This window comes from Herbaspirillum camelliae, assembly GCF_001929405.1.
Taxonomy (GTDB): Bacteria; Pseudomonadota; Gammaproteobacteria; order Burkholderiales; family Burkholderiaceae_D; genus Herbaspirillum; species Herbaspirillum seropedicae.
In genome coordinates this window covers 1,024,163-1,485,535 of sequence record NZ_KV880769.1, presented here as the reverse complement: position 1 = coordinate 1,485,535, position 461,373 = coordinate 1,024,163, and the positions used below count along the sequence as shown (strand labels likewise).

General features: G+C 61.8%; 389 protein-coding genes, 6 tRNA genes, 3 rRNA genes and 7 pseudogenes (2 of these 405 only partly in view). 218 read left to right on the top strand and 187 right to left on the bottom strand.

Going from position 1 to position 461,373, the window contains the following annotated elements; translation table 11 throughout:
• Both pncB and BGK68_RS06685 read right to left on the bottom strand, forming a co-directional pair.
• Nucleotides 1–307 carry the 5' portion of a nicotinate phosphoribosyltransferase gene (pncB, locus tag BGK68_RS06690; RefSeq protein WP_075256437.1) on the bottom strand. It extends 896 nt beyond the left edge of the window, so only the first 307 of its 1,203 coding nucleotides appear in the window; its start codon is at nt 305–307; the stop codon falls past the left edge of the window.
• A 30-nt stretch (nt 308–337) separates the two neighbouring features.
• On the bottom strand, nt 338–1,201 hold the full coding sequence (locus tag BGK68_RS06685) for a cysteine hydrolase family protein (protein WP_075256436.1): 864 nt from the start codon (nt 1,199–1,201) through the stop codon (nt 338–340).
• 200 nt (nt 1,202–1,401) lie between these two features.
• Here BGK68_RS06685 and BGK68_RS06680 point away from each other — a divergent pair, with 200 nt between their 5' ends.
• On the top strand, nt 1,402–2,067 hold the full coding sequence (locus BGK68_RS06680) for an NUDIX hydrolase (RefSeq protein WP_075256435.1): 666 nt from the start codon (nt 1,402–1,404) through the stop codon (nt 2,065–2,067).
• A gap of 139 nt (nt 2,068–2,206) precedes the next feature.
• Here the strand turns inward: BGK68_RS06680 and BGK68_RS06675 are convergent, their stop codons facing one another.
• From BGK68_RS06675 to BGK68_RS27340, 6 genes are all read right to left on the bottom strand, one after another.
• Nucleotides 2,207–2,431: a hypothetical protein gene (locus BGK68_RS06675; RefSeq protein WP_041311347.1), complete on the bottom strand. Its 225-nt coding sequence runs from the start codon at nt 2,429–2,431 to the stop codon at nt 2,207–2,209.
• A 274-nt stretch (nt 2,432–2,705) separates the two neighbouring features.
• A complete protein-coding gene (locus BGK68_RS06670) occupies nt 2,706–3,341 on the bottom strand; it encodes a low affinity iron permease family protein (protein WP_075256434.1) in 636 nt (211 codons plus the stop codon).
• A 143-nt stretch (nt 3,342–3,484) separates the two neighbouring features.
• Nucleotides 3,485–4,441: a SphA family protein gene (locus BGK68_RS06665; RefSeq protein WP_075256433.1), complete on the bottom strand. Its 957-nt coding sequence runs from the start codon at nt 4,439–4,441 to the stop codon at nt 3,485–3,487.
• Between the two features lie 65 nt (nt 4,442–4,506).
• Complete coding sequence (locus tag BGK68_RS06660) at nt 4,507–5,274, bottom strand: coniferyl-alcohol dehydrogenase (protein ID WP_075256432.1); 768 nt, start codon at nt 5,272–5,274, stop codon at nt 4,507–4,509.
• Between the two features lie 64 nt (nt 5,275–5,338).
• Nucleotides 5,339–6,802, bottom strand: a complete 1,464-nt coding sequence (locus tag BGK68_RS06655) for a benzaldehyde dehydrogenase (RefSeq protein ID WP_075256431.1) — start codon at nt 6,800–6,802, stop codon at nt 5,339–5,341.
• 64 nt (nt 6,803–6,866) lie between these two features.
• Nucleotides 6,867–7,046, bottom strand: a complete 180-nt coding sequence (locus tag BGK68_RS27340; protein WP_143432962.1) for a hypothetical protein — start codon at nt 7,044–7,046, stop codon at nt 6,867–6,869.
• Nucleotides 7,047–7,103: 57 nt separating this feature from the next.
• Here BGK68_RS27340 and BGK68_RS06650 point away from each other — a divergent pair, with 57 nt between their 5' ends.
• On the top strand, nt 7,104–8,939 hold the full coding sequence (locus BGK68_RS06650) for a sigma-54-dependent Fis family transcriptional regulator (protein WP_075259702.1): 1,836 nt from the start codon (nt 7,104–7,106) through the stop codon (nt 8,937–8,939).
• 23 nt (nt 8,940–8,962) lie between these two features.
• Here BGK68_RS06650 and BGK68_RS06645 read toward each other — a convergent pair whose 3' ends face one another.
• A complete protein-coding gene (locus tag BGK68_RS06645) occupies nt 8,963–9,250 on the bottom strand; it encodes a hypothetical protein (RefSeq protein WP_075256430.1) in 288 nt (95 codons plus the stop codon).
• A gap of 185 nt (nt 9,251–9,435) precedes the next feature.
• On the opposite strand from BGK68_RS06645, the gene BGK68_RS06640 reads away from it, so the two are divergent.
• On the top strand, nt 9,436–10,872 hold the full coding sequence (locus BGK68_RS06640) for an MFS transporter (protein ID WP_075256429.1): 1,437 nt from the start codon (nt 9,436–9,438) through the stop codon (nt 10,870–10,872).
• A 17-nt stretch (nt 10,873–10,889) separates the two neighbouring features.
• Here BGK68_RS06640 and BGK68_RS06635 read toward each other — a convergent pair whose 3' ends face one another.
• Together BGK68_RS06635 and BGK68_RS06630 are read right to left on the bottom strand one after the other, a co-directional pair.
• Entirely contained in the window at nt 10,890–13,379 is a 2,490-nt protein-coding gene (locus BGK68_RS06635; RefSeq protein WP_075256428.1) for a DEAD/DEAH box helicase, read from the bottom strand.
• Between the two features lie 33 nt (nt 13,380–13,412).
• Complete coding sequence (locus BGK68_RS06630; protein ID WP_041311349.1) at nt 13,413–13,592, bottom strand: hypothetical protein; 180 nt, start codon at nt 13,590–13,592, stop codon at nt 13,413–13,415.
• 244 nt (nt 13,593–13,836) lie between these two features.
• Between BGK68_RS06630 and BGK68_RS06625 the strand changes: the two genes are divergently transcribed.
• The 3 genes from BGK68_RS06625 (at nt 13,837) to BGK68_RS06615 (ending at nt 16,715) form a co-directional block, all read left to right on the top strand.
• Entirely contained in the window at nt 13,837–14,808 is a 972-nt protein-coding gene (locus BGK68_RS06625; RefSeq protein ID WP_075256427.1) for a sulfonate ABC transporter substrate-binding protein, read from the top strand.
• Nucleotides 14,809–14,821: 13 nt separating this feature from the next.
• Nucleotides 14,822–16,123: an LLM class flavin-dependent oxidoreductase gene (locus BGK68_RS06620; protein WP_075256426.1), complete on the top strand. Its 1,302-nt coding sequence runs from the start codon at nt 14,822–14,824 to the stop codon at nt 16,121–16,123.
• 61 nt (nt 16,124–16,184) lie between these two features.
• Nucleotides 16,185–16,715 carry a cysteine hydrolase family protein gene (locus BGK68_RS06615; protein WP_075256425.1) on the top strand — a complete coding sequence of 177 codons (531 nt, stop codon included), beginning with the start codon at nt 16,185–16,187 and terminating at the stop codon, nt 16,713–16,715.
• A gap of 6 nt (nt 16,716–16,721) precedes the next feature.
• Here the strand turns inward: BGK68_RS06615 and BGK68_RS06610 are convergent, their stop codons facing one another.
• Nucleotides 16,722–18,008, bottom strand: a complete 1,287-nt coding sequence (locus BGK68_RS06610) for an NAD(P)/FAD-dependent oxidoreductase (protein ID WP_075259701.1) — start codon at nt 18,006–18,008, stop codon at nt 16,722–16,724.
• Nucleotides 18,009–18,139: 131 nt separating this feature from the next.
• Here BGK68_RS06610 and BGK68_RS06605 point away from each other — a divergent pair, with 131 nt between their 5' ends.
• A complete protein-coding gene (locus BGK68_RS06605) occupies nt 18,140–18,526 on the top strand; it encodes a VOC family protein (protein WP_075256424.1) in 387 nt (128 codons plus the stop codon).
• Between the two features lie 136 nt (nt 18,527–18,662).
• On the top strand, nt 18,663–19,118 hold the full coding sequence (locus BGK68_RS06600) for an SRPBCC family protein (protein WP_013236512.1): 456 nt from the start codon (nt 18,663–18,665) through the stop codon (nt 19,116–19,118).
• 15 nt (nt 19,119–19,133) lie between these two features.
• Here the strand turns inward: BGK68_RS06600 and BGK68_RS06595 are convergent, their stop codons facing one another.
• From BGK68_RS06595 to BGK68_RS06580, 4 genes are all read right to left on the bottom strand, one after another.
• Nucleotides 19,134–20,804, bottom strand: coding sequence for a phosphoethanolamine transferase (locus BGK68_RS06595; RefSeq protein ID WP_075256423.1), 1,671 nt, complete (start codon nt 20,802–20,804; stop codon nt 19,134–19,136).
• Nucleotides 20,805–20,976: 172 nt separating this feature from the next.
• On the bottom strand, nt 20,977–22,539 hold the full coding sequence (locus tag BGK68_RS06590) for a methyl-accepting chemotaxis protein (protein WP_075256422.1): 1,563 nt from the start codon (nt 22,537–22,539) through the stop codon (nt 20,977–20,979).
• A gap of 155 nt (nt 22,540–22,694) precedes the next feature.
• Nucleotides 22,695–23,531: an amidohydrolase family protein gene (locus BGK68_RS06585; RefSeq protein ID WP_075256421.1), complete on the bottom strand. Its 837-nt coding sequence runs from the start codon at nt 23,529–23,531 to the stop codon at nt 22,695–22,697.
• Nucleotides 23,528–24,769, bottom strand: coding sequence for an MFS transporter (locus tag BGK68_RS06580; RefSeq protein WP_075256420.1), 1,242 nt, complete (start codon nt 24,767–24,769; stop codon nt 23,528–23,530). Before BGK68_RS06580 ends, BGK68_RS06585 begins: the two co-directional genes overlap by 4 nt.
• A 299-nt stretch (nt 24,770–25,068) precedes the next feature.
• On the opposite strand from BGK68_RS06580, the gene BGK68_RS06575 reads away from it, so the two are divergent.
• Complete coding sequence (locus tag BGK68_RS06575) at nt 25,069–25,803, top strand: GntR family transcriptional regulator (RefSeq protein ID WP_075256419.1); 735 nt, start codon at nt 25,069–25,071, stop codon at nt 25,801–25,803.
• Nucleotides 25,804–25,905: 102 nt separating this feature from the next.
• Here the strand turns inward: BGK68_RS06575 and BGK68_RS06570 are convergent.
• Nucleotides 25,906–26,304 (bottom strand): annotated as a pseudogene (locus tag BGK68_RS06570) (type II toxin-antitoxin system MqsA family antitoxin); the annotation flags it as partial.
• A 1-nt stretch (nt 26,305) separates the two neighbouring features.
• Entirely contained in the window at nt 26,306–26,602 is a 297-nt protein-coding gene (locus tag BGK68_RS06565; protein WP_075256417.1) for a type II toxin-antitoxin system MqsR family toxin, read from the bottom strand.
• 434 nt (nt 26,603–27,036) lie between these two features.
• Between BGK68_RS06565 and yfcF the strand changes: the two genes are divergently transcribed.
• Nucleotides 27,037–27,714 carry a glutathione transferase gene (gene yfcF / locus BGK68_RS06560; RefSeq protein ID WP_075256416.1) on the top strand — a complete coding sequence of 226 codons (678 nt, stop codon included), beginning with the start codon at nt 27,037–27,039 and terminating at the stop codon, nt 27,712–27,714.
• A gap of 104 nt (nt 27,715–27,818) precedes the next feature.
• Here the strand turns inward: yfcF and BGK68_RS06555 are convergent, their stop codons facing one another.
• Nucleotides 27,819–29,075 carry an MFS transporter gene (locus BGK68_RS06555; RefSeq protein ID WP_075256415.1) on the bottom strand — a complete coding sequence of 419 codons (1,257 nt, stop codon included), beginning with the start codon at nt 29,073–29,075 and terminating at the stop codon, nt 27,819–27,821.
• Between the two features lie 461 nt (nt 29,076–29,536).
• Here BGK68_RS06555 and BGK68_RS06550 point away from each other — a divergent pair, with 461 nt between their 5' ends.
• Nucleotides 29,537–30,259 carry a FadR/GntR family transcriptional regulator gene (locus tag BGK68_RS06550; RefSeq protein ID WP_075256414.1) on the top strand — a complete coding sequence of 241 codons (723 nt, stop codon included), beginning with the start codon at nt 29,537–29,539 and terminating at the stop codon, nt 30,257–30,259.
• A gap of 79 nt (nt 30,260–30,338) precedes the next feature.
• On the opposite strand, the gene BGK68_RS06545 is transcribed toward BGK68_RS06550, so the two are convergent.
• The 5 genes from BGK68_RS06545 to BGK68_RS06525 all read right to left on the bottom strand — a co-directional run bounded on the left by BGK68_RS06545 (nt 30,339) and on the right by BGK68_RS06525 (nt 34,528).
• Nucleotides 30,339–31,142 (bottom strand): transporter substrate-binding domain-containing protein, encoded by an 804-nt coding sequence (locus BGK68_RS06545; RefSeq protein ID WP_075256413.1) that lies wholly within the window; start codon nt 31,140–31,142, stop codon nt 30,339–30,341.
• A 51-nt stretch (nt 31,143–31,193) separates the two neighbouring features.
• Nucleotides 31,194–31,988, bottom strand: coding sequence for an amino acid ABC transporter ATP-binding protein (locus tag BGK68_RS06540; protein ID WP_075256412.1), 795 nt, complete (start codon nt 31,986–31,988; stop codon nt 31,194–31,196).
• A complete protein-coding gene (locus BGK68_RS06535; RefSeq protein WP_075256411.1) occupies nt 31,972–32,625 on the bottom strand; it encodes an amino acid ABC transporter permease in 654 nt (217 codons plus the stop codon). The genes BGK68_RS06540 and BGK68_RS06535 overlap by 17 nt, the downstream gene beginning before the upstream one ends.
• Entirely contained in the window at nt 32,622–33,455 is an 834-nt protein-coding gene (locus BGK68_RS06530) for an amino acid ABC transporter permease (protein WP_075256410.1), read from the bottom strand. The genes BGK68_RS06535 and BGK68_RS06530 overlap by 4 nt, the downstream gene beginning before the upstream one ends.
• A gap of 218 nt (nt 33,456–33,673) precedes the next feature.
• Nucleotides 33,674–34,528: an NAD-dependent epimerase/dehydratase family protein gene (locus BGK68_RS06525; protein ID WP_075256409.1), complete on the bottom strand. Its 855-nt coding sequence runs from the start codon at nt 34,526–34,528 to the stop codon at nt 33,674–33,676.
• Nucleotides 34,529–34,959: 431 nt separating this feature from the next.
• Between BGK68_RS06525 and BGK68_RS06520 the strand changes: the two genes are divergently transcribed.
• Complete coding sequence (locus tag BGK68_RS06520; RefSeq protein ID WP_075256408.1) at nt 34,960–36,591, top strand: methyl-accepting chemotaxis protein; 1,632 nt, start codon at nt 34,960–34,962, stop codon at nt 36,589–36,591.
• Nucleotides 36,592–36,674: 83 nt separating this feature from the next.
• Here BGK68_RS06520 and BGK68_RS06515 read toward each other — a convergent pair whose 3' ends face one another.
• Genes BGK68_RS06515 through BGK68_RS06505 form a run of 3 tightly spaced genes read right to left on the bottom strand, consistent with a single transcriptional unit; the run spans nt 36,675 to nt 42,597 of the window.
• A complete protein-coding gene (locus BGK68_RS06515) occupies nt 36,675–38,144 on the bottom strand; it encodes an efflux transporter outer membrane subunit (RefSeq protein ID WP_075256407.1) in 1,470 nt (489 codons plus the stop codon).
• A complete protein-coding gene (locus BGK68_RS06510; protein ID WP_075256406.1) occupies nt 38,144–41,299 on the bottom strand; it encodes an efflux RND transporter permease subunit in 3,156 nt (1,051 codons plus the stop codon). The genes BGK68_RS06515 and BGK68_RS06510 overlap by 1 nt, the downstream gene beginning before the upstream one ends.
• 11 nt (nt 41,300–41,310) lie before the next feature.
• Complete coding sequence (locus BGK68_RS06505; RefSeq protein WP_075256405.1) at nt 41,311–42,597, bottom strand: efflux RND transporter periplasmic adaptor subunit; 1,287 nt, start codon at nt 42,595–42,597, stop codon at nt 41,311–41,313.
• 228 nt (nt 42,598–42,825) lie between these two features.
• On the opposite strand from BGK68_RS06505, the gene BGK68_RS06500 reads away from it, so the two are divergent.
• Both BGK68_RS06500 and BGK68_RS06495 read left to right on the top strand, forming a co-directional pair.
• Complete coding sequence (locus BGK68_RS06500; RefSeq protein WP_075256404.1) at nt 42,826–44,280, top strand: ATP-binding protein; 1,455 nt, start codon at nt 42,826–42,828, stop codon at nt 44,278–44,280.
• A complete protein-coding gene (locus BGK68_RS06495; protein ID WP_075256403.1) occupies nt 44,277–45,011 on the top strand; it encodes a response regulator in 735 nt (244 codons plus the stop codon). Before BGK68_RS06500 ends, BGK68_RS06495 begins: the two co-directional genes overlap by 4 nt.
• Before the next feature lie 342 nt (nt 45,012–45,353).
• Here the strand turns inward: BGK68_RS06495 and BGK68_RS06490 are convergent, their stop codons facing one another.
• From BGK68_RS06490 to BGK68_RS06465, 6 genes are all read right to left on the bottom strand, one after another.
• Entirely contained in the window at nt 45,354–46,904 is a 1,551-nt protein-coding gene (locus BGK68_RS06490; protein ID WP_075256402.1) for a methyl-accepting chemotaxis protein, read from the bottom strand.
• A gap of 184 nt (nt 46,905–47,088) precedes the next feature.
• Nucleotides 47,089–48,549: an efflux transporter outer membrane subunit gene (locus BGK68_RS06485; protein WP_075256401.1), complete on the bottom strand. Its 1,461-nt coding sequence runs from the start codon at nt 48,547–48,549 to the stop codon at nt 47,089–47,091.
• The gene (locus BGK68_RS06480; RefSeq protein ID WP_075256400.1) at nt 48,546–49,766 is read right to left on the bottom strand and encodes an efflux RND transporter periplasmic adaptor subunit; all 1,221 of its coding nucleotides are present in this window, start codon (nt 49,764–49,766) and stop codon (nt 48,546–48,548) included. The genes BGK68_RS06485 and BGK68_RS06480 overlap by 4 nt, the downstream gene beginning before the upstream one ends.
• Before the next feature lie 3 nt (nt 49,767–49,769).
• A complete protein-coding gene (locus tag BGK68_RS06475; protein WP_075256399.1) occupies nt 49,770–52,961 on the bottom strand; it encodes an efflux RND transporter permease subunit in 3,192 nt (1,063 codons plus the stop codon).
• Between the two features lie 381 nt (nt 52,962–53,342).
• Nucleotides 53,343–54,326, bottom strand: a complete 984-nt coding sequence (locus BGK68_RS06470; RefSeq protein WP_075256398.1) for a zeta toxin family protein — start codon at nt 54,324–54,326, stop codon at nt 53,343–53,345.
• A gap of 57 nt (nt 54,327–54,383) precedes the next feature.
• A complete protein-coding gene (locus BGK68_RS06465; protein ID WP_075256397.1) occupies nt 54,384–54,869 on the bottom strand; it encodes a hypothetical protein in 486 nt (161 codons plus the stop codon).
• A gap of 164 nt (nt 54,870–55,033) precedes the next feature.
• Between BGK68_RS06465 and BGK68_RS06460 the strand changes: the two genes are divergently transcribed.
• Nucleotides 55,034–55,912, top strand: a complete 879-nt coding sequence (locus BGK68_RS06460; protein WP_075259700.1) for an oxygenase MpaB family protein — start codon at nt 55,034–55,036, stop codon at nt 55,910–55,912.
• A 6-nt stretch (nt 55,913–55,918) separates the two neighbouring features.
• Here the strand turns inward: BGK68_RS06460 and BGK68_RS06455 are convergent, their stop codons facing one another.
• The 5 genes from BGK68_RS06455 to BGK68_RS06435 form a co-directional block, all read right to left on the bottom strand.
• The gene (locus BGK68_RS06455) at nt 55,919–56,815 is read right to left on the bottom strand and encodes a hypothetical protein (protein ID WP_075256396.1); all 897 of its coding nucleotides are present in this window, start codon (nt 56,813–56,815) and stop codon (nt 55,919–55,921) included.
• Nucleotides 56,812–57,741: a glycosyltransferase family protein gene (locus BGK68_RS06450; RefSeq protein ID WP_075256395.1), complete on the bottom strand. Its 930-nt coding sequence runs from the start codon at nt 57,739–57,741 to the stop codon at nt 56,812–56,814. Before BGK68_RS06450 ends, BGK68_RS06455 begins: the two co-directional genes overlap by 4 nt.
• 67 nt (nt 57,742–57,808) lie before the next feature.
• Nucleotides 57,809–58,186 (bottom strand): c-type cytochrome, encoded by a 378-nt coding sequence (locus BGK68_RS06445; RefSeq protein ID WP_075256394.1) that lies wholly within the window; start codon nt 58,184–58,186, stop codon nt 57,809–57,811.
• Nucleotides 58,187–58,218: 32 nt separating this feature from the next.
• The gene (locus BGK68_RS06440; protein ID WP_075256393.1) at nt 58,219–59,010 is read right to left on the bottom strand and encodes a DUF2145 domain-containing protein; all 792 of its coding nucleotides are present in this window, start codon (nt 59,008–59,010) and stop codon (nt 58,219–58,221) included.
• Nucleotides 59,011–59,031: 21 nt separating this feature from the next.
• A complete protein-coding gene (locus BGK68_RS06435; RefSeq protein ID WP_083657920.1) occupies nt 59,032–59,442 on the bottom strand; it encodes a hypothetical protein in 411 nt (136 codons plus the stop codon).
• 189 nt (nt 59,443–59,631) lie between these two features.
• Here BGK68_RS06435 and BGK68_RS06430 point away from each other — a divergent pair, with 189 nt between their 5' ends.
• Nucleotides 59,632–60,375, top strand: a complete 744-nt coding sequence (locus tag BGK68_RS06430; RefSeq protein WP_075256391.1) for a helix-turn-helix domain-containing protein — start codon at nt 59,632–59,634, stop codon at nt 60,373–60,375.
• Between the two features lie 5 nt (nt 60,376–60,380).
• Here BGK68_RS06430 and BGK68_RS06425 read toward each other — a convergent pair whose 3' ends face one another.
• From BGK68_RS06425 to BGK68_RS06415, 3 genes are all read right to left on the bottom strand, one after another.
• Nucleotides 60,381–61,613: an MFS transporter gene (locus tag BGK68_RS06425; protein ID WP_075256390.1), complete on the bottom strand. Its 1,233-nt coding sequence runs from the start codon at nt 61,611–61,613 to the stop codon at nt 60,381–60,383.
• Nucleotides 61,610–61,957 carry a DMT family protein gene (locus tag BGK68_RS06420; protein ID WP_006461163.1) on the bottom strand — a complete coding sequence of 116 codons (348 nt, stop codon included), beginning with the start codon at nt 61,955–61,957 and terminating at the stop codon, nt 61,610–61,612. Before BGK68_RS06420 ends, BGK68_RS06425 begins: the two co-directional genes overlap by 4 nt.
• A 96-nt stretch (nt 61,958–62,053) precedes the next feature.
• Entirely contained in the window at nt 62,054–62,770 is a 717-nt protein-coding gene (locus BGK68_RS06415) for a hypothetical protein (RefSeq protein ID WP_075256389.1), read from the bottom strand.
• 228 nt (nt 62,771–62,998) lie between these two features.
• Between BGK68_RS06415 and BGK68_RS06410 the strand changes: the two genes are divergently transcribed.
• Nucleotides 62,999–63,331: a DMT family transporter gene (locus tag BGK68_RS06410; RefSeq protein ID WP_075256388.1), complete on the top strand. Its 333-nt coding sequence runs from the start codon at nt 62,999–63,001 to the stop codon at nt 63,329–63,331.
• Nucleotides 63,332–63,345: 14 nt separating this feature from the next.
• Here the strand turns inward: BGK68_RS06410 and BGK68_RS06405 are convergent, their stop codons facing one another.
• Nucleotides 63,346–64,287 (bottom strand): GlxA family transcriptional regulator, encoded by a 942-nt coding sequence (locus BGK68_RS06405; protein WP_075256387.1) that lies wholly within the window; start codon nt 64,285–64,287, stop codon nt 63,346–63,348.
• A 117-nt stretch (nt 64,288–64,404) separates the two neighbouring features.
• On the opposite strand from BGK68_RS06405, the gene BGK68_RS06400 reads away from it, so the two are divergent.
• From BGK68_RS06400 to BGK68_RS06390, 3 genes are all read left to right on the top strand, one after another.
• Nucleotides 64,405–65,217 (top strand): SDR family NAD(P)-dependent oxidoreductase, encoded by an 813-nt coding sequence (locus tag BGK68_RS06400; RefSeq protein WP_075256386.1) that lies wholly within the window; start codon nt 64,405–64,407, stop codon nt 65,215–65,217.
• A 59-nt stretch (nt 65,218–65,276) separates the two neighbouring features.
• The gene (locus BGK68_RS06395) at nt 65,277–66,035 is read left to right on the top strand and encodes an SDR family oxidoreductase (protein WP_075256385.1); all 759 of its coding nucleotides are present in this window, start codon (nt 65,277–65,279) and stop codon (nt 66,033–66,035) included.
• Nucleotides 66,036–66,098: 63 nt separating this feature from the next.
• Entirely contained in the window at nt 66,099–67,310 is a 1,212-nt protein-coding gene (locus BGK68_RS06390; protein ID WP_075256384.1) for an MFS transporter, read from the top strand.
• Here BGK68_RS06390 and BGK68_RS06385 read toward each other — a convergent pair.
• Both BGK68_RS06385 and BGK68_RS06380 read right to left on the bottom strand, forming a co-directional pair.
• Nucleotides 67,307–68,644: a sigma-54-dependent transcriptional regulator gene (locus BGK68_RS06385; RefSeq protein WP_075256383.1), complete on the bottom strand. Its 1,338-nt coding sequence runs from the start codon at nt 68,642–68,644 to the stop codon at nt 67,307–67,309. The genes BGK68_RS06390 and BGK68_RS06385 overlap by 4 nt on opposite strands.
• On the bottom strand, nt 68,629–70,047 hold the full coding sequence (locus tag BGK68_RS06380) for a sensor histidine kinase (protein ID WP_083657739.1): 1,419 nt from the start codon (nt 70,045–70,047) through the stop codon (nt 68,629–68,631). Before BGK68_RS06380 ends, BGK68_RS06385 begins: the two co-directional genes overlap by 16 nt.
• A 203-nt stretch (nt 70,048–70,250) precedes the next feature.
• Here BGK68_RS06380 and BGK68_RS06375 point away from each other — a divergent pair, with 203 nt between their 5' ends.
• Nucleotides 70,251–71,726 (top strand): sensor domain-containing diguanylate cyclase, encoded by a 1,476-nt coding sequence (locus BGK68_RS06375; protein ID WP_324617586.1) that lies wholly within the window; start codon nt 70,251–70,253, stop codon nt 71,724–71,726.
• A gap of 125 nt (nt 71,727–71,851) precedes the next feature.
• Nucleotides 71,852–73,030 (top strand): XRE family transcriptional regulator, encoded by a 1,179-nt coding sequence (locus tag BGK68_RS06370; protein ID WP_075256381.1) that lies wholly within the window; start codon nt 71,852–71,854, stop codon nt 73,028–73,030.
• Here BGK68_RS06370 and BGK68_RS06365 read toward each other — a convergent pair.
• The 3 genes from BGK68_RS06365 to BGK68_RS06355 form a co-directional block, all read right to left on the bottom strand.
• Complete coding sequence (locus BGK68_RS06365; protein WP_075256380.1) at nt 72,991–73,623, bottom strand: hypothetical protein; 633 nt, start codon at nt 73,621–73,623, stop codon at nt 72,991–72,993. The genes BGK68_RS06370 and BGK68_RS06365 overlap by 40 nt on opposite strands.
• Nucleotides 73,624–73,873: 250 nt before the next feature.
• On the bottom strand, nt 73,874–74,524 hold the full coding sequence (locus tag BGK68_RS06360) for a 3-oxoacid CoA-transferase subunit B (RefSeq protein WP_075256379.1): 651 nt from the start codon (nt 74,522–74,524) through the stop codon (nt 73,874–73,876).
• A gap of 13 nt (nt 74,525–74,537) precedes the next feature.
• A complete protein-coding gene (locus BGK68_RS06355; protein WP_013236556.1) occupies nt 74,538–75,233 on the bottom strand; it encodes a CoA transferase subunit A in 696 nt (231 codons plus the stop codon).
• A gap of 271 nt (nt 75,234–75,504) precedes the next feature.
• Here BGK68_RS06355 and BGK68_RS06350 point away from each other — a divergent pair, with 271 nt between their 5' ends.
• Nucleotides 75,505–76,065: a PAS and helix-turn-helix domain-containing protein gene (locus BGK68_RS06350; RefSeq protein ID WP_075256378.1), complete on the top strand. Its 561-nt coding sequence runs from the start codon at nt 75,505–75,507 to the stop codon at nt 76,063–76,065.
• A gap of 4 nt (nt 76,066–76,069) precedes the next feature.
• On the opposite strand, the gene BGK68_RS06345 is transcribed toward BGK68_RS06350, so the two are convergent.
• Nucleotides 76,070–76,996 (bottom strand): LysR family transcriptional regulator, encoded by a 927-nt coding sequence (locus BGK68_RS06345; RefSeq protein ID WP_075256377.1) that lies wholly within the window; start codon nt 76,994–76,996, stop codon nt 76,070–76,072.
• Between the two features lie 123 nt (nt 76,997–77,119).
• Here BGK68_RS06345 and BGK68_RS06340 point away from each other — a divergent pair, with 123 nt between their 5' ends.
• From BGK68_RS06340 to BGK68_RS06325, 4 genes are all read left to right on the top strand, one after another.
• A complete protein-coding gene (locus BGK68_RS06340) occupies nt 77,120–77,731 on the top strand; it encodes an NAD(P)-dependent oxidoreductase (protein ID WP_075256376.1) in 612 nt (203 codons plus the stop codon).
• A 79-nt stretch (nt 77,732–77,810) separates the two neighbouring features.
• Nucleotides 77,811–78,536 (top strand): DsbA family protein, encoded by a 726-nt coding sequence (locus tag BGK68_RS06335; RefSeq protein WP_075256375.1) that lies wholly within the window; start codon nt 77,811–77,813, stop codon nt 78,534–78,536.
• Between the two features lie 570 nt (nt 78,537–79,106).
• Nucleotides 79,107–79,304 (top strand): hypothetical protein, encoded by a 198-nt coding sequence (locus BGK68_RS06330; protein ID WP_075256374.1) that lies wholly within the window; start codon nt 79,107–79,109, stop codon nt 79,302–79,304.
• Between the two features lie 122 nt (nt 79,305–79,426).
• Nucleotides 79,427–81,172 carry a methyl-accepting chemotaxis protein gene (locus tag BGK68_RS06325; protein WP_075256373.1) on the top strand — a complete coding sequence of 582 codons (1,746 nt, stop codon included), beginning with the start codon at nt 79,427–79,429 and terminating at the stop codon, nt 81,170–81,172.
• A 25-nt stretch (nt 81,173–81,197) separates the two neighbouring features.
• Here BGK68_RS06325 and BGK68_RS06320 read toward each other — a convergent pair whose 3' ends face one another.
• Together BGK68_RS06320 and BGK68_RS06315 are read right to left on the bottom strand one after the other, a co-directional pair.
• Nucleotides 81,198–81,839 (bottom strand): HAD family hydrolase, encoded by a 642-nt coding sequence (locus tag BGK68_RS06320; protein WP_075256372.1) that lies wholly within the window; start codon nt 81,837–81,839, stop codon nt 81,198–81,200.
• Between the two features lie 90 nt (nt 81,840–81,929).
• On the bottom strand, nt 81,930–83,348 hold the full coding sequence (locus BGK68_RS06315; protein ID WP_075256371.1) for an aminotransferase-like domain-containing protein: 1,419 nt from the start codon (nt 83,346–83,348) through the stop codon (nt 81,930–81,932).
• A gap of 338 nt (nt 83,349–83,686) precedes the next feature.
• On the opposite strand from BGK68_RS06315, the gene BGK68_RS06310 reads away from it, so the two are divergent.
• The 11 genes from BGK68_RS06310 to BGK68_RS06260 all read left to right on the top strand — a co-directional run bounded on the left by BGK68_RS06310 (nt 83,687) and on the right by BGK68_RS06260 (nt 96,608).
• Nucleotides 83,687–85,015: an aspartate aminotransferase family protein gene (locus tag BGK68_RS06310; protein ID WP_075256370.1), complete on the top strand. Its 1,329-nt coding sequence runs from the start codon at nt 83,687–83,689 to the stop codon at nt 85,013–85,015.
• 34 nt (nt 85,016–85,049) lie between these two features.
• Complete coding sequence (locus BGK68_RS06305) at nt 85,050–86,543, top strand: CoA-acylating methylmalonate-semialdehyde dehydrogenase (RefSeq protein ID WP_075256369.1); 1,494 nt, start codon at nt 85,050–85,052, stop codon at nt 86,541–86,543.
• A gap of 288 nt (nt 86,544–86,831) precedes the next feature.
• The gene (locus BGK68_RS06300; protein ID WP_233149245.1) at nt 86,832–87,008 is read left to right on the top strand and encodes a hypothetical protein; all 177 of its coding nucleotides are present in this window, start codon (nt 86,832–86,834) and stop codon (nt 87,006–87,008) included.
• A 109-nt stretch (nt 87,009–87,117) separates the two neighbouring features.
• The gene (locus BGK68_RS06295) at nt 87,118–88,311 is read left to right on the top strand and encodes an ABC transporter substrate-binding protein (RefSeq protein WP_083657738.1); all 1,194 of its coding nucleotides are present in this window, start codon (nt 87,118–87,120) and stop codon (nt 88,309–88,311) included.
• 171 nt (nt 88,312–88,482) lie between these two features.
• On the top strand, nt 88,483–89,349 hold the full coding sequence (locus tag BGK68_RS06290) for a branched-chain amino acid ABC transporter permease (protein ID WP_075256368.1): 867 nt from the start codon (nt 88,483–88,485) through the stop codon (nt 89,347–89,349).
• Between the two features lie 32 nt (nt 89,350–89,381).
• Nucleotides 89,382–90,380 carry a branched-chain amino acid ABC transporter permease gene (locus BGK68_RS06285; RefSeq protein ID WP_075256367.1) on the top strand — a complete coding sequence of 333 codons (999 nt, stop codon included), beginning with the start codon at nt 89,382–89,384 and terminating at the stop codon, nt 90,378–90,380.
• A complete protein-coding gene (locus tag BGK68_RS06280; protein WP_075256366.1) occupies nt 90,377–91,144 on the top strand; it encodes an ABC transporter ATP-binding protein in 768 nt (255 codons plus the stop codon). Before BGK68_RS06285 ends, BGK68_RS06280 begins: the two co-directional genes overlap by 4 nt.
• The gene (locus BGK68_RS06275; RefSeq protein WP_075256365.1) at nt 91,141–91,845 is read left to right on the top strand and encodes an ABC transporter ATP-binding protein; all 705 of its coding nucleotides are present in this window, start codon (nt 91,141–91,143) and stop codon (nt 91,843–91,845) included. Before BGK68_RS06280 ends, BGK68_RS06275 begins: the two co-directional genes overlap by 4 nt.
• A gap of 168 nt (nt 91,846–92,013) precedes the next feature.
• On the top strand, nt 92,014–93,273 hold the full coding sequence (locus BGK68_RS06270; protein WP_075256364.1) for a Zn-dependent hydrolase: 1,260 nt from the start codon (nt 92,014–92,016) through the stop codon (nt 93,271–93,273).
• Between the two features lie 26 nt (nt 93,274–93,299).
• Nucleotides 93,300–94,811 carry a M81 family metallopeptidase gene (locus BGK68_RS06265; protein WP_075256363.1) on the top strand — a complete coding sequence of 504 codons (1,512 nt, stop codon included), beginning with the start codon at nt 93,300–93,302 and terminating at the stop codon, nt 94,809–94,811.
• A gap of 195 nt (nt 94,812–95,006) precedes the next feature.
• On the top strand, nt 95,007–96,608 hold the full coding sequence (locus BGK68_RS06260; protein ID WP_075256362.1) for a methyl-accepting chemotaxis protein: 1,602 nt from the start codon (nt 95,007–95,009) through the stop codon (nt 96,606–96,608).
• Here BGK68_RS06260 and BGK68_RS06255 read toward each other — a convergent pair.
• On the bottom strand, nt 96,572–97,462 hold the full coding sequence (locus BGK68_RS06255) for a TauD/TfdA dioxygenase family protein (RefSeq protein WP_075256361.1): 891 nt from the start codon (nt 97,460–97,462) through the stop codon (nt 96,572–96,574). The genes BGK68_RS06260 and BGK68_RS06255 overlap by 37 nt on opposite strands.
• A 129-nt stretch (nt 97,463–97,591) precedes the next feature.
• On the opposite strand from BGK68_RS06255, the gene BGK68_RS06250 reads away from it, so the two are divergent.
• Nucleotides 97,592–98,482 (top strand): cupin-like domain-containing protein, encoded by an 891-nt coding sequence (locus BGK68_RS06250; RefSeq protein ID WP_143432961.1) that lies wholly within the window; start codon nt 97,592–97,594, stop codon nt 98,480–98,482.
• 72 nt (nt 98,483–98,554) lie between these two features.
• Here the strand turns inward: BGK68_RS06250 and gatB are convergent, their stop codons facing one another.
• From gatB to gatC, 3 genes are all read right to left on the bottom strand, one after another.
• Entirely contained in the window at nt 98,555–100,015 is a 1,461-nt protein-coding gene (gene gatB / locus BGK68_RS06245) for an Asp-tRNA(Asn)/Glu-tRNA(Gln) amidotransferase subunit GatB (protein WP_075256359.1), read from the bottom strand.
• A 51-nt stretch (nt 100,016–100,066) separates the two neighbouring features.
• Nucleotides 100,067–101,533 carry an Asp-tRNA(Asn)/Glu-tRNA(Gln) amidotransferase subunit GatA gene (gene gatA / locus BGK68_RS06240; protein ID WP_075256358.1) on the bottom strand — a complete coding sequence of 489 codons (1,467 nt, stop codon included), beginning with the start codon at nt 101,531–101,533 and terminating at the stop codon, nt 100,067–100,069.
• 76 nt (nt 101,534–101,609) lie between these two features.
• On the bottom strand, nt 101,610–101,912 hold the full coding sequence (gene gatC / locus BGK68_RS06235) for an Asp-tRNA(Asn)/Glu-tRNA(Gln) amidotransferase subunit GatC (protein ID WP_075259697.1): 303 nt from the start codon (nt 101,910–101,912) through the stop codon (nt 101,610–101,612).
• 358 nt (nt 101,913–102,270) lie between these two features.
• Between gatC and BGK68_RS06230 the strand changes: the two genes are divergently transcribed.
• From BGK68_RS06230 to BGK68_RS06205, 6 genes are all read left to right on the top strand, one after another.
• Nucleotides 102,271–103,314: a rod shape-determining protein gene (locus BGK68_RS06230; RefSeq protein WP_006465688.1), complete on the top strand. Its 1,044-nt coding sequence runs from the start codon at nt 102,271–102,273 to the stop codon at nt 103,312–103,314.
• A 323-nt stretch (nt 103,315–103,637) separates the two neighbouring features.
• The gene (gene mreC, locus BGK68_RS06225) at nt 103,638–104,699 is read left to right on the top strand and encodes a rod shape-determining protein MreC (RefSeq protein ID WP_198937166.1); all 1,062 of its coding nucleotides are present in this window, start codon (nt 103,638–103,640) and stop codon (nt 104,697–104,699) included.
• Nucleotides 104,696–105,205: a rod shape-determining protein MreD gene (gene mreD, locus BGK68_RS06220; RefSeq protein ID WP_075256356.1), complete on the top strand. Its 510-nt coding sequence runs from the start codon at nt 104,696–104,698 to the stop codon at nt 105,203–105,205. Before mreC ends, mreD begins: the two co-directional genes overlap by 4 nt.
• A gap of 19 nt (nt 105,206–105,224) precedes the next feature.
• Complete coding sequence (mrdA, locus tag BGK68_RS06215; RefSeq protein ID WP_075256355.1) at nt 105,225–107,195, top strand: penicillin-binding protein 2; 1,971 nt, start codon at nt 105,225–105,227, stop codon at nt 107,193–107,195.
• A gap of 90 nt (nt 107,196–107,285) precedes the next feature.
• On the top strand, nt 107,286–108,395 hold the full coding sequence (gene rodA, locus BGK68_RS06210; RefSeq protein WP_075256354.1) for a rod shape-determining protein RodA: 1,110 nt from the start codon (nt 107,286–107,288) through the stop codon (nt 108,393–108,395).
• A 155-nt stretch (nt 108,396–108,550) separates the two neighbouring features.
• Entirely contained in the window at nt 108,551–109,747 is a 1,197-nt protein-coding gene (locus tag BGK68_RS06205) for a septal ring lytic transglycosylase RlpA family protein (RefSeq protein ID WP_075256353.1), read from the top strand.
• A 24-nt stretch (nt 109,748–109,771) separates the two neighbouring features.
• Here the strand turns inward: BGK68_RS06205 and rsmI are convergent, their stop codons facing one another.
• Nucleotides 109,772–110,707, bottom strand: coding sequence for a 16S rRNA (cytidine(1402)-2'-O)-methyltransferase (gene rsmI / locus BGK68_RS06200; protein ID WP_075256352.1), 936 nt, complete (start codon nt 110,705–110,707; stop codon nt 109,772–109,774).
• A 13-nt stretch (nt 110,708–110,720) separates the two neighbouring features.
• Between rsmI and BGK68_RS06195 the strand changes: the two genes are divergently transcribed.
• The 6 genes from BGK68_RS06195 (at nt 110,721) to BGK68_RS06170 (ending at nt 115,154) form a co-directional block, all read left to right on the top strand.
• Nucleotides 110,721–112,019, top strand: coding sequence for a penicillin-binding protein activator (locus BGK68_RS06195; protein WP_075256351.1), 1,299 nt, complete (start codon nt 110,721–110,723; stop codon nt 112,017–112,019).
• 15 nt (nt 112,020–112,034) lie between these two features.
• Complete coding sequence (locus tag BGK68_RS06190) at nt 112,035–112,403, top strand: YraN family protein (RefSeq protein ID WP_075256350.1); 369 nt, start codon at nt 112,035–112,037, stop codon at nt 112,401–112,403.
• Between the two features lie 121 nt (nt 112,404–112,524).
• Nucleotides 112,525–113,121 carry a phosphoheptose isomerase gene (locus BGK68_RS06185; RefSeq protein ID WP_075256349.1) on the top strand — a complete coding sequence of 199 codons (597 nt, stop codon included), beginning with the start codon at nt 112,525–112,527 and terminating at the stop codon, nt 113,119–113,121.
• Nucleotides 113,114–113,773, top strand: coding sequence for a BON domain-containing protein (locus BGK68_RS06180; RefSeq protein ID WP_075256348.1), 660 nt, complete (start codon nt 113,114–113,116; stop codon nt 113,771–113,773). The genes BGK68_RS06185 and BGK68_RS06180 overlap by 8 nt, the downstream gene beginning before the upstream one ends.
• Before the next feature lie 151 nt (nt 113,774–113,924).
• On the top strand, nt 113,925–114,452 hold the full coding sequence (locus BGK68_RS06175; RefSeq protein WP_013236590.1) for a peroxiredoxin family protein: 528 nt from the start codon (nt 113,925–113,927) through the stop codon (nt 114,450–114,452).
• A gap of 204 nt (nt 114,453–114,656) precedes the next feature.
• On the top strand, nt 114,657–115,154 hold the full coding sequence (locus BGK68_RS06170; RefSeq protein WP_075256347.1) for a Signal transduction histidine kinase: 498 nt from the start codon (nt 114,657–114,659) through the stop codon (nt 115,152–115,154).
• A 113-nt stretch (nt 115,155–115,267) separates the two neighbouring features.
• Here the strand turns inward: BGK68_RS06170 and pyrE are convergent, their stop codons facing one another.
• Nucleotides 115,268–115,927: an orotate phosphoribosyltransferase gene (pyrE, locus tag BGK68_RS06165; protein ID WP_075256346.1), complete on the bottom strand. Its 660-nt coding sequence runs from the start codon at nt 115,925–115,927 to the stop codon at nt 115,268–115,270.
• Between the two features lie 174 nt (nt 115,928–116,101).
• Between pyrE and BGK68_RS06160 the strand changes: the two genes are divergently transcribed.
• On the top strand, nt 116,102–116,878 hold the full coding sequence (locus tag BGK68_RS06160) for an exodeoxyribonuclease III (protein ID WP_039790188.1): 777 nt from the start codon (nt 116,102–116,104) through the stop codon (nt 116,876–116,878).
• Nucleotides 116,879–116,965: 87 nt separating this feature from the next.
• On the opposite strand, the gene BGK68_RS06155 is transcribed toward BGK68_RS06160, so the two are convergent.
• From BGK68_RS06155 to dprA, 3 genes are all read right to left on the bottom strand, one after another.
• Entirely contained in the window at nt 116,966–119,644 is a 2,679-nt protein-coding gene (locus BGK68_RS06155) for a DNA topoisomerase III (RefSeq protein WP_075256345.1), read from the bottom strand.
• A 309-nt stretch (nt 119,645–119,953) separates the two neighbouring features.
• Nucleotides 119,954–120,430: a DUF494 family protein gene (locus BGK68_RS06150; protein ID WP_075256344.1), complete on the bottom strand. Its 477-nt coding sequence runs from the start codon at nt 120,428–120,430 to the stop codon at nt 119,954–119,956.
• A gap of 87 nt (nt 120,431–120,517) precedes the next feature.
• Complete coding sequence (gene dprA / locus BGK68_RS06145) at nt 120,518–121,654, bottom strand: DNA-processing protein DprA (RefSeq protein WP_075259696.1); 1,137 nt, start codon at nt 121,652–121,654, stop codon at nt 120,518–120,520.
• Nucleotides 121,655–121,912: 258 nt separating this feature from the next.
• On the opposite strand from dprA, the gene def reads away from it, so the two are divergent.
• On the top strand, nt 121,913–122,431 hold the full coding sequence (gene def, locus BGK68_RS06140) for a peptide deformylase (protein ID WP_075256343.1): 519 nt from the start codon (nt 121,913–121,915) through the stop codon (nt 122,429–122,431).
• A 107-nt stretch (nt 122,432–122,538) separates the two neighbouring features.
• Here the strand turns inward: def and BGK68_RS06135 are convergent, their stop codons facing one another.
• Nucleotides 122,539–123,312 carry an aspartate dehydrogenase gene (locus tag BGK68_RS06135; protein ID WP_075256342.1) on the bottom strand — a complete coding sequence of 258 codons (774 nt, stop codon included), beginning with the start codon at nt 123,310–123,312 and terminating at the stop codon, nt 122,539–122,541.
• Between the two features lie 135 nt (nt 123,313–123,447).
• Between BGK68_RS06135 and BGK68_RS06130 the strand changes: the two genes are divergently transcribed.
• From BGK68_RS06130 to BGK68_RS06115, 4 genes are all read left to right on the top strand, one after another.
• On the top strand, nt 123,448–124,383 hold the full coding sequence (locus tag BGK68_RS06130; RefSeq protein WP_075256341.1) for a LysR substrate-binding domain-containing protein: 936 nt from the start codon (nt 123,448–123,450) through the stop codon (nt 124,381–124,383).
• A 321-nt stretch (nt 124,384–124,704) separates the two neighbouring features.
• On the top strand, nt 124,705–126,381 hold the full coding sequence (locus BGK68_RS06125) for a ShlB/FhaC/HecB family hemolysin secretion/activation protein (RefSeq protein ID WP_075256340.1): 1,677 nt from the start codon (nt 124,705–124,707) through the stop codon (nt 126,379–126,381).
• A 37-nt stretch (nt 126,382–126,418) separates the two neighbouring features.
• Nucleotides 126,419–135,427: a hemagglutinin repeat-containing protein gene (locus BGK68_RS06120; RefSeq protein WP_075256339.1), complete on the top strand. Its 9,009-nt coding sequence runs from the start codon at nt 126,419–126,421 to the stop codon at nt 135,425–135,427.
• A complete protein-coding gene (locus tag BGK68_RS06115; protein ID WP_083657736.1) occupies nt 135,427–135,924 on the top strand; it encodes a contact-dependent growth inhibition system immunity protein in 498 nt (165 codons plus the stop codon). The genes BGK68_RS06120 and BGK68_RS06115 overlap by 1 nt, the downstream gene beginning before the upstream one ends.
• 5 nt (nt 135,925–135,929) lie before the next feature.
• Here BGK68_RS06115 and BGK68_RS06110 read toward each other — a convergent pair whose 3' ends face one another.
• A complete protein-coding gene (locus BGK68_RS06110) occupies nt 135,930–136,994 on the bottom strand; it encodes an MBL fold metallo-hydrolase (RefSeq protein WP_075256337.1) in 1,065 nt (354 codons plus the stop codon).
• Between the two features lie 167 nt (nt 136,995–137,161).
• Here BGK68_RS06110 and BGK68_RS06105 point away from each other — a divergent pair, with 167 nt between their 5' ends.
• The 9 genes from BGK68_RS06105 to BGK68_RS06065 all read left to right on the top strand — a co-directional run bounded on the left by BGK68_RS06105 (nt 137,162) and on the right by BGK68_RS06065 (nt 146,188).
• Nucleotides 137,162–137,590 (top strand): MerR family transcriptional regulator, encoded by a 429-nt coding sequence (locus BGK68_RS06105; protein WP_075256336.1) that lies wholly within the window; start codon nt 137,162–137,164, stop codon nt 137,588–137,590.
• Between the two features lie 98 nt (nt 137,591–137,688).
• A complete protein-coding gene (locus tag BGK68_RS06100; protein ID WP_013236604.1) occupies nt 137,689–138,873 on the top strand; it encodes an isovaleryl-CoA dehydrogenase in 1,185 nt (394 codons plus the stop codon).
• 51 nt (nt 138,874–138,924) lie between these two features.
• On the top strand, nt 138,925–139,527 hold the full coding sequence (locus BGK68_RS06095; RefSeq protein ID WP_075256335.1) for a 2-hydroxychromene-2-carboxylate isomerase: 603 nt from the start codon (nt 138,925–138,927) through the stop codon (nt 139,525–139,527).
• Nucleotides 139,527–139,937 carry a YchJ family protein gene (locus BGK68_RS06090; RefSeq protein ID WP_075256334.1) on the top strand — a complete coding sequence of 137 codons (411 nt, stop codon included), beginning with the start codon at nt 139,527–139,529 and terminating at the stop codon, nt 139,935–139,937. Before BGK68_RS06095 ends, BGK68_RS06090 begins: the two co-directional genes overlap by 1 nt.
• Nucleotides 139,938–140,015: 78 nt before the next feature.
• Complete coding sequence (locus BGK68_RS06085; protein ID WP_075256333.1) at nt 140,016–141,650, top strand: carboxyl transferase domain-containing protein; 1,635 nt, start codon at nt 140,016–140,018, stop codon at nt 141,648–141,650.
• Between the two features lie 22 nt (nt 141,651–141,672).
• Nucleotides 141,673–143,688 carry an acetyl/propionyl/methylcrotonyl-CoA carboxylase subunit alpha gene (locus BGK68_RS06080; protein ID WP_075256332.1) on the top strand — a complete coding sequence of 672 codons (2,016 nt, stop codon included), beginning with the start codon at nt 141,673–141,675 and terminating at the stop codon, nt 143,686–143,688.
• A 10-nt stretch (nt 143,689–143,698) separates the two neighbouring features.
• Nucleotides 143,699–144,628: an MBL fold metallo-hydrolase gene (locus tag BGK68_RS06075; RefSeq protein ID WP_075256331.1), complete on the top strand. Its 930-nt coding sequence runs from the start codon at nt 143,699–143,701 to the stop codon at nt 144,626–144,628.
• A gap of 85 nt (nt 144,629–144,713) precedes the next feature.
• Complete coding sequence (locus BGK68_RS06070) at nt 144,714–145,223, top strand: YbaK/EbsC family protein (protein ID WP_075256330.1); 510 nt, start codon at nt 144,714–144,716, stop codon at nt 145,221–145,223.
• 56 nt (nt 145,224–145,279) lie between these two features.
• A complete protein-coding gene (locus tag BGK68_RS06065) occupies nt 145,280–146,188 on the top strand; it encodes a hydroxymethylglutaryl-CoA lyase (RefSeq protein WP_075256329.1) in 909 nt (302 codons plus the stop codon).
• 131 nt (nt 146,189–146,319) lie between these two features.
• Here BGK68_RS06065 and BGK68_RS27980 read toward each other — a convergent pair whose 3' ends face one another.
• A complete protein-coding gene (locus BGK68_RS27980) occupies nt 146,320–146,493 on the bottom strand; it encodes a hypothetical protein (protein ID WP_198937165.1) in 174 nt (57 codons plus the stop codon).
• Between the two features lie 298 nt (nt 146,494–146,791).
• Here BGK68_RS27980 and BGK68_RS06055 point away from each other — a divergent pair, with 298 nt between their 5' ends.
• Both BGK68_RS06055 and BGK68_RS06050 read left to right on the top strand, forming a co-directional pair.
• The gene (locus tag BGK68_RS06055) at nt 146,792–147,766 is read left to right on the top strand and encodes an NAD(P)H-dependent flavin oxidoreductase (RefSeq protein WP_075256327.1); all 975 of its coding nucleotides are present in this window, start codon (nt 146,792–146,794) and stop codon (nt 147,764–147,766) included.
• Nucleotides 147,767–148,143: 377 nt separating this feature from the next.
• The gene (locus tag BGK68_RS06050; protein ID WP_075256326.1) at nt 148,144–148,413 is read left to right on the top strand and encodes a hypothetical protein; all 270 of its coding nucleotides are present in this window, start codon (nt 148,144–148,146) and stop codon (nt 148,411–148,413) included.
• A gap of 36 nt (nt 148,414–148,449) precedes the next feature.
• On the opposite strand, the gene BGK68_RS06045 is transcribed toward BGK68_RS06050, so the two are convergent.
• Both BGK68_RS06045 and BGK68_RS06040 read right to left on the bottom strand, forming a co-directional pair.
• On the bottom strand, nt 148,450–149,145 hold the full coding sequence (locus tag BGK68_RS06045) for an alpha/beta fold hydrolase (protein WP_075256325.1): 696 nt from the start codon (nt 149,143–149,145) through the stop codon (nt 148,450–148,452).
• Nucleotides 149,146–149,200: 55 nt separating this feature from the next.
• A complete protein-coding gene (locus BGK68_RS06040) occupies nt 149,201–150,358 on the bottom strand; it encodes an MFS transporter (protein WP_075256324.1) in 1,158 nt (385 codons plus the stop codon).
• 269 nt (nt 150,359–150,627) lie between these two features.
• Here BGK68_RS06040 and BGK68_RS06035 point away from each other — a divergent pair, with 269 nt between their 5' ends.
• Both BGK68_RS06035 and BGK68_RS06030 read left to right on the top strand, forming a co-directional pair.
• Nucleotides 150,628–151,227 (top strand): HD-GYP domain-containing protein, encoded by a 600-nt coding sequence (locus tag BGK68_RS06035; protein WP_075256323.1) that lies wholly within the window; start codon nt 150,628–150,630, stop codon nt 151,225–151,227.
• A gap of 62 nt (nt 151,228–151,289) precedes the next feature.
• Nucleotides 151,290–152,498 carry a YbfB/YjiJ family MFS transporter gene (locus BGK68_RS06030; protein ID WP_075256322.1) on the top strand — a complete coding sequence of 403 codons (1,209 nt, stop codon included), beginning with the start codon at nt 151,290–151,292 and terminating at the stop codon, nt 152,496–152,498.
• A 322-nt stretch (nt 152,499–152,820) separates the two neighbouring features.
• On the opposite strand, the gene hisC is transcribed toward BGK68_RS06030, so the two are convergent.
• From hisC to BGK68_RS06015, 3 genes are all read right to left on the bottom strand, one after another.
• Nucleotides 152,821–153,903, bottom strand: coding sequence for a histidinol-phosphate transaminase (gene hisC, locus BGK68_RS06025; RefSeq protein ID WP_075256321.1), 1,083 nt, complete (start codon nt 153,901–153,903; stop codon nt 152,821–152,823).
• 94 nt (nt 153,904–153,997) lie between these two features.
• Nucleotides 153,998–154,690: a hypothetical protein gene (locus tag BGK68_RS06020; protein ID WP_075256320.1), complete on the bottom strand. Its 693-nt coding sequence runs from the start codon at nt 154,688–154,690 to the stop codon at nt 153,998–154,000.
• Between the two features lie 90 nt (nt 154,691–154,780).
• Nucleotides 154,781–155,455 (bottom strand): Crp/Fnr family transcriptional regulator, encoded by a 675-nt coding sequence (locus tag BGK68_RS06015; RefSeq protein WP_075256319.1) that lies wholly within the window; start codon nt 155,453–155,455, stop codon nt 154,781–154,783.
• 183 nt (nt 155,456–155,638) lie between these two features.
• Here BGK68_RS06015 and BGK68_RS06010 point away from each other — a divergent pair, with 183 nt between their 5' ends.
• On the top strand, nt 155,639–157,279 hold the full coding sequence (locus tag BGK68_RS06010; protein ID WP_075256318.1) for an acyl-CoA synthetase: 1,641 nt from the start codon (nt 155,639–155,641) through the stop codon (nt 157,277–157,279).
• Between the two features lie 22 nt (nt 157,280–157,301).
• Here BGK68_RS06010 and BGK68_RS06005 read toward each other — a convergent pair whose 3' ends face one another.
• From BGK68_RS06005 to BGK68_RS05990, 4 genes are all read right to left on the bottom strand, one after another.
• Nucleotides 157,302–157,895, bottom strand: coding sequence for a molybdopterin-dependent oxidoreductase (locus BGK68_RS06005; protein ID WP_075256317.1), 594 nt, complete (start codon nt 157,893–157,895; stop codon nt 157,302–157,304).
• Between the two features lie 217 nt (nt 157,896–158,112).
• Nucleotides 158,113–159,780, bottom strand: a complete 1,668-nt coding sequence (gene ettA, locus BGK68_RS06000; RefSeq protein ID WP_075256316.1) for an energy-dependent translational throttle protein EttA — start codon at nt 159,778–159,780, stop codon at nt 158,113–158,115.
• Between the two features lie 40 nt (nt 159,781–159,820).
• Nucleotides 159,821–160,717 (bottom strand): EamA family transporter RarD, encoded by an 897-nt coding sequence (gene rarD, locus BGK68_RS05995; protein WP_075256315.1) that lies wholly within the window; start codon nt 160,715–160,717, stop codon nt 159,821–159,823.
• Nucleotides 160,718–160,740: 23 nt separating this feature from the next.
• On the bottom strand, nt 160,741–161,961 hold the full coding sequence (locus BGK68_RS05990; RefSeq protein ID WP_069375350.1) for a Bcr/CflA family multidrug efflux MFS transporter: 1,221 nt from the start codon (nt 161,959–161,961) through the stop codon (nt 160,741–160,743).
• A gap of 524 nt (nt 161,962–162,485) precedes the next feature.
• On the opposite strand from BGK68_RS05990, the gene BGK68_RS05985 reads away from it, so the two are divergent.
• From BGK68_RS05985 to BGK68_RS05910, 16 genes are all read left to right on the top strand, one after another.
• The gene (locus BGK68_RS05985) at nt 162,486–163,679 is read left to right on the top strand and encodes an ABC transporter substrate-binding protein (RefSeq protein WP_233149244.1); all 1,194 of its coding nucleotides are present in this window, start codon (nt 162,486–162,488) and stop codon (nt 163,677–163,679) included.
• Between the two features lie 15 nt (nt 163,680–163,694).
• Nucleotides 163,695–165,416 carry a sensor domain-containing diguanylate cyclase gene (locus tag BGK68_RS05980; protein WP_075256314.1) on the top strand — a complete coding sequence of 574 codons (1,722 nt, stop codon included), beginning with the start codon at nt 163,695–163,697 and terminating at the stop codon, nt 165,414–165,416.
• Between the two features lie 101 nt (nt 165,417–165,517).
• Nucleotides 165,518–166,345: a ferritin-like domain-containing protein gene (locus BGK68_RS05975; protein ID WP_075256313.1), complete on the top strand. Its 828-nt coding sequence runs from the start codon at nt 165,518–165,520 to the stop codon at nt 166,343–166,345.
• Between the two features lie 380 nt (nt 166,346–166,725).
• Nucleotides 166,726–167,979, top strand: coding sequence for an urea ABC transporter substrate-binding protein (gene urtA / locus BGK68_RS05970; RefSeq protein ID WP_075256312.1), 1,254 nt, complete (start codon nt 166,726–166,728; stop codon nt 167,977–167,979).
• A gap of 247 nt (nt 167,980–168,226) precedes the next feature.
• On the top strand, nt 168,227–169,843 hold the full coding sequence (gene urtB / locus BGK68_RS05965) for an urea ABC transporter permease subunit UrtB (protein WP_075256311.1): 1,617 nt from the start codon (nt 168,227–168,229) through the stop codon (nt 169,841–169,843).
• Nucleotides 169,840–170,970 carry an urea ABC transporter permease subunit UrtC gene (gene urtC / locus BGK68_RS05960; RefSeq protein WP_075256310.1) on the top strand — a complete coding sequence of 377 codons (1,131 nt, stop codon included), beginning with the start codon at nt 169,840–169,842 and terminating at the stop codon, nt 170,968–170,970. The genes urtB and urtC overlap by 4 nt, the downstream gene beginning before the upstream one ends.
• The gene (gene urtD, locus BGK68_RS05955) at nt 170,967–171,836 is read left to right on the top strand and encodes an urea ABC transporter ATP-binding protein UrtD (protein WP_075256309.1); all 870 of its coding nucleotides are present in this window, start codon (nt 170,967–170,969) and stop codon (nt 171,834–171,836) included. The genes urtC and urtD overlap by 4 nt, the downstream gene beginning before the upstream one ends.
• An 18-nt stretch (nt 171,837–171,854) precedes the next feature.
• Nucleotides 171,855–172,553 carry an urea ABC transporter ATP-binding subunit UrtE gene (gene urtE / locus BGK68_RS05950; RefSeq protein ID WP_075256308.1) on the top strand — a complete coding sequence of 233 codons (699 nt, stop codon included), beginning with the start codon at nt 171,855–171,857 and terminating at the stop codon, nt 172,551–172,553.
• A 112-nt stretch (nt 172,554–172,665) separates the two neighbouring features.
• Complete coding sequence (locus tag BGK68_RS05945) at nt 172,666–173,565, top strand: urease accessory protein UreD (protein ID WP_407645630.1); 900 nt, start codon at nt 172,666–172,668, stop codon at nt 173,563–173,565.
• A 91-nt stretch (nt 173,566–173,656) separates the two neighbouring features.
• Nucleotides 173,657–173,959: an urease subunit gamma gene (locus BGK68_RS05940; RefSeq protein ID WP_008333723.1), complete on the top strand. Its 303-nt coding sequence runs from the start codon at nt 173,657–173,659 to the stop codon at nt 173,957–173,959.
• Between the two features lie 10 nt (nt 173,960–173,969).
• Nucleotides 173,970–174,314, top strand: a complete 345-nt coding sequence (locus tag BGK68_RS05935; protein WP_075256306.1) for an urease subunit beta — start codon at nt 173,970–173,972, stop codon at nt 174,312–174,314.
• Nucleotides 174,311–176,011: an urease subunit alpha gene (ureC, locus tag BGK68_RS05930; protein WP_075256305.1), complete on the top strand. Its 1,701-nt coding sequence runs from the start codon at nt 174,311–174,313 to the stop codon at nt 176,009–176,011. Before BGK68_RS05935 ends, ureC begins: the two co-directional genes overlap by 4 nt.
• Nucleotides 176,012–176,029: 18 nt before the next feature.
• Complete coding sequence (gene ureE, locus BGK68_RS05925) at nt 176,030–176,563, top strand: urease accessory protein UreE (RefSeq protein WP_075256304.1); 534 nt, start codon at nt 176,030–176,032, stop codon at nt 176,561–176,563.
• Between the two features lie 4 nt (nt 176,564–176,567).
• Nucleotides 176,568–177,248, top strand: a complete 681-nt coding sequence (locus tag BGK68_RS05920) for an urease accessory protein UreF (RefSeq protein ID WP_075256303.1) — start codon at nt 176,568–176,570, stop codon at nt 177,246–177,248.
• Nucleotides 177,249–177,316: 68 nt separating this feature from the next.
• On the top strand, nt 177,317–177,949 hold the full coding sequence (gene ureG / locus BGK68_RS05915) for an urease accessory protein UreG (RefSeq protein ID WP_013236640.1): 633 nt from the start codon (nt 177,317–177,319) through the stop codon (nt 177,947–177,949).
• 58 nt (nt 177,950–178,007) lie between these two features.
• Nucleotides 178,008–178,619: a HupE/UreJ family protein gene (locus tag BGK68_RS05910; protein ID WP_075256302.1), complete on the top strand. Its 612-nt coding sequence runs from the start codon at nt 178,008–178,010 to the stop codon at nt 178,617–178,619.
• Here BGK68_RS05910 and BGK68_RS27335 read toward each other — a convergent pair.
• From BGK68_RS27335 to BGK68_RS05860, 12 genes are all read right to left on the bottom strand, one after another.
• Complete coding sequence (locus BGK68_RS27335; protein ID WP_143432959.1) at nt 178,601–178,789, bottom strand: hypothetical protein; 189 nt, start codon at nt 178,787–178,789, stop codon at nt 178,601–178,603. The two genes, BGK68_RS05910 and BGK68_RS27335, sit on opposite strands and share 19 nt — an antisense overlap.
• Before the next feature lie 770 nt (nt 178,790–179,559).
• Nucleotides 179,560–179,672, bottom strand: a 5S ribosomal RNA gene (gene rrf, locus BGK68_RS05905).
• 140 nt (nt 179,673–179,812) lie between these two features.
• A 23S ribosomal RNA gene (locus tag BGK68_RS05900) occupies nt 179,813–182,684 on the bottom strand.
• Nucleotides 182,685–182,971: 287 nt separating this feature from the next.
• A tRNA-Ala gene (locus BGK68_RS05895) sits at nt 182,972–183,047 on the bottom strand.
• Between the two features lie 7 nt (nt 183,048–183,054).
• A tRNA-Ile gene (locus BGK68_RS05890) sits at nt 183,055–183,131 on the bottom strand.
• Nucleotides 183,132–183,250: 119 nt separating this feature from the next.
• Nucleotides 183,251–184,783: ribosomal RNA gene (locus BGK68_RS05885) — 16S ribosomal RNA — on the bottom strand.
• The 16S, 23S and 5S rRNA genes sit together here with 2 tRNA genes alongside, the layout of an rRNA operon.
• Nucleotides 184,784–184,959: 176 nt before the next feature.
• Nucleotides 184,960–185,139, bottom strand: a complete 180-nt coding sequence (locus BGK68_RS27330; RefSeq protein WP_143432923.1) for a hypothetical protein — start codon at nt 185,137–185,139, stop codon at nt 184,960–184,962.
• Nucleotides 185,140–185,451: 312 nt separating this feature from the next.
• A complete protein-coding gene (locus BGK68_RS05880; protein WP_075256301.1) occupies nt 185,452–185,790 on the bottom strand; it encodes a BON domain-containing protein in 339 nt (112 codons plus the stop codon).
• Nucleotides 185,791–186,055: 265 nt separating this feature from the next.
• The gene (locus BGK68_RS05875; RefSeq protein WP_075256300.1) at nt 186,056–187,417 is read right to left on the bottom strand and encodes a sigma 54-interacting transcriptional regulator; all 1,362 of its coding nucleotides are present in this window, start codon (nt 187,415–187,417) and stop codon (nt 186,056–186,058) included.
• Nucleotides 187,418–187,469: 52 nt separating this feature from the next.
• Entirely contained in the window at nt 187,470–187,970 is a 501-nt protein-coding gene (locus tag BGK68_RS05870) for a hypothetical protein (protein ID WP_075256299.1), read from the bottom strand.
• Nucleotides 187,960–189,438 carry a HAMP domain-containing sensor histidine kinase gene (locus BGK68_RS05865; RefSeq protein WP_075256298.1) on the bottom strand — a complete coding sequence of 493 codons (1,479 nt, stop codon included), beginning with the start codon at nt 189,436–189,438 and terminating at the stop codon, nt 187,960–187,962. The genes BGK68_RS05870 and BGK68_RS05865 overlap by 11 nt, the downstream gene beginning before the upstream one ends.
• Nucleotides 189,439–189,598: 160 nt before the next feature.
• Nucleotides 189,599–190,843, bottom strand: coding sequence for a M20/M25/M40 family metallo-hydrolase (locus BGK68_RS05860; protein ID WP_075256297.1), 1,245 nt, complete (start codon nt 190,841–190,843; stop codon nt 189,599–189,601).
• A gap of 209 nt (nt 190,844–191,052) precedes the next feature.
• Between BGK68_RS05860 and BGK68_RS05855 the strand changes: the two genes are divergently transcribed.
• Together BGK68_RS05855 and BGK68_RS05850 are read left to right on the top strand one after the other, a co-directional pair.
• Nucleotides 191,053–192,480, top strand: coding sequence for an MFS transporter (locus BGK68_RS05855; RefSeq protein WP_075256296.1), 1,428 nt, complete (start codon nt 191,053–191,055; stop codon nt 192,478–192,480).
• A 327-nt stretch (nt 192,481–192,807) separates the two neighbouring features.
• Entirely contained in the window at nt 192,808–194,019 is a 1,212-nt protein-coding gene (locus BGK68_RS05850; protein ID WP_075256295.1) for an HD-GYP domain-containing protein, read from the top strand.
• A 146-nt stretch (nt 194,020–194,165) separates the two neighbouring features.
• On the opposite strand, the gene BGK68_RS05845 is transcribed toward BGK68_RS05850, so the two are convergent.
• Together BGK68_RS05845 and folE are read right to left on the bottom strand one after the other, a co-directional pair.
• Nucleotides 194,166–194,591, bottom strand: coding sequence for a BLUF domain-containing protein (locus BGK68_RS05845; RefSeq protein WP_075256294.1), 426 nt, complete (start codon nt 194,589–194,591; stop codon nt 194,166–194,168).
• Between the two features lie 2 nt (nt 194,592–194,593).
• On the bottom strand, nt 194,594–195,337 hold the full coding sequence (folE, locus tag BGK68_RS05840; RefSeq protein WP_075259694.1) for a GTP cyclohydrolase I: 744 nt from the start codon (nt 195,335–195,337) through the stop codon (nt 194,594–194,596).
• Nucleotides 195,338–195,642: 305 nt separating this feature from the next.
• Here folE and BGK68_RS05835 point away from each other — a divergent pair, with 305 nt between their 5' ends.
• Nucleotides 195,643–196,308, top strand: a complete 666-nt coding sequence (locus BGK68_RS05835) for a flagellar basal body L-ring protein FlgH (RefSeq protein WP_075256293.1) — start codon at nt 195,643–195,645, stop codon at nt 196,306–196,308.
• 121 nt (nt 196,309–196,429) lie between these two features.
• On the opposite strand, the gene BGK68_RS05830 is transcribed toward BGK68_RS05835, so the two are convergent.
• Nucleotides 196,430–197,005 (bottom strand): cell division protein FtsI, encoded by a 576-nt coding sequence (locus BGK68_RS05830; protein ID WP_075256292.1) that lies wholly within the window; start codon nt 197,003–197,005, stop codon nt 196,430–196,432.
• Between the two features lie 214 nt (nt 197,006–197,219).
• On the opposite strand from BGK68_RS05830, the gene BGK68_RS05825 reads away from it, so the two are divergent.
• Complete coding sequence (locus BGK68_RS05825; RefSeq protein ID WP_075256291.1) at nt 197,220–197,684, top strand: hypothetical protein; 465 nt, start codon at nt 197,220–197,222, stop codon at nt 197,682–197,684.
• A gap of 167 nt (nt 197,685–197,851) precedes the next feature.
• Nucleotides 197,852–198,178, top strand: coding sequence for a hypothetical protein (locus BGK68_RS05820; protein ID WP_075256290.1), 327 nt, complete (start codon nt 197,852–197,854; stop codon nt 198,176–198,178).
• Between the two features lie 22 nt (nt 198,179–198,200).
• Here BGK68_RS05820 and BGK68_RS05815 read toward each other — a convergent pair whose 3' ends face one another.
• From BGK68_RS05815 to BGK68_RS05795, 5 genes are all read right to left on the bottom strand, one after another.
• Nucleotides 198,201–199,547, bottom strand: a complete 1,347-nt coding sequence (locus tag BGK68_RS05815; protein ID WP_075256289.1) for a DUF2863 family protein — start codon at nt 199,545–199,547, stop codon at nt 198,201–198,203.
• A gap of 32 nt (nt 199,548–199,579) precedes the next feature.
• A complete protein-coding gene (locus BGK68_RS05810; protein WP_075256288.1) occupies nt 199,580–200,512 on the bottom strand; it encodes a DMT family transporter in 933 nt (310 codons plus the stop codon).
• Nucleotides 200,513–200,653: 141 nt separating this feature from the next.
• Entirely contained in the window at nt 200,654–202,033 is a 1,380-nt protein-coding gene (locus BGK68_RS05805) for an LLM class flavin-dependent oxidoreductase (RefSeq protein WP_075256287.1), read from the bottom strand.
• 15 nt (nt 202,034–202,048) lie between these two features.
• Nucleotides 202,049–203,314, bottom strand: coding sequence for an SfnB family sulfur acquisition oxidoreductase (locus BGK68_RS05800; RefSeq protein WP_075256286.1), 1,266 nt, complete (start codon nt 203,312–203,314; stop codon nt 202,049–202,051).
• A gap of 42 nt (nt 203,315–203,356) precedes the next feature.
• Nucleotides 203,357–204,592 carry an SfnB family sulfur acquisition oxidoreductase gene (locus BGK68_RS05795; protein WP_075256285.1) on the bottom strand — a complete coding sequence of 412 codons (1,236 nt, stop codon included), beginning with the start codon at nt 204,590–204,592 and terminating at the stop codon, nt 203,357–203,359.
• Between the two features lie 264 nt (nt 204,593–204,856).
• Between BGK68_RS05795 and BGK68_RS05790 the strand changes: the two genes are divergently transcribed.
• From BGK68_RS05790 to phaP, 3 genes are all read left to right on the top strand, one after another.
• Nucleotides 204,857–205,063 carry a DUF3717 domain-containing protein gene (locus BGK68_RS05790; RefSeq protein ID WP_008333821.1) on the top strand — a complete coding sequence of 69 codons (207 nt, stop codon included), beginning with the start codon at nt 204,857–204,859 and terminating at the stop codon, nt 205,061–205,063.
• A 117-nt stretch (nt 205,064–205,180) separates the two neighbouring features.
• Entirely contained in the window at nt 205,181–206,368 is a 1,188-nt protein-coding gene (locus BGK68_RS05785; RefSeq protein WP_075256284.1) for a patatin-like phospholipase family protein, read from the top strand.
• A 240-nt stretch (nt 206,369–206,608) separates the two neighbouring features.
• On the top strand, nt 206,609–207,178 hold the full coding sequence (gene phaP / locus BGK68_RS05780; protein ID WP_013236669.1) for a TIGR01841 family phasin: 570 nt from the start codon (nt 206,609–206,611) through the stop codon (nt 207,176–207,178).
• Nucleotides 207,179–207,268: 90 nt separating this feature from the next.
• On the opposite strand, the gene BGK68_RS05775 is transcribed toward phaP, so the two are convergent.
• Nucleotides 207,269–208,876 (bottom strand): NAD(P)/FAD-dependent oxidoreductase, encoded by a 1,608-nt coding sequence (locus BGK68_RS05775; RefSeq protein WP_075256283.1) that lies wholly within the window; start codon nt 208,874–208,876, stop codon nt 207,269–207,271.
• 257 nt (nt 208,877–209,133) lie between these two features.
• Here BGK68_RS05775 and BGK68_RS05770 point away from each other — a divergent pair, with 257 nt between their 5' ends.
• Nucleotides 209,134–210,114: a helix-turn-helix domain-containing GNAT family N-acetyltransferase gene (locus tag BGK68_RS05770; protein WP_075256282.1), complete on the top strand. Its 981-nt coding sequence runs from the start codon at nt 209,134–209,136 to the stop codon at nt 210,112–210,114.
• A gap of 25 nt (nt 210,115–210,139) precedes the next feature.
• On the opposite strand, the gene mnmC is transcribed toward BGK68_RS05770, so the two are convergent.
• Nucleotides 210,140–212,017, bottom strand: a complete 1,878-nt coding sequence (mnmC, locus tag BGK68_RS05765) for an FAD-dependent 5-carboxymethylaminomethyl-2-thiouridine(34) oxidoreductase MnmC (protein ID WP_075256281.1) — start codon at nt 212,015–212,017, stop codon at nt 210,140–210,142.
• Between the two features lie 128 nt (nt 212,018–212,145).
• On the opposite strand from mnmC, the gene BGK68_RS05760 reads away from it, so the two are divergent.
• Together BGK68_RS05760 and BGK68_RS05755 are read left to right on the top strand one after the other, a co-directional pair.
• The gene (locus tag BGK68_RS05760; protein WP_075256280.1) at nt 212,146–212,850 is read left to right on the top strand and encodes a GntR family transcriptional regulator; all 705 of its coding nucleotides are present in this window, start codon (nt 212,146–212,148) and stop codon (nt 212,848–212,850) included.
• A gap of 62 nt (nt 212,851–212,912) precedes the next feature.
• On the top strand, nt 212,913–213,848 hold the full coding sequence (locus BGK68_RS05755) for an AEC family transporter (protein ID WP_075256279.1): 936 nt from the start codon (nt 212,913–212,915) through the stop codon (nt 213,846–213,848).
• A 75-nt stretch (nt 213,849–213,923) separates the two neighbouring features.
• Here the strand turns inward: BGK68_RS05755 and BGK68_RS05750 are convergent, their stop codons facing one another.
• The 3 genes from BGK68_RS05750 to ribA all read right to left on the bottom strand — a co-directional run bounded on the left by BGK68_RS05750 (nt 213,924) and on the right by ribA (nt 218,896).
• Nucleotides 213,924–216,770 carry a bifunctional diguanylate cyclase/phosphodiesterase gene (locus BGK68_RS05750; RefSeq protein WP_075256278.1) on the bottom strand — a complete coding sequence of 949 codons (2,847 nt, stop codon included), beginning with the start codon at nt 216,768–216,770 and terminating at the stop codon, nt 213,924–213,926.
• Between the two features lie 151 nt (nt 216,771–216,921).
• Entirely contained in the window at nt 216,922–218,082 is a 1,161-nt protein-coding gene (locus BGK68_RS05745; RefSeq protein WP_075256277.1) for a CobW family GTP-binding protein, read from the bottom strand.
• 127 nt (nt 218,083–218,209) lie between these two features.
• Nucleotides 218,210–218,896 carry a GTP cyclohydrolase II gene (gene ribA, locus BGK68_RS05740; protein ID WP_075256276.1) on the bottom strand — a complete coding sequence of 229 codons (687 nt, stop codon included), beginning with the start codon at nt 218,894–218,896 and terminating at the stop codon, nt 218,210–218,212.
• Nucleotides 218,897–219,131: 235 nt separating this feature from the next.
• On the opposite strand from ribA, the gene BGK68_RS05735 reads away from it, so the two are divergent.
• Nucleotides 219,132–220,763 (top strand): GMC family oxidoreductase, encoded by a 1,632-nt coding sequence (locus BGK68_RS05735; protein ID WP_075256275.1) that lies wholly within the window; start codon nt 219,132–219,134, stop codon nt 220,761–220,763.
• Nucleotides 220,764–220,772: 9 nt separating this feature from the next.
• Nucleotides 220,773–222,215, top strand: a complete 1,443-nt coding sequence (locus BGK68_RS05730) for a coniferyl aldehyde dehydrogenase (RefSeq protein WP_075256274.1) — start codon at nt 220,773–220,775, stop codon at nt 222,213–222,215.
• 6 nt (nt 222,216–222,221) lie between these two features.
• Here the strand turns inward: BGK68_RS05730 and BGK68_RS05725 are convergent, their stop codons facing one another.
• The 4 genes from BGK68_RS05725 to BGK68_RS05710 are packed head-to-tail and all read right to left on the bottom strand — an operon-like array spanning nt 222,222 to nt 225,161.
• Nucleotides 222,222–222,971 carry a Fic family protein gene (locus tag BGK68_RS05725; RefSeq protein ID WP_075256273.1) on the bottom strand — a complete coding sequence of 250 codons (750 nt, stop codon included), beginning with the start codon at nt 222,969–222,971 and terminating at the stop codon, nt 222,222–222,224.
• Between the two features lie 39 nt (nt 222,972–223,010).
• Nucleotides 223,011–224,003, bottom strand: a complete 993-nt coding sequence (lipA, locus tag BGK68_RS05720) for a lipoyl synthase (protein ID WP_008333855.1) — start codon at nt 224,001–224,003, stop codon at nt 223,011–223,013.
• A 40-nt stretch (nt 224,004–224,043) separates the two neighbouring features.
• Nucleotides 224,044–224,736 carry a lipoyl(octanoyl) transferase LipB gene (gene lipB, locus BGK68_RS05715; RefSeq protein ID WP_075256272.1) on the bottom strand — a complete coding sequence of 231 codons (693 nt, stop codon included), beginning with the start codon at nt 224,734–224,736 and terminating at the stop codon, nt 224,044–224,046.
• A 35-nt stretch (nt 224,737–224,771) separates the two neighbouring features.
• A complete protein-coding gene (locus BGK68_RS05710) occupies nt 224,772–225,161 on the bottom strand; it encodes a DUF2917 domain-containing protein (protein WP_075256271.1) in 390 nt (129 codons plus the stop codon).
• Nucleotides 225,162–225,345: 184 nt separating this feature from the next.
• Between BGK68_RS05710 and gcvA the strand changes: the two genes are divergently transcribed.
• Nucleotides 225,346–226,266: a transcriptional regulator GcvA gene (gene gcvA / locus BGK68_RS05705; protein ID WP_075256270.1), complete on the top strand. Its 921-nt coding sequence runs from the start codon at nt 225,346–225,348 to the stop codon at nt 226,264–226,266.
• 95 nt (nt 226,267–226,361) lie between these two features.
• Here gcvA and BGK68_RS05700 read toward each other — a convergent pair whose 3' ends face one another.
• Nucleotides 226,362–226,643 carry an HP0495 family protein gene (locus BGK68_RS05700; RefSeq protein WP_075256269.1) on the bottom strand — a complete coding sequence of 94 codons (282 nt, stop codon included), beginning with the start codon at nt 226,641–226,643 and terminating at the stop codon, nt 226,362–226,364.
• A 251-nt stretch (nt 226,644–226,894) separates the two neighbouring features.
• Between BGK68_RS05700 and BGK68_RS05695 the strand changes: the two genes are divergently transcribed.
• Nucleotides 226,895–227,497 carry a ComF family protein gene (locus BGK68_RS05695; RefSeq protein WP_233149242.1) on the top strand — a complete coding sequence of 201 codons (603 nt, stop codon included), beginning with the start codon at nt 226,895–226,897 and terminating at the stop codon, nt 227,495–227,497.
• 4 nt (nt 227,498–227,501) lie between these two features.
• Nucleotides 227,502–228,104, top strand: a complete 603-nt coding sequence (locus BGK68_RS05690) for a hypothetical protein (RefSeq protein WP_075256268.1) — start codon at nt 227,502–227,504, stop codon at nt 228,102–228,104.
• A 16-nt stretch (nt 228,105–228,120) separates the two neighbouring features.
• On the opposite strand, the gene BGK68_RS05685 is transcribed toward BGK68_RS05690, so the two are convergent.
• Nucleotides 228,121–228,969, bottom strand: coding sequence for a D-amino acid aminotransferase (locus BGK68_RS05685; RefSeq protein WP_075256267.1), 849 nt, complete (start codon nt 228,967–228,969; stop codon nt 228,121–228,123).
• 127 nt (nt 228,970–229,096) lie between these two features.
• Nucleotides 229,097–230,887 (bottom strand): ABC transporter ATP-binding protein/permease, encoded by a 1,791-nt coding sequence (locus BGK68_RS05680; RefSeq protein ID WP_075256266.1) that lies wholly within the window; start codon nt 230,885–230,887, stop codon nt 229,097–229,099.
• Between the two features lie 255 nt (nt 230,888–231,142).
• Between BGK68_RS05680 and BGK68_RS05675 the strand changes: the two genes are divergently transcribed.
• Nucleotides 231,143–232,807 carry a methyl-accepting chemotaxis protein gene (locus tag BGK68_RS05675; RefSeq protein ID WP_075256265.1) on the top strand — a complete coding sequence of 555 codons (1,665 nt, stop codon included), beginning with the start codon at nt 231,143–231,145 and terminating at the stop codon, nt 232,805–232,807.
• A gap of 9 nt (nt 232,808–232,816) precedes the next feature.
• Here BGK68_RS05675 and BGK68_RS05670 read toward each other — a convergent pair whose 3' ends face one another.
• Nucleotides 232,817–233,473, bottom strand: a complete 657-nt coding sequence (locus tag BGK68_RS05670; RefSeq protein WP_075259692.1) for an HD domain-containing protein — start codon at nt 233,471–233,473, stop codon at nt 232,817–232,819.
• Between the two features lie 365 nt (nt 233,474–233,838).
• Here BGK68_RS05670 and BGK68_RS05665 point away from each other — a divergent pair, with 365 nt between their 5' ends.
• Complete coding sequence (locus tag BGK68_RS05665; RefSeq protein WP_075256264.1) at nt 233,839–235,695, top strand: ABC transporter ATP-binding protein; 1,857 nt, start codon at nt 233,839–233,841, stop codon at nt 235,693–235,695.
• Nucleotides 235,696–235,954: 259 nt separating this feature from the next.
• On the opposite strand, the gene bglX is transcribed toward BGK68_RS05665, so the two are convergent.
• Entirely contained in the window at nt 235,955–238,309 is a 2,355-nt protein-coding gene (bglX, locus tag BGK68_RS05660) for a beta-glucosidase BglX (RefSeq protein WP_075256263.1), read from the bottom strand.
• A gap of 271 nt (nt 238,310–238,580) precedes the next feature.
• Between bglX and BGK68_RS05655 the strand changes: the two genes are divergently transcribed.
• On the top strand, nt 238,581–240,134 hold the full coding sequence (locus BGK68_RS05655; protein WP_075256262.1) for a glucan biosynthesis protein G: 1,554 nt from the start codon (nt 238,581–238,583) through the stop codon (nt 240,132–240,134).
• Nucleotides 240,135–240,319: 185 nt separating this feature from the next.
• Here the strand turns inward: BGK68_RS05655 and BGK68_RS05650 are convergent, their stop codons facing one another.
• The 7 genes from BGK68_RS05650 to BGK68_RS05620 all read right to left on the bottom strand — a co-directional run bounded on the left by BGK68_RS05650 (nt 240,320) and on the right by BGK68_RS05620 (nt 246,968).
• Nucleotides 240,320–241,234 carry a ParB/RepB/Spo0J family partition protein gene (locus BGK68_RS05650; protein ID WP_075256261.1) on the bottom strand — a complete coding sequence of 305 codons (915 nt, stop codon included), beginning with the start codon at nt 241,232–241,234 and terminating at the stop codon, nt 240,320–240,322.
• 40 nt (nt 241,235–241,274) lie between these two features.
• Nucleotides 241,275–242,045: a ParA family protein gene (locus BGK68_RS05645; protein WP_075256260.1), complete on the bottom strand. Its 771-nt coding sequence runs from the start codon at nt 242,043–242,045 to the stop codon at nt 241,275–241,277.
• An 18-nt stretch (nt 242,046–242,063) separates the two neighbouring features.
• The gene (gene leuE, locus BGK68_RS05640) at nt 242,064–242,696 is read right to left on the bottom strand and encodes a leucine efflux protein LeuE (RefSeq protein ID WP_075256259.1); all 633 of its coding nucleotides are present in this window, start codon (nt 242,694–242,696) and stop codon (nt 242,064–242,066) included.
• 51 nt (nt 242,697–242,747) lie between these two features.
• Nucleotides 242,748–243,284, bottom strand: coding sequence for a lipocalin family protein (locus BGK68_RS05635; RefSeq protein ID WP_075256258.1), 537 nt, complete (start codon nt 243,282–243,284; stop codon nt 242,748–242,750).
• Nucleotides 243,284–243,946, bottom strand: a complete 663-nt coding sequence (gene rsmG / locus BGK68_RS05630) for a 16S rRNA (guanine(527)-N(7))-methyltransferase RsmG (RefSeq protein WP_075256257.1) — start codon at nt 243,944–243,946, stop codon at nt 243,284–243,286. The genes BGK68_RS05635 and rsmG overlap by 1 nt, the downstream gene beginning before the upstream one ends.
• Nucleotides 243,947–243,998: 52 nt before the next feature.
• On the bottom strand, nt 243,999–245,927 hold the full coding sequence (mnmG, locus tag BGK68_RS05625) for a tRNA uridine-5-carboxymethylaminomethyl(34) synthesis enzyme MnmG (protein WP_075256256.1): 1,929 nt from the start codon (nt 245,925–245,927) through the stop codon (nt 243,999–244,001).
• A 279-nt stretch (nt 245,928–246,206) separates the two neighbouring features.
• Entirely contained in the window at nt 246,207–246,968 is a 762-nt protein-coding gene (locus BGK68_RS05620) for a sulfite exporter TauE/SafE family protein (protein WP_075256255.1), read from the bottom strand.
• Nucleotides 246,969–247,070: 102 nt separating this feature from the next.
• Here BGK68_RS05620 and BGK68_RS27325 point away from each other — a divergent pair, with 102 nt between their 5' ends.
• Nucleotides 247,071–247,286: a hypothetical protein gene (locus BGK68_RS27325; RefSeq protein ID WP_143432958.1), complete on the top strand. Its 216-nt coding sequence runs from the start codon at nt 247,071–247,073 to the stop codon at nt 247,284–247,286.
• Nucleotides 247,287–247,345: 59 nt separating this feature from the next.
• Here BGK68_RS27325 and BGK68_RS05615 read toward each other — a convergent pair whose 3' ends face one another.
• From BGK68_RS05615 to BGK68_RS05585, 7 genes are all read right to left on the bottom strand, one after another.
• Nucleotides 247,346–248,326: a branched-chain amino acid ABC transporter permease gene (locus BGK68_RS05615; protein ID WP_075256254.1), complete on the bottom strand. Its 981-nt coding sequence runs from the start codon at nt 248,324–248,326 to the stop codon at nt 247,346–247,348.
• Nucleotides 248,327–248,338: 12 nt separating this feature from the next.
• Nucleotides 248,339–249,223, bottom strand: coding sequence for a branched-chain amino acid ABC transporter permease (locus BGK68_RS05610; protein ID WP_013236703.1), 885 nt, complete (start codon nt 249,221–249,223; stop codon nt 248,339–248,341).
• Between the two features lie 134 nt (nt 249,224–249,357).
• Nucleotides 249,358–250,566: an ABC transporter substrate-binding protein gene (locus tag BGK68_RS05605; RefSeq protein ID WP_075256253.1), complete on the bottom strand. Its 1,209-nt coding sequence runs from the start codon at nt 250,564–250,566 to the stop codon at nt 249,358–249,360.
• Nucleotides 250,567–250,750: 184 nt separating this feature from the next.
• Nucleotides 250,751–251,479, bottom strand: coding sequence for an ABC transporter ATP-binding protein (locus BGK68_RS05600; protein ID WP_013236705.1), 729 nt, complete (start codon nt 251,477–251,479; stop codon nt 250,751–250,753).
• Between the two features lie 29 nt (nt 251,480–251,508).
• On the bottom strand, nt 251,509–252,279 hold the full coding sequence (locus BGK68_RS05595) for an ABC transporter ATP-binding protein (protein ID WP_013236706.1): 771 nt from the start codon (nt 252,277–252,279) through the stop codon (nt 251,509–251,511).
• Nucleotides 252,280–252,492: 213 nt separating this feature from the next.
• A complete protein-coding gene (locus BGK68_RS05590; protein WP_075256252.1) occupies nt 252,493–254,112 on the bottom strand; it encodes a GMC family oxidoreductase in 1,620 nt (539 codons plus the stop codon).
• A 169-nt stretch (nt 254,113–254,281) separates the two neighbouring features.
• Nucleotides 254,282–255,793 (bottom strand): CoA-acylating methylmalonate-semialdehyde dehydrogenase, encoded by a 1,512-nt coding sequence (locus BGK68_RS05585; protein ID WP_075256251.1) that lies wholly within the window; start codon nt 255,791–255,793, stop codon nt 254,282–254,284.
• Nucleotides 255,794–256,077: 284 nt separating this feature from the next.
• Between BGK68_RS05585 and BGK68_RS05580 the strand changes: the two genes are divergently transcribed.
• Nucleotides 256,078–256,962: a LysR family transcriptional regulator gene (locus tag BGK68_RS05580; protein WP_075256250.1), complete on the top strand. Its 885-nt coding sequence runs from the start codon at nt 256,078–256,080 to the stop codon at nt 256,960–256,962.
• Between the two features lie 435 nt (nt 256,963–257,397).
• Complete coding sequence (locus BGK68_RS05575; protein ID WP_075256249.1) at nt 257,398–257,700, top strand: 2Fe-2S iron-sulfur cluster-binding protein; 303 nt, start codon at nt 257,398–257,400, stop codon at nt 257,698–257,700.
• 759 nt (nt 257,701–258,459) lie between these two features.
• On the opposite strand, the gene BGK68_RS05565 is transcribed toward BGK68_RS05575, so the two are convergent.
• Both BGK68_RS05565 and BGK68_RS05560 read right to left on the bottom strand, forming a co-directional pair.
• Nucleotides 258,460–260,508, bottom strand: a complete 2,049-nt coding sequence (locus BGK68_RS05565) for an AsmA family protein (protein WP_075256247.1) — start codon at nt 260,506–260,508, stop codon at nt 258,460–258,462.
• A 59-nt stretch (nt 260,509–260,567) separates the two neighbouring features.
• Entirely contained in the window at nt 260,568–261,527 is a 960-nt protein-coding gene (locus tag BGK68_RS05560) for a LysR family transcriptional regulator (protein WP_075256246.1), read from the bottom strand.
• Nucleotides 261,528–261,695: 168 nt separating this feature from the next.
• Between BGK68_RS05560 and BGK68_RS05555 the strand changes: the two genes are divergently transcribed.
• The 12 genes and pseudogenes from BGK68_RS05555 to BGK68_RS28205 all read left to right on the top strand — a co-directional run bounded on the left by BGK68_RS05555 (nt 261,696) and on the right by BGK68_RS28205 (nt 276,525).
• Nucleotides 261,696–261,929, top strand: coding sequence for a hypothetical protein (locus BGK68_RS05555; protein ID WP_041311378.1), 234 nt, complete (start codon nt 261,696–261,698; stop codon nt 261,927–261,929).
• A gap of 595 nt (nt 261,930–262,524) precedes the next feature.
• On the top strand, nt 262,525–262,842 hold the full coding sequence (locus BGK68_RS05550) for a hypothetical protein (RefSeq protein WP_013236713.1): 318 nt from the start codon (nt 262,525–262,527) through the stop codon (nt 262,840–262,842).
• A 241-nt stretch (nt 262,843–263,083) separates the two neighbouring features.
• A complete protein-coding gene (locus BGK68_RS05545) occupies nt 263,084–263,851 on the top strand; it encodes a class II glutamine amidotransferase (RefSeq protein WP_075256245.1) in 768 nt (255 codons plus the stop codon).
• A gap of 407 nt (nt 263,852–264,258) precedes the next feature.
• Nucleotides 264,259–265,656, top strand: coding sequence for a chromosomal replication initiator protein DnaA (gene dnaA, locus BGK68_RS05540; RefSeq protein WP_075256244.1), 1,398 nt, complete (start codon nt 264,259–264,261; stop codon nt 265,654–265,656).
• A 622-nt stretch (nt 265,657–266,278) separates the two neighbouring features.
• Nucleotides 266,279–267,385, top strand: coding sequence for a DNA polymerase III subunit beta (gene dnaN, locus BGK68_RS05535; RefSeq protein ID WP_013232087.1), 1,107 nt, complete (start codon nt 266,279–266,281; stop codon nt 267,383–267,385).
• A 136-nt stretch (nt 267,386–267,521) separates the two neighbouring features.
• Entirely contained in the window at nt 267,522–270,020 is a 2,499-nt protein-coding gene (gene gyrB / locus BGK68_RS05530; RefSeq protein ID WP_075256243.1) for a DNA topoisomerase (ATP-hydrolyzing) subunit B, read from the top strand.
• A 377-nt stretch (nt 270,021–270,397) separates the two neighbouring features.
• The gene (locus BGK68_RS28640) at nt 270,398–270,745 is read left to right on the top strand and encodes a helix-turn-helix domain-containing protein (protein WP_143432957.1); all 348 of its coding nucleotides are present in this window, start codon (nt 270,398–270,400) and stop codon (nt 270,743–270,745) included.
• Between the two features lie 252 nt (nt 270,746–270,997).
• On the top strand, nt 270,998–271,726 hold the full coding sequence (locus BGK68_RS05520; protein WP_143432956.1) for a TnsA endonuclease N-terminal domain-containing protein: 729 nt from the start codon (nt 270,998–271,000) through the stop codon (nt 271,724–271,726).
• Nucleotides 271,707–273,686, top strand: coding sequence for a Mu transposase C-terminal domain-containing protein (locus tag BGK68_RS05515; RefSeq protein ID WP_083657734.1), 1,980 nt, complete (start codon nt 271,707–271,709; stop codon nt 273,684–273,686). The genes BGK68_RS05520 and BGK68_RS05515 overlap by 20 nt, the downstream gene beginning before the upstream one ends.
• A 2-nt stretch (nt 273,687–273,688) precedes the next feature.
• Nucleotides 273,689–274,672, top strand: coding sequence for a TniB family NTP-binding protein (locus BGK68_RS05510; RefSeq protein WP_075256241.1), 984 nt, complete (start codon nt 273,689–273,691; stop codon nt 274,670–274,672).
• A gap of 11 nt (nt 274,673–274,683) precedes the next feature.
• Nucleotides 274,684–275,001 (top strand): annotated as a pseudogene (locus tag BGK68_RS28635) (TniQ family protein); the annotation flags it as partial.
• A 444-nt stretch (nt 275,002–275,445) separates the two neighbouring features.
• Nucleotides 275,446–276,525 carry a helix-turn-helix domain-containing protein gene (locus BGK68_RS28205; RefSeq protein ID WP_233149241.1) on the top strand — a complete coding sequence of 360 codons (1,080 nt, stop codon included), beginning with the start codon at nt 275,446–275,448 and terminating at the stop codon, nt 276,523–276,525.
• A gap of 279 nt (nt 276,526–276,804) precedes the next feature.
• Here BGK68_RS28205 and BGK68_RS05500 read toward each other — a convergent pair whose 3' ends face one another.
• The 3 genes from BGK68_RS05500 to BGK68_RS05490 all read right to left on the bottom strand — a co-directional run bounded on the left by BGK68_RS05500 (nt 276,805) and on the right by BGK68_RS05490 (nt 281,230).
• Nucleotides 276,805–277,023: an antitoxin MazE family protein gene (locus BGK68_RS05500; protein ID WP_075256239.1), complete on the bottom strand. Its 219-nt coding sequence runs from the start codon at nt 277,021–277,023 to the stop codon at nt 276,805–276,807.
• Between the two features lie 263 nt (nt 277,024–277,286).
• Nucleotides 277,287–280,424, bottom strand: coding sequence for a DEAD/DEAH box helicase (locus tag BGK68_RS05495; RefSeq protein WP_075256238.1), 3,138 nt, complete (start codon nt 280,422–280,424; stop codon nt 277,287–277,289).
• Nucleotides 280,421–281,230: a DUF1837 domain-containing protein gene (locus tag BGK68_RS05490; protein ID WP_075259691.1), complete on the bottom strand. Its 810-nt coding sequence runs from the start codon at nt 281,228–281,230 to the stop codon at nt 280,421–280,423. Before BGK68_RS05490 ends, BGK68_RS05495 begins: the two co-directional genes overlap by 4 nt.
• 136 nt (nt 281,231–281,366) lie before the next feature.
• Between BGK68_RS05490 and BGK68_RS05485 the strand changes: the two genes are divergently transcribed.
• The 3 genes from BGK68_RS05485 to BGK68_RS05475 all read left to right on the top strand — a co-directional run bounded on the left by BGK68_RS05485 (nt 281,367) and on the right by BGK68_RS05475 (nt 287,785).
• The gene (locus BGK68_RS05485) at nt 281,367–283,229 is read left to right on the top strand and encodes an SIR2 family protein (RefSeq protein WP_233149240.1); all 1,863 of its coding nucleotides are present in this window, start codon (nt 281,367–281,369) and stop codon (nt 283,227–283,229) included.
• Nucleotides 283,229–284,671, top strand: a complete 1,443-nt coding sequence (locus tag BGK68_RS05480) for an argonaute/piwi family protein (protein WP_075256236.1) — start codon at nt 283,229–283,231, stop codon at nt 284,669–284,671. Before BGK68_RS05485 ends, BGK68_RS05480 begins: the two co-directional genes overlap by 1 nt.
• A gap of 252 nt (nt 284,672–284,923) precedes the next feature.
• A complete protein-coding gene (locus BGK68_RS05475) occupies nt 284,924–287,785 on the top strand; it encodes an NACHT domain-containing protein (RefSeq protein WP_075256235.1) in 2,862 nt (953 codons plus the stop codon).
• A 716-nt stretch (nt 287,786–288,501) separates the two neighbouring features.
• Here BGK68_RS05475 and drt3b read toward each other — a convergent pair.
• Nucleotides 288,502–290,466, bottom strand: a complete 1,965-nt coding sequence (gene drt3b / locus BGK68_RS05470; RefSeq protein WP_075256234.1) for an antiviral reverse transcriptase Drt3b — start codon at nt 290,464–290,466, stop codon at nt 288,502–288,504.
• A 9-nt stretch (nt 290,467–290,475) separates the two neighbouring features.
• Entirely contained in the window at nt 290,476–291,744 is a 1,269-nt protein-coding gene (gene drt3a, locus BGK68_RS05465) for an antiviral reverse transcriptase Drt3a (RefSeq protein WP_143432953.1), read from the bottom strand.
• 356 nt (nt 291,745–292,100) lie between these two features.
• On the opposite strand from drt3a, the gene BGK68_RS05460 reads away from it, so the two are divergent.
• Together BGK68_RS05460 and BGK68_RS05455 are read left to right on the top strand one after the other, a co-directional pair.
• Entirely contained in the window at nt 292,101–293,036 is a 936-nt protein-coding gene (locus BGK68_RS05460; protein ID WP_075256232.1) for a type 2 periplasmic-binding domain-containing protein, read from the top strand.
• A 37-nt stretch (nt 293,037–293,073) separates the two neighbouring features.
• Nucleotides 293,074–295,410: a putative bifunctional diguanylate cyclase/phosphodiesterase gene (locus tag BGK68_RS05455; RefSeq protein WP_075256231.1), complete on the top strand. Its 2,337-nt coding sequence runs from the start codon at nt 293,074–293,076 to the stop codon at nt 295,408–295,410.
• Nucleotides 295,411–295,471: 61 nt separating this feature from the next.
• On the opposite strand, the gene BGK68_RS05450 is transcribed toward BGK68_RS05455, so the two are convergent.
• A complete protein-coding gene (locus BGK68_RS05450) occupies nt 295,472–295,762 on the bottom strand; it encodes a DUF4148 domain-containing protein (protein ID WP_075256230.1) in 291 nt (96 codons plus the stop codon).
• A gap of 202 nt (nt 295,763–295,964) precedes the next feature.
• Here BGK68_RS05450 and BGK68_RS05445 point away from each other — a divergent pair, with 202 nt between their 5' ends.
• Together BGK68_RS05445 and BGK68_RS05440 are read left to right on the top strand one after the other, a co-directional pair.
• On the top strand, nt 295,965–296,663 hold the full coding sequence (locus BGK68_RS05445; RefSeq protein ID WP_075256229.1) for a heavy metal response regulator transcription factor: 699 nt from the start codon (nt 295,965–295,967) through the stop codon (nt 296,661–296,663).
• Nucleotides 296,660–298,063: a heavy metal sensor histidine kinase gene (locus BGK68_RS05440; RefSeq protein WP_075256228.1), complete on the top strand. Its 1,404-nt coding sequence runs from the start codon at nt 296,660–296,662 to the stop codon at nt 298,061–298,063. The genes BGK68_RS05445 and BGK68_RS05440 overlap by 4 nt, the downstream gene beginning before the upstream one ends.
• Before the next feature lie 46 nt (nt 298,064–298,109).
• Here BGK68_RS05440 and BGK68_RS05435 read toward each other — a convergent pair whose 3' ends face one another.
• Entirely contained in the window at nt 298,110–298,379 is a 270-nt protein-coding gene (locus BGK68_RS05435) for a helix-turn-helix domain-containing protein (protein ID WP_013232102.1), read from the bottom strand.
• A gap of 263 nt (nt 298,380–298,642) precedes the next feature.
• Between BGK68_RS05435 and BGK68_RS05430 the strand changes: the two genes are divergently transcribed.
• Nucleotides 298,643–299,920, top strand: a complete 1,278-nt coding sequence (locus BGK68_RS05430) for a DUF445 domain-containing protein (RefSeq protein WP_075256227.1) — start codon at nt 298,643–298,645, stop codon at nt 299,918–299,920.
• A 19-nt stretch (nt 299,921–299,939) separates the two neighbouring features.
• Here BGK68_RS05430 and BGK68_RS05425 read toward each other — a convergent pair whose 3' ends face one another.
• Nucleotides 299,940–301,583: an acyl-CoA synthetase gene (locus BGK68_RS05425; protein WP_075259690.1), complete on the bottom strand. Its 1,644-nt coding sequence runs from the start codon at nt 301,581–301,583 to the stop codon at nt 299,940–299,942.
• Nucleotides 301,584–301,870: 287 nt separating this feature from the next.
• Here BGK68_RS05425 and trbB point away from each other — a divergent pair, with 287 nt between their 5' ends.
• From trbB to BGK68_RS05360, 14 genes are all read left to right on the top strand, one after another.
• On the top strand, nt 301,871–302,833 hold the full coding sequence (trbB, locus tag BGK68_RS05420; protein WP_075256226.1) for a P-type conjugative transfer ATPase TrbB: 963 nt from the start codon (nt 301,871–301,873) through the stop codon (nt 302,831–302,833).
• A gap of 14 nt (nt 302,834–302,847) precedes the next feature.
• Complete coding sequence (gene trbC / locus BGK68_RS05415) at nt 302,848–303,258, top strand: conjugal transfer system pilin TrbC (protein ID WP_075256225.1); 411 nt, start codon at nt 302,848–302,850, stop codon at nt 303,256–303,258.
• 3 nt (nt 303,259–303,261) lie between these two features.
• Entirely contained in the window at nt 303,262–303,573 is a 312-nt protein-coding gene (locus tag BGK68_RS05410; RefSeq protein WP_075256224.1) for a conjugal transfer protein TrbD, read from the top strand.
• Nucleotides 303,570–306,128 (top strand): VirB4 family type IV secretion/conjugal transfer ATPase, encoded by a 2,559-nt coding sequence (locus tag BGK68_RS05405; RefSeq protein WP_075256223.1) that lies wholly within the window; start codon nt 303,570–303,572, stop codon nt 306,126–306,128. The genes BGK68_RS05410 and BGK68_RS05405 overlap by 4 nt, the downstream gene beginning before the upstream one ends.
• On the top strand, nt 306,125–306,856 hold the full coding sequence (locus BGK68_RS05400; protein WP_075256222.1) for a conjugal transfer protein TrbF: 732 nt from the start codon (nt 306,125–306,127) through the stop codon (nt 306,854–306,856). The genes BGK68_RS05405 and BGK68_RS05400 overlap by 4 nt, the downstream gene beginning before the upstream one ends.
• A gap of 17 nt (nt 306,857–306,873) precedes the next feature.
• On the top strand, nt 306,874–307,770 hold the full coding sequence (gene trbG / locus BGK68_RS05395; RefSeq protein ID WP_075259689.1) for a P-type conjugative transfer protein TrbG: 897 nt from the start codon (nt 306,874–306,876) through the stop codon (nt 307,768–307,770).
• A gap of 2 nt (nt 307,771–307,772) precedes the next feature.
• Entirely contained in the window at nt 307,773–308,228 is a 456-nt protein-coding gene (locus tag BGK68_RS05390; RefSeq protein ID WP_075256221.1) for a conjugal transfer protein TrbH, read from the top strand.
• A 4-nt stretch (nt 308,229–308,232) separates the two neighbouring features.
• On the top strand, nt 308,233–309,672 hold the full coding sequence (locus BGK68_RS05385; RefSeq protein ID WP_075256220.1) for a TrbI/VirB10 family protein: 1,440 nt from the start codon (nt 308,233–308,235) through the stop codon (nt 309,670–309,672).
• Nucleotides 309,673–309,689: 17 nt separating this feature from the next.
• Entirely contained in the window at nt 309,690–310,487 is a 798-nt protein-coding gene (trbJ, locus tag BGK68_RS05380) for a P-type conjugative transfer protein TrbJ (protein ID WP_075256219.1), read from the top strand.
• A gap of 5 nt (nt 310,488–310,492) precedes the next feature.
• Complete coding sequence (locus BGK68_RS27320) at nt 310,493–310,720, top strand: hypothetical protein (protein WP_143432952.1); 228 nt, start codon at nt 310,493–310,495, stop codon at nt 310,718–310,720.
• Nucleotides 310,717–312,690 (top strand): P-type conjugative transfer protein TrbL, encoded by a 1,974-nt coding sequence (gene trbL, locus BGK68_RS05375; protein WP_083657730.1) that lies wholly within the window; start codon nt 310,717–310,719, stop codon nt 312,688–312,690. Before BGK68_RS27320 ends, trbL begins: the two co-directional genes overlap by 4 nt.
• Entirely contained in the window at nt 312,687–313,274 is a 588-nt protein-coding gene (locus BGK68_RS05370) for a TrbM/KikA/MpfK family conjugal transfer protein (RefSeq protein WP_075256217.1), read from the top strand. The genes trbL and BGK68_RS05370 overlap by 4 nt, the downstream gene beginning before the upstream one ends.
• A 14-nt stretch (nt 313,275–313,288) precedes the next feature.
• A complete protein-coding gene (locus tag BGK68_RS05365) occupies nt 313,289–313,882 on the top strand; it encodes a transglycosylase SLT domain-containing protein (protein ID WP_075256216.1) in 594 nt (197 codons plus the stop codon).
• 408 nt (nt 313,883–314,290) lie between these two features.
• Nucleotides 314,291–314,740 (top strand): OB-fold protein, encoded by a 450-nt coding sequence (locus BGK68_RS05360; RefSeq protein WP_075256215.1) that lies wholly within the window; start codon nt 314,291–314,293, stop codon nt 314,738–314,740.
• 221 nt (nt 314,741–314,961) lie between these two features.
• Here BGK68_RS05360 and traF read toward each other — a convergent pair whose 3' ends face one another.
• The 3 genes and pseudogenes from traF to BGK68_RS05345 form a co-directional block, all read right to left on the bottom strand.
• Entirely contained in the window at nt 314,962–315,498 is a 537-nt protein-coding gene (gene traF / locus BGK68_RS05355) for a conjugative transfer signal peptidase TraF (RefSeq protein WP_143432951.1), read from the bottom strand.
• Between the two features lie 8 nt (nt 315,499–315,506).
• Nucleotides 315,507–317,420: a type IV secretory system conjugative DNA transfer family protein gene (locus tag BGK68_RS05350; protein WP_075256213.1), complete on the bottom strand. Its 1,914-nt coding sequence runs from the start codon at nt 317,418–317,420 to the stop codon at nt 315,507–315,509.
• Between the two features lie 383 nt (nt 317,421–317,803).
• A pseudogene (locus tag BGK68_RS05345) lies at nt 317,804–318,529 on the bottom strand (RtcB family protein); the annotation flags it as partial.
• A gap of 198 nt (nt 318,530–318,727) precedes the next feature.
• On the opposite strand from BGK68_RS05345, the gene BGK68_RS05340 reads away from it, so the two are divergent.
• The 4 genes from BGK68_RS05340 to BGK68_RS05325 are packed head-to-tail and all read left to right on the top strand — an operon-like array spanning nt 318,728 to nt 324,938.
• Entirely contained in the window at nt 318,728–320,986 is a 2,259-nt protein-coding gene (locus BGK68_RS05340) for a hypothetical protein (protein ID WP_143432950.1), read from the top strand.
• Nucleotides 320,979–323,024, top strand: a complete 2,046-nt coding sequence (locus BGK68_RS05335; protein WP_075256211.1) for a site-specific integrase — start codon at nt 320,979–320,981, stop codon at nt 323,022–323,024. Before BGK68_RS05340 ends, BGK68_RS05335 begins: the two co-directional genes overlap by 8 nt.
• A gap of 1 nt (nt 323,025) precedes the next feature.
• Nucleotides 323,026–323,544, top strand: a complete 519-nt coding sequence (locus BGK68_RS05330; protein WP_075256210.1) for a hypothetical protein — start codon at nt 323,026–323,028, stop codon at nt 323,542–323,544.
• On the top strand, nt 323,541–324,938 hold the full coding sequence (locus tag BGK68_RS05325) for a site-specific integrase (protein WP_075256209.1): 1,398 nt from the start codon (nt 323,541–323,543) through the stop codon (nt 324,936–324,938). The genes BGK68_RS05330 and BGK68_RS05325 overlap by 4 nt, the downstream gene beginning before the upstream one ends.
• Before the next feature lie 31 nt (nt 324,939–324,969).
• Here the strand turns inward: BGK68_RS05325 and BGK68_RS05320 are convergent, their stop codons facing one another.
• The 4 genes and pseudogenes from BGK68_RS05320 to BGK68_RS28200 all read right to left on the bottom strand — a co-directional run bounded on the left by BGK68_RS05320 (nt 324,970) and on the right by BGK68_RS28200 (nt 328,476).
• Nucleotides 324,970–325,896 (bottom strand): HNH endonuclease, encoded by a 927-nt coding sequence (locus tag BGK68_RS05320; RefSeq protein ID WP_075256208.1) that lies wholly within the window; start codon nt 325,894–325,896, stop codon nt 324,970–324,972.
• Nucleotides 325,897–326,058: 162 nt separating this feature from the next.
• Nucleotides 326,059–326,577: pseudogene (locus BGK68_RS05315) on the bottom strand (RtcB family protein); the annotation flags it as partial.
• A 345-nt stretch (nt 326,578–326,922) separates the two neighbouring features.
• On the bottom strand, nt 326,923–328,011 hold the full coding sequence (locus BGK68_RS05310; protein ID WP_233149238.1) for a vWA domain-containing protein: 1,089 nt from the start codon (nt 328,009–328,011) through the stop codon (nt 326,923–326,925).
• A gap of 6 nt (nt 328,012–328,017) precedes the next feature.
• Nucleotides 328,018–328,476, bottom strand: coding sequence for a hypothetical protein (locus tag BGK68_RS28200; protein ID WP_233149237.1), 459 nt, complete (start codon nt 328,474–328,476; stop codon nt 328,018–328,020).
• A gap of 198 nt (nt 328,477–328,674) precedes the next feature.
• Between BGK68_RS28200 and rtcR the strand changes: the two genes are divergently transcribed.
• Nucleotides 328,675–330,279, top strand: a complete 1,605-nt coding sequence (rtcR, locus tag BGK68_RS05305; protein WP_075256207.1) for an RNA repair transcriptional activator RtcR — start codon at nt 328,675–328,677, stop codon at nt 330,277–330,279.
• 110 nt (nt 330,280–330,389) lie between these two features.
• Here rtcR and BGK68_RS05300 read toward each other — a convergent pair whose 3' ends face one another.
• From BGK68_RS05300 to BGK68_RS05250, 11 genes are all read right to left on the bottom strand, one after another.
• Nucleotides 330,390–331,994 (bottom strand): methyl-accepting chemotaxis protein, encoded by a 1,605-nt coding sequence (locus BGK68_RS05300; protein WP_075256206.1) that lies wholly within the window; start codon nt 331,992–331,994, stop codon nt 330,390–330,392.
• Between the two features lie 249 nt (nt 331,995–332,243).
• A complete protein-coding gene (locus tag BGK68_RS05295; RefSeq protein WP_075256205.1) occupies nt 332,244–332,882 on the bottom strand; it encodes an ABC transporter ATP-binding protein in 639 nt (212 codons plus the stop codon).
• A gap of 65 nt (nt 332,883–332,947) precedes the next feature.
• Nucleotides 332,948–333,199 carry a hypothetical protein gene (locus BGK68_RS05290; protein ID WP_075259688.1) on the bottom strand — a complete coding sequence of 84 codons (252 nt, stop codon included), beginning with the start codon at nt 333,197–333,199 and terminating at the stop codon, nt 332,948–332,950.
• A 169-nt stretch (nt 333,200–333,368) separates the two neighbouring features.
• A complete protein-coding gene (locus tag BGK68_RS05285; RefSeq protein ID WP_075256204.1) occupies nt 333,369–333,833 on the bottom strand; it encodes a DUF2269 family protein in 465 nt (154 codons plus the stop codon).
• Nucleotides 333,834–333,844: 11 nt separating this feature from the next.
• A complete protein-coding gene (locus tag BGK68_RS05280) occupies nt 333,845–335,119 on the bottom strand; it encodes an SDR family oxidoreductase (RefSeq protein ID WP_075256203.1) in 1,275 nt (424 codons plus the stop codon).
• Nucleotides 335,120–335,222: 103 nt separating this feature from the next.
• Nucleotides 335,223–335,759, bottom strand: a complete 537-nt coding sequence (locus tag BGK68_RS05275) for a GbsR/MarR family transcriptional regulator (RefSeq protein WP_075256202.1) — start codon at nt 335,757–335,759, stop codon at nt 335,223–335,225.
• A 94-nt stretch (nt 335,760–335,853) separates the two neighbouring features.
• Nucleotides 335,854–338,226, bottom strand: coding sequence for a TonB-dependent receptor (locus BGK68_RS05270; RefSeq protein ID WP_083657728.1), 2,373 nt, complete (start codon nt 338,224–338,226; stop codon nt 335,854–335,856).
• A gap of 25 nt (nt 338,227–338,251) precedes the next feature.
• Complete coding sequence (locus BGK68_RS05265; protein WP_075256201.1) at nt 338,252–339,271, bottom strand: FecR domain-containing protein; 1,020 nt, start codon at nt 339,269–339,271, stop codon at nt 338,252–338,254.
• A 16-nt stretch (nt 339,272–339,287) separates the two neighbouring features.
• Entirely contained in the window at nt 339,288–339,782 is a 495-nt protein-coding gene (locus BGK68_RS05260; RefSeq protein ID WP_269147543.1) for a sigma-70 family RNA polymerase sigma factor, read from the bottom strand.
• A 114-nt stretch (nt 339,783–339,896) separates the two neighbouring features.
• Nucleotides 339,897–340,472: a DUF2325 domain-containing protein gene (locus BGK68_RS05255; RefSeq protein WP_075256200.1), complete on the bottom strand. Its 576-nt coding sequence runs from the start codon at nt 340,470–340,472 to the stop codon at nt 339,897–339,899.
• 205 nt (nt 340,473–340,677) lie between these two features.
• A complete protein-coding gene (locus BGK68_RS05250) occupies nt 340,678–341,916 on the bottom strand; it encodes an MFS transporter (protein ID WP_075256199.1) in 1,239 nt (412 codons plus the stop codon).
• Nucleotides 341,917–342,050: 134 nt separating this feature from the next.
• On the opposite strand from BGK68_RS05250, the gene BGK68_RS05245 reads away from it, so the two are divergent.
• Nucleotides 342,051–343,028 (top strand): LysR family transcriptional regulator, encoded by a 978-nt coding sequence (locus BGK68_RS05245; RefSeq protein WP_075256198.1) that lies wholly within the window; start codon nt 342,051–342,053, stop codon nt 343,026–343,028.
• 16 nt (nt 343,029–343,044) lie between these two features.
• Here the strand turns inward: BGK68_RS05245 and BGK68_RS05240 are convergent, their stop codons facing one another.
• The gene (locus BGK68_RS05240) at nt 343,045–344,547 is read right to left on the bottom strand and encodes an acetyl-CoA hydrolase/transferase family protein (RefSeq protein WP_075256197.1); all 1,503 of its coding nucleotides are present in this window, start codon (nt 344,545–344,547) and stop codon (nt 343,045–343,047) included.
• Between the two features lie 173 nt (nt 344,548–344,720).
• Between BGK68_RS05240 and BGK68_RS05235 the strand changes: the two genes are divergently transcribed.
• The 3 genes from BGK68_RS05235 to BGK68_RS05225 all read left to right on the top strand — a co-directional run bounded on the left by BGK68_RS05235 (nt 344,721) and on the right by BGK68_RS05225 (nt 349,166).
• Nucleotides 344,721–345,626: a LysR substrate-binding domain-containing protein gene (locus BGK68_RS05235; RefSeq protein ID WP_075256196.1), complete on the top strand. Its 906-nt coding sequence runs from the start codon at nt 344,721–344,723 to the stop codon at nt 345,624–345,626.
• 194 nt (nt 345,627–345,820) lie between these two features.
• Nucleotides 345,821–347,956, top strand: a complete 2,136-nt coding sequence (locus BGK68_RS05230; RefSeq protein ID WP_075256195.1) for an FUSC family protein — start codon at nt 345,821–345,823, stop codon at nt 347,954–347,956.
• Nucleotides 347,957–348,041: 85 nt separating this feature from the next.
• A complete protein-coding gene (locus tag BGK68_RS05225; protein WP_075256194.1) occupies nt 348,042–349,166 on the top strand; it encodes a mechanosensitive ion channel family protein in 1,125 nt (374 codons plus the stop codon).
• A gap of 114 nt (nt 349,167–349,280) precedes the next feature.
• Here the strand turns inward: BGK68_RS05225 and BGK68_RS05220 are convergent, their stop codons facing one another.
• Nucleotides 349,281–349,577 carry a DUF4148 domain-containing protein gene (locus BGK68_RS05220; protein WP_075256193.1) on the bottom strand — a complete coding sequence of 99 codons (297 nt, stop codon included), beginning with the start codon at nt 349,575–349,577 and terminating at the stop codon, nt 349,281–349,283.
• A gap of 91 nt (nt 349,578–349,668) precedes the next feature.
• Nucleotides 349,669–350,073 (bottom strand): DUF4148 domain-containing protein, encoded by a 405-nt coding sequence (locus BGK68_RS05215; protein WP_075256192.1) that lies wholly within the window; start codon nt 350,071–350,073, stop codon nt 349,669–349,671.
• A gap of 471 nt (nt 350,074–350,544) precedes the next feature.
• Here BGK68_RS05215 and BGK68_RS05210 point away from each other — a divergent pair, with 471 nt between their 5' ends.
• Nucleotides 350,545–351,294, top strand: coding sequence for a glutamine amidotransferase (locus BGK68_RS05210; protein ID WP_075256191.1), 750 nt, complete (start codon nt 350,545–350,547; stop codon nt 351,292–351,294).
• A 332-nt stretch (nt 351,295–351,626) separates the two neighbouring features.
• On the top strand, nt 351,627–351,947 hold the full coding sequence (locus BGK68_RS05205; RefSeq protein WP_013232130.1) for a hypothetical protein: 321 nt from the start codon (nt 351,627–351,629) through the stop codon (nt 351,945–351,947).
• 283 nt (nt 351,948–352,230) lie between these two features.
• Here BGK68_RS05205 and BGK68_RS05200 read toward each other — a convergent pair whose 3' ends face one another.
• On the bottom strand, nt 352,231–353,502 hold the full coding sequence (locus tag BGK68_RS05200) for an MFS transporter (protein WP_075256190.1): 1,272 nt from the start codon (nt 353,500–353,502) through the stop codon (nt 352,231–352,233).
• A gap of 182 nt (nt 353,503–353,684) precedes the next feature.
• Between BGK68_RS05200 and BGK68_RS05195 the strand changes: the two genes are divergently transcribed.
• Nucleotides 353,685–354,575: a LysR family transcriptional regulator gene (locus BGK68_RS05195; protein ID WP_075256189.1), complete on the top strand. Its 891-nt coding sequence runs from the start codon at nt 353,685–353,687 to the stop codon at nt 354,573–354,575.
• Between the two features lie 30 nt (nt 354,576–354,605).
• On the opposite strand, the gene BGK68_RS05190 is transcribed toward BGK68_RS05195, so the two are convergent.
• The gene (locus tag BGK68_RS05190) at nt 354,606–355,061 is read right to left on the bottom strand and encodes a hypothetical protein (RefSeq protein ID WP_075256188.1); all 456 of its coding nucleotides are present in this window, start codon (nt 355,059–355,061) and stop codon (nt 354,606–354,608) included.
• 495 nt (nt 355,062–355,556) lie between these two features.
• Here BGK68_RS05190 and BGK68_RS05185 point away from each other — a divergent pair, with 495 nt between their 5' ends.
• The 3 genes from BGK68_RS05185 to BGK68_RS05175 are packed head-to-tail and all read left to right on the top strand — an operon-like array spanning nt 355,557 to nt 357,915.
• Nucleotides 355,557–355,808 (top strand): FeoA family protein, encoded by a 252-nt coding sequence (locus BGK68_RS05185; protein WP_075256187.1) that lies wholly within the window; start codon nt 355,557–355,559, stop codon nt 355,806–355,808.
• The gene (gene feoB, locus BGK68_RS05180; RefSeq protein ID WP_075256186.1) at nt 355,805–357,631 is read left to right on the top strand and encodes a ferrous iron transporter B; all 1,827 of its coding nucleotides are present in this window, start codon (nt 355,805–355,807) and stop codon (nt 357,629–357,631) included. The genes BGK68_RS05185 and feoB overlap by 4 nt, the downstream gene beginning before the upstream one ends.
• Nucleotides 357,628–357,915, top strand: a complete 288-nt coding sequence (locus BGK68_RS05175) for a DUF6587 family protein (RefSeq protein ID WP_075256185.1) — start codon at nt 357,628–357,630, stop codon at nt 357,913–357,915. Before feoB ends, BGK68_RS05175 begins: the two co-directional genes overlap by 4 nt.
• Nucleotides 357,916–357,934: 19 nt before the next feature.
• On the opposite strand, the gene BGK68_RS05170 is transcribed toward BGK68_RS05175, so the two are convergent.
• On the bottom strand, nt 357,935–359,140 hold the full coding sequence (locus tag BGK68_RS05170) for a threonine ammonia-lyase (protein WP_075259686.1): 1,206 nt from the start codon (nt 359,138–359,140) through the stop codon (nt 357,935–357,937).
• 345 nt (nt 359,141–359,485) lie between these two features.
• On the opposite strand from BGK68_RS05170, the gene BGK68_RS05165 reads away from it, so the two are divergent.
• Both BGK68_RS05165 and BGK68_RS05160 read left to right on the top strand, forming a co-directional pair.
• Nucleotides 359,486–359,842, top strand: a complete 357-nt coding sequence (locus tag BGK68_RS05165) for a hypothetical protein (RefSeq protein ID WP_075256184.1) — start codon at nt 359,486–359,488, stop codon at nt 359,840–359,842.
• A gap of 344 nt (nt 359,843–360,186) precedes the next feature.
• Nucleotides 360,187–360,759 (top strand): methylated-DNA--[protein]-cysteine S-methyltransferase, encoded by a 573-nt coding sequence (locus tag BGK68_RS05160; protein WP_075256183.1) that lies wholly within the window; start codon nt 360,187–360,189, stop codon nt 360,757–360,759.
• 18 nt (nt 360,760–360,777) lie between these two features.
• Here the strand turns inward: BGK68_RS05160 and BGK68_RS27315 are convergent.
• Nucleotides 360,778–360,885 (bottom strand): annotated as a pseudogene (locus BGK68_RS27315) (ABC transporter permease); the annotation flags it as partial.
• A 437-nt stretch (nt 360,886–361,322) separates the two neighbouring features.
• Between BGK68_RS27315 and BGK68_RS05155 the strand changes: the two are divergent.
• The 6 genes from BGK68_RS05155 (at nt 361,323) to BGK68_RS05130 (ending at nt 367,957) form a co-directional block, all read left to right on the top strand.
• Nucleotides 361,323–363,224, top strand: coding sequence for a potassium transporter Kup (locus BGK68_RS05155; RefSeq protein ID WP_075256182.1), 1,902 nt, complete (start codon nt 361,323–361,325; stop codon nt 363,222–363,224).
• A gap of 176 nt (nt 363,225–363,400) precedes the next feature.
• Nucleotides 363,401–364,444 (top strand): ornithine cyclodeaminase, encoded by a 1,044-nt coding sequence (locus tag BGK68_RS05150; RefSeq protein WP_075256181.1) that lies wholly within the window; start codon nt 363,401–363,403, stop codon nt 364,442–364,444.
• Between the two features lie 11 nt (nt 364,445–364,455).
• The gene (gene rocF / locus BGK68_RS05145) at nt 364,456–365,364 is read left to right on the top strand and encodes an arginase (protein WP_075259685.1); all 909 of its coding nucleotides are present in this window, start codon (nt 364,456–364,458) and stop codon (nt 365,362–365,364) included.
• 190 nt (nt 365,365–365,554) lie between these two features.
• A complete protein-coding gene (locus BGK68_RS05140) occupies nt 365,555–366,334 on the top strand; it encodes a basic amino acid ABC transporter substrate-binding protein (RefSeq protein ID WP_075256180.1) in 780 nt (259 codons plus the stop codon).
• Between the two features lie 142 nt (nt 366,335–366,476).
• Nucleotides 366,477–367,229, top strand: a complete 753-nt coding sequence (locus tag BGK68_RS05135; protein WP_075256179.1) for an amino acid ABC transporter permease — start codon at nt 366,477–366,479, stop codon at nt 367,227–367,229.
• A 5-nt stretch (nt 367,230–367,234) separates the two neighbouring features.
• On the top strand, nt 367,235–367,957 hold the full coding sequence (locus BGK68_RS05130; protein ID WP_075259684.1) for an amino acid ABC transporter ATP-binding protein: 723 nt from the start codon (nt 367,235–367,237) through the stop codon (nt 367,955–367,957).
• 60 nt (nt 367,958–368,017) lie between these two features.
• Here the strand turns inward: BGK68_RS05130 and BGK68_RS05125 are convergent, their stop codons facing one another.
• The 9 genes from BGK68_RS05125 to BGK68_RS05085 form a co-directional block, all read right to left on the bottom strand.
• Entirely contained in the window at nt 368,018–368,863 is an 846-nt protein-coding gene (locus tag BGK68_RS05125; RefSeq protein ID WP_075256178.1) for a DMT family transporter, read from the bottom strand.
• Nucleotides 368,860–369,537 (bottom strand): tRNA (guanine(46)-N(7))-methyltransferase TrmB, encoded by a 678-nt coding sequence (trmB, locus tag BGK68_RS05120; protein ID WP_075259683.1) that lies wholly within the window; start codon nt 369,535–369,537, stop codon nt 368,860–368,862. Before trmB ends, BGK68_RS05125 begins: the two co-directional genes overlap by 4 nt.
• 128 nt (nt 369,538–369,665) lie before the next feature.
• Complete coding sequence (locus BGK68_RS05115; protein WP_075256177.1) at nt 369,666–369,923, bottom strand: BTH_I0359 family protein; 258 nt, start codon at nt 369,921–369,923, stop codon at nt 369,666–369,668.
• Between the two features lie 423 nt (nt 369,924–370,346).
• Nucleotides 370,347–371,096, bottom strand: coding sequence for a response regulator (locus tag BGK68_RS05110; protein WP_075256176.1), 750 nt, complete (start codon nt 371,094–371,096; stop codon nt 370,347–370,349).
• Nucleotides 371,097–371,230: 134 nt separating this feature from the next.
• A complete protein-coding gene (locus tag BGK68_RS05105) occupies nt 371,231–373,513 on the bottom strand; it encodes a sensor histidine kinase (protein ID WP_075256175.1) in 2,283 nt (760 codons plus the stop codon).
• Nucleotides 373,510–374,148 (bottom strand): DUF4390 domain-containing protein, encoded by a 639-nt coding sequence (locus BGK68_RS05100; protein WP_198937162.1) that lies wholly within the window; start codon nt 374,146–374,148, stop codon nt 373,510–373,512. The genes BGK68_RS05105 and BGK68_RS05100 overlap by 4 nt, the downstream gene beginning before the upstream one ends.
• Nucleotides 374,145–375,464 carry a 16S rRNA (cytosine(967)-C(5))-methyltransferase RsmB gene (gene rsmB, locus BGK68_RS05095; RefSeq protein WP_075256174.1) on the bottom strand — a complete coding sequence of 440 codons (1,320 nt, stop codon included), beginning with the start codon at nt 375,462–375,464 and terminating at the stop codon, nt 374,145–374,147. The genes BGK68_RS05100 and rsmB overlap by 4 nt, the downstream gene beginning before the upstream one ends.
• Nucleotides 375,465–375,651: 187 nt before the next feature.
• A complete protein-coding gene (locus BGK68_RS05090; protein ID WP_013232157.1) occupies nt 375,652–375,996 on the bottom strand; it encodes a DUF1840 domain-containing protein in 345 nt (114 codons plus the stop codon).
• A 170-nt stretch (nt 375,997–376,166) separates the two neighbouring features.
• Complete coding sequence (locus BGK68_RS05085; RefSeq protein ID WP_075256173.1) at nt 376,167–376,703, bottom strand: hypothetical protein; 537 nt, start codon at nt 376,701–376,703, stop codon at nt 376,167–376,169.
• 134 nt (nt 376,704–376,837) lie between these two features.
• On the opposite strand from BGK68_RS05085, the gene BGK68_RS05080 reads away from it, so the two are divergent.
• Nucleotides 376,838–378,844, top strand: a complete 2,007-nt coding sequence (locus BGK68_RS05080) for an OPT family oligopeptide transporter (protein WP_075256172.1) — start codon at nt 376,838–376,840, stop codon at nt 378,842–378,844.
• A 39-nt stretch (nt 378,845–378,883) separates the two neighbouring features.
• Here BGK68_RS05080 and BGK68_RS05075 read toward each other — a convergent pair whose 3' ends face one another.
• The 8 genes from BGK68_RS05075 to BGK68_RS05040 all read right to left on the bottom strand — a co-directional run bounded on the left by BGK68_RS05075 (nt 378,884) and on the right by BGK68_RS05040 (nt 386,836).
• Complete coding sequence (locus BGK68_RS05075; protein WP_407645627.1) at nt 378,884–379,825, bottom strand: phosphatidate cytidylyltransferase; 942 nt, start codon at nt 379,823–379,825, stop codon at nt 378,884–378,886.
• A gap of 17 nt (nt 379,826–379,842) precedes the next feature.
• Nucleotides 379,843–380,463, bottom strand: a complete 621-nt coding sequence (locus tag BGK68_RS05070; protein WP_083657727.1) for a lysophospholipid acyltransferase family protein — start codon at nt 380,461–380,463, stop codon at nt 379,843–379,845.
• A gap of 19 nt (nt 380,464–380,482) precedes the next feature.
• Complete coding sequence (locus BGK68_RS05065; RefSeq protein WP_075256170.1) at nt 380,483–382,408, bottom strand: phosphatase PAP2/dual specificity phosphatase family protein; 1,926 nt, start codon at nt 382,406–382,408, stop codon at nt 380,483–380,485.
• On the bottom strand, nt 382,405–384,156 hold the full coding sequence (locus BGK68_RS05060; protein WP_075256169.1) for a bifunctional alpha/beta hydrolase/class I SAM-dependent methyltransferase: 1,752 nt from the start codon (nt 384,154–384,156) through the stop codon (nt 382,405–382,407). Before BGK68_RS05060 ends, BGK68_RS05065 begins: the two co-directional genes overlap by 4 nt.
• Nucleotides 384,153–384,767, bottom strand: a complete 615-nt coding sequence (locus tag BGK68_RS05055; RefSeq protein WP_083657726.1) for a CDP-alcohol phosphatidyltransferase family protein — start codon at nt 384,765–384,767, stop codon at nt 384,153–384,155. The genes BGK68_RS05060 and BGK68_RS05055 overlap by 4 nt, the downstream gene beginning before the upstream one ends.
• A gap of 186 nt (nt 384,768–384,953) precedes the next feature.
• A complete protein-coding gene (locus tag BGK68_RS05050; protein ID WP_083657725.1) occupies nt 384,954–385,358 on the bottom strand; it encodes a magnesium chelatase subunit ChlI family protein in 405 nt (134 codons plus the stop codon).
• A 249-nt stretch (nt 385,359–385,607) separates the two neighbouring features.
• Nucleotides 385,608–386,108, bottom strand: a complete 501-nt coding sequence (locus BGK68_RS05045) for a hypothetical protein (RefSeq protein ID WP_075256168.1) — start codon at nt 386,106–386,108, stop codon at nt 385,608–385,610.
• Between the two features lie 170 nt (nt 386,109–386,278).
• The gene (locus BGK68_RS05040; RefSeq protein WP_075256167.1) at nt 386,279–386,836 is read right to left on the bottom strand and encodes a hypothetical protein; all 558 of its coding nucleotides are present in this window, start codon (nt 386,834–386,836) and stop codon (nt 386,279–386,281) included.
• Nucleotides 386,837–387,761: 925 nt separating this feature from the next.
• Here BGK68_RS05040 and BGK68_RS05030 point away from each other — a divergent pair.
• From BGK68_RS05030 to BGK68_RS05015, 3 genes are all read left to right on the top strand, one after another.
• On the top strand, nt 387,762–388,898 hold the full coding sequence (locus BGK68_RS05030) for a reverse transcriptase domain-containing protein (RefSeq protein ID WP_158035417.1): 1,137 nt from the start codon (nt 387,762–387,764) through the stop codon (nt 388,896–388,898).
• A gap of 330 nt (nt 388,899–389,228) precedes the next feature.
• Entirely contained in the window at nt 389,229–389,969 is a 741-nt protein-coding gene (locus BGK68_RS05025; protein ID WP_075256164.1) for a hypothetical protein, read from the top strand.
• Nucleotides 389,970–390,222: 253 nt separating this feature from the next.
• Nucleotides 390,223–391,386 (top strand): hypothetical protein, encoded by a 1,164-nt coding sequence (locus tag BGK68_RS05015; protein ID WP_143432949.1) that lies wholly within the window; start codon nt 390,223–390,225, stop codon nt 391,384–391,386.
• 17 nt (nt 391,387–391,403) lie between these two features.
• Here the strand turns inward: BGK68_RS05015 and BGK68_RS05010 are convergent, their stop codons facing one another.
• Nucleotides 391,404–391,667: a helix-turn-helix domain-containing protein gene (locus BGK68_RS05010; protein ID WP_075256161.1), complete on the bottom strand. Its 264-nt coding sequence runs from the start codon at nt 391,665–391,667 to the stop codon at nt 391,404–391,406.
• Between the two features lie 90 nt (nt 391,668–391,757).
• Complete coding sequence (locus BGK68_RS05005; RefSeq protein WP_075256160.1) at nt 391,758–392,048, bottom strand: helix-turn-helix domain-containing protein; 291 nt, start codon at nt 392,046–392,048, stop codon at nt 391,758–391,760.
• 478 nt (nt 392,049–392,526) lie between these two features.
• Here BGK68_RS05005 and BGK68_RS05000 point away from each other — a divergent pair, with 478 nt between their 5' ends.
• A complete protein-coding gene (locus BGK68_RS05000) occupies nt 392,527–393,051 on the top strand; it encodes an XRE family transcriptional regulator (RefSeq protein WP_075256159.1) in 525 nt (174 codons plus the stop codon).
• A 76-nt stretch (nt 393,052–393,127) separates the two neighbouring features.
• Nucleotides 393,128–393,517, top strand: coding sequence for a helix-turn-helix domain-containing protein (locus BGK68_RS04990; protein ID WP_233149235.1), 390 nt, complete (start codon nt 393,128–393,130; stop codon nt 393,515–393,517).
• Nucleotides 393,518–394,300: 783 nt separating this feature from the next.
• Here the strand turns inward: BGK68_RS04990 and BGK68_RS04985 are convergent.
• The gene (locus BGK68_RS04985) at nt 394,301–395,509 is read right to left on the bottom strand and encodes a hypothetical protein (protein WP_143432948.1); all 1,209 of its coding nucleotides are present in this window, start codon (nt 395,507–395,509) and stop codon (nt 394,301–394,303) included.
• Between BGK68_RS04985 and BGK68_RS04980 the strand changes: the two genes are divergently transcribed.
• Nucleotides 395,508–396,257: a TraB/GumN family protein gene (locus BGK68_RS04980; protein WP_075256157.1), complete on the top strand. Its 750-nt coding sequence runs from the start codon at nt 395,508–395,510 to the stop codon at nt 396,255–396,257. The two genes, BGK68_RS04985 and BGK68_RS04980, sit on opposite strands and share 2 nt — an antisense overlap.
• 3 nt (nt 396,258–396,260) lie before the next feature.
• On the opposite strand, the gene BGK68_RS04975 is transcribed toward BGK68_RS04980, so the two are convergent.
• Together BGK68_RS04975 and BGK68_RS04970 are read right to left on the bottom strand one after the other, a co-directional pair.
• Nucleotides 396,261–396,680, bottom strand: a complete 420-nt coding sequence (locus BGK68_RS04975; RefSeq protein ID WP_075256156.1) for a DUF2513 domain-containing protein — start codon at nt 396,678–396,680, stop codon at nt 396,261–396,263.
• Between the two features lie 84 nt (nt 396,681–396,764).
• Nucleotides 396,765–396,974, bottom strand: a complete 210-nt coding sequence (locus tag BGK68_RS04970; RefSeq protein WP_075256155.1) for a hypothetical protein — start codon at nt 396,972–396,974, stop codon at nt 396,765–396,767.
• Between the two features lie 57 nt (nt 396,975–397,031).
• Between BGK68_RS04970 and BGK68_RS04965 the strand changes: the two genes are divergently transcribed.
• Nucleotides 397,032–398,408, top strand: a complete 1,377-nt coding sequence (locus BGK68_RS04965; protein WP_083657723.1) for an IS30 family transposase — start codon at nt 397,032–397,034, stop codon at nt 398,406–398,408.
• Between the two features lie 425 nt (nt 398,409–398,833).
• Here BGK68_RS04965 and BGK68_RS04960 read toward each other — a convergent pair whose 3' ends face one another.
• The 11 genes and pseudogenes from BGK68_RS04960 to BGK68_RS04915 all read right to left on the bottom strand — a co-directional run bounded on the left by BGK68_RS04960 (nt 398,834) and on the right by BGK68_RS04915 (nt 419,660).
• Nucleotides 398,834–405,274 carry a hypothetical protein gene (locus BGK68_RS04960; protein WP_075256153.1) on the bottom strand — a complete coding sequence of 2,147 codons (6,441 nt, stop codon included), beginning with the start codon at nt 405,272–405,274 and terminating at the stop codon, nt 398,834–398,836.
• A 221-nt stretch (nt 405,275–405,495) separates the two neighbouring features.
• A complete protein-coding gene (locus BGK68_RS27310) occupies nt 405,496–406,185 on the bottom strand; it encodes a hypothetical protein (RefSeq protein WP_143432947.1) in 690 nt (229 codons plus the stop codon).
• A 519-nt stretch (nt 406,186–406,704) separates the two neighbouring features.
• Nucleotides 406,705–409,545 (bottom strand): TrlF family AAA-like ATPase, encoded by a 2,841-nt coding sequence (locus BGK68_RS04950; protein WP_143432946.1) that lies wholly within the window; start codon nt 409,543–409,545, stop codon nt 406,705–406,707.
• A 494-nt stretch (nt 409,546–410,039) separates the two neighbouring features.
• Nucleotides 410,040–411,074: a hypothetical protein gene (locus BGK68_RS04945; protein WP_233149234.1), complete on the bottom strand. Its 1,035-nt coding sequence runs from the start codon at nt 411,072–411,074 to the stop codon at nt 410,040–410,042.
• A gap of 117 nt (nt 411,075–411,191) precedes the next feature.
• A pseudogene (locus tag BGK68_RS28630) lies at nt 411,192–411,590 on the bottom strand (TniQ family protein); the annotation flags it as partial.
• Between the two features lies 1 nt (nt 411,591).
• Nucleotides 411,592–412,854, bottom strand: a complete 1,263-nt coding sequence (locus BGK68_RS04940) for a hypothetical protein (RefSeq protein WP_143432945.1) — start codon at nt 412,852–412,854, stop codon at nt 411,592–411,594.
• Nucleotides 412,855–412,950: 96 nt separating this feature from the next.
• A complete protein-coding gene (locus BGK68_RS04935; protein ID WP_075256149.1) occupies nt 412,951–414,144 on the bottom strand; it encodes a TniB family NTP-binding protein in 1,194 nt (397 codons plus the stop codon).
• A gap of 110 nt (nt 414,145–414,254) precedes the next feature.
• The gene (locus BGK68_RS04930; protein WP_075256148.1) at nt 414,255–416,336 is read right to left on the bottom strand and encodes a hypothetical protein; all 2,082 of its coding nucleotides are present in this window, start codon (nt 416,334–416,336) and stop codon (nt 414,255–414,257) included.
• A gap of 12 nt (nt 416,337–416,348) precedes the next feature.
• The gene (locus BGK68_RS04925; protein WP_075256147.1) at nt 416,349–417,086 is read right to left on the bottom strand and encodes a hypothetical protein; all 738 of its coding nucleotides are present in this window, start codon (nt 417,084–417,086) and stop codon (nt 416,349–416,351) included.
• 1,124 nt (nt 417,087–418,210) lie between these two features.
• Nucleotides 418,211–419,341: pseudogene (locus tag BGK68_RS04920) on the bottom strand (YifB family Mg chelatase-like AAA ATPase); the annotation flags it as partial.
• A gap of 73 nt (nt 419,342–419,414) precedes the next feature.
• Nucleotides 419,415–419,660 carry an accessory factor UbiK family protein gene (locus BGK68_RS04915; protein WP_006713294.1) on the bottom strand — a complete coding sequence of 82 codons (246 nt, stop codon included), beginning with the start codon at nt 419,658–419,660 and terminating at the stop codon, nt 419,415–419,417.
• 428 nt (nt 419,661–420,088) lie between these two features.
• Here BGK68_RS04915 and BGK68_RS04910 point away from each other — a divergent pair, with 428 nt between their 5' ends.
• From BGK68_RS04910 to rplE, 44 genes are all read left to right on the top strand, one after another.
• Nucleotides 420,089–420,877, top strand: a complete 789-nt coding sequence (locus BGK68_RS04910; RefSeq protein WP_075256146.1) for a TorF family putative porin — start codon at nt 420,089–420,091, stop codon at nt 420,875–420,877.
• A 12-nt stretch (nt 420,878–420,889) separates the two neighbouring features.
• Nucleotides 420,890–421,228 (top strand): P-II family nitrogen regulator, encoded by a 339-nt coding sequence (locus tag BGK68_RS04905; RefSeq protein ID WP_006713297.1) that lies wholly within the window; start codon nt 420,890–420,892, stop codon nt 421,226–421,228.
• 16 nt (nt 421,229–421,244) lie between these two features.
• Nucleotides 421,245–422,774 (top strand): ammonium transporter, encoded by a 1,530-nt coding sequence (amt, locus tag BGK68_RS04900; protein WP_075256145.1) that lies wholly within the window; start codon nt 421,245–421,247, stop codon nt 422,772–422,774.
• Between the two features lie 346 nt (nt 422,775–423,120).
• Nucleotides 423,121–424,422 (top strand): glutamate--cysteine ligase, encoded by a 1,302-nt coding sequence (gene gshA, locus BGK68_RS04895; protein ID WP_075256144.1) that lies wholly within the window; start codon nt 423,121–423,123, stop codon nt 424,420–424,422.
• Nucleotides 424,423–424,460: 38 nt separating this feature from the next.
• Nucleotides 424,461–425,429, top strand: coding sequence for a glutathione synthase (gene gshB, locus BGK68_RS04890; RefSeq protein WP_075256143.1), 969 nt, complete (start codon nt 424,461–424,463; stop codon nt 425,427–425,429).
• A 65-nt stretch (nt 425,430–425,494) separates the two neighbouring features.
• The gene (locus BGK68_RS04885) at nt 425,495–425,905 is read left to right on the top strand and encodes a PTS sugar transporter subunit IIA (protein ID WP_198937161.1); all 411 of its coding nucleotides are present in this window, start codon (nt 425,495–425,497) and stop codon (nt 425,903–425,905) included.
• Between the two features lie 58 nt (nt 425,906–425,963).
• Nucleotides 425,964–426,233 carry an HPr family phosphocarrier protein gene (locus BGK68_RS04880; protein WP_075256141.1) on the top strand — a complete coding sequence of 90 codons (270 nt, stop codon included), beginning with the start codon at nt 425,964–425,966 and terminating at the stop codon, nt 426,231–426,233.
• A gap of 260 nt (nt 426,234–426,493) precedes the next feature.
• Complete coding sequence (ptsP, locus tag BGK68_RS04875) at nt 426,494–428,281, top strand: phosphoenolpyruvate--protein phosphotransferase (RefSeq protein ID WP_075256140.1); 1,788 nt, start codon at nt 426,494–426,496, stop codon at nt 428,279–428,281.
• 311 nt (nt 428,282–428,592) lie between these two features.
• Nucleotides 428,593–429,732, top strand: a complete 1,140-nt coding sequence (gene metX / locus BGK68_RS04870; RefSeq protein ID WP_075256139.1) for a homoserine O-succinyltransferase MetX — start codon at nt 428,593–428,595, stop codon at nt 429,730–429,732.
• Entirely contained in the window at nt 429,729–430,331 is a 603-nt protein-coding gene (metW, locus tag BGK68_RS04865; RefSeq protein ID WP_017452636.1) for a methionine biosynthesis protein MetW, read from the top strand. The genes metX and metW overlap by 4 nt, the downstream gene beginning before the upstream one ends.
• Before the next feature lie 101 nt (nt 430,332–430,432).
• Nucleotides 430,433–431,695, top strand: a complete 1,263-nt coding sequence (locus BGK68_RS04860) for an AmpG family muropeptide MFS transporter (RefSeq protein ID WP_075256138.1) — start codon at nt 430,433–430,435, stop codon at nt 431,693–431,695.
• Nucleotides 431,696–431,823: 128 nt separating this feature from the next.
• Nucleotides 431,824–431,909: transfer RNA gene (locus tag BGK68_RS04855), tRNA-Tyr, on the top strand.
• 80 nt (nt 431,910–431,989) lie between these two features.
• A tRNA-Gly gene (locus BGK68_RS04850) sits at nt 431,990–432,063 on the top strand.
• A gap of 46 nt (nt 432,064–432,109) precedes the next feature.
• Nucleotides 432,110–432,184, top strand: a tRNA-Thr gene (locus BGK68_RS04845).
• Between the two features lie 80 nt (nt 432,185–432,264).
• Nucleotides 432,265–433,455 carry an elongation factor Tu gene (tuf, locus tag BGK68_RS04840; RefSeq protein ID WP_008334097.1) on the top strand — a complete coding sequence of 397 codons (1,191 nt, stop codon included), beginning with the start codon at nt 432,265–432,267 and terminating at the stop codon, nt 433,453–433,455.
• 73 nt (nt 433,456–433,528) lie between these two features.
• A tRNA-Trp gene (locus tag BGK68_RS04835) sits at nt 433,529–433,604 on the top strand.
• Nucleotides 433,605–433,635: 31 nt separating this feature from the next.
• Nucleotides 433,636–434,016 (top strand): preprotein translocase subunit SecE, encoded by a 381-nt coding sequence (gene secE, locus BGK68_RS04830; protein ID WP_075256137.1) that lies wholly within the window; start codon nt 433,636–433,638, stop codon nt 434,014–434,016.
• Nucleotide 434,017: 1 nt separating this feature from the next.
• On the top strand, nt 434,018–434,608 hold the full coding sequence (nusG, locus tag BGK68_RS04825; protein WP_034333546.1) for a transcription termination/antitermination protein NusG: 591 nt from the start codon (nt 434,018–434,020) through the stop codon (nt 434,606–434,608).
• Nucleotides 434,609–434,768: 160 nt separating this feature from the next.
• Nucleotides 434,769–435,200, top strand: coding sequence for a 50S ribosomal protein L11 (gene rplK / locus BGK68_RS04820; RefSeq protein ID WP_075256136.1), 432 nt, complete (start codon nt 434,769–434,771; stop codon nt 435,198–435,200).
• Nucleotides 435,200–435,895, top strand: coding sequence for a 50S ribosomal protein L1 (rplA, locus tag BGK68_RS04815; RefSeq protein WP_006465497.1), 696 nt, complete (start codon nt 435,200–435,202; stop codon nt 435,893–435,895). The genes rplK and rplA overlap by 1 nt, the downstream gene beginning before the upstream one ends.
• Before the next feature lie 335 nt (nt 435,896–436,230).
• The gene (rplJ, locus tag BGK68_RS04805; RefSeq protein WP_075259677.1) at nt 436,231–436,728 is read left to right on the top strand and encodes a 50S ribosomal protein L10; all 498 of its coding nucleotides are present in this window, start codon (nt 436,231–436,233) and stop codon (nt 436,726–436,728) included.
• A gap of 96 nt (nt 436,729–436,824) precedes the next feature.
• Complete coding sequence (gene rplL / locus BGK68_RS04800) at nt 436,825–437,205, top strand: 50S ribosomal protein L7/L12 (RefSeq protein WP_075256134.1); 381 nt, start codon at nt 436,825–436,827, stop codon at nt 437,203–437,205.
• Nucleotides 437,206–437,484: 279 nt separating this feature from the next.
• Complete coding sequence (gene rpoB, locus BGK68_RS04795; protein ID WP_075256133.1) at nt 437,485–441,591, top strand: DNA-directed RNA polymerase subunit beta; 4,107 nt, start codon at nt 437,485–437,487, stop codon at nt 441,589–441,591.
• 284 nt (nt 441,592–441,875) lie between these two features.
• Nucleotides 441,876–446,117, top strand: coding sequence for a DNA-directed RNA polymerase subunit beta' (gene rpoC, locus BGK68_RS04790; protein WP_075256132.1), 4,242 nt, complete (start codon nt 441,876–441,878; stop codon nt 446,115–446,117).
• Nucleotides 446,118–446,481: 364 nt separating this feature from the next.
• Nucleotides 446,482–448,737 (top strand): TonB-dependent hemoglobin/transferrin/lactoferrin family receptor, encoded by a 2,256-nt coding sequence (locus BGK68_RS04785; protein WP_233149233.1) that lies wholly within the window; start codon nt 446,482–446,484, stop codon nt 448,735–448,737.
• Between the two features lie 28 nt (nt 448,738–448,765).
• Complete coding sequence (locus BGK68_RS04780; RefSeq protein WP_075256130.1) at nt 448,766–449,908, top strand: hemin-degrading factor; 1,143 nt, start codon at nt 448,766–448,768, stop codon at nt 449,906–449,908.
• A gap of 329 nt (nt 449,909–450,237) precedes the next feature.
• Nucleotides 450,238–450,621, top strand: coding sequence for a 30S ribosomal protein S12 (gene rpsL, locus BGK68_RS04775; protein ID WP_006465490.1), 384 nt, complete (start codon nt 450,238–450,240; stop codon nt 450,619–450,621).
• Between the two features lie 156 nt (nt 450,622–450,777).
• Nucleotides 450,778–451,248: a 30S ribosomal protein S7 gene (gene rpsG / locus BGK68_RS04770; RefSeq protein ID WP_006465489.1), complete on the top strand. Its 471-nt coding sequence runs from the start codon at nt 450,778–450,780 to the stop codon at nt 451,246–451,248.
• Nucleotides 451,249–451,376: 128 nt separating this feature from the next.
• Nucleotides 451,377–453,482 (top strand): elongation factor G, encoded by a 2,106-nt coding sequence (gene fusA / locus BGK68_RS04765; RefSeq protein ID WP_008334124.1) that lies wholly within the window; start codon nt 451,377–451,379, stop codon nt 453,480–453,482.
• Nucleotides 453,483–453,591: 109 nt separating this feature from the next.
• Nucleotides 453,592–454,782, top strand: a complete 1,191-nt coding sequence (tuf, locus tag BGK68_RS04760) for an elongation factor Tu (RefSeq protein WP_008334097.1) — start codon at nt 453,592–453,594, stop codon at nt 454,780–454,782.
• A 98-nt stretch (nt 454,783–454,880) separates the two neighbouring features.
• Entirely contained in the window at nt 454,881–455,198 is a 318-nt protein-coding gene (gene rpsJ / locus BGK68_RS04755) for a 30S ribosomal protein S10 (protein ID WP_006464935.1), read from the top strand.
• A 151-nt stretch (nt 455,199–455,349) separates the two neighbouring features.
• Nucleotides 455,350–456,018, top strand: a complete 669-nt coding sequence (gene rplC, locus BGK68_RS04750; protein ID WP_013232185.1) for a 50S ribosomal protein L3 — start codon at nt 455,350–455,352, stop codon at nt 456,016–456,018.
• Between the two features lie 2 nt (nt 456,019–456,020).
• Nucleotides 456,021–456,641, top strand: coding sequence for a 50S ribosomal protein L4 (gene rplD, locus BGK68_RS04745; protein ID WP_075256129.1), 621 nt, complete (start codon nt 456,021–456,023; stop codon nt 456,639–456,641).
• Nucleotides 456,638–456,955, top strand: coding sequence for a 50S ribosomal protein L23 (gene rplW / locus BGK68_RS04740; protein ID WP_006464932.1), 318 nt, complete (start codon nt 456,638–456,640; stop codon nt 456,953–456,955). Before rplD ends, rplW begins: the two co-directional genes overlap by 4 nt.
• Nucleotides 456,955–457,782 (top strand): 50S ribosomal protein L2, encoded by an 828-nt coding sequence (gene rplB, locus BGK68_RS04735; RefSeq protein WP_075256128.1) that lies wholly within the window; start codon nt 456,955–456,957, stop codon nt 457,780–457,782. Before rplW ends, rplB begins: the two co-directional genes overlap by 1 nt.
• Before the next feature lie 10 nt (nt 457,783–457,792).
• A complete protein-coding gene (gene rpsS, locus BGK68_RS04730; protein ID WP_006464930.1) occupies nt 457,793–458,068 on the top strand; it encodes a 30S ribosomal protein S19 in 276 nt (91 codons plus the stop codon).
• A 6-nt stretch (nt 458,069–458,074) separates the two neighbouring features.
• Nucleotides 458,075–458,407: a 50S ribosomal protein L22 gene (gene rplV, locus BGK68_RS04725; RefSeq protein WP_008334132.1), complete on the top strand. Its 333-nt coding sequence runs from the start codon at nt 458,075–458,077 to the stop codon at nt 458,405–458,407.
• A gap of 9 nt (nt 458,408–458,416) precedes the next feature.
• On the top strand, nt 458,417–459,235 hold the full coding sequence (gene rpsC / locus BGK68_RS04720; protein ID WP_008334135.1) for a 30S ribosomal protein S3: 819 nt from the start codon (nt 458,417–458,419) through the stop codon (nt 459,233–459,235).
• 2 nt (nt 459,236–459,237) lie between these two features.
• Nucleotides 459,238–459,657: a 50S ribosomal protein L16 gene (rplP, locus tag BGK68_RS04715; protein ID WP_008334136.1), complete on the top strand. Its 420-nt coding sequence runs from the start codon at nt 459,238–459,240 to the stop codon at nt 459,655–459,657.
• 13 nt (nt 459,658–459,670) lie between these two features.
• Complete coding sequence (gene rpmC, locus BGK68_RS04710) at nt 459,671–459,865, top strand: 50S ribosomal protein L29 (RefSeq protein ID WP_006464926.1); 195 nt, start codon at nt 459,671–459,673, stop codon at nt 459,863–459,865.
• Nucleotides 459,862–460,134 (top strand): 30S ribosomal protein S17, encoded by a 273-nt coding sequence (rpsQ, locus tag BGK68_RS04705; RefSeq protein ID WP_006464925.1) that lies wholly within the window; start codon nt 459,862–459,864, stop codon nt 460,132–460,134. Before rpmC ends, rpsQ begins: the two co-directional genes overlap by 4 nt.
• 196 nt (nt 460,135–460,330) lie before the next feature.
• A complete protein-coding gene (rplN, locus tag BGK68_RS04700) occupies nt 460,331–460,699 on the top strand; it encodes a 50S ribosomal protein L14 (RefSeq protein WP_006464924.1) in 369 nt (122 codons plus the stop codon).
• Nucleotides 460,700–460,708: 9 nt separating this feature from the next.
• Entirely contained in the window at nt 460,709–461,023 is a 315-nt protein-coding gene (gene rplX / locus BGK68_RS04695) for a 50S ribosomal protein L24 (protein ID WP_034339785.1), read from the top strand.
• Nucleotides 461,024–461,028: 5 nt separating this feature from the next.
• On the top strand, nt 461,029–461,373 hold the 5' portion of the coding sequence (rplE, locus tag BGK68_RS04690) for a 50S ribosomal protein L5 (protein ID WP_075256127.1). Its footprint extends 195 nt past the window's final position; only the first 345 of its 540 coding nucleotides appear in the window; the start codon lies at nt 461,029–461,031; the stop codon falls past the right edge of the window.

Sequence of the window (461,373 nt, the reverse complement as noted above, 5' to 3'; positions counted from 1 at the left end):
CACCGTCGGTGCTGACCTCGATGAACTTGCGCTGGAAGCGGAACAGCGCCAGGAAATCGATGAAGTCGCTCTTCATGTAGCGCAGCTGGGCCAGGTAGTCCAGTTCTTCACTGCTCAGGCGCAGGCTGCACAGGTGGTCCAGCTCGCGCTCCACGTCCTCTTTGAGTTCGGCCAGCGGGAAGGCCGGCTGGTTGCGGCAGACGAAGGTGTATTCGGCCTGCGCACCAGGGTGGCTGTGCAGCAGGGCTTGCCACATGGTGAACTTGTAGAGATCGGTTTCCAGCAGACTACGGACGACGGGCGCCATGATGGGCACTCCTTGCAGGGGTTGAACGGTTCAGGCGTTGGCTTGCAGTTCCTGCAGCACCTGCGCCGAGGTGGCCAGGCGCACGCCGGCCTGCGACATGGCGGCCAGGAAATCCTGGTACTGCGCCTCGAAGCCGGCCACCGGGCTCATGCAATCGGTCACCAATACCAGGCGGGCGCGCCCGGCGGCGTCAAGATTGGCGGCAATGTGCTCGGTGGTGGCGCGCACGCAGTGGCTGCCGGCTTCGCCGGTGATGTAGACCGCGTCGGCCTGGGCCAGGGTGGCGATGAAGCCACGGTTGAGCTGGGTGGCCGGATCATCGTCATCCGGCACTTCGGCCATGACCGCCGAATAGTGCTCGGTCCAGGGATTGCTGCCCTTGCCCAGCTTGGTGACCACGCCCAGCGTACGTTCTTCCCAGCGGTTGTAGGCGGCGCGCACATCGGCATGGACCGCTGCGCCCCAGCTGCCGATCTCGCAGTGCACCGGCCAGACCATGAGGCGATAACGGCCTGCGGTCTCCAGCGCATCGAGATAGGCCAGCGCGCGCGGCAGCGATTGCGGATCGCGCGGCAGGTAGGCGCCGGCGCGCACTTGCGCGGCCTCGATCTGGGTGAAGGGGGTGACCGCCGATCCGTCGCCCTGACGCCAGAAGGTGGGATGGGCGATGTCCAGCCTATGGTGGGCGTCCAGGGTGATGCTGATGGCCGACAGGCCCGCGCCGCCCTGGTCGATCAGGCCGGCCACCCGTTGCAGGTCGGCATGGCTGCCCGCCACCGGCAAGGCCGGTTGCAGCGTGCCACCAGTGGCCGGGTCCACAGGCCGCCAGGACGCCGGCAGGTCGCAGAAATCGTTTTGCGGATCGATCACGAGGAGATGCAGGGAGCGCTTCATGGTGTCCACCTTTCGGAGTGCGTCGGGTTACGGTGAAGCCAGTGTAGACCACTTAATTTCATTTTGCAACTAACAAGATCGCTAGAAATTCTTCCGCTAACGCCTGCTGTTGCTTGCATATTTAGTAAATTGCAACAAATAGATTCACAATGACACTAAGTGCCATTAGACTTCCAGACTTGGACAAGGCGAGGAGAAAAATGGATCCGGTGATCTGTACGGTCGATGTGGTATTGCTCACGCTCACAGCCGAGGGACTGGAAGTGGCGCTGCTCAAGCGCGAACACGCGCCCTTCAAGGGTGTGGCGGCATTGCCTGGCGGCTACATCCATGCGCGCACCGATACCGATGCCCGCGATGCGGCGCGCCGGGTGCTGCTGGACAAGACCGGCATCGCCGCGCCCTATCTGGAACAGCTGGCCACCTTCTCCGGCGCGGCCCGCGATCCGCGCGGCTGGTCGGTGTCGATTGCCTATTACGCCCTGGTGCCGGCGGCCACCATCGCCCAGGCCGAGCGCCATGAAGTGCGCCTCTACAGCGTGGATCGCCTGCCGCCCCTGCCCTTCGACCACGGCGACATCATCGAGACGGCGGTCTCGCGCCTGCGCAGCAAGAGCCAATATTCTTCCCTGCCCTGCCATCTGCTGGGCGAGGTCTTTACCCTGCCGCAGTTGCAGCGGGTCTATGAGGTGTTGATGGGCGGGAGCATCAACAAGGTCAGCTTTCGCCGCAAGATGACCGAGATGGACATGCTGGACCCGGTCGATGGCCAGTTCGACAGCAGCGGCGCGCATCGCCCGGCGCAGCTGTATCGCTTGAAACCCGCCTTCCGCGAGCAGTTGCAGTTGCTGGAGCGTGGGCTCTGATCTGATCTGATCTGAGCTGAACTGAAGTGAGGTGCGCCACGCGCCTTGATGGATCACGAGCGAAAGCGGCACACCCCGGTGGGTGCGCCGCTTTTTTGTTGGCCTGTCAATTACTTAAATACTTATACTTGCGCGAAATTCAGGCGCAGCAATTGCCGCTGGTGTCAGCATCGCGTTGGCGGCGCTGGACTTCACGGCGACGGCGCACGCCTTGCGAAACGCGATGGACGGCGCGCTGGGTCAGCATCATGGACAGGGTGCTCAAACTGAACTCGGCGGCAATGAGCAGACCGACCAGAGCGGCAAATTGCAGGTAGACCCGTGGATAGACGGACAGGCTACGCGAGAACAGTTGATGCAGCATGATGAATTCCTCTTTCTTGCTTTCTTGTTTTACGAGCTTGGGGTTCTTGCCTCAGGTACTGATGGGCGCCGCGCCGGGATGTCGGTCGGCCGATGCCGGTGTCTAGAACCGCATCGTTTCTTGCGTTGCGATGTCGTTCATCGATGGACTGAAGTCTACGTAAGCGCGCGCGGGAGAAAAACCCTGCTGGAGGGAATTGAGTGTTCCGGGTTGTGGAACAATCGCCTGGAGCTATCAAACCGATAGGCCCGCATGATCGCGAGGGCCGCGCGACTCATGTCCATTGGCGCTGGCTGGCGCGCAGCGGTTGGCTGTATTCCTCGTGCTGGACCTGGCGCGGTATGGCGGGCTTGCCCGGCGCGCGTCCGGCGGAGGGCTGGAAATTGCTCGCCGAAGGCGCCGCCGCCGGGGGCGGCGCAGCGCAACGCAGATGACGCGGCGGATGTTCCACCGGCGGCCTCGGCCCCTGGCCGAGCGACTTGCGCAGATGCTGCCGCACCGGATCGTCGGGATGTTCGCCCATGCGCTCGAACTCCTTCTTGAGGCGGGACAGTTCTGCGTCCGACAGATCTTCTGCATCCATGATCTGCTTGCGCGTGCCTTGGAGGGCGCGGATCAGTTCATCGAGCTTCAGTTGCGTGGCCTGGGCGTCGCGATTCTGGGCGTTCTGGATCAGGAACACCATCAGGAAGGTCACGATGGTGGTGCCGGTATTGATGAGCAATTGCCAGGTGTCGGAGTAGTCGAACATCGGTCCCGTCACCGCCCACGCCACTACCACGCCCAGCGCCACCACGAAGGTCCAGGAGCTGCCCACGGCCTGGGCGCAGGCTTCGCTGAAACGGTGAAACAGCTCGGCCACGCCGGTGCTGGCGTGCGGGTCGGGCTTGGATGGATCGGTGGCTGGCATGATACGGCTCTCCCTTCTGGTCGCGGCACGTGGGCGTGCCGTCATTGGGCGCAGTATCTCTGCGGTAGCGCACGTCGTTAAGCGGACAACGGCTCTGCCTGCTGTAGGAAAGCAGGCAGAGCCGCAGGCCAAGCCGGCAACGCTCAGAAGTGATGGTCGTAACGGATCTGGAACTTGCTGTTCTCGGCGCGATTGCGCACGGCGAACTCCTGGTAGACATTGAAGAACAGCAGGTCCCGTTCGGACAGCCGCATCATCGCCGCCGGCCCCAGCCCGACCACGCGTTCGCGGCGTCCGCTGACATCGGCGCCATTGACCTTGGTATCGGTGACCTGTTGCAGCCAGTAACCGGCCGCACCCACGGTCCAGGTCGGGTTGAGCACGTACTCGGCGGCGAAGTTGGCATGCACCGCCTGTCCGGCCTGGGTGGAACTGACGTTGTTGCCGAAGGCTGCGCTGGGCGCATTGTTGCGGGCGTTCCAGAGGTAGTGCAGACGCCAGCTGAAGCTCAGGTTCTGGCTGGCCCAGAGCGTGCCGGCCCAGTATGGGTCGAAGGACCAGGTATTGCTGCCCGGATTGACGGTGGCGTTGCGGTCATAGGCGCCGGTGGGAAGGATGAACTGCAACTCGAAACGCTGCGCATAGAGCGGGCCTTGCGCTCCCATGACGGGATCGTACTGCACAGACACGCCGGCGCTGATGTCACCGATGCCGGTATTGCCACGGAGGATGGCGTTGTTGGCGCCATCGTCCACCTTGGCGCTGGCCACCCATGGCACCAGCACCTGGAAACCCAGCTGCTTGTTGCCGAACTTGGCGCCGGGCGGCACGTAGATGAACTGGGTGACGGGCGCGAAGACGCTGATGTCCTGAGTGGCAGGAAAGCCGAGGCGGTTGCCGTTGTTGTCCACCAGCTTGGTGGCCTTGCTGTAGGTGAGGTATTCGACGAAATAGAATCCGGGTCCGCCGGGCAGCGGCGCGCCGTCGAAAAAGCTGGTGCCGCCCATGTTGACGGTGGGCTGGTCGTAGGCGCTGGCCAGCGCGGGCAGCAAGGCCAGGGTCAGCGCCAGGGCGGCGGCGTGCTTGCGGTGCTCTCTCATGGTGTTGTCTCCTGTTATTTTTTATCGCTTGGGATCGTTTCGGATCGCTTAGGAACGGTGGCCGCCTACAGGTAGGTCGAGGCCAGTCCGCCATCTACCGGCAGGTTCACGCCATTGATCCAGCGGCTGTCATCGCTGCACAGCCAGACGATGGCTGCGGCGATCTCGTCGGCATAGGCCGGACGCTTCATGCGATGCGCATCCTTCTGCACCCGCTCCTGGCCCAGCATGGTCACGAAGTCCCCCAGGATGGGCGTGAACACCGGGCCGGGCGCGACGCAATTCATCCGCACCGAATGCTGCAGGAACATCGGCTGGGCCTGGGTCATGGACCAGACGATCAGGGCTTCCTTGAAATACTGGTAGCAGTGTTGCTGCGCCACCGGATGCTGCGCCAGCCAGGCCGCGCCCTCGGCGAAGCTGGCGGCCTGCGACAGGGCCTTGTGCTGCTCCAGCCGCTGCGGCCATTCCGCGCCCAGGATGGAGGCCACATTGACGATGGCCCCGCCTGGCGAGAGGCGCGCCGTCAGGCGCTGGACCAGGTGGCGCAGGCCGAGGTAGTTCACCCGCGCCACCAGTTGCGCCTCTGCCGTGCCGGGTACGCCGGCGATATTGCACAGCGCATCGATGCGTTCGGGCAGTTGCGCGACTACCGCGTCGATGGCCTCGGCGCTGGAGAGGTCGGCCTGGACGAAGGCTTCCACACTGATGGCCGGTTCATTGCGGTCCACCCCGATCACGCGCGCGCCCTGTGCGCGCAACTGACGCGCGGTCTCCGCGCCGATGCCGGAAGAAACGCCCGTGACGACGACGGTCTTGTCTTGCAGGTTCATGCTGGCCTCCTTGGAATAATGATTTATATGATTTAGTTGATTTTCAGGAATGCGTCTGTGGGTCTCAGAAGGGATACGGCATGGCTTGCTGGCGAATGGTGGTCCAGCGCCACTGCGTGTACTCTTCCCAGTCGGCCGGGCCGCCTACGCTGGCGCCATTGCCGGCGATGCCGGGGCCGCCGAAGGGGTTGACGCACTCGTCGTTGACGGTCTGGTCGTTGACATGGACCATGCCCTGGCGCAGCCGCGCCGCCACCGCCATGGCGCGGCCCACCGAAGGCGACAGCACCCCGGCGGCAAGACCGCCGGCATTGCGATTGGCCAGGGCGATGGCTTCTTCATCGTTGTCGAAGCGGATGACGCTAGCCACCGGCCCAAAGATTTCTTCCTCGAAGACGCGCATGCCCGGCCTGACTCCGCCCAGCACGGTGGGCTGGTAGAACAACTGTTCGTAACGTCCGCCAGCCACCAGTTGCGCACCGGCGGCCACGCTCTCCTGCACCAGCGCATGCACGCGCTGCAATTGACGTTCGTCGATCATCGGTCCCAGCGCGACCTGGCCGCTGGCGCCATCGCCTACCGGCAGATGACGCGCTTTGTCCGCCAGCCGCTGCAGCAGCCCTTCTTCCAGCGAGGCATGCACCAGGATGCGGTTGGCCGCCATGCAGATCTGTCCCTGGTGCAGCCACGCACCCCAGGCGGCGTGGCTGGCGGCCACGTCGAGATCGGCATCCTCCAGGATCACCAGGGCATTGGCGCCGCCCAGTTCCAGCGACAGCTTCTTCAGATGCCGGCCCGCCAGTTCGCCGATGCGCCGTCCCACCGCTGGCGAACCGGTGAAGGCGATCATCGGCACCCCTGGCGCGGTGACCAGCGCCTCGCCGGTCTCGGCCCCGCCCGGCATGACATGCAGCAGACCTGTGGGCAAACCCGCCTGCTCGAAGATGCGGGCCAGCATGAAGCCGCCCGAGACCGGCGTGCGCAGATCGGGCTTGACCACCACCGCATTGCCGGCCGCCAGCGCCGGTGCGACCGTGCGCAAGGTCAGGATCAGCGGGAAATTGAAGGGCGAGATCACGCCGATGACGCCCAGCGGTGCGCGCCGGGCGATGCTGAGGCGACCAGGCGTGCTGGGCAGCAACTGGCCCTGGGCTTGCAGCGGCATGCCGGCGGCCAGATGGCAGAGGGTGATGGCTTCGCGCACCTCGTGCTCGCCCTTGAAGAGCACGCCGCCGGTCTCGCGCGCCACCATGCGCGCCAGCTCGTCGAAATGCTGGTGGAACAGCCCGGCGGCGCGGCGGAAGATGTCGGCGCGCTCACGCGGCGGCATGGCGACCCAGGCGGCCTGCGCCGCGATCGCCAGTTCCACCGAGGTGCTGACGTCGTCCGGGCTGGCCAGCCCAACCTGCGTCAAGGGCTGGCCGGTGGCTGGTTCGATGACGGTTGCGCCCTGCGCGGCGGCCACCCATTGGCCACGGAACAAATGCTGTTGCCACTGCGCGGAATCGAGAAACGGACTTGCCTGCATGCTGCGGTCTCCTTTGTTGTGATCAGCCCGGCATCGACAGGAAGCGCTTGCCCTGCCCGCGGGTTCAGGAGTCTTTCTGCAAAGCCTGTGCCAGACCGGGAAGCGCCCGCCGATGCGGCTTTGCAGCACGATGGCAGGTCGTGTAGGAGGCGGCGGGAGTTGGTTTTTGGTGGGCGTCATGCTGCACACCGGCAAGGCGCATGACGCGGTGCAGCTTGCGCAAATGCTGAAATTCTTCAACCATCGGGCCCACTGCATTTCATCATTTGATGAAGTCATCCGCCCTGACAGGAGCCCGCTCATGCCCTCTTCCCCGCGTATATCCCTGGCCGAGATGGCGCGCCACCAGGGCGGCGGACTCAGTTCGGCCGGCACCGATCGCTGGAGCGTGGACGCCCATCCGACCCTGGCCGACCTGAGCGAATGCCTGTTCTTCTCGCCTGGCGATGGCCGCATCTGGCTCAATGACCAGCGCATGCTGCTCATCCACAGCCGCAGCATGGGCACGCTGCGCCGCGAGCTGATCGACCAGCTCGGCATCGACCAGGCGCGCGGCCTGCTCACCCGGGCCGGCTACATCTCCGGCGCACGCGATGCGCAACTGGTGCGCGAGCGCTGGCCCGACGCCGATCCCTCCACCATCCTCATGGCCGGCACCCGGCTGCATACGCTGGAGGGGCTGGTCAAGGTGGTGCCGGTGAACTTCAGCTACGATCCCGAGACCGGGCGCTACGAAGGGGAATTCCTCTGGCACAACTCCTGCGAGGCCGATGAACACCTGGCCGCCTATGGCGTGGCCACTGCGCCCTCCTGCTGGCAGCAGGTCGGCTATGCGATCGGCTATGTCAGCACGCTGCTGGGGCATCTGGTGATCTTCCGCGAAGTGCAATGCCGCGCCATGGGGACAGCGCATTGCCGCGTCATCGGCCGCTCGGCGGAGCTGTGGAGCAATGCCGAGGAAGACCTGCGCTATCTGAACGCCCAGGACTTCGTCGGCTCCGGCATGCTGGCCAGCGACGTCGACACCACTGCCGAGGCCGATGCGCAAGGCGCTGACGAACAGGACGACGCCGCCGATCTGGTCAGCGCGCTGGTAGGAACCTCATCGGCCTTCAATGCCGCCTGCCACCTGCTGAACCGGGTCGCGGCCACGGATGCGACGGTGCTCTTCACGGGTGAGTCGGGGGTCGGCAAGGAACGCTTTGCGCGCATGCTGCATCAAATCGGCAAGCGCGCCCAACGCGCCTGCATCGCCATCAATTGCGCCGCCATTCCGGAGACCCTGATCGAGGCTGAGCTGTTCGGGGTGGAACGCGGCGCCTATACCGGGGCCACGCAATCGCGCGCCGGCCGCTTCGAGCTGGCCGATGGCGGCACGCTCTTCCTCGATGAAGTCGGCACGCTGAGCCTGGTGGCGCAGGGCAAGCTGCTGCGGGTCTTGCAGGAGGGAGAATTCGAACGGGTCGGATCGGCTCGCCCCGTGAAGGTGGACGTGCGCGTGGTGGCCGCCACCAATGAAGACCTGGCGCAGGCGGTGCGCGAGGGACGCTTCCGCCAGGACCTGTTCTTCCGGCTCAATGTCTTCCCCATCCATCTGCCGCCCTTGCGCGAACGGCGCGATGACATCCCGCTGCTGATGAACCACTTCCTGAAACTGTATGGCCAGCGTCATGGCATCGCCGTGCGCGGCTTTACCCAGCGCGCCATCCAGGCGCTGCTGAACTACAGCTTCCCCGGCAACATCCGCGAGCTGCAGAACCTGATCGAACGTGGGGTGATCCTGGCGCAGGGCCATCCGCTGGACCTGCCGCACATGTTCATCAGCGGCGAACGGCTCAACGATGAAGTGCTGTCGCTGGCCTTGCAGGGAGAGACTGGAATGCTGGCCGGAAAGTCAGTGGAGAAATCCGTCGCGCACCCGACGGCGTCGCCGACGGCGCGGGGATTGCTGGATGTGCTGCGGCAGTGGCAGCCCGAGGCAGCGGGTGAACCTGCTGCACTGACATTGCCGGAGATGGAAAGGAGATTGATCGCCGAGGCCATCGAACGCGCCGACGGCAACCTCTCGGCAGCGGCGCGCCTGCTGGGGATCAGCCGCGCACAGCTGGCTTATCGTCAACAGAAAGGACAAGGCTGACAGCGCAGGGGCTTGGCTGGACTTCAGGCGACGTTCTTGTAAGGGGCGGGCCGGTCGCCCTCCTCGCCCACGATCTGCATCTCGCCGATGCGGTTGCACAACTCTTCCCAGGGACGCAAGGACAAACCTGCGTCGACACGGCGCAGCAGCGCAAGACGGCTGGCGCGGAAATTTTCCACCTCCTGCTGACGGCGCTGCGCCCAGCGACGCTCCACGGCAATGAACAGGCCGATGGCCGCCAACAGACCCAGCATGCATACGCCCAGCGCTGCGTAGATCGCGTACTGCATGATGGCCTCGATTCCTTCCATTGCTCTTCCCAACTCTCATTTCGTTTTGAATGCACGCATGGTAGCGGCGAGCTGTGATGCTGTGCATCAGGAAATGACTGAGGCGACAAACATCACGCCCGGCGTGGCGCGCAAGCTCTACAGCAGGAACCGCAGCGCGGGACCGGGGTCTGCTGGCTATCGCCGCGTCGGCGCTTTTTCCGGAGATGCCTTTGTCCGCTGCCGCTTCCTTGCCCGCCCGTCTGGATCGCCTGCCCTGGTCGCGTTGGCATTGGCGCGTGGTCATCGCCTTGGGTGTGGCCTGGGTGCTCGACGGGCTGGAGGTGACGCTGGTAGGGTCGATTGGCGGCGTGCTGGAACGGCCCGACACGCTGGGCCTGGACGCCGCCCAGGTGGGCTGGACCGGGTCGCTCTACATCGCAGGGGCAGTCCTGGGCGCGCTGGTGTTCGGCCGCCTGACCGACCGGCTGGGACGCAAGAAACTCTTCATGATCACGCTGGCGCTCTACATGGTCGCCACGCTGGCCTCGGCGTTCGCCACCGACTTCCTCTGGTTCGCGCTGTGCCGCCTGGCCACTGGACTGGGCATAGGCGGCGAGTACGCGGCCATCAATTCGGCCATTGATGAGCTGGTGCCGGCGCGCGTGCGTGGGCGCGTGAACCTGGTGATCAACGCCAGCTTCTGGATCGGCGCAGCGCTGGGAGCGGGATTGTCACTGGTGATCCTGGATGAACGGGTGCTGGGGCCGGTGATGGGCTGGCGCGTGTGCTTCCTGCTGGGTGCGGTGCTGGCCGTGGCCATCGTGCTGGTGCGCCGGCATGTGCCGGAAAGCCCGCGCTGGCTCCTGATGCATGGACATCAGGAGCGCGCCGAGGCGGTGGTGCGGGAGATCGAAGCGCAGGTCATGGCCGAGCATGGCGCATTGCCGGCGCTGCAGACAGCACCGCCCGGCGAGCCGTCCCGCTCACCAGGCCAGGCTGTCGGCATGCTCTCCTGGCGCGAAATTGCCCAGGTGCTGCTGCATCACTACCGCGCGCGTAGCCTTATGGTGGCGCTGATGATGGTGGCCCAGGCCTTCGTCTACAACGCCATCTTCTTTACCTATTCGCTGGTGCTCACGCGCTTCTTCCAGGTACCCGATACCCGGGTGGCGCTCTATCTCTTTCCCTTCGCGCTGGGCAATGTGCTCGGCCCGCTGCTGCTGGGCCATCTGTTCGACAGCATCGGCCGCCGCCGCATGATCGCAGCCACCTACCTGCTGGCCGGCCTGGGGCTGGCCGCCACGGCCACCGCCTTCAGCGCCGGCTGGCTCGATGCGCTGGGCCTGGCGCTGTGCTGGAGCGCGGTGTTCTTCGTCGCCTCGGCGGCGGCCAGCTCGGCCTATCTCACCGCCAGCGAAGTCTTTCCGTTGCAGATGCGCGCCATGGCCATCGCCATCTTCTACGCCATCGGCACCGGCGTGGGCGGCTTCATCGCACCGGCCCTGCTGGGCTGGTTGATTGCCAGCGGCGACCGCCAGGCGGTGGCGGCGGGCTACGCCGTGGGAGCCGTGCTGGCCTTGCTGGCGGGACTGTGTGGGCTGCGCTGGGCGGTGGATGCGGAACGGCGCACGCTGGAAGAGGTGGCCGAACTGAAGCGCTGAGGCAGACGCTGCGAGCGTCAGACCAGGATCTTCTCGGCGATGCCTGCGCCCAGCGGGGCCAGCAGCGCCTGCAATTCTTCTTCGCCGAACTTGACGGTGGTGGCATCGTCGCGCCCCAGCATGCCTTCGGCCAGGGCCGACTTGCGCGCCTGCAATTCGAGCAGGCGTTCTTCGATGCTGCCTTCGATGACCAGCTTGTAGACGAATACCTGGCGCTGCTGACCCAGCCGATGGGCGCGGGCGATGGCCTGCTCTTCCACGGCCGGGTTCCACCAGGGATCGACCAGCACCACAGTGTCGGCCGCCGTCAGGTTCAGGCCGACGCCGCCGGCCTTCAGGCTCACTAGCATCAGCGGCGTCTGCTCCTGCTGGAAGCCGGCGATCACATCGGCGCGGGCGGCGGGCTCGGTCTCGCCGGTGAGCATCAGGTAGGGCAACTGCAATTGTTCCAGCTGCGCGGCAATCAACTTGAGCATGCCGGTGAATTGCGAGAACACCAGGATGCGCCGCCCTTCGGCCACCAGCGCGGGCAGGGTGTCGCACAGCCAGTCGATCTTGGCGCGCTCCAGCCCCTTGGGCATGCGGCCCTGCTTCAACAGATAGGGATCGCAGCAGACCTGGCGCAGCTTGAGCAAGGCATCCATCACGGTGACCTGGGAGCCGCCCAGGCCACGCCGTTCCAGCGCGCGCCGCACCTGCTTGTCGGCGGCCATGCGCACGCTCTCGTAGAGTTCGCGCTGGCGGCCTTGCAGGGGCAGGCGTTCGATGATCTCGCTGCGCGGCGGCAGCTCCTGCAAGACATCCTGCTTTCTCCGGCGCAGGATGAAGGGCCGTACCCGCTGCGCCAGCAGGCGCGCGCGCACGGTCTGGCCCTGCTCTTCGATGGGCTTGCGCCACAGGCGCGCAAAGCTGCGCGCATCGCCCAGGAAACCGGGCATGAGAAAATGGAACTGGCTCCACAGTTCACCCAGGTGATTTTCCAGCGGCGTGCCGGTCATGCACAGCCGATGGCGCGCCCGCAAGCGGCGGGCGGCGGCGGCGCTGCGCGAGGCGGCGTTCTTGACGGTCTGGGCCTCGTCCAGCACCAGCATGTGCCAGCGCTGCGGCAGCAGCTGGTCGAGGTCGCGCCAGAGCAGCGGATAGCTGGTCAGCACCAGATCGACCTGGCCGCTGGCGAGGGCGCTGAAGTGCTGGGCGCGCTCCTGGCCATGCAGCAGCAGTACGCGCAGATCAGGGGTGATGCGGCGCGCCTCCTGCTGCCAGTTGAACAGCAGCGAAGTCGGCGCGACCACCAGCACCGGCAGGTCCAGGCGGCCGGCCTGTTTTTCGATGAGCACATGGGCCAGCACCTGGGCGGTCTTGCCCAGGCCCATGTCGTCGGCCAGGATGCCGGCCAGTCCATGGGTGCGCAGGTATTGCATCCAGGCCACGCCATAGCGCTGGTAGTCACGCAATGTCAGTCCCAGGCCATCGGGCTGGGCCACCGGCGCGACGCTGCCGGCAGCGCGCAGGCGGCGCGCCAGCGCCAGCAGGTCGTCCGCACCGCTGATGCGCCAGGGTGTGGCGCCCTCCAGCCCTTGCAGGGCGGCTTGCAGGCCGTCGAGGCGATGCGCATCCCAGGGCGTCAGACGCAATGGGCCGTCCTTGCGGCCCAGGTCCACCAGCAGGTCCAGCAGGGCCAATACCACCGCCTTGAGCGGTCCGGCCATGGCGTCGATGCGGCGGCCACCGGGAGCGCGCAGGGAGATCACCGCATGCGGGTCCATGCGCTCGACCTGCTGGGCATCGCCCCAGCGCGGATCGCGCCGCAAGAGATCGGCCACCATGGGCGCCACATCCATGGACTGGCCCTCGACCTCGATGCCGATGGAAAGCAGCCAGCGTCCGCTCGGGTCGAGGCCATCAAAGACTTCGCTGGAAAAAGCGCGTGGCGTGAGGGGTGCGGCCACCTCGCGGTTGATCACTTCGCCGGTCTGGCTGCTGACGATGAAACGCCAGGCCGTCACCGGCACGCTCTCATGGGCAAAGCCCGGACGGGCGCGCAGGATCCAGCCTTGCGCCTGCAGGCGCGGGGCCTGATCGGCCCAGAAGTCGCCGAAGAACTCTTCCTGTACCAGCGTCCACAAGGGGCCGGCCTCATGCAGGGGATTGTGGGCGCGCCATTGCAGGGCGTCCTCGCGCAGGGGTAGCAGGCCCAGCTCGCGGATGTCTTCCAGCGCGGCGGCTTCGGCCTGGTGGTCGCGCTGGATGTGGGCTGGGGTGTAGTCGGGTTCGTCGCCGTTGGGGCTGGTGGGTGCGGGCGTGCTCCAGCCCTGTGCGCCCTGGCCATAGACCCAGTCGATCTGCGCCACCGTGACCATGCCGCCGCGCGGACCGAACAGGCCATGCGCGCGCATGCCCAGCAGGCCGTCGCCACGGGTGAGGGTCTGCAGCGTGAGGCGGGGATGGAAAGCGGAAACGGTGGGGGAGCTGGCCATGCGTGCGGGAGAGTTCGGCGAAGCGGCCATTGTAGGGCGCTTCGCGGCCATCGTGCAGCGGGCTTACTTGGCCGGCGGGGTGATGCAGAAGTCCAGCATGCCGAAAGGCGTGCGGCCCTCGCCGGTGGCCCAGACCCACACGGCCCAGCACAGCAGGCCGCACACCAGCAACAGGGCCAGCACGATGTGCAGTCCGGAAGCCTTGCGCAGGAAGCTTTCGATGCGGTCGAACAGGGCGGTCATGGTGGAAATACAGGGACGTGAACGGGACTGCCTATTCTATCCAAACGCGCGGCGCGGCGGGATGGGACAAATTGCCGCAGTGTCTGGATGGCAAGATGGACGGGCAAGACGGGCAAGCTGCGTGGACCTGCTGCGCGGACCTGCTGCAAAAGCCGCATGAGCTTGTGCGGAAAGCTTCCTTCCCCTGTCGCGCTGCGGCGACTACGCTGATGCACTTTGAACAAGCCATCAGGGGGCAAGCACCATGGACGCACATCAACCCAGGCACAAGCGCCGCTTGCTGCTGCAGGGCCTGGCCGCGGGCGCGCTGGCCGGCGGTACACCGCTGGTACGCGCTGCAGCGGACAAGGTCTTGCGTATCGGTTACCAGAAATTCAACACGCTCAACATCCTCAAGGGCAGCGGCAAGCTGGAGCAGGCGCTGCAGCCGCAAGGCTGGTCGGTGAAGTGGTTCGAGTTCGCCGCCGGGCCGCAGCTCACCGAAGCACTCAACGCTCAGGCCATCGATCTGGGCCATGCCGCCGATACGCCCTCGGTATTTGCCAATGCCTCGGGCGTGAACGCGGTCTACCTGGGCGCGGAACAGCCCTATCCCAAAGGCATCGGCATCTTCGTGGCGCAGGATTCACCGATCCGCTCGGTGGCCGACCTCAAGGGCAGGAAGGTGGCCACCGGGCGCGGCTGGAATGTGCAGTTCCTGCTGTTGAAGGCGCTGGAAGAAGTCGGCCTGAGCTATCGCGACATCGAACCGGTCTATGTCACCAATGCCGCCGATGTGCGCGCGGCCTTCCAGTCCGGCAATGTCGATGCGGCCACGCTGTGGGACCCTTTCCTGGCCGGGCAGGAACTGGCCACGCGCCCGCGCATCCTGCGCGACGGCACTGGCCTGTCCAACAACCGCACCTTCCATCTGGCGGTGCCCTCCTTCGTGGACCGGCACAAGGACATCGTGCGCACCGTCTTTGCCGAACTGAAGAAGACCAACCAGTGGACCCAGAGCCATCCGCAGGAAACGGCCGAACTGCTGGCCCCGCAACTGGGCGTGGATCCCAAGGTGCTGCGGCTGGCCACCGAACGGCGCAACTACACCACCGTGGCGGTGGATGCCGGCATCGTCGCGGAACAACAGCAGATCGCCGACGCCTTCCTCAAGCTGGGCCTGATCAAGAATCCGGTGCGGGTGCAGGACAAGGTCTATCCGGAGGTGCTGGTCTGAGACCGGCAGAACCATGCACCTGGCCGCCTTCCTCATCGCTGGCAACGCCGCCCACAGCCAGGCGCTGTGGCGGCATCCGCAGAGTCGCCGCGGCGGCTTTCTGGAATTGGATTACTACCTGCACATTGCGCGTACGCTCGAGCGCGGCAAGTTCGACCTGCTCTTCTTTGCCGACCGGCTGGCCGTTTCCACCCGCTATGGCGAGAGCCACCTGCATGGCATCAACGTAGGCGACCAGGACGCCACCCGGCTGGACCCGCTGCCCATCCTGGGTGCGCTGGCGGCGGCCACCTCGCATATCGGGCTGGGTGCCACGCGCTCCACCACCTATTCGCAACCGTATAGCCTGGCGCGCGAATTCGCGACCCTGGACCACCTCAGCGGTGGCCGCGCCGCCTGGAATGTGGTGACCTCGGTCAACCAGGGCGAAGCCGACAACTTCGGTCTCAAGGAGACCCTGCCGCATGATGTGCGCTATGACCGCGCCGATGAATTCCTGGAGGTCACGCACAAGCTCTGGCACAGTTGGCAGCCCGATGCGCTGCGCCTGCAACAGGACCGTTATGCCGACGCCGGGAAGGTGGCGACCATCGATCATCAGGGCAAGCATTTCAGCGTGCGCGGTCCGCTGAACATCCCGGCCTCGCCGCAAGGCCATCCGGTGATCATCCAGGCCGGGTCTTCCGATCGCGGCCAGGACTTCGCGGCGCGCTGGGCCGAGGTGGTCTTCAACATCCAGCCTGACCTGCCGCGACTGCAGGCCTTCTATCGCGATCTCAAGAACCGGGCGCAGCAGTTTGACCGTCGTCCGCAGGACATCCGCATCCTCTCGGCGGTCATGCCCTTCGTGGGCCAGTCGCGCCAGCACGCGCGGGAATTGCAGGAACAGGCCAATGCCCTGGCCGATCCGCTGGTGGGGCTGTCCACCCTGTCGAGCCACATGAATGTGGATTTCTCGGGCTTTGCGCTGGATGCCCCGCTGGGTGACGTGCAGGTCAGCGGCATCCAGGGCCTCTTCAAGCTGCTGCGCGACATCTCGGCCGAGCGCCAGCTGACCCTGGCCGATGCCGGACGGCTCTATGCGCAGGGCGTGCTCACGCCGCAGATCGCCGGGACCGCCGCCGATGTGGCCGACTGGCTGCAGTCCATCATTGCAGCGAACGGCGCCGACGGTTTCGTGATCTCACCCTCGCATCTTCCCTACGGCTTCGACGACTTCGTCGACCAGGTGATCCCCGAGCTGCAACGGCGCGGCGCATTCCGCCAGGATTACGCAGGACGGCAATTGCGCCAGCAACTGGCCGCGTCACCGTAAAGCATCCGGCCGGCTTATCAGTTACCCTTATCGGCTTGATCCTCCACTGCCAGGTCTTGCCATGCCTACCGCCCTGCTCATCATCGATATCCAGCACGCCCTGTGCCACGGCCCGGACGCGGTCGAGAACAGCGCCGCCGTCATCGACCGCGTCAACCAGTTGGCCGACCAGGCCCGCGCAGCCGGCGCGCCGGTGATCTTCGTGCAGCATGAGGATGAGGGCGCATTGCAACGCGGCAGCGAGGGCTGGCAATTGATGCAGGGATTGCAGCAGCAGCCGGAGGATCTGCACCTGCCCAAGCGCGGCTCGGACGCCTTCCATCACACCGAGCTGCAGGCCATGCTGAAGACGCGCCATATCTCGGCGCTGGTGATCTGCGGCATGCAGACCGAGTATTGCGTGGAGTCCACCGTGCGGCGCGCGCTGGCGCTGGGTTATCCGGTCACACTGGCCGCCGATGCCCATACCACCGCGCCCAATGGCGTGCTGACGGTGGCCCAGGTGATCGCGCACCACCACGCCACGCTGGCCGGACTGGGTTCGTACGGCGTACGCGCCAGCATCAGGCCGGTGGCCGATATCCGTTTCTGAAGTCGATCAGAAACGCTGCGGGCTGAAGGGCGCGAGGTCGATCTCGGGCGTCTGTCCGGCCAACAGCTGGGCCACGATGCGCCCGGTGCGCGCCGAGCAGCCCAGGCCGATATGGCCATGACCATAGGCATGCACGATGTCGCTGCTGGCGCGGGCATAGCCGATGCAGGGCATGCCGTCCGGGGTGCTGGGACGGCGGCCCAGCCAGTAGCGGACATCCTCGGCGGGCAAGTCGCGCGGCAGGCCGGGGAAGAGTTTCAGGGCGATGTCGCGCATGATCTCGGCGCGCCGCCAGTCGGGCGCAGCCTCGAAGGAGGCGAACTCGACCTGGCCGGCGATGCGCAGGCCCGTTTCCATCTGCGTGGCGATGACCTTGAATTCGGACAGCATCATCGGCGTACGGGCGCGGGCAGCCAGTTCGTGGCCACGGATGAGGGCGTGGTAGCCGCGTTCGCTCTCCAGCTGCACGCGATCACCCGCCTGCGCGGCCAGCGCCTTGGAGCGTGCGCCGGCGCAGATGACGGCGGCGTCGCAGGCGACCTCGCCGGTCTCGGTCAGCACCGCCTTGAGTCTTCCCTCTTCGATGCGAAAACCGGTGGCGCGCGCATCGATGCGATGCGCGCCACGCGCCAGTGCATAGGCTTGCAACGCCTGCAGGTAGGCGCCGGGATTCTTGCAGTGACCGGCCTCATCAACCTGCACCGCAAAGCCGAAGGCCGGGTCGAGGTCGGGCTCGCGTCGGCGCAACGCCTCTGCCTCCAGTTCGCTCCACTGTATGCCCAGCTCGCGCCGCACGCTCCAGCCGAAGGCGTCGCCCTCGAACTGCTGGCGTGAACGATAGACATGCAGCACACCCGAGGTATCGATGAGATGGGCCACGCCGGCGCGGCGGGCGATGTCCAGGTGCAGGGTGCGTGCATCCACCACCAGGGTGCGCAGGGCGCGGGCGGTGGTGCGGATGCGTTCGCGGCGGGCGCTGGCCAGGTTGCGCAGCAGCCAGGGCGTCAGGCGCGGCAGGTAGCGCCAGCGGATGGAGAGCGGGCCGATGGGATCCATCAGATAGCCGGGGACCTTCTTCCACATGCCCGGCTCCACCGGCGGGATCACCGAGTGCGACGACAGCCAGCCGGCATTGCCATAGCTGGCGGCCTCTTCGCTACCCACCGGATTGAAGTCGAGCAGACTGACCTCCAGCCCCTGGTCCAGCGCGTGGATGGCGCTCATCAGGCCGACCGCGCCCGCGCCGATGACGACGGCGTGGCGCGGGAAAGAGATTTCGGGGAGCGTGGACATGGACGGGACCTTGGCAGAAAGCAACATCATACGGGACTTTGCTGCAGGCGTCGGGGCATGGACCGGCATTGACCGGCGTTGCGGTCGGACCCTATGATCAGCGCTCGTCAAGACAAACAGGAGACCCGACCATGATCGACCATACCGGCGTGACCGTCAGCGATTTCGAAAAGAGCAAGGCCTTCTACCTGGCCGCGCTGGCCCCCATCGGCTATACGCTGGTGATGGAGCTGCCGGCCTCGGTGACCGGCCATACCGATGTGGCCGGCTTCGGCGAACATGGCAAGCCGGATTTCTGGATCAGCCGTGGCACGCCCAACCAGCCGCCGGTACACGTGGCCTTCCGCGCCGAGACGCGCCAGCCGGTAGACGCCTTCCACGCCGCCGCCCTGACCATGGGTGGACGCGACAACGGCGGGCCGGGCATCCGCGCCCACTACCATCCCAACTACTATGGCGCCTTCGTGCTGGACCCGGATGGACACAACATCGAGGTGGTCTGCCACTGTCCCGCCTGAGCCGCCTGAGCCACCTGAGCCGCACGGCACGCAGCGCCCTGCTGTCGCGCTTGACTTCGGCGCGCCGACAGCGGAGGCTGCGCCTGTTCCCGCACGCCGAATCCGCCCGTCCGGGCGCCCCTGAAGGAGAGCACCCATGAGCCAGCCGCACACCGTCAAACTCTACCGCGTCCTGCGGGCCAAGCCGGAACGCGTCTATCGCGCCTTCCTCGATCCTGATGCGATGGTGAAATGGCTGCCGCCGCATGGCTTCACCGGCAAGGTCCACCACATGGACGCACGCGTGGGCGGCTCGCACAAGATGTCGTTCACCAATTTCAGCACGGGACAGACCCAGGCCTTCGGCGGTACCTACGTCGAACTGGTCCCCAATGAACGCATCGTCTATACCGACCAGTTCGACGACCCCAACCTGCAGGGCGAGATGAAGGTCACCATCAGCATTGCCGCCTGCCTGGTCGGCAGCGAACTGACGGTGGTGCAGCAGGGCATACCGCCGATGATCCCGCTGGAGTTCTGCTACGCCGGCTGGCAGGAATCGCTGCAACTGCTGGCGCAGCTGGTCGACCCTGAGATTGCCGACGGTCCCTGAGAGGCCATCGGCGCGTCATCCAGGCTGGTTGTAGGGCACGGTGCGCGGCAGGTAAGGCTGGCCATTGATGCGGCGCAGGCCGTGGAAGGGTGGCGCGTGGAAGCTGTCGCTGAGGATATCGCGATGGGGATCGTAGTACACCGAGCGCACGCCCAACAGGCCCAGGATGGTGTGCTCCATCTGGTCGGTCTGGTAGGGCCGGTGTTCCAGCTGGGCCCGCTCTTCGGGGCTCTTGCCGATGAAGGAGCGGGTCCACAGCAGCATGGGGATTTCGTAGCCGCTGGGGTCCGAGGCCGACTGGCCGGCATGGTCGCGGGTATGCCCTACTTCCTGGGCATGATCCGAGCTGAACACCAGGCTGGCATTGTCCTGGGGCGCGGTGCGCATGGTCAGGCGCAGCATGTTGCCCACCACGTAATCGTTGTAGGCGATGGCATTGTCGTATTCGTTGCGCAGCTGGCGAATCCACGGTGAGCGATCGGCGTTCTCCAGCTTTTGCGTGACGCTGTCGCGCACGCCGTCAAAGCGTGCGTAATCGCTGGGATAGCGCATGTCGTAAGTGGGATGCGCGCCCAGCAGGTGGACCACGATCAGCTTCTTCGGGGCCGGGTCCTGCAGGGCGGCCTCCAGGCCCGGCAGCAGGTTGCCGTCGAAATTGTTTTCGCCCCGGCCAGCGCCCTTGTTGATGAAGACCTGCTGGTCGGCGCGCCGGCTGACCACGCCCAGCCAGCCATCGTTAGGCACCTGGTTGGACAGCCAGATCACGCGAAAGCCCGCCTCCCGCGCCAGCATCACCACGTCCGGCTTGCGGCTCCAGGCGTGCGGATCGTCCAGGTCGGCCGGGGTGAGCATCTTCATGAGCGAGCCCATGGTGGCCGGCTCGGATGACACCACATCGCGGAACACCAGCAAATCCCGGCGCATAGCGTCCAGGAGCGGCGTGGTCTGGCGTTCATAGCCATAGAGCGACATGTTGGCGCGGTTCAGGCTCTCGCCGATCACCCATACCAGGGTGTTGCGCTGCGGGCCGGCGTACTGGACCTGCCAATGCGAGGTCTGCGCCATGTTGCTGGCGATATTCTGTTCCATGCTGCGGGCCTGCTCGGTCTGGGCTTGATAGTCCAGATAGCGGATGGGCCAGAACAGCAGCGGGTTTTCCTTGGCCATGGTGGGATTGAAATGCAGGGCCACGAATACCGCCAGCAACAGACCCACACCGGCCATGCCACGCGCACGCCAGGGCGCAGCCGCTTGCCGGGCCTCGCGACGCGCGAGCCAGCGTTCGCCTACCCCGGCCAGGCTCATCATCACCACAAAGGCCAGCACGGCCTGGACCACATCACGCCAGTTGTGGCGGAAGAACTCGCTGCTCTCGGCGGGGTTGGTGTTGAAGATGGCTTGCAGCACCAGGATGGGATTGGGCCGCAGGCCGAAATAATCGCGCAGGAAACCCTTGAGCGCGGCGTCGAGGAAGAACAGGCCGATGATCGACAGGCTGGCGGTGGAGAACAGGCCCGGCCTGCGACGGCACCAGGGAATGACCAGGAACAGGCCGGCAATGCCGGGCAAGGCGGTGGCCATGAGGACGCTGCTCTTGGCCAGTTCGTTGCCACTGATCATGCCCAGGCCCCAGAAGACCGCCAGGCCGCCCAGGCCCAGCAAGAGGCGATTGACTAACTTTTTCAATGCTGACTTTCTGCCGCCCCGACGGCGAAATGTTGAACAACAGACATGTCAGCCTAGGAGTCCCCCGTCCCGATAGACCGCTGCCTGCGCTGGGCGGTAGGACAAGCTCGGCGGCAATTTGTTCTCTCGAGGCGACAAACCGTTCGCGCCGTCCTGGCGCGCCCGGAGCGGATCAACTCGCGTGCGCCACCCCGCGCAGGCGGAAGCGCGCCACCAGCGCGGCCAGTTGGCGGGTCTGGTCGCGCAGGGAGTGGGCGGCGGCAGCGGCCTGCTCCACCAGCGCGGCGTTCTGCTGGGTGCCCTCGTCCATCTGCGTGACGGCGTGGTTGATCTCGTCGATGCCACGGCTCTGTTCGCGGCTGGCCACGGCGATCTCGCTCATCAGGGTCGCCACGCGGGCCACCGAATCGACGATCTCGTGCATGGTCTGGCCGGCCTGGTCTACCAGTTCGGCGCCGGTGGCCACCTGTTGCACCGAGCCCTCGATGAGCATCTTGATCTCGCGCGCTGCCGCTACCGAGCGCTGGGCCAGGCTGCGCACTTCGGTCGCCACCACGGCGAAGCCGCGCCCTTGCTCACCGGCGCGTGCCGCTTCCACGGCGGCATTGAGGGCCAGGATATTGGTCTGGAAAGCGATGCCATCGATCACGCCCGTGATGTCGGCAATGCGCGCCGAGCCGGTGCGGATCTCGCCCATGGTCTGCACTACCTGGTCCACCACTGCGCCCCCTTGCACGGCCAGGCGCGAGGACGTCGCCACCAGTTCATTGGCCTGGTGCGCATGGTCGGCGTTCTGGCGCACGGTGGAGGTCAGCTCTTCCATGGCCGAGGCGGTCTCTTCCAGGCCGGAGGCTTGCGATTCGGTGCGCGAGGACAGGTCGGCGTTGCCGCTGGCGATCTCGCCGGAGGCAGTGTCGATGACGCTGATGCTGCGATGGACCTCGGCCACCATGTTGCCCAGGCTCTGGGTCATGTGGTTCAGGGCCTGCATCAGTTGCCCGGTCTCGTCGGCGCTGTGGACGCGGACCTGGCCGGTGAGGTCGTTGTCGGCCACCTGGCGCGCCAGCTGAAGCGCCTGCGCCAGCGGTTGCGACACGATCCGGGCGATGGCGATGGCCAGCGCCAGGCCCAGCGCGATGCCGGCCAGCAGCAGGCCGATGATCCAGTGCTGGGAGCTGTCATAGATCTGGTCGGCCAGGGTATTGGCTTCTTCCTTGTGGTCGATGCTGGACTGGCGCAGCGTGGCGAACTGCTTGTCGATGGCGCGGTAGGCCTTCAGCGAATCGCCCTTGGTCAGGGCCAGCGCCTCGTCCTTGCGGTTGTCGTGGGACAGCGCAATGATCTTGCGATGCTCGACCAGGTAGGCCGCCAGGGTCTTGCTGACCTGGTCGAAGGAGGCCGCCTCTTCGGGCGTCAACGGCAGCTTGCGGTAGTCATGCTGCAGCTGCGTGAATTCGGCATAGCGCTCGGTCAGCGCCTTTTCCAGCGTGGCCATGCTCTCCTGGTTGCCCAGGATGTGCTGGAACTCGGTGGAGCGCACCCGCGCCAGTACTTTCTCCAGCGTCAGGCTGATGCGTACGCTGGGCTCCCACTTGTGGGCGATCTCGGTGGCGGCGTCGTTGACCTTGTCCATCTGGTAGACCGAGAAGATGCCCAGGCAACTCATCAGCATCAGCACGGCTACAAAGGACAGCAGCAGCTTGGTGGCGATCTTGCGATCCATGAACCATTTCATTGGTGTTACCCCTTCCCTCTCTGAATTCGTCGTATCCATTTCACGCGGCGGGAACATTGGCGTTTCGACATGCGCCGCCGCAAAAAGCAAAAAACCCGGTCCATGCAAGGGACCGGGTTCTGGAGCTGCCGTCTGGCGACGGCGCCCTTCCCTGTTCAGTTGATGCCGAACAACTGGGCCGCTGTCTGGCCCGTGATGATGCGGCGTTGCTCGTCATCGCTCACCAGCTGGATGAACTGCTGCCAGCTATGGTCGTAGTCGGTGAGACTCTCGTGCTGGGTATGCGGCCAGTCGCTGCCCCAGAGCAGGCGCTGCGGTCCGAAATGCGCGCGCAGCAAGGGCCAGGCCTGGCGGGCGAAGCGCTGGCCCTGCTCGGCCCCGCCATTGCGATAGGAGGCCGAGAGCTTGACCCAGACCTGCCCGCCCGCAGCGGTGGAGAGCAGGTAGCGAAAGCCTGGATCATCCACGCCCAAGGCGGCATCGACCCGGCCGAAATGGTCGACCACCACCTTCAACCCCATGGCCAGCAAGGGGGGCAGCACGCGCGGCAGATCCACCGCCTCGCGATGGATTTCCACCTGCCAGCCCAGCTGTGCAATACGCGCCATGGTGTGACGCCAGACGCCCTCGAAGTCCGGCACGGACGCACCGCCCACCAGGTTGAAACGGATGCCCACTACGCCCCCGGCCTGCAGGGCCTGCAGTTGCTGCTCGCTGACGTCGGCGTCGATCATGGCGATGCCGCGCAGCCGCTGCGGATAGCGCGCAATGGCGGCCAGCAGGTAGCTGTTGTCGCTGCCCAGGAAGCTGGGCTGTACCAGCACGCCATGGCTCATGCCATGGGTGTCGAGGCGGGCGATGTATTGCTCGACGGTGACGTCGTAGGTCGGCGCATAGCGGCGTACATCGGCCAGCGGCAGATCGCGGGTGAAGACGTGGGCGTGCGTGTCGATGCGCAGCATCGTCCCGGTCGTCACGCGGGGCTGGCTCATGCTGAGGTTTCCATCTTGCGGCCCTTGGTCTCGGGCAGCATCAGCACGGCCACCACCACCAGCGAATAGGCGATGGCGGCGTCGATGCCGATGGCCTGGCCCAGCGGCATGGAGTCGCTCATGTGGCCCACCAGCACCGGGAAGCCGGCCGACGCCACGCGTCCGAAGTTGTAGCAGAAGCCCACGCCGGTGCCGCGAATGCCGCTCGGATAGAGTTCATTGAAGAGCGCGCCCATGCTGGCCGGGATGCCGGCGGCGAAGAAGCCCAGCGGGAAGCCGCAGACCAGCATCTGGGTGTCCGACAGCGGCAGGAAGATGTAGCACAGCACGGTCGCCACGCAGGCCAGTGCAAAGAACGCCACGGTGCGACGGCGGCCGATGCGGTCCAGCAATTGCGAACTGGCGATGCAGCCGCACCAGAAGGCGACGATGATGACGGCCAGATAGCCGCCGGTGGAGAGCACCGACAGATGCTTCTCGGTCTTGAGGTAGGTCGGCAGCCAGGTCATCAGCGCGTAGTAACCACCGTGCGCGCCCACGCCCAGGAGGCTGCCGATGATGGTCAGGCGCAGCACGTCGGGACGGAAGATGCCCAGCAGGGTGCTGGCCGCAGGCTTGCTGGCAGCGGCCTTCTGGCCGGCCAGGAAGGCGTCGGTTTCCTGCACCGAGCGGCGCACGTAGACCACCAGCAAGGCCGGCAGCAAACCGATGACGAACATCACGCGCCAGGCCATCTCCTGCGGCAGCAGCGAGAACAGCACCGAGAACAGCAGCACTGCACCGCCCCAGCCGACCGCCCAGGCGCTCTGGACGGTGCCCATGGCCTTGCCGCGATGTTCGGCGCGGATGGTCTCGGCCATGAGCACGGCCCCGGCCGCCCACTCGCCGCCGAAGCCGAAGCCCTGCAAGGCCTTGAGCACCAGCAGTTGCGGGAAGCTCTGGGCGAAGGCGGAGAGGAAGGTGAAGAAGGAAAACCAGATGATGGTGATCTGCAGCGTCTTGACGCGGCCATAGCGATCCGACAGGGCGCCGGCGAACCAGCCGCCGATGGCCGAGGCCACCAGGGTGGCGCCGCTGATCAGGCCGGCATCGGCCTTGGTGAGGGAAAAGGCGGCGATCAGTGCGGGGATGGCCAGGCTGAACATCTGCACGTCCAGCGCGTCCAGCGCCCAACCGCTGAAGCAGGCCCAGAAAGTCTTGCGTTCCTTGGCAGTGACCTGCCGATACCATGAAAACATTGTCTCGTCCTCTAAGCTGAAGGCGTGCCGCCCAGGCTCTGCCGCTAAGGACAAGGGAGCGCAAGCAACACTAAGCTGATTGAATTATATGGATGATGACTCATACAGACATATATATGAGTTGACGGAAGATAACACAGGCCTGCCGGTGCAACAACCCTGGTGGCGGGCGTGGTGTTTTCGACAAGAGCCGGGGAGCAGGCTGCCACGCACATTGCTGGGTCGCCCTGCAAGCGTTGTAGGCAGGGCGCGGCGCAGGTAGACTGGAGACTTTCCATCACTGCGAGCCAAGTTGCACCATGCTTGACCAGACCGGCGTCGATGCGCGCCTGCCGCTTTATCTCCAGTTACGTGATCTGCTGGCGACCCAGATCCGCGCCCAGAAGTGGCAGCCGGGCCAGCCCATTCCATCCGAAGCCGAGCTGAGCCAGACCTACCAGGTCGCGGTGGGCACGGTGCGTCGCGCCATTGAAACGCTGATGGCCGAAGGCCTGGTGGAGCGCACGCATGGGCGCGGCACCTTCGTGCGCAAGGCGCGCTTCGACAATTCGCTGTTCCGCTTCTTCCGTTTCGAATCGGCCGATGGCCGTCCGCTCGCGCCCAAGAGCGTGATCGTCAGCCGCAAGCTGGTGGAAGCGCCGGCGCAAGCGGCCGAGGCCTTGCAGCTGAAGCCGCATGCCAAGGTGATCGAACTGCATCGCCTGCGCATGGTGAATGGACAGCCGGTGCTGGCCGAGAACATCTACCTGTGCGCGCAGCGCTTCAAGGCGCTGGCCGACAAGGCGCCGGAAGAGTTCGGCGACCTGCTCTATCCCCTCTATGAGCGTGAATGCGGATTGATCGTCGCCTCTGCGCGCGAGACCTTGACGGTGGAAACAGTAACGGCGGCCCAGGCCAAGCTGCTGGGCCTGAAGGAAAAGACGCCGGTGGTGATGATAGAGCGCATCGCCTTCGGCTCGGACGGCCAGCCGCTGGAGTGGCGGCAGTCGCGGGGCGCGGCGAGCAAGTTCAGGTATAGCGCGGAGATACGCTAGGGCGGCGCCAGAACGCGCTCACTTGCGCGAGCGGGTCCGTAAGCGGCCGGCGCTGGCTTCCTGGACCGAATGGACTGCTTGGCCACGCACGGTCCTGCCGGCGTCGGCGCGCAGTTCACCGAGCAACTCCGGGTGCTTGCGCAACAGGCGCAACAACAGCACCAGCGCACGCGGCGGCTGGATCTTGCCAGCCTCATAGCGATTGAAGGCATTGATCCCTCCGCCGAACAGCAGGCTGGCCTCGCGCTGGCCCAGTTGCAGGGCCTCGCGGGTGGAGATGATTTCGGCGGGATCGATCATCCCGGCGTTGACTTGCCTGTTGAAGGCCAGCGCCTCGGCCGAGATCCTGGCTTCTTCCTCGATGGTCGGCAGACACTCGCCGCAGCGCGGACAATAGTCGCCGGTAACCGCCGCAATGACCGTGGTTTCACCCTTGTAGGCATAGGGCAGATCGCGCGTATCGCGGATCAGGCGCGCGCCTCCGCAATGGGGACATTTCATGTCAGTTCTCCTTGAAGGATACGATCAGCACATCATCAAGCACGGTCAGTTTGACGTAGAGGACACCGTAGCGGGTGGCAGGCCGGTAGACGTCTTGCCAGATTCGGTGATCATCACGGGTGGTCATGCTCTTGCAGAAATCTGCGCTGCTCAACGACGCCACGACGGCCACCATTTCCATTTCATCGATGCCCAGTGCGGCCGCACCGAGAAGAGCGGTGGCCGTCTTGCGGACCTGCCCCTGCCTGAGCAGGGACTTCACGACGGCAAGCTTGTAATGTGGGGTGTGTTTTTCCATACGCATGGTAACCAACCTGGTTATTAATGCCAAGTCGGCGGCAACAAACTAGTTCGAGAAAAGGGGACAAAAGGGAACAGTCTTGCGCCCCGCGGAAGGGCTGATTCTGGCGCGTGTCCTGTGGTTTATGCGCACCACCACAGCAATACCCGGACAATCTCGATTACCATCGTCGCTCAGCCCATCACTTCGTCCAGCGCCAATGCAGACCATGCAGCAGAAGCGATCCCCACTGCCACACCTTGTCGCCGCCGCTGCGGCAGGCCTGGCCGTGTGCGGGCTGAACACCAAGAAACGGTCTCTCCGCTGACGGGGATGCCACGTCCCGTCCGGCGGATCGCCAGGCGGGACGGGATCGCATCGCATTGCTTCCAGAACTCGCCCGGCCCTGCCGGCGCCACGGTTGTCCAACCACTGTTCTTCATGAGGCAAGCATGCAATCCAGTCCTACCGTCCTGTCCCACCCTGTCCCGACGACGCCCCAGGACGATGTCCTGCAGCTCTACGTCGATGCCCAGTTCGCCAGTCCCTACGCCATGTCGGTCTTCGTGGCCCTGCGCGAGAAGCAGTTGCCCTTCACCCTGCATACCCTCGACCTCGACCGCGGCCAGCAGCATGATCCTGACTACGCGCAGCGCTCACTGACCTCGCGCGTGCCCATGCTGCGGCATGGCGCGCTGACGCTGTCGGAATCCTCGGCCATCACGGAATACCTCGACGAAGTCTTTGCCGGCCCGCGCCTCTATCCGCAGGACGCGGTCGCGCGCGCCCGCGCACGGCAGGTCCAGGCCTGGCTGCGCAGCGACCTCATGGCCCTCCGGGAAGAAAGGAATACGCAGGTGGTGTTCTATGGCGTGAAGAAGGCGGCGCTCTCGGAAACGGCCAGCGCGGCGGCGCAGCGCCTGTTCCATTTCGCCGGACAGTTGCTGCCCGCCGGGGCCGATAGCCTCTTTGGCCAATGGTGCATCGCCGATGTCGATCTGGCGCTCATGCTCAACCGGCTGGCCTTGCATGGCGATCCCGTGCCGCCGCGCCTGGAAGACTATGCCCGCCGCCAATGGCAGCGTCCCTCGGTGCAAGCCTGGCTGACGCAGCCGCGCCCTGCGCTGTAAGCGCAGCGGCGCAAAAAAAAAGGCGGCCATGATCCGGCCGCCTTGTCACAACCCGCCTCCGATGTGAGGCGGAACTCCACTGGAGAAATATTTGTTGTCTACGCTTAGGCAATGGCCTCGGAACGCGGGCGGGCGATTGCAAACACTACCGCCACGGCCACCAGGTCGAACGCGGCCAGCAGCACGAACAGCGGACCATAGCCGATCTGCGTGACCAGGATGCCGAAGAGCAGCGTGAACAGGGTCGCACCCAGGTAGCCGCTCATGCCGGTCAGGCCGGTGGCGGTCGCCACCTGGTTCTTGGTGAACACGTCGGAGGTGATCGAATACAGCGCGCCCGACAGCGTCTGGTGGGCAAAGCCGCCGATGGACAAGAGCGCAATGGCCACATAGGGACTATCGACAAAGCCCACGCAGGCCGGCCCGATCATGGAGAGGCTGCCCACCAGCATGACCAGCTTGCGCGAGGTAAACAGCGACACCTTCAGGTGCTTGTGGAACAGCGGGCTGAGGTAGCCACCCAGTACGCAACCGATATCGGCCGCCAGGAAAGGCAGCCAGGCGAACATGGCGATTTCCTTGATGTTCATGTGGCGCTCGGTGGCCATGTACAGCGGAATCCAGGCATTGAAGGTCTGCCAGGCCGGCTCCGACAGGAAGCGCGGGATGGCGATGGACCAGAAGTTGCGGCTGCGCACGATCTTGGTCCAGCTCTCACGCTGCACCTTCTCGGGCGTCTTTTCCTGGCCCTCGAGGATGTAGGCGCGTTCTTCCGGCGAGAGCAGCTTCTGGTCGCGCGGGCTCTTGTAGAACAGCATCCACAGCACGAACCAGACCACACCCAGCGCACCGACCACCACGAAGGACATCTTCCAGCCGCCATGCAGGATGGTCCACACCACCAGGGGCGGGGCGCACAGGGCGCCAATGGACGAACCGATGTTGAACCAGCCGATGGCCACCGAACGTTCCTTGGCCGGGAACCACTCGGTGGAGGCCTTCACGCCGCCCGGAATGCCCGCCGCTTCGGTGATGCCCAGCAGCGCGCGGAAGAAGGCCAGGCTCTGCCAGCCAGTGGCAAAGGCCGCCGCCGCGCACACCAGCGACCAGGCCAGCGCGAAGATGCCAAAACCGATCTTGGTGCCCACGACGTCCAGGATATAGCCCGCCACCGGTTGCATGACGGCATAGCAGATCTGCCAGGCCACCACGATGTAGGAGTATTGCTGGGTGCTCATGTCCAGCTCTTTCATCATCGTCGGGGCGGCCACCGAGAGCGTGTTGCGGGCCAGGTAATTGACGATCAGGGCGAGGGTGACCAGGGTCACCATGTACCAACGGATTCCTCTTACGTACTTCATGGCGTCTCCAAAAGGATTTTTCTTCAAATCGATCAGCGCTAGGCGCTAAGCACTAAACGCTAAGCGTCAATCGTCAAGGCGAGGACGGCTGTGCCCCTCGCGCCCCTGCGTCGGCGGTGGATGTCACGCAGGCAGGCGCGGTACGGCTGGGGTAGTGCGAAGCTCGTGCATCTGGCGAAACTGCTGTCACACCCGTCTCCACATTGTCGTTGTTGTCGCTTTATTTATACGATGTCGTATAAGTAAGTCCGTAATTAGTCGGACTAATTGTGAATGCAGGTGGACAACTCTAATGATGAGCGCCTCGGAAGTCAACCGAAATCGCGCAGATTCTGGCGCTACGGAGCGGCTTTCCGGGGCTCTCCAGCCATCCGCCGGGAAGCCGCTAGTCAGCGCTTGCGCAGGCAGGCGTCCTCGGTCATAGTGTCTCTCAACGAACTCAACGGTAGCAGTCATCGTACATGTTAGATTCCCTCCCACCTTCCCTGGCCGCCAGCCGCACGCATCGCCTGAGTCGCTCGGAACACATCTGCCGGCAGATCATCGCCGCCATCCTGCGCGGTGAACTAGGCGAGAACCGCAAGCTGCCCACCGAGGTGGAGCTGGCGCAACGCTATGAAGCCTCGCGCACCACGGTGCGCGAAGCGCTCTCGCGGCTGCGCTCGGAAGGCATCGTGGTATCGCGGCGCGGCTCGGGCAACTATGTGCAGCGCCTGCCCACGCTGTCCTCGCAGGGCAGCCCGCAGATCGCCAGCATCCATGATGTGGAGCGTTACTATGCCTTCCGCGAATGCGTGGAAGTCGGCGCGGCCGGCATTGCCGCCACGGCGCGCCAGGACGAGGACGTGCAGGTCATGCGCACCGCCCTGCAGGCCTTGCAGCGCGCGCAGCTGGACGGCCAGACCGGAGTGGACGAAGACCTCGCCCTGCACATGGCCATTGCCCGCGCCACCCGCAATCCCTTCTTCATCTCCACCATCGAACATGCGCTGGGGCCGATCCGCCAGTGCATGGAGCTGGCGCAGAACCTGGGCTCGCCGCAGGACGGCGAACGCATCCAGACCATCGACGACGAACACCAGGCCATCATCCAGGCCATCGCCGAAGGCTCGGTTGCAGGGGCCGAAGCGGCCATGCGCGCCCATATCGGCCATGCGCGGCTGCGCATCTTCGAGGGCGGCTGACAGCCCCGCCCCGCATGACGCAACAACGCCGGGCCATGCTGCGCCCGGCGTCATCGGTCACTGCTTCGCGAACAGGCGCTTACGCGGGGTTCTGCACGGAGGCCGGCAGGTCGCGGCCGTGATACTTCTTGTAGATGGCGTTGAGCTTGCCGTTCTTCATGTTGGTCTTGACCCAGCCATCGATCCACTCCTTGAGGCGCGGCTGGTTCTTGTTGATGGCGATGCCCAGATCAAAGGCCTTCTGTTCGAACTTCATTTCCAGGTTCTTGCCCGGCGCTTTCTTCTGCATTTCCTGCAGGTTGGAGGGCGTGCTGGAGAAGACATCCACCTGGCCCGTCACCATCGAGGTGATCAGGGTCGCATCATCCTCATAGCGCATGATCTCGGCGCCCTTGGCGTTCTGCGTGGTCAGCGTATCGTTGGGCGTGGCGCGGGTGACGCCGATGCGCTTGCCGTTGAGATCAGCGTAATCCTTGATGGCCATGTTCTTGGGCGCACCGATGATGAGGCTGATGACGGCATAGGGAGTGGAAAAGTCGATGACCTTCAAGCGCTCCGGCGTGATCGACAGCGAACCCACCACGATATCGGCGCGGTTGGCCTGCAGGGTCGGCACGCGTGCCGCATTGGCCACCGGGATCAGGTCGAGCTGCACGCCCAGGTCCTGCGCGAGCAGGCGCGCAGCCTCGACGTCGGAACCAGCCAGTTGCAGCTTCTCGTCGCTGTAGCCGAACAGCGGCGTGCTCGAGGTGGTGGCGATGCGGATCTTGCCGGCCTTCTTGATATCGTCCAGCTGGTCGGCCAGCGCGGCGTGGGCGGTCAGGCCCAGGACCAGGGCGGCGATGGCGGTGCGCGCGGCGCGGCGCAATGGGGTGTGTTGCATCTTTGATCTCCGTTATTGTATGAATGGGCGGTACAGGGAACAGCGTGTGCGCTACAGGTCGGCGGCCAGGAAGGCTTGCAGTTCGGGGGTGTGCGGATGGTCCAGCATCTCGCCGGGACCGACCTCCCAGACCCGCCCCTGGTGCATGTAGATGATGCGGTCGGCCACCCGCTTGGCAAAGTTCATCTCGTGCGTCACCAGCAGCATGGTCATGCCGTTGGCGGCCAGGTCTTCCATCACCCGCAGCACTTCGCCGGTCAGTTGCGGGTCCAGCGCCGAAGTCACTTCGTCGAACAGCATGACCTTGGGCGCCATCGCCAGCGAGCGGGCAATGGCCACGCGCTGCTGCTGGCCGCCCGAGAGCTGCTCGGGATAGGCGTTGGCCTTCTCGTCGAGCCCGACCTGGGCCAGCGCGGCCAGGGCCACGCGGCGCGCCTCGGCCTTGTCCTGCTGCTTGACGTGGCGCAGCGCCAGCATGACGTTTTCCAGCACGTTCAGGTGCGGGAACAGGTTGTAGCTCTGGAACACGATGCCCACCTCGCGCCGCAGCTTGTGCAGATCCACCTGGGGATCATCGACGCGGATGTCGGCCACCTCGATGCTGCCTGAATCGATACTCTCCAGCCGGTCGATGCAGCGCAGCGCGGTGGACTTGCCGGAACCGGAGGCGCCGATGATGGCAATCATCTCGCCGCGCGCCACTTCGAAGGACACGCCCTTCAAGACCTGGTTGTCGCCGAAGCTCTTGTAGACCTGGTCCAGCTTGACGATGACGGGCTGCGGCTCCCGGGAGGCCGCAACGGGACGCAGATGCGGCGCCGGTTCGGGTTTAGCGATGGCTGACATTGAGCTTTCTCTCCATGGATGCGCTCCAGCGCGACAAGGGATAACAGAGCAGGAAATAGAAGGTGCCGACCAGCAGGAACACCAGGAAGGGCTGGAAGATGGAATTGTTGATGATCTGCCCGGCCCGGGTCAGTTCGACAAAGCCGATCACCGAGGCTAGCGACGTCATCTTGATCAACTGCACCAGGAAGCCGATGGTCGGCGGCAGCGACAGCCGCGTGGCCTGCGGAATGATCACCAGGCGCAGCGTCTGCCAGCGCGTCAGCGACAGGCACTCCGACGCCTCCCACTGCGGACGCGGCATGGCCTCGACGCAACCGCGCCAGATGTCGCCCAGGTAGGCGCTGGTATAGATCATCATCGCCAGCCCCGCCGCCACCAGCGCCGGCAGCACCAGGCCATACACCGACAGCCCGAAGTAGACGATGAAGAGCAGGATCAGCAAGGGAATGCCCTGCACGCATTCGATGAAGAGCATGGCCGGTCGGCGCAGCCAGGCGCGCGGCGAGATGCGCGCCAGCATCACCAGGAATCCGCCCGCGCCGCCGAGCACGAAGGCCAAGGCAGACAGCACCAGGGTCCAGCCGATCGACTGCACCATGAAGAAGAAATAGGTCCAGCTGAAACCGCCCATCATGATGCGCTCCCTTCGATGCGCAGCGAGGCTGCCGTATTGACCGCCACCGGTCGCGATGCAGGATGCACATAGGGCACATGGGCCAGCGGCGCCATGCCCGCCGGATCGGTCGCCGGCAGGCGCGAGACCGGCGAGCGCCGACCCTGTGCGGCAGCCCGGCGCAAGGTGCGGCGGCGCTTGAAGATGGTCTCGCCGATGGCGTAGGCCACCAGCTTGACCAGGATCGCCAGCACCAGGTACAGCGCGGCGACGACGATATAGGTTTCCAGCGAGCGGAAGGTATCGGATTGCACGGTATTGGCAATGGCCGTGAGCTCCTCGGCCGAGATCTGCGAGGCCATCGCCGAGGCCTGCATCATCAGCAGGAACTGGCTGGTCAGCGCCGGATAGACGCGCTCGATAGCGGGCTGCAGCATCACATGCCAGCGGATGCGCCAGACCGACAGGCCCAGGCATTGGGCCGCCTCGATCTGACCGCGCGGCACCGAATCGATGCCGGCGCGGATGATCTCGGCGGCATAGGCGGCGATATTGATGATCATCGCCAGCACCGCCGCCGCGAAGGTCGGCATGCGGATGCCCAGGCTGGCCAGGCCGAAATACAGCAGAAAGATCTGGACGAGGAACGGCGTATTGCGCACCACCTCGATGTAGGCGCTGCAGCTGCGGGCAAGCCAGCGATTGGGGCTGTTCTTGGCGAAGGCGACGAAGATGCCGATGGTCACGCCCACGATGACCGCCAGCGTGGTCATCTTCAGCGTCAGCCAGGCGCCGTGCAGGAACACGGGCCAATAGGGCGCGAGAGGACTGAAGTCGAGAGAGAAGTTCATGGGCGGCCGGGTCCATCAAGGTTTCAGGAAACCGGACATCGGTGCGGCGCGGGCGCGATCCTGCTGCGTGCGAGCGGCCCGGTGTGCCGGGTGCTGCCTTGCTGCGATTCAGGTCAAGCTGTAGCGTGCTGTGCTGCCATGCTGCGCGGCAGAGGACTTCATGCCGCGACGGGGTACGACGGTATTGCCGGGGTCAGACGAAAAGCCTTGTGGACAGATCAATCCGCCAGCGGATCGAAGGGACCGACTGTCGTGAACGCCCCACCCTGCAGGGTGAGCACCGGATCGTCGGGCGCCGGCATGGGCTGCGCTTCCACCTTGGCGCGGAAGATCTCCGAGCTGTCCTTGGGCGCATAGCCCAGGTGCGCAGCGTAGCGGTTGTCCCACCAGGTCTTGGCGTTGGCCGACATGCCGTAGACGATGGTGTGACCCACGTCGGGGATGAACAGCGAACGGCGCAGCAACTGCTCGAAGTCGTCCATGCTCATCCAGCTGGCCAGCATGCGGCGGTTGGTCGCTTCCGGGAAGATCGAACCGATGCGGATGCTCACCGTTTCCACGCCATAGCGGTCGAAGTAGAACTGCGCCATGTCTTCGCCGTAGGACTTGGACAAGCCGTAGTAACCGTCGGGACGCTTCATGTCCCGCGCATCGATGCGCTCGTCCTGGCCATAGAAACCGGTGACGTGGTTGGAGCTGGCGAAGATGACGCGCTTGACGCCATGTCGGCGCGCCGCTTCGTAGATGTGGAAGACGCCCTTGATGTTGGCTTCCAGGATTTCCTCAAAGGGACGCTCCACCGAAACGCCGCCCAGGTGGATGATGGCCTCGCAACCTGCCACCATGGCATCGACCGCAGCGCGGTCGGCCAGGTCGCAACCCAGCACTTCCTCGTGCGCCGCAGCGGGATCGACCGCTGCCATGGCACTGGCCAGATCCGCCACCCGCACGACCTCGGCGAAGCTGGCCAGGCGCGGGCGCAACTGCTTGCCCACGCCGCCGGCTGCACCGGTGAGCAAAAGGCGCGAAAAACGGGCGGTCTGCCACGCAGCAACATCCTGGTCCTGGCTCATGCAGCCTGTCTCCTGAAACTATTGATCGTTATGTTTGCTTGACGTGAACGCCGAACGGACATCTTGTACGTCGTCGTATCACTTGGTGGATTATTCCTTGCGGGCTTCCTGCTTGTCAATCAGATTTGCGGACAGTGAAGCGACGTTCGCGTAGGAAAATCTCGCACAACCTCACGAAAAAAGAGACTCAAAAGACACTCTTCTCTCATCAAAACCACGCTAACTGCATTTATCCTCGACAAACCCGAGTCAAGCCCCGAAAAACCTGGAGGCCCCGGAAGAGCTCATCTAGAATGGCCGGTCCAAGGAAAAACCCCGTCGCCGGACCTCCACCGCCTCCCAGCACGCGCGGCATGGCTAGGCTTTCCTCCCTGTTCCCGCACGTCCGCTGCGCCGCGAAGCCGGACTCACACAAGAAGTAGCGACTGTCCATGAATCAACTGAGCAAACTGAAGATCGGGACGCAATTGCGTCTCGGTTTCGGCATCGTCATTGTCTTGATGCTGATCCTCATCACCTTCGCCCTGATGCGCATGAACGCCATCTCGGCCGCCGTGCAATACCAGGAAACCGTCACCGACACCAAGCTGGAGCCGCTCTACGTAGCGCGTGAAGCGCTGGACCAGACCGGTCTGGCCGCACGCAACGCCTATATCTTCCATGACCAGGCCGAGGCCCTCAAGGAACTGGACCTGCTCGACCAGCAGAAAGCACTCTACCTGGACGCCCTGCGCCAGCTCGAACCGGTACTGGCCGGCCAAGCCCAGTTCGAGAAGGCCAAGGCTGGCCTGTTGGCCATGGCCGAAGAACTCAAGCGCCCGCGCAAGTACCGCGAATCCGGGCAGATGGAGGCCTATGGCGAATTCCTGGTCAAGGAATGCAGCCCCTTGCGCCGCCAGATCGTGCAAGACATCGATGCGCTGCTCAAGGTAGTGCAACGTGAAACCAAGGCCGCCGGCGACCGGGCCGACGCGCTCTTCGCCAGTTCACTGCGGCTCATCATGGCCTGCGCGGCGATCATCCTAGGGGTCAGCATCGCCACGGCCTGGCTGATCCGCAAGAGCCTCCTGGGCCAGCTAGGCGGCGAGCCGCGCTACGCGGTGGAGATCACCGGCCGCATCGCCCACGGCGAATTGTCCGCACCGGTGGACACGGCGCCGGGCGACCGTTCCAGCCTGCTCTATGAAATCCGCGTGATGCGCGACAAGCTGGCCTCGCTGGTGCAACAGGTGCGGGTCGGCACCCACGCCATCGCCGACGCCTCTTCGGAAATCGCCGTGGGCAACCAGAACCTCTCCGAGCGCACCGAACAGCAAGCCGATACGCTGGAAAAGACCGTGGCCGCCATGGACCAACTGACCCAGGCCGTGCGCCGCAACGCCGACAACGCGCAACAGGCCAACCAGCTGGCAGGCTCAGCCTCGGACGTGGCCAGCCAGGCCGGCACGGTGGTGCAGCAGGTGGTCGATACGATGGGTCAGATCGATGCGTCTTCGCGCAAGATCGTCGACATCATCGGCGTCATCGACGGCATCGCCTTCCAGACCAACATCCTGGCCCTGAACGCCGCCGTGGAAGCGGCGCGCGCCGGCGAACAGGGACGCGGCTTCGCCGTGGTGGCCTCGGAGGTGCGTTCGCTGGCGCAGCGCTCGGCCTCAGCCGCGCGTGAGATCAAGTCGCTCATCGACAGTTCGGTCAGCAGCGTGACCGATGGCAGCCGCCTGGTGGAACAGGCCGGCGCCACCATGCAGGACGTGGTGGACAGTGTGCAGCGCGTGAGCGCCGTGGTGGCCGAGATCAGCGCGGCCAGCCAGGCCCAGAGCGATGGCATCCTCGAGGTCAACACCGCCATCGCCCGCCTCGACGAGAACACCCAGCAGAATGCCGCGCTGGTCGAAGAAGCCGCAGCAGCGTCGCAATCGATGAGCCAGCAGGCCGATCACCTGAACCAGCTGGTGGGCGCCTTCAAGCTGAGCCCAGCGCAGATGGAAGGACAGCCTCCTCACCTCGAAAGCCGGAGCATCGACGTGACGCCTGCCCAGGCCCGTCTGGGCATGCGCTGAGCCCCTGCCCTCGCCCTTGCAAAACGCCGCCATGACCGAGGTCGTGGCGGCGTTTTTTCATGCCTTGCTGCTGCGGGCAAGGATTACGGCTGCATCGGCTGCGTCTGCTCGCTCCAGCCTCCGCCCAGCACCTTGTAGAGCGTGATGCGGTTGCTCTGCTCGGTCAGCCGCAGCGAGATCAGGCTCTGCTGCGCCGAGTAGAGCGTGCGCTGCGCCACCAGGGTGGTGAGATAGCTGTCGATGCCACTCTTGTAGCGCGCATCGGAAAGCCGGAACGCCTTCTCGCTGGCCGCCGTGGCCTTGCCCTGCGCATCGAGCCGCTGGTCCAGCGTGGCGCGCACGGCCAGCGCGTCGGCCACTTCGCGGAAGGCGGTCTGGATCGCCTTCTCGTAGTTGGCCACGTCGATGTCGCGCGTGATCTTGGCCGAGTCCAGGCTGGCGCGCAGGCTGCCGGCATTGAAGATGGGCAGGTTGATCGAAGGGCTGAAGGTCCAGCTGCCACTGCCCGCCTTGAACAAACCGCCCAGCGTGCGGCTGGCGGTGCCGCCATTGGCCGTGAGCGAAATGCTGGGGAAGAAGGCCGCGCGCGCTGCACCGATATCGGCGTTGGCCGACTTCAGGGTGTGTTCGGCCGCCAGCACATCCGGGCGACGCAACAGCACCTGCGAGGGCAGCCCCGCCGGTGTGGCCGGCACGACGCTGGCCGTGTCGGGCAACCCCGTCGGCAACAGCGCCGCATCGATATCCGCGCCGACCAGCAGGCGCAGGGCATTGAGGTCTTGCTCCACCTGGCTGGTATAGCGCGCCACGTCAGCACGCGCAGACTCCACGGTGGCTTCCTGGCTGGCCAGGTCCACGCCGGAGACGGTGCCGATGTCATGGCTGCGCTGGCTCAACTCGAAGGTGCGCGACTGGCTGGCATAGGTGTCCTGCGCCAGCTTCAACAGGTCGCGGTCGGAGGCTAGCGTCAGCCAGGCCGTGGCGACTTCGGCCACCAGGCTGATGTGGGTGCTGCGGCGGGTCTCTACCTGGTATTGGTAGCTTTCGAGGGCGGCATCGGAGAGGTTCCTCAGGCGTCCGAAGAAATCCAGCTCGTAGGCGCTCACGCCCACCGTTACGCTCTGCTGGCGCGACACTGCCGCACGTCCGGTCGTGGACAGCTCGGCCGGCGTGCGGCTGGCGCTGCTGGTCCCGGTGGCGGAGATGGACGGGTAACGGTTGGCATCGGTGATGCGGTATTGCGCGCGGGCCTTCTCGATATTCAACGCGGCCACGCGCAGGTCGCGATTATTGTCGAGCGCGGCGGCAATCATCTGCTGCAGGCGCGGATCGAGGAAGAATTCGCGCCAGCCCAGATGATCGGCGTCGATCTCGCCAGCGCTGCCGACCGCGGGCTTGGCGGCGGCCTGGGATGTCCAGCTGGCCGGCACCGGCGCCGCCGGCTGGGTGTAGTCGGGCGCCAGGTTGGCGCAACCCGCCAGCGCCGCCGTCAGGGCCAGCAGCATGGCCGTACGCGACCAGAGGATGGATTTCTGTTGTACGGGCTGCGTCATCACACGCCCTCCTTTTGCATCGCGTGATCGTCATCCTGGCGCGGCTTCTTGGCAGCGCGGCGGTCCAGCCAGGCGCCGATCAGGTAGTAGAACAAGGGCACGAAGAAGATGCCCAGCAAGGTCGCCGAGAGCATGCCGCCCAGCACGCCGGTACCGATGGCGCGACGGCTGGCCGAGCCTGCGCCGCTGGCCACGGCCAGCGGCAACACACCGAACATGAAGGCCAGCGAGGTCATCAGGATCGGGCGCAGGCGCAGTTGCACCGCCTCCAGCGTGGCCTCCCACAGGCTCTTGCCGGATTCATGCAACTGCTTGGCGAATTCCACGATCAGGATCGCGTTCTTGGCCGACAGGCCTACCGTGGTCAACAAGCCGACCTGGAAATACACGTCATTGGACATCCCGAAGATCCCCGTCAGCAGCACGGTGCCGACGATGCCCAGCGGCACCGCCAGGATCACCGCGAAGGGCACCGACCAGCTCTCATAGAGCGCGGCCAGGCACAGGAAGACGAAGAGGATGGAGATCGCATACAGCATCGGCGCCTGGTTGCCCGAGAGCCGCTCCTGGTAGGACGAACCGGTCCACTCGAAGCCGATGCCCGCGGGCAGTTGCGCCACCAGCTTTTCCACTTCGGTCATGGCGGTGCCGGAACTGACGCCGGCTGCCGGTTCGCCGACGATCTCGAAAGAGGAGACGCCGTTGTAACGCTCCAGCAGCGACGGGCCGTAGGTCCACTTGCTGCTCATGAAGGCGGCGAACGGCACCATCTGGCTGGCCGAGTTGCGCACATACCAGCGGTTCAGGTCGTCGGCCTGCATGCGGAAGGCAGAGTCGCCCTGCACATAGACCTTCTTGACGCGGCCATTGCTGAGGAAGTCATTGACGTAGGTGCCGCCCATGGCGGTCGCCAGGGTCGCATTGATGTCCGAGGTGGCAATGGAGAGCGCATCGGCCTTGCGGTCGTCGATGGCCACGCGCAATTGCGGCGTGTCATCCAGGCCGGTCGTGCGCACATTGGCCAACAGGGCATTGCTGCGCGCCAGTTGCAGGAACTGGTCACGCGCCTGGAGCAGCGCATCGTGGCCTACGCCGCCCACATCCTTCAACTCCAGATCAAAACCGGAACTCTGGCCCAGGCCGCGCACCGCCGGTGGGTTCATCAGGAACACGCGCGCGCCACGGATCTTGGACAAGTCCGCATTGGCGCGACGCACCAGCTCGGAGGCCGACTGGCCGGCGCCGGTGCGCTGCTCCCAGTCCTTGAGGCGAATGAAGGCGCGCGCGCCGTTCTGGCTGTTGCCACCCACCCCCGCACCGACGATGGCCAACACCGACTCGACCGACTCGGGCTTGTTCATGAAGTATTCCTGCACGGTCTTGACCACCGTGGCGGTCTGCTCGGCAGTGGCGCCTGTGGGCAACTGGATCTGCGCCATCAGCACGCCCTGGTCTTCTTCCGGCAGGAAGGACGTGGGCAGGCGCATGAACAGCACCGCCATCGCCACCGCGATCAACGCATACATCAGCAAGCCGCGCTTGCCGCGCTTGAGCAGTCCGCCTACGCCGCCCTGGTAGCGGGTCGCACTGCGATCAAAGCTACGATTGAACCAGGTGAAGAATCTGCCCTGCTGCACGTGGCCGCCAGCATGCGGCTTGAGCAGCGTAGCGCACAGGGCTGGCGTCAAGGTCAGCGCCACCATCACCGACAAGGCCATGGCGGAGACGATGGTGATGGAGAACTGGCGATAGATCACCCCGGTCGATCCACCGAAGAAGGCCATCGGGATGAACACCGCCGAGAGCACCATGGCAATGCCCACCAGCGCACCGGTGATCTCCTGCATGGACTTGCGGGTGGCTTCCTTGGGACTGAGCTTTTCCTCGCTCATGAGGCGCTCGACGTTTTCCACCACCACGATGGCGTCGTCCACCAGCAGGCCGATGGCCAGCACCATCCCGAACATGGTCAGGGTATTGATCGAGTAGCCGAACATGGCGAGGATGCCGAAGGTTCCCAGCAGCACCACCGGCACCGTGATGGCCGGGATGAAGGTGGCGCGGATGTTCTGCAGGAACAGGTACATGATCAGCACCACCAGCACGATGGCTTCGATCAGGGTCTTGACCACTTCTTCCAGCGACACGCGCACGAAGGGCGTGGTGTCGTAGGCGATATTGGTCTTCAGTTTCATGGAGGCCGGGAAGTAGGGCTCCAGTTCCGCCAGCTTCTTCTTGACCGCGTCCGCCGTGGCCAGCGCATTGGCGCCGGTGGCCAGCTGGATCGCCAGCGCCGAGGATGGTTTGCCGTTCTGCTGCGACGCCACTTGGTAGCTCTCGCCGCCCAGTTCCACGCGGGCCACATCAGATAGTTTCACCACGGAACCATCGGCGGAGGACTTGACGATGATGTTGCGGAATTCATCCGGCGTGGTCAGCTTGCTGCGCGCGGTGATGGTGGCGTTGATCTGCTGGCCCGGTTGCGCCGGCAGCGCACCGATCTCACCGGCCGATACTTCGGTGTTCTGCGCCTGCAGCGCACTGGTGATATCGGACGGCATCAACGCATACTTCTGCAGCTTGGCCGGATCGATCCAGATGCGCATGGCGTAGTTGGTGCCGAAGGCGGTGACGTCGCCCACGCCTTCCACGCGGCTGATCTGGTCGGTCAGGGTGCTGCTGATGAAGTCGCCGATGTCGATGCTGGTGATGCGCGGATCATCCGAGGTCAGCGAGAGCACCATCAAGATGTCGGTCGACGCCTTGGTGACGGTCACGCCATTGTTCTGCACCGCCTGCGGCAGGCGCGCCGTGACCTGCTGCAGCTTGTTCTGCACCTGCATCTGCGCCACGTCCGGATTGGTGCCGGCGGTAAAGGTCAGCGACACGGTGGCGCTGCCGGCCGAGCTGGAACTGGCTGACATGTACTGCAGGTTGTCCAGCCCCTTCATCTGCTGCTCGATGACCTGCGTCACCGAGTCTTCCAGGGTCTTGGCCGAGGCGCCGGTATAGGTGGCCTTGATGTTGACCTTGGGTGGAGCGATATCCGGATACTGCTCCAGCGATAGCGAGCGGATCGACATCATGCCGCCCAGCATGATGATGATGGCGATGACCCACGCGAAGATGGGCCGGTCAATGAAGAAACGTGCCATGTGCGCCTCGCTTACTTCGACTGGGCGGCAGTGGCCGAGGCTGCAGCGCCATCCTTGCCGGCATCCCCTCCCAGCGAAGGATCGGCTGCTGCTGCGGCGGCTTCACGCGCCAGGTCCTTCTGCAGGCTGTCGGTGATGTCGATGGCGCGGGGGGCGTCACCGGTGCGTACCTTCTGCAGGCCGTCGACGATGAGCTTGTCGCCTTCCTTCAAGCCCCGGCTGACCCACCAGTTGTTGCCCACCGCACGCGCCACGCTCACCAGGCGCTGCTGCACCTTGCCGTCGGCGCCCAGCACCAGGGCCGTGGCAGCACCAGTCTGATCGCGGCTGACGGCCTTCTGCGGCACCAGCAGCGCGTGTTCGTCCACGCCTTCTTCCAGTACTGCACGCACGTAAGCGCCCGGCAGCAACACGCCATCCGGATTGGGGACCACCGCGCGCAGGGTGATCATGCCGGTGCCGGTATCGACCGACAGGCCCGTGAATTCCAGCTTGCCGGGTCGATCATAGGTAAAGCCATCTTCCAGCACGATCTTGACCTGGGCCGCGTTCTCGCCGCTCTTCCTGATCTGGCCGCTGGCCAGCTCGCGGCGCAGGCGCAGCAGGTCCACGGTGGACTGGGTGACATCGACGTAGATCGGGTCGATCTGCTGCACGGTGGTCAGCGCCGTGGTCTGGCTGGCCGTCACCAGCGCGCCCGGAGTGACGGAGGATTTCTCGATGCGGCCCGAGATGGGCGAGAGGATCTTGGTGTATTGCAGGTTGATGGCGGCGGTCTGCACGGCCGCCTTCTGCACTTCCACATCGGCCTGGTTCTGGCGCAGGGTGCTCTGGGCGTCGTCGTTGTCCTGCTTGGAGACGGCGTCGATCTTGTTCAGTTCGGCATAGCGCTCGGCCTTCAGCTTCGAGGAAGCCAGCGTGGCCTCGGCCTTGAGCAGCGAGGCCCGGGCGCTGTCGTAGGCCGCCTGGTAGCTGGCCGGATCGATCTGGTACAAGGGCTGGCCGGCCTTGACGGTGCTGCCTTCCTTGAATAGGCGCTTCTGAATGATGCCGCCTACCTGCGGACGGATGTCGGCGGCCAGGTAGGCCGTGGTGCGGCCGGGCAGCTCGGTGGTCAGCGCCTGGCGCTGCGCCTTGACCACCACATAGCCAACCTCGGCCTGCGCCGAGGACTTGGGCTGCTCGCCCGAGCGCGAACAGGCCGCCAGCACGGCAACCAGGATCAGGGACAGCGCCAGGCGCGCCGTGGGGAAGGAAGTACGCCCTTGGTGGCGCGGTGTGCTTGCAGTGAGGTGCATGATCGGGTGGCTTTCTGCCCGTCCGCGAGCCGCCATGGGTGCGGGTTCCGGGCGCAATGAGCTATCGGAGCGTCGATCATAGGCAACAAATGTGAGGGAAAAATGAGCAAGCCCGGCAGCATGTCATCCCTGCAACAACTGGGCTGCTCTGCTGGCATTGCAGGACACTGGCAGCCCGTATCTTGTTAAGCTCTCGCCTGGATCCATTCCGATTGCGCCCGCGCCACCATGTCCATTGCCCATTCGATTGCGGAGCTGTCCGACCGCTTCTTCTATCGCGCCAACATCCGCCTGAAACTCTTCTACGCGATGCTGGCGCTGATCGTGGCGCTGATCGTGGCCATCAACGGTGCCAGCCAGTACATCTTCAACCGCGATTTCCTCGGCTATCTCAACGAGCAGGCCCAGCAGCGCATGGAAGACATGGTGCCGCGCCTGGAGCAGGCCTATCGCCAACATGGCAGTTGGGACTTCATCCGCGACAATCCGCGTGCCTGGTTCGAGTTGATGAAGCCGGCCATCGTCGAGCACAACGGCGCCGCACACAGCGCCGGCCCGACCTTCACGGCCTCCGACCTGACCGGCGCGACGCTGCGTTTTTCCCTGCTCGATGCCAGCCGCAGGCCGGTGATCGGCTATCCCAATGTGGGCCCCGACGCGCGCCTGCGTCCGCTGCTGCAGGATGACGTGATCATCGGCTGGGTGGCGCAGACGCCCTTTGAAAGCGTCATCGGCGCCATCGACCTGCGCTTCCAGCAAAGCCAGGTCGCCGCGCAGATCATCATCGCGGTGGTGGCGGTGATGCTGGCCGCCTTCCTGGTGGTGCGCATCTCGGGCGTGCTCACACGCCCGCTCACCCGTGTGGCGCGCGCCACGCACCGGCTGGCCGGCGGCGATTACGCGATCCGGGTGGAAGTGGAATCGGGCGACGAAGTGGGCATGCTGGCGCAGGACTTCAACCAGCTGGCCATGACGCTGGAACGCAATGAAAAGCTGCGGCGCGAATTCATGGCGGACGTCTCCCACGAATTGCGCACGCCGCTGGCCATCCTCAATGGCCAGCTGGAAGCGCTGGAAGACGGCGTGCTGCAACCCGATGCGCAGACCCTGCGCTCGCTCAAGAGCGAGGTGGAACATCTCAACAAGCTGGTCGGCGATCTCTATGATCTGTCGCTGGCCGACGCGGGCGCGCTCACCTATCGCCGCGCCGACATCGATCTGGCCCCGCTGCTGCGCGACAGTGCAGCCCTCTACAGCGACCGCTTCAGCCAGCGCGGCATGCGCCTGAGCTGCGACCTGCCCGCCACCATGCCAGTGCATGCCGACGCGGCGCGATTGCAGCAGCTCTTGAGCAACCTCTTCGAGAACAGCCTGCGCTATACCGATGCCGGCGGCCGCCTGCAAGTGCATTCACACCTGCAGCAACAGCACTGGCACCTGGTCTTCGATGACAGCGAACCAGGCGTGCCGCCGGAAGTGATGGCGCGCCTGTTCGAGCGCTTCTTCCGGGTCGAGGCCTCGCGCAATCGCGCCAGCGGCGGAGCGGGTCTGGGATTGGCGATCTGCCGCCGCATCGTCGATGCCCATCAGGGAACGATAGGCGCCAGCGCCTCGCCGCTGGGTGGACTGCGGGTGGTGGTGGTGTTACCGGCCCGCCTGGAAGACGAGAGAGGCAGCGCATGAGCGATACCACCACCGAGTTCCAGTTCGAGCCGCCGGCCAGCGCCGAGATCCTCATCGTCGAAGATGAGCCCAAGCTGGCCGAGCTGCTGCAGAAATACCTGGCCCTGGCCGGCTACAGCGCACGCCACGTGGCGCGCGGCGATGCGGCGCTGGACGCCGTGCGCGCGCAACGGCCGGACCTGATCCTGCTCGACATCATGTTGCCGGGGATGGATGGCTGGGAAATCTGCCGCCAGCTGCGCACCTTCTCGGACGTTCCGGTGCTCATGCTCACTGCCCGCGCCGAAGAGGAAGACCGCCTGCGCGGCCTGGAGCTGGGGGCGGATGACTACATCGGCAAGACGCCGTTTTCCCCGCGCGAGATCGTGGCGCGGGTCAAGTCGATGCTACGCCGCAACGCCCTGGTGCAGCAGCGCGCTCCGCACGCGCCGGCCCGTTCGTTGCTGCACATCGATGATGTGCGCCACCAGGCCAGCGTGCGCGGCGAAGCATTGAACCTGACACCGCTGGAACTGCGCCTGCTCAAGACCTTTGCCAGCGCGCCGGGCCAGGTCTTCTCGCGCGAACAGTTGCTCAATCATCTGCATGACGACGACCGCTCCGTCACCGATCGCGCCGTCGATACCCACATCAAGAACCTGCGGCGAAAGCTGGAACCCTGCTTCCCCGGACACAATGCCATCCAGGCCGTGTATGGGGTGGGTTACTGCTTCGCGCTGCCGCCCTCGTGAGAGCGGCGCGGCAGGCCGCGCCTTTACTTACCGTTCGGACTGAGTAGTCCCGTCAGGGACGTATCGAAGGCGCAACGACCTCCCCCCCCCGACACCGCCGACCACGCGTCTTCGATACGCCGCTGACGCGGCTACTCAGTCCGAACGGGCAGGTCGATGCAATCGGGGCGCGGCGGGCCACGCCATTACTTACCGTTCGGACTAAGTAGTCCCGTCAGGGACGTATCGAAGGCGCAACGACCTCAACCCACTAGACACCGCCGACCGCGCGGCTACTCAGTCCGAATGGGCAGGTCAATACAATCAGGGCGGGGCCGGCATGAGCAGGCTGGCGAATTCCATTCAACGCTGGAGCTTGAACACGCTGACCACCTGCGACAGCCGCCCGGCCTGATCCTGCAGCGACTGCGCTGCGGCTGCAGCTTCTTCCACCAGCGCCGCGTTCTGCTGGGTCACTTCATCCATCTGCGTGATGGCGCGATTGATCTCTTCGATGCCGGTGCTCTGCTCATTGCTGGCCGCGCTGATCTCGGCCACCACATCGGTGACGCGCCTGACGCTGGCCACCACTTCGCTCATGGTGGCGCCAGCGCGCTCCACCAGCTGGCTGCCCGCGCCCACCTTTTCCACCGAATCATCGATCAGCTGCTTGATCTCCTTGGCCGCCGACGCCGAGCGCTGCGCCAGCGAGCGCACTTCGGACGCCACCACCGCAAAGCCGCGTCCCTGCTCACCGGCGCGCGCCGCTTCCACGGCGGCGTTCAGGGCCAGGATATTGGTCTGGAAAGCGATGCCATCGATGACGCTGATGATGTCGGCGATACGGTTGGAGCTTTCGGTGATGCCCTCCATGGTCTGCACCACCTGGCCCACCACCGCGCCGCCCTGGGTCGCGATGTCCGAGGCCGAGGCCGCCAGCTGGTTGGCCTGGCGGGCGTTGTCGGCGTTCTGCTTGACGGTGGCGGTCAGTTCTTCCATGGCCGAGGCGGTCTCTTCGAGCGAGCCGGCCTGCTCTTCGGTGCGCGAAGACAGGTCGAGGTTGCCGGTGGCGATTTCCTGCGAGGCTGTGGTGATGGTATCGGTGCCGGTGCGCACTTCCCCGACGATCTGTTGCAGGCTGTCGTTCATGGCGCGCAGTGAATGCATCAGCATGCCGGTCTCGTCCGTGCTGGTGGCGCGGATATCCATGGTCAGGTCGCCCTGCGCCACGCGCTCGGCCACCGCCACGGCTTCATTGAGCGGACGCGAGACCGCACGCGCCACCATCACCGCCAGGCCCAGGGCGATCACCACGATGGCCGCCAGCAGGCCGATGATCCACAGCGTGGCGGAGCGATAGACCTGCTCGGCCATGTCGTCGGACCGCTTGCTGCCGGCATCGTTGATCTTGATGATCTCGTCCATGTTCTCGATCATGCTGCGGAAGGTCTTGTTGGAGTTGCCCTTGAAGAGCGCGCGGGCTTCTTCTTCCTTGCCCTCGCCGGAAATGCGGGCCAGTTCCTTGTCGATCTCCAGGTAGGTAGCGAAGCTCTTGGAGAACTTCTCGTAGAGCAGCTTCTCTTCGGCCTCCGAGATCTGGGCCTCGTAGGCAGCGCGCTGCTTGGCCAGGATGTCCAGGCGCGACTTGATGGCCTTGAGCGCATCCTCGCGCTCGGCCGGTGTGGCCGCCGTGACCATCTGCAATTCGGAGATGCGCATGCGCGGCAGCGAGGCCTGGATGGACTGCGCGGCCTTGATGGTGGGCAGCCAGTTGGTGGCCATGTCGGTGGAGGCCTGGTTGACCGCCTTCAGTTCGCGGATGGCAAACAGGCCCAGGATCACCGTGAGCACGATGACGGCGGCAAAAGAAACGATGAGTTTCTTGGCGATCTTCAGATTGTTGAACCAGGTCATGTCGGCCTCAGTAGTTTCGCTTGCAAATAGGGGAATTTACCGGCGATTCTAGGGAGGTCAGGATTGGTCTGATTCGACGATTATGCGGGCCTTTCTAGGGCAATTGCCGCGCTAGACCGGCTGCCTGACGGCGCTGTCAGGAACGGCCTGGTCAACTGGTCAGGCCAGCATATCAGTTGCATCGTCATGGACGGGCAGGCCCCGCCACAGCAGCCTCTGCCGGGTGCGTGCGGCTCTGCCAGTCACCGCCCAGGGCCTTGATCAGGAACACCGATACCAGCAGGCGCTGCCCCATCAATTGAGCGGCCTGGCGCTCGCTGTTGAGCAGGGATTGTTGCGCCGTGATCACATCCAGGTAAGGCGTGGCTCCACCTTCATAACGACTGTTGGCAATCTCCAGCACCCGGCGCGCACTGGCGATGGCCAATTGCGACTGGGCATAGGCACGCTCCAGCGCGGCCAGGCCTGTGATGCCATCCTCGACTTCTTGCATGGCCGTCAACACGGTGCGGCGGTAGGAAGCGACGGTGGCTTCGTAGCCGGCCTGGCTGAAATCCACGCCAGCGCGCAAACGTCCGCCATCGAACAGGCTCTGCGAGGCCGATACGCCCAGCGACCACAACAGGCTGGGGGCATTGAAGAGCGTGGCCCAGTTGCGGCTGTCCACCCCATACGAGGGTTGCAGCATGAAGCTGGGATAGTAGGCTGCGCTGGCCACGCCGATCTGGGCATTGGCGGCGGCCATGGCGCGCTCGGCGGCGGCGATGTCGGGGCGCCGCTCCAGCACATCCGAGGGCACACCCACAGGGATGGCCGGCGGCGTGATGGGCGTCAAGGCAGGCGCGATCGAGAAGGCCGGTGCAGGCGTGCCGGTGAGCGTGGCGATGGCGTGCTCATACTGCGCGCGCTGGCGGCCCAGCAGGTCGATCTGGGTCAGGGTGCTGTCCAGCAGGGCCTGCTGCTGCGCCATGTCCAGCCCCGAGGTCGCGCCCAGGTCATGCCGTGCGGTGGCCAGTTCGAGCGCGCGGCGCTGCAGGGCGACGGCGCGGCGCACCACATCGAGCTCCACATCCAGTTCGCGCAGGTTGAAATAGTTAGTCGCCAGTTCTGCCGTGAGCAGCAGGCGGGTGTTTTCCAGGTCGGCGGCGGACTGCTCGGCTGCGGCGCCGGCGGCCTCCACCGAGCGCTGTACCCGCCCGAAGAAGTCCACCTCATAGCTCACGCTGGCGCCCAGCGCAAAATCATTCTGGACCGTGGAAAAGTTGGGCGAGTTGTAATTGGTCAGTGGCCGGTTGGCCGAGATGCGCGAACGCGCCGCCCGCGCATTCAGGTTCACCTGCGGCGCCTGGGCAGCACCGGTCACGTTCAATTGCGCGCGCGCCTGCGCCAGCCGTGCGGTGGCGATCGCCAGGGTCTGGTTGCCTGCCAGCGCTTGCTGTTGCAGGGCATTGAGTTGCGCATCGCCAAAGCGCTCCCACCAGGGGCCGCGCGGTGTGGCGTCGGCGGGCTGCATGCTGCGCCAGGGGGCTTCCGGGGTCCAGGCGGCGGGCATGTCCACCTGCGGCCGGGTGTAGTCGGGACCGCTGGCGCAGCCCGCCAGGGAGAGCGCGCAGGCCAGTGCCAGCAGCAGTTGCCGGGACCTCATGAGGCGGCCTTCTTCTTTTCCGGTTCCTTGGACTGTTCCAGGGTCGGCTCGACCTGGTCCCCCTCGGCCAGTGCATCGGAGGGATTGAGGATCAGGTGTTCATCGCCCTGCAAGCCCTCCAGCACTTCGACGGTCTGGCCGAAGTTGCGGCCCAGCCTGAGTTTTTTCAGGCGCACCTGATTGTGCGGGTCCACCGCGGCCACCAGGGTGCCGTCGCGCCGGAACATCAGGGTATCGGCCGCCACCAGCAATGCGCCGCTGGGCTTGATGGGCAGCGCCACCTGCACGAACGCGCCGGGCAGCAGCGCGTGGTCGGCATTGGAGAGCGTCACCTCGACCTGCATGGAGCGCGTGGCGGCATCGATGGCGCCTGCGGTGCGGGCCACCTTGCCCTCGAACTTGCGACCGCGCAGTTCCGACTGGGTCACCGTGACCTGCTGGCCCGGCTTGACCAGATTGGCATAGGACTGCGGCACATTGACATAGACCCGCAGCGGGTCTGTCTGAGACAAAACGAATAGCGCCCGCCCCGCACCCGGATCGATCAGATCGCCCACATCCACATTGCGGCGGGTGATGATGCCCGAGAAGGGCGCCACGATGCGCTTGAAGCCTTCCACCTGGCGCAGCCGCCCGACGTTGGCGTCGGCGGCGGCCAGGTTGGCGCTGGCCTGGGCGAAGGCGCTGCGGCGTTCATCGAGTTCCTGCTGCGAGACCGCATCCTTCTTGCGCAGCGCTTCCCAGCGCGCCATCGAACTGCGGGCCAGCTCCATGCTGGACGCTGCCTGCTCGCGCGCGGCCAGGGCCTGCGTGAGTTGCTGGTCGATTTCGGGCGTATCCAGTTCGGCCAGCAGTTCGCCCTTCTTGACCTCGGCGCCGATGTCCTTGGTCCAGCGTTTGAGATAGCCGCCCGAGCGCGCCGAGATGGGCGACTGCACGAAGCCTTGCAAGGTCCCCGGCAGGGCCAGCGTCTGCCCCTCGGCGCTGCTGCGCACGGGCGCCACCCGCACGAACATCTTGGCGCGCTCGGCCGTGCCGGCCTGCAGTTCGCGTGCATTGGCGACCCGGCTGATCACGGTGCGCGCCGCCCCTGCGGCCAGCAAGAGCAGCACCACCACCAGCACGACCCTGGCGCGCCGCATCATCTGCTGGCGCTGTTGCGGCTCGCCCTCGGAAAGAGGATGGATGCCGAGTTCGGAATGACGGTCATGCGACATGGTTCAAGACTCCTGATGCGCCGGTCCACCGGCAAGAGCGCGCCGCTGCTCAGCGCGACGGGCCAATCGTTGATGCACGCCGGCGAACACCACCGGCACGAAGAACAAGGTCGATACGGTGGCCAGCATGAGGCCGCCGATGACGGCGCGCCCCAGCGGCGCGTTCTGCTCGGCGCCCTCGCCCAGGCCCAGCGCCATGGGGATCATGCCGATGATCATGGCCAGCGCCGTCATGAGCACCGGACGGATGCGGGTGGAGCCCGCCTCCAGCGCAGCGGCCAGCGGTGTGGCGCCCTCTTCGCGGCGCTGGCGCGCAAAGGCGACGATGAGGATGCTGTTGGCGGTGGCCACACCCATGGTCATGATGGCCCCGGTCAGGGCGGGCACCGACAGCGTGGTGCCGGTGATGAAGAGCATCCACGCAATGCCAGCCAGCGCCGCCGGCAGGGCGGCGATGATGATGGCCGCATCGATCCACGACTGGAAGTTCACCACCACCAGCAGGTAGACCAGCACGATGGCCATGGCCAGTCCCACGCCCAGGCCGGTGAAGGAAGACTGCATGGTTTCCACCTGGCCGCGGATGACCACCTGGCTGCCGCGCGCCAGCTTGGGCTTGATCTGTTCCACCAGCGCGCTCACCTTGCCGGCCACGCTGGCCAGATCGGTCCCCTGCACGCTGACATAGACATCGATGGCCGGCGAGATGTTGTAGCGCGAGGCCACCGCCATCTGGCGACCGGCGTGCACGTCGACCAGGTTGCCCAGCAACTGCGGCGGCGTGGTGCTGGCATTGGCCCCTGGGCTCACGGGAATATTGAGCAGGGCGTCCAGCGAATCCACCTGGTATTGCGGTGACTGCACGGCGATGTTGTAGACCACGCCATTGTTGGGATTGAGCCAGAACGCCGGCTGCGTCTGCGAACTGCCGGCCAGTGCGATCAGCAGGTTCTGGCCGACGTTGGAGGCCGACAGGCCGAACTGCTGCAGGCGCGTGCGATCCATGCGCAGGTCCAGCGACGGGCCATCCAGGCGCTGGTGGACGTGGGCGTCGACCGCGCCGGGAATCTGCCGGATCTGCTTGGTCAGCTCCGCCGCCAGGCGCGCATTGGCTTCCATGTTGGGACCGGTGAATTGCACATCGATGGCGGCAGGCAGGCCGAAGTTGAGGATCTGCGTGACGATGTCGGCCGGCTGGAAGAAGAACTCGATGCCGGGGAAGCGGCGCGGCAATTCTGCGCGCAACATGCTGACCAGTTCTTCGGTGGGACGATGGCCTTCCTTGAGGGCCATGAGGATTTCGCCATCGAGCGTGCCGATGGTGCCGGCGTTGCTGTAGGAGAGGTTGATGCCGGAATTGGGCACGCCCAGGTTGTCGAGGATGGTCTCCAGCTCCGAGGCCGGTATCAGGGTGCGGATGACGCGCTCGACCTCATCGGCGGCGCGGGCGGTTTCCTCGATGCGGGTGCCGGTGGGCATGCGCATGTGCAGGCGGATCTGGCCGCCATCCACATTGGGGAAGAAGTCACGCCCGAGGAAGGGATAGAGCAGGCAGGACAGCAGGCAGAAGCCGAGGAAGGCCAGCGCAAAGCGCCGCCGGTGCGCCAGCAGCGACGACAGCACCAGCGTATAGCCGTGGCGCACGCGCTCGAAGCGGTTGTCGAAGGCGCGATAGAGGCGCTGCAGCAAGCTCTCTTTGGCGCTGTCAACCTGGCCATGGCTGCCCATCAAGAGCATCACCAGCGTGGGCACCAGGGTGCGTGAAAGGATATAGGATGCCGCCATCGCAAACACCACCGCTTCGGCCAGCGGCACGAACAGGAAACGCGCCACCCCGGAGAGGAAGAACATCGGCACGAACACGATGCAGATACACAGCGTAGCCACGAAGGCCGGCACACCGATCTCGCCGGCGCCGACGATGATGGCGTCATGCAGCGGCTTGCCCAGGTGCAGGTGGCGCTCGATGTTCTCGATGGTGACAATGGCCTGGTCCACCAGGATGCCCACCGACAGCGCCAGCCCGCCCAGGGTCATGAGGTTCAATGTCTCGCCCAGCGCCGCCAGGATCAGGATGGCCGCCATGATGGACAGCGGAATGGTCAGCCCGATGATGAGCGTGCTGCGCCAGTTACCCAGGAACAGCAGCACCATCGCGGCGGTCAGGCCGGCGGCGATGAGCGCTTCGCTGATAACGCCGGTGACAGCCGCCTTGACGAACACGGACTGGTCGAACAGCGGTGTGATCTTGATGTCTTCCGGCAGGGTCTGGGCGGCCGTGGGCAAGAGCTTGCGCAGGTTGTCCACGATGTCCAGCGTCGAGGCGCCGCCATTCTTGAGGATGGACAGCAGCACCCCGCGCGCGCCGTCTTGGCGCACCACGTTGGTCTGGGGCGAGAAGCCGTCGCGCACATTGGCCACATCCTTGAGATAGATGGTGGCGCCATTGGTAGTGCGCACCGGCAGTTCATTCAAGCCCGCCACGGCTTCGGGCGAACCATTGATCTTGACCGAGTATTCGGTGCCGCCGAACTTGGCCGTGCCGGAGGGCAGGATCAGGTTCTGCGTATTGATCGCATTGACCACGTCGATGGGGGCCAGCCCGCGCGCCTGCAGGGCCTGGGTGTCGAGATCCACCGAGATGAGGCGGCTCTTGCCGCCATAGGGATAGGGCACGGCCACGCCGGGGATGGTCACCAGTTGCGGGCGCAGGGTCTGCACGGCGGCGTCGAAGACGGTCTGCTCGGGCAGCGTGGGCGAGGACAGCGCCAGCTGCATCACCGGAATGCTGGAAGCGGAATACTTGATCACCAGCGGCGGCGTGATCCCCGGCGGCAGCTGCCGCACCTGGGTCTGCACCGAAGCCACCACCTGGGCGATGGCGGTCTGGATGTTGGCCTTGGGCTGGAAGAACACCTTGATCACCGAGACCCCGGCCAGCGACTGTGATTCGATGTGCTCGATGTCGCTGACCACCGTGGTCAGCCCGCGCTCGTTCTGGGCCGCGATGCGCTGGCCCATCTCCTGGGCTGACAGGCCGTTGTAGTTCCAGATGATGGAGACCACCGGGATATTGATCTCGGGGAAGATATCGGTGGCCATGTTCTTCAGCGTCAACGGCGTGGCCAGCACGATGAGCAAGGCCATCACGATGAAGGTGTACGGGCGGCGCAAGGCCAGCGCGACCATGTTCATGAACTGCTATCCCTGTGAAACGGGCGGCCGGACCAGGCGCTTCGGCTGCCCATGCCCACGACTGGCACCCCGTGCGATGCCCGCCGTCCTCTCCCGCGATGCTGTGTTCTGTCCTGCGCGGCCTGGCGTGCTTCCCCGGTAGCCGGGCCGCGTTCCCTGAATTGCGCCGTCCTGCGGTCCCGATATTGTTCTTCTGGGAGCGCACGGCGTGGCTATTGTAGCGGCCTCGCAGCCCGCGTGCATGCGGCTTTTCGGCACAGCGTTTTCTGACGGGAATGTCAGAAAGCGTCCTTTCGCCTGATTGCTACCGAAATGGAAAAGCGCCTGGAGGCGCTATTGCGCTATTGCCCGATTGCGCTATTGCCCGATTGACTGGATTGCTCATGCTCTTTCGATCTCGGAGACGGAACCATCGGCTTCATTGTCCTTTCCTTGTTCCTGCTGCCGATCATCACGCACTACAACAGGGGCATGACCAATGGCATAGTTGATCGAAATATCTTCTTGCAGTCTATACACTGGTGGTTTGTCGCCATGTGTGGCGAGGTCGGTATCCAGCAACAGCCGATCATGAATCACGGCCACTTTCTTCTCCGCATCCCATTGCAACAAATAATGCGGGCTGATATAGATCAGCTTGCCGCGGTAGTAACCGTCGAGTTCATTCGCTGTATCGGCTGAATTGCTGCTTTCCACCGCCTGCACCATGCCATCGTAATCCGCTTGTCGCTGCGCGATCGGCGCCAATAGACGCTCTTGAACCCACGGCTTCATTTCAGCCGCCTTCAATACTTCGCCGTCTTCAATGATCACTTGCAGGGCGGGCCTGCTCTGGTCCTTGGAGTTATCAAATACAAACACGGCGTCTGACAACTCAACCGCCTTTGGCAGCAGTGCCATCGTCCGCTCGTAGCGTTCACGAACCTTATCTTCTGGGACGTGATGCCCGGTCGTCGTCTTTGACTCGTAGCGGAAATTTACACGCCGCACGTTGATATCAGGATTCTCTGTTGTGATGAAAGTCAGGACGACGTGATAACCCTTTTCCTTCAGCAGCCTCAGTTCGGCCATCCGACTTGGATGGGACATCACCGTTTCGTACGCGAAGGGCCGCTGACTTTCAAGCGCGTCCCGGCGTGCCTGAACTGCTGCAACCTGCGCAGCGCGATCGCGGGCCGCTTGGTCCGGATAAACCCCGGGTAACTGTCTGGCAATTTCATCTGGATTGATGAAATGTTCCGGCAACACATAGATGCCGTTCACCGCGGTCAAACCGCTGGACTTGACTTCGTTAATCAGGCTGCTCTTACCTGATCCGTTCGGCCCAGCGAACACCATGCACTGCAGGAGTTCTTCGTTTTCCATGCTGTTCATTCAAGAAAAAACGCGGCATTGCCGCGTTCTGAATTGAGGATAAAAGAATCAGCGCGAGATTTCAGTTTCGAACAAATTGACGCCTGTCTTTTCAACTGTCCCCGTTCGATGCTGCGTGGTTTTCTTGTGCTGCGCCTTCTTTTTTTCAATCGCCTGGTTTTGCGTGGCCTTGCGCGCGGTACGTAGCAACTTGAAGTATGAAAATCCCTGGGAGTTGGACGATTTCACCAAAGTGACAGGGCGCAGCTTAGCCTGTGAGGCTTTCGAACCGACAATAACCCGAACAAGCCGCACGCGGCTTTCATTTGTGGAGGTGGAGCCTTCGAGTTCGGCCCGTGCAATATTCCGATGAATGGATTCGGCCTGTTCGTTGCGGCGCAGTTCTTCTCCGCGCTTACGATCAGCTTCCAGGTTAAGGACGAAGTTTCCCGTGAAAAGCTCACTCCATTCGCTCACGGTCGCACCTAACACCTTGGTATCAGGCGTCATCGTCCGAGCATTCGCAACGTTGATTCTTTTCCGAGTGATTGCCATGGTGGGCTCCGAGCGAGGCTTTGCGTCCATACAACTATTGACGCGCAATAGGCCAATTATAGTCCAATCACTTGACAGCGCAATTTACCTGTAGGCGCCCCGGCAGGAATGCAGGCGCTATGGCACACTGCCTGCCCTGCCCTTCCTTTCCGTTTTTCTGCACCATGGAATTCCTGCGCCAGCGCATCGAAGCCACCGTCCTGTCCATCAGCCGCGGCCCCGGCAGTGCGGACTTCCTGCAGCCGCCGGGCGACCCCGGCCTGTTCGGCCCCGACTCGGCGGCCTGGCAGGTCCACAGCGATTTCACCGCCATGCTCACCGGCGGCGTGGCCGCGCTGCTGTTGCAGATGTTGCATCCACTGCCGCTGGCCGGCGTGTGGGACCACTCCGACTTCCAGGCCGACATGCTGGGCCGGCTGCGCCGCACCGCGCAGTTTGTCGCCGGCACCACCTTCGGCAGCCGCGCCGATGCGGAACGCCTGATCGCGCGCGTGAAGCAGATCCATCTGGGCGTGAGCGGCGTCGCCGCCGACGGCAGGGCTTATGCAGCCAGCGATCCGGACCTGCTCACCTGGGTCCATGTGGCCGAGGTGCATTGCTTCCTGCAGGGCTATCTGCGCTACCGCAACCCCGCTTTCCCGGCGGCGCGGCAGGACCAGTATTTCGATGAGATCGCCTGTGTCGCCGAGGCGCTGGGTGCGCGCGCAGTGCCGCGTTCGAGCGCGGCCATTGCCGGCTACATCGAAGACATGCGAGCGCAGTTGCGCTGCGACGAACGCACGCGCCAGACCTTGCAACTGGTATTGAATGCGCCCGCTCCCAATGCGGTAGCACAACCGTGGACGCGGCTGATGATGCGCGGCGGCGTGGACCTGCTGCCACCCTGGGCGCAGCAGATGCTGGGCGTCACGCCGCGTTCGCCCTGGCGTCGCGCCCTGTTGCAGCGCTCGGTGCTGCTGGCGGCGCAACCGCTGCGCTGGGCCATGCGCAATGGCTCCATCCATCTGGCGCGGCGGCGCATGGGCTTGCCGCCGCAACCCTGAAGCGGGTCAGGAAAACAGGCCCAGGCTGTCGTCGGTAGCGATGGCCACGGCGCCGGCTGCCGCCGCCACCGGAGCCATGTCATTGGCGGCATTGCCGCGGTTCGGCTGGGACGCACTCCTGCTTTCCGGCCCGGCGGTGTCGCCGTTGCCCTCCTTGCCATTGTCCCAGTCACCGCTGGCGCCGCCGCCGTCGAACTGGCCCTGGAAGGCGTCCGGGTCGCGACGTTCGCCCATGTCACGCCACAGGCTGCTGCCCTGGCTGGAGGTGGTGAAGCTGAACAGGGCGGCACGGTCGTCATCGTCCTGGCGTCGCGTGCGCCGCACCGCCGGCGGCTGCAGCGGCGGCAATTGCGCCAGCAGGGTGCGCAACTGCTGCCAGCTTTGCGGATCCAGGTCGGTGTCATCGCGCAGCGCTTGCCGGATCAGGCGCATCATCGCGCGCATCGCACGCGAGGCGTCGTACAGGGCGCGCCGTTCACCGTCCAGGCGGTCCAGTTCGCGGCGCATGGCGTCGAGCTGGCCGAAGCGCCGGCGGTCGACATAGCGGGTCAGGCGCACCCGCATCAGCGTGAGCGCCTCGCGGTAGGGTTTTCCGGCGAACCAGGCCATCCAGCCGAACCACATGAAGCGGCGCTGGTGCTGCGCAAAGCTGGAACGGATCAGCTCGTCCACGAAATCGGGCACGGTATCGTTCAGGTGCTGGAGGGTGGCCGGCGAAATGGCCGGCAACAATTGCCGTTCCACCAGGTGGATACGGTAGCGGCGGCGACGCCGGTCGGCCGTAGCGATGGCGCTGCGCACCTTTCCCAGGCGCGGGCCCAGCAGGTCGTCGGCTCTCTCCAGGATGGGCAAGGCCGCGCGCAGTTCGGCGCGCAACGCGTCGGTCAGGGGTGAGGATGTCATGCGGCCAGCTCCACGCCGTCTTCCAGGCGACTCGAAAAGTAACGCGCGAAATAGTCGCGCAAGCCCGGCTTGTCCATGCCGGCCGCCCACTCCAGGGGCTGGCCGGGGCGCAGGTCCAGGTCGGTCCAGGGGTCATAGCCAAGCTCGGTGATGTCGTGCATGCGCAGGAAGTAGCGCCGGTTGACTGCATCGCCGTGCCACAGGTGGCGGATGTGGCCGGGCACCACGCCCAGCCTTCCCTCGACCTCGGCGTGGAAACGCTCGCTCCACTCGCGCAGGTGGGCGATCTGGCGCGGATCGTTCTTGAGTGCATTGCGGATGCAAAAATTGCAATCGTTGAAGATGGCATGGGCCATGAAGTGATCGGCGCTGCCCGAGATCGCTCCCTCATAGAGCCCGACCCGATCGAAGATCTCGCGATGCATGGCCCAGCCATAGCCGGTATGGCCGTGCAGGTCGTAGCGGCCGGCGTTCAGGGTAGACGGATCGCTGGCCATCACGCTGGCGAAGGAGCGGCACAGATCGGGCGAGGGACCGGCCTGGCCATGGCGGTCCAGCCGGGTGCAGGTCTCGAAGACCTGCACGATGCGATGCCGCCCCAGCGCCTCTACCAGGTCAGCGGCCCAGCGCGGGTTGTCGAAGAGGATGTCGCAATCGAGCCAGGCCACGTAACGGCAGCGCGCCGGCAGCCAGGAAGCGCCCAGGTTGAGCAGCCTTTCCTTCTGCCACAGCAGCGTGGCGGCGCGGACCTGGATCACGTCCAGGCTGGGCGGCAGGTCGAAGGGTGCATCGCCGAAGGCGCATTCGACGGTCAGGCAGGTGACGCCGGCTGCGCGCATGCCCTGCATGAACAGGTCGTAGTTGCGGCGCCGGGTGGCATAGCCGACCGGATTGAAATAGGTCGTGATGACGAACAGTTCGGACATGGCGCGGTGCTCTTGTTGTCGTTATCGCCTGCCCGCAGGGGCAAGATCCTGCGCCTTGAGACTGTGCCTATGGTTTGAAAGTTCGCAGGTAGGCCAGGATGTCATCGATCTGCTTGTCGCTGCCGATGCCCCAGAAACGCATCTTGTTGCCCGGCACGACCTCGCTGGGCGCCTTGAGGAAGGCGCGCAGCTTGTCTTCGGTCCAGACGAAACCGGCGTTGGCCATCGCCGGGGAATACCTGAAGTCGCTGGTGGAACCGGCCTTGCGCCCGATCACATTGCTCAGCTGCGGACCAAAGCCGGCCCGCGCCGAGGGGCCCACGGCATGGCAACTGGCGCATTTGGCGAAGGCGGCGCGGCCGGCGGCCACATCCCCCGCCGCCACCGCCGACCAGGGCGCGAGGACGAGGACTAGGGCGAGGGGCAGGCAGGGATGGGGGCGCATGGGTGTTTCCGGCGTGACAGAACGTAGGGCGGCTATTGAATCACGAAATGGCTGGCTTCGAGGCCCGACTTGCGCAGGAAGGTGAACACCGAATCGGCCGTGGTGGTCTCGATTCTATCGCTGAAGCGCAAGGCATTGGGATGATCGTCAAAGGCGATGTTGGCCTTGAACATGCGTCCGCCCAGGCGGGTCATCGGTCCCAGGTGCAGGGTATCCGGCGCATAGCCCTTGAACTTGAGCCAGGCCTGGGCCTGTTCGCGGTTGCTGATCTGCGGCTCCAGCGCCAGGGCCAGGGTTTCCGTGACCCACTGGTTGGACTGCTGGTAGCGGCTCGCCCAGGGATAGGCCAGCATGCTGTACTGCGGTTCATGCATGCGGGTGACCTGGGGCCTGACGATGGCCGCGCGCAGCTTTTCTTGCACTTCCGGCGGCGGCACCGCTACGTAGGCTTCCAGCAGGAAGGGCGAGTCCATGAAGAACTGCCCCATGCCTTGCTCATAGAGGTTGCTCACGGCTGTGCCGCATTCGTTGAGCTTGTGCACGACATCCCATTGCTGCTGGTCGCGGTAGGCGATGGCCAGGTGCGAATAGCGTTGCTGGTATTTGCTCAGGTCCTGGCCGATGCGGCCGATGATGACCACGTAGGCGCCGCTGGCGTTGAGCCGCTCGACGGTCTTGACCGCCATGTCCAGCTGGGCCCGCACGGAAGTTGCCTCGGGGATGGTCTGTTCGCAGGCTTGGCCGGCGTGGGCCGCCAGTGGCAGGGTGATGGCCATGGCCAGGCTGGCCAGCAGGTGCTTGATAGAGAATGGACGCAATGACATGTGATTCTCCCGGTGAGCCGATCAGGACAGTCTTTCGTTCTTCAGCAGGGCTTTGCCCAAGGCATTGGGAATGATCGCCAATACCTTGCCGGAGGCCACCAGCAGCGTGCCGGAGGCGGTCGTCACGAAACTCACCGATTCGCCCACGCCGACGGAGGCCGCACCGCTGACGTTAGCGCCCACGGTCACCGATGCGCGCACGCCCTCCCCGAGCTTTTCCAGCACATAGACCGTGCCCTCAGCCGAGGCTTCCACGCCCTTGACGACGTAGCGCCCGCCTTCGGAGATGAAGTAGGCCGGCAGGATCACCGACACCGCCACCGATACGGTCGAGGCATCGCTGTTGCGTGATTGGGCGTACGCCGGCGCAGCCAGCAGGGCAGCCACCAGGACGCAGGAGAGGGACAGGCGATGCAGCAGAGGGCTTTTCATGATGAACTCCTTCATGTTGTTGGATTTCTACTTGACTGTCGCCACCCCGGCGAAGCAGCCAGGCGCAATGTAGCAATGGGAGCAAGCGCCGTGGAGGGCGTCATCGAAAAGCGCAATTCCTGTTTCATCAGGTATCGAAATACAATACCCGACCATCATCGATGAATATGCGGAACAAGGAGGATCGTCATGGCCCAGGCCGAATCGCTGGTCAATGCATTGAAGAACCTGCTCAAGGCGCGCGGCATCACCTATGCGCAGCTGGCCAAGGGCCTGGGCTTGAGCGAGGCCAGTGTCAAGCGCATCTTTGCCGAACGCAGCTTTACGCTGGAGCGGCTGGATCAGGTGTGTACGCTGCTGGGCATCCAGATCAGCGACCTGGCGCGCATGGTGGTGGCCGAGCAGCCGGTGCCGTCACGGCTCACGGAAGAACAGGAAAAGAAGCTGGTGGCCGATCCCAAGCTGCTGCTGGTGGCCGTGCATGCCCTGCATCAGTGGACACTGGACGAAATCGTCTCGAACTTTGCCATGACCCAGGCCGAATGCATCCGCCTGCTGGCGCGGCTGGACAAGCTGGGCATTCTCGATCTGCTGCCCAACAACCGCATCCGCGTGCGGGTGGCGCCGGACTTCTCGTGGCTGCCGGGCGGGCCGATCCAGCAGTATTTCCGCGCCCAGCTGCGCAACGATTTCTTCAATTCGCATTTCGACAAGCCGGGAGAAAAGATGATCATGGTCAGCGGCACGCTTTCCGAGGAAAGCAATGCCGCCGTGCAGCGCGCCATGAACCGGCTGCCAGCCGAATTCCTGGCCGCCCATCAGCAGGACCTGACGCTGCCGCTGGAACGGCGTACCGGCAGCGCCATGATCGTGGCCTTGCGGCCATGGTCGCCGGCCCACTTCCAGCAGATGCGCCGCCAGAAGGAGCAATAGGAGGCCTACTTCACCGCTGCTGCGGCTGGACTGCCTTGCGGTGCATGATCGCGCCGCTCAGCCAGCCAGGCCCACACCACCAGCGCCAGCAAGGCAATGCCGGTCAGTACGGCAAAGGCGGTGCCATACCCGTAGTGCCGTGCCACCACACCGGCCAGCGCCGGACTCATGGCCGCGCCGATGGACTGGATGGTGGTCACGGCGCCCAGGCCGATATTGATGTGGCCACTGCCATGCAGGATGCGCGCCACCGAACCCGGCAAGGCCACGCCCAGCAGGCCTGCGCCCACGCCATCGAGCATCTGCACCGGCAGCAGCGCCCAGGGTGAATCCCATAGGCCGGCCACCATGCCGCGCAACGGCAGCGCCAGCAACGCAATGGTAATGAGCAGCCAGTACCCCTTGCGGTCAGCAAAGCCGCCTGCGAAGAGCGCCGTGGGAATCATCACCAGTTGCGCCACGATGACCGTGAGCGCGGTGTAGAGCGCCGGATCGGCGCCGCCGCGCGAGACCACCGATTGCCCCAGCAGCGGCAACATCGCCGCATTGCCGAGGTGGAACAGCATCATCGCCAGCGCCAGCAGCATCAGTGGCCGCGAGCTGGCCAGCACGCGCCAGGTGGAGGTGTCGGGCTTGTCGCTAGTGCGCTGCGGATCGAGGCCGCGGGCGACGTCATGATCGATATCCTCAGGCCGGATGCGCGCGAGGCACAGCAGCGACGCCACCGCCATCACGGCCATGAGCACGAACACGGCGGGCAGCCCCCAGTAATAGCCCAGCACACCAGCCAACGTAGCCGAGAAGACATTGCCGGCGTGGTTCCAGGCCTCGTTGTGTCCCAGCTGCGAAGGCAGGCCCTGCTGGCCGACGATGCCCAGGGTCAGGCCGGCGATGGCCGGGCCGATGATGGCGCCGACAATGCCGGTGCCGACCTGCGAGATCGCGGTGACGGTAAAACTGGGCGAGATCAGCAGCAGCAGCGACCCCGCCACCACCAGCACCGATCCCAATCCGACCACCAGCCGCTTGGCGCGCACGGCGTCGGTCAGCGCGCCCGCCGGGGTGGTGGCCAGCATGCCGGCGATGCCGCCCAGCGTCATCACATAGCCGATGTCGTCAGCGGCCCAGCCCTGCCCCATCAGGAACACGCCCAGGAAAGGACCGAGCCCGTCGCGCACGTCGGCCAGGCAGAAATTGAGCCGCGACAGCCAGGTCAGAGAAGCCGCTTTGGCGTTCATCCTATCGGCCCCTTGAAGATGAAGAAGGCGCCCAGGCAGATGCAGCCAAAGCCGACCAGGTGATTGATGGTGAACTGCTCGCCCAGGTAGAGCACCGAGAAGATCGAGAACACCACCAGGGTGATGACTTCCTGCATGGTCTTGAGCTCGGCGGCGTTGTAGACGCTGTGGCCGATGCGGTTGGCGGGCACGGCGAAGCAGTATTCGGCCAGGGCGATCATCCAGCTGACCAGGATCACCAGGTACAGCGGCCGGTTCTCGAACTTGAGGTGGCCGTACCAGGCGAAGGTCATGAAGACGTTGGAGATGATCAGGAAAACGATGGGAAGGACTTTAGGCGACATGGTTCTTATTCTTTATAAAAATGAAACAAGGAAGGAAAGATGCGCCCACTCGGCGGCCCGGACACATCGGCCGGACCGCCGGGCGGATGGGATCGATCAGCGCACCCGGCTGTACAAGGGCTGCAGGTCCTGCGTGCTGGCGCCCACATCGATGGCCTCGATGGCGGTGCCCAGGTTGTTGCGGGTCCCCAGGCCATTGGCAGCAAACGGCGCGCCAGGTTCCAGCGGCGTGCGGATGCTGTCCGGGGCGAAGCGCACGATGCTGCCGTCATCGAGGATGACGCCATTGGCTTCGCCACGCGGGCCGGTCAGGACCAGGGCGATCTTGCCGCGCACCGACATCTGGCGCAGTTGGGCCGCGCGCAGGTGCGGCGGCAGCGGCGGGTTGGCATCGAAGGCGGGCGGGCGATCAATGACGGTCTGGCCATTGGCCAGGTTGACGATGGCGTCGGCCTTGATCACGCCGGCCGCTTCACCCTGGCCGAACACGCGCACCGACTGGCCGGGCTTGACGGTGTTCTGCAAGGTCTGCGACAGGTGCGGCGGGAACTTGATGATGGTGCGCTCGCCCACCAGCAGGCCATCGGCCTCGCCGTAGGGATTGATCAAGAGGCGCGTGACGCGGCCTTCGATGACCGGGGGCTGGGCCGTCAGTGCGGCCTCATAGGTGGCCGGCGGCGCGGGCGGGGCCAGGCCGGGGCCGGGGCCAGCGCCAGGGCCGGGGGGCACAGGCTGGGCGTGGGCCGACATCAGGGTCGCCAGCAACAGGGCGGCCAGGGCCAGGGGGCGGGCGGACGAGGTGGATCGGGTCATGACAACTCCTTTGAGGTGAGGGGGGCTCCCCTTCTTTTGCAAACCCCGTGCCTGCCATGAAATCCTTTAAAATCAACGACTTGAGATTTTTCGACGAGGCCAGGGTGTCCGCTTTCGTGACACCTTGGCGTCCGCGGGCGGACACGGTACGTAGCCGGTACGCACCTCGCCAGCCTGACGTCCGTCCCTCAGCCACTGACAATTGACTTATCCACAGGAGTATCCCGCATGCCCGCTTACCTGAGCCTGGCCATCGCCATCGTCGCCGAGGTGATCGCCACCACCGCCCTGAAATCCTCGCAGGGATTCACGCGCCTGCTACCGGGCCTCATCGTGGTGGTGGGATATGGCGTGTCCTTCTATTGCCTGGCGCTGACCCTGCGCACCATGCCTACCAGCGTGGCCTATGCGATCTGGTCCGGCGTGGGCCTGGTGCTCATCACCCTGGCGGCCTGGCTGATCCACCATCAGCGCCTGGACTGGCCGGCCGTGGCGGGCATCGCGCTGATCGTGGCGGGGGTGATGGTGATCAACCTGTTTTCCAGCAGCGCGGCGCACTAGGGCCACAGCGCTGCTCAAGCGCGCCCCTCGCGGCGCATCGATTGCGGCGCTACCCCAAAGCCGCGCAGGAACACCTCGCGCATATGGCGGCGATCCCGGAATCCCGTCTCGCGCGCCACCACTTCCAGCGGATGGCGGCTCTGCTCGATCATCAGGCGCGCCGCTTCCAGCCGCAGGCCTTCGATGGCCTTGGCCGGGGATTGCCCCGTCTCCGAGGTGAACACGCGGGTGAACTGGCGCGCGCTCAGGTTGGCCTGCTCCGCCAGTTCTTCCACCGTCAGGGCGCGCTTGAGATGGCGCCGCGCATAGTTCAGCGCATCCTGGATGCGGTCGGTCTTGGGCGCCAGCTCCAGCATCTCGGAATGCTGCGACTGTCCACCGGCGCGGTGCTGGTGCATCACCAGCTTGCGCGCCACGCTGCGCGCGGCTTCCTCGCCGAGGTCCTTGCCCACCATGGCCAGGGCCAGGTCCAGCCCGGCCGTCATCCCGGCCGAGGTCCACAGCGGACCATCGACGATGTAGATGCGGTCGTCTTCCACCTGGATATCGGGAAAGCGCTCCTGCATCGCGCGCGCAAACGCCCAGTGCGTGGTGGCGCGGCGGCGCGCCAGCAAACCCGCCTCGGCCAGCACGAAGCCGCCGGTGCAGATGCCGGCGATGCGCCTGGCCTTCTTGGCGGCGCGCTGCAGGAAGGCGCACTCCTCGGCGCTGGCCGGCGACTCCAGCGGATTGCCGACGCCGCAGACGACCCAGGTATCGATGCTGGCCGTGGCAGCGGCCTTGGCCGTGGCCACCCGCATACCCAGTGACGAGGCCAGCTCGCCGCCTCCGACCGAATAGTTGTGCAGCCGGTAGAACTCGTGACCGGCCACCTTGTTGGCATATTCAAAGACCGCCTGGGTGGCCAGGCCCATGACCTGGAATCCTTCAGTGAGCAGATAGCCGACGTGGTGCATGGGCGGACTCCATCAGAAATGTGAATGTCTTAAAACGCTACCATATACGTCATTCAGGAAGTACGCAAGCGGCCTAAGATGCACTCCATCGACACCCCCACACCGAAGGAGAACCGCATGAACCAGCCGCACACCCCCGCCCACCGTGGCGCTGCCCTCGTCACCGGCGCCTCGTCGGGCATCGGCGCGATCTACGCCGACCGCCTGGCCCGCCTGGGCTATGACCTGATCCTGGTGGCGCGCAACCGGAGCCGCCTCAACGCCCTGGCCGAGCGCATCACCAACCAGACCGGACGCAGCGTCGAAGTGCTGGAAGCCGACCTCGGCCAGGCCGCCTCGCTGGCGCAAGTGGAAGAGAAGCTACGCAGCGACGCCAGCATCACCCTGCTGGTCAACAACGCCGGCATCGGCACCCACACGCCGCTGCTGCAAAGCGATGTGGACCACATGACCGGCATGATTGCCCTCAACGTCATCGCGCCGACCCGCCTCACCTACGCGGCCGTGCCCGGCTTCGTGGCGCGCGGCCGGGGCGCGGTCATCAATATCTCCTCCATCGTGGGCGTGGCCCCGGAAGTACTCAACGGCGTCTATGGCGGCAGCAAGGCCTTCGTGCTGGCCTTCTCGCAATCGCTGCACCATGAGCTGGCCGCCAAGGGCGTGCAGGTGCAGGCGGTGCTGCCGGGTGCGACCGCGACCGACTTCTGGGCCATCGGCGGACTGCCAGTGGAACACCTGGATCCGGCCATCGTGATGCCCGCCGAACAGATGGTCGATGCCGCCCTGGTGGGTTTCCAGCGCGGCGAGCTGGTCACCATTCCCTCGCTGCATGAGGAGGACGCCTGGACCGGCTATGAAGCGGCCCGCCAGGCCCTCATCACCAGGCTGTCGGCCAATACGCCGGCGCCGCGCTACCGCGCCGCGCACTGAAGAAGGGCATGCGCCCCGGACATCCCCCTGCTCTCCCGCTCTTTCACCAAGGAACCATCATGCAACTGACCGACAACACGATCTTCATCACCGGCGGCGCTTCCGGCATCGGACGCGGCCTGGCCGAGGCCTTCCACAAACTGGGCAACACCGTCATCATCGGCGGTCGCCGCCAGGCGTTGCTCGATGAAGTGGTGGCCGCCAATCCTGGCATGCAGGCCATCGCCTTCGACGTCGCCGATCCGGCCAGCATCGACGCCGCTGCCGCCACCCTGAAAGCGCGCTATCCTGGCCTGAACGTGCTGGTCAACAATGCCGGCATCATGCCCTTCGACGACGCCAGCGGTCACATCGACGACGAGGTCGCCCGCCGCATCCTCGACACCAACCTGCTGGGACCGATCCGCCTCACCTCGGCGCTGATCGACCTGCTCAAGCAGCAGCCGCGTGCCACCATCCTCCACAACACCTCGGTGCTGGCCTATGTACCGCTGGCGGTGACGGCGGTGTACTCGGCCTCCAAGGCGGCCCTGCACTCCTATGCCATGTCGCAGCGCTTCATGCTGCGCGAGACCTCGGTGCGGGTGCAAGAGATCGCCCCGCCCTGGGTCGATACCGACCTGGTCAAGAAGAGCGGCGACCCGCGCGCCATGCCGCTGGATGCCTTCATCGCCCAGACCATGGCCAGGCTGGCCAGCGAGGACGAAGAGATCATCGTCGATGCCGTCAAGCCCTTGCGCGACAACCCTGGCGCCAAGGAACACGCGCTGGTCAATGGCTTCAATGCAGCGCTCATTGCCCATCCCATTCCAGTCTGATCACCACGCGGCGAACGCCCCTTGTTGCGAGGGGCGGCACCCCGCCCTGCCGTCGAGGAATCCATGAATCCCCCTCCCCTCGGGCCTTCTGCGCCCTCTGCTTGCGCCTCTCCCACCCAGGCCGGCTCGCTGCTGACAGCGGGCTTCCTGGCCCTGGGCACCTTCGCCATCGGCACGGAAGGCTTCATGATCGCGCCGCTGCTGCCGCGCATGGCCGCCGACTTCGGCATGAGTGTGCCGATGGTGGCCAGCCTGGTCGTCATCTTCACGCTGGTGCTGGCGCTGAGCTCGCCCATCAGCACGGTGCTCTCGGCGGCCATGAACCGGCGTCGCGTACTGATCGCCGCCATGACCGCCTTCACGGCCGCCAACCTGCTGGCGGCATGCTCCAGCAGTTTTGTCGGACTGCTGGTGGCGCGCCTGCTCATGGCGGTGGCGGCGGGTCTCTACACGCCCAACGCCAGCGCGCTGGCCGGGGCCATGGTCGCGCCAGGACAGCGCGGGCGCGCCCTGGCCATCGTCAGCGGCGGCATGACCATCGCCATCGCCCTGGGCCTGCCGCTGGGCGCGGTGGTGGGGCATGCCTTCGGCTGGCGCGCGACCTTCCTGGCCGTGGCCGCCATGGGCGCGGTGGCGGTGGCGGGGATCTGGCTGGGCGTGCCGCGTCAGGCCGGTGCCCATCTGCACGTGGCCGGGCTGCGCGAACGCATGGCGGTGATCCGGCAGCCCCAGGTGCAGCGCCTGCTGGCCGTCACGCTGCTCTGGTCGGTCGGGGCGTATGCCGCCTATCCCTATATCGCGCCCTATCTCAGCCAGGTGCTGGGCTTTGGCGAGAGTCGCATCAGCCTGACCGTCAGCCTCTGGGGCGCGGCCGCGGCAGTGGGGGTGAGCGTGGGTGGCACGCTCAACGACCGCTACGGATCGGCGCGGGTGGTGCGGGTGTCGCTGCTGTTGCTGATGCTGTCGTTCTGGACGCTGGCCGCCGCCACGGCGCTGCCGCCGCCGCTGGCGCTGGGTCCGGTGCTGCTGGCGGTGGTGGTGTGGGGATGTTCGGTGTGGGCTTTCTTCCCGGCGCAGATGGCGCGCCTGATCGGCGCGGGCGCACCGGCCCAGGCGCCGGTGGCGCTGTCGCTCAACACCTCGACCCTGTATCTCGGTTTTTCGCTGGGCAGTGCGGCTGGTGCAGGCATCCTGGGTAGCGGCGCGATCTGGGGGATCGGCCTGTTCGCCGGTGCTTGCGCCTTGGTAGCTTGGCTGCTGGAACGCCGGCTCTAGTCGTGGGACTTGCCGGCTTCCTCCAGCCGGCGATAGAGCTGCTGGCGCGAGATGCCCAGCCGGCGCGCGGCTTCGGCGCGGTTGCCGGCGGCTCCCTGCAGGGCGCGCTCTATCATCACCCGCTCGACCTCGGCCAGGGCGGCCGCCAGCGGCCCGTCCCAGTCGATCGCCGGCGCGCTCGCCGCACTGGCCGGAGGGCGGACGGACAAGCCGATATCCTCGGCCTCGATGCACAGCCCATGGCTCATCACCGCGGCGCGTTCCATGGTGTTGCGCAACTCGCGTACATTGCCCGGCCAGGCGTGCTGCAACAGCAGGCGGGCGGCGGCGGGGCTGATGCGCTTGGGCGCATCGCCGCCCAACTGGCGCAGGAAGTGCTCGGCGATGGTAAGGATGTCGCCAGGCCGTTCGCGTAGCGCCGGCACCATGATGGTCAAGACCTGCAGGCGATACCAGAGATCTTCGCGGAAGCGCCCTTGGGTGATCTCGTGCTGCAGGTCGCGATGGGTGGCGGCGATGACGCGCACATCGACCCGCACGGACTGGTTGCCGCCCACCGGCGTCAGTTCGCGCTCCTGCAGCACGCGCAGGATCTTGGCCTGGGTGGCCAGTTCCATGTCGCCGATCTCATCGAGGAAGAGCGTGCCGCCATCGGCTTCCTGGAAGCGTCCCAGGCGCGGCGAGGTCGCGCCGCTGAAGGCGCCCTTGACGTGGCCGAACAGCTCGCTTTCGATCAGCTCGGCCGGAATCGCCGCGCAATTGACGGCGACAAAGGGACGTGCGGCGCGCGCGCCATTGCGATGCAGGGCGCGCGCCACCAGTTCCTTGCCGGTGCCGGTCTCGCCCAGCACCAGCACGGTGGCGTCGCTGGTGGCGGCGCGGCCGATCTGCTTGAACACCTGGCGCATGGCTTCGCTATCGCCCACCAGCTGGTTGCGTTCTTCCATGGCCGGGGAAGCCGCCGCCGGCGTGCTGGCGCCCTGGCGCAAGGCGCGTTCCAGCGTTTCCACCAGGGCCGCGCGCGGCACCGGCTTGGTCAGGTGATCAAACGCACCCAGGCGGATCGCCTCGATGGTGTTGTCGCCGCTGGCATAGGCGGTGAGCATGATGCAGGGGATGGCAGCGATGGCCGGGGCGCGCTGCAGGAAGGCCAGGCCATCTTCGTCCGGCATGCGCAGGTCGACGATGGCCGCGTCCACGCCATGGGCGGCCAGCAACTTGAGGCCGGCGGCTGTGCTGCCGGCTTCCAGCACTTCGTGGCCGAGGTCGCTGACGGTCTCGGCCAGGCTGCCGCGAAAGGCGGCGTCGTCATCGACGATCAGGATGCGCGCCATGGCAACTCCATTTCAAAACGTGCGCCCGCAGCAGAGGGCGCGAGGATGATCTCGCCGCCATGGGCATGGATGATTTCGCGCACCAGCACCAGGCCCAGGCCGGTGCCGCCGGGACGCTGGCTGACGAAGGGATCGAACAGGCTCTGGCGCAGGTCTTCCGGTACGCCCGGGCCATTATCGGCCACCCACAGCAAGAGCCGCCCGGGACTGCGCAGGCGCGCGCCGATCTCGATCTCTCCACCGGCCGGGCTATGCGCCAGCGCATTGAGCAAGAGATTGTCCAGCGCGCGCGCCAGCTGGGCCGGGTCGAGGCTGTGCGTGACCAGATCACCCTGCTCCGGCAGCGTGACCTTGATGCGCACGCCCTGGCGCTCGGCCATCTCCAGATGGGCCAGGCGGCGCTGCGGCAGCCATTGCGCCAGGTCCAGCGGCTGGCGCTGCAACTGGAAGGGCTGCGACAGCGCCAAGAGGCTGCCGACCAGCGCGTCCAGGCGCTCGGTCTGGGCCACCACCATTTCCAGCGCCCCGGTGGCGCGCGCTTCGCGCATCTGCGGCGGGGCTGCCAAGGCGTTCTCGGCTTTCATGCGCATGGTGCCGATGGGATTGCGGATCTCGTGGGCCATGCCGGCGGCCACCCGGCCCAGCGTGGCCAGCCGTTCGGCATGGGACAGCTGCGCGGCCAGGCGCTCGGACTGGCTGCGCCAGCGCGTCAGGGTGGCGCCCAGCCACAGGCCGGTGATCACCACGAAGGCCAGCAGCAGGCCGATGGCCACCAGCAACTGGTCGAGCACGGCGGCGCTCATGACGGGCACGCGCTTGAGCGTCCAGGCCGCCAGCGCTGCATCGGTAGTGACACTGAGGGGGCAGGCGGCGAACACCACGGCCTCGCGCAGGCCGGGGCGCACATCGGTGATGGTGGTCTTGCTGTCCAGCGCGCGCTGGGCGGTCGAGGCGATGCGCTCCATCTCCGCGCCGGGCGGATCGCGCTTGACGCCGCTGCCGTCATAGGTCGGGAAGGCATAGGCGACCACGCCCTTGCCTGCCTGCCAGAAACCGCCCTCCACGCCGGCCTGGTCGCGCAGCGCCAGGTCGATGACGGCTTGCATGACCGGAGTGGGAGCCGGAGCATCCTGCCTTGGCGTGCTGGCCGTACCCAGTGCATGAGAAAGGCCCGCGCTCATGGCAGCGCAACTGATGGAGGCCTGGCCGGTTGCCTGGCCGATCTGCGCAGACGCGCCCTGGCGGCTGAGCTGCCACAACAGGAAGGCCAGCACCAGGGCAATGAGGGCGATGAAGGCCCACAGGATGACGAGGTCACGTTTGACAGTGGTCTTGCTATTCAGACAGCCTCCCGGCCTTGGGGCATGAGCATAGGGTGATGGTGAGCGTGAACGCAGGGCCATGCCCGGCTCCGCCAGCGCAGGCGCGCTCGCATTTAATCATGAAGCCGGTCTCCAGGTAAGCCATCTGACAGGAAGCGCGCAAGCCCGGTTCATCATTTTTGTTGCGAGCCATGCACATTGCCGCTAATCAACATGGATCGTGCACCGCTTCTATGCGTTAATTACGCCCCAGGGGAATTTGCGGGGAGCGCAAAATCAAGCAGTTGAAGAATTACCTGGTCGTGATCCTGGTCATCGCGGTCTTGATGGTCATGGCCGTCAGCGCCAGTACGCTGTACCAGAGTTACCAGCAGACGCGCCAGTCTGCGGTGAGCAATGCCAGCAACGTCACCCTCGTCTCCCAGCGCGCCATCTCCCGCAACCTGGAGATGCTGTCGCTCTCGCTCGATACCCTGGCCTACCGCTTCCAGCACCCGCTCTCGGCGCGCCGGCTCAATGAGGCGCAGCGCTACGCCTACCTGTTTGGCAGCACCACCAACGTCAGTCACATCGCGGTGATGGCCGTGCTCGATGCCGACGGCCGGGTACAGGTCAGTTCGCGCCTGGGACGGGGCAAGGGCGCGTCCCATTATGGCGACCGCGCCTACTTCATCGCCCATCGCGATTCTGCCACCGTGGGACTGTACGTCTCGCGGCCGATGCCGGCCAGCCTGGGCAATGAGCTGCAGGTGGTGGTGCTGTCCAAGCGGCTCTCCAACGAAGACGGCAGCTTCGCCGGGGTGGTGGTGATGGCGCTGGACCTGGCGTATTTCCGGGAACTCTTCGAAGGTCTGGCGCTGGGGGCCGACGGCATCATCTCGCTGTATTCCGATGAGGGGATCGCCTACATGCGCGTACCCTACCGCGAGACCATCATCGGCCGCGACATCAGCCAGACGGGCAACTTCCAGCGCATCCGCGCCATGCTGAGCGAGGAAGAAGGCAGCTTCTTCGCGCTGGCCACCAACGATGGCGTGCGTCGGCTCTACACCTTCCGCCGCATTCCCGGCTCGCCCCTGATCGTCTTCGTGGGCTATGCCGAAGAGGCCATCTTCAAGACCTGGCGCAAGACCTTCTACGCGGTGCTGGTCTCGCTGGTGATCTTCGGCCTGCTGACGGGCTGGCTGCTGCTGCATGTGCGCCAGGAGCTGCGCCGGCGGGTGGCGGCAGAACGGCTGCTGGAAGCGCTGGCGCGCACCGATGGCCTCACCGGCCTGCTCAACCGCCGCGCCCTGGACGAATCCCTGCAGGCCACCTGGGAGCGCTGCCAGCGCAATCTGGGCGCTTCCTTCTCGGTGCTGTTCATCGACGTCGATTATTTCAAGGCCTACAACGATACCTACGGCCACAAGCTGGGCGATACCGTGCTCAAGGAAGTGGCCGACACCCTGGCCGGCAAGCTGCCCCGGCATACCGACTGCGTCGGCCGTTACGGCGGCGAGGAATTCGTGGTGCTGCTGGAGCAGACCGACCTGCAAGGTGCGCAGATGATGGCGCAGCGCCTGTGCGACGCGGTCCGCGAGCGTCACATCGCGCACGCCTCCAGCCCGCTGGCGGTGGTGACCATCAGCGTCGGCGTGGCGACGCTGGAGCGCGACCATCACCGGCGCGTGGAGGATGTGCTCAATGCGGCCGATGCGGCCTTGTATCGGGCCAAGCGGGAGGGGCGCAATGCGGTGCGGGTCAGTGGCATGGAATGACGGGCCGTGATCGGCAACGACTGACTCGTCAACCAACGACTTCGAGCAATATCTTCAAACCAGTGCCGGTCGGAAACTTGACATAACTTGACGCGCACCGCTGGCCTGCCTACCATGCGTGGATCATGCTCAACGTCTCCCTGATCCAGCAATCCATGCAGCAGCTCGGCCTGACCCGGAGCGCCTTGGCCCTTGCCTGCGAGGTCAGCAAAGAGGCCGTATCGAACTGGCTGTCTGGCCAATCCCTGCCGCGACCGCGCAAACTGCTGTTGCTGGCGCAGGCGCTGCAGATCGAGATCACTGAACTCATCGCGCCCGAAGACGAACCCGTCATCGCCTACCGGACCACGGGCGAGCAGCGCGCCAGCGCTGCGGCGCTGGACGCCGCACGCACTGCTGCCGAGCATCTGCAGGAACTGTTGCCCTACCTGCCCCATCCCCGGCTGTTCTCGCCAGCCGTACTCGAAAGGCCTTCGCTGGAAGACGCGTACTTGCAGGAAACCACCAGGCAAGTCCGAGCCCGGCTGGGACTGGCCGCCGACGCTCCGGTGCAGCGTGCCCAGCTGCTAGCGCTGCTGCAGGATTTTGGCGCCATCCTGGTGCCGGTGTACTGGAACCAGCAGCGGCAAGGACACGAAAACGCACTGAGCATCTACCTGCCGCGCAGCAAGAGCGCCTGGGTCTTCGTCAATCTGTATTCCCGCATCGATGAATTCAATGCCTGGCTCGCCCATGAACTGGCGCACTGCTACACCCTGCATGCGCTGCCCTCCGAGGAAGGCGAACTCTTTGCGGAACGGTTCGCGCAGTCGCTGTTGTTCCCGCTCAGCGCTGCCGCCAGGGCAGCCGCGGAGATGAGCGGCACGCCAGTCGATCAGGCCTTGCGCCAGGTAGCCTGGCATGCCGGAAAATACGAAGTGTCGATGACGACCATCGTCGCCCAGGTCGATGCCTGGCTATCGAGCCAGGGCCGCAAGACCAGCGGCCTCAAGCGCAAGCTGCGCGGCCCCGGTGGGCATATCGATGGGAGCCGGGAGGCCGGCACGATCAGTGCAGCGCTATGGGGTGCGGACCAGCTACCGGCAGAACAATACCTGAGCATCACCGCGCGCTGGTTCAATACGCCCATATTCGACGCACTGGCGAACTGGCAGGTCGCGCAGGGTGGGCGCTCTCCTGCATTCGTGGCCAGTGCACTCAATATCGATATCGGCCAGGCGGTAGAGATTTCGTTTGCGCTGTCCAAGCCGGGGGCGTGCTCAGGTCACAGCGCATCGGCTGATTCACCGAACAGCGCGCGGTAACGCCTGCGCCAATGCGCGGGCAGCAAGGTATCGATGCGCAGCCAGGTCGATACCGTGTCGCGCCGCTGTTGCGGGCTCAGGCGCTCATGCTGCTCCAGCAAATGCAGGAGGGCCAGCGAATCGATGCAGGCCTGCGGCGCATCCTCATCGGAAGAGATGAGATCCTGGGTCAACTGGGTCAAGGCCTTCTCGTCGGTTGCGATGACACTGCGCAGCACGACTGCCGTTGCCAGCAGTTCGATATCCTCCCGCGAGAGCGGCATCAGCCCCGCGCCGCCAGCGTTGCGATGCTGGACGAAGAGCCTTGCGTAGACCGCAAGCTGCGTACGCTGCGTCTCCACCAGACGCTTCTTGGGCTGTGTCAGACGCAGCGCGCCCCGATCCAGATCCAGCGAACGCGGCGCGATACCGACGTGGGAGAAGGTCTGCACCAGCCGTGGATTGCCCTTGAATTCATCGATGAGGGAAGCCAGGGTCAACAGACGGTAGCCACCCACGACCTGGCCCAATAGCGGGATGACCGGCGAGCAGTAGATGCGCAGGAAGCAGTTGGTATCGAGCAGGATGAAGCCCGGGCTCGGCGCTGTTGGCATGGACGGATACGGCAGGTTGATGGGTTGGGACAGCAGCCGAAAAGTATAGTCAGCCTGCCCGCACCTCTGCCCGCACGTCATTGTTCATGCGGCAAAAACCGATGAATGTGGATGATTCTTCCCGTCCCGCACGGTACCTCCCCTTGCCGCCTGCACCCAAGAAAAAGAGCGCCATTGACATGGCGCCCTCATCAAGGACTCGGCAAGATCACCGCATCTACGTCATCCAAGGCATCTGCGGCGTGCGCGCTCAGACCTCGCTCACATCCAGCGGCGCCTCGGTCTTCTCGATCACTTCTTCCTTGGTCACGCCGGTCGCCAGTTCGATCAGCTTCAGACCGCCCGGGGTCACGTCGATCACGCCCAGGTCGGTGATGATGCGGTTGACCACGCCCACACCGGTCAGCGGCAGGTTGCAGTCGTGGAGGATCTTCTTCGACGTACTGCCATCCTTGGCCTTGGCCACGTGTTCCATCAGTACCACCACGCGGCCCACGCCGGCCACCAGGTCCATCGCGCCGCCCATGCCCTTGACCATCTTGCCGGGGATCATCCAGTTGGCCAGGTCGCCCTTGGCCGAGACCTGCATCGCACCCAGGATGGCGATGTTGATCTTGCCGCCACGGATCATGCCGAAGGAATCCGCCGAGCTGAAGAAGGACGAGCCGGGAATGGTCGTCACGGTCTGCTTGCCGGCGTTGATCAGGTCGGGATCGACCTGGTCTTCGGTGGGGAAGGGGCCGATGCCCAGCAGGCCGTTCTCGGATTGCAGCCACACTTCGATATCGCTGGGAACGTGGTTGGCCACCAGCGTGGGCAAGCCGATGCCCAGGTTCACGTAGAAGCCGTCCTGCAGTTCCTTGGCTGCGCGCGCAGCCATTTCATCTCTGGTCCATGCCATTTTCTGTGTCTCCTTAGGCGCGCACGGTGCGTTGTTCGATGCGCTTCTCGGGCGTGGCGTTGACCACGATGCGATGCACGAAGATGCCGGGGGTGTGGATCTGGTCCGGGTCGAGCTGCCCCACTTCCACCAGTTCTTCCACTTCCACCACGGTGACCTTACCGGCCATGGCGACGTTGGGGTTGAAGTTGCGCGCGGTCTTGTTGAAGACCAGGTTGCCGGCCTTGTCGGCCTTGTGCGCCTTCACCAGCGACACGTCGGCCACCAGCGAACGTTCCATCACGTAGCGCTCGCCATCGAACTCGCGCACTTCCTTGCCCTCGGCCACCAGGGTGCCCACACCGGTCTTGGTGAAGAAGGCCGGAATGCCGGCGCCGCCGGCGCGCAGCTTCTCGGCCAGGGTGCCTTGGGGCGTGAACTCCAGTTCCAGTTCGCCGGCCAGGTACTGGCGCTCGAATTCCTTGTTCTCGCCCACGTAGGAGGCGATCATCTTCTTGATCTGGCGGGTGGTCAGCAACTGGCCCAGGCCGAAACCATCGACGCCGGCGTTGTTGGAAATGGCGGTCAGGTTCTGCACGCCCGAGTCACGCAGGGCGGCGATCAACGCCTCGGGGATGCCACACAGGCCAAAGCCGCCGACCGCAATGGTCTGGCCGTCCTTGACGATGTCTTTCAACGCGGTGGCCGCGTCTGGATACACTTTGTTCACGAGTCTCCTTTCGGCTCTTGTCTTGCGAGCAGGGTTGCAAGCGGGCCGGCGGACATGCCGGCGTCAACAGGGATGGGCGCAGGGGCTTCTCTTGCGCGACGCCCGAAGACGTCGCCGGGCCCCGTTCGGCTCCAAATAGCGCCAATTATCATAGGGCAGCTGAAATAGGCCATACAATACGGTAAAAATACCTGGCGCGATGCAGCATGGTATCGCCCGCGCGGCGATCCCGCCAGGTGCGAGGGACCAGCCGAACATTTGCCGCAACTCCATGACCCAGCCACTTCCCATCGATTTCGAACAGGTTTTCATGCACGCGCCCATCGGCATGTGCGTCTCGCACAATCGCGTCATCCAGCAGGCCAACCTGGCCATGGCGGCGATGTTCGGCTACGAGGTGGGGGCGCTGCGCCAGACTTCCTTCCAGGAAATCTATCCCACCGCCGACGAATTCGAGCGCACCGGCCTGCGCCTGGTGCCCATCCTCAACGAGAAGGGCTTCTACTCCGACGAGCGCATCATGAAGCGCTCCAACGATGAAATGTTCTGGTGCCACGTCACCGGCCATGCGCTCAACCGCGACAACCCGCACGCGGCCGGCATCTGGACCTTCGAGGATGTCAGCGCCAAGCGCCCCATTGCGCCCGGCCTGACCCCGCGCGAACGCGAGATCGCCGCGCTGCTGGTGGAAGGCAAGACCAGCAAGCTCATTGCGCGCCAGGTCGAACTGAGCCCGCGCACGGTGGAAATGCATCGCGCCCGCCTGATGCGCAAGTTCGCCGCCGCCACCTCCTCGGAGCTGGTCCACAAGCTGCTGAGCATCACACCCTGATCCATCAGAACGGCTGGCCGGCGAAACGCTGCGCCAGGAAATCGAGCATCGTGCGCAAGGTCGCCGGCATGTGCTTGGGCGAGGCATAGACGCCATACATGCCCAGTTGCAAGGGCTCGTAGTCCGGCAACAGCTGCACCAACTGGCCGCTGGCCACCAGCGGCGCGACCGTATAGGCCGGCATGTGGCCGATGCCCACCCCGGCCAAGACCGCCTGCAGCAGCACCGTCACCTCGTTGGCGCTGATACTGCCGCCCACGGCGACGGTCAGGGGCTTGGGCGCTGAAGCGCCCCTCCCGCTCTTGGCTTTTTTCTTCTTGGGATCGAACTGCCACAGGCTGCGCCCCACATAGGAGTGCGTCAGGCAATTGTGCAGGGCCAGGTCCTCCACCTTGCGCGGCAATCCGTGGCGGGCCAGGTAATCCGGCGTGGCGCAGATGATCGAACGGCACACGCCCAGCGGACGCGCGATCAGGTTGGGCTCCAGCCGGTTGGTCATGCGGATGGCCAGGTCGATGCGCTCTTCCACCAGGTTCACGGTGCGGTCCAGCGCCAGCAGGTCCACCGCCACGCCGGGATAGCGGCGCCCATACTCCACCACCGCCTGGATCAGCTGGGTCTGGGCAAAGGAAGTGCTGGCCGTGATGCGCAAGAGTCCGCGCGGTGTCTCGTCAGGCGCATCGAGGGCGTGACGCATGTCCTCGGAATAGTCCAGCATCTGCCGGCAGCGCGGCAGCAGTTCATTGCCGGCGGGCGTGAGCGAGAGCCGCCGCGTGGTCCGGTGCAGCAGCCGCGCGCCGACCCAGTCTTCCAGTTCGGCCACGTAGCGCGAGACCACCGGCCGCGACAAATCCAGTTGCTCGGCCGCCGCCGACAGGCTGCCGCTGTCGACCACCGTCACGAACACCTGCATGGCCATCAAGCGATCCATCCCCTCACCTCATGATTTGAACGATTTCAGAAACAAACTGTGTTTGATTATGCTGTTTTTCGAAATCAAAAGCGATCCTATGATGGCCGCTCCTGACACCTCAGACACAGAAAAGGAAACATCATGAAGATCGCACTCATCGGCGCCTCCGGCAATGTCGGCAAGCGCATCGCGGACGAAGCTCTGCGCCGTGGCCACACCATCATCGCCATCGCTCGCGACGCCAGCAAGATCGCCCAGCGCACCGGCGTCACCGTGGTCGCCGCCGACGTCAAGGACGCCGCCGCCCTGAGCGCCGCCATCAAGGGCGCCGATGTGGTCATCTCCAGCGGCCGCTTCACCACCTTCGGCGCGGCCGATCTGCTGCCCGCCGTGAAGACCGCTGGCGTCAAGCGCCTGGCCGTCGTGGGCGGTGCAGGCAGCCTGGAGATCGCACCGGGCAAGGCCTTGATCGACACGCCGGAATTCCCCGCCGAATACCTGCCCGAAGCCGCCGGCGGCCGTGACTTCCTCCATGCCCTGCGCACCGAGACCGAGCTGGAATGGACCTTCCTGTCGCCCTCGGCGATGTTCGTGGCCGGCGAGCGCACCGGCCAGTTCCGCCTGGGCAAGGATGCATTGCTGGTCGGTGACGATGGCAAGAGCTGGATCTCCTACGAGGACTTCGCCGTGGCCCTGCTGGACGAACTGGAACAGCCCAAGCACGTGCGTGCGCGTTTCACGGTAGGCTACTGAGCCTGGCCGTAATCCGTAGGGCCTGACAGTGCAGAAAACGTCAGGCCCTGTGCCGTTTCATTCAAGAGGACATCGCACCATGACCACCCCCGCCGTCACGCACGACACCGTGCTTCATTACATCCATGATCCGCTGTGCGGCTGGTGCTATGGCGCTGCGCCGCTGGTGGCGGCGGCGCGCCAGGTGCTGCCGGTGCAGGCGCATGGCGGCGGCATGATGGCCGGGCGCAATCGCAGACGCGTGGACGCCCAGTTGCGCGATTACGTGATGCCACATGACCACCGTATCGCCCAGATGACCGGCCAGGTCTTTAGCGAGCCCTACTTCAATGGATTGCTGAAAGACACCGACGCCGTCTTCGACTCGGCCCCGCCGACCGCTGCAGTGCTGGCCGTGCAGGCGCTCAAAGGAGAAGCGGCGGGACTGGACATGCTGGCAGCGATCCAGCGCGCGCATTACCAGCAGGGACGACGCATTTCCGAGCCCGCCACGCTGACCGAACTGGCACAGGCGCTGGACATCGAAGCCGCTGTCTTCAGCGCCGAACTGCAACGTATCGAGCAGGAAGAACTGGCCGACCACATCGAGGCCAGCCGTGAACTGCTGAACTACGTCGGCGGACGCGGCTTCCCCACCTTCGTGCTGCAACGGGGCGATACGCTGGAGGTGCTCGATACCGGACGCTGGCTGGGCCAACCGGAACAGTGGGCGAATTATCTGCGCGATGAAACGCGGGCTTCATCGTCCGGGCAAGCTGACAGCGGCCTGACACAGTGCGATCTGCAGAGCGGCCGCTGCAACTAGCTCTGTGCACAGGCCGCCAACCTTGCTCTTAGCATGACCGGCCTCTGGGCAAGATGCAGCCAACTGACGCAAGGTGCTGGCCGACCTTGCTGCGTTCGGAGATAAGCTCGCGGCCGTAAAGCAGTACGCCGACATCATCAGCGTCATCGACAGCACCTCTTCCCAGACCAATATCCTCGCCCTCCATAAGCGGTGTCGTTTCCAGCGCGGAACAGAGCAAAGGCATCCAGGAAATCAAGAACGCGATTTTCGCAAATGAAATGGTCGCGGACCTTCGGTGACCGCAGCGGTGGTTTTCTGAGCGTGCGAGAAAGCGTCTATCCCCCACCCCTGGATGCGCCCCCAATACTCACCATACCTCACGGTGTCTTGCATCACTTCGCAACACTTCCCGATGGAAGATGCCTTTTGGGGAAAATCCCTAGGTACAAAAATCCACCACGGAATTATATTAATTGCTGAGCTCCGTCATTGCGCAGTCGCGGCGCGCCTACAGCACACCGGCAGATCAATGATGTTGCGAACGGGAAAATGAAATCCCGTTGGCCCATCCCTTCCGAGGAAACCCAAATGGACATCGAAGATGCTGGCAAACATCTTGCTTCGGATCAGCCAAGAGCATTGCTTCATCAACTGAGCAGGCTGCAAGAGATCATGGAAAGCCTGACGACCACCTTTGAAGAACTGGCGCTTGATGCAGGCACCGAACAGGATTGCGCTGCAAAGGCAGTCGCCAGGGCAGTGCTGTCCAAGGCGATGCAACGGTAATGAGGCTTGTTATGTAATGGTCGCAGCTGGGGAGCTGCCGACTATCTATGCGCCATCGATTTTCGATGGCGTTCAACTTGAACAATGACCGGCGAGGGCCGGTTCGTAGAGGGGTGGAAAAAATGTCTGGATCAATGACCGTGGGTCGAAAACTGGGGTTGGCGTTTCTGTGCGTCGTCATCGTATCGCTGGTGGGCAGCAGCTTGTCCCTGTTGAACTTCAACAGGCTGGAAGGCGCCAGTGCGATGAATATCCATACCTACCAGGTCATGGGCAAGGCCGATGACATGCTGCTCAACATGGTCAATATCGAGACCGGCATCCGTGGCTATGTGGCATCGGGCAATGAGGCTTTTCTGGATCCGTACAAAGGTGGCCGCAAGGATTTCAAGGTCGCCTTTGACGATGCCAAGTCGCTGACCGCGGACAATCCAGTCCAGCAGAAGCGGCTTGCTGAAATGCAGGAGCTGAGCAACAAGATCGAGGAAGTCGACCAGAACCTGATCAAGCTGAGAAAGGAAGCCAATGCCAGCGGCTCCCAGCAGGCGCTGCAAACCTATTTCGGCGCGACCCACGACAAGATCTTCATGGATCGCTTCCGCGTGCTGCAGAAGGAATTCGTGGATGCTGAAGAGTCCCTGCTCAAGGAACGCGGCGAGCTGGTGCGCTCCCTGAGCAAATCGACGCTGATCGTCATGATCTCGGCCGGCGCGCTGACGGTCCTCCTGGCCATCGGCGCTGGTCTGGTGATCACGCGCAGCATCGTCAACGCGCTCGGTGGAGAACCGGGTGCAGCCGCCGAGGTTGCGCAGCAGATCGCCGCAGGCGACCTGACCGTGGCAGTGCCGCTGAAACCCAATGACAGCCGTAGCCTGATGGCGTCGCTGGGCAGCATGCGCGAGCAGCTGACCACCATCGTGCGCGGCATACAGACCTCGGGCGAATCCATTTCCGTCGCCGCCAACCAGATCGCCAGCGGTAACACCGATCTGTCGCAGCGTACCGAGGAGCAGGCAGCGTCACTGGAAGAAACCGCATCGAGCATGGAAGAACTGACCTCGACGGTGCGCCAGAACTCCGACAATGCCCGGCAGGCCAATACCCTGGCGGAAAACGCCTCCACGCTGGCGGCCAAGGGCGGCGACGTGGTCAGTCGCGTCATCGATACCATGAACGAGATCTCCGACAGTTCCAGCAAAGTCTCCGACATCATCACGGTCATCGAAGGCATTGCGTTCCAGACCAACATCCTGGCCCTGAATGCGGCCGTCGAGGCCGCCCGGGCGGGCGAACAAGGACGCGGCTTTGCCGTGGTCGCCAGCGAAGTGCGCTCCCTGGCGCAGCGCAGCGCGGCTGCCGCCAAGGATGTCAAGGACCTCATCACCTTGTCCGGCGAGCGGGTCGAGCGCGGCACGCATCTGGTGGGCGAAGCCGGTCAGACGATCAATGAAGTGGTGCAGGCCGTGCGCAACGTGACCGACATCATGAATGAGATCACGGCGGCCTCGTCGGAGCAGACCACCGGCATCGAGCAGGTGAACCAGGCGCTGAGCCAGATGGATCAGGTCACCCAGCAGAATGCGGCGCTGGTGGAGCAGGCCGCAGCGGCCGCCCAGGCCATGTCGGAACAGGCCACCGAACTGCGCAGTGCGGTGGGCATCTTCAAGACCGGCGCCGTTTCGGTACAGCCACAACCCGCATCGCCCCGTCCAGCCAAGGTCGTCAATCCAGCGCCCAAGGTGCGTGCCGCCGCAGCTCGCGCGCTGCCGCCCAAGGCTGCCCCTACTACCACTACGGCCAATACCGTCAAGAAAGAACCATCACCGCCCAAGGCCGCTGACGCCTCCGGCGAATGGGAAACCTTCTAGGCAGGTCGCAGCAACCCAGGCAGGTTCAGACCGGCAGGCCCAGGGCGCGCAATTGCGCCCGGGTGCCTGCCGCATCGACGTGATGGATGCCATGCCAGCCCAGTGCGCGGCAGGCATGGATGTTCTTCTGTGCATCGTCGATGAAGACCAATTCCTCCGGCTTGAGATCGGGCAGATGCCGAGCATAGCGCTCCAGCGCAATCTGGTAGATGCGCGGCTCGGGCTTGATGCAGCGCTCGTGGCCTGAGACCACAATATCGCGGAAGACCTGCATGAAGTCGTGCTTGTCGCGCGCATGCGGATAGGTTTCGGCCGACCAGTTGGTCAGGCCAAACAACGGCACCTGCTGCGCATGCAATTCCCGCAGCAGCGCCACCCCTTCCGGCAACGGACCGCGCAGCATTTCCACCCATCGATCATAGAAGGCGCGGATCAGCGTTTCGTGCTGGGGATGCTGCTGGATCAGATGCGCAGTGGCCTCGGCCAGGGTGCGTCCGCGATCTTGCTGCACGTTCCATTCGGGCGAACAGATGTGGGTAAGAAAATGATTGCGTTCCTGCTCGTCTGCAATGAGCTGCCGATACAGATACTGCGGGTTCCAGTCGAACAGTACGCCGCCGAAGTCGAAGACGACGGCGCGGATGGGGCTTGGTGCGGAAAACGTCATGGTTGGAATCCTCTGGAAATGCGGGTATGACTCACCGATGATCGCGGGCCAGGGTCACTGCGTAGCGTGCGCAGCAATGGCATGCGCGCCCTACAAGCCTCGCAAGAAATCAAACAGCTCCGGCACGTCAGCATAACCGACATTGAACCGGAAGCTGGTCTGGTGCGGCGCCGCCAGATGGAAGAAATCCCCCGGCGCAAGCCAGATGCCCTTCTGCCGCGCGCGGTCGGCGATCTCGCGCGCCGACAGTTCGCAACCCTCGATGGTGGCCCAGCTGAACATGCCGCCACGCGCCGCCGTAAAGGGAGTCAGTCCCACTTCGGTCAGCTTGGCGTTCAAGGTTGCCTGGGCATTGAGCAAGGTGGCGTTGAGCGTCTGCACATGACGCCGGTGATGGCCTTCGGTGAGCACGTTATGCACCAGGCGCTCGTTGATCTCCGAATTGGTGAGCGTCAAGACCATCTTGGTATGCACGATCTGCCGCGCCAGCTCGCGCTGGCAGGCGATGTAACCCACCCGCAATGACGGCGCGATGGTCTTCGAATAACTGCCCACGTAGATCACCCGCTGCAAGCCATCCAGCGCCGCCAGCATGGGATCGGTGGCCTGGCCGAGTTCGCGGAAGATGTCGTCCTCCACCACCCAGAAGCCATGCCGCTCGGCTGCCTGCAACACACGCATGGCGCAGGCGGGCGTGTAGGAAGTGCCGGTGGGATTCTGCAGCACGCTGGTGGTGAAGAACATCTTGGGGCGGTGCGTGCGCGCCAGCGTCTCCAGCATGTCGGTGTCCACCCCGCCCGGGGTCCGCGCCACGCCGATCACGTTCAACCCGGCCAGGCGCAGCATGGCGATGAGGTTGCAGTAGCCGGGGTCGTCGATGAGCACCGTATCGCCGGGCTGGGTCATGGTGCGGATCACCAGGTCCAGCGCCTGCGTGGCGCCGTGGGTGGTCAGGACCTGCTCGATACCCAGCTCCAGCGACCAATGGCCGAGGAACTGCGTGATCAGCTGGCGCAGCGGGGCATAGCCGTAGGGGTGGCCATAGCCAACCTGCTGCGCGCCGGGGGAACGGATGATGCGGCGCTCGGCCTGATGCAAGCCTTCGTCGTTGAGCCACTTGCCGGGCAGCCAGCCACAACCGGCCTTGATGGGCACGCGTTCGTCGGCAAACATTTCCGACAGCAGCCAGGCTGAATCGATCACCGGCTCAGGCGGGACGAAGACGGCGTGCTGGCCCGATTGTCCGGCGCGGGCGGCGACGAAGAAGCCTGCTCCGCGACGGGCTTGCAGCATGCCGCGCGCCACCAGTTGCTCGTAGGCTTCCACCACGGTGGAAGAGCCGATGTCGTGGTGCTGCGCAAACTGGCGCACCGAGGGCAGGCGCTCGCCGGAGCGCAGCTCGCCCGTTTCGATCAGGCCGGCCAGGCCATTGGCGACCTGCTCCACCAGACGGGCGCTGGTCTTGCGCTTGAGGTCCAGTTGCAGGGGGGCGCGGGCGGGCTTGGCCATGTCTTCCTTTCGGACAAAGTGTGATGCTTGCGGGCTACTGCATTGCTGCAAGGACGCAAGGTGTAAGGAGAAATCGGGAACTGTATTGCTCATCGTCGCCACGGTGTGCGCATCCCCGGATCGCCGCATACTCCGCTAGGTGCAAGGCTTGGGCGCGTTACACAGTAACTGCCGGCCACGCCGGCTCCCGCAGGGTGAAGCAATACAGTTTGCCTCTTTGACCAATACAGTTTCCAACGAAAATCAAAAGTGTAGCTAACAATACGGCCACTGTATGGCAATAATCAAGCACTGTCATTTCGATCTCCGGATTTCTTCTCTTTTTCACGGTGCCTGCCATGTCCAGCCAAGACCCAACGCATCCGTCCAGCCTGTCGGCCTACTGGATGCCCTTCACTGCCAACCGCAATTTCAAGGCCGCGCCGCGCATGCTGGTCTCCGCCGAAGGCATGCATTACCGCGATGACGCCGGCAATGCCATCCTGGACGGCACCGCCGGCCTGTGGTGCGTACCGCTGGGCCATGCCCATCCCAAGATCGTGTCGGCCGTGCAGAAGTCGGTGGCCACGCTGGACTATGCGCCGTCCTTCCAGCTCGGCCATCCCAGCGCCTTCGAACTGGCCGAGCGCTTGAAGGCCTATACCGGCAACCGCTTCAGCAATGTGTTCTACACCGGCTCCGGTTCGGAGGCGGTGGATACGGCGCTCAAGATCGCCCTGGCCTATCACCGCGCCAAGGGCAACGCTACCCGCACCCGCCTGATCGGCCGCGAGCGCGGCTATCACGGCGTGGGCTTCGGCGGCATGTCGGTGGGCGGCATCGGCGGCAACCGCAAGACCTTCAGCACCGCGCTGCTGCCGGGCGTGGACCACCTGCCGCACACCCACAATCTGGAAAAGAACGCCTTCACCAAGGGCGAGCCGGAATACGGCGCGCACCTGGCCGATGAACTGGAACGCCTGGTCACCCTGCACGACGCCACCAACATCGCCGCCGTGATCGTGGAACCGGTGGCCGGCTCCACGGGCGTGCTGATCCCGCCCAAGGGCTACCTGAAGCGCCTGCGCGAGATCTGCACCAAGCACGGCATCCTGTTGATCTTCGATGAAGTCATCACCGGCTTTGGCCGCCTGGGGACGCCCTTTGCGTCGGACTACTTCGATGTGGAACCGGACATCTTCACCACCGCCAAGGGCCTCACCAATGGCGTGGTGCCGATGGGCGCGGTCTTCGTGAAGCCGGAAATCCACGATGCCTTCATGAGCGGCCCGGACGGCATCGAGCTCTTCCACGGCTATACCTATTCCGGCCACCCGCTGGCCTGCGCGGCTGGCCTGGCCTCGCTGGAGGTGTTCCAGACCGAGGGCGTGCTGGAGAACGCGCAAGCGGTCGCCGATTATTTCCAGGAAGCGGCGCACGCCCTGCGCGGCCTGCCGCACGTGATCGATGTGCGCACCATTGGCCTCATCGCCGGTATCGAGCTGGCCTCCATCCCGGGCCGCGTCGGCGCCCGCGCCTATGACGCATTCGTGCGCGCCTTCAACGACGGCATCCTGATCCGCGTGACCGGCGACATCATCGCGCTGTCGCCGCCGCTGATCATCAACAAGCAGCAGATCGACGAACTGTTCGGCAAGCTGGCGGCCATCCTCAAGACGCTGGCCTGATCACACCCTTTTCGTATTTACGCAAGAAAGAGTCATGGAAAAGATTGCACACTACATCGGCGGGCAGCGCGTCGATACCAGGAGCGGGCGCTACGCCGATGTCTTCAACCCGGCCCAGGGCGTGCCGGTGGCGCAGGTGGCCCTGGGTACGAGCGACGAAGTCGATGCGGCGGTGAAGGCCGGTGTGGCCGCCTTCCCGGCCTGGTCCAACACGCCGCCGCTGACCCGCGCCCGCGTGCTGTTCCGCTTCCTGCACCTGATCCAGCAACGGGCCGATGACTTCGCCCGCATCATCGTGCGCGAGCATGGCAAGACCTTCTCGGATGCCCAGGGTGAAGTGGCGCGCGGCATCGAGGTCGTCGAATTCGCCGCCGGCATTCCGCAGATGCTCAAGGGTGAATACACCGACCAGATCGCCCGCGGCATCGACGCCTGGTCGATGCGCCAGGCGCTGGGCGTGGTGGCCGGCATCACGCCGTTCAACTTCCCGGCGATGGTGCCGATGTGGATGTTCCCCATCGCCATTGCTTGCGGCAACTGCTTCGTGCTGAAGCCGTCCGAGCGCGATCCCTCGGCGTCGCTGCTGATCGCCGATCTGCTCAAGGAAGCCGGCCTGCCCGATGGCGTTTTCAACGTCGTGCAAGGTGACAAGGTGACCGTGGATGCGCTGCTGGATCATCCGCAGGTCAAGGCCATCAGCTTCGTCGGCTCGACCCCGATTGCGGAATACATCTATGCCCGTGGCTCGGCCAAGGGCAAGCGCGTGCAGGCGCTGGGCGGCGCCAAGAACCACATGGTGGTCATGCCCGACGCCGACATGCAGTTGGCAGTGGATGCCTTGATGGGCGCGGCCTACGGCTCGGCCGGCGAGCGCTGCATGGCGATCTCGGTAGCAGTGGCCGTGGGTAGCGCCGGTGATGAACTGGTGGCCGCACTGGCCGAGCGCGCACGCAATCTGAAGATCAACGAAGGCATGGCGGCCGGCGCTGAGATGGGACCGGTGGTGACGGCGGCGGCGAAGGAGCGCATCGAGGGGCTGATCGGGCGTGGCGTGGAAGAAGGCGCGACGCTGGTGGTCGATGGTCGCGGCTACCAGGTGCCGGGCTTCGAGAAGGGTTTCTTCGTCGGCGGCACGCTGCTCGATCACGTCACGCCGGAAATGACGGTGTACAAGGAAGAGATCTTTGGCCCGGTGCTGTGCGTGCTGCGCTGCCCGGACATCGCCAGCGCGGTGGAACTGATCAATGCGCACGAGTATGGCAATGGCGTGGCGGTCTATACCCGTGATGGCGGAGTGGCGCGTGAGTTCGTGCGCCAGATCGAAGTGGGTATGGTCGGAGTCAACGTGCCCTTGCCGGTGCCGATGGCCTTCAGCAGCTTTGGCGGCTGGAAGCGCAGTCTCTTCGGCGACCATCACATGTACGGACCAGAGGGGGTGCGCTTCTACACCCGGGCCAAGGCGGTGATGCAGCGCTGGCCCAATACGGCCAGCGCCGGGGCAGAATTTGCGTTCCCGCAGATGAAATAAACAGGATCAACGGCATGAAGTTTTCATGCCGTTTTTCTTTTCGGGTGAGTATGATGAAGGACCTGGCCAGAACATGGCCATCATCTTGCTGGTGCAGAAAAGGTCAGGCGCGGTGCAGAAGACATCATCTGTCCCAGCACGCAGGAAGTAGATAGAAGACCTGCACCAAAAGCAAGAAAACTTAGAAAACCAGACCGTCGTGGACGACCGGTGGAGACACACCGGCAGCACGGGAGAACGGCAAGCCCACATTTGGAGACACGCTCTTCGGAGCGGCAGGAGGAGCCCATGATGGCTCACGCCATGCAGCACAAAGGCGCGCTGCTGCAGCGTTTTTTCATCATCACGTGCTGGCTTGCGGCGCTTGCGCAAGACAGTGCGGCCCTGTTGATCGATGCTTTTCCGCTCGTTCGTGGCGGAGGATTTCACACGTCCATGCAATCCATCCATGCCCTGCTTTCCTAATTTTTTGGGAGGACACAGGCATGGAACTTGCGTTGACGGGCAGTAATGCAGTGTTGCGCATTTCCTTGGATGTCATCTTTCAATCATTCGCCTTGAGGGAGAAACAAGCATGATCAGCCGTCGCAATTTCCTGAAACTGTCCGCCCTGGCCGCACCCGGTGCATTGAGCTACCACGATGTCTTCGCCCAGGCCGAGAGCATTGCCTTCGGCTGTCCGGTGCCGATGTCGGGGCCTTTCGCCGCCAATGGCAAGTTCGCCGACATGGGCATGAAGCTGGCCCTGCAGAAATACGGCAAGGTGCTGGGCAAGAGCACCAGCTACGTCAACCTCGACACCGAAGGCAAGCCGGCCACCGCCGTGCGCAAGATGCAGGAGAGCATCGAGAAGGGCACGCGCTTCTTCGCCGGCGGCATCCTCTCCGGCGAGGCGCTGGCCATGGGCAAGGAAGCCGACAAGGCCGGCGCGGTCTTCATCACCACCGCCGGGGCCGATGAGATCACCGGCAGCGATTGCAACCGCGCCACCTTCCGCTGGTCGGTGCCGACCTTCGGGGCGATTGAACAGACCGTGCGTCCGCTGCTGGAAAAGATGCCCAACGCCAAGCGCTGGTACACCATCACGCCGCAATACGTGTTCGGCGAAGGCTTGCTGTCGGCGGCCAAGAACATCTTCAAGGAAAAGGGCATCGAGCATGTGGGCAACAGCTACCACTCGCTGACCGAAAAGGAATTCTCCGGCTATCTCACCAATGCCATTGCGGCCAAGCCGGACGTGCTGCTGCTGCTGAACTTCGGTTCGCAATCCTCGGACACGCTGCGCCAGGCAGTCAGCTTCGGCATGAAGAACAACTGCACCATCCTCATGGCCTGGGCCTCGGGGCTGGAACAGTTCGAGACGCTGGGGGCGGACATCTGCGATGGCGTCTACTTCGGTGCGCAGTACTGGCACGCCATCGATGCGCCCTTCAACAAGGAATTCGTCAAGCTGGTCAACGACAACCTCAAGATCGATCCCAACTACAGCCTGGCCGGTTCCTACATCTGTACCAAGATCATCCTGGACGCCATCATCAAGGCCAACAGCACCGATCCCAAGGCGGTGATCGCGGCCATGGAAGGCATGAAGTACGAGGGGCTGACCGGCAGCGAGGAAATCCGCAAGGGCGACCACCAGCTCATCAAGAACTACTACCTGCTCAAGGGCAAGGCCAAGGCGAAGATGGCCAACAAGAATGACTATGCGGATATCGTTTCCTCCGGCAAGTCCTTCCTGCCGTTGGAGAAAACGCAGTGCAAGCTGTGATGGGGCGGTGCTGAGGTTCGGCACACCTGTCTCCGTTCGGACTGAGTAGCCCCGCAGGGGCGTATCGAAGGCGCTGTGGCCTACACAACGGGAGCCACGCCTTCGATACGCCGCTGACGCGGCTACTCAGGACGAACGGCCAAGGAAAAAGCATCTTTGTCACGAGGTTCCATGAACATCTATCTGCTGCAGATCGCCAATGGCGTGGGCATCGGCATGCTCTACTTCCTGCTGGCGGTGGGCCTGTCGATCGTCTTCGGCCTGCTGCGCTTTGTCAATTTCTCGCATGGCGCCTTTTTCCTGCTGGGCGCTTATCTCTGTTACGAGGCCACCAGTCGCGGCTTCGATTTCTGGTGGTCGCTGCTCATTGCACCCGTCGCCGTGGGCCTGTTCGCCTGGATCGTGGAGCGCTTCGTGCTGCGCCACGTGTATGCGCTGCCGCATCACTTCCACATCCTCTTCACGGTGGGCCTGGCGCTGGTGATCCAGGAAGCGGTGATCTCGGCCTGGGGACCGCTGGGCAACAATGTCGCGCCGCCGGATCTGCTGCAGGGCGTGGTGATGTGGGGCGGCTTGGTCTATCCCAAGTATCGTCTCTTCGTCATCGGCCTGACCGCCGTGATGGCGCTGCTGCTGTGGTGGGTGCTGGAGGGGACGCGGCTGGGCTCGATCGTGCGCGCCGGCTCGGAATCGACCGAGATGGTGTCGCTGCTGGGCCTGAACATCAACCGCATCTTCAGCCTGGTCTTCGCGCTGGGCGCGGCCACCGCAGGGCTTGCCGGTGCACTGGCTGCGCCCATACGCGGGGCCGATCCCTTCATGGGCGTGGAAGCGCTGGGCATTGCCTTCGTGGTGGTGGTCATCGGCGGGTTGGGCAGCTTCTGGGGGGCGCTCATCGGCGGCATCTTGGTCGGCATCGTGCAGAGCGTGATGAGCACGGTCTGGTCCGAGGGCGCGCACCTGATGATCTATGTCGCCATGGCCGCCGTGATGCTGCTGCGCCCGAATGGCCTGCTCGGCCGTCCCGGCGCGGCCTGACGCGCTTTGACCTTTTCTGCACAGAGGTTTCCATGAAACAGATTGCGCATTTCCGTTACACCCTGCTGGCCGCCGCCGTCGCGCTGTTGCTGCCGCTGCTGCTGCCCTCGGGCACGCTGGCCACCGAAGTGCTGGTGTTCGCGCTGGCGGCGCTGGGCTGCAACCTGCTGCTGGGCTATACCGGGTTGATGTCCTTCGGCCAGGGCATCTTCTTTGGGGTGGGCAGCTATACCGCCGGGGTGGTGCTGCTGCAGTTGAAGCTGGCGCTCTTGCCGGCGCTGGCGCTGGCGGCCCTCGGTGGCGCGCTGGTGGCGCTGCTGGTGGGCTGGTTCTCGATCCGCCAGCGCGGCACCTACTTCGTCATGCTCACGCTGGCCTTTGCCCAGATGTTTTACTTCCTGGCCTATACGATGAAGGACGTCACCGGCGGCGACAACGGCCTGCTGGATATCCCGCGTCCGCCGCTGGCGCTGTTCGGGCTGACGCTCTTGCCGACCAAGTCGTCCTGGCAGTACTACACGGTGGTGGCCATCCTGTTCGTGCTGGTGTTCTGGCTGTTGCAGCGGGTGGTCGATTCGGTGCTGGGCAAGACGCTGCTGGCGGTGCGCGAGAACGAGGCGCGCGCCTCGGCGCTGGGGTATGACGTGCGGCTGCTGAAGCTGGCGGCCTTCGTCATCTCGGGTGCAGTGACGGGCCTGGCCGGTGGGCTGCACGCGATGATGACGGGTGTCGCACCGCTGTCCAACATCGAGTACCACACCAGCGAGGCCATCCTGGTGATGACCGTCATCGGCGGTACCGGCAACCTGTTTGCTTCCGTGCTGGGAGCGAGCTTCTATGTGCTGGTGGGCAACTGGCTCTCCACGCTGTGGCCGCGCTGGCTGATGCTGCTGGGGTTGCTGCTCATTGCGGTGAGTCTGTACATGCAGAAGGGCCTGTTCGGTCTGGCCATGAAGATCATCGACGCCGTGCGCGGCAACAAGGACGCATCGGCACAGGCCGCTACCGTGACCAAGGAGAAGCACTCATGAGCCGCCCCATCCTGCAAGCGGTGAACGTGACCAAGCGTTACGGCAAGTTCACCGCTGTCAACGGCATCACGCTCGACATCGAGGCCGGCACCGTGCATTCGGTGATCGGTCCCAATGGCGCGGGCAAGACCACGCTGTTCCATACGCTGACCGGCACCACGCCCATCACCGAGGGCAGCATCCTGGTCGAGGGCGAAGAAGTGGCGCACCTGCCGGGCAATCGCCGGGTACAGAAGGGACTGGCGCGCTCCTTCCAGGTGACCAGTCTGTTTCCCAACCTGAGCGTGCGTGAAAACCTGCGCCTGGCGGCGCAAGGACGCGCGCCACTGGCCGCGCTCAATCCCTGGAAGCGTGCCGAACAGTTCAGCGCCGCCTGCGCGCTGGCCGATGAACTGCTGGCGCGGCTGTCGCTGCAGGCCGTGGCGCAGCGCGCCTGCGCCGAACTCTCGCATGGCCAGCAACGGCGGCTGGAAGTGGGCATGGCCATGGCCGGACGCCCCAAGGTGATCTTCCTGGACGAGCCGACCTCGGGCATGGGCATCGACGACATCGCCGAGATGAAGCAGCTCATCCACGGCTTGCGGCGCGACTATACGGTGGTGCTGATCGAACACAACATGGATATCGTGATGGATATCTCGGACCGCATCACGGTGATGCAGCTGGGCCAGATCCTGGCGCAGGGCAAGCCGGCCGAGATCCGCAGCGATGAACGCGTGCGCCGGGCCTACCTCGGCAGCATGATCACCGGAGGCCGAGCATGATCCTGCAAGTGGAAGACGTTCACGGCTACTATGGCAAGAGCCACATCCTGCAGGGCGTGTCGCTGCAGGTCGATAAGGGTGAGGTGGTGACGCTGCTGGGCCGCAATGGCGCGGGCAAGACCACGACCTTGAAGAGCATCGTCGGCGTGGTGCCGCCGGTCCAGGGCCGGGTGCTCTTCGAAGGCCAGCTCATCAGCGGCCTGCCTTCCTACAAGATCGCCGCACGCGGCGTGTGCCTGGTGCCGGAGCATCGCGGCATCTTCAAGCTGCTGACGGTGGAAGAGAACCTGACCATGGCCGCGCGCAAGGAATCGGCCTGGGGGCTGGAAGAGATCTATGCCATCTTTCCGCGCCTGAAGGAGCGTCGCAGAAATGGCGGCGGCCAGCTGTCGGGCGGCGAGCAGCAGATGCTGGCCATTGCGCGTGCGCTGATGACGCATCCGCGCGTACTGATGCTGGACGAGCCCGTCGAAGGCCTGGCCCCGGTGATCGTGGACGAGATCGTGGCGCAGATCCGGCAGATCAAGGCCACCGGGATGTCCATCATCCTGGTGGAACAGAATCTGGAAGTGTGTACGCAGCTGGCGGACCGGCATTACATCGTCGAACAGGGGCGCATCGTCTATCGCGGCAGCAATGCCGAGTTCCTGGCTGATGAAGGTGTGAAGGACCGTTATCTGGGGGTGAATCTGGCGGCATGAGTGAGGACGGTGTGTCCTTCGATACGCCGCTGCGCGGCTACTCAGGTCGAACGGGTTGGAGATGGTTCTGCCAACGCAGTGATGGATGCCCATCCTCCCGTTCGTCCTGAGCAGGCCGCAGGCCGTATCGAAGGATCGCCGACGCCAAAACCAAACAAGGAATCAAAGATGGACATGAACACCCAAATCTCTACCCTGCGCATCGACGGCGCACGCCTGTGGGACTCGCTGATGGAACTGGCCCGCATCGGCGCCACTGCCAAGGGTGGCGTGTGCCGCCTGGCCCTGACCGACCTGGACAAGCAGGGACGCGACCTGGTGAGCGCCTGGGCGCGCGCCGAAGGCATGAGCGTGGTGGTAGACCAGATCGGCAACATCTTCATGCGCCGCCCCGGTCGCAACAATGCATTGCCCCCGGTGATGACGGGCTCGCACATCGATACCCAGCCGACCGGCGGCAAGTTCGACGGCAACTACGGCGTGCTCGCCGGCATCGAAGTGGTGCGTACGCTGAATCAACACAACATCCAGACCGAGGCCCCGATCGAGGTGGCGGTGTGGACCAATGAAGAGGGTTCGCGCTTCGTACCGGTGATGATGGGCTCCGGTGTCTTCTGCGGCGCCTTCACGCTGGACCATGCCTACAACGCCACCGATGTCGAGGGCAAGAAGGTACGCGACGAACTGGAGCGCATCGGCTATATCGGCGACCAGGTCTGCGGCGACCACCCCATCGGGGCGTATTACGAGGCGCACATCGAGCAGGGGCCAGTGCTGGAAAATGCCGATACCGTCATCGGCGTGGTGCCGGCGGTGCTGGGGCTGTCCTGGTACGACTGCACGGTGACCGGTTTTGAATCGCATGCCGGGCCCACGCCCATGGAAATCCGCAAGGATGCACTGCAGGTCTCGACCTACATCATGCAGGAGGTGGTGGCCATCGCCCACCGCTATGCGCCGTATGGACGCGGCACGGTGGGCCAGGTGCAGGTGATGCCCAACAGCCGCAACGTGATTCCGGGGCAGGTGAAATTCTCCATCGACCTGCGCAATGTCAGCGAGGTATCACTGACCCGCATGCATGAAGACCTGCTGGCCTATCTGGAGGCGATGCGCAAGAAGACGGGGCTGTCCATCGAACTGGAACGGGTGTCCTACTTCCCGCCCTGCCCCTTCGATCCAGATTGCGTGGACAATGTGCGCGCCGCCTCGGCGACGCTCGGCTACAAGACCATGGACGTGGTCTCCGGCGCCGGGCATGACGCCATCTATGCTGCGCGTCTGGCACCGGCGGGAATGATCTTCGTGCCTTGCAAGGATGGGGTTTCCCACAACGAGATCGAAGACGCCCGCCCGGAGCACCTGGAAGCCGGTTGCAACGTGCTGTTGCAGGCCATGCTGGCCAGCGCAGGCGTAGTCAGCGCGTAATTGGTGATTAATGCAGGAAACTGATCATGAAACCGAAATTCGTCATTGCACGCATGAATGACGAGACCAATACCTTCTCGCCGATTCCCACGCCCCTTGAAGCTTTCGCCCCGCAATGGGACGACGCCGCCTATCGTGACCAGAAGGGCGCGCGCACCGCCATGGGCGCTTTCCTGGAACTGGCCGAGCAAGCCGGTGTGGAGATCGTCACGCCGCTGGCCGCCTGGGCCAATCCCAGCGCGGCAGTGGCGGCCGATGCCTATACGCTGATGTGCGACGCCATCGTGCGCGCCATCGAGCAGGGGTGCGACGCCATCCTGCTGGACCTGCACGGCGCGATGGTGGCCGAGAACGCCGAGGACGGCGAAGGGGCGCTGCTGGAACGCATCCGCCGTATCGCCCCGCATACGCCCATGGCGGTGGCGCTGGATCTGCATGGCAATGTCACGCAGAAGATGGTGACGCATGCCGATGTCATCGTCAGCTTCAAGACCTATCCGCACATCGACATGTTCGAGACCGGCGAGCACGCCGGCCGCCTGCTGCTGGCGCGGCTGCGCGGGCGCTCGCAGCCGCGCATGGCCTGGCGCCAGGTGCCGGTGCTGTCGGCCACGCTGACCAGCAATACCTCGGCCTCGGCCATGCAGCGCGCCGTGGAAGCGGCCAAGGCCGCCGAGCAGGAGCCGGGCGTGCTGGCGGTGTCGGTGTTGGCGGGGTTTCCCTTGTCGGACTTCCGCGATGCCGGCATGTCGGTGGTGGTGGTGACCGAGAATGATGCGGTGCAGGCCGATGCGGTGGCAGCGCGTATCGCGCGGCAGATCTGGGCCGAGCGCGCCGACTTCGTCTATCACAGCCCACCGTTGGCAGCGTCGCTGGCGCAGGCCCGGCAATTGAGCCAAGGGCCGGGCCAGGGGCCGGTGCTGCTGCTGGACCATAGCGACAACGTCATGTCCGGCGGCACCTGCAACACCATGGACGTGCTGGAGGCGGCGCTGCAGGAAGGGCTGGAAGGCATCGCGGTCGGACCGCTGAGCGACCCCGAGGCGGTGGCGCAATTGGTCGAGGCGGGTATCGGGGCAACCGTCACGTTGGCCGTGGGCAACAAGGTGGATCTGGCGGCCCAGGGCATCACCAAGACGCCGCCGGTCTATACCGGCAAGGTAGTGGCCATCACCGATGGCCGCTTCACGGTGACCGGGCCGATCTATACCGGATCGACCTTGCAGATGGGGCGCAGCGTGCTCTTCGATATCGGCGCGGCGCGCATCGTCATCACCGAGGAACGGGTCGAGCCTTATGACCTGGGCGTGTTCACCAGCCTGGGCCTGGACCCGGCGCAGCAATCCTTCCTGATCCTGAAGTCGCGCATGTATTGCCGTCCGGTCTTCGCGCCCATCAGCCGTGCGCTGGTGGAATGCGATTCGGATAGCGGCGGGCCGACCAGCGCCAATTTCCGGCTGTTCCCGATCAAGAAGGTGCGCCGGCCGATCTATCCGCTCGATACGGACATGCACTGGGAGGGCGGCGCGGGCGCTTGAGCCGCTTGAGCCATTGGACAGTTTGCCCGAATACAACAGTCTCCTCAGGGTCTTCCCGAGTTGTGCTGCATCATCCAATTGCTGTGTTAGGCTGACCTGGCTGCAAGATGATTTCCATCGCAACAGCCACCTGCGCCGGTTCCGCCCACAACAATTCAACACCATGGCCTGGCGCGTCACACAAGGGGAGACAAGATGAAAAACCTCAAGATCGGCGTACGCCTGGCCATCGGCTTCATTGCCTTGCTGATGTTGATGGCGGTCATGGTCGCCCTGGGGGTGTGGCGGCTGGGCAGCATCGGCGACGCCACCGACGACATGACCCGCATCGCCCTGAAGAAGGAGCGCGACGCCGTGCAGTGGCATGCGGCCATCAAGGAGAACGGCGTGCGCACCTTCGCTGTGATGAAGAGCGACGACGACGCCTTCCAGGAATACTTCCAGAAGCAGGTCGATGCGCAGTCGGCCAGGATCAGCCAGTTGCAGAAGGAGGTCGAGGCGGCCATCACCGATGCCGAAGAAAAGCGGCTCTTCGATGAAGTCGGCAAGCTGCGCGCGGCCTATCGGGCCACGCGCCAGAGCATCTTCGACGTCAAGACGGCTGGCGACGACGCCCGCGCACGCGAGATGACCGATACCACGCTGGTCAAGATGATGGACGATTACGCCAACAGCGTGCTGCGCTACGCCGATTTCCAGAAGCAGGTGATCGACCAGACCGCCGCCGAGATCAACCGCGACTACCGTTCCGGTCGCAGCATGCTGCTGGCGCTGGGCGCCATCGAGATCGTGCTGGGGGCGGCGCTGGCCTGGCTGCTCACGCGCAGCATCACGCGGCCGCTGAACCAGGCGGTGACCATCGCCGAGACGGTGGCCGCAGGCGACCTCACCTCCCGCATCGACAGCAGCAGCCGTGACGAGACCGGCAAATTGCTGGCCGCGCTCAAGACCATGAATGGCAACCTGCTCGACATCGTGGGCCGGGTGCGGATGGGGACCGAGACCATCAACACGGCCTCACGCGAGATCGCCACCGGCAACCTGGACTTGTCGGCGCGTACCGAGGCGCAGGCCGGTTCGCTGGAAGAAACCGCCTCGGCCATGGAACAGCTGACCTCCACCGTCAAGCAGAACGCCGACAACGCCCGCCAGGCCAATGAGCTGGCGGCCTCGGCCTCGCAGGTGGCGACCCAGGGCGGTGCGGTGGTGGACCAGGTGGTGGCGACCATGGGCGCCATTCATGCCTCTTCGCAGAAGATCGCCGACATCATCGGGGTCATCGATGGCATCGCTTTCCAGACCAATATCCTGGCGCTCAACGCGGCCGTGGAAGCGGCCCGCGCCGGTGAGCAGGGACGCGGCTTTGCGGTGGTGGCTTCCGAAGTGCGCTCGCTGGCGCAGCGTTCGGCCTCGGCGGCCAAGGAGATCAAGCAGTTGATCGACGACTCGGTGGAAAAGGTGGACGATGGCAGCCGGCTGGTGGCACGGGCCGGCGACACCATGCAGGAAGTGGTGCAGAGTGTGGCGCGGGTGACCGAGGTGGTGCGCGAGATCACGCTGGCCAGCCAGGAACAGAGTGACGGCATCGAACAGGTGAACCTGGCCATCACCCACATCGACGAGACCACGCAGCAGAACGCCGCACTGGTGGAACAGGCTGCCGCTGCCGCGCGCTCCATGCAGGACCAGGCGGCCTCGCTGACCGATGCAGTCAGCGTCTTCCGCCTGCTGGACGATGCGCAGGTGCTGGCCGTGGCCGTTCAGCGCGGCACGTCGCCTTCGACGGTGGTGCGGTAGAGCGTGCGGCGCAGGTGTTGCGGGGTGATCGCGGCGTAGTGCTGGGTGCTGCGGTTGTCCCAGAACACCAGGTCATGCGGCTGCCAGCGGTGAGTGTAGACATTCTCGGGGCGGGTGATGTGGGCGTGCAGTTCCTTGAGCAACGCATCGCTTTCATCGCGCGGGATGCCAATGATGTGCGAGGTAAACCCTTCGCTGACGAAGAGCATCTTGCGGCCACTCTCTGGATGAGTGATCACCACCGGGTGTTCCACCGGCGGCACTTCATCGATCTGCTGCTGGGTCAATGGCGCGCGCCAGGGCGAGAGCTTGCGCAGGCGTTCGTAGCGGTAGACATAGGAATGCACGGCGCGCTTGCCTTCGAGCAAGGTCTTCAGGGCGGCTGGCAGGCTGTCCCAGGCGGCGGCGGTATTGGCGTACAGCGTGTCGCCGCGCTCGGCGGGCAGTTCCTGTGAGTGCAGCAGCGCACCCAGGCTGGGCTTGGGCATGTAGGACAGGTCCGAGTGCCAGTCGGCGCCGGCATCGACTAAGCCGATGGGCTTGCCGTTTTCGACGACGTTGGAGACGATCAGGATTTCCGGATGGCCGGCCAGGTGGAAGCGGTTGAGCACGTGCACCTGCAGCGGGCCGAAGCGGCGGCTGAAGTCGATATGCTGCTGCGGCGTGATGCGCTGATCACGGAAGACCACCACGCCGTGTTCGACCAAAGCCTTGCGGATGCGTGCCAGCTCTGCGGCCGAGACCGGCAGGTTCAAGTCCAGGCCGACGATTTCGGCGCCCAGCGGCGCGTCGAAGCGATGGATCTCGAACTCTTGATGGATATCTTGCGGGCGTTCCAGCGTGGCGGCCGACATGGCGGCTCCTGTGTCCTGATAGGGATGGCGAAAGCCACCATTACACTCCCCCCCGCGGCAGGCGGACAAGGAACAAGAACGCATATCCTTATGCGTTCTGCGGCGGCGCCCCGGCGCTACAATACCGCGATGACCAAGCCCGACCATCCCGCCCGCACACTCCCGCCGCGCCCCGATCTTGCCACCCTGGACCGGGAGCAGGCCGCCGCGCGCAAGCTGGCGCGTGACCAGCGCGATGCCCGGATACGGGGCGTGGGCTCGGTGGCCGAGATGCGCCAGGCCATCCGTGAGGCCAGCGCGGGCTTGCCGGCCCTGGCCGCCATCCCGCGCACGGGGCCGCTGAAGACGGCGGCCTTCCGCCAGCGTGCTGCTGCCGGGCTGCCCTTCCTGATGTCCGGCATGGCCAGCCGCTGGCCGCTGGCGGCGATGACGCTGCCAGACCTGCGCCAGCACTTCGGCCACTTGCCGGTGCGGGCTCGCGTGGGCGACTACATCAACACCGCCTTCGCACCGGACCGCGCCATGCAGGACATGACGCTGCTCGATTACCTGGAGCGCGCCGCTGCCGACGAGAGCGGCTTGCCGCCCTATCTCGGTAACCTGGAATTACGTGAACTCAATCGGCTGTGTCATTGGCCCAACTTCTTCGACAAGATGGGCCCGCCGCGTTTCTGGATCGGTCCGGCCGGCTGCATCACGCCGCTGCATTGCGACTATGACGACAATGTCTTTGCCCAGGTCTGGGGCAGCAAGCGCGTCTGGTTGGCGCCGCCGCATCATGACCAGTATCTCTATCCCAAGGAAGCCAACGCCATCCTGTTCGGCTCGCCCTTCGATCCCGATCATCCCGACCTGGAACGCTTTCCGCTGGCCCGCCAGGCGGCGCTGGTGTGCTGTGAAGTGCAGCCTGGGGAAATGCTCTACATCCCGGCGGGCTGGTACCACCAGGTCAGTTCGCTGACGTTTTCGCTCTCCAGCAATCGCTGGGCGCGGGGGCGGCCACTGGTCTTGTCCGCATAGAAGAGCGCCCAAGAAAAAACCCCACGCCTGTTGCCATGCGTGGGGCTCATGCGAAACGCTTCAGGCTGGGTGTCAGCTGCTCAGCTTCTTGCGCAGCAATTCGGTCAGTTGCGCGGGGTTGGCCTTGCCTCGGGTGGCCTTCATGGCCTGGCCGATCAGGGCGTTGATGGCTTGCTCCTTGCCGGCGCGGAATTCGGCGACCGACTTTTCATTGGCGGCCAGCACCTGGTCCACGATGGCTTCCAGCGCACCGCTGTCGGAGATCTGCTTCAGGCCCTTGGCCTCGATGATGTCATCGGCCAGGGAATCCTTGTCGGACCTGGCTTCCCACATGCCGGCGAAGACTTCCTTGGCGATCTTGTTGGAGATGGTGCCATCGGCGATGCGCTTCAACAGCAGGGCCAGTTGCGCGGCCTTGACAGGTGCATCGGCGATGTCGGTGTCTTCACGATTGAGCGTGGAGGCGACGTCACCCATCAGCCAGTTGGCGGCCGGCTTGGCTTGTTCCTTGCCGGCGGCCGCGACCACGGCTTCGAAGTAGGACGCCATGCCCTTGGATTGCGTGAGCACCATGGCGTCGTATTCCGGCAGCGCATACTCGGCCACGAAACGCTCGCGCATGGCGGCGGGCAGCTCGGGCATGGTGGCCTTGACGCGCTCGATCCACTCCTGCGAGATGGCCAGCGGCGGCAGGTCGGGGTCGGGGAAGTAGCGGTAGTCCTGCGCATCTTCCTTGCTGCGCATGGAGCGGGTTTCCTTCTTGTCCGGATCGTAGAGGCGGGTCTCCTGCACGACGGTGCCGCCATCTTCGATCAGTTCGATCTGGCGGCGCACTTCGTAGTTGATGGCCTCTTCCAGGAAGCGGAAGGAGTTCAGGTTCTTGATTTCGCAACGGGTGCCGAATTTTTCCTGGCCGACCGGACGCACGGAAACGTTGGCGTCGCAGCGGAAGGAGCCTTCCTGCATGTTGCCGTCGCAGATGCCCAGCCACATCACCAGCGAGTGCAGGGCCTTGGCGTAGCCGACAGCTTCGGCGGCGCTGCGCATCTCGGGTTCGGTGACGATTTCCAGCAAGGGGGTACCGGCGCGGTTCAGGTCGATGCCGGTCATGCCCTGGTAGTCTTCGTGCAGCGACTTGCCGGCGTCTTCTTCGAGGTGGGCGCGGGTCAGGTTGATGGTCTTGATCTCGCTCTTGCCGTCCTTCTCGACGGCGAAGGACATGGTGCCGCCTTGCACCACGGGGATCTCGAACTGGCTGATCTGGTAGCCCTTGGGCAGGTCGGGATAGAAGTAGTTCTTGCGCGCAAAGATCGAGCGCGGCGCGATGGTGGCGCCGATGGCCAGGCCGAACTGGATGGCGCGTTCCACTGCGCCCTTGTTGAGGACCGGCAGCACGCCCGGCAAAGCCAGGTCCACCGGGCTGGCCTGGGTGTTGGGTTCAGCGCCGAAGCGGGTCGAGCTGCCGCTGAATATCTTGGATTGGGTCGAAAGCTGCGTGTGCGTTTCGAGGCCGATGACGACTTCCCACTGCATGATGTTGTCCTTGCGAATGCTGTTGTTGGTGACGAGGGCTGGGCTGCAGGCTCAGGCCGGTTCGCGCAGGTGCCAGTCGGTGGCCTGCTGGAACTGGTGCGCCACGTTCAGCAGGCGCGCTTCGTCGAAATAATTGCCGATGATCTGCAGGCCGACCGGGCGCTTGCCGTTCTTCTCGCCCTGTCCGAAGCCGCAGGGGATGGACATGCCGGGCAGACCGGCCAGGCTGGTGGAGAGCGTGAAGATGTCGGCCAGGTAGTTGGCCACCGGGTCGTTGGTCTTGTCACCCAGGTCCCAGGCCACGGTGGGCGAAACCGGGCCCATGATGACGTCGCACTGGCGGTTGGCACCGGCCAGGGCGTTCTGGAAGTCCTGGGCGATCAGGCGGCGGATCTTCTGGGCCTGCAGGTAGTAGGCGTCGTAGTAGCCATGCGAGAGCACGTAGGAACCGACCAGGATGCGGCGCTTGACCTCTTCGCCAAAGCCTTCGGCGCGCGACTTGCGGTACATGTCATCCAGATTGCCGTAGTCGGCGGCGCGGTGGCCGTAGCGCACGCCGTCGAAACGCGACAGGTTCGACGAAGCCTCGGCCGGGGCGATCACGTAATACACCGGGATCGACAGCTCGGTCTTGGGCAGGGAAATCTCGACCAGCTTGGCGCCCAGCTTTTCGAACTCGGACAACGCCGCACGCACGGCGGCTTCCACGTCGGCGGCCAGGCCGGCGCCGAAGAATTCCTTGGGCACGCCGATGCGCAGGCCCTGCAGGCTGTCGTTCAACGAGCGGGTGAAGTCTTCCTTGGGACGTTGCAGGCTGGTGGAGTCGCGCTCATCGAAGCCGGTCATGGCGTTCAACAGCAGGCCGCAGTCTTCGGCCGTCTTGGCGATCGGGCCGCCCTGGTCCAGCGAGGAGGCGAAGGCGATCATGCCGTAGCGCGAGACGCTGCCATAGGTGGGCTTGATGCCGGTGACGCCGCACAGCGAGGCCGGCTGGCGGATCGAGCCGCCGGTGTCGGTGGCGGTGGCCGCCGGCGCCAGGCGCGCGGCCACGGCTGCGGCCGAACCGCCCGAGGAGCCGCCGGGCACGGCGCGCTTGTCCCAGGGATTCAAGGTGGGGCCGAAGTAGGAGTTCTCGTTGCCCGATCCCATGGCGAATTCGTCACAGTTGAGCTTGCCCAGGGTGACCGTGCCGGCGGCATTGAACTGCTCCACCACGGTCGCGTCGAAGGGGCTCACGTAATTGTCGAGCATGCGCGAACCTGCAGTTGTGCGCCACCCGCGTGTGACGAAAATGTCCTTATGGGCAATAGGCACACCGGTCAATTGACCGGCATTATTGCCTGAAAGACGGCTATCGGCGACTTTGGCCTGCGCCAGGGTCAACTCACGATCCACATGCAGGAAGGCATTGAGGTCGCTGGCGTCGATGCGATCCAGGAACAGGGTCGCCAGTTCGGTGGCGGAAATCTTGCGCGCTTGCAGTTGCGCGGACAGTTCTTTGAGGGTGAGCTTATGCATGGAATAGGTCAGGCTGCGGTCTTGCTGGTCGGCTGTGCCGGGGGAGCGGGCGAAGGCGTGAGCGGCTACGCCGGGCTTATTCGATCACCTTGGGAACCAGGTACAGGCCATCCTGGGTCGCCGGGGCGGGTTGCTGGTAGTCGTCGCGGCGATTGGTCTCGGTCACGACGTCCTCGCGCAGGCGCAGCGCCAGCGCCGGTTCGATGGCGGCGATCGGGTGCGACAACGGCTCCACGCCGGAGGTATCGATGGCCTTCATCTGTTCCACCAGGGCGAAGATGCCGTTGAGCTTCTCCAGCGTCTGGTCGGCCTGGGCCTCGGTGAGTTCCAGTCGGGACAGGTTGGCAATGCGTTTGACGTCGGAAAGGCTTAGTGACATGGTCGAAAGGGCGCGCAGGGCGCGCCGCGTGATGTTGAAGTTGGAAGGACCGTGGCCGGCAAGGCGGGAAGAAGTTTTCCGCAACGGCGGCCAGTCGGGCTGGTTCGTTTGCGCGACCGGCACCGTCAGGACATGGTGCGATTGCGCAAAAACGGCAAACCCGCGCCGGATGGCGGCCGGGAGGTCCCCGAATGCCAGATTTTTTGGCAAACCGGCTTGCTGGTTTCTCGGGAATTATAAGGTAGAATGTCGGATTAATGCCTTGCTGGCGCCGGTTTTTCGCGTCGCCCCGGCATGAACGGACACTCCCCCTTATCAAAAAGCTAGGCGCCCCAACCCGGGCGCATCAGGACAACTCATGTTTGGATTTCTCCGCAGTTACTTCTCGAACGATCTGGCGATCGACCTCGGCACCGCGAATACGCTGATCTACGCGCGCGGCCATGGCATCGTGCTGGACGAGCCGTCGGTGGTGGCAATCCGCCAGCAAGGCGGCCCCAACGGCAAGAAGACCATCCAGGCGGTCGGCAAGGAAGCAAAGCAGATGCTGGGCAAGGTGCCCGGCAACATCGAGGCGATCCGCCCGATGAAGGACGGCGTGATCGCCGATTTCACCGTCACCGAGCAGATGTTGAAGCAATTCATCCGCATGGTGCATGACTCCAAGCTGTTCCGCCCCTCCCCGCGCATCATCATCTGCGTGCCCTGCGGCTCGACCCAGGTGGAACGCCGCGCCATCCGCGAATCCGCCCTGGGCGCAGGCGCCTCCCAGGTCTACCTGATCGAGGAACCGATGGCCGCCGCCATCGGCTCGGGCCTGCCGGTCTCCGACGCCACCGGTTCGATGGTGGTCGACATCGGCGGCGGCACCACCGAAGTGGGCATCATCTCGCTGGGCGGCATGGTCTACAAGGGTTCGGTGCGCGTGGGCGGCGACAAGTTCGACGAAGCCATCGTCAACTACATCCGCCGCAACTACGGCATGCTGATCGGCGAACAGACCGCCGAAGCGATCAAGAAGGAAATCGGCTCGGCCTTCCCCGGCTCGGAAGTCAAGGAAATGGAAGTCAAGGGCCGCAACCTGTCCGAAGGCATCCCGCGTTCCTTCACCATCTCCAGCAATGAAATCCTGGAAGCCCTGACCGATCCGCTCAACAACATCGTCTCGGCCGTCAAGAACGCGCTGGAACAGACCCCGCCCGAACTGGGCGCCGACATCGCCGAAAAGGGCATGATGTTGACCGGTGGCGGCGCGCTGCTGCGTGACCTGGACCGCCTGCTGATGGAAGAGACCGGCCTGCCGGTGATCGTGGCCGAAGATCCGCTGACCTGCGTGGTGCGCGGCTCGGGCATGGCGCTGGACCGCATGGACAAGCTGGGCTCGATCTTCTCGGCCGAATAGGCCGACAGTCGCACACGGCCGGCCTTGCGCCGGCCTTTGTGCCTCTGGCGCAGCGTTTCGCGCTTTTTGCGCTGTTGTAACCGACTTATAACCGACGGCCATGTACCGCCGGGTTCACCGGGGAACCGATACGTTCGATATGACGCAGTTCACGCCGACTTGCCCACCGCTGCGGGAGCCTCTCCCGCCCTTGGCGCAGGCACGGCTGGAGCTGGGTCTGGCTGACGTGACGGCTCCCTTTTTTGTTATCGTAGTCGACGCAGGAAGTGAGTATCCCGCCTGCCGGCAGCCGCCTCGCGCGGCCCTGCGGGTGGCCTGACGCCATGGAAATCCCACCACTCTTCAAGCAGGGCGCTTCGGCCCGGGTCCGCGTGACCGTCTTTGCGCTGCTGTCGGTCGTGATGCTGGTGGTCGACGCCCGCATGCACGTACTGGGCACGATACGCCAGGCCCTGGCCACGGCGCTCTACCCGTTCCAGACGGTCGCCATGATGCCGCGCGACGCCGCCACCAGCATCACCGATTCACTGGTGGCGCTGAACACGCTGCAAAAGGAAAACCGCGAGCTGCGCCAGCAGCAGATCGTCAACGCCCAGCTGCTGCAGCAGGAACGCCTGCTGGCGGCCGAGAACGCCCAGTTGCGCAAGCTGCTGGAGATGCAGCAGAAGGTGCCGGTCAAGTCCATCGTCGGCGAGATCCTCTACGACGCGCGCGATCCCTTCACCCGCAAGATCATCCTCAACCGTGGCTCCCAGCAGGGCGTGGAGGCCGGCCAGCCGGTCATCGACGAGGTCGGCATCGTGGGCCAGGTGACGCGGGTCTTCCCGTTCACGTCAGAAGTGACGCTGCTGACCGACAAGGACCAGGCCATCCCCGTGCAGGTGTTGCGCAACGGCCTGCGCAGCGTGGCCTATGGCCGTGGCCAGACCGGCGCGCTGGACCTGCGCTTCATGCCGGCCAACGCCGACATCCAGAAGGGCGACCTGCTGGTGACCTCGGGCATCGACGGCCTCTACCCGCCTGGCCTGGCGGTGGCCAGCGTGGCGCTGGTGGAGACGCGCTCGGCCGACTCCTTCGCGCGCATCGTCTGCCGTCCCCTGGCGGGCATCGACCGCCATCGCCAGTTGCTGATCCTGCTGGTGGAGCAGAACCTGCCGCCGCGTCCGCAACCGGACGTGATCGACGAAAAGTCGGCCAAGCTCTTCAAGCGCCGCCTGCGTGACAGTACCCGCGACAACAGCGCCGACGACGCCAACGCCACTCCCAAGGACAAGCCGGCCGAAGAACGCAAGGGCGCTGCCGGCGCCGCTGCGGTAGCCGCGCCTGCTGCCGCTGCTGCCACTACCGCCCCCGCCAAGCCGGCCGCCAAGGAAACCACCCGATGAACAATCACTACATCCTGCTGCCGGCCAATCCGCTGTTCATCGCGTTCAGCCTGGTGGTGGCCTTCCTGCTGAACCTGATGCCCTGGGGCCAGATGGCCGGGGTGCCCGACTTCGTGGCGCTGGCGCTGGTGTTCTGGAACATCCACCAGCCGCGCAAGGTGGGCATCAGCGTGGCCTTCCTGATGGGCCTGCTGATGGACGTCAACGAAGCCACGCTGCTGGGCGAGAATGCCCTGGCCTATACCCTGCTGTCGTATTTCGCCATCATGATCCACCGCCGCGTGCTGTGGTTCCCGCTGCGCACCCAGGCCCTGCACGTGCTGCCGCTGATGCTGCTGGCGCAGGCGGTGCAGCTGGTGATCCAGCTACTGGTCACGGGCAAGTCGCCGGACTGGTTCTATTTCAGCGAGAGCGTGGTGTCGGCCCTGCTGTGGCCGGTGGTGAGCCTGTTGCTGCTGGCCCCGCAACGCCGCGCCATCGACCGCGACGAAAACCGTCCCATCTGAGGGGCCAGGTGCAAGCAGCATGACCGAATTCAAGAATACCGCGCACGAGCTGAGGCTGTTCCGGCTACGCCTGCTGGCGGTGAGCGTGCTGGTGCTGGTCTGCTTCAGCCTGCTGCTGGCGCGCTTTCTGTGGCTACAGGTGGTGCGCCACGACGCCTACGCCGCCCAGGCCGAGGAAAACCGCATCTCGGTGGTGCCCATCGTGCCCAACCGGGGCCTGATCCTGGACCGCAACGGCGTGGTGCTGGCGCGCAATTACTCGGCCTACACGCTGGAAATCACGCCCTCCAAGATCCGCACCAACATCGATGACCTCATCGATGAGCTGGGCACGCTGGTGGAAATCCAGCCGCGCGACCGCCGCCGCTTCCGCCGTCTGCAGGAAGAATCCAAGAACTTCGAAAGCGTCCCCATCCGCACCCGCCTGACCGATGAGGAAGTGGCCAAGTTCACGGCCCAACGCTATCGCTTCCCGGGCGTGGAAGTGCAGGCCCGCCTGTTCCGCCAGTATCCGTATGGCAAGACGGCGGCGCACGTGATTGGCTACATCGGCCGCATCAGCCAGCGCGATGCCGAACGCATTGCCGACTCCGACGACGAGGCCAACTACAACGGCACCGACTACATCGGCAAGGAAGGCCTGGAAAAGAGCTACGAAAACCAGCTGCACGGCACCACCGGCTACGAGGAAGTGGAAATCTCGGCCAGTGGCCGCGCCGTGCGCTCGCTTTCGCGCACCCCGGCTACGCCCGGGAAGAACCTGATCCTGTCCATCGACATCGAGCTGCAGAAGGTGGTCGAAGAAGCCTTCGGCGACCAGAAGGGCGCTCTGGTGGCGATCAACCCGGCTACGGGTGACATCCTGGCCTATGTCTCGCAGCCCTCCTACGATCCCAACCTGTTCGTCGAAGGCATCGACCAGCAGAGCTGGGACGAGTTGAACAAGTCGCCCGACCGGCCGCTGCTGAACCGGCCCCTGTCGGGCCTGTATTCGCCCGGTTCGACCTACAAGCCCTTCATGGCGCTGGCCGCGCTGGAACTGGGCAAGCGCCGTCCGCAGGACGCCATCCGCGATCCGGGCTACTTCATCCTGGGCAACCACCGTTTCCGCGATGACAAGGAAGGCGGCCACGGGGTGGTCGACATGTACCGCTCCATCGCCATCTCCTGCGACACCTATTACTACATGCTGGCCAATGACATGGGAGTCAACGCCATCCATGACTTCATGAAACCGTTCGGTTTCGGCCAGATCACCGGCATCGACCTGGAGCACGAGAAGCGCGGCATCCTGCCCTCCACCGAGTGGAAGCGCACCGCCTTCCGCAAACCCGAGCAGAAGCGCTGGATCGCCGGCGACACCGTCTCGCTGGGCATCGGCCAGGGCTACAACAGCTTTACTCCGCTGCAACTGGCGCAGGCCACGGCCATCCTGGCCAACAATGGCGTGGTGATGAAGCCGCACCTGGTCAAGATCGTCGAGGATGGCGTGACCCACGAGCGCACCGAGACCGTGCCCAAGGAAAGCTACCGCATCCCGATGAAGCAGGAAAACATCGACTTCATCAAGCGCGCCATGGTGGGCGTGGTCAAGGAAGGCACGGGCGCCGCCGCCTTCCGGGGCGCCCCCTATGAATCGGGCGGCAAGACTGGGACGGCGCAGGTGGTCAACATCGCCAAGAACCAGAAGTACGACTCCAGGAAACTCTCGCGCATCTATCACGACAACGGCCTCTACATCGGCTTTGCCCCGGCCGACGCTCCGCGCATTGCCATTGCGGCGGTGGTCGAGAACGGTGGCTGGGGCGCTGGCGTGGCCGCGCCTCTGGTGCGCAAGGCCATGGACTACTTCATGCTGGGCAAGCGTCCCAACGAGCCGATCAAGTCGATCGCACCTACCGAGGCCGTGACCGCCGATACACCGGTCGAAGGCCCCACGTCCGAGGACAACGGCGCCACGCCGACGGTCCAGCCGGATGTGCAGGAATGAGACTGGCGCGGATTTGAACACGGACGCAGCCGGAAGCCCCGGCCGCGCCCACCCTGACATCGCAACAAGCAGTACGCACGAGGAGCCGGCATGAGCCTGCAACGTCCGCCCCTGTGGCAAATCATCAAGCCGCACCTGACGGTGTTCGACGGCGCGCTGTCGCTGATCGTATTCCTGATCCTGTCGGTGGGCATCGTGACGCTCTATTCGGCCGGCATGAACTTCCCCGGCCGGGTGGAAGACCAGCTGCGCAACATCCTGGTGGCCTTCGTGGTCATGTGGATCGCTGCCAACGTCTCGCCCCAGCTGCTGCTGCGGCTGGCGGTGCCGGTCTATACAGTGGGCGTGACGCTGCTCATTGCGGTGGCGCTGTTCGGCATCATCAAGAAAGGGTCGCGGCGCTGGCTCAACATCGGCATGGTGGTGCAGCCCTCCGAGATCATGAAGATCGCCATGCCGCTGATGCTGGCGTGGTATTTCCAGAAGCGCGAAGGCATGCTGCGCTGGGATGCCTTCCTGGTGGCGGCGATCCTGCTGCTGATCCCGGGTTTCCTGATCATCCGCCAGCCGGACCTGGGCACGGGCCTGCTGGTGCTGGCGGCCGGCTTCTACGTGATCTTCTTCGCCGGACTGCCCTGGAAGATCCTGGTGGGCCTGGTCATCGCCGGGGCGGCCAGCCTGCCGGTGGTATGGTCATTCATGCATGATTACCAGCGCCAACGCGTCATGATGCTGATCGACCCGACCTCCGACCCGCTGGGCAAGGGCTTCCACATCATCCAGTCGACCATTGCCATCGGTTCGGGCGGGGTGACCGGCAAGGGCTGGCTGATGGGCACGCAGACCCACCTGGAATTCATCCCCGAGCGAACCACCGACTTCATCTTCTCGGTCTATTCCGAAGAGTTCGGGCTGATCGGCAACATCGTGCTGCTGGTGCTGTACCTGCTGTTGATCGGACGCGGCCTGATGATCACGGCCAATGCACCGACGCTCTTCACGCGCCTCTTGGGCGGGGCCATCACCATGATCTTCTTCACCTATGCCTTCGTGAACATGGGCATGGTCAGCGGCATCCTGCCGGTGGTGGGCGTGCCGCTGCCCTTCATGAGCTATGGCGGCACGGCCCTGGTGACGCTGGGGCTGGGCGCGGGCATCCTGATGAGCATCCAGCGCCATCGCAAGCTGGTGCAGAGCTGATCCACCCCGGCAGACAGCGCGCCGCGCAGCCGGTTGAACTTGCCCCACTGACGGGTTGTCAGCCTGGGGAGGTTGCACTCTGGTATCGTTGCGAACAATCCCGGCCCCACTCCGGTGGGCGATCCGGCACATCGACTGTTGAACAAGGACAGCCAATGGGAACACCATCACTCCAACATCCGGACCGCGCGGCGGTCCCTCCAACCGGAGCGGCGCTGCGTGCAGCGGCGCTGCTGCTGCCCTTGCTGCTGGCGGCCTGCGGCACCACGCCCCCGGCCAGCCGCCAGGGCGGCGTCCAGGCCCCGACGCCGGTGAAGGCCGGCGCCTCGCGTCCCTCCAACGTGCCGGCGCTGCCGGCGGCGGGCTCCGGACGCGGCGGCTACTACAAGGACGACGGCCCGGGCGACCATATCCCCGACGGCCTCTTGGACGTGGCCGATGCCGAGCCGCAGGTGGAGCCGGTCTCCAAGGCTGCCAGCCGTCCCTATGCGGTGTTCGGCAAGACCTACGTTCCCATCACGGACAACCAGCCCTTCGTCCAGCGCGGCATCGGCAGCTGGTATGGCAAGAAATTCCATGGCCAGAAAACCTCTTCCGGCGAACTCTACGACATGTACAAGATGACGGCGGCGCACCCCACGCTGCCCATCCCCTCCTATGCCCGGGTGACCAACCTGAAGACGGGCAAGCAGGTGATCGTGCGCATCAATGACCGTGGCCCCTTCCATTCCAGCCGCATCATCGACCTCTCCTATACCGCCGCCCTGAAACTGGGCTACCTGGGTAGCGGCAGCAGCGAACTCGAAGTCGAGCGCATCCTGCCCGAAGAAGCGCAGCGCATGGCCGAGGCCCGCCGCAATGGCACCGCCGTGGCGGCGGCCGATCCGATCAACAAGGCCGCCGACAATGGCGCTGGGGTCTCCACCGGTGCGGTCGAGATCAACTCCGTGAGCAGCCAGAACCTGCCGCCGCAACCCACCGTGGCAGCGGTGCAGCCGATCAACGCGTCCACCACCAGCGCGGCCAATGGCGCTGGTCTCAACGGCGGCGGCGGCATCATCAATGCCGTGGCGAGCGGCTCGGCGCCCTCCCCGGCCATGCCGCAGGCGGTGCCGCTGACAGCGGGCTACTATCTGCAGTTCGGCGCCTATTCCCAGGAAACCAACGCCCTGCAGGCGAAGGAGAAACTGCTGCCCAGCCTCTCGGGCATCGTCGACAGCATGCAGGCGGTGCAGGTCAACGGGCTCTATCGCCTCTACGCCGGCCCCTATCCCACCCGTCCGGCGGCGCAGAATGCCGCCATGCTGGTGCGCCAGCGCAGCGCGGGTACGCCCTTCATTGTCGAGCGCTGATCGTCGCCGCCCGATCCTCCGGGATCAGGCGTCGTCCTCACCCTCACCCTCCTCTTCGTCCTCATGCGCGCCCTGGCGGATCGCCAGGGCGCGCTCATAGAGTGCATTCTTCTTCACACCCGTGATCTGCGCGGCCAGCGCAGCCGCCTGCCGCACCGGCAGTTCGGCCAGCAGGATACGCAGCACGCGCTCGGCCTCGGCGCCATCGCCCTCGGTCACCGGCGCACCTTCTACCAGGATCACGAATTCACCGCGCTGGCGGTTGGCGTCCTGCGCCAGCCAGTCGGGCGCTTCGCCCAGCGGGCAGCGGTGGATGTCTTCAAACAGCTTGGTCAGCTCGCGCGCCAGCACCACCTGCCGCTGCGGACCGAACACCTGCAACAGCGACTGCACGGTCTCGACGATGCGGTGCGGCGCTTCATAGAACACCAGGGCTGCCGGCAACTCGACCAGTTCCTGCAAGGCTGTCTCGCGCTGGCGCGTCTTGGCCGGCAGGAAGCCGACAAAATGGAAGCGCTCATCGGTCAGGCCCGACGCCGACAAGGCCGTGATCGCCGCCGAGGCGCCCGGCAGGGGGATCACCTGCAAACCCGCCGCGCGCACCGCATCGACCACCCGCGCGCCCGGATCGGACACCGCCGGGGTGCCCGCATCGGACACCAGCGCCACCCGCTGCCCGGCGCGCAGGCGCTCGATGATCTTGGCGGCGGCTTCGCGTTCGTTGTGTTCGTGGGTGGCCAGCAGCGGGCGCGAGAGACCGTAGCGCTGCAACAACTGACTGGTGTTGCGCGTGTCCTCGCAGGCCACGGCGTCGGCAATGCTCAGCAGGTGCAGGCCGCGCAGGCTGATGTCGCAGACATTCCCGATGGGCGTAGCCAGCACATATAATGCCGACACCGGATAGTTTTGCTGGGCGGCATCTTGCAGGATGGTGGCGGCAACGCTGGAATTCTGATTCATTGGAGGAGGCGGGATGTTCACTGGATTGATGAAAATGAGCGCGCGAGCGGCCCTGGTGGCTGGCTTGCTGGCGTCCTGGGCGGCGCTCGCACCGAACGCCGCCACAGCAGCCGACAGTGTACGCCTGCTGGCGCAGACTGCCACCCCTGCGCTGCCCGCTGCGAACGTGGGCGCAGGCAATGCCGGCGCACCGATCCTGCCGCCGGGCAGCTCGTCCGAAGCCCAGTCAGAGGCCGCGGGCCTGCCTGCCGCGCCGGTTGCCACAGCACCGGCTACCGCAGCGCCGGTGCGCATGGCGGTGCTGCTGCCCAACCGCGGCGGCGCTTTCGGGGCCGCCGCCGATGCGGTACGCACCGGCCTGCTGACGGCCTATTCGCGCCAGAAGGACAACATCCAGCTCTCCATCATCGAAACGGGCGACTCGGCGGCCGACATGCAGCGCGCCTATGACGAGGCCTCGGCGCGCTTTGACATCCTCATCGGCCCGCTCTCGCGCAGCGCTGTTACCGCGGTGGCGCAGAGCGGACGCGTGAGCAAGCCCACCATCGCCCTGGCCCAGCCGGACATGGCCGGCGAAGGCGAGATGCAGTTGCCGGCGCAGATGCTGGCGGTGGGACTGTCCATCGATGAAGAAGCCCGCCAAGTCGCCAACTGGGTCGAGAAGGAAAAAGCGCCCGGCAAGATCTTCGCCATTTCCACCGGCGTGACCTGGCAAAAGCGGGCTGCCCGCTCCTTCCAGCTGCGCGCGCGCCAGTTGGGCATGCAGGTGGAGACGCTGGAACTGAGCACGCCCTCCAACGCCCTCTCCGCCCCCGGCCTGGCGCAACTGGCCAAGCGCGTGGAACAGGAAAAGCCGGCGCTGCTGTTCCTGGCGCTGGATGCGTCCCAGGCCGTGCAGTTGCGCAGCGCTGTGGGCGCCGAGCTGCCGCTGTATGGCACTTCGCAGATCAATCCCTTTACGCTCAAGCGTGACAATCCCAACGACAAGCTGCCGGAACTGGATGGCGTGCGCCTCATCGACATCCCCTGGCAATTGCAGGCCGACAACGTGGCCGTGGCCCGCTATCCCCGCCCGGCCCTCAACGACAACGAGCGTCCCAACCCCGATCTGGCGCGCCTGTATGCGCTGGGCATCGATGCCTACCGTATCGCCTACGGCATCGCGCAACAGCGCTCGGGCTTTGACGTGGACGGTGTAACCGGACGCCTGAACGTGAACATGGTCAGCGGCGGCGCCACCTATTTCCAGCGCCAGGAAACCCAGGCCATCTACCAGGATGGCTGGCCGGTGCCCACGGCCGACCAGTATTGAGGCCGCGACGGCGTCATGGCGCTCAATGCTTCAGGGCCGCGCACCTCGCGCCAGCGTGCCGGCGAGGTGGCCGAGCAACAGGCGCTGACGCATCTGCGCCAGCAGGGCCTGCAACTGCTGGAGCGCAATTACCGCTGCCAGGGCGGTGAAATCGATCTCATCATGCGCGAGGGTGACACCGTGGTCTTCGTCGAAGTGCGCGCCCGCGCCAGCACTTCCTATGGAGGCGCGGCCGCCAGCGTCACGCCGGCCAAGCAGCGCCGCCTGATCCTGGCGGCGCAGCGCTGGTTGCAGATGCAGGCATCCACCCCGCCCTGCCGCTTCGATGTCATTGCCCTGGACGGGCCGCAATTGCAGTGGCTGCGCAACGCCATTGAAGCCTGAATAGGCCATTGCCGGCGCAATCGCACACTGCTGGCGTATCATGTGCGACCGGTCCACGGACATTTACTTACCCAGGACAGGGGCTAAGCCCCCCACCGTCTCAACTATAATCGCAGGCATCATGACAAATCCTCGCATCCTCGCTCATTTCCAGGAAAGCGCCGACCTGAAGATGAAGGCCGCCAGCGTACTGGCGCAATCGATCGAACAAGCCATTGAACTTATGTTCACCGCGCTGTCGAATGGCAACAAGATCCTTGCCTGCGGCAACGGCGGTTCGGCTGCTGACAGCCAGCACTTCGCCGCCGAACTGGTGGGTCGTTTCGAACGTGAGCGCCTGCCCCTGCCGGCCCTGGCGCTGACCACCGATACCTCCATCCTCACCGCAGTCGGCAACGACTACAGCTACCAGGAAATCTTCTCGAAGCAGGTCCAGGCCTTCGGCCAGTCCGGCGACATCCTGCTGGCCTTCTCCACCTCGGGCAACTCGGGCAACATCCTGGCAGCCATCGAAGTGGCCCACGAGCGGGACATGCGCGTGGTGGCGCTGACCGGCAAGGGCGGTGGCAAGATTGGCAAGGTCTTGAACGACGCCGATGTGCATATCTGCGTGCCGCATGACCGTACCGCGCGCATCCAGGAAGTGCATCTGGTCACCCTGCACTGCATCTGCGACGGCATCGACGTCGCACTTTTTGGAGATGACGCACATGAATGAAGCACCTTCGCTGTTGACGACCCTGCGCCGCCCGCTGGCCGCAGTGGCCCTGGGCGGCATGCTGGCGCTGAGCCTGCAAGGCTGTTTCGCGGTATTCGCCGGCGGCGCGCTGGCCACCACCTTTGCCGCGACCGACCGTCGCACGCTGGGTGCGCAGACCGAAGACAAATCCATCGTGGTCAAGGGCGAATCGCGCCTGCCGGAAGTCCTCCCCGCCGGCTCGCACGTGAACGTGACCGCCTTCAACCGCAAGGTACTGCTCTCTGGTGAAGTGCCCAATGAAGCCGCCAAGGCGACCGCCGAGCGCGAGACCCGCGCCATCCAGAACGTCGAGACGGTCTACAACGAACTGGCGGTGATGCCCGCCTCCAGCTTCGGTTCGCGCTCCAACGATGCGCTCATCACCAGCAAGGTCCTGGCCAGCCTGGTGGACGACAAGACGCTCTACTCCAGCGCCTTCAAGGTCACCACCGAGCGCGGCATCGTCTACATGATGGGTCGCGTGACCCAGCGCGAAGGCCAGCGCGCCGCCCAGATCGCCAGCGGCGTGTCCGACGTGACCAAGGTCGTGACCTTGTTCGAATACATCAGCGAAGACGAACTGAAGGATTATCAGCGCAAGCCCGCCAGCGAGAACAAGGCCACCAGCTGATCGTCTCCTGGCAGCAGCACCCTGATGCAAGTCAAACCGCCGGCCTGTCCGGCGGTTTTCAATTGGGCCCGGGCCACGCAGGAAGCGGCCACCACGTCTATAATGTGCCGATCCGAGGGGCTAGCGCCCGTCGCTTTTCCGGAGTTTTCCCATGCAAGCACAGCCGAACGCTTCCAAGAGCGGTCTCATGATCAAGCTGGCCGCCCTCGCGGTGGTGGCCGCCATCGCCGCCTTCACCTACTTCAAGGTCAATGCCGGCAACGCCGCGCCTGACGTCACCTTCACCAAGCTCGATGGCCAGCAGGTCAACCTGAAGGACTTGCGCGGCAAGGTGGTCATGGTCAACTTCTGGGCCACCAGCTGCACCACCTGCGTCGGCGAAATGCCGCAGATGATAGACACGTACAACAAGTTCAAGGACCGCGGCCTGGACTTCGTCGCAGTGGCCATGAGCTATGACCCGCCCAACTACGTGCTGAACTACACCGAAACCCGCAAGCTGCCCTTCAAGGTCGCCCTCGACCCGCAGGACACACTGGCCAAGGCCTTCGGCGACGTCAAGCTGACCCCGACCACCTTCGTCATCGACAAGCAAGGCAACATCATCAAGCGCTATGTCGGCGAACCGCAATTCGCCGAATTGCACCAGTTGCTGGAAAAGGCGCTGAGCGCGGCCTGATTCCTCTGCCTCCTGCCCCCATCCGAAAGCCGGCTGCATGCCGGCTTTTTTTCTGTCCGGACGACATCAAAGATATCGTTTCAGCAACTACAAGGAACATCTTTCCCTCGCTGGCGGTCCAAAATGCCACACACAGCAATTCCCCCGCCGTCAACCGAAGCGATGGCGCCTGCCACTTCCCCTACAAGAAAACAGGAGGCTGCAATGAGATTCCGAACCATCTTGCTGATCGTATTGCTGGCGCTGGTCGCCATTTTCGCCGCCGTCAACTGGACCGCGTTCACCACGCCATCCACGCTGTCGTTGATCTACACCGACTTCCAGGCTCCGGTGGGGCTGGTGATGCTGGGTGTGGTGGTGGTGCTGACAGCGTTCTTCCTGCTCTATATCCTGGCGCTGCAGACCTCGGTGATGTTGGAAAGCCGCCGCCTGACCAAGCAGCTGGAAGCCCAGCGCACCCTGGCCGACCAGGCCGAGCATTCGCGTTTCAACGACTTGCGCGGCTATCTCAAGACCGAGCTGGCGCAACTGCAGCAGCGCCAGAGCGAGCAGCAAACCCTGCTGGCGCAGCGCCTGGACGCCCTGCAGCGCGATATCCAACTGCGGGTAGAGCAGACCGAGAATGCCGTGGCCGCCCAGGTGGGAGAACTGGATGACCGCCTGCAACGCCACAATGTGGCTGGCGCGATCAGGCCGCTGTAAGGCGATACCGCATCGATCCAACCAAGCGCCACAAAGCGTCACACACCGTAAAAACAAAGGCTGCATCGCGAAGATGCAGCCTTTTGTCTTTCATTGACCTGCTTTGCCGTATTTTAGACGCCGTAACGAGTACGATAGCCTGCCACCGCATCCTTGTACTGCGCCAGGCGGGCATCGCCGCCGTTGGAGATGTACTCGAAGAGGTCATTGAGGTTGCCGATGGAAATGACCGGCATATCGTATTCGCGCGCCACTTCCTGCACAGCGGACAGTTCGGACAGCGCGCCATCCTTACCCGAGCGCTCCATGCGGTCCAGGGCGATGAGCACCGCGCAGGGGGTGGCGCCGGCGGCGCGGATCATGTCCACCGACTCGCGCACCGAGGTGCCAGCCGAGATCACGTCATCGATGATGACGACCTTGCCCTGCAGCTTGGCGCCGACGATGGTGCCGCCTTCGCCGTGGTCCTTGGCTTCCTTGCGGTTGAAGGCGAAGGGCACGTTGCGGCCCATACCGGCCAGTGCCACGGCGGTGGCCGAGGCCAGGGTGATGCCCTTGTAGGCGGGGCCGAACAGCATGTCATATTCCACGCCCGAATCCTGCAGGGTCTGGGCGTAGAAGCGGGCCACCTGGGCCAGCGTTGCGCCTTCGCTGAAGAGGCCGGCGTTGAAGAAGTAAGGCGAGGTACGGCCCGCCTTGGTGACGAATTCGCCAAAGCTCAGCACGCCGGCCGATACCGCGAATTCGATGAATTCCTGTCTCAAGTTGCTCACAATGCATTTCCCGGGAAGAGTCAAAACGGAAGGCGCGGACCGCAGCTGCTTGCCCGCAAGCAAGGCAGCACGATGGCAAAGCCTTCATCAGGCCGCCATTTTAAATGATTCACCCTATCGGTTATGCTACCGGCCTGATTGAACACACTTCTGCAGCAAGCAAACAGGACATCCATGCCAAAAATCGTCTCCGCCAACCTCAACGGAATCCGCTCGGCCGCCAAGAAGGGCTTCTTCGAGTGGCTGCAAAAGGAAGCGCCGGACTTCGTCTGCGTCCAGGAACTCAAGGCCCAGGCCGCCGACATGACCGAAGACTTCCTGGCCCCGGCCGGCTATGTCGGCCATTTCCACTATGCCCAGAAGAAGGGTTACTCGGGCGTGGGCGTCTACAGCCGCCGCCAGCCGGACTCGGTGCGCATTGGCTTTGGCAATACCGAATTCGATGACGAAGGCCGCTATGTCGAATGCGACTACGGCGACCTGACCGTGATCTCGCTCTATGCGCCCTCGGGCTCCTCCAGCGAGGAACGCCAGGAAGCCAAGTTCCGCTTCATGGAAGCCTTCCTGCCGCATCTGATGGAGCTGGAAAAGAGTGGCCGCGAAGTGGTCATCTGCGGCGACTGGAATATCGCCCACAAGGAAATCGACCTGAAGAACTGGAAGAGCAACCAGAAGAATTCGGGCTTCTTGCCCGAGGAACGCGCCTGGATGACGCGCATCTTCGACCAGTTGGGCCTGGTGGACGTGTATCGCCGCCTGCATCCGGAAACCACCGGCGAGGCCTACACCTGGTGGAGCAACCGCGGCCAGGCCTGGGCCAACAACGTGGGGTGGCGCATCGATTACCACGTCTCCACGCCGGGCATCGCGGCCAAGGCGGTGAGTGCGGCGATCTACAAGGAACAGCGTTTTTCGGATCATGCGCCGCTGACGGTGGTGTACAGCGACTAAGCAGCCGCCGAACCAGATCGGCCTCGCCAACAAAAAGCCCTCGCACCGTGAAGTGCGAGGGCTTTGTCGTTTCTGGCCGCCAGAGAATCAGGCGTCCGGAGCCGCAGCCTTCTTCGGCGTCGCCTTGCGCAGGGCCGGCTTCTTGGCCGCTGCCGCCTTGGTCTTGGTGGCCGTGGTCTTGGCCGCCGTCTTGGTGGCCGTCTTCTTGGCAGCCGGCTTGGCTACTGCCTCGTCCGCACCGTCATCAGCCTCGGCCGCAGCCGCCTTGCCCTTGGCCGGCGCCTTGGCCTTGCGTTCCTCGAACTCGAAGCTGATCTTGCCATCCTTGCCACGCACCAGGAAGGCCTTGAAAGGCCGGCGCGTACGTTGCGAGATGAAGCCCGGCAGCAGGTCGGTCTTGCCATCGTTCAAAAGCTTGGCCATCTGCTCCGGCAGGATCTCCTGCTGCAGGATGATGCGGCTGCTGCGGAAGTCGCAGGCCTTGGGCTTGGCCACGGTCTTCTCGCAGACATAGGCCAGGCCCATCTCGTAGACGCCGCTGCCGCACTTGGGGCAGGCGCCCAGCGGGGTCTGCTCGCTGAAGTCCACCGGCTCGCCGCCTTCGCCGTCCGCCTGGTCCTGGCCGAAGTCGAATTCCAGCTTGAAGTTCTTGATCTCTTCGTCGCGCGAAATCTTCAGGATGGCCGCAAACGGACGGCCCATCTTGGAGCGGAAGCCCTGCAACGGGCCGATGGTGCGGTTCTGCAGCAGTTCTTCCACTTCGGCAATCTCGAACTGACGACCACCGGGCACCTTGCTCATCGAGAATTCGCACTTGGTGCAGGCGAAGCGACGGTAATTTTCCTTCACCACGCCGCCGCAGTTGGGGCAAGGCGTCTTCAGCGTCGCGTAGTCGCCGGGGATGGTGTCGTTGTCGTATTCCTTGGCGCGCTTGACGATGATCTGGGTCATCTGCGCGATCTCGCGCATGAACTCGTCACGGCTGATCTTGCCGCGCTCCATCTGGGCCAGCTTGTGCTCCCACTCGCCGGTCAGTTCGGGTTCGGTCAGTTCATCCACACCCAGGCCATGCAGCAGCGTCATCAGCTGGAAGGCCTTGGCGGTGGGCATCATCTCGCGGCCTTCGCGGATCAGGTACTTTTCGTTCAGCAGACCTTCGATGATGGCCGCGCGCGTGGCTGGCGTGCCCAGGCCCTTGCCGGCCATGGCTTCGCGCAGCTCATCGGAGTCCACCAGCTTGCCCGCGCCTTCCATGGCCGACAGCAGCGTGGCTTCGGTGTAGCGGGCGGGCGGCTTGGTGACCAGGCCGTTGGCAGTGACCTTGTCGGTCTTGACCTTCTCGCCAGGGGCCACGGCCACCAGGTTGCCGCCGCCTTCCTTGTCCTTGTCGTCTTCCTCGACCTGCTTGCCGTAGATGGCCAGCCAGCCAGGGTTGATCATCACTTTGCCTTCGCTCTTGAACTGGTGGCCCGACACTTCCGTGAAGCGGGTGGTCACCTGGAACTCGGCCGGCGGGAAGAACACCGCCATGAAGCGGCGCGTCACTAGGTCGTAGAGCTTCTGTTCCGGCTCCGACAGGTTCTTGGGCACCTGGGTGGTCGGGATGATGGCGAAGTGGTCGCTGATCTTGGTGTTGTCGAAGATGCGCTTGTTGGGCTTGACCCAGCCTTGCTTCAGGATCTGCTTGGAGAACTGGTGGTAGTTGTTGTTCTCCGCCAGCGCCTCCATGGTGTCCTTGACCGTGTTGATGTAGTCCTCGGGCAGGTGGCGCGAGTCGGTACGCGGATAGGTCAGCACCTTGTGCTTTTCATACAGCGCCTGGGCCAGGCCCAGGGTGTTCTTGGCCGAGAAGCCGAAGCGCGAGTTGGCCTCGCGCTGCAGGCTGGTCAGGTCGAACAGGCCCGGCGACATCTGCGTGGTCGGCTTGGATTCCTCGGTGACATTGCCCGGCTTGTCGCGGCAGGCGGCCACGATGGAGTCGGCAGCCGCCTTGCTCCACAGGCGCTCGGGGCGCTTCTCGGGATCGGCCTCGTCCTTCTTGTGGCCCTTGTCCAGCCAGCGGCCCTTGTAGATGCCGGCAGCGCAGACGAACTCGGCGTGCACTTCCCAATAGTCGCGCGAGACGAACTTCTTGATCTTCTCTTCACGCTCGACCACGATGGACAGGGTCGGCGTCTGCACGCGGCCCACGGTGGTGAGATAGAAGCCGCCTTCCTTGGAATTGAAGGCGGTCATGGCGCGGGTGCCGTTGATGCCAATGAGCCAGTCGGCCTCGCTGCGGCAGCGCGCGGCATTGGCCAGCGGCAGCATTTCCTCGTCATCACGCAGATGGGCGAAGCCCTCGCGAATGGCGCCGGGCGTCATCGATTGCAGCCACAGGCGCTTCACCGGCTGCTTGGCCTTGGTGTATTGCGCGATGAGGCGGAAGATCAGCTCACCTTCGCGGCCCGCGTCACATGCGTTGATGAGGGTGGTCACATCCTTGCGCTTGATCAGCTTGGAGAGCACCTTCAGGCGCGACTCGGTCTTGGCGATCGGGTTCAGCGCAAAGTGCGGGGGGATCATGGGCAGGTGGGTGAAGCTCCACTTGCCACGCTTGACGTCGTATTCCTCGGGGACTGCGATTTCCAGCAGGTGGCCGACGGCCGATGACAGGATGTACTGATCGGATTCGAAATACTCATCGTGCTTGGTGAAGCCGCCGAGCGTCTTGGCGATGTCGTTCGCGACAGAGGGCTTCTCGGCAATGATGAGGGTCTTGCTCATAAGTATGGGTCTCGATGTAGAGAGGTCGGTTGCTGGCATGTTGCGGGGCCGGTCTGGCCCAGTTGGGGCCGGGATGTCCCGAAACAACCATGTCATCCTGGCAAGGGCGGCACATCTGCCGGCGCTTCATTGCCTGTGGACAACGGAATTTTTATATAGTAGCCAATAACGGCCCAATGCGGGGCAATGATAAGCGTGATGCAAATGAAACGGCAAGCACAAGGCTTGCCGTTGCTGTGTTTCAAACCATTTGCAAATCTGCGGGAATGCCCCGTCCTGGTGCAGGCGCGCCCGACCCTTTGGGGAAATTCAGTGCAGCAGGCGCGGTTCGGCGTCGTCCTCGTCGAGGAAGAGCTCCTCGAACATCAGGCCGTCCGGCTCCTTGCCCTGGCTCCACAACACCATGAGCACGATCACCTTGAGCTTTTCCAGTCCCACCGGCGCTTCGCCAGCGGCCAGGGCGCGTTCGATGACGATCTCGCGCTGGATCGGGTCGAGCATCTTGGCCGATTCCAGGAACTGGATGAAACCGATGGCTTCCACGCCCAGCACATCGCTTTCCTGGCGCGCATAGATGCGGGTACCGAAGGAAAATGCGGTCTGACGGGGATAGTTGTCGGCGAATTCGTGGTTGGCGACCTCAAGATCGGTCAGCCATCCGAGTGCCTGGGAGATTTCATCTTCTTCGAAACCGATCGCGGACAATTTCTTGACCAAGGCCTCCGGTTCGGGGCAGGCATCAGGGCGATAGTAGGTTTCGTACAGGTAAACGAGGACATCAAACATGTTCGTACTCTATCGCGAAGGTTATGAATGTACAAGTCAGCCAAGGTCAGTATCGCAGCAATTGGCCGGCGGCGGCTACTAATTTCTTCATTCCAACCTGCGGTAAAGCGCACCTGGCAACAACTCGATGCGCCCCGCCAGCTCCAGCGTGAGCAACAAGCCTGCCAGGGCCGCCGCTTCCAGCCCGCAGCGGGCGGCCAGGGTGTCGGTATCGACCGGATCGTGGGCCATTGCCTGCATGACAAGGAAAGTCATCGCATCGTCCTCGACCAGGCTCTGCGGTAAGGGATTTGCCACCCGGACAGCTTGCCGTGATGGCAACTCATCGAGCATGTCCTGCGTCGTCTCCACCAGCTTGGCGCCCTGGCGGATCAGCTGGTGGCAGCCCTTGGCCAGCGGCGCATGGATGGAACCGGGAATGGCGAAGACATCGCGCCCCTGCTCGGCGGCCATGCGGGCCGTGATCAGCGAACCCGACTGCGCCGCCGCCTCCACCACCAGCACCGCGCGCGCCAGTCCCGAGATGAGACGGTTGCGGCGCGGGAAGTTGGACGCCAGCGGCGGCGTACCCAGGGGATATTCACTGACGATGCAGCCGGCAGCGGCAATGCGCGCCGCCAGCGCCTCATGGCGGCGTGGATAGACGATGTCGATACCAGTACCGATCACGGCCACGGTCGATCCCGGGCCGTCCAGCCCGCCCTCGTGCGCGGCGGCATCGATGCCCAAGGCCAGCCCCGAAACGATGGTCAGGCCGGCGCGGGAAAGCTCGCGCGAAAAACGGCTGGCATGCGCGATCCCCTGCGCGGTGGCGTTGCGGCTGCCCACCACGGCCACCGCCTCGGCGCTGAGCCAGGCGGGGTCGCCGCGCAGGTACAGCAACAGCGGTGGATCGGCGATCTCCAGCAGGGCCGGCGGATAGCGCGAGTCCGCCAGCGTCAGGATGGCGTGGCCGGGCTGGTGCAGCCAGGCCAGCGTCGCCGCGATCTGCGCGCGCACGGCCGGCGTGGGAGCGCGCAACAGGCGTGCGGCCAGGGCCGGCGACGCCACGGCCGCCAGGGCTCTGGCATCGGCCTGCCAGAGCTGGCCCGGCAAGCCGAAGGCCGCCAGCAGGCGGCGCGCCGTGGCGGGGCCCACGCCCTCGGACAGGGACAGACGCAGCCACCAGGCCAGGTCGGCAGGATCATCATCAGGAAAGTCAGGCAAGGCAGTCAAAGTTGGCATGGTGGCAATGCCGCGCGCCCCGAGGCGTTCTGCGGCGCTGTGATACACTTTTTCAGCTTGATCGGGAGATCAACCTGTGGCCGCAAGGCATCCCCGGCGGACCAGACCACGATTGTGCCGCGGTCGCGCTTGAAGCCGTACAGGCTGGCCACATCTAAAACACATTCCCGACACGAATCCTCCGGCGCCTCGCAAAATGACGAGGCCCGGTCCTCCTGCTCCACCCAGAACGATTGCAAGATTTCCGAGAAACAGCGTATGGCCCTGCTCAACATCCTCCGTTACCCCGATCCGCGCCTGCACAAGATCGCCGCCCCCGTGACCGTCTTCGACGAGCGCATCAAGAAGCTGGTGGCCGACATGGCCGAGACCATGTACGCCGCCCCCGGCGTGGGCCTGGCCGCGACCCAGGTAGACGTGCATGAGCAGGTGGTGGTCATCGACGTCTCCGACGATGGCAAGAACCTGCAGGTGTTCATCAACCCCGAGATCGTCTGGGCCAGCGAAGACAAGCGCGTCTATGACGAAGGTTGCCTGTCGGTGCCCGGCATCTACGATGGCGTGGAACGCCCGGCCCGCGTGAAGGTGCGCGCCTTCGACACCGACGGCAAAGCCTTCGAGGTCGATGCCGATGAACTGCTGGCCGTCTGCATCCAGCACGAGATGGATCACCTCAAGGGCAAGGTCTTCGTCGAATACCTCTCACCGTTGAAGCGCAACCGCATCAAGACCAAGCTGCAGAAGGAAGAGCGCGAGCTGAAGAAGAAGGCGGGCTAAGCCCCGGCCTGCCAGCCCAGCGAGATGCACCGGCGCAAACGCCGGCCAGGTGGATGCCTGGCCGGCGTTTTTCATGGGCACGATCCCCGTGCGCCGACGCGCCCGCGCTACAGCCTGCGCAGCAAGGCCAGCACCGACTGCGCCGCCAGCGATGACGTCCTCGGATTGGAGGAAGGCATGGCGTCCATGGAAAAGCGCAAGCGTCCGCTGTCGGCCTGCACCTCGACCTCATGCCGGTTGGTGCGCGCATGCGGATCGAGCCACACCTCCACCATGGTACGGTGCGCGCCCGCACCCGCCAGGGCCAGCGCCGCCGCCACGTTCAGGTTGTCGGGGAAGAGCTGGAGGGCCTGGGCCGCCGTCCCGCTGAAGACCTGCATCGGCCTGGTGATCGATTGCACGTCGATGCCCAGCTGCATCAAGCCAGGGGCGCCCCGCAGCGCCGCCGCAGGCTTGGTGGTCAACAGGCGCACCGCCTCGATATGCCCCTCTGCCATGGCGGCGACGGCATCGAGCCCGCCGAGCGCACCGCTGGGGATGTGGATCTGCGAACGATATCTCTGCCACAGCAACGCCAGCGCCGGCGAAGACACAAAGGCCCCCGCACTCATCGCCACCAGCTGCCGGCCCGACGCCAGCACGGGAGCGGCCATCTCGCGCAACACATGAGCACCGGCGCACTCGATCACGACTTCACCGTAATCGGCAAGCGAAGCAAGCGCGACACAGGCGGGCGGATGCGCCAGCATGCGCAGGCGTTCAGCTGCCGCAGCCGGATCACGCACGGCGACCGCAGAGAGCGTGATCCCCGGCATCCCTTTATCGATGGCATTGGCAACGGCCCAGCCGATGGCTCCCAGACCTGCAATGGCGACGTTCATCCTGGTCTCCCTGGTGATCAGATCCGCGAATTCTAGGGAGACCGGTCGGGACTGACAAATGACTATAATGGCACATGCATTCCTTGAACTCATGCATGCGCTGATGGCAATGCTCCACCATTCTTCCTTCCCGCCATGAACAAGCTGCCACCCCTGACCGCCCTGCGCGCCTTCGAGGCCACCGCACGACTGCTCTCCTTCACCGCCGCTGCCGACGAACTGCACGTGACCCAGAGCGCGGTCAGCCGCCAAGTGCGCATTCTGGAGGAGCATCTGGAGCAGAAACTGTTTGTCCGCCTGACCCGGCGCATCGAGCTCACCAGAGCGGGAGCGGCGTACTTCCAGCAGGTACGCCAGGCCTTCGAGCGCATCTGCGGAGCGGGCGACCAAGTCCATGCACGGCGGCAGCGCCGCACACTGACGATAGGCGTGCTGCCCGGCCTGGCCTCGTTATGGCTGGTGCCACGGCTGGAGCTGTTCTGGCGGGAGAACAAGGAGATCGATGTGCGCATCGTCGTGGCGACCGGCGCGGCGGACTTTCGCCGTACGCAGATGGATATGTCGATACAGGTGGGCAGCCTTCCCGGCACGATCAGCCAGGGTCTGCCGCTGAAGAAACGCATGGCCGTGGACTGGCACGACCTGCGCGCTGACCTGCTGTTCCCGGACGCCCTGGTCGCGCTCTGCCATCCGCGACTGTGGCGGCAGCATCCGGTCCGGAGCGTGGCCGACCTCAGCCAGCACAGGCTGATCCATACCGCCATCCGTCCCGATGCATGGGCGCACTGGTTGCAGCAGCACGGCAGCCGCCTTGGCGCGCGACAGGCCGGCATGGAATGCAGCCAGTATCCGGTGGCGCTGCAGGCGGCGATGAATGGCGAAGGCATCGCCCTTGTGCCGTCCGTGCTGGCCGAGAGCTTCGATCCCCAACACCGCCTGCGCCGGCTATTCGACGGCCCCACCCCGAGCGCGGGGCAATACTACCTGCTCACGCCAGGGGATCGTTATGACGACGGCGCGGTGCGACGCTTCAGGCAATGGCTGCTGGACCAGGGGGGCGAGATGGCCTAGGCGTGCTGTTGAGCTCCTGTCACGCCATCACGAAACGGAGCGGATCGTGAGGACATTTGCACCCAAATATCATCCATCTCCTGCAATTATTAATATTTTTAAAAGACGGGAAGACAATTTTCTGTCTCATTTCTGAGCAATCTTCACAAATACTTACATTATCATTAGGCAAGAACAATGCTCCTGAATAAAATTCCCGCACAGAAATAATTCAATAAATTATTGCGGGTTCAGGGGCGCAGTTTGGATACCAAGACATTTGACCGTCATGGCGGAGCGGTGCGCTGTGCGCTTGCTGCGGCCGCGCTGGCGAGCGGGCTGATGCATGCCCTGCCGGGGTGGGCGCAAAGTGATGCATCAACGCAGCAATTCCAGCGTCAGCAGGAACGCGAACGGCAACTGCGTCAGCAACAGGAGCAGCAACCCGACGTCCGCCTGCCTGAGGCAGCCGCCGCCCCGGGGGCGGCAGGCAAGATCCCCAGCGGCGAATCACCTTGCTTTGCTGTGACCAGGATCATCCTGTCCGGTGAAATGGCCGAGCGCTTCCAGTTTGCGCTCTCCAGCGTCACCGGCGGAAACGACCCCGCCATCAACCGTTGCCTGGGGGTACAAGGCATCAACGTGGTCATGGCGCGTCTCCAGAACGAGATCGTTGCACGCGGCTATATCACCACCCGTGTTTTGGCGGAGCCCCAGGACATCGCCAGCGGCGAGCTGCGTCTGACCGTGGTGCCGGGCCGGATCCGCCACATCCGTTTCGCGCCCGATGCAGACCCGCGCGCGTCGCAGTGGAACGCCCTGCCGGCCTCGGCGGGCGATCTCCTGAACTTGCGCGACATCGAGCAGGGACTGGAGAACTTCAAGCGCGTCCCCACCGCCGAGGCCGACATCAAGGTCACGCCCAGCGAAGACGCCGACGCCAAGGCGGGTGATAGCGACCTGGTGATCAGCTACCGGCAGGCCCTGCCCGTGCGGCTGACGCTGTCGCTGGATGATAGCGGCACCAAATCCACCGGCAAGTACCAGGCCAGCGCGACCCTGTCGCTGGACAACTGGCTGACCCTCAACGACCTCTTCTACATCAGCCACAGCCACGACCTGGGCGGCGGCGATCCCGGTACGCGCGGCAGCCAGAGCCGCGTGGTGCACTATTCGCTGCCCCTGGGCTACTGGGCGCTCGCCTTCACCAACAGCGCCAGCAGCTATCACCAGGCCGTGGCCGGCATCAACCAGACCTACATGTACAGCGGCCAGAGCGAAAACAACGAGCTCAAGCTCTCGCGCCTGGTCTATCGCGACGCCGTGCGCAAGACCACCTTGTCGCTCAAGGGATTTCTGAAGACTTCCAGCAACTTCGTCGACGACACCGAGGTGGAAGTCCAGCGCCGCCGCACAGCGGGCTGGGAGCTCGGACTGTCCCACCGCGAATTCATCGACGAGGCTACGCTGGATCTGGCACTGGCCCACCGGCGCGGTACAGGCGCGTTCGGCGCCTTGCCTGCGCCCGAAGAAGCTTTTGGCGAAGGCACATCACGCTTTCGCATCACCACCGCAGACCTGGCGCTGAATCTGCCCTTTGCCTGGCAAGCGCCGTGGGGCAAGCAGGGCCTGCGCTATTCCCTGGCCGCGCGCGCCCAATGGAACGGCACCCCGCTGACCCCGCAGGACCGCTTCTCCATCGGCGGTCGCTATACGGTGCGCGGCTTTGATGGCGAGGTGACCCTGCTGGCCGAAAACGGCTGGTTCGTGCGCAATGAACTGGCGGCGGCATTGGGCCAGAGCGGCCAGGAATTCTATCTGGGGGTGGATTACGGACAGGTCGGCGGCCCCTCGACGGATCTGCTCACCGGGCGACGCCTGGCTGGCGCTGTCACCGGCCTGCGCGGCGCCATCGGCAGCGCCTCCTACGAGCTCTTCGCCGGCACCCCGCTCTCCAAGCCAAACCAGTTCAAGACCGCGCGCGTGAGCGCCGGCTTCAGTCTCATGTGGTCGTTCTGATCGCGGCATTGGCGCCGCCTGACAAGAAGGAAAAAAGATGAACCAGCTCTGCTATCGCATCGTCTTCAACAAAACCCGCGGCATGCTCATGGCGGTGGCCGAAACAGTGCGCAGTTGCGGGAGCTGGTCACCGCGCAGCACCGCGGCCGACGGGCCGGCTCCGCTACCCATGGCGCGCCTGAGCTGGATCGGCCTGGCCGTGCTGATGGCGGTGGGCGCTTCGATGAGCGTGGTGCCCCGCGCCCAGGCGCAGATCGTGGCCAACCCTGGTGCGCCCCGCAACCAGCAACCTGTCATCGTCAACACAGCCAATGGCGTCCCGCAGGTCAACGTCCAGACACCCAGTGCTGCCGGCGTATCGCGCAACACCTACAGCCAGTTCGACGTCCAGCGCAATGGCGCCATCCTCAACAACGCACGCGCCGACGTACAGACCCAGCTGGGCGGCTGGATCCAGCGCAATCCGAACCTGGCCAACGGCACCGCGCGCGTGATCCTCAACGAAGTCAATTCCAGCAATCCCAGCTATCTGCGCGGTTTTGTCGAAGTGGCGGGTGACCGCGCCCAGGTCATCATCGCCAACCCCGCTGGCGTCACCTGCGATGGCTGCGGCTTCATCAACTCGGCGCGCACCACCGTGACCACCGGTGAAGTCATCATGAACGGTGGCAGCCTGGACGGCTACGTGGTGCGCGGCGGCCGCGTGCGTATCGAAGGCGCCGGTCTGAGCGATACGCAATCGGGCTATACCGAGATCATTGCGCGCGCCGCCGAGATCAACGCGGGCATCTGGGCCAAGGAGCTGCACGTGACCACCGGTGCCAACCGCGTCAATGCCGACCATACGCAAGTGACCGCCATGGCCGCCCAGGACGCCGCTCCCGCCTTTGGCGTGGACGTCGGTCAATTGGGGGGCATGTATGCCAACAAGATCTTCCTGGTCGGGACCGAGGCCGGGGTGGGCATGCGCAACGCCGGCAAGATCGGGGCGGCCATCGGCGAGGTCGTGCTCACCGCTGATGGACGCATCGAGAACAGCGGCGCCATCAGTGCGCAGGAACGCATACGCATCCAATCGGCCGGCGCGGCCGCCAACGCTGCGCATGGGATCGCCAACACCGGCAACATCAGCGCCGTGACCGCCGACGTCAACCTGCAAAGCGATGGCCATATCGATAACGGCGGCGCCGTCACCGCACAGACCGGCATCGACCTTGCTGGCCAGAGCCTGAGCAACAGCGGATCACTCAGTGCCGCCGAGGGCGCAGTGGCCGTGACCACCGACGGCAGCACTGACAACAGCGGCCATATCCTGGCCTCGTCGGACGTGCGCATCAACAGCGGCGCGGCCAGCAACAGCGGCAGTATCGCTGCGGCCAGCGGCGACATCAACGTCCAGGCAAGCGGCGCACTCAGCAATACCGGCACCCTCACCGCGCAACGCAATGTCGCTCTCAGCGCCCGATCCCAAGCGGGCAACAGCGCACCCGCGCTGACCAACGCCGGTGCCGTGAGCGCAGTGGGCGGAACCGTCACCATCACCGCCAGCGGCAACGTGGACAACACGGGCAACATCGTGGCGCGGGACCGCGTGCAAGTGGAGGTCTCCGCTGCCACCGCAGGCTCGGCCAATCTTGCCAATCGCGGCAATATCAGCACCACCCAAGGGGCCGTGAGCCTGCACGCCGATGGCAGCATCGACAACGGCGGCGCCGTCACCGCGCAGAGCGCAGTGGATATCGTCGCGCGCCACAGCGCCGCCGGCGCGGGACCGCTTGGCCTGAACAACACCGGCACGATCAGCGCTGCCGCTGGCACGACTTCCCTGACCATCGCCGGCGCGGTCGACAACAGCGGCAAGGTCCTCGCCAGGGACGGCGCCGACATCCGCATCACCGCCGCCTCGGGCGGCCAGGGCATCGGCGGTCGCTACGGCCTGCGCAATAGCGGCGATCTCGGCGCCAGCAACGGTACGGTGCAGGTGAACGTCGACGGCGGGCTCCTCAATACCGGCGCGGTGATGGGCCAGCAGGGCGTGACCGTGGCTGCGCGCGCGACCTCTGCGGGAACGGTGACAGGCGGCCAGTTCGACATCGACAACAGCGGCAGCATGCACGCCGCCAATGGCCAGCTGCAGCTGGGCGCGGATGGCCATATCGTCAACAGCGGCACGATCATGGCGACCCAGTCCGTGGGTCTGGTGGCCGACAACAAGGGGCGCGGAAACGGCGCCGGCAGCGAGCTTGGCATCGCCAACGCCGGCACCGTCAGCGCCACCGCCGGAACCACCAGCCTGCTGGCCAATGGCGCCATCCAGAACAACGGCGTCGTTGCCGCGCAAGGCGATGTCAGCATCGAGGCCGCCCAGGGTGGCGCGACGCTGACCAACCAGGGCAAGATCCAGGCCGATACCGGCACCGCCACCCTGAAGGCCGATGGTCTGCTGTCCAATGCAGGCAGCGGCCAGATCACCGGTCGCAACCTGAACCTGTCGGCCCAGGACGTAGAGAACAACGGCAGCATCGGCGCCCAGGCCAATGCCACGCTGGGCTCGCGCAGCGGATTCCGGCAGGCCTCGACGGCAGCCTTCGCTGCGACCGGCAGCATGGCGCTCAACCTGGCCGGCAACTACAGCAACGCTGGCCAGTTGCGTGCGGCCAGCCTCTCGCTGTCAGCCGCGCAGATCGCCAACCTCAATACGGGCGCGATGCAGGCCGAGAACATGATCATCAACGCCAGCGGAACACTGTCCAACGCTGGCGAAATGAGCACGCGCAGCCTGCTCGACATCACCGCCGCCGAGCTGGCCAACACCGGCGTGATCCTCGGCGACAACCTGACAGTGAAGACCGGCACGATCAACAACGCCGGCAGCAGCGCCCTGCTGGGCGGCGGCAGCAGCGTTTCCCTGTGGGTGAGCAATCTGCTCTACAACCGCAGCAATGCCACCATCTACAGCGCCGGCAGCATGTCCATCGCCGCCAATGCACAGCGTGACGCCAGCGGGCTGGTCAACAGCACCGCCCAGGTCACCAATGAAGACGCCATCATCGAGGCCGGCGGCAATCTCGACATGGCTGCCGTGAACCTGCGCAACACCCGCAGCGGCGTGGCCGTCACCACCGTGCGTACGCTGGATGAAACCTATGCGATGCGCATTCCTTCCTGGTGGCGCAATGGCAGCAATCAGATGTATTACAAGCCTGATTCCTCCAACTTCACCTCCTACGAAATCCTGTATGTGAATCCGGCCGATGTGCTGGAGACCAAGAACATCATCACCCCGGACGGCTACGTGATCGGCCGCGCCGTGATCCGCACGCATGCCGACGACACCGTCTTCTACCGGGGCGTATCGACCAACTGGGCCGCCTTCGGCCAGATCACCCGGGGCAGTGCGACCGAGGGCACCCGGGTGGTGTATTTCACGGAGCAACGCGCCAACATCAGCAACCCCGACAAGGTGGCCGGTGGTGATGATCCACGCGACGCCCGCAGCGACATCAACTGGGAACCCCTGCCGGGCTATTCCAACCAGTACGGCAATTGCACCAGCAACTGCGTACGTTTCCTGACGGAGAGGGACTACACCGATCCCAACAGCATCTTCCGGCGCGACACGCAGCGCGCCCTGGCGCCCCAGCATGATTCGCTGGAACTGACCCGCAATGCGCACCATACCGCCAGCGAAGACCAGCTCGCGCCAGGCGCCGGAGCGGTGGCCGAAATCCGCGCAGGCGGCAATGCCAACATCCGCATCGCCCAGTCGCTGAGCAATGAGTTCAGCAATATCGTGGTCAACGGCGCACTGTGGCTCGGTGGCAGCAACGCCAACATCACCAACCTCGGCCAGACCCTGTATCGCCGACACAGCTTCGATGGCAATTTCGTCACCACCGGCGGCACCGTGACCGCCTACAGCATGCCCGACATCTCGGAGGTGATCGGCACCACCCAGGGCGCCATCGTGGGCAATGGCGGGGTGAGCATCGTAGCCAACAACTTCAGCAACACCGATCTGTCAGCCGGCAGCGCCGCCAACATCCGTAATGACATCACGCCCACCACCGGCAGCGGCCAGTCCATCGGCGGCTTGTTGGGCAATGTGGCCAACCGGCCTGGTGCGAGCGCTCCTGGCGGCGGCGCACTGCCTTCCAGCGGAGGCTTGCCCAGCATGAGCGGCTTCCCGGCGGGAGCCCTGTTCCCCCAGAATGGCAGCGTCCCGCAACCGATCCGCCCCGGCGTGCTGTTCCAGGCCTCCAGCAGCAACAGCTACCTGCTGGAGACGCGACCGCAATTCACCGACCGCCGCACCTGGTTGAGCAGTGACTACCTGCTCAGTGCGCTCAATGTCGATCCCAGCACGGTACAGAAGCGACTCGGTGACGGTTACTATGAACAGCGCCTGGTACGCGAACAGATCGCCCAGCTCACCGGCAAGGTCAGCGGCAGCCCCAGCGATGACAGCCAGTACCAGAAACTGTTGAGCAGCGGCGTGAGCACCGCCCAGGCCTGGGGTCTGCGTCCGGGGGTCGAACTCACGCCGGACCAGGTCAGCCATCTCACCAGCGATATCGTCTGGCTGGTCAGCCAGAGCGTGACGCTGCCGGACGGGCGCACCGAGAATGTACTGGTGCCACGGGTCTACCTGGCGCATGTCGAGGATGGCGCGCTGCAGGCCAGCGGTGCGCTGGTCAGTGGCTCCAACGTCACCATCCAGGCCAACAACATCACCAACAAGGGCGGCATGATCGATGGCCGGGCTGACGGCACCGGACGCACGGTGCTGGTGGCCTCCAACGACCTGGCCAACCTGGGCGGCGGCATCCGCGGCGACGATATCGTCATCAGCGCCGGCGGCAATATCCGCAACGAAACCCTCACGGTGCAGCAGAACTATGCCAACGGCCAGAGCAGCGGCAGCTTCACCTCCCTCTCCAACACCGCCGGTATCGTCGCTGGCAAGGACCTGACCATCGCGGCCGGCGGCGATATCCGCAACATCGGCGCCACCCTGGCCAGTGGCGCCAGCGGCAGCAAGGGCAGCGGCGACATGACCCTGAGCGCGGGTGGCGACCTGGTGCTCGACACCGCCAAGACTGGCAGCACGCTGGATGTGCATCACGCCGGCTACACCGTCCACGAGACAAGCACCGGCAACACCGGCTCCTCGGTCAGCGCCGGCGCCAATCTGGCTATCACTGCCAAGCGTGACGTCGTGCTCACGGCAGCCAATGTGGCCATCGGCGCCAATGGCGAAGGCGATGGCCAGATCATCGCCGGACGCGAGGTCAATATCGGCGCCGCCACCAACGATTATTCGGTCTCCTATGACCATCGGCAGTCGAGGTCGGAATTCCAGGCGCAGCGAGAAGCCACCACCGCGCAGGGTTCGGCCATCAGTGCCGCAGGCGGGATGAGCATCAGCGCAGGCAAGCTGGGCACGGCCGACGTCAAGGTCACTGGCAGTTCGGTTACTGCCGGCAAGGCGCTCAACGTCAGCGCCAGCGGCAACATCGATGTCAAGGCGGCCGAAGAAAGCAGCCACTACAACGAATACTCGAAATCCACCTCCAAGGGCTTCCTGTCCAGCAAGACCAACACCGGCAGGGTCAGCGATGACCGCACCAGCGTCATCAGCAGCACGCTCAGCGGCGACACCACGACCCTGCGGGCGGGCCAGGACATGAACATCATCGGCAGCAACGTGGTCTCCACGTCCAGCACCCGTCTGACGGCAGGCAACAACATCACCGTGGCCGCCGCCAGCAATACCGTGGACCATGCCGAGCAACACAACCAGAAGACCAGCGGCCTGTTCGGTGGTGGCGGCCTGAGCGTCACGCTGGGCTCGCGCGAGATCGACTCCAAGAACCACCAGATCAGCCAGAACATCGTCGGCAGCAACATCGGCAGCATCGAAGGCGACGTCAGCATCAAGGCCGGCAATGCCTATGCGCAGACAGGCAGCAATGTGCTGGCCCTGCAAGGCGACATCGACCTCTCTGCCAAGTCCGTATTGATCAAGGAAGCCCAGAACCTGACCAACACCACCCAGGACTACTCGGTCAAGCAGGGCGGCCTCTCGCTGTCCTTGTCCAGCCCGGTGCTGGCGGCGGCCCAGACCCTGCAGCAGATGGAATCGGCCGCACAGCAGACCGGCGACGCCCGCATGAAGGTGCTGGCCGGGGCCACGGCTGCGCTGGCGGGCAAGAACGCCTATGACGCCATCGCCCAGAATCCGGCGCAGGCGGGTGGCGTCAATCTCTCCATCAGCCTGGGCAGCAGCCGGAACCAGAACCACAACGAAACCTCCAGCAGCAGCGTGGTCGGGTCCACCATCTCGGCGGGCGGCAACGTCATCATCAATGCGACCGGCGCAGGCAGTGACAGTGACATCACCATCCAAGGCAGCTCGGTCAAGGCGGGCGACAACCTGATCCTGAAGGCTGACGACCAGATCAACCTGCTGGCCGGCCGGGGAACGTCCGAACAGCATGGCAAGAACAGCTCCAGCTCGGCCTCCATTGGCCTGAGCATCGGCACCGGCGGCCTGGCGCTCACTGCCGGCGCGTCCTTCGGACGCGGCCACGCCGACGGCAGCGATGTGAGCTACACCAACACCCACGTAGAGGCTGGCAACAAGCTGGTCATGAGCAGCGGCGGCGACACCAACCTGATCGGTGCAGTGGCGTCGGGCAAGCAGGTCATCGCCGATGTGGGCGGCGACCTCAACATCGAGAGCCTGCAAGACACCAGCAAGCTCGACAGCAAGCAGCAGAGCGCCGGCGTGAGCATCTCGGTCGGACTCACCCCGACCGGCCCCGTGAGCGGCAGCTTCAACTACAGCAGGACCAGGATCAACAGCGACTTCACCAGCGTGATGGAGCAAAGCGGCATCAAGGCCGGCGATGGTGGTTTCCAGATCACCGTCGATGGCAACACCGATCTCAAGGGCGCCGTCATCGCCAGCACCGACAAGGCCGTGCTCGAGGACAAGAACCGGCTGACCACCGGCAGCCTTACGCAGAGCGACATCCAGAACAAGGCCAGCTATAGCGCTGACAGCGTGGGGATCGGGGTGGGCTACAGCACCGGCAAGGAAAATGCCGTTGGCAAGGACCAGCAAGGCAACGCCGACGCTGGAGGAGCCAAGGTGCCAGGCACCGAACTGCCCACCACCGGCAAAGATGGCGGTTTCTCCGCCTCCATTCCGGTGGCGGCGTCGGCCAGCGGTAACGCATCCAGTACCACGCGCAGCGGCATCAGCGGCGGCCTCATCACCATTACCGATAGCCAGAAGCAGCAACAGCTGACCGGCAAGACGGCCGAGGAGATGATTGCCTCCATCAACCGGGATGTGAGCAGCGAGCGCGATGGCACCAATGCGCTCAAGCCCATCTTCAACGAGCAGGAAGTCCAGGCAGGATTTGCGATCGTCTCGGCGATGAGCCGGGAAATGGGGACCTTCCTCAATAACCGCGCCGCCGACATCGACGCCAAGCTCAAAGCGGCCAAGGACGCCGATGCACTGGCCCTGGACCTCGACAATGGCCTCAGCGATACACAGCGGCTGGCCCTGCGCGACCAGGCCATCGGTTTGCGCGAAGAAGCAGCGCAATTGAACGACAACTGGGGCGCCAAAGGCACCTACCGCCAGATCAGCACAGCCTTGCTGGCCGCTGCCAGCGGCAACGTGACGGGCAGCAATGCGACCTTCATCAACAACATGGTGATCAACTATGTTCAGCAGCAGGGGGCATCCTACATCGGCGATCTGGTTGCCAACGGCACGTTGAAGGAGGGTAGTCCGGAGCATGCGGCATTGCATGGCATTCTGGCCTGCGCTGGCGCAGCCGCCTCCGGCCAGAGTTGTGGCGCAGGCGCTGCGGGCGCTGCCGTGAGCAGTCTTCTCACCGGCTTGTTTGCGGAGACGAGCGCCGACGAAACAGCCGAGCAACGCGAAGCCAAGCGCAACCTGATCACCTCCATCGTCACCGGCATCGCTGCGGCGTCGAACACCGATGCCGTCGCCGCCACGAACTCGGCCACAGCAGCGGTGGATAACAACTGGCTGGCGTCGCAGCAAATCGTGCAGATGAACAAGGAGCTCAGCGAGGCCAAGAGTTTGGTGGACAAGCTCAAGATCCAGGCCAAATGGGCTGGTACGAGCATGAAGCAGGACGCCCTGACGACGGTGGGCGTGGGCAAGGGGCTGGCCGAAGCCGGGTGGAATGATGTCAAGGGTCTGGCCGAATTCATGAAGGACCCCATCGCCGGCCTCAATGGCCTGCGCGACCTGATTTCCAGCCCCGACGCCCGAAAGGAGCTGGGAGAACAGCTCTACGGCAGTCTGAACGACAAGATCAACAGCATGAAGCTCGCGCTTGAGCAAGGCGGCGACGATAACGCTGTTCGCCTTGGCGAGGATCTGGGCGGATTACTGTGGCAGGTTGGCAGCGTGGTCACAGGGGTTGGGGGAGCGGCCAAAGCGAGTGTACAACTCGCGAAAGTTGGGGTCGAACTGGGGGCCAAGGGCGCTGGTGTGCTGAAAATGGCATACCAGTTGGCGAAGGCAGACGGCAAGGGGCTTGGAGGGGTTGTATCTATCGAAGAGATTGGGATGCAATTCGGGAAGGGTATCCAAGGGCAAGGCAAGCCTTTTGAAGCCTTCGTACAAAAGTCGCTCCCTGAGGGTACGATCGATTTGAACACCATCAAAAGCAATTTCGCGACTTTCGACCACTATACTCCTGACCGAACGGCGATAAGCACGAAAACCATGGATACATTGGGTAGCACCACATACCAGAAACCCTCTGCAATCACTCGGTTACTGAACGGCTACATCGATCAAATGGTACGTTTCGCTGGCGATGGCTCAGCCGCACTGGACTTCGAACTGACCCCGGCGAAGATTGCGTCGAAAGAGTTGCAGCTAGGCATTCCTGCAGGAACCACCGCCGATCAGTTGGCAGCAATTGCGAAATCAATAGAATATGCCAAAAGTCAGAACGTAAAACTTGTCGTAACGAAAGTGAAATAATGGAAAACACATCAAGAGCCACGGTCTATTTCAACGACGACCTGTACCAATTCATCACGATGTCGCAAGGCATGCTCGATTTTGCCGACCCCGACGTCTCACCTCAGATATTGATGCCAACGGCCACCGCTGCCGAACTCGGCAGCGCGCTGCGACTGGCCTTGTCCAAGAGCAGACACGTCACAGTGCCTGAATTTCAGGAAATCCTCAAATCAGGCATCGTGCAAAAAAACGCCAAGGAACGGCAAGCATTGATCATGCAGCAATATGGCTACAAGAATCGCAAGGCCATGATGAGAAAGATGGCGTGCTGCTGGATTACGGCAGACAGTGCAAAAATCGAGATCAAACCCACGCACCACAAGAATATCGATGGCTATTCAGGCATCAGCAACGATGGCCCCGAGATCCTATATATCGATACCAACAGTACCGATGAAGAACTGGGCGCAGCGTTGAAGGAAGGCTTCTCCCGCTGCACCAGTGCTGTGCCTTGAAAAACTCACACCGCCACAAACCGATACACCCCATCCTCCCCCACCAAGCGTCGCACCGCGCCGTCATACCAAAGCTTGTGCAGATGCGCCACCGCCTCTCCCAGTGCGAAGGAGAGCTGGTGCGTATCCAGCGCACGCTTGAACATCACCGGCAGGATGTCCACGCCCGTCTGCGGCGTCGCGCACGCCTCCAGCACTTCGGCCAGGCGCTGGCGGTGATGATCGTTCAACTGTTCGATGCGCGTGTGCAAGCCTCTGAAAGGCTTGCCATGCGAGGGCAGCACCAGCGCGTCGGCCGGCAGGTGCACATACTTCTTCAATGAATCCAGATACTGCTGCACCGGATTGCTCTCGGGCTCGATGGCAAACACCGACACATTGGTGGAGATGCGCGGCAAGACCATGTCCCCCGAGATCAGCACATTCAAGTCGCGGCAATACAGCGACACATGCTCCGGCGAATGGCCAAAACCAGTGATGATCTCCCAGTCGCGTCCATCGATGGCCACGGCATGGCCATCCTGCATCCGGTGATACGAACGCGGCACCGCCGGCACCAGGTCCTGGTAATAGGTATTGCGTCCTTGCAGCGTGGCAATGGTCTGCGGATCGGCCAATCCATGGCGCTGGAAATGCGGCGTGGCCGCCGTGCCTTCCGCGCCCGGCAAGGCCGCTGACATCACGCGGGCAAAGGCGTACTCGCCCGTGCTCATCCATAACGGCGCCTGCCAGCGCTGGCACAGCCACTCGGCCAGGCCGACGTGATCGGGATGGCAGTGCGTGACCAGCACGCGCAGGATGGGCAGGCCTTCGAGCTCGTCGGCAAAGATCCTCTCCCAGGCCTGGCGGGTGTCCTCGGTGGCGATGCCGCAATCGACGACGGTCCAGCCGCGCAGCCGTCCGTTGGGCGTGTCCATGTCATCGGCCAGCAACCACAGGTTGATATGGTTCAACGCAAAAGGCAGCCCCATGCGCAGCCAGCGCACGCCGGGCGCGACCTCCATGACGTGGCCCGGTTCGGGCAGGGTGTCGCCAAAGACGTAATCAAGCTGGGATTCAAGTGCATTCATCAGTGAAATGAGCCGGGCCGCAACGATGACAAGAACGACGCCGGACATTGCTCCAGCGACAAGGAAAGAACGCTCGCCCGGCGCATGCTGCATTTTCCGCTGGACGGCAAGGCACAATATACTTTACGTTAACGTAAAGTGCCAGACCAACCGTATCCGACACCGCCATGCCCACCTACACCATCACCGAACTGGCTGAGGAATTCGCCATCACGCCGCGTGCGATCCGCTTCTATGAAGACCACGGCATCCTCAATCCCAAGCGCGAGGGCGTGGGGGGCCGGCACCGCGTCTACCCGGCACGGGAGCGCACCCGCCTGAAGCTGACGCTGCGCGGCAAGCGCCTGGGTTTTACGCTCTCGGAGATCAAGGATCTCATCGACATGTACGAATCACCCAAGGATACGCAGCCGCAGCTGCAGCGTTTCCTGGGCCTGCTGCAACAGCATCGCGAGAAGCTGGAACAGCAGCGTGAAGACCTGGAATTGACGTTATCGGAAATCGCCGCCCACGAGGAAGAGTGCCGCCAGCTGCTCACCGATGGCAAGCCCAGGCCTCTGGGCAGCAAGCCCAGACGCAAGGCGGTGGCCGCCTGAGCGCTCCAGCCAGACACCAACCAGACATCATCCAGACGCCCGCCGACAAGAACGCGAAGAACGCCCAACACGGCCCCACCACCCACGAGGAGACACCCATGATCCACCTGCCCGGCCTGAGTTTCGACCACGGAGAAGACATCGCCGCCCTGCGCGAAGCAGTGGCTGCCTTTGCCCACAGCGAGATCGCCCCGCGCGCCGCCGAGATCGACCGCAGCGACCAGTTCCCCATGGACCTGTGGAAGAAGCTGGGCGATCTGGGCGTGCTGGGCATCACGGTGAGCGAAGAATATGGCGGCGCCGGGCTGGGCTACCTGGCCCACATCATCGCCATGGAAGAAATCTCGCGTGCCTCGGCCTCGGTGGGATTGTCCTATGGCGCGCACTCCAATCTCTGCGTGAACCAGATCAAGCGCAACGGCAACGAAGAACAGAAGCGCAAGTACCTGCCCAGGCTGATCTCGGGCGACTTCATCGGCGCCCTGGCGATGTCCGAACCCAACGCCGGTTCGGATGTGGTGAGCATGAAATTGCGCGCCGACAAGAAGGGTGACCGCTATGTGCTCAATGGCAGCAAGATGTGGATCACCAACGGCCCCGATGCCGACGTACTGGTGGTCTACGCCAAGACCGACCTGGAGGCGGGTGCACGCGGCATGACCGCCTTCCTGGTGGAAAAGGGATACAAAGGATTCTCGGTCGCGCAGAAGCTGGACAAGCTCGGCATGCGCGGCTCACACACGGGCGAGCTGGTGTTCCAGGATTGCGAAGTGCCGGAAGAGAACGTGCTGGGCGGCGTGGGCCGGGGCGTGAATGTGTTGATGTCGGGCCTGGACTTCGAGCGCAGCGTGCTCTCCGGCGGTCCGCTGGGCATCATGCAGGCCTGTATGGATGTGGTGGTCCCCTACGTGCATGACCGCAAGCAGTTCGGCCAGGCCATCGGCGAATTCCAGCTCATGCAGGGCAAGCTGGCCGACATGTATTCCACCATGATGGCCTGCAAGGCCTACGTCTATGCTGTCGGCCAGGCCTGTGACCGTGCCGACAGCGCCGACAAGGTGCGCGCCCTGCGCAAGGATGCCGCCGGCGCCATCCTGTACTCCGCCGAAAAAGCCACCTGGATGGCCGGCGAAGCCATCCAGTCGCTGGGTGGCAATGGCTACATCAATGAATATCCGGTCGGCCGCCTGTGGCGCGACGCCAAGCTCTACGAGATCGGCGCGGGCACCAGCGAGATCCGCCGCATGCTGATCGGCCGCGAACTGTTTGCCGATACGCTTTGAATACCTCTGAACATTTCTGAACACATACGCATCTACCAGACACAGGACATCATGAGCACCCCCATCGATTTCTACTTCGACTTCAGTTCGCCCTACGGCTATTTCGCCGCCGTCGAGATCGACAAGCTGGCCGCAAGACATAGCCGCGACGTGAACTGGCATCCCATCCTGCTGGGCCCCATCTTCAAGGCGCTGGGCACCAATTCGCTGGTCAACATTCCGGTCAAGGGCGAGTATTCGCGTCACGACATGGAGCGCACGGCGCGCTTCCACAACATCTTCTACAAAGCGCCCAGCCACTTCCCCATCGGCACCCAGGTCGCCGCGCGCGCCACGCTGTGGGTGCAGCAGACCCAGCCGGCCAAGGCGGTCGAGCTGATCAAGACCTTGTACAGCGCCTACTTCACCGAAGACATCGACATCAGCGTCACCGACAATGTGCTGCGCATCGCCGCCGATCTCGGCATCGACCGCAACGCCCTGCAGGCGGCGCTGGAGTCGCCCGAGCTCAAGGACCAGCTGCGCCAGTCCACCGAAGCGGCGGGCCAGGCCGGCGTGTTCGGCTCGCCCTTCATGATCGTCGATGGCGAACAGTTCTGGGGCTTTGATCGCTTCCCGCAACTGGACGCCCTGCTGAAGAACGGAAAGATCTGATGAGCAACAAGAAAGACATGGCCTGCCCCTGCGGCCAAGCCAGCTTCGACAAATGCTGTGGCCGCTTCATCACGGGCGGCCAGATTCCCGCCACCGCCGACCTGCTGATGCGCTCGCGCTACAGCGCCTTCGCCCTGCGCGATGAAGCCTACCTGCGCGCCACCTGGTTTCCCGACACCTTGCCCGACGAAGAGCTGACCAACGAAACCGACGTCAAGTGGATCGGCCTGGACATCAGGAAGCACCAGCACGTCGCCGGCAGCGATGAAGCGACCGTGGAATTCGTGGCCCGCTTCAAGGTGGCTGGCCGCGCGCATCGCCTGCATGAGATCAGCAACTTCGTGCGCCAGGCTGATGCGGCTGGCCAGATGCGCTGGTACTACGTGGATGGCAGCTTCCCGGAGGATTGACGTTTTCTGCACTACGGTACCAAAGCATCACGGCAGCGCTGCATCACTACAAGAAACTGAACAGAGAGACGAGACACCATGCCGCAGATTGAAAGCAAGCTCAACCCGCGCAGCGAGGATTTCCAGAACAACCGCGCCGCCATGCAGCGCATTGTCGATGACCTGCGCGAGAAGATCGCCGCCATCGCCGAGGGCGGTGGCCAGGCCGCGCGCGAGAAGCATCTCGCGCGCGGCAAGCTGCTGCCGCGTGACCGGGTGCAGATGCTGCTGGACCCGGGCACGCCCTTCCTGGAATTCTCGCAGCTGGCCGCCTACGGCATGTATCGCGAAAAAGACCGCGATGGCCAACCCAAGGACGCGGCCCCTTCAGCCGGCATCATCACCGGCATCGGTCGCGTGGCCGGGCAAGAGTGCGTAATCGTCTGCAACGACGCCACCGTCAAGGGCGGCACCTATTATCCGATGACGGCCAAGAAGCACCTGCGCGCCCAGGAGATCGCCGAATTCAATCACCTGCCCTGCATCTACTTGGTCGATAGCGGCGGCGCCAACCTGCCCAACCAGGATGAGGTCTTCCCCGACCGCGACCACTTCGGCCGCATCTTCTACAACCAGGCCAACCTGTCGGCCAAGGGCATTGCCCAGATCGCCGTGGTGATGGGTTCCTGCACCGCCGGCGGCGCCTATGTGCCGGCCATGAGCGATGAGTCCATCATCGTCAAGGACCAGGCCACCATCTTCCTGGCCGGGCCGCCGCTGGTGAAGGCCGCGACCGGCGAAGTGGTGAGCGCCGAAGAACTGGGCGGAGGTGACGTGCATACGCGCCTCTCCGGCGTGGCCGACCACCTGGCCCAGGACGACACCCACGCGCTGGCCATCGCCCGCAACATCGTCGGCCACCTCAACCGCCGCAAGCCGCAACAACTGGCATTGCGCGAGAGCGTCGAACCCAGGTATCCGGCGCAGGAACTGTATGGCGTCATCCCCACCGATACCCGCAAGCCCTTCGACGTGCGCGAAGTCATCGCCCGCATCGTCGATGCCAGCGAGTTCGATGAATTCAAGGCGCGCTACGGCACTACGCTGGTGTGCGGATTCGCTCACCTGCATGGCATGCCGGTAGGCATCATCGCCAACAACGGCATACTCTTCTCGGAGGCCGCCGAGAAAGGCACGCACTTCATCGAGCTGTGCTGCCAGCGCAAGATCCCGCTGATCTTCCTGCAGAACATCACCGGCTTCATGGTCGGCAAGAAGTACGAGAACGAAGGCATCGCCCGCCATGGTGCCAAAATGGTCACCGCCGTCTCCACCGCCAGGGTGCCCAAGCTCACCGTGATCATCGGCGGCAGCTTCGGCGCCGGCAACTATGGCATGTGCGGCCGCGCCTTCTCGCCGCGCTTCCTGTGGATGTGGCCCAATGCGCGCATCTCGGTGATGGGCGGCGAACAGGCCGCCAGCGTGCTGGCCACGGTCAAGCGCGATGGCATCGAAGCGCGCGGCAGCAGCTGGAGCGCCGAGGAAGAGGCCGCCTTCAAGGAGCCCATCCGCGCCCAGTATGAAACCCAGGGCCATCCCTATTACGCCTCGGCACGGCTGTGGGACGATGGCGTCATCGACCCCGCCGATACCCGCCAGGTGCTGGCGCTGGGCCTGTCGGCGGCGCTCAACGCCCCCATCGAAGAGACCCGCTTCGGCGTGTTCCGTATCTGAGCCACGCCTGCGAGGAGAGCCCATGTTCACCAAGATCCTGATCGCCAATCGCGGCGAAATCGCCTGCCGCGTGGCAGCCACCGCACGTCGCCTGGGCATCGCCACGGTGGCCGTCTATTCCGATGCCGACGCCCGCGCCAAGCACGTGGCCGCCTGTGATGAAAGCGTGCGCCTGGGCCCCGCCCCGGCACGCGAAAGCTACCTCTGTGCCGAAAAGATCATCGCCGCCGCGCTGGCCACAGGCGCACAGGCGATCCATCCCGGCTATGGTTTCCTGTCGGAGAACGCCGGCTTCGCCCAGGCCTGCGCCGAGGCCGGGCTGGTCTTCATCGGCCCGCCTGCATCCGCCATCGAGGCCATGGGCTCCAAGGCGGCGGCCAAGGCGCTGATGGAACAGGCTGCCGTGCCGCTGGTGCCAGGCTATCACGGCGAAGAACAGGAGAGCGGTTTCCTGCGCAGCCAGGCCGATCGCATCGGCTACCCGGTGCTGCTCAAGGCCAGCGCTGGCGGAGGCGGCAAGGGCATGCGCGTGGTCGAGCGTTCGGAAGACTTCGAAGCCGCGCTGGCCTCCTGCAAGCGCGAGGCCATTGCCAGCTTCGGCGACGATCGCGTGCTGGTGGAAAAATACCTGACCCGTCCGCGCCACATCGAAATCCAGGTCTTCGCCGATGGCCACGGCCACTGCGTCTACCTGTTCGAACGCGACTGCTCCGTGCAACGCCGCCACCAGAAGGTGCTGGAAGAAGCCCCCGCGCCGGGCATGAGCGAAGAACGCCGCGCCGCCATGGGCGAGGCCGCCGTAGCCGCCGCCCGCGCCGTGGGCTATGTGGGCGCAGGCACGGTGGAATTCATCGCCAACCAGGATGGCAGCTTCTATTTCATGGAGATGAATACCCGCCTGCAGGTCGAGCACCCGGTCACCGAAATGATCACCGGTCTCGATCTGGTGGAGTGGCAGTTACGTGTGGCCGCAGGCCAGGCATTGCCGCTGAAGCAAGAGCAACTGCGCATCCACGGCCACGCCATCGAAGCGCGCATCTATGCCGAGAATCCCGAGAAGGGTTTCCTGCCCGCCATCGGCACGCTCACCCGCATGCGCAGTGCTGCGGCGGTGGAATTCCGCCTGGGACAGAGCGAGCCCGGCGACCCGGCGCATGTGCGCATCGACGCGGGTGTGAGAGAAGGCGACGCCATCTCGCCGTTCTATGATCCGATGATCGCCAAGCTCATCGTCTGGGGCGCGGACCGCGACGCCGCCCTGCGCAACATGCAGCGCGCGCTGGCGCACTACCAGGTGGTCGGCCTGGCCACCAATATCGCTTTCCTGCAACGGCTGGTCGCAGGCCAGGCCTTTTCCACGGCGGACCTCGATACCGGACTGATCGAGCGGCATCGCGATACCCTGTTCCCGCCGCCCTCCTCGCCGAATGCCGAGACCCTGGCCCTGGCCGTCGCCGCGATCCTGCAGCAGGAGCACGCCCAAGCCGACCACAGCGATCCCTGGTCGCAACGCAACGGCTGGCGACTCAATAACCGCCTGCTGCGCACGCTGCGTTTCGAGGACGATGCAGGCAACACGACCGTGCAACTGGACTATGCCGGCGACGGCCAGCACTGGTCCTTGCAGATGGACGGGCAGACGCATGCGCTGCAACTGCACGCCGCCGACGGCGACACCCTGATGATCTCGCTGGACGGACGCACCCTGCGCGCCGACGTGCTGCGCGAAGGTGACTGGCTGCACGTCTTCGACGCCCACGGACAGCGCAGCCTGCGCCATGTCGATCCCATGGCCCATGCCGGCCATAGCGAAGCCGAAGGCGGACGCCTGACCGCGCCCATGCCCGGCAAGATCGTCGCGCTGCTGGTGCAGAAAGGCGCGAGCGTAGCGCAAGGCACGCCGCTGCTGATCATGGAGGCGATGAAGATGGAACACGCCATCGCCGCACCCGCCGATGGCGTCGTCGAAGACCTGCTCTACGCGGTCGGCGACCAGGTGGCCGAAGGTGCGCAGTTGCTGGAATTCAAGGCCGCGTGAGCACGCCGCCATGAACGCACCGGCCCTGCACATCGCCGCCAGCATCCATGTGCTGGAACGCGGCTGGCTGTCGTCCAACAATGTGCTGCTGTTCGGGCGCGATGAGGTGGCGATGATCGACAGCGGTTACGTCACCCACGCCGAACAGACCCGCACTCTGGTGCGTCATGTGCTGGCGCAACGAGGGCGGCCCCGGCTGGACCTGCTGGTCAACACCCATCTGCACTCGGACCACTGCGGCGGCAATGCTGCGCTCCAGCAGGAGCACGACTGCCGCATCGCCATCCCCGCTGCAGAAGAAAAGCAGGTCCGCCACTGGGATGAAGACGCGCTAAGCTACCGCGCCACCGGCCAACGCTGCGCGCGTTTTACGCCTACGCAGACCTTGCGCAGCGGCGAAGTGCTGCGCATGGGCGAGCTGGACTGGCAGGTGCTGGCCGCGCCCGGCCATGATCCGCATGCGCTGCTGTTCTACTGCGCGCAGGAGGGCGTGCTGGTCTCGGCTGATGCGCTGTGGCGCAATGGCTTTGGCATTATCTTTCCGGAACTGGACGGCGAATCCGGCTTCGCAGAAGCCCGCGCCACGCTGGAACTGATCCGCAGCCTGGAGGTACGCACCGTCATCCCCGGCCACGGCGCACCCTTCACCGAGGTCGATGATGCGCTGGACAAGGCCTTCTCGCGGCTCGATTACCTGCAGGCCGATCCGCGCCGCAATGCGCATAATGGCGTCAAGGTCCTGGTGAAGTTCCTGCTGATGGAGCGTGGCCGCATCGCGCTCGAGCAGTTGCCGGCGATGATGCGGGAGATCCCGCTGCTGCGCATCACCAATGAACGCCACCTGCAGATGGACGACGTCGCCCTCGCCCGCTGGTGCGTAGCGCAGCTGGAGAAGGCCGGCGCCGCCCATAGCGACGGCGTCTTCCTGCTCGACCGATGAGCGCGCGCACCGGCCTGCCAGCGCCTGAAGCACGGCAGCCATGCTGTTATCATTTCCCGCTTGTTCCCTAGCCTTTGCGATTGCCATGACTGATACCGCCGCACCCCTGCCCTCTTCCGCCCAACGCGTGGCCGACCTGCTGGTCTCCATGGGCCATGACAAGCCGGTCGTGATGCTGCCCTCGACCGGCCGCACCTCTGCCGAAGCCGCCGCCGCCGTCGGTTGCGACGTGGCCGAGATCGCCAAGTCCATCATCTTCCGCCGTCTTTCCGACGACGCCCCGGTGCTGGTCATCGCCAGCGGCGCCAACCGCGTGGACGAAGCCAAGGTCACCGCGCTGACCGGCCCGCTGGGCAAGGCCGACGCCAAGTTCGTGCGTGAGAAGACCGGCTACGCCATCGGCGGCGTCTGCCCGGTCGGCCATGTGGTCAAGCCGGTCATGCTGATCGACCGTGACCTGTTCAACTTCGACAGCATCTGGGCCGCCGCCGGCCATCCCCATGCGCTGTTCAGCCTGACCGCCGCGCAGTTGGAAAAGATGACCGGCGGCGCCGTCGCCGACGTACGCCTGGAAGCGCCGCCCCCGGCCCACTGATATCATCGTTGCAGACAGAGACAAGCCCGCCCATCCCCGCCACGGAGACCCGCCAGATGAACCTGCCCAATAAAGTGAAGATCGTCGAAGTCGGACCGCGCGACGGTTTGCAGAACGAGAAGGAAACCATTTCCGCCGAGGTCAAGATCGAGCTGGTCAATCGTCTCGCCGCGGCGGGCTTTCCGAATGTGGAGGCCGCCTCGTTCGTCTCGCCCAAGTGGGTGCCGCAGATGGCCACCTCCGCCGAGGTCATGCATGGCATCGCGCGCAAGCCCGGCGTGGTGTATTCCGCGCTGGTGCCCAACATGAAGGGCTTCGAGGCCGCGCTGGAGGCGGGCGTGGACGAGGTAGTGATCTTTGGCGCGGCCTCGGAAGCGTTTTCGCAGAAGAACATCAACTGTTCCATTGCCGAATCCATCGACCGTTTTGCCGACGTGGCGCGCGCCGCCAAGGAGCACCGCAAGCGCCTGCGTGCAGCGGTCAGTTGCGCCTTTGGCTGTCCCTACCAGGGCGAGGTGCCGCTGGAGGCCGTGGCCGACGTGGTACGGCGCTTCCGCGAACTGGGCTGTGACGAGATCGACATCGCCGACACCATCGGCGTAGCCACGCCAGGCAAGGTGCGCCCGGTGATGGAAACGGCGATCCGCGAATTCCATATCGAAGGTTTGTCGGGACACTTCCACGATACCTATGGGCAGGCGCTGGCCAACATCTATGCCAGTCTGCAGACGGGCATCAGCATCTATCACGCCTCGGTGGCGGGGCTGGGCGGATGTCCTTATGCCAAGGGCGCGACCGGCAATGTGGCCACTGAAGATGTGCTGTACATGATGAATGGGCTCGGCATCGAGACCGGCGTGGATCTGGACGCCGTGGTGGAGGCGGGGCAGTTCATCTCGCAGCAGCTGGGGCGCAGGTCGGTCAGCAGGGCGGGGAATGCGATCGCGGCGAAACGTGGGGGATGAGCCATAGGCGCTGACACCTCGCGCCGCTGAATCTCATCACGCCGTTTCGCTTCCCGGGCCATTCCCGTTCAGGCAGATGAACGGCTGCCCGCCCAGCCGATGCGCTGGCGCTGCTGCGCCAGCAGCCGACCTCACTGCTGGCGATACCGCCGCAGACCGCGAATCGGATACTTCTCGCGCTTGGCGCGCGTATCCGCCGCCGCCAGCGCCTTCTTCAGCGCACGCTTGTGCAACACCGCCCCGCCGATCACGACGACAGCCGCCAGAGCGATGATGAGGATATTGACCAGATCGAATGTTTGCATGACTTCCCCCTCTTGCAACAACAGGTGAAACACGGGCATGGCCCCTTTCCGGTTTTGCCGGAGCCGCAACGCACCCCCGGTGGCGCTTGCGTGGCCTGTCAGACACCAGGCTTGTGGAAAACATAGCACATGGTTTCGGTGGGACAGTAAATCATATAAATAATTTCCTGAATATTTCCCCTACATGCAACAAAGCCACAAAAAGCACGATCGTAATATTTTGTGGCTTTTTGCCCTATAATCGTCCGACAAACCCGGCCCCGCGCCTTGAAATAACGACAACCCACGAGAGACGACCATGACATCAGCCCCGGCTTATCCGAAAGCGTTGCAAGATCTGCGCCTGCCCATCATCTGCTCACCGATGTTCATCGCCAGCGGTCCGGCCCTGGTGGCGGCGCAGTGCAAGGCGGGGCTGGTGGGGTCGTTTCCGGCGCTCAATGCGCGTCCGGCCGAGCTGCTCGATACCTGGCTGACCCAGTTGCAAGAGGAGCTGGCGCAGTGGCAGGCCGCGCATCCGCAGCGCAAGGTGGGGCCGATTGCGGTTAACCAGATCGTGCACCAGTCCAACGACCGGCTGGCCCAGGACGTGGCCACCTGCGTGAAGCACCAGGTGCCGATCATCATCTCCAGCCTGCGCGCGCCGCCGCAGGAGATGCTGGATGCGGTGCACAGCTATGGCGGCATCGTGCTGCACGATGTGATTTCGCTGCGCCATGCCGAGAAGGCGCTGGAGGCCGGCGTGGACGGGCTCATCCTGGTGGCGGCCGGGGCGGGCGGGCATGCGGGGACGCTCTCGCCGTTCGCGCTGGTGGGCGAGGTGCGCAAGATGTTCAAGGGACCGCTGGTGCTGTCCGGGGCCATCGCTACGGGCGACGCCGTGCTGGCGGCGCAGGCCATGGGCGCGGACTTCGCCTACATGGGCTCGCGCTGGCTGGCCACGCAGGAATCGAATGTGGATGAGGCCTATCGCCAGGCCATCGTCGAGTCCACTGCGGCCGATGTGGTCTACACCAATCTCTTCACGGGCGTACACGGCAATTACCTCAAGAAATCCATCGTCAATGCCGGCCTCGATCCCGACAACCTGCCCGAGGCCGACAAGACCAAGATGAATTTCGGCTCCGGCGGCGGTAGCAAGGCCAAGGCCTGGCGCGACATCTGGGGCGCGGGCCAGGGCGTGGGCCTGATGGATGACGTGCCGACGGTGGCCGAGATGGTGGAGCGGCTGGAGGCCGAATACCGCGCCGCGCGCTCGCGCCTGGCGCTGTAGGCGCGGCCTTGCGCGCACGGGCCTGCGGCTCTCGGCGCGACAGCAGGCGGACCTCTTCCCGGTCCGCCTTTCTTTTTTTGTGCATCCTCGCACCAGCCTGACGGAACGCGCCCCGCACTGGCGCATCCAAGCATGAGCTTGTACGGCTTCTATCCCTGCCGGATGAGCGCTCCCCTCTTCACTTGTGAGATTTGTCCGTCGGACAATTTCTCATTTTTCATCACGCGCTGAAACTGGCGGCACTTCTGCTGCGCCCTCCGGTCGTACCTGTTCGCTTCCTGCCTTCGCAAGGGCCGGGGCTAGCGCCGCACTCAGCTGCAGCGGCACTGCCTCCCTGCGACAAAGAAGAGCCATGACTTTTATGCGAGGACATCACCATGACCAGCTTTCTAAGAACCAGAAAAGATCGTCATCCCAAACACGACAAGCCACGCCTGCCGCACGAACAAGACCAGAACATCGATCGTCAGGACCCGGCGCGCAGTGGCCATCAGGTCGAGCGCCCGGAGATTCGCCAGGCCTACGATGACATCCGCCAGGGCCAGGTCGATACCGACCTGCGCGGCACGGGCGGGCTCGATGAGATGAACAAGGAAGGCGGCAAGCGCGCCGCCAGTGCGCCGCCCAAGCAGCTGGATAAAGACTGAAGAGACTGAAGCCCCGGGATGGCCCGGTCAGCGCTGCTACAGCGCCGACTGCGCCATCCAGTCATGGATCAGGGCCGCGAGTTCCTGCGGCTTTTCCATCGGCGTCATGTGGCCGCAGTCGCGGATGATTTCCAGGCGTGACTGCGGAATCTGCCGCGCCATCTCCTCCGATTCCTCCACACTGCGCAACTTGTCCTGGTCGCTGCTGACGATGAGCACCGGGCAACGTAACTGCTGCAAGCTCTCGGCGTCACTATCCCGCAAGGTCTGCAACTGGCGCAGGAACACCTCCTTGCCATTGGCCAGGGCCATCGCCTGCAGGCGCTCCAGCAAGGCGCGCTCGCCGCTGCGCGCCGGGTGCAGCGACGAGGCCAGCGCCCGCGAGGTCAATCCCTTGAAGGGCGTACGCTGGGCCAGCTCGATCTGCGCCAGCGTACCGGCCGATTCACGCTCGGTCTGCGGGCGCGACGAGGTGTTGAGCAGGGCCAGCCCTGCTACCCGCTCGGGCGCCATCAGTGCCATGGCCTGCGCCACGAAGCCTCCCATCGAGAAACCGAACAGCACGAAGCGCTCGGGTGCATTGCGCAACACTGAGGCGGCCAGGGCGCGGATGCCGATCTCCTGGCCGAGATCGCCGAAATGCAGTGCGCCCAGCGCCTCCAGGTCGGGCTGCATGTCGTCCCAGAGATGATGATTGAGCATGAAGCCGGGCAGCAGGACCAGGTTGCGCATGGGATTCCTTACGACGTTGAACAAAGAAGAGAACGAAAAACGCCACCGCAAGCAGCTATTGCAGCCACTGCGCGCGCCGGCTCGACAGCGCCATGGCCAGGCACAGCGCGCCCAGCAGCGCCAGCGCCGCCTGCAAGCCCCAGCCATGGGCCAGGAAGCCGAACACGGGCGGCCCGATCAGGCTGCCGCTGTAACCCAGCGTGGCCACGGCGGCCAGGGCGGTCGAGCCGTGCCGGCCGGCGGCGCTGAAGACGAACGGGAACACCGCCGCCACGCCCGCGCCGGCAATGGCAAACCCGAGGATGGCCGGCGTCATGCCCTGCGCGGTCACGGCCAGCACCATCCCGCCGGTGGCCACCAGGGTGCCGATCGAGACCACGCGGCGCGCATCATAACGCGCCTTGAGGCCGTCGCCGACCATGCGCATGACCAGCATCATGCCGGCAAAGGCGGCATAGGCCAGGGGCGTGGCGCCATCGCTGGCGCCGATGTGGTCCTTCATGTAGATACCGCTCCAGTCGGCCACCGACCCTTCGACGATGGCGCCGCAAAAGGCGATCACGCCCAGCACCACCAGATGGCCATGCGGCAGCGCGAAGAGCTGGCGCTGCGGATCGTATTGCGGACGGTCATCGGGTAGCGCCTGGCAACTGGCGTAAAGCGGCCAGACCAGCAGCGCCGCCGCCAGCAGGAAGTGCCACAGCGGCGCCACGCCCAGGCCGGCCACGGCGCTGGCGATCAGCGCGCCGGAGAAGGTGCCGACGCAGAACCAGCCATGCAGCATCGACATGATGGGCCGGCCGGCCTCGCGCTCGGCCTGTGCGCCCAGCGCATTGATGGCCACGTCGAAACAGCTGGAGGCCGCGCCATACAAGGTGCAGACCGCCATCAGCGTCCACAGCCCGGGGGCCAGCGCCAGCAGCGGCAATGAGAGCAGCAGCACCAGCCCGGCGTAGAGGCTGCTGTGGCGCGCGCCGTAATGGCCGGTGATCCAGGCCGCCAGCGGAAAGGAGCCGACCGCGCCGATGCCGCCGCACAGCAGGACCAGGGCCAGCGTGGCCGCGTCCAGTTGCAACTGGTCCCGGATGGCGGGAATGCGCGCCGCCCAAGTGGAAAAGACCACACCCAGCAGCAGGAACAGAAAAGGGATGGCGATCTTGCGCCAGGCCTGGTGGTTTTGCGGAAGCGCGGGAATGCAATGCTTGGTTGTCATCGGGATGTCAGGAATGTAAACTGCCAGAAACTCATTTATCTTCAGCAATGAGTCTCAGTATTGCCTCCGCTATTATCCGACAACCGGGAAGGACGCAGGAATGCGGCCTTTGTCGGACCCGGCGGGAGAGGGCAATAGGGGGCCCGCCGTGGGACGGCGGCCAATGCCAGAGGTTCAAAGCGGGTGCAAGCCCGCCTCGCCAGATCACGCATCCAGCCGCTTCTGACGACAACCGACTCCGCCAGCGGCGGCGACTCGCAGGGACAGGGATGCCAGTTTCAGAATCAAACAAGATCTACCAGGAAGTCATCAACGCCATGATCGCCGTGCATCGGCTGACCGATGGCTATACGCCCAACCACGAGGACCAGACCGCCGAGCTGGCTGTCATGATCGGGCGTCACCTGGACCTGGCCACCGAGCGCATCGACGCGCTGCACATGGCCTCGCGGGTGCATGACATCGGCAAGGCCACGATTCCGCTGGCGCTGTTGACCAAGCCGGGCCGCATCAGCGTGGAAGAATATGACGTGCTCAAGACGCACGTACAATTCGGTTACGAGATTCTCAACAAGATCAGTTTCCCCTTCAACCTGGCCGAAATCGTCCATTGCCATCACGAGTATCTGGACGGCAGCGGCTATCCGCGCGGCATCAGCGGCGACGAGATCCCGCTGGAAGCCCGCATCCTGACCGTGGCCGACATTGTCGAGTCGATGTCGGCCGACCGCCCCTACCGCAAGTCCTTGGGCATGAGTGCGGCGCTGGACGAGATCCAGCGGCAAAGCGGCGTGCGGCTGGACACCGTTGTGGTGGACGCCTGCCTGGATGTGGTCAAGCGCAGCAACTGGCGTCCCATCTCCAACTGAGCCGCGCCCTTGGGCTACACTGGGCGTCATAACATCACAATGACACCCGGAGACGCCACCCCATGCCCACCGACGCGGCCCGCCCGCCCTCGCCTTTCATCCTGCAGCATCCCATCCTGACTGCGCTGGCCCTGTCGCTGGGCACCGCCGTGGCGCTGGGCGTGGCGCGTTTCTCGTATGCGCTGCTGCTGGCGCCGATGCGCGCCGACCTGGGCTGGCCCTATCTGGTGGCGGGTGGCATGAATACCGGCAACGCGCTGGGCTACCTGCTGGGCGCGCTGGCCACGCCGCTGCTGATGCGCCGCTTCCTGGCGCACCGGGTCCTGATCGCTGGCGCATTCGCCACGGCGCTGCTGTCCTTCCTGCCGGCGCTGACCACTGACACGCTGCTGCAACTGCTGCTGCGCGTGGTCACCGGGGTGAGCAGCGCGCTGATCTTTGTCTCGGGCGGCCTGCTGGTGAGCCGGCTGGCGGCCATGCACGGACATCGTGCCGGGCTGTTGCTGGGACTGTATTACGGCGGGACGGGACTGGGCATCGTGGCGGCCTCGCTGCTGGTGCCGCCGGTCATGGCGGCAGCGGCAGCACACGGCGCACCCCATCCCTGGCAATGGGCCTGGCTGCTGCTGGGGACGCTGGCGCTGGTGGCCAGCCTGGTGATGGCCGGGCCGGCGCGCCTCATGCCCGCGACGGCTGCGCAAGTCCAGGGCAACGGGCGCTGGCAGGCGCGCAGCCTCCTCTTCGGGCTGATCGGCTATCTCTTCTTTGGGCTGGGCTATATCGGCTACATGACCTTCGTCATCGCGCTGCTCAAGGAAGAAGGCATGCCCGCCGAGCGCATCACGCTGTTCTTTGCCTTGCTGGGAGCGGCCACCTTCGCTTCTTCACGCATCTGGGCGCGCATGCTGGATCGCTTCCGGGGCGGCCAGTCGTTGGCCATCCTCAATGGCCTGCTGGCGCTGGCAACCGTGTTGCCGGCGCTGACCGCCGAGCCGGTGGCGGTGTTTGCTTCCGGCCTGCTGTTCGGCGGCTGCTTCCTCTCGGCAGTGGCTTCGACCACCGCCATGGTGCGGCACAACCTGCCGCCGCATCACTGGCCGGCGGGCATCAGCGCCTTCACCATCATCTTTGCGGTGGGCCAGATCATTGGCCCCACCATCGTCGGCTGGATTGCCGATGGCGCAGGCGGACTGCAACGCGGGCTGACGTTTTCGGCACTGACCTTGCTGACCGGCGCGCTGGTGGCCTGGCGACAACGCCCGCTGGCTTGAACAGAACGGCCGGGGACGCAGGCTGCTGCCCTGCGCCAGACCGAGGTCACCAGAACGGCGCCGAGATCAGCAGCACCAGGATCAGCACTGCGCCTGCGGCCTTCCAGGGCCATTTGTAGGTTCGTCCTTGCATGGGTTGTCCTCCTCTGAAGTGTAGAGCCGCAGGAAATGCGGCAGATGGGGACATCCTAAAGGGCGGCCACCCGGCCATACAATCGGCCATCAAGGTAGGCGTGCGTAGGAATGGAAGAAAACCAGCTTGACGTTTTCTGCACATCGGGCCGCGCGGTCAATACCGGCGCGGCCCGCAGGGGAGCTGCTGCTACTGCTGGCCGAGATGGCGGCGCAGCGCCTCCACCAAGGTACCGCAATCCTCATCGGTGCCGATGGTGATGCGCAGGAACTGGCTGATGCGCTCGCTCTTGAAGTGACGCACGATGATGCCGTCGGCGCGCAATGCCGCCGCCAGTTGCGCCACGTCGTGCTGCGGATGACGCACGAAGAGGAAGTTGGCCGCCGAGGGCAAGACCTGGAATCCAAGTCCTGCAAGCTGGGCAGCCAGCGCAGTGCGGCTGGCGATGACCATGTCGCAGGTCTTGCGGAAGTAGTCCTCATCGTCGATGGCAGCGGTCGCGCCGGCAATGGCGGGGCGGTCCAGCGGATAGGAGTTGAAGCTGTTCTTGACGCGCTCCAGCGCATCGATCAGGTCGGCATGGCCGACCGCAAAGCCCACGCGCATGCCGGCCAGCGCGCGCGACTTGGACAGGGTCTGCACCACCAGCAGGTTGGGATAGCGCTGCACCAGCGGGATGGCGCTCTGGCCGCCGAAATCGATGTAGGCCTCATCGACCACCACCACACGTTCAGGGTTGCCCTGCAGGATGCGCTCGACGTCTTCCAGTCCGAGCAGGCAGCCGGTGGGCGCATTCGGATTGGGGAAGATGATGCCGCCGATGGCCTCGCCATGGCCCAGGTAGTCCTCGCTGCGCAGGGTGAAGTCCTCGGCCAGCGGCACGGCGCGATACTCGACCTGGTACAGGCCGGCATAGGTGGGATAGAAGCTGTAGGTGATGTCCGGGAAGAGGATGGGCTTGCCATGCTGCAGCAGCGCGTGGAAGGCATGCGCCAGCACTTCATCGGAACCGTTGCCCACGAACACCTCGCGCACGCTGACGCCATCGGCGGCGTGACGGCGGGCAATGGCCTGCTTCAGAGGTTCGGCGTCCGGATTGGGATACAGGCGCAGGCTGTCGCTGACTTCGCGGGCGATGGCCTGCAAGGCCAGCGGCGAGGGACCGTAGGGGCTTTCATTGGTGTTGAGCTTGACCAGACGGGCGATCTTGGGTTGTTCGCCGGGGGTATAGGGCGTCAGGCGGCTGACGATGGGGCTCCAGAACTTGCTCATGAGAATGCGGCCCCTGCCGGGCCGTGCAGAATTGAGGGGAAAGCGCAGATGGTAGCAAACTTGCCGCCCACCGGCGCCAGCCGCCCTGGAAATCTCAGAAATAGGGACGGTAGCGTGGCTGGCGCGGGGCGTCAGCGCCAGAGTGCAGCGAAGCCCCGGCTACAGGCTGCACCGCAGGTGCAACGCTGCTGCTGAGCAGGGAGATAGCGCGGCTGGCGGTCTCGGGCGGCAGGCCGATCAGGTCCTGGCAGGCCCGTTGCAGGGCCGGCAGCGTCGCAAATCCCGCTGCGGCCGGATGTAGGGTAACGCCGGCATCGTCCATGCGCGCCAGCTGCGCCAACACCCAGGCCACGCGCTGCTCACGCACCAGGCTGCGCAGCGATTCGCCTTCGGCAAAGAGCAGGGCACGCAACCGCGCCGTGCTGAGCTGCCAGTCGTCGGCGATGCGCCCGGCGCACCAGTGCGCGGCGGGCTGCGCGAAGATGGCGGCGGCCAGACGGCGAGCGTGGGGCTTGCTGGTATCGGCGGCGCGCTCCAGGTCGGCGCTGGATTGCGTATCCAAGGCCAGTGACCAGACGGCCGGACGCATGCCCTGCGCACCCACGCGCGGATGGGCCAGGCAGGCAAAGCGCACGAACGAGGGCACCGTGAAGCTCTCGCCCTCACCCAGCTCGACGGCCACGCCGCCGCTCTTCAAGGTGGCGGCGCCCTTCCATACCCGCACGCGCGCCGGTGCGGCAAAGCGCAGGTCGTGCAGGTGCAAGTGATGATGGGTGACGATGGCCATGGATGTTTGCGATACGGTATCAGCCCCGGGAGGTTGCCCCGATCTTAAGGCAGGGACGGCGGCAAGACTGTCATCGTGGTGACAGGCCGCTTACAGTGAGGCCATGCCGAAGGCGCGCAAGCCATCCAGGTCGACCACGCGGATGCTCTGGTAGGAAATCTCCACCAGGCCTAGCTCGGCCAGGCGGCGCATGGCCTGGTTCACGCGCTGGCGCGACAGGCCGGTCAAGAGACCGATCTCTTCCTGCGACAGCTCCAGCACCTTGGACGTACGCGGATACAGCATGGGATGGAACAGCTGTGCAATGGCCTGCGCCACGCGGGCATCGACATCGAGCAGGCGCTCGTTCTGGACGGTCGCGATGAACTGGCCCATGCGCTCGTTCAACTGGCCGATCACGAAGGCATTGAAGGGCAGGCTCTCGGCCATGAGGCGATGAAAGGTATCGGCCGGCACCAGCAGGATCTGCGAGGCGCGGATGGCGATGACGTCATAGCGGCGCGGCTCGCGCTTGATAACGCTGCCCTCGCCGCACCAGCCGCCTTCGGGCACGCCCGAGAGCGTGCTGCTGCGACCATCGATGTTGTAGACGGCCAGCTTGATCAAGCCCTCATGCACGCCGATCCAGTATTGCGAGAGCTCGCCGCGCCGGGCCACGAAGGCATCGGCGGCATAGCGCACGCGCTGGGTGGTGGCGGCCGCCAGCGCACGATGCTCGCTGGCCAGCGCGGCGAACCAGTCGTATTGCGGCAGAAGCTGCGCCATCGGGCTGCTCATAGGATAGGGTAGGCACGGAGGTGGAGGGAAACGGCAAACATTGTCGCATGTCAGCCTTGTCGTCGTGATGACAAAGCGCAAGGCGGCATCGGTGCTACCCTAGCGCGATAGCACGCGGCTGATAAAAAATGCACAGGCCGCCACCACCATCCCCGCTGCAAGGAGACCAGCATGGCAGACTTCGACACCGGCCTTGGCCGCAACGCCGCCAATTACGCGGCCCTCACGCCCATCGACTTCATCGCGCGCGCAGCCGCCGTCTATGGCAAGCGCACCGCCATCATCCACGGCGCGCTGCGCCAGGACTGGGACCAGACCTATCGCCGCACGCGCCGCCTGGCCAGCGCCCTGCAAGGCCTGGGGGTGGGCAAGAACGATACCGTCTCGGCCATGCTGCCCAATACGCCGGCGATGGTGGAGGCGCACTTTGGTGTTCCCATGGCGGGAGCGGTGTTGAATGCACTCAACATCCGGCTCGATGCCGAATCCATCGTCTTCATGCTGCGCCATGGCGAGGCCAAGGTGCTGCTCATCGACAGCGAATTCGCCGCGCTGGCCCAGCAGTTGCGCACGCAATTGCCGGCGCTGAAGATCGTCGAGGTGTTCGACGAACTGGGTCCGCCGCCGGTGGCGGGCGAGCGCTTCGGCCATCTGGAATACGAGGCCTTGCTGGCCGATGGCGATGAAGATTTCCAATGGCAATGGCCCGCCGACGAGTGGGATGCGATTGCGCTCAATTACACCTCAGGCACCACCGGCGACCCCAAGGGCGTGGTCTATCACCATCGCGGCGCGGCCTTGAATGCGGTTTCCAACATCCTCGAATGGGACTTGCCCAAGCATCCGGTCTACCTGTGGACGCTGCCCATGTTCCATTGCAATGGCTGGTGCTTCCCGTGGACGGTGGCGGCACGCGCAGGCGTGAACGTCTGCCTGCGCAAGTTCGAGCCCAAGCTGGTGTTCGACCTGATCGCCGAACATGGCATCACGCACTATTGCGCCGCGCCCATAGTGCATGCGGCGCTGGCCAATGCGCCCGAAGGCTGGCGCGCCGGCATACGCGGACCGGTCAAGGCGATGGTGGCCGGTGCGCCGCCGCCAGCGGCCGTGCTGGCCAAGATGGAGGCGATGCAGTTCGAGCTGACCCATGTGTATGGCCTGACCGAGGTCTATGGCCCGGCCGCCGTGTGTGCGGAACAGGATGAATGGAACACGCTGTCGGTGGACCAGCGCGCCGTGCAGAAGTCGCGCCAGGGCGTGCGCTATCACCTGCAGAGCGGGGTCACGGTGCTCTCACCGGACACCATGGAGCCGGTGGCCGCCGATGGCGAGGAAATCGGCGAGATCATGTTCCGCGGCAACATCTGCATGAAGGGTTACCTGAAGAACGACCGTGCGACCCACGAAGCCTTTGCCGGCGGCTGGTTCCATACCGGCGACCTGGGCGTGATGAATGCCGATGGCTATATCAAGATCAAGGATCGCAGCAAGGACATCATCATCTCCGGCGGGGAAAACATTTCCAGCGTGGAAGTGGAAGACGTGCTGTACCGCCATCCCGCCGTGCTGGCCGCCGCAGTGGTGGCGCAGCCCGACGAGAAATGGGGGGAGACGCCCTGCGCCTTTGTCGAACTGAAGGAAGGGGCCGAGGTCGGCGCGGCTGAACTGACCGAGTTCTGCCGCAGCCACCTGGCTGGCTTCAAGGTGCCCAAGGCGATCTACTTCGGCCCGCTGCCCAAGACGTCCACCGGCAAGATCCAGAAGTTCGAGCTGCGCAAGCGCATGAAGTCGGACAGCGCCATCAACGTCTGAGGCGCTGCCCTACGGCATTTCATCAGGCCTTGCGCACGGCGATGTGATACAGGCCCCACGGACATTGGCCGAAACGCTCCGGCAAGGGGCGTGCGGCCATGTCGGGGAAGCTGTCGGCGTCATAGACGGCCCACAGCGGACCCAGCCCGCCCAGCGGGATGGGCTTGCCATCGAGGTGGGTGGCGATGATGAAGCGATACTTGGCGATATCGGCTGGCGAGACCAGGACTGCATAGCCATCCACGGCGCGCAGGGCGCAGTTCTCCAGGGCGGCGGGGGCCCCCACAGCGCGCAATACCTCCGAGAGCAGCGGGCCGCGCAGGCGGTGGCGGCGGCCGTCGTATTCCAGCGTGGGATGGATGTCCACCGAGGGCAAGGCCGCCAGGGCGGCGAAGTCGAAGGTATAGGCCTTGTCGAAACTGAGTTTCTGCTTGGCCATCATCTGGTCCAGCGCCGGATCGAGTGCGCCGCGATTGGCCTTGCCGATGTCGCCAGTGATGGTGAGCAGGACCGGGCCTGCGCTGGCGCCGACCTTCTTGTCAGCCGCCAGCGCCTGCACAGCGACGGGCGCGGCCAGCAGCGAGGCGCCCAGGCTGAGGAACTTGCGTTTTTGCATCGGATTGCCTCTCCTTCGGTATGGATGTGAGCTGCGTTGATGGCGGATTGTAGACGGATTTCCAGCGGTCAGGCGCATCGCACCACGGCCTGACATGCGATGCCATGCATCCCTGCAACTCTTTATGCAAGGCGACGAAAAACGTCCGCACGTAGAAAAACGCCGCTGATGTCAGCGGCGTTCAGCGGCGTTTTCAACGTAATGATCAGTCAAGCCATCAACGCGTAACCGGCTTGTAACGGATACGCTTGGGCTTGGCGGCTTCTTCGCCCAGGCGCTTCTTCTTGTCGGCTTCGTATTCCTGATAGTTGCCGTCGAAGAAGGTGACCTGCGAATCGCCTTCGAAGGCGATGATGTGGGTGGCGATACGGTCCAGGAACCAGCGATCGTGGGAGATCACCAGCACGGTGCCGGCGAATTCCAGCAGCGCATCTTCCAGGGCGCGCAGGGTTTCCACGTCGAGGTCGTTGGACGGTTCGTCCAGCAGCAGGACGTTGCCGCCCTGCAGCAGGGTCTTGGCCAGGTGCAGACGGCCGCGCTCACCACCGGAGAGGTTGCCGACGATCTTCTGCTGGTCGCCGCCCTTGAAGTTGAAGCGGCCCAGGTAGGCGCGCGAAGGCATTTCGAAACGGCCCACGGTCAGGATGTCGGCGCCGCCGGAGACGTCTTCGAAGACGGTCTTCTTGTTGCCCAGGTCTTCACGCGACTGGTCCACCAGCGACACCTTGACGGTGGGGCCCAGCACCAGTTCGCCACTGTCCGGGGTTTCGCGGCCGGCCAGCATGCGGAACAGGGTCGATTTACCGGCGCCGTTGGGGCCGATGATGCCGACGATGGCGCCCGCAGGAATCTTGAAGTTCAGGTCATCGATCAGCAGGCGGTCGCCATAGCCCTTGCTGACGTTCTTGAATTCGATGACTTCATTGCCCAGGCGCTCGGCCACGGGAATGAAGATTTCCTGGGTTTCGTTGCGCTTCTGGTATTCGTATTCGGACAGCTCGTTGAAGCGGGCCAGACGCGCCTTGCTCTTGGCCTGGCGGCCCTTGGGGTTCTGCCGCACCCACTCCAGTTCCTTGGCGATGGTCTTCTGGCGCGCCGATTCGCTGGCTTCTTCTTGCTTTAAGCGCGCTTCCTTCTGTTCCAGCCAGGAGCTGTAGTTGCCCTTCCAGGGGATGCCGTGGCCACGGTCCAGTTCCAGGATCCATTCGGCGGCGTTGTCGAGGAAGTAGCGATCGTGGGTGATGGCCACCACGGTGCCGGGGAAGCGTTGCAGGAACTGCTCCAGCCAGTCCACCGATTCGGCGTCCAGGTGGTTGGTCGGTTCGTCCAGCAGCAGCATGTCGGGCTTGGAGAGCAGCAGCTTGCACAGCGCCACGCGGCGCTTTTCGCCACCGGAGAGCACGCCGATCTTGGCATCCCAGGGTGGCAGGCGCAGTGCGTCGGCGGCCATTTCCAGCTGCTGGTTGAGGCTGTTGCCGTCAGCGGCGGCGATGATGGCTTCCAGGCGCGCCTGCTCGGTGGCGAGGGCGTCGAAGTCGGCGTCTTCCTCGGCATAGGCGGCATAGACCGCGTCCAGCTTGGCCTGGGCTTCGAAGACTTCGCCCAGGGCGCTTTCGACTTCCTGGCGCACGGTCTTGTCGGCGTCGAGCTGGGGTTCCTGCGGCAGGTAGCCGATGTTCAGGTTGGGCATCGGGATGGCTTCACCCTCGATTTCCTTGTCGATGCCGGCCATGATCTTGAGCAGGGTGGACTTGCCCGAGCCGTTCAAGCCGAGCACGCCGATCTTGGCGCCGGGGAAGAAGGACAGCGAGATGTCCTTGAGGATCTGCCGCTTCGGCGGCACGATCTTGCCGACGCGGTTCATGGTAAAGACGTATTGGGCCATGGTATGAGTTGCCAGTAAGAGGGAAACGATAGGGCAGCGTTCAGGCGCCGCCGGCGCTGGGCTCTGCCGAGCTTTGCGCGCGGCTGCGCAGGTAGCGCCACAAGCCTTCGGCGGAGTATACCGCGAGCGCCGCCCAGATCACGCAAAAGCCGATGGCGCGCGCGCCGGTGAAGGGCTCGCCGTAGATCAGCACGCCCCCCAGCAGCTGGATGGTGGGCGAAATGTATTGCATCAGGCCCAGCATCGACAAGGGGATGCGGCGCGCACCATGGGCAAAGAGCAGCAGCGGCACCGCCGTGATGGGGCCGGACAGGGCCAGCAGAATTTTGGCCGAGGTCGATGCGTGGGTGAAGGCATTGCTGTCACGCAAGGTATCCACGCCCAGGACGGCCAGCACCAGCGGCAGCATCAGCAAGGTTTCCAGCGACAGGCCTTCGAGTGCGCCCAGGTGTGCAGTCTTGCGCAGCAGGCCATAGAAGGCGAAGCTCACCGCGATCAGCAGCGAGATCCACGGCAGGCTGCCGTTGGCCAGGGTCAGCCAGATCACGGCGCCGAGTGCCAGGAAGACCGCCAGCCATTGCAGGGGACGCATGCGCTCCTTCAGGATCAGGTAGCCCATGAAGACGCTCATGAGCGGGCTCATGAAGTAGCCCAGGCTGGTATCGACGATGCGCCCGGCGTTGACGGCCCAGACATACAGGGTCCAGTTGCCGGTGAGCAGCAGCGCCGAGAGCAGGAAGCCGCCCACCACCATGGGCCGCTTGACGACCTCCCCGACCCAGCGCCATTGCCGCCGCCAGGCCAGCACGGCCACCAGGAACACGCAGGACCAGAACAGGCGGTGCACCACGATATCGAAGGAGGGGATCTCCTTCAACAGCTTGAAGTAGAGCGGGAACAGGCCCCACAGGATGGAGGCGGAGACGGCGTAGAGCATGGTCGGTCAGGCCATCGGCGTGGTCATTGCGGCGACACCGCCGGCGCATGCTTGGCCGCGAAGTGATACACCAGCAGGGCCGTGACCCCGCAGACTGCCATGACCGACACCAGCGGCAAGGCCGTGCCGTCATGCCACAGGCTCATGGCCACACCGGAGAGCACGCCCATGCCGAACTGCAGGCTGCCCATCAGGGCCGCGGCGGTGCCGGCCTGGCGGCCCTGGTGCTTCAGCGCGATGGCGGTAGCGTTGGGGCCGGTGAAGCCATAGGCGGTCAGGAAGCCGAAGAAACCTAACAAGAGCAGCGGCAGCGTTTCCAGCCCGGCCAGCACCAACAGCGCGACCGTCAGCGACAGACCAGCAGGCACCCACAGCACCTTGCCCAGCACGCGTTCGGCCGAACGCTTGACCACCAGGCGCGCATTAACCTGCGAGGCGGCGATGAGGCCGATGGCGTTGGAGGCGAAGACGAAACCGAAATACTGCGGCTTGACCCCATGCAACTCGATCACCACGAACGGGCCGCCGGCGATGTAGGCAAACATGCCGGCCTGCACCAGGCCGCCGCACAGCACATACGACATGAACTGGCGGTGCCGCAGCAAACCCCAGTACTGGCGCAGGGTGCGGCCCAGGTGCAGAGGTTCGGCGCGGGACACGTCCACGGTTTCGGTGAGGTACTTGCGCGTGCCCAGGATGCACAGCAGGCCGAACAGGGTCAGCACCACGAAGATGCCGCGCCAGCTGGCGAAGACCAGCATCAGGCCGCCGATGAAGGGCGCCAGGATGGGCGCCAGGCCGAACACCAGCATGAGCATCGAGAAGGCCTTGGCCGAGCCTTCTGCCCCCATGCGGTCGCGCACCATGGCGCGCGGGATCACCATGCCGGCGCTGCCGCCCAGGCCCTGGAACAGGCGCAGCACGATCAGCGTCTCGATGTTCTGGGCGAAGATGCACAGCAGCGAGCAGACGAAGTACAGCGCAATGCCGAAGAACAGCGGCGGCTTGCGGCCGAAGCGGTCCGACAACGGGCCGTAGAACATCTGCCCCACGGCCACGCCGATCAAGAACGTCGCCAGCGTCAGCTGGACCTGATTGGTCCCCACGCCCAGGTCCTGGGCGATGGCGGTGAAGCTGGGCAGGTACATGTCGATGGCCAGCGCGCCCATGGCGGTCAGGCCGGCCAATACGGCCAGCCATGCGGGAAATTTGCCCGTCGAGAGCGATGTGTCGTTGTTCTGCATGTGGAAATGATGAGGCAGCTGCCGGGGCAGCCTGATGGCGTGAGGCCGCCATTATAGATCGGTGCGCAATTTGCTTCAGGCAACCAGGTCAAAGTCCCAGCGTCAACGCCAGCAGCAAACCTGAGCCTGGACAAGGAAATGGCAGGCCATCTCTCCCCGGATTCGTGCACGACCGTACAAAAACTGGCACACTCGTTTCCACAGAGCTCACAGCCAGGCAACAGTGCAGCGAGCGGCGAGGAGGCGCACCGTATCACGATGACGCCAGGAAACACAGACAAAACTCATTGCCGCAGGGGGAATCGATGCATGGACGATCCACGCCATCCAGCAGCATTGCAGGATCAACAGATGAAGCAGGCGCGCTCGCCGCCTGCGCTGCGGATTCGGCTTATTCTGCGTGCTCGCGGCGCACATGGCTGCTAGCCAGCGCCGCCGCGACAGCCTCGCTGCTGCTGGGCTGCGAGCGTGCGGACAAAGAGGAAAGCGCAACAGATGAGCTGGCGTCGGCGCAGGAAACGCTGGTGCTCAACGCCCTGGTCTGGGCCCCGGACTGGGCCGAGGAAATGCAGCGGGTCTGCGATGGCTTCATGCGCGAGTATCCTGGGGTGCGCATCAACCTGCAATTCATGATCGGCAATTCGGTGGAGGAAAACCTCACGCCGCGCGCTACCACCGACAGCCTGCCCGACATCGTCTCGGTCAACGCCAGCCCCTACACCGCCCGCCTGGCGGACCAGGGCCTGCTGGCCGACCTGGGCCAGACGCGCAGCTGGAACAGCCTGCTGGACATCCTGCAACGCGAGTGGACGGCGCCGGGCGGATGCCGCTTCGGGCTGCCCTCAGGCGTGGCCACGACGCTGATCTATTACCACCCCGACCTGTTCGAACGCGCCGGCATCCAGGCGCTGCCGGACGACTTCGAGCAATTCCTGGCCACCGGCGCAGCCCTGCGCCGGGCCGGCATCACCCCGCTGGCGCTGTCGGGCGGCTTTCCCAACATGCTGGGCAACGGGCCCTTCAGTTACGGCTTTGCCAATCTGGTGGCCAGCAGCACGCCGGACTGGCGCCAGCACATCGCCAACGGCACGCTGGAACTGGACAATGCCCAGGGCTGGGCCGTGTTCAGCCGTCTGCGCACACTGATGACGCGGCAACTGGTGCAAGCCGATTGCCTGCGCGCCGGCTACGACGCCACCCTGCGCCAGTTCGCCGAGGGCCGCGCCGCCATGACCTTCCAGGGCAGTTGGGCGGCCGGCGTGCTGATGCACGGACGCGGCCAGCCGGTGGGGGTGTTCGTGCCGCCGTGGAATGACAAGGATCAACCGCGCCAGGCCGTCATCGGCAGCGAAACCGGCTTTGCCATCGCCCAGCGTAGCAGTGCGCGGCATCGTCAGGCGGCGGCGCGCTTCCTGGACTACCTGTTCGGCGCGGGCCTGCCGGTCTGGCAAGGCAAGCGCCAGAATATCCTGCCCTTCAAGACGCCCAACCCCACCGCCAAGGGCGATGCCGCCCTGTTCGCGCTGGCGGCCGGGATGGCGCGCGACGCCGCGGCCACTGGCGCGCCGGGACTGTATTACTCCTACCTGCCGGTCAATACCATCGACGTGCTGCATGCCCTGCTGCCGGCGGTGCTGTCGGGCAAGACCACGCCAGTGCAGGCGGCCCGCGCGCTGCAGGAGTCCATCAGCGCGCAAGCCCGCGTGGGCGGAAAATAGGACCGAGGCCACAGCATGCGCAAGCGACTGGACTTCCTCTCCCGCCATTTCCTGCGCCGCATTGCGATCGGCTATCGGCTCATCAGCGCCTTCATCCTGGTCTCGCTGTTGCCGCTGCTGATCTCGGGCCTGCTGGCCTATGGCGAAACCAGCCGCGCGACCCAGGACAAGGTGCGCGCCTACTCGGTGCAGGTGGTCCGGCAGATCTCGCAGAACCTGCTCTTGCGCATGGAAAAGATCGAGGACACCAGCGAAGCGCTGGCGCTGTCGGAGAAGATGCAGCGGCTGCTGGCCGACTACTACAGCGGCGACGCCGACGCCAGCGCAGCGGCCCGCAGCAGTGCGGCGCGTGTGCTGCTCGATACCTATGGCGCCTTGACTTACGTTAACCAGAAGTATTTGCTGGACCGTGACCGCCAGGTCATCGATCCGCAAATCTTTGCGCCGCTGGCCAGCAGCATCGGCCGGGTGGCCGAAGAGGCGCCCGAGCTGACCGGGCGCGGCTGGTGGACGCTCTACCACGCCGGCCATGGCCAGAAGAGCCTGGCCATGCTGCGCGAGGTGCGCTTCACCGCCAACAACCGGCCTGCCGGGGTGCTCTTCGTGGGCGTGCATCCGAGTTACTTCTTCGACATCTTCCGTGGCGCGGACCTGGGCTATGGCTCCAGCATTTCGATTGTCGACGCCAGCGATGGCGCGGTGGTGGTGCAGAGCCGGGAATCCTCCGCCAGCCAGGCGGATGCGGCGCTGCTGGGCGGCATCACCGAGAGCCTGGCGCAAGGCCGCGACAGCGACTTCATCGCCTATGTGGGTGCTGACAAGACCCATTACTACGCCGCCATCGCACGGCTGCCGCACACCTCCTGGTGGGTGGCCAGCATCACGCCCAGCGATCGCCTCAATGCCGATACGCGCTCGGTGCGGGACAAGATCATCGCCATCGGCCTGGTCTGCTTTGCGGTCTCGCTGCTGCTCTCGGCGCTGATCTCGCGCAGCATCAGCTTGCCGCTGCAACGGCTGGTGGCGGCGATGAAGGAGGCTGGCAGCGGCGACACCACGGTGCGGGTGGAACAGCACGGCAATGACGAGATCGCGGTGCTCTCCCGCAAGTTCAACGAGATGGCCGGCAAGCTGCAGCAGAACAGGGAAGTGCTGGAAGAGCAGGTGCGACTGCGCACCCGCGAACTGGAGCGCGCCAACCGCAAGCTCGAGGCGCTCTCGGCCACCGACGGGCTCACGGGCGTGGCCAACCGGCGTCGCTTCGACGAGGCGCTGGCCAATGAAATGCGGCGCGCGGTGCGCTCCGGCCAGTCATTGGCCTTGCTGATGCTGGACGTGGATTACTTCAAGAAATACAACGATCGCTACGGCCACCTGGCCGGCGACGAATGCCTGCGCATCGTGGCGCGGGTGCTGCAGAAGAGTTCGCGCCGCGCTACCGACCTGGTAGCGCGCTACGGCGGCGAAGAGTTCAGCGTCATCATCGCCGAATGCGATACCACCCAGGCGCTGCAGCAGGCCGAGAACATCTGCCAGGCCATCTTCGAACTGAAGCTGCCGCATGCCGATTCGCCCTTCGGCTACATCAGCGCCAGCATCGGCGTGGCCGTGCTGCTGCCCGATGAGCATACCGCGCCCGAACAGATGGTGCGCATCGCCGACCAGGCGCTGTATCACGCCAAGTACCAGGGCCGCAACCGCGTCGTGCTTGGCAGCGACGCTACCCGGGGCATCTAGACCGTCCTTCCTGACGCCACGCTGACAGCCCTGAACCAATGCCGGTGCGCTGCATCATACCGCTATGCCAACCCGTTCCTGACTGAGAAAGGTATAGCAAGATGAGCTCGAGCCGCCAAGAAAAACAACACTGGACCATTGAAGACATCGACTTCTCCCGCATCGACGTGACGCGGGTGCGACAGGATGAAGACCTGTTTTACCTGGTGGCCTGCGCCTCCTTCGTCGAGAGCGGTTCCGATCTTTACACCCACAACCTGGTCGAATACTACAAAGGCGACGCCGAGGTCGAGACCTGGCTGCGCGAGCAGTGGGAACAGGAAGAGCTGCAGCACGGCGCAGCCCTGCGCGCCTATGTCGAGCACGTCTGGCCGGAATTCGACTGGCAGCACGCCTATCAGGGCTTCCTGGACGAGTACTCGCAGTATTGCAAGGTCGAACTGCTCGAACCCACCCGCGCCCAGGAGCTGGCCGCGCGCTGCGTGGTCGAGACCGGTACCTCGGCCTATTACCGGGCGCTGGCGCGCGCCACCGACGAGCCGGTCCTCAAGCACCTGGCCGGGCTGATCGCCAATGACGAGGTCAACCACTACAAGCACTTCTACCATTACTTCCGCCGCTACCGCCGCGAGGAAAACATCGGCCGCTCGCGCGTCTTCGGCACCCTCAGCCGTCGTACCCTGGAGCTGAAGAACGAAGACGCCGATTGCGCCATCCGCCATGTGGCCATGGTCTACAAACCCGAACTGGCGGCCGATCCGGCGCGCATGAAGGAACTGTCCTCGCGCATGAGCCGCACGGTGCGCGTCAATCTCAAGCCCGAGACCACCATCAAGATGATCATGCGGCCGCTGGAGTTGCCCATCCGTCTGCAGCACATGATCGAATTCCCGCTGCGGCAATTCATGCAGCACGTGCTGCTGCGCTGACCCGTCCAAGTTGGCGCAGGCCGGGCGGATTTTTCGCCATGTGGATTGCTGACAATCGACGAAACCTCGCCAACACTCACCAACAGTCTCGCACTCTCCCGCAAAGCCGCTCCTGCAGCGGCTTTGCGGCACGCCCCAAGATCGGGCGGAGGCAAGCGCCAGCTTGGTGAATATTGCCATCCCGCCATTAAATTGTTGACGATTGCGCCCGCCTTTGGTGCGCAATCAGCGGTGACCGATAGTCACTGCGTCGCCGCTCCCCTCCCCTTCGCCCCGCTTTGATGCAGCGCCACGCCCATTTCCGGGGATTGGCACGCAACCTGCTAAAGCGACTGGGCAGTGAAAAAAATCTTCCAAAACTTTTCTCGAGGGAGCACCACATGTCACGTCGTACCGTACTGAAAGCCACCGCTCTGGGCGCATTCGCACTGGCCGCATCCTCCTGGCTGCCTTCGGCTTTCGCTGCCGACACCATCAAGGTCGGCATCCTGCATTCGCTGTCGGGCACCATGGCGATCTCTGAAACGTCCCTGAAGGACGTGGCCCTGATGACCATCGACGAAATCAACGCCGCCGGCGGCGTGATGGGCAAGAAGCTGGAACCGGTGGTGGTCGACCCCGCCTCGAACTGGCCGCTGTTCGCTGAAAAGGCGCGTCAGCTGATCTCGCAGGACAAGGTGTCGGTGGTCTTTGGCTGCTGGACTTCGGTGTCGCGCAAGTCGGTGCTGCCGGTCTTCAAGGAATTGAACAGCCTGCTGTTCTACCCGGTGCAGTACGAAGGTGAAGAACTGGAGAAGAACGTCTTCTACACTGGTGCGGCGCCCAACCAGCAAGCCATTCCCGCCGTGGAATACGTCATGTCCAAGGAAGGCGGCGGCGCCAAGCGCTTCGTGCTGCTGGGCACCGACTACGTCTATCCGCGCACCACCAACAAGATCCTGCGCGCCTTCCTGCACAGCAAGGGCGTGAAGGATTCCGACATCGACGAGGTCTACACCCCGTTCGGTCACTCCGATTACCAGACCATCGTGGCCAACATCAAGAAGTTCTCCGCAGGTGGCAAGACGGCCGTGATCTCGACCATCAACGGCGACTCCAACGTGCCCTTCTACAAGGAACTGGGCAACGCCGGCCTGAAGGCGACCGACGTGCCGGTGGTGGCGTTCTCGGTGGGTGAAGAAGAACTGCGCGGCGTGGACACCAAGCCGCTGGTGGGCCACCTGGCCGCCTGGAACTACTTCGAATCGGTGAAGAACCCGGTCAACGCCGCCTTCATCAAGAAGTGGAAGGAATACGCCAAGGCCAAGAACCTGCCCAACGCCGATACCGTCGTGACCAACGACCCGATGGAAGCCACCTACGTCGGCATCCACATGTGGGCGCAGGCCGTGGAAAAGGCCAAGTCCACCGACACCGACAAGGTGATCGCCGCCATGGGTGGTCAGACCTACAAGGCGCCGTCGGGCTACACGCTGGAAATGGACAAGACCAACCACCACCTGCACAAGCCTGTGATGATCGGCGAAATCAAGGCGGACGGTCAGTTCAACGTGGTCTACAAGACCAAGACCACCATCCGCGCGCAACCCTGGAGCCCGTACATCCCGGGCAACGAAGGCAAGCAGAAGAACTAAGCTTGCGGTTGTTGTTGTAGTTGATGGCGTTCTTCGGAGCGCCTTCGATACGCCGCTGGCGCGGCTACTCAGGACGAACGGTTCGTGGGTTGTGCAACAAAGACCCGTTCGGACTGAGTAGCCGCAGCGCGGCGTATCGAAGGCGCTCCGTCCGCCCCGATGCATCCCCCTCCACAAGAAAACCGCCCGACGACTCGCCCCGGCCACAGCATCGTGCCCGGCCCGCGCTTCGAGGCGCACACCGACCATGAAACCAGCCATCCAGTTCCTACGCGGGCTGCTCGCGACCTGGCTTTGCGTCCATGCCCTAGGGGCGTTCGCAGCCATCGATCCGGCCTTGCTCAAGCCCCTTGGCGGAGACGACCCCGACGCGCGCATCGACGCCGTCAACCAGATTGCGGCGCTGGCCAATGATGACGCGCTCAAGATTCTCAATGCACTCAACAGCGATGCGCTCTACGTCACCCCGGGCGGCGATGTACTCATCGTCGATGACGCCGGCCAGGCCTTCAACCCGGCCACCGACAAGACCGGCCCCGCACCTGATGACGCCGAAGGCATTACCGTCAACAACCGCCTGCGCGGTGCGGTCGATGGCGCACTCTCGGGCCTGAAGCTGCTCTCGCCGCAACGCGACCAGCGCCTGGCGGCCGCCAATGAATTGCTCAAGAACGCCGACCCGGCGCAGATCCCCTTGATCGTCAAGGCGCTGGCCAAGGAAAGCGATCCGCAGATCAAGGACGTGCTGCAGCAGGTGCAAGCCACCGCCAACCTGCATTCGCCCGACCCGGCGGCACGCCGCGCCGCCGTCAAGAAACTGGCCGATACCACCAATGCCTCGTTGAAGCCGGTGCTGGAAAACATGCTGGCCAAGAATCCCGATGGCTCCTACGTCGAACCCGATGAAGGCGTGCGCGTGGAAGCCGTGCGCACGCTGTCGGCGCTGGATCGGCACCTGGCCATCGTGGATTTTGCCGGCAAGCTGTTCTATGGCGTCTCGCTGGGCAGCGTGCTGCTGCTGGCCGCGCTCGGCCTGGCCATCACCTTCGGCCTCATGGGCATCATCAACATGGCCCATGGTGAACTGCTGATGATCGGCGCCTACACTACCTATGTGTGCCAGCTGGTCTTCCGCAAGTTCTTCCCCGGCGCCATCGATGCGTATCTCGTGGTGGCGCTGCCGGCGGCCTTCATCGTCGCCGCCGCCGTCGGTATCGCGCTGGAGCGCCTGGTGATCCGCTGGCTCTATGGCCGTCCGCTGGAAACCCTGCTCTGCACCTGGGGCATCAGCCTGATGCTGATGCAAGGTGTGCGCTCCATCTTCGGTGCGCAGAACGTCGAAGTGGCCAACCCGAGCTGGATGTCGGGTGGCGTGACCGTGCTGGGTTCGCTGGTGCTGTCCTATAACCGCATCGTGATCGTGTTCTTTGCGCTGTTCGTGGTGTTTGCGGTGTGGCTGATCCTGAACAAGACCCGCCTGGGCCTGTTCGTGCGCGCCGTCACGCAGAACCGCCGCATGGCCGACTGCGTGGGCGTGTCCACCGGCAAGATCGACATGATGACCTTCGGTCTCGGTTGCGGCATCGCCGGTCTCGGTGGCGTGGCGCTCTCGCAGCTGGGCAACGTCGGTCCCGACCTGGGACAGGGGTACATCGTCGACTCGTTCATGGTGGTGGTGCTGGGTGGCGTGGGCCAGCTGGCCGGGACCGTCATCGCAGCCTTCGGCCTGGGCGAAGTCAACAAATTCCTCGAACCGATGGCCGGCGCCGTGCTGGCCAAGATCGCCATCCTGGTCTTCATCATCGTATTCATCCAGAAGCGTCCGCAAGGCCTCTTCGCACTCAAGGGAAGGAGCGTGGAATGAGCACCATGATCATGCGCCCCTCGCTGTTCAATCGCCCGTCCTGGACCGGCATCGTCATCTGCACCATCGTGCTGGCGCTGCTGCCAGTCTGCAACCTGCTGTTCCCGGCCGATAGCGCACTGCACGTGTCCTCCTACACCGTAGCCCTGGTCGGCAAGTTCATGTGCTACGCCATGGCCGCGCTGGCGCTGGACCTGGTGTGGGGCTACACGGGCATCCTCTCGCTGGGGCATGGCGTTTTCTTCGCACTGGGCGGATACGCCCACGGCATGTACCTGATGCGCGCCATCGGCCGTGATGGCGTGTACCAGAGCGACCTGCCGGACTTCATGGTGTTCCTGAACTGGAAGGCCTATCCCTGGTACTGGTGGATGACCGACCACTTCTGGTTCTCCATGCTGCTGGTGGTGCTGGTGCCGGGTCTCTTGGCCTTCGTGTTCGGCTACTTCGCGTTCCGTTCGCGCATCAAGGGCGTGTATTTTTCCATCATCACGCAAGCGATGACCTTCGCCTTCATGCTGCTGTTCTTCCGCAACGATACCGGCTTCGGCGGCAACAACGGCTTCACCGACTTCAAGCGCATCCTCGGCTTCACCATTACCGCACCGACCACCAAGGCGGTGCTGTACCTGGTGACGCTGGCGCTGCTGTTCGCTGCCCTGGTCCTGTGCCGCATGATCGTCACCTCCAAGCTGGGCCGCGTGCTGCAGGGCGTGCGCGATTCCGAATCGCGCCTCATGTTCATCGGCTACAACCCGCTGTGGTTCAAGCTCTTCGTGTGGACGCTGTCGGCCGTGATCTGCGGCGTCGCCGGTGCCCTCTACGTGCCGCAGGTGGGCATCATCAATCCCTCCGAGATGTCGCCGGCCAACTCCATCGAGATGGTGATCTGGGCGGCCGTCGGTGGCCGTGGCACACTGATCGGGCCGATCATCGGCGCCTTCACGGTCAATGGCTTGAAGAGCTGGTTCACTGCGGCCTTCCCTGACCTGTGGCTGTATGCGCTGGGGCTGATCTTCATCCTGGTCACGCTGTTCCTGCCGCAGGGCATCCTGGGCCTGGTGCAGAAATTCAAGAAACGCGATGCCGTTGCCGCTGAAGGCAGCGCATCCAAGGAGGCAGCATGAGCGCAGTCGAACCCGGCAGAAACCCGGTAGGTATCGGCGGCCTGGGCGGCAACGTCGATACGCCCCGCGCCGACCATGGCACGTCCTACGAGCGCATCAAACCCGAGGGCGTCGATACCACCCACGGTGCCATCCTCTATCTGGAAAACATCACGGTGTCCTTCGATGGCTTCAAGGCCATCAACAACCTGAACCTGGATATCTCGGTCGGTGAACTGCGCTGCATCATCGGACCCAATGGCGCGGGCAAGACCACGATGATGGACGTCATCACCGGCAAGACCCGGCCTACCGCCGGCACCGCCTTCTTCGGCCAGACCATCGACCTGACCAAGATGACCGAATACGAGATCGCGCATGCCGGCATCGGCCGCAAGTTCCAGCGCCCGACCGTGTTCGAGCAGCACACCGTGTTCGAGAACCTGGAACTGGCGATGAAGATGGACAAGCGCGTCAAGACCACACTCTTTGCGCGCCTGTCCTCGGAGCAGATCGGCAAGATCGAGGAAATCCTCAAGCTGATCCGTTTGAACGGCCAGGAACATCGCATCGCCGGCCTGCTCTCGCACGGCCAGAAGCAATGGCTGGAAATCGGCATGCTGTTGATGCAGGAACCGCAATTGCTGTTGCTGGACGAACCGGTGGCAGGCATGTCCGACGCCGAGACCGCGCGCACCGCCGAGCTGTTGAACGAGCTGCGCGGCAAGCATTCCATCATGGTGGTGGAACACGACATGGGCTTCGTCGAAGAGATCGCCCAAGGTGGCAAGGTGACCGTGCTGCACGAAGGATCGGTGCTGGCCGAAGGCAACATGCGCCAGGTGCAATCCAACGAGCGCGTCATCGAAGTCTACCTGGGACGATAAGAGCGGAGACCATCATCCATGCTGCAAGTCAATGAACTGAACCAGTACTACGGCGCGGCGCATACGCTGCGCGGCGTCTCGCTCGATGTGCAGAAGGGCCGTGTCTTGTCCCTGCTGGGCCGCAATGGCGTGGGCAAGACCACGCTCCTGAAATGCCTGATGGGCGTGCTGCCGGTGGCCAAGGGCAACGTCAGCTTCGAAGGCCAGGACATCACCCGTCTCAAGCCGCACCAGCGCGCCAAGCTGGGCATCGCCTACGTGCCGCAGGGACGCGAGATTTTTGCGCGCCTGACGGTCGAGGAAAACATGCTCATGGGCATGGCTACGCTGTCGGGTCGCCGTGCGTCCACCATCAAGGGCGAGGTCTATGAACTCTTCCCGGTGTTGAAGGAAATGCTACATCGTCGCGGCGGCGATCTTTCCGGCGGTCAACAGCAGCAGTTGGCCATTGCCCGCGCACTGCTGGCCGAACCCAAGCTCATCATCCTGGATGAACCGACCGAGGGTATCCAGCCCTCCATCATCAAGGACATCGGCCGCGTCATCAGCCTGCTGCGCCAGCGCGGCGACATTGGCATCCTGCTGTGCGAGCAGTATTTCGACTTCGCCCGCGAACTGGCCGACACCTTCGTGGTGATGTCGCGCGGTGAAGTGGTCGCCGCCGGTACCCAGGACCAGATGGATGGCGAGGACGTCAAGAAGCATCTGGCGGTCTGAGGCCGTCGCACAGGAAGGCTGCGCGTTTGCAGCGGGTCTGCTATAAAGTCGCATGTCCGCGGCCAGGCAGTCCGCTTGCACACGCCGCCTTCCACGCAATGAAGAACCAGGTATGAAACGACTCCCCGGCCATCCGGAACCCGCCAGCATGCCGGCCCCCGCGACACCAGGCGCGCCCCTGCGGCATGCGCCGGACCAGGCACGCCTGGCGCTGGGCTTTGTCGACGACAAGGGTACGACGCGCCTCATGCGCCGCCAGCACTTCGGCCCCCTGCGCGTGCAGAAGCCGCTCTATCCCGAAGATCCCTCCATCTGCCACGCCATCATCGTCCACCCGCCGGGCGGCATCGTCGGTGGCGACCAGCTCTCCATCACCGCCGAGGTGGGCGAGCGCGCCCATGCGCTGCTGACCACGCCCGGTGCGGGCAAGTGGTATCGCGCCAATGGCCAGTCCTCGCGCCAGGCCGTCAAGCTCGACGCTGTAGCAGGGGCCACACTGGAATGGCTGCCGCAGGAAACCATCTTTTTCGATGGCGCCGACGTGCGCATGGAACATGAAGTGACCCTGGCCGCCGACGCGGCTTACCTGGGTGCGGAAATCCTCTGCTTCGGCCGCACCGCCTCAGGCGAAACCTTCAACACCGGTGCCGTCAGCCAGCGTACCAGCATCCGCCGTGGCGGCAAGCTGGTGTGGTTCGAGCAGGGCCGCCTGCAGGCCGAGGCGGGTGCCATGCAAGGCCCGCTGGCGCTGGACGGGCAGACCATCTGCGGCACCCTGATCGCCGTGGGCGATGGCATGGATGCGGCACTGCTCGGACGGCTGCGCGAGGCCATCGGCGCCCTGCAGCTGGAAGGACGCAGCGGCGCCACGCTGATGAAGCAGGTGCTGATCGCGCGCTACATGGGGCAATCCAGCCTGGTGGCGCGGCAGTGGCTGCATGCGGCCTGGCATGTGCTGCGCCCGGCGGTCACCGGCAAGCAAGCGGCCATTCCGCGCATCTGGAATACATGAACACGACGTAAAAAAGCTGCATCAGGAAAACTGAATCAAGCCTCGCCCTGCGTTATAGAACCTGAAGGCCGCCCAACGGCCAGGAGCCAACATGGAACTGACACCAAGAGAAAAAGACAAGCTGCTCATCTTCACCGCCGCCCTGCTGGCCGAGCGCCGCAAGGCCCGTGGCCTCAAGCTCAACTATCCGGAAGCGGTGGCGCTGATCACCGCCGCCATCATGGAAGGCGCGCGCGATGGCAAGACCGTGGCCGAGCTGATGTCCGAGGGCACCACCATCCTCACCCGCGACGATGTCATGGAAGGCGTGCCCGAGATGATCCCCGACATCCAGGTCGAAGCCACCTTCCCCGATGGCAGCAAGCTGGTCACCGTCCACCATCCGATTCCTTGAGGAGCGCGTCATGATTCCAGGCGAAATGCTGGTCGAACCCGGCGACATCGAACTCAACGTCGGCCGCCCCACCGTGACGGTGACGGTGGCCAACAGTGGCGACCGTCCCATCCAGGTCGGCTCCCACTTCCATTTCTACGAAACCAATCCGGCACTGCGCTTCGAACGTGAAGCGGCCTATGGCATGCGCTTGAACATCGCGGCCGGTACGGCGGTGCGCTTCGAGCCCGGTCAGGAACGCACGGTGGAACTGGTGGCGCTGGCAGGGGACCGCCGCGTCTACGGCTTCAATGCACTGGTGATGGGCAAGCTGAAGGCCCAGCATGGCAACCTCAAGAAGGGGCAAACCCAATGAGCAAGATTTCCCGTTCGGCCTATGCCGAGATGTTCGGCCCCACCGTCGGCGACCGCGTGCGCCTGGCCGATACCGCACTGTTCCTGGAAGTGGAGAAGGATTACACGGTCTATGGCGAGGAAGTGAAATTCGGCGGCGGCAAGGTGATCCGCGACGGCATGGGCCAGTCGCAGCGCCCCCATGCCGAGGTGATGGATACCGTCATCACCAATGCGCTCATCGTCGATCACTGGGGCATCGTCAAGGCCGACATCGGCATCAAGTCCGGCAAGATCGCCGGCATCGGCAAGGCCGGCAATCCCGACATCCAGCCTGGCGTGACCATGGCCATCGGTGGCGCCACCGAGATCATCGCTGGCGAAGGCATGATCGTCACCGCCGGCGGCATCGACAGCCACATCCACTTCATCTGTCCGCAGCAGATCGAGGAAGCGCTCATGAGCGGCGTCACCACCATGCTGGGCGGCGGCACCGGTCCTGCCGTGGGCACGGCGGCGACCACCTGCACGCCCGGTCCCTGGCACATTCATTCCATGCTGGCCGCAGCGGACGCCTTCCCGATGAACCTCGGTTTCCTCGGCAAGGGCAACGTCAGCCTGCCGCTGCCGCTGGAAGAGCAGATCCGCGCCGGCGCCATCGGCCTGAAGCTGCACGAGGATTGGGGCTCGACGCCTGCGGCCATCGACAACTGCCTGACGGTGGCCGACCGCATGGATATCCAGGTGGCCATCCACACCGATACGCTCAATGAGGGCGGCTTCCTGGAGCAAACGCTGGCGGCCTTCAAGGATCGCACCATCCACACCTTCCACACCGAAGGCGCGGGCGGCGGCCATGCTCCGGACATCATCGCCGCCGTGGGCCAGGGCAACGTGCTGCCGTCGTCCACCAACCCGACGCGTCCCTTCACGGTCAATACCCTGGACGAACACCTGGACATGCTGATGGTCTGCCATCACCTGGACCCGGCCATCGCCGAAGACATCGCCTTTGCCGAGTCGCGCATCCGCCGCGAGACCATTGCCGCCGAAGACATCCTGCATGACATCGGCGCGATCTCGATGATGTCTTCCGACTCGCAGGCCATGGGCCGCGTGGGCGAAGTCATCCTGCGTACCTGGCAGACCGCGCACAAGATGAAGGTGCAGCGCGGTTCGCTCAAGGAAGATAGCTCGCGCAACGACAACTTCCGCATCAAGCGCTACATCGCCAAGTACACCATCAACCCGGCCATCACCCACGGCATCTCGCACGTGGTGGGCTCGCTGGAAGTGGGCAAGATCGCCGACATCGTGCTGTGGAAGCCGGCCTTCTTCGGGGCCAAGCCCTCGATGATCCTGAAGAGCGGCATGATCGCGGCAGCCCAGATGGGTGACCCCAATGCCTCCATCCCGACCCCGCAGCCGGTCCATTACCGGATGATGTTCGGCGCCTATGGCGGTGGCCTGAAGACCTCGATGACCTTCGTCTCGCAGGCGGCCTTCGATGCCGGCATCGGTGAACAGCTCAAACTGAACAAGCCGGTGGTGGCCGTGAAGAACATGCGCAACCTGCGCAAGCGCGACATGATCCACAACGGTGCCACGCCGAAGATGGAAGTCGATTCCGAGACCTATGAAGTGCGTGCCGATGGCGAGCTGCTGGTGTGCGAACCGGCGGTCTCGCTGCCGCTGGCACAACGTTATTTCCTGTTCTGATTTTCTTTAGATTTTTTCATGCTCACTCTCAATACCAAGATAGCCCAGGCCGAGCAGATCGACGGCGAACTGGAACTGCCCTATGACCAGCGCGAGAAGAGCCGCCTGCGTGCCACCCTGCGTTCGGGGGAAGACGTGGCGGTGTTCACCGTGCGCGGTACGGTGCTGCGCGATGGCGACCTGCTGCGCGGCGATGATGGCCGCGTGGTCAGGATCATCGCCAAGGCCGAAGCGACCTATCGCGTCGATGCGGCTGATGCGCACCTGCTGCTGCGTTGCGCCTTCCACCTCGGCAATCGTCACACTCAGGCGCATGTGGGCCACGAGGGTAGCGTCGGTTTCCTGCGCATCCGCAAGGATCCGGTGTTGAAGGAAATGCTGGAAGGGCTGGGTGCGCGCGTCTCCGAAGAACTGGCGGCCTTCGAGCCGGAAGCGGGGGCCTATGGCGGCGGCCATCACCATCATGGCGATGACCATCACCACAATCCGTTGGCGCCGATTCCGCTGCGCCAGAAAATCCATCGTCCCGGCGACAAGAAGGAAGAGGGCTGACCCCATGCAAGCCAGCGCCTTGCTGCATCTGCTGCAACTGAGCAGCCCGTCCTTGCCGATAGGTGCGTACAGCTATTCGCAAGGGCTGGAGGCGGCCATCGAGTGTGGGCGCGTCTGCAGCGAAGCCACCGCGCGCGCCTGGATCGGCCATGCGCTGCATGAAGTGGTAGCGCGTTTCGAGGCCCCTATCTTTGCGCGGCTGGTGGCAGCCTTCGAGGCCCGTGATGCAGAAAAGGTCACGTTGTGGACCGAGCGCTTCATCGCGGCCCGCGACACGTCCGAGTTTCGCGCCGAAACCATTCAGATGGGCTATTCGCTGGGCAAACTGGCGACCGACCTGAAGCTGGGCGACGAGGCCTTGCTGGCCATCCTGCAGGCGCAGCCGGAACTGCCACTGCCCACTTCGCTGGCGTTTGCCACGGTGGCCCTGCAGGTGCCGCGCGAGGCGGCGGTGCTGGGCATGCTGTTCGCCTGGGCCGAGAACCAAGTGCTGGCCTGCGTGAAGACCGTGCCGCTGGGCCAGGTGGCGGGGCAGCGCATCCTGCTGTCGCTGCAGCCTGAACTGGAAAAGGCCGCGGCCACCGCGCTGACGCTGGAGGATGACGAGCTGTGCAACTGGGCACCGGGTCTGTCGCTGCTGTCGATGCAGCATGAGGTGCAGTACAGCCGCATCTATCGTTCTTAATTGCTGAATTATTGAAATCGTTTATATCGTTTTTGTTCCAACACGACCAAGAGATCAAGAGACCAACCATGAGCAACTCCACTTCCAATCCGCTGCGCGTGGGCATCGGCGGCCCGGTCGGTTCCGGCAAGACGGCGCTGTGCGAAATGCTGTGCAAGCGCATGCGCGACCATTACGACATGGCCGTCATCACCAATGACATCTACACCAAGGAAGACATGGAAATCCTGCTGCGCGCCGATGCGCTGCCGGCAGAACGCCTGATGGGTGTGGAGACCGGCGGCTGCCCGCACACCGCCATCCGCGAGGATGCCTCCATCAACCTGGAAGCGATTGCCCGCATGAGCGCCGATTTCCCGGACCTGGACCTGATCCTGGTGGAGTCCGGCGGCGACAACCTGGCCGCCACCTTCAGCCCGGAACTGTCAGACCTGACCATCTACGTGATCGACGTGGCCGGCGGCGAGAAGATCCCGCGCAAGGGCGGCCCCGGCATCACCCGTTCTGACCTGCTCATCATCAACAAGACCGACCTGGCTCCCTATGTGGGCGCAAATCTGGATATCATGGCGGCCGATGCCAAGCGCATGCGCGGCGAACGCCCCTTCGTGTTCACCAACCTGCGCAGTGGCGACGGGGTGGAAAAGGTCATCGAATACATCCGCAAGCAGGGCTTGCTGGACGAGAAGCCGAAGAACTGAACCTGAACCCCGTCACTTCCCCGATCAAGAATCTGCCGTATCAGCCCAAGGAGAAAACATGTTGACCCTCTCGACCAAGACCCGCGCCCGCCTGGGCGTTCTGGCCGTCACCGCACTGGCGGCCGGCACTGCCCTGGCACACCCCGGCCATCCGGGTTCCACCATGGATGCCTCGGCCAGCATGGCGGCCGGCTTCGCCCACCCGTTCTCGGGCATCGACCACCTGCTGGCCATGCTGGCCGTGGGCCTGTGGGCGGCACAGAACAAGCAGCGCGCCCTGTGGGTGCTGCCGCTGGCCTTCCCGCTGATGATGGTGGCAGGTGCATTGCTGGCCTTCGCCGGCCTGCAGGTGCCAGCGGTGGAGACCGGTATCGCCGCCTCGGTGGCCGTGCTGGGCTTGCTGATCGCCTTCGCCGTGCGTCTGCCGCTGTGGGGCAGCACGCTGGTGGTGTCGGTCTTCGCGATGTTCCATGGCTACGCACACGGCGCTGAACTGCCGCACGGCAGCTCGGCCGCCCTGTACGGTGCCGGCTTCATCGCCGCCACCGCACTGCTGCACGCCGCCGGCCTGGGCATTGGACTCATCGCCGGTCAGCAGATGGCCGACCGCGTGGTGCGCATTGGCGGTGTAGGCATTGCCGCCGTGGGGGCTTACCTGCTGGCGGCTTGAGCCATTTTCCTGCTTTGACCTGCTTTGCCCATCTTATCCCGTTGCTCGTAACCTGACTGCTGACCGCTGCGCGCGGTCAGCCAGGTATGCAACTCGGCGGCATTAAGTCCGCCAAGCGCCCTTCTCCCCACCTTTCCCAGGTTCTTCATTCCTTTCAGCAGCGCGTGCATGCGGCTGCCGTAGGCATGTACATGAGTTCGCAGCAATACGGATAGTTGCCACTGGTGATGGGAAATTGATCGTCGGTCTGCGGCACGAAAGGTGTGGAAAACTTAGTTTTTCGATCGACCTGATACTGTATCGCACGTATTTCGATGATTGATACGGACTCTCGTGCATAAGTTTTCTGCGAAGTGCTGCTTTTCGAATTAGCCTGTGGGTAAGATAGCTAGAAGCCCCACGGGACGGGTGACTTGGGTAGGTTAGCCCGCTTGCGTTGACGGCGCTCTTCGGGCGAAAACTGTTAGAAAACCCGAGTTTTTAGATTTTCCAGACGTGTTTGGGCTTGTTCCAAGCGCTTCAGCACTGTTAGAGAATGATTTAGCTATTGGCTTGAGAGCAGGGCAGTGAAGAGCAAAAGAGCCTGTGAATAGATCATCTGTCGCAAGCCTCGCATGGGAAAATGATCCGGGCAAGCTGATGTTGATCCGATGGCCTGTGCACAATTCAATATTGCTCTCTGGGGCCAACTTTACTGCTCTTTAGTATGAAGAGGTATATCCCCCTGACTGTCATCGGCCTGGCGGTGACTACTCAAAGAGAAGATAAAGGGGATAACTTGATTTATGTGAGGAATGCCAGCGTCGCTGATGGACGATAAAAGAGGGTAGCGAGGATATTGAAGCCGATGGCAAGGCCTCGAAGCAGGAGGATCTAGAACCGGATCGCCCAAAGCAAAAACCCTCGCTACTTTCGTAACGAGGGTTCTTGGGAGTAACAAGCCTGACGATGACCTACTTTCACACTGGTTGCAGCACTATCATCGGCGCGAAGTCGTTTCACGGTCCTGTTCGGGATGGGAAGGGGTGGTACCAACTTGCTATAGTCATCAGGCATAACTTGTAAAGTCAGTTGCTCTCGATCGAGCAGCAACTAACCCAAACTGGAAGAAGTATTTAATAGATTCTTGGGGTGTGATGCACTAGGGCAAACACAATATATGCTCAACTTGTCTATAACAGAGCTAATGTTATAGGAACAAGCCGCACGGGCAATTAGTATCAGTTAGCTTAACGCATTACTGCGCTTCCACACCTGACCTATCAACGTCCTGGTCTCGAACGACCCTTTAGGGGAATCTAGTTCCCGGGAAGTCTCATCTCAAGGCGAGTTTCCCGCTTAGATGCTTTCAGCGGTTATCTCTTCCGAACTTAGCTACTCGGCAATGCCACTGGCGTGACAACCGATACACCAGAGGTTCGTCCACTCCGGTCCTCTCGTACTAGGAGCAGCCCCCTTCAAACTTCCAACGCCCACGGCAGATAGGGACCAAACTGTCTCACGACGTTTTAAACCCAGCTCACGTACCACTTTAAATGGCGAACAGCCATACCCTTGGGACCGGCTACAGCCCCAGGATGTGATGAGCCGACATCGAGGTGCCAAACTCCCCCGTCGATATGAACTCTTGGGAGGAATCAGCCTGTTATCCCCAGAGTACCTTTTATCCGTTGAGCGATGGCCCTTCCATACAGAACCACCGGATCACTATGTCCTACTTTCGTACCTGCTCGACTTGTCAGTCTCGCAGTTAAGCACGCTTATGCCATTGCACTATTAGCACGATGTCCGACCGTACCTAGCGTACCTTCGAACTCCTCCGTTACACTTTGGGAGGAGACCGCCCCAGTCAAACTGCCTACCATGCACTGTCCCCGATCCGGATAACGGACCAAGGTTAGAACCTCAAACAAACCAGGGTGGTATTTCAAGGTTGGCTCCACAGAGACTAGCGTCCCTGCTTCAAAGCCTCCCACCTATCCTACACAGATTGGTTCAAAGTCCAATGCAAAGCTACAGTAAAGGTTCATGGGGTCTTTCCGTCTAGCCGCGGGTAGATTGCATCATCACAAACATTTCAACTTCGCTGAGTCTCGGGAGGAGACAGTGTGGCCATCGTTACGCCATTCGTGCAGGTCGGAACTTACCCGACAAGGAATTTCGCTACCTTAGGACCGTTATAGTTACGGCCGCCGTTTACTGGGACTTCAATCAAGAGCTTGCACCCCATCATTTAATCTTCCAGCACCGGGCAGGCGTCACACCCTATACGTCCACTTTCGTGTTTGCAGAGTGCTGTGTTTTTATTAAACAGTCGCAGCCACCATTTTATTGCAACCCTTTTGTCCTTCTGGCGCAGGCCAGTCAAACTACTTGGGCGTACCTTATCCCGAAGTTACGGTACCAATTTGCCGAGTTCCTTCTCCCGAGTTCTCTCAAGCGCCTTAGAATACTCATCTCGCCCACCTGTGTCGGTTTGCGGTACGGTCTCGTTAGACTGAAGCTTAGAGGCTTTTCTTGGAACCACTTCCGATTGCTTCGCGAACAAGTTCGCTCGTCTCACACCCTTGAATTACGCTGCCGGATTTGCCTAACAGCCTTCTTCGATGCAAAAACCGACTATTCCAACAGTCGGACAACCTTCCGCGATCCGTCCCCCCATCGCATCTAACGACGGTGCAGGAATATTAACCTGCTTCCCATCAGCTACGCATCTCTGCCTCGCCTTAGGGGCCGACTCACCCTGCTCCGATGAACGTTGAACAGGAAACCTTGGGCTTACGGCGTGCGGGCTTTTCACCCGCATTATCGCTACTCATGTCAGCATTCGCACTTCTGATACCTCCAGCATCCTTTACAAGACACCTTCACAGGCTTACAGAACGCTCTCCTACCATATCCTTACGGATATCCGCAGCTTCGGTGACTGGCTTAGCCCCGTTACATCTTCCGCGCAGGACGACTCGATCAGTGAGCTATTACGCTTTCTTTAAAGGATGGCTGCTTCTAAGCCAACCTCCTGACTGTTTTAGCCTTCCCACTTCGTTTTCCACTTAGCCAATCTTTGGGACCTTAGCTGGCGGTCTGGGTTGTTTCCCTCTTGACGTCGGACGTTAGCACCCGGCGTCTGTCTCCCAAGCTCGCACTCATCGGTATTCGGAGTTTGCAATGGTTTGGTAAGTCGCGATGACCCCCTAGCCATAACAGTGCTCTACCCCCGATGGTGATACTTGAGGCACTACCTAAATAGTTTTCGGAGAGAACCAGCTATTTCCAAGTTTGTTTAGCCTTTCACCCCTATCCACAGCTCATCCCCTAATTTTTCAACATTAGTGGGTTCGGTCCTCCAGTGCGTGTTACCGCACCTTCAACCTGGCCATGGATAGATCACTTGGTTTCGGGTCTACACCCAGCGACTGAACGCCCTATTCGGACTCGATTTCTCTACGCCTTCCCTATTCGGTTAAGCTTGCCACTGAATGTAAGTCGCTGACCCATTATACAAAAGGTACGCAGTCACCCCTTACAGGGCTCCTACTGTTTGTATGCACACGGTTTCAGGATCTATTTCACTCCCCTTCCGGGGTTCTTTTCGCCTTTCCCTCACGGTACTGGTTCACTATCGGTCGATTACGAGTATTTAGCCTTGGAGGATGGTCCCCCCATGTTCAGACAGGATTTCACGTGTCCCGCCCTACTTGTCGCAAGCCTAGTTCCACACCATCGATTTCGCATACGGGGCTATCACCCTCTATGGCCGGACTTTCCATTCCGTTTTGCTATCGTTGATGCTAAATCTTGCAGGCTGATCCCATTTCGCTCGCCACTACTTTGGGAATCTCGGTTGATTTCTTTTCCTGTAGCTACTTAGATGTTTCAGTTCGCCACGTTCGCTTCGTTACCCTATGTATTCAGATAACGATGACCTTACGGCCGGGTTTCCCCATTCGGAAATCTGCGGATCAAAGCTCGTTTGCCAGCTCCCCGCAGCTTATCGCAAGCTACTACGTCCTTCATCGCCTGTAATCGCCAAGGCATCCACCATGTGCACTTATTCGCTTGTTCCTATAACGTTAGCCTCTTTTGCAAGAGCGTTATAAAGAAGCGTTGAGTTTTAGCGTTTGCCGTATTCCAAAGTAAGTCTTCTAATTGCTAAGATCACTTCGTAATACTTTGATTGATACAATCACACCCATTTTTACTTTCGCAAGAACCGAAGTCCTGGCGATCGTTTAAATGAATCTTTACTTCTTCCAGATTGTTAAAGAACAAAAACAGCCATTGATCGTAAAAGATCAAACCTAAATCACTACGTCTTGCGTTGGCGACGCTGACTTAGGTTTGATATTTCTTGGTGGAGGTTGACGGGATCGAACCGACGACCCCCTGCTTGCAAAGCAGGTGCTCTCCCAGCTGAGCTAAACCCCCGAAACCTTGGTGGGTCTGGTTGGGCTCGAACCAACGACCCCCGCGTTATCAACACGGTGCTCTAACCAGCTGAGCTACAGACCCGCTTGGATCAGTATCAGTAGCCAGTCGATGACGTTGTGTCACGGACCGCGCTTCACCAAATAACTGTTCTTTGAATTACAGCCGATAAGTGTGGACGCTTAACTTCGTGCGCACTCTAGAAAGGAGGTGATCCAGCCGCACCTTCCGATACGGCTACCTTGTTACGACTTCACCCCAGTCACGAATCCTACCGTGGTGAGCGCCCTCCTTGCGGTTAGGCTACCCACTTCTGGTAAAACCCGCTCCCATGGTGTGACGGGCGGTGTGTACAAGACCCGGGAACGTATTCACCGCGACATGCTGATCCGCGATTACTAGCGATTCCAACTTCATGGAGTCGAGTTGCAGACTCCAATCCGGACTACGATACACTTTCTGGGATTAGCTCCCCCTCGCGGGTTGGCGGCCCTCTGTATGTACCATTGTATGACGTGTGAAGCCCTACCCATAAGGGCCATGAGGACTTGACGTCATCCCCACCTTCCTCCGGTTTGTCACCGGCAGTCTCATTAGAGTGCCCTTTCGTAGCAACTAATGACAAGGGTTGCGCTCGTTGCGGGACTTAACCCAACATCTCACGACACGAGCTGACGACAGCCATGCAGCACCTGTGTGATGGTTCTCTTTCGAGCACTCCCAAATCTCTTCGGGATTCCATCCATGTCAAGGGTAGGTAAGGTTTTTCGCGTTGCATCGAATTAATCCACATCATCCACCGCTTGTGCGGGTCCCCGTCAATTCCTTTGAGTTTTAATCTTGCGACCGTACTCCCCAGGCGGTCTACTTCACGCGTTAGCTGCGTTACCAAGTCAATTAAGACCCGACAACTAGTAGACATCGTTTAGGGCGTGGACTACCAGGGTATCTAATCCTGTTTGCTCCCCACGCTTTCGTGCATGAGCGTCAGTGTTATCCCAGGGGGCTGCCTTCGCCATCGGTATTCCTCCACATATCTACGCATTTCACTGCTACACGTGGAATTCTACCCCCCTCTGACACACTCTAGCCGTGCAGTCTCAAATGCAATTCCCAGGTTGAGCCCGGGGATTTCACATCTGACTTACACAACCGCCTGCGCACGCTTTACGCCCAGTAATTCCGATTAACGCTTGCACCCTACGTATTACCGCGGCTGCTGGCACGTAGTTAGCCGGTGCTTATTCTTCAGGTACCGTCATTAGTAATAGATATTAGCTACTACCGTTTCTTCCCTGACAAAAGAGCTTTACAACCCGAAGGCCTTCTTCACTCACGCGGCATTGCTGGATCAGGGTTGCCCCCATTGTCCAAAATTCCCCACTGCTGCCTCCCGTAGGAGTCTGGGCCGTGTCTCAGTCCCAGTGTGGCTGGTCGTCCTCTCAGACCAGCTACTGATCGTTGCCTTGGTAGGCTTTTACCCCACCAACTAGCTAATCAGATATCGGCCGCTCCAGGAGCATGAGGTCTTGCGATCCCCCACTTTCATCCGTAGATCGTATGCGGTATTAGCTAGTCTTTCGACTAGTTATCCCCCACTCTAGGGCACGTTCCGATATATTACTCACCCGTTCGCCACTCGCCATCAGGAGCAAGCTCCTATGCTGCCGTTCGACTTGCATGTGTAAGGCATGCCGCCAGCGTTCAATCTGAGCCAGGATCAAACTCTTTAGTTTAATCTCTGTTTTGTGCCATTTCTGGCTACCCCGAAGGGCATCGCTCTCTCAAAATACTGACAGGTAATTTCTTGCGATCTTACCTATATTTCTTGTGAGCATTTAATGTTTAAAGTTTCCAGAACCGAAGTTCTGTCGCACTTCATTAAACGCCCACGCTTATCGGCTGTTAATTTTTAAAGATCTTGTCTGTCGCAAACGCGCTTGGCGCTGTTTGCATCGCTGCGAATCGTTTTGTTCGTCAGCAGCAGAGAAACGAGATTATGTAGCAGCTTGTTTATCGCGTCAACTACTTTTTTGCGATTCGTTTTAAATTTTTTCGTCTTCGCTGAACTTACCGCTTCGACTACTTCCATTTAAAACGCCCTACAAACTGCCCCACTACTCATTGCTTCGCCGACATCTGTCGCTTTGTTTTTCAACTTCGCTTCGTGTGTCGCGTCAGCAGGGGGCGAACTATAGCAACCCACCTGCAGCCGCGCAAGCCCTTTTTGAAAAATAATTGAAATAATTTAGAAAACAGCCCCGACGCCCTCACCGTCATCGCTCGCAAACCCAGAAGGGACAAGGCTTTCAGCAGGAAACCCATTACCTTCAAAGGCAAAATGAAACCGGGCCGCCCCTGACGGGACGGCCCGGTTTCATTTCTTCCGGGTGTTGCGGGGCGCTTAAGCTGCCTTGACCGTCAGATCGCTCTTCACGTCCCGTACACCTTCAATACCTGCGACCAGTTGCAAGGCGTGCTGTCCCAGTTCGGCGCTAGGCACCGATCCCTTCAGTGTGACCACACCGTCCTTGGTACTGACGTTGATCTTCATTGCCGAAACCTGCTTGTCTTCCACCAGGGCGGCCTTGACCTTGGCGGTGATGACAGAGTCATCAATATAGGCCCCCGCCTTCTGGGCGGTCACCGGTGCCGCGCGATCAGCGGCCTGAACTGCCGGAGCAGCCGCAGTTACCAAAAGACTGGCAGCCAGCAGGCGGGCGACGAAGGTGGTCTTTTTCATGGTCTATCTCCTTATTGATCAGTCATCGTGGCAGCGCTCTATATAGCGAAAGAACATTGCTCTCTATATAGGCGCCTCTGCCACTGGTATCGCAAAGCCCGTGCCAGCAGGAATTTTCCTCAATGAATTCAATAACTTGGCGATCTCGCAAAGAAAATGGGCCTCTGAATGACCCGCTCCAAACCGCTTTTCTGTCGCCGAGGGAGGACAATTTCCCCCCGTTGAAGAGATTAAGTCCCTGATTTCAAAGCCCTTCTTCTTGTCGTCAAGCGACGACAGCCTCTTCCCCACCACGGAAACGCCGGGGATCCAGTCCATTCTTCTGCAACAGGCGATAGAACTCGGTACGGTTGCGATCAGCCAGCCGGGCGGCGTCAGACACGTTGCCGTCGGTCAACTTGAGCAAGCGGATCAGGTAGTCCCGCTCGAACTTCTGCTTGGCCTCGGCGTAACGCAACAGATCGAGGGTCGGCGTGCGCAGGGCGCGCTGCACCAGCGAGGCCGGGATCAAGGGCGCGGTGGACAAGGCGCAGACCTGCTCGACCACGTTATAAAGCTGGCGCACATTGCCCGGCCAGTGCGCCAGACTCAATATCTCCAGCGCGTCGGGGGCAAACCCGGTGAGGCGCTTGGGATACTTGGCCGCAATGGTCTTGAGGAAGTGATTGGCCAGCAGCGCGATATCCTCACGCCGTTCTTCCAACGCCGGCAGGTGCAGCGTCACCACATTGAGGCGGTAATAGAGATCCTCGCGGAACTGTCCTTCGCGCATGGCCGCTTCCAGATCGCGATGGGTGGCCGAGATGATGCGCACATCGACCTCGCCGGCTTGGTTGGCACCGACCTGGCGCACCGTCTTTTCCTGCAATACCCGCAAGAGCTTGACCTGCAGGGGCAAGGGCATGTCGCCGATCTCGTCGAGGAACAGGGTGCCGCCATGGGCGGCCTGGAACAGTCCCTCGCGATGCTCGACCGCGCCGGTGAACGCCCCCTTGACGTGGCCGAACAGCTCGGACTCCAGCAACTGCTCCGGGATGGCGCCGCAATTGACGGCGATGAAAGGCTGCTCGGCGCGTGGGCTGGTGCGATGGATGGCGCGCGCCAGCAGCTCCTTGCCAGTGCCGCTGTCGCCCCGGATCAGGATGCTGGCGTCGGAGGCCGCCACCAGCCGGGCCTCGGCCAGCAGTTCGGCCACCCGCTGGCTGCGGCTGAGGATGTCGGCCCGCCACGACTGGTCCGGCGACAGCGGCGCTGGCGCCGTCAGACTCAGCGCCTGGGCGACCTTGTCGAGCAGCACATGAGCGTCGAAGGGCTTGGTCAGGTAGGCGAAGGCGCCCTGGGTGGTGGCGTCCACTGCATCAGGGATGGTGCCATGCGCGGTAAGAAGGATCACGGGCAAGGCCGGATAGCGGCTGCGGATCTCGGCGAACAGGGCCAGCCCATCCATGCCGGGCAAGCGCACATCGGTGATCACCAGGGCCGGCAGCGAGATGGCCAGCTGAGCCAGCGCGGCCTCGGCGCTCTCCACGGCCAGGATGCGGTAGCCGCTGGCATTGAGGCGCAGCGTCAACAGGCGAAGCAGGTCGGGATCATCATCGACCAGCATCAGGGGGGCAGTCTTTCCCATCGGGACTCCAGTTCCATGAAAGGAACGGCCCCGACGGCGATGGCGAATGGTCTTACTTGCCGCCGGCCGGCAGGGTCCGTTCTATGTTCTTGAGCGCCTCCAGCTTGTCGTTCAACTGGTCGACCTTGCGCTGCGCTTCCTTGGCCTGCACCGAGGACTTCTCGGCACTGTCGGCCAGGCGGCGCAGATCGGCGTATTGTCCGACCAGCAATTGCACCAGAGGCTTGAGCTTCTCCGCTTCGACGCTGTTATCGGCCATGACGTTCCATAGCTGGGCTTCGGCCTTGGCCAGATCGATGCCGTCACGGGTCAGCGCCAGGGCCATGGCGCGCCTGACCAGATTGGCCGGACCGGCAGGATAGGTGTTGATGCGCTGCAGTTCACGGCCCAGCTCGGCCGACGTCATCTTGCGCAACTGGGCGTGATAGGCCAGCAACTCGTCGATGTTGCTCGAGGCGTGGATGAGCTTGACGGTGGAAGTCGGTGCATCAGGCTGCACAGCGCAAGCCGACAGGAAAAGGCACGAGGCCAGGATCAGGATCTTATTTTTCATCAGGCAACTCGATTCGGAAATGCGCCCCGCCCTCGCGGGGCACCAGATACACCTTGCCGCTATGCGCCTGCACGTACTCGCGCACGACCGACAGACCAATACCATTACCGCGCCGCGCGGCGGTGGGCTGGTTCAATCCTTGGTAGAAGGGTTCGAAGATACGCGCCGCGTCAGTGGGCGCCACGCCCGGCCCCTGATCCACGCACTCCACCCGCACCAGGCCCGGCGCCTCCGAGAGCAGGAAGCGGATGAAGCCGCCCTGGGGGCTGAAGCGCACGGCGTTGGACAACAGATTGGCCAGGACGATCGCCATCTTCTCCGGATCGACCACCACGGTACGAGCCCCCCCCTCGATCTCTACCTTCAGCTCACGCGCCAGCCATTGCAGCCGCTGGTCGTCGATCACCTTGTGCAGCAAGGCGCGCAGGTCTACCGGCACCGGATGGATGCGCTGGGCGTCGAAGGAGACTTCGTTGTAGCGCAGCAGGTCTTCGATCTGGGTCTGCAGGGACTGGGTATTCTGGCGCAGGATGCGGGCGATCTCGCGCTGGCTGTCGGTCAACTGGCCGGCCACGCCATCGTCGAGCAGGGCCGCGCCTTCGCACAGTGCCGCCAGCGGGGTCTTCAGTTCATGGGAAACATGGCGCAGGAAGCGGGACTTTTCCGCCTCCAGGTCGGCCAGGCGCTGGCGCAGCCAGTCCAGCTGCTGGCCCAGGCGGCGGATGTCGGCCGGGCCGCGCACATCGATGGGCTGGTCGAAACGATTGTCGCCCAGGCGCCCGATGGCCTGCTCCAGCCGCGCCATCGGGCGCGACAGCCAGAGTCCGAAGCAGAACGCCAGCAAGACCGCCAGCACGATGGCGCCAACCACCTGGGCGGTCAGCATCTGGCGTTGCTGTTCCAGCGCGGCCGACAAGGCGTTGTTGCGGCGGTCGACCTCGCGCCGGCTTTCCAGGGCGATGCGTTCGTTCAGGGCCGGCAGGCGGGCAAAATCCTGGAACAGCCTGGCCTGCTCGCCCTTGTCCTTGCGGCTGTCGGCGTCGAGTACGCCGGCGGCTTCATCCACGTACACGCTCCATTGCCCGAACAGCTCGCGCGGGGCCTTGGGCAGCGAATCGGCCAGTTCTCCCAGCGCCTGCCGGGCCTGGTCACGGGCTTCATTGAAACGGTCATGGAAGGCCGCGTCGTCCAGCACCAGGTACTGGCGCGCGCTGCGCTCCATGGCCACGGTGCGTTCGGCCAGCCGTTGCGCGGCTTCGGTCAACTGCACCGCCTGGCGCGCGGTCTCGCGGCTGTTGGCCGACATCCGGTCCAGCGTGAACAGGGCGTGGATGGACGTGCCGCTGAGCAAGGCGGCAATCAACAGAAAGGCCGCCAGCAGCAGCTGCCGGAAAGACAGGCCAAGATAGCCCGACGGGCGTGCCGGCGCGGCGTGCGGCGTAGGATGATGCTCGATGGCGTTCAACATGCGATTGATCTCGGTCCCTCAAGACTTGCTTCTCTATCCGGACTGCCAGGGTCGGCAGTCCGGCCCGCAAGATGCCGACGGGAAACATCGGACACCGTCTTGCGGGCACACATTGTAATCAAGTTGCCGCCTTGCAGGACATCGGCCCTGCCGCAGCAGCTCAGCCTTGCGGGCCGAGGAAGTCCAGCAGCATGAGCGCCACCACCTTGGTGGCCTTGCGCAGGTCGTCCAGGGCCAGGTTCTCGTCGGCCTGCTTGGCATTGGATTCCATCAAGGTGCGCGGGCCGGCGCCGAAGAGCACCGCCGGAATGCCCTGCTCGCCATACAATCGGGCGTCGGTATAGAGCGCCGAGCCGTTGGTGGTGAGGGTCTCGCCCATGACCTCGCGGGCATTGCGCAAGAGACTCTCGACCAGCTTCTCGTGCCCCGGCAGCGGGCGCAGCGCGCGCGCCAGCAGCAGGCGGCGGATCTCCACGCGGATGCCCGGCAGGCCCGCCACCGCATCCTCGATCAGCTTGCGCACGCCGGCCTCGACCTCGGTCGGGTCTTCCTCGGGAATCATGCGGCGATCCATCTTCAGCACCACCTTGCCCGGCACCACATTGGTATTGGTGCCGCCATCGATGCGGCCCACGATCATGGTCGGATGGGTGATGCCGGGAATGGCCGAGCGAATCTCCTTGAGACCCGGCAGCGCGCCGTAGATGGCGTTGAGGATGGCCGTGGCCGCCTGCAGCGCATCGTGGCCGGTCTCGGGCATGGAGCCATGGGTGGCGCGACCATGCACGGTGACCTCGAACTGCAGGCAGGCATTGTGGGCGGTCACGACGTTGTAGCTGAAGCCGGCCGCCAGCACGTAGTCGGGGCGGGTCAGCTTCTGCTCCAGCAGCCAGCCGGGACCGAGCAGGCCGCCGAATTCCTCGTCATAGGTGAAATGCAGCTCGACGCCGCCGTGCAGCGATGCGCCCACCGCTTCCAGTGCGCGGGTGGCGAACAGGTAGCTGGCGAAGTCGCTCTTGGAGACGGCCGCTGCGCGGCCATAGATGCGGCCATCGGCGATCTCGCCGCCATAGGGGTCATGGGTCCAGCCTTCGCCCGGCGGCACCACGTCGCCATGCGCATTGAGCGCCACGGTCGGACCGCCATCGCCATAGGGACGACGCACGATCAGGTTGGTGATGCTCTGCATGCCATAGTCGGCCACCTGCTGGGCGGGCACCACATGCTTTTCCGCCGCCCAGCCCCAGCCTGCGACCAGCTCGGCCACCGCATCGGCGTGCGGGGCGTTGTTGCCCGGCGGGGTATCGGTGGGGATGCGGATCAGCTGCTGCAACACCCCGACCTCTTCGTCGAAATGCTGATCGATCCAGGCGCACAGGCGCTGCGACAACTGCTCTTTGGACATGCTCACGACTCCATCATCAACAGGCCGGCCACGCCGGCGCAAAGCAGCATCATAGCGCAGCCGGCACGCCAGGTGACCGCAGCCAGCATGCGCCGGCGTTCCCCGCTATCATTGAGCGGCTGTGACGCCCTGTGCGTGACGGCAGACCTTGCCGGCCCGCGCGCCCGTGCGCCTTGCTGCGCCCCCATCAAAAATCCAGAAGAACCACCATGTCCTCGCAGCCTACCGCCCCCGGCACCGCCGCTCCCAGCCCTCACCTTGTCATCGCCGGCGAAGGCCTGCCGCCGGAACAACGCGGCCGCGCCATCCTGGCGCTGGGTATCGCCGTGGGCCTGGCCACGCTCGACACCGCCATCGCCAACACCGCCCTGCCCGCCATGGCGCTGGACCTGCAGACTACGCCGGCGGCCTCGGTATGGATCGTCACCGCCTACCAGCTGGCCATGATGGTGGCCCTGCTGCCCCTGGCGGCGCTGGGCGAGATCATCGGCTATCGCCGCATCTATATCTGGGGACTGGTGCTCTTTACCGCCGCCTCGCTGCTGTGCGCGGTGGCGTGGTCGCTGCCCACGCTGGTGATGGCGCGCTTCCTGCAGGGACTGGGGGGCGCGGGCATCATGAGCGTGAACACGGCGCTGATCCGCTTCATCTACCCGACCCGCTCGCTGGGACGCGGGGTCGGGCTCAATACCCTCATCGTGGCCATCGCCTTCACCGTCGGCCCCTCGGTGGCCTCGGGCATCCTGGCCATTGCGCCCTGGCCATGGCTGTTCGCGGTCAATGTCCCGCTGGGTGTACTGGCGGTGGTGCTGGCCGTGCCGTCCTTGCCCCATACCAGCCTGGCCCGGCACGCCTTCGACCTGCGCAGTGCGCTGCTCAATGCGGCGGCCTTCGGGCTGCTGATCCTGGCCATCGGCGAAGGCGCCCACCAGGCCCAGGCCAGCGTGGTCGGACTGGAACTGGCGGCGGCCATCCTGTGCGGGCTGTTCCTGCTCAAGCGCGAACTGTCGCATCCTGCCCCCATGCTGCCAGTGGACCTGTTCCGCCATCCCATGTTCTCGCTCTCGGCGGTCACGGCGGTGTGCTCCTTCGCCGCGCAGGGCCTGGCCTTTGTCTCCCTGCCCTTCTTCTTCCATCATGACCTGGGCCGCAGCCAGGTCGAGATCGGCCTGCTGATGACGCCCTGGCCAGTGGCCGTGGCCATCATGGCCCCCATTGCGGGTCGCATGTCAGACCGCTACCCGGTGGGCATGCTGGGTGGCGTCGGGCTGGCCTTGCTGTGCGCGGGCCTGTTGTCGATGACCTTCATGCCTGCCAGCCCCAGCGTATGGGAAATCAGTTGGCGCATGCTGCTCTGTGGCATGGGCTTCGGCTTCTTCCAGTCGCCCAACCTCAAGGCGCTGATGACCAGCGCGCCACCTCATCGCAGCGGCGGTGCATCCGGCATCGTGGCCACCGCGCGCCTGCTGGGCCAGAGTGTGGGTGCCGCGCTGGTGGCGCTGTGCTTCAACCTGTCGCAGACCCAGGGCTCGCGCCTGGCCCTGGGATTCGGTGCGGCATTCGCCGGTGCAGCCTGCATCGCCAGCTTCCTGCGCCTGCTCACGCGCAACCCCTACGCGCCGCCGCCAAAAAAATAATTTTTCGCGTTCCTCCGCAACAGCGCCACTCGACGGATTCTCAGGCGGTGGCTGCGTTAGCGCACGCTTGTGCAAGCTGCCAATGCTCGCCGTCATTAACTTTCTGCGCGTCAACAGTTAAGAGAAAAACACGAAATATAGTCTCAAAAGTGGACCATCAATCAAGCTAAAGGAAAACGCATTCTGATACGATAAAAAACAGACAACTCATCCATGCAAGCTGGATGGTCTGATGCAGCATCCAACAATTAACGGCGTCCATTTCATCAAAAGAAATCCAAACGCTCCCAGTACGGCAACCAGCCACGGGTCAAGCCTGAAGTCGATATGTTGAAATCCATCGCCCTGGACCAGCTCAGACTGGGCATGTACATCCATTCCATCCCCGGTGGATGGATCAGTCATCCGTTCTGGCGCAAGTCCTTCAAGGTCGAGACGCTGGAAGACCTGCAAACCCTGCGCGACTGCCCTATCGACACCGTCACCATCGACACCGCCAAGGGACGCGACGTCACTCGCGAAGACGTGAAGGAAGACGACGCGGACCAGGACGCGGACGCTCCCGCCGCGCCGCCGGCCGATCCTGCCACCCCCAAACCCGCCAGCCGCACCGATACCGCCATCGAACGCGAACGCGCGCAGCGCATCATCTCGTCCTCCAAGTCCACCGTCCTGCACATGTTCTCGGAAGCGCGCATGGGCAAGGCCATCGACGTCAAGGATGCAGCCGAACTGGTCACCGAGATCACGGCCTCGGTCTCGCGCAATGCCGATGCCCTCATCAGCCTGGCGCGCCTGAAGACCACTGACGATTACACCTACCTGCATTCGGTGGCGGTCTGCGCCATGATGATCTCGCTGGCCAACCAGCTGGGCATGACGCCGCAGCAGACCAAGCAGGCCGGCATGGCCGGACTGCTGCACGATGTGGGCAAGATGGCCGTGCCGCTGGACATCCTCAACAAACCCGCCAAGCTGACCGAGGAAGAATTCGCCTCGGTGCGTCTGCACACCGTGCAAGGGCACGGCATCCTGCAGCAGATCGAGGGCATCGGCGAGGTACCCCTGGATGTGTCGCTGCATCATCACGAAAAGATCGACGGCAGCGGCTATCCCTTCAACCTCAAGGCCGACAGCATTTCGATCATGGCCAAGATGGGCGCGGTCTGCGACGTCTATGACGCCATCACCTCCAACCGCCCCTACAAGGCCGGCTGGGACCCGGCCCGGTCGATCCGCCACATGGCCTCCAGCGCCGGCCATTTCGACCCGAGTACGATGGAAGCCTTCGTCAAGGCCATCGGCATCTATCCCTCCGGCTCCTGCGTGATGCTGCAATCGGGACGGCTGGGCGTGGTGGTGGACCAGCGTCCGGACCACCTGCTCACACCGCGCGTGAAGGTGTTCTACTCCACCGCCAACCGCATGCCGCTCAAGAGCGAGATCATTGATCTCTCCCACAGCACCGACAAGATCACGGCCTATGCCGATCCGGCCAAGTGGGGCATTCGCAACCTGCCCAGCATCGAATTGCTGTGACACGCTGACACCGCGACAAAGCAACAGAACGACAAAGCCAAGGGAAGACCAACGAAAAAACGGCGCCGCAAGGCGCCGTTCTGCATGGTACATGGTGGACGGCGCGCGGGATCACGACCGCACCGCAACGTCACCAGAAATTACGCTCAGTCACGCTGCGCGAACGCTGCCGTGGAGGCCAGTTCATTGAGCAGGGCCACGGTGGAACAGGACGACACATCGTAGGGATTGAGTTCGCCGGAGACCGAATACTTCAGCAGCAGCGAGCGGTTGATCTTGTCCAGCCGGATCTTGCCCATGGTCCAGGACGAATACTGGCGCTCATCGATGGACTCATAGGCCAGCAGGATCACGTCCTGGTGGCGCTCATCGCGCAGCAGGCGGCCATAGAGGCGATTGACCTGGTCACGCCCGCCTTCGAGCACCTGCACGAAGATCGTATCGCTGTAGCACAGCACCCCGGTGATGCCCTGCTGCGGATTGCGCTGGCGCGCGCTGGCGAGGATGCCGTCGATGGTCTCATGGGAGATGGTGGCGCAAGCGCGGCTTGCATAGATCAGGCGAACCAGCATGATTAACCTCGTTGACGTTGGGTGATCAAAGCCAGGAATTCACGGCGCAGGTTGGCGTCGCGCAGGAAAGAGCCGCGCATGACGCTGTTGATCATCTTCGAATCCATGTCCTTGACGCCGCGCCAGTGCATGCAGAAGTGATCGGCTTCCATGACGATGGCCAGGCCGTCCGGCTGCAGCTTCTGCATCAGCAGGTCGGCGGCCTGCGAGACCGCTTCTTCCTGGATCTGCGGGCGGCTCATCACCCACTCCAGCAGGCGTGCATACTTGGACAGGCCGATCAGGTTGGAATGCTCGTTGGGCATCACCCCCACCCAGACCTTGCCCATGATCGGGCACAGGTGGTGCGAACAGGCGCTGCGCACGGTAATGGGGCCGACGATCATCAGCTCGTTGAGGCGCTCGATGTTGGGAAACTCGGTGACCGGCGGAGCGGCCTGATAGCGGCCCTTGAAGACTTCATTGAGATACATCTTGGCCACGCGCTTGGCGGTGTCCTGGGTGTTGTGGTCACTCTCCACATCGATGACCAGGCTCTCCAGCACCGCGGCCAGCTTGCCCTGCACTTCGGCCTGCAGCTCTGCCAGCTCGCCATCCTTGATGAAGGCGGAGATGTTGTCATTGGCGTGGAAGCGCACGCCGGCGGCCTTGATGCGCTGGCGGATGCGGGCCGACACCAGTTGCTCATGCACGCTGGGTGCAGCCACATCCTGGATGGCCTGGGCCGGTTTTTTTTCTGTTGCCATGATGGAATGCGGCCGCGCCAAAGGCGACCGCCGAGTTAGGGAATGAGCGCCATTATGCCCGGAAACGACGCGGTGTATCGGCAGCAGCAGGAGTCAACCCGCGTCAACCCGGGGTCATTGCGCCTGCTTCCGGATGCGCTCACTTAACTGCCATTGATGTTTGTTTTCCGCTCTTTACATGCGGCTAACCGCTGCTTACATGCTTCCCACCCATCATCCATGCACACGCAACCGCGCGCGAGGCACCGCCAGCGGCGTCGCGTCGCGCCAGGCATCCAGCCGGGCCGCCACAGGGGGAAATTGCCATGCACATCCAAACTCGTCTTGCCGGCGCCTGCACGCTGGCCGCCTTGCTCTCAGCCTGCAACAGTCCAGCACCGATGGTCAATGGACCGACCAGCGTACGGCCCGCCTACCAGGTCGCCAACGTGGAAAACAATGGCGCCATCTTCCGCGTCTCCAGCGCCCAGTTGTTCGAAGAACCGACCACCTATAACGTGGGCGACATCATCAAGATCGATATTTCCGAATCCATCAGCAGCAGCAACAAGGCTTCCACCAACAACAGCCGCGACAGCTCGCTCAAGCAAAAGGGGCCGGGTTCGGGAGCACCGCTGGGCGGCCTGTTCACGCAGCTGTACGACGCCGACTACTCGGCCTCGGGCAACAACACCTTCAAGGGATCGGGCGACAGCAGCAATACCAACACCATGAGCGGCACGCTGATGGTCTCCATCGTCGAGGTCCTGCCCAACCGCAATCTGGTGGTGGCCGGCGAAAAACGCATCGGCGTCAACGGCAACATCAACACGCTGCGCTTCTCGGGTGTAGTGCGTACACGGGATATCCGGGGCGGCATCGTGGCCTCCTCCAACGTGGCCGACGCGCGTCTGGAACAGGTCGGCGGCGGCTCCATCGCCGACGCCAGCACCGATGGCAACTTCTTCCGCCGCCTGCTGACGATCTGGTAAGCCGGATCGGGAAGCGGACGAAAAAAAACGGCAAGCGCGCTTGCCGTTTTTTCATTCCTCATCGTCTTCCATCGCCTTCTGCCGGGGCGGCCAATGACACTGGCCTCAGCCTCTGCATCCGCTAGTAGCCGCTGAAGCCATTGCGCTGGTTGTCGGGCAGATTGTCCGCCACGATGGGATTGCCCGGGAAGAGCGCATCGATGAGCGGGGCCAGCTTGTCCCCGGGTGAAGCCCACTTGTCCTGGCCGAATGAGCCCAAGCGATACTGCGCCATTCCGAGCACGCGGCCATCGCGGCGCAAGGTCAAGGCGGCGTAGGTGAGATAGGGTGTGTAGGCTTCGGTGAAGGCCTTGGTGTCCCACTTGACGTAGCCCACATAGGACAAGGTCACCGGGCAGGCCAGCGCCTGCGTGCCCGCGTCATAGACGCGGCTCTGCACGCCATGCCTGAGCAGCTCGCCCTGCAGCCCCGGCACGAAATCGCTCAGGGCTACCGAGCCATTCCATTCGATGCAGACATCGCGGATCGGATCCTTGTTCAGGACGATGGGATTCTGTGTGGTATTGGGCGTCATCGCCTTTACGCCCGAAGCCGCCGAACCGACCAGGCCGACCGCGTCCATCAGGGCGTTTCCCGACGTGACGATGCAGCCGGACAGCGACGTCGCCAGCAAGGCTGCAGTGATGATGGTGCGCATGATGCTCTCCCCCGAGCAGGACCCGTCTTGTCGAGTCACGGATCACAGGCTGCCCATCATAGCGGCGCGCAATCACGCGCCCGTGCCGTTTTACCTTCATTTACGCTCACGCGCAGAACTCTTTACAGCGTAACTGAATACGTCAGCAATACTGGGCGGGCGATGGCGCTGCTGGCACAATAGACGCATCCCCCGTTCCCTCAAGGAGACCACCATGTCACGCCATCATCCCCGTCCCTGCTCCCGCTTCCTCGCCCCCTTGCTCGCGGCACTGGCCCTGGGCGGCGTGCTGCACAGCGCGCAGGCCGACACCCTCAAGACCGAGACCGAAGTGCGCGCCCTGGCCGACAAGGTCATGGCCGAAGCTGGCGCCGGTCGCACCGACGATGCCTATGGTCTGCTGTCGCCCTATTCGCTGGTGGACATCCGCGCCCTGGAAAATGCCCGCACCCAGGCCCGCAGTTCACGCATGGCCATCGAAGCGCTGGTGGGCAATTCGGTGGGCTATGAATTCATCCGTTCCGAGAAAGTCGGCCAATCCCTCCTGAAGCTGACCTATATCGAGAAGACCGAGCGCCAGGCCATCCCCTGGATGTTCATCTTCTACAAGGCCCCCACCGGCTGGGCGGTGAGCACCTTCAGCAATGGCGCCGATGTGGATGCGCTGTTCGATCACTGAGGGCACACAGGTGAAGACCCTTTTTACAGCCACGGCATTGGCGTAAAACCGGGTAAGCACACTCCTCGCCTCACAGACCAGCAGTTACGCTTTGCTTGCCGCTGTCATGCCACAAGGCAACACTGTCATGAGCGCAGCGGCATCACGGGTAGAGGGAGGGGGATCTCATGCATACATCGGAAAACTTCGCGCACCTGCGCGTAGGCGCGCTCACGGCCTGCCTGGCCATGGCTGCACTGGCGGGTTGCGCCAGCACCAGCGACATCCAGGTCGGTGAACAGGACATGTTCATGGTCGCCGCCACCGGGGTCAGCTACACCATGTCCATTCCGGCGCTCACTGCCGCCGCCAAGGAAAAGGCCTACGACTTCTGCGGCAAGCAGAAGATGAAGGCCGACCTGCGCCAGCTGGTACGCGGCTGGCGGCCGATGCAGGTGGAACTGTATTTCCGCTGCCAGCCCGAAGGCACCAGCCTGCAAGCGCTGCTGGACTAGAAAGCAGGTACGGCAAGCGCGCTCAGTGCGCGGGGAAATCACGCTCGCGCAGGGCTTGGCCGGACGCATCGAAACCATCGGCCAGCCGCACCCCGGCCACGCCCAGCGAGGCCAGCGCATCGGCGGCTTCCCACAGCGCATCCTGGCCATCGTCGTCGAGCCTCAGCTCGCTGCGGGCCAGTACGCCGGTCGTGCCGCGTAACACCACCAGCAGGCGCCTCTCGTCGTCCTCTTCCTCGAGCGCGACCACTGCCGTGGCCTGGGCCGGTTCGACGCCCGCGGCGGCCAGGCCCTGCTCCAGCTCGGAGAGCATCTGCAGGGTACGGTACTCGGCATTACCCGTACGCTTGGCGCCGTGCAACAGGTCCTGGTAGAGGAAGTGCAACTGGCATTGCGCCCCCTCACCTGACTGGCCAGTCAGGCATTGCTGCATCAAGGGCGTGATCTGCTGGCTCCACTGGCGGAAGCGCTCGGCGCGCTGCTCGAAGTAGGCGTCGGCAGCGGCTTCATCGGCGGGCACGACATAGAAGGGATCATCCAGATCCTTGAGCGCAAAGCCCAGCAGGAAGCGCAACTCCAGCGCCTCGTCGTCGGCGCTGAAGGTAGCGGCGGGCCAGCCGCGCATGCTGCGTTCGATGGCCGGCACGCTCATGACCTTCTTGTCGGTCAGCGAGGCGAAGGCGTCGCGGTTCATGGCCTCGACCTCGCTGAAGCTCAGGGCATTGATCTCCTCGGGATGATAGAGGTGATGCACCAGCACCACGCGCGCCTTCGGGCTTTCCAGACCGGCCTGCTGCAGGCTCTCGCGCAGGGCGTCGAAGGCCTCGCCATCGGCCAGGGCCTGCTCCTCGCGCAGGCCGCCGCGTGTGCGCACCAGCATGGGAATGAGGAAGGCATTGATCTCCATTTCCTTCTCGCCGCGGCGCAGGACGACGATGTCGGCGCTCTCCTCCACCACCTCGCGCAGGAAGCTGTGCCCACGCGCGTCGTCATAGCGTAATTGTTCCAGCGCTTCATAGAGCGTGTCGTCGTCGCGCTGGCGCAGCGCGTGGCGCACCATGCGTTCCAGTTCATCCTGACCGACGCGGCGGCCCTGGCGATCCACGGCGCTGGCGGCCACGGCGGTGGCCAGCGCGACCATCTGCTGCACCCGCAGCTCATCCTCATCCATCGACGCCGAGGCGGCATGGGCGTTGTGCTGACGTCGCCGCGACGCTTCGGTGGCGACATGGGTCTTGGGCTTGTCGCGCACCGGACCCTGCACTTGCGCACGAGGTGCGGCGGCGGGCTTGGGGGCGTTGGGCTTGCCGGTCTTGTTGGGCTTAGGCGCTTTGTTCGGATTGCCGGAGGGGCGCTTGGGTTCGTTCATGATGGTGATGTCCTCGCTCAGTTCAGCGGTACTCAGTTCAGCGGTAATTTGTCAGCGGCGGCGCGGCCGGGCAAGGTGGCCAGCAGCATGCCGGCCAGTGCGATGGCGAAGGCGCCGGCCTGCAGTGCCGAGAGGCTTTCGCCCAGCACCAGCACGCCCACCAGCGCCGCCGAGACCGGCAGCATGACGGTGAAGACGCCCGCGCGGGCCGCCGGCACCACCTTCAGTCCGGTCATCCACAACCAGACCGTCCAGACGCTGGCGGCCAGCCCGTAGAACAGCAGCAGCAACCACATATTGGCCGGCACCGCGCCGAAATCGAAATGCAAAGCAGTGTACAGACCCATGGGCGTCATCAGCAGCAGACCCCACAGGTTGATGACCGCACTGATGCGCTTGGGTGTCAGCACAGCGGTGAGCTTCTTGCCGATGACGGCATAGGCGGCCTCGCACAGGACGGCGCAGAAGACCAGCCCATTGCCCAGCCAGACATACTGGCCACCGCTGGCCGCTGAAGCGCCATGGCTCTCCTTGGCCAGCGACAGCAAGCCGATGCCAATCGCCCCGCAGGCCACCGCGCCCCAGACGCGCAGGCTGATCTTTTCCTTCAGGAAGATCCAGCTCATCACCGCCACCACAGCAGGGATGGCCGACATGATCACCCCTGCCGAGACCGCATTGGTCATCGACACGCCTGTAATCATGCTCAGCGTAAAGAGGAAATTGCCGAGGAAGGATTCGAGGAAGACCAGCCAGCGCGATTGCGTGGAGAGCGGCTGTTCAGATGCCGGTTTCTTCAGCCAGCGCAGCATGGCCACGGCGCCGATGCCAAAGCGCAGCCAGGCCAGCAGGAACACCGGCAGCATCGCCGCCAGCGGCTTGGTCAACGCTACGTAAGCGCCGACCAGGGACATGCTCAGGATCAGGCAGCCGTAGCCCATGGGGCGGCTGGGGGTGTAGCTCATGTTCGGTTCGGATGTCGTGTCGAGACCGGCGGCACGAGGGACGCTGGCCAGTGAATGGAGCCAGCATTTTACCTGCTCGAAGCATCTGAACCCCGAGCGCTTGCCCCAGACACATCATCCGAACGCGTTTTCCTGCCGATGTCAGGCGTGCTCGACTGCCGCACCGGCCCGAAAGCCCGCCCCCACATGCTCCTGCGGCAAGGTCGCGCCGCGCTGGAAGAGCTTCTCGCGCAGCGTGCCCTGCGCATATTCGTGCTTGTAGGAACCGCGCTCCTGCAACACCGGAATGACCAGCCCGACGAAGTCCTCGAAACTCTCTGGCGTGACCGTGCGGGTCAGGTTGTAGCCGTCGATGCCGGTGTCGGCCACCCAGCTCTCCAGCTCGTCGGCCACCCGGTCAGGCGCGCCGACGATGCTGGCGTAGCGGCCGCCCAGTTCGAGTTGCTGCAAGAGCTTGCGCTTGGTCCAGTTCAGCTCCGGTTGCGTGACCACCTTGGTTAGCGATTCGATGGCGTTGGTCTTGGCGGGCCGGATCGGTTCGTCCAGTTCGTACCGCGAAAAGTCGATGCCGGTGCCCGCCGAATAATGCGCCAGGCCGGCTTCGGGACTGGCGTAGCGGGCATATTCGCGGTAACGCTCCTGGGCTTGCTGTTCGGTACGCCCCGTCACCACAGTGATGCCCATGAAGATCTTGATCGCATGCGGATCACGTCCCTCGCGCACCGCGCCGTCGCGGATGCTCTGCACCAGCTTGCGGGTAGCGTCCTTGCTCTGACTGGAGATGAACACGCACTCTGCATGGCGCGCGCCAAAGGCTTGCCCGCGTCCAGACGAGCCAGCCTGGTACAGCACCGGCGTGCGCTGGCGCGACGGTTCACTGAGATGGATGCCCTCGACGTGGTAGTAGTCGCCGTGATGCGCGATCTTGTGCACCTTGGCCGGATCGGCATAGACACGGCGCGCACGGTCGCGTACTACGGCGCCGTCCTCCCAACTGCCCTCCCAAAGCTTGTAGACCACTTCCATGAATTCATCGGCGCGGTCATAGCGCTGGTCGTGTTCCAGCTGTTCATGCAACCCCATGGCGCGGGCGGCGCTGTCGAGATAGCCGGTGACGATGTTCCAGCCCACGCGACCTTTGCTGAGGTGGTCCAGCGTGGACATGCGGCGCGCAAACAGGAACGGCGCTTCGTAGGTCAGGTTGGCGGTCACCCCGAAGCCCAGGTGCTCGGTCACGGCGGCCATGGCCGGGACCAGCATCAGCGGATCATTGACGGGCAGCTGGATGGTCTCGCGCAGGGTCAGATCGGTATTGCCCTGGTAGACATCGTAGACGCCCACGATATCGGCCAGGAACAATCCATCGAACTTGCCGCGCTCCAGCAGACGCGCCAGGTCGGTCCAGTAGGCGATATCGGTATAGTCCTGCGAGCGGTCGCGCGGATGCGTCCACAGGCCGTGGTTGATGTGGCTGACGCAATTCATGTTGAATGCGTTGAGACGGATTTCCTTCTTGGCCATGCGCGCTCCTCAGACTCAGATGGCGCCGTGGCGCGGCGGCTTCTTGCCGTTGAGCACGTAGTTGCCGATGGCGTGGTATTTCCAGCGCACCGGATCATGCAGCGTATGCGTGCGGGCATTGCGCCAGTGGCGGTCCAGATTGTGTTCGGCCAGGGTCGATTGCGAACCGGCCAGTTCGAACAATTTGCTGCCGGCGGCCAACGACACTTCGGTGGTCAGCACACGCGCCTCGGCCACGGCGATGGAGGCGGCGGCGACACTGTCTTCGTCCGCTGCGGCGGCGGCAGCATCGACCTTGCGGCCCGCCCGGCGCAGCAGTGCTTCGGCGGCGTGCAGCTGGATGGTCAGGTCGCCCACTTCGCGAATGGTCAGCGGGTCGTCGACGGCGCGTTCCACGCCGCTGTCCACCCAGGCACGCGAGCGGGTGCGCACGAACGTCAGCAGGTCTGCATAGGCGGCACGCGCAATACCGAGGTCGATGGCGGCGTGCTGGATCTGCGCCATCGGTCCGATCTGCGTGGGCCGCGAGAATGCCGTGGCAAACCCGATCACCGCATCGGCGGGCACATGCACGTTCTCGAACACGGCGCTGCCGCTGCCGGTGGTGCGCTGGCCGAAGCCGGACCAGTCGTCGACGATGGTCAGGCCCGGTGCATGGCGCGGCACGATCGCCAATTGCTGCACGCCGTCGTCGTCGATCACCGAGGTCGGCACCCAGTCGGCGTAGAGCGCGCCGGTGGCGTAGAACTTGCGGCCATGGATGCGATAACCAGGACCATGTTCATCGCGGGTGAGCCGGGTCTTGCGGTCGTGCGAGGTCTTGGTGCCGAGTTCGGCCAGGGCGTTGCCGAAGCGGTCGCCCTGCAGCACACGTTCGAAGAAGAAGCGCTTCTGCGACTCGCTGCCGTTGACGCGGATCAGTTCCACCGCATAGAAATGGTTTTGCGGAATCTGGCCGATGGAACCGTCCGCGGCCGAGATGGTGGCGATGACTTCGGCCAGGGTGCCGTAGCTCACCCCGGCTCCGCCATATTCCTTGGGCACCGTGATGCCCCACAGGCCCGAGCGCACGTAGCGTTCCAGCTCGTCCCAGGGGAGCTTGCGTTCGCGGTCGCGCAATGCGGCTTCGCGGCTGAAATCCTCGGCCAGCTTGCGGGCCGCAGCGATGGCTTCGGCGTCATCGCGGATACGCGCTACCAGGCGCGGCGGCGTGCCCGAGGGCGGCGGCGGGAATGAATCCAGCGTGGTGATGGAAGCGTGGGCGGCGGCAGTCTGGGTCATGATGATGGGCGTTCGACGATGAGGGAAAGCACGGACCTGGACTCAGCTCCAGGAGTGGCGCGGCGGCGGTGTGCCATTGAGGGCGTAATTGCCGACGGCGAAATACTTCCAGCGCACCGGGTCATGCAGGGTGTGGACACGCGCATTGCGCCAATGGCGATCGAGGTTGTGGCTGGCCAGGGTGGCGGCCGAACCGGAGAGTTCGAACAGCTTTTCCGACGCCAGCAAGGCCAGCTCGGTAGAGAGCACCTTGGCTTCGGCCACCGCCACCGAGGCTTGCGCCATCTGCTCGAAGCTCAGCTGCGCCGGCAGGCTGTCGAGCAGCGCGGCGGCGTCCTCCAGCAAGGCGTCGGCGGCGTGCAGGCGCAGGCTCAGGTTGCCGATGTCGCGCAGGATGTAGGGATCATCGCTGGCGCGTTCCAGGCCGCTGTCCACGTAGGGACGCGAGCGGGTAGTGACGAAGGCGATGGTGTCCTGCACGGCGGCATGCGCGATGCCGGCATCGATGGCGGCCTGGATCAGCTGCGATACCGGGCCGATGTTGTTGGGCTGTTGCAGCACGTCCTTCAACGGCAGCACCTGGGCAGCCGGCACGCGCACGTTGTCGAACACCACCGTGCCGCTGGCCGTGGTGCGCTGGCCAAAGCTGGACCAGTCGTCGATCACGCGCACACCCGGCGCATCACGGCGGGTGTAGACCACCAGCGGCTGGCCGTCGTCATCGAGGGCGCGGCTGGGGATCCAGTGCGCATAGAGCGCGCCAGTGGAATAGAAGCGCGTGCCATTGAGCAGGTAGCTGCCATCGCCTGCCGCACGGTCGAGCGTAGCGCGGGTGCGCACGTCGAGCACGTTCTTGCCGTTGCGCTCGGGGCCGGCATTGCCCAGGCGCGCGCCGTCCAGCACTTCGGCGAAGAACAGGCGCTGTTGCTCGGGGCTGGCCAGCCTGGCGATCAGGTTGAGGTTGCCGAAGTGGTTCTGCGGGATCTGGCCGATGGAAGGATCCGCGGCGGAGATCAGGCGAATCACCTCGGCCACCGTCTGCCACGACGCGCCGATACCGCCATGGGAGCGCGGCACGGTGATGGCCCACAGCCCGCTTTGCGAAAAGCGTTCGATCTGCTCGAAGGGAAGAATGCGTTCGCGGTCGCGCTGGGCTGCGCTCGGGGCGAACTCGGCCGCCAGTTCTGCGGCCACCTGCAAGGCGTGCGACTCGCTGCTGATGCGCTGGGCCGGGCGCTGGCCGGCACGGCGGGTGGATTCGGGGATGTGCGCGGACATGACCACTCCTGATGGATAGTGCGGGCGGCGCTCATCGGCGCACGCGAGGGGTCTCATTAGAGCAAAGCGGGCTGTGAATCCGAACGAAGCATTGCGCATGTGCTTGCTTGGTTTTTGCATGCCGCGCAGGGCGCAGATGCTTATGCAGAAACTGCATGAGGGCCCGGCAAGCCCATCCACACTGTGTTTTCAACCAGTATCGGGACCTGAAATGGGTTAGAATGCGCCGACGTTTTACTTACGTCTTTATCAAGAAACACCGCCATGCTCACCCTCACCGAACTCGAAGATGCAATCAACTACTGGCGCCAGCAGCGCCCGGCCAGCGGAGAGGAGTGTGCACTGTCCCCCGAAGTCAATGCCCTGGCGGGTCTGTACGCAATGATGATCTTCCATCGCCGCCATGAAGTGGACCTCGAACAGATCGACGCCCAGGCGCGCCAGCTCATCGAGGCCTGGCTGGCCAGTTGATCGCCGGCCAGCGCCATCTCTTCATCGTCACGTTGCCGTAAGCGCGTTATCCTAGACTGCTTCTGAACGTTCCCGCCGTAGACGGATCAGCCAGGGAACTCCCTGAAAGGATGAACGATGCGCAAAGCCCCCGAACAAACGCCCCCGTCCGGTCGCCGCAAGGCCGCTGCCGCCCCTGTGGCCGAGAAGCCCCGCGTGGCGCTGGTCTTGCAGGGCGGTGGCGCGCTGGGCGCCTACCAGGCGGGCGTCTACCAGGCGCTGCATGAGCACGATTTCACGCCGGACTGGGTCGTGGGTACCTCGATTGGCGCGATCAACGCCGCGTTGATCGCCGGCAATCCACGCGAAACCCGCATCGAGCGCCTGCGCGAATTCTGGGAAACCGTCGCCCACCCCGACCTGCTGGACCTGCGCACGGTGCCGGACACGCTGCGCCCCTGGGCCACCCGGCTGACCACCATGGACACCTTCCTGCGCGGCACCCCCGGCTTCTTCCGGCCGCGTCCGCTCAACGCCTTTGCACTGGGCCTGCCGGTGCCGCCCGAAGAGGCCAGCTTCTACAGCACCGCCGAGCTGGAGCAGACCCTGTCGCGGCTGGTCGATTTCGATTATCTCAATGGCCAGTCGGGGATCCGCCTGACGGTCTCGGCGGTCAAGGTGTCCTGTGGCACGCTGGTCAATTTCGACAGCCGCGAGCAAGCGCTGGGGCCGCAACACGTCCTGGCCAGCGGCGCCCTGCCCCCCGGCTTTGCGCCGGTGCGCGTGGAGGACGAGCTGTACTGGGATGGCGGGCTGTATTCCAATACCCCGCTGGAAGTGGTGCTCAATGACGCGCCGCGCAGCAACCTGATTTGCCTGATGGTGGACCTGTGGCATGCCGACGGGCCCGAACCGCGCACGCTGGAAGAGGTGGTCACCCGCGAAAAGGACGTCACCTTCGCCTCGCGCTCGCAGCGCCATATCGATGCCTATCTGCAGCAATACCGCCTGCGCCGCGCCGCCCATGATCTGTACAAGCGCCTGCCGCCAAAGATGCTGACCCAGCAGGACCGCCAGATGATGGCCGAGCTGGACGCCGACACCACCATCCACATCGTGCGCCTGGCCTATGCCGGGCGCGACTGGAACATGGCTTCCAAGGACGTGAACTTCGCCCGGGGCTCGGTACAGTGGCGCTGGGAACAGGGTTACCAGGACGCCCTGCGCGGCATCGCCCTGAGCCAGGAAGACTCCTTCGGCCAGAGCGAGGCCGGCATCGTGGTCCATGACCTGCCCAGTGGACAGACCCATGTCGCCGCCGGGTAAAAGAACCGAACGTTCGGATTGATTCCCCGCAAAGCCAGGCTGGGCGGGCCGTCGCATAATTCAGACGGGTTGCAAATTATTTTGTGCAATGCACAAAATACCTCTTGATTTCACCAAAGAAGTGCATAAAATAGGAATTGTTGCGGCGCACAAATCACTTGCAGTCTGATTGATTCTGGTCCGAGCCGCTCCCCAAAGCCGATTCCGGCTGCTTTATTGCCCATTACCAAGGAGATGACCATGTTCTCGTACCAAGACCAGTTTTCCGCCGCTACCAAAGCCAATCTGCAAGCCCACCTCGACCTGATCAACAGTCTCACCGCCAAGGCCTTCGAAGGCGTGGAAAAGATCGTCGAACTGAACCTGTCGGCCACCAAGGCGACCCTGGAAGAAGCCGCTGCCGCCGCCAAGCAACTGGCCGGCGCCAAGGATCCCCAGGAACTGCTGTCGCTGGCCACCGCCCAGGCCCAGCCGGGCGCTGAAAAGGCGACTGCCTATGGCCGCCACCTGGCTGGCATCGTGTCCTCGACCCAGGCTGAATTCACCAAGGCAGCCGAAGCCCAGATCGCTGAAACCAGCCGCAAGCTGTCGGCCCTGATCGATGAGATCACCAAGAACGCGCCTCCGGGTTCGGAACAGGCGGTCTCCATCCTCAAGGCCACCCTGACCAACGCCAACGCTGCCTACGAGCAACTGTCGAAGAACTCCAAGCAAGCCGTGGAAACCCTGGAAGCCAACCTGGCCAACGCCACCAAGCAATTCACCGCTGCGGCTGAAAAGACGGTCGCTTCGACCCGCGCCAAGAAGTAATCCGCGCCAGCCAGCTTCAAAACAAAACGCCGCCCCGGGGCAACCGGAGCGGCGTTTTGCATTGGGCGGCCCGCGCTGCGGACCTGACCATCAGGACTGCGCCACGATATCCAGCGCCAGCGCCTCGGCCACGCGGATGCCATCGATGGCCGCCGACATGATGCCACCGGCATAACCGGCGCCCTCGCCGGCCGGATACAGCCCCTTGGTGTTCAAGCTCTGCAGGGTATGGTCATCGCGCTTGATGCGGATGGGCGAGGAGGTGCGTGTCTCGATGCCGGTCAGCACGGCGTCGTGCATGGAATAGCCGCGGATCTGCTTGTCGAAGGCCGGCAGCGCTTCGCGGATGGCGTCGATGGCGTACTTGGGCAGCGAGGGATTCAGGTCACCCAGGCTCACGCCGGGCTTGTAGGACGGTTCCACGCTGCCCAGCTGGGTCGAGGGACGGTTGGCGATGAAGTCGCCCACCAGTTGCCCCGGCGCGTTGTAGTTGCCGCCGCCCAGTTCATAGGCGCGGCTTTCCCACTCGCGCTGGAAGGCGATGCCGGCCAGCGGATGGCCCGGATAGTCGGCCGGTGAGATGCCCACCACGATGCCGCTGTTGGCATTGCGCTCATTGCGCGAATACTGGCTCATGCCATTGGTGACCACCCGGCCCGGCTCGGAGGTGGCCGCCACCACGGTGCCCCCCGGACACATGCAGAAGCTGTAGACCGAACGGCCATTGGAGGCGTGGTGCACCAGCTTGTAGTCGGCCGCACCCAGGATGGGATGGCCGGCGCTGGGGCCGAAGCGGCACTTGTCGATCAGCGACTGCGGATGCTCGGCGCGAAAACCGATGGAGAACGGCTTGGCCTCGATGTAGACGCCGCGCTCGTAGAGCATCTCGAAGGTATCGCGGGCGCTGTGGCCGATGGCCAGCACCACGTGGTCGGCCTCGATCTGCTCGCCCGAGGCCAGGGTCAGGCCGCGAATCTTGCCGTCTTCGATCAGCACATCCTCGACGCGCTGCTCGAAGCGGAATTCGCCGCCCAGCTTCTCGATCTTGTCGCGCATCAACTGGATCATCTTGACCAGGCGGAAGGTGCCGATGTGGGGCTTGCTGACGTACATGATCTCCGGCGGCGCATCGGCGGCCACGAATTCGGTGAGCACCTTGCGGCCGTAATGCTTGGGGTCCTTGACCTGGCTGTAGAGCTTGCCGTCGGAGAAGGTGCCGGCGCCGCCCTCGCCGAACTGCACGTTCGATTCGGGCTTGAGTTCGCGCTGACGCCACAGGCCCCAGGTGTCCTTGGTGCGCTCGCGCACGGTCTTGCCGCGTTCCAGGACGATCGGGTTGAAGCCCATCTCGGCCAGGATCAGCGCGGCGAACAGTCCGCAGGGACCGAAGCCGATCACCACCGGGCGCTTCTTCAGCGTCGCCGGGGCGCGGGTGACGTAGTGATAGGAGGTGTCCGGCGTGGGACCGACATTGCGCGCCTTGGCGTGGCGCGCCAGGACCGCAGCTTCATCCTTGAGCTCGACATCGATGGTGTAGTTCAGGGTGATGGCCGACTTCTTGCGGGCATCGTAGCTGCGGCGAAACAGCGTGAAGGACAGCAGCTCATCGGCCTGGATGCCCAGGCGGTCGAGGATGGCGGCGTGCAGTTGGTCTTCCGTATGGGATAACGGAAGAGTGAGCTCAGAGATGCGCAACATGTGCGGAGACTTTCAACAAGACTGGGGATGCAGGAGGCGGCGCAGCCACGGCGGCCGGTGCGGTCACGGTGCGGGCAGCGCGAAAGGCGACATTCTACTCCAGCCGGGCATGCCCTCCCAACCGCTTCTGGCCTGGCGCTAGTTGCGTGGGCGAGACAGCGGCGTCGGCCCGCATCCGTATGAAGGTGAAGAAAGTTGCGGTTCGCAATCATCCTGCGTTAAATTGATTGCACTTCGCAACCATCATGAGAGCCGCCATGGACTTCGACGGACTGCAGACCCCACCGCGTGAACAGACCATCCGCCAGTTGCGGGAGCTTTCGCGCAAGCTGGTGCGCGAGCTGGGTTTCATGCGCAGCACGCTGGCCGGCAGCGACCTGGCCCCCTCGGCGGTGCACGCCATCATCGAGATCGGGCTCAGGCCCGGTCTGCAGGCGCGGGAGCTGGGCGAGGTCCTGTATCTGGACAAGTCCAACACCAGCCGCCAGCTCGCCAAGCTGGAAGCGCTGGGACTGATACGCCGCAGCCCGGTCCCCGGCGATGGCCGCGCCTTCAGCCTGGCGCTCACCGAGGCCGGTCAGGCGCTGCGCAAGAAGATCGACAAGTTCGCCACCGACCAGGTCTCCGCCGCCTTGCGACGGATCATGCCGGAAGACCAGCAGGGCCTGGTGCGCGCATTGGCGCTGTATTCGGAGGCGCTGTCGCGCGACAATCCCAATGCCGTGACAGGCGCTGCCAAGGGCTCAGCCGAGGCGCCCTTCGCGCATGGCTACCAGCCCGGCTGCATCGGCGACATTGCCAGTTTGCACGCCCGCTACTATGCCGAGGCGGCCGGGTTCGGCGTCTACTTCGAACACAAGGTGGCCAGCGAACTGGGCGCCTTCGTCCAGTCCCTACCCGCCCCTGGCAAGGCCATCTGGACCCATGGGGAACACGGCCGCACCCTGGCGTCGATCATCATCGATGGCGATGTGGCCAGCGGCCTGGCCCACCTGCGCTGGTTCATCGTGGACGACAGCCTGCGCGGACGGGGCGTGGGACGGGGGCTGCTGGAGCAGGCCATGGCCTTTGTCGATGCCCATCATTTCGAATGCTATCTGTGGACCTTCCAGGGGCTGGATGCAGCGCGTCACCTTTACCTGGAGGCTGGCTTTGCCTTGGCCGAGGAATCGCCCGGCGAGCAATGGGGCAGCCGCGTGGTGGAGCAGCGTTATCTGCGACCGGCGCACAAGCGTTGAGCGCAATGGCCTGCGCTGCAAGCCTTCATTCCAGCTCGGTGGGTACGTCCAGGTCTGACGCAGCAGTAGTCCGGAAGCGCGCCGGATCGAGTGCGGCGACCAGGTCGCGCGGCAAGGGCAGCGGTTCGCGCTCCAGCATGGCGGCCAGCAATTCGGCCATCAGCGGCGCCCAGATCAGGCCGCGCGAAGCATAGCCCAGCAGGCCGTACAGGCCCGCTTCACCAGGCAGCGCGCCCACCAGCGGCAAGCGGTCCGGGGCGATGCAGCGCTGGCCGACACGGCCTTGCAGGCCGGGTTCGCTGGCTTGCGGCAGGCGCGTGTGGGCGGCGATCTGGGGCAGCATGTGCTGCAGGCGGCCCAGGTTCTCGGCATGGCTGTCCACGCGCAAGGCGGGGTCCTGGAAACGGTCATAGGTCGCGCCCATGCAGACCAGGCCGCCATGGGCGCGGGTGAGATAACCGTCGCCGCATAAAGCGAAGGGCAGGCGCGGAAAGCCTTCTGCAGGCAGATGCGTGACCTGGCCGCGCACGGCGTTCAGGGGCAGCGCTGCTGCTATCGGCAAGGCGCTGGCCTGCGCGCCTGCCGCCAGGATCACCACAGGAGCCTGGGCGATGGACTCGCCGGCCTGATCCAGCGCCTGCCATTGCCCCCCTTCCCGTTGCAGCCGATGGACGGTGCGGCCGAAATGGCTGTGGACAAGATTTCTTTGCCTGGCCACGGCCAGCATGCGCCGACACACCGAGGGCGGATTGAGCCAGCCCGCCTCGGGGAAGAAATAACCGCCGCCCATGGTGGGCATGCCCAGCGCATCCGCTGTCTCCAGCGCCGACATCCAGCGCGCATAGCGGGCCGGATAATCCCATTCGCGCGCACCCTGTTCGAAGGACTGGGCCTTCTTGGGATCACGGCCGAACTGCAGGATGCCGCAGCATTCCCCGAGAATGGCCGCGCCCTCCTCCATCCCCACCCCGCCCAGCGCCTGCCAGCGCTGCGCCGCAAACAGGAAGGCCGCCCGCGTCAGGCGCGCCAGCGGGCTGTCGTCCCGCGCCAGCGCGGGCATGAACAGCCCGGCGTGGTTGCCTGAGGCGCGCGTGGCCGGTTCCGGGCCGGCGTCGATCAGGTCGATGCGCCAGCCCCGTGCACTCAGACGCTCGGCAGCAGCGGTGCCGGCCAGGCCGGCGCCGATCACGATGGCGTGGCGAGTGGCCTGTGGATAACGCAACAAGGGCGTTTCCCGCGTGGCCACATGGGACGGCGGACGCGCCCAGCCGGGGGCATAGCGCAGGTGCAGCGCACTCTCGCGGGACTGGCCGGCAAACCCGACCTGGCGCAACGCTGCCTGCAGGTCATCACGCCCGGCGCCACCCAGCACCACGGCCTGCGCCCCGGTCCAGGCCAGGCGCGCCAGGCGCTTGCAGGCCGGGGCCTGCCAGACGGGCGCATCCGGGTCGAAGGCCTGGACGTGAGCATGCAGATAGAACAGGTCCACCGGCGCTTCCAGCCGCGCCAGTTCTTCTTCCAGCGCGCCCCACACCAGGGTCAGCGTGATGCGGCCCTCATCGAGCAGCAGGCGGTGCGTGCCCGGCAAGGGCAATGGCCAGGCGGCGCGCAAGGCCTGTGCATAACTTGAATCGTCGATCAGCTCTTGCGGGGCGGGTGGATGCGGCAGGATCGCCACGTAATGCAGGCGCTGTGTGCCACCCTGCCCGCGCAGTTCGTCAAAAGCGCGCCAAGTGGCGAAGAAGTTCTGCCCCAGGCCGAAATGCAGGTCCAGCACCGTGGCCGCCTGCTGCTCGCGCAGGCAGTCCGGAGGCAGCGCCAGCAGGCGCTGGTGTTGCGCAGCGTCGGCGCGCCAGGCGGCCAGCAGTTCGGAAGAAGCAAGTTGAAGCGGACGGGCAGGCATGGTTCCCTTGGACGGCATCGATCAAGGCCGCCATTCTACGCCGCCAGCCAGCCCCGACCTTGCGCCTTGACAAAGCCGTAGCGCCTCCATAATCTGCATACAGAACACAGAAACCACGATACCCGCCCATGTACAAGATCGACGCCCCGGCCCAGCTCATCGAGCAGGTCTACCATGCCATCCTGGATGCGATCTGCACCGGCGCCCTGGCCCCCAATGCAAAGATCACCCAGGAGGGTCTGGCCGAACAGCTGGGGGTGTCGCGCCAGCCTATCCTGCAGGCTTTCCAGATCCTCAAGCGCGAGGGCTTCATCGAAGATGCCGGGCGCAAGGGCGTGATGGTGACGGCGCTCGATCCGCAGCGCCTGATGCAGCTCTACCAGGTGCGCGCGGTGCTCGATGGCCTGGCGGCGCGCAGCACTGCCGAACAATGGAAGAGCGATGCCGCGTTGCGCGCAGCGGGCGAACGCGAGGGCCGGGCGCTGATCGGAGCGGGCCGCGCACTGGCCGATATGCGCGACCTGTCGGCGCGCATCCTGGCCGATATGGATTTCCACCAGTTCATCTATCGCAGTTGCGGCAACCCCATGATCGGCCAGACCACGGCGCTGCACTGGCAGCACATCCGGCGCGCCATGGGGGCGATCCTCTCCTCGGAGGTGCGCTCGCACCTGGCGGTCTGGGAGGAACATGAGGCCATCCTGCAGGCCATGCTGGAGGGCAGGCCGGCGCTGGCCGACAAGCTGGCGCGCCAGCATGCCGAGAGCGCCGCCGCACATCTGGCGCGCGTGCTCACCAGCGCGCACTACGCCGACAAGAGAGGGCAGGCCTGAACCCTGCCCTGCGGTCCTTCCGCCCCACCGCCCACCAGGACGCAGCACGGCTGCGCACCGCCATGCTCGCCATCTTCAACATCGTCTTTCCGGTCTTTTCGCTGATCTTCCTGGGATGGGCCTGCCGCAAGCGCAACATCCTCTCTGCCGGCGCGGCCACGGAGCTGAATCGTTTCGTCATCTGGCTGGCGCTGCCAGCGCTGCTGTTCGATTCGATGTCGCGCCTGAGCGCGGCCGATTTCGCCAACCTGCGCTTCATCGCCGTGTTCGCCCTGAGCGTGGCGCTGGTGTTCCTGCTGACGGCCTGGCTGCGTTGGCGCCAACGGGCCGCTGCCGCCGACATCATCATCGACAGCCTGGGCAGTTCTTACGCCAACGTGGGCTTCATCGGCATCCCGCTGTGCTATCTGGCCTTCGGTCATGATGGCCTGCCGCCCTCGGTGATCGCCATGGTGATGACGGCCTGCCTCCTCTTCGCGGTGGCCATCGTGCTGCTGGAGACCTGCCTGCACGCCCAGGCCGGGCTGGCACACACGGTGGCCAAGGTGGGCCGTTCGCTGCTGCGCAATCCCATCATGATCGCGCCGGTGGCGGGCATCATCGTGGCCGTGTTCGGCCTGCCGGTTCCCAGCGGCGTGCAGCAATTGTTCAAGATACTGGGCGGGGCCGCCGGTCCCTGCGCGCTGGTCTCGCTGGGACTGTTCCTGGCGCAGCCGGTGCAGGACCGCCAGGGCGCCTCGGTGAGCCTCTTGGTGGCGTTCAAGCTGCTGCTGCAGCCGGCCATCACGGCGGTGCTGGCCTACTGGCTGCTGCCGCTGCCGCGCCTGTGGGCGGACGCTGCGGTGCTGCTCTCGGCCATGCCCATCGGCACCGGTCCCTTCATGCTGGCCGAGCTGTACCAGCGCGAAGTCACCGCCATGTCGCGCGCCATCCTGGTCTCCACCACGCTGTCATTGCCCACCATTGCGCTGATCCTGGCCTGGATCGCGCATCGTTGAGTCCATCGACAGGCCCATGAAAAAAGGCCGCCACGGCGATGCCGCGCGGCCTCATTGCTTCCTGCGCAACCCGGATCAGGTCATCACCCGGTCCTGCCGCAGGATCTGCTCGAACTTGTCGGCAGGCACCGGCGGGCTGAACAGATAGCCCTGGATCTCGTCGCAGCCATAGTGGCGCAGGTAGTCCAGCTGCTCGTCGGTTTCCACGCCCTCGGCGATGACGCGCAGCTTGAGGTGGCGCGCCAGCGAAATGATGGAGGCGGTGATGGCCGCATCATCGGCGTCGATGGTGATATCGCGCACGAAGGAACGGTCGATCTTGAGCACATCGATGGGGAAGCGCTTGAGGTAGGCCAGCGAGGAATAGCCGGTGCCGAAGTCGTCGATGGACAGGCGCACGCCCAGCTTCTTGAGGCCGGCCAGGATGCCGATGGCGTGTTCGACGTCGGTCATCATCAGGCTCTCGGTGAGCTCCAGCTCCAGCGATTCGGGCGGCAGGCCGGTGTCTTCCAGCACATCGGCGATGGACGAGACCAGGTCCTTCTGCAGGAACTGGCCCACCGAGAGGTTGACCGATACGCTGATGTCAGCGTAACCGCCCAGCTGCCACTGGCGGCATTGCGTGCAGGCGGCGCGCAGCACCCAGGCGCCGATGGGCAGGATCAGGCCGGTCTCTTCGGCCAGGCCGATGAAGCGCGCCGGCGAGACCATGCCCAGTTGCGGATGCTGCCAGCGGATCAGCGCTTCGCTGCCGATGACGCGGCCACTGGCCAGGTCCACCTTGGGCTGGTAATGCAGCAGGAATTCGCCATGGTCCAGCGCATTGCGCAGGTCGCCTTCGATGCGCAGACGTTCCAGCGCCTGCTCGTTCATGGCCGGGGTATAGAACTGGAAGTTGTTGCGGCCGGTCTGCTTGCCGCGATACATGGCGATGTCGGCGTGCTTGATGAGCGTCTCGCCATCGGTGCCGTCGTTGGGATAGCAGGCCACGCCGACGCTGCAGGTCATGAACAGCGTATGGCCGCCCAGCGTCACCGGTGCGGCCACCGCATCCATGATGCGCTGCAGGCTGCGGGTGTCCAGGGTCAGCTCATCCTGTTCGGGCAGGATCATGATGAATTCGTCACCGCCCAGGCGCGCTACCGTATCCGCTTCGCGCACCGCTGCGCGCAGGCGGCCGGCCACGGTGCGCAGCAAGGTGTCGCCGGCCTTGTGGCCCAGGGTGTCATTGACGAACTTGAAACGGTCCAGGTCCACGAACACCACCCACAGCGCCTGCTTCTGCCGCTCGGCCACGCCGATGGCCTGCTCCAAATGGTGGCGCAGCATATGACGATTGATCAGCCCGGTGAGGGTATCGCGGCTGGCCTGGAATTCCAGCTCGGCTTCGTAGCGCTTCATCGAGGTGATGTCGTAGAGCGCCGCCACGAAATGCGTGACCTCGCCGCTCTCGTCGCGCACCGGTGCGATGTAGAAGTCGTTCCACAGTTCCGACCCATCCTTGTGGTAGTTGCGCAGCACCACGTTGTGCTCGCGCTGCTCGCGCATGGCGATCCAGACGGTCTCAAAGCCCTCCGGATCACTGTCGCGCCCTTCCAGGAAACGGATGCTCTTGCCCACCGCCTCGGTGCTGCTGTAGCCGGTGATGCGGGCGAAGGCCGGGTTGACGTATTCGATGGTGTAGTCGGGCTCCTGGGCCGAGAGGATCAGGATGGCGTTGGCGCTGGCCTCGATGGCCTGGTGGCGCAGGCGCAGCGCGCGCTCGGCCAGGCGGCGCGCCTTGATGTCGTCCGACAGCAGGGCATTGGTGGTGCGCAGCTCGGCGGTGCGGTCTTCCACCAGTTGCTGAATGCGGTGCGAGCGCATCGACAGCGCCCGCATGTAGGCCGCGCCCAGCAGCGAAGCGATCACGCCCACCAGCAGGATCAGCAGCGAACCGTAATGGTCGGCGAAGAGCGAACGCGGCGGTACGCTGATCTCCAGGTGCCAGGTCTGGCCGGCGATGTCGAAGCTGCTCACGGTAGTGGAGGGATGGCGGAACAGGGAGCCCGGCTTGAGCACATGATCCAGCCAGTGCGCCTCTTGCGGGGCGCTGTCATGGCGATAGACCAGGTTGCTGCCCTCGGCCTGGGCGCCGACGTAGATGCGCAGGCCGATGTCGTGGTCAGCCATGAGGCCGGCGCTGTCGAGGATCTTGCGCACCAGCCCGTTCAATTCCAGCACCGCCGTGGTGTCGCCCACCAGCAGGGCGCGCCGCGCCAGCTGGTCGGTCGGTTGCACGCCGCCGCGATAGACCGGCTGGATCACCAGGAGGCCGCGCTCATCAGGACCGAACTGGGCCAGCCGCAGTGGCGGCGTCGAAGCCGGACGACCACTGGCCAGCGCGGCGCCAAGCGCGCCCATGATCTCGGCGTTGCGGGAGACATCCAGCCCCAGCGCGGCCTCGTTGCCCGGCACCGGTTCGATGAAATCGACCACCAGGTAGGACGGCTGCTGCGGCGCCGGGACCGGTTCGACCTTGCCCTCGGCCAGCGTGGTGATCTGGAAGCCCGGCCGGGCGCCCTGGCGCAAGGCCTCGAAGACGGGACGATCCTCATCCGAGACGAAGCGCTGCACGCTGAAGGCGCGTACGTAGGGATAACGCTCCAGCAAGGGCCGGGTGAAGTTCTCGAACTGGTCGCGCGTGGGATCGCCCACGGTGGCGTAGAAGTGGTTCACCACCGACTGCACCTGGACCGCCTCTTCCAGCCCGCGCTGGATGGTAAAGGCGCGCAGGCCGGCACGACGCTCGAAGTCCAGGCTGACGGCATCCTCTTCCAGATGGCTGGTGGCCACGAACACTGTGGCGGTCGCGCAAAGGCCCAGCATCAGCGTGAGTGATGCCGACAACGTTGCCCCCAGCTTGTTGATCACACGCTGCATAAACGAATCGTTCTATCCCAATGAGAGGCCGATCATATCCGGTCTATCTCTCGTTATCGGTCGTGCCGGATTTATTTTTACGCAACAGGCCAGGAATATTTCCCAGGCCCGTCCCGATGTTGCCGCACGGGAATGCCTGCGCAGTCCCCGTTCAATACGACGGCGCGGCCTTCTTCTCGCGAGCCTCCCGCTCGATGGCCTGGGCCTGCATGAAGGCGTCGAAGGAGCGCTCGATGGTGGCGCGCTCGACGTCGCGGGTGATGAAGACGATGCGGCTGCGACGGTCCTCCGAGGGCCATTGCGGCAGCGTCGCGGTGGGATGGAAGATGTGCTGCACGCCGTGGATGACGGTGGGCAGCGCCTCGCCCTTAAGATTGAGGATGCCCTTGATGCGCAGGATGTTCGGTCCCTTGAAGCCCACCAGCAGGCTCAGCCATTCATCGAAGAGCACCGGATCGATGGGCTCGTCGAAGGTGAAGCAGAAGGCGCGGATGTGGTCATCGTGGCGATTGACGTCGTGTTCATGGTCATGGCCATGGTGGTCATGGCCGTGGTGGTGACCGTGGCCGTGATGGTCATGGGCATGATGGTGCGCCTGCTCATGACGGGCCTGCTCGGCAAAGGCTTCCTCATTGAGCCAGCGCGCCACGTCAGGCATCTTCTCGCCCGGCTTGAACAGGCCCGCATCCAGCAGTTCGGCCGCGGCGATCTGGCCCACCTGCGGCTGCAGCTGGCGCGCGCCCGGATTGAGCGTGCGCAGACGCGCCTGCAGGGCCGCCAGGGTGGCGGCGTCGGCCAGGTCGGTCTTGGTCAGCAGCAGGCGGTCGGCCACGGCGGCCTGCTGGACGGCTTCTTCATGGTGATCCAGGGTGGACATGCCATTGACCGCATCGACCGTGACGATGACGCCATCGAGCCGATAGCGCTCGGCGATGAAGGCATCGGTCATCAGCGTGTGCAGGATGGGCGCAGGCGAGGCCAGGCCGGTGGTCTCGATGACCACCCGATTGAACTTGCGCCGCCCGCCCTCGGCGAAGCGCCAGGTGATGTCCTTGAGGGTCTTCTTGAGATCGCCACGGATGGTGCAGCACAGGCAGCCGCTGCTCATCTCGACGATGGTCTCTTCCTGGCTGTGCGCCACCAGCAGGTGATCCAGTCCGATCTCGCCGAACTCGTTGATGATGACCAGGGTGTCCTTCATCTCGGGCTGGCTGATCAGGTGATTGAGCAGCGTGGTCTTGCCACTGCCCAGGAAACCGGTCAGCAGGGAAACGGGGATGGGTGCATCACCGGCGGGTACGGATGGGTTCATGTTGTAAAGACGGGATGAGAATAAACGATCCAGCCGCCATGCTAACCGATGCGTCAAGGAGGCAGACCGCGACGGGCAAAAAAAAAGACGGACCGAAGTCCGTCCGCCTGTACCAAGGTGTAGGCCCTCACTCGTTGTCGTGGGCGTCCAGCGGAACCTTGTCCGGCGCCTCCTCGACCTTGCCCATGCCGGGCAGCAGGTGGCCCAGCTTGCGCGCCTTGGTGCCGAGGTAGCCGATGTTGAAGGGATTGTGGTTGGCAATGAGGGCAATGCGCTCGGCCACGGTGATGCCGCTCTCTTCCAGCGCCTTGACCTTGCGCGGGTTGTTGGTCATCAGGCGCAGGCTGGTGATCTTCAGGTGCGCCAGCATGGGCAGCACGATGGTGTAGCGCCGCATGTCGGCGGGGAAGCCCAGGCGTTCGTTGGCCTCCACCGTATCGGCGCCCTGGTCTTGCAGGTGATAGGCGCGGATCTTGTTCAACAGGCCGATGCCACGGCCTTCCTGGCGCAGGTAGAAGAGCACGCCGCGGCCTTCCTTGGCGATCTTCTTCAAGGCCGCTTCCAGCTGGGCGCCGCAGTCGCAGCGCTGGGAGAACAGGGCGTCGCCGGTCAGGCATTCGGAATGGACGCGGCCCAGCACGGGCTGGCCGTCACCGACCTCGCCCAGGGTCAGGGCCAGATGTTCCTTGCCGGAAACTTCATCATAGAAGGCGTGCAGCTCGAAGGTCGCCCAGGGCATGGGCAACTTGCACGAACTGACGAAGACCAGTTTTTCTTCCGGCGCGACGGCGACCGGTGCGATCGGTGAGGACATGACAACCTGCTTTCGAATCGAATGCTCAGAACCGCGTATCTTACCTTGCGGCCGCGTTTATTTCAGCGCGCACCCGCAGCGGTGAAGGCAATTGTGCAATTCATGCAGGGAATTTGAACAGGCCGCGCCTGCCGGGTCATAATGCCCCTCAAGCCGGGAGACACCGGAGCGGCGCCAACCTCTGCAGGCAGCGCCACCCTTGATAGCCGGACAACGATAAAAAAGGGAGACAACCGTGCTGTTCGATTACGTCATCGTCGGTGGCGGCTCGGCGGGCGCCACGCTGGCCGCGCGCCTGTCGGAAGATCCGCGCGTCTCGGTCTGCCTGCTGGAAGCCGGCGGCCAGGGCGACAGCCTGCTGGTGCGAACGCCCGCTGCCGTGGTGGCCATGCTGCCCGGCTATGGCAAGCTCAACAACTGGGCCTTGCAGACCACGCCCCAGCCCGGCCTGAACGGCCGCCGCGGCTACCAGCCGCGCGGGCGGGCCCTGGGCGGCTCCTCGGCCATCAACGCCATGCTCTATGTGCGTGGCCAGCGCCAGGACTACGACGGCTGGGCGCAGGCCGGCTGCCCCGGCTGGGACTGGGAATCCGTGCTGCCCTACTTCAAACGCGCCGAAAACAATGTACGCGGGGCCGATGCCTGGCATGGCGACAGCGGCCCCTTGCAGGTGTCGGAGCAGAACCGGCCCCGCCCGATCACCCGCGCCTTCATCGAAGCCGGCCAGGCGCGCGGGCATCGGCTGTGCCAGGACTTCAACACGGGCGACAACGAAGGCGTGGGCCTGTACCAGGTCACGCAGTTCCACACGCCCGCCCATCGCGGCGAACGCTGCTCGGCGGCCGCGGCCTACCTGCATCCGGTGATGGGGCAGCGTCCCAATCTGACCGTGCTGCGCCAGGTGCGCGCGCAGCGCCTGCTGTTCGAGGGCAAGCGGGCGGTCGGCGTGGCCTACCGGCAACAACAGGGGGATGCCCAGGTACGCGCGGCCCGCGAAGTGATCGTCGCCGCCGGCGCCTTCGGTTCACCGCAATTGCTGCAATTGTCGGGCGTGGGCCGGCCCGAGGACATCCTCCCGCACGGCATCGCCCTGCATCACGCGCTGCCCGGCGTGGGCCAGAACCTGCAGGACCACCTCGACTTCACCCAGGGCTGGACCACCCGCGACACCGACAATTTCGGCCTGGGCGTGGTCGGCGGCCTGCGCCTGTTGGGCCAGCTGCTGCCCTGGAAGCGACACGGCGAAGGCCTGATCGCCACGCCCTTCGCCGAGGGTGCGGCCTTCCTCAAGACCCGGCCTGAACTGGAGCGGCCCGACATCCAGCTGCATTTCTGCATCGCCATCGTGGATGACCATGCAAGAAAGCTGCATGCCGGTTATGGTTTCTCGCTGCACATGTGCATGCTGCGTCCGCATTCGCGCGGACGCGTGGGATTGCAGTCGGCCGACCCGATGGCCGATCCACTGATCGATCCGGGCTATCTCTCCAACCCGCGTGACCTGTCCACCATGATCGCGGGCGCCCGCATCGCACGCCAGATCGTCATGACCGAACCGCTGCGCCACTACTGCCGGCGCGAGCTCTTCGGTGGGCGCGACGACATGGATGACGCACAATGGGAAACCATGATCCGCCACCGCGCCGACACCATCTACCACCCCGCCGGGACCTGCCGCATGGGCGAGGACGCGATGGCCGTGGTCGATGCGCAATTGCGCGTGCATGGGCTGCAAGGCCTGCGCGTGGTGGACGCCTCGGTCATGCCCACGCTGGTCAGCGGCAACACCAATGCCCCGACCATCATGATTGCCGAGAAGGCGGCTGACCTGATCCGGGCCAGCCAGGCCCGCACCGAGGCGGCCTGATACTGCCCGATGACACAATGCAAGGATGCATCAATGACTGACACCACCACTGCACAATTGCAGCACCTCTTCACCGTGCAACAGCAGGCGTTCGCCGCCGACAGCGATCCCTCCCACGCCTTGCGCATGGACCGGCTGGCCCGACTGCAAACCCTGATGGGCGAGCACGAAGCGGCGTTCATCGCCGCCATCGATGCCGACTTCGGCGGCCGCTCGCACCATGAAACGCGCATGGCCGAACTGTTCGTGCTGCGCGCCGGGGTCCGTCATGCGCAAGCACATCTGAAGCAGTGGATGCGTCCGCAGCGGGTGGCCACCGCCCTGCACTTCCTGCCCGGCAGCAACCGCCTGCTGGCGCAGCCGCTGGGGGTAGTCGGCATCATCTCGCCGTGGAATTATCCGCTGCAACTGGCGCTGGGCCCGGCGCTGGCGGCACTGGCGGCGGGCAACCGGGTGCTGCTCAAACCCTCGGAACTCACGCCCCGGCTCTCGGGCCTGCTGGCCGAGCTGGTCGCGCGTTACTACGCCCCGGAGGAAATGGCCGTGGTCACCGGGGACGCCAGCATCGGGCAGGCTTTTGCGTCACTGCCGTTCGATCACCTGTTCTTTACCGGTTCGACCCAGGTCGGTCGCCAGATCGCGCAACTGGCGGCGGCCAACCTGACGCCGGTGCCCCTGGAACTGGGCGGCAAGTCCCCGGCCATCCTCGATCCCTCCTGCCGTTTGCACAGCAGCCTGCAACGCATTGCCTTCGGCAAGCTGCTCAACGCCGGCCAGACCTGCGTGGCCCCTGACTACCTGCTGGTCCCACGCGGCCAGGCCGCCGGCGTGGCGCAGCAACTGGCGCAGGCCATGGGCCGGCTCTATCCGCGCCTGCACGACAACCCGGACTACACCGCCATCATCAGCCCGCGCCATCGTGCGCGTCTGCAGACGCTGGTGGAGGAAGCGCGTGGCGGCGGTGCGCAGGTGATCGAAGTCAACCCGGCCGGGGAAGAGCTGGGCCACAGCCGCAAGCTCGCACCTACGCTGATCCTGGGCGCGACCTCGTCGATGCGGGTGATGCAGGAAGAGATCTTCGGGCCGGTGCTGCCGATCCTGGAATACGATCAAGCGGAGGACGCCATCGCCCAGGTGCGCCAGGGACCGCGCCCGCTGGCGCTGTACTGGTTCGGGGAGGATGCGGCGCGGCGCGAGCAGATATTGCGCCAGACCCATGCGGGCGGCGTGACCATCAATGACTGCCTGTGGCATCTGGTGCAGGAAGAGCAACCCTTTGGCGGCGTCGGCGAAAGCGGCATGGGGGCCTATCATGGCCGCTGGGGCTTCGATACCTTCAGCAAGCGCAAGCCGGTGTTCCGGCAGGCGCGCTTCAACGGCGGGACGCTCTTGCATCCGCCTTATGGAAAGACGTTTGAGTGGGTGTTGGGACTGATCAGGCGATTGAGCTGATGCCGCTCATCCGGGCGCGGGCAGCAGATCCAGATACAAGCGCAGCGAACGCTGCACGCTTTCGGCCACCAGCGCGACGATGCCCGCATGGTCACCGCTGACGCAGGCCTCATCGAGAGCGTCGTAATACGCCAGGCGATCTTCCTTGCGGATGACCGCAGGGGGATAGCCGGATTTCATCAACTCCAGGTTCAACAGCAGGCGGCCGGTGCGGCCATTGCCATCGATGAAGGGATGGATCTTCACGAAGCGCGTATGCAATTGCGCTGCACGTTCGACCGCATGCAGACTGCCGGCCTGCTGATACCACGCCAGCAAGGCGCGCATTTCATCGTTGAGATGCAGGAAATCGGGCGGGGTGGTGCTGGCGCCGGCGATCACCACGTTCTCACGGCGATAGCGGCCCGCCTCGTCGGCATCGATCCCCTTGAGCACCAGACTGTGGATGTCCTTGATGTGCGCTTCGCTCAAGGGCTCGTTGCCGGCGACGATCTGTTCCACCAGCAGGATGGCGTCGCGATGATTAATGGCCTCGAAGTGCTCGCGCAGCGACTTGCCGCCGACGGTGATGCCTTCCAGCACCACCTTGGTTTCGCGCAGGGTCAGAGTGTTGCCCTCGATGGCATTGGAGTGATACGTCCACTCCAGTACCAGCTTGTCGCGCAGCGAGGCGACCGTGTGTTGCGGCAGCGGGCGTGCCGCATCCAGCCTGGCCTTGTCGGCATCGATCGCCTGGTGCCAGAGACGGTGCAGCATCGCTCGCTGAGGTGGGATGGAAGCGGAAGCAGCAGCCGGTCAGACCAACCCGTGCGCCTGCTGATCCGCATGGTAGCTCGAGCGCACCATCGCGCCCACGGCGGCATGCACGAAGCCCATCTTGTAGGCCTCTTCCTCGTACATCTTGAAGGTGTCGGGGTGGACGTAGCGGCGCACCGGCAGGTGGTCGCCGCTGGGCATGAGGTACTGGCCGATGGTCAGCATATCCACGTTGTGGGCGCGCATGTCGCGCATGACCTGCAGCACTTCCTCGTCGGTCTCGCCCAGGCCCACCATGATGCCGGACTTGGTCGGCACTTCCGGATGCAGGTCCTTGAAGCGCTTCAACAGGCTCAGCGAATATTCGTAATCCGAACCCGGACGCGCTTCCTTGTACAAGCGCGGTGCGGTTTCGAGGTTGTGGTTCATCACGTCCGGCGGAGCCATCTTGAGGATTTCCAGCGCGCGGTCCATGCGGCCACGGAAGTCCGGGGTCAGGATCTCGATGCGGGTCTCGGGCGACAATTCACGTACACGCTGGATGCAGGCTGCGAAGTGCGCTGCGCCGCCATCGCGCAGGTCGTCGCGGTCCACGCTGGTGATGACCACGTAGGACAGGCGCAGCTGGGCGATGGTCTTGGCCAGGTTTTCCGGCTCGTTGGGGTCCAGCGGATCGGGGCGGCCGTGGCCGACGTCGCAGAAGGGGCAACGGCGGGTGCACTTGTCGCCCATGATCATGAAGGTCGCGGTGCCCTTGCCGAAGCATTCGCCGATGTTGGGGCAGGAGGCTTCCTCACAGACCGTCACCAGGTTGTTGGCCCGCAGGATGTCCTTGATCTCGTAGAAGCGGGTGGTGGGCGAACCGGCCTTGACGCGAATCCAGTCCGGCTTCTTCAGCTTTTCGGCGGCGACCACCTTGATCGGGATCCAGGCGGTCTTGCCGGCGCCCTTCTGCTTGTCCAGCGGATTGGCGCGGGCCGAGCCGGTGGCGTTGGAGGAAGAATCTGCTGCGGGAGTGAGTTCGGTCGTCATGTCGGTCGTTCCGGCCCCGGGCGCACGCGGCGCGTGGGGCTCAAGCCATGCCCGCGAAGCGGGCGATCAATTGGTCGGCAAGCAAGTCCTGGACATCGGCCAGCCGGGCGTTGGCAGCCCCGAGGGTCTGCATGTCCACGGTGGCCAGGCCTTCGTAGCCGCAGGGGTTGATCCAGGAAAACGGCGCCAGGTCCATCGCCACATTGAGCGAGACACCATGGTAGGTGCAGCCGTTGCCCCGTATCTTCAAGCCCAGCGCGGCCACCTTGGCGCCCTGCCAGGGGCCGTCGGCGGCGTAGATGCCGGGCGCCCCTTCCTTGCGTACACCGGCCAGATTATACGCCGCCAGCGTGGCGATGACCGCCTCTTCGATGTTGTGGACGAATTCGCGGGCGAACAGCCGCGCCCCGCTGCGGTTGCGGCGCAGGTCCATCAGCAGGTAGATCACCACCTGGCCAGGGCCGTGGTAAGTGACCTCGCCGCCACGGTCGGTCTGGACAATCGGGATGTCGTGCGGATTCAACACATGGGCGCGGTCGGCACCCAGACCCAGCGTGTAGACAGGGGGATGCTCGACGATCCAGAGCTGGTCGGGGGTGTCGGCGCTGCGCGCATCGGTGTAGGCGCGCATGGCGGCGAAGCTGGCCTCGTAGGGCTCGACGCCGCGCCGGACGATCTCGGGCCGGCGGGCGCCAGCAGGCGTGGCGCTGGCGGGTGGTAGTGCGGTTTGCATGCCCGCCAGTGTAGCGAAATTCCCTGTGGCCTGTTTCAGAACCAGCGGATCAGGCCATGCGGTAGCAGCCTGGAGATACGCACCGTCTCGCCACAGGTCGGCGACGTGGCCGACGAGGTCGATGAGGCCACGGGCGAGCGGCCCGGCCCGCGCAGCCAGCGCAGCAGGCGGCGGCCCCAGCCGGGCTGCATCCGCACGTCGACCTCGGCCGCCCCGTGCGCCGCTTCCAGCACCGCCAGGCCACGTCCAGGGACAGCGAAACTGCGCCCGGCGCTGAGCCACACATCGGCCCCGCCCTGCTCCACCGTCAGCCAGACCAGCCCTTGGTGGACGCGGATGCACGCGGCGCCATGCAGAACCAGTGCATGGGTCTGGCCGGCGGCGAGCCGGATCGTGGTGGTTTCGGTTGCGAATGGAATTGACATGACTGCAAATCCTCCTTTTGCGCCGGACAAGCCGCTCCCCTGCCGTCCTGCCAGTCAGGAAGTCGGCCTGGAGGGGCGATGCCGGAGATGTGGTTGAATGTGCTTCCATTGTAGGAAGCTGCCCAGCCGCAACAAAACGATATATATTGCGCGTCATTGCGAATGAAATTCACAAGGACAACCCATGGCCGACCTCCGCAAACTGCCCAATCTGGCCGCGCTGCGCGCCTTCGATGCTGCTGCGCGCTACGAGTGCTTCTCGCGCGCGGCCGAGGAAGTCCACGTCACGCCGGGGGCGATCAGCCACCAGGTGCGGGCGCTGGAAGAAGACCTGGGCCTGCAGCTGTTCCTGCGCCATGGCAAGCGCATCAGCATCACCGAGACCGGGCAGCGCTTTGCCGCCACGATCCGCAAGTCGCTCTCGGAGATCGCGCTGGCCGCCGAGCATCTGCGCAGCCAGAACCGCCAGCAGCGGCTGGTGATCTCGACCACGCCCTCGTTCGCCTCGCGCTGGCTGGCCCCGCGCCTGTGGCGCTTCATCGATGCGCATCCGGAGCTGGAGGTGGTGCTGCAATCGGCGGCGCATCTCAACGACCTGCGCCTGGACGGCATCGACGTCGGGCTGCGCTTTGGTCGCGGCAACTACAGCGGACTGGTCAGCGAGAAGCTCAGCGATGACTACTACTATCCGGTGGCCGCACCCAACTATCGGGGCAAGCGCAGCAAGAAGCTGGCGCGTCCGGCTGACCTGGCGCACTGTAGCTTGCTGCGGGTGGACTCACGCGAGTCATGGCAGCCGTGGCTGGCCGAGGCCGGGCTGGAACTGCCCGAACCCACCGGCGGCCTGCTGGTGGAAGACTCCTCGCTGACGCTGCGCCAGGCCGCCGACGGCAAGGGCGTGGCGCTGGCGCGCCATGTGATTGCCTCGCAGGAGATCAGCACGGGCGAGCTGGTGCGGCTGTTCGACGTGGCCGTTCCCAGCGAGGATGCGCACTACTTCGTGCACCTGCCCGAGGGGCTGGAAAAGCCGGGCGTGGCGGCGTTCAAGGAATGGATCTTCGACGAGATGCGGCTGTTCCACGCCAGTGCGGCCTGGCCTGGCTGAACGACACAAGAGCGGTCTGGCCGCCCATGAAAAAACCGGCGCGCCTGGCAGGGCGACGCCGGTTTTCTTATCTGCCGAAGCGGAGGATCAGAGCATCAGAGCACGAACTTGACCATCTCGTGGGTGGACAAGGCGCGATAGATGTTGTCGAGCTGGGCGCGACTGGTGGCGCGCACCGTCAGCGTGAGCGACAGGTACTTGCCCTGCGTGGACGGACGCATCTCGACCTTGCCGGCATGGAATTCAGGGTCGTGCTCGACGACCATGGCGACAATGGTCTCGGCAAAGGCGTCGTGCGTGATCCCGACCACCTTGATGGGAAAGTCGCTGGGATACTCGATCAGGGATTCTTCAGGGGAGATAGTGGGCATAGTCATGGCAAACCGCCTTGGCGTTGTCCGCCCGGGCGCTCCTGGTTTCAATGCTCCCAGATGGGGATGAACCGGCAGGCTTCAAGCGGGTGGTACGGGTGGGGAATGCCTGCATTCTACGCCATGCGGGCGGGCTGACGTGCAGAAAACGTCAGGGCCGCACCTGCCCCCCCCTGTAGCACTGCCGACGAAAAAGGGGAGCAAAAACCAACACACAGCGATTGATGACGCTCCCGTCACAGCCCAAGAATGCTTGCTTGCACAACAACAAGCGGTGGGCTATGCGGGTCAATGTCAAAGCGCTACAGGGCCGATTCGACCGTGGCTACGCCCTCGACAAGCATTCCCTGTTGAGCACGCCGCGCGGGCATGATGCGTTTGGCCACCTGCAATGGAATACCAGACGTAGCGAGGTGGGCGAAGCGCTCTACCAGTTGAAGTACCGGTCACAGCATCAACACGTCATGCCGCTGGCGCAGGCCGTGCAATCGCACATCCTGCCCTTGCTGCCGGACTTCCGGTTGATCGTTCCGATGCCGGCGTCCACCCTGCGGACCAGACAGCCTGTGGTGGCGCTGGCGCACGCATTGGCGACGCTCGCATGCAAACCCGTGTGCCGGCTGCTCAGCAAGTCAGTGGGCAAGTACCCATTGAAGGCTCTGTCTCGGCGGGCGGACAAGGACGCTGCGCTGGCAGGGCTACTGAAACTGCACCGTCTCGTCGCAGGCCCCGGTGGCTGGAATATCTTGCTGCTCGACGATTTGTACGACAGCGGAGCCTCTCTTGACGCCGCCACCGATGTACTGCGCACGTATGAGAAAATCCACGAAATCTACGTGGCCACGCTGACCTGGAGGTAAGCCGATGACAACCGTTTTTATTGCTGGCTCCATCAGCATCCGGCAACTTGCGCCCAAGGTGCAAGAGCGGATCATGAATATCGTGCGCCAGGATTTCGAGATCGTCGTCGGTGATGCCGACGGGGTCGACACCTTGATCCAGCAATTCCTCCAGGACCTGAAGTATCCGCGTGTGACCCTCTTCTGTACCGGAAACGCGCCGCGCAACAAGCTCGGCAACTGGCCGGTGCAGCCCGTGGCCAGCCGTCATGCGCCGGGCTCCCGCGCTTACTTCACCGCCAAGGATCTGGCCATGGCCGAGGCCGCCGATTCCGGCCTGATGATCTGGGACGCAAGAAGCAGCGGTACGCTCAGCAATGTGATCGAACTGCTCGACCGCAAGAAGTATTGCTGGACCTTCGTCGATACGCAGCAGGTCTTCCACGCCGTCAAGGGAGCAGCGGCGCTGGAAGCCTTGATTGAATACATGACGCCCTCAGCTCGGCGACAAGCGGAGGCCAGGATCGGCCTGGGCAAGAAAATGGCAGCCCTGTCCTCAAGGGAACAGCAGATGAGCCTGCTGCGGGAAGACGCGCACACCGCGCAGTCTTCCTACGCCCCCGCCTAGCCAACGGCCACGACCGTTACAGCCGCGCCTTGGCCGCCTGATAGGCCGCATACACCCGCGCAAACACCGGCCCAGGCCGGCCGCTGCCGACTGGCTGGCCATCGAGCGTGACCACGGGCAACACTTCCTTGCTGGCCGAGGAAATCATCAGTTCGTCGGCGGCCAGGACTTCCTCGCGGGTGATGCGGCGCGATTCCAGGGCGATGCCCTGCTCGGCGCACAGCTCTTCCATCAGGCCGTAACGAATGCCTTCGAGGATCAGGTTGTCCTTGGGCGGAGCAGAGATCTTGCCATCCTTGACGACCCACACATTGGAGGCCGACGCCTCCGACAGGAAACCGTCGCGGAACTGGATCGCCTCGGTCACTTCGTTCTCGGCGGCGAACTGCGCCGCCAGCACATTGCCCAGCAGCGAGGTGGACTTGATCTGGCAGTTCAGCCAGCGGCGGTCTTCCATCGTCACGCAGGCCACGCCCTTTTCCAGCATCGCTGCCGATGGCAGGGCCATGGGGTTGGTCATGATCAGCACCGTGGGCACCACTTCCTTGGGGAAGGCGTGGGCACGCTTGGCCACACCGCGGGTGACCTGCAGGTAGATCATCTGGTCCTGCAATCCATTGGCCTGGACTACCTGGTCGATCAAGGCCATCCAGCCGGCTTCGTCATGCGGATTCGGAATACCGATGCCAGCGAGGCTGCGCAACAGGCGCGCCAGGTGCTGCTTGCCGCGGAACGCCTTGCGGCCATACATGGGAATGACTTCGTAGATGCCGTCGCCGAAGATGAAACCGCGATCCAGCACCGGCACACGGGCTTCGGAGAGAGGGGTGAGTTCGCCGTTGAGGTAGACGATAGGATCGTTCATGGTGGGCTTTCCAATGTGGATGGTGAGAGTCGGGGCGCGGTGGCATGTCCGCGATGAATCCATTCTGGCATGCAGCCCCGCGCCAACCCATGCAAAAACGGTATAACCGTCCCCTGCCCTGCCGACCTCACATCGGCGCCATCTCGACCCGATGGCCGCCGCCCTCGCCTTCGCCCGGCGCCACGAAATGCCAGCGCACGTCATGGAAGCGCGCCAGCGTTTCGCGGTGCGCGATGCTGATCACGGTCACGCCCGGCAATTCGCGCGGCAAGGCGGCATACAGGACTTCTTCGGTCTGGCCATCCATGGCGCTGCTGGCCTCGTCCAGGAACACCAGGCGCGGACGGTTGAGGAAGACCCGCACGAAGGCCAGGCGCTGCTGTTCACCCGGCGACAGCGCGTGGCTCCAGTTGGCCGCCACATCCAGCCGGTCGGCCAGGTGCGACAGGCGGCACAGGCCGAGATAGCGCGTGATCAAGGCATCGTCGAAGCTGCCCTCGGCCGCCGGGTAGGACAATGCGGCGCGCAGTGTGCCGATGGGCAGGTAGCTGCGCTGCGGCAGGAACATGGCCGGGGCGTCCTGCGGCAACTGGATACTGCCCTGGCCGTAAGGCCAGATATCGGCCATGGCGCGCATCAGGGTGGACTTGCCGCAACCGGAGGGTCCACTGATGAGGACGTGCTCGCCGGATTCCACCCGTGCATTCAGGGTGCGCATCATCGGCGCACCGTCGGGGAAGGACAATTGCAGGCCCTGCAGGGTCACAGCGCTGCCGGCATGGGGCGCGACATCGATGTGGCGGGGCATGCCGGCGGCGCGCTCGACATCGGCGTTGAAGCCGGCCAGGCGATTGATGCTGGCCTTCCAGCTGGCCAGCGTGGTGAAGGCGTTGATGAACCAGGACAGCGCATCCTGCACCTGCCCGAAGGCATTGCTGATCTGCATGAGCACCCCCAGCGAGATGGCGCCGGAGAAGTAGCGCGGCGCCGACACCAGCATGGGGAAGATCACCGCAAACTGGCCATAGAAATTGACGGCCACGTTGAGCATCTTGGTCAGCCGCATGATCTCCCACCAGTTGCGGCGGATGTCATCCAGGCGCGCGGTGAGCTGGGCGTGCTCCTGCGGTTCGCCGCGATACAGGGCCACGGCTTCGGCATGTTCGCGCACGCGGATCAGGCCAAAGCGGAAGTTGGCCTCGAAGCGTTCCTGGTGGAAGCTCAGGCCCACCAGCGGACGGCCGATCCACCACACCAGGCCGGACCCCACGACGGCATAGGCGATGACGAACCAGACCATGTAGCCCGGAATGACCCAGGACTGCCCCAGTGCAGAAAACGTCAGCGGCCCGCTCACGGCCCACAGGATATGGATGAAGGAAAACAGGGTCACGCTGCTGGAGATGAAACCCAGCACCAGCGACAGGGTGCTGGAGGTGAGCGCCTGCAGGTCTTCGGCGATGCGCTGGTCGGGGTTGTCCGAGAGCCGCCCCTGCTGGCCTTGCTCAATGCGGTAGTAAGCGCGGTGGGCCAGCCAGCGGCCCAGATAGCGCTGGCTCATCCAGTAGCGCCAGCGTATCTGCAGCGCCTGCTTGAGATAGACGCTGTAGATGGCAATGGCCACGAAGATGAACGCCAGCCACGAGAACTGCCACAGCAGCGCCTTGAACTGCGCATAGTCGCGTGATTGCAGCACGTCGTACATGTCGCGGTTCCAGGAGTTCAGGCGCACGTTGATGTAGACCATGCCCAGGTTCAGGGCAATGATGGACAGCAGCAGCGCCCAGGCCTTCCATTTTTCTTCCGAGACCCAGAAGGGCCGGATCAGGGCCCAGATCTCGGCGCGGCTGGCGCGATTGGGCGTATCGAGGGCATTGGGGGAAGACGGCGTGGCGGACTTGGCGTGAGGATCGGTCATGGCGCAATGGTGGAGGATGAGCTTGGCATGCAGCTTGCCGCGCCAGACTTAAGACAGGCTTAAGTTCCGGCGGTCCGGCAGGCCGGCGGCTTGGCCAGCGGCGGCAGCGCGGCTATTGCCGCCATCAAAACATTCAATGGCTGAGCTGGCTTGGAAAGCCATCATACTGCCTCATCTGAAGTATATTGCTGCACATCAATTTCCCCACATCAACCATACAGGCCGGCCCACCGGCCCTTAGCAGGGAGCCTCACCATGAAATCCGCCACCGACCAACCCGCCTCGCTCTCGGTCGCCACGCGCCTGGCGCTGAGCTTTGCCCTGGTGCTGGCGATGATGCTGGTGCTGACTGTGGTCAGCATTTCCAGGGTCAACGCCATCAACGACAGCCTGACCACCGTCAGCGATGACAACAACGTCAAGCAGCGCTACGCCATCAACTTCCGCGGCAGCGTGCACGACCGCGCCATCGCCCTGCGCGACCTGACCCTGGTGGGCGATGCCGAGTTCAAGGACGTGAGCGCCCTCATCAGCAAGCTCGACGCCGACTACCAGCGTTCGGCCAAGCTGCTCGACGAGATGTTTGCCGGCATGCAGGTGCGCCCGGAAGAACGCGCCAGCCTGGACAACATCAAGGCCGTGGAAGCCCGCGCCATGCCGCTGGCGGCCAAGGTCATCGCCGCGCGCAGCAGCGGCGATATCGACGGCGCGCGCCAGCTCATGCTGAGCCAGGCCAAGCCCGCCTTCGTCGAGTGGCTGGCCGCCATCAATCACTTCATCGACATGGAAGAAAGCATGAGCCAGGCCGAGTCGGCCAAGGCGCGCACGGTGGCGCGCGAGTTCAAGGCCTTCATGCTGGTGCTGCTGGCAGCCGCCCTGGTGGCCGGCACGGTGCTGGCCATGCTGATCACCCGCTCCATCCGTGGCGCGCTGGGCGCCGAGCCTGACGAGGTCAAGGAACTGGCGCTGGCGGTCGACCGTGGCGAGCTGTATCACGCAGCGGCGCTGCCCCTGGCCGGCAAGACGCGTGCGCGCAGCATCATGGCCACGCTCTCCGAAATGAGCGGCAACCTGCGCCACACCGTCACCCGCGTGCGCGACGCTGCCGACGGCGTGGCCACCATCAGCAGCCAGATCGCCGCCGGCAACCGCGACCTGGCCGCACGCACCGAAGACCAGGCCGCTTCGCTGGAAGAGACTGCCTCGGCCATGGAACAGCTCACCGCCACCGTCAAGCAGAACGACAACCACGCCCGCCAGGCCAACCAGCTGGCCCGCAACGCTTCCGAGATCGCGCGCCAGGGCGGCGCCATCGTGGACAACGTGGTCGATACGATGGCGGCCATCAATGTGTCCTCGCGCAAGATCGTGGACATCATCGGCGTCATCGACGGCATTGCCTTCCAGACCAATATCCTGGCCCTGAACGCGGCGGTGGAAGCCGCTCGTGCAGGCGAGCAGGGACGCGGCTTTGCGGTCGTCGCCACCGAAGTGCGCAACCTGGCGCAACGCAGTGCGGCCGCCGCCAAGGAGGTCAAGCAGCTCATTGACGACTCGGTCCAGAATGTCGAGAACGGCACGCACCTGGTCGAACAGGCCGGTCAGACCATGGAACAGATCGTGGCCAGCGTGCAGCAGGTCACTGATGTGATGGGCGAAATTTCCTCGGCCAGCCACGAGCAGAGCCTGGGCATCGAGGAAGTCCACAAGGCCATCGGGCTGATGGACCAGGTCACGCAACACAATGCAGCGCTGGTGGAACAGGCCAGCGCCGCCGTGGCCACTCTGCAGGAGCAGGCGGTGAACCTGAACCAGGCGGTGGGCGTGTTCCAGCTGGAACGGCCGGATCACTCGCCGGTGCTGCGCACCATCAACGTCAAGGCCGCCCCCGCGCTGGCGATGGACGCACGGGCAGCCTGAGCGCCGGGTTCACAATTCGGCCAGGAAGCCGGCGAGGAAATCGCGCATCCTGGCCTGTCGCTGCTCCGCCAGGCGTGCGCCGCAAACCGTCTGGAAACCCTCGGCCAGGCGCAGCAGCTTGGCCGGGAAGTGATCCAGCGCATAGCGGCCATCCTCCAGCGGGCGCGCCTGCGCTTGCGGATCGAGCGGTTCGTACAGCGACGACCCCATCCGCCCGGCCACATAGAAGCAGCGCGCCACGCCGATCATGCCGATCGCATCGAGCCGGTCGGCGTCCTGGACGATCTTCGCCTCCAGCGATTGCGGCGTGACCTGCGCCGAATAGCTGTGCGCCTGCACCGCATGAGCGACCGCCTCGATGGCGGCCTCATCCCAGCGCAGGTCGCGCAAGATCTCCCGCGCACGCTGCGCCGACAAGGCCGAGGCCTGGCTGCGCAAGGGCGAGTTCTTTTCTACCCGTATGCAGTCATGCAACAGCACGGCGGCCAGCAGGATGCGCAGATCCCCGCCCTCTTCCTTCTGCAGGCGGCAGGCATTGTTCCAGACCCGCAACAGGTGCGACAGGTCGTGCGAGCCGTCGCCAGCGTCGTCCATCACATGGGGCAACAGGTCGGCGGCAAGGGTGTCGAGCGGGGCGAAGGCGGCGGCGGTCTGGGCAAGCGTCATGAGTGGCGGGCAGAAATCGATGTCAATGCGGCAGTATCGCCGATCAGGGCCGATCATGGCGGCAGCCCGTCCAGCCCATCATTCCGATTTTCCGACAAGTGTTTTCCCGGGCTCTGATACACGCAAGGGCGCTGCATGTGAGATGATGCGGCTTCCATCTTCTCGCGACCCTGCCCCGGAACCACGATAGCGGCCTTGCTGCCGCAGCGATCCGCCAGCGCGCATGAACCGGTGTATCCGCCCCCACAGGGCGCTCTTCCGATATGCCGGAGTAAAGACGTCCGACCGTGCCGCTGCCGTGGCTGCCGCCCTTTGCGAGCGCACCGCAGCACCGTCGCCCGCCACCCGATCTTGGAGTTTGTTGCATGTTCAGCTGGTTCGAAAAACTGGTCCACCCCTATCCGGAACACCACCCCCTGCCGCCGCCACGCGGCTTCATGCGCTTCATCTGGTTCTGTACCAAGGGCGTGCGTCCCTACATCGCCGCCATGACCCTGATGACGGCCATCATCGGCGTGTTCGAAGCGCTGCTCTTTGCCGCCCTCGGGCGCATCGTCGACTGGCTGGCCAAGATCGCGCCATCACATCTGTGGTCGCAGGAAGGCCATACCCTGACCTGGCTGATGCTGATCCTGGCGGCCAGCCCGCTGCTCATTGCCTTGCAGACCATGTACAAGCACCAGACCCTGGCCGGCAACTTCCCCATGCTGCTGCGCTGGAATTTCCATCGCCTCATGTTGAGCCAGAGCATGAGCTTCTACCAGAACGAGTTCGCCGGACGGGTCGCCACCAAGGTCATGCAGACCGCCCTGGCGGTGCGTGACTTCTGCATGATCGTGGGCGATATCCTGGTCTTCATCACCATCTACTTCGCCACCCTGATCGGCGTGGTGGGCAGCTTCGACCTCTGGATGCTGGCGCCCTTCTTCATCTGGCTGGCCGCCTTCGCGGTGGCGCTGCGCTACTTCGTGCCGCGCCTGTCGGCGGTGGCGCGCAACCAGGCCGACGCCCGTTCGCTGATGACCGGTCGCATCACCGATGCCTATACCAACATCGCCACCGTCAAGCTGTTCTCGCACGCCGGCCGCGAGGCCGACTATGCGCGCAGCGCCATGCGTGAATTCCTGGTGACGGTGAACCAGCAGATGCGCCTGGTCTCGGGCTTCGAAGTGGTCAATCACCTGTTGAACATGGTGCTGATCATCGGCGCCACCGGGGTGTCGCTGTATCTGTGGACCCAGGGCAAGGTGGGCGTGGGTGCAGTGGCGGCCAGTACCGCCATGGCGCTGCGCCTGAACGGTATCGCCCACTGGGTGATGTGGGAAATGTCGTCGCTGTTCGAACACGTGGGCACGGTGCAGGATGGCATCAACACCCTGGCGCGCGCGCATGACGTCAAGGATGCGCCGGACGCCAAACCGCTCAAGGTGAGCCAGGGTGAACTGCGCTTCGAAGGCGTGAGCTTCAGCTATGGCGGCGCGGCGCCGCGCCCGGTGGTGGACAAGCTGGACCTGGTGATCCGCCCCGGTGAAAAGATCGGCCTGGTGGGCCGCTCCGGCGCGGGCAAGTCGACCATCGTCAACCTGCTGCTGCGCTTCTACGATATCGAGGGTGGCCGCATCACCATCGATGGCCAGGACATCGCCCACGTCACGCAGGACAGCCTGCGCGCGCAGATCGGCATGGTCACCCAGGACACCTCGCTGCTGCACCGTTCCGTGCGCGAGAACATCACCTATGGCCGTCCCGACGCCAGCGATGCCGAGATGACCCACGCCGCCGAACGCGCCGAGGCGCATGACTTCATCGGCACACTGGCCGACGCCAAGGGTCGCACCGGCTATGACGCGCATGTCGGCGAGCGCGGCGTGAAGCTTTCCGGCGGTCAGCGCCAGCGCATCGCCATTGCCCGCGTGATGTTGAAGGACGCGCCCATCCTGCTGCTGGACGAGGCCACCAGCGCGCTCGATTCGGAAGTGGAAGCGGCCATCCAGACTTCGCTCTACAAGCTCATGGAAGGCAAGACCGTGGTGGCCATTGCGCACCGCCTCTCCACCATTGCGGCCATGGACAGGCTCATCGTGCTGGACCAGGGCCGTATCGTCGAGCAAGGCACGCACGCTGAACTGCTGGCGGCCAATGGTTTGTATGCGCGCTTGTGGTCGCATCAAAGTGGCGGCTTCCTCGGTGAAGAGGAAGAGGATGCCGCCGTGATGGCGTAACGCCTGATTTTTATAAATGATTTAGATCATTTATGGCGGCAGCAAAAAAATGGGCGCACTGTCGAGTGCGCCCATTTTCGTTGCTTCATCCAACGACAATTTATATCTCCAACCGTTCGGACTGAGTAGGCCCTTCGGGGCCGTATCGAAGGCGCTCCGTCGGCTGTCGAACATATAAAAGCACGACGGCGAGCCTTCGATACGCGGCTTCGCCGCTACTCAGTCCGAACGGGAGTCATGTTGCCCTCTTCCAGAAAACTTACTGCAGATTGAACGAAGCCGTCTTCACCTCCTTGGAATCCAGCCCGATCTGCACCTGGAATTCGCCCGGCTCGGCCACGTATTCCAGCTTGGCGTTGTAGAAGGACAGCGCCTTGCGATCGATGCTGAACTGCACCTGCTTTTCTTCACCCGGCTGCAGCATCACCTTGCGGAAATCCTTCAACTCCTTGACCGGACGCACCACTGACGCGGCCACATCGCGGATATACAGCTGCACCACGGTCGCACCGGCGCGGCGGCCCACGTTCTTCACCGTCACGCTGGCCACTACCTTGCCGTCGGCGCTCATGCTCGGCTGCGACAGACTCACCTCCGAGAGCTTGAACTCGGTATAGCTCAAGCCGTATCCGAAGGGATACAGCGGACCATTGGGCTCATCGAAGTACTGCGAGGTGTAGTTGCCCGGCTTGCCTTCGGTGTAGGGACGGCCCACGCGCGGATGATTGTAGTAGCTGGGGATCTGGCCGACCGAACGCGGGAAGGTGATGGGCAGCTTGCCGGACGGATTGACATCGCCAAAGAGGATGTCGGCAATCGCATTGCCGCCCTCGGTGCCGGTGTACCAGGTCTCCAGGATGGCCGAGGCGTTCTCGCGCGCCCAATTGAGATCCAGCGGGCGGCCATTCATCAGCACCAGGACCAGCGGCTTGCCGGTGGCCTTGAGCGCCTTGAGCAAGTCCAGCTGGCTCTGCGGCAGCGACAGCGAAGTACGGCTGGAAGATTCGTGCGACATGCCGCGCGACTCGCCCACGGCGGCCACGATGACGTCGGCATGGCGCGCCGCCTTGACCGCTTCATCGATCATCGCCTTGGGACTGCGCTTGTCCTGCACCACTTCCGGATCATCCCAGTTCAGGAAGTTGAGGTAATCGACGATGTGCTTGTCTTCGGTGATGTTGGCGCCGCGTGCATAGACCAGCTTGCCCTCTCCGCCCAGCGCTGCCTTCAGCCCCTGGCGCAGCGTGATGGTCTGCTTGTCCTTGCCCGCAGCGGACCAACTGCCCAGCATGTCGATGTGCGAATCGGCCAGCGGACCGACCAGGGCGATGCGCGCATTCTTCTTCAGCGGCAGCGCGGCATTGCGGTTTTCCAGCAGCACCATGGACTGCTGCGCGACCTCGCGCGCATCGCGGCGATGCAGGCGGCTGTCGGCGTAGACGTCGGGCGGATCATCGGCGGCGCGGCCGATGCGCACGTACGGGTCCTTGAACAGGCCCAGGTCGTACTTGGCGCCGAGGATGTCGCGCACGGCATTGTCCAGCTCCTGCTGCGAGACCTTGCCCGAGCGCACCAGCTCCGGCAATTGCTTGATGTAGACCTGGTCGGCCATGCTCATGTCGGTGCCGGCCTTCATGGACAGGCGCGCGGCTTCACTGTCGTTCTGCGCCACGCCGTGATTGACCAGTTCGGTGATGGCGCCATGGTCGGACACCGTCAGTCCCTTGAAGCCCCAGTCGCGGCGCAACAGGTCTTGCAGCAGCCAGGTGTTGGAGGTGGCCGGGGCGCCGTTGATGGAATTGAGCGCCACCATCACCGCGCCCGCGCCGGCATCGATGGCGGCGCGATACGGCGGCAGGTAGTCGTTGTACATGCGCTGCGGGTCCATGTTGACGACGTTGTAGTCGCGTCCGCCTTCGACGGCGCCATAGAGCGCAAAGTGCTTCACGCTGGCCATCACGCGATTGGCGGCGATGGGCTTGGTGTCGCCCTGCAGCGCGCGCACCGAGACCTCGGCGATGCGCGAGACCAGATAGGGATCTTCGCCAAAGCCTTCGGAGGTGCGGCCCCAGCGCGGATCGCGGCTGATGTCCACCATCGGCGCGAAGGTCATGTCGATGCTGTCGGCGGCGGCTTCCTCGGCGGAGACGCGCATGGCGCGGGCGACCACGTCCATGTCCCAGCTGGAGGCCAGGCCCAGGCCGATAGGGAAGGTGGTGCGATGGCCGTGGATGACGTCATAGGCGAAGAACATCGGGATCTTCAAGCGCGAACGCATGGCGCCGTCCTGCAGCGGACGGTTCTCGGGACGGGTCACCGAATTGAAGGTGCCGCCCACGCGCCCGGCGGCCAGTTCCTCGGCCAGCTTCTTGGCGGGCATCTCAGGGCCGATGCTGATCAGGCGCAATTGCCCGATCTTTTCTTCCAGCGTCATCTGGCGCAGCAGGTCGTCGATAAAGGCGGTCTTGTCGCCGAGCAAGGCCGGATTGGCTTGCGCATGGGCGGTCGGGCCGGTGAGCACGGCGCTACAGGCCAGGGCGCACAGGGTGATGGCCAGGGCCAGGCGGGGACGGCGCGCGGGCGCGGCTTGCCGCTTGGTAAGCTTGTGGGACACGGGTTTCCTCTCTTTTTTAAACTTTGGCGGCAGTCTGCCCTCTACTCTGTGACCTGCACAAGCGGGACAGCAGCCGGGCGGCGGGAGCACTTATTGCTTGGGTTCTTTGATGCATGGCCAGCCGGACGGTTCGCTATATTATTCTGTTTTGATGCCTGCCGGACACGCAGGCGCATGGCGGCGCACAGCCCGATGGGGCTGGAATGCCGCATCTTTGTGGAGAAATGCATTGATCAGACATGGATTGAAATGGAGTTTTCTGCACAGCGTGATGGTATCGGCCACGCTGTCGGTTTCCTTGCTGGGCGCCTCGGCGCAGGCGCAGACCAGCCAGGGCTTCGACCTGAACCAGGCCGTGGCGCGCGCCAAGGACCTGGCCGCCAAACCCTACCAGAAGCCGGTGAGCAATCTCTCGCCGACCTTTGCGGCGATGCAGTTCGCCGACTACATGAAGATCCAGCCCAAGAGCGAGAAGTTCGAATGGCGCGACCAGAAGACGCCCTTCAAACTGGCCTTCTATCACCAGGGCATGCAGTTCAACGCCCCGGTGGCGATCCACGAGATCATCGATGGCCGGGTGCAGGACGTGGGCTACAGCACCGACCGCTTCAACTTCGGTGACCTGAACCTGGCCAAGGACAGCACCGCGCACCTGGGCTATGCGGGCTTCCGCGTGGTCTATCCCCTCAATCGCGATGACAAGGAAGACGAGGTCATGAGCGTGCTGGGCGCGAGCTATTTCCGCGTGATCGGCAAGGGGCAGGTGTATGGCCTCTCGGCGCGTGGACTGGCGATCGACACGGCCATGATGAGCGGCGAGGAATTCCCGCACTTCACCGAATTCTGGATCCAGCGCCCGGCGCCGGGCGACAAGCAGTTGACCTTTTTCGCACTACTGGATTCGCCACGCGCCACCGGCGCCTACAAGTTCACCCTCACGCCGGGCAAGGACGCCCTGCTCGATGTGCAGGCCCGTGTGTTCCTGCGCGGTGAAGTGGGCCGCCTGGGTATTGCGCCGCTGACCAGCATGTTCCTGTTCGGCCCCAACCAGCAATCCTCGCGCCGCAACTTCCGTCCGGCCATCCACGATTCCAATGGCCTGGCCATCCATACCGGCAACGGCGAATGGCTGTGGCGGCCGTTGAACGATCCGCAGAATGTGGAAGTGAGTTCCTTCGAAGTCAGCAATCCACGCGGCTTTGGCCTGTTGCAGCGTGGTCGCGAATTCTCCGCCTATGAAGACCTGAAGGACCGCTACGACCTGCGCCCCTCGGCCTGGATCGAACCCAAGGGCGACTGGGGCAAGGGGGCCGTGCAGCTGGTCGAGATTCCCACCGCCGACGAGACCAACGACAACATCGTGGCCTACTGGCTGCCTGCACAACTGCCCGCGCGCGGCACACCGCTGGCCTATGACTATCGCATACACTGGACCATGGACGAGCCGGCCATCCTCAACAATGAAGTGGGCTGGGTCAAGCAGACCTTCCATACCGATGGCGAGCTCACGCAGGCCAACCTGATCCGCGCCTTCGATGGCACCACGGCGCTGCTGGTGGACTTCACCGGTGGTCCGCTGGGCTCGCTGCCGGCGGGCACGCCGGTGCAGCCGCAGGTGAGCGTGTCCAACAATGGCGAACTCATCGATGCGCAGCTGCAGCCCAATCCGGCCATCAATGGCTGGCGGCTGACGCTGCGGGTGAAGATCCGCAATGTGGCGCAGGCGGTGGAGTTGCGCGCTGCGCTGAGCGCCAATGGCAAGCCGCTGACCGAGACCTGGAGCTATCAGTTGCCGCCGCGTTCGGATGTGCAGCGGACGTTCTAAGCTGCTGCGCGCCTTCGATACGGCCCTGAAAGGGCCTACTCAGGTCGAACGGTAGGATGAGTGCTCAATAAGTGCTCAATGAGTATTTGGAAAAAACTATTATTCTATAAATTATTTATATCAATAAAAAATGGGCTGCTCCGAATCGGGCAGCCCATTTTCTTTGGTGCATAGGATGGGTGCGATCAGCTCTCCACCGACTCCCCGCGCAAACGGGTGATGACGCCATCGAGCGCATCGAGGTCGTTGAAGCTGATGATCAGCTGGCCCTTGTTGCGTGCGCCGGTCTTGATGCTGACCTGGGTGGCCAGCAGGTCCGACAGTTCTTCTTCCAGCCGGGCGATGTCGCGGGATTTTTCCTTTCCTTCGCGCGGCTTGGCGGCCTGCTCGGCGGAGGCGCGGGTGACCAGCTTCTCGGCGTCGCGCACTGACATGCGCTTGGCCACGATCTGGTTGGCCAGCTGGATCTGGGTGGCCGAATCGACCACCAGCAGCGCGCGGGCATGGCCCATGTCGATATCGCCGGCCATGAGCATGGTCTGCACCGGCTTGGCCAGGTTGAGCAGACGCAGCAGGTTGGACACCGCACTGCGCGAACGGCCCACGGCAATGGCGGCCTGTTCATGGGTGAAGGCGAAATCGGTGATGAGGCGATGGATGCCCTGGGCTTCTTCGAGGGGATTGAGATCCTCGCGCTGCATGTTCTCGATCAGGGCCATGGCCGCCGTGGTCTGGTCGTCCACGTTCCTGACCAGCACCGGCACCTCGGTGAGGCCGGCGATCTTGGCGGCGCGGAAGCGGCGCTCGCCGGCGATGATCTCGTAGGTATCGCGGCCATTCTTCTGGCCGATGGCGCGGATCAGGATGGGCTGCAGCAGGCCCTGTTCCTTGATCGAGGCGGCCAGCTCATTGAGCGCGCCCTCGTCCATGCGGGTACGCGGCTGGTACTTGCCGGCCTGCAGTTCGGTGACCGGCATGACCGTGGGCAGGCCCTGGGCAGCGGCCTGCGCCTGGGCTTCTTCGGTGATGTCGGATGAACCGCCCAGGAGCGCGTCCAGTCCGCGTCCCAGACCCTTGGATTTTTTCGGTAGAGTTGCCATGCGATTGCCTGATGAAAACGATGCGTGATTACAGCGCGAGTTATAGCGTCTTGATGCGCTCGACCATTTCCGCGCCGAACGCGATATAGGCCTGCGCACCCTTGGACAAGGGATCAAAGGTCACCCCCGGCACCCCATACGAGGGCGCTTCAGCAAGCCGTACATTGCGCGGGATGACGGTCTTGAAGACCTTGTCGCCGAAGTGCTGTTCCAGCTGGTCCGAGACCTGTTGCGACAGCGTCATGCGCGGGTCGAACATCACGCGCAAGAGGCCGATGACCTTCAGTTCCGGGTTCAGCTTGGCGTGCACCTTCTTGATGGTGTTGACCAGGTCCGACAGCCCTTCCAGCGCGTAGTACTCGCACTGCATCGGGATGATGACCCCATGCGCCGAACACAGACCATTGAGGGTCAGCATGGACAGCGCCGGCGGGCAGTCGATGAGGATGAAGTCATAGTCGTCGGCGACCTGGGCGAAGGCGTTCTTCAGGCGCGCTTCGCGCTGTTCCAGTTCGACCATTTCCACTTCGGCGCCGGCCAGCTCGCGGTTGGCCGGCAGCACGTCGAAGCCGCCGGCTTCGGAACGCTTGCGCACGGTGCGGATGTCGGACATGCCCAGCAGCACTTCATAGATGGAGGCTTCCAGGGTGGCCTTGTTCACGCCGGCCCCCATGGTGGCATTGCCCTGCGGGTCGAGGTCGGCCAGCAGCACGCGCTGGTTCAGCTGCGCCAGGCCAGCGGCGAGATTGACGGCGGTAGTGGTCTTGCCTACGCCGCCTTTCTGGTTGGCGACACAAAATATTTTTGCCATATCTTTGTTATGTGAGCGTTATTGCGTGGTCAACTTGATGCCGAAACCGATCAGGAACACCCCTGCCGCACGCGAGGCCAACCGGGCGATGGTGCGATTGCGGGCCATGCGGCGGGCGGCGGCATTGCCGACCATGACCAGCACGCTGCCGTAGAGGAAGGTGCAGCAACTGATCACGGCGCCCATCGTGATGAAGGTCAGCGCGCCTTGTTGCGTGGCGGGATCCAGGAACAGCGGGAAGAACGCCATGTAAAACACGATGGCTTTCGGGTTGAACAAGGTGACCAGAAAGCCGCGCCGGAATTCTGCGGCGTTGGAAAAGGGTACGACTGTACCACCGCCCTCGCCTCTTGCAAACAACAGACGCGCACCGAGGTAGGCCAGATACGCCGCACCCAGGTACTGCAGACCGTGGAACAGCAAGGGATTGGCATGCAATAGCGCGGCCACGCCAGCGGCCGCCAGGAACATGAGCACGACGTCACCCAGCATCACACCGCCCTGTGCCGCAAATCCGCCACGCAGGCCGCGCTTGGCCGCGCAGGTCAGTATGCAGAACGTGCCGGGGCCGGGCAGCAGCAGAAACACCATGGTGGCGGCGATCAGTTGCCAGATATCGGTGATGCCGAGGGAATGAAACAGCGCCTGCATGATGCCGCCTCCTGTGTGCGCAAGGGCCCGGGACGGGCCGCTGGGGTGTGCTTAGGGCTTGCTCTTGACCACGCGCGAGGTGTCGAAGCCTTGCTTGGTGGCGTTGTTGAGCGCGTTCTCGTACTGCTCGTCGCTGATGGTGGGGGTGCGCGAGAGTATCCAGAGATATTCACGCGAGGGGCTGCCCACGGTGGCCAGGGTGTATTGCTGGTCGAGATCCATGATCCAGTAGTCGCCCCAGACCATCGGAATCCACGACAGCCAGGCCGGTGCGAAGCGCACTTCCAGCTTGCTGTTGTTGCTGCCGGCCACCACTCGCGCCACGCCCTTGGCCTCGTCCACGCCATCGGCGGTGCGGCAGCGGTTGGTGACATCGATCATGCCATCCGCGCGCGGCGCGTAGTCGGCGCTGGTGCTGGAGAGGCATTTCTTCTGGAAGCTGTTGGGGATCTTGGCGATCTCGTACCACTTGCCGGCGTAGCGCTTCAGATCCACCGAGGGGACGGTCTTGACTTCCTGGGCAGTGGCAGCACTTCCGACTGCCAGCAAGACCATGGCGGCCACCAGGGCCTGTTTGAGTTTGTTCATCAGGTCGTTCTTTCCATGAAGATGAGATGCCGTTCGGCATCCAGGCCCGGCACCTGCAAGGGCTGTACCTGCTGCACGGCCCAGCCCGGCGGCAACCGGTCGATTTCCTCTTGCGGCAGCACCCCCTTGAGGGCGATGTACTTGCCGCCTTGCTGCAACAGGTGGTTCGACCATGTGACGAAGTCCTTCAGTTCCGCAAAGGCGCGTGAAGTGATGACATCGTATTGTTGCTCGACGGGCAACTGTTCGACACGGGCATGCACGACCGTGACATTGCCCAGCTGCAATTGCGCCTTGACCTGGTTGAGGAAGGCCGTCTTCTTCTGCACCGTATCGACCAGGGTGATCTTCATCTGCGGCTGCGCCTCGGCCGCCCAGATGGCCAGCACGATGCCCGGCAGGCCGCCGCCGGCGCCCACGTCCAGCACGCGCTGCGCGCCGGTGAAGGCCGAGACGGCCGAGAGCGAATCGAGCAGGTGGTGCGTCACCATCTGCGCCGGGTCACGCAAGGCCGTCAGGTTGTAGACCTTGTTCCACTTGGCCAGCAAGGCCTGGTAGGCCATCAGCTTGTCGAGCTGGGCGTCGGAGAGCGTCAGGCCCATGGCCGCGGCGCCGTCCTTCAAGGTGCGGGTCAGATGGTTCAGGTCTGCAGTGTTGCTCATCCGTGATGCCTTGGTATTGATCTGGTTCGGGAAGGGTGTGCGGCTTTTTTCTTCATGCCGCCTGATTGTCGGTGGCCGTGGTCGGCTTCAGGCCGCCCTTCTTCAGATGCACCAGCAGCAGCGACAAGGCGGCCGGCGTCACGCCCGAAATCCGCGAGGCCTGACCCAGGGTTTCCGGACGATGCTTGTTGAGCTTCTGGCGCACTTCGATGGACAGCGCCTTGACGTCCATGTAGTCGAGATCGGCGGGCAGCTTCAGGTTTTCATTGTGATCCTGGCGGCTGATCTCGTTGGCCTGGCGGGCAATGTAGCCGGCGTACTTGACCTGGATCTCGACCTGTTCGCGCACCGGACCGTCTTCGATGCCGGGGCCGGCCAGCGCCTGGCCTTCGGTACCGGTCAGGCCCATCAGGCTGTCATAGCTGACGTTGGGACGACGCAGCAGGTCCAGCAGGTTGTATTCACGCTCGATGGCCTTGCCCAGCACACGCTCGGCTTCGGCGGCGGCGAGGATGCGCGGATTGACCCAGGTGGACTTGAGGCGCTCCATTTCACGTGAAACAGCTTCGCGCTTCCTGTCGAAGGCTTCCCATTGCGCATCACCCACGCAGCCAAGTTCGCGGCCGATTTCGGTGAGGCGCAGGTCGGCATTGTCTTCGCGCAGCGAGAGACGATACTCGGCGCGGCTGGTGAACATGCGATACGGCTCTTGCACGCCCTGGGTGACCAGGTCGTCGACCAGCACGCCCAGATAGGCTTCATCACGACGCGGGGTCCAGGCTTCGCGGCCCTGGGTCTGCAGGGCGGCGTTAATGCCGGCCAGCATGCCCTGGGCGGCGGCTTCTTCGTAGCCGGTGGTGCCGTTGATCTGGCCGGCGAAGAACAGGCCCTGCACCTGGCGCGTTTCCAGCGAGGACTTCAGGCCGCGCGGGTCGTAGTAATCGTATTCGATGGCATAGCCGGGACGCAGGATGTGGGCGTTTTCCATGCCCTTCATCGAGCGCACCAGTTCCAGCTGCACATCGAAGGGCAGGCTGGTGGAGATGCCATTGGGGTAGAACTCGTGGGTCGTCAGGCCCTCGGGTTCCAGGTAGATCTGGTGCGAATCCTTGCTGGCGAAACGGTGGATCTTGTCTTCGATGGAGGGGCAGTAACGCGGGCCCACACCTTCGATCACGCCGGTGTACATGGGGCTGCGATCCAGCCCGCCACGGATGATGTCGTGGGTGCGGCTGTTGGTATGGGTGATCCAGCACGGCATCTGGCGCGGGTGCATGGCGGCATTGCCCATAACGGAGAACACTGGCACCGGGTCCAGGTCGCCCGGCTGTTCTTCCAGGATAGCCAGGTTGATGCTGCGGCCATCGATACGCGGCGGCGTGCCCGTCTTCAGGCGCCCTTGCGGCAGCTTCAATTCCTTCAGGCGCGCCGACAGCGACACCGCCGGCGGATCACCGGCACGGCCGCCGGAGTAGTTGTTGAGACCAACGTGGATCTTCCCATCCAGGAAAGTCCCTGCGGTCAGCACCACTGCCCTGCCCGCGAACCGGATTCCGGCCTGGGTCACGGCGCCCACCACGCGATCCCCCTCCAGCATCAGGTCGTCCACTGCCTGCTGGAACAGCCACAGGTTGGGCTGGTTTTCCAGGCGCGAACGGATCGCCGCCTTGTACAGGATGCGGTCGGCCTGGGCACGCGTGGCGCGCACAGCCGGTCCCTTGGAGGAATTCAGGATGCGGAATTGAATACCGGCTTCGTCGGTGGCAATGGCCATCGCCCCACCCATGGCATCCACTTCCTTGACCAGGTGGCCCTTGCCGATCCCGCCAATGGAGGGATTGCAGGACATCTGGCCCAGGGTTTCGATGTTGTGCGTCAGGAGCAGGGTTTTCTGGCCCATGCGTGCTGCGGCCAGTGCAGCTTCGGTGCCGGCGTGACCGCCGCCAACGACAATGACGTCAAATTGTGTGGGAAATAGCATGATGCGCGCCTCGCGGAGAGGTAAGAACAGAGGCGAGATTATAAGACCTTTTATCCGGGCGGGTCGGATGCCGCTCCCAAGGCTGTTGGTTTACCGCACTTCCCTACCCTGCGACCTGCTATTACTTTCACAAAGCGATAGCTAGAGCTGATCAATGAAACATTCGCTGGGCTGTTTCACGTGAAACAATGCGCGTCAAAATAAAAGCGGAGCCATAGGTTGGCTCCGCTTCAATTTCAACATCAACTTTCAGCTACCTCGACTGTTTCACGTGAAACATCATCGGAAGAACGCGTCATACCCGGACTTCAGGATCAGCACGCCCACCACCACCAAGAACAACTTGCGGACAAACACGCTGCCGTGCTTCATGGCCAACTTGGTTCCCATCAGCGAACCCGCCACATTGAACACCGCCATCAGCAAACCCAGCTGCCAGATCACATGCCCGCTATAGCCGAACCAGCACAGGGCCGCAAGATTGGTCGCCACATTCACGAACTTGGCTGCCGCCGAGGCTGACAGGAAATCGTAGCTGAATACCCGTACAAAGAGGAAGACCAGAAAACTGCCAGTGCCAGGACCAAAGACGCCGTCATAGAACCCCACTGCTCCACCGATCAACGCCGCGTAGATGATCTCGCGGCTTCCGCTCAGGGTAGGTGCATGGGTAGTGCCGAAGTCTTTCTTCTTCAGCGTATAAAGCGCCACAGCGATCAAGACGAAAGGCAAAGCCTTCCGGATCAGGTCCGTCGGGATATGGGTGACGACATAGGCGCCGAAAAAGGAAAACGCAAAGGCCGCCATGGCCGCCGGGGTGACCGTACTCCAGCGCACCGCCACCTTGCGGGCAAAGTTGATGGCCGCGGCGCTGGTCCCCATGACGCCCGTAACCTTGTTGGTCCCCAGCAAGGTCGCTGGCGTGGTTGTGGGGAAGACCGAGAACAGCGTCGGCACCAGCACCAGGCCGCCACCGCCCACCACCGCATCAATCAGACCGGCGACGAAGGCCGCCCCGCAGAGGATGAAGTAATCAAGCACGGCCGCCCTCCCCTCTGGAGCAGGATGCAGACAACGAGGGAGACATACAGCAACAGCGGCAGCAAGCGCGGAAACGGAACATGGAATCGGAAGCAAAGGTGGATGACGAAAGCCGGAAAGAAGAAGCCGAACCGGCAGCACCATCGTAGCCCTCCCCTGACCGGCCCACATTCTACCGCCCAGCCCGCCGCTGCATCAGCAACAGATGAAGCCAGCCTGGGCCTATTTTTGAACCTGTCCCTGGCTCTGTTACGCAACACCGGGCATCTGTTCCGCATGCACAAAAAATTACCGCCGGAAAATCACCCGAAAAGGTGATTGCCGGCGGCAAGGGGATCGTCGTCGCCGACGTTCCCGGCTCTGTTGATCTGTTCGGTCTAGTGCGACCCGCTGGTCTGCCCTTTCCGCGTCAAGGCCAGGATCTCCCCGACGATGCCCTTGCGGAAGGCCAGCACACAGACGATGAAGATGAAGCCCGTCACGATGGTCACCGAATCGCCCAGAGTATTGAACCAGTCGATATGGGTGACACTGGCCAGCCAGGTGCCGATATCACCGAGCTTGTTCTCCAGCATGATGATGATGACCGCACCCACGATGGGTCCGAGGATGGTGCCCAGGCCCCCCACCAGCGTCATCAGTACCACCAGGCCGGACATGCTCCAGTGCACGTCGGTGAGGGTCTCGAAGCCCAGCACCAGTGTCTTGGTAGCGCCTGCCAGCCCTGACAGCCCGGCCGACAGCACGAAGGCCAGCAGCTTGTAGCGCGCCACGTCATAGCCCAGCGAGATCGCGCGCGGCTCGTTCTCCTTGATGGCCTTCAAGACCTGGCCGAAGGGCGAATGGATGGTCCGCACGATCAGCGCAAAGCCCGCCACCGCAATGGCCAGCACGACGTAGTACAGGGTCATGTCGCTTTCCAGGTTCAGGAAGCCCAGCAGCTTGCCGCGCGGCACGCCCTGCAAGCCATCCTCGCCGCCGGTGAAGGGCGCCTGCAAGGCTACGAAGAACAGCATCTGCGCCAGCGCCAGCGTGATCATGGTGAAGTAGATGCCCTGGCGGCGGATCGCCAGCAGGCCCATCACCAGACCGATCAGCGCCCCGGTCAGGGTACCGACGATCAGGCCCAGTTCAGTGGGCAGGCCCCACACTTTCAAGGCCTGGCCGCACATGTAGCCAGCCCAGCCCAGGAAGGCCGCGTGGCCGAAGGACAGCAGGCCGGTGTAGCCGATCAGCAGGTTGAAGGCGCAGGCGAACAGCGCAAAGCACAGCATCTTCATCAGGAACACCGGGTAGATACCGAACGGCGCCGCCAACAACAATATTAGTAAAACAGCAATTCCGATTTTCTTGTTCATGCCGGTCTCCGATTATTTCTCTTTGCCGAACAGGCCGGCCGGACGGACCATCAGGACGATGGCCATGATGATGAAGACCACGGTGGCCGACAGCTCCGGGTAGAACACCCGGGTCAGGCCTTCGATCAAGCCCAGCACCAGGCCCGTGATGATGGAGCCGAGGATGGAGCCCATGCCGCCGATCACCACCACGGCGAAGACGGTAATGATCAGGTTGGAGCCCATGAGCGGTGAGACCTGGATCACCGGGGCGGCCAGCACGCCCGCAAAGGCCGCCAGCGCCACGCCGAAGCCGTAGGTCAGGGTCACCATCAGCGGCACGTTGATGCCGAAGGCTTCGACCAGCTTGGGGTTCTCGGTGCCGGCGCGCAGATAGGCGCCCAGGCGGGTCTTCTCGATCACGAACCAGGTCGCGAAGCAGACGATCAGCGACGCCACCACGACCCAGGCGCGATAGTTGGGCAGCACCATGAAGCCGAGGTTGGTCGCCCCCTGCAGCAGGTCCGGTACCGAATACGGCTGGCCGGAGACGCCATAGATGGAGCGGAAGATACCCTCGATCATCAGCGTGATACCGAAGGTCAGCAGAAGGCCATAGAGGTGGTCCAGCTTGTAGAGCCAGCGCAGCATGGTCTTCTCGATGACGATGCCGAAGGCACCCACCAGAATAGGCGCCACGATGAGCATGACCCAATAGTTCAGGCCGAGATAGGAAAGCCCCATCCACGCCAGGAAAGCGCCCAGCATGTAGAGCGTGCCGTGGGCGAAGTTGATCACGTTGAGCAAGCCGAAGATCACCGCCAGGCCCAGCGAGAGCATGGCGTAGAAGGAGCCGTTGACCAGTCCCAGCAGCAGCTGGCTCAACAAGGCTTGCAGGGGTATGCCGAATAGTTCCATAAAAACCCGTTCATCCAGATGGGTGAAGATCACCATCGCCTACAGCCGCCCTACAGCAAAAATCTGCCATCCCCGCGTGAACAGAAATGACAGATTTTGCTGGGCTGTGCGATGGCCTTACTGCTACGTCTTGCTTACTTCCAGGCCGCGCACTTGGATTCGGCCTTGGTGGTCCAGGCCTGCTCTGCGGGGATGGTCTGCACCAGCTTGTAGTAGTCCCACGGATACTTCGATTCCGACTGGGCCTTGACCTGGTACAGGTACATGTCGTGCATCACGCGGCCGTCAGCGCGCAGGTAGCCGTTCTTCTGGTACATGTCGTTGAACTTGGCCTTGCGCAGCGCCGCCATGACCTTGTCGGAGTCGTCGGTACCGATTTCCTTGACCACCTTCAGGTATTGCAACGCTGCCGAGTAGTCAGCGGCTTGCAGGGAGGATGGCATTTTCTTGCGCACGGCGAAGTAGCGCTTGGCGAAGGCGCGGGTTTCTTCATTGGCGTCCCAGTACCAGCTGTCGGTCAGGTACAGGCCTTCGGTATTCTTCAGCGTCAGCGAGTGCACGTCGTTGATGAATACCAGCAGACCGGCCAGCTTGGCGGTCTTGGTGATGCCGAACTCGTTGGCCGCCTTCACCGAGTTGATGAAGTCGCCACCGGCGTTGGCCAGGCCAATGATCTGGGCCTTGGAGCTCTGCGCCTGCAGCAGGAAGGAGGAGAAGTCGGACGCGCCTAGCGGGTGCTTGACCGAACCCACCACGGTGCCGCCGGAGGCCTTCACGACGTTGGCGGTATCGGACTCCAGCGAATGGCCGAAGGCATAGTCAGCGGTCAGGAAGAACCAGCTCTTGCCGCCCTGCTTGACCACCGCCGAACCGGTCCCCTTGGCCAGGGCCACGGTGTCGTAGGCGTAGTGCACGGTATAGGGCGAGCATTCTTCATTGGTCAGACGGGCCGAGCCGGCGCCGATCTGCATGTAGACCTTCTTCTTTTCCGAGGCCACCTTGGCACTGGCCAGGGCGGTGCCGGAGTTGGTGCCGCCGATGAGCATGTCCACGCCCTGCTGGTCGAACCATTCACGGGCCTTGCTGGCGGCCACGTCGGCCTTGTTCTGGTGGTCGGCCACCAGCAGTTCGATCTTCTTGCCATTGATGGCGCCGCCCATGTCGGCGATGGCCATCTTGATGGCTTCCGCACCACCCTGGCCGTCGATGTCGGAATACACGCCCGAGATGTCGGTGATGAAACCGATCTTGATCACATCACCCGAGATCTGGGCCGATGCCGATGCCGACGCGAATGCCGCCGCTGCTGCGGTGATCGCCAGTGCCATTGCCTTAAGTTTCATTGTCATCTCCTCTGTTATGAAGCCCGCTTGTGATAGTGGTGCGAGTTGAACTGATGCAGCGGAGGATCGCTCCCCCGTCACTGATGCTTACGTATTAGTGTTCAGTACTTGTTAAGCAGTACTTCTTGTTCTGGTGAAGCAGGTGCTACGGAAAAATCACGCTTGCCGATCAAGCCAGGGCCGATCAGACGCCGAGCAGTTCGTTCAGGGTCTGCATCTTCGCTTCCAGCTGCGAGGACGCAAAGGACTCGACGATCTGACCGTGTTCCATCACATAGAAACGATCGGCCAGGGGCGCAGCAAAGCGGAAGTTCTGCTCGACCATCACGATGGTGTAGCCCTTGGCCTTCAGGGTCGTGATCATGCGCGCCAGCGCCTGCACGATGACCGGGGCCAGGCCTTCGGAGATCTCGTCCAGCAGCAGCAGCCGCGCACCGGTGCGCAGGATGCGGGCCACCGCCAGCATCTGCTGTTCGCCACCGGACAGGCGCGTGCCCTGGCTGTTGCGACGTTCCTTCAGGTTCGGGAACATCTCGTAGATCTCGTCGATGGACATGCCCTTGTCGGTCTTGGAGACAAAGGGCGGCAACATCAGGTTTTCTTCGGCCGAGAGCGAGGAGAAGATGCCCCGCTCTTCCGGGCAGTACCCCACGCCGTGGTGAGCGATCTTGTGGGTGGCCAGGTTGATGGTCTCCTGGCCGTTGATCTTGATCGATCCCTTGCGCGTGCCGACCAAGCCCATGATGGAACGCAGCGTGGTGGTGCGACCGGCACCATTGCGGCCCAGGAGCGTGACCACCTCGCCCTGGTGGACGTTGAGGTTGACGTTGTGCAGGATGTGCGATTCGCCGTACCAGGATTGCAGATCGCTGATCTGCAGCACCAGCGGCGCGGAGGAAGAAGAAGTCGTCATGGCGTCGGCATTCAGGGTGGCGGTGCTCATCAGTGCGCACCTTGCAGTTCGGCGGAGGTGCTGCCCATGTAGGCCTCCATCACCTGCGGATTGCGCGAGACTTCTTCGTAGCTGCCTTCGGCCAGCAGCGCGCCCCGTTGCAGCACGCTGATGCGGTCGCAGATGCCGGCGATGACGCTCATGTTGTGTTCCACCATGAGGATGGTGCGGCCCGCCGAGACCTTCTTGATCAGGGCGGTCACGCGGTCCACGTCTTCGTGGCCCATGCCCTGCGTGGGCTCGTCCAGCAGCATCAGCTCCGGTTCCATGGCCAGGGTGGTGGCGATCTCCAGCGCGCGCTTGCGGCCATAGGGCAGGTCCACCGTGGTGGTGTGCGCAAAGCTGGTCAGGTCCACTTCTTCCAGCAACTGCATGGCGCGCTCGTCGAGCTGCTTCAGGCTCTCGCCGTTCTTCCAGAAATGGAAGGAGGTGCCGAGCTTGCGTTGCAGGCCGATGCGTACGTTTTCCAGCACGCTCATGTGCGGGAAGACAGCGGAAATCTGGAAGGAACGGATGATGCCCTGGCGCGCGATCTGCGCGGGAGCATCCATGGTGATGTCGCGACCGTTGAACAGGATCTGGCCCGAGGTCGGCACCAGGAACTTGGTCAAGAGGTTGAAGCAAGTGGTCTTGCCGGCGCCGTTGGGGCCGATCAAGGCATGAATGTGACCGCGCTCAATTTGCAGGTTGACCGCGCTTACTGCCGTGAAACCCTTGAATTCCTTCGTCAGGTTTCTTGTCTCCAGAATGACGTCTGTCATGGTCTCTTCTTTCCCTTTGATGCCCGCGCCGGTTGATCCGGTCGTCAAGGCCTGCCTGCTGCGGATGGCCTGGATCTTTTGGATCCAGGAACCGCCGTATTTACCTGGCGAATCGAGAAGCTCGTTTTAATATTTGGCGCATAGTAGCCCGTTCGTACCATTCATACAATACGTATAAGTACCGTATCCTCCAGCGGCTGGGAATTCTCTCTCCTATGCCCGGGAAAGCAGGCTGGAAGCGACTTTCTCGGCAATCATGACGGTCGGCGAATTGGTGTTGCCGGAGGTGATGGAGGGCATCACCGAGGCATCGGCTACGCTGAGGCCACCTACCCCGCGCACGCGTCCCTGGGCATCGACCACGGCCATCGCATCATCGCTGCGGCCCATGCGGCAGGTGCCCACCGGATGGAAGATGGTGGTGCCCACCTCACCGGCGGCGCGATACAGATCCTCTTCTGTCTCATAGTGCGCGCCGGGCTTGTATTCCTCCGGACGGTAGCGCGACAGCGCCGGCGAAGCGGCGATGCGGCGGGTCAGGCGTAGCGCATTGGCGGCGACCTTCAGGTCCTCTTCGGTGGAGAGGTAGTTGGTGGTGATCCTGGGCGCCAGCGCGTGATCCCCCGAGGCCAGGCGCACACGGCCGCGCGAGGTCGGACGCAGGTTGCACACGCTGGCGGTGAAGGCCGGGAAGGCATGCAGAGGATCGCCGAACTTTTCCAGCGACAGCGGCTGCACGTGGTATTGCAGGTTGGCGCTGGCCTGCTGCGCATCGGACTTGGCGAAGGCCCCAAGCTGCGAGGGCGCCATCGACATCGGGCCGCTTTGCGTGAGCAGGTATTGCAGCCCTATCTGCATCTTGCCGACCAGGGTCGAGGCCATGGCGTTGAGCGTCTTGGCGCCATTGACCTTGAAGACCATGCGCATCTGCAGATGGTCCTGCAGGTTCTCGCCCACGCCCGGCAGCGCATGCACCACCGGGATCTGGTGCTGCTGCAGCAACGCAGGATCGGCGATGCCCGACATCTGCAGGATGTGCGGTGACCCAATCGCACCGGCGCAGAGGATGGTTTCCTTGGCCTCGGCAAACCAGGCGCTGCCGCCCCCGGTGAATTCGACGCCGGTGCAGACCGGCCCCTGCTCGCCCTGCTCCATGCGCAAGCGGCTCACGTGGGAGCCGGTCATGATGGTGAGGTTGCCATCCTTCATGGCAGGCCGCAGGAAGGCCTTGGAAGCGTTCCAGCGCACGCCGCGCTTCTGGTTGACGTCGAAGTAGCCACAGCCCTCGTTATCGCCGCAGTTGAAGTCCTCGACCTTGGGAATGCCATTCTCGGCGGCCGCATCACGGAAGGCATCGAGGATGTCCCAGCGCAGGCGCTGCTTCTCCACGCGCCATTCGCCGCCCGCACCGTGGAACTGGCCGGCCCCGAGATGGTAATCCTCGCTCTTCTTGAACAGCGGCAGCACATTCTGCCAGCGCCAGCTGTCGTCACCCGTCACTTCGGCCCAATGGTCATAATCCCGCGCCTGGCCGCGCATGTAGATCATGCCGTTGATGGACGAACAGCCCCCCAGCACCTTGCCGCGCGGGTAGATCAGGCTGCGCCCGTTCAGGCCGGCATCGGCTTCGGTGCGGAACATCCAGTCGGTGCGCGGATTGTTGATGCAGTAGAGATAGCCCACCGGGATATGGATCCAGATGTAGTCGTCCTTGGCGCCCGCCTCGATGAGCAGCACCTTCTTGCCGGTCTTGCGCGAGAGCCGGTTGGCCATGACGCAACCGGCGGTGCCGGCGCCAATGATGATGTAGTCGTATTGCCCTGCCGATTGCATGGTGTCTCCGCTGTGCGCTTGTTCTTGGTTCTTGCTCTGTCACTGCCCGTTCGGACTGAGTAGCGCCGCAGGCGCGTATCGAAGGCGCAAAGATTCGCCGACGGCGCGCCTTCGATACGTCGCGGTGCGACTACTCAGGTCGAACGGTAGTCATGCTAACCACCCTGCTTTACTTCGCCACCGGCATGGTGAACTCGGCGCCCTTGCCGATCGTGGCCGACCAGCGCTGCATGATGGACTTGTAGCGCGTATAGAAGCGGATGCCCTCTTCGCCATAGGCATGGGTATCGCCAAAGAGCGAACGCTTCCAGCCCCCGAAGGAATGCCAGGCCATCGGCACAGGAATCGGCACGTTGATGCCCACCATGCCGACCTGAATGCGGCGCGAGAATTCATGCGCAGTATTGCCATCGGCGGTGAAGAGCGAGACGCCATTGCCGTATTCATGCGCATTGATCAGTTGCACCGCCGAAGCGAAGTCCGGCACGCGCACCACGCACAGCACGGGGCCGAAGATTTCTTCCTGATAGATATTCATCTCGGTGGTGACGTTGTCGAAGAGCGTACCGCCGATGAAGAAGCCGTCTTCATGGCCGGGCACCTTCAGCCCGCGGCCATCGACCAGCAGCTTGGCGCCGGCCTCCACGCCGCTCTGGATGTAACCCTCGACCTTGGCCTTGTGCGCGGCGGTCACCAGCGGGCCCATCTCGGCGTCGTCTTCCATGCCATTCTTGACCTTCAAGGCCTTCACGCGCGGGACCAGGGCTTCCACCAGCTTGTCGGCCACGCTGCCCACGGCCACGGCCACCGAGATGGCCATGCAGCGCTCGCCCGCCGACCCATAGGCCGCACCGATGAGCGCATCGACGGCCTGGTCCAGATTGGCATCGGGCATCACCACCAGGTGGTTCTTGGCGCCGCCCAGGGCCTGGGCGCGCAGCGGGAAGGTGCCGGCACGCTCGGTGGCCTTGCGATAGATGTATTCCGCAATCGGGGTGGAACCGACGAAGGACACGGCCTGCACCTCCGGATGCTCCAGCAGCGCATCCACAGCAACCTTGTCGCCCTGGACCACGTTGAAGACGCCATCGGGCAAGCCTGCGCGCTTGAACAGCTCGGCCAGCATCAGCGAGGGCGAAGGATCACGCTCGGAGGGCTTCAACACGAAGCTGTTGCCCGTGGCGATGGCGATGGGGGCCATCCACAGCGGCACCATCACCGGGAAGTTGAACGGCGTAATGCCGGCGGTCACGCCCAGCGGCTGGCGCAGGTTCCAGTTGTCGATGCCGCCGCCGATGTTGTCGGTAAACTGGGTCTTGAGCAGCTGCGGAATGCCGGTGGCGAACTCGACGATCTCCAGGCCGCGGGTGACCTCCCCTTTCGCATCCGAGAAGACCTTGCCATGTTCCAGCGTGATCGCCTTGGCCAGCGCATCGTGGTTCTGCTCGATGAGTTCCTTGAACTTGAACAGCACCCGGGCGCGCTTCAAGGGCGCCGTCTCCGCCCAGGCCGGCGCGGCCGCACTGGCCGCTGCCACGGCCGCATTGACTTCCTGCACCGAGGCCAGCGCCACCTTGGCGGTCGCAGCGCCAGTGGCGGGATTGAAGACGTCCTGGCTGCGGCCGCTCTCCGAGCGCGAAATCTGGCCATTGATGAAGTGATCGATATGCGGGAGGCTCATAAGGTTTCCTTTGGATGTGTTCGATGAGGGCAACGGGACCCGTCTCCTGGTCCCGGGGTATGTCAGACCGGCCACGCAGCAGCGGCGATGAATGGCAAGAATAGTCTCCCTGCGCCAGCTCATCCAATGAGGAATTATCAAGAGCAATATAAAAACTCCTTATAATGCCTCCATCCTTACGCACACCCTGCCCACAGGCTAATCACAGCCTGTCCACCAGGATATCCACGGGTTTATCCACATCTCCCATCCCGTGAAATGACCAGCAATCGCGGAAGTTGACGATGGATCTGACCCAATTACGTGCATTTATCTCTGTCGCCCATGAAGGCAACCTGACCCGGGCCGCTGAAAAGCTGCATCTGACCCAGCCAGCGGTGAGCCTGCAGATCAAGGGGCTGCAAGAAAGCCTGGGCCTGCAACTGTTCAATCGGAGTGCAGCGGGGATGGTCTTGACCGCGGAAGGCAACAAATTGCTGCCGCTGGCCGAGCGCGTAATGGCCGATGTGCAGGAACTGCGCCGTCACGCCGCCGATTTCCGCTCCAGTACGGGGGAATTGTCGGGTTCACTGGCCATCGGCACCATTCTCGATCCGGAATTCATCCGCCTGGGCGGCTTCCTGAAGTTGCTGGTCGAGCGCCATCCGCAGCTGTCGACCCAGCTCGCCCATCACATGTCGGGTTCGGTCCTGAACGAGATCCGCGCCGGCAAGCTCGATGTCGGCTTCTTCCTCGGCGCCCCTGGCCAAGGCTTCCAGTCCATGGAGCTGACTTCGTTCACCTACAAGGTCATCGCGCCGGCGGGATGGAAAAACCGCGTCTCCGGCAAAGAATGGAAAGAATTGTCACGACTGCCCTGGATATGGACGCCGCCGGAATCGGCACATCATCGTCTATTAAGCAGGATCTTCGCTCAACATCAGGTAAAACCGCATACTGTTGCACTGGTCGATCAAGAGTCTTCCATGCTCGACCTGGTCAAGTCCGGGGTCGGACTGTCGCTGGCGCGGGCCTCCATCGCGCTCAACCAGGCGCACGCTCATGGTCTGGTCATTGCTGATGCGGTGGAATTGTCGACACAGCTGAGTTTCATCTGCCTGGACAAGCGGCAGCACGATCCTGTGATACAGGCAGTTTTCCGTCTCTTGCAGGAAATCTGGCAAAGCTGAATTGCCTTCAAGACAACAGCTTGAGATCGAATATTTCCTCTAAGCAAGCTTGATTCGCCGTCGTATTGCCGAACCTAAAGGGCCGTTCTGGTTCATCTGGTGCTTGCCAAGCGCTTTTGAGCCGTTTTTTCGGATTCTGGCGCTTTTTTTGGAAAGATGTCCACCGCGCACGCTCTTCCGGTTCTTTAATTCAGATGTGGATATATATAAATAGTAGTAGTAGTTAACGTCGCCAAAAACTGTGGATAACTTGGTTTACGCGAAAAAAATCAAGGATTTAGCTTTCTGATAAACGCTTGGTAAGCTTCTGCATTGCGCAGGCACAGTTTCTGGACAATTTTTCGGCGGTGGATAAAAACCGAAGATATACCCAAACCGCGCAGCGGATATGCAAAGACTTATCCACAGCCGGCTTCAAACCCTTGAAAAACAGGCATGTCTAGCTCAACCCGCTTTCTTGTTCGCATCCAGCCCTCGGGCTTGCAGTTCGAGCAAGTCCCCGGACGCTCCTTGTTGCAATCGGCCTTGTCGGCGGGCATCCGTCTGCCCAATTCCTGCCGCAACGGGACCTGCCGGACCTGCATGTGCAAATTGTTCACAGGCCAGATCGACTACCAGATCGAATGGCCCGGACTGACGCGCGAAGAAAAGGCCGAAGGCTGGATACTTCCGTGCGTGGCCGAGGCTGCCAGCGATCTTGAGTTGCTGGTGCCTGATGCAGTCGAACTGAAGCGCTGAACTTGTCCACCGGACAAGCTCCTCCGCCGTCGCCGCTCCACCCTCCAGGTCGCTGTGGATAAAAAATCGACGTCAGGGCAGCTCCTGAGTCACTGACGGCTTTTCTTGTCCACACCTGATGGGACTCCCCTTCGCATTGTCCACTGGCGTGGCAGGCGCTTCCTGCCGTCTTCCAGGCGATCCCGATCTTTCCTGTCTTCAGGTCGTTCAGTCCAGGACCGCTTGTCCGAAGAATCTGCCAGCTGGCCTGCTGGTTTGGCAGCGAGGGCGCGCGCACTTCAGCTTTATAGTTAAGCTGTTTATAAAATTAGTAGTAATGGTTAACGTCCGCATGTACATGTGGATAACCTGGTTTACTCCCAAGAAATCAGTCGCTTGCGCGACGCATAAGCCCTTGGGCAAGCCCTGTATGACGTGATTCCAAATCGTGGATAAAAATTCGCCTTTGGATAACTTTTCGAGTTTTCCCCAATCGATGAAAAAGTTATTCAGAACTTTATCCACAGGCTGGCGCGGTTTTGATGAATTGGCTTGTGCAGGGGAGATTTTTTGTTAAAGCTAGTGAATTCGGTCAATTTGCTGCGGATCAAGGCCAGATTTAGGCTTTGAGCTAAGAAATAGCCCCTATTTCCTACCCCTTCGTGAGCTTGCGCAGAATTGCGTCCACCCATGCCTGGACGAAACAGAGCACAAAAAAACGCGGGGTCAGGAAAGTTATCCCCTGCCCCCGCGTCTGTCTTGCGCCGCATTTTCTGCTGCCTATTTTTTAGGCGAACGTTCCGCAGGCAATGTTTTGCCGGCCGCCGGCGCACGGGGCGCCTTCCTGGCTTCTTCCAGCAGATGTGCGCAATCGGCCTGCTCGTCCCCATCGACATTGATCAACGGCAGGATGGCCGTCACCGGCGCCAGCAGGCCCAGCGCCACCGCGCTGCCGGCGCGCAGCGCCAGCATGCCCTTGTCCACACCGACATCCGGTTGCTTGAAGGTCCCCGCCACATACAACGGCGAGCGCAGCGAGATGATGCGCAGCCCCTTGCTCTTGGGATGTACATGCAGATCCAGCTTTTCACGCCGCATGTCGATGGTGCCATCCACGGAGATGAGTGCATCCTCGGTATCGAGCATGAGCGTGCGCGCCGTCATGACCCCCTCCCGTACGGGCAGGTCACCCGCCAGGCAGTTAAGCTTCACTTCCTTGTCACCGAACAGCTTGCTGATGACCACATTGCCCAGGTTCAGCCCGGCCGCTTCTAGCAGGAACTTGCTGATCGCGCCCTGGGTCACCAGCGTCTTCACCTCGCCATTGGACGAGCCCAGCATCGCCGCCACCGAATTGCCGGTGGCGCTGAGCCGGGCGTCACCGTTGATCTCGCCGAAGCTGGTGCGGGAAGCGTCTAGCTGTGGATAGAGCTTCTGTATCTTCAGCCGGCGCGCCGACAGGGTCAGCTCCGACTTCATCGGCGCAGCCTGTCCGTCCAGGCGGATGGTCGAACGCAGGTTGCCGCCGGCCACGCCGAAATCCAGCGGCGCCAGCGTCAACACCTTGTCCTTGAGGATCAGATGGGCCTGCAGGTCGCTGATGGGCAGGTCCTTCTGCTTGATGATGCGCTTGCCCGTGAGCTTCACATCGGCGTCCAGCGCGCCCCAGGCATCCGTGCTGAAGGTTTTTACCGGCAGCACCTTGTCGCCAGGCTGGCGCTCCTGCGCGCCGCGCTCGGCCTTCTCGGCATTGGAATCGGCGCCGATGAGCGGCGCCAGGTCGTCGAAGCGCAGCACCTCGGAGGTGAGCGAGCCTGTCAATTGCGGACGCGCCGCTCCTGCGCCGGTGGCGTAGCGCAGGCTGCCATTGATATCGCTTTGGCCGACCTTGCCGCGAAAGTCTTCATAGTCCCACTGGCTATGGCCCGCATCGATCTTGCCGATCAGCCGGCCCTCGGTGGCGAAGGGCGGCGTCTCGGGCAACAACACGCCGGTCAGTGGATACAGGTTGCCCATGCTGGCCCCCGAGACCGACAGCCGCAGATCCAGCGCCGCCAGCGCCGCTGGCCGGGTCAGCGTGCCGTGCACACCGATGGCGGTCTTGCCCACCCGTACCTGCGCCTGCAGCGGATAGGGTTGCTGCGCATTCTGCAGCGACAGCACGCCGCCGGCCTTGCCTTGTCCCGACACCGGCGCGCCATTGAAACTGCCGCTGAGCTTCCAGCCCAGGCCATAGATCTTTTCCACAGCGGGATCGAGGGTATCGATCTCGGCCTTGAGTCTTATCTTGTCCACAGCGTCGTCCAGGCTCAGCTTGCCCTGGCGCAGGATGATGCGGCCCAGCCGGAGCTTCCACGCCGACGGGCCCTCGCTGTTGCTCTTGAAGGTCCAGTTATTCACCGCCTGCGCATTGCGCAGCAGGCTCACGGAGGGATCGCGGATTTCCAGCGACGGCAGCGCGATGTCGTGTACCAGCAGTGGCAAAGGATTGAGGGTGAACGTCACCTGGCCGATGGTGGCCATCTGGCCGGCCTGGCTGAAGGCGGGGGGATTGCCGATGCGCAGCTGCCCGGCCTGCAAGCGGGGCCAGGGTAGCCAGCGCTCCCAGAAGCCGGGCGGGGCCGCGCCGGGGAGGGTTTGCGCGCGCTGCCAATGCAGCGAGAGGTCGCCATCGATGGCAAATTCGCGCCCGATCGAGGCCGAGACGCGCTCATTGATCCAGGGCTTGGCCCGGTTCCAGTCAAAGCTGAGGATGAAGATGACCGCTGCAGTGATCAGCAGGATCAGGCTGGCGCAGAGCCAGAGGAGTATTTTTGTCAGGCGCGGCATCGGTTGGGCTTGCCATTGAGATGTTCAACATATGCCGATGCCGCCCTGCCAGCGCCGCATCAGCGCTTCATGTTGATACGACCGAATTCGTCATGGGTTGTTGCAGACAAATGTGCGCGCAGCCACTTGTGCGCGGGATTGCGGGCATCGCGCTCGTGCCAGAGCATGTCCACATGCTCTTCCGGGGTCTGGAAGGGCAACTCCTTCACCACCAGCACCTCAGCCATGCCGGTGGCCGCCACCAGATGACGCGGCAGCACCGTGATCAGCTCGGAACTGGCCACGATGCGCCCCGCAGTGAAGAACTGGTTCACCGTCAGCAGGATCTTGCGCTCGCGGTTCATGCCCGCCAGCACATCATCGATGACCGCATGGGGTTTGCCCGACAGGCTCACCAGCAGGTGGTCGGCGCTGCAATAGCTGTCCAGCGTCAGCGGCTGGGCCGCCAGCGGGTGGTTCTTGTGCATCACGCAGACGTACTGGCCGGTGTAGAGCCGGGCATGGCTGATCTGGCTCTTGGCCATGCCCTGGCCATCGGCCAGCTGGGCGGTCACACCGGGGAAGAAGCCTACGGCCAGGTCGATGTCGCCGCGCAGCAGCATGGCGCGCGGGTCGCGGGTGGTCAGCGGCATCATCCGGATCTTGATACGCGGGGCGTCGCGCATGATGGTGCGCACCAGCGACGGCAGCCACAGCGCGGCCGTGGCATCGACCATGGCCATGCGGAAGGTGTTCTGGGCGCGCGAGATGTCGAAGCTCTCCGGCGCGATCACCGCTTCCAGTTCCGAAAGAGCCCGGCGCACGGTCGGCCACAGCTCTTCGGCGCGCGGCGTGGGTTTGACGCCATGGGCGGTGCGGATCACCAGATCATCGTTGAGCGTGTCGCGCAGGCGGCGTAGGGCATTGGAGACCGCGGGCTGCGTCATGGCCAGCAGATTGGCCGCGCGCGTGAGGTTCTGCTCGGTCATGACGGCGTCGAATACGCGCAACAGGTTCAGGTCCAGGGTGAGAAAGCTCATAGTGCGGGCCTTTGTGGCGGTAAGGAGAGGCAGTATGGACGCCGGTGATCGCCGGCAGAAATATTATTCACAGATAATATAACTGATATCCGAAACGGAAAGTGGTCAAACAAATGTGAGTTCACTACACTGCAATGCAACATAACACACAACGTCAAGGATCGAATCATGGCAACCATCGCACAAAGCACCAACAGCACCTTCAAGAGCAAGTTCGCTGCCGTCATGCGCAACATCTTCATCCACTTCGTCAAGGCCCATGAGCTGCAAGCCGTTGCTCTGGTCGCCGCCGAACAGGATCGCGCTACCGGCGCCAGCCAACTGAACCGCATGGCCGACAAGTTCGAAGCCACCCAGCCCAACCTGGCTGCTGAACTGCGCTTCATCGCTTCGCGCGGCTGATCGAAGGTTTCTGTTTCACCTGATTCAAGTTTTACCGGTTACGCGTGACTTCTGCGTGACCTTGGCGCCAGGCCTTCAAGGGCGGCGCCGGTAGTGAAGGATTTCGGTAGTTCCCGGCGCGTACGGCGCTTATGTTGACGCTGATTCGATCAACGCGTCAGGACACCGATCCGTTGTCTCCTCCTCCCTCTTTAGGAAGGATTAACCCCGCAGGCCATGCCTGTGGGGTTTTTTTTCGTCCCTGGCCGCGAGCGGTCGCCGCGCTCCTGCTCCTGCCCATCGGTGCAAGATATTCACAGGCGCTGCCGCCAGCGTCAAATCGCGTTGTTTTTCTACGTCAGAGGCAGCTGATCTGGCGTGATTGCCCGTCAGGCAACTTTGCGCGATCAGCTTGAAACCCTTGTCCGGCGAACACTTGCGCCTCACGAGGAGAGTTGGAGACGGTATCGGGAGTCGTTATTCACAAAGTCCATATCTGATATGAGAACTCTAAAGTAGTCATACAGCCGGCACCTCGGCATACTGCGACGCAACAACAGTGAGATTGAACGCCGCGCAATCGTGTCGCGGCATGATTATCAGAGGTAGAAATATCATGTCCTTCCTGAACCTGGCCTTTCCCGCAGAAGCTGCAATGCCGTTTGCACAGACCCTTATCGGGATGTTGGCAGCCTATGTCCGTCCGGCCCTGGGTCTGGGCGCGCTGGTGACCTTCGTGATGGTGTTCAAGCCGCTGATCCTGGGTCTGGCGCAAGCGGCCGTCCTGCTGGTCAAGCCGCGCAAGTCGCTGGAGCAACGCATCCTGGCGCACAAGTTCAGCGGCAAGCGCATGCTCAACCGCATGGCCAATGAATACAGCATGACCCAGCCCAATTTCGCCGCCGAACTGCGCAACATGGCCGCGCGCGACTGATCCGCCGATCCCGTCCCCGCCAGGCAGTTCGAGGCCCCACCGGCTTCTGGTCGTGTAGTTGAAGTTTTGTAGTACGTACTGTGTCTCCTCCTCCCTCTTTAGGAAGGATTAGCCCCGCCAGCGCAAGCTCGCGGGGCTTTTTTTGTCCACAGCCGGCGTCTTTGTCCGCGGCAATCGTGATAACTTGTCCACCTGCAAATTACCACCGCCTCGCCGCAAGAGAAGAAGAGAACAAGAGATCATGTGCCAGCTCCTCGGGATGAACTGCAACACCCCCACCGACATCGTCTTCAGCTTTACCGGTTTCGCGACTCGGGGCGGGCTTACCGATCACCATCGCGACGGCTGGGGCATCGCTTTCTTCGAGGATTCGGGCGTGCGGACCTTCGTGGACCACCAGGCGGCGGTGGATTCGCCGGTGGCCGAGCTGATCAAGCGCTATCCGATCAAGTCGCAGCATGTCATCGCCCACATCCGCAAGGCCACCCAGGGGCGCGTGACGCTGGCCAACTGCCATCCCTTCGTGCGCGAGCTGTGGGGGCGCTATTGGGTCTTCGCCCACAATGGCGACCTCAAGAACTTCACTCCCGAACTCGATGGCCCCTACCGCCCGGTCGGCACCACCGATAGCGAACTGGCCTTCTGCTACATCCTCCAGGAGATGCGCAAGCGCTTTGGCGACACCCTGCCCCTGCTGGCTGAGCTGCGCGCGGCCCTGCGCGAGATCGTCGATCACATCGCCAGCCACGGCACCTTCAACCTGCTGCTCTCGGACGGTTCGGCGCTCTATACCCACTGTTCCACCCACCTCTACTACATCGTGCGCCAGCATCCCTTTGCCACCGCCAAGCTGTCCGATGAAGACCTGTCGGTGGACTTTTCCGAAGTCACCACGAGCAACGACCGGGTCGCCGTCATCGTCACCCAGCCCTTGACCGACAATGAAGTGTGGACGCAGTACCAGTCCGGCGAAATGAAGGTCTTTGTCGATGGGGCCGTGGTGGAGTAAGCCCGCTTTCTGGGGCGATGGTCTTGTCCACAGGCGCCGCGCAAACCAGTTCACTTTATCCACAGACAACAAAAAAGAGCGCCCGTCGCCCTCGCTTTCCTTCCGCACGGACACTGTTACAAAAAACATTGTCCCCATGGCCGGGATTGCCGCATCGACAAGCCGCTGACTCTGTCCCCCTATCGCCCACGTGAGCCCGCAGTGTTGCGCGAACGGAACAAGCCAGCTGCTGCGCAGCCTGTGGATAGATCATTTTTTTCAGGGTTTTTTGCGCATTCGCCTGTGGATAACTTGGGTTTACCAGAGTAAAATGCGTCCCTCGTTTCGCGCCCGGACGACTTCGTCCAGCAAGGCCCGTCCCATCGACGTGGCCGGCGGGCGCCGCACTCATCCGATAAGAAAGCTTCATGGAAAACTTTTGGCAGGCCTGCTCTCAAAAACTTGAGCAGGAGCTGACACCCCAGCAATACAGCGCCTGGATCAAGCCCCTGGTGCCGCTCGACTACGAAGACGGGCTGCTGCGCGTGGCCGCGCCCAATCGGTTCAAGCTGGACTGGGTCAAGACCCAGTTCGCCAACCGCATCACGGCGCTGGCCTGCGAGTACTGGGACGCGCCCACCGAGGTGCAATTCGTGCTCGATCCGCGTGGCAACCAGGGACGTCGTCCGGCCACGGCCGCCGCAGCCGGCAATGGCGCCAACGGCCTGGGTTTGCCCAATCACGAGCAATTGCACCTGGACCCCGAACCGGCCCAGCCGGTGCGCGCCGTCGCGCCGCGCCAGGAGCAGTCGCGCATCAACCCGGTGCTGACCTTCGACAACCTGGTCACCGGTAAGGCCAACCAGCTCGCCCGCGCCGCCGCCACCCAGGTGGCCAACAATCCCGGCACGTCCTACAACCCGCTGTTCCTGTACGGCGGCGTGGGCCTCGGTAAGACCCACATCATCCACGCCATCGGCAACCAGGTGCTTGTGGATAACCCGGGCGCGAAAATCCGCTACATCCACGCCGAGCAGTACGTGCGCGACGTGGTCACGGCCTACCAGCGCAAGGGTTTTGACGACTTCAAGCGTTATTACCACTCCCTGGACCTGCTGCTGATCGACGATATCCAATTCTTCGGCGGCAAGAGCCGTACCCAGGAAGAGTTCTTCTACGCCTTCGAAGCCCTGATCGCGGCCAAGAAGCAGATCATCATCACCAGTGATACCTACCCCAAGGAAATCAGCGGCATGGATGACCGCCTGATCTCCCGCTTCGACTCGGGCCTGACGGTGGCCATCGAGCCGCCCGAGCTGGAAATGCGGGTAGCGATCCTGATGAAGAAGGCCTCCGCCGAAGACGTGGTGCTGTCCGATGACGTCGCCTTCTTCGTGGCCAAGCACCTGCGTTCCAACGTGCGCGAGCTGGAAGGCGCGCTGCGCAAGATCCTGGCGTACTCCCGCTTCCACGGCAAGGACATCACCATCGACGTGGTCAAGGAAGCCCTGAAGGACTTGCTGTCGGTGCAGAACCGCCAGATCTCGGTGGAAAACATCCAGAAGACGGTGGCCGACTTCTTCAACATCAAGGTCGCCGACATGTATTCCAAGAAGCGCCCGGCCAACATCGCCCGTCCGCGCCAGATCGCCATGTACCTGGCCAAGGAGCTGACCCAGAAGAGCCTGCCGGAAATCGGCGACCTCTTCGGCGGCCGCGATCACACCACGGTGCTGCACGCGGTGCGCAAGATCGCCGCCGACCGCGCCAAGAGCCCGGAATGCAACCACGAGTTGCATGTGCTGGAGCAGACCCTGAAGGGCTGACGTCTTGCCCCCGCGCCCTGCCGGCCTGTGGATAAGATGACAATGCCGCCGATACCAGTGTATCGGCGGCATTTTTCTTGCGCGGCGGGCCAGCCTGTGGACAACTTGAAAACCCCGGCCCCGCCGCCGTACCGCGTGATCCGCATGTCCCCGAAAATCATCGCTTTTTCTCCCCAACAAGACCCTCGCCACCCCTCACGGGCTACTCTGAAGGGGTGATGATTGGTACAATGGACGGCGTTATTTCGCAGGCGGACGCAAGGGCCGGCCACGGAGCAGGAAATCCGCGAAGTAGCAAGGAAACATCGAATATCTACCTCTTAAATGTCGGTATTTGTATTCAAATGTTCCAAACGTGTAGCCAAGTGGTTCCGGCTGCCGGCATTGTCAGCCCAGGCTGGTCGATGTCCGCACGCTCTATCACCAGCTTATTCGGGAACGGGTCCCGGAACGGGGCTCACCATCCAGGCAGATGCAGTAGCGCAGCGTAGTCAGGCAGGTTGCAGGGCGGTAGCAAGGCGACAACCGTTTTTCATCCGAGGAGGAACACGCGCAACATGGGCATGATGGCGAGCCGTCCGACGGCATCCTTTAAACCATTATTAGCAAGGACAAATTGACTATGCAATTGGTGAAGACCCAAAGAGACACGCTCCTGCGTCCTCTGCAGATCGTGAGTGGTATTGTCGAGCGTCGGCACACATTGCCGATTCTGGCCAATATCCTCATCCGCAAGGACGGCGAGAAGGTGTCTTTCCTGTCCACCGACATCGAAGTGCAGATCACCACGCACGCCGACGTCGGCTCCGGCAGCGAGGCGACCGCCACTACCGTGGCCGCCCGCAAGCTGCTCGATATCCTGCGCGCCTTGCCTGATTCCGGCGAAGTCTCGATCTCGCTCTCCAACAAGCGCCTGACGGTGCAATCGGGCAAGTCCCGCTTCGCCCTGCAGACGCTGGCCGCCGAGGAATTCCCGACGGTCGCCCAGGCCGAACACTACAACGCCCAGGTCAACCTGCCGCAGAAGACCCTGAAGCACCTCTTCAACATGGTCCACTTCGCCATGGCCCAGCAGGATATCCGTTACTACCTCAACGGCCTGCTGCTGGTGGTCGAAGGCAAGAACGTGATTGCGGTCGCCACCGACGGCCACCGCCTGGCCTTCTGCCAGGTCGAGACCGAAGAAGACTTCCCGCGCCAGGAAGTGATCATCCCGCGCAAGACCATCATCGAGTTGCAACGCCTGCTCGACGACAGCGACGAGGAAGTGCAACTGCAGATCGCCAACAACCAGGTCAAGCTGACCTTCGCCGATATCGAACTGATCTCCAAGCTGGTCGAAGGCAAGTTCCCCGACTACACCCGCGTGGTGCCCAAGGGCTACAAGAACAGCTTCACCATCAGTCGCGACCAGCTGCTGCGCTCGCTGCAACGCGCCGCCATCATGACCAGCGACAAGTTCAAGGGCGTGCGCTGGGTGATCGCTCCCGGCAGCCTGAAGATCAGCTCCACCAACGCCGACCAGGAAGAAGCGGTCGAAGAGCTGGAAATCGACTACGGCGGCGACACCGTCGACATCGGTTTCAACGTCAGCTACCTGCTCGACGTGCTCAACAACCTCAAGAACGACTACGTCAACATCGCCCTGGGCGATGCCAACTCGTCGGCCCTGATCACCATCCCTGACAACGCCGACTTCAAGTACGTCGTCATGCCGATGCGGATCTGAGCAGCACCGCTCCACGCGCACGAGGGGCCGTCCGAGACGGCCCCTCGGTTGCTTTTAAGAATTCCAAAGATTCGTCCCGCGAATTCCGTTTTGTGCAGTTCCCTAGTCCACAGGCTAGCAATTTCAGAAGGTAACCATGTCCACCAGCCCCGCAGACAACACCAATTCCGCGCAACAAAGTTACGGCGCCTCCTCCATCCAGATCCTGGAAGGCCTGGAAGCGGTGCGCAAGCGTCCCGGCATGTACATTGGCGACACCTCTGACGGCACCGGCCTGCACCACCTCGTCTTCGAAGTGCTGGACAACTCCATCGACGAAGCCCTGGCCGGCTATTGCAGCGAGATCCACGTCACTATCCACGCCGACAATTCCATCTCCATCACCGACAATGGCCGCGGCATCCCCACGGGCCTGAAGATGGACGACAAGCACGAACCCAAGCGTTCGGCGGCCGAAATCGTCATGACCGAACTGCACGCCGGCGGCAAGTTCGACCAGAACTCCTACAAGGTCTCCGGCGGCCTGCACGGCGTGGGCGTGTCCTGCGTGAACGCCCTGTCGAAGAAGTTGAAGCTCACCATCCGTCGCGATGGCCGCGTGCACGCCATGGAATTCGCCAGGGGCATCGTGCAGAACCGCGAACTGGAGATGGTCGATGGCGTGCAGGTCTCGCCCATCAAGGTCATCGGCGAATCCGACAAGCGCGGCACCGAAGTCCACTTCTGGGCCGACGAAGAAATCTTCACCCACGTCGAATTCCACTACGAGATCCTGGCCAAGCGCATCCGCGAACTGTCCTTCCTCAACAATGGCGTGCACATCAAGCTGACCGACCAGCGTACCGGCAAGGAAGAGGACTTCGCCTTCGAAGGCGGTACCCGTGGTTTCGTCGAATACATCAACAAGAACAAGAGCATCCTCAACCCGACCATCTTCCAGGCCACCGGCGAGAAGCTTTCCGACCAGGGCACGCTGGTATCGGTGGACGTGTCGATGCAATGGAACGACGCCTTCAACGAGCAGGTGCTCTGCTTCACCAACAACATCCCGCAGCGTGACGGCGGCACCCACCTGACCGGCCTGCGCGCCGCGATGACCCGCGTCATCAACAAGTACATCGAAGAGAACGACCTGGCCAAGAAGGCCAAGGTCGAGATCTCCGGCGACGACATGCGCGAAGGCCTGACCTGCGTGCTGTCGGTGAAGGTGCCCGAACCCAAGTTCAGCTCGCAGACCAAGGACAAGCTGGTGTCCAGCGAAGTGCGCGGCCCCGTCGAAGAAATCGTCGCCAAGACCCTGACCGACTTCCTGGCCGAGAAACCCAACGACGCCAAGATCATCTGCGGCAAGATCGTCGAAGCCGCCCGCGCCCGCGAAGCCGCCCGCAAGGCCCGCGAACTGACGCGCCGCAAGGGCGTCATGGACGGCCTGGGTCTGTCGTCCAAGCTGGCCGACTGCCAGGAACGCGACCCGGCCCTGTGCGAGCTCTATATCGTCGAGGGTGACTCCGCAGGCGGCTCTGCCAAGCAAGGCCGCGACCGCAAGTTCCAGGCCATCCTGCCCCTGCGCGGCAAGGTGTTGAACGTGGAAAAGGCGCGCTTCGAAAAGATGCTGTCGTCCGAACAGATCACCACTCTCATCGCCACCCTGGGCACCAGCATCGGCGCGGACGAATTCAACCCGGACAAGCTGCGCTACCACCGCATCATCATCATGACCGATGCGGACGTTGACGGCGCCCACATCCGCACCCTGCTGCTGACGCTGTTCTACCGCCAGATGCCGGCCCTGGTCGAACGCGGCCACATCTACATCGCCCAGCCGCCGCTGTACAAGGTCAAGGCCGGCAAGGACGAGCGTTACCTCAAGGACGACTTCGAGGAAGCGCAATACATGATGCAGATCGCCCTGAACGACGCCGAGATCAAGCCCGCCGAAGATGCGCCCGCGATCACCGGCGAAGCACTTGTCGAACTGGCCCGCCAGTACAACACCGCCAACGCCATCATCATGCGCCTGACGCGCGCCATCGATGAATCGGCGCTGGACGCCATCATGACCGGCGGCGTGGCCCTGAAGATGGACAACCTCGAGCAGGCCACCGCCACCGCCGAGGAACTGAAGAAGGCCATCAACGACATCAACATCGACGTGCAAGCTCGCGTGGATGAGCACAGCGAGAAGGTTGCCCTGCACATCCACCGTCGCCAGCACGGCAACATCAAGGCAACCGTGATCGACGCCGACTTCGCCAGCGGCCCGGATTATCAGGTGCTCTCGACTGCGGCCGAGACCTTCAAGGGGCTGATCCGCAAGGGCGCTACCGTTGCGCGTGGCCAGGGTGAGAAGCGCAAGGAATCGGTCATCACCGACTTCCGTCAGGCCATGGCCTGGCTGCGTGATGAGGCCGAGCGTGGCGTCAACAAGCAGCGCTATAAAGGTCTGGGTGAGATGAATCCTGAGCAGCTGTGGGAAACCACCATGGATCCGACGGTGCGTCGTTTGTTGAAGGTGCAGATCGAGGATGCGATTGCTGCGGATCAGATCTTCATGACGCTGATGGGGGATGATGTGGAGCCGCGTCGGGCGTTTATTGAGTCTAATGCTTTGCAGGCGGGGAATATTGACGTGTAATGGTGTCGTGTAGGGTCTCAGAGAATATGAAAAATGTCTCGTTCGTATGACAATTAAATCTCTGTCTTCTTGATAAATCCCTACGTCACATCGTGCCGATTTAACTGCGAGAAGTTTAAGTAAATTCGACAGAAAAAGCCTCGGTTAGCCCGAGGCTTTTTTTATGTTCGGAATTTTGCTACAGACTCAAAATACTTTCGGGCGGGACTCGGGAAATCTTGCGTTAAGACCTTGATTTCAAAAGGATAGATAGCGGAAAACTGTATGATAAATATACTTTGTATAGATAAGTATTTGATTTTTAAGGATTTATTGATGTATTGAGCTTAAGCGCCTAAAATATGGAACATTAATTTGCTCAAAAAAGATGGCTCCTCGTGACTCCATTCTCTGCTTTCTTACATGACTTTTGCCGCTCACGTGGAATGCGTCAGAAAGAGTTCGCTTTCCATATCGGAGTTGATCCGTCATACCTGAGCGCAATTATTAATGGTCGTAAGAACTCGCTCGGGAATTCAATAGCCGAGAGAATCGAAGAAAGGTTCGCACTGTCTGAAGAAGAGAAATTACGGCTGCGAACAGCGATCAAATTCTCCAAGATGAGACATCAGATACCCGCTCATGCAAATCCGGAGGAATATGAGCTTGTATGTCGAATTATGGATTCGTTGGGTAAGTTAAAGGCAGCTCAGATCAACATCATGAACGAGGCCCTAAAGCTCTGAATTCCGAGCTTGCCTCTCCCGCTAATAAGGAGAAATTTAACGAAGGAATGTTTAGAAAAAACAAACGGGACAAGCTTTTTAGGGCCTGTCCCGCTGTAGAGAACTGATTGATACTAGACTTGGTAATCGAAGTATCAGCCTCTTTCCCTCAGCGGTCAACCCCATAAAGCTCCCCCTTACCATCTTCGATGAACTGATGTTCGCCGCGGAGTGGACCACTTTTGGTCAATTTTCGGCGTCCGAGGGACCACTATGCCTTACCCACATACAAGTCCACAGCTAAGTGCTGTCGGGCAAGGGCATTCCGTTGCCCAAACCAACAGAAACCTGCCGAACAAACTCAGGGCTCGCGAGCCAATAAGTCGGTCTTTTGGATTAATCCGAGGGAAGTTTCCTTCACAAAAGGTCGGGCGAATGATTCATTGGGAGAGTCAATTAGAAAGAGATGCGGTAATTCTTTTTGAGTTTTCCAGAGGTGTTATCTCGTATAGAGAGCAGCCGCTGACGACGTACTATGCGCTCGACGGAAAGGTCCGTCGATACACACCTGACTTTGAGATCACCCTCTTTACGGGAGAAGTAGTTCTGATAGAAGTGAAGCCCTCTGAGAAGTTACTCGATCCTAAAGAGAGCACGCGACTCCGACGGATTGCTGAACATTTTGCCGAAACAGGTAGTGCTTATCGCATTCTTACCGAAATTGAGCTTCGGCCTGGAGACCTTCTGGCCAATCTACAAATGGTGTTCAGATATAGAGAAGCAAAGCTATCGCCATTTGAGCGTCGAAAATTCAGCGAACAAATCCGCGTTGCCGGAGAGATGACCTTCGGTGACGCCACGGTGCTGTTAGGCGCGAAAAGTCTCGTATGGATTTTGATAGCCGAGAATTTATTGTTCTGCGATTTGCGACACCCCGTCACTGAAAAAACAGTCCTATTCACAGGCATTCGGGAGGGGTGGAATGAAGAACTATATTTTTAAGGTGGGTGCACTCATCACGATAAAACAACAACGATTTCGTATTGCACGAATAATTGTTGATGGACGTGTTCAGCTAGAAGCAGAAGTTGATGGGACCCTATCAAACACCACTTGCGAAGAGCTGCTTAAGCACTACGCTGAAAGAAATCTGCGATTTAGCGATAGTCATTCAGATAATGAGCCAGGATCGATTTCTTTAGGCCGTCCTCTCTCCACATTTTCGCAACCTGTCCAACAAAACGCCATTCGAAAAAAGGCGTATCTCGACTTTATCCAAAATCAGGGACGCTTTGTTTCTACGCCAAGAACACTTCAAATACATATTGAAGAATGTGCGCGGAGACTTGGAGATCCTACACCCCCTAGCCCGATAACTGTCTACCGCTGGAACCGAGAGCTAGCTATGCACCAAGGCGACTATCGGTCGCTAATAGCGCGGCATGATCGAAAAGGTGGCCACGGATGCCGGCTTCATCAGGATGTCAGGGAGATTCTAACGGCCGTAATTGATGAGGTGTATCTCTCTGAGCAGCGGAATTCTGGTGACATGGTGCATGCCGAGGTTATTACGAGAATCAACAAATGGAATGAATTTCAACAGCGCAATAGGAGGCTCGCAATACCAAGCCGCGCCACCATTTATCGCGCTCTTTCAAATCTCGATAGATATGACGAGATGGCCGCGCGGTTTGGAAAGCGCATCGCTGATATGAAGTTTAGGACGAGCGGTTTAGGGGAGTTACAAATGCGTATTTTGCAGCGAGTTGAGATAGATCACACACCTCTTGATTTGTTTGTGATTGACGAAACAACGGACCTTCCACAAGGGCGCCCTACAGTGACCTTGGCGATCGATGCATATTCAAAAATGCCTGTAGGAATGCATATTGGTTTTTCCGGACCATCTATTGAAGCGGTCTTTGCTTGCATAAGACACGCGCTTCTGCCGAAGACATATGTTAAGGATGCCTATCCAGAGATAGAAAATGATTGGCCATGTTATGGCCATATCGAAACACTGGTGTGTGACAACGGGCTTGAATTCCATAGTCACGAACTCGAGAGAGTTGCGCTTGAGCTAGGAACGCAGATAGTGTTTTGTCCGAAACGCCAGGCGTATTACAAGGGATCGATTGAGCGTTTTCTTAAGTCTTTAAATTTCCAGTTCGCTCGCATGCTGCCAGGACATAGCTTCGCAAAATGGTTCCACCGCGAAGACTATGATCCATTAAAGGATGCGGTCATCACTTTTGACCAGATGATGCGTTACTTGCACAGATGGCTAATTGACGTCTATGCGCAGAGACTACATCGCGGAATCAACAGTTCGCCTTATCGGAAATGGTCGGAGAATGCATTGCAGGAGCCCCCTAGGCTAATAGCCGATTTAGATCGTTTAGATATCACACTGGGGCGTTCGTGCGAGCGCACGTTGTTCCACTACGGCATAGAGTTACACAATCTTCGATACAACGACCCTGCTCTCCTCGCTATACGACGGCAGTTGGGAGAGCAGGTTAAGGTCCAAATTCGCTACTACTTTGATGATATTTCTTTGATCCATGTGATCGATCCGATCACCCAAAACGCTATTCCGGTGCCAGCGCTAGATCAAGCCTATGCTCGTGGGCTCTCTATCGAGCAGCATCGTTTGATCTGTGCTCGCGCGCGGGAGATCAACAAGGGAGCGATTAATACTTCGAGTATTGCAAGAGCTAAATCGGAAATTCGGGAAATAACACACGAACTCTCTCTTAGTAAGCTACAGCGCAAACGTCAACGTGCTGCGAAGTTACAGGGGGTCAAACAAACACAGAAAAAGGAGTCTACTGCCACACAAAATATACCGGCCGCGGGTATCGAAAATTCTCCTCCTCTATCCCTGCAAGTTGATTCGAAGGAGCTTCCCGATATGGGCTCGCTTACTTTTTCTCGCGTGCCAAAATCGGCGGAACTATGAGTATGCTCAAACAAGACATATCCGACACGGATTTCTATGATCGGTTAAAAGCGACTGAGGAGATACTGATCCCCCACACACAATTCAAAAATACCGTCGCTAGACTGCAGCGATCAATAGAGATAGCTAGGCGCGGCGCGGAACCGAGGAACGCATTTCTAACAGGGGAAGCGGGGACAGGAAAGACCTGGTTAGCAGAATATTTCGCTTCGCTTTATCCAGCGGAGGTAAGGACTCACGGCAGTTCGAAACCGGTGTTGCTGGTACCAACGCCATCATCACCAACATTGAAGGGACTTGGCGAGGCAATATTGTTGGCCCTGGGTGATCCGCTTAGTCATAAAGGGAACGCGTTTGAAAAGCGAGAGCGAGCGTTGGGCCTGTTTAAGAAATCTGCAGTCGAACTCGTTTTCTTTGACGAATTTCACCACTTTCTGGATCACGCTAAACATGACTCCCTCATAGCTGTAACTGACTGGCTAAAGAGATTTATAGATGATGCTCGGATACCTTGTGTGCTAATGGGATTGCCGCGATGTGAAGCAATTCTCCAGGCAAATGAGCAATTACGAAGACGCTTTTCGTCTAGATTAGAGTTGCCAATCTTCTCGATTGATAGCGAGCAAGACGAAATAGAATTTCGGACGATATTAAACGAGATAGATAAGGCTCTACCTACTCAAACGCTATCTGGCCTGGCTGAAGTTAATATTGCTAGAAGACTTCATTTCGCTAGCAATGGACTGTTGGGATATCTGCGAAAGTTAATTACCGGCGCCGTCGAACTGATGTTGATTGAGAATCATCGGACACTAACTTCTAGCATACTTGAACAAGCTTTTCGGGAGGTGATTTGGCGAGAAGGTATGCGAGAGCTCAATCCATTCAATGCCGCTTTTAAGTTTCGGCGCCTGGATAAGCCCGGGGAACCGTTTGCAATATCAATGATTACGCCCAGAGAAATGGCCCGGAGGAATCCCCGGTGAATCGTTCATTGATGTTCAGACCGCAACCGATCGACGGTGAAAGTCTTCGTGGGTTTCTCATGAGGCTTGCGGAGGCGAATTGCGTATCCAATTTAGTGTGGCTCAAACAGGCAACTGATGAGATGGAGCGGCTACGACCGATGATCGGAACTACGCTGCAAGGAAGACTTCCGCCATGGCTTATAAAAATATATGGCTGGAGAGTTCCTTCAAAGGGGCGACTTGAATCCTGCCTAATGACAAAGTTTGCGAGGTGCTGTCCCGAATGCCTAGATGAACTGCGGTATTGGCCTGCTGAATGGGAACAAGTCTTTTACACAGCTTGCCATCGCCATGGACGCTCAATGTCCGTCAATTGTCCCGATTGTTCGCAGTCTCTGGAGTGGTCCCGATCAGACCTTCTTCATTGCAGTTGTGGTTCAGATATTACGCGCTGGCCTAAAGGTAAAAACGTCTCAGTAGCGGAAAGGCAATTGTGTGCTCGACTTGCTGTGTCTATGGCGAGAGAGGCTGGACGGATGGTATCAACCGAAGCGACGGAGCATGACAACCTATTTAGTAACATAAAAACTCAAGACCTTATAAGGTTCATCTGTATATTCGGTAGCCATGGTGCTTCAGGGGTAGGCACAAAATCGCGCAGCTGGTTAGATAAAGTAAATCCGAATGAGGCCCCGGGTCTCGTCCGCGTTGCTGCGGAAATACTTACTTCTTGGCCAAATAGGTTTCATCTCCTTCTGGCAGAGCTAGGAGGGTATGGGGAAACGGACGTCATGCGTTCTGACCCGAAGCCGGAGTTCGTAAGCCTCGCCAAATGTCTGCGGAAACATTTTGCTTCCCCAGGGCTCGATTTCGTGATGGCGGCCTTTAGGTCTTTTGCAGTTGAGAATTGGCATCGAGTATTGGACCGCCGAAGCAAATGGATGAGTCCTCTCGGCTATGACGAGCAGCGGTACATACCCGCAGCGGCAGTAACTCGACAGCTGCACATTTCGCGTCATCGAGTCAAAGAACTTCTTGATAAAAATATACTTCGCGGATATGTGAAGAAGACTCCGCACGAGCGCGAATTTACCGTCATCGAGCGAAGTTCTCTTATTGACGCCGGAGACCTGATTGATGATTACATTCCGTTAAAAGCGGTGGCAGCACTCCTCGGGCTGCCGAGAGCGCGAATCAACGAGCTCGTCGCTTGTGGATTGCTAACTGAAACGTCACGAACTGAAGGATCCAGGCAAGCCAGGTTATTTTCTCGGAAAGAAGTGGCCGTATTTGTAAAGAGGCTTTCTGCCGGCCGCCGCGAACCCTCGGATGAAGAAGATTTATTAACTACATCGACGATACTGAAAGTTCATCTGGCTTCGGAAAGGGAATTCTGTTCATTTTTTGCTGCCGTCATTGCCCGGCGGTTGCAATCTGTATGCGTATCTCCGCTCAAAAGCGGCTTCGGTGCGTTAGGTTTTCTACGCGCGGAATTTCATCTGTGGCGTAGTGAAATGAGAGCTACCGTGAGGTCTGATCTTCTAACGATCACTGCTGCAGCTCGAGAACTTGGTGTAAAGGAGCAGGTGGCTTACCATTTGGTGCATATAGGTCTTCTTCCATCGATAAATAGTACCTTGGGAAAGAGACGATGCCGGCGAGTGAGTGTCGGTGATCTCGCGCATTTCAAGACTACCTATATTTCTGCCGTTGAACTGGCTACCCACTGGTGCACGTCGCCAAAAGCAGTATTGCAAATTTTGCAGACTCAAGGGGTAGAGCCAGTGTCTGGTCCGCAGATAGATGCAGGCAGGCAGTATTTTTTTAATAGGTGCGACGTCCGGAACGTTTCGTATGGCATTGCTCTATGAAAAATCAAACCAAAAAGAAGTCTTTGTACGCTCGTTCTCTGGCTCGGATAAGGCAGCACATGCTTGCTGAAGATCTGCTCTGGTAAAATATTATTTCAGTCGGCAGAGAGTTCGGAAGCCGAAATTATGAGACACGGCTCATGCCGGAGCCGCTAGCTCGTTCTTTTATTAATGCAAAGTCAAAGCGAGTGACTAAGCACAACAGTAAATAGATCAGAGCATCACTTCAGCCTATATCTCGCTCCGGTTCTGAGGAGCTGTTCACGAAGTCGCCGCGCATCATTCTGTCCAGCTTTCTACGTCCGGTAAGGTTTCGTCCATGAACTGCTGCATGGCCATGTCTGTGCTATCAGCCTGAGCCACAAGAAGGCATTGGCGGCGACATTCCTCTTCAAAGCCCGGGCGGCGCGTATCGGGTACCCAAATTAGCACTGGGCGAAGTCCGGTCTTGCGCAGGGCATCGCGTTGCTTTTGAACTCGTGATTTGACGTGTGACATGTTGGCCGCCTTCCTCTTACATGAAATATCGAATGCTCCATTAATGTTACATGCAGCCAGTTTCCTCAGGTAGGAGCTTTTTGCGGTTCAGGTTTCATCCCCCACCACTTTATCGCGAGTACCTACCCTTTATATGGAAGCGCTATATGCTATCTACACTGCTAATAGAGGAAAGTACCCAGGCATTCATCAAGTCGGCCGGATAGAGCGACGGCATCAAATGAGTGGATTAGCGCACGAGATGCGCGAGACTAAAACGCTCGTCAGATCCCTAAAATCTGATGAAAATATGCTGGAGTTTGATTGGCTACCTGACGCATGGCAGCAAGATGATATTCCTTGGCTGCTCCAAAATAATCGCCATCGTAGCCATCGGAACGAAGAACATCACGCATAGCTTGAGCGATAAATCGGTCTGAAAATCCCGCTTCATAAGCGCTTAGCGATAGCGTGTCAGGTAAGCCGTTCTTGAGGCTTCGTTGGAATTGAGCCAATACGGAACCTTCTTGGCCGACTATTTCCATAGGAGTGAAGAGGAATTGTGCGAGTGCGGCTAGGATTAGAGCGCAATCAAAGGCCAAGGCGCTTTCTAAAAAATCTAATACATCGTCGTCGCTAACTTTCAAGTTGCGTTTATTGGATTTCTTCTTCGCACCCAGAGCTGCAGCTTGTTTAAATAACGTACCGTAATCAGTTCCTTGAATCCACGATAAGGCTAACGCATAGCCGGCGTGCTTTGGTTCGACGCTACGAAAGAAGCGATTGTCACAAATTTCTGAAAATAGAGGCCAGACTGCAGCTAGCCATTCTTCATTTGAACTTAAGGGTAAAAGAGTGCCCCTGTTCTCATTGACCCAATTTTCAATTCTTTGAGCGTGTTTTGCTCCGAGCAAAGTCTTTCCAAAAGACGCTTGTTTTTCCGGGGACTTCTCCACAGCAATAATTCTGGCCGCTACTAGCTTGAAGAAGTCTTCCAATTTTTTGGCTTGATCAGGCGTGGCTAAATGGTGGGCCAAGGTGCCTAATGAAAGTTCGCCAGCTCGTTGTATAAACTCTTCAGGATTTTCTTTCGAGCAATTAGCCATGAGATAACTCTCAACAGTGTGAGTCATATCTCGCTTGGAGGCCAAGGCTGTACGTAGGTCCTTGGCAAGCTGAGTTTTTTTCGACGCGTCTATGCGCGAAATCGGTCGCACTAGGTCATTAGACCAAGCTTCCCAAGCGGATTCGTTGTCCATCAAGCCGAGCAAAGTCTCATTAGAGAAACTCCACTCATGGCGTCCATAGATTGTGAGTGGCTCGAGTAACATCAGAAGGGAGCTCGTAACACCTTCGGCTCTGTCGGGGGAAAGTAAATCTACCGCCGACCTGAATCGCCACGCCTCATTCTTCTGTAGCTTTGTGTCATAAACTTTGGAATCAGCGAAGAGAACAATTCCCTCTGTGTGCATACCGGCACGGCCAGCTCTCCCGATGAGATTTTGGAAGTCTCTGACTTTCACGCGCGTGGATCCTTGATTGACGCCATGGACGATGAGGTAGCGAATAGGCAGATTCACACCTTGAGCAAGCGTAGATGTACAGGCAATGAAATTGATTAGTCGCTTTTGCATCCCGTACTCAAGTGCCAGGCGCAGTCCATGCGGGGTATTACTGTGGTGGGTGTATATGCCAAGTTTTGCTGCTTTTGCTTGTTGGGAGTCCTCGCCGAAATTGCCAGAAATAATCCAGCTAAGTGCCGCAACTTCGGTCCGATTTGCATAGGTTACGGGCCACGCGGTGTGATACCCAGCATCGGCTATATCCATCGCACGCTTGGCGATGCCGTTCGCGATTACTTTCGTGCCGCAGAAAATCGCCACGGCGCCTTGGTTTGCTACACGTAACCCGAGATAAAGAGAGATATCAGTAGAGCTGAGCCGACTTGGGAATTGGGCTTTATCAGGTTCCAAGCCTAGAAGTTCTACTGATTCGATTACGTTGGGTACCGAATAGTCTTGCCGCGTATAGCCGTTTTCGTAGAACATCAATTGACCAAGCGACTCAGTCCAACTGGCGAAGGCGACTGAACGACTCGTCGGAAGTAACGCAGCACCATCAATTACCTGTGCTTTATCTTCCCCCATAAGCCACTTCGCGATTGCGTCCGGATTTTGCATAACTGCAGATATCAGAACGGTTTGTGCGTGTTCTGGGAGGACCTCCTTAATTTCCGTAAGAAGTAGTTCGTATGTGATACCTCGACCACCGGTATCGAATTGGTGCCCCTCGTCGTAGACTACCAGGCCAACATGTTTCAGTGCATTTGGCGCCTGGCGTAGAACATAGAGGAATTTCTCTGGTGTGAGTACTAGAACATACGAAGTACTTGGAGGAGAACTGCCGAAAAGCTCGGATATTTGTTCTATAAAATCAATTTGAAGAGCATCGCTAAGCTCATTGACTTTAATGTCTTCGCCAGTAAAGTCTTGTTTGAATGAGACTGCAATCTCGTGACAAAGAGCCCGGAACGGGGCAACAACCACCGCTAGTTTTGTGCGGCCTGACATAAAGGCACTCCGCAGAATTATTTCTACAGAACGAGTTTTTCCAGCACTGGTTGGCATCTGAATTAGGCCAGATGCTCCCATGAAAATCCCTTTGTTCCCCAACAGTAGTTGCGAGGGCCAAAGCTCTTTCGGGAAACCGTTCTTTTGGATTGTTGGTCCCCACCTATCAGCGGGCAAGCCCGTGAAAGTAGGTAAAGTCGACCAGGACGATGCAGACAGACGCATGCGGCAAATCGCAATTGCCATGTCTGCATATAGCAATTCTTCAGGTGTTCCAAAGCGATAAGCGTTTTGCCGAAGGCGATTTAGAAGCTGAAGAATATTTTCAATTCCATAGCCGAACGAAAAGTAGTTGGCGACAGCGCTTGAAATCGCGGTCAGCGATGATTCATAACGTTCATCGTCGATGCGCCAATATGTCCCCCATTCGCCTCGAAGAAGCCATTGCAGAAGGTTTTCTACTTTGTTGTCTCCTTCCTTAGGGGCCACGCGGCGCGCTAAAACCAAGCTGCTACCAGGTCGTCGGGCAATATAGTAGGCGGCTGCAGCGAGAAGGAGCGTAGGCCTTTCTAGCTGACTGGCAAATTGTGAATCAAGGATTGCATCGAAGAAGCTCGCGGAGAAATTCAGTTCCGATTGTAAGTCTGCGGGGAGCGGAAGCAATGGATTGGCGTCGACAGCCAGTGCACTACTGATATCGCCGAGGGTCCCAACGGTGAGAAGGAAGAGTTGTAACGGGTCCGCTCCTTGAGGGATTGGTCGATGTTGAGACTCATGAAGCCCAAATTCATACATCTTTCCTTTTGCACGGGTGAGGCCAAAGAGCTGTTGGCTGTTATATCCGGCCTTCATTTGCAAGCCCTTTCATACAATTCATGAACCAACTTCATCACCAAATCTGCGTGAACCACCATCAGTAGAAGATTTTCTTGATTGGTATGCTGACTTACTACCGTATTAATCAGCTCTGTAGTGTTAAAGGCCGCCGGGCAGACCACCGCGACGGCGCCGGAGTAGTATTTGAAGGGATTGTCAGCTCTGTTCTGGAACCGAGAAATTCGGCTGACACCCTGCACGTTTCCATCTCGTAAAAGACGGCGCTTAGTAGCGTTAAGTGTGAATGCTTGTCGCAAATATAAGTCTTTCGAGCCGTCATCTACAGCTTGTTGGAGCTGCCCTTTATACGCTGCACCAGATAGGGTCGCTTTGACTTCCACTGCGAACAGAGTGTCTTCTGGTGCTGCGGACGCTTGGTTTACTTGATAGAAACCGAGAACGTCCACTCCTTTGACGGATTCATCCTTGCTCGCTTTATCGGAATATTTTCCTCGGGGCACCCAGTAGCCTAGCGAATGCTCGAGGTAGTCTGAAATGAGAAATTCAGCAAAATCGCCGGAGCGTATTGAGGGGCCTGGAGGGGTTGTACGATGGGGGAAAACATGCGCATTGAGATACTCTTCAATGGACATACCAGTACCCTCCATTAGGATGGGGAGTTCGTTGTCGGAGCAGTATTGACGACGGAAGTGCAGTGCCCAGTCGTCGAGGACTCTCGTATCGGTAGGAACCCTAAATTCCCAGATTTGAATAGTTTTACCTTCGGCAGTAGTCAAGTCGAAAGCACATTGCTTCAAACCTAGCAAATGACCTGGCAGCATTACTCCCCCAATGCACTCGAGATGCAAATGTTGATTTTCTTATCATTTTAATGCAGAGCTCTGAATGACGAGCTTCCTGCGATGTGATAACTTTCAAATTACTCACAATTGTTAACTACACGTCAAGGAGGGGGCCTTGGAAGTAGAAATACCGACCATGTCGGGGGTGGAGTTCGCACGTGCGTTCTCGTTAAGGCCAAACTCATTTGCTTGGTTTTTGGGGGCCGGGGCATCGGCTGCGTCGGGCATTCCCACTGGCTATTCGATGATTCGCGACTTCAAGAAGCAGATTTTTTGCCAAGAAAATAAATATTCCCCACAGGAAGTCGACTCGGGTGACCCGCTATGGGCGGAGCGCATTGATGAATTTTTCAAGCGCACGAACATTCTTCCTCCAGACGGCGACCCTGAAGAGTATTCGGCGGCGTTTGAAGCGGTTTATCCGACCGAGAAGCTGCGTCGGCAATATATAGATGACGCGGTCCGCCAAGGAACCCCCTGCTACGGCCACCGCGTCCTGGCTGCCCTCATGTCGAGCCGGCAGCTGGACTGCGTCTTTACAACCAACTTCGACGCCCTAGTCGAGCGGTCCGTGACCATCAGCGACGACCTGCTCTCAGCCGACCAACGAGCTAACGCCACAGTTGCTGCGATCGATTCAGGTGAGCGCGCCCAGCGCTGTTTGGATGAGAGCGACTGGCCGCTGGTCGCGAAGCTCCATGGAGACTACAAGTCCTCTAAAATCAAGAACACGAACAGCGAGTTGGAAAAGCAGGACGACCAGATGCGGCGTGTTCTGGTTAATGCTAGCCAGCGATATGGCCTCGTCGTGGTCGGTTACAGCGGCCGGGACGCTTCCATCATTGAGGCGTTCGAGCATGTCCTACGTGACCCGTCTGCCTATCCAGCTGGATTCTATTGGGTAACTTCAAGCGCCAAGCGGCTGTTCCCTGCTGTCAGAACGTTTTTGGAGCACGCATCGATGGCCGGCGTCAAAGTCGCCATCGTTGAGTGCAAGACGTTCGACGAGCTTGCTGGTGATTTGGTCTCGCAGATAAAACTACCAGATGTCCTCCGCCAGCATGTACAGCTGCACAAGGTGGCAGAGCGCCTCCAGTCTGTCCCACTCAACACTTTGGATGCCCTCCCATTCCCGGTTCTTCAGTATTCCGCCATCTATGTGGAGGTAATACCGACGCATGCTCGGAGAATTGCGATTGAACGTCCACTCACCACCGAGGAAGCACGCAAAGTGCTCAAGGCACATGGTTGCCGGGCCGTCGTGGCAGCGCGTGGCCGTGAACTAGCGGTATTTGGGCGAGACAACGAGCTCCTTCAGGCATTCGCTGAGTTTGGTGCCAGATTGGAGGGGACCATTCAGCTACAGCCAGAGTCCGAAAGCTGGGCGCTCGGACTTATCTATGACGCCCTCACACGCGCCCTCGCTAGAGGACGGCCGCTATTTCCCCACCTGAAGCGCACTGGACACATTTTGCTAGTGGCAGCGGACAGGGAAGGCGATAGCACTGAATTGAAGAAGAAAAGATACGCAGAATTGACGCAGCTTAGGTCAGCCTACCGAGACTTGGTGGGGCGTGTACCTAAGCTGGGCTACTTATTCACCGAAGGTATCGAAATCAAACTCGAAAAAGTCGATGACCGGTGGTGGTTTGGATTTGAGCCCTTTACGCACGTGGAAATTCCGAGAGAAGCCCGGGTTGAAGGTCATGATGGGCAACATGAGCCAGTGGAGCGGTCTGCTCGCCGGCCCGATGCTTCAGCCGACTGGCGGCGAGAGCGATGGCAGGGACGTTACAACGGGACGTGGGCGACCATCATGCGAGCTTGGCAGGACATACTCACCAGTGGCAATGACAATACAGTTTCGACCATCGGATTGCAAAAGGATGAGGGCATGGACGCTATCTTTAAGCTGCATCCAAGGACGGGATGGAGTCGTCCGTCCCATAACCACAGCTATTTCGATAGGACCAAGTAATGGCCAGCGCGACCTCCAAGCTACCCCCATTTACCTTGCTCGACGAGCCGCTTCTGGCGTTTGCGCCGCAGGATGCCCAGCTCGATATTCATCCATTGCGCGGTCTGACCAAGTTTGGCCCCTTCTCGAAGGGCTCGTTTGCAGGCTATACGCCAAAGATTCGAGTTGCCACAGTTGGCCCTGATAGCGCTTTCATGCGCCGCGGCGAATTGATGAAGGAGCTATTGCGCCAGCATGCGCCTGGCGACCGTAAGGACTATGTTCCGCACTACCCTGGCTTTGAGAATGTTTTTCATGTCGGCCTAGTGGGCTCGCCAAAGGGAACGCACATTCGGTGGCCAGAGACAATTGCTCAACTTCCTGGCGACGGCGCCGCCGAGGAGAAAATCTATGCGGCGATGAATGCCGCCTTGGCTCAGCTGGATGCAGTTCGAGAAGCCTTTGACGTCGCTCTCGTGCACTTTCCTGACTCCTGGGCATCTGCAACCCGCACGCAGTTCTTTGATGCGCACGATGTTCTGAAGGCTCTCGGAGCCAAATACGGAATTCCGACCCAGGTACTGAATGACCGGGCCTTCACCTTCGGTTACCGTGCATCGATTGTGTGGCGCCTTGCCATCGCTCTATATGTGAAAGCCGGCGGAATTCCGTGGAAGCTTGCCGGCATGCAGGGTGTTCCTGACGATACGGCTTACATAGGATTAGCTTATGCGCTGCGGGGCGACCCTCAGAACGCCCACTTTGTAACCTGCTGTTCACAGGTATTCGACAGGGATGGCGGCGGTATGCAGTTCGTTGCCTTCGAGGCTCGAGACCCGGTCGCCGACCCATCTGAGGCTAGGCGCAATCCGTTCCTGAGCAGAGATGACATGCGTGCTGTGCTGGCGCGCAGTATTGAGCTCTATCAGAAGCGTAACGGCGGATCGCTGCCGCGGCGGCTTGTTATCCATAAAACGACAGCATTCAAGCCCGAAGAGTTGGATGGGGCGTTTGATGCGCTCGCCGGTATTCCGGAGGTTGAGTGCATTGAGGTGGGTACGCATACAGCTTGGCGGGGGGTATGGCTGCTCGATTCAAAGAGAGAGGCGCCGAAGAGCGTTCCTGCCATGTATCCAGTTCCGCGTGGGACGGTCGTTGTGCGCTCGGGGACGTCCGCATTGCTTTGGGCAGCTGGCAATGCACCAGGTGTTTCAGACAAAGGCAACTTTTTCCAAGGCGGAAAGAGCATCCCCAGGCCGTTGGTTCTGACCAGGCATGCCGGGCGCGGGCCGCTCGAGTTGGTGGCGGCAGAGACTCTGGCCTTGACCAAGATGAACTGGAACAACGATGCACTCTATGACCAGGTGCCCGTCAGTATTAGGTACTCACAGAGGCTGGCTAGGACCATTGCGAATGCGCCGGATCTGCCCGGGAATATTTATCCGTATCGTCTTTTTATGTGAAAAACAACGTATCGCTGCGGTCAGGGTAAGTTGGTCAACTTGAAACCGTTCTCCAAGATTGAATTGGTCCGAAGAAATCAGGCAGGTCACTTTGCCCATAGTGGAGGTTCGGTGCAAGGATGATGCGAGCAGGCGGGCTCATTGTTTGCAGTCCTTTTAAGGATTTCAAATATTGGAAAGTTAGTAATCTCAATTTGTGACGGGACCAGCGCAAATAGAGACAATATCTAAAACAGCCAATCTAAAAATAGTATGACCATAGAATTTGAAAAAATCGACCTTACAAAAATTATTCCTAGCTTGTTCGAATGGATTAAAAACTTTAATGAGTGGCAATCTGCCTATGGGGTTCTCGTAGGAGTATTTCTCTCCGCTTTGATGTTAGCGGCTCTGGTTTTTGGCAGCACCAAAATTCTCGCCTGGATTGTGTCGCTAACAGAGGCTGCTCAAAAGCTTGGCTTTTCCTTTTCTTTGTCCAGAAATAAAAGGTTGGAAATAAAGCAGCGGCAATACTTTTGCAGAGTAATTCGCGCTGATCTGGAGCAAATTTCCCATAGCGAGAACTGGAATGATCAATGGTTTACGGATCTCGAAGCAGAAGTACAAGCTGAGGGGCGCTTTTATCAATCGTATTTGCACAAGTTCTTTAGGAAAGGTAGTAGTGGATATCGGAAAGAGCCATCTTTAATGACTGCAATCACGAGGACAACTGAGCGGCACATGCTTCTTATCGGAGATCCTGGCAGTGGGAAAAGTGTCGCTCTAAGGCATCTTGCATCGCAGCTCGCTGAGATTGGTGTCTACGCAAAAGGGAGGAATATAAAAATTCCCCTCTACATTAATTTGAGAGAGTTGCTGATTGACGATATTAAGCAGGTAACCGCGGATGGGATAAAGAACTTCATTTTGGAGAATTTTCGTCGAGGTGACTCTAATACCTCTCAATACCTTAAGAAAAATTGGGACGATTTTCTGCAACGTGGAATCTGGTTTTTTCTATTTGATTCATTTGATGAAATTCCAGCAGTACTTCATGCTGAAAAGGGGAGCGGTGTTATTCAAACGTACTCCGAAGCTATTCGACAGTTTATGAGTGGGATGAGTGAATGCCAAGGGTTAGTGGCTTCACGAGAGTTCAAGGGGCCAGAATCTATCCCATGGCAAAAGCTGAGACTTCTAGCCTTAGACAATAGGCGCCAGCTTGAGCTGATCCGCAATGCGGAGTTAACTAATGTCCAAGCCACGATCGTAAGAACTCAACTGGGAAACTCACAAGCAGGCATATATAAAAATCCGCTGTTTCTCTCGCTTCTTTGTCGTTTCGTTAAAGACCACGAAAAAGCTCCTGAGCATAGCCATGCACTGTTAATGGATCATATAGTTGAGTTAGCCGATCGGGATCGTGATTGGATAGAAAAAAATACAAGGCTTTGGCCAAATGATTTGTTAATTGGTGCCGAGAAGATAGCGGCGATATTAGCTCAAGAAGAGGAGATTGGACTTGCTCCGACATTCAACGAATTGGCAAGAAAGCTTTTGCCAATGGGCTATGCAGAAGAGCAGACGTTTAACTTACTTACAGCCCTTCTTTATGTGAAGATCGGAAGAAATGATGTGAAAGAAGCTAGGCAGGGAGATAAACGTTTTGCATTCTCTCATCGGCGATATCAAGAATCGCTCTTTGTCCGGTATTTGGTAGGCAACCCAAATATCATCTCAATTGAAAATCTATTGTTAAATCCAAAATGGCGTGAATACGCTGTCGCTATGCTTCAGTCTCAGCCAATAGAAGTGTGCCAACCTCTGTTTGATTTTGCGACGCAAAAGATTGATGAGTGGATCGAAATCGACGCTACGCCAAGCGAAGCCATCTTCATACATGAGGGAGCATATTTTCAATGGGATCTAGAGCAAGAGGTCCATCTTCTGAATCTTCTCCAGGAAGGTATGGTTTTGAGAAGTCAGGACGTGCCCCCACAATTATCCAAATCAATAGAGTCTCTTGTAGAGAAACGTTGGGAAAATGGAGATGCTTATGATCGGCTAATGTCTATTACATTGGGCGGGCTTGTTCCATCCGCTGCACTTGAAGCTCGTGTTGTGCAGGCTATTGACTCAGGAATTGAGCTGTTAAAGCGAGCATCGTTTGAAAAAATCTCTTTCCTGCGAGAAGTTCCTGTTGGGTTAGCAAATTGGGTTCGGATTCGGATAGCCGACGAAACATTGGTTGCCGCCGATTCAATTGAGTTAAGCAAGCTAGATTTCCTCGTCTCCCGTCTGCCTGCGGAACTAGGGGTTCAAAGAATTTTTAATCGAAATAAATTTTTGAGACTTGTCTTATACAAATCGTATAAGTGGCCATTGGATTTGGTTGTGAAAACCATAAAAATTATTAGTGCTCAAGCCGGCGCACCAATTTCTGAGGAAAGTGGAGTTCGAAGAGAGGCTGTAAAGTTACTTACGTTTCAAATTTTCTTTAGCGTTCTCGCTATTTCGATTTTCGGTTTTTTCATTACTAGTTCTGTTTGGATTAAATGCTTATCAGGGTTCGTGAGCCTCGCGACGCTTACGATCGCCTGTCAGCTTGGATGGAGAGACTGTCCGAATTCGGTGACGCCTTTCTTTGTAATCAGCGCGGCGTGGAGAAGTGGGGCGAAGTTACTAAAAGAATTGTTAACGACCAAAAGTGGATGGATCCTTATGGTCGCCGTACTTTTGATTTCGGTAGGAATATTGCTGGTAACGTATTACGCTAAACAGCTGGTGCCAATTCTTTTTGCGCTAATGCTCCTCATCGTCTTAGTCGCATCCGTCAAAAAATTGATAGAGACCAAGCGATCGAAGAGATTCTTAAAGGAATTATCCAACTCGCAAGTAAATAACAAAGTACTTCATGCGAGGACCGCCAATGAATTATATGTATGGCTGGCTAGTGACGTCGCAGCGATTGTCCCGACGACCAATGAGGCGCGTTCTTTGTTGATTCTTTTAGATCGTCTACCGATTCAGTTGCCGAATGGCTCAATTAGGTCCCCCCTGTTCTCAATAAGGAAAAAGGGTAAGCACCTACCCCATAAAAATCTCCTAATGGAATATCTGATGCGATCCCCTTAATGGCTGTGATATGTTCGTAGAATGGAATCGACAAACTAAGGCCCTGCTTTCCGAGCCTATTGATTGAGAACTGGTGACGTGTCTGTCCACCGGATTCAATTCTGGGTCGCGTCTAGCTTATATATCTCGCTTTTCACATAGTTTGAGAAAATATAGGGATTTTTCATCAGATTTGAAATAATCCAGCATGGAGGTTATCTCATAGGATCGAAAATTCCCTTATGAATCAAGCGTAGCGGTTTTCACATACTCTGAGACCCTACATGTCGGGTGACATAGATAACGGCCAAAGTGCCAGATAAGTGAAAATCTGTGCCGTAATAAATGCAAAAGCCAACCTAGAGGTTGGCTTTTGCATTTGGAGTTTGGATCGCCAGTATGCGGACTTGGTAAGTAGATTGTTAATAGCGACAGGTGAGTTTGCCTTCCAATTCCTCGACCGGAGTACAAGCTGTACTTAAGAGCGGAAGGAATCGCATCGGTTTACTCTATCGAATGCTTGGATAAAATTTAGAAGGGTGAAAAATGGGAAGACACGCTGAGTGTGTAGGCAATCGAAGATTACCATTCAAGTTTTTGGGTTCGCCAGTTCAGGCGCTGAGAATAGAAAACCCGAAAACCGAAAAGTCTCTTTTTACGGAGACTTGTTGCGAGCATCAGTAACAGCCCGATGCACGAGGAGGTCTTCACCATTTTTCAGCTAGAAGCTTAGCTCATCAATAAGCTTGCTTCAACTCTTTCTTTTCAAGGGAGTTCAAAAGGTCAACATCTGTCCAAGAGACTTGCCATGCCGATTTACCTGTTACCGTGAAAAAGGCGTTCAAGTCGGTTCTGGAGGGTGGTGCTTTCTTTATCACCGCAAAATAGCTTTTAATCCAATTCTCCTTTTCTATCTGGGCGATCGACGGGCAACTTAACATATCAAGAAATAGATACGCACGTTCACTGTTTACGAGAATGTCAGAAAGATCAGTCAATTCGCTTTTCACGCGATCAAGGACCGTGCCTCTGAGAGAGGTATATCGTGGATCATCTTGGAAGTAATAGAGGCAAGAAACAATAGTGAAATAGCTCAAATGCTTATCATCTATAAATAACTTCCTAATTACTTCCTCCGGCAGCAAGTAATTGCCTCCCAGTTCGCGCATTGCCAGCGCCACGTTTAGGCACTCTAAATGGACAAATCCATCAACCCTATTTGCGTGAGAGCGGTCGCACTGGTCAAGCAGCAAAGTATATGAGAGTTCATATACTCTTTCCGATATTGTCGGAAGGAGATTTCGGCAATTTTTCTTAAAGAATCGAATAGAAAGGATAAGTGCCGTGCTCAATTTATATGATGCACGGACAGATGGTGCAACGCTATAGAGGAAAAAGAGGACGTCAAGGAGAACCTCGATAGCATGTAGGTATAGATTCTCCGATGTCTCATCTGTCTCACTGATTGAATCTATTCCCACTAGTTTTTTAACCCGTTCGGTAAAGACAGAGATTAAAAATGACGCAACTTCATCGTAATCTGCTGCGCTATAGGAACAAAGAGATTTGACCGACTCGATATAATTTTTAGTCAAATTCCAGGGAGACCTAATTGGCTTCGGTGAGAACACTCCCATGCTGTTATCTTCTAAAAATTTCTCAATAAATTCATTTGCTTGTCGACCAGCTTCATGAATTAATCGCGATTTGGGCGTGACAAAAGGTCTCTGATAAGTAATCGATTTGGCGTTGTTTCCGTGGAGATTGAAGGCCATGAGCTGATCGGCGTAGACTTCGTAAACTGCGTTCGCAGTCGCTTCGCTATCTGCGAAAATGAATACGTCATCAACATATCTTCTGAAAGTGTAGTTGATACCAAATCTCAGGTCTTTAAGTTTAGCGACGGTAAGGCGATCAATCTTCTGGAATAAAATCTCGGCAAAAATTCTACTGAACTCCGGTCCTATTGGAATGCCATTCGTTTCATTATGATTCCCATGTCTAATTGTCTGATCAAATTCTTGCGCGAACGTCGAGGAAACAGCGACAGACTCTTTAGTAAAAGCTTTGTCTTTGACTGCCCAGGAAAGACAATGGGTATAGATACTATCGAAACACTTCGCAACATCTAACGTCCGGAGCACAGAAAAGCTCTTTTCTAGAGAGAAGTACTCGCGAGAATTGAAAAATTTATAGAGACGATCGAAGCCTCGATAAGAGAAATATGATGGTGCGTGTTTAGCATATCGGTCAGAAGCTGCTAGAGAGACGGAGCCGCTCTTATATTGGTGAACATTTTCCCAAGAGCTCTTGTTATAGAACGTACTAGCTACTTTTTGAGGCGCTCGTATAGAGGCAGGACTCTCCGAGCAATAGTGAAGAATAAGGCGCTCATACTTTTCATAGAATTGCTTCACCTTCCATTGAGAACACGGATGAAGGAGCGCTAATCGCCTAAACTCAGTTGAGTTCTTTTTGATCTTAAAAGAGTATGGGATCGTCGAGTGGATGTTCGAGGGATGCTCCTCGCCTAGAATCAACGTTCTTACAATTATTCTCTGAACAGAGTCCGAGGACCCGACCGAGTTTATTCGGTCGTAAATCCCGTCGTTAGAGAAGATTATGGGCGTTTCATAAGGTAGAGTCTCAGTTATCAGAATGCGGTTGTAATCAGTCTTTTTAATTTTAATTTGTTTCTTCATACGGCCCCCTCAATACCGCCAACAGTCTTGAATTTTCCCAATTCTTGTCGCAGAGAAATGAACAAAGGACCTATTACGATGCCCAGCCACAAAACTCTGTGAGAGCAGCTCACTTCGCTGTTTTGAGTTTAGTCGCGGAGATATTAGGGAAGAATGCCTACCGGTCTGACCCAAAACGATATTTCTGAGAAACTTGTCCAGTTTAATAAGACCCTGCGCATCTTCCGAAAGAGCTGGATAGCTGTGAAATATGCCTGCTACTTTTTTGGCCCCTATTTTAGGATTGTGTACCGAAAAATTTTGACGTAAGAATTTAAGTCGATCTCGCAAGAGAGACCAATCACCGGTTTTCGTATAGTCAATAAACGATCGAACGATGCGCGTCTTTATTTTCTTCAGTTTTCTCTCGGCAATATCTACCACCACTTTTCTGTGATGAGCACCAGGAGGCGTGTTTTTTTGTGCATTGGGTTCGCGGACTAAAAACGCGTAACCAAGATAGTCGATATTAAATAGCTCGGATGGTGAGGATCCCGGTTTAAGCGGGGCGACACGCTTGGCCGCTTCTCGAACCTTCTCCTTCTCGCTGTTCAATTTAAGCCCTGATGGTAGGGTCGACTGGATCCACTCCCGAAACTTTGTCTGATTCTCTTTTCCTGAGGTTATTACGATCATATCGTCAACATATCGAGCGTAAAAATAGACGGCGGGTTGCTGCAGAAGTGCGATATCAAACGGTCGCATTAGGATTTCGGAAAGGACCGCGCTTATTGAAAGCCCGCGGGGGATCCCAGATCCGCCCAATGCAGAGTGGTGCTCTAACAAGGATGCAAGCAACAATTTACTATGAGGGCTCAGACGCGTAATCCTTTGTATCGCCGACCTAACAAAATCGCTATCGAACGTCTCATAGAAGCCCTTAATGTCTAATCGATAAACTCGAAAAGGGACTCCTTCTTGCAGTAGCATACTAAGGCATTCGACTATTTGCGTTCGCCCCTGATTTGATTTCCTCGTTAAGCGGCGAAGATTCAAGCAGAGTTTTCGGCCGACCAGATCTGCCGAAAGATTTTTGAAGCGGTAGATGCACCTACCTTTTAGAGAAAATACGTCTAGAGGGTTAGACGCGCTATTGAAGTATGTATTCGCCGAGGTTAATGCGTCGACCACCTGTTGTTCGCGAAAGGTATCTATCTGGCTTTTTGAAAGCCTGTGATCAAAATCACTTTTGCGCAGTACTCGCTCGAGTGTCTTACGGCTAAAAGATTGATCTGACATCCCCTGCCCCAATGTGGATTTAATGAAATAAATGTAACACAATTAATATTGTTGATTTGCTCTCAGACTTGATCGCCCCCTCCGTTGCCTGCTTAATCAAATTAAATTTTTTATTTGATTTTCAGGCCACTGAAGGAGCCTCATCTACTCAAATAATCTTCGTTTAAGGTCCTCATCCATCTTCTGCAAAATCTCACTTCCTCACCCCCAATCCTCACCGTCCCAAACATTGTTGCACCCTACCAACTAGTAACCCCGCCACTCGCCACGGCTCACCCAAAGCCCACCACAACTTCCTTGCGATTCCCCCACCCCTTCAATACCATCAAAAAAAAACATTAGAGCGGATCGCAACCATGCACACCTTCAAGACGAGCGTCCTGAGCGTAGTCGCAAGCACTCTCGTCGTCACGATGGGATTGGTGTGCGCCCGCCCTGCCATTGCTCAATCGACCACGATTTCACCTGCGCCTGCAGGAAATGAATCCACCATCGAGATCAAGCTCGCCGATCTCAATGACGACAATCCCCTCATCAGCTATCGCAAGGCCGTCATCGAACTGGCCATGAAAGCCAGCGGAAAATCCTACACCCTCACCGGCTGCCAGATCACCGAGGCGGGCACCTCCGATCGGCGCTATGTCCAGCTGATACAGGCCGGCCAATACTGCAACCTCATGGCCACCTCCGCTGGCGGCGAACTGACGCGCGGGCTGGAAACCATTCCCTTCCCCATCTACCTCGGCGGCGGCGGCATTCGTGTGCTGCTGGCCCATCGCAAGAGCCTGGAAGCAGCCACCACCATCCGTTCGCTCAACGACCTGCGCAAGTTCCGCATCGGGTCCGGAGCCGGCTGGGTTGATACCAGCATCATGCAGGCCAATGGCCTGACCGTCGTGCAGAGCAGTTACATGAACCTGTTCGAGATGCTCAAGGCGCAGCGTTTCGATTTCTATAGCCGCTCCGTCTTCGAGGCGCCCAGTGAGCTGGAAAATTATGATCCCCAGCACCAACTGGCGATCGTCCCCGATCTCATCCTCTACTACCCTTCCGATCTCTTCTTCTACACCACGCCAGGCCGCGACGATATCCGCGATGCGCTGCTCGATGGACTCAGGAAGATCCAGCGCAACGGCGCCCTGGCCGAACTGATCCAGAACCACCGCTCCACCCGCAACGCACGCTTGGCCATGAAGTCGGGCAAGGCGCGGGTGCTGGCGCTGACCAATGAACGATTGACCCCGATAGAACGCGAAGCCCTGGAAACCTACAAGCTGGACTGGTTCAAGTAGCAGACCGGATTGCCCTACCTTTTGTACTGGTACGACCATGAATCAGAAATTCAACAGCCTGGCCATCTACATCGCACTGGCCACCCTGCTCGCCCTGAGCCTGCCCGTGGTGGTGGCGCTGACCGTCCTCAATGGCACGCGCGAAAAACAGATCAGCGCGGACATCAACAAGCTGGTCGATGAAAAGGTCGACATGCTGCGCCACGCTCTGGTCCTGCCGGTCTGGAACCTGGACCAGTCCGACATCATGGCCTTGCTGCAGGGAGCGATGCTGGACCAGCAGGTGGTCTCCGTCGAGGTCATCGATCCGGAAGAAAAATCCTTGGCCAGGATGGAGGAGCCGCAGCGCAGCGGCGGCCGTCTCATCCGCAGCACCGCGCCACTGGTGATGCAGCAGAACCAGCAGGATGTAAGCCTGGGCAGCCTGCGCATCGTGGTGTCCGACCAGCAGTTGCAGAAAAAGCTGGCTGCTGACAAGAGTTTCTATACCCTGGTGCTGCTGGCGCAGGCGATCGTGTCCCTGCTCATCATCGGCCTGGTGGTCTACCGCCGCATCCTGGCGCCCATCGGCAAGCTCACGCAGGCCACTGAACGTATCCAGCGCGGCAGCTTCGAGCAAGGCATCGACCTGCCGCAGCAGGATGAGATGGGCCAACTGGCGCGTCATATGGAAGCCATGCAGGCCAGCCTGAAGACGCTCTTCGATGAACAGGCGGCGATCCTGGGCAATATCCCCGCCGACGTGCTCTTCGTGCGCAAGGGCAAGATCGTCTTCGGCAACGAGGCGGCGCAGGCGCTGCTGGCGCGCGATGATCGCGGGCTGGTGGGCATGGCGGCCGAAGATCTGTTCGTGGAATCGGTGCAGCAGGCGGTGTATGTGGCCAGGGCCGTGGCGCGCTCCAGCGGTGCGGCTGGCGAGATCGTGCTGCTGCGAAACGCCAGTGGCGCCAGCTTCCCTGCAGAACTGCATACCTCCCTGATCGATCCGGCCCGTCCGGCCGAGCAGATCTGGGTGGTGATCGACGTGAGTGCGCGGCTGGAGGCGGAGAATCGTATCGACCAGCTGGCCTTCTACGACCCGGTCACGCAGCTGCCCAACAAGAAGCTGTTCATGGATCGCCTGCGTCGTGGCCTGGACCGGCGGCGCGCTTCTGGTCATGCGGGTGCGGTCTTCGTGATGGAAATCCATCGCGCCGATCTCTCCTACGGCAGCGTCAAGGCCGATGAGATGGAGCAGCTGCTGATCGAATGCGCGCGCCGCTTCTCAAGCTGCATCACGGCCGAGCAGACGGTGGCGCGGATGGATGGTGAGAAGTTCGCGCTGGGTACTGAAATCAAGAGCAATGAACTGGCTGAATGCATCCGCTATTGCGAAGCGCTGGCCCATCGTATCATCGCTGCCTTCTCCGATCCGCATAGCCTGAGCGCGGCGCGCTTTCCCTGTTCGGTCAACCTGGGCATCAACATCGTACGCGATGAACAATATGGCGCTTCGGAGCTGGTGATGCAGGCCGAGCTGGCGATGGTGCAGTCACGTGCGGCCGGTCGCAATGCCCTCCGGTTCTTTGATCCGACCATGCAGGCGCTGGCCAGCCAGCGCAGCCAGTTGGAGGCCGAGCTGCGCCAGGCGGTGGCGCAGCGTCAGTTCATCGTGTATTACCAGCCCCAGGTCACCTACGATGGTGATGTGGTTGGCGCGGAGGCGCTGGTGCGCTGGCAGCACCCGAGTCAGGGTATCGTCTCGCCGGCGACTTTTATTTCGCTGGCCGAGGAAATGGGCTTGATGGACGAGATCGGGAGGCAGGTGCTGCGTCGCATCTGTGCTGATCTGGAGAGCTGGCAGCGCGAAGGGCTGGCGCCTGATCTGGTGGTGGCCATCAATGTATCGGCGCAGGAGTTCAAGGTGGACAATTTTGTCTATCGCTTCCGCGAGATCATGCGCGAGCACCACGTGCCGACGCATTCGCTGAAGGTGGAGCTGACAGAGAGCATGATGGTGGATCACATCGAAGATGTGATCACCAAGATGCAGGCCTTGCGGTCCAATGAAGTCTCGATCTCGCTGGACGATTTCGGGACCGGCTATTCGTCCTTGTCCTATCTCGGACGTTTCCCCATCGACCAGATCAAGATCGACCAGGCCTTCGTGCGCGAGATGCAGCGCGATGCGGCCATGGCCAGCATCATCCGCAGCATCATCATGCTGGGCCAGAGCCTGAACCTGTCCATCATCGCCGAAGGCGTGGAGACGCAGCAGCAGCGCGATCTCCTGCATGCCCAGGGTTGCCTGCTGTACCAAGGCTACTGGTACAGCAAGCCCATACCGGGCGAGCAGTTTGCCGATCTGCTCAATACGCCGGGTCGTTTCCGCTGATCCGTGCGGCAGGCGTCATCGCATCGGGGCGGCGCCGGCTTATGCGTCGCTTATGTGGTGCTTATGCGCCGTTGTACAGCGAAGCGTCAGCGGCCTGGCCTTGGGTGGTGCTGCCTTTCATCGAGGGCTTGGCGGCCTGGGCCGGCATCGGCACGCCCTCGCGCGCGGCTTGCAGTTCGGCCATGACGTCGGCGCGGGTCTTGCTGCTCTTGAAGGTGACCACCGGATAGTTGCTCTCGGCGGTCAGGTTGGCCTTGTCGCGGGCGGCGTCGGTGCTGACGGTGGATTGGGCGAAGGCCGACATCGAGCAGACAGAGACCAGGCCGGCGAGGATGAGGTGGGAAGTTTTCATGAGAGGCTCCTAGAGGGGATGTGCAAAAAACGTCAGCCGCGCTGCGCGGCCGTCCTGTCGATCCCGTCGCTGCGGCGGGTATCGTTGGAAGCCATTCTAGGGAGCCGCTGCGCACAGAAAGATTGCCCAGTCATTACAGATTTGTAATGAATCCGGCGCGGTGCTGGTTCAGAATACCGGCTTATCCGTCAGGAATCCGATCATGCATATCTTGTTGGCAGAGGACGAACCCAAGTCTGGCGACTACCTGCGCCGTGGCTTGACCGAGTCCGGCTTTGTGGTGGACTGGGTGCAGACCGGCGTCGATGGCCTGCACAATGCACGCACGCTGGATTACAAGCTCATCATCCTGGATGTGATGCTGCCTGGCATGAATGGCTGGGACATCCTGCGCGAACTGCGCCGTACGCATGACACGCCCGTGCTGTTCCTGACCGCGCGCGACGAGGTGGAAGACCGCGTCAAGGGCCTGGAACTGGGTGCGGACGATTACCTGGTCAAGCCCTTCGCTTACACCGAACTGCTGGCGCGCGTGCGCACCCTGTTGCGCCGTGGTCCCAGCCGCGAAGTCGATCTGATCGAATACGACGATGTGGTGCTCGATGTCCTGCGCCGCAAAGTGACCCGTGCAGGGCAGCGCATCGACCTCACCGCCAAGGAATTCGCGCTGCTGCACATGTTGATCCGCCGTCCCGGCGAAGTGCTCTCGCGTCCGCAGATCGCCTCCCAGGTCTGGGACATGAACTTCGACAGCGACACCAACGTGGTCGACGTCGCCGTGCGCCGCCTGCGCGCCAAGCTCGATGAGGGTTTCGAGAAGAAGCTGCTGCATACGGTCTGGGGTATGGGCTACGTGTTCGAAGTGCGCGAGGTGCGTGAGGTGGGCGAGGGGCGCCCATGAGGCGTTTCGCGCCGGCTTCGCTGAGCCTGCGGCTGGTGGTGCTGTTCGGTATGCTGGCGATGGTCATCCTGGCGGCGCTGGGGACTTACCTGTCGCATTCGCTGCACGTGCAGCTGGAGCGCCGCGATGACGAGGAGCTGGCCGGCAAGTGCCGCTCCATCAATCACCTGGTGGAACATGCGGCGTCGCTGGAGGATATCCTGGCGCGTCGCCATCTGGTGCTGGACACCCTCACTGGCCATGACCAACTGCTGGTGCGCATTGCCCGCGCCGATGGCAGCACCCTCCTGGAAAGCCACGACCCGACCCGTACGCCGCCCGGCATCGATCTCTCGCAGGTAGACATTCGCGCCTGGGACAGCATCCAGTCCTGGAAGCTGGGGGATCTGCGCGCCCGCTATGTCGCCAGCAAGCCCGTGACACGCTCGGGCGAGCAAGCCGTCGTGCTGGTCGTGCGCACGGCCTCGGATCGCATGCTGTTGCTGGCGGATTACCGGTCGGATGTCTGGTGGGCCGCTGGCGTGGGCGCGCTCCTGGCCATCCTGATGAGCTACTTCCTGGTGCGCAGCGGCCTGCGGCCCTTGCGGACCATGGCCGCGCAGACGCGGGCGGTGTCCGCCAGCCGTCTCGATACCCGCCTGGACCTGCAGGCCGCGCCGCGCGAGCTGCATGAGATCGTCGAATCCTTCAACGAGATGCTGGATCGTCTGCATCGCAGCTTCCAGCAACTGAGCCAGTTTTCCGCTGACCTCGCCCATGACGTGCGCACCCCCCTCAACAACCTGATGGTGCAGACCCAGGTGGCGCTGGGCAAGCCCCGTGGCATCGATGAGTACCAGGCCCTGCTCAGCTCCAATATCGAAGAGTATGAAAGACTGTCGCGGATGATGGAGAGCATGCTCTTCCTGGCGCGCGCAGAGAACGCCCACGTGGTACTGCAGTGGCAGGAACTGGATGTGGCGCAGGAATTGACCCGCATTGCGGATTATTTTGAAGGGATTGCCGACGAGGCCCATGTGCGGCTGGCCGTGCGCGGCGCCGGACGTCTGCGCGCTGACGCCACGCTGTTGCGCCGCGCGGTGGGCAACCTGGTGGCCAACGCCATCCGCTATACCCCCGCAGATGGCGTGATCACCGTGCAGGCCGAAGCGGCCGGGGATGGCATGGAGATCAGCGTTGCCAATCCAGGCCCGGGTATTCCTGCCGAACAGCTGGAACGCCTGTTCGACCGCTTCTATCGCGCCGATCCCTCGCGCAGCAGTGCGGGCGGTTCCAGCGGGCTGGGTTTGGCCATCGTGCGTTCGATCATGATGCTGCACGGTGGGCAAGCTTCGGTGACCAGCTCGCCCGGCCAGCTGACGGTGTTCAGCCTGCGATTCCCAGGTCGCAGTGCGGTGTAGACGTCAGCGTAGGCCCGCATCAGCGCTGCCGGCGGGTGGTGCAATATCAATCGGACGCCCGGTGCTCTTCCTTGGGCAGCGCCAGCAGTGTGTGTCGCAGAAGGTCAGGCAATTCCATTTCCAGTGCCTCTGCCAGAGCTTCCATGTTGTCCACGGAGATGTTTCTTTCCCCGCGTTCAACTTCGCTCAGGTAGGTGCGACTGATGTCTGCCCGGAAGGCAAGCTCTTCTTGCGACATCTCTTTAAGCCGGCGAACTCTGCGAACGTTTTGTCCAAAGATGAGCCGGGCGCTCGGTGGAGTCTCTGTGGTTTTCATGAGCGCAAGGATCAGGCGGCTAGTAACGACGGTCGATTAGCTACAATTACTAAGGCACCTACTATCGGTGACATGATAGTTATACTCGCGAATCTCTCTGTATTTAATCGAAATTTATCGAGAATAACTTCAGTCTTTGAGCGAGTCATTTATCGAAATATTTTCAGTATGTGCTCGATAAATTTGGGAAATTCCACCGAGATTGAATCGGTAGTTCTCGTAGAGCGAGTGAAATTTTTGTTTCTGATTCTTTTCTGATTCTCATGGACAAGCAAGACGCACTTCGTCGGACCAAGAGGCTCGCATTCAGCTGTCTGCTCGCGGCAGCCGCCCTCTTCATCGTCGCCTCGCTGGCCCCGCCGTCCTGGTGGAGCGGGTTGCTGCGCGCCATGGCTGAGGCCGCCATGGTGGGGGCGCTGGCGGACTGGTTCGCTGTGAGTGCATTGTTCCGTCGCATTCCCCTGCCCTTGCTGTCGCGCCATACCGACATCATTGCTCGCAACAAGGAGCGTATCGCCGACAACCTCGCCCTCTTCGTGGAAGAAAAATTCCTCAGCCCGCAGTCGCTGGTCACGCTGATACGCCGGCATGATCCGGCGCAGCACCTGGCCCGATGGATGGCGCTGCCGGACAACGCCGCACGCCTGGGCGGCTACATGGCGCGCGCGGTGGGCGGCGTGCTCATGCTCACCGACGATCGTCGCATCCAGTCTTTTCTGCGCCAGGGCTTGCATGCGGCGGTAGGCAAGCTGGACCTGTCGCATTCCCTGGCCGCCGTGCTCGATACGCTGACCCTGGACGGCCGGCACCAGCAACTGCTCGACCGCGCCATCATCGAACTGGCCGCCTTGCTGAACCGTGAGCAGACCCGGATTTTTATCGCCGAGCGTATGGTGGATTGGTTGCGCCAGGAATATCCCAAGATCGAGAAGATCCTTCCCTTGCAGTGGATAGGCGAGAAATCCGCGCAGACCCTGGCCGACATCCTCGACAAGCTGCTGACCGGCATCGCCGAGGACCCCCAGCATTCACTGCGCCGCGCCTTCGACGAGCAGGTCGCGCGATTCATCGTCCGCCTCAAGGAAGACCCTGCCCTGCGCGAGCGTGCCGAAACGTTCAAGCGCGAGTTGCTGGAAGGCGAAGCGGTCCATGCCTACGTGGGCGGGCTGTGGGACAGTCTGCGGCAATGGCTGCGCGCCGACCTGGAGCGTAGCGACTCGGTCTTGCGTCGCCACGCCCAAGACGCCACCCAATGGATAGGCCAGGCGCTGCAGGACGACGCCGCGTTGCGGGCCTCGCTCAACACCCATCTCGAGCACGCCGTCGCCAGCTTGAGTCCCGAGCTGGCGCAGCTGCTCTCGCGTCACATCAGTGACACCATCCGCCAATGGGACACGGTCGAGCTGTCGCGCCAGGTCGAACTCAATATCGGCCGCGACCTGCAGTTCATCCGCATCAATGGCACCCTCGTGGGCGCACTGATCGGCGCCGTGCTGTTTGGCCTCTCAGCGCTGATGCAATGGCTGGTGCACGGCGCTTGAACACGTCTGCACTGGCGGCCTACTGATCCATCTCCTTGAGGGTCTTGCGCATGATCTTGCCGGTCGCCGTGGTGGGCAAGGCCTCCACGAAACTGATCAGACGCGGATACTCGTGCGCCGCCAGTTGCGACCGTACGTGCTGCTGCAACTCGGCCGTCATGGTCTCGTCTGGCGTGATGCCATCCTTGAGCGCCACGAAGGCCTTCACCACTTCGGTCCGCAAGGCGTCCTTGACGCCCACCACCGCGGCGATGCGCACGGCCGGATGGCGCATCAGGCATTCCTCGATGGGGGCCGGGCCGATGCGGTAGCCGGCGCTGGTGATGACGTCGTCGTTGCGGCCCAGGTAGCGGATATAGCCTTGTTCGTCCATGCTGCCCAGGTCACCCGTGAGCAGGAAGTCGCCGGCGAATTTCTCGCGCGTGGCTTCCTCGTTGCGCCAGTAGCGCAGGAACATCACCGGATCAGGAGCGCGGATGGCGATATTGCCGACCGCGCCGTGCGGCAGCACCTGGCTTTGCTCATCGACGATCTGCACCACATGGCCCGGCACAGCGCGCCCCATGCTGCCGGAGACCGATGGATAGCAATGCGAGGAAGACGAGACCACCAGGTTGCATTCGGTCTGGCCGTAGAATTCGTTGATGGTGACGCCCAGTGCTTCTCGCCCCCAGGCGATCAGGTCATCGCCCAGCGTCTCGCCACCGCTGGCCACGCTGCGCAGCGAGAAGTCCCCCTGCGCGCGCGCAGGGTTGGCGCTGCGCAGCATCTTCAGCGCCGTCGGTGGGAAGAATACGTTGCGGATCTGATGCCGCGCCAGCAGTCCGAATACCTCCGCGGCATCGAATTTTTCCAGACGCCGCGCTACCACGGCCACGCCGTGATACAGCGACGGCAGCAGCACATCGAGCAAGCCGCCGATCCAGGCCCAGTCGGCGGGCGTCCAGAAGCGGTCGCCCTCTTGCGGGAAGCTGTCGTGCGACACCTCCACACCCGGCAGATGGCCCAGCAGCACGCGGTGTGCATGCAGCGCGCCCTTGGCCTTGCCGGTGGTGCCGGAGGTGTAGATGATCATGGCAGGATCATCGGCTAGCGTCAGCACGGGTTCCAGCTCGGCAGGGGCGGCCTGCAGGCGGTCCCAGAAGTCGGTGGTCTGCGGCAGCACCAGGTCCGATGATTCCACGCAGAACACCAGCTTGAGCGCCGGCAGTTCCCCCGCCAGCGTGGCCTTTTCCATCCCGCTGGCATCGGTCACCAACGCGACCGCGCCGCTGTTGTCGAGCCGGTAGGCGATGGCGTCCGGCCCGAACAGGTAGAACAGCGGCACCGTGATGGCGCCCAGCTTGTAGGCGGCGAGATGGGTGATGACCGTTTCGATGCGTTGCGACAGGTAGATGCCGATCCGGTCACCGCGCTCGACGCCAGCTGCACGCAGGGCATTGGCGAATTTGTCGCTGAGGATCTTGAGCTGGTCGTAGCTGTAGGTCGTGACGCTGCCATCGGCGTCTTCGCAGATGATGGCCGTGCGCCCGCTGCCATCGGCCCAGCGGTCGCAGGCGGCCTGGGCGATGTTGAAGTGGGTGGGGATGTCCCATGGATAGGGCGCCGGCTGTGTCGGGTGGTAATGCGCGGCCGTGATCGGGCTGCGTGATGGCGTGGGCATGCTCACGTGCTGGTCTCCTGTGAATGTTCTGGTGGCGGTGCCTGCAGGGGGGATCGCTTGTGTGCATATCATAGCCTCCTTGGCGTCCAGAGCGGCGCGCGGGGGCAGCTATAACGCTGACGTCCGTTCAGCCCGGTTCGCCGCTGGAAATTGCAACCATGCCGGCCTCCATCTTTCTCGTCGTCATTTTTGGAGCCGCGCGCAGCATATTGTTGCTTGTGTTGATGGGGCGTGAGGTCCTCTATATCGTCTGACCGCTTGAGAGCGATATCAGAACAGGATGCCGAATGACCGATCAACATGCCGAACTCAATACCGTCAGGGAGAGAGCGAAGAGAAAGCTGGAGCGCGACATGGGGCCGCGCTTACTGGCTCACCTCAATGACTCCCGCACCGTTGAGATCATGCTCAATGCCGATGGCAGGTTGTGGCTCGAGCGGCTGGGTGAACCCATGTCGTGCATTGGCTCGATGAGAACTGCCCAGGCCCAGGCCATCATCGAAACCATAGCTGGTTTCCATGGCAAGGAAGTTACCCGCAGTCGCCCCATTCTGGAAGGTGAGCTTCCGCTCGATGGCAGTCGCTTCGCTGGTCAGCTTCCCCCCGTCGTTCCCGCACCGACCTTCGCTATCCGGAAAAAGGCCGTGGCGATCTTCACGCTCGATCAATACGTGGAACGCGGGATCATGACAGCCGCGCAACGCGACGTATTGGTAGCGGCCGTGCGCGCGCACCGCAACGTCCTGGTGATCGGCGGAACCGGTTCCGGCAAGACTACGCTGGTCAATGCCATCATCAACGAGATGGTGATCCAGGATCCGAGCGAGCGCGTTTTCATCATCGAAGACACCGGCGAGATTCAGTGTGCCGCGCAGAACTATGTCCAATATCACACCAGCGCCGAGGTGAGCATGACGGCGCTACTCAAGGTGACTCTGCGTATGCGTCCTGACCGTATTCTGGTAGGCGAGGTGCGCGGTCCGGAGGCGTTGGACCTGCTGATGGCCTGGAATACCGGGCACGAAGGAGGCGCGGCCACCTTGCACGCCAATAATGCCAAAGCCGGTCTGGACAGGCTGGCGATGCTCGTGAGCATGCATCCCGATTCGCCCAAGCCGATCGAACCCCTCATTGGCGACGCCGTTCATGTGGTGGTCCATATCGCCAGAGTCGACGGCGCACGCCGCATCCAGAGCATCCTCCAGGTCAACGGATTTGCCAACGGCCATTACATCACCGAAACACTCTAACTAGGAACCTTGTCATGCATACACGCTATTCCATCCACAACCTCATTTTCATGCTGGGCCTGATCGCATTGGCCGCGCTGCTGATCACGCCTGAAACGGCAATGGCTGCTGAAGGCGTCGGGGGCAAGTTACCGTATGAAGACTGGCTCACTAACCTGCGCAACTCTATCACCGGCCCGGTTGCTTTCTCCCTTTCCATCATCGGTATCGTGGTGGCTGGCGGTGTTCTCATCTTTGGCGGCGAACTCAATGGCTTCTTCAGGACGCTGATTTTCATCGTGCTGGTCATGGCGTTGCTGGTCGGTGCGCAGAACATGATGGGAACCTTCTTTGGACGAGGTGCTGAGATTGTGGCACTGGACAGTAACCCGGTTGCCGCCACTCATCCTGCAGCTGAGCGGGCCTTCACCGCGATTGCAAGGTGAACCGTGAGCCTGCGAGTGATACCCATCCACCGCGCTGGAAATAGAGAAAACCTGTTCATGGGAGGTGACCGTGAATTGGTGATGTTTACCGGGCTGATCGCCGGCGCACTGGTGTTTAGCGCTCAGGAACTCAGAGCCACCGTGTTTGGCATCAGCTTATGGTTCGCTGCGCTGTTCATCCTCAGGCTTATGGCCAAGGCCGATCCCAAGATGCGCCATGTCTATCTTCGCCAGCGCCGCTATCGCTCCTATTATCCGGCGCGTAGCACGCCGTTTCGTGAAAACACATCGAGCCAGACGAGGCTATACCAATGATTGAGGCTGCCGCATTTGCTGTTGCAGGACTGGGCGCGGTACTGCTGCTGATGCTCTTTGCGCGGCTGCGTGCATTTGATGCAGAGCTCCAGCTCAAGAAACATCGCTCGAAAGATGCGGCTTTGGCGGATGAACTCAACTACGCCGCTGTCGTTGACAATGGTGTAGTCGTCTGCAAAAACGGCGCCTTCATGGCCGCCTGGCTCTACAAGGGCGACGACGACGCCAGCAGCACGGAAGAGCAGCGCGAAATGGTCTCATTCCGGATCAATCAGGCGCTTGCCGGCCTGGGTAATGGTTGGATGCTGCATGTCGATGCCGATCGCCGTCACGCACCGAACTATTCCAGTCGAGGTACCTCGTCGTTCCCCGATGCCATATCCCTTGGCATCGATGAAGAACGTCGTCGGCTCTTCGAGAGTCTCGGGGCAATGTTCGAAGGTTGCTTCGTGCTCACTGTTACTTGGTTTCCTCCTGTGCTGGCGCAGCGCAAGTTCGTCGAGCTGATGTTTGACGACGATGCCGTGACACCCGACAAAACGGCCCGGACTATGGATCTTATCGGGCAATTCAAGAGGGAGATCGCCAGCCTCGAGGGGCGCCTCACAGCGGCGCTCAAGCTGACCCGGCTGCGCGCGCAGAAGATTATCACTGAAGAAGGAAGAGAAGTAACGCACGACCATTTTCTGGCTTGGTTGCAGTTCTGTGTGACCGGTGTGCGTCATCCAGTCCTCTTGCCCAGCCATCCCATGTATCTCGATGCCCTTATCGGCGGGCAGGAAATGTGGACTGGCGTGGTACCGAAAATTGGTCGCAAGTTCATCCAGGTCGTGGCCATCGAAGGATTTCCGCTGGAATCCACGCCGGGCATTCTCACGGCCCTGACCGAGCTGCCTTGCGAATATCGCTGGTCCAGTCGCTTCATCTTCATGGATCAGCATGAGGCGCTTAACCAGATGGATAAGTACCGGAAGAAGTGGAAGCAGAAGGTACGAGGTTTCTTCGATCAGGTGTTCAATACCAATACGGGGTCGATCAACCAGGACGCCGCCAGCATGGTGTCTGACGCCGAAGCGGCTATCGCCGAGATTAGCAGCGGCCTGATAGCTGCTGGCTACTACACCAGCGTGGTCGTGTTGATGGATGAGAACCGGGAGCGACTGGCTGCTTCTGCGCTACTGGTGGAAAAAGCCATCAATCGCCATGGCTTTGCAGCACGGGTCGAGACGATCAACACGATGGATGCCTATAAAGGCAGTCTCCCGGGGCACGGCGTGGAGAACGTCCGACGGCCGCTCATCAATACGATGAACCTGGCGGACATGCTCCCTACCAGCTCAATCTGGACGGGTAGCGCAACAGCTCCCTGCCCCATGTCTCCCCCATTGGCGCCTGCGCTCATGCATTGCGTGACCGTGGGGGCGACACCCTTCCGTCTCAATCTGCATGTAAGGGATCTGGGACATACCTTCATGTTTGGGCCTACCGGCGCGGGTAAATCGACGCACCTGGCCATTCTTGCCGCCCAGTTCAGGCGCTATGCCGGTATGTCGATCTATGCCTTCGACAAAGGGATGTCCTTGTATCCACTGTCCGCCGGCATACGGGCTGCCACAAAAGGGCAAAGCGGTCTCCATTTCACCGTCGCCTCTGACGACGATCGGCTCGCTTTCTGTCCACTCCAGTTCCTGGGAACCAAGGGCGATAGAGCCTGGGCAATGGAATGGATCGATACCATCCTGGCCCTGAACGGGGTTGTCACTACCCCAGGGCAGCGCAATGAGATCGGCCACGCCATCATGAGCATGCACGCCAGCAATGCGAGAACGCTCTCCGAATTCTCGGTGACGATTCAGGACGGCGCGATTCGTGAGGCCATCAAGCAATACACCGTCGATGGTTCGATGGGACATCTTCTGGATGCCGAACAGGATGGTCTGGCACTGTCAGATTTCACGGTCTTCGAGATCGAGGAATTGATGAACCTGGGCGAGAAGTTTGCGCTGCCCGTGTTGCTTTACCTTTTCCGTCGAATCGAGTGCGCGCTCAAGGGACAGCCAGCTGTCATCATTCTGGACGAAGCCTGGTTGATGCTGGGACATCCGGCGTTCCGCGCGAAGATCAGAGAATGGCTCAAGGTGCTGCGCAAAGCCAACTGCCTGGTACTGATGGCGACCCAAAGCCTCTCTGATGCAGCCAACTCAGGCATCCTGGATGTGATTGTGGAGTCCACCGCATCCAAGATATTCCTGCCTAACATCTACGCACGCGACGACGACACAGCGGCGCTCTATCGGCGCATGGGTCTGAACTCCCGCCAAATCGAAATCCTTGCCTCGGCAGTGCCGAAGCGGCAGTACTACTACGTCTCAGAAAACGGCCGCCGCCTCTACGACCTCGCTCTTGGCCCACTGGCGCTGGCATTTGTCGGCGCCTCCGACAAGGAGTCCGTAGCGGCCATCAAGAGCCTTGAAATCAAGTTCGGCGCGGACTGGGTGAATCAGTGGCTGGCCGAGCGAGGACTCAATCTCAATGACTATCTGGAGGGAGCGTGAACATTTCCGAAAGAATCAAGAACCTGGTCGTCAAGAAATCTCATGCCATTGAGAAGTCGGACTCGGAGAATCCTTATCTCGCCGCACGCCGTACCTGGAATGAGCATGTCGGATCGCTCGTCTCACAGCGTCAGACGTGGCAGCTGATCGGCATCCTGTCGATGCTCATCGCCTTGGCGGGAGTAGGCGGAGTGATCCATATCGGCAGCCAGTCCAGGTTTGTTCCCTATGTGATCGAAGTCGATAAGCTGGGAAACACCATGGCAGCCGGGCCGGTCCAGTCGGCCTCCAAGGCTGATCCGCGCGTCATTCATGCTGCTGTCACCGATTGGATGAGCTGCGCTCGCATGGTCTCTCCCGATGTTGCGGTCCAGCGCAATTGTGTATTCAAGGTCTACTCGATGCTGGCGCCAAATGATGCCGCAACGGTAAAGATGAACGAATGGCTCAACGGAACTGCGGAGTCCAACCCGTTTAAGCGCGCCGAAACCGAAATGGTGAGTATCGAGATCAAGAGCGCGATTCCTCAGACGCCTGATACCTGGCAAGTCGAGTGGAACGAGGTCACTCGAGATCGCCAGGGCACGATCTCCGGTGAGCCTGTTGTATGGCGTGCGCTGGTAACTACCTATATTGCGGAAGTTCTCCCTGGCACGACGGAAGAGCAATTGCGCAGCAACCCGATGAGTATTTATGTCCGCGATTTCTCTTGGTCGCGTGTCCGCTGATTCGAAAGTCAACCATCATGGCAAAAACACAACAAGCTTTTCTGATCTGCACTGCTCTTATGGCCGTCGTGCCAGCGTACGGCGCGACCGATGACATTGCGGACAGATATTTCAGCAAAGCCAATCCTTCGCTGACAGCTCAGGAGCGCGCGGGACTGGCCATTGCCAAGCGGTGGACGGCAGACTCGGTGACCGGCGTCAGACCGGTTGCTGGTGCTCATGGCGCAGTTCAGTTTGTCTATGGCGCACAGCAGCCCAGCATCGTGTGTGCAGTCCTGCAGGTATGCGACGTGGCCTTGCAGGCGGGCGAACAGGTCAACTCCATCAATCTCGGCGATACAGCTCGCTGGACGGTGGAGCCAGCGATCACCGGGAGCGGCGCGACTGAGGTCCAGCATCTGATCATCAAACCCATGGATGTAGGTCTGGATACCAGTCTCATCGTTACCACCAACCGTCGCAGCTACCACTTGCGTTTGCGCTCGCATCGTACCGATTACATGCCAGTCGTTTCGTTTAGTTATCCGGAAGAGACTCAAGCAAAGTGGGAAGCGATACGTAGGCGGGAGAAAGAGGAACGCATCGAAAAGACCATTGCCCCCACCGGCGAATATCTGGGAGATTTGTCGTTTGACTACGAATTGGAAGGTTCTGCTAACTGGAAGCCGGTGCGTGTGTATAACGACGGGCGCAAAAGCATCATTGAGATGCCCGCAGCAATGCAGCAAACGGAGGCTCCCACGCTTCTTGTGATCCGTAAGGATGCGGGAATCTTCAGCGAAGAAGAAACTGTCATGGTGAACTACCGCGTCCACGGAAGCCGATACATAGTGGACACCGTGTTTGACCGCGCGATCCTGATCTCAGGGGTGGGTGGCAGTCAAGATCGTGTGACCATCACCAGGAGGAAATGATCATGAACAGGATCTTCCTCATGCTGTTGCTATCCCTCGCCACGCTCACTAGCGCTTGCACGACAAGGCAATACGGTAATTTTCTTGCACCGGCTCCTTTCGATCAGGGCAAGTTAGCGGAAGATGTCGTGCGACAACTCATCGTGCTCTATGCGCCGGCGCACACGCGCATTGATATGCAACAGGCCACACCCGATCCATTCGGACAGGCCTTGGTCAAGGCTTTACGCGCTGACGGCTACGCTGTATCCGAGTATGCACCCCCGGATACGGCTACCGCGAGAAAGCCGTCTTCGACCGACGCTCTTCCGTTGCGCTACGTACTTGACCGCGCGGGCGACATGGGAGGGAACCTCTATCACGTCAGCTTGCAAATTGGCAATCAAACCGTGGCCCGGCCTTATCTCGTGCAAGACGGTGTAATCAGCCCGGCTGGATACTGGGTACGCAAGGAGTGATGCCATGTCTGGAAAATCCGACCTCATGTCACCCGATGCATCGCCAGGTGAAACTTCCAAGAAAGCCGGAGTTCGTCGCGTCAATAACATGCCGATGTACATCATCGGTGGTGTAGTGCTGTCGTTCATGTTGATAATGGGACTGGTGGCGGCTGATCGCGCCGCCAAGCAGAATGCGCCCGCGGCGACCCAGCAGGAAAAGGCGGGCAACGCGACAATCTTTGCCAAGACATTGGCCGGAGATAAGACCGGCGGACTGATCCAGTCCGCCGGCCCATTGATCGGTGCCGCGAAGCCAGGTCCATCGCAACCATCCACTCCATTAATGACCATCGCTGGGCCCGAGAGTGCGGATCAGCCACCGGTGCCACCTTCTCTTCGCGGATATGCGCCCTCGGATCTACAGTCAGCCGGGGCACCGGCTACCGATGACGAAGCACAACGCGTCCATATCGCCAAGATGCAGATGTTTGGTGAAGCGGTGAAGGCCAGGACAGCCGTTCGGGTGGAAGCTCCCCGCAGTGGCGGATCTGCGCCCGGGGGCGTCAGCTATCAAGGTTCGTCGCCACAAACCCGTGAAGAAATGTTGAATCGTATCGCAGCGGTTCAACAACAAATTGCGGCTCAGCGCAGTGTCGATCCAACGGCGGCCTATCAGGCCCGCCTGGCCCAGGTCCGCGCGAGTCTCAATGAGGAGGGTGGTTCATTCGGCGGTGCCGGGGTGGTCGGGAAAACCGAGCTTCTGAAGACAGCTAGCTCTGGTAGCGATCCTACTGGCATGTCGCAATTCGGTCAGGGCAAGCAGGGTGATCGCTGGAAGCTGGACGCACAGCCTGAACCGCCCCGCTCGCCCTATGAGCTGCGCGCTGGATTTGTCGTGCCGGCAACGTTGATATCAGGGGTGAATTCAGAGCTTCCCGGCCAGATCATGGCTCAAATCGCTCAGGACGTGTACGACACGCCAACGGGGAAATATCTGTTGCTGCCTCAAGGATCACGGCTGCTGGGATCGTATTCCAGCGACATTATCTATGGCCAGGCACGCGTCTTGATTGCGTGGCAGCGCATTGTCTTCCCCGATGGCAAGGCGCTGGACATTGGCGCCATGCCCGGTGCTGACAGTGCGGGTTATGCCGGATTCACTGACCAGGTCAACAACCATTATCTACGGCTGTTCGGATCGGCCATTCTCATGTCAGGCGTGACGGCCGGCATTACCTACAGCCAGCGGCAGGACCAGGGAAGAAATCAGCTTGGACCTCCCAGCGCTGGCAGTGCATTGAGCGAGGCACTTGGTCAGCAGTTGGGTCAGGTTACGGCTCAACTCATCGCAAAGAACATGAACATAGCTCCGACGCTGGAGATTCGTCCGGGTTATCGCTTCAACGTGGTGGTCACGAAGGATATGGCGTTTTCAAAGCCCTACCGTTCATTTGATTACTAGGTTTAAAGGAGAGTGATATGAAAAGGCGGCTGATTCTGAATCGATGGGTTCTTGTGGTTGCAGTATGTTGGCCGCTGAGCTCTCCAGTCCTAGCTACTGGTATCCCTACGCTTGATGTTACCAATCTGGCGCAAAACATCCTCGTTGTGAAGGAGTCGGTGGAGCATACGGTTAATCAGGTCAAGCAAATTGAAACGCAGCTTAAGCAATATGAGGATCAGCTTCGGAATTCTCTGGCGCCCGCTGCGTACATATGGGACCTAGCCCAGTCGACCCTCGACGGTTTGATCGGTGCAACAAATGTATTGGGCTATTACAAAGACCTGCTAGGGGACTTTGACAGCTATATCACAAATTTTCAGGACATCAATTACTACAAGGCTTCGCCATGCTTCTCAGCAAGCGGTTGTACACAAGCTCAGATGACTGAGATCAACAAGGGACGTGAGCTTGCCAGTACAGCCCAAAGGGAAGCGAATGCTGCCTTTCTAAGAGCCCTGAGGGAACAGGACACCGCCCTACGCCTAAACACGAAAACGTTGGAAAAGCTTCAATCGAGTGCGCAAGGCGCTAGAGGTCAGATGGAAGCCCTTGGAATTGCGAACCAGCTTGCAGGGCACCAGGCACAACAGCTATTGCAGATCCGCCGCATGTTGCTGGTTCAGCATGCCGCGCTCGCCCCGAAGATACAGGCCGACGCGGCAAAGGAAGCCCGTCAGGAAGCAGCTCGGTCTGCCGCACTAGAACAAAGAATTAAGAAAACCGATAAGCCGTTGAACGTATTTAACTTGCTTCGTGACCTGAAAAGGAAATAGACATCATGCGTATAAGCACTCTGCTGCCGTTATCAGCGGCCGCTATTGCGCAAAAAAGCCGCTCGACGGAAACGAACGAGAAAATTACAGATATCGATGTCTGCAAGGCACTCACTGGAGCTTGCGCGCCAAGACCGATTCGTAAAGAGGAAGGCTCGCTTCAGGATGAAGCAAAGAGTTGGTTCAATTTAATTGGGCCTGAAGAATCGAAAAGCTTGCTTGGTATGCCATGAAAGCGCGCCATTCCTTTTTGATGCTTGGGCTGATGCTTGCGTTTTACTCACCGAGTGTCTGCGCAGCGCTTGTAAGCGAGCGAATTCTTGAGGGCGTGGTGGTGAAATTCGTCAGTCATGCGCTCCACTGGCGAAAATATATGATGGAAAAGGCCACTATTCTATTTTGGGCGCTCGGAACGATTTCGCTGGTGTGGACCTTTGGCTTGATGGCATTGCGCAAGGCCGATATTGGTGAATTCTTTGCTGAGTTCATCAGGTTTTCCCTGTTCTTGGGTTTCTTTTTGTGGTTGCTACAACACGGACCTGACTACACATTGGACCTCCTTTTGTCTATGCGCGAAATGGGCGAAAGAGCCTCCGGCCTTGATTCTGCCACTCCCACGGGGATCGTTGATGTCGGGTTTCTGATCCTGCAGCGATCACTTCTCAGCCTGGCGGACTGGTCACCGGTCGAAAGTGCCATCGGCATGACGCTCAGCCTGGGAATCATGATGGTATTGACGACGGCCGCGGTCAATCTGATGTTGCTCGTGGTGGCCGCGGTGCTGCTGATGTATGCCGGTATCTTTCTGTTGGGCTTCGGGGGTTCGCGATGGACCTCGGACATTGCGCTCAACTACTACAAGACGCTGTTCGGCATCGGACTCCAAATCATGACCATCGTGCTGCTCACAGGTATCAGCAATGAGGTGCTGATCGAATTTTACGTCGCTATGAATCCGGGAGCCGTCAATTTTGAGGAACTTGCCGTAATGCTCGTTTTTTGTTCAGTACTGATGATGATGGTCAATAAACTTCCGCCCTTGGTTGCAAGTATTTTGACCGGGGCGGCAATTGGCAACGCGGGCGGTATCGGCAGTCACGGCCCCAGCGAGATTGCCGGCGCCCTTGGATCGGCTACCTCTGCCGTAGAAAAATTCTCCTCTGCCCTGACGCGCGGCGTGGCCGGGATGGCCGGAGATGCATCGGCCTTGTTGGGGGCCTTCTCAAAAGCAGGTCAGAGTATGTCGGCGGGTACCGCCGCCATGTCGTCGTTCCCTGGCAGTGGTAGCGGGGGTAATGACGCTGGTGCATTTTCCGAGGCAGCCGGTTTTGGCCCGACCAATGCGGAACCCGGAGTCGCATCATCGCAAGCTGGCTCGAGTAAGAAACCCGACGACTCATCATCTGCTGCTGGCAGCGAGGATGATGGCAGCGGCGGAGCCTCGGGAGGTGGCGATAGCGATGGGGAGCAGTTCTCCTCCGACGAGGAGGGCAACTCTTCAGCGTCTGAATCTGGCAGTAATGCTGATGATGCTTCCAGCGATGACGGTAATGACGCTGGCGCATTTTCCGAGGCTGCCGGTTTTGGCCAGGCGCACGCGGAACCCGGAGAAGGGTCTTCACAAGGCGGTGCGCAGAAGGAACCCGACGAATCATCATCTGATGCCGGCCGTCAGGATGACCGCGGCGAACGGCCTGCCGCCGGCGGTACTAATGGTGGAGAGCAGTCCTCCTCCGACGAGGAAGGCAGCTCTTCAGCGTCTGAATCCGGTAGTAACGCAGCTGATGCCTCCAGCAGCGACGCCAGTGGTGCTGGCGCACTTTCCGAGGCCGGCGGTTCTGGCCAAACTCATGTGGAACCTGGACAGGTGTCATCGCAAAGTGGCACGCGGGGGCGCGACGATTCGTCATCTGGTGCCGTTAGCCAGGGTAAAAGTGGAGGACAGAGCGCAGCGGGAGTGAGCAGGGACTCGCAGCAGTCGTCCTCCGACGCTGATGCCAAGCGCTCAGCAGCTGTGTCTGTGGGTAATGCTGCTGATGCTTCCGATGTTGCCGCTCGTACTGCAGATAGAGGAAAGGCTGAAGCCCCCAGCCTTCCAGATGCAGAATCTTCTGTTGACTCGAATAATGAAGTCGAGGCTTTTGCAAAGCGGGACCACGATGCTCCCGAAGAGAAATCCAGACCTGGAGGCGACACCAAATGAACAGATCCTTTATCGTGGCCAGCCTATCTTTGGCTTTCGGCTCAATCAGCACCTCGGCCGCCGCGCAGGACGTGCTGACCGGCGACACCAGGCTAGCCTGTGAGGCAATCCTGTGCCTCTCTTCCGGTACACGCCCGACCGAGTGCCTGCCCTCTCTGAATCGCTATTTCTCAATCAATCTGCGCAAGTTCTCCGACACCATCCGAGAGCGGGCAAATTTCCTGCGCCTGTGTCCGGTCTCGAATCAGACACCAGAGATGCAGTCCTTGGTCGCTGCCATCTCGGACGGCGCCGGTCGCTGCGATCCTGGATCACTTAACAAAACGCTCGTCATGTGGCGCCTCAACTCGAAAGGTGTATACGAGACCTATATCAGCGATCAAATGCCCGGTCATTGTACGTCTTATGTCGGCCACGCCTATACCGACTTCAAAAGTAGTGGCACGTTGCCGCGCTACGTGGGTCTTCCTGAACGTGGAGGTTCCTGGGTCCAGGAAAGTGAATATGCCCAAGCGCTGGCGGCATATACCGAACGTGTGCGCCGCGAAGATGAGAGACGGCGTTATCGATATTATGGAAACTGAGCGAAAGTCTCTCCATGCTATTTCTTGCCGATCTACCGCTTCCAATTCAGGAACGCGTCACATGTTCTGTCATCGCAAGCGTGAAATACCATGTGCCGACCAACATCATGCTGGCCGTCGCGGAGAAGGAGGCGGGTAAGCCGGGTCTTTGGAGCCGTAATTCAAATGGAAGCTACGACGTCGGTTCCATGCAGTTCAATACGGCCTATCTGAACGACTTGGCAAGATACCGTATTACGGCAGCCGATGTGGCTGCCCCTGGTTGTTATTCGTATGAGCTTGCCGCCTGGCGCTTGCGGCAGCACATCAGCAAGGATCGTGGGGATATCTGGACCAGGGCTGCAAACTACCACTCCCGCACTGCGCGGCACAACGCAGCATATCGAGTGGATCTGATGCGCAAGGCATCGAAATGGGCTGATTGGCTGGAATCTCGGTTTCCTATGTCGGATATCAAAAGATCAGAATCGGTCGCGACAATTCCGGCGGCGTCAGGAGGGGCGACGCTTCTCCCGAAAGGATATTCGGCGCGCATTGGCGGAACGATATCGGCGCCTGCGTATGTTCCCCGTATGTTGCTAACCAGCAGGGGGGCAAAGGGGAAGTAAAAGAAAAGGCTAGGTTCCGCATTGATTCACGCCGTCTTGCCAGCGCGCTCTGTGAAGCGATGGGCGGAGGTTGAGGGCTCTGGGAAATTGTGGCCGGGGTGCTACTGAATTTTGGCTTGGCCATCATCCATCGTTCTTGCCCCTTTTGTTGACGCTCGCTTGCCTCTGAATCTTTTCTTGGCGCTGTCGGACCTTGCTGCACCGACCATCCGACTGCGATCTGCACGTGTATAGGATCTATCGACGGTGCGTTCTGGCTCGGAGAAGCTTGCCAGTAGGTTCGCCGGCCTTCTATACGAACGTGAATGACTATTGATCTGTTTAGGCCACTGTTGCTGAAGTCGAGCCGCGTTCAGTTCCAGCTAATTTATTAGGTATTTTCAACCAACCATATGAGGTCTAAAAGTGATGAAACTATTGAAGCGTCTTTCGGTTCTGCTGCCTGTACTTGCTCTGAGTGGTTGCGCTGAGCTTGAGAAATTTGCCAACGAGGCGAAAAAGATAAAAATCGCTCCTGCGCAACCTGCCCTACCTGCGAAACCTGCGCTTGTTGAGTCTTTAGATGAGGTATGCAAAGTCTATGGCCAGAACAGCCTTCGCGCCAATGGCAGCTTCAGAGGGAAGGTCGTCACTGCCAGAGCAGTAGTGGAGTATGCAGATAATGTCCAAGGAGACTTTTTCCTCAGTTTGACTCCAATTGAAGCGAGGTCAGTTGAGCTATCGGCGGTGGCGAAAAGACGGACAGACGCCATGCTTGTCTCTAAAGGCCAGTTTGTTACCGTCACTGGTGTCATCACTAACATTACTTTCGGCAATGTGCGAGAGTGCGTCGTCTTCCTTAGCGACGCCACTTTCTGATCGTCCGCAATCGCCAACCGGCGCTTGCTCCATTACCACTTGCGCCTGCTTACATGCGTACCCATGGAAGTGCCAGCTAGTGGCCTTGTGGCCTGTTATACCAAGCGGCAGGCCAGCAAGCGAACAACAATGCAGATTCAACCAGTGAGATACTCTCACAGCCATTCCGAAAATACTCCTGACAACGTAATCCCTGCACACAGTACCGAGCTTGTGATTACTCACCAGGTAATCACAGGCCGGATCACCGTCTTGATCTGTGCCCGATGGATGGGGCCGAAATAGCGGCTGTCAAAGGAGGTGGCGCTCACATCGGACATCAGCAGCAGCTCGACATTGCCGAGGGTATAGAGGTTGCCCTGGTAGCGTGGCAGTTCCTGTCCGACGTTGTCCTTTTTAACGGGAGTGCTTAATGGCAGCAAATTGCCATTGACGCGTACGCCATCATCGGTAACGCTTATCACATCGTCTTTAATGCCGGCCACGCGCTTCATCATATTGCCGTAACCTCCTGGGCAGAAGCCGTAACCGATGTAACCCCTTTTCCTGGCAACATCGAATACGCCAACAGGTGGCGGGCAGAAGAGTACGTAGGCGCCTTTTTCCAATGGTGCGCTACTGGTCCAGTAAAGACCTAGCGGAATGCTCCGAGAGATATTTATCCTTGCGCCCGCGAAGTAGGCAGTCGCAGCGATCAGCAACATGCCTGCCCCAGCGATGGCGATGCCTGCTGCAATCCGTTTCAGAATGTGGTGCAAGGTACGCCTCATGATTCGCTGTCCGGTTGGTCAGACTCTGCCGGAGGTGCTGCGTTGAGTCGGTCGCTCACGGTAGGAGCGGCAATGGCAGCCCTGGCCTGGAAGATGGGATCCTTGAAGTACAAGGGTTGTTTTCCGTAGATCGCCGGATATCCCGCCACATAGATCACCATGTCACCAGCTTGCTCGATCTCGCCTGCCGCGTTCTTGCGGGGACCCGGCATGCGAAGGCATTCGTCGGGGGTCAGCAGCGGGCGCTGGACCTCCTGCATGGTGCGTGATACCTGACCCATGACCACGGCGGTGCGGCGGCCACTGGTCGTGATCTGTTCCTTGACTACCGTTGTCTGGCCGCTCAGCCGCGATAGGTGTTCTGCCGTTTCGATGCGGTTGGGGGGATAGGCGTTTTGCACGTGGCAGTTCGATGTGATGCTCTCGTCCGGACCGTAGCCTGTCTCCCTGCTCCTGAGCTGATTCAGATCCTGGCATATCAGGTAGCACTTGATGCCGTAGCCGGCGACAAAGGCCAATGACTCCTGCATGATCTCGAGTTTTCCCAAACTCGGAAATTCGTCCAGCATCATCAGAAGACGATGTTTATAGTGAGCAACCGGGCGCCCTTCCTTGAAGTCCATCTTGTCGGCCAGCAGGCGCACGATCATGTTCACCATGATGCGGACCAGCGGTCGCAGGCGCGCCTTGTCGTTGGGTTGAGTCACGAGATACAGGCTAACCGGAGCGTCCTCATGCATCAACTGCTTGATATGGAAGTCTGACCGGCTGACGTTACGTGCCACGACTGGGTCTCGGTACAGCGACAGGTAGGACTTGGCGGTGGATAGCACGGACCCGGCTTCCTCCTCAGGACGATCCATCATGTCCCGTGCAGCCGAACCAACGGCATGATGGTTCTGGCCAAGTACGTGTCCATAGGTCGCCATCTCAGCCCAAAGTCGTCCAACGTCCCGGTTGGGTGCTGAAAGCATCGCATCGATCGAGGGCAGCGTCGCCGTTTCGCCAGTGTCCCTGGCGAGATAGAGTGCGTGAAGGATCACGCCGACCAGAAGCGCGAAGGAGGTTTTCTGCCAGTGTGAATCCAGACCTTTTCCATCCGGGTCCACGATCAGGGTCGCAAGGTTCTGCACGTCGCCAACCTCGTGCTCGGTGCCGAGGCGGACTTCATCCAGCGGATTCCAGCAGACGCTGCCGGAAGCACTGGCCGGCTCGAAGCGCAGCACCTTGTTGCGGGCATGTTGCTGTCGCCAGCCAGCGGTCAGCGCCCATAGCTCACCCTTGAGATCGGTGATGACCGTACTGGCGCCCCAGGATAACAGCGTGGGTACCACCAGCCCTACGCCTTTACCCGAACGCGTGGGAGCATAGGTCAGTACGTGTTCCGGCCCGCTGTGTCTCAGATAGAAGAAGCGCCCTTTCTTGTCCTGCCAGCCACCCACATACACGCCGCTTGTGGTGGGTGGAGCCTTGCCAGTGACGATCTCCAGCAAATTGCGTTCGCGCGGCAGCAGCCCGGCTGCCTGGATATCCTTTCTGTCGGCCCAGCGTGCCGAGCCATGCAGGTATTCATCCGCCTTGGCGGTATTGGAGGTCACAACCTTGGCCAGCGCGACGCCCACCAACCCCATGACCGTGGCCACCATGCCGATGCTGCCAGCCCTTGTCAGTTCGTCAGGGAACTGGTCGCGCCAGGAATGAGCCCATTGCAGAATCGCCCACGGGGCATACACGTGACCCAGATGCGCGCCCAGCACTTCTTGATAGCCGAACCAGTGGGCAAAAAGCTGGGTCGAGATTTGCAGGCCGGCCAGCACCGAGACTGCTCCCAGCAACGGTAGCAGGATGGTCCGGGTATGACTTGTGGCGCGGATCTGTGGGCCAGCAGCATTGTTGCTCTTGTGCTTCATCGGTATTTCCCTTTGCTCTTTTGGTGCTCCTGTAATGGATGCTCATGCGGTGGTCCATGCGCCGCATCGATGTCTACGAGGTGCTCCGTGACACTGTTCGTGGACGCAGGCAATGAAAGGCGAAGTACTGATTTATCTGGCCGCAGAGCTTCGGGAGATGAAGGCATTCATGCCTGAAACGAACCACTGCGGCACCAGAGCGACTTCCCCCTCTTCCGGTAGGACAGCGATTATTGAGCCATCAATCTGTCGATCACAATGGATGCACCCAATTAAGGTCAAATAATCGAAATGCAGCTTGGATCAGGAGCAAAGGGAAGTTAATGTGGAAGCCTTTTGCATGCCTTGATTGCATCTTGGTGCCGCCGCAGGTGCTTTGCGACTCATCCCTTCACACAAACGATCTGCCTGAGCGTATGCACCACTTCCACCAGTTCGTGCTGCGCCTGCATCACCGCATCGATATCCTTGTAAGCCATCGGAATCTCGTCGATGACTGCCTCGTCCTTGCGACATTCCACGCCGGCGGTGGCACGGATGTGGTCTTCGACGCTAAAGCGCTTCCTGGCTTCGGTGCGGCTCATGGTGCGTCCGGCTCCGTGGCTGCAGCTGTGGAAGCTCTCGGCCTCGCCCTTGCCCCGGACGATGAAGCTGCGCGCGCCCATCGAACCAGGGATGATGCCCAGCTCGCCCGCCCGTGCAGATACCGCGCCCTTGCGGGTAACGAGCACATCCTGGCCGAAATGCTGCTCCTTCTGCACGTAGTTGTGGTGGCAATTCACCGCCTCCACATGCGTCTGGAAGGGTTTGGCAATGACACTGCGTACGGCAGCGATCAGGTTGTGCATCATCACTTCGCGGTTCGTGCGGGCAAATTTCTGGGCCCATCCCACCGCCTGCAGATAGTCCTCATAGTGCTTGCTACCCTCCTTCAGGTAAGCCAGATCACGGTCGGGCAAGTTGACCATGTGGGTGCGCATGTCCTGTTGGGCCAGCTCGATGAAATGTGTGCCGATGGCATTGCCTACACCGCGCGAGCCGGAGTGCAGCATGAACCAGACAGCGCCCTCCTCGTCCAGGCAGACCTCGATGAAGTGGTTGCCCGACCTTTCCTTGATTGACAATATCTTGTCATTTGTTGAGAATTTCCCATGGCAAGCACATATTTATAAGGGGTATCGCCAATGGAGGTGGTGGGACAACCCGAGCAACAAGAACTGACAATTGTCAGTCGTCGACTACTCCGGGTGACGGCTGAGGATTGGGGGACTCCAGATGAGCAGTTTCTCCGCATCCGAGGCGGCGCATTGGACGAGCTGCTGGCCGCTTCTGACGTTGTTCCTAATGCCCGTGAACGATGCCTACGGGTGCTGCTTTTGTTGGACTGCATGCTGCGAGTCATTGGCGAGCCGGACCTTTCTTCGCCCATTGCGTTCGCCTCCCCTCGATTCAAGTCGCTTCAGTCCTTGTTCTACGGAGCACTCGGCTCCGAACGCTTTATCAATGTGTCGACTGCGACACGGATTGATTGGGCTCACACCTTCTGCACCCTGGTCAAGCAACTCAGTGATAGAACGCCTGTGACCTTGTCGGACCACCTCCAAACCTACAAGGCGGCGATTCCTGAAGAGCTCGTGAAGGCATTCGAGCGGGTTCAACTCAACAGCGAAGAGGTTAAACGGCTGCGGCCTTTTCTCCTGACAGCCAAATCTGGCCTCGAGTACAACGTGCTGCTTGGGGACATGCTACCGGTTTTGGGTGAGGAATTCACCGCATCGTTCCACGAGGGCTTACGTGCGATTGCGAGGCCGAAGGCAAAAGACACGGCTCTGCGCGACTTCGGCACAACGTTCTCTCGGTTCGTTCAGCATCAAGCATCCTTGGGACAGAGCCTTACCGCCGACCTTCTCCGCGACCCATCGTTCGTGCAAACGTGGCTAGTTGACTTCATGGAGCATCACTTCATGAAGATGGTACGCCGCCAGTCCCCAGTGCAAGAGGGAACATTGGCGTCCCTCCAAAAGTTATGGAGTCGCTATCGGATTTACTGGACGGCCCTGGCCAACAAGGGAGTTCTCGCAGCGCCCGCGAGCGCGTTCCCTGCTGGGAACCCAAAGCTTCTCGCCGATAACGCTGTAGGACATCGAAAGATGGTTTACGCGTCCGACGGAACCTCGACCATTGTCACTCAGAAGCTCATTGTGCCTGTACCGCTGCACGTCACCGACGAAGAGGCCACTCAGCTTTTGTTCAAGCAGCTCCAAACAGACTTTAACACCGTGCAATCCTGGCTACGTGAGCACTTAGACAGGTTCTTTGCAGACCATGACCGAGGTGTTGCACTCGCGGACGCGGTGGAATCGTTGCCGCCGCTCCCTGAACTGGAACGCGTGGTCCGCCTAGAGCGAAAGGAGTCTGCGAGCATCGTGTTCGCGGTCAAGTATTTCAAGTCTGAGCACGGCGGCTACATCGACACCTCCAAATTCGTGACGCCTATCTATCCCAATCTCTCGGCACGCGATGGCCCTCCCAAGGAGCGGGTCTCTCGCTACCTAGGGCTACCATCTCGACGCGAAGCCATGGCGCTCATGGCGTTCTTGGCGTCACAAGACGGCCGGTTCTCCGAATCTTCCTTGTCCGCCGCACCACTGCTAGACGTGAACGGTAAGCGCATCAATGCCGTGGAAACCGATGCGGGTTTGACGCTCACCGTGCTGAAGGAGCGCGATGCCGGCGATGGATGGCACGATGTGATTCTAAAGGGAGAGGCGGCCGGTTACGTCCGCCGTTGGATTCAACTCACCGAACCACTGCGAACTCACATGCGTCAGCACCGCATCAAAGGTTGGCGAAACCTGTTCGTGTATGTTGGCAATCCATTGGGCGCTCCAGGACATTTCAATCGCGCCAGCAATCTCCACAGCGCCTTCCGCCAGTTCGCGTCCGCTAACGAGCAACATCTGGGAACTCTCGCCGGACAGGTCACCATCCCGCGCATCAGGTCAACGCGCGGTGTTCTCGTATTCCTGGAGACCATGGACTTATCGAGAATGGCGCGAGAATTGGGTAACAACAGCGAAACCTCTTTGAGGCACTACCTGCCAGACTCGCTATGGGACTATTTCGCAACCCGATGGCTGAGGATTTTCCAGAACCTTCTGATTGTCGAAGCGACAAAGGGCGCGCCGTATATGCAGCGCGCTCTTCACTTCCGGAGTGCTGCCGAGATGGACGAGTTCTTGCAAAACCACGCCCTTACTCCGCTCATACCTGAAGACGAAACCCAATCGGAGACGGCCACCAGTGAGCGGAGCGTGAGCGAGGTCATGGTCGCGGCAAGTCCAGGCCTGTTTGCAACGCTGCTATCAATCTCAGCCGCCGCCGGCAAGGCAGAAGAGGCTGGACGTGAGCTGGCGCCCCAGGCGCTGTATTGGACCGAGTTCACCAAACGATTGAAGGCATATATCGAGAGCGACGTCTTTCACGACAGAAGCATCAAGCGCATGATGGCCACAGCCTCGACGAATTTGGACCCGGCGAACTTCGAAGAGGTGGTTTGTGCGTAGCGCGTTGCCGAAGGAGCTGGACTTCATAAACCAGTTCCGGCTGAACCACAACACCCTCGAGCACGCTTCATGGCGCATCAGCGAGTTCAGCGCCGACGTATGGGAATGTGTGTTCGGAACGACACGAAGAACTATCGATTTCCGGAAGACTATCGACGATGGAAGCCTGCTGACGGACAGCAAGAATCTACGTCTGTTGGAGGACATCAAACGATTCCTGTGTCTCCAGACACATCCGGTCCTCACCGGCAGCGTGGTTCTTGCGCCGAACACAGCCGGCGCTCGCGTAGCCCAAGCTCTTCACACACTTGACTACTTCCTGCTTCGCAGTAACCAGTTTGGGGTAGCGGCCAACGGATTCCGCCTCATCACTGCCAACGACGTGATTGCCTTCATTGACGCACTTACTTCGCGTCGCTCAATCAAAAATAGCATTTACGAACCCAAACATCGGATGTTGAGGTACCTCGCGGAGGTCAGTGTGTCAGAACGCGATTTCGCCCGGGTGCACGCTGCCAATCCAGACCTTTTCGAGTTGACGGAGGGCGAGGAGCTGGAACTTCCATGCGACCAAACTCTCATCGCGAGGGCTTGGCTGAAACTCAATGACTGTTACCAGCCCGCAAATCACGGCACCGTAACAGAGTACCGGTACCGCGTGACGCGCAAGAGGCTGCTGGCCAAGGTCATCGGCGGACATGTGTTGACGGAACTCAAATTCGATGGGCTCAGGCTTCCGGGCTTTGATGTGGCGCCATCGCGCTGGTTTGCGCAAGAATTGACCGCCGTTCCCGTCAATAACCTCTTGGATGACGAGCGGGCAGCCGTCGAGTATGTGAGCCAGTACCTAGCTGTTTTGAGAGGCATGCAGGTCGCCCGACAGTACGGCATTTCCCTTCTTTCGGAACAAGCGCTTGCGGCCCTTGACGGAGCAGAGTTACTGCTCAAAGAGCGCACTAAGGAACGGGCGCGTTTCACGACCCTTCCCTTTTCTCTCGCGAACGACTTGCTATCGCAGTCAATCGGCTTCTTTTTGGAATATGGCGAGCCGCTTGTCAACTACTACCTTACGTTGGCACGCAAGGGCGATGACATACGTGAGATGACTTGCCCGGTTCCCACCAAGCTTACAACATTGGGCATCGTCGCCTGGCGGTCCAACGCGAGCGCTCCAGATGAGTTCTTCCACCAGCTTCGTCGTGGCGAAAGTTTGTTCAATATGCTTGAAGTGCTTCTTGGTGCAATCGCCGTCATGGTCAATACTTTGATGGCCAGGCGAGTATCGGAGCTAGAGGAACTTACGGCTGACAGCATCGTTGAGGAACATGGCGCATATTTCCTGGCAATCTACCTGCGGAAAGCAAATGTCGGGAGACACAGGAAACGTGTTCTTCGTCCGCTGCCAGACATTGCGGCCGAAGCGTTGCAGCTTTTAGCGAAGCTGTCGCGCACACTGCAGGAGCTGGGGTATCCGAACGAAGGCCGCTTGTTTGAGGTGCCCTACAGTGCCTGGAACCGCGCTCAGCTGTATTACGGAACGTGTCAGCCGGACCTGCGCCGATGCTTCGACCGGTTCTGCGACTTTCACCAAACTACTCAAGACGAGCAGGGCCGACGGTACTACGTCCGTGCACATCAGCTTCGGCGCAACTTTGCCATGCTGTTTTTCTGGAAGGGTTCATTTGGAGGAATCGAAGTGCTGCGCTACTTCCTTGGGCACTCCAAACCGTCCATGACATACCGATACGTCACTGAGGCCGTGTCCGGTAAAGTCCTGCGCCGTGTGAAGGCGACCGTTGCGAAGGACCTTATCAAGGTTGACCATCCCGGCACCGCGGAGTTGGCACAATTGGTTTGCGAACGTTACGGCATTTCTCTCAACGAGCTTCATATCTTGCCAGAGCGCGATGTCGTCGACTACGTGGAGGACCTGATTTTGTCGGGTGAAGCCGAGGTCGAGCCTGAGTTCTTCAATGGCCCCAAGGGTGAGGAATATCGGGTGCTATATCGCGTGATTCGGCAACGTGAGGAGGCGTGAAGTGGCACAAGATGTAGACGCAAAGATTCGTCCGAAGACGGCATCGGTCAGGAAGCAATTCGAGCTTCTCCAGCATGTCGTGAAAAATCCTGGGTCGATAGCAGAGCCACTGCGTGACGCGCTCCTGCCAGCCTTGGCGTCTCAAGGAGCTCTCGCTGCGTTAGAACTCCCAGAAATTGGTATCGTCGGCATGTCCCTGAACACCCACAAGGCGATTGCAGACGAGGAGTTGCTCGGCCGATACGCAGCATTGAACGACTACCGCAAAGCTGCCCTGGAGAAGCTTAGGGACATTGTCCGACACGCCGAGAAACCAGGACGCGGAACAATTGACTGGTACAAGACCGAGCTTGCCGACAAGACCGCGAAGCTAAATCGTGTGGCAAACGAAATCGCCCTGATGAGCCAACAGCTCGACGAGGTCCTAGCCTTGGCCCAGCACTTCGCTCAAGAAGCTGGCCTGAATACGGAGTTTCACAAGCGCAGGTCCGAGCTTCTTAGGAAGTTCAAGACGGCATGACTGCTTCCCCGAAACTTTACTCCGTTACGACGGAAGACTGCACGCTACCGCTACATGTTACCTCTAGCGGCGTGAGCCATTACCCGGCGCACGATATACCCCAACTATTCTGGCCTGACGGGACGGTCTGCTGGCTGGTCAACCTTTACCTCCTGAGTGGCTATCGGAAGGGGCGTTCCAGGAAGAACAAAGGGGGGACCCTGCTCACCTGGGCCAAAAACCTCAGCCATTTAGTGAGGTGGTGCTATCAAAACAAGGTTGACTTCATAGACCTGACTGATAGCCACTTCAGGATGTTTGTGAATGCGCTGTTGATGGAGAAGGACGAGGAGCGCGTCTCAGAAAACAAGCGCGGTGAGCAGCAGGTATCCAACATCTGCTCCACGGTCCTCAACTTCCTTGCCTTCGTCGACGGCCGGATGCCCGAGCTGAATCTCCTCGGGCCCGCCGGACGCATTCGCGCAGAGAAGAAAACCTTTCAAGTTAACGATAGCCGTGGCGGACGGCCCATCACTCGAACCGCCTGGGTTCATGAGCACGTCCCACGGCACCGGCGTACTCGTCGGCGCAAGCCTATCTCGACTTCAGCGGTCAATCGTTTATATGAGGCGAACGCGGCCGTCAAGGCATCGGTCTTCGTTTCGCGTAGGCGATACATCATGCTCCGCCTTCTTGAAATAACGGGCGGCCGTCGAATCGAAGTCTCCTTGGTGAAGGTATCGGACCTTGAAGCGGCCGCGCGGACGGGCGAGTTGAAGGTATACACCGCCAAGCAACGCCGTGACGACACCTTTCGCTTTGTTCCGGTAGCGCAAGCCGACCTTCGCGATGTTCTCTCCTTCGTCAAACATTACCGCCACCGGGTCATACGCAATACCATTGGAGCGGCAAGTGACCACGACTTCCTTTTCATCGCGGAAACAACCGGGCATCACCTCGAAATCGACACACTCGGAGCTGAGCTTTATGTCCTTCGCAAGGCCGCAGGCATTGACGACGAAGAGGCCTGCATGCACGCCTTTCGCCATCGTTATATCACGAACATCTTCAGGGACCTCATCAGAACGCACCACTTTCAAAATCCAAGCGACCTCCGACGTGCACTGCTTTCGACAGAAACGCTTAAAGCGAAGGTGATGGAATGGACGGGCCACAGTAGTCTCGAGGCACTCGACCATTACATCCACCTAGCCTTCGAAGCTGAGTCGAATTTTCAGGAGACGCTGGACCTCCTTCAGGCGAAGAGAGTTGTGCAATCCCTGCAACTCATGCTCAGGGACTATAGCGTGCAGTTTCGTGCGCCGAAACTTACATCCGCCGTGTTCATTTCACTGGCTGAGGTTGTTGACGCGGCGGCGTCGGAACTCGGCGAGCTACTGAAAGCACCTGAGTAGGCACGTTAGAGACTGACGGTCCGTGGACGACCTATCTCGGGATTCGGGCGCCGTACGACATGACGGCCGACAGAGCCTCGTCTACCACGCGTTCGCTCTCGGAGAGATTCAAAGCGGCGCAAATCGAATCGCGGTTTTGACCCAGACCGGCAGGAAACACCGGCATTTGCATCGGTGCCGCGTCCAATGGCGGGTCCAGTTGTGGGCTCGGAAGCATCACTTGGTAGGTCTCGTTCGCAATCGACAGGATAAGAAACGCGTACGGCAAGCCGCCACTGTGCTCGCTTCTACGCAACACTGCGGCCGAAATCATCTGGCCATTCATTGGTCCTGGCCTCAAAGTCCGAAGGACGGGCATCCGAACCATTCGTTCATTAGGGTGCTCTGGGTCACGAATCCACCTGATTGCCTCCGCGAAGTTCGGCACCTCAACTTCCGGCAGCAGTGTCAGCCCAATCTTGACGAGCGCTTTGCGAACGGCCAGCGGAACGAACGGCCCCCTCTTCAGATTGAACCGAATGAGCTTCTGCGCCTCGTCGACTTCAAACACAGAATCAATGCGATTGTGACTGACCCTCAATTCGGTTCCGTCGTCACACTCGATGCGCCAACCGTCGCGCTTATTCTTCAGCGTGGGCACGCCGTTTTTCCCGTAGATACGCAGGAGTGTTCGCATCGGGAGCGACCAGTTTCCCAAGTCGTTTTCAATCGTGCTGCCGAAGTGCTTGTTGCACTCATCGCACTCGTAGCGGGACAGCATTCCCTTATTGCCCAATGCTTCGGGGATGGCGTGAGCCTTCAACCTGAAAGTAACCTCGGGTGCCTGTCTCTGGCAAAATCGACACGCCTGCGGGTCGCCACTCCCGAGGACCACCCTAACGCCAGGCGTGATGTTCCACATGTTCAGCACAGTGTAATGCTGAAGATAGAACGCTTTTGCGTACTCGATTGGGTCCATGCGGGCGTGATTGCTCGGAGGTAGTCGTGGAATTATTATGTCGCAGGAGCTGTGGGCCACCAAGTGTCGATATAGAAATCGAAGTCAACCAACCCGCCTACATTGCACGCACGGGGCATGAAACTGACAACTTTTTCGAAAAGTGTTGTTATTCTGGGAAACTGAACCCAGCGTACCCAGATGCTTGTAGTGGTTGGTCTTCTCCAGCTTGGGCGTCTTCTGGCACAGCACTTCGAATTCCTGCTGCAGCGTCTGCCATGCCGTGTCGACCGCCGTCGGCGGGTTTTCCCACGAACCCTGATCGCGGCCACGATGGTGACGGGTACGCGGCGCGGAGCCATGCGGGATGGCGCGCTCGATGGCGCTGCGCAACGGTCCCAGATTGTCCGGCAGGTCGGCGGCGCGCAGGGTGGTCTTGGCGGCCATCATGCCGCAGCCGATATCCACGCCCACTGCCGCCGGGATGATCGCACCCAGGGTCGGAATCACGCTGCCGATGGTGGATCCCTTGCCGACGTGCACGTCCGGCATCACGGCGATGTGCTTGTAGATGAACGGCATCTTGGCGGTGTTGGACAGCTGGACCTTGGCCTCGGCTTCCACGGGTACGCCGCGGGTCCACATCTTCACAGGCGCTCCCTGTTCGACGGCCAGGGTGTCGTAGCTAGCTTGTTGTTCCATGTTCTTGCTCCTTCAATCCGAAAAATCAGGGGGTGACGCGCGACGAGTTTGCTGGCGACGTGGGTCCGATAAGGTAGTCGCTGGCGCATTCGCGCTTCACCGAAAAAGTGGGCATACCGCCCCTCGGCGGCCCGGCAATCCCGGGCCGCCCGCTTCATTCCGACCAGATCGGCAGGATCTGCACCAGATCTTGCGATCCGGTGACCCGGGATTGAACCGGGATATCCGATGTAATCCTGCCAGCATTCGGAATGATCAGAACCATCCTGTCCCGACCAGAAATCGTGCGATCCTGGAATGTAATCGCTACCGCATTCGGGGCGGATGGCACTGTCTTGTGAAACGTCAAAGTGACATCGACGCGATCTCGTCCACCCAGTGCTGTGGCTGCATCTGTCCTGCAGCAAAGCTGGCCAGCAGCCGGAAGACGTCATCGGAAAATCCGCCGATGTTGAGGATGTCTTCCGACTCCGGAGCCTGGCTGCTTGCATGCGGCGCCAGGTCTATGCACACCAGCCTCGCCTTGCGGTTGCGCTGCTTGAACTGCTGCCACTGACGCAGGGTTTCCGTCGCGCCACTGGTGTGGTTGCGCAGCCAGGACTCGTTGTCCGAGACCAGTATCACCAGATCGGCCCGCTGCCCGTGCTCGTTGAGCCAGCGCAGCGGTGCGCTGCAATCGGTGCCTCCGCCGCCGATACGGGCCAGACGTGCAGCATTGACCATGACCGTATCGCTGGGGGCCAGTGGGCAACTGACCACCCGGTGGTCGAACGGCAGCACACGCGACTGGCCGTTCTTGCGCAGGATAGCTGCCGCCAGCAGCGCAGCCGCATCGATACAACGTACCGCGCTGGTAGCACCGGCGCGTGCACCGCTGATCGGGTTGGACATCGATCCCGATACATCCGGGCATATCACTATGGTTCCTTCCAGCGTCGGCACATTGGCCAGGGCGATTTCCATCGCTTTCTGCAGGGCTTCCCTTACCGCTACCGGTACTGTCTCGTCGCAGGCCTTCCAGGCGGCCATCAACTGGTACGGAAACACACGCGCTTTCGCAATGGTTGAGGCATCGCACAGTCTGGCGGCGATCAGCTCGGTCATGCCCGGCACCTCGAACACACCGTGGCGTGCAAAGCTGTTCAGATTCATCCGTACCATGTGCCAGCCACCATCCCGAGCCATCTGCGTCCATTCTTCGGTGCTGGGCTGCATCGCCGTCAACAACTGGAATGGCACTTGCGGGATGGGTTGCGCACGATCACGCTGGTATGCGCACAAGGCGCGTGTCAACGGCGGCAATGCGGCTTCGTCATACGGCCGTCCGATCAGCCAGGCGAAGAAGGCAGCGCGCCACGGCTCGGCCGGCTTGGGATGGACCATCTTGACCACATCGGCCAGCGACGGTGACTGCCCTACGCAAGCGTGCAGCAACTGTTCTTAGGTGGCCTGGTTCAGCCACGCTTGTACCAGCTTCTTGGGACGGCTTCCCAGCGATTTGCGGCCCGTCACGCCGGAACGCAGGATCTGCACGAAATTACGCAGCATCTTGCCATTGTCGATCGTGCCCTCGAACGCCGGTACCAGCTCCTCGGCGCCTCGTGCGGCCAGCACCGCCAGCAACAGCGCCGGCATGTCTTTCATGTAACTACGGCGGCGGGCATACAGTGCTGTTTGAGCGATGAAGCGAGGGGTGATCTCCTGGCTCAATTCCAGTACGGTAGCCAGCTGGGCCTGGGCACTGGCATAGAAGGTGCGGTTCAGGCAGCCGGTGGCGGCATACTGCGTCAGGCAGTGTTCCTTGCTCAGGGCGTAGGCTGAAGCACCGCTATGGTTCATCGCATCGGCAGCCGGCAGCAGGCGGCGCTTCAGGGACTTGAACAGTTGCATATTCGCCATTTTCATTTCCTCGTTTTATTGCTGTATCTGCTCCCTGTATTGCAACGGCTGTGCCAGGTCTTGTGGGAAACCTGGAGTCTGCTTTCAAGTAATTGAATTGAAAGGATAAAATTGTGAATTTCCGTGTTTTGGATGATTTGCTCCTTTCCATGGAAAGGGAGATAATTTATCTATATAGATAAAAACTTATAAATTTATATGGCAAAGAAAACGGTCGTCATCGGCTTCGTAGGGACCCAGCTCGATCACGGACGTGGCGCTCCCCGCTGGGGAAAGTGGCGTCCCACCATCGCCCTCACGCAGTATCCGGACGTGGTCATCGATCGTCTCGAACTGCTCTACATCGGTGAGCGTGGCGAGGGACTGGTCGGCCAGATCGTGCGCGATATTGCCACCGTCTCTCCCCAGACCACGGTGCGGCCGCATGACTTGCCGATCCAGGACCCCTGGGATTTCGGCGAGGTCTACGCCAATCTGCTCGACTTCGCCCGCAGCTATCGTTTCGATACCGACAACGAGCAATACTGGATCCACATCACCACCGGCACACACGTGGCGCAGATCTGCCTGTTCCTGATGACCGAGGCACGCTATCTGCCCGGGATCCTGCTGCAGACCTCGCCTCCGCGGCGGCAGGTAGTGGGTTCGCCGGGCAGCTATGCCCTGATCGACCTGGACTTGTCGCGCTACGACCTGATCGCGCAGCGCTTCTCCAGCGAGCAGCGGGACGCGCTGGCCTTGCTCAAGTCAGGTATCGCCACTCGCAATGCCGCCTTCAACCACATGATCGAGGAGATCGAGCGGGTGGCCATCCGCTCCCGCGCACCCATGCTGCTGATGGGGCCGACTGGTGCGGGCAAGTCCTTCCTGGCCCGACGCATCTACGAGTTGAAAAAATCACGTCGTCAGGTCGAGGGCCGTTTCGTTGACATCAACTGCGCCACGTTGCGAGGCGACGGCGCTGCATCGACCCTGTTCGGGCATGTGCGTGGTTCTTTCACGGGGGCGGCGCATGACCGCCCGGGCTTGCTGCGCTCGGCGCACAAGGGATTGCTGTTCTTGGACGAAATTGGTGAGCTGGGGCTGGATGAGCAGGCGATGTTGCTCAAGGCCATCGAAGAAAAGCGTTTCCTGCCGGTTGGCGCCGACGTGGAAGCGGAGAGTGACTTCCAGCTCATTGCTGGCACCCATCGCGATCTCGCATGCGAAGTTGCAGCCGGTCGCTTCCGCGAAGACCTGTTCGCACGTATCAACCTGTGGAGCTATGCCTTGCCGGGGCTGGCCCAGCGCCGCGAGGACATCGAGCCCAACCTTGACTACCTGCTTGAGCGATTCAGCGCCGAACACGGCCAGGTGGTGCGTTTCAACAAGGAGGCGCGGATGCGCTACCTCAGTTTCGCCGCCTCCGCCGCTGCCGTCTGGCCCGGCAATTTCCGCGACCTCTCGGCCTCGGTGATGCGCATGGCCACCCTGGCGGACGCCGGGCGCATCAATGATGCCCTGGTGGAAGAAGAAATGCAGCGCCTGCAGCGCCAGTGGCGCAGCAGCGCGGCGCATCCGGCGCACGGTACGGACGAAGTCGATCTCGACGCCCTGCTGGGTGCCCGCGCAGACGAACTCGACCTGTTCGACGCGGTGCAGTTGCGTTCGGTCGTCGCCATCTGTCGCCAGTCGGATTCGCTGTCGGAGGCCGGGCGCAGACTCTTCGCGATCTCACGCGAGGCCAAGGCCAAGCCCAACGATGCCGACCGGCTCAAGAAATACCTGGCGCGTTTCGGGCTGGCCTGGGATGAGGTTCGATAGTTCGCGTCACTTGCCTGTCCGTTCTGGCCATCTACAGCGCCAGCACGGACAACTTCACAGCACGCTGACCCTGCAACGTCACGCCAGCCCACAACCCGAACACAACTGTATCAGGCGTAGCTCAGTCGAGGCCTCGCCGGTGCTGCCACGCGCCTGGGTTCCGGCGCGGCGTCCTCCAGCTTGAATATCGATACCATCCGCGCCAGTTGCGCTGCCTGGTCCTGCAGCGCTTGCGCCGCAGCCGCTGCCTGCTCCACCAGTGCGGCATTCTGTTGCGTCACCTGGTCCATCTGCACGATGGCCAGGTTGACCTGTTCGATGCCCGCGCTCTGCTCTTGGCCAGCGCTGCTGATATCGTTGACCACTTCCCCGACCCGCTGCACGCTCTGCACCACTTCGTGCATGGTCCGCCCGGCCTGCTCCACCAGTTTGCTGCCATTGCCTACCCGCGCCACCGAGTCGGCAATCAGGGCCTTGATTTCGTGCGCGGCGGTGGCCGAGCGTTGGGCCAGCGCCCGCACTTCAGCGGCCACTACCGCAAAGCCGCGTCCCTGTTCGCCTGCGCGGGCTGCTTCCACGGCCGCGTTCAGGGCCAGGATGTTGGTCTGGAAAGCGATACCGTCAATGACCCCGATGATGTCGACGATCTTCTTGGAGGAGGCGTCGATGGCGCCCATGGTCTCGACCACATGGCTGACCACCTCTCCCCCTTGGCGCGCAATGTCCGAAGCGGAGCCGGCCAGCTGGCTGGCCTGGCCGGCATGGCTGGCGTTCTGCTTGACGGTCGCGGTGAGCTGCTCCATCGAGGAAGCCGTTTCCTCCAGCGATGCCGCCTGCTCTTCGGTGCGCGAGGACAGATCGAGATTGCCGCGCGCGATTTCGCTGCTGGCCGTGGCGATGGTATCGGTCGAGATGCGTACCTGGCTGACGATGTCCAGCAGGCGGTCATTCATCTTCTTGAGCGCACGCAGCAGCATGCTGGTTTCATCGCGGCCGTGCGCATCGATGGCCGAGGTCAGGTCGCCGGCCGCTACCGTCTCGGCTACCCGCACGGCGCGATCCAGAGGGGCAGTGATGCTGCGTGTGATCATCCAGGCAATCACGGCGGCGGCGGCCAGGCCGGCGGCGGCCAACAGCAGCAACAACGTGCGCGCCTGCGCGTAGTTGCTTTCGACTTCGTCACCGGCGGTTTTCATCATCTCGTGCTGCTGCTTGATGAGGGCCTCGGCCGCGTTCATGGTGGCGCTTTGCACGGGTCGCACTTCGTCGATGAGCATATCGATCGCCCCCTCTTTGCCGCCTTGCTGCACCATCGCCAGCACCTTGTCGCGTTTCTCGAAATAGGCATTCTGGGCCGTCACCAGTGTGGTGAGGGCAGCGCGGCTGTCCCCATCTGTGAGCAGCTTGTCCAGCTGCGCCAGGTCCTCGCGGATGGCGCGGTCGGCACCGCTGATGCGTTCATACTCGCTTTTGATCTGCGGTTCGCGTTTCAGCAGCAGGATGTTGCGTACGGAGCGGGCGATCAGGTTGAGCTGGTCGACGATATCGCCGGCCACGACGGTCTTGGGATACTTGTCGTGGATCACATCCTTCATCTGCGCGTTGAGCTGCCCCAGTCGGGCGATGCCGCTGGCGGCCATGGCCAGCATCAGCACCATCAGCAGTCCGAAGCCCAGCCACAGGCGTACACGAATGGTCACGTTGGATAGTTGCATGGAATTCCCCCAGTTATCGTTGGTTGTCAGCAGGCAAGCTGGTGGCGGTAACCGAAAAACAACCCAAGCGTGGCGCAAGGTTGCATCCCGCCCGTTTCAGCATAGGTGACGGACGGGAGGAAACCAAGCGCGGCTGCGCACGCGAAGGCGAGCTGCCCGTGCACGCAACACGAGGAATCTGGATGCGAGGAAAGATGGGGTGAGGTCAGATGCCGCAGCCCATGCGGCAACGGCTTCGAAGACTGCCGCTCAGTCCCCGAGATCGATAGTCCCGGCCAGCCTGATAGCTTGCGGCGCTTCATACATGGCCACCACCCACGCCTGCCGCGCATCCTCAGCATGTGCATCCAGCGTGGCCGCAACGAAGTTGATGGAAGCGCGATCCAGGCTGGCATAGGGATCGTCCAGCAAGGTCAGCATGGCCTGCGCGGCGAAGGCGGCGGCCAGGTAGACCTTGCGCTTGCTGCCGGTGGAGAGCATGAAGAGCTTCTTCTCCAGATGCGGCGTGAGTGACAGGCCTTCCGTCAGCGCCGGCAAGCGCCCGTGATCAAAATGCGGATAGCGTTCGGCCAGGGCGGCGAAGACTTCCGGTGGCGTCATCTGCTCATACGCCTCGGTACGGGGATCGATGAAGAAGACCTGGCGCCGGTAATTCTCGGGTTCGCTGTCCAGGCGCAGACCATCCAGTTCCAGCACGCCATCGCGTACCGGCATGAGCCCGGCCAGCAGGTTGAGCAGCGTGGTCTTGCCACGACCATCGCCGCCGCGCACCAAGGTCACGCCGGGAACGACGCGGGCCGAGAAATCCTGGAACAGGTCCAGGCCGGGATAGGAGAAATTCAGGCGGGATACCAGCAGCAGCGCGGCGCGATTGGAGGCTTGGGTCATCGGGGCAAGGCGTGGCGATTCGGGGAGGCCGGCTCAGCGCTGACGCACTGGGCCTGGCGGCGTAGTCAGCGGCCCTGGCGGCGTGCAGCCTGACGTTGGGCTTGCTCGGCGGCCTGCTTTTCCTTGCGGGCATCGGCCAGCATGGCCAAGGCCAGCGCCACCGGGGGATAGAGCAGGATCAGGCCGCTCCAGTCATGATCCGACAGGAACATCAGCGTGGCAATGCACAGGTCGATGGCCATCAGGAACATCAACGGCCAGCCCACGGGGGCGCCCAGGAAAGTCTTGTGTCGCTTGTTCTTGAAATACAGTGCCATGCCGTTCACCGTGCGTTGCTCGCTGCATCGTCGCCGCGTACCGTGCCGGATCGGCGCGATATCTGTCTGGCAACTGCTGGCGATGGGTTGTCTCCTGGCGACGATTATAGAAGATGTGACCGTAACGTTGGGTGTTGCACGTGATGTTCCCCGGCAGAAAACCTGCGGATCAGCTTGGCTTGTGGACCATCAGCCAGTACACCACCAGCAGTCCACCAAAAGCGGGGAAACCCAGTGCCGTCCATATCTTCTCGTAGCGCCAGTACCGGGCAGGCAATGCCTGATTCTCGCGCGCAGCCGCATTGGCCATGTCGCGCATCTGCAGTTGCAGCCAGACGACTGGCAGCCAGCAGAGCCCGGCCAGCGCATACAAGGCCAGGGACCAGCGCACCCAGTTCGCCTGCAAAGGGTAGCCGGCCACATACATCATCCAGAAGCCAGACAGCGGCTGGATGATCACCGAGGGCGTGGTGAACCACCAGTCGGCGCGCGCCACCCAGCGGGTGACCACAGCGATGGCCTGCACGTTGTGGCTGCGGTTGACGAAGAACATGTAGAAGGCCGTGCCGAATCCGGTGCCGAACATGAAGGTGGCCGAGAGGATGTGCAGCCATTTGATGCTGAGGTAGTCCATTTTCTTTCCTTTCAACGCAGGCGCCACATGACGCAAAAGAGCAGCAGCAGGGGCAGGTTCTTGGACAAGGGGCCGAAGGGATGTGCCCAGAATTGCGGCAGCCACAGGCTCATCATGAGCGTGTAGGCCGCCACCAGCGCCGCCTGCAGCGGCCACAACCACCTCAGCCAGCGGGCTGAGCGAACCAGGCCTACCAGCAGTGCGATGCCGATGGCGGCGTCGAGCATGCTCGCGCCCAGCAGGACGGGCTCTTGCAAGGCAGCTGGAATACCGCACGCCGCCAGCCAGATCTGGCTCACGGCGTGCGGCCAGGCGAACCACGATACATAGGCCGTGCTCAGCCAGAGCAGGGCAATGACCAGCGTCAAGGCTGGGTATCCCCAGCCCAGCGTGGCCCCGGCACGCATGTCGGGCGTACAGAAATGCGCTGGATCGCGGCTGGGCCGGGGCAAGAGCTGGTTCATCACCGGGGTGTCGGGGCACAGCCGCCCGTCTGCACTGGCGGCCAGCATGGAAAGCGGTTCGGCTGCCAGCAAGGGCAGCCTCAACCCTGTCGTCATCCTTGCCAGGGGCTGCGTCAGCGCGAATGGCAGGCTGCCCAGCCAGCCCGAGGGCGCTTGCATCCCTTGGCGCAACAGCGCGATATAGTGCGACAGGGAAATGGTGCGCGGGCCAGCCACCTCAATGCGGCGCGGCCAGGCCTGATCGTCGCCCCTCATCTTCACCAGTCTCACCACCAGCGCCGCTACATCGTCCACATGCACCGGGCGTACCGGCACCTGTGCACCCGGGATGAACATCAGCGGCAGCGTCGCCAGCCGCATCATCAGCTGGCTGCTGGCGCCTTGCGGGCTGAACACCAGCGAGGGCCGCAGGATGGTGCAGTGCAGGTCTTGCCGCGCCAGTGCTTCTTCGCCCAAGCCTTTGCTGCGCCAGTAGCCCGCCTCGGAACGGCTGTCGCTGCCCAGCGCGGATACATGGATGAGCGCACAGTCGGCCCGCACGCAGGAGGCTGCCAGCGCCTGCGGGACGCGGTGATGTACGAGGTCGAATTGCCCAGCTTGTTCTTCAGTGATCAGCCCCACGCAATTGACCACGACATCGATGCCGACGAGCTCGCGGTCCCACTGTGCTGAGCTCTGCAGGTCGGCAAAATCGATGCGCCTGCCCTCAGAGGGTCCCCGGCGCTGGCGGGAGCCGGCGATGGCCTCGTGCCCCGCATCGGTGAGTGCGCGCAGGACCGACGCACCAATGGCGCCGGTGGCGCCGAGAACCAGGATTTTCATGGCAACTCCAGGAGGAATATTGTCTGTAATTTCTGAATAAACAGAAATAGGTGTCCAAAAAAACACCCGGAATGCCAAGCAATCCGGGTGCAGAGCGCACTGCCTAGTTTTTCTCGTCACTGCTCAACAGCCGCGCCACCTTGCCGCCCATCTTGAGGAAGCGCTTGAGTGTTGTGGGCGGCAGGTGCTTGTAGTCTTCATAGCTGGAGGTGAGCATTTCCAGAAAATCCAGCGCCTGATCCATCCTCGCCTGGGCTGCGCGGCTCAGGGTCTGGTCGTCTGATGCCCCGGCGGCGCAGTCGCGCAGCACAGTGAGGGTAGGGTCGATTTCGCGCCGCTTGCGCTCTTCCACGATCACGCGGAATATTTCCCACACATCTTGCAAGGCCACGAAATGGTCGCGCCGGTCACCTGCAATATGGGTGATGCGCACCAGTCCCCAGCTCTGCAGCTCCTTGAGACTGTTGCTGACGTTGGAGCGCGCTACCTGGAGGGTTTCCGAGATTTCCTCGGCGTGCAAGGGCTGGTCGGCCAGGAACAACAGCGCTTGTATCTGCGCTACCGTGCGGTTGACGCCCCAGCGCGTCCCCATCTCGCCCCAGTGAAGCACATATTGCTGCGCGGTCGGTCCTAGTTCCATGATGAGAGATTTCTCTAATTTCTGTCGTGACAGAAATAATAAAGAGGAAAGCCTGTGCCGTCAATGCGTAGCGCGGGGCTCCCCCACCCTGGCCTTACCAGTCCAGCTGCACCGACAACAACACCGTGCGCGGCGCAGTCACCGTGACGTAGGGTTTGTCCAGCAGCCAGGCGCTGCGATTGAAGAGGTTCTCGACATTGAGTCGCCAGACCATCGGGTGTTCGCCCTGGCCGCTGGCATAGCGCACGCCCAGGTCCCAGCGCGTCCAGCCGGGCAGGCGCAGGGTGTTGGCGGCGTCGTAGTAGACCGGGCCGGTGTGGATCATGCGGCCCGAGAAGGCCAGCCCGGGTAGCCACCGGGCGTCCCAGTCCAGGCCCAGGTTGGCGGTATGCAGCGGCACACCAGGGGCGACGCGGCCATCGTTGAGACCATTTTCGGTGCGCAGCAGCCGGGCGTCATAGAACGTGGCGCTAGCCAGAAGGCGCAGGCCACGCCCGGCCTCGCCATAGGCCGACAGTTCCAGCCCGCGATTGCGCTGGCGGCCATCATAGCCGTAGGAGCTGCCGGCGGGTGTGCCGGCCTGGGTGGTGATGACGGCGCTGGGGTTGTCGATCTGGAACAGCGCTACTTGCGTCATCACCTTGCCCCAGTCCAGCTTGGCCCCCGCCTCCAGCTGGCGCGAGCGATAGGGCGCCAGCACCTGGCCGGCATTGACCATGCCGGTGGGAACGATGGTGCCGCGCGTGAGCCCGGAGGTGGTGTTGGCATAGAGCGAGAGCCCCGCCACGGGCTTGAGCACCAAGCCCAGCAGGGGGGAGATGGCGCTGGCCTCATAGGAAGAGACCTGCGCACCGCTGACAGTATCGAAGCTGTCATAACGCACTGACTGGCGACGCGCGCCCACCAGAACCTGCAGATGATCATCCAGCAGCCGCAGCGTATCGGTCAGCGACAGGCTGTCCAGCGTCATGTCATAGGCCTTGCGCGGTTCAGTGCGCGCCCCGCTGATGACGGGCAGCATGGCCGGGGCATACAGGCTGTAGGCGCTGCTGTCGGCTGAGACCAGGTAGGCATTGCCGGCCTGCTGCCTGAGCCGTGTGACACCCAGCGACACGCCGTGCCGCACCGCTCCGGTGGCCGCTTGCAGGCGCAGCCCGGCGTCGGCGCTGAGCGTGCGGCTGGCGGTGTCGTAATAGGCATTGCGCACGCTCCCAGCGCCGCTGGCGTCCACCGAGCCGGTGGGCAGGTTCTGCTGGGTGGCGCTGCGTCGCTGGCCCACAGCGGCGTAGGCGCTGAGCTGCTCGCTGAGATCGGCGTCCACCCGCATGAGCAGTGCATCGTCCTGGAAGCTCAGCTGGTTGCCTGAAAAGAAATCCAGGTCCCCCGCAGGCGGGGCCGGCAGCGCCGTCACACCCGGCAAGAAGCCGACCTGCGGACGGAAGTCGCTGCTGTTCTCGCGCTGCCGGTAGGCATCCAATGACCAGCGCCATCCGCGGCCCCGGTAGTCCAGCGCCAGCGCGCCGGCACCGACGTCCTGGCGGCCGCCGGCAATGCTGGCCTCGCCCCGGCGCAAGACGGTGTTGAAGCGGATGCCCCAGGCGTCCTGCGCACCGAAGCGACGGCCCAGATCCGCCTGCACGCCCGGCTGGCGGCGGCTCTGATAGAGCACAGTCAAACGGGTCAGCGGCTCGTCCTCGGCACGCTTGGTCACCAGGTTGATGCTGCCGCCGATGCTGCCCTCGGGGCTGATGCCATGCAACAGCGTACCCGGCCCCTTGAGCACTTCCACCCGTTCGATCATTACCGCCGGCATGCGGTTGCCGGAGGCCAGTCCGAACAGCCCATTGACGCCCACATCACCGCTGGTGAGCCCGTAGCCACGGATCTGGTAGGTCTCGCCAAAGCCGCCCGTGGAGGTGAGCATGCGAATGGACGCATCGTTGAGCACGGCGTCGGCCACGGTGCGGGCCTGCTGGTCCTGCAAGAGTTCACTGGTGTAGTTCAGGGTCGCCAGCGGGATATCCATCACCGCCGTATTGCCCAGTACGCCCAGCGCGCCGCCGCGGGCCAGGTAACCCCCCGCATACGCCGAGGTATCGGCCGTCGCCCGGATCGTCACAGTCGGCAGGGGCGTGCTGGCCACCGTGTCGACCGGCCTGAGCAGATAGCTGCCATTGGCTTGACGTATCGCTTGCAGGCCGGTGCCGGCCAGCAGCGCAGCCAGGCCCTGCTCGCTCTCATACTGCCCCGCCAGTCCTTCACTGTGCATGCCGGCCGTCTGCTCGGGCCGGAACGACAACAACAACCCGGCTTCCTGGCCGAAGCGGGCAAGCGCGTCTTCCAGCTTGCCTGCCGGGATGGCGTAGCTGCGCCATGTCGCCTGGGCCTGCGCCGTGACGCTGCCCGACAGCGCCAGCAGCAGCGCTGCTGTGCGCCGCCACTGTCCTGCCTTGCTTGCCTGCCTCATGTCGATACGCTGGTTCCAGGTCGGGTCAGAAAGCATCGGGCGACGGCGCCAGGTACCACTGGCGGCCCCCCCAGAAGCGCTGACGCAGTTGGGCCTGCAGCCCCAGCGCGGCGGCCAGGGTGGCGATGACGGCGTCGCTGTCGGCCACCGGATAGGAGCCCGAGATCCGCACGCCGCCCACGGACGGCGCGCAGTTGAGCCGGTCGGTGGTATAGCGGCCCAGTTCGGCCAGGAAGGCGTCCAGCCGCATGCCGCGCGCCACGATCACGCCATCGGTCCAGGCCATGCGGGTCTCATCGGCTGTCGTGACATCGCCCACGCCTTGCGCGCTGAAGGCGGCCTGCTGGCCGGCCTGCAACACCAGCACTTCTTGCGCTGCCTGGCGCGGGACCAGGCGTACCGCACCTTCCCAGACGCTGACCTCGGTGCGGCCCTCGCGCTGGCGCACCGCGTAACGGGTGCCGAGGGCGTAGGCCAGGCCTTGCGCCGTCTCCACCAGGAAAGGCCGGCCGCCGCCGGCCTTGCCGGTCGTCACCAGCAGCTCGCCGCTGATGAGGCGCAGGCGGCGCTCCTCGGCGCTGAAGGCCAGGTTGACGGTGGTGTCGGTGTTGAGCGCCAACTGGCTGCCGTCTTCCAGCACCAGGCGGCGTTGCTGGCCGATACCGGTGCGCAGGTCGGCGCGCCATTGCTGCCAGGGTTCGGTGCGACTGAGTCCCCAGGCCACGCTGCCGCCAACGACCAGCAGCGCCAGCGTCTTGATGGCCTGGCGGCGGTTTCCGGAGGGCGCGGGTGTGAGCGCGGCCTGGGCGATGGCGGCATTGACCGGCGAGGCGAGCCCTTGCAGCCGACCACGTACCGATTCGATGCGTCGCCAGGCGCGCTCATGGTCGGGATGCGCGCGCCGCCAGGCCTCCCAGGCTTCCAGGGTGGCGGGCGCAAGCGGCTGGGTTTGCAGCTCCAGCAGCCATTCCACCGCCCGCTCGGCCACCTGCGGCGGCACCCCGGCGGCGTCGGCGGTGGGCTGGTACCAGGATGAATGCGCCAACGCCTGCCCCGGCTCTTCAGGCGCTGAAGGAGATGTCGGCGAAATAGCAGCGCTGCAAGGCCTTGACCAGGTAGCGTTTCACCGTCGGGATGGAAATGCCCAGGGCGGCTGCGACCTGGGCGTGGGTCAGGCCGTCGAGCTGCGAGAGCAGGAAAGCGCGGCGCACGATGGAAGGCAGTTCGTCGAGCAACTGGTCCAGCTCCAGCAGGGTTTCCAGCAGGATGGCCTGCTCCTGCGGCGAGGGCGCCAGCGCCACCGGGGCCTGCGCCAGCGCCTCCAGGTAGGCCTGCTCCAGTTTCTCGCGTCGCCACAGGTTCGATACCAGCCGTTGCGCCACCGTGGTCAGGTAGGCGCGCGGCTCATGGATCACGCTGGGCACCCGCTCGCTGCCCAGCAGGCGCAGGAAGGTGTCCTGCGCCAGGTCCGCCGCCTGCTCGCTATTGCCGAGACGACGCTGCAGCCATCCCTTGAGCCAGGAATGGTGGTCGCAATAGAGGGCTTCGATAGACATGGGAACCGGCATCCCTGGACAGGTGGGCAGAAGGGCAAGCAAAGGCTGCAAAGTGTCCAGTATAAATGATAGTGATTACCATTAACAATGCCGTTACCGCCGGCCTGCCCTTCCTCAGCCGTCACTGTCGAGCTGCAGCGCCTCGTGGACCTGGTGGATGCGCACGACCCGGTAGTGTTCTGGTTGCTCGACCAGCACGCAGGTCTTGCCGGTGCGCTTGCAATGGTCTTGCACGCGCCAGTAGTCGCCGTGGCTCAAGCACCCGGTCTGGCAGATCACCAGGTCGGCCGCGACGATGCCGGCCTCCAGTTCCGACAGGTCGGGCTCGGCCGCCGAGGGTAGGCTGGCCGAGATCGGCATCTGCAATTTCTCGCGCATCAGGTCTTGCAGCCGTGCATGCAGCTCCTTGACCTTGCGCGCCAGCCGCACGCGCGGCGCCAGGTCCGGCGCGGCCGCTTCCAGCGCGGCGCGGTCGGCCTGCGCCCAGGCCAGGGCGCTGTCCCGGGCAATGATCTGGGCGCGCAATTGCATGGTCTGGCCGCGCAGGCGGGCGATTTCCTGCGCCTGCTGCGTCAGCAGTTCACTGCAGCGCTTCTGCACGGCGGCCAGGTGGCGCAGCAGAATAGCGTGTTCCATCGACGCAGGGTCGGGGGCTGGTGTGGGCTGTGTGGGCTGTGTTTCTTCGTTCATGTCTTGTCTCCCTTGCGGTCACGTCGGGCCGCAGGAGCTGCGTCACGACGAACGGTCACCGATTATAGATGAGAATGATTGTCATTTGATGATTTCATCAGCAGGGTTATTTCCCCGCCCGCTGGAAAAATATAAAAAAAAAAACGGCCTCGACAAAGTCGAGACCGTTGCTTGCTGCATCTTCACCGCCGTAGCGGTCCCCGCATCAGCGGGCTTGCGCAGCGCCCGGCCAGAGGCGCACCACCAGCGCCAAGCCAGCTGCCAACGTTGCCAGCGCCACCACGGCAATCCAGCCCCATTGCGCCAGCACCAGGCTGCCTAGCGCTGCACCAGCGGCCATGCCGATGAACATGCCGACGAAGAGGATGGCGTTGAGGCGGCTGCGAGCGCCGGGCTCGATGCTGTAGACGATGGTCTGGTGCGCCACCAGGGTAGCCTGCACGCCCAGATCAAAGCCCACCGCAGCCACCGCCAGCAGCACCAGCTGCCCCTGGGTCGAGAACCACGGCGACAGCGCCATGGCGCCGAAGGACACGATGGCCAGGCCCACGCCCAGACGGGTCACCAGTTCCGGGCCCTTCTTGTCCGAGATGCGCCCTGCCAACGGTGCGGCCAGTGCACCAGCTGCGCCTGCCAGGCCGAATGCACCGGCCGCTGCGCTGCCGAGGTGGAACGGCGCACCGTGCAGCATCACCGCCAGGGTCGACCAGAAGGCCGAGAAACCGATCGAGAGCAAGCCTTGCGCCAGCGCGGCACGGCGCAGCGCCCCATGCTTCTTGAACAAGGTCGCCAGCGAAGCCATCAACGCGCCATACGACAGGTGCGTCGTCGGATGGAAGCGCGGCAGCCCGCGCCACGCCGCCACCCCGATCAGGGCGATGCTGGCCGCCGCCGCCACGAACATGGTGCGCCAGCCAAAGTGCTCGGCCACGAATCCGCTGACCACCCGTGAGAGCAGGATGCCCAGCAGCAAGCCCGTCATGACGGTGCCCACGACGCGGCCCCGGCTTTGTTCCGGCGCCAGGCTGGCCGCCGCCGGGACGATATCCTGGGCCAATGTGGCTGTCAGCCCCACCGCCAGGCTGGCCGCCAGCAGCGCACCCACGCCCGAGGCCGCGCCAGCCAGCAGCAGCGCCGCCGTCAGGATGGCAGCCTTGATCAGGATGATGCGGCGACGGTCATACCGGTCGCCCAGCGGCGCCAGCAACAGGATGCCCAGCGCATAGCCGAGCTGCGTGGACATGGGCACCATGCCGACGGCGCGTTCGGAGGCACCGATGTCATCGGCCAGCACTCCCAGCATGGGTTGCGAGTAATACAGCGAGGCCACGGCCAGGCCGGCCCCCGAGGCCAGCAACAGGATCAGCGAAGAAGACAGCCCATGGGCCGGTGCGCCCGACTGTGCGCCGGTGTGGCCTGTATGCGTCTTTTGAATGGTATTCATGGTGGAAACTCCGTTCAGGTAGTCGTGCTGCCGGCCCGGGAAATCCCCTCTCTGCCAGCGTTGGAACGGATTTTCCGCTACCCGGCGGGGTTGCGGTAGTAGCGCCGGCGGCAGAATTGTTATACGTTAGCCGTATGACCAAGCCCTCTGCCCCAGCCTCCCCCGCCTTCTCGGCCACCGGCCTGACCGACCGCATCGAGCTCATGCAGATCTTCGTGCGCATCGTCGAAGCCGGCAGCCTCTCGGCCGCCGCCGCGCAACTGGCCACCACCCAGCCCACCATCAGCCGCCGCCTGCAGACGCTGGAGCGCTCGCTCGGCGTGCGCCTGCTGCAACGCTCCACCCACGCGATGAAGATGACCGAGGACGGCGAGCGCTGCTACGAGCGCGCCAAGGAATTGCTGGCCGGCTGGGATGATTTCGAAAACGAGCTGCGCGGTGCGCGCCAGCATGCCGAGGGTTCGCTGCGCGTGGTGGTGCCGCATGCCTTCGGGCAGAAGCAGCTGATCGGACCGTTGGCGCAGTTCATGCGCCAGCATCCGCGCATCACGGTGGAATGGCTGCTGCATGACCGCGCCGCCGATTTCATCAGCCAGGGCATCGACTGCGCCATCCAGGTCGGCGAGGTCAACGATCCCTCGGTGGTGGCCATCCACCTGGCCGAAGTGCCGCGCATGACCGTGGCGGCGCCCTCGGTGCTGGCTGGCCGCCCCATGCCGCGCCAACCCGCCGACCTGGCCGAGTTGCCCTGGATTGCCATTCCCGCCTTCTACCGCCGCGAAGTCACCCTCACCCACGCCCACACGGGCGAGCAGCGCCAGGTCTCCTTCCGTCCGCAATTGGTCACCGACAGCCTGTACGCCCTGCGCAATACCGCCGTCGAGGGACTGGGCGTGGCCGTCGGTTCGTCCTGGGTGCTCAATGAAGATGTGGCCGCGGGCCGACTGGTGCAGTTGCTGCCGGACTGGCAGCCGGCCCCGCTGCCAGTCTGCCTGCTCTATCCCTATGCCCGCTTCCAGCCCGCGCGGCTGCGCCACTTCATCGACACCATGAAAGAGGCCATGCCGTCCGTGGTGCATCAGGCTGTGGGCTGGGGGGCCTTGCGGCCCTGATCGTCCTGCGCTGCGTCTAGCCGGCGCGCTGGTCCAGTCGCATGGTGCGATGCTGGGCATAGTGCTGGTGCCACGAGAAGGCCTCGCCCAGCAGGTGCGGGGTGTGGCCGCCAGCCTGGCAGGCGCGCTCGAAGTAGTCGCGCAGCTGGGCGCGATAGTCAGGATGGCAGCACTGTTCGATGACCTTCACCGCCCGCTCGCGCGGCGCCAGACCGCGCAGGTCGGCCAGGCCCCATTCAGTGACCAGCACATCCACATCATGCTCGCTGTGGTCCACGTGCGAGACCATCGGCACCACGCTGGAAATGGCGCCATCCTTGGCCACCGACTTGGACACGAAGATCGAGATCTGTCCATTGCGCGCAAAGTCGCCCGAGCCGCCAATGCCGTTCATCATGTGGGTGCCGCCCACGTGGGTGGAATTGACATTACCGTAGAGGTCGAACTCCAGCGCCGTATTCAAGCCGATGATGCCCAGCCGGCGCACCAGTTCAGGATGGTTGCTGATCTCTTGCGGACGCAGCACCACCTTGTCGCGGTAACGGTCGATGTTGGCCAGGAAATGCGCATACTTGTCCTGCGACAGCGTGATCGACGAGGCCGACGCAAAAGCCAGCTGGCCCGAATCGAGCAGGTCGATGGCGCTGTCCTGCAAGACTTCCGAATACATCACCAGGTTGCGGAAGGGCGACTCCACCAGTCCATGCAGCACCGCATTGGCAATGGTGCCGATACCCGCCTGCAGCGGCGCCAGCGTATGCGGCAGGCGACCCGCTTCCACTTCGCATTCGAGGAAATGGATGACGTGACCGGCGATGGCGCGGGTCTCGTCATCGGGCGGCAAGACCGACGAGGGGCTGTCGGGCGTCTGCGTGAGCACGATGGCCACCACCTTGGCCGGATCGAAGGGGATGGTGGTGCTGCCGATGCGCTGGTCCGCCACCGTCAACGGGATCGGTTCACGCGCCGGACGGGCCGCCGGCAGGTAGATGTCGTGCAAGCCTTCCAGCGCCAGCGGCACGCTGGTATTGAGTTCGATGACGATCTGCCGGGCCTGCTCCACGAAGCTGGCCGAATTGCCCACCGACATGGTCGGCACGATGCCCTCCTCGGTGATGGCGGCGGCTTCGATGACGGCGATGTCGATGCGCGAGGGCGTGCCGCTGCGCAGCTGTTCGGCGGTCTCCGAGAGATGCTGGTCGATGAACATCACCTCACCCGCATTGATCTTGCGGCGCAGGGTCGGATCGACCTGGAAAGGCAGGCGTCGCGCCAGCAGGCCCGCTTCGGCCATGAGGCCGTCGCTGCCATTGCCCAGCGAGGCGCCGGTGATGACGGTGAAATGCAGTTCTTCCTGCGCCGCCCGGTCGGCCAGCGCACGCGGCATGGCCTTGGCGTCGCCGGCGCGGGTGAATCCGCTCAGGCCGATGGTCATGCCATTGTGGAAGAAGGTGGCCGCCTCGGCGGCGGACATGACTTTGCCGGCCAAGGCGGGCTGGCGGATGCGCTGGCTATCCATGAGAGTGTGCTCCTGCTCGGGTTCTTTAGGGGGTGAGAAGTGCATCCTTGACGGACTTCTTGCATTCTTTTTTGTCCCAGTATAGGAGCCGCGTACTATGCACTGTATGATTAAAATTCCCGATTTCCAGTCATAAAACGCATAGCTCTCCACCCCGCCGAAAGTCCCTCGCCATGGATATCCGCGCCCTGCGCTACTTCACCGAAACGGTACGCCACAACAGCTTCAGCCGCGCCGCCGACGCCCTGCATGTCACCCAGTCCACCGTCAGCAAGATGGTGCGCCAGCTCGAGGAAGAAGTGGATGCGCCTCTGCTCATCCGCGATGGCCGCCGTCTGCAGCTCACCGATACCGGCCGCGTGGTCTATGAGCAGGGCCAGCAGATCCTGGCCGCGATGCAGCGCCTGCACGCCGAGGTGCGCGATACCAAGGCGCTGCGCTCGGGCCGCCTGGAGATCGGCATCCCGCCCATGATCAACATCCTCTGCACCCCCGTGCTCAAGGCTTTCCGCGAACGTCATCCCGACATTGCCGTGGTCCTGCAGGAAGATACCGGACCGCAGATCGAGCAGCGCGTGGCCAATGGCGAACTGGAGATCGGCATGACGGTGCTCCCAGCCGATCCCGAACTAGGGCTGGAGACATTGCCGGTGGCCAGCTATCCGATGTGGGCCGTGGCCCAGGCCGGCAGCTTCCAGAAGAACCGCGCCAGCCTGCGCTGCGCCCAGCTCGATGGCATGCCGCTGGTCCTGCTCAACAATGAATTCGGCCTGACCCGCAGCCTGCGCGGCGTCTTCCGCGAACACGGCATCAAGCCCGAGATCGTCGCCCAGAGCGCCCAGTGGGACTGGCTGGTGGCCATGGCCCTGGCCGGCATGGGGACGGCCCTGCTGCCCGAGCCCTTCATCCACCGCCTGGCCACCCAGCAGTTGCAGGCCGTGCGCCTGGTCGAGCCCGAGGTGCAGTGGAAGGTCGCCTACGTCACCCGGGGCGGCTATCTCTCCCATGCGGCGCATGCCTGGATGGCGGTCTCGGCGCAACTCTTCGCGGGCGGCAAGCTGCGCAAGAGCACGAGCTGAAGCATCCATGCACAGAGGGAATGCAATATCGGAACTTAAGTCATACCGTGCATGCAGCGGATTCCTATACTGATCAGGCCGATACCTGCCTCCCCTCTTCATCCGCGCCGGCGGAACCGGAATGACGTCGTTGCGGCCATGAGCGCGCAGGTGTCGGCACTCCACGCCAGCCGCCTCCCTCCGCCCACGTGATCATGCCGCCGCTCCTGACGCCGCGTTTTTCCCAGTATTTCTCGCTGTACCGCCTGCTCCTGCTCTCCCATTGCCGCCGCTGCCGCACCCGCGTGGAACGCTGGCGCGCGCAATTCCCCCTGCGTCACGCCAATCTCTCCGAAGGCCTGCGCGCCGCCTGCAGCGCGGCGGCCATGCTGCTGTTGGGCGAATGGCTGGGCAATCCCCTGTTTTCGTGGGCCGCCATCGGCGCCTTCCTCACCTGCCTGGCCGACAGCGCCGGTTCCAACCGCGCCCGCCTCGCCTCCATGGGCGGCTTCGCGCTGGCCTCCACGCTGGGCGGAATGGTCGCCGCCAGCGCCGCGTCCCTGAGTGTGGAACTGGGCTGGCTGACCATCATGGCCTGCGCTGGCGTGGCGGGCTTTTCGCGCATCTATGGCGCCGCTGCCGGGCTGGTGCTGATGCTGGCCGCGGGCGTCTCGGCCATCATGGCCGATGCCCCGGTGATCCTGTGGCCGCTGCGCCAGAGCCACGTGCTGATCTACTTTGGCGGTTGCCTGTGGGCGCTGCTGTTGGGGTTGACGGTGTGGCGCATCCATCCCTTCGGACCGGCCCGGCAAGCTGTGGCGCGCGCCTATGGCACGCTGGCCGAGCTGGCCTCCGTCGCCGCAGCCAGCGGCCTGGACGAGCCGGCCTATGCCAGCCACGCCGCCGACCTGGCCGCGCATGCCCGCCGCCATGCGCGTTTCGACATCGCCGCCGCGCGTCGCGCCCTGCAAGCCGTGGCCGTCGAACGTACCGAATCGCGCCGCCTCTACGACAACCTGCTGGTGCGGCTGGCCCGCGCTGACGATCTGCTCGACGGCGTCACGTTGCTGGTGGACCTGCAACTGACGCATTATCAGGAACCCCGCGCGCGCCAGCGCACGGCGCGGGTGCTGGCCTGCATCGCCCGCCAGCTGCAGGCCATGCAGGCCGCCATGAGCCAGGGCGAAGCCATTGCCGCCGACGAGGATGTGCGCATCATGGCGCGGCTGCGCCAGCTGGTGGCGCGCTTGCCCAGCGGCACAGGCCGCTTGTTGCAACAGGTGCATACGCCCTTGGCCGTGGGCAGCGACGACCCGACCGGACTTAAGCAGATGGCCCGCACCGCTGCGCCCGCACGTGCCATGCCGGCGATCCTGCTGCACCGCGTGCGAGCCTTGTGGCGCAAGGCCGCCTCGCATGCGGCCACCGGCTCGGCCGAGTGGCATCACGCCTGGCGTTGCGCGGCAGCGGCCGGCGCCACCTACCTCATCGTGCATCTGCTGGAACTGCCCTTCGGTTACTGGGCCACCATGGCGACCATGCTGGTGATGCAGCCGAGCATTGCCGAGAGCTGGTCGCGCAGCATGGAGCGCGCCGTCGGCAGCGTGGTGGGCGGCGTGCTGGCCGTGGGGCTCTGCCTGGTGGTGCATTCGCCGCTGGCGCTGGCCTTGCTGGTGTTCCCCCTCACGGTGCTGACCATGGCCCTGAAGCCGGTCAGCTATGGGCTGTACGCCACCTTCCTCACACCGGTGTTCGTGCTGGTGGCCGATGTGGGCGGCGATCCTGCGCACGAACTGGCCAATGCGGCCCTGCGCGCCGGCAACAATGTCATCGGCGCAGTGGTGGCGGTGCTGGCCAGCTACCTGTTCTGGCCGCGCCGTCATCCCGAGGATCCGCAGGCGCAATTGCAGCGCATGGCCCAGCTCAACCTGGCCTATCTGATCGAGGCCCTGGCCACGCAGGCCGCGCCGCAAATGGCCATGCTGCATGCCCACCGCCGCGCCGCCTGCGTGGCCAATGTGGAAGCCGGCCTGCTGCTGCAACGGGTGGCGCGCGAGCGCGGCTGGCCCGAACGCGATCATGGACGCGGACGCACCGCCGTGGCCTTGTCGCGGCGGCTGGCGGCGGCGGCCAGCCACATCTGGGCGCACCCGCAGGCGGCGTCACCGGAATTGCTGGCCTGGTTGCGCGCGCTGGCTGCGGCCTTGTCGGCGCATCAGAGCAGCGCCCTGCACCACTTGCTGCGCCATCGTCCCGCCCCCATGCACCTGGCTCAGGCCGCTGCCGTGGAGACCGCCTGCCTGCTGGTGGCCACGCTCGAGGCAGACCGTGCGATGCCTGCAGGAAAATAAGCGGAAACAAAATCGCCCTTCCCTGTTCGAACCGGAAAAACGCTTCGGCGTGCCGCTTCGACAACATGCCAATGGAAGGGAATGGATGAGCTTCGACCTGGATTTTCTCTACAACATGAACGAGGGCCCGCTGCGCTCCGGCCTCATCGTGCTGGGCGTGGCCCTCGTGGCCGTGGTGGTGGCGGTGTTCCTGCACCGGATAGGCATCGCGGTGGTGCGGCGGCTGGCGCGTGGGCGCTCCTTCACCACCACCGCCACCGAGGTCACCTTCAGCGCCAGCCGCACCTGCGTGATCCTGTTCATGCTGCGCCTGGTGCTCACTGGCGCGCCGGACAATACCCCCGGGCTGACCAGCATTTCCTACCTCACCTCCATCGCCCTGATCCTGGCGCTGACCTGGTTCCTGATCCGCTGCGTCAAGTCGGTCAGCCTGACCGTCATCAATCTCAATCCCTATGACGTGGCCGACAACCTCAAGGCGCGCCGCATCCTCACCCAGACCCGCGTGCTCTCGCGCAGCGCCTATTTCATCATCGCCATGCTGGGCCTGTCCTTCGTGCTGTTGACGCTGCCAGGCGCGCGCCAGTTCGGCGCCAGCCTGCTGGCCTCGGCCGGGGTGGCCGGCATCGTCGCCGGTATTGCGGCCAAGCCGGTGCTGGGCAATTTCTTTGCGGGGTTGCAGATCGCGTTTTCGCAGCCGATCCGCATTGATGACGTACTCATCGTCAAGGGCGAATGGGGCCGCGTGGAAGAGATCACCGGCACCTTCGTGGTGGTGCGCATCTGGGACGAGCGGCGCATGATCGTGCCGCTGCAATGGTTCATCGAGAACCCCTTCGAGAACTGGACCCACACCTCTTCTACCATCCTCGGTACGGTGTTCCTGTGGCTGGATTTCTCGGTGCCCACGCAGGCCATCCGCGACGAATTCGAACGCGTCTGCAAGACCCTGCCGTTGTGGGACAAGCGTGTCTGCGTCATGCATGTCACCGATGTCAGCGAGCGCACGATGCAGGTGCGCCTGCTGGTCTCGGCCAAGGATTCGGGCAGCGCCTTCGACCTGCGCTGCCAGATCCGCGAACACATGATCGGCTTCATCGCCAGCAACTATCCGGGTGCGCTGCCGCGCCTGCGCGCCGAGGTCGAGGCGCGCAACGATCCCGAGGCGATCGACAGCATCATCGACGGTCCGCCCACGCAAAAGGCCTGAGCGCGCTTGCCGCCGCGCAGGCGCTGGGGATGTGACAAGGGCCTCGGATCACGAGGCCCTTGTCATGTCTGGCCTGCGGCAACTGTCGTGCAGCGTGCCGCAGGCGCAAGGCGCTTACTGGTCGGTGACCTTCATCTCGCCATTGGCGCGGGCTTGCGCCAGTTCGGCACGCACTTGCTCGCGCGTCTTGCCGTTCTGTGCCACGGCGCGGGTGTCGGCGCCGTTGAGGCCCTGGTCGCGGTCGGTGACCAGCAACTGACCCTGGCTGCGGGCTTGTTGCAGTTCAGCGATCACGTCGGCGCGGGTCTTGGTGGAGACGAACTTGCTTTCCACGGGATACGGGGCTTCGGCCATGGCGGCGCCAACGGTAGTGCTCAGCAGCAGGGCTGCGAAGAGATGCTTGGTGTTCATGATCTTTCCTTTCTGGTATGGGGCTGATGAGCGCCGCGCAGGGCGGCGGCACGCTCATCGGCAACGATTCGATTCAACAGGGATGACTGGATTACAGGGCGCGGTCCTGGGCGTTGCTCACGGCAGTGCCCTGGTTGCGGGCCTGTTGCAATTCCTGCTGGACTTGCTGGCGGGTCAGGGTCGAGTGGAAGGGCTTGTCGACCGGGTACTGGTCGGTGACCAGCAGTTCGCCATTGGCGCGGGCTTGCTTCAGTTCTGCGACCACTTCAGCGCGGGTACGGGTGGAGACCACGGGCTGGTCCATCGGATATTGGTCGGTGACGAGGATCTCGCCGTTGGCGCGTGCCTGTTGCAGTTCGGCAATCACGTCGGCGCGGGTCTTGGTGGAGACGAACTTGCTTTCCACGGGATACGGGGCTTCGGCCATGGCGGCGCCCACGGCGGTAGTCAGCAGCAGGCCGGCGAACAGGTTCTTGGCAATATTCTTGGTGTTCATGATCGTTCCTTGTGAGAGATAAGGATGAGCACTGCAACCCGGCCCGACGCTTGTGGATCAGTCGTTGTGTGCTGTCATCGTGGAACCAAGTGTAGGGATCGGGCTGGCCGAGAAAAAGCCGACAAACCGGAATACATCATTCCAGAAACGCGAACAATCAGTTTTTTCGATGCTGTACTTGGCTTTTTTCGCTGCAACTGCACATGCTGGAAGAGCCAGGCACCAAGGCATTATTAAAGATAAGCTGTTGATTATTATAGGAAGTAGGCGGTATCTCGCTGTGGTATCGGCCACCGCACCCCGCATCGACTTTGCGATGCCGCAAAGCGAATTCTATCGGGTCGATACAAAATGCCAATGACTTGTTCAAACTATTTGATCAAGTTTTTCAGGGCTTCGTTGTATACGCTAAGATATAGCGAAGCGGGCCGCCCCGCCCTGCTCCTTCCTCCCACGAACCTATCGTCGCCCATGAACAAGACCGCCCTCGCCCTGCGCCATGTCGTTTCCGAAGATCTGGGCCAATTGGCGCCGCTGCTGGCGCGCAATGGCTACCAGGTGCGCCATTTCGACGTCGGCGTAGACAGTTTCGACCAGCTCTCGCCTCTGGATGCGGACCTGCTCATCGTGCTGGGCGGTCCCATTGCGGTCTATGACACCGAGGCCTATCCCTGGCTGCGCGCCGAGATCGCCTGGTTGCGTGCGCGCCTGCTGGAAGACCTGCCCACGCTGGGTCTGGGCCTGGGTGCGCAGCTCATGGCGGCGGCGCTGCATGCCCGCGTCTATCCCGGCAGTTGTGGCAAGGAAATCGGCTGGAGCCGCCTGCAGGCCGGCCCGCACCTGGACGAGCATGCCTGGCTGCGCCAGCTGGTGGACCCGGAAACCCGCGTGCTGCACTGGCATGGCGACACCTTCGACCTGCCGCGCGGGGCGCGCCACCTCGCTTCTTCCGACATGTATCCCCACCAGGCCTTCGCCTGGGGTCGCCATTGCCTGGCGCTGCAATTCCACCCCGAAGTGGACGTGCGCACGGTCGAGCAATGGATGCTGGGCCATGCCCATGAGATCGCCCATACCCGCAATATCAGCCTGGCGCGGCTGCGCGCAGACGCCCAGCAATATGGACGCCGCTTCGAGGAGGCAGCGCGACGCTTCTGGCAGGACTGGCTGCATAGCCTGGAGGGCCTGGACGGCAGCGAGGAACACAGGCGCAGCGCCTAGGCCGTTTTTCCAGCCCGCATTTTCAGCCCTCCCCCTTTTTCCACCCCCTGGGCAAGCTTAGGGTGGTAGTTCCATCCTGTTACCAATGCTTTCAAGCGCTCACGTTCGCTTGCATTTTTGCTCGAACCACCCACGCAATCGACGTTCAGACTACAGGCAAGCACGGCCAACGCCGACGTTGCAATGCAGCGCGGCAATTTCCGTGATCCGGGAAGCTCAGAATCAGTCCTTGTCTGACACGGAAACGGCGCCACGATCGCTTACAGTGCTTGCACGGATTGTTAGTTTCAACAATCGCGTTTCTAACTCGAAAAGTGTAAGGAGGTAACAAAATGAAGGCACGCCATATTCTGATTTCGTCCCTGTTCATGGCCCTGGCTGGCGGTGCAATGGCGCAGAGCAGCGCACCGGTTGCACCTTCTTCCACCGCAACCAATGGCGCTCCCTCGAACGATCCCTTCGTGCAGAAGCGTCAGGCCGATGCCGATGCGAAGGCGCAGTACAAGGCCGAGAAGAAGGCCGCCAAGCAAGAGTACAAGCAGGATCGCGCCCAAGCCAAGGCGCAGCTGAAACAGGAGCGCCAGGAATCGACCGCGCAGCGCAATGAGGCGCTGGCGACAACCCCTGCTGCACCGGTCGACAAGTCGCACTGATCTTCAAACGCAGCGTTACTCCGTGATGAAAGCCCCGGTCCTGCTGGATCGGGGCTTTTTTTCATCTGCTCGCCGCGCGTTCATTTTGTTATAAATGAAGAAAAGCAATGTTAGTGCCGTCAAAAAAAACTATAACAACATTGACCAGCAGAAAAGTTGCCGAAAGACCATCGGAAAACGCTTCGTCAATCTCATTTTCGACGTCATCGGAACGGTAAACGACTCACGTTTTCTGAGCCGTTTTTTATCCGAAACAGGTGCCGCGCAACACCATAAAACAGCTTCAATTACGCCCCTGCCGCCACAGGCAACGCGCCGCCCAGGCCGCACCCATCACTTGCAGCAGCATGAAGCCGGCCACGGCATTCCATCCTGAATGCTCCCAGAACCATCCCCCCACCGAGCCCAGGATGCTGCCGCCCAGGTAGTACGCCAGCAGGTAGAGCGAGGCCGCGTGCCCCTTGCCCTGGCGGGCCATGCGCCCGACCCAGCTGCTGGCGGCGGAATGGGTGGTGAAGAAGCCGATGGTCAGCAGCACGATGCCGCCGATCACCAGCACCAGCGATGAGGTGCAGGTCAGCAGCAGGCCCAGGCAGGAGATGCCGATGCCGACGGCCACCAGGGGGGCGCGGCCATAGCGGTCGGCCAGCGCACCGGCCCAGGACGAGGACAGCATGCCGAACAGATAGGCGCTGAAGATCAGGCCGGTGACCGTGGCCGAGAGCGAGAACGGCGGGCTCATCAGGCGAAATCCGGCATAGTTGTACGAAGTCACGAACACGCCCATGTTCAGCGCGGCGATGGCAAAGCACAGCGGCAGGCGGGCGTGGCGCAGATGGCCGCGCCAGAGCGCGAAGTGGTCGGCCAGCCGCATGCTGCTATTGCGCACGAAGTGGCGTGAGGCCGGCAGCATCATCACGAAGGCCACCGCCAGCGCCAGGTCCAGCGCACCGATGATGAGCATGCCGGCGCGCCAGCCCAGATGTTCGGCCAGCACGCTCATGGCTACCCGTCCGGCCATGCCGCCGAAGGCGTTGCCGCCCACATAGAGGCCCATGGCAAAGCCCAGTCCGGTCGCATCGATTTCCTCGGCCAGGTAGGCCATGGCCACCGCCGGCACCCCGCCCAGGGCGATGCCTTCGAGGGTGCGCGCCACCAGCAGCAGATGCCAGTCCGGCGCCACGCCAGCGGCCAGGTTGCAGCAGGCCGCCGTGGCCAGGGAGGCGAACATCAGTTCGCGGCGGCCATAGCGTTCGGACAGCATGCCCGCCAGCACGATGGACACGGCCAGAAAGCCCGTGGACAACGACAGGGCCAGGGAAGCGCTGGCTGCGCCAATGCCGAATTCCTGCGCGAAGATGGGCAGCAAGGGTTGCACGCAATACAGCAGCGAGAAGGTGGCGAAGCCTGAGAAGAACAGCGCCAGCACGATGCGGGCATAGGCGGCGCTGCCGCGGGTCGCGCCACGGGGCGCGGCTTCTGGCGCGCTCGGCGCCGGGGGCACCGGAGCGTCGGCGTTGGCCGCGCGGGCGGCCGGGTCGGACAGGGACTGCATGGAGGATTCCTTGCGACGGAGGGCGCCGGGCCTGCCGTCACCGTAGAGTGGATGAGTGGGTGAACAGGCAGTCTGGAAGAAATCCGTTATATTGTCCAATATATGGGACAGGGGTGGCCCATCTACAAAACAGATGGGGACACATCAGACGCCCTGTCACCGTCAACTCATCAGGACTGTTCATGGAACTCCGCCATCTTCGCTATTTCCTCGCCGTCGCCGAGCAACGCAGCTTTACGCGTGCCGCAGAAAAGGTGGGCATCGGCCAGCCGCCGCTGTCGATGCAGATCAAGGCGCTGGAAGAGGAAGTCGGCGCAGCGCTGTTCCTGCGCACTTCGCAAGGGGTGGAATTGTCGGAGGTCGGACGCGTGCTGCTGCCGCATGCGCAGCGCGCCGTGGACCAGGCCGAGCAGGCTCTGCGGGCCGCGCGCCAGGCCGCCAGCGGCGAGACTGGATTGCTGCGCATGGGCTTCACTTCCTCGGCGGTATTCCATCCGCTGGTCTCGCATGCCTTGCAGCAGTTCCGCGAACGGCATCGCAAGCTGGAAATTTCGCTGAGCGAAGGCATCACCGAACAGTTGCTGGCCGATATCGCGGCCTCGCAGCTGGACGCCGCGTTCGTGCGCATCGTCACCACGCCGTCGGCGGCGCTGGGCGTGGTGGAATTGCCGGCGGAAAAACTGAAGGTGGCGCTGCCACGTTCGCATCCCCTGGCGCGATGCAAGTCGCTGCGCTTGCAGGACCTGGCCAGCGAGAATTTCATCATGGTGCCGCGTGGCAAAGGTTCGGCCTTGTACGGCAGCATCTTCAGCGCCTGCCAGGCTGCCGGCTTCGATCCGCAGGTGATCCAGCTGGCACCGCAACTGACCTCGGCCATCAATCTGGTGGCCTCAGGCCTGGGCATCTCCATCGTGCCCGAAGCCATCGAACAGGTGCAGCTGGCGCAGGTGCGCTACGTCGAGATCGTCGAGCCGGCGCCGCGTGCGCAATTGTCGCTGGCCTATCACCGCCAGTCGATTGCAGCCTCGCGCTTTGCCGTCCATCTGCAGCGTTCGCTGCGGCGGGCGTCCTGAGAGGCCAGCCGTTCAAGTCTGTCGATGAAATCAGTGTTGGTTGGGATTGAAGCGACGCAGCAGCGAGTTGGCCTGTTGCAGGAAAGCCTCTGGGTATTGTTCTACCAGTGTTTCCAGCGCGGGCAGCATGCGTTCCAGTGCGATGGTCAGGGCGATGTCGCTGATTTCCTCGCCCCAGAGCACCTTCTGCACGAAGGCGACCGGACCGATATCGGAAATCAGGCTCATGCTCATCTGACGCTCCAGCGTGTCAGTGCGCGGTCCGAAGGACTCATCGAAGATGCGCATGATCGCTGCTTCCAGTTCTCTACGCAGGCTTCTGCCAGGGGCGTCCGGCGCAGGTGGCGATGGCTGGCGCGGTGCTTTGGCCGGCGCATTCCCGATCAGTGCGCTGGCCTCCCCCGCCATACGACTGAGTTGCTGCACATGCAGGGTCAGCGCGCTGATCTCGGCGAGCAAGGAGCGCAGTGGCATCTGTTCCGGCATGTCCGATCCGGCTGGGCCGGCTGGTAGTGGATTCATGTTGTTCTTGTTGCTCAGGCAATTTGGGAGCTGCTCAGACCGCCTGCGTGAATCGATCGGACCGACAGGGCCGCCCCCACGCGGATGAACCGTCGGCTTGCGTGCTTGCCTTTGCCCTGCGAATCGCGGGAAGCAATGGGCGTGAATTTCCCTACGGAAACAGTGCAAAGTATAGTGCGGTGCAAAAATTTACGCATGACAATTTCGACCGCGTTCAACGTAGACGCCACAGTGTTCTCCGGAAATATTGTTCAGATAATAAAAGAAAAGGCAGATGTTGCGTTTCATTCATGTCTTTGTTTTTTTTTACTTCTCGCTCCAACGTCCTTCATTCAAAGGTTTTCGTGCGGCAAATCGTCGCAGCAGGCCCTGCTTGTCAGGAATCGGTCAGCTTTGCGCGAAGGTGAAGCAATATAATGAGAATGCTTATCGATTCCCTTATCTTTTCCCAAGAAGCTCATGCGCCTGACCGAACTCGCCAAGGGCGTGGCCGCCATCGTCGACCACGTGACTGATCAACATAGCGCCGACGCCGTTGCGGCGCGCCTGCGTGACCTGGGTTTCGTGCCTGGCGAGCCGGTGCGGGTGGTGGCGGCCGCGCCCTGGGGCGGCGACCCCATCGTCGTGCAGATCGGCTCCACGCGCTTTGCCCTGCGCCGCGCCGAGGCGCAGCGGGTCACGCTGCAGGCGGCTCAGGGAGGTGCAGCATGAGCGCGGCCGGTTTGAACATCGCCCTGGTGGGCAATCCCAATTGCGGCAAGACGGCGCTGTTCAACCAGCTCACCGGAGCGCGCCAGAAGGTGGCCAACTATGCCGGCGTGACGGTGGAGCGCAAGTCCGGCAGCTTCACCGCTCCGTCCGGCCGCCAGGTGCGCGTGGTCGATCTGCCCGGGGCGTACAGCCTGCAATCGGTCAGCCCCGATGAGCGCGTTACCCAGGCGGTGCTGCAGGGGCGCTATCCGGGCGAGGCCGTGCCGGACCTGATCGTCTGCGTGGCCGACGCCACCAACCTGCGGCTGCATCTGCGCTTCGTGCTGGAGGTGCGGCGCCTGGGCCGGCCCATGGTGCTGGCGCTGAACATGATGGACGCGGCTGCGCGGCGTGGCATCCGCATCGATGTGGACGCCTTGTCGCAGCGCCTGGGCATGCCCGTCATCGAAACCGTGGCGGTCAAGCGCGGTGGTGCGCGCGCGCTGGTGGCGGCCATCGACGGCGGCGAGCCGGTGGCCGCACCCGCCGTGCCGGATATCGATGATCTGCACGTCGAAGTGCGCGCCCTGCTGGCCGATACCGTCGTCATGCCCGCCCCCACCGACCGCCGCGATGACGCAATCGATCGCATCGCTCTGCATCCGGTATTGGGCGTGCTGTTGCTGGCGCTGACCATGTTCCTGGTATTCCAGGCGGTCTACGCCATCGGCAAGCCCATGACCGACGCCATCGCCGATGGTTTCGGTACGCTGGGCGGCGTGGTCGGCGAGTGGCTGCCGGAGGGACCGCTGCGCGGGCTGGTCACCGATGGCCTCGTGGCCGGACTGGGGACGGTGCTGGGCTTCCTGCCGCAGATCCTGGTGCTGTTCTTCTTCATTCTCTTGCTGGAGGAATCGGGCTACCTGCCGCGCGCAGCCTTCGTGCTGGACAAGCTGATGGTCTCGGTGGGGCTGTCGGGACGCTCCTTCATTCCCCTGCTCTCCAGCTTCGCCTGCGCCATTCCCGGCATCATGGGCACGCGCAGCATCACCGATCCGCGTGACCGGCTCGCTACCATCCTGGTAGCACCGCTGATGACCTGTTCGGCCCGCCTGCCGGTCTATGCGTTGCTGATCGGCGCCTTCATTCCGCACCGGCCGGTGCTGGGCGTGTTCAACCTGCAGGGACTGGCGCTGTTCTGCCTGTACGTGGCCGGCATCGCGGCGGCCATGCTGGTGGCCTGGGTCGCCAAGCGCATCGGCAATGCGCGCCAGGAACGCTCGCTGCTGATGGAGCTGCCCTCCTACCGCTTGCCGAACTGGCGCGACATCGCACTGGGCCTGTGGGAGCGCGGTGCGATCTTCCTCAAGCGGCTCACTGGCGTGATGCTGGCGCTGACGGTGCTGATGTGGGCCATCTGCACCTTCCCTGCCCCGCCGGCGGAGGCCACGCGCGCGGCCATCGACTATTCCATCGCAGGTTATATCGGCCATAGCCTGCAATACCTGTTTGCACCGCTGGGCTTCAACTGGCAGATCAGCCTGTCGCTGATTCCCGCCTTTGCGGCGCGCGAGACGGCGGTGGCGACGCTGGCCACGGTCTATGCGGTCGGCGGCGAAGAAGGCGCGGCCTTGCAGAGCGCGCTGGCCTCGCATATCTCGCTGGCCAGCGCCTTGTCCTTGATGGTGTGGTTCGCCTTCGCACCGCAGTGCATGTCCACGCTGGCCATCATCCGCCGCGAGACGCAGTCCTGGCGCATGGTGGCGCTGTCCTTCGGCTACATGTTCGTGCTGGCCTATGCGGCGTCCTTCCTGACCTACAATGTCGCAAGGTGGCTGGCATGAATCACGCGCTGTGGTGGCAATACGCGGTCATTGCCGCGCTGGTGACGGTGAGCACCCTCTACATGCTGCGCAAGCTGGCGCCTGCGGCGAGCTGGCGCTGGCAGGCCCGCGTGGCCAGCTGGCTGATAGGGCGTCGTGCGGGAATGTGGCAGGCGCTGGGCCGGCGCTGGTTGCCGCCCGCCAAGGGCGGGGGCTGTGGCGGCGGCGCCTGTGATGGTTGTGGCGACAGCGGCGACGCCCTGCCGCCGCTGGAACAGAAGATCCAGTTCCACCGCCGCCGCTGATCTAGAGCAGCGCTGCCGATCAGTGCAGCTCTTCGGCCTCGAAGCCCGCCGCCCGCAGGGCTTGCAGCACCTGGGCCAGATGCGGACGGCCACGGGTCTGCAGCACCAGTTCGATATCCACGTTCTGCGCCGCCAGCAGTGTAAAGGCGCGCTGGTGATGCACCTCGTCAACGTTGGCGCCCGCCTCGGCGACGATGCCAGTGATGCGCGCCAGCGTGCCCGGCACATCGCGCGAGCTGACCTTGACCCGCGCCAGCCGTCCGGCGCGCACCATGCCGCGCTCGATGATGGCCGTCAGCAGCAGCGGATCGATGTTGCCGCCCGACAGCACCAGTCCCACGCGCTTGCCGCGGAAGCGGTCCGGATAGCGCACCAGCGCCGCCAATCCGGCCGCGCCCGCCCCTTCCACCAGCGTCTTTTCGATTTCCAGCAGCATCAGCACGGCCTGTTCGATATCGCCTTCATCGACCAGCAGCAGCTCATCGGCTTCGCGGGCGATGATGGCGCGGGTCAGCGTGCCGGGTGTGCCGACCGCGATACCTTCGGCGATGGTGCTCGCGCCCACCGGGTGCTCGGTCCCCTTGACGGCATTGAACATGGTCGGGAAGCGTCGTGTCTGCACGCCCACGATCTCGATCTCCGGCTTGACGGCGCGCGCGGCCACGGCCATGCCGGCCAACAGCCCGCCGCCGCCGATGGAGACCACCAGGCAATCCAGGTCCGGCACCGCCTTCATCATCTCCAGCGCGACCGTGCCCTGGCCGGCGATGATGGCTTCGTCGTCGTAGGGGTGGACGAAGGTCAGCCCTTCCTTTTCGGCCAGTTCGTAGGCATGGGTGCGCGCGGCTTCCAGGGTGTCGCCATGCAGCACGACATTGGCGCCGAAACCGCGTGTGCGTTCGATCTTCACGCCGGGCGTGAAGCGCGGCATGACGATGGTGGCTGGCAAGCCCAGCCGTTGCGCGTGATAGGCCACGCCTTGCGCATGGTTGCCGGCCGACATGGCCACCACGCCGCGCGCCCCGCCCTCGCTGGCAGCGACGTCCACCAGCTTGTTGCAGGCGCCGCGCTCCTTGAAGGACGCGGTGAATTGCAGGTTCTCGAACTTGAGGAAGACCTGGGCGCCGACGATCTGGGACAGCGTGCGCGATTCCACGCAGGGCGTCTCCAGAATCTGGCCTTGCAGCCGGCGGGCGGCTGCTTCGATATCGTTGAGCGTTGTCATGCTGCGATTGTAGAGCGAATGCACCGCTTTGTAGCACTTCATGCAAGCAGGTCGCGAGGATGGCGATAAATCGAATGTGGATGCTGACGAACTTGGAAAAATGAAAAAATCGGGGCCACCGATGTTGTTGCAGCGCTCGGCAGGGTAGCCTGGATTGCCAGGTCATCAACATCAAATTTCTTTTGTTTCCACCATTGCACTCGGTGGATGTGGCGACTAGAGTGAAGACTCGTCGCGCCACCGCCTGAGACTCTTGCCCCAGTGGAAGCGACACCTGCAAGGGCCGTGCGCCCTCGCCCCTCGCGCAGCTACCTCAGCCTCAGCCGTTCTCATCAAGGAGACACCATGAGCATCGCCACCCGGCCCCCGGATGTCAGGCCATCCCCGTTACCGCCCTTGAGCCCTTCCTCGCGTCTGCCCGAACGCCCGCGCTACGAGCAGCGCACCACCCCCTTGCTGTTGACGCTGGTCGAACTGGATCCGCGTGAAGTGATCGACGGCATCATGACGCCCGGCGGATATCTCACCGCCGACGTGATCCCGGTCGGTCCCATGCGCGAGGCCTGCCCGCACTGCGAAGGCGTGGCGCTGCAACTGGTGTTGCGGCACCGGCATGTCAAGCGCAGCCATCTGTTCTGCCGGGTGTGCACCCGGGTCTATGATGCGCTCAATGACAGTGGGTATTCGGTGTTGACGGTGTGATGCAGTTCCTTATTTTGACGCGGGCGCCGATAACTTCTCGGCGCCTTTTTTATTCTCGGCATTGACCGCATCCCGTCCGTCCCATTCCGTGCGTAAGGTTTGCTGATAATCAACGTCGGCGCGGGGAATGGATTTCCAAAGCCCGAATGGGTCCAACGCTAGCGTGTCGCGATATGGGGCTGGCCGAGAGGTATGGTCCATGAGTGTTTTATGCAGGGCATTGCAAAGTGTCGATGATCTCGCGACACTGCCCTCAACGAAATAGAAGTTTCTGGAACAGGCTTGACGACTTGAACCGCTAACGCAGTAGAATCGGCCCCCTCAACGCAACAAAAGAGATGCCAATGGAATATGCCTACAAGCGGATGGCCTCCCCGGCCGGTGTGCTCAAGCTGGTGGCCAAGGGGGATCACCTGGCTGCGATCCTGTGGGAAGACGATGACGCCCTGCGCGTGCGGCTGGGTGAGATGGTGGAAGATGAAGACCGTGCGGTCCTGATCGAGACCGAACATCAGCTGCGCGAATACTTTGCCGGTGAACGCGACAGCTTCGACATCCCCTTGCATTTCGAAGGCACCGAGTTCCAGCGCCAAGTGTGGTCGGCGCTGCTCGACATTCCCTACGGACAGACCCGCACCTATCTCGACATCGCCCGCCAGCTCGGCAACGAAAAGGCAGTGCGCGCCGTGGGCGCGGCCAATGGACGCAATCCCATTTCCATCATCGCACCCTGCCATCGCGTCATCGGCGCCGGCGGCGAACTGACCGGCTTTGCCGGCGGGCTGCACGTCAAGAAACTGCTGCTGGCCATCGAGGGCATCGCTACCGAAGGCCGCGATATCGGCCAGATCATCGATCCGCGCCGCAAGGCGCAGTCGCGGCGGCGGGAAGATCCCAATCAGCTGTCACTGCTGTAAATGATATAAATCATTTTCTCAGCGCTGCATGCCCCACTTCTTCACGGTCACGCGTTCCAGCGTATTGAAGACCAGGTTTTCCACCAGCAGGCCGATCAGGATCACCATGGCTAATCGGGCCAATACCTCGGTCCAGGAGACCTGGCGCGCAATATCCGCCAAGGGATGGCTTAGAACCACTTTGCTAGAAAGGCACAGCTCTTTATTCTTCGGAAGTATATAAAGGGCAGTGGAAAAAGAAAAATGCGATCACTGCAAAACCGGATGGCGGCTGCGAATAGCGTGCGAAGCTGTGACTGTAAAGGGTTTGCGGCGGAAAAGGTAGTCTGGTGCGAAATGGATTCCCAACCGCGACATTGCCCGGCTGTCAAGTTCGGCGAGGTGAGGAAGAGGCAGCGGCGCAACGTCAGGGGTGCGTCAGCGGCAATTTGAGCGCACTGCGGGTAGAGTGCGATAAAGTACGCCTCCTGCCCGGACAGACGGCTGATCACCCCCCTTGGTGATCTCTTCTGTTGCCAGAGCCCTGTCCGCCGGCACTCATTTGAAGAAGCAAAGGGAGCAAGATGAGTTCATCTCACACCAATCCAAGCCTTTCCCTCCGATCGAGCAAATTCCACTTCATTACCCTGGCGGCGCTGGGCGTGGTGTTCGGCGATATCGGAACCAGCCCGCTGTACGCATTGAAGGAATGTTTCAGCCCCGACCACGGCATCGCCTTTTCCCCGGGCGCGGTGCTGGGCATCATCTCGATGCTGTTCTGGTCCATCTCCATCGTGGTGACCATCAAGTATGTGATGTTCGTGCTGCGCGCCGACAACAATGGCGAAGGCGGCGTGCTGGCGCTGATGGCCTTGTCGCTGCGTTCGGCGCTATCGGGCTCGCCGCGCGCCAAGCTGCTGATGATGCTGGGCGTCTTTGGCGCCTGCATGTTCTATGGCGACGTGGTGATCACGCCGGCCATCTCGGTGCTCTCGGCGGTGGAAGGGCTGGAGATCGCTGCCCCCCAGACGGCCCATGCGGTCATTCCGTTGACGCTGGTGATCGTGGTGATCCTGTTCCTGATCCAGCGGCATGGCACCAGCGTGGTGGGCCGTTTCTTCGGGCCGGTGATGTTCCTGTGGTTCTTCTCGCTGGCCTTGCTGGGGCTCTACAACATCGTCAAGGCTCCCGAAGTGCTGGTGGCCATCAATCCCTACTACGCCGTGCACTTCATGGCCGAGCATTCGCTGCAGGCCTTTATCGTCCTGGGCTCGGTGGTGCTGGTGCTGACCGGGGCCGAGGCGCTGTATGCCGACATGGGCCACTTCGGCATCAAGCCGATCCGCTATGCCTGGCTCTTCACGGTCATGCCCTCGCTGCTGATCAACTACTTCGGCCAGGGCGCCAACCTGATCGCCAATCCGGATGCGATCAAGAACCCCTTCTACCTGATGATCCCCGATCCGCTGGTGCTGCCCATGGTGGTGCTGGCCACCTGCGCTACGGTGATTGCCTCGCAGGCGGTGATCTCGGGCGCCTTCTCGCTGACCAGCCAGGCCATCCTGCTGGGCTTCGTGCCGCGCATGCGCATCCTGCACACCTCGGAGGACGAGCAGGGTCAGATCTACATTCCGCTGATCAACTGGATGCTGCTGGTGGTGGTGGTGGCCGTGGTGCTGGCCTTCAAGAAATCCGATAACCTGGCTGCGGCCTATGGCGTGGCCGTGACCACCACCATGGTGATCACCACCATGCTGCTGGGCGTGGTCATGCGCCATATCTGGAAGTGGCGCATGCCGGCCGTGGTGGCCGCCATCAGCTGCTTCCTGGTGGTGGACGTGGCCTTCTTCGCGGCCAACCTGTTGAAGCTCACCGAGGGCGGCTGGTTCCCGTTGGTCATCGGCGGCGCGGCCTTCTTCCTGTTGATGACCTGGTACTCGGGCCGCATGCTGCTGCGCATGCGCATCAAGGATGACGGTATTCCCATCGAGCCCTTCATCGAAGGCCTGCTGGCCCATCCTCCCCATCGCGTGGGCGGCACGGCTGTCTTCATGACCGGCAATATCGCTACCGTGCCGGTAGCGCTGCTGCACAACCTGAAGCACAACCGCATCCTGCATGAGCGCGTGTTCTTCCTCAAGATCAGCATCTGGGACGTGCCTTACGTGGCCGACAGCGAGCGCCTGACCATGAAGGAGCTGGGCGGCGACGTCTACCTGCTGCGCGCGGCCTTCGGCTTCAAGGAAGCGCCGGAAGTGCAGAAGGTCATGACCTTGACCGAGCAACAGTTCGGCCATCACTTCGACCTGATGGATACTTCCTTCTTCCTGGCGCGCGACACGGTGGTGCCGAGCAAGCTGCTGGGCATGTCGCTGTGGCGCGAGCGCCTGTTTGCGTGGATGTACCAGAACGGCGCCAAGCCCTCGGACTTCTTCCACATCCCCGCCAACCGGGTGGTGGAGCTGGGGACCAAGGTCGAGATCTGATCGCGACGAGGTCCTCTGCCAGTCCCGCATGAGGATGCCGTCCAGCCGTACGCTGGACGGCATTTTTCTTTTCCGCCACGATGTGCGGCAGTGCGGCGGGCATTCTGCCGGGCTTGGGGATAAGATAGCCCCATCCGCATTGACAGCAGAGGCAGCCTCACGAGGGCTGGCACATCATGGTCAAGTACATCGGTACCCGCGATCTGCAGGCCTATCTGGCCACCCATCCCTTGCCGCAGGTCATCGGCGGCATGCTCGCCTACCTGCAACACGACTACCTGCGCTGGCGCGAGTTCGACAAGACTGCCCGTGTGGCCAGCCACTCGGCGCAGGGAGTGATCGAGCTCATGCCCATTTCCGATGGGCGGCAGTATTGCTTCAAGTATGTCAATGGACATCCCGCCAACACTGCCCAGGGTTTGCTGACGGTGACGGCCTTCGGTGTGCTGGCCGACGTGGCTAACGGCTATCCGCGCCTGCTCTCGGAGCTGACCCTGACGACGGCCTTGCGCACGGCGGCCACCTCGGTGCTGGCGGCGCGGCAGATGGCGCGCTCCGACAGCCGCGTCATGGCCGTGATCGGCAACGGGGCGCAGTCCGAATTCCAGGTGCTGGCCTTCCATCACCAGATGGGCATCGAGGTAGTGCGCCTGTTCGATACCGACGCCACCGCCACCGCCAGGCTCATGCGCAATCTGGGCGGCTGCAGCAGTCTGCAGCTGATCCCTTGCGCCAGCGCGGCCGAGGCCGTGCGCGGCGCCGATATCGTCACCACCATTACCGCCGACAAGCGGCGCGCCTGCATCATCACGCCGGCCATGCTGGAAGCGGGCATGCATCTCAATGCGGTGGGCGGGGATTGCCCCGGCAAGACCGAGCTGCATGCCGATGTGCTCAAGGCAGCGCGGGTGGTTGTGGAATTCGAGGCACAATCACGCATCGAAGGGGAGGTGCAGCAGATGCCGGCGGATTTTCCCGTGACCGAACTGTGGCAGGTACTGGCGGGGCACGCGCCCGGTCGCAGCAGCGCTGCCGAGGTGACGGTCTTTGATTCGGTCGGCTTTGCGCTGGAGGATTTCGCGGCGCTGCGCTATCTCGACGAGCAGGTCGATGCTCGCTTTACGCGGCAGCTCGACCTGATTCCTGCCATGGACGACCCCAAGGACCTCTACGGTCTGGCCGTCCCGGCCACCCTCTGGAAGGAGCAGGCGAACGCATGAACAAGCAAGCGATGAACAGGATCAGGATGATGGGCGCGCCCACCGACGTGGGCGCCAGCCGGCGTGGTGCATCGATGGCCCCGGCGGCCCTGCGCGTGGCCGAATTGCAGCGCGGCCTGCAGCAGCATGGGCTGGATGTCATCGATGGCGGTGACCTGGCGGGACCGGCCAATCCGCAGCAGCCGCCGGTGCAGGGATTGCGCCACCTCGAACAGGTGGTGCAATGGAACCGGACGGTCCATGAGGCCGTGGCGCAATGCCTGGCCGAGGGCGAGCTGCCGCTGCTCATGGGCGGCGACCATGCGCTGGCGGTCGGTTCGATTGCCGCCGTGGCGGCGCATTGCCGCAACCAGGGCAAGGAGCTGCGCGTCCTGTGGCTGGACGCTCACGCCGACGCCAACACCAGCCAGTCCACCCCGACCGGCAATATCCATGGCATGCCGGTGGCCTGCCTGCTGGGGGTAGGACCGGCGGCGCTGACGGCCATCGGCGGCCAGACGCCAGCCTTGCAGCCGCAGCAGATCTGCCAGGTCGGCATTCGCAGCGTCGACCGCGAAGAGAAGCGCCATCTGCGCGAACTGGGCGTGCGGGTGTTCGACATGCGCCACATCGACGAGTACGGCATGCGCCAGACCATGGAAGAGGCGCTGGCCGGGGTGGGTCCGCAGACCCATCTGCATGTGAGTTTCGATGTGGATTTCCTCGACGCCGCGCTGGCCCCGGGTGTGGGCACTGCGGTGCCGGGCGGTCCCACCTACCGGGAAGCGCAGCTGTGCATGGAAATGATCGCCGACACCGGCGCGCTGGCCTCGCTGGACGTGATGGAACTCAATCCCGCCTGCGATGTGCGTAACCAGACCGCCGAACTGGTGGTGGACCTGGTGGAAAGCCTGTTCGGGAAATCCACACTGATTCGCTGAAGCCTGCAATTCGAGGTTGAAGGATTGCGGACAATGCCGGATCATTCAGGGTTTTTCCGCGTGCGGCGGGATGGGGTAGGGCAAGCGCCGGCCATTCTCGCCAGCCAGGAACGGTTTCCCTGCGGGAGCGCAGCGACGGTGCGCACGCATCTTGCTCTCCTGCTTCATCCTCCATCAGAAAGAAGACATCATGTCCCTCAAGAAATTGTTGACCACCGCCGCCAGCGCGCTGGCCCTGTCCTGCGCCGCCGGCACTGCCCTGGCGGCTGACCAGACCTATGTGGTGGGCGCCGGCGGCACCTACCGTCCCTTCGAATTCGAAACCCCGAAGAAGGAACTGGTGGGCTTCGACATCGACCTGATCAAGGCCATCTCGCAGGCGTCCAACTTCAAGATCCAGCTGGTGAGCACACCCTGGGAAGGCATCTTCGCCACCCTCGGCCAGGGTGATCGCGACATCATCATCTCCGGCATCACCATCACCGACAAGCGCGCCCAGATGGTGGACTTCTCGCTGCCTTACTTCCCGGCCGAGCAGGTCATCATCACCAACGCCGACGCCAAGATCACCGCGCTGTCGGACCTGAAGAAGAGCCAGGTGGCCGTGGTCAATTCCACCGCCGGTGACATCGTGGTCTCCGAAGAACTGGGCAAGGCCAGCACCGCCATCCACCGCTTCGACAATACCGTGCTGATGCTGGAAGAACTGTATCGCGGCGGCGTCGATGCGGCCGTGGGGGATGTGGGCGTCATCAAGTTCTACATCAAGAGCCATCCCGAGAAGAAGTTCAAGGTGGTCGGCGACAGCAAGTTCGTGCGCCAGTACTTCGGCATCGCCGTCAAGAAGGGCAACAAGGAACTGCTGGACAAGATCAACGCCGGCCTCAAGAAGATCGTGGCCGATGGCACCTATGCCAAGATCTACAAGACCTGGTTCGACGGCGACGTGCCGACCCTGCCGCTGAAGTAATCCTTCCGGCCCCGGCCCCTGGTGGCCGGGCGCCTGCCTGAGCGCCGCTCCGCCGGGGTGCGAGGCGCGCTGCCTGTCCTGCTTGTTTCGCGTTTTCCGCGTTCCCTGCTTTTCTTAACCTCTCCGTTTGAACGGATTCATCATGCATTCCTTCTTCCAATGGGAAATCATCGGCGAATACGCGCCGCTGTTCGTCGAAGGCACCTGGATGACCTTGAAGGCCGCGATCATCTGCGTCATCGCCGGCACCTGCTGGGGCCTGGTGCTGGGCGTCGGCCGCCTGGCCGAAGCGCGCCATGGTTTCTGGAAATATTTCCTCTGCTACTGCGTGCAGTGGCCGATCCGCTTCTATGTCAGCTTCCTGCGCGGCACGCCCTTGTTCGTGCAGATCCTGCTGATCCACTTCGCCCTCATGCCCATGCTGATCAATCCCAGCGGCGGCCTGATCCTGTCGGGCGACCTGGCGCGCGAGATCCGCTCGCACTACGGTGCCTTCGCTTCGGCGGTGCTGGCCATCACCCTCAACTCGGGCGCCTATGTCTCGGAAATCTTCCGCGCCGGCATCCAGTCCATCGATCGCGGCCAGAGCGAGGCTTCGCGTTCGCTGGGCATGAGCTACCTGGCCACCCTACGCCGCGTGGTGCTGCCGCAGGCCTTCCGCCGCATGCTGCCGCCGCTGGGTAACAATGCGATTGCCATCGTCAAGGATTCCTCGCTGGCCTCGGCCATCGGGCTGGCCGAACTGGCCTATGCGGCGCGCACGGTCTCTGGCGCCTATGCGCGCTACTGGGAACCTTACCTCACCATCTCGGTGATCTACTGGCTCATCACGCTGGCGCTGTCGGCGCTGGTGCGCCATCTGGAAGCGCGTTACGGCAAGGGAGATGCACGATGAGCACGATGATCAAGGTCCATCAACTACAGAAACGCTTCGGCCAGGCCCACATCCTGCGCGGCATCGATTGCGAGATCCGCGCCCGCGAAGTGGTGTGCGTGATCGGCCCCTCGGGCTCGGGCAAGAGCACGTTCCTGCGCTGCCTCAATGGCCTGGAAGAAGTCAGCGATGGCGACATCTTCATCGAAGGCGTCAAGCTCAATGACCCCAAGGTCAACCTCAATGCGCTGCGTGCCGAGTTGGGCATGGTGTTCCAGCGCTTCAACCTGTTCCCGCACATGACGGTGCTGGAAAACCTGATCATGGCGCCCATGCAGGTTAAGAAGCTGTCCCGCCGCGAGGCCGTGCTGGTGGCCGAGAAGCTGTTGCAGAAGGTGGGCCTGCTGGACAAGATCGATGCCTTCCCCAACCAGCTCTCGGGCGGCCAGCAGCAGCGTGTGGCCATTGCGCGGGCGCTGGCGATGGAACCCAAGGTGATGCTGTTCGATGAACCTACCTCGGCGCTGGATCCGGAACTGGTGGGCGAGGTGCTCACCGTCATGAAGCAATTGGCTGAAGAAGGCATGACCATGGTCGTGGTCACGCACGAGATGGGTTTTGCCCGCGAGGTGTCGGACCGCGTCTTGTTCATCGACCAAGGCGTCATCATGGAAGAAGGGCCGCCGCAGCAGGTGCTGGGGGACCCGCATCATGAACGCACGCGCGATTTCCTGCGCAAGGTGCTGTAAGCGTCAGCGCCGATGAGAAACGCCGGGATCACTCCCGGCGTTTTTCATGGTGCTTGCGGCTCAGTGGTGCGTACCCAGCACGATGGTCCCGGCCACGATGACCACGCCGGACAGCACGCGCCGCAGCGTGAGCCGTTCACCCAGGAACAGTGCGCCGATCAGCAGGGCAAACAGCACCGAGGTTTCCCGCAGCGCCGAGACCATGCCCATGGGCGCCAGCGTCACGGCCCAGATCACGATCCCGTAGGCCAGCAGCGACATCACGCCCCCGCCCAGTCCGATCCAGGTTTCGCGCCTTTCCAGCGCGACCGGCCAGCGGCCATGCCGGCGCTGGTAGATCACGGCCAGCGCAATGCTGTCCAGCACGAACAGCCAGCCGGCATAGCTCATGGCATCGCCCGCCAGGCGCGCTCCGATGCCATCGGTGATGGTGTAGGCGGCGATGAAGGCGCCGGTGGCGAAGGCGGCCAGCGGGCCGGCAAGATGTTCACGGCTGCGCATGGCGCGCAGGTCGGCCAGGCTGACGATGCCCAGCGAGACCAGCAGGATGCCGATGACCGTGTACAGTCCCAGCTGCTCGCCGGCGAACACGGCCGCACCCAGCGCCACCAGCAGCGGCGAGGAACCGCGCGCAATCGGATAGGACTGGCCGAAGTCGCCGATCCGGTAGGCACGGATCAGGAACAGGTTGTAGCCGGTGTGCAGCAGGCCGGAGAGGACGATGTAGAACCAGCTGGCCGGTTCCGGCAAGGGCCGCCACAGGAGCAGCGGAATCGCGCCGATGCCCGCCCCCAGGGTCATCAGCGCCAGCGAGGCCAGGCGGTCATGGCTGCTCTTGAGCAAGGCGTTCCAGGACGCGTGCAGCAGGGCTGCCGCCAGCACCAGGGCGATGACGGCGATAGTCATGCGGTGCGCACCGCATCCAGATCGGCCTGGCAGCGCCAGAGCGCGTGACCGGAGGCCAGGTACTTGCGTTCGAAGGGGGTGATGGGGCTCTCGGGCATCCACGCCTCGGCCTGGATGCGCTGTTCGCTCAGCTGGCTCAGGGCGGCAGCGAATTCCTCGACATAGATACGCCAGTTGCTGCGGCATTCGATCTGGCCGCCCAGCGCGACGATGGCGGGAAAGACTGCGTGACCCTGCCAGCGCCGCGCCAGGTGGCCGATCTTCGGCCACGGATTGGGATAGAGCAGGTAATGCCGGGCCGGACGTACGCCCGCCTGCAAGGCCAGCCGCCAGTAATCGACCAGGTCGGCGCGCACGAAGCAGAGGTTCTCCGGTTCCGGGCCGTCCCATTGGGTATTGCGCGCCAGGCGGTCGGCGGACTGGTCGATGCCGATGACGAAGTGATCCGGATACTGGCTCGCCAGATGCAAGGTGGACAGTCCTACGCCGCAGCCGGTGTCCAGGATCAGCGGCGCCTGGCCGGCCGCGCGCCAGGCGGCCATGCTGGCCTCGAAGGCGCGCAGGTTGTAGTCGGTGACGGGCTTCCTGAAAGGATGGGCGGCGTGGCGCGCTACCAGGCCGGCCAGCTGTTCATGCACGCCGGTCTGGGCGCTGCTGATGGGAGACGAATTCACGGAGCGGAGGATGGACGGCAAACCGCCATTTTAACGGACGATGCCGACAGCTTGCCGTCATCCTGCTGACGCCCAAAAAAAACGCCGCGCTGTGGGCGCGGCGTGCCTGACGAAGACGTGCTGGCGTGTCAATGCAGCGTCATCGGATGGCGCATCATCACATCGTAGCGGCTCAGGAAGTTGTCGATGTCATCCATGGTTGGCTCGGAGGCAATCAGTTCCTGGACGTCCTTGCGGAACAGCTCGGCTGCCGGGCCGTCGATGTAGATCTCGCGCTGGCCGGACTTGTCCATGATCTCGTAGCCGCCGAAACGCAGGGCTTCGTGGTCGGTATCGGCACCGAATTCGACGACGCTGTACTGCTCGCTGTTGTAAATCAGGTTCATAGTGACTCCTTATGCTGGAATACTGCTTCGAAAAGGAAGTGGCGCCTTCACCAAGAATTTCAAGACCCTGAAGGGCCGCGCCGCATGTGCATCTCTGCTACCTCGATACAGCTCCCGCTTCGAGCGCCCACGTGGCGGACGCTCCTGATACTGGTTACGGCAGGGCCGGACGGAACTTTTGGGCGGCCTGCCATTTCCTTTGCTGCCATGTCACCTGCCAAGAGTAGATGAAATCCTTTCCTGGAAGTTCATCGACCTCCCCGCCGGCCAGGCTGCGCATTGCAGCAGGGCAAGCTGGCATGTGTCCAGAATGCCGCGATGGGCGCCGGATGACTATCAGGAAATTTCTGACGGATGACATGCAGGCCAAAAACAAACGGGACCTTGAAGGTCCCGTGAGTCTTTATGACGATGCTGTCGCGCTCAGTGATTCTTGCGCGCCAGCTTGCCCGGTTCCACGCCGAGCTGCTTGAGCTTGCGGTAGAGGTGGGTGCGTTCCAGGCCGGTCCGTTCGGCCACGCGGGTCATGCTGCCGTTTTCGCGCACCAGGTGGTACTCGAAATAGGCGCGCTCGAAGGCGTCGCGCGCTTCCCGCAACGGCAGGTCGAAGGAGATGTTGGCGGCATTGTCGGCGACCTGGCCGAAGGGCGTGCTGGCCGTGGTCCCATGGTGCAGCGGTTCGCCGCCCAGGGCCGGGGCGTAGGCCGCCACCGGGGCCGCATGTTCCGGGGTGTGCAGGCTGTCGACCGTGCCATTGACCACGGCGGCCACGGGAGCCGGCCGGTAACCCGCCGGGCGCACCGCTTCGCGGCTGTGCGACAGGCCTTGCTGCACGGCCTTGAGCAGCTTCTGCAGGGCGATCGGCTTTTCCAGGAAATTGAGCGCCCCGATGCGGGTGGCTTCGACGGCGGTGTCGATGGTGGCGTGGCCGGACATCATGATGACCGGCATGGTCAACAGGCCATCGCGCTGCCACTCCTTCAACAGCGTCACGCCGTCGGTGTCGGGCATCCAGATATCGAGCAGCACGAGGTCGGGGACGCCGGCCTGGCGAAGCTCACGTGCCTGCTGCGCGTTTTCCGCAGTGGTCACGACATGTCCCTCATCGCCCAGAATTTCTGAGAGCAATTCGCGGATACCCATTTCGTCATCGACGACCAGGATGTTAGCCATGTGCTGCTTTCCTCGCTGCTAGTTCATTGTCCAAGTGTTCGATCCCTTCCGGCCGCTCTGCCCGATACTGTGAGCGTCTTGATGAACTGCCGGTTCCCCCGCCTAGCGCCTTCGAATCTTGAGTCGTGTCGCATTTAATCAACAGATGCTAACTTTACCAGCAAAATTACAATTTTTGCGCCTCTCCCATCGGTACGGTTCTGGATATCGATGCGACCGCCGTGTTCTTCGACGATTTTCTTCACCATCGCCAGCCCCAGACCCGTCCCTTTGCTCTTGGAAGTGACATAGGGTTCGAAGGCGCGCGCCAGGATCTTGGCCGAAAAACCGGGGCCATTGTCCATGATCGACAGGCGCACCGCCGGCTGGCGCTGGCCGTCGGGGCCGGCAATGTCGATCTGTTCGGTCAGCACGTCGATGCGCGGCGCCACCTCGCCTTCGTCGGCGACGGCGTCCTGGGCGTTCTGCAGCAGGTTGTGGATGACCTGGCGCAACTGGGTGGCGTCGCCCATGACCTTGGCCATGGAGGGCGCCAGGCGGGCGTGGATGGCGTCGCGGCCGTCGCCGGCCAGGTAGAGGTTGAGGATTTCCTCGATCAGCGCATTGAGGTCCAGCGCCACCGGCTTGACCGGCGGTGTGCGGGCATAGTCGCGGAAATCGTCCACCATGCGCTTCATGGCCGTGACCTGGTTGACGATGGTGGTGGTGCCTTTGTCCAGGATGGCGGCGTCGGCCGGCATGAGCTTGTCCGAGAGGCGGTGTTGCAGGCGCTCGGCGGAGAGCTGGATGGGCGTGAGCGGGTTCTTGATCTCGTGCGCCAGGCGGCGCGCCACTTCGCCCCAGGCAATGGAGCGCTGGGCCGAGATGACATTGCTGATGTCATCGAACACCACCACATAGCCCACGCCGTTTTCCACCGGCAGGTGCGAGCCGCGCGCCAGCAGGGTCAGCTTGTCGTGGTCCGGCTTGCCGCCTTGCTCGTCACCGTCGTCGAACATCGCGCCGGGCTGGCGCGAGAGTTCGAACTGGCGCTGCCAGTGCAGCCCGTCCGGGGTGGTATCGCTGCTGTGCTGGGCCAGTTGTTCGGAGAAGGCGCGGATGACCGCCTGGGCGAACGGCGCCTGGGCCTCGATGGTCTGCAGCGGCGTGCCGATCTCGGCCGAGAAGTCATGGCCCAGGATGCGGCGTACCGAGTCGTTGGCGCTGAGGATGTTGAATTGTCCATCCAGCACCATCACCCCGGCTGACATATTGGCCAGCACCGACTCCAGGTAGGCCTTGGCGTTTTCCAGCTCGGCCCGGTTCTTTTCCACCGAGGTGCGAGCCTCCAGTAGCTGGCGCGTCATGATGTTGAAGGACTGGGTCAGCGTGCCCAGTTCATCGGAGGTGCTCACGATGGGCCGGGGCGAGAGGTTGCCTTCGGCCACCGCCTTGGTCCCTTCGGCCAGCAGCAGCAGCGGCTTGGCCAGGTCGCTGGCGATCAGGAAGGCGCTGGCGATGGCCGCGAAGATGGCCAGCAGCAGCGTGAGGGTCAGCGTGACCAGGTAGATCTTGCGCAGGCCCGAGCGCGACACCGAACGTTGCTGGTACTCGTTGTAGGCCAGGCGCAGGGTCTCGGCGTTGCTGGCCAGGTAGTCCGGCACCGGTTGCAGGATCTGCAGGTAGCGCGTCTCGCCTTGCAGCGCCAGGGCCCGGCTGGGGGCCGGCACCAGCACCACCACATGCAGGCGCAGGTTGCCCTCGGCGTCGGACCCGCCGCTGGGCGGCCGGCTGTCATCGCTTTCCACCGCCGAGAAGGCGCGCGAGACCCGCGCCTGGCGCATCGCCTGGGTGCTCGGCAGGATGGGCGTGAGCGAGCCGATGGAGCCGCCCACCGTGCTCATGACCTGGCCGCTGCCGTTGACGATGGTGATTTCCATGTTCTGGTCGCGCTGGCGCGACAGATAGGTCACCTGTTCGGAGTCGCTCATGTCGGAGAGCTCCTGGGCCATGCCGCGCGCCCGCGAGACCAGGTCCGAGAGCGAGGAGTCGAGCGCATTGCGGCCCAGGTTCAGGCCCGATTCCAGCGCCGCTTCCATGCGCACGTCGAACCACGACTCGATGGAGCGGGAGACGAACTGCACCGACATCAGGTAGATCACCGCCCCCGGCAGGATGCCCACCAGCGCAAACATGAGCACCAGCCGCGCCAGCAGTCGGGAGCCGAACTTGCCGCGCCGGTAGCGCTTGTAGAGCCGGCCCAGCAGCAGCAGCACCAGCCCCAGCAGCGAGATGGCGGCCAGGCCGTTCAGGAACAGCAGCCAGGGGTAGTGCTGCTCGAAGAGGGCGGAATTTTCGGAGGCCGAGGCCAGCAGGAACAGCAGGATGCTGATGACGCCCCCGCCGACCACCAGCAGATAGCGTAAGGTGCGGCTCATTCGGGTTTGTAGGTGAATTCGATCCAGTCGGAGGAGAGCCGCCAGTCGCTGTTGTTGAGCGCGTTGACCTGGAAGGGCTTGGGCAGTTGCGCCACGTCCAGCCGCATGCGCAGGCCGACGTTGTAGTTGTCGCCGGTCTTGAGGGTATTGTTGTCGGCGATGAGCCAGCGCGGCGGACGGCGGATCAGCGTGAGGGCGTCATCCAGGTTGGTGAAGCTCTGCTGCAGCTGGCCGCTGATGGCGGTGTGGTACTGGCGCGTGAGCACGTTATAGGACAGGCGCACCGTACGCGTGGCCGACACGCTGCTTTCGTCGAACCAGTACCAGCGGCGCCGGGTCAGTTGCACGTCGGTGGTGAAATAGAGTGGCACCCCGCGCGAGAGGGCGTCTTCCAGGCCGCGGTTCAGATCGAAGTCATAGGACACCGACAGCCGGTAGCCCTCGTCGCTATGCTCGATGCTGGCCTGGCTGACCGTGATTTCGGCGGCCCGGGCAGGATGCCAGGCCAGCGCCAGCAGCAGCGCCAGCAGCGGCAGCAGCCACGCCAGCAGCCGTGATGGAGGGCGGCCCAAGGCCGCAGCGGGCCGTGCGCTTTGCCGGTGGGAAGGGGCGAAGTCCGATTGCGTCAAATTCATGCACCAGGTTTTTGGAACAGCGCATAGAACAGACCATCATGGTCGGCCGTCTCGCTGGCGGTGGGCAGGAGTTGGCCGGGTGCGGGCAACCGGATGGCGTTGTGCTTTTGCGCGAAGGCGACTGCCTGCTGCTCCGATTCCTGGGGCCACAGCGAGCAGGTTACCAGCAGCAATTTACCATCGGGTCGCAGCATCTGCCAAAGCTTGTCCAGAATTTGAGCGGAAAGTGTTGCAAGCTGCGCGGTGTCGGTCTTGCGGCGCAGCCAGCGGATGTCCGGGTGGCGGCGCACGATGCCCGAGGCGGTGCAGGGCACGTCGGCCAGGATGCGGTCGAAGGGCTGGCCATCCCACCAGTCGTCGGCACGGGCGTCGCCGGTGGTCAGGCGCGCCTTGAGCTGGAGTCGATCAAGGTTCTCGGCGATGCGTTGCAGGCGGCGGGCGTCGTGGTCCAGCGCCTGCAGGTCCAGATCGGCCAGTTCCAGCAGATGGCCGGTCTTGCCGCCTGGGGCGGCGCAGGCGTCCAGCACCCGCATGCCATCGGCCACGTCCAGCAGCGGCGCGGCCAGCTGGGCGGCGGCGTCCTGCACCGACACCACGCCTTCGGCAAAACCGGGCAGCTGCTGCACCGGCACCGGCCGTTGCAGCCGCACCGCCGCCGGGCCGACCTGGCGCGCGGCCATGCCAGCCTGTTGCAGGGCGTCGAGGTATTGCGCCACCGTGGCGCGACGGCGGTTCACCCGCAGGGTCAGCGGCGGGGCCTGGTTGCCGGCGTGCAGGATGGCTTGCCATTGTTCGGGATAGGCCGCCTTGAGACGGTCGATCCACCAGGTCGGGTAGTTCCAGGTGCCGGGCGGGGTCTTGGTCGCCTGCGGCATCAGGGTGGCGCGTTCGCGCAGCAAGCGCCGCAGGATGGCATTGACCACGCCCTTGGCGAAACTCATCTCGGTGCTGATGGCGGCGGCCTGCACGGCCTGGTCCACCACGGTGAAGCTGTCGTAGCCGGCTTCCTCTTCGTTGACCAGCAGCGCCAGCGCCGTCACCAGCAGCCCATGCAGCACTTCCGGCTGGGGCGGCTGGTTGGCCAGCAGGCCCAGTAGGCTCTCGGTCAGTCCCAGGCTGCGCATGGCGCGGTAGCTGAGATCCTGGATGGCGCCGCGCGCCGGTGCTGGCGCATCGCTGCGGCTGAAGATCTGCGCCAGCGCCTGCGGTAGCGCGTGGCCGGCCCGCACGGCGGCCACCGCCTGGGCGGCGTAGGCCAGCTGGTAGGCCAGGGAATCGGCCTTGGCGCCGGGAGGAAGAAGGGAAATCTGGATCACGTCGTTTGCTTGCTCAAGAGGGGGCGCGGGCGGCGTTTCGCGGGGGAAACTTCTGTGGCCACGGGCGCGGGCCGTCAGTGTAACAGCCCGTCCGGGGGGAGCGCCCAGGAAAAACGGCTGTCGCGGTGGATGATCGCGACAGCCGTTTCAGGTGGTGCGTGATGCGGCGATGGCCTTGCCGACGGTATCAGACGCCCCAGAGGATGTCGTAACCGCCCTTCTTGGCTTCGCGCAGCATGTCCAGCAGCGGATAGGCGCGGGCCGAGAAGCTGACGGCCTCGATCTTTTCGTGGTTGTGGTCGTCCACATCGGCGTTGTGATGGGCATTGACATCGCGGGCCAGGGCTTCGGCGGCTTCGTGGGCCTTGCTGGCGTTGATCTGCTGTTCCAGCGCGGCGATGGCTTCGCCGGCTTCGGCAGCGGTGATCACCCCGCGCGCGGGGTCCTTGTGCAACAGGTCCAGGATGGGTTTGGCGTGCGATTCATACATCACCACATCGGCAGCCGCTTTTGATTTGAATGTGATCAGCATATTTCCTCTGGGTCTTTGATTGAAAATGTTCTGGGCGCAGCCGGACGGGCCTGGCCTGGTGGAAATGCGCTGCAAAGCATCCGCATTCCTGCGGGACGCCCGTCTGGAGTCGCGGGCGAGCCCAAGAATACCCCGGTCACGCCGCCTTTGTCATCTTGCAGCGGGACCGTTCACGTTGGTTTGAATGAGCTGAAAAAGGTTTCCAGATTCTCATCAGTGAAGGATTTTTCTTCACCTACCATCAGGATCTGGTAGACCCGCCGGTCCCGGCTGGCCAGCCGCGCGGCCAGCCGCAGGGGCCGCCCGCGCGCCACGCCACGGGCCTCGAGGTCCACGCTGTGGTCCAGGCCCGCCGGCTTGCCCGGCCAGGCTGGCGCACCCTGGGCCTGCCCGGCGATATTGTTGAGCAGGGCGGTGCGCATAGCTGTGAGCGCCCGCTCGGCGGCGGCGGCGTCGGGCAGTTCGGCGGTGCCCACGGCGAAGGTGACGCCATCGACCTCGGCCGCGGTCATGCTCATCTCCACCCGGGGACCGTCCAGGTCGATCTCGCGGGTGACGCTGCTGGGCTTGGCCGGCAGCAGCACCACGAAATGCGCGCCGTTGTCGCTGCTTTCGCGCCAGTTGTAGCGCGGTGAACAGGCTTGCAAGACGATGGCGGCCAGCGCGGCCAGGCAGAGGGAAGCGGACAGGGCGGGTAAGCGGCGCATGGGATAAAGGCGTGGCCAGGGAGGGGCCATCATAACAAAGCCGCCGCAGGCCACAAAAAACGCTGTTGTCTGATGGCTCTCCGGCAATTCTTGCGGTATAAGAAGCCATTCCAACGCATTCCCTGGACTGATCTATGCAAAACGACAACCAAGCCGGCCTGCCGGAACTGACCCTGCGCGGCATGCTGCTGGGGGCCCTGATCACGGTGGTCTTCACGGCCTCCAACGTCTATCTCGGGCTCAAGGTCGGCCTGACCTTTTCCTCGGCCATTCCGGCGGCGGTGATCTCGATGGCGGTCTTGCGCCTGTTCGCCAACGCCAACATCCTCGAAAACAATATGGTCCAGACCCAGGCCTCGGCGGCCGGGACGCTGTCCTCGGTGATCTTCATCCTGCCGGGCCTGTTGATGATGGGCCACTGGCAAGGCTTCCCCTTCTTGCAGACCCTGGGCATCTGCGCCGCTGGCGGCATGCTGGGGGTGATGTTCTCCATCCCGCTGCGCCGGGTGATGGTGGTGCAGGGCGAGCTGCCCTATCCGGAAGGCGTGGCGGCAGCCGAGATCCTGCGCGTGGGCAGCGCCGACACCGACGGCGGTGAAGAGAGCCGCCGTGGCCTGCGCGACATCCTCTTCGGCGGCGCCCTGGCGGCGGGCTTCAGCGTGGTCGCCAGCGGCCTGAAGGTGTTTGCCGAGAGCATGAGCCTGTGGTTCGCCGCGGGCGCCTCGGCGGTGCGGCTGACCATGGGATTTTCGCTGGCGCTGGTGGGCGCGGGCTACATGATCGGCATCGTCTCCGGCATCGCCATCCTGATCGGGCTGGTGCTGGCCTGGGGCGTGGCCGTGCCTTACCTGACCGCTGTCACGCCCCATGCGGCCGACGTCAGCCTGGCTGATTTCGCCAACGGTCTGTGGAAAAGCCAGGTGCGCTTCATCGGTGCGGGCATGATCGGCGTGGCCGCGATCTGGACCCTGGCCACCCTGTTCGGCCCCATGGTGCAGGGCGTGAAGGCGTCGCTGTCCACGCTGGCGCGCCGCCAGCAGGGCAGCACCGAGCGCACCGACCAGGACATGTCGCCGCGCTGGATCGTGATCATCAGCCTGGCCATGATCGGCCTCTTGGCAGTGGTGTTCGCCTCCTTCCTGGCGGGAGCGCCGGTGTCGCCGGCGCTCTTTGCCGGGCTGGTGGTCTATGCGGTGGTGTTTGCCTTCGTGTTCGGCTTCCTGGTGGCGGCCGCCTGCGGCTACATGGCCGGCCTGATCGGCTCGTCCTCCAGCCCGATCTCGGGCATCGGTATCGTCGCGGTGATCCTGGTGTCGCTGCTGCTGCTGGCCTCGGGCATGGTCGATACGCTGCTGGCCACCCCCGAGGGCGGCAAGCTGGCCATCGCCATCGCCCTGTTCGTGACCGCCGCCATCATCGCCGTGGCCGCCATCGCCAACGACAACCTGCAAGACCTCAAGACCGGCCAACTGGTCGGCGCCACGCCCTGGCGTCAGCAGGTCGCCTTGCTGGTGGGTTGCGTGGTGGGCGCATTGGTGATCCCGCCGGTGCTGACCCTGTTGTATAACGCCTATGGCTTCACCGGTGCGCTGCCGCGCGCCGGCATGGACGCGGCCCAGGCCCTGGCCGCGCCGCAGGCCACCCTGATGACGGCCATCGCCACCGGTATCTTCACCCGTGAGCTGAACTGGACCATGCTGACCGTGGGCGTGGTGCTGGGCATCGTGCTGATCGTCATCGACTGGCTGCTGGCGCGGCGCGGCGGCGTGGCGCGCCTGCCGGTGCTGGCGGTGGGGATCGGCATCTATCTGCCGCCCGTGGTGAGTAGTGCCCTGTTTGTGGGGGCGCTGCTGGGCTGGTTCATCGAGCGTGCGCTGCGTCGTCGCGCGCTGGCCGCCGGCGCCGATGTCGCGGCCTATGCCGACAAGCCGCGCCAGCGCGGCATCCTGGTGGCCTCGGGCCTGATCGTCGGCGAGAGCCTGGTGGGCGTGGTGCTGGCTGGAGTGATCGGCTTTACCGGCAAGGATGCGCCGCTGGCGCTGGTGTCGGGCAGTTTCGAGTCCATCGGTCAGTGGCTGGGGCTGGCGGCCTTTGCACTGATCCTGCTGGCGTTTGCGCGCCGGATCATGCCGGCGCGCTGAGATTGCGCCGGCAACTGCGCCTGGCCCACCGGGCCGGGCTCAGGGGACCCACCAATAGCGCAGGATGTGGAAGAAGATGGGCGCGGAAAAGCTGATCGAATCGACCCGGTCCAGCATGCCGCCGTGGCCTTCGATCATCGCGCCCCAGTCCTTGAGTCCGCGATCGCGCTTGATCGCGGACAGCACGAATCCCCCGAAGAACCCCAGGATGTTGATGGTCAACGCCACCAGCGCGGCCTGCCAGACATTGAAGGGCGTGATCCAGTAGAGCGCCGCGCCTACCGCCGTGGAGGTCAGCACTCCCCCCACCAGCCCCTCCAGCGTCTTGGAGGGGGAGATCTGCGGCGCCAGCTTGCGCTTGCCGAACAGCTTGCCCCAGACATACTGGAACACGTCGCTGGACTGCACCGTGAGCACCAGGAACACGATCAATTGCAGGTTGCGTCCCTCGAAGCCGGGGATGGCCAGGGTCAGCAGGGCCGGCACATGCGAGATGCAGTACACGCAGATCATCAAGCCCCATTGCACCTTGGCCGCGCGCTCCAGGAAGTGTTTGGTATCGGCCGACAGCGAGGCCGAGATCGGCAGCAACAGGAAGGCATAGACCGGGATGAGGATGGAGAAGAGCCCATACCAGTCCCTCCCGATGAGCACATATTGCAGCGGCAGGAAGACGAAGAAGCACCAGAGCAGCGCACGATGGTCGCCCACGCGGGTATAGGTCACCGAGATGAACTCGCGCAGCGCCTGCAGCGAAATGAAGGCGAACAGCACCACCACGCCGGTCTTGCCCATCCAGAACGCCAGCGCCAGCGCGCCGATCATCCACCACCAGGCCTTGATGCGGGCATTGAGGTTGTCGACGACGTTGCTGTTGCGTCCGGCCAGACGCCAGCGCAGCAGGCCGCCGACCGAGCTGGCCAGCGCGAGGACGGCGAATACACCGGCAAAGAGGGCGATGAGGGTATCTTGGGCAGTCATGGTCGATCCGTGCAGATTCATTCAGCGATGGGCGCCAGGTCGAGCAGCGCCTGGCGGGTGCGCGCCAGGAATTGCTCCTTGCTTTCACCGGCTTGCAGCATCAGGGGTTCGCCGAAGCTCAAGGTACACAGCAGGGGCAGCGGCACCAGATGGCCCTTGGGCATGGCGCGGCCCAGGTTTTCTATCCACACCGGCACCAGCTCCACCTCGGGATGGGCGCAGGCCAGGTGATACAGGCCGCTCTTGAACGGCAGCAGGCCATCGTCCAGATTGCGAGTGCCTTCGGGAAAGAGGATCAGCGACTCTCCACCCGCCAGCACCTGGCCCATTACGCCGATGGGGTCGGCGCTGCGCCCGGCCTGGCGGTCCACCAGCACGCCCCGGAACACCCGGTTGATGACATAGCGACGCAGCGCGCCCTTGAGCCAGTAGTCGGCGCCGGCCACCGGCCGGGTGCGCTTGCGCATGGCGCGTGGCAGCATGCTCCAGACCAGCACGAAATCGCCGTGGCTGCGATGGTTGGGGTAGTAGACGCGCAGCTTGTCCGGATCAGGCGCGGCAAACCAGCGGGCGCGCACGCCGGTGAGTACACGGGCGAATGTGCAGATGGCGGAAGCGAAGAGGCGGTCGATCAGCATAAAAGTCGGCAATCCAGGATCAGAAGATAAACAGCACGCCCAATGCACCCAGCCAGCCCCCGATCTGTCCAGCCAGGCAGCGGCACTGGTAGCGCAACAGCCGGCGCGCTCCGGCGGTACGGTCGGTCAGGGGACGTGTAGGCTCGGGTTGCTGGCCCAGGCCGCTCTCTCGGATGGCCACGTCAAAGGCCGCCAGATCGTCCGCGGGCGGGATGCCCTGCTCCCAGCGGCGCGCCCAGGAAGCGAAAAGGGGCGCATCGAAGGCGCAGCGCAGGGCAAAGACGTATTCGGCGATGCCGAACAGGATGGACATCGTCAGGGGTATCCAGAGCGACGGCGCTTCCGGCTGCGTGGCCAGCAGGATCAGCACCACCAGGGCGGCGATGGTGAGCATCCGGCTGGTGGCGTCCAGCGGACGGCTCAGTCCCAGCAGCGCTGCGGTGAGCTCGGCCTGATGGGCGGCCTGGTATGCGGCTTTCCGTGCGGCCTGTGGGTCTGCATGTGGGACATCGTGATGGGCCGCGTCGTTGGCGGCATCGCCACTGGGGCCCTGGCGCAGGTCGGGCATGGGATTCTCCTTGAGCAGGCGCTGTTCCACCTCCTGCAGACGTTCGCGCAGCGCAGCGTTGATGACCACCGCGGGCCGGCGTTCGGCCAGCAGGGCCAGGGCGGAAGTCATGTCGGGGCAGCGCCGGCTCAGGCACAGCCAGGCGGCCACCGCCCCGGCGCTGCGCGAATAGCCAAGGGCGCAGGCCACCAGCACCGGTCCGTTGCCGCGTAGGGATTCGATGCTGCGCGCAGCGGCCAGCAATTGATCGGCCTCGGGGGTGACCAGGTCCAGCCAGGCATGGCCGGCGTAGCGCCAGTGGCCACGCGGGGCGGGCAATTCAGCGCAGAGGTCGCACAGGGCCGCAAAGCGGCTTGCGCACATGCCAGCGTTGCCGGGCAGTGGGCCCAGCCAGACGTCATCGGTAATGGCGTCCGGCTGAGGATGGCGGCGCGTCCACAGGCGGGCATTGAGCCAGGCGCCCAGTGCATGCGGCGCCAGCAGCCAGGCGGCGGCCAGCGAGCGACGGCCGTCGCGCTTCTGGAAACCGGCGGCGCCGGCATAGGCATAGTTCCACGCCACCATGGCCAGCGCCAAGGCCAGCCAGCCCAGCGGCGCGGTCAGCGGGCGTACGCCGTAGGCCAGTCCCAGCGCCACTACCGCACCCAGGCCATAGGCCAGCGCCAGCCGCGTGCGGCGCGGACTGCCTTGGCCGTCGCGTTGCAGCGGCGTGGGGCCTTCGTCCGGCCACAGCCACAGGCAGAACAGGCCCAGCATGGCGCCGGTGGGAATGTCGATGAAGTGATGTTGCCAGGTGGTCAGCACGGACAGGCCGATCAGCAGCGCCCAGCCATGGATCAGCCAGCGCCAGGGCCAGCTTGCGCGCAACCGGGCGAACTGGACCCAGATCAGCACCAGCAGCGCGATATGCAGAGAAGGGGCCTGGTTATAGGGCAGGTCGAAGGCCGTCAGCGAGGCGAAGAGCGCGCCGAAGAGCCCGTCGGTGGCCGGGCGTTCGAAGGCAAAGCGTAGCGGGAACGCCAGAAAGCAGGCTACGGCGATCACCTGCGTGGTCAGCAGCCGCAGCGCGTGACGATCGGTCTGGCGGGCCGTGCGGCAGCACAGGAAGGAAAAACCGTAGAGCAGGTCGATGGACCAGTAGGGCAGGATGGTCCAGGGCAGGAAGGGGATGTGGCGCTCCCAGCCATAGAAGAAGCTGGGCACGCTGGCGCGTGCGGCGGCGGCATGGTTGGCCCAGCCATAGCTGAGGAAGAACAGCGGCCCCAGCAGCAGGAGCCAGGCCACGCCGCGCTTCCAGGGCAGCGACGTGGCGGGTGCGGCGGGTGCGGCGGGTGCGGCGGGTGCGACGGTCGCCGGCAGGTGCTCGGCCTGGCTCATGAAACCTTGCGCCGGGCCAGCGAGACCGTGAAGATGCCCCACTGGTCGATGCGCTGTTCGATCTTCTCGAAGCCGGCCTCGGCCACCAGCTGGTCCATCTCGGCCTGGGTGCGGCGGCGCATGACCCAGGCCTGGCCGCCGCGATGGCTGGTGAGGGCGCGGGCGATCATTTCCAGCTGCGGATGCCAGGGCTGGCCGGTGTAGATCAGGTAGCCGCCCGGGGCAATCGCATCGGCCATGCCGGCCAACGAGGTGGCCACGGCGTCGTTGTCGGGGAAGAGTTCATACAGCCCCGAGACGATGCCCACCGTCGGGCGCGGCGTGACCGCCGCCAGGCTGGCGCGGTCGAAGGCGTCGCCCTGGACGAAGCGGGCGATCTCGCCCAAGCCCTTTTCGGCGATCAGGGCGCTGCCCTGGCGTACGTTCAGCTCGCTGTAGTCGCGCAGCAGGATGGATTCGGGCCGGGGCCCGCTCTCCAGGGCTTCGAGCACGTAGCGGCCATGGCCGGCTGCGATGTCGAGCACCCGCAGCGGCTGGCCCTCGGCTTGCAGCTGCGCCAGCGCCAGGCGCAGCAATTGCTCGATATGCAGCTTGCGCTGGCGGATCCCCTTCCAGCCGATGGCGTCGAGGTATTGGCGGTCGATGGCGCGTCCCAGCGGCCCTGCGCCTTCGGGGCGATTGCGATAGACGTAGTCCAGCGTGCTGCCCGAATCGAAGCCGGTACGGTGTCCCAGCGCCACCCCCGCCGAGAGCAGGCCGCCCAGCTTGAGGTTGGCGCGATAGCCGGCCCAGTACAGTCCCTTGGGGCTCAAGGCCGGCAACGGCGCGGCCAGCGCCTGGGCTTCGTCGAAGGTGGGGCCGTGGCGGTGCGCCTGGCGCAGGTCCGGGCGCGACCAGGGTTGGGCGAACTGGCGCCGGATGAAGTCGCGGGCGAGGTCGGTGGCGATCTTGCGGTCTTTTTCGCCGAAGGTGTCATGGTAGAAGCCGGGCAGCACGTGCTTTTCCTTGGCCGTCGTTCCCAGGCGGTCGAAGAAGTCGTGCTGGGGACCGTGATGCACCACCCAGTCCGCGCCGGAAATGAGCAACTGGGTCGGGATGGTGATGGCCTGGGCATCGGCCACCACCCGCTCGGCCGCCTCGTACAGCGCCAGCAGGATGTTCACCGAGATCGGCCGGCTGATCAGCGGGTCGCTGTCGTAGGACGCCTGGCGCGCCGGATCGTGGGTGAGGTACTTGGCCTTGACGTAGCTGTTGACGAAGAAATTGCCGCGCAGCTTCTGCTGCAGCGCCAGGCCGGGTCGGGCGAAGGGGACGTAGAGCTTGACCTTGAAGGCCGGCGAGGCCAGCACCAGGCAGCGCACGCGCGGGGCATAGTCATGCGCCCAGGTCGATACCAGCACCGCGCCCACGCTTTGCGCCAGCACTGCCAGGTCTTCCTCGGCCAGTTGCCATTGCTGGCGCAGGTGGCCGATGAAGGTCTGCACGTCGCGCACCGAATCGGCGAAGCTGGGCGAATACCCGCGTGGTCCCGGTGAGCGGCCGTGGCCGCGCGCATCCCAGGCGTAGAAATCGAAGTCGGGGAGGTCGAGTTCATCGACCAGATGGGCCATGCGGCCCCCATGCTCATGGCCGCGATGGAACATCACGACGGCGCCGCGCCGTTCGGTGGCGGTCGCGGGCCAGCGGCGATAGAACAGGGTCTGGTCGTCGTGGGTGGTGAACTGGTGTTCCTGGACAGGTCGGTTCATGGGCGAGGGAGCGCGGCCAGGCCGCTGCGGATACGGTTGACGATATTGAGGAGGATGGCCACTGCCGCCAGCGGCAGCGCCCAGAAGATCCAGTCCGGCAGCGCACCGGCCAGGCCCAGCCAGAGGCCCAGCGCACCGAACAGGAAGGCGCGGTCGCTCTTGCCCATGGGGCCGTCGTATTGGCGCGGCGCGCCCACCATCGGGCCGAGCGCGCCGGTCATCTCGGAGACGGCCGACAGGAAGATCACCGCCCCCACGCTGCCCCAGCCGAACGGGGCCACCAGGGCAAAGGGCAGGTACAGCGCAGCGTCGGAGAAGACATCGGTCAGTTCATTGAGGTAGGCCCCCAGCGCCGATTGCTGGCCGAATTCGCGCGCCAGCATGCCATCCACGGCATTGAAGGCCATGCGCAGGAACATCCACAGCGGCAGCAGCAGGAACAGCGCCGGTCGTTGCGCCCCTTCCAGCCACAACAACCCACCCAGCGCTAGCGACACCAGCATGGCCAGCACGGTGACGGCATTGGCGGTGACGCCCGCGCCGGCCAGGGCGGCCACCATGGGCCGCAGCAGCGCCTGGAAGCGCGGTTTGAGTTGATAGATGCTGATCATGCAGCACCTGTGGCAAGGCGAAGGGAGTGAGGGTGTGGGAAAGGCATGCGATCGTCCGTTGTTATAGGTTTTGCTTTAGGGCCTGGACCTAGTTCTTGTTGTGCGCGGGCGCTCTGCCTTTGTCCACGCCGGCAGCTCTTCTGTTCCCGTTGAGGGTCAAGGTAACATGAAATAACCTGCACATTGTTACTCCATGGATAGACCGCGGCGGTACTGGATGGCTTCGGCCACGTGCTGCCGGTCGATCCGTTCGGAGGCGGCCAGGTCGGCCATGGTGCGGGCCAGCTTGAGTACCCGGTGATAGGCGCGCGCCGACCAGCCCAGCCTGAGCATGGCGGTCTGCAGCAGTTGCGCAGCGTCGGGCCCGGGCTGGCAATGACGGTCGATCTCCGCGCCGGCAAGGGCGCTGTTGGGTTTGCCCTGGCGGCTGATCTGGCGCTCGAAGGCCACGGCCACGCGGGCGGCGATGAGGGCGCTGGATTCGCCGCTGGCCTGGGCGGCCAATTCGCCGGGGCTCAGGGCGGCGACCTGCAATTGCATGTCGATGCGGTCCAGCAGGGGCCCTGACAGGCGCTCCTGATAACTGGACATCACCAAAATTAAACTAACGCCTAAAACGAAATAAATCAGGGACTTAAGGGGCGTGAGCTTAATGAAAAATCGGCCGAAATCGCCACAGTTGCGCTGATTTTTGTACTGAACTGAGAATTGTGTCCGAATAGCCCGATTTTTCGGCTATTCGGCGCCTGGTTCCCTGTATTGCCCTACGTTGCGTATAGGGAGATGTGAGGTGCATCCCCAGGTGGCTCTTTTATGTTTTTCGGTGCCATCGTTCACGGCTCAACCGTTCTTACGTTTTTTCTTCTTTTCGACGCTCTTTGCTGCTGCAAGGAGTGTTTTCATGACACTGGGATTGGCCTGGACCAGCCTGGTGTCCTCAGCCTCATAGCCGTACAGTTCCTTCAATGCCTTCACAACGCCGGCCGACCTGGAGAATCCGCCTTCGCAGTGGACCACTAAGGTGTGTACAGTCTGTGGAAGCGCTTTCACAAACTCAAGAATCCCCTCCGCATCCTCCTTGGTCATGGCGTCCGGAAGCTTTTCAGCTGCCCGTGCGGAGAGCTCCCCGAGGAAATCGACGTCTGCGAAGCTAAGCCTCAGGAGCTGCTCATACTCCGGTAGCTGGGCTGGGCCTTTTTCAGGTGCAGTGATGGAAATCATGGCTACGCCTGGTATTAGGGGGATTCGCTCGGCATCACCTCTACCCAGCGCGAATATCCGTCTGCCTTGTGTAGGCGGACGGTACAGCTTGGCGACGACATCTTTGACTCGGGTGTTCATGGAATGAATCTACTCTACCGGAGTGGATGTGCGTCAAGCCCTGGCAAGCCTTATTTCCCTTCGTTGGCTCCGCTTTCCACTGCTTCAACCTTCCGCTGACACATTTTTGGTGGGAGCATCCTTCGAAAAGCAAACGCGGCCCATCATCTGAGCCGCGTTTGGTCAACAGGTCATCGGCAGGTCGACACTTGTTTCAGAAGGAACTCCTGTTCTTTTCGCAGGGCAGCGAGCTTTTCGACCTTTTCCGGAGCCGGGGCAATGGTTTCTTTGTCATCTACCCGGTACTCACGGACGTAGGTGAGGTTGGCGATATCCTCATCGACCAGATGGAGACGCTTTTTGGCGAAGACGCAGTTGGGTGCTGCATCGGCGCTGGCTCGGAGCAACTCGATATCCTTCCGTGCATCTGCGAGCTCGGCACTCTTGGCTGCCAGTTGTTCGCCGGTTTGTTTCAGCATGACTTCTGCCCGCTCTGCCCTGGATTGCTCTTTTCCCACTTGTGAAGTCAGAGTCGCCACCTCTTGTGCCTTCTCAGCTTGCGCCCGGCTAAAGGCATTTTGGTACAGCAGTTCCCCGGCGACGTACAACATTGACGCGATAGCTGAGACTAACGCCAGTGCGAGTGTGAGATGCGAGGTCTTCGGGAGTTTGCGCTTCGGGCCTGTAGGCGGCTTTGGTGCTGGATTGGTGGCGGTAGGAGTAGCGGTGTGTTTTTGCTGTGTTGTCATGATTCTTTCCAAAGTTTGAGGAAGTGGGAATATGTTGCCCACGGGACAAGCGTACGGATTTCCCGGAACTCAAATGTGTCGGCGACCCCAGTCAAATTCCGGTATTTGAGTGAAGGACCGCCGTTTTAGCCTTCGCGCCACTTTTTTTTGATGTCTCAGAGGAAACATTTGCACATACGGACGTGCAGAAGTGTTGCTGGATGTAAGAGTTGACATTCCGCTCAGATAAACTCATCCACGTCAGGCTATAGTTGAGCTGTGGTAGCACCCAGCATGCATCTCTGCTGGTTGCGCTGCGCGTTACCCTGCTGCGACATGTCGCCCAAGCGAGCAATCGCGAGTGCGTCATCGGCGGAAACCGCGGTGAGCGCCTGACCTCGTATGAGGCAGTCAGGAACCGGGCAGCCGACGTAGGCCAAAGGGCGCCTTCTTCCCCAAGGATTGTCGGGAAGGCGAATAAGAAACGCGCAGGGCGGCCGGTGCGCGGGGAGGCGGGTGCGCCCGAAACGTCGACGTGCCGTAAGGACACGCCCACGCGCCTTTCTGGCTACTTTCGCGCTCTGCGCAGGGTGGCTGCCGCGATTCTGGTCGTATTTTCGATGAATATCGGAATGGAGGGCGATGGAATGAGAAGCATTTACATTTCGGCGGCGGCTGAGGTGGACGGGGTGGACCAGCATGCATCTCTGCTGGTTGCGCTGCGCGTTACCCTGCTGCAAAATGTCGCCCAAGCGAGCAATCGCGAGTGCGTCATCGGCGGAAACCGCGGTGAGCGCCTGACCTCGTATGAGGCAGTCAGGAACCGGGCAGCCGACGGAGCTTATGGTCGCAGGTCTTGGGGTTTCAGACGCCTGCGGTTCTCCTAATGACGAATGCCTTTTACAAAGCATTGTCCGTGGATGCGTTGCACGCATCTTGGAAGGACATGCTGACCAAATCCTCAGCGGCCTCTCGAAGAACAGAGGGTGTTGACGGCACCTCTATCAATGATTTTGACCAGAACGCATCGGCGGCCATACGTAGGCTGTCGGGCGAACTGCGGTCAAAAGAATTCCAATTTCAGCGGCTTAAGCCGGTGACGATTACGAAGACGAACGGTAAGAAGCGGGTAATTGCTATCCCGACTGTGAGGGACCGGATTGTTCAGCGTGCGTTGGTGAACTTCCTTTCTGAGAAGTACGCATTGAAGCTGGCGAACAGCATCAGCTACGGCTTTATTAAGAAGCGGTCGGTAAAGCAGGCTGCGCAGAATGCGGTGGCCATGAGGAAGGCGCATCCCTGGGTATTTAAGACGGACGTCACGGCGTTCTTCGACAATATTCAGCGGGATACGCTGAGGGTTGCTATTGAGCGGTTTGTGAAGGACAGGTCGCTGCATGGAATTTTGTTCCAGGCGATGGCGTGCGAGATTGACGATTCACGGCCGGCCGTAAAGAAGCGGGTGAAGGAACAGGGAATAAAGGCGGGCCAGGGTATACGCCAGGGGATGCCGCTGTCGCCATTGTTCTCGAATCTGCTCCTCCACGATTTTGATGCCGCCATCGAGAAGAAAAGATTCAGCGCCGTGCGATATGCCGACGACCTCATATTTTTCGGCAACAGCCGCACGGAATGCGAAGCGGCCGCAGAGTTTTGCCATACCGAGTTGCGCAAACTCGGATTGAGCATCCCTGCCCTGGATGCCCCGGACACCAAATCCTTTATATGCGCTCCCGCCGAGCCAACGGAATTTCTTGGGCTGGAGCTGGCACCGCACAGAGGTTCTTACTCGCTTCGCCTCTCTCAGAAGCAAATCCAATCCATCAGAGAAGACATGTTGAGTATGGGGAGCGCCGCAAATCTGCTCTCACAGGGCATCACGCTCAAGAACCTTGGACAGGTCCTGGCCGCCAAAAGCAACGGTTTCCTGGCTGCCTACGATTTGTGCGAGAACGTCGATGAGGTGAAGAACAACCTAGAAGATATTGAGCAAAAGACGCTGCTCGCTCTATATAAGAACGACCTTGGCATAGACACAAAGAAATTGTCGGCAGAAGCTCGGACCTTCCTTGGGCTGAAGTAAGCCATTCCAGAGTGGAAAATCTAGGCGGTTCTGTACCTCCTATAACCCCTCAACCCAGGATAACGGTGAGGACAACAGAACCGAGAGTACGACAGCACAATGAGCACCGCACTTCGCCGCCAAAGCCACGCCTATGGCGGGTCTTTACCAGAAAAAGGAGTGAAATCACTCAACTAAAGAAAGTCAGATACGTGATTTAGATAACACTAGAAGCATAGAGTGCTTCGATTTCACGTATGAGAGTTATTAATTTGGTGCTAACTCACACGTTGATTGTTGTAGCCCCCGAGGTGAGAATTCAGTCTGTTAGCGACTCTTCGGAAAGCAACCATGGCAACGAAAGTACAAGCAACACGTAAGCGCATGAAAATGGCTGAGCGGGCGCAGCAGCAACTTGAAAGGCACTTCCCGGACTTCGAACCGAGTTGGCTCTGGATTCGGACGGCGAACATTGGCTTCACGACGCTGCCCAGGACGCTGCCACTGGTGATGCAAGCTATTGATGACCAAAGCAAGTCCGGGCAGCCAGCTGGTCACACGCTCTTCTGTCTTTGGGCTCGGTCGCCAGACCACCCGCTTATCACCATCGAAAATCCAGCCACCTTCGCGGCCGAGGCGGGCTATGTAGGCGAGCGTGCGGTGAATACTTGGCGACGGCGCATGAAGCAGCTTGTCGACTTGAAGCTCATCATGACTAAAAAGGGTACTTCAGGCGACTTTCACTATGTATTGCTGCTGAATCCGAATGCGGCTATGGAGTACATGAATGAATGCGGATTGATTCAGGAGGGGCTGTACAACCGCTTCCGGGATAGGCTCGATGATATTGGCGCCGCAGGTGAGCTTTCGGAAATCCAAAGTTTCTGGCGCACACAACGAGAAGACCTGCAGGCTACCGCTGAAGAGGCTGGCGGCGGTAGTACAGGAGCTACGGCTCAAAAGGCTGTATCAGATGCCGCTGTCAAAAAAACGCTGGCACCAAAAGCTCCAGTTCGCACTGGACCCGCTCCGGCGCTGAAAAAGACAAAGATGCCTGAGCCGCCAGTGAAGAAGGCGCGGAAAAAATCATGACAATTCAACGCCATTCTCGGACTCCACCTCCGAATAAGCAGAGTCCGTACCTTGCTTTCAAAGATGACCGCTATCGGCTGATTGCGCTCGTTGCCCGCGATATCAAAAATATGGGCATAGCCGCGATGGTCGTATTTGGGCCTATCGCAACTTTGAAGATACCTGGCTTACTATCGCTACTTGGATTGAAGTAATTGCTGACGGCGGAAATGTTCGCGTCCGCTCTACCCAAATAATCTGACAGTTATCTCATATGGCTTATCGAAAAATGCAATCAAAAAAAGTACAAGGGCCTGCGAAAAAGCCGGTCACCTTATACAGCACTTTGGTTGCCGGTTTACGAATTAAATTCAAGTCTAGTGGGTTTCCCCGTAACCCAACTGTATTGGATTGTGGACTATTTCACGGACACTCGGATTTCCGTAAGCTCTTCGTAGAAATGAAAGGCGGCAATAGCATTTCACCTGTGATGGAGGTGGATTCCGAAGTGAACAATGGTGAAGAGCACAGGACGTCAGCACTGATGGGTCTAATCTCGGCTCATCTAGGTTGGTACCGAGTTATAGGCGATTTAGCAGGGAAGGACGTATCGATTAAGTGTCAATGGGGGGCAACCACAAAAACCCAAGAGGCGCGGAACGGAGCAGACTTTGGTGTGGTGATAGAGATTAAAAAAAATCCGCGCAAGCCTAAAGAGAGACTGTATAACGTCGCCTTTTTCCAAGCGAAGTTGGAATTGGAGAGAGCTAAATCAAACGAGGTTCAGATAAAGATATCACAGCCGCCCTCTGGATACAGCGCCGCCGCGGTAAAGGGAAAGGCAGATACAGCTTTGAGAAAATGGGTGGTAACCGGCGAACTAAATGTGAGTGAGGCCGAAGCAAATTCGCATCATCAAATCATGAAGCTTGCCATCTTAGATGCGAAATTGCGTGATGTCGACCTGAATAATAGTCGGAAAGCTAAGGGCCATAAGCACTCCTATGCGCACTATGCTGTCTGGCGACGTCAAGATAACGATGCCTTGGTCACGCCCTTGGAGTCGATACGTAGCTTCTGCGATGGCCGGTACAACCGTGATTTGGTTAAACGTAATAACAGTCCCAAGAAGAAAAAACCACCAGTGGCAGTCAGTACAACGTACACGTATAAGAAGACGGCGACTTCGTTTCCAGCTTTCATCTCTTCGGGCCAAAAGAGTAATGCCGAGGGATGGGCAACGATTGGCGAAAGCCGACTACCGAAAATTATTGAGTCGTGGCCTGTTCTTGGAACAAGTTGGATGATTTTTGAACAGGCAGATGGAACATTGAACAATGTCTTCAAGAACTCGGCTGAGTTGAGCGTGCTTCCAGCACTGGTCGGGATATTCGATATGCCCCAGATTTTCTCGCAGGGATTTACACACTCAAACTGATTCGCTGGGCTCGGTTCTCACTTCTGCAACTTCTCAATCGCAATCTGCACCTTCGTTTTGACAGTCGGCTCAGTGGGCTCCCACTCTGCCGGAACCGCATGTGCGGCCGCCTTGGGCACGATGACCATCTCGTAACCCAGTCGGTCGAGTACCGCCATCAAGGTGGTGACCTTGTAATCCGACTCCCCGCTAAGAACCCCGGTCAGCGTCCGCCTGGCAATACCGGCACGTTCCCGCAGGTCCTGCTGCGTTACCTTCTGTTTTTTCATTGCATCGCGCATGAGAGTGGCGATGTCTCCTAGGTTTCGCATAGATGTCTCTGAAATCTCAGTTCAGTGATGCGCAACAAAGTAGGATTTATTCGAAATATCCTACTTTGATGGCCATGTCTTTCCGTAAGCGCGGGCAAGCTTCATATCTTCGTTCGTGTCGCGACAGTTTTGGACGGCTTCCAGCGCTTCCCTGGTTTCCGCCTTGTCGGTCACAAGGAGATTCAGCCCCAATCCTTCAAGCACGGTGAACAGCAATTCGATGTTCGACGACTTCCCGTTCTCCAATCTTGAGAGCGCACTCTTGGAAATGCGGAGCTGGTCAGCGGCGTCAATAAGCTTGATGCCACCGCTGGTTCTGCGATGGCGGAGTATCCGACCCAGCGCCTCCATGCTTGATGCGTGTGGATGACTCTCCTCTTCCGCAGTCTTTATCGTCCTTCCCATAATTCCAACCTTCGGTGATTAATGACGCTGCCTGGCGGCGCCAAGGCAATTGGGTCTCATAAGTGGGAATAATGGCGCGGAGGCTTCATTGGCATCCCTCTTCTCTCGATACTATTTTAGAGGGAGGCCCGCTGAAAGCTAGTTGGGAGTGGCGTTATACCGCGTTATACCAACTTCGGATAATTATCCCGACTCGGGATAATTCTGGATAACGACGGCCGAGCGATGCGCTTTCGGAAACCAATCTGAAAATCCACGTACTTTTCGGACAAGCACACCATAAATCGAAGTGGTTTTCGGACAAGCCTGAACCAATCGCCATAGGTTTCAGACATGTGGGGTGAGCGAGTTGGAATCGTGCTGCTAGGCTCGCGTCCATTCTGGCGCCGCCTAAACTGAATACATCATTCTCAATAGGTTCGCCATGGAACACGAATTTATCCTTCGATACCGACTAGACCCGGCCGACGCCGCGAGTGATGTGGACGGTATCCTCGAACGGCTCGGCGATGCTGGCTGCATAGATGCTCTCGTTGGGATAGGTGCGCCAGGACAAATCGTTCTCGATTTCGCGCGCAGTGCTACTTCTCTGCAACAAGCAATTCGTATTGCTGTAGCGGACGTGAAGAGCGCCATACCGATGGCGGTGCTGTATTCGACGGAGGTTCAGAACAACGAAGAGGACGTGGACGAGGCCCTCATGGTGAGACTGGCCATCATGGAGGGCCTGATGACCGAGCTAACCGCCTGGATTAACTCGAATCAGCTCACGTACGCCGGCGCCGCAGAAACATTTGGAGTGAAGCCTGCGCGGGTGTACGAAATTACCAGGATGAATCCTCAGAATATCACCATCGATTCTCTCGTCGACATGCTGTTGCGAGCGGGGAAGAGTGTCCACTTTGGAATAGAAGCGTCGCCCACCCACGATACAAGCAGGCCGACCTGATGGCAGACATGCCGCAAGGACTGCCGCGTGTCAAAGGCTGGGATGACATGTCCTCGGCTGGCCTGGAAAACAGCTGATGTCCGCAATCGCATGCATTATCTGTATTGTGTCCGTGATTGCGGACATGAAGCGAGATGAAACCCCATTGCTATCGCCTGCTAGGTTGATGGAAGCACGCGAGCTTGGTGAAAAGCTAGCCCGGCTCCGCAAGGCGCGGCGTTTGCGGCAAGCCGATGCTGCCTTACGCGCCGGTTTGGCCCGCTCGACGGCCGCACTCATTGAAAAGGGTGACATCCGCCGTACGCAGGCGCAAATCCTGCGGTACCTAGAGGCAATCGCGCCTGGCCTCACACTCTTGGCGTTGTTTCAGGAATCTGACCCATCCTTGGCTGCGCTGCGTACCCGCGAGCTCACTCAGCGCATTCGGCCGCTCGGCAAAGCCGCGCTTGACGAGCTGGATTTCTGATGGTGACCCAAGAATAAATTGAGAAGGCCAACCCGCACGTCGAGGTCGACTTGGAAGGCCTCTTGCGAAAGTCGGGGAGCAGGTCACATCCATCAGCAACGCCCTTCATCGGACGCGGCCACGCGCAGGGCGAATCCGACATGGAATCTCCATAAGGTAATTAAAATTATCTTACGCAATTTTAAATCCTAAGTTGATGATTTTATTGAGGTTTTTGTTCTAAAATTTCATCCGTCACCATGATTCGTAAACTTAACTTCATAGCGAGCTGTGCTGGGATGCTACGTGCTTGAACACGTCGATGGCTTTGCGCCCTGGTTGCATTGATGTTCGTGAAATCGAGCATTGACGGCATAGCCAAGGCATTTGGAGGGTGGGAATTGTCCTGAATCATTCGCATAAACTGGCATTGAATGCTGATTTATGCAAACGATTCAGGCAACAACAGACGCTGAGATTTGCAGCGGTGAGGAGGTGTTAGCTCATCCTGCCGGCACTGTAGAGAACGCGCTGGGTGAAGTTATGGCGCCGCTAACCAAGTGGTACTTCAACATCTGTGGGGATATGTAGACAGCATCGCTCCCTGGCTGCATTGATATTTGCGTCGTAAGCTCTGGCTTGATAACCTATATTAAAGGACTTCTTCAGCCGACTCGAGAGGTCGCCCGCCAAGTTTTGCTTGGTCTAGCAACCGCTAGGTAAGAGGAATCGGACCCGATGGACCAGAAGCCCCGCTAGTCGGGGCTTCTGCATTTCTTAACGATGAATTGAGTCATTCTCAATTTAATCGTCCCAGTCCTCTTTCGTCGTACGCTTCATCTTGATAAGACGGCTGTGAACCGGTTTCGCCCATGCAAAGAGTGATGTTGAGAAGCGATGTTTTTCGCCCAGAAAAAATGCACTGCACATGTACTTGATGCCTTGCCAGAATGGGGGCTCGAAATCCAGATGCAGCGGAAAGCCGGGCGGGTACTTGCGTCGCTCGAAATATGCCATCACTTTGGTCATGATGGTTATCATCAAGAGCATGACGCCAAACGAGAACGACATGACGAGGCCGATGGGGATGTCTGGATGTTGCTTTAGCATCGCCTGCCAGCCGTACATATAGTGGATGATTCCAGCTGAGATGGGCGTGCCAAAAATCATGTTGAGAATTAGGAATAGAATGAAGCCGTTGCTCAATCGTTCGCCAATTCCCGCCTTCGAATCCTCGGCCTCGTGGTCCAGGCTCGATGCTTGGTCACGCACCCGTCCGCGGATTTGCACCCGCGCCATCGGATTGCCACTGTAGACGATAGCTATCGAAAGGTAGTCCGATGGCCCAATTCCATCAAAATCGAAGTAGATAGAGCGCTCGCCGCGCTTCAAAACTTCGTACTCGAGCTCCTTCGAATCCGACACTGCCGTGGCATCGACGATTTCAGCATCCTTACTCAGGACGATGCGCAAAGGGGCACCATCCATGAAATCGGTTGGTGAAATCGTCTTCGTCCCACGATTCCAAATCAGCAGCCGCATGATGTAGATGCCGGAGTGTTGCTTCCCATCCTTGTCCACGATTTTTAAGGGATAGTGCTTGGGGAATTCCGCCACGATGCCTGATTCGACGATGCGTGACGTTAGGAGCCGCTCAGGAGGGGCATCCTTCTTCTTCAAGCCAATCAATGCTGCAACTAAACGAATCAGACTGGTGGCGAGGGATATTAATGAATGTGCGAGTTCAGCCATATTTCTCTTCTGATATTTAATTGTGAACAGGAAAACGATTCGGCCTGTGGGAGGGCCTTTGGAGTTCTTAAATACTGGCAACGCGCAACAGGCCAGAGAATAATAGCGAATTGCCGCATGGATATGTTTTCCATGTAGAAATAATAAAAAAATAAATTTGAGACGATATGGGGCGTCTCGTTTGGCACAAGAGTAGCTGTACGGCGAGGGAGGGCTTTGCCAATTCGCCGTGCCATACTGGCGTGCCAGGAGGGTAGTCATGTACTTTCAAATCGATAACACCAATGTTCGCGTGCTTGGCTCGATTCACTTCTTCCCAGAGAATGTGCCAGGGGTGCCTCGGTGGGCGCTTGAGGCGTACGACTGGGCAGAGGAAATTGCCCTGGAGGTTGATTGGAGCAATGTCGGTGATTTGTTCAGCTTGCCCGAAGGGGAGTCATTCGCTAACCAGGTGCCGGCCGATGTCTGGACTTGGTTGGAGGCACATTGGCCGCCTGCATATGGTGAGTTGGGGCGTAAGCCGGCTTGGTTCGTCATCACCCAGGTCGCACAAATTGGTGTGAAGCTGCAGCCCGGTCTCGACTTGCATATCCGGGCCTTCGCCGAGCGGGATGGGAAGCCGCTTCACTTCCTGGAGACGGCTCCACAATTCGACTCGATGATGAAGGCCATACCGCCTGTGGACATCGAGCGCGCGCTAAGAGAAGCCATTGCAAACTTCCCTGAGAACGACAAGTCTTTCAAAGGGCTGTACGCTGATTGGGTTAAGCGCGACCTCGCTACGATGTTCCGGCGCATTCAGAAGAAGGCCATCGTAACTATCCCATCCCTCCGTCACGCAGTGCTGACCGGCCGCAATGCGTCTTGGGCAAGCGGCGTAAATGAGCTCTGCAAGTCTCCGCAGAAGACTCTGGTTGTCGTTGGCGGCTTGCACCTTTACGAAGAAGGCAACCTGCTCCAGCAAATAGGTCGACCAACGTCGCCGATTGAGCAGAAAGGGCGCACCTAAAAATCAGCTGCCCAGAACCTGCTTTAGAGCTACACCAGTTAGCTGCTTGATGACCTCGAACGTGAGGTCGATACCTTTCTTCTTGGCCATATCCTTGACTGTAGTCCACACCGTGTTGGAGCGCATGGTGTCGAGCAGGTCGTGGCCGGCCATGGTCAGCCTCGGCGTCATAACTGTCCAGTGGCATTCCCCTGTTGAGTCGCGAATTATCTTGATGCCTTCGACATAGCCGGCCTCGGTCAAAAGTTCTACGTGCCCGCATATTCGATTCGATGTGTCGAAGTATTCGCCAATCTTCTTTTTGTACTGCTCCTCAGTTTCATCATCCAACCATCGGGGGGACTGTGGAATACCAGCGAAGATGTCGCGGTCTTCTTCAATATCGGTCAGATGCTGGCGGATTAAATCCCAGTCTCTCTTCATGAGTCGCTCCTGGCCACGTTTTGAGGGGGAGGTGCAGGCTGGCTGCTCCGTTGCATTTCTCGAATAGTAACGCTACATGTCTGCTTAAACTGCATCGCGCAAAACTCTCACGATGGCCGCTTGATGCTGGACGTCATCGTCGTCGTTAAATGCCTCGACCATTGCGTCGACTTCTCCCTCAAGTTTCACTAGCGCCTCACGCACACGGGCGATTTCTTCGCGTAGTTCTTTCTTCCTTTCTTCCTTCGGGTCAGTTTTTTCGTCAGAAGTGAATCGGATGATAGGCAGATTCAATCGGTGGTCGCAACACCTTTAATCAAAGAGGTGTTTATGGGACGACCAGTGGGATGGATGTACAAGTTGACGGGGCGAGGGGCGATGCGATCACCAGGTGCGCCGTCGCATCGCCGGGACACCGAGCGGCGATTCTGGGAGCAAATCGCAACAGGTATTACGAGTGAGAAGGCTGCTGAGGCGGTCGGTGTGTCACCGGCAGTAGGGACGCGTTGGTTCCGTCACAATGGTGGTATGCCACTTTCTATGTTAAGCCCGTTATCCGGGAGATACTTGTCGTTTTCAGAGCGAGAAGAGATCGGACTTCTTTCGTGCCAAGGCATCGGAGTAAGAGCGATTGCTCGCCGTATTGGGCGCAGCGCGTCGACGGTTTCCCGGGAGCTGAAACGCAACGTTGCAACTCGTGCTGGTCGACTTGAGTATCGAGCGTCGGTGGCGCAGTGGAAGACTGAACTCGTCGCAAAGAGACCCAAGCCTTCGAAGCTAGTAACTAATCCACGGTTGCACGATTACGTCCAAGACCGTCTGGAGGGCAAGGTTCGCGGTGCTGATGGCCGTGACGTTTCTGGTCCTCGGCAAGCGCCGTTCATAGGCAGAAACAAGCCGCATCGCGGTGACCGTAAATGGGTCAATGGTTGGTCGCCTGAGCAGATTTCCAACCGGCTGCAAATCGACTTTCCGAATGACAAGTCCATGCGAATCTCTCACGAAGCCATTTACCAAGCACTTTATATCCAGGGTCGAGGAGCTCTTAAGCGAGAGCTAGTTAGCTGTCTGCGCACTGGTCGGGCGTTGCGCGTGCCGAGGGCTAGAGCACAAGCCAAAGTTTGGGCGCACGTTAGCGAGGATGTAATGATCACTAACCGTCCTGCAGAAGCCCAAGATCGTGCCGTACCAGGGCATTGGGAAGGGGATCTGATCATTGGCCTGAACCGGTCTGCAATCGGGACGCTGGTCGAGCGATCAAGCCGATTCACTATGCTCGTCCACCTACCGCGCGAGGAAGGCTACGGATTGATACCAAGGACGAAAAATGGTCCTGCGCTGGCTGGCTACGGAGCTGTTACGATGGCTAATGCGCTCAGAAATGCAGTGGCTGACATGCCTGCTCTTTTGTGGCAATCATTGACCTGGGATCGTGGCAAAGAACTATCTGATCACGCCCGCTTCACGGTCGAATCCGGGGTAAAGGTATTTTTTGCCGACCCGTACAGTCCATGGCAGCGTGGCACAAACGAAAATACGAACGGTCTTTTGCGACAATACTTCCCAAAGGGTACCGACTTGTCTCGGTGGAGCGTTCGCGAGATCCAGGCCGTTGCTAATACACTCAACTCCAGACCTCGAAAAACGCTTGGTTGGAAGACACCGGCCGAAGCACTGGACGAGTATCTAAAATCTGTTCAACAATCTGGTGTTGCGACGACCGGTTGAATCTACCGATAAATCGAAGGTGCCGTTCAGCGTCGAGCTTTTGGATTAGCTTCTGCTCTACCGAACTGAGGTTCTGTTCGGCGATATCTCCGGTTGCTATCTCCGAGGGTAGGGTGAGTAAAAACATCGAAGCAAAGAGCTTGCTCGCTGATTCCTGAAATTCTGCCAGGGGAGAATGTGTTCCCTTTTGCCTTCCTCGCAAAAAGTGCCCATCAGCGTCCATAGCACTGAGCTGATTTACTGCGTCTTCGAGTTTAGCCATCGGATTGGCTCGGCCAGAGAGCTCAGCACGATTTGCCCATAATCTGAAAACCAGCGAGCACGCTTCGCTCCTGGCCAGCTGACCAACATGTGAATCGCCCTCGAGTTCGGCTTTGGCTATGAGTTCTGCCAAGTAATGAGCCATCCAGACAGCGAGCGTGTTCTCATAGTTGTCCACCATTGTTTCCCGAACCAACAGCTTTCCAAGTTCCAATGGGTCCTTCAATAGATTCGATAACTCCGTCGTGAGTGAGGAGGAGATAGTTGTCGAAATACTGGCTTTCTTCATCCCTTTTCTCGAATCGGTCTTCATCTTGCTTCCTGTGAGTGTTGATTTTTACGAGAAGATTGCGCTGTGAGGTGTTGAGCACCGTATCAAGGATATTGCGCTTGCAGTGCAAGCGTTCTCCAACAGAGCGCGTCCAATCCCAGGTTCTGTACGCTCTTTGCTCTGGAATTTTCTCTGTCCATTTTTCAGAGTAGAACGCCAATTCTGCGGATAACGATACCTGCCAGCCAGCAGCGTAAAGGGGGCTGGGCGATAAGCCCAAAAGTTCCACGACAGCTTCGTTGGGGCGAGATGCCCGGGCAGAAAGGGGTTCGCCGACATTATCATACTCATCCAGACCCTCGTGTCCTTTGGACGTTGCGAGCCAGCTCTCTAGGATGAACGGTGGTTCGTCAATATCTCTTCCTTCTCCGGTTGGAAGATAGTGAGCATGGCTATCATTTGAGGTCTGTAGGGCACGAAGAAGCGCTCGGGATGTATCTGCGCTCACTAGGCATGAGGAGACTTCGATGCGTTCTTCGTACGTCTTCCAATAGCAATAATAGCTGCCGCTCGCCAAAATCCACCCGGTCTCTTTGTTCAAGCCTAGTATCGAGAGCACTTCGCTAGACCTGGGTCCTCGTAGCCATGGCGTATCAAGCTTCGAATATGTCCAAAATCGCGCTTCAAGCGGTTTGGGGCAGCGCAAGTCGGAAAGCCATACATTTGGCGTGCAGGTAACGGTTGAGCTAAGGAGCTCCTCCTCAAGTGGGTCCTCTTCCCAGTCCCCCTGGTTTAGTGGATGCGTGGACATTAAAGACCCAACAGCGCACCACATAGCGTGCCACTCAAGGTGTGTTGAATACCGCTCAGCAGAGGGAATCACTCCTTGGCTATGGTAGGTACGGCCTCCGTGTCGTTCAAGCTTGTGCCGTCGCGGCTCATCGAGCCACTGCCATGGAGCATTGATGATTCCCCATTTCTCGACAATCCATTTTTCCGCTTCGTCTGTAAATTCAGCAGTCGATACGTCGGCAAAGAGGTCGGCGCGGGGGGCATACCAGTTTTTGATGGTATCCATTGAGTCAAAGTGGAAACGCCGTTCTTTAGCGCCGGCATTTTCTCTAATATCGCTACGTGCAGACCTTTTGCTACGCTTTTGCTTCTTAAAGGGAGACTTAAACGCGTTGCGAACCTTCAGGGATTGGGCCGCTGAGAGCTCGATAAGGCCTGCAGCGGAGAGTCGTTCAAGTCCCTTTTGAGCGAATCTGCGCACAAGCAGGTGGGGGTAATTTTCATCGGCCAGAACCGACAAAAGAAAGTCTTTATAGCGAGCTGCAAATGCAGGATTGTCGTCGCAAGCGCGGGAGATGGCGATAAGCAACCAAAGTCGTGCGGCGGACCAATAGAAGGGGGCGCCTTTAATTCGGAATGACACCTCGTCATGTTGCGCATAGCGAACCACGAGCCGGTCAACGACGTCCGCACATTCCAGTGCAAACAATGCACGTACTGCGTGGGCTGCCCGCCAGCGCACTGCCAAGAAAGCATCGCCAAGATTGGCATATAGCAGCCGTGCGAAGGCATCTGGAACTTCCTTGGGAAGGTCGTCTAACTCGAGCCTGTCGCTTGGTTCCGTTCTAGCAAGAAGACGTGCTAGATAGCTATTGAGTGAAGTGTTAACCTCGTTTGGTGGAATGACTCTCGCGATTGTTTGAATAAGCTCGTACGCAAGTCGGGCGTCGAGGTTTTCTATTTCAGCGAGGCCTGCCAAAAGTGCTTTGTAAAATTTCTCGTCTGTCACGCACGCGCTATCAATTAGCTTTTCTACGGGCGTCTTTCCTGAAATTCTTATCGCGAATATGGCCAGTTGCTTGGACAGAATATTCGGAATGTTAGAGAGGCACCAGTCTTGAACTATTGGTGACGACCCTAGCCATTCGGTTACCGAGTTAGCGAGTATTTCAGCGAAAATGAGGTTTGAGTCAGATTCCAGAATTTCCTGCGCAAGATAATCCAGAAATTCCGTTTGATGATTAGCCGCGACTAGACCTCGAATCCGTAGATATATCTCCGTGTCGAAGTAGAAAGAGATTTGCTTTTCGCGACTTTTTGCAGTTGCTTCGTTGACGAAGTTTAATATTGCTTTGGCAGAGTCGAAAACATAGGTGCTCCAGCTCAGACTTTCAATAAAGTCTTGTCGTTGACGTTCCCTATCGCGACCATATTCGCTTGTGGACGAGTCTTCGTGAAGTGGGTCAGGCAAGTGGCGAAGAAACTCTGCTCGCTCTTTGATGTAGCGAGTCCAGCGCTGCAGGGGCGCCGTTGGCGACATCGCTATCAGAGCTTCATCTCGTTTAAGTTGCGGAGCCGATGTAATTAATTGCGCCTCGCATTCGGCCAACATTTCGCGGATATAGACCTGATTCCCCGGTTCTTCCTCTCGAGCCGCTGCGACAACTGCCGAAACTAAGTCATCGTTGGCCATTTCAGAGAGGTATCTCGCAGCTGTCGCATAGGTCGCCGGAATTTTAGAATTTCGGACGCCTTCGCTAAGCATCACCTGAAGGGTCTCCGTGTCAATGCCCCGACCTTCGTCTTCCCATCGCGATGCAAGTGCAAAACCTATGGGCACGTTCAACCGTGCAATCGCGCGAGACAGTTTTTCCCAGGGGAAGTGGTCGTATCCCTCCAACTTTACGGCAACGTCGGAGCCAAAGGAGGCGAGCGCATATGCTGCAGAGCGAGCTTCTACATCGGTGATAGTGTTTTCGACGACGCTGCTTAGTCTGTCAAAAATGCTGAGCAAAAACATCTCGTGGTAGTCAATCTCCTCTAGCACCACAAAGGCTTTGGAAAAGAAAGATGCCGACGTTTGAGGCGAAACTGTCATTAGCAATTGTGCAAACGCTAAGTAAGAACTAGCCTTGGAAGAAGACGAATTCCTCTCGGCGTTGATTTTCTCTAGCCAACCGTTTGCGTATGCAGTTAATGGCCCGTGGCTTGGCGTCTTCCATGTGAAGGGTTGAAGCATGGAACAGACATTTTCGGCTGAAAATGGGTAGAGTTTGGAGTCTAAGAGTGCTCGAACATGCTCGAATAAATGAGCCGCCTTGTCCTCCGATATTGCAGCCGTTGAAGCTGCCGCGCGAACGACATCTATAGCAATTCCGCGTAGTTCAGGTTTGCGTTCGTTTTGAACATAGGAGCGTAATTTTTGTTGCCAACTAGAGCTTCCTTCGCCAAGAAAGTCGTCAAGATTTCTAGTGACAATGAACTTCGCTCGAGAAATATAGAAGGGAATTACGGCTGAATAATAGCTATGTGACTCCGCTTGGCGTGAGTGTTCTTCCTTGGATATTTTGGACTCATTTGTCCAATGACTTGCTGGCGGCGATTCGAGGCCAAGAAACTCGTGCGCCTTTATTTCTTTGCCTTGGAGAGCAGCTAATAGACACGCGACCCTCAATGAGAGCGGATGAGGGGGGTGGTAATAGCTCTGACTTTCCTCTTGCCGGGCCGATGACTCGGCCCATGCCTTCAACAGCGACGAAAGGTCGTTCGTTGATGAAGCAAGATGAAGTAAATATTCACAAAGCTCTAGTGCGTCACTTTGTAGCTCCCCTGACTCGGAGTTTACCTCTGCCTTGGGGATGCTAAGTAGCCCCGTTGAGGATAGGTTCAGGAGAAGTGACCTAACAGTGTTAGCGTCGGTTTCATTCCCAAGTCTAAGTAGTCGAGAAATGACGCATACCCTCTCCTCGATGCGGATGGTGTTGAGGGAAAGCAGTTCGGTCAGTAGAGAGGGCGCGCGCTCGTCGAGAAGATGGTCAACAAGAGCGATGAATACTTTGTGGCGGTTATCTTTGAGCTTTGTGAGAACTTTGTCTAGCGCGCTATTGCCGCCAATTTTCAATTGCGCGTAGCAATACGCAGCTACATCGGCAACTGTTAGTTGATTCGACGTATCTCCGTGGTTGCGGCCCTCGCGCATATCATCTTGCCATGCAGAGAATGCCTTCCTAGATGCCGTGACACGAGAAATCTGTCCGGTTCGTGCGTCTTCTGCCATGTAGTGACATAAGGCAGGACCCTGGGAAGAGAAATTTTTGGGGTCCCACAGAACAAGCTTTTCTACTGCGCCTCTGGAAAATCTGGTCGCGAGTAGCAAATTCTTGGTCAACATGCTGGTAATTGCCTCACTGGTGCGAAGTCCTTCCGCTCCTATCAGTAAGATAGACAGGGCCTCACTACCGTTGCCTGTCCGACTGCATAATCGCAATGAACTATGCATGCGTTCCAATTGGCATAGACGACGCACGACTGGGTCAGGGAAGAGGACGTCGCTTGGTTCTTTCATTGCCTCCTGGAGTGCTTCGTGCTCCATGCGAGCGTCAATAAGCAAAGAAACTACATGCCGCGCTGCATATGGGTCGGTCTCTGCGTTGGCCAACATCCTGGTAGCTATCCTGGTCCGAACCTGTGATAGTTTCTCGTCTCCACGAGCAATTACGTAATCTTCAAAGTCTTCGTCCGCAAACGACACAAGCTGTGAGTCAACACGCAGGGTGGGTGACAAGTCGGCACATAAGTCTTTCGTCAGTCCTATAGAAAGCTCAATGGCGTAGGCCAACTCTTCCATGGGAACAGGGCGTGGAAGTGCAATCAATGCTGCACACATCGCTGATATTGAGTTGGCGTCACCACCTCCTTGCTCCCAAGCTTTTCTTACCGTGAGCTCGAAAATCTGGCTAAGGTTTTTTCCTTCCGGTAGCAGATAGCTTATTGCCGAGGCTGGTCCCCCTGGAAGTTCAATGGCGTAGGAGAGAATACGTGGAACGCCGCCGGTAAGCTTATGAAATTCATCTATCCAGGCTTCTTCTTCGTTGATACCTTTTAACCGTAGATATTCTTTGGTCTCGGGTTGGGAGAACGGCAATATTTCTGATTGAACGAAGTCTGGCGGCAACTTCAATTGGTCTCGTCTTGCGGTGCGAGCGCTGACGACAATTCGGACGTTGTTTGGTAAATCTTGCAGCGTAACGAAGCTGTGTACGAAACACTGTTCGCCATTTCGCTGGGCTGCAGCGACGGCGTTGTCGGCCGCATCAACGACAATCATCAGAATTGCTGCCGGGTTGCTTTTATGAAGGATGTCGGCAGCGTCGACAAGACGCTGACGGAATGCCTTAATCGCATTTTCTTCTTCGAGCACTCGCAAGAGGCGTGGTACACCGATTCGCGATGCTATTTCATTCGATAGCTGAATGAATGCCTCCTGGGGGCGATGCCTTGGATTGCTAGCATCGAGATAGCTGCCGCCACCATAACAGTCGTAGACGATACTGATACTTCCAGAGGGAAGGTATCTTCCCAACAGGCTCACTGTTGTGGTCTTTCCGCACCCCGCGCCGCCATGCACGAGAAGGTACTGTGTGCCAGCGACAAGCTTTTGTGCAGTATCTTTCACCGATTGACGCTGGACCGCAGAAGTTGTGTCTTTGATGCGCGCAGGGCATGGATAAATTGCGTCTTTGGACGAGATACCCAGCCGCGACAAGATTGTTGTTTCGGTGATGGGATTTCTTGAGCGCTCCGGCATCATTTCGTTGCTGATGTAGTGCAGCAACTTGAGGTATGGAAATTCGCTATTGCCGGCAATGAGCTTCTCAAGGGCAAAAATGGCTTGGGTTTCTTGCACCAATAGGGGAGCAGAGCCACATTCGGAGAAATCGAGGAGCTCACAAAACTTCGCAAAATCGGCTTTCGTTAAGCCCGTGGCTGTCCGGAGCGTTTGCTTTTTCTGTGTTTCCGTTTCGGATTCTGTTTCCGTATCAGCGGCGTCTACAGAGTCTGCGGGAGGAGTTTTCCCGCACAGTAGCAGCACCTCTTTGCTGATTGGCTGGTTGCTTACCAATTGAATTTTGTATTGCAGACTGGCATTGCCGTCTTTTTTTGCCTTTTCAGCCGCTCTGAATGAATCCGCCAACTTTCGAAATGGAGAGTTGTTTCCTTTTTTGGAGTCGTTTTTGCATAGTCTGGAAACGGTCCAGTTGTCGTTTGGCGCTGTGGTGGAATACTTCAACTGCGAAAATACGACGGAAACCGCTTCCGTCAAGGTTTCACCACCGCTCAGGAGGCAGACGTCCACCGCATCCCAGTTGCCGTCTTTTGCGATGGCGTCTGCGAACGGAACACCTTCTACAGTCATCGCCTGGTATTGTGGTTCAGGGCTGACCAAGGAAAGTGCCTTCCTAAGTGCCCATAGCTCATGAAATCGGTCGCCGGCATTTGAAGCTGGTGCCCCCTGATTGTCACTTCTCACATCGCTGGCCATATCTTTTTCTCTTTGTTGGAGTGTGCATCGTATTCAAGCTTTGGATACGTAATTTGCCAATATTTTAGTGACTAGGGACTCCAATGTTGAACACGGGCCGTATCCGGGTCCGGGTGTTCTTCTCATCTAAGGAAGGACTGGCGCCCTGTCCTCGTTATCGATGCCAAGATTCATCATCTAAGCTGCAAGAAGTTGAACTGAAATCCTACTTACGGGAGCCGCTAATATCCATATCTAGGCCGCTCGGGTGCGCCGAGAATGGGGTCACAGATAGGCGTCAGTGGGTCCAGACCGTCCGCCTTCGCGCGGACCCAGGAAAGCCACTCGAGCTGCTCGGCGGAGAGGTTGCCACGGGCGCTCTCTTGCTGCTCGTAGGCCTCCGCGAACGCTCGTAGTTTCGTGGCCCGCTCCCAATTGGACGCTTGGGCTTCAACTTTCTGAAGTCGCGCAAGCTCGGCTTCGCGGCGCTTGGATAGGAATTCACGTCGCTCCTGGGCCTGTTGCTCTACGAGCCGGCGTCGCTTGTGCTCCTGCTCATGTTCGTACGCCCGCTGAGAAACCAGCACGATTCCTGTCGCAAGTTCATCGATGCGATTCTCGAGAGGAGTCCGAGGAGTGTCCTTCCATGTTTTTGATGGCCATTTCCCAACCTCCAGGGTCAAGATGCCTGTGGGAACGTAATCATAGAAGGGAATATTGGGAGGCTGAGCATGGACGTTTGTGCGGGCCTTCATGGCGTAGCGCTGCCGGGCCATTTGTTCGGCGGGGGTGTCCTCGTGGGCCGAGCGCTTTACGCTTTCTTTCAGGGTGAACTCGAGATTGACGCCAGTTTCCTTGTTGTGAATCTGGGTTTTTCCATCCTGTGAATCAATCTTCACCTCGAAGCCCAATTTCTCCACAGTGGTCAGCAATCTATCTGCGAGGACAAGGGCGCGCTCGAGAGTGACTTCGGAGACCGAAATGTTGAGAACCTCCTTGGGCGCCCACCGTACGTCAGATATTCCCCACCCAGACTTTTGGCTGAGTCTCTTTCGGGTTGTCTTCACTAAAGGGTGGATAGACGTTGGCGATGTATCAACCTGAACAGCCGAGGCTGCTTGCGCCACTCGTTGCCGTGTTTGGGTCTCTATGTCCTTCGCTGCCTTGTGGGACGCCTGGCGCTCTGCGGAGAGCTTGGTTGGAGCAACAAGCGGTGAAGGCGAACCCTTCAATTTTGGTAAAGGGGCGCGTGACATGATACGTCCGGCTTTGATTTTGGCCCAATAGCCACGACTCGGGAGCGGTATGGCCAGTTTCCGGCATATCTTCGCCAAGCCGACGTCCGAGAGCCCATAGCGCGGGGCGACCACGGAGACTGGCTCCGACCATATCTCCTCATATAGGGTTTCTCGGTCGACGGGCTTTGTTGGGTCTGTCATCTTGTGAAGCGACTATTTGTAGCGACGTGTTTCATTGTTGTACTTTTTTTCCCTGCGAACAAAAGCAGCAATGCCACCTTCCATGATGGATTGAATGTCGCTACGCACATGTTCATTCTCTACAGGGCCAATGTGAGGGCTTTCACGATGCGCGTCGGCGTCATCGACGCTTGGAGTTGAACGGATGGACAATGCACCGTTACGATTCTCAAGGGCGATGACGTGCTCTGCATCACCGAGGACCGGGATGTTGGCGTTGTGAGAGACAACTATCAGCTGCCTGTGCCATCGGCTATGGCGAAGCTCGTTGACGACTAGCTTCGATATCCATTCCGAGTCGAGGTCATCTTCAGGTTGGTCGAGAACTAGGGGCTCGTGCCCGTGATGGAGTACGAAAGCAAGCATTGCTGCAGTACGTTGGCCGGGCGAACCCTGAGTGATTGATTGCCAGGCGGCGTCATTGTCGGGGGCGCCATCCTCTTGGAGGAACTCCATCATCACCACGTCGTCAGGCATGATGCTCGCTATCCGGTACCTGATGGTCTCGTCAATCCCCGCCAAGCGTTCAGTAAACGCTGGACGGAGATTGGCGGCTCCACGTAGTTCGGCAAAGTCCCCGGTGACAAGTGCAGAGACCCAAGTATTCCGTCTATCCTCTAAGGTTTCGCTCTCACCATTCCAAAGCCATGTTGACAATGCTGGCATGTCATCTAAATAGGCATCAGACCTAAAGGCTGCTAAGGAGCGAATCAATTCTATCCATGGGGCCGTGTCATTGAGTGGCTTTACTTTGAATCTAAGTCGCCCACTTCGACGTTGTACGTCATCCAGAAGCGCTTGACGTGATGTCCGCCGGACAATCAGGAGCTCATGGAATGCATGCCAAGCGTCATTTGCGTCTTCAAGAAGTTCGCGCTCAGCAAGAATACGTGACTCTAGTGCGCGAATTGTCTCTGTGGTTTTTCCCAATTCTTCTTGGAGCCGGGAGAATTCTGCTGTGGACAGGCCTTGAGCTGCTAAACCTTCTTTGTAGGCGGTGAAATCAGCAAGAGCTTCAGCTGCGTCCGCTCTCCAGGTATTTCCTGCCGCGTTATCTGAGTAATCCGTAATGAGCTTGTAAGTTTCCCCGGTTGCAGAGTCCAGCTTGTCGGCCAGGTTTGAAATGATGTGCTGGACCTCGCCAACTGCCTTCCAGAAGTCGGCCGAGAACGGCTCAGGGACCTGGACGTCGCCATTGTTCGGTTCTCGAAGGTGGGTTGATATCTGCTTCATTTGTGTGAGAGCGTTATCTACCTTAGTTTGCAGGCGCGTTACATAATCCATTTCCCGCTGGCGGGTTTCAATTCGCTGGAGCCGAGCAAGAACTTCTGGAGAGGAAAACGCAGCTACTTGGCCCTGGAGGGTATTCTGTCGCTGTCGCAAGCCGGGAAGATGAGCCAAGTCTTGAACCAAAAGAACATGGTTGCGGACTTTATTCGACCAATGCAGGCGGGCATCTTCAAGTGCCCGACCATAACTGGATACTTCTTTCGAATCCGCAAAGAAGCCTAGGCTGGTATCAATTAGAGCCAGAAGGCTACGTGACGACAGGTACGGGTCGTTTTTATCGCCGGCAGCTCTTTCAAATAGCTCTTTCTGACTGATGACCGTGACAGGAAAGTCAGTCAGTGGGAGTCTTTGGTCGCCGCTGATTGCGAGCGTACCGGTATCTGATTTCCAAACGGCCGTTTTCTTCTCCTGGGACTCCTGAACGAGGAATGTACTTGAAAGCTCAGCTCTCTTGAAGACAGCATCGATAAAGGAGTCCGCATCGTCCTTGAGGCGCTTGGGTAGCGTGTTGGTGTTTGAGTAGAGCTGCCGCAAAGCAGAAACGATAGTGGATTTTCCACTCCCGCGGCCACCAATGATTACATTCAGGTTGGGGTGTAGTGGTATTTCTAGTGGGCGAATAGTATTCGACAAGGTACCACCGAGCTTCACGGAGGAAATCCAAGCGTGTCGAACCAAGTTGGGGTTTCGCTCAGGGAAAGCGTCGAGCGCGTCGTCCCAATAGGGAAATACGCGTGATTCCCGGTCAAGAAAGGCTTGTCTCAGGCCTTCGATGTTGACTTCTCCCATGCGCATCCAAGTGAATCGCTTGCCCAGGTCGTCCATCGAGTACGCATCAGAGGTCGCGATAAATGGGATATTTTGAAGGCATGGAAAATCACCGAGTTCCCGGCGCCTAAACTTGGCATTGAATGCATCACCTGCTATGAACTCGCCCTTGCAGTCGCCCGGGTCAATCGCTACCAGCCGCTCGTGATGTAGTGCTCGCCATCGAATTTCACCTTTTGCTGTATTGGCAGAGGCGATTCCGTTTTGGCTTAAGGCATGGGGAGCAATCGCCAGAAAACCGTCTGGCAAGTCATCCAGAATCTGGAGAAGTGTTTTCTGTGATGTACCCGGGAACCGTCTCCCCCCCTGCTCTAGGAAGGGAGGATGTTCGTGGTTGAATCCAAGGGAGCCGAATAGCAGTTCCTGATAGTCCCGAGTCGACTTATTCAAGTCCCCTATGATGACAAGGTGGACGCCATCGGCTCCCGTATTGGTAGTGATTTCGCAGCCAGGGAACACGACGATACCATGCCGTTTCCCCGCAGCCTTAGCTTCGTCAATCCAATCACCGGTGTTGTGGTCGGCGAGCGCGATGACATCGATGCCCTTGGCTTTCAGCTTTGACATGTAGTCGTCTAGGAATGTGATGCGTCCTTCAGGAGTTCCTATGTTGTAGTTCGAACCTTGGGGAAATTTGAAGTCCCAAGCTGGTGTGGCAACCTGAAGGTCGCAGCGCAGCCATCGAGTCGATGTCATCGTAAGGTCCTATGTCTTTGTCGGTACGGTGGTTTGCCAAGAAGTGGCGCGAGGGTTATGGCGCTATAGATGCCAATGAGCGACTGGCCCCTCTATCGCTGATGCGGAGGGATGCATCTGGTGCACTCGTGATTGAATTGCGAAATCCCCAGCCCATTTGTTTTCCTTATTTGGATGGCTTCCGAGGTTGTTGGCAAGTAATACAGCCTCCTCCCAAGGCTAGTCACATCAAAATTTCCCGCATGAGGCATGCGTATCCGATTGTCGCGACCACACCGCTTAGCCAGTTCTGTAGCACTCCCCAGTGCTGGCTGCGTCAGCAGTTTGTAAGCTCAACAATATACTTGTTTTTTATTTATCGCGGGATGAGAAGGGGCAAAGATGGGAGAAATGGCGGACGGATAATGCACCGCGAAGGGCAATGCTAATTGGGAGATGACATGGATATGCAAGTGCGTGAGAGAGACGGTGAGGCGTAGTGAGATGACGGCTCTTCATGCGTCCAAGCCGGGATAAATCCCCAAGAACGCATCCACGCTGTTCCAAAGGTTCCGGTCCAGCTCTAACTTCATCATCTTGGCGAATCGGTCGCGAACCGTGTGGCCGGCAAGTTCATCCCCAAATCGACTAATAAAGCGTTGCTTCGATGCTGCATTTTGGCCGCAGATTAGAGGTTCCTCATGTTCGGCCAGATTCTGGGCACATTCGAATGCGGCACGAAACTCTGACGGCATATTGTTGCCAACGCTCTGGCTACGCAATTGCTTAAGTAGAAAAGCGACTTCCGTGCGGGTCATCTTGCATACAGTTTCGATGCTTTCGTCGCTCAATACGCTGAGCAGCAGAATCAGGTAGTCACGGCTCAATGTAGCTTTCTGGTCCCTGGACCGTGGCGCTGCTGCGATTCGTTGTTCAACAAAACCACAGAAGGTCGTGAATTCTTCGCGCGTCGCGCGGTGCCTGTGCTTAACCAGGGCGTGAATGGCCTTCGATTCGGTGACTTTCAAGGCACGCCGTAGGCTGGATTTCGTCACAGCAAGGCCGTTATCCTCGAGTTGACTGATGGCCGAACGCACCTCACCTTCTGTGATTCCGTGTCGCTTTGCCGATAGATTTTCTTGGATGTAGCTTGAAAGCCAGGTTGGTTGGATGTCCCAGGTAACGGAGAAGTGAAATCTGGTTATTTTTGCTGCGCTCGTGGCTTGATGGAAGTTGGCTGGCCAGGAAGAAAGTAGCCAGCAAGCGGCGTTGATTATCTTGGCGCGCTGTGGCGACGAAAGCTGTTCAACATTGTGCGCATGAATAGTGAAAGGTTCGCTGCTGCGCAAAGAGCTTGGTAATACGCTCCAAATCTGCTGGGCACCCGACCGCATGAGCAGCTGAGCCATCACCCAAAGGGCATCAAACACCTCTTGAGCGTTGGCCGCTTGCCGCATCTCTCTTGGAACAGTACCGGCCGTCGCACAAAGCCAGAGAGACTTGGCGATTTCCTGCATCTCACTGTCAGCACTGCTGGTGCCGGCAAGCATTTCCCCACAACATTGGCATCTTGAGAATTCGGACGGAACTCGTTCAAGAAGGGCGCGCTGGGACGTCGGCCACATACCGCCGCCACATGAAGCGCAAGTCTCAATCAGCGCGCAGCCATGGAGAGGGCAGTGGGTAACGAAAGCAAACCGCCACGCAAGCCGGAAATACGGGATGGCATCGCCCGTAAGGCACATGGGGCAACAGGTACTTCTGTTGCTAACGGAAGAATTCATTCTGCAGGGGACTACCCATCTCCGCCGACCGGCCTGCTTAAACTTCGCGGATATTCGGCACCCGATGTCATCAAGGCATAGCGATTGAACAGCTTCTTCCGATAAGCGGCTGGCATCGCTCAACCAATGCAGCTCGTCGTCCTTCGGATATTGGTCCGGTTCCAGAGCATAGGAGGATGAGTTCGGCCGAGGGTAAAGTCTGAAACCGTTGGCCATACCGCTACGCTGTCGCCATGAGGATAGCGATTCGTCAGGAAATGGAGCTGGCCGGGCGAGAAACATCTTATTTCACCGCAGCATGGAAAAGACGGTCAGCGATGGGAAGCTCGGCAGGGAGACTTGTCCACTTAGTCACACGCGTAGCCATGTCATCAATCTTGGGATTTGCCACTGTGGAATAGAGAGGCCAGTCAGCCGGATTCTTTACCATTCTGCTGAGGTGGGCGCAGGGCCGGATTGCCATTTTTCGGAATTCGCGCCATGTGTGGCGCAGATTGGGTTCTGAGTCGCGGCCAGGCCGACAACGGTTGTGCAACACACTCAAGGTATCCGCCAGATGGTCCCGGTCGAAGCGAGGTGTCCACAAGTCGTCCTCAAGTTCTGCCGCATGGAACCAGCGAGCCCACCATAGATGCAACGTAAAGTTGATATCGGTGCCCAGAATCTCCGACGCCTCTTCAAGTGAGACGGTCTCTGTGGGCGTGTCTTGCTGAATGACAAGCCGCGTGGTGGCGTCCAAATCAGTCCGCACCTCATCCCAGATACTGTGGACCGCCTTGGCAAGTGTGGCGTTCTTCAATCTACATATGCGGCCTGTTACGGCATTGGTGTGTGCATTGCTTTCCTGCCGAGGGAGCGAATGAATGAATTTCCTCAAGGTCACCGGCCAATCTGTGACAAAGCGCTCGAACGACAAAAACTCTGTCAGCGAAATCCAACCATAAGGAATCGCAGCTTCGGAAGACGACAAAAGTGCGCGTACGACATTCGCCGTTCGGTGGCAGCTTTTCTTGTCGTCTTCGCTAAACTCTTTTGCTGCTGGTTTCCCGCCGCTATAAAATTTACGGAAGAATTCCGGAAGCCATGTTGGTGGGACAATCCTCTCCGAGCTCGCCAGTGGGAAGCCGCAATTGCAGGATTCAATCTGACGCCGCTTATAGCTCAGAGGTGCCTTGCAGTGTCCGCACTCGTCGACGGGCATCAGATTATGTCTGTCGCAAGGAATCGGCAGGTGTGAGCTCATCGCTGCTGTTGCCGGCAGGTCCTCAGCGATGCACTCGGGACATATGCGTGCATTGTTCCCCATCTCGCGTAGGCCACTCTTGTTGTATTTCTTCAAGAGGGGTTCACCACGCATCAGGCTGTTAAGTTCCTCTGCTTCAATACGAACCAACATGTAATAGGGTACCCCCAGGACCTTTGGGAGTTCGTGAACCACGAGTAGATTGGCGGCAGCTAATCGCATGAGGAAATCCTGTCGATTCGGATAATGGCTGGCGTTGAGGCGTACTAATAGACGTGTTGGTGCCGTTGCTTTCGTGTTCATCTAATTTTTTTGTGTTCCGATACCTCATCCAGGGTCGTGGCTGGATGAGGGATTCGAGTGCCGGTCCATGAGTGGACCTGGATTTATGTAGAGCGGTTAGGCCGTGGTCATCTCGGTTGCGGTCACGTCTGCGCTTTTCGCGGTCGGGTCTGGGGCCTGCTCAGGGACGCCTTCCGGGACAGTCTCCGGGGCTTTCGTGGCGGACTTTTTTGCCGCTTTCACTTTCGGCTTTGCGGGCGCCTTTTGGCTCGGTTGCTGCTCCGGCTCTTTCTCCGGGTTGGAAGTGTCGAACCAGTGGTGGAACAATTCATCCTTCTTAGTGAGGGTGCGAGGAATTCTGACGAGGAATGGATTGGTATCGTGCAGATGTTCACCGAAGAGGAGTTCGAATGCCTCCGCGAAATCTTGCAGAAGCAGTTGCTCCCTGCCGTTCTTGACAGCGATGCACACGGCTTCTTTCGCTACATCCAGCATCAGGGAGGTAACTCCATTCGTTGCATAGATGAATCTCAAAGCAGTTTCGGGGGCGGTGAGCTTAGACAATTCGGCCAAAGGCAGTGCTTTGTCCAAGTTGTCGAGGAAACGCAAGGAAAGACGGATGTTCTCCGAGCCGGTCATCGAGAAATATTCGAGGCGTTGATTTCTCATCGCGCGTCGATTCAGTTGGTCATTGCCGCGGACCACGTCAATCGCAGCGAATGTGCCTAACATGACGACGAGGCATTTAGACGCATCAATGAGGTCTCGAATCCAATTGCCCAGTTGAACCACACCTTTTTGACCACGCTTTTCCGGAATATCTTGAACGTCATCAATGAAGATGATTTCCGTCCCGACCATAGCAAGCAGTTTCACTGCCCGCTTCGACATCTCGCCAGCACTGCCTGTTGGCCGGGGGTCTCCCAGAGCTGTGAGGAGAGCAGCCGCGAGACCGCGCTGAGTAGGTGCTGACGGAATCTTGAAGTAGACCGTAGGGACTTTGCTTACATCACCGGTATCATCGCGAGGCATAAGGTTGCTGATATGGTTGGCCAGATAAGTCTTCCCCGCACCAGAGCCACCCATGGTCAGAAGGCCTCTTCCCGCTCTTTCCAATTTGCATTTTTCAGCGTTGCGGCGGATTTCGGTAATTGCAGAGGCGCATTGAGAATGTCTGACGAAGAAGTGTGAGTCCGCCATGTGGAGGCGTCGCGCCGTGATGTCTACGCCGTACCATTTTTCGCGTGCTGAGTTAGCAGCGGCCGCCGCACTGATTGCTTTCTGTTCGATAGAAGAAGTAGGGGAGTTCATAGTTATATCCTTGAGTTCGGTAGGTATGGGAGGGGCGAAAAGCCCGACCCGCCATCCCAGCGGCACCCATGGCCAGCCAGGATGGCATGCATGTCGGTTCAGCGATTACGCTACGCAAAGGCCGATGACGTTTCACCAGACTGGGCCCACTCGTCCTCATCCTCCGGGGCCAGCGTCACCTGGTCGATTTCCCGCAGCTTCGCCTCAATGTCGGTCATCATCTTATCCACCATCGCCGGCGCTTCTTCCGCAGCTGTCGTGCTCTCTTCGGAATCAGGCATAGCCGGCAAATCGCCAACATTTGCAGCAACTTTGCGCTCACGCAGCTTTTTGGAAGTGCTCATCTGCTCCGTCAGGACAATCAGGTCATTTCTGCTCTTCAGCATGTCCGCCATCCCGGGGTGTCCATTGCGCCGGGCACGAGCCATCTTGACAATCAACTTGTGCTGGAACAGCGTCAGGCCGGTCGAGTAAGCCAGATTCGTACTTTCCGCCCGCAGCCAGCGCGGCATATGCGGATTGTCGGCCACTTCCTGAGCTCCCTTGGGATACTTCACCCAGATGAAACTCAAGTCATCGGGGTTGAAGCGGAACTCAACACGCAACTTCTCGCCGTAAGCTTTCCGCCAGATGGCAAACACTGCATGGTGGTACCGGAGCCCGGTGTAGAACTCGACTCCCACTGGCCGCAGTTGCACCGAATGTGGCCGCAGTCCTGCCAACTCGATGTCGTGCACATTGCTTGGCAAGCGCGCACGCCTTCCTTCCATTCCACGCAGATACCTTTCGTGCGGTGTGAAACCATCAATTCCTGGTGTATGGCAGTGAACGTCATACACCCACTTCATGAACCCCTGTCTGAACTGGTCGGTCGTCAGGACTGCGCTGTTCATTCCTTCTTCGACCGTGTCGCGTACGTGCTTCTTCGGGCCGACATATCCCGGCAGATTTTCCAAGTACCTCAACATCATCCCGTTGAAGTTCTCCATGGTCGTCTTCTCAGTCGGCGTCCAGGGACGAGCAAACTCGATGGCCGCGTTTGATACGGTAATGACCGCTGCTGAGAGCCTCAATGAGTGGTTGTACCGCGTGTTGTCGAAAATGAAGAGCGACGGCATCCCCATGTACGGAATCTCATTGCTGACTTGCGCATAGTCGCCACTTCCCCTGACCTTCGGCATCACCGCATTAATTACTGCACCGATAGCTGACTCGGTATTTCGCGCACTTGCGCCAAGCTTCAGCCCAGTCGGAACATTTGATAATTGCTCAACCGCTGAGGTAACCCAAATCCGTCCATAAGGCAACCCCGTCCTCGAGTCAACGGCAAACACTCCAGTGTCCTTGTCGTCACATTCAACAACTTGGCCGGTGAACGTTGCTCGGTCTCGCGGATACCAATCCCGGAATTTTTGCTTTGCCACCTCGAGACTCTTATTTCGCCTGCAGAGCTCAAACTCACCCAGACAACGTTTCGTCTCCCGAGTCACTGTCGTCAACGATGGTTGCAGCGCCAGCGCCTTCTCGCGGCCAAGTGTCTCGTTCAATTCGTGCTGAACATCTTTCTGCACCTCTGTGAATCGAACTTTCGTGTTCTTGCCGGCGAGTCTTCTCAAGACTTTGTCGATTGCGTCCTTCACTACCCTTGCAATCCGACTCTTTCCGCCGCCGCCCCTTCGTGAGAACTGCGGAAAGGCCGCATGCAAGTCACCACCAGCGCGTTCGATTTTCCGTTCGCAGGAATACAGCGTCGATAGCTTAGGAGGATGGACATCTCCCTTCTGCTTAGTCAGCCGGTCGTAGTCGATTTCCTTGATGTTTGTCGGCCGCATAGTGGTATGGCCGAGCTTATTCATCTCTCGGATATAGGCAATGCATCTCAAGCCAACGGAGCGCGCTTTCTCGCCAAAGGCCAGCATGCCGCCAGTCGTCTCCAGACCTTTCCAGATATCTTGCATTTGCTCCTGCAGGTCTTCCGGCGCAATAGACGCAGTCTCGCGATATGGAACCAAATCCCCCCTGGTGTAGGCAGCCCAGAAGGCATCCTGATTCATCCACTTTCGCTCGTGAGTGAGGCAATGTTCGATGGCCAGGCGGCTACCCTTTACTTCGGTGATTTCGAAGACAATGTTCCCCATGCGCAGACGAGCGCCTGCTTCCATCGCAAATTGCGACGGATTAATAGCATTCATGTCAGCCTCCGCTTAGTAGTTAGTCAGCATCGACCACCAAGCATCAGCTGACTTGTTGTCACCCAAGAACATGCCGATGATGTTGTCTTGCTCAGTTGGCGCGATGACGGTGTCCAGCGTGAGGGGCTTCGTCAGCGGGAAATGCACCAGGCCTTGCCACGCCGCGGCATAGATGGTGTCTCGGTCGAAAGTTGAATCAGTGGGCAGCTTGCCGACTGTGGCACCTCGCCCTTTCGTGTCAACCCAATCGAGCAACTCTCGGATTTCGGTCGTCGAGACTTGCGCGTTGCTGGACATGCGCATGTGCATGAGGTGCTGCCGCACAGGATGGCTCAATGGAGAGGCATCCGTCCATACGATGTAGGCGATGTTCTTCTCCGCAAACTTGGCTCGCAGGTCATCAAGCTCCCACTGCTTCGCCGGCGAAATGAAGCGGTGTGCCTTCGTTTCGATGACGCAAAGGCGGATTTCTGTCAGGCTCGGCACCTGAATCAAGAAGTCCGGGCAAATCTGGCGGCCGAACTCTTCAATCGTCGTTTGGAATGGCTGCGGTTTGGCATGCTTGATGAACCCCAGATTCATGAGGTACTCGATAGCCAAGGCAGAGCAGAACTCGTTACGACCCTGAACTTGCAAGGGGCCGAGGAGCGGAGAGTTGTAGCCGTGGGCTTGGGTCCAGCGTGAGGGGCCCTTAAGCTCGCGGGCTGGATTGGAGCCGAAAACGGCTTGGGCCCATGCTTCGGTGCCCATTTGATGATTTGAAACTCGCATAACTTTCCCTTTCTCTGCGCAAACAGCGCTTAGAAAACTTGCAAAGTGACGCCACCGGTACTTGACCAGTGGACGGCGGGAAGCTACCTTCAAGGTTCTCAAGCCTGTGCGAAGGTAACTTCTCATAGTCAAAAGCGGCAATTACTCTTATGTAATTCGCCGCTTTTTCATTTCCTGGGCGTGTTCCATTCCCATTCCTTTCTATGCAGTTCTTCTGTTGTTCAACGCCGGCTCTCTAAGACCCGGCACCTTTTCCTCCAGGCGCATCATTGCAGGCTAGACCTGGCGCCATTCGCAGGCGCGAAGCTCCCCCTCGCGCGGCCGCATATGCAATCACGGACGGACGTAGCTCACCCCTCCAAGGGGCAATTCATTCCTTTGAGTTTTAATCGTGGAGATTGCTATAAAGAAATATTCTCCGCAATCGGAGTGCATTTCTTTCGCCAGCTTCAATCGATGGAGTTTCTAAATCGCAATATAAATTGTTTATTATGCAATTATGGAGGGTCGAGGTGTGGATAGTAAGCCACACATGCTGAGCGGCAATATTTCAAAGGAGGTGAACTGATTAGAAGTTAACTCGCATTTTAAATGAGGCCTTATGACATGAAGGTGAATCGAGTGTAGGCATAGAACCTATCGAGTGCAAGAGTTATTGTTGGGCGACGCCTACTGGGGAAATGTGTCTGAATGCACAAAATCCGAGCAATAGGGACGAGCTGATTTTCGCCAGCAGCGAATGTAGATATCATAATAATAGTAACTGATTTACGCCATTGGTATAACGTTAAACTCGCATTTGTCAAGCAACTCGCAAATTCTCGAACGGTCTTATCGGCACTTCCGGCGCGCTTGTAATTTTGTTTCCTAATCACAACAAATTCGAATTTGCGATTTTCGAGCCATTTAACGTTCTACTTTTAGGGCTGGAAAGTTAATGGCGCGATGTGGATAACTCTATGGATAACTTAGGCCAGTGGGGTGTTGCATCTTGTCTACACAAGAAGGGGAATGACGCGGCCTAGAGCAGGCGCGGGATAGCGAGAAGTTCGAATTTTGAGTCTTACTCTGATTTTTCGTGAGGCTAACTTTGGTGATGTCCAATAACGTCGCACCATCTCGGGCGAACAACGGCACTGCCCGCTGGCTTGGCCATGGTAGCCGCAGGGGCAGGGATTCATCGCCGCCAGCAGCTGGAAGCGCGCCGGGAAATCGGCCTGGCGGGCTGCCCGCGAGATGGTGATCTGTCCGGATTCCATGGGCTGGCGCAGCACCTCCAGCACGCTGCGCCGGTATTCGGCGATTTCATCGAGGAACAGCACCCCATGATGGGCCAGCGAGATCTCGCCTGGCCGGGGTGGGCTGCCGCCGCCCACCAGTGCGACCGCCGAGGCGGTGTGGTGGGGCGCGCGGAAGGGGCGTTGGCGCCAGCGCGCGGGGTCGAAGCCGCCGGTGAGGGAGCGCACCGCCGCCGATTCCAGCGCCTCCGCCTCGGTCATCGGCGGCAGGATGCCCGGAAAGCGCGTGGCCAGCATCGACTTGCCCGCTCCGGGTGGACCCACCAGCAGCATGCTGTGCCGTCCTGCCGCCGCCACTTCCATGGCGCGGCGCGCCAGCAATTGCCCCTTGATCTCGCTGAAATCGGGATACACCGGTGCGATGGCGTCCTGCTGCGGCCTGTGCCGCGCCAGGCGGGTGCTCTCGTCGCGGCCGGAGAAGTGGGCGCAGACCTCCAGCAGGGAACGGGCCGGGACGATCTCGGCTTGCGTCACCAGCGCGGCCTCGTCGGCATTGGCAGCGGGCAGGATGAAGGCGCGCCGCCGTTCGTCGGCGCTGGCGCCGTGCTGCATGGCGCAGGTCATCGCCAGGGCGCCGCGGATGGGCAACAGCTGGCCGGACAGTGATAGCTCGCCGGCATACTCATAGTCGTCCAGCCGGTCGCCGGGGATTTGCTGGGAAGCCGCCAGGATGCCCAGCGCGATGGCCAGGTCGAAGCGGCCGGATTCCTTGGGGAGGTCGGCAGGCGCGAGGTTGACGGTGATGCGCCGCGCCGGGAATTCAAAGCGGGCGTTCTGCAATGCCGCCCGGACGCGGTCACGGGCTTCCTTCACCTCGGCCTCGGGCAGGCCGACGATGGCGAAGGAGGGCAGGCCATTGGCCAGATGCACCTCCACCGTGACCGGTGGGGCGTTCATGCCGGCCAGGGCGCGGCTGCGCAGGACCGCCAGGCTCATCGCGATGGGCCTGGCTGCCTGTTACCTATATAGAGAAGAGAGTGTGATCGAAGTGAAAGTAGGTGCGCCAGGATCATGGAGTCTGTTTTTGCTGGGCTTCCAGCTCGGCCACACGGGCCTCCAGGGCTTCCAGGCGGGCGCGGGTCTTGGCCAGCACCTGGGCCTGGATGTCGAATTCCTCGCGCGTGACCAGGTCGAGCTTGGCAAAGCCCTGGCTGAGCATGGCCTTGACGTTCTTTTCGATGTCCTTGGCCGGGGAGTTTTCGATTGCCTTGTTGATCTTGGATTGCAGGTCTTCAAAAAACGGGGGCTTGTCCATGTCGGATCTCCTTGGCAGATAAGCTATAGCTGGAATGCAAGTTTAGCGGTTTCCTGCCCATCCTCAAACCGCCTTGCCTGGGTAAGACCGCTTTTTTACCGCCAAGTGCGCGCTGTGAAGTTTTTTCCTTCAGGAAATGCGCCGTCTTGGTGATCCGGAACGCCCCTGCTGGCCGCGCACCAAAATGTGATTGCCGGAATGGAAGCAGGGTTATCAAAAAACAAGCAATATCGCACCAATCACGTGCATTTTCCCTTGGTCTGCACTATTTTGAACTGAAGTTAGAAAAAAAACGTGACCAATCTCCGGTTTCACCTAAAAACACAAGCCTGCCTTGCCGAAAGAACATGGCACGGCTCCTGCTACAGGGTTTGAGCAAACACAAAAAAACGACTTTTATTGTTCAAACACAAACCAGAGGGAAAGTCATGAAGAAACTGATTCTTGCAACAGCCATCGCCGCATCCTTCGTTTCTACCGTGGCCCGTGCAGAAGACGCCAAACCAGATAATGAGTTCAGCTTCAACGCCGCTGTCGTGAGCGACTACCGCTACCGCGGCCTGACCCAGACCCGCTTCGACCCGGCCCTGCAAGTCGGTGCTGACTACACCCACAATCCCACCGGCCTGTACGCCGGCACCTGGCTGACCAACATCAAGTGGATCAAGGATGCTGGCGCCGTGGCCAGCCCGCCGGTCAACACCAAGGGCGACATCGAATGGGACATCTATGGCGGCAAGCGCGGCGACATCGGCGGCGGCTTCACCTATGACGTCGGCGGCCTGTACTACTATTACCCGGGCAACACCCTGGCCGACAGCGGCGCCAAGAACGCCAACACCTTCGAACTGTACGGCCAGGTCGGCTACGGTCCGGGCTACTTCAAGTATTCGCAATCGCTGACCAACCTGTTTGGCGCGGCCAACAGCAAGTACAGCCAGTACTTCGACCTGGGCGCCAACATCGAGACCTACTACGGCGTCATCCTGGGCCTGCACGTGGGTCACCAGAACGTGCGCGGCAACCCCAACCAGTTCAGCTACACCGACTGGAAGGTCGGCGTGTCCAAGACCTTCGACGATCTGGCCGGCATCACCCTGGGCCTGGCCTATGTCGGCACCGACCTCAAGGATGGCGTGACCACCACTCCGGCTTCGGATGGCCTGAAGAACGTCGGCAAGAACGGCTTCGTTTTCTCCCTCAGCAAAACTTTCTAACAAGAGGTTCGTATGAAACTGATCACAGCGATCATCAAACCGTTCAAGCTGGACGAGGTGCGTGAAGCCCTCTCCGCGATCGGGGTGCAAGGCATCACCGTGACCGAAGTCAAGGGCTTCGGTCGTCAGAAGGGCCATACCGAGCTGTACCGCGGCGCGGAATACGTGGTCGATTTCCTGCCCAAGACCAAGATCGAGGCGGCGGTGGACGACGCCATCGTCGAACGCGCACTCGAAGCCATCGAGACCGCTGCCCGCACCGGCAAGATCGGCGACGGCAAGATCTTCGTCCAGGACCTGCTGGACGTGATCCGTATCCGCACCGGCGAGACCGGCAAAGACGCTCTGTAAAAAAAGGGGAACTCTAATGAGCATGAAGAAAATGTTTTCCGGCGCGCTCGCCATTGGCGCGCTGCTGTTTGCAGTCAGTTTTACTGCTCCGGCCCAGGCGCAGGATGCGCCCAAGCCTGAAGCCGCAGCCGCTGCTGCAGCGGCCCCGGCTGCGGCTCCCGCTGCACCCAAGGCGGAAGCTGCCGCTCCTGCAGCTGCTGCCCCGGCCGCTCCGGCTGCTGCTGCCGCTCCGGCACCGGTCCCCAACAAGGGCGATACCGCCTGGATGCTGGTCTGCACCGCCTTCGTCATCCTCATGACCCTGCCGGGCCTGGGCCTGTTCTACGGCGGCCTGGTGCGCAGCAAGAACATGCTGTCGGTGCTGATGCAGTGCTTCATGATCTTCTCGCTGATCTACATCCTGTGGTTCGTCTACGGCTACAGCATCGCGTTCACCGAGGGCAATGCCTTCTTCGGTGGCTTCGATCGCCTGTTCCTGCATGGTCTGACGGGTGACTCCAACACCGGCACCTTCAGCAAGGGCGTGGTCATTCCGGAGCTGGTCTTCGTGGCCTTCCAGGGTGCGTTCGCGGCCATCACCGTGGCGCTGATCATTGGCGCCTTCGCCGAACGCGTGAAGTTCTCGGCCGTGATCCTGTTCTCCATCCTGTGGTTCACCTTCTCCTACCTGCCGATGGCCCACATGGTCTGGTTCTGGCCGGGTCCGGACGCCTTCACCGACGCTGCTGCCGGTGAAAAGGCCACTGCCATCTCGGGCTGGCTGTTCCAGAAGGGCGCGCTGGACTACGCAGGCGGCACGGTGGTGCACATCAACGCCGCTATCGCCGGCCTGGTCGGTTCCTATGTGATCGGCAAGCGTATCGGTTTCGGCAAGGAAGCCTTCAAGCCCCATAGCCTGACCCTGACCATGGTCGGCGCCTCGCTGCTGTGGTTCGGCTGGTTCGGCTTCAACGCCGGCTCGGGTCTGGAAGCCAACGGCACTGCTGCCCTGGCCTTCGTCAACACCATCCTGGCCACGGCGGCTGCTGTGCTGTCCTGGAGCTTCGGCGAATGGATCGGCAAGGGCAAGCCCTCGATGCTGGGTGCAGCTTCCGGCGCGGTGGCAGGTCTGGTGGCGATCACCCCGGCGGCTGGTTTCGTGGGCGTCATCGGCGCCGTGGTCATGGGCCTGATCGCTGGCCTGCTGTGCCTGTGGGGCGTGAGCGGCCTCAAGAAGATCCTGGGTTCCGACGATGCGCTGGACGTGTTCGGCGTGCACGGCGTGGGCGGCATCCTGGGCGCCATCCTGACTGGCGTGTTCGCAGCCCCCAGCCTGGGCGGCACCGGCATCTACGACTACGTGACCAACGCTGTTGCGCCTGACTACTCCATCGGCGGCCAGGTCTGGATCCAGTTCCAGGGCGTGCTGACCACCGTGGTCCTGTCGGGTGTGGTCTCCTTCATCGCCTACAAGATCGTTGACGTCGTCGTCGGCCTGCGTGTGACCGAGGAAGAAGAACGCGAAGGCCTGGATATCTCCAGCCACGGCGAATCGGCTTACCACTAAGCCTCTGCCGTACTGATCGACTGAGTCTGCAGTATTCCTTCGGGGCCGGCAACGGCCTCTTTCAAAGGCGCCTTCGGGCGCCTTTTTTCATTGCCTTGATGCAAGCCGCTTTTCTGTGGCATTCGCGCGTCGGCCCCGGATAATTCCCGACTATTTGAGTCGGACTCTTTAAAATCCTCCCATCATCGCCATCTGAACACTCCCAGCGACGCTTTCGCAGCGTGCGTCGTCGGGCCCGGGCTTTGCCGGAATGGCAACAGTGGCTCGTGTCGCGTCGCAACACGATGTCAGGAATCCGCTAAAATCGTTCCTCGCTGCCGGCATTTACATATCGTTAAGGTCTCTTATGGTCCCGCATCTCGTCACCGCTCTGAATGGTCCTCTGCTGGAGCTGGAGAAGAAAATCCTGGGCGCCACGCCGGCCATCGAACGCTGGTTCCGCATGGAGTGGCAGGAACACACGCCGCCCTTCTATTGCTCGGTCGACCTGCGCAACGCCGGCTTCAAGCTGGCGCCGGTCGATACCAACCTGTTCCCGGGCGGTTTCAACAACCTCTCTCCCGAGATGCTGCCGCTGGCGGTGCAGGCGGCCATGGCCGCCATCGAGAAATACTGTCCCGATGCCCGCAACCTGCTGCTGATCCCGGAAAACCACACCGGCAACACCTTCTACCTGCAAAACATCGCCCGGCTGATGCAGATCTTCCGCCAGACCGGGCTGAACGTGCGCCTGGGTACCCTGGCGCCGGGCGTGAACAAGCCCAAGCCGATCGAATTGCCCGACGGCACCACCATCACCCTGGAGCCGCTGGAACGCTCGGCCAATGGCCGCCGCCTGGGGCTGAAGAATTTCGATCCCTGTACGGTGCTGCTCAACAATGACCTGTCCATCGGCATTCCATCGGTGCTGGAAGGCCTGCATGAGCAGAGCGTGCTGCCGCCGCTGCACGCCGGCTGGGCGATGCGTCGCAAGAGCAACCATTTCGCCGCCTATGATGAGGTGGTCAAGAAGTTTGCCAAGATGGTCGAGGTCGATCCCTGGATGCTCAATCCCCTCTTCGCCAAGGTCGGCGATATCGACTTCCAGGAAAGCACCGGCACCGATGCGCTGGCCGACAGCGTGTCTTCGCTGTTGTCCAAGATCCGCAAGAAGTACAAGGAATATGGCATCAAGGAGCAGCCCTTCGTCTTCGTCAAGGCCAACGCCGGCACCTATGGCATGGGCATCATGACGGTCAAGGACGCCAGCGAGATCAAGGACCTCAACCGCAAGCAGCGCACCGGCATGCTGGCGGCCGGCAAGGAAGGGCTGGAGGTGTCGGAGGTGATCGTGCAGGAAGGCGTGCATTCCTTCGAGCGCATCAACCAGGCCGTGGCCGAGCCGGTGGTCTACATGATCGACCGCTATGTAGTGGGCGGCTTCTATCGCGTCCATGCCGACCGTGACGTCAACGAGAACCTCAACGCACCCGGCGCGCATTTCGTACCACTGGCCTTCGCCCAGCAGCACGCCCTGCCGGACATGCATGCCAAGCCGGGCACGGCAGCGCCCAACCGTTTCTACATGTATGGCGTAGTGGCGCGATTGGCGCTGCTGGCGGCGTCGGTGGAAATGGAAAAGACCGATCCCAACCCGGAAGTTTATTAATATCGGGCCTTCGCCAGGCTCAACAGGACCCTAGCCTCATGAAAATCGCTTTCCTCGCCGATCCACTGGATACGTTCAAGACGTACAAGGATTCCACCTTCGCCATGATGCGCGAAGCCGCGCGCCGTGGCCACGTCCTCTACGCCTTCGAACAGGCCGACCTGGTGCTGGAAAGCGGGCTGGTGACGGCCAACGTCCGCAAGGTCACGCTCACGGGCGAGGCCGATGACTGGTATCGGGCCGACAAGCCGGCGTCCTCTTTCCTGTCTGAATTCGATGCGGTCATCGTGCGCAAGGATCCGCCCTTCGACATGGAGTACATCTACACGACCTACCTGCTGGAGCTGGCCGAGAAGCAGGGGGCGCGGGTGTTCAACAAGCCGGCGGCGATCCGCAGCCACAACGAGAAGCTGGCCATCGCCCAGTTCCCGCAATACACCGCGCCGACCCTGGTCACGCGCGACGCCAAGCGCCTGCGCGCCTTCCACGCCGAGCACCAGGACGTGATCCTCAAGCCCCTCGACGGCATGGGCGGCATGGGCATCTTCCGCGTCAAGGCCGATGGCATGAACCTGGGTTCCATCATCGAGACGCTGACCGACAACGGTCAACGCACGATCATGGCGCAGCGTTTCATTCCTCAGATCAGCGCGGGCGACAAGCGCATCCTGCTCATCGGCGGCAAGGTGGTGCCTAATGTGCTGGCACGCATTCCACAGGGCAATGAAGTGCGCGGCAATCTGGCCGCCGGTGGCCTGGGCCGTGCGCAGCCGGCGTCGGCCCGCGATATCGAGATCGGTGAAGCACTGGGGCCGGTGTTGCATGAACGTGGCCTGTTGCTGGTAGGATTGGACGCCATCGGCGACTATCTCACCGAGATCAACGTGACCAGCCCGACCTGCTTCCAGGAAATCACCCAGCAGACCGGGTTTGACGTGGCGGCGATGTTCGTGGATGCGCTGGAGGCAGCCGCAGGGGCAGCAGAGACAACGGGGTCGGTCGGATAATGGGATCGACGGAGCATGACGGGCTGCTCGGGGAAAAGCGCGTCGCATCAGATGGCAAACATTTCATGGTTGGTATTCTTCTCTTGACGCACGCCCCGCTGGGGCAAGCCTTCGTAGCCGCCGCCACGCACGTCTTCCGTGGCCGGCCCGAAAAAATGGAGGCGATCGACGTGATCGCCGACCAGAACCCGGCGGAAGTGCAAAAACTGGCCATCGAGGCGGTCGAACGCCTCGATGATGGCAGCGGCGTACTGGTCATCACCGACGTCATGGGCGGTACGCCCTCCAACTGTACGGGCTTCCTGTGCGGATTGGGCAACGTTCAGGTGATTGCTGGCATCAGCCTGCCCATGCTGTTGCGGGCGCTGACCTATCGTAACGACACGCTGGATGTGGTGGTAGAAATGGCCCTGGCAGGGGGCCAGAATGGTGCGGTGCGGATCGACAACCGTATCCGCGTGGCGGCCTCGGCCTGAGGCGCCTCACGGAGTCACGACCGGTATCGCGCCAACAAGATAAAAACGAAAGCAGAACATGATTCAAAAAGAACTCGAAATCGTCAACAAGCTGGGCCTGCATGCACGTGCCTCCGCCAAGCTCACCCAGCTGGCCGGCAAGTTCAAGTGCGAAGTCTGGATGACCTTCAACAAGCGCCGCGTCAACGCCAAGTCCATCATGGGCGTGATGATGCTGGCCGCCGGCAAGGGCAGCATCGTCACCCTGGAAACCGATGGCGCCGATGAACAGGAATGCTTCACCGCGCTGGAAGCGCTGATTGCGGACAAGTTCGGCGAAGGCCAGTGATGTTTGCTGAGCTTGACTGAGGGCGCCTGCGGTATTGCGTCGCAACACGGCAGCCTGGCTGGAATGCTTCTTGCGATGTGTCAAAGTCTGCACGCGTCGCGTGCAGACTGAAACAATATTCATATACGCTGCTGGTCTTATAGTCTTCCACGGATGCCCATGGCAATGATTGCCAAACTGTACTTTGTTCGGTAACTTGCTCCTGGCTACCGCGCGCTGGCAACACGGCGGACTATAAAAAGACTAGCAGGAGATACGCGATGGCTTCATTCAGCTTACATGGAATCGCGGTGTCGCAAGGCATCGCCATCGGCCGCGCCCACTTGATGGCGCCGGCGGCACTGGACGTCAAACACTACCTGATCGCCGCCGACCAGGTCGAGGCCGAGATCGAGCGCCTCAAGAGCGCCGTCAAGGCGGTGCATCAGGAACTGCATACGATCCGTTCCGAGTTGCCCAGGGAGGCCCCACCCGAGCTGGGGGCCTTCATCGACGTCCATTCGCTGATCCTGTCCGACCCGATGCTGGCCGAGGTGCCGCAAGACATCATCCGCCACCGTTACTACAACGCGGAATGGGCGCTGGTGACGCAGATCGAGGAATTGTCGGCACAGTTCGACGAGATCGAGGACCCCTATCTGCGCGAGCGCAAGGCCGACATCCAGCAGGTCGGCGAACGCATCCTCAAGGTGCTCACCGGCAGCGCCACCCACCTTCCGCCCAGCGGCGAAGCCGCCGCCAACATCATCATCGTCGCCCACGATATCTCGCCGGCCGACATGCTGCAGTTCCGCGAGAGTGCCTTCGCCGGCTTCGTCACCGACCTGGGCGGCCCCAACTCCCACACCGCCATCGTCGCCCGCAGCCTGGCCATTCCGGCTGCCGTGGGCATGCATAACGCCTCGGTGCTGGTCAAGCACGACGATGTGCTAATCATTGATGGCGATGCCGGCGTGGTCATCGTCGATCCCTCGCCGCTGGTGCTGGCGCAGTATCGTGCCCGCCAGGAGCGTCTGCTGCGCGAGCGCAAGAAGCTCTCGCGCCTGAAGAAGACCCCGGCCATCACCCAGGATGGCGAACCCATCACGCTGCTGGCCAACATCGAATTGCCGGGCGACGCGGTCACCGCCTTCGAAGCAGGTGCGATGGGCATCGGCCTGTTCCGGTCGGAGTTTCTTTTCATGGGCCGCGCTGGCCATCTGGAAAAATTCCCTTCCGAGGATGAGCAGTTCGAGCACTACAAGCAGGCGGTCATTGCCATGAAGGGCCGGTCGGTGACCATCCGTACCTTGGACGTGGGCGCCGACAAGCCGCTGGACGAGGATGAAGAAACCGCCCTGAACCCGGCCCTGGGCTTGCGCGCGATCCGCTACTGCCTGTCCGAGCCGCAGATGTTCCTCACGCAGCTGCGCGCCATCCTGCGGGCCTCGGCCTTCGGTCCGATCAAGCTGCTGGTGCCGATGATGGCGCATGCCTTCGAGATCGACCAGACGCTGGCCATGATCGACCAGGCCAAGCAGCAGCTACGCGAGCGCAAGCAGAAGTTCGATGAAGAGATTCCGGTAGGTGCGATGATCGAGATCCCGGCTGCCGCACTGGCGCTGCCGTTGTTCGTCAAGCGGCTCGACTTCCTCTCCATCGGCACCAATGACCTCATCCAGTACACCCTGGCCATCGACCGCGTCGATCACGAGGTGGCGCACCTCTACGATCCTTTGCATCCGGCGGTGCTGTTCCTGTTGTCGACGGTGATCGCGCAGGGCCGCAAGGCCGGCATTCCGGTCTCGGTCTGCGGCGAGATGGCCGGCGACCTGAAGTGGACGCGCCTGCTGCTGGGCATGGGCCTGCTGGAGTTCTCCATGCATCCTTCGCAGATCCTGTCGGTGAAGAACGAGATCCTCAACAGCGACCTGCGCCTGTTGGAGCCGCAGGTGAAGAAGGTGCTGCGCGCCACCGAACCCGCCGCCATCACTGCGGCCATGACCCAATTGCAGGCACTGCAGGCCGAGCCCGTGGTGACCGAGGCCAAGGTGGCGCGCCGCCGCTGAGGCCGGGCGCAGACGAAGGCGGCAGGGTGGTTTGACGGGCCTGCCCGAGTTGGGTATTCTTACGCCACTGCGCCGATTTGAACGGTTTGACCAACTTCAGCTTGCGGGCGCCGGGATACTGATCCCATCTAAATGCGGCTAAAGCGAGCTTGGATCAGCTGTTCCTCCCAAGACTGCCCCAGCCCCATCGATGAGTGAGCCCGCAAGCATTGCTTCCGGGCTTTTTTCTTGCCCGCGGCATTGAAGCTCCCAGCCGGTTTGCGGCCAGGCCACCGCTGTACGCGGCCCCGAGTCACTTACGCAGGACTATCATGTCGATCGGAATCGTATCGCCCCAGGTCATGCATTTCGCCGAGCCCTTGCCGCTGCAGGGCGGCTCTGCGCTGGCGGACTATTCGCTGACCTATGAAACCTACGGCACCTTGAATGCCGACAAATCCAATGCCGTGCTGGTCTGCCACGCCCTCAATGCTTCGCATCACGTCGCCGGCGTCTATGCCGACGATCCTGACAATGTCGGCTGGTGGGACAACATGGTCGGCCCCGGCAAGTCGCTGGACACCGACCGCTTCTTCGTCATCGGCGTCAACAACCTGGGTTCCTGTTTCGGCTCCACCGGCCCGATGCATGCCAATCCGGCCACCGGCAAGCCCTACGGCGCGGACTTCCCGGTGGTGACGGTGGAAGACTGGGTCAATGCCCAGGCCCGCCTGGCGGACCGCCTGGGCATCACCTGCTTCGCCGCCGTCATGGGCGGCTCGCTGGGCGGCATGCAGGCGCTGGCCTGGAGCATGATGTATCCGGACCGCCTGCGCCACTGTCTGGTGATTGCCTCCACGCCCAAGCTGTCGGCCCAGAACATCGCCTTCAACGACGTGGCGCGGCAGGCCATCCTGACCGACCCGCAGTATCACGGCGGCGACTTCTATGCGCATGGCGTGGTGCCCAAGAATGGCTTGCGGGTGGCGCGCATGGTCGGGCATATCACCTATCTGTCGGATGACGACATGGCCGAGAAATTCGGTCGTGATCTGCGTTCCGGGCAATATCAGTTCGGCTATGGGGTGGATTTCGAGATCGAATCCTATCTGCGCTACCAGGGCGACAAGTTCTCGACCTACTTCGACGCCAATACCTATCTGCTCATCACCAAGGCGCTGGACTACTTCGACCCGGCGCGCGAATTCGGCGGCGACCTGGCCCGCGCCTTTGCGCGCACCAAGGCCAAGTTCCTGCTGGTGTCCTTCACCACCGACTGGCGCTTCTCGCCCGAACGCAGCCGCGAGATGGTGCAGGCGCTGGTGGCCAACAAGCGTCGCGTGAGCTATGCCGAAATCGACGCCCCGCACGGGCATGACGCTTTCTTGCTGGACGATGCGCGCTACATGAAGCTGGTGCGTGAATACTATGGAAGCATCTGGACTGAACTGCAGCAGGAGGGCCGCGCATGACTTTCGAACAATTGAGCGCGCTGCGCCCTGATCTGGCCTTCATCGCCCACTGGGTGCGCGAGAAGTCGCAGGTACTGGACCTGGGTTGCGGCGATGGCGTGATGCTGGATTACCTGCAGAGCGACAAAGGCTGCTCCGGCTATGGTGTGGAAATCGACGATGCGCAGATTCCCAAGTGCGTGGCGCGCAATGTGTCGGTGATCCAGCAGGACTTGAATGGCGGGCTGGCCATGTTCGAGGACAATGCCTTCGATACCGTGCTGTGCCTGTCGGCGCTGCAGATGGTCAAGGATGTCGAAGGAACGCTGCGCGAGATCGCCCGGGTCGGGCGCGAGGTGACGGTGTCCTTCCCCAACTTCGCCTACTGGCCGCACCGCGTGGCGCTGCTGCGGGGACGTATGCCAGTGTCCAGGAGCCTGCCGTACCAGTGGTATGATACGCCCAACCTGCGCTGCGCCACGATCAGGGACTTCGAGGCGCTGGCCAACGAGCTGGGGCTGGAAGTGCTGGAATGCGTGGCCCTGAAGGACGGCAAGCCGGTGCGCTACCTGCCCAACTGGCGCGGCAGCCTGGCGGTGTTCAGGTTGCGCAAGAAGTAGGGCGCCACTGACTTTGCCTCTGCTTACGCCGGTCTGGCCGCGTCTCATCGCTGGCCGCCGGCGTTTTTCATTTCTCCCTCTGTTTTCGATTCGGCCTGCCCATGACCGCACCTGCCGCTTCCTGGCGTCAATACCTGAACCGGCGCATGCTCATCTGCGTCTTCCTTGGCTTCACTTCCGGTCTTCCCTTGTTCATCCTGCTGAGCCTGTTGCAGGCGTGGTTGGCCAAATCGGGCCTGAACGTAAAGACGCTGGGGCTGTTTGCGCTGGTGATGTTCCCATACACCTGGAAGTTCGTCTGGTCGCCGCTGATGGATCGCTTCCACTTCGGTGGCATGGGGCGGCGGCGCGGTTGGATGGTGTCCACCCAGCTGCTGCTGTTTCTCGCCATCGGTGGCATGGGCATGCTTGATCCGCTGTCGGATGTCAGCACGATCGCCTTCATGGCTTCGGTGGTGGCCTTCCTCTCGGCCAGCCAGGATATCGCCATCGATGCCTACCGGCGCGAGATCCTGCCCGAAGCCGAGCTGGGCCTGGGCAGCGCCATTCACGTTAACGCCTACAAGCTCTCCGGCATGGTGCCGGGCGCGTTGTCGCTGGTGCTGGCCGACCAGATGCCGTGGCCGACCGTGTTCTGGATCACTGCGGCCTTCATGCTGCCGGGGCTGCTGTGCTCGCTGGTGGTGAAGGAACCGAAGGTGTACGGGACTCCGCCCAAGAGCATGACCGAAGCCGTAGTGCTGCCTTTCCGCGAATTCATCGCCCGTGGCGGCTGGGGCAATGCGCTGTGGGTGCTGGGCTTCATCTTCCTCTACAAGCTGGGCGACAGCATGGCCACCGCCCTGGCCACCAAGTTCTACATCGACCTCGGCTTCTCGATGACCGAGATCGGCGTGGTCTCCAAGACGACCAGCCTGTGGGCCAGCGTGGCCGGCGGCATCATCGGCGGCATCTGGATGGTGCGGCTGGGCATCAATCGCGGGCTGTGGGTGTTCGGGGTGCTGCAGGCCGTGCCTATCCTCGGGTTTGCCTGGCTGGCCCATGTCGGCGCCAACCTGCCGGTGCTGGCGGTGGTGATCGGGCTGGAAGCCTTTGGTGTGGGGCTGGGGACGACGGCTTTCGTGGCCTACATCATGCGCGAGACCGATCCGCGCTATACCGCCACCCAGTTTGCCTTGTTCACCAGTTTGATGGCCGTGCCTCGAACTTTTGTGAATTCTTCTGTGGGGTATATCGTGGCCGACACCGGCTGGCTAAATTTTTTTCTGATTTGTTTCGTTCTGGCCTTGCCTGGAATGCTGATGTTGCCTAGAATTGCGCCCTGGAATGAAAAGCCGGTTGAGTCGCAGACACAAAAAGCCTGAAGATTCGAAAAAACGTCGCGGGTCGTTCCTCTGAGCAATATCCGGCAGTTGATAAAATATTTTGCCCCGAAGCGAAAATTTGGTTGACAGTCTAGAGATGTTCCTCTATAGTTTTGAGTTCCCTGCACGGAGAGGTGGCCGAGTGGTTAATGGCAGCAGACTGTAAATCTGCCCTCTTACGAGTACGCTGGTTCGAATCCAGCCCTCTCCACCATTAGGCCGGGAGTCAAAGCAGTCCTGCAGTACATACGCGATCGAAAGACGCGGCGGTTGTGAAGTGAAGGTTGTTTCCTCGCGGGTGTAGCTCAATGGTAGAGCTGAAGCCTTCCAAGCTTAAGACGAGGGTTCGATTCCCTTCACCCGCTCCAAGTTTTGGTCCGGTTGCATGTTTGGTTGTTGTGCAGTCGGAAAAATGCCCTTGTAGCTCAGTGGTAGAGCACTCCCTTGGTAAGGGAGAGGCCACGTGTTCAATCCACGTCAAGGGCACCAGTTTCTCGTCGTATCGCTGACAAGTCAGTAATCAGTCGGGCGTGTTGCCTGGACATTCTCATCAAATTTAGGAGTCTAAGATGGCAAAAGGCAAGTTTGAACGGACCAAGCCGCACGTGAACGTCGGCACCATCGGTCACGTTGACCACGGCAAGACCACCCTGACCGCTGCAATCGCAACCGTTCTGTCGAAGAAGTTCGGCGGCGAAGCGAAGGCCTACGACCAGATCGATGCAGCGCCTGAAGAAAAGGCCCGCGGCATCACCATCAACACCGCGCACGTCGAATACGAAACCGCGAACCGTCACTACGCGCACGTTGATTGCCCAGGCCACGCCGACTATGTGAAGAACATGATCACCGGCGCAGCCCAGATGGACGGCGCGATCCTGGTGTGCTCGGCCGCTGACGGCCCGATGCCCCAGACCCGCGAACACATCCTGCTGTCGCGTCAGGTTGGCGTGCCTTACATCATCGTCTTCCTGAACAAGGCTGACATGGTGGACGACGCTGAACTGCTGGAACTGGTGGAAATGGAAGTCCGCGAACTGCTGTCGAAGTACGAGTTCCCTGGCGACGACCTGCCCATCGTGAAGGGTTCGGCCAAGCTGGCGCTGGAAGGCGACACCGGTCCCCTGGGCGAGCAAGCGATCATGGCCCTGGCTGAAGCGCTGGACACCTACATCCCGACCCCGGAACGTGCCGTTGACGGTACCTTCCTGATGCCGGTGGAAGACGTGTTCTCGATCTCCGGCCGTGGCACCGTGGTGACCGGTCGCGTTGAGCGCGGCATCATCAAGGTCGGCGAAGAAATCGAAATCGTCGGTATCGCTGACACCCAGAAGACCACCTGCACCGGCGTGGAAATGTTCCGCAAGCTGCTGGACCAAGGTCAAGCTGGCGACAACGTCGGCGTGCTGCTGCGCGGCACCAAGCGTGAAGACGTGCAGCGCGGCCAGGTTCTGGCCAAGCCGGGTTCGATCAAGCCGCACAAGCACTTCACCGGCGAGATCTATGTTCTGTCGAAGGACGAAGGCGGCCGTCACACCCCGTTCTTCAACAACTACCGTCCGCAGTTCTACTTCCGTACCACCGACGTGACCGGTGCGATCGAACTGCCGAAGGACAAGGAAATGGTCATGCCGGGCGACAACGTGTCGATCACCGTGCAACTGATCAACCCGATCGCCATGGAAGAAGGTCTGCGCTTCGCTATCCGTGAAGGCGGTCGTACCGTCGGCGCCGGCGTGGTTGCCAAGATCTTCGACTAAGATCAAGCTGTAAAACACTTTGCCGCGGTGCGTAACGTATCGCGGCATTCGTGTCTCAATCGCGAGTTTTTGTAGGGGCGTAGCTCAATTGGCAGAGCGTCGGTCTCCAAAACCGAAGGTTGGGGGTTCGATGCCCTCCGCCCCTGCCACCGAATCTGGTGCAGGGTACTGAAAGTAAATATGTCTAGCCAGCCAGTTCAAACCGTCAACACCTCCAACGACAAGATCAAGATCGCATTGGCGATCGTGGCTGTGGTTGCAGGCGTGGTCGGTTTTTTTGTGTTGTCTGATCAGCCGACTCCGGTGCGCGCTGTCGCCCTGGTCGCCGGTCTGCTGGTGGCTGTGGCGTTTGCCTGGACGTCTGCACAAGGCCGCGGCTTCGTCGGTTTCGCCAAGGAATCCGTGCGCGAAACCAAGAAAGTCGTCTGGCCCACCCGCAAGGAAGCCATGCAGATCACGGCGGTGGTCTTCGCCTTCGTGCTGATCATGGCCATCTTCCTCTGGGGTACGGACAAGTTGCTCGAGTTCCTGTTGTACGACGTAATTTTGGGCTGGAAATAACATGAGCGATAGCACGCAAGACAGCGCACCGATTGGTGCGCAAAGCGTTTCAAGCGCCGGAAACAAGCGCTGGTACGTGGTGCATGCGTATTCCGGCATGGAAAAGAGCGTGCAGCGCGCGCTGACCGAGCGCATCAATCGCGCCGGCATGCAAGAACAGTTTGGCCAGATCCTGGTGCCGACTGAAGAAGTCGTTGATATGAAGAATGGTCACAAGTCCGTGACCGAGCGTCGTTTCTTCCCGGGCTATGTCCTGGTCGAGATGGAAATGACGGACGAAACCTGGCACCTGGTGAAGAACACCGCCAAAGTGACCGGTTTCATCGGTGGCAAGTCGAATCGTCCGACTCCGCTGCCGCAGCGCGAAGTGGACTCGCTGCTCCGCCAGATGCAAGAAGGCGTCGAGAAGCCCCGTCCAAAGGTGCTCTACGAAGTTGGCGAAATGGTCCGTATCAAGGAAGGCCCGTTCACCGACTTCAACGGCAACGTCGAGGAAGTGAACTACGAGAAATCGCGCGTGCGCGTCTCGGTCACCATCTTCGGTCGCGCCACCCCGGTGGAACTCGAGTTCGGCCAACTGGAAAAAGTCTGATCCCGCCCTCCGGAATCCCGCCTTTCCCTGTCAAGTTTTCAACGCCCGCTGGAGCGTACCGGACAAGTCATCGTCCACTCATCCAGCTATCCGAGGAGCCGCAGTAAGGAGCCGCAAGGCGAATGAGTCGGCGCTACAACTCAATCAATAAGGAGCCGTCATGGCAAAGAAGATTATTGGTTTTATCAAGCTGCAAGTGCCAGCTGGTAAAGCAAACCCGTCCCCCCCGATCGGCCCGGCCCTGGGTCAGCGCGGTCTGAACATCATGGAGTTCTGCAAGGCCTTTAACGCCCAGACTCAAGGTGTCGAACCCGGTCTGCCGATTCCGGTCGTGATCACCGCCTTCGCGGACAAGTCCTTCACCTTCGTGATGAAGACCCCGCCGGCGACCATCCTGATCAAGAAGGCTGCTGGTATCCAGAAGGGTTCCGCCAAGCCGCATACCGACAAGGTCGGCAAGATCACCCGCCAGCAAGCGGAAGAGATCGCAACCCAGAAGAAGCCGGACCTGACCGCTGCTGATCTGGAAGCTGCCGTGCGTACCATCGCTGGTTCCGCACGTTCGATGGGCATCACGGTGGAGGGTCTGTAATGGCTAAGGTATCCAAGCGCGTCAAGGCAATGAAGGAAAAGGTCGATCGTACCAAGGCCTATCCGTTCGACAACGCCGTTTCCCTGATCAAGGAATTCGCAACCGCCAAGTTCAACGAATCGATCGACGTGTCTGTCCAGCTGGGCGTGGACGCGAAGAAGTCGGACCAAGTGGTCCGTGGTTCGGTGGTGCTGCCTGCCGGTACCGGCAAGACCGTTCGCGTGGCCGTGTTCGCTTCCGGCGACAAGGCTGAAGCTGCCAAGGCAGCTGGCGCTGACGTGGTCGGCATGGAAGATCTGGCAGAGCGCGTGAAGGCCGGCGACATGCCGTTCGACATCGTCATCGCTTCGCCCGACACCATGCGTATCGTTGGTACCCTGGGTCAGATCCTGGGTCCTCGCGGCCTGATGCCTAACCCGAAGGTCGGTACCGTGACCCCGGACGTGGCAACTGCCGTCAAGAACGCCAAGGCTGGTCAAGTGCAATACCGTACCGACAAGTCCGGTATCATCCACGCCACCATCGGCCGCAAGTCGTTCTCAGACGCCGATCTGAAGGCCAACCTGCTGGCCCTGATCGATGCCCTGAACAAGGCCAAGCCGGCCAGCAGCAAGGGTGTGTACCTGCGCAAGATCGCTCTGTCGTCCACCATGGGCGCTGGCGTTCGCGTGGACCAGGCTTCCCTGGCTGCCTAAGCAAGCAATACAGTCCCCGTTTCCGAGAGGAGGCGGGGCATCTCTTTGGGCTGTCGCAGTTCAACGCAATCAGTGATGGATTGCGGCAGGCCTTCAAAGACCGTTGGGCGGAAGCCGGCAGCAGCAAGCCGGATGAAGTTAAAAACGCTGGTCGCAAGTCCAGTGAACCCAACGCAGATGGTGAACCCGAGCAAGTTTCGTAGTCTCAGGCAGCATATTCAGTTTTGCCCTATGCTGCAGTGAACTCCTAAACGTCGGACGCCGTGTTCGAACCGGTGCAAGGCAAGCAGGCAGTGGCCTGTGTAGTGGCCGAGTACTATTTTTGGAGGTTGATCTTGAGTCTCAATCTGAATGACAAGAAGGCCGTCGTCGCCGAAGTTTCCGCAAAGGTTGCATCTGCGCAAACGATCGTCGTGGCCGAATACCGTGGCATCCAGGTTGGTTCCTTGACGCAACTGCGCGCACAAGCGCGTGCCCAAGGCGTGTACCTGCGCGTGTTGAAAAACACGCTGGCTCGTCGCGCCATCGAAGGCACGAAGTTTGCCGACCTCGCCCCGCAACTGACCGGTCCGCTGATCTACTCGATCTCGGAAGATGCCGTGGCCGCTGCCAAAGTCGTGTCCGACTTTGCCAAGACCAACGACAAGCTGGTTGTGAAGGCAGGTAACTACGAAGGCAAGCAGCTGGACAAGGCTGCTGTGACTTCGCTGGCAAACATCCCGTCTCGCGAAGTTCTGCTGGCCCAGGTCCTGGGCATGATGCAGGCTCCGGTGTCGGGCTTTGCGCGCGCTCTGGCTGCCCTGGCAGCCAAGAAGGAAGCCGAAGCCGCATGAGGCAGGGCCGCTTGAAGCGGCCTCGCTCTGCAGTTTCGACGCTTTCGCGTCACTACCAATCTGATGTTATTACCGAAATAAATTTAGGAGTTTCAAATGGCAATTAGCAAAGAAGACATCCTGGAAGCCGTTGGCGCGCTGTCCGTGATGGAACTGAATGACCTGGTCAAGGCATTCGAAGAGAAGTTTGGTGTTTCCGCTGCCGCTATGGCCGCTCCCGCCGCTGGTGGCGGTGCTGGTGCCGGTGCTGCTGCTGCTGAAGAACAGACCGAATTCACCGTTGTGCTGGCTGAAGTCGGCGCCAACAAGGTCGGCGTCATCAAGGCCGTCCGTGAAATCACCGGCCTGGGTCTGAAGGAAGCCAAGGATCTGGTTGACGGTGCACCGAAGCCGGTCAAGGAAGGCATCGCCAAGGCTGACGCTGAAGCTGCCAAGAAGAAGCTGGAAGAAGCTGGCGCCAAGGCCGAACTGAAGTAATTCTCTTGCCTACCAAGGCGAGTCATTACTCCGGAGTCAAAGTGCAGAATCCCTTGAAAAAGGGATTCGGCTTTGGCTCCTTTGTCGTTTCTTATTTTTGCTGGTGATGTTGATGCGTTGCAGTATTCGTTGTCGGGAATATTAAGCGCGATCGCAGCAAAAAACTAGGGTAGACATTTGAAGATTTGAGTGCCGATGGCCCGGACTGCTTTGCCGGCAAGTCGCGCGGTCTGATCGAATCTTGAATTCTCTATCCTTCCTGTCACTCACGGAGTGTCCATGCACTACTCATTTACTGAGAAGAAGCGCATTCGCAAATCCTTCGCGAAACGCGCAAACGTCCACAACGTTCCGTTCCTGCTCGCGACTCAGATCGAGTCGTATCAGAATTTCCTGCAACCCGAACGTGCAGCATCGGAGCGCAAGAACGAAGGCCTGCAATCGGCTTTCACCTCGATTTTCCCCATCGTGTCGCACAATGGTTTTGCGCGTCTCGAATTCCTTTCCTATGTGCTGGGCGCTCCGCCGTTTGACGTCAAAGAGTGCCAACAACGTGGCCTGACCTTCGCGTCCCCGCTGCGCGCCAAGGTGCGCCTGGTGATCCTGGACAAGGAATCGCCCACCAAGCCGGTCGTCAAGGAAATGAAGGAACAGGAAGTCTACATGGGCGAACTGCCCCTGATGACCACCACCGGTTCTTTCGTCATCAACGGCACCGAGCGCGTGATCGTGTCCCAGCTGCACCGCTCCCCGGGCGTGTTCTTCGAACACGACCGCGGCAAGACGCACTCGTCGGGCAAGCTGCTCTTCTCGGCCCGCATCATTCCTTACCGTGGCTCCTGGCTGGACTTCGAATTCGACCCGAAGGACATCCTGTTCTTCCGCGTCGACCGCCGCCGCAAGATGCCGGTGACGATCCTGCTCAAGGCCATCGGGATGACCTCCGAGCAGATCCTGGCGAACTTCTTCGTCTTCGACAACTTCAACCTGCACGCCGAAGGCGCGGACATGGAGTTCGTCTCCGAGCGCCTGCGCGGTGAAGTCGCGCGTTTCGACATCACCGACAAGTCGGGCAAGGTGATGGTCGCCAAGGACAAGCGCATCAACGCCAAGCACGTGCGTGACATTGAAGCTGCCGGCATCAAGCACATCTCCGTGCCTGAGGACTACCTGCTGGGCCGCGTGCTGGCCAAGAACATCGTCGATCCGGAAACCGGTGAAGTCGTGGCCAGCGCCAACGACGAGCTGACCGAAGAACTGCTGGCCAAGCTGCGCGAAGCCAACATCTCGGCCATCCAGACCCTGTACACCAACGACCTGGACCAGGGCGGCTACATCTCGCAGACCCTGCGCACCGACGACACCGCCGACCAGACCGCCGCTCGCGTGGCGATCTACCGCATGATGCGTCCTGGCGAACCGCCGACCGAAGAGTCGGTGGAAGCGCTGTTCAACGGTCTGTTCTACAGCGAAGACCGCTACGACCTGTCGGCCGTGGGCCGCATGAAGTTCAACCGTCGCGTGGGTCGCGATGAGCTGACCGGCACCATGACCCTGTCCAATGACGACATCCTGGCCGTCATCAAGATCCTGGTCGAACTGCGTAACGGCCGTGGCGAAGTCGATGACATCGACCACCTGGGTAACCGTCGCGTGCGTTGCGTGGGCGAACTGGCCGAGAACCAGTTCCGCGCCGGTCTGGTGCGCGTGGAGCGCGCCGTCAAGGAACGCCTGGGCCAAGCCGAGGCGGACAACCTGATGCCGCACGACCTGATCAACTCCAAGCCGATCTCGGCTGCCATCCGTGAGTTCTTCGGTTCGTCGCAGTTGTCGCAGTTCATGGACCAGACCAACCCGCTGTCGGAAATCACGCACAAGCGCCGCGTTTCCGCCCTGGGCCCTGGCGGTCTGACCCGCGAACGCGCCGGCTTCGAAGTGCGCGACGTGCACCCGACCCACTACGGCCGCGTCTGCCCGATCGAAACGCCTGAAGGCCCGAACATCGGCCTGATCAACTCGCTGGCGCTGTACGCCCGCCTGAACGAATACGGTTTCCTGGAAACCCCGTACCGCAAGGTCGAGGGCAGCAAGGTCACCAACCAGATCGACTACCTGTCGGCCATCGAAGAAGGTCGTTACGTGATCGCCCAGGCGAACGCGACCATCGACGGCGAAGGCAAGCTGTCCGACGAACTGGTGTCGGCCCGTGAAGCTGGCGAAACCATCCTGGTCTCGCCGGAACGCGTGCAGTACATGGACGTGGCCCCGGGCCAGGTGGTGTCGGTGGCAGCCTCGCTGATTCCGTTCCTGGAACACGATGACGCGAACCGTGCACTGATGGGCGCCAACATGCAGCGCCAGGCCGTGCCTTGCCTGCGTCCGGAAAAGCCGCTGGTCGGCACCGGCATCGAGCGTACCGTGGCAGTCGACTCGGGTACTACCGTGCAAGCCCTGCGTGGCGGCGTGGTGGACTACGTCGATGCAGGCCGTGTGGTGATCCGCGTCAACGACGACGAAGCGCAAGCGGGCGAAGTCGGTGTGGACATCTACAACCTGATCAAGTACACCCGTTCCAACCAGAACACCAACATCAACCAGCGCCCGATCGTGAAGATCGGTGACCGCGTGGCCAAGCATGACGTGATCGCCGACGGTGCCTCGACCGACATGGGCGAACTGGCCCTGGGCCAGAACATGCTGGTGGCGTTCATGCCCTGGAACGGCTACAACTTCGAAGACTCGATCCTGATCTCGGAGAAGGTCGTGGCCGATGACCGCTACACCTCGATCCACATCGAGGAACTGTCGGTCGTCGCACGTGACACCAAGCTGGGTGCGGAAGAAATCACCCGCGACATCTCCAACCTGGCCGAGAACCAGCTGGCCCGTCTGGATGAGTCGGGTATCGTCTACATCGGCGCGGAAGTCGAAGCCGGCGACACCCTGGTCGGCAAGGTCACCCCGAAGGGCGAGACCCAGCTGACCCCGGAAGAAAAGCTGCTGCGCGCGATCTTCGGCGAGAAGGCTTCCGACGTGAAGGACACCTCGCTGCGCGTGCCCTCGGGCATGGTCGGCACCGTCATCGACGTGCAGGTGTTCACCCGCGAAGGCATCCAGCGTGACAAGCGCGCCCAGCAGATCATCGATGATGAACTCAAGCGCTATCGCCTGGACCTGAACGACCAGCTGCGTATCGTGGAAGGCGACGCCTTCCAGCGTCTGGAGCGTCTGTTGATCGGCAAGGTCGCCAACGGCGGCCCCAAGAAGCTGGTCAAGGGCACCAAGCTGGACAAGGCCTACCTGGACGATCTGGACAAGTTCCACTGGTTCGACATCCGCCCGGCCGATGACGACATCGCCAACGCGCTGGAAGCCATCAAGGAATCCATCGCCGAGAAGCGTCACCAGTTCGACCTGGCCTTTGAAGAGAAACGCAAGAAGCTGACCCAGGGCGACGAACTGCCGCCGGGCGTGCAGAAGATGGTCAAGGTCTACCTGGCCGTGAAGCGCCGCCTGCAGCCTGGCGACAAGATGGCCGGTCGTCACGGTAACAAGGGTGTGGTTTCGCGCATTCTGCCCATCGAAGACATGCCGCACATGGCCGACGGTACCCCCGCCGACATCGTGCTGAATCCGCTGGGCGTGCCGTCCCGTATGAACGTCGGCCAGGTGCTGGAAGTTCACCTGGGCTGGGCCGCCAAGGGTCTGGGCCTGCGTCTGGGTGAGATGGTGCAGGCGCAAGCCAAGGTTGCGGAACTGCGCAAGTTCCTGACCACCATCTACAACGAATCCGGCAAGAAGGAAGAACTGGATACGTTCAGCGATGAAGAAATCATCGAGCTGGTGGAAAACCTGAAGAAGGGCGTGCCCTTCGCGACCCCGGTGTTCGACGGCGCGCATGAAGAAGAAACCCGCCGCATGCTCGATCTGGCCTATCCGGACCCGATCGCCAAGCAGCTGGGCATGACTCCGTCGAAGAACCAGGTCACGATGTATGACGGCCGTACCGGTGAAGCCTTCGAGCGCACCGTGACCGTCGGCTACATGCACTACCTGAAGCTGCATCACCTGGTCGACGACAAGATGCACGCTCGCTCCACCGGTCCGTACTCGCTGGTGACCCAGCAGCCGCTGGGCGGCAAGGCGCAGTTCGGCGGCCAGCGTTTCGGCGAAATGGAAGTGTGGGCACTGGAAGCGTATGGTGCCTCCTACGTCCTGCAGGAAATGTTGACGGTGAAGTCCGACGACGTGAACGGCCGTACCAAGGTGTACGAGAACCTGGTCAAGGGCGATCACGTGATCGACGCCGGCATGCCGGAATCCTTCAACGTGCTGGTCAAGGAAATCCGCTCCCTGGGTATCGACATCGACCTGGAACGCGAATGATGTAAAGGGGTGCGCGGCGCAGGCTGCGCACCCCGCCGGTTTTTCCGGCGAACCAAGAATTGAAGAATTCAGTATTGACGCATCGCTCCACGGGCGATGTGAACGAATCAATAGATTCAAGAGATTCAAGCGAAGTACGGCAGTAAGCTGGGGAGGTCTGTCCCGGTATCGAGCGGCACCACGAAGCAGAAGCTTCGCTGGCTCTCCCGCCGATGCGAACAGGGTTAAGCAGGGTGAACCGGCCACACGTAAATTTAGTTTCTCACGCCAACCTGGAGTGATACATGAAAGCACTGCTCGATCTATTCAAGCAAGTCCAGCAAAACGAACAATTCGACGCGATCAAGATCGGTCTGGCTTCGCCTGACAAGATCCGCTCGTGGTCCTTCGGCGAAGTCAAGAAGCCGGAAACCATCAACTACCGTACCTTCAAGCCTGAGCGCGACGGCCTGTTCTGCGCCAAGATCTTCGGCCCCATCAAGGACTACGAGTGCCTGTGCGGCAAGTACAAGCGCCTCAAGCACCGCGGCGTGATCTGCGAGAAGTGCGGCGTGGAAGTGACCCTGGCCAAGGTGCGCCGTGAGCGCATGGGCCACATCGAACTGGCGTCCCCCACTGCCCACATCTGGTTCCTGAAGTCGCTGCCATCGCGTCTGGGCATGGTGCTGGACATGACCCTGCGCGACATCGAGCGCGTGCTGTACTTCGAAGCCTACGTCGTGACCGATCCTGGCATGACCCCGCTGAAGAAGTGCCAGATCATGTCCGAAGACGACTACGCCGCCAAGTACGAAGAGTACGGCGACGACTTCATCGCCTTCATGGGCGCCGAAGGTATCCGCGAACTGCTGCGCTCGATCGATATCGACCGCGAAGCGGAAACCCTGCGCCAGGAACTGAAGGACTCCAAGTCCGAAGCCAAGATCAAGAAGTACGCCAAGCGCCTGAAGGTGCTGGAGGCGTTCCAGCGCTCGGGCATCAAGCCCGAGTGGATGATCATGGAAGTGCTGCCCGTGCTGCCGCCGGAACTGCGTCCGCTGGTGCCGCTGGATGGCGGCCGCTTCGCGACCTCCGACCTGAACGATCTGTACCGCCGCGTCATCAACCGCAACAACCGCCTGAAGCGCCTGATGGAGCTGCGTGCTCCTGAAATCATCACGCGCAACGAAAAACGCATGCTGCAGGAAGCGGTGGACTCGCTGCTGGACAACGGTCGTCGCGGCAAGGCCATGACCGGCGCCAACAAGCGCCCGCTGAAGTCGCTGGCCGAAATGATCAAGGGCAAGGGCGGCCGTTTCCGTCAGAACCTGCTGGGCAAGCGCGTGGACTACTCGGGCCGTTCGGTCATCGTGGTGGGCCCGCAGCTCAAGCTGCACCAGTGCGGCCTGCCCAAGCTGATGGCCCTGGAACTGTTCAAGCCCTTCATCTTCAACAAGCTGGAACTGATGGGTCTGTCGACCACCATCAAGGCCGCCAAGAAGCTGGTGGAAGCGCAAGAGCCGGTGGTCTGGGACATCCTGGAAGAAGTCATCCGCGAACACCCGGTCATGCTGAACCGCGCGCCGACCCTGCACCGTCTGGGCATCCAGGCGTTCGAGCCGGTCCTGATCGAAGGCAAGGCGATCCAGCTGCACCCGCTGGTTTGCGCGGCGTTCAACGCCGACTTCGACGGCGACCAGATGGCCGTGCACGTGCCGCTGTCGATCGAAGCGCAGATGGAAGCCCGCACCCTGATGCTGGCCTCCAACAACATCCTGTTCCCGTCCAACGGCGAACCGTCGATCGTGCCGTCCCAGGATATCGTGCTGGGTCTGTACTATGCCACCCGTGAAGCCATCAACGGCAAGAACGAAGGCATGATGTTCCAGGACGTGTCGGAAGTCATCCGCGCTTACGACAACAAGGAAGTCGAGCTGGCTACCCGTATCACGGTGCGTATCGTGGAACACCCGAAGGATCCGGTCACCGGCGAATTCGTGCGTACCGTCAAGCGCTACGAGACCACCATCGGCCGCGCCATCCTCTCGGAGATCCTGCCTAAGGGCCTGCCGTTCTCGGTGCTGAACCGCGCGCTGAAGAAGAAGGAAATCTCCAAGCTGATCAATACGTCCTTCCGCAAGTGCGGTCTGCGTGCCACCGTCGTGTTTGCCGACCAGCTGATGCAGTCGGGCTTCCGCCTGGCGACCCGCGCCGGTATCTCCATCTGCGTGGACGACATGCTGGTGCCGCCGCAAAAGGCTACCCTGATCGCGGCTGCCGAATCGGAAGTCAAGCAGATCGAACAGCAGTACTCCTCGGGTCTGGTGACCGCAGGCGAGCGCTACAACAAGGTCGTGGACATCTGGGGCAAGGCCGGTGACGAAGTCGGCAAGGCCATGATGGACCAGCTGAAGGTGGAAGACGTCATCACCCGCGAAGGCAAGAAGACCACCCAGGAATCGTTCAACGCGATTTACATGATGGCCGACTCCGGCGCCCGTGGTTCGGCTGCCCAGATTCGCCAGCTGGCCGGTATGCGCGGCCTGATGGCCAAGCCTGACGGCTCCATCATCGAAACGCCCATTACCGCGAACTTCCGCGAAGGCCTGAACGTGTTGCAGTACTTCATCTCGACGCACGGCGCCCGTAAGGGTCTGGCCGACACCGCGCTGAAGACTGCGAACTCCGGTTACCTGACCCGTCGTCTGGTGGACGTGACCCAGGATCTGGTCGTGATCGAAGACGATTGCGGCACCTCCAACGGTTCGGCCATGAAGGCGCTGGTGGAAGGCGGTGAAGTCATCGAAGCCCTGCGCGACCGTATCCTCGGCCGTGTGGCTGCGACCGACATCGTCAACCCGGAAGATCAAGCCACCCTGTACGAAGCCGGCACCCTGCTGGACGAAGACAAGGTCGAAGAGATCGAACGCATGGGTATCGACGAAGTGAAGGTTCGTACTCCGCTGACCTGCGACACCCGCTATGGCCTGTGCGCCAAGTGCTATGGCCGCGACCTGGGCCGTGGCCTGCTGGTGAACTCCGGCGAAGCGGTTGGTGTGGTGGCTGCGCAGTCCATCGGTGAGCCGGGTACCCAGCTGACCATGCGTACCTTCCACATCGGTGGTGCGGCATCGCGTGCAGCGGTGGCCTCCTCGGTGGAAGCCAAGTCCAACGGCACCGTGCGCTTCACCGCCACGATGCGTTATGTGACCAATGGCAAGGGCGAACAGATCGTCATTTCCCGTTCCGGCGAAGTGCTGATCACCGACGACCTGGGCCGTGAGCGCGAGCGTCACAAAGTGCCGTACGGCGCCACCCTGATCGTCAAGGATGGCCTGACTATCAAGGCCGGTACCGCCCTGGCTACCTGGGATCCGCTGACCCGTCCGATCATCACCGAGTACTCCGGTACCGTGAAGTTCGAGAACGTGGAAGAAGGCTCTACCGTGGCCAAGCAGATCGACGAAGTCACCGGTCTGTCGACCCTGGTGGTCATCGATGCGAAGCGTCGTGGTCCGTCGTCCAAGGTCATGCGTCCGCAGGTGAAACTGCTGAACGAACAAGGCGAAGAAGTGAAGATCGCCGGCACCGAACACTCGGTGACCATCGGCTTCCAGGTCGGCGCGCTGATCACCGTCAAGGACGGCCAGCAAGTGCATGTGGGTGAAGTACTGGCCCGTATCCCGACCGAATCGCAGAAGACCCGTGACATTACCGGTGGTCTGCCGCGCGTGGCCGAGCTGTTCGAAGCCCGTTCGCCCAAGGATGCCGGCATGCTGGCCGAAGTCACTGGTACCGTTGCCTTCGGCAAGGAAACCAAGGGCAAGCAGCGTCTGGAAATCACCGACATGGAAGGCACCAAGCACGAGTTCCTGATCACCAAGGACAAGCAAGTGCTGGTGCACGACGGCCAGGTGGTGAACAAGGGCGAAATGATCGTCGACGGTCCGGCCGATCCGCAGGACATCCTGCGTCTGCTGGGTATCGAAGCGCTGGCCCGCTACATCGTGGACGAAGTGCAGGACGTGTACCGTCTGCAGGGCGTGAAGATCAATGACAAGCACATCGAAGTGATCGTGCGCCAGATGCTGCGCCGCGTGCAAGTGGTGGAGCCGGGCGACACCAACTACATCACCGGTGAGCAGGTCGAGCGCTCAGAGCTGCTGGACGAGAACGATCGCGTGACCGCCGAAGGCAAGATCCCGGCGACCTACGAAAACGTGCTGCTGGGTATTACCAAGGCATCGCTGTCGACCGACTCCTTCATCTCGGCCGCATCGTTCCAGGAAACCACCCGCGTGCTGACCGAAGCCGCGATCATGGGCAAGAAGGACGGCCTGCGCGGCCTGAAGGAAAACGTCATCGTCGGCCGCCTGATTCCGGCTGGTACTGGCCTGGCCTTCCACCGCGCCCGCAAGGAAAAGGATGCATGGGAAGCCGAAGAGCGCGCAGCACTGCTCGAAGCCGAACGTGCCTCCCGCTCCGAGTTCGGCGACGAGGAAATCTCCTCGACCGAATCCATCGGTGGTCTCGAAGGCGAAGCGTAAGTCTCGCATCGCCCGGGTGGCTTGGTTGTTTCGGCCACCCGACACGGCAACAGCTAGCAGCTGCAAGAGAAGCGGCGTCGGAAGTCATTCCGGCGCCGTTTTTTTTCGTCCTGCAGGTCCTTTGTCCTTGCAGGGCGTAGGGGGAACGCAGCGCAGGCATTGCCAACGAAGAGCGAATCTCCTATCATCTTCAAATAATAATGATTCTCATCTGTGTGCGGCAAGGGTGAGTGAAAGACAGCATTCATGGCGGCCTGCGTATGCAGGTCGTTTCTTTTCCAAGAGGTAGCCAGCAGTCGCTAGTAACCGATCCAATCAAGGGGTGGTTACAGTGTCTCCATGCAAATCGAGGTGTGCGGCAGCCGTGTTCCTGGCGCTGCAGCAGTGGCTATGCGTCGGCGCCTATGCGCAAGCGGATCAGCCGCAATCCGTTCAATCCAGTCCATCAGATCCTTCCATCGTGCTGGCGCAGGCCAGTGGCAAGAAGCTGCAGGAGGTGGTCGTCACGGCCAATCGTTCTGGCAGCAGCGATACCGACCACGCGGCGGCGACCGTGTCGGTCATCAGCTCGGAAGAGATCGAGCAACACAACGCGCGCGACATCAAGGACGCGCTGCGCTACGAGCCAGGCGTGGAGGTGAAGCGCTCGGTCTACCGCATGTCCGGCATTACCGGGCCGGGCGCCACCACCGGACGGGGCGGCAACGAGGGCATCAGCATCCGCGGGCTGGATGGCAATCGTGTGTTGATGCTGGAAGACGGCATCAGCATGCCGCGCTCTTTCAGCCAGGGCGTGGCCAGCGTCGGGCGCGGGGCGACCACCGATACCGAGCTGTATCGCCGCATCGAGGTGCTGCGGGGGCCGGCCTCTTCGCTCTATGGCAGCGATGGCCTCACAGGCGCGGTCAACTTCATCACCAAGGATCCTGCCGACCTGCTGGCGGTGTTCGGCAAGAGCAGCTATTTTTCCTTCAAGCCTTCCTATGACTCCGGCGACCACAGCAGTGGCGCCAGCGCCAGCGCGGCCTGGGGCGGCCAGCAGTGGCAGGGGATGCTCATCTTGAATACGCGCCACGGCAGCCAAGCCGACAACAAGGGCAGCAACGACGTATTCGGCACGGCGCGCACCACACCGGACCCGATGCACTACAACACCCGTTCAGCGCTGGGCAAGCTGGTCTTCCGGCCCAATGGCGTGGACCTCTTCAAGCTGACCCTGCAGGCCACCGAGCAGCGGGACAGTGGCGACAGCCTGTCGGCGCTCACCAATGGCGTGACCCAGTACCACACCAGCAGCAAATCCACCGGTCAGCGCGCCACCTTCGCCTATGAGCATGTGGATGCCGAACATCCCTGGGTGCAGAAGATCAAGGCCAGCCTCACCTATCGCAATGCCGACACCGACCAATATACCTATGAGGCCGGGGCCAGCGCCGGCAGCATCGTGCGCCCGCGCTTCCGGGCGGTGGCGTACCAGGACCGCATGAGCGCAGGCAGCCTGCTGGCCGAGAGCAATTTCGGGCCAGACTATTGGCGGCACAAGCTGGTCTATGGGATGGACCTGAGCCTGTCGACCCTACAGGTCAATGCCAACGGCACTGGCTGGAGTACTTGCACCGGCACCCAGTATTGCCAGTATTTCCCCAAGACCGAATCGAACCTGCTGGGCGTGTATCTGCAAGATGAGATGCGTACCGGCGCCCTGACCACCATCGCCGGCCTGCGCTACGACAGCTACGAGCTCAAGCCGCAGGCCAGCGCCAAGTACGACGCCCAGGCCATCGCCAATGGCCAGCCTGCGGTGTCCAGTCGCGACAGCGCCTTGTCGCCACGCCTGGCCTTGCTGTATGAAGTGACGCCGGCGTTCATCCCGTACATCCAGTACGCCCGGGGATTCCGCTCGCCTTCGGCGCAGGAGGTCAATTCCTTCTTCAACAATACGGTCTACCGCCAGGTGTCCAATCCTGATCTCAAGCCCGAGACCAGCAATACCGTCGAGCTGGGACTGCGCGGCAAGCTTGCGTTGGGTGCGGGGGCGTTGCGCTACAGCGCTGCCGCCTACAAGGGAAACTACAGCAACTTCATCGACCTGGTCACGGTCGGCGGCAACTTGACGGTGGCCAACCCGACCATCTTCCAGTATCGCAATGCCGCCAAGGCCGAGATCCACGGGCTGGAAGGGCGGCTCGACTACCAGATGGACAACGGCTTCTCGCTCAAGAGCGGCTTTGCCTGGACCAAGGGCAGCACCACCAGCAACGGCGTCGAGCGCGGGCTGGAGTCGGTGGCGCCATTGTCGGTGGTGACCGGCTTGCGCTATGAGCGCAGCCAGCAATGGTTCCTCCAGAGCGACCTGGTCTACAACGCGGCCAAGAAGAAGGAAGACATTCCTACCGCGACCAATTTCGTCTCACCCGCCTTCTTCGTCATGGACATCTCAGGCGGCTACTACCTGAACCGCAACATGACGCTCTATGCCGGCATCCGCAACCTGTTCGATCGCAAGTACTGGAGCTGGACCGACATCCGCGGCTTGTCGCTGGCCGACAGTGCGGTCAACAAGGACGCCTATACCGAACCCGGCCGCAGCTTCAACCTGAGCCTGAAAATCGAATACTGATCAACGCAGCCACCTGAAAGGAATTTCCATGAAACACCGTAGCGCCCGTACGCTGCTGCCAGCCGCATTGACCCTCGCCTTGACCCTGGCCGGATGCGCCGCCAATCCACCCACGCTCTCCCAGCGCTGGACCCAGCTGCAGCAGGCCCAACCCCGCTTGCATCTGCGCGAGGCTGCGCGCCAGCTGGGCGTGTCCGAGGCAGAGCTCCTGGCCAGCGGCGCGAACTGGCAGGCCACGCGTCTGAAATCCGACGCCCAGGATATCCAGGTTCTCTATGACCGGCTGGCTGAACTGGGTCGCATCAAGGCCGTCATCCGCAACGACGATGTGATGCTGGAGCGCACTGGCGCGGTGACGCCGGTGCGCCGCGATGAACAGGGCAGGGTGGTGCCGGGGACCGGACTGGCGGGCGGCCCGATCGACCTGCGTATCGGCGGCGTCCAGTGGAGCAGCGCTTTTGCCGTCGCCCAGCCTGGCCGCGATGGCAAGACCCTGCGCAGCCTGCAGTTCTTCGATCAGCATGGCCAGGCGATCCACAAGATCTACCTGGACAACGACGAGCACGTCGCCGCCTATGAACGCGTGGTGGCCGAGTTCAGGATCGCCGGGCAGCCTGCCCCCTTGAATGTGCTGCCAGCCCCGGTGCAGCCAGCCGCCGGCGTGCGCAGCAATCCATCCGCTGCTGACGTGGCCCAGCTGCGCCAGGCATGGACGAAGCTGACCGACGTCCACCAGTTTCCTCGTCTGCTGCGCGAACTCAAGCTCAGCCGCGAACAGGCGCTGGAGCTGATCGGCGGCGATTCGGCCTGGCGTATCAGCGCGCAGGGCCTGCAGTTGTTGATGGACGACGCCCGCGCCCGGCGCCAGCCGATCATGGCCTTCGTCAGCCAGGGCGGCATGACCCAGATCTATAGCGGCATGATCGACGCGAGCAGCAATAACGGACCATGGTACGAGGTGCTGGGCGAGGATTTCCGGCTCAAGGTGCGCAGTGCGGCCATCGACCACGGCTGGGTGGTGCGCCGCCCGACCGACCATGGCATGGTGACCTCGGTGGAGTTCTATGACGCAGCCGGGCGCCAACTGGTCAACTTCTTTTCGCGCCGCGATCGGGGCCAGCCCGAGACGGCCCAGTGGCGGCGCATGACGGAGGCGCTGCCACGCAGTTGAGCAATGGGCAGTCATTGCATTCAGGAAAACATTGCCATTTCGCCACTGCAAAAGCGTGGCGAAATGGCCATAAACCGCGTCAAATCGGCGCTGCAGCTAGCTCCGGGTTGACCCGCTGGACATTCAGGCGTACACTCGCGAGTTCTCGAATTTAGGCTCTCCCGGGCTTATGCGTTCTTTGGTCTGAAACATCGCTTCTGCGACGCTATCCTCCCTTCCGGTCTTAAATCCGATTTGCGCGTTGTCTTGCGCACAAGAGTTTCCTGTGTGGTTCCGGGCAACCGATTCCGGAACCTGTTTTCAATGTTGTACTTTGTTGGATTAAAACGATGCCAACCATCAATCAACTGATTAGCAAACCACGTGTCCGCGCGATCGTGAAGAGCAAGTCGCCGGCGCTGGAAAACAGCCCGCAAAAGCGCGGTGTCTGCACCCGCGTGTACACCACCACCCCGAAGAAGCCGAACTCGGCGCTGCGTAAGGTGGCCAAGGTGCGTCTGACCAACGGTTTCGAAGTCATTTCGTACATCGGCGGTGAAGGCCACAACCTGCAAGAACACAGCGTCGTGCTGATCCGCGGCGGCCGTGTGAAGGACTTGCCGGGTGTGCGTTACCACATGGTTCGCGGTGCACTGGATACCCAGGGCGTCAAGGATCGTAAGCAAGCTCGCTCGAAGTACGGTGCCAAGCGCGCCAAGGCAGCGAAGAAGTAATAATTGGTGTTTATCATGACGCTCGCGCGTCGTGTGAACAGACTCAGAGTCGGTCCAGGACGGGCCGAGTAAGTGGAAGCCATGATGGCTCTCCGCGAGTGCAGGCGAAGTTGAAGCAGGGTTCGCCCACTCAACTGAAGATTGAAAGGAATCGAAATGCCACGTCGTCGTGAAGTCCCCAAGCGGGAAATTCTGCCGGATCCGAAGTTCGGCAACGTTGAAGTCGCCAAGTTTGTGAACGTGCTGATGCTGTCGGGCAAGAAGTCCGTCGCTGAAAACATCATCTACGGCGCCTTCGACTACATCCAGACCAAGTCGGGCAAGGACCCGCTGGAAGTGTTCTCTGCAGCCCTGAACAACTGCAAGCCGATGGTGGAAGTGAAGTCCCGCCGCGTCGGTGGCGCCAACTACCAGGTGCCCGTTGAAGTGCGTCCGGTGCGCCGTATGGCCCTGTCGATGCGCTGGCTGCGTGAAGCCGCCAACAAGCGCAGCGAAAAGTCGATGCCGCAGCGCCTGGGTGGTGAACTGATGGAAGCCGCCGAAGGCCGTGGCGGCGCCATGAAGCGTCGTGATGAAGTGCACCGCATGGCAGAAGCGAACAAGGCGTTCTCGCACTTCCGCTTCTAATCAAGACTGGACCTGGGCTTTTGTGATGATGAAGAGCCTGGGTCTGCATCTTAAAATTGGTTCGAGCCGAGCGTTTATTTGAAAAAAATGACGCTCGGTTTCGTGCATTAAAGACTTAGGAATAAATCATGGCTCGCAAGACCCCCATTGAGCGCTACCGCAACATCGGTATCTCCGCGCACATCGATGCTGGCAAGACCACCACGACCGAGCGCGTGCTGTTCTACACCGGTGTGAACCACAAGATCGGTGAAGTGCACGACGGCGCCGCCACCATGGACTGGATGGAACAGGAACAAGAGCGTGGTATCACCATCACCTCGGCTGCGACCACCTGTTACTGGAAGGGCATGGCGAACAACTTCCCGGCCCACCACATCAACATCATCGACACCCCGGGTCACGTTGACTTCACCATCGAAGTCGAACGTTCGATGCGCGTGCTCGACGGCGCCTGCATGGTCTACTGTGCAGTGGGCGGCGTGCAGCCGCAGTCGGAAACCGTGTGGCGTCAGGCCAACAAGTACAAGGTCCCGCGTCTGGCCTTCGTCAACAAGATGGACCGTACCGGTGCCAACTTCTTCAAGGTCTACGAGCAGATGCGCGCTCGCCTGAAGGCCAACCCGATCCCGATGCAAGTGCCTATCGGCGCCGAAGAAAACTTCGAAGGCGTGATCGACCTGGTCAAGATGCGCGCGATCTACTGGGACGACGCTTCCCAGGGCATGAAGTTCGACTACCGCGACATCCCCGAGCACCTGAAGGCTGAAGCCCAGAAGTGGCGCGAAAACCTGGTCGAAACCGCTGCTGAAGCATCGGAAGACCTGATGAACAAGTACCTGGAAGAAGGCGACCTGACCGAAGCCGAAATCAAGGGCGCGATCCGTCAACGCACCATCTCCGGCGAAATCGTCCCGATGATGTGCGGCACCGCCTTCAAGAACAAGGGCGTGCAAGCCATGCTGGACGGCGTGGTCGAGTACCTGCCGTCGCCGGTGGACATCCCCCCGGTTCCGGGCCTGAACGAAGACGACGAGCCGGTCGTGCGCGAAGCCAAGGACGACGAGAAGTTCTCCGCCCTGGCCTTCAAGATCGCCACCGACCCGTTCGTTGGTCAGCTGTGCTTCATCCGCTGCTACTCCGGTACCCTGAACTCGGGCGACACCGTGCTGAACTCGGTGAAGTCGAAGAAGGAACGTATCGGCCGTATCGTTCAGATGCACGCCAACCAGCGTGAAGAAATCAAGGAAATGATGGCCGGTGACATCGCCGCCGTCGTGGGCCTGAAGGACACCACCACCGGTGACACCCTGTGCGACGACAAGGCAATGGTCGTGCTGGAGCGCATGGTCTTCCCCGAGCCGGTGATTTCGCAGGCTGTGGAACCCAAGACCAAGGCCGACCAGGAAAAGATGGGCCTGGCCCTGAACCGCCTGGCTGCTGAAGATCCGTCGTTCCGCGTGCGTACCGACGAAGAATCGGGCCAGACCATCATCGCCGGTATGGGCGAGCTGCACCTGGACATCATCGTTGACCGCATGAAGCGCGAATTCAACGTCGAAGCCACCGTCGGCAAGCCGCAAGTGGCTTACCGCGAAACCATCCGCAAGACCTGCGAAGAATCCGAAGGCAAGTTCGTCAAGCAGTCGGGTGGTCGTGGTCAGTATGGTCACGTCGTGCTGAAGATCGAGCCGCAAGAAGCCGGCAAGGGCTTCGAGTTTGTCGACGCGATCAAGGGCGGTACCGTTCCTCGCGAATTCATCCCCGCCGTTGAAAAGGGTGTGCGTGAAACCCTCAACACCGGCGTGCTGGCGGGTTACCCTGTCGTTGACGTCAAGGTCACCCTGTTCTTCGGTTCGTACCACGATGTGGACTCGAACGAAAACGCCTTCCGCATGGCCGGCTCGATGGCCTTCAAGGAAGGTTGCCGCCGCGCCAGCCCCGTCATCCTGGAACCGATGATGGCTGTCGAAGTGGAAACCCCGGAAGATTACGCCGGTACCGTGATGGGCGACCTGTCCTCCCGCCGTGGCATGGTCCAGGGCATGGATGAAATCGCCGGCGGTGGTGGCAAGATCATCAAGGCTGAAGTGCCCCTGTCGGAAATGTTTGGTTACTCGACCACGCTGCGTTCGGCCACCCAAGGCCGTGCAACCTACTCGATGGAATTCAAGCACTACTCCGAAGCGCCCAAGAACGTGATCGACGCAATCGTCACCTCCAAGGCCAAGTAAGTTGCAGGAATGGCGATCCCTTCCGAGTGGAGGGGATCGCTGGCTGGATCACCAGCCACACATTGAATATTGAACATCGAACATATCGTTCTTTTGAAGGAAATCTAAAATGGCAAAAGGCAAGTTTGAACGGACCAAGCCGCACGTGAACGTCGGCACCATCGGTCACGTTGACCACGGCAAGACCACCCTGACCGCTGCAATCGCAACCGTTCTGTCGAAGAAGTTCGGCGGCGAAGCGAAGGCCTACGACCAGATCGATGCAGCGCCTGAAGAAAAGGCCCGCGGCATCACCATCAACACCGCGCACGTCGAATACGAAACCGCGAACCGTCACTACGCGCACGTTGACTGCCCAGGCCACGCCGACTATGTGAAGAACATGATCACCGGCGCAGCCCAGATGGACGGCGCGATCCTGGTGTGCTCGGCCGCTGACGGCCCGATGCCCCAGACCCGCGAGCACATCCTGCTGTCGCGCCAGGTTGGCGTGCCTTACATCATCGTCTTCCTGAACAAGGCTGACATGGTGGACGACGCTGAACTGCTGGAACTGGTGGAAATGGAAGTCCGCGAACTGCTGTCGAAGTACGAGTTCCCTGGCGACGACCTGCCCATCGTGAAGGGTTCGGCCAAGCTGGCGCTGGAAGGCGACACCGGTCCCCTGGGCGAGCAAGCGATCATGGCCCTGGCCGAAGCGCTGGACACCTACATCCCGACCCCGGAACGTGCCGTTGACGGTACCTTCCTGATGCCGGTGGAAGACGTGTTCTCGATCTCCGGCCGTGGCACCGTGGTGACCGGTCGCGTTGAGCGCGGCATCATCAAGGTCGGCGAAGAAATCGAAATCGTCGGTATCGCTGACACCCAGAAGACCACCTGCACCGGCGTGGAAATGTTCCGCAAGCTGCTGGACCAAGGTCAGGCTGGCGACAACGTCGGCGTGCTGCTGCGCGGCACCAAGCGTGAAGACGTGCAGCGTGGCCAGGTTCTGGCCAAGCCGGGCTCGATCAAGCCGCACAAGCACTTCACCGGTGAGATCTATGTTCTGTCGAAGGACGAAGGCGGCCGTCACACCCCGTTCTTCAACAACTACCGTCCGCAGTTCTACTTCCGTACCACCGACGTGACCGGTGCGATCGAACTGCCGAAGGACAAGGAAATGGTCATGCCGGGCGACAACGTGTCGATCACCGTGCAACTGATCAACCCGATCGCCATGGAAGAAGGTCTGCGCTTCGCTATCCGTGAAGGCGGCCGTACCGTCGGCGCTGGCGTGGTTGCCAAGATCTTCGACTAATCGTCGGATCAGCAGTAGCAGTACCCAGTAACACTAGTCGCATTTTTAACATCGCCGGGGATGATCCCCATCCCCGGTTCGTTCTTTAAAGGAAAATCATGTCGGTTCCTAGCCAAAAAATCCGTATCCGTCTGAAAGCTTTCGACTATCGTCTGATCGACCAGTCCGCACTGGAAATCGTTGACACCGCCAAGCGTACCGGCGCTGTCGTCAAGGGCCCGGTTCCCCTGCCGACCCGCATCCAGCGCTTCGACGTCCTGCGTTCGCCGCACGTCAACAAGACTTCCCGCGATCAGTTCGAAATCCGTACCCATCAGCGCCTGATGGATATCGTCGATCCGACCGACAAGACGGTTGACGCATTGATGAAGCTGGACCTGCCCGCTGGCGTTGATGTTGAAATCAAGCTGCAGTAATCAGCTGGCATAGTGTTGGAAAAGCGCACAACCTCGGTTGTGCGCTTTTGTTTTACGGGCTATAATGCTCGGCTTCGATGTGGGTTTTGCGTCTGCAAGGCCCATAATTTATGGTAGTACGAACATCAGCCCCGCCCAATCGCAGGCGGGAATGGAGAAAACAATGAGCCTGGGCCTTGTTGGTCGCAAGGTTGGTATGATGCGCATCTTCACGGAAGATGGGGATTCGATCCCTGTGACCGTGCTGGACGTGTCCAACAACCGCGTGACTCAAATCAAAACGCCTGAAGTGGATGGTTATTCCGCTGTTCAGGTGACCTTCGGTCAACGCCGCGCTTCGCGTGTGGTGAAAGCCGCCGCCGGCCACTTCGCCAAAGCTGGCGTCGAGGCAGGTACTGTCCTCAAAGAATTCCGTGTTGACGCTTCCAAGGCTGCCGAACTGAAGGCTGGCGACGTCGTTGGCATCGGCATGTTTGAAGCTGGTCAGAAAGTCGACGTGCAAGGCGTGTCGATCGGTAAGGGCTACGCCGGTACCATCAAGCGTTACAACTTCTCGTCGGGTCGCGCGACCCACGGTAACTCCCGCTCGCACAACGTTCCTGGCTCCATCGGTATGGCGCAGGATCCGGGCCGCGTGTTCCCCGGCAAGCGCATGACCGGTCATCTGGGTGATGTCAAGACCACCGTCCAGAACCTGGAAATCGCCCGTGTGGACGCAGAGCGTCAGCTGCTGTTGGTGAAGGGTGCCGTTCCTGGCGCCAAGAACGGTCAAGTGATCGTTTCGCCGGCAGTCAAAGTCAAAGCGAAGAAGGGGGCTTAATAATGGAACTGAAGCTCCTGAATGACCAAGGTCAAGCTGCTTCGAACGTCGCCGCACCGGATACCATTTTCGGTCGTGACTACAACGAAGCCCTGATCCACCAGGTCGTGGTTGCCTACCAAGCCAACGCGCGTAGCGGCAATCGCAAGCAAAAGGATCGTGAAGAAGTCAGCCACACCACCAAGAAGCCTTGGCGTCAAAAGGGTACTGGCCGTGCACGTGCCGGTATGTCCTCGTCGCCTCTGTGGCGCGGTGGTGGCCGTATCTTCCCGAACTCGCCTGACGAAAACTTCACCCACAAGGTCAACAAGAAGATGTATCGCGCAGGTGTCTGCTCGATCCTGTCCCAGTTGGCTCGTGAAGGCCGCCTGTCGGTCGTCGAAGAGTTCGCCGTCGAAGCCCCGAAGACCAAGCTGCTGGCCCAGAAGTTGAAGGGCATGGGTCTGGAATCGGTGCTGGTTATTACCGACAGCCTGGACGAAAAGCTGCTGCTGGCCTCGCGCAACCTGCCGGGCGTGCTGGTGGTCGAGCCGCGTCAAGCTGATCCCGTGTCGCTGGTGTACTTCAAGAATGTCTTGATCACCAAGCCGGCTCTGGCAAAGATTGAGGAGTTGCTGGCATGAACGCAATCGTGAAACATAGCGAAGAGCGCCTGATGAAGGTGCTGCTGGCACCGGTGATCTCCGAAAAGGCAACCTTTGTCGCCGAGAAGAACGAGCAAGTCGTCTTCCTGGTCGCCAAGGACGCCACCAAGCTGGAAGTCAAGGCCGCCGTCGAACTGCTGTTCAAGGTGGAAGTGGAATCGGTGCAAGTCGCCAACCGTCAGGGCAAGCAGAAGCGCTCGCGCAACGGTATGGGCCGCCGCAACCACACCCGCCGTGCTTTCGTCAGCCTGAAGCCGGGTCAAGAAATCAACTTCACCGAGGAGGCTAAATAATGGCACTCGTAAAAGTGAAGCCGACCTCGCCCGGTCGGCGCGGCATGGTCAAGGTCGTCAATCCCGACCTGTACAAGGGCCGTCCGCTGGCATCGCTGGTCGAAAAGAAGTCCAAGACCGCCGGCCGTAACAACAACGGCCACATCACCACCCGCCACATCGGCGGTGGTCACAAGCAGCACTACCGTGTTGTCGACTTCCGTCGCAACAAGGATGGTATCCCTGCCAAGGTTGAGCGTATCGAATACGACCCGAACCGTACCGCGCACATCGCACTGCTGTGCTACGTGGACGGCGAGCGCAAGTACATCATCGCTCCCAAGGGCGTGTCGGTTGGCGATCAGCTGATCAGCGGTTCTGAAGCTCCGATCAAGTCGGGCAACACTCTGCCGATCCGCAACATCCCAGTCGGTACCACCATCCACTGCGTGGAAATGCTGCCGGGCAAGGGCGCGCAAATCGCCCGTACCGCGGGTGCCGCTGTCGTGCTGATGGCACGTGAAGGCACCTACGCTCAGGTTCGTCTGCGCTCCGGTGAAGTGCGTCGCGTTCACATCGAATGCCGCGCCACCATCGGTGAAGTCGGTAACGGCGAGCACAACCTGCGCAAGATCGGTAAGGCCGGTGCAACCCGTTGGCGCGGTGTGCGTCCGACCGTTCGTGGCGTTGTCATGAACCCGGTGGATCACCCGCACGGTGGTGGTGAAGGCAAGACCGCCGCTGGCCGTCACCCGGTTTCCCCGTGGGGCCAGCAGACCAAGGGCAAGAAGACTCGTAGCAACAAGCGTACGACTTCGATGATTGTCTCGCGTCGCGGCAAGAAATAAAGGATAAAACATGACACGTTCATTGAAAAAAGGTCCTTTCTGCGACGCCCACCTGGTGAAAAAGGTTGAGGCTGCCCAGGCTACCAAGGACAAGAAGCCGATCAAGACCTGGTCGCGTCGTTCGACCATCATGCCGGACTTCATCGGCCTGACGATTGCCGTGCACAATGGCAAGGCACACGTGCCGGTCTATGTGTCGGAAAACATGGTTGGTCACAAGCTCGGCGAATTCGCGCTGACCCGTACTTTCAAGGGTCACGCTGCCGATAAGAAGGCTAAGAAATAAGGTCCTATGATGGAAACTAAAGCTACTCTGCGCGGTGTGCACCTGTCGGCCCAGAAAGGCCGCCTGGTTGCAGACCTGATCCGCGGTAAAAAAGTTGATCAGGCACTGAATATCTTGGCCTTCAGCCCCAAGAAGGGCGCGGTCATCATCAAGAAGGTTCTGGAGTCCGCTATCGCGAACGCCGAACACAACGATGGTGCCGACATTGACGAGCTGAAAGTCAAGACCATTTATGTGGAAAAGGGTGCGGTCCTCAAGCGCTTCACGGCGCGTGCTAAGGGCCGTGGTGATCGTATTTCCAAGCAGTCGTGTCACATTTACGTGACCGTCGGAAACTAAGGAGTCACGATGGGACAGAAGATTCATCCAACCGGTTTCCGTCTGGCGGTTACGCGTAACTGGGGCTCGCGTTGGTATGCAGGCAACAACAACTTTGCCGACATGCTCAACGAGGACCTGAAGGTCCGCGCTTACCTGAAGAAGAAGCTGAAGAACGCTTCGGTTGGCCGCGTGGTCATCGAGCGTCCGGCCAAGAACGCCCGCATCACCATTTACAGCTCCCGTCCGGGCGTTGTGATTGGCAAGAAGGGTGAAGACATCGAAGTGCTGAAGTCGGCACTGGCCAAGCTGATGGGCGTGCCCGTGCACGTCAACATCGAAGAAATCCGCAAGCCGGAAGCCGATGCTCAGCTGATCGCTGACTCGATCTGCCAGCAGCTGGAAAAGCGCATCATGTTCCGTCGCGCCATGAAGCGTGCGATGCAGAACGCAATGCGTCTGGGCGCTCAAGGCATCAAGATCATGTCGTCGGGCCGTCTGAACGGCATCGAAATCGCACGTACCGAATGGTACCGCGAAGGCCGTGTGCCTCTGCACACCCTGCGCGCCGATATCGACTATGGCTTCGGCGAAGCTGAAACCACCTACGGCATCATCGGTGTGAAGGTGTGGGTCTACAAGGGCGATCGCCTGGCAAACGGCGAATCGCCGGTGCTGGTCGGCGAACTGGAAGACGACAAGAAGCGTCGTGGTCCCCGTCGTGACGACGGCAAGCCGGGTGCACGTCCCCGCTCCAAGACTGGTGCTCCTGGCGCCGGTGCAAAGCGTGGCGGTGGTCGTCCTCAAGCTGCCGATGCCGGTGTATCGGCTGAGAAAGCAGGAGAATAATCATGCTGCAACCAGCACGTAGAAAATATCGTAAAGAACAAAAAGGTCGTAACACCGGCATTTCGCACACCCGCGGAACCGCCGTCTCGTTCGGCGATTTTGGTCTGAAGGCAACCGGCCGCGGCCGTATCACTGCCCGCCAGATCGAAGCTGCTCGTCGTGCGATGACCCGTCACATCAAGCGCGGTGGTCGTATTTGGATCCGCGTTTTCCCGGACAAGCCAATTTCCCAGAAGCCCGCAGAAGTGCGTATGGGTAACGGCAAGGGTAATCCGGAGTACTACGTGGCTGAAATCCAGCCGGGTAAGGTACTGTACGAGATGGACGGTGTGGACGAAGCCCTGGCGCGCGAGGCGTTCCGTTTGGCTGCTGCCAAATTGCCGCTGTCGACGACTTTCGTTGTTCGCCAAGTCGGTCAATAATTAGGAGCGGAACATGAAAGCATCTGAACTCCGCGGTAAGGACAAGGCAGGACTGGAAAAGGAACTGGGCGAGCTGTTGAAAGCTCAGTTCAGCCTGCGCATGCAAATTGCGACCCAGCAACTGAACAATACCGCACAGCTGAAGAAGGTACGTCGCGACATCGCACGTGTGAAAACTGTGATCAACTCGAAGGATGGCCAACAATGAACGATCAAGTGAAACAAGCGCTCAAGCGCACGCTGATTGGCAAAGTTGTGTCGGACAAGATGGATAAGACCGTCACTGTCGAAATCGAGCGTCAAATGAAGCACCCGCTGTACGGCAAGATCATCAAGCGCACCAAGAAGTACCACGCGCATGATGAGCAAAACTCGGCGAAGGCCGGCGATGTGGTGGAAATCACCGAAAGCCGTCCGATCTCCAAGACGAAGTCGTGGACTGTGACCCGTGTGGTACAGGAAGCACAAATCGTCTAAGTAGTAAATGTAGTACTTGCGTGCTCGATATTATGCTGACATAATATCGAGCTCTTTCTTTGCAAAACAAAGTTTGCAGAGGAAGGCTCAAGAGTAGCTCTATTCGTCCCCTAACTAGCGAGTTCGCTTGCTAACAGGACCAAGACTGACCGCCAGCGCATCCTGCGAAGCGGATTAAGTTGGGAAAGAAAATATCATGATTCAAACTGAAAGCCGGCTCGAAGTGGCCGACAACACTGGTGCGCGCGAAGTTCTGTGCATCAAGGTCTTGGGTGGTTCCAAGCGCCGCTATGCGGGCATTGGCGATGTGATCAAGGTTACTGTCAAGAGCGCAGCACCGCGTGGTCGCGTCAAGAAGGGTGAAATTTATAACGCTGTCGTCGTTCGCACCGCCAAGGGCGTGCGTCGTCAGGATGGTTCGCTGGTCAAGTTCGATGGTAATGCTGCCGTCCTGCTGAACGCCAAGCTGGAGCCCATCGGCACCCGTATCTTTGGGCCGGTGACTCGTGAGCTGCGTACAGAGCGCTTCATGAAGATCGTCTCCCTGGCGCCTGAAGTTCTGTAAGGAGTAGTCATGGCAAAGATTCGTAAAAACGATGAAGTCATCGTGTTGACCGGCAAAGACAAGGGCAAGCGCGGTGTCGTGACTGCTCGTGTGGACGCCGATTATGTCATCGTGGAAGGCGTGAACGTCGCAAAGAAGGCGACCCGTCCGAACCCGATGACGGGTGCAACTGGCGGCATCGTCGATAAGCTGATGCCAATTCATGTGTCGAACGTCGCGTTGTTCAACGCTGCGACCGGCAAGGCAGATCGTGTGGCTTACAAGGAAGTGGACGGCAAGAAGGTCCGCGCTTACAAGTCCAACGGCGAAGTCGTTAAGGTTTAAACATCATGGCACGTCTTCAACAGTTTTATAAAGATAAGGTCGTCGCCGATCTGACTACGAAGTATTCGTACAAGTCGGTGATGGAAGTTCCGCGCATCCTGAAGATCACCCTGAACATGGGTCTGTCCGAAGCAGTTGCGGACAAGAAGATCATCGAGCACGCCGTTGGCGACCTGACCAAGATCGCTGGTCAGAAGCCCGTGGTGACCAAGGCTCGCAAGGCTATCGCTGGTTTCAAGATCCGCGAAGGCTACCCGATCGGTTGTATGGTGACCCTGCGTGGCGCCCGCATGTACGAATTCCTGGATCGTCTGATCACCGTGGCCCTGCCGCGCGTGCGTGACTTCCGT

Bases quoted from the DNA above. Each gene is read 5' to 3' on its own strand.
- BGK68_RS06685 (WP_075256436.1), bottom strand. From the start codon at position 1,201: ATGAAGCGCTCCCTGCATCTCCTCGTGATCGATCCGCAAAACGATTTC.
- BGK68_RS06680 (WP_075256435.1), top strand. From the start codon at position 1,402: ATGGATCCGGTGATCTGTACGGTCGATGTGGTATTGCTCACGCTCACA.
- BGK68_RS06675 (WP_041311347.1), bottom strand. From the start codon at position 2,431: ATGCTGCATCAACTGTTCTCGCGTAGCCTGTCCGTCTATCCACGGGTC.
- BGK68_RS06670 (WP_075256434.1), bottom strand. From the start codon at position 3,341: ATGCCAGCCACCGATCCATCCAAGCCCGACCCGCACGCCAGCACCGGC.
- BGK68_RS06665 (WP_075256433.1), bottom strand. From the start codon at position 4,441: ATGAGAGAGCACCGCAAGCACGCCGCCGCCCTGGCGCTGACCCTGGCC.
- BGK68_RS06660 (WP_075256432.1), bottom strand. From the start codon at position 5,274: ATGAACCTGCAAGACAAGACCGTCGTCGTCACGGGCGTTTCTTCCGGC.
- BGK68_RS06655 (WP_075256431.1), bottom strand. From the start codon at position 6,802: ATGCAGGCAAGTCCGTTTCTCGATTCCGCGCAGTGGCAACAGCATTTG.
- BGK68_RS27340 (WP_143432962.1), bottom strand. From the start codon at position 7,046: ATGGTTGAAGAATTTCAGCATTTGCGCAAGCTGCACCGCGTCATGCGC.
- BGK68_RS06650 (WP_075259702.1), top strand. From the start codon at position 7,104: ATGCCCTCTTCCCCGCGTATATCCCTGGCCGAGATGGCGCGCCACCAG.
- BGK68_RS06645 (WP_075256430.1), bottom strand. From the start codon at position 9,250: ATGGAAGGAATCGAGGCCATCATGCAGTACGCGATCTACGCAGCGCTG.
- BGK68_RS06640 (WP_075256429.1), top strand. From the start codon at position 9,436: ATGCCTTTGTCCGCTGCCGCTTCCTTGCCCGCCCGTCTGGATCGCCTG.
- BGK68_RS06635 (WP_075256428.1), bottom strand. From the start codon at position 13,379: ATGGCCGCTTCGCCGAACTCTCCCGCACGCATGGCCAGCTCCCCCACC.
- BGK68_RS06630 (WP_041311349.1), bottom strand. From the start codon at position 13,592: ATGACCGCCCTGTTCGACCGCATCGAAAGCTTCCTGCGCAAGGCTTCC.
- BGK68_RS06625 (WP_075256427.1), top strand. From the start codon at position 13,837: ATGGACGCACATCAACCCAGGCACAAGCGCCGCTTGCTGCTGCAGGGC.
- BGK68_RS06620 (WP_075256426.1), top strand. From the start codon at position 14,822: ATGCACCTGGCCGCCTTCCTCATCGCTGGCAACGCCGCCCACAGCCAG.
- BGK68_RS06615 (WP_075256425.1), top strand. From the start codon at position 16,185: ATGCCTACCGCCCTGCTCATCATCGATATCCAGCACGCCCTGTGCCAC.
- BGK68_RS06610 (WP_075259701.1), bottom strand. From the start codon at position 18,008: ATGTCCACGCTCCCCGAAATCTCTTTCCCGCGCCACGCCGTCGTCATC.
- BGK68_RS06605 (WP_075256424.1), top strand. From the start codon at position 18,140: ATGATCGACCATACCGGCGTGACCGTCAGCGATTTCGAAAAGAGCAAG.
- BGK68_RS06600 (WP_013236512.1), top strand. From the start codon at position 18,663: ATGAGCCAGCCGCACACCGTCAAACTCTACCGCGTCCTGCGGGCCAAG.
- BGK68_RS06590 (WP_075256422.1), bottom strand. From the start codon at position 22,539: ATGAAATGGTTCATGGATCGCAAGATCGCCACCAAGCTGCTGCTGTCC.
- BGK68_RS06585 (WP_075256421.1), bottom strand. From the start codon at position 23,531: ATGAGCCAGCCCCGCGTGACGACCGGGACGATGCTGCGCATCGACACG.
- BGK68_RS06580 (WP_075256420.1), bottom strand. From the start codon at position 24,769: ATGTTTTCATGGTATCGGCAGGTCACTGCCAAGGAACGCAAGACTTTC.
- BGK68_RS06575 (WP_075256419.1), top strand. From the start codon at position 25,069: ATGCTTGACCAGACCGGCGTCGATGCGCGCCTGCCGCTTTATCTCCAG.
- BGK68_RS06565 (WP_075256417.1), bottom strand. From the start codon at position 26,602: ATGGAAAAACACACCCCACATTACAAGCTTGCCGTCGTGAAGTCCCTG.
- yfcF (WP_075256416.1), top strand. From the start codon at position 27,037: ATGCAATCCAGTCCTACCGTCCTGTCCCACCCTGTCCCGACGACGCCC.
- BGK68_RS06555 (WP_075256415.1), bottom strand. From the start codon at position 29,075: ATGAAGTACGTAAGAGGAATCCGTTGGTACATGGTGACCCTGGTCACC.
- BGK68_RS06550 (WP_075256414.1), top strand. From the start codon at position 29,537: ATGTTAGATTCCCTCCCACCTTCCCTGGCCGCCAGCCGCACGCATCGC.
- BGK68_RS06545 (WP_075256413.1), bottom strand. From the start codon at position 31,142: ATGCAACACACCCCATTGCGCCGCGCCGCGCGCACCGCCATCGCCGCC.
- BGK68_RS06540 (WP_075256412.1), bottom strand. From the start codon at position 31,988: ATGTCAGCCATCGCTAAACCCGAACCGGCGCCGCATCTGCGTCCCGTT.
- BGK68_RS06535 (WP_075256411.1), bottom strand. From the start codon at position 32,625: ATGATGGGCGGTTTCAGCTGGACCTATTTCTTCTTCATGGTGCAGTCG.
- BGK68_RS06530 (WP_075256410.1), bottom strand. From the start codon at position 33,455: ATGAACTTCTCTCTCGACTTCAGTCCTCTCGCGCCCTATTGGCCCGTG.
- BGK68_RS06525 (WP_075256409.1), bottom strand. From the start codon at position 34,528: ATGAGCCAGGACCAGGATGTTGCTGCGTGGCAGACCGCCCGTTTTTCG.
- BGK68_RS06520 (WP_075256408.1), top strand. From the start codon at position 34,960: ATGAATCAACTGAGCAAACTGAAGATCGGGACGCAATTGCGTCTCGGT.
- BGK68_RS06515 (WP_075256407.1), bottom strand. From the start codon at position 38,144: ATGACGCAGCCCGTACAACAGAAATCCATCCTCTGGTCGCGTACGGCC.
- BGK68_RS06510 (WP_075256406.1), bottom strand. From the start codon at position 41,299: ATGGCACGTTTCTTCATTGACCGGCCCATCTTCGCGTGGGTCATCGCC.
- BGK68_RS06505 (WP_075256405.1), bottom strand. From the start codon at position 42,597: ATGCACCTCACTGCAAGCACACCGCGCCACCAAGGGCGTACTTCCTTC.
- BGK68_RS06500 (WP_075256404.1), top strand. From the start codon at position 42,826: ATGTCCATTGCCCATTCGATTGCGGAGCTGTCCGACCGCTTCTTCTAT.
- BGK68_RS06495 (WP_075256403.1), top strand. From the start codon at position 44,277: ATGAGCGATACCACCACCGAGTTCCAGTTCGAGCCGCCGGCCAGCGCC.
- BGK68_RS06490 (WP_075256402.1), bottom strand. From the start codon at position 46,904: ATGACCTGGTTCAACAATCTGAAGATCGCCAAGAAACTCATCGTTTCT.
- BGK68_RS06485 (WP_075256401.1), bottom strand. From the start codon at position 48,549: ATGAGGTCCCGGCAACTGCTGCTGGCACTGGCCTGCGCGCTCTCCCTG.
- BGK68_RS06480 (WP_075256400.1), bottom strand. From the start codon at position 49,766: ATGTCGCATGACCGTCATTCCGAACTCGGCATCCATCCTCTTTCCGAG.
- BGK68_RS06475 (WP_075256399.1), bottom strand. From the start codon at position 52,961: ATGAACATGGTCGCGCTGGCCTTGCGCCGCCCGTACACCTTCATCGTG.
- BGK68_RS06470 (WP_075256398.1), bottom strand. From the start codon at position 54,326: ATGGAAAACGAAGAACTCCTGCAGTGCATGGTGTTCGCTGGGCCGAAC.
- BGK68_RS06465 (WP_075256397.1), bottom strand. From the start codon at position 54,869: ATGGCAATCACTCGGAAAAGAATCAACGTTGCGAATGCTCGGACGATG.
- BGK68_RS06460 (WP_075259700.1), top strand. From the start codon at position 55,034: ATGGAATTCCTGCGCCAGCGCATCGAAGCCACCGTCCTGTCCATCAGC.
- BGK68_RS06455 (WP_075256396.1), bottom strand. From the start codon at position 56,815: ATGACATCCTCACCCCTGACCGACGCGTTGCGCGCCGAACTGCGCGCG.
- BGK68_RS06450 (WP_075256395.1), bottom strand. From the start codon at position 57,741: ATGTCCGAACTGTTCGTCATCACGACCTATTTCAATCCGGTCGGCTAT.
- BGK68_RS06445 (WP_075256394.1), bottom strand. From the start codon at position 58,186: ATGCGCCCCCATCCCTGCCTGCCCCTCGCCCTAGTCCTCGTCCTCGCG.
- BGK68_RS06440 (WP_075256393.1), bottom strand. From the start codon at position 59,010: ATGTCATTGCGTCCATTCTCTATCAAGCACCTGCTGGCCAGCCTGGCC.
- BGK68_RS06435 (WP_083657920.1), bottom strand. From the start codon at position 59,442: ATGAAAAGCCCTCTGCTGCATCGCCTGTCCCTCTCCTGCGTCCTGGTG.
- BGK68_RS06430 (WP_075256391.1), top strand. From the start codon at position 59,632: ATGGCCCAGGCCGAATCGCTGGTCAATGCATTGAAGAACCTGCTCAAG.
- BGK68_RS06425 (WP_075256390.1), bottom strand. From the start codon at position 61,613: ATGAACGCCAAAGCGGCTTCTCTGACCTGGCTGTCGCGGCTCAATTTC.
- BGK68_RS06420 (WP_006461163.1), bottom strand. From the start codon at position 61,957: ATGTCGCCTAAAGTCCTTCCCATCGTTTTCCTGATCATCTCCAACGTC.
- BGK68_RS06415 (WP_075256389.1), bottom strand. From the start codon at position 62,770: ATGACCCGATCCACCTCGTCCGCCCGCCCCCTGGCCCTGGCCGCCCTG.
- BGK68_RS06410 (WP_075256388.1), top strand. From the start codon at position 62,999: ATGCCCGCTTACCTGAGCCTGGCCATCGCCATCGTCGCCGAGGTGATC.
- BGK68_RS06405 (WP_075256387.1), bottom strand. From the start codon at position 64,287: ATGCACCACGTCGGCTATCTGCTCACTGAAGGATTCCAGGTCATGGGC.
- BGK68_RS06400 (WP_075256386.1), top strand. From the start codon at position 64,405: ATGAACCAGCCGCACACCCCCGCCCACCGTGGCGCTGCCCTCGTCACC.
- BGK68_RS06395 (WP_075256385.1), top strand. From the start codon at position 65,277: ATGCAACTGACCGACAACACGATCTTCATCACCGGCGGCGCTTCCGGC.
- BGK68_RS06390 (WP_075256384.1), top strand. From the start codon at position 66,099: ATGAATCCCCCTCCCCTCGGGCCTTCTGCGCCCTCTGCTTGCGCCTCT.
- BGK68_RS06385 (WP_075256383.1), bottom strand. From the start codon at position 68,644: ATGGCGCGCATCCTGATCGTCGATGACGACGCCGCCTTTCGCGGCAGC.
- BGK68_RS06380 (WP_083657739.1), bottom strand. From the start codon at position 70,047: ATGGCCCTGCGTTCACGCTCACCATCACCCTATGCTCATGCCCCAAGG.
- BGK68_RS06370 (WP_075256381.1), top strand. From the start codon at position 71,852: ATGCTCAACGTCTCCCTGATCCAGCAATCCATGCAGCAGCTCGGCCTG.
- BGK68_RS06365 (WP_075256380.1), bottom strand. From the start codon at position 73,623: ATGCCAACAGCGCCGAGCCCGGGCTTCATCCTGCTCGATACCAACTGC.
- BGK68_RS06360 (WP_075256379.1), bottom strand. From the start codon at position 74,524: ATGGCATGGACCAGAGATGAAATGGCTGCGCGCGCAGCCAAGGAACTG.
- BGK68_RS06350 (WP_075256378.1), top strand. From the start codon at position 75,505: ATGACCCAGCCACTTCCCATCGATTTCGAACAGGTTTTCATGCACGCG.
- BGK68_RS06345 (WP_075256377.1), bottom strand. From the start codon at position 76,996: ATGGATCGCTTGATGGCCATGCAGGTGTTCGTGACGGTGGTCGACAGC.
- BGK68_RS06340 (WP_075256376.1), top strand. From the start codon at position 77,120: ATGAAGATCGCACTCATCGGCGCCTCCGGCAATGTCGGCAAGCGCATC.
- BGK68_RS06335 (WP_075256375.1), top strand. From the start codon at position 77,811: ATGACCACCCCCGCCGTCACGCACGACACCGTGCTTCATTACATCCAT.
- BGK68_RS06330 (WP_075256374.1), top strand. From the start codon at position 79,107: ATGGACATCGAAGATGCTGGCAAACATCTTGCTTCGGATCAGCCAAGA.
- BGK68_RS06325 (WP_075256373.1), top strand. From the start codon at position 79,427: ATGTCTGGATCAATGACCGTGGGTCGAAAACTGGGGTTGGCGTTTCTG.
- BGK68_RS06320 (WP_075256372.1), bottom strand. From the start codon at position 81,839: ATGACGTTTTCCGCACCAAGCCCCATCCGCGCCGTCGTCTTCGACTTC.
- BGK68_RS06315 (WP_075256371.1), bottom strand. From the start codon at position 83,348: ATGGCCAAGCCCGCCCGCGCCCCCCTGCAACTGGACCTCAAGCGCAAG.
- BGK68_RS06310 (WP_075256370.1), top strand. From the start codon at position 83,687: ATGTCCAGCCAAGACCCAACGCATCCGTCCAGCCTGTCGGCCTACTGG.
- BGK68_RS06305 (WP_075256369.1), top strand. From the start codon at position 85,050: ATGGAAAAGATTGCACACTACATCGGCGGGCAGCGCGTCGATACCAGG.
- BGK68_RS06300 (WP_233149245.1), top strand. From the start codon at position 86,832: ATGATGGCTCACGCCATGCAGCACAAAGGCGCGCTGCTGCAGCGTTTT.
- BGK68_RS06295 (WP_083657738.1), top strand. From the start codon at position 87,118: ATGATCAGCCGTCGCAATTTCCTGAAACTGTCCGCCCTGGCCGCACCC.
- BGK68_RS06290 (WP_075256368.1), top strand. From the start codon at position 88,483: ATGAACATCTATCTGCTGCAGATCGCCAATGGCGTGGGCATCGGCATG.
- BGK68_RS06285 (WP_075256367.1), top strand. From the start codon at position 89,382: ATGAAACAGATTGCGCATTTCCGTTACACCCTGCTGGCCGCCGCCGTC.
- BGK68_RS06280 (WP_075256366.1), top strand. From the start codon at position 90,377: ATGAGCCGCCCCATCCTGCAAGCGGTGAACGTGACCAAGCGTTACGGC.
- BGK68_RS06275 (WP_075256365.1), top strand. From the start codon at position 91,141: ATGATCCTGCAAGTGGAAGACGTTCACGGCTACTATGGCAAGAGCCAC.
- BGK68_RS06270 (WP_075256364.1), top strand. From the start codon at position 92,014: ATGGACATGAACACCCAAATCTCTACCCTGCGCATCGACGGCGCACGC.
- BGK68_RS06265 (WP_075256363.1), top strand. From the start codon at position 93,300: ATGAAACCGAAATTCGTCATTGCACGCATGAATGACGAGACCAATACC.
- BGK68_RS06260 (WP_075256362.1), top strand. From the start codon at position 95,007: ATGAAAAACCTCAAGATCGGCGTACGCCTGGCCATCGGCTTCATTGCC.
- BGK68_RS06255 (WP_075256361.1), bottom strand. From the start codon at position 97,462: ATGTCGGCCGCCACGCTGGAACGCCCGCAAGATATCCATCAAGAGTTC.
- BGK68_RS06250 (WP_143432961.1), top strand. From the start codon at position 97,592: ATGACCAAGCCCGACCATCCCGCCCGCACACTCCCGCCGCGCCCCGAT.
- gatB (WP_075256359.1), bottom strand. From the start codon at position 100,015: ATGCAGTGGGAAGTCGTCATCGGCCTCGAAACGCACACGCAGCTTTCG.
- gatA (WP_075256358.1), bottom strand. From the start codon at position 101,533: ATGCATAAGCTCACCCTCAAAGAACTGTCCGCGCAACTGCAAGCGCGC.
- gatC (WP_075259697.1), bottom strand. From the start codon at position 101,912: ATGTCACTAAGCCTTTCCGACGTCAAACGCATTGCCAACCTGTCCCGA.
- BGK68_RS06230 (WP_006465688.1), top strand. From the start codon at position 102,271: ATGTTTGGATTTCTCCGCAGTTACTTCTCGAACGATCTGGCGATCGAC.
- mreC (WP_198937166.1), top strand. From the start codon at position 103,638: ATGGAAATCCCACCACTCTTCAAGCAGGGCGCTTCGGCCCGGGTCCGC.
- mreD (WP_075256356.1), top strand. From the start codon at position 104,696: ATGAACAATCACTACATCCTGCTGCCGGCCAATCCGCTGTTCATCGCG.
- mrdA (WP_075256355.1), top strand. From the start codon at position 105,225: ATGACCGAATTCAAGAATACCGCGCACGAGCTGAGGCTGTTCCGGCTA.
- rodA (WP_075256354.1), top strand. From the start codon at position 107,286: ATGAGCCTGCAACGTCCGCCCCTGTGGCAAATCATCAAGCCGCACCTG.
- BGK68_RS06205 (WP_075256353.1), top strand. From the start codon at position 108,551: ATGGGAACACCATCACTCCAACATCCGGACCGCGCGGCGGTCCCTCCA.
- rsmI (WP_075256352.1), bottom strand. From the start codon at position 110,707: ATGAATCAGAATTCCAGCGTTGCCGCCACCATCCTGCAAGATGCCGCC.
- BGK68_RS06195 (WP_075256351.1), top strand. From the start codon at position 110,721: ATGTTCACTGGATTGATGAAAATGAGCGCGCGAGCGGCCCTGGTGGCT.
- BGK68_RS06190 (WP_075256350.1), top strand. From the start codon at position 112,035: ATGGCGCTCAATGCTTCAGGGCCGCGCACCTCGCGCCAGCGTGCCGGC.
- BGK68_RS06185 (WP_075256349.1), top strand. From the start codon at position 112,525: ATGACAAATCCTCGCATCCTCGCTCATTTCCAGGAAAGCGCCGACCTG.
- BGK68_RS06180 (WP_075256348.1), top strand. From the start codon at position 113,114: ATGAATGAAGCACCTTCGCTGTTGACGACCCTGCGCCGCCCGCTGGCC.
- BGK68_RS06175 (WP_013236590.1), top strand. From the start codon at position 113,925: ATGCAAGCACAGCCGAACGCTTCCAAGAGCGGTCTCATGATCAAGCTG.
- BGK68_RS06170 (WP_075256347.1), top strand. From the start codon at position 114,657: ATGAGATTCCGAACCATCTTGCTGATCGTATTGCTGGCGCTGGTCGCC.
- BGK68_RS06160 (WP_039790188.1), top strand. From the start codon at position 116,102: ATGCCAAAAATCGTCTCCGCCAACCTCAACGGAATCCGCTCGGCCGCC.
- BGK68_RS06155 (WP_075256345.1), bottom strand. From the start codon at position 119,644: ATGAGCAAGACCCTCATCATTGCCGAGAAGCCCTCTGTCGCGAACGAC.
- BGK68_RS06150 (WP_075256344.1), bottom strand. From the start codon at position 120,430: ATGTTTGATGTCCTCGTTTACCTGTACGAAACCTACTATCGCCCTGAT.
- dprA (WP_075259696.1), bottom strand. From the start codon at position 121,654: ATGCCAACTTTGACTGCCTTGCCTGACTTTCCTGATGATGATCCTGCC.
- def (WP_075256343.1), top strand. From the start codon at position 121,913: ATGGCCCTGCTCAACATCCTCCGTTACCCCGATCCGCGCCTGCACAAG.
- BGK68_RS06135 (WP_075256342.1), bottom strand. From the start codon at position 123,312: ATGAACGTCGCCATTGCAGGTCTGGGAGCCATCGGCTGGGCCGTTGCC.
- BGK68_RS06130 (WP_075256341.1), top strand. From the start codon at position 123,448: ATGAACAAGCTGCCACCCCTGACCGCCCTGCGCGCCTTCGAGGCCACC.
- BGK68_RS06125 (WP_075256340.1), top strand. From the start codon at position 124,705: ATGCATGCCCTGCCGGGGTGGGCGCAAAGTGATGCATCAACGCAGCAA.
- BGK68_RS06120 (WP_075256339.1), top strand. From the start codon at position 126,419: ATGAACCAGCTCTGCTATCGCATCGTCTTCAACAAAACCCGCGGCATG.
- BGK68_RS06115 (WP_083657736.1), top strand. From the start codon at position 135,427: ATGGAAAACACATCAAGAGCCACGGTCTATTTCAACGACGACCTGTAC.
- BGK68_RS06110 (WP_075256337.1), bottom strand. From the start codon at position 136,994: ATGAATGCACTTGAATCCCAGCTTGATTACGTCTTTGGCGACACCCTG.
- BGK68_RS06105 (WP_075256336.1), top strand. From the start codon at position 137,162: ATGCCCACCTACACCATCACCGAACTGGCTGAGGAATTCGCCATCACG.
- BGK68_RS06100 (WP_013236604.1), top strand. From the start codon at position 137,689: ATGATCCACCTGCCCGGCCTGAGTTTCGACCACGGAGAAGACATCGCC.
- BGK68_RS06095 (WP_075256335.1), top strand. From the start codon at position 138,925: ATGAGCACCCCCATCGATTTCTACTTCGACTTCAGTTCGCCCTACGGC.
- BGK68_RS06090 (WP_075256334.1), top strand. From the start codon at position 139,527: ATGAGCAACAAGAAAGACATGGCCTGCCCCTGCGGCCAAGCCAGCTTC.
- BGK68_RS06085 (WP_075256333.1), top strand. From the start codon at position 140,016: ATGCCGCAGATTGAAAGCAAGCTCAACCCGCGCAGCGAGGATTTCCAG.
- BGK68_RS06080 (WP_075256332.1), top strand. From the start codon at position 141,673: ATGTTCACCAAGATCCTGATCGCCAATCGCGGCGAAATCGCCTGCCGC.
- BGK68_RS06075 (WP_075256331.1), top strand. From the start codon at position 143,699: ATGAACGCACCGGCCCTGCACATCGCCGCCAGCATCCATGTGCTGGAA.
- BGK68_RS06070 (WP_075256330.1), top strand. From the start codon at position 144,714: ATGACTGATACCGCCGCACCCCTGCCCTCTTCCGCCCAACGCGTGGCC.
- BGK68_RS06065 (WP_075256329.1), top strand. From the start codon at position 145,280: ATGAACCTGCCCAATAAAGTGAAGATCGTCGAAGTCGGACCGCGCGAC.
- BGK68_RS27980 (WP_198937165.1), bottom strand. From the start codon at position 146,493: ATGCAAACATTCGATCTGGTCAATATCCTCATCATCGCTCTGGCGGCT.
- BGK68_RS06055 (WP_075256327.1), top strand. From the start codon at position 146,792: ATGACATCAGCCCCGGCTTATCCGAAAGCGTTGCAAGATCTGCGCCTG.
- BGK68_RS06050 (WP_075256326.1), top strand. From the start codon at position 148,144: ATGACCAGCTTTCTAAGAACCAGAAAAGATCGTCATCCCAAACACGAC.
- BGK68_RS06045 (WP_075256325.1), bottom strand. From the start codon at position 149,145: ATGCGCAACCTGGTCCTGCTGCCCGGCTTCATGCTCAATCATCATCTC.
- BGK68_RS06040 (WP_075256324.1), bottom strand. From the start codon at position 150,358: ATGACAACCAAGCATTGCATTCCCGCGCTTCCGCAAAACCACCAGGCC.
- BGK68_RS06035 (WP_075256323.1), top strand. From the start codon at position 150,628: ATGCCAGTTTCAGAATCAAACAAGATCTACCAGGAAGTCATCAACGCC.
- BGK68_RS06030 (WP_075256322.1), top strand. From the start codon at position 151,290: ATGCCCACCGACGCGGCCCGCCCGCCCTCGCCTTTCATCCTGCAGCAT.
- hisC (WP_075256321.1), bottom strand. From the start codon at position 153,903: ATGAGCAAGTTCTGGAGCCCCATCGTCAGCCGCCTGACGCCCTATACC.
- BGK68_RS06020 (WP_075256320.1), bottom strand. From the start codon at position 154,690: ATGGCCATCGTCACCCATCATCACTTGCACCTGCACGACCTGCGCTTT.
- BGK68_RS06015 (WP_075256319.1), bottom strand. From the start codon at position 155,455: ATGGCGCAGCTTCTGCCGCAATACGACTGGTTCGCCGCGCTGGCCAGC.
- BGK68_RS06010 (WP_075256318.1), top strand. From the start codon at position 155,639: ATGGCAGACTTCGACACCGGCCTTGGCCGCAACGCCGCCAATTACGCG.
- BGK68_RS06005 (WP_075256317.1), bottom strand. From the start codon at position 157,895: ATGCAAAAACGCAAGTTCCTCAGCCTGGGCGCCTCGCTGCTGGCCGCG.
- ettA (WP_075256316.1), bottom strand. From the start codon at position 159,780: ATGGCCCAATACGTCTTTACCATGAACCGCGTCGGCAAGATCGTGCCG.
- rarD (WP_075256315.1), bottom strand. From the start codon at position 160,717: ATGCTCTACGCCGTCTCCGCCTCCATCCTGTGGGGCCTGTTCCCGCTC.
- BGK68_RS05990 (WP_069375350.1), bottom strand. From the start codon at position 161,961: ATGCAGAACAACGACACATCGCTCTCGACGGGCAAATTTCCCGCATGG.
- BGK68_RS05980 (WP_075256314.1), top strand. From the start codon at position 163,695: ATGCGCAAGCGACTGGACTTCCTCTCCCGCCATTTCCTGCGCCGCATT.
- BGK68_RS05975 (WP_075256313.1), top strand. From the start codon at position 165,518: ATGAGCTCGAGCCGCCAAGAAAAACAACACTGGACCATTGAAGACATC.
- urtA (WP_075256312.1), top strand. From the start codon at position 166,726: ATGTCACGTCGTACCGTACTGAAAGCCACCGCTCTGGGCGCATTCGCA.
- urtB (WP_075256311.1), top strand. From the start codon at position 168,227: ATGAAACCAGCCATCCAGTTCCTACGCGGGCTGCTCGCGACCTGGCTT.
- urtC (WP_075256310.1), top strand. From the start codon at position 169,840: ATGAGCACCATGATCATGCGCCCCTCGCTGTTCAATCGCCCGTCCTGG.
- urtD (WP_075256309.1), top strand. From the start codon at position 170,967: ATGAGCGCAGTCGAACCCGGCAGAAACCCGGTAGGTATCGGCGGCCTG.
- urtE (WP_075256308.1), top strand. From the start codon at position 171,855: ATGCTGCAAGTCAATGAACTGAACCAGTACTACGGCGCGGCGCATACG.
- BGK68_RS05945 (WP_407645630.1), top strand. From the start codon at position 172,666: ATGAAACGACTCCCCGGCCATCCGGAACCCGCCAGCATGCCGGCCCCC.
- BGK68_RS05940 (WP_008333723.1), top strand. From the start codon at position 173,657: ATGGAACTGACACCAAGAGAAAAAGACAAGCTGCTCATCTTCACCGCC.
- BGK68_RS05935 (WP_075256306.1), top strand. From the start codon at position 173,970: ATGATTCCAGGCGAAATGCTGGTCGAACCCGGCGACATCGAACTCAAC.
- ureC (WP_075256305.1), top strand. From the start codon at position 174,311: ATGAGCAAGATTTCCCGTTCGGCCTATGCCGAGATGTTCGGCCCCACC.
- ureE (WP_075256304.1), top strand. From the start codon at position 176,030: ATGCTCACTCTCAATACCAAGATAGCCCAGGCCGAGCAGATCGACGGC.
- BGK68_RS05920 (WP_075256303.1), top strand. From the start codon at position 176,568: ATGCAAGCCAGCGCCTTGCTGCATCTGCTGCAACTGAGCAGCCCGTCC.
- ureG (WP_013236640.1), top strand. From the start codon at position 177,317: ATGAGCAACTCCACTTCCAATCCGCTGCGCGTGGGCATCGGCGGCCCG.
- BGK68_RS05910 (WP_075256302.1), top strand. From the start codon at position 178,008: ATGTTGACCCTCTCGACCAAGACCCGCGCCCGCCTGGGCGTTCTGGCC.
- BGK68_RS27335 (WP_143432959.1), bottom strand. From the start codon at position 178,789: ATGCACGCGCTGCTGAAAGGAATGAAGAACCTGGGAAAGGTGGGGAGA.
- BGK68_RS27330 (WP_143432923.1), bottom strand. From the start codon at position 185,139: ATGGAAGTAGTCGAAGCGGTAAGTTCAGCGAAGACGAAAAAATTTAAA.
- BGK68_RS05880 (WP_075256301.1), bottom strand. From the start codon at position 185,790: ATGAAAAAGACCACCTTCGTCGCCCGCCTGCTGGCTGCCAGTCTTTTG.
- BGK68_RS05875 (WP_075256300.1), bottom strand. From the start codon at position 187,417: ATGGGAAAGACTGCCCCCCTGATGCTGGTCGATGATGATCCCGACCTG.
- BGK68_RS05870 (WP_075256299.1), bottom strand. From the start codon at position 187,970: ATGAAAAATAAGATCCTGATCCTGGCCTCGTGCCTTTTCCTGTCGGCT.
- BGK68_RS05865 (WP_075256298.1), bottom strand. From the start codon at position 189,438: ATGTTGAACGCCATCGAGCATCATCCTACGCCGCACGCCGCGCCGGCA.
- BGK68_RS05860 (WP_075256297.1), bottom strand. From the start codon at position 190,843: ATGTCCAAAGAGCAGTTGTCGCAGCGCCTGTGCGCCTGGATCGATCAG.
- BGK68_RS05855 (WP_075256296.1), top strand. From the start codon at position 191,053: ATGTCCTCGCAGCCTACCGCCCCCGGCACCGCCGCTCCCAGCCCTCAC.
- BGK68_RS05850 (WP_075256295.1), top strand. From the start codon at position 192,808: ATGTTGAAATCCATCGCCCTGGACCAGCTCAGACTGGGCATGTACATC.
- BGK68_RS05845 (WP_075256294.1), bottom strand. From the start codon at position 194,591: ATGCTGGTTCGCCTGATCTATGCAAGCCGCGCTTGCGCCACCATCTCC.
- folE (WP_075259694.1), bottom strand. From the start codon at position 195,337: ATGGCAACAGAAAAAAAACCGGCCCAGGCCATCCAGGATGTGGCTGCA.
- BGK68_RS05835 (WP_075256293.1), top strand. From the start codon at position 195,643: ATGCACATCCAAACTCGTCTTGCCGGCGCCTGCACGCTGGCCGCCTTG.
- BGK68_RS05830 (WP_075256292.1), bottom strand. From the start codon at position 197,005: ATGCGCACCATCATCACTGCAGCCTTGCTGGCGACGTCGCTGTCCGGC.
- BGK68_RS05825 (WP_075256291.1), top strand. From the start codon at position 197,220: ATGTCACGCCATCATCCCCGTCCCTGCTCCCGCTTCCTCGCCCCCTTG.
- BGK68_RS05820 (WP_075256290.1), top strand. From the start codon at position 197,852: ATGCATACATCGGAAAACTTCGCGCACCTGCGCGTAGGCGCGCTCACG.
- BGK68_RS05815 (WP_075256289.1), bottom strand. From the start codon at position 199,547: ATGAACGAACCCAAGCGCCCCTCCGGCAATCCGAACAAAGCGCCTAAG.
- BGK68_RS05810 (WP_075256288.1), bottom strand. From the start codon at position 200,512: ATGAGCTACACCCCCAGCCGCCCCATGGGCTACGGCTGCCTGATCCTG.
- BGK68_RS05805 (WP_075256287.1), bottom strand. From the start codon at position 202,033: ATGGCCAAGAAGGAAATCCGTCTCAACGCATTCAACATGAATTGCGTC.
- BGK68_RS05800 (WP_075256286.1), bottom strand. From the start codon at position 203,314: ATGACCCAGACTGCCGCCGCCCACGCTTCCATCACCACGCTGGATTCA.
- BGK68_RS05795 (WP_075256285.1), bottom strand. From the start codon at position 204,592: ATGTCCGCGCACATCCCCGAATCCACCCGCCGTGCCGGCCAGCGCCCG.
- BGK68_RS05790 (WP_008333821.1), top strand. From the start codon at position 204,857: ATGCTCACCCTCACCGAACTCGAAGATGCAATCAACTACTGGCGCCAG.
- BGK68_RS05785 (WP_075256284.1), top strand. From the start codon at position 205,181: ATGCGCAAAGCCCCCGAACAAACGCCCCCGTCCGGTCGCCGCAAGGCC.
- phaP (WP_013236669.1), top strand. From the start codon at position 206,609: ATGTTCTCGTACCAAGACCAGTTTTCCGCCGCTACCAAAGCCAATCTG.
- BGK68_RS05775 (WP_075256283.1), bottom strand. From the start codon at position 208,876: ATGTTGCGCATCTCTGAGCTCACTCTTCCGTTATCCCATACGGAAGAC.
- BGK68_RS05770 (WP_075256282.1), top strand. From the start codon at position 209,134: ATGGACTTCGACGGACTGCAGACCCCACCGCGTGAACAGACCATCCGC.
- mnmC (WP_075256281.1), bottom strand. From the start codon at position 212,017: ATGCCTGCCCGTCCGCTTCAACTTGCTTCTTCCGAACTGCTGGCCGCC.
- BGK68_RS05760 (WP_075256280.1), top strand. From the start codon at position 212,146: ATGTACAAGATCGACGCCCCGGCCCAGCTCATCGAGCAGGTCTACCAT.
- BGK68_RS05755 (WP_075256279.1), top strand. From the start codon at position 212,913: ATGCTCGCCATCTTCAACATCGTCTTTCCGGTCTTTTCGCTGATCTTC.
- BGK68_RS05750 (WP_075256278.1), bottom strand. From the start codon at position 216,770: ATGCAGCGTGTGATCAACAAGCTGGGGGCAACGTTGTCGGCATCACTC.
- BGK68_RS05745 (WP_075256277.1), bottom strand. From the start codon at position 218,082: ATGAACCCATCCGTACCCGCCGGTGATGCACCCATCCCCGTTTCCCTG.
- ribA (WP_075256276.1), bottom strand. From the start codon at position 218,896: ATGTCCTCACCGATCGCACCGGTCGCCGTCGCGCCGGAAGAAAAACTG.
- BGK68_RS05730 (WP_075256274.1), top strand. From the start codon at position 220,773: ATGACACAATGCAAGGATGCATCAATGACTGACACCACCACTGCACAA.
- BGK68_RS05725 (WP_075256273.1), bottom strand. From the start codon at position 222,971: ATGCTGCACCGTCTCTGGCACCAGGCGATCGATGCCGACAAGGCCAGG.
- lipA (WP_008333855.1), bottom strand. From the start codon at position 224,003: ATGACGACCGAACTCACTCCCGCAGCAGATTCTTCCTCCAACGCCACC.
- lipB (WP_075256272.1), bottom strand. From the start codon at position 224,736: ATGCAAACCGCACTACCACCCGCCAGCGCCACGCCTGCTGGCGCCCGC.
- BGK68_RS05710 (WP_075256271.1), bottom strand. From the start codon at position 225,161: ATGTCAATTCCATTCGCAACCGAAACCACCACGATCCGGCTCGCCGCC.
- gcvA (WP_075256270.1), top strand. From the start codon at position 225,346: ATGGCCGACCTCCGCAAACTGCCCAATCTGGCCGCGCTGCGCGCCTTC.
- BGK68_RS05700 (WP_075256269.1), bottom strand. From the start codon at position 226,643: ATGACTATGCCCACTATCTCCCCTGAAGAATCCCTGATCGAGTATCCC.
- BGK68_RS05690 (WP_075256268.1), top strand. From the start codon at position 227,502: ATGACAACCGTTTTTATTGCTGGCTCCATCAGCATCCGGCAACTTGCG.
- BGK68_RS05685 (WP_075256267.1), bottom strand. From the start codon at position 228,969: ATGAACGATCCTATCGTCTACCTCAACGGCGAACTCACCCCTCTCTCC.
- BGK68_RS05680 (WP_075256266.1), bottom strand. From the start codon at position 230,887: ATGACCGATCCTCACGCCAAGTCCGCCACGCCGTCTTCCCCCAATGCC.
- BGK68_RS05675 (WP_075256265.1), top strand. From the start codon at position 231,143: ATGAAATCCGCCACCGACCAACCCGCCTCGCTCTCGGTCGCCACGCGC.
- BGK68_RS05670 (WP_075259692.1), bottom strand. From the start codon at position 233,473: ATGACGCTTGCCCAGACCGCCGCCGCCTTCGCCCCGCTCGACACCCTT.
- BGK68_RS05665 (WP_075256264.1), top strand. From the start codon at position 233,839: ATGTTCAGCTGGTTCGAAAAACTGGTCCACCCCTATCCGGAACACCAC.
- BGK68_RS05655 (WP_075256262.1), top strand. From the start codon at position 238,581: ATGGTATCGGCCACGCTGTCGGTTTCCTTGCTGGGCGCCTCGGCGCAG.
- BGK68_RS05650 (WP_075256261.1), bottom strand. From the start codon at position 241,234: ATGGCAACTCTACCGAAAAAATCCAAGGGTCTGGGACGCGGACTGGAC.
- BGK68_RS05645 (WP_075256260.1), bottom strand. From the start codon at position 242,045: ATGGCAAAAATATTTTGTGTCGCCAACCAGAAAGGCGGCGTAGGCAAG.
- leuE (WP_075256259.1), bottom strand. From the start codon at position 242,696: ATGCAGGCGCTGTTTCATTCCCTCGGCATCACCGATATCTGGCAACTG.
- BGK68_RS05635 (WP_075256258.1), bottom strand. From the start codon at position 243,284: ATGAACAAACTCAAACAGGCCCTGGTGGCCGCCATGGTCTTGCTGGCA.
- rsmG (WP_075256257.1), bottom strand. From the start codon at position 243,946: ATGAGCAACACTGCAGACCTGAACCATCTGACCCGCACCTTGAAGGAC.
- mnmG (WP_075256256.1), bottom strand. From the start codon at position 245,927: ATGCTATTTCCCACACAATTTGACGTCATTGTCGTTGGCGGCGGTCAC.
- BGK68_RS27325 (WP_143432958.1), top strand. From the start codon at position 247,071: ATGACGAAAGCCGGAAAGAAGAAGCCGAACCGGCAGCACCATCGTAGC.
- BGK68_RS05615 (WP_075256254.1), bottom strand. From the start codon at position 248,326: ATGAACAAGAAAATCGGAATTGCTGTTTTACTAATATTGTTGTTGGCG.
- BGK68_RS05610 (WP_013236703.1), bottom strand. From the start codon at position 249,223: ATGGAACTATTCGGCATACCCCTGCAAGCCTTGTTGAGCCAGCTGCTG.
- BGK68_RS05605 (WP_075256253.1), bottom strand. From the start codon at position 250,566: ATGAAACTTAAGGCAATGGCACTGGCGATCACCGCAGCAGCGGCGGCA.
- BGK68_RS05600 (WP_013236705.1), bottom strand. From the start codon at position 251,479: ATGACGACTTCTTCTTCCTCCGCGCCGCTGGTGCTGCAGATCAGCGAT.
- BGK68_RS05595 (WP_013236706.1), bottom strand. From the start codon at position 252,279: ATGACAGACGTCATTCTGGAGACAAGAAACCTGACGAAGGAATTCAAG.
- BGK68_RS05590 (WP_075256252.1), bottom strand. From the start codon at position 254,112: ATGCAATCGGCAGGGCAATACGACTACATCATCATTGGCGCCGGCACC.
- BGK68_RS05585 (WP_075256251.1), bottom strand. From the start codon at position 255,793: ATGAGCCTCCCGCATATCGATCACTTCATCAATGGCCAGATTTCGCGC.
- BGK68_RS05580 (WP_075256250.1), top strand. From the start codon at position 256,078: ATGGATCTGACCCAATTACGTGCATTTATCTCTGTCGCCCATGAAGGC.
- BGK68_RS05575 (WP_075256249.1), top strand. From the start codon at position 257,398: ATGTCTAGCTCAACCCGCTTTCTTGTTCGCATCCAGCCCTCGGGCTTG.
- BGK68_RS05565 (WP_075256247.1), bottom strand. From the start codon at position 260,508: ATGCCGCGCCTGACAAAAATACTCCTCTGGCTCTGCGCCAGCCTGATC.
- BGK68_RS05560 (WP_075256246.1), bottom strand. From the start codon at position 261,527: ATGAGCTTTCTCACCCTGGACCTGAACCTGTTGCGCGTATTCGACGCC.
- BGK68_RS05555 (WP_041311378.1), top strand. From the start codon at position 261,696: ATGGCAACCATCGCACAAAGCACCAACAGCACCTTCAAGAGCAAGTTC.
- BGK68_RS05550 (WP_013236713.1), top strand. From the start codon at position 262,525: ATGTCCTTCCTGAACCTGGCCTTTCCCGCAGAAGCTGCAATGCCGTTT.
- BGK68_RS05545 (WP_075256245.1), top strand. From the start codon at position 263,084: ATGTGCCAGCTCCTCGGGATGAACTGCAACACCCCCACCGACATCGTC.
- dnaA (WP_075256244.1), top strand. From the start codon at position 264,259: ATGGAAAACTTTTGGCAGGCCTGCTCTCAAAAACTTGAGCAGGAGCTG.
- dnaN (WP_013232087.1), top strand. From the start codon at position 266,279: ATGCAATTGGTGAAGACCCAAAGAGACACGCTCCTGCGTCCTCTGCAG.
- gyrB (WP_075256243.1), top strand. From the start codon at position 267,522: ATGTCCACCAGCCCCGCAGACAACACCAATTCCGCGCAACAAAGTTAC.
- BGK68_RS05520 (WP_143432956.1), top strand. From the start codon at position 270,998: ATGCCTTACCCACATACAAGTCCACAGCTAAGTGCTGTCGGGCAAGGG.
- BGK68_RS05515 (WP_083657734.1), top strand. From the start codon at position 271,707: ATGAAGAACTATATTTTTAAGGTGGGTGCACTCATCACGATAAAACAA.
- BGK68_RS05510 (WP_075256241.1), top strand. From the start codon at position 273,689: ATGCTCAAACAAGACATATCCGACACGGATTTCTATGATCGGTTAAAA.
- BGK68_RS28205 (WP_233149241.1), top strand. From the start codon at position 275,446: ATGCGTTCTGACCCGAAGCCGGAGTTCGTAAGCCTCGCCAAATGTCTG.
- BGK68_RS05500 (WP_075256239.1), bottom strand. From the start codon at position 277,023: ATGTCACACGTCAAATCACGAGTTCAAAAGCAACGCGATGCCCTGCGC.
- BGK68_RS05495 (WP_075256238.1), bottom strand. From the start codon at position 280,424: ATGAAGGCCGGATATAACAGCCAACAGCTCTTTGGCCTCACCCGTGCA.
- BGK68_RS05490 (WP_075259691.1), bottom strand. From the start codon at position 281,230: ATGCTGCCAGGTCATTTGCTAGGTTTGAAGCAATGTGCTTTCGACTTG.
- BGK68_RS05480 (WP_075256236.1), top strand. From the start codon at position 283,229: ATGGCCAGCGCGACCTCCAAGCTACCCCCATTTACCTTGCTCGACGAG.
- BGK68_RS05475 (WP_075256235.1), top strand. From the start codon at position 284,924: ATGACCATAGAATTTGAAAAAATCGACCTTACAAAAATTATTCCTAGC.
- drt3b (WP_075256234.1), bottom strand. From the start codon at position 290,466: ATGAAGAAACAAATTAAAATTAAAAAGACTGATTACAACCGCATTCTG.
- drt3a (WP_143432953.1), bottom strand. From the start codon at position 291,744: ATGTCAGATCAATCTTTTAGCCGTAAGACACTCGAGCGAGTACTGCGC.
- BGK68_RS05460 (WP_075256232.1), top strand. From the start codon at position 292,101: ATGCACACCTTCAAGACGAGCGTCCTGAGCGTAGTCGCAAGCACTCTC.
- BGK68_RS05455 (WP_075256231.1), top strand. From the start codon at position 293,074: ATGAATCAGAAATTCAACAGCCTGGCCATCTACATCGCACTGGCCACC.
- BGK68_RS05450 (WP_075256230.1), bottom strand. From the start codon at position 295,762: ATGAAAACTTCCCACCTCATCCTCGCCGGCCTGGTCTCTGTCTGCTCG.
- BGK68_RS05445 (WP_075256229.1), top strand. From the start codon at position 295,965: ATGCATATCTTGTTGGCAGAGGACGAACCCAAGTCTGGCGACTACCTG.
- BGK68_RS05440 (WP_075256228.1), top strand. From the start codon at position 296,660: ATGAGGCGTTTCGCGCCGGCTTCGCTGAGCCTGCGGCTGGTGGTGCTG.
- BGK68_RS05435 (WP_013232102.1), bottom strand. From the start codon at position 298,379: ATGAAAACCACAGAGACTCCACCGAGCGCCCGGCTCATCTTTGGACAA.
- BGK68_RS05430 (WP_075256227.1), top strand. From the start codon at position 298,643: ATGGACAAGCAAGACGCACTTCGTCGGACCAAGAGGCTCGCATTCAGC.
- BGK68_RS05425 (WP_075259690.1), bottom strand. From the start codon at position 301,583: ATGCCCACGCCATCACGCAGCCCGATCACGGCCGCGCATTACCACCCG.
- trbB (WP_075256226.1), top strand. From the start codon at position 301,871: ATGACCGATCAACATGCCGAACTCAATACCGTCAGGGAGAGAGCGAAG.
- trbC (WP_075256225.1), top strand. From the start codon at position 302,848: ATGCATACACGCTATTCCATCCACAACCTCATTTTCATGCTGGGCCTG.
- BGK68_RS05405 (WP_075256223.1), top strand. From the start codon at position 303,570: ATGATTGAGGCTGCCGCATTTGCTGTTGCAGGACTGGGCGCGGTACTG.
- trbG (WP_075259689.1), top strand. From the start codon at position 306,874: ATGGCAAAAACACAACAAGCTTTTCTGATCTGCACTGCTCTTATGGCC.
- BGK68_RS05390 (WP_075256221.1), top strand. From the start codon at position 307,773: ATGAACAGGATCTTCCTCATGCTGTTGCTATCCCTCGCCACGCTCACT.
- BGK68_RS05385 (WP_075256220.1), top strand. From the start codon at position 308,233: ATGTCTGGAAAATCCGACCTCATGTCACCCGATGCATCGCCAGGTGAA.
- trbJ (WP_075256219.1), top strand. From the start codon at position 309,690: ATGAAAAGGCGGCTGATTCTGAATCGATGGGTTCTTGTGGTTGCAGTA.
- BGK68_RS27320 (WP_143432952.1), top strand. From the start codon at position 310,493: ATGCGTATAAGCACTCTGCTGCCGTTATCAGCGGCCGCTATTGCGCAA.
- trbL (WP_083657730.1), top strand. From the start codon at position 310,717: ATGAAAGCGCGCCATTCCTTTTTGATGCTTGGGCTGATGCTTGCGTTT.
- BGK68_RS05370 (WP_075256217.1), top strand. From the start codon at position 312,687: ATGAACAGATCCTTTATCGTGGCCAGCCTATCTTTGGCTTTCGGCTCA.
- BGK68_RS05365 (WP_075256216.1), top strand. From the start codon at position 313,289: ATGCTATTTCTTGCCGATCTACCGCTTCCAATTCAGGAACGCGTCACA.
- BGK68_RS05360 (WP_075256215.1), top strand. From the start codon at position 314,291: ATGAAACTATTGAAGCGTCTTTCGGTTCTGCTGCCTGTACTTGCTCTG.
- BGK68_RS05350 (WP_075256213.1), bottom strand. From the start codon at position 317,420: ATGAAGCACAAGAGCAACAATGCTGCTGGCCCACAGATCCGCGCCACA.
- BGK68_RS05325 (WP_075256209.1), top strand. From the start codon at position 323,541: ATGACTGCTTCCCCGAAACTTTACTCCGTTACGACGGAAGACTGCACG.
- BGK68_RS05320 (WP_075256208.1), bottom strand. From the start codon at position 325,896: ATGGACCCAATCGAGTACGCAAAAGCGTTCTATCTTCAGCATTACACT.
- BGK68_RS28200 (WP_233149237.1), bottom strand. From the start codon at position 328,476: ATGGCGAATATGCAACTGTTCAAGTCCCTGAAGCGCCGCCTGCTGCCG.
- rtcR (WP_075256207.1), top strand. From the start codon at position 328,675: ATGGCAAAGAAAACGGTCGTCATCGGCTTCGTAGGGACCCAGCTCGAT.
- BGK68_RS05300 (WP_075256206.1), bottom strand. From the start codon at position 331,994: ATGCAACTATCCAACGTGACCATTCGTGTACGCCTGTGGCTGGGCTTC.
- BGK68_RS05295 (WP_075256205.1), bottom strand. From the start codon at position 332,882: ATGACCCAAGCCTCCAATCGCGCCGCGCTGCTGCTGGTATCCCGCCTG.
- BGK68_RS05290 (WP_075259688.1), bottom strand. From the start codon at position 333,199: ATGGCACTGTATTTCAAGAACAAGCGACACAAGACTTTCCTGGGCGCC.
- BGK68_RS05285 (WP_075256204.1), bottom strand. From the start codon at position 333,833: ATGGACTACCTCAGCATCAAATGGCTGCACATCCTCTCGGCCACCTTC.
- BGK68_RS05280 (WP_075256203.1), bottom strand. From the start codon at position 335,119: ATGAAAATCCTGGTTCTCGGCGCCACCGGCGCCATTGGTGCGTCGGTC.
- BGK68_RS05275 (WP_075256202.1), bottom strand. From the start codon at position 335,759: ATGGAACTAGGACCGACCGCGCAGCAATATGTGCTTCACTGGGGCGAG.
- BGK68_RS05270 (WP_083657728.1), bottom strand. From the start codon at position 338,226: ATGAGGCAGGCAAGCAAGGCAGGACAGTGGCGGCGCACAGCAGCGCTG.
- BGK68_RS05260 (WP_269147543.1), bottom strand. From the start codon at position 339,782: ATGTCTATCGAAGCCCTCTATTGCGACCACCATTCCTGGCTCAAGGGA.
- BGK68_RS05255 (WP_075256200.1), bottom strand. From the start codon at position 340,472: ATGAACGAAGAAACACAGCCCACACAGCCCACACCAGCCCCCGACCCT.
- BGK68_RS05250 (WP_075256199.1), bottom strand. From the start codon at position 341,916: ATGAATACCATTCAAAAGACGCATACAGGCCACACCGGCGCACAGTCG.
- BGK68_RS05245 (WP_075256198.1), top strand. From the start codon at position 342,051: ATGACCAAGCCCTCTGCCCCAGCCTCCCCCGCCTTCTCGGCCACCGGC.
- BGK68_RS05240 (WP_075256197.1), bottom strand. From the start codon at position 344,547: ATGGATAGCCAGCGCATCCGCCAGCCCGCCTTGGCCGGCAAAGTCATG.
- BGK68_RS05235 (WP_075256196.1), top strand. From the start codon at position 344,721: ATGGATATCCGCGCCCTGCGCTACTTCACCGAAACGGTACGCCACAAC.
- BGK68_RS05230 (WP_075256195.1), top strand. From the start codon at position 345,821: ATGCCGCCGCTCCTGACGCCGCGTTTTTCCCAGTATTTCTCGCTGTAC.
- BGK68_RS05225 (WP_075256194.1), top strand. From the start codon at position 348,042: ATGAGCTTCGACCTGGATTTTCTCTACAACATGAACGAGGGCCCGCTG.
- BGK68_RS05220 (WP_075256193.1), bottom strand. From the start codon at position 349,577: ATGAACACCAAGCATCTCTTCGCAGCCCTGCTGCTGAGCACTACCGTT.
- BGK68_RS05215 (WP_075256192.1), bottom strand. From the start codon at position 350,073: ATGAACACCAAGAATATTGCCAAGAACCTGTTCGCCGGCCTGCTGCTG.
- BGK68_RS05210 (WP_075256191.1), top strand. From the start codon at position 350,545: ATGAACAAGACCGCCCTCGCCCTGCGCCATGTCGTTTCCGAAGATCTG.
- BGK68_RS05205 (WP_013232130.1), top strand. From the start codon at position 351,627: ATGAAGGCACGCCATATTCTGATTTCGTCCCTGTTCATGGCCCTGGCT.
- BGK68_RS05200 (WP_075256190.1), bottom strand. From the start codon at position 353,502: ATGCAGTCCCTGTCCGACCCGGCCGCCCGCGCGGCCAACGCCGACGCT.
- BGK68_RS05195 (WP_075256189.1), top strand. From the start codon at position 353,685: ATGGAACTCCGCCATCTTCGCTATTTCCTCGCCGTCGCCGAGCAACGC.
- BGK68_RS05190 (WP_075256188.1), bottom strand. From the start codon at position 355,061: ATGCCGGAACAGATGCCACTGCGCTCCTTGCTCGCCGAGATCAGCGCG.
- BGK68_RS05185 (WP_075256187.1), top strand. From the start codon at position 355,557: ATGCGCCTGACCGAACTCGCCAAGGGCGTGGCCGCCATCGTCGACCAC.
- feoB (WP_075256186.1), top strand. From the start codon at position 355,805: ATGAGCGCGGCCGGTTTGAACATCGCCCTGGTGGGCAATCCCAATTGC.
- BGK68_RS05175 (WP_075256185.1), top strand. From the start codon at position 357,628: ATGAATCACGCGCTGTGGTGGCAATACGCGGTCATTGCCGCGCTGGTG.
- BGK68_RS05170 (WP_075259686.1), bottom strand. From the start codon at position 359,140: ATGACAACGCTCAACGATATCGAAGCAGCCGCCCGCCGGCTGCAAGGC.
- BGK68_RS05165 (WP_075256184.1), top strand. From the start codon at position 359,486: ATGAGCATCGCCACCCGGCCCCCGGATGTCAGGCCATCCCCGTTACCG.
- BGK68_RS05160 (WP_075256183.1), top strand. From the start codon at position 360,187: ATGGAATATGCCTACAAGCGGATGGCCTCCCCGGCCGGTGTGCTCAAG.
- BGK68_RS05155 (WP_075256182.1), top strand. From the start codon at position 361,323: ATGAGTTCATCTCACACCAATCCAAGCCTTTCCCTCCGATCGAGCAAA.
- BGK68_RS05150 (WP_075256181.1), top strand. From the start codon at position 363,401: ATGGTCAAGTACATCGGTACCCGCGATCTGCAGGCCTATCTGGCCACC.
- rocF (WP_075259685.1), top strand. From the start codon at position 364,456: ATGAACAGGATCAGGATGATGGGCGCGCCCACCGACGTGGGCGCCAGC.
- BGK68_RS05140 (WP_075256180.1), top strand. From the start codon at position 365,555: ATGTCCCTCAAGAAATTGTTGACCACCGCCGCCAGCGCGCTGGCCCTG.
- BGK68_RS05135 (WP_075256179.1), top strand. From the start codon at position 366,477: ATGCATTCCTTCTTCCAATGGGAAATCATCGGCGAATACGCGCCGCTG.
- BGK68_RS05130 (WP_075259684.1), top strand. From the start codon at position 367,235: ATGATCAAGGTCCATCAACTACAGAAACGCTTCGGCCAGGCCCACATC.
- BGK68_RS05125 (WP_075256178.1), bottom strand. From the start codon at position 368,863: ATGACTATCGCCGTCATCGCCCTGGTGCTGGCGGCAGCCCTGCTGCAC.
- BGK68_RS05115 (WP_075256177.1), bottom strand. From the start codon at position 369,923: ATGAACCTGATTTACAACAGCGAGCAGTACAGCGTCGTCGAATTCGGT.
- BGK68_RS05110 (WP_075256176.1), bottom strand. From the start codon at position 371,096: ATGGCTAACATCCTGGTCGTCGATGACGAAATGGGTATCCGCGAATTG.
- BGK68_RS05105 (WP_075256175.1), bottom strand. From the start codon at position 373,513: ATGAGCCGCACCTTACGCTATCTGCTGGTGGTCGGCGGGGGCGTCATC.
- BGK68_RS05100 (WP_198937162.1), bottom strand. From the start codon at position 374,148: ATGAATTTGACGCAATCGGACTTCGCCCCTTCCCACCGGCAAAGCGCA.
- BGK68_RS05090 (WP_013232157.1), bottom strand. From the start codon at position 375,996: ATGCTGATCACATTCAAATCAAAAGCGGCTGCCGATGTGGTGATGTAT.
- BGK68_RS05085 (WP_075256173.1), bottom strand. From the start codon at position 376,703: ATGCGCCGCTTACCCGCCCTGTCCGCTTCCCTCTGCCTGGCCGCGCTG.
- BGK68_RS05080 (WP_075256172.1), top strand. From the start codon at position 376,838: ATGCAAAACGACAACCAAGCCGGCCTGCCGGAACTGACCCTGCGCGGC.
- BGK68_RS05075 (WP_407645627.1), bottom strand. From the start codon at position 379,825: ATGACTGCCCAAGATACCCTCATCGCCCTCTTTGCCGGTGTATTCGCC.
- BGK68_RS05070 (WP_083657727.1), bottom strand. From the start codon at position 380,463: ATGCTGATCGACCGCCTCTTCGCTTCCGCCATCTGCACATTCGCCCGT.
- BGK68_RS05065 (WP_075256170.1), bottom strand. From the start codon at position 382,408: ATGAGCCAGGCCGAGCACCTGCCGGCGACCGTCGCACCCGCCGCACCC.
- BGK68_RS05060 (WP_075256169.1), bottom strand. From the start codon at position 384,156: ATGAACCGACCTGTCCAGGAACACCAGTTCACCACCCACGACGACCAG.
- BGK68_RS05055 (WP_083657726.1), bottom strand. From the start codon at position 384,767: ATGATCAGCATCTATCAACTCAAACCGCGCTTCCAGGCGCTGCTGCGG.
- BGK68_RS05050 (WP_083657725.1), bottom strand. From the start codon at position 385,358: ATGTCCAGTTATCAGGAGCGCCTGTCAGGGCCCCTGCTGGACCGCATC.
- BGK68_RS05045 (WP_075256168.1), bottom strand. From the start codon at position 386,108: ATGAACACCCGAGTCAAAGATGTCGTCGCCAAGCTGTACCGTCCGCCT.
- BGK68_RS05040 (WP_075256167.1), bottom strand. From the start codon at position 386,836: ATGACAACACAGCAAAAACACACCGCTACTCCTACCGCCACCAATCCA.
- BGK68_RS05030 (WP_158035417.1), top strand. From the start codon at position 387,762: ATGCTGACCAAATCCTCAGCGGCCTCTCGAAGAACAGAGGGTGTTGAC.
- BGK68_RS05025 (WP_075256164.1), top strand. From the start codon at position 389,229: ATGGCAACGAAAGTACAAGCAACACGTAAGCGCATGAAAATGGCTGAG.
- BGK68_RS05015 (WP_143432949.1), top strand. From the start codon at position 390,223: ATGGCTTATCGAAAAATGCAATCAAAAAAAGTACAAGGGCCTGCGAAA.
- BGK68_RS05010 (WP_075256161.1), bottom strand. From the start codon at position 391,667: ATGCGCGATGCAATGAAAAAACAGAAGGTAACGCAGCAGGACCTGCGG.
- BGK68_RS05005 (WP_075256160.1), bottom strand. From the start codon at position 392,048: ATGGAGGCGCTGGGTCGGATACTCCGCCATCGCAGAACCAGCGGTGGC.
- BGK68_RS05000 (WP_075256159.1), top strand. From the start codon at position 392,527: ATGGAACACGAATTTATCCTTCGATACCGACTAGACCCGGCCGACGCC.
- BGK68_RS04990 (WP_233149235.1), top strand. From the start codon at position 393,128: ATGTCCGCAATCGCATGCATTATCTGTATTGTGTCCGTGATTGCGGAC.
- BGK68_RS04980 (WP_075256157.1), top strand. From the start codon at position 395,508: ATGTACTTTCAAATCGATAACACCAATGTTCGCGTGCTTGGCTCGATT.
- BGK68_RS04985 (WP_143432948.1), bottom strand. From the start codon at position 395,509: ATGACTACCCTCCTGGCACGCCAGTATGGCACGGCGAATTGGCAAAGC.
- BGK68_RS04975 (WP_075256156.1), bottom strand. From the start codon at position 396,680: ATGAAGAGAGACTGGGATTTAATCCGCCAGCATCTGACCGATATTGAA.
- BGK68_RS04965 (WP_083657723.1), top strand. From the start codon at position 397,032: ATGTACAAGTTGACGGGGCGAGGGGCGATGCGATCACCAGGTGCGCCG.
- BGK68_RS04960 (WP_075256153.1), bottom strand. From the start codon at position 405,274: ATGGCCAGCGATGTGAGAAGTGACAATCAGGGGGCACCAGCTTCAAAT.
- BGK68_RS04950 (WP_143432946.1), bottom strand. From the start codon at position 409,545: ATGACATCGACTCGATGGCTGCGCTGCGACCTTCAGGTTGCCACACCA.
- BGK68_RS04945 (WP_233149234.1), bottom strand. From the start codon at position 411,074: ATGCTTGCCGGCACCAGCAGTGCTGACAGTGAGATGCAGGAAATCGCC.
- BGK68_RS04940 (WP_143432945.1), bottom strand. From the start codon at position 412,854: ATGAACACGAAAGCAACGGCACCAACACGTCTATTAGTACGCCTCAAC.
- BGK68_RS04935 (WP_075256149.1), bottom strand. From the start codon at position 414,144: ATGAACTCCCCTACTTCTTCTATCGAACAGAAAGCAATCAGTGCGGCG.
- BGK68_RS04930 (WP_075256148.1), bottom strand. From the start codon at position 416,336: ATGAATGCTATTAATCCGTCGCAATTTGCGATGGAAGCAGGCGCTCGT.
- BGK68_RS04925 (WP_075256147.1), bottom strand. From the start codon at position 417,086: ATGGGCACCGAAGCATGGGCCCAAGCCGTTTTCGGCTCCAATCCAGCC.
- BGK68_RS04915 (WP_006713294.1), bottom strand. From the start codon at position 419,660: ATGGACAAGCCCCCGTTTTTTGAAGACCTGCAATCCAAGATCAACAAG.
- BGK68_RS04910 (WP_075256146.1), top strand. From the start codon at position 420,089: ATGAAGAAACTGATTCTTGCAACAGCCATCGCCGCATCCTTCGTTTCT.
- BGK68_RS04905 (WP_006713297.1), top strand. From the start codon at position 420,890: ATGAAACTGATCACAGCGATCATCAAACCGTTCAAGCTGGACGAGGTG.
- amt (WP_075256145.1), top strand. From the start codon at position 421,245: ATGAGCATGAAGAAAATGTTTTCCGGCGCGCTCGCCATTGGCGCGCTG.
- gshA (WP_075256144.1), top strand. From the start codon at position 423,121: ATGGTCCCGCATCTCGTCACCGCTCTGAATGGTCCTCTGCTGGAGCTG.
- gshB (WP_075256143.1), top strand. From the start codon at position 424,461: ATGAAAATCGCTTTCCTCGCCGATCCACTGGATACGTTCAAGACGTAC.
- BGK68_RS04885 (WP_198937161.1), top strand. From the start codon at position 425,495: ATGGTTGGTATTCTTCTCTTGACGCACGCCCCGCTGGGGCAAGCCTTC.
- BGK68_RS04880 (WP_075256141.1), top strand. From the start codon at position 425,964: ATGATTCAAAAAGAACTCGAAATCGTCAACAAGCTGGGCCTGCATGCA.
- ptsP (WP_075256140.1), top strand. From the start codon at position 426,494: ATGGCTTCATTCAGCTTACATGGAATCGCGGTGTCGCAAGGCATCGCC.
- metX (WP_075256139.1), top strand. From the start codon at position 428,593: ATGTCGATCGGAATCGTATCGCCCCAGGTCATGCATTTCGCCGAGCCC.
- metW (WP_017452636.1), top strand. From the start codon at position 429,729: ATGACTTTCGAACAATTGAGCGCGCTGCGCCCTGATCTGGCCTTCATC.
- BGK68_RS04860 (WP_075256138.1), top strand. From the start codon at position 430,433: ATGACCGCACCTGCCGCTTCCTGGCGTCAATACCTGAACCGGCGCATG.
- tuf (WP_008334097.1), top strand. From the start codon at position 432,265: ATGGCAAAAGGCAAGTTTGAACGGACCAAGCCGCACGTGAACGTCGGC.
- secE (WP_075256137.1), top strand. From the start codon at position 433,636: ATGTCTAGCCAGCCAGTTCAAACCGTCAACACCTCCAACGACAAGATC.
- nusG (WP_034333546.1), top strand. From the start codon at position 434,018: ATGAGCGATAGCACGCAAGACAGCGCACCGATTGGTGCGCAAAGCGTT.
- rplK (WP_075256136.1), top strand. From the start codon at position 434,769: ATGGCAAAGAAGATTATTGGTTTTATCAAGCTGCAAGTGCCAGCTGGT.
- rplA (WP_006465497.1), top strand. From the start codon at position 435,200: ATGGCTAAGGTATCCAAGCGCGTCAAGGCAATGAAGGAAAAGGTCGAT.
- rplL (WP_075256134.1), top strand. From the start codon at position 436,825: ATGGCAATTAGCAAAGAAGACATCCTGGAAGCCGTTGGCGCGCTGTCC.
- rpoB (WP_075256133.1), top strand. From the start codon at position 437,485: ATGCACTACTCATTTACTGAGAAGAAGCGCATTCGCAAATCCTTCGCG.
- rpoC (WP_075256132.1), top strand. From the start codon at position 441,876: ATGAAAGCACTGCTCGATCTATTCAAGCAAGTCCAGCAAAACGAACAA.
- BGK68_RS04780 (WP_075256130.1), top strand. From the start codon at position 448,766: ATGAAACACCGTAGCGCCCGTACGCTGCTGCCAGCCGCATTGACCCTC.
- rpsL (WP_006465490.1), top strand. From the start codon at position 450,238: ATGCCAACCATCAATCAACTGATTAGCAAACCACGTGTCCGCGCGATC.
- rpsG (WP_006465489.1), top strand. From the start codon at position 450,778: ATGCCACGTCGTCGTGAAGTCCCCAAGCGGGAAATTCTGCCGGATCCG.
- fusA (WP_008334124.1), top strand. From the start codon at position 451,377: ATGGCTCGCAAGACCCCCATTGAGCGCTACCGCAACATCGGTATCTCC.
- tuf (WP_008334097.1), top strand. From the start codon at position 453,592: ATGGCAAAAGGCAAGTTTGAACGGACCAAGCCGCACGTGAACGTCGGC.
- rpsJ (WP_006464935.1), top strand. From the start codon at position 454,881: ATGTCGGTTCCTAGCCAAAAAATCCGTATCCGTCTGAAAGCTTTCGAC.
- rplC (WP_013232185.1), top strand. From the start codon at position 455,350: ATGGAGAAAACAATGAGCCTGGGCCTTGTTGGTCGCAAGGTTGGTATG.
- rplD (WP_075256129.1), top strand. From the start codon at position 456,021: ATGGAACTGAAGCTCCTGAATGACCAAGGTCAAGCTGCTTCGAACGTC.
- rplW (WP_006464932.1), top strand. From the start codon at position 456,638: ATGAACGCAATCGTGAAACATAGCGAAGAGCGCCTGATGAAGGTGCTG.
- rplB (WP_075256128.1), top strand. From the start codon at position 456,955: ATGGCACTCGTAAAAGTGAAGCCGACCTCGCCCGGTCGGCGCGGCATG.
- rpsS (WP_006464930.1), top strand. From the start codon at position 457,793: ATGACACGTTCATTGAAAAAAGGTCCTTTCTGCGACGCCCACCTGGTG.
- rplV (WP_008334132.1), top strand. From the start codon at position 458,075: ATGATGGAAACTAAAGCTACTCTGCGCGGTGTGCACCTGTCGGCCCAG.
- rpsC (WP_008334135.1), top strand. From the start codon at position 458,417: ATGGGACAGAAGATTCATCCAACCGGTTTCCGTCTGGCGGTTACGCGT.
- rplP (WP_008334136.1), top strand. From the start codon at position 459,238: ATGCTGCAACCAGCACGTAGAAAATATCGTAAAGAACAAAAAGGTCGT.
- rpmC (WP_006464926.1), top strand. From the start codon at position 459,671: ATGAAAGCATCTGAACTCCGCGGTAAGGACAAGGCAGGACTGGAAAAG.
- rpsQ (WP_006464925.1), top strand. From the start codon at position 459,862: ATGAACGATCAAGTGAAACAAGCGCTCAAGCGCACGCTGATTGGCAAA.
- rplN (WP_006464924.1), top strand. From the start codon at position 460,331: ATGATTCAAACTGAAAGCCGGCTCGAAGTGGCCGACAACACTGGTGCG.
- rplX (WP_034339785.1), top strand. From the start codon at position 460,709: ATGGCAAAGATTCGTAAAAACGATGAAGTCATCGTGTTGACCGGCAAA.